General features: G+C 60.0%; 400 protein-coding genes, 2 tRNA genes, 2 other RNA genes and 2 pseudogenes. 217 read left to right on the top strand and 189 right to left on the bottom strand.

Annotated elements, in window-relative coordinates:
* Positions 1–175: pseudogene (locus PIB16_RS09240) on the top strand (IS4 family transposase); the annotation flags it as partial.
* Between the two features lie 117 nt (positions 176–292).
* On the opposite strand, the gene ilvN reads toward PIB16_RS09240, so the two are convergent.
* Positions 293–865, bottom strand: a complete 573-nt coding sequence (gene ilvN / locus PIB16_RS09235; protein WP_003522378.1) for an acetolactate synthase small subunit — start codon at positions 863–865, stop codon at positions 293–295.
* A 19-nt stretch (positions 866–884) separates the two neighbouring features.
* Positions 885–2,678 (bottom strand): acetolactate synthase 3 large subunit, encoded by a 1,794-nt coding sequence (locus PIB16_RS09230; protein ID WP_035239227.1) that lies wholly within the window; start codon positions 2,676–2,678, stop codon positions 885–887.
* A gap of 382 nt (positions 2,679–3,060) precedes the next feature.
* On the opposite strand from PIB16_RS09230, the gene PIB16_RS09225 reads away from it, so the two are divergent.
* Positions 3,061–5,070, top strand: coding sequence for an ATP-binding protein (locus tag PIB16_RS09225; RefSeq protein WP_271045480.1), 2,010 nt, complete (start codon positions 3,061–3,063; stop codon positions 5,068–5,070).
* A 9-nt stretch (positions 5,071–5,079) separates the two neighbouring features.
* On the opposite strand, the gene miaA is transcribed toward PIB16_RS09225, so the two are convergent.
* A complete protein-coding gene (gene miaA / locus PIB16_RS09220) occupies positions 5,080–5,976 on the bottom strand; it encodes a tRNA (adenosine(37)-N6)-dimethylallyltransferase MiaA (RefSeq protein WP_271045479.1) in 897 nt (298 codons plus the stop codon).
* On the opposite strand from miaA, the gene serB reads away from it, so the two are divergent.
* Both serB and PIB16_RS09210 read left to right on the top strand, forming a co-directional pair.
* Positions 5,975–6,865 carry a phosphoserine phosphatase SerB gene (gene serB / locus PIB16_RS09215; protein ID WP_271045478.1) on the top strand — a complete coding sequence of 297 codons (891 nt, stop codon included), beginning with the start codon at positions 5,975–5,977 and terminating at the stop codon, positions 6,863–6,865. The two genes, miaA and serB, sit on opposite strands and share 2 nt — an antisense overlap.
* A complete protein-coding gene (locus tag PIB16_RS09210) occupies positions 6,862–7,425 on the top strand; it encodes a GNAT family N-acetyltransferase (RefSeq protein WP_065655842.1) in 564 nt (187 codons plus the stop codon). Before serB ends, PIB16_RS09210 begins: the two co-directional genes overlap by 4 nt.
* A 25-nt stretch (positions 7,426–7,450) precedes the next feature.
* Here the strand turns inward: PIB16_RS09210 and PIB16_RS09205 are convergent, their stop codons facing one another.
* From PIB16_RS09205 to PIB16_RS09175, 7 genes are all read right to left on the bottom strand, one after another.
* A complete protein-coding gene (locus PIB16_RS09205) occupies positions 7,451–8,200 on the bottom strand; it encodes an SDR family oxidoreductase (protein ID WP_080856553.1) in 750 nt (249 codons plus the stop codon).
* 90 nt (positions 8,201–8,290) lie between these two features.
* On the bottom strand, positions 8,291–9,835 hold the full coding sequence (locus PIB16_RS09200) for a Do family serine endopeptidase (RefSeq protein WP_271045477.1): 1,545 nt from the start codon (positions 9,833–9,835) through the stop codon (positions 8,291–8,293).
* Between the two features lie 192 nt (positions 9,836–10,027).
* Positions 10,028–10,951, bottom strand: a complete 924-nt coding sequence (hflC, locus tag PIB16_RS09195) for a protease modulator HflC (RefSeq protein ID WP_020812048.1) — start codon at positions 10,949–10,951, stop codon at positions 10,028–10,030.
* Between the two features lies 1 nt (position 10,952).
* Complete coding sequence (gene hflK, locus PIB16_RS09190; protein ID WP_003522368.1) at positions 10,953–12,071, bottom strand: FtsH protease activity modulator HflK; 1,119 nt, start codon at positions 12,069–12,071, stop codon at positions 10,953–10,955.
* Positions 12,072–12,214: 143 nt separating this feature from the next.
* Positions 12,215–12,742 (bottom strand): dihydrofolate reductase, encoded by a 528-nt coding sequence (locus PIB16_RS09185; RefSeq protein ID WP_078051870.1) that lies wholly within the window; start codon positions 12,740–12,742, stop codon positions 12,215–12,217.
* On the bottom strand, positions 12,739–13,533 hold the full coding sequence (locus tag PIB16_RS09180) for a thymidylate synthase (RefSeq protein WP_271045476.1): 795 nt from the start codon (positions 13,531–13,533) through the stop codon (positions 12,739–12,741). The genes PIB16_RS09185 and PIB16_RS09180 overlap by 4 nt, the downstream gene beginning before the upstream one ends.
* Positions 13,534–13,623: 90 nt before the next feature.
* Positions 13,624–13,932, bottom strand: coding sequence for a DUF2853 family protein (locus tag PIB16_RS09175; protein ID WP_003522365.1), 309 nt, complete (start codon positions 13,930–13,932; stop codon positions 13,624–13,626).
* Between the two features lie 142 nt (positions 13,933–14,074).
* Here PIB16_RS09175 and ssrA point away from each other — a divergent pair.
* The 4 genes from ssrA (at position 14,075) to PIB16_RS09155 (ending at position 15,762) form a co-directional block, all read left to right on the top strand.
* Positions 14,075–14,449: a transfer-messenger RNA gene (ssrA, locus tag PIB16_RS09170) on the top strand.
* 229 nt (positions 14,450–14,678) lie between these two features.
* On the top strand, positions 14,679–15,191 hold the full coding sequence (locus PIB16_RS09165; protein WP_020812051.1) for an SspB family protein: 513 nt from the start codon (positions 14,679–14,681) through the stop codon (positions 15,189–15,191).
* 44 nt (positions 15,192–15,235) lie between these two features.
* Positions 15,236–15,439, top strand: coding sequence for a DUF4169 family protein (locus PIB16_RS09160; protein WP_003522363.1), 204 nt, complete (start codon positions 15,236–15,238; stop codon positions 15,437–15,439).
* Between the two features lie 113 nt (positions 15,440–15,552).
* Entirely contained in the window at positions 15,553–15,762 is a 210-nt protein-coding gene (locus PIB16_RS09155) for a ribbon-helix-helix domain-containing protein (RefSeq protein ID WP_003522362.1), read from the top strand.
* A 366-nt stretch (positions 15,763–16,128) separates the two neighbouring features.
* Here the strand turns inward: PIB16_RS09155 and PIB16_RS09150 are convergent, their stop codons facing one another.
* From PIB16_RS09150 to PIB16_RS09135, 4 genes are all read right to left on the bottom strand, one after another.
* Positions 16,129–19,848, bottom strand: coding sequence for an AsmA family protein (locus tag PIB16_RS09150; RefSeq protein WP_271045475.1), 3,720 nt, complete (start codon positions 19,846–19,848; stop codon positions 16,129–16,131).
* A 91-nt stretch (positions 19,849–19,939) separates the two neighbouring features.
* Positions 19,940–21,352 carry an FAD-binding oxidoreductase gene (locus PIB16_RS09145; RefSeq protein ID WP_125145609.1) on the bottom strand — a complete coding sequence of 471 codons (1,413 nt, stop codon included), beginning with the start codon at positions 21,350–21,352 and terminating at the stop codon, positions 19,940–19,942.
* A 133-nt stretch (positions 21,353–21,485) separates the two neighbouring features.
* The gene (locus PIB16_RS09140; protein ID WP_271045474.1) at positions 21,486–24,635 is read right to left on the bottom strand and encodes an efflux RND transporter permease subunit; all 3,150 of its coding nucleotides are present in this window, start codon (positions 24,633–24,635) and stop codon (positions 21,486–21,488) included.
* Positions 24,632–25,783: an efflux RND transporter periplasmic adaptor subunit gene (locus PIB16_RS09135; RefSeq protein WP_271045473.1), complete on the bottom strand. Its 1,152-nt coding sequence runs from the start codon at positions 25,781–25,783 to the stop codon at positions 24,632–24,634. Before PIB16_RS09135 ends, PIB16_RS09140 begins: the two co-directional genes overlap by 4 nt.
* 240 nt (positions 25,784–26,023) lie before the next feature.
* On the opposite strand from PIB16_RS09135, the gene PIB16_RS09130 reads away from it, so the two are divergent.
* The 5 genes from PIB16_RS09130 to PIB16_RS09110 all read left to right on the top strand — a co-directional run bounded on the left by PIB16_RS09130 (position 26,024) and on the right by PIB16_RS09110 (position 31,101).
* Positions 26,024–26,434, top strand: a complete 411-nt coding sequence (locus PIB16_RS09130) for a carboxymuconolactone decarboxylase family protein (RefSeq protein ID WP_271045472.1) — start codon at positions 26,024–26,026, stop codon at positions 26,432–26,434.
* 101 nt (positions 26,435–26,535) lie between these two features.
* Entirely contained in the window at positions 26,536–29,010 is a 2,475-nt protein-coding gene (locus PIB16_RS09125; RefSeq protein ID WP_137452984.1) for an ATP-dependent helicase, read from the top strand.
* Between the two features lie 102 nt (positions 29,011–29,112).
* The gene (locus PIB16_RS09120) at positions 29,113–29,925 is read left to right on the top strand and encodes a glycosyltransferase family 25 protein (protein WP_137452983.1); all 813 of its coding nucleotides are present in this window, start codon (positions 29,113–29,115) and stop codon (positions 29,923–29,925) included.
* A 271-nt stretch (positions 29,926–30,196) separates the two neighbouring features.
* Positions 30,197–30,679, top strand: a complete 483-nt coding sequence (locus tag PIB16_RS09115) for a DMT family transporter (protein ID WP_065655829.1) — start codon at positions 30,197–30,199, stop codon at positions 30,677–30,679.
* The gene (locus PIB16_RS09110) at positions 30,676–31,101 is read left to right on the top strand and encodes a DMT family transporter (RefSeq protein ID WP_078051864.1); all 426 of its coding nucleotides are present in this window, start codon (positions 30,676–30,678) and stop codon (positions 31,099–31,101) included. The genes PIB16_RS09115 and PIB16_RS09110 overlap by 4 nt, the downstream gene beginning before the upstream one ends.
* A 53-nt stretch (positions 31,102–31,154) precedes the next feature.
* Here PIB16_RS09110 and PIB16_RS09105 read toward each other — a convergent pair whose 3' ends face one another.
* Positions 31,155–32,441, bottom strand: a complete 1,287-nt coding sequence (locus PIB16_RS09105) for a DUF2778 domain-containing protein (protein WP_271045471.1) — start codon at positions 32,439–32,441, stop codon at positions 31,155–31,157.
* 458 nt (positions 32,442–32,899) lie between these two features.
* Here PIB16_RS09105 and pncA point away from each other — a divergent pair, with 458 nt between their 5' ends.
* Positions 32,900–33,526 (top strand): bifunctional nicotinamidase/pyrazinamidase, encoded by a 627-nt coding sequence (pncA, locus tag PIB16_RS09100; RefSeq protein ID WP_271045470.1) that lies wholly within the window; start codon positions 32,900–32,902, stop codon positions 33,524–33,526.
* Position 33,527: 1 nt separating this feature from the next.
* Here pncA and PIB16_RS09095 read toward each other — a convergent pair whose 3' ends face one another.
* Positions 33,528–33,764: a DUF2164 domain-containing protein gene (locus PIB16_RS09095; RefSeq protein WP_065655826.1), complete on the bottom strand. Its 237-nt coding sequence runs from the start codon at positions 33,762–33,764 to the stop codon at positions 33,528–33,530.
* Positions 33,765–33,947: 183 nt separating this feature from the next.
* Between PIB16_RS09095 and PIB16_RS09090 the strand changes: the two genes are divergently transcribed.
* Entirely contained in the window at positions 33,948–34,655 is a 708-nt protein-coding gene (locus PIB16_RS09090; protein WP_271045469.1) for an AzlC family ABC transporter permease, read from the top strand.
* Positions 34,652–34,966: an AzlD family protein gene (locus PIB16_RS09085; RefSeq protein WP_065655824.1), complete on the top strand. Its 315-nt coding sequence runs from the start codon at positions 34,652–34,654 to the stop codon at positions 34,964–34,966. The genes PIB16_RS09090 and PIB16_RS09085 overlap by 4 nt, the downstream gene beginning before the upstream one ends.
* Here PIB16_RS09085 and PIB16_RS09080 read toward each other — a convergent pair.
* A complete protein-coding gene (locus PIB16_RS09080) occupies positions 34,963–36,804 on the bottom strand; it encodes an aminopeptidase P family protein (protein ID WP_271045468.1) in 1,842 nt (613 codons plus the stop codon). The genes PIB16_RS09085 and PIB16_RS09080 overlap by 4 nt on opposite strands.
* A 293-nt stretch (positions 36,805–37,097) precedes the next feature.
* On the opposite strand from PIB16_RS09080, the gene PIB16_RS09075 reads away from it, so the two are divergent.
* Positions 37,098–37,271, top strand: coding sequence for a hypothetical protein (locus tag PIB16_RS09075; RefSeq protein ID WP_020009313.1), 174 nt, complete (start codon positions 37,098–37,100; stop codon positions 37,269–37,271).
* A gap of 146 nt (positions 37,272–37,417) precedes the next feature.
* On the opposite strand, the gene PIB16_RS09070 is transcribed toward PIB16_RS09075, so the two are convergent.
* The 3 genes from PIB16_RS09070 to PIB16_RS09060 all read right to left on the bottom strand — a co-directional run bounded on the left by PIB16_RS09070 (position 37,418) and on the right by PIB16_RS09060 (position 39,428).
* Positions 37,418–38,296 carry a 50S ribosomal protein L11 methyltransferase gene (locus tag PIB16_RS09070; protein ID WP_065655958.1) on the bottom strand — a complete coding sequence of 293 codons (879 nt, stop codon included), beginning with the start codon at positions 38,294–38,296 and terminating at the stop codon, positions 37,418–37,420.
* A 94-nt stretch (positions 38,297–38,390) separates the two neighbouring features.
* Positions 38,391–38,990, bottom strand: coding sequence for a cytochrome oxidase assembly protein Sco (sco, locus tag PIB16_RS09065; RefSeq protein ID WP_003522341.1), 600 nt, complete (start codon positions 38,988–38,990; stop codon positions 38,391–38,393).
* A 141-nt stretch (positions 38,991–39,131) separates the two neighbouring features.
* A complete protein-coding gene (locus tag PIB16_RS09060; RefSeq protein WP_244926202.1) occupies positions 39,132–39,428 on the bottom strand; it encodes a hypothetical protein in 297 nt (98 codons plus the stop codon).
* An 87-nt stretch (positions 39,429–39,515) separates the two neighbouring features.
* On the opposite strand from PIB16_RS09060, the gene PIB16_RS09055 reads away from it, so the two are divergent.
* On the top strand, positions 39,516–39,983 hold the full coding sequence (locus PIB16_RS09055) for a chemotaxis protein CheW (protein WP_003522339.1): 468 nt from the start codon (positions 39,516–39,518) through the stop codon (positions 39,981–39,983).
* Between the two features lie 32 nt (positions 39,984–40,015).
* Here the strand turns inward: PIB16_RS09055 and PIB16_RS09050 are convergent, their stop codons facing one another.
* The 3 genes from PIB16_RS09050 to gcvA are packed head-to-tail and all read right to left on the bottom strand — an operon-like array spanning position 40,016 to position 42,108.
* Complete coding sequence (locus tag PIB16_RS09050) at positions 40,016–40,507, bottom strand: CreA family protein (protein ID WP_035220532.1); 492 nt, start codon at positions 40,505–40,507, stop codon at positions 40,016–40,018.
* A 46-nt stretch (positions 40,508–40,553) separates the two neighbouring features.
* Positions 40,554–41,162, bottom strand: coding sequence for a 3'-5' exonuclease (locus PIB16_RS09045; protein WP_035220530.1), 609 nt, complete (start codon positions 41,160–41,162; stop codon positions 40,554–40,556).
* A gap of 43 nt (positions 41,163–41,205) precedes the next feature.
* Complete coding sequence (gene gcvA, locus PIB16_RS09040; protein WP_271045467.1) at positions 41,206–42,108, bottom strand: transcriptional regulator GcvA; 903 nt, start codon at positions 42,106–42,108, stop codon at positions 41,206–41,208.
* Between the two features lie 198 nt (positions 42,109–42,306).
* Here gcvA and PIB16_RS09035 point away from each other — a divergent pair, with 198 nt between their 5' ends.
* The gene (locus tag PIB16_RS09035; protein WP_065655957.1) at positions 42,307–43,236 is read left to right on the top strand and encodes a DMT family transporter; all 930 of its coding nucleotides are present in this window, start codon (positions 42,307–42,309) and stop codon (positions 43,234–43,236) included.
* A 182-nt stretch (positions 43,237–43,418) separates the two neighbouring features.
* Complete coding sequence (locus tag PIB16_RS09030; protein ID WP_174036219.1) at positions 43,419–43,952, top strand: GNAT family N-acetyltransferase; 534 nt, start codon at positions 43,419–43,421, stop codon at positions 43,950–43,952.
* A gap of 6 nt (positions 43,953–43,958) precedes the next feature.
* On the opposite strand, the gene PIB16_RS09025 is transcribed toward PIB16_RS09030, so the two are convergent.
* The 9 genes from PIB16_RS09025 to PIB16_RS08985 form a co-directional block, all read right to left on the bottom strand.
* The gene (locus PIB16_RS09025; RefSeq protein ID WP_271045466.1) at positions 43,959–44,852 is read right to left on the bottom strand and encodes an aminoglycoside phosphotransferase family protein; all 894 of its coding nucleotides are present in this window, start codon (positions 44,850–44,852) and stop codon (positions 43,959–43,961) included.
* A gap of 64 nt (positions 44,853–44,916) precedes the next feature.
* Positions 44,917–47,091, bottom strand: coding sequence for an NAD-dependent DNA ligase LigA (gene ligA, locus PIB16_RS09020; RefSeq protein WP_271045465.1), 2,175 nt, complete (start codon positions 47,089–47,091; stop codon positions 44,917–44,919).
* A gap of 114 nt (positions 47,092–47,205) precedes the next feature.
* Complete coding sequence (recN, locus tag PIB16_RS09015) at positions 47,206–48,879, bottom strand: DNA repair protein RecN (RefSeq protein ID WP_271045464.1); 1,674 nt, start codon at positions 48,877–48,879, stop codon at positions 47,206–47,208.
* Positions 48,880–48,894: 15 nt separating this feature from the next.
* Positions 48,895–49,761 carry an outer membrane protein assembly factor BamD gene (locus PIB16_RS09010; protein ID WP_003522209.1) on the bottom strand — a complete coding sequence of 289 codons (867 nt, stop codon included), beginning with the start codon at positions 49,759–49,761 and terminating at the stop codon, positions 48,895–48,897.
* A gap of 233 nt (positions 49,762–49,994) precedes the next feature.
* A complete protein-coding gene (gene lpxC / locus PIB16_RS09005; RefSeq protein ID WP_003522208.1) occupies positions 49,995–50,954 on the bottom strand; it encodes a UDP-3-O-acyl-N-acetylglucosamine deacetylase in 960 nt (319 codons plus the stop codon).
* A gap of 265 nt (positions 50,955–51,219) precedes the next feature.
* Positions 51,220–52,980: a cell division protein FtsZ gene (ftsZ, locus tag PIB16_RS09000; RefSeq protein WP_271045463.1), complete on the bottom strand. Its 1,761-nt coding sequence runs from the start codon at positions 52,978–52,980 to the stop codon at positions 51,220–51,222.
* Between the two features lie 91 nt (positions 52,981–53,071).
* Complete coding sequence (gene ftsA, locus PIB16_RS08995) at positions 53,072–54,403, bottom strand: cell division protein FtsA (protein WP_063950569.1); 1,332 nt, start codon at positions 54,401–54,403, stop codon at positions 53,072–53,074.
* Positions 54,400–55,332: a cell division protein FtsQ/DivIB gene (locus tag PIB16_RS08990; RefSeq protein WP_442866778.1), complete on the bottom strand. Its 933-nt coding sequence runs from the start codon at positions 55,330–55,332 to the stop codon at positions 54,400–54,402. The genes ftsA and PIB16_RS08990 overlap by 4 nt, the downstream gene beginning before the upstream one ends.
* A complete protein-coding gene (locus PIB16_RS08985; RefSeq protein WP_059756663.1) occupies positions 55,320–56,246 on the bottom strand; it encodes a D-alanine--D-alanine ligase in 927 nt (308 codons plus the stop codon). Before PIB16_RS08985 ends, PIB16_RS08990 begins: the two co-directional genes overlap by 13 nt.
* A 543-nt stretch (positions 56,247–56,789) precedes the next feature.
* Here PIB16_RS08985 and PIB16_RS08980 point away from each other — a divergent pair.
* A complete protein-coding gene (locus PIB16_RS08980) occupies positions 56,790–58,094 on the top strand; it encodes an MFS transporter (protein WP_078051851.1) in 1,305 nt (434 codons plus the stop codon).
* 75 nt (positions 58,095–58,169) lie between these two features.
* Here PIB16_RS08980 and PIB16_RS08975 read toward each other — a convergent pair whose 3' ends face one another.
* The 21 genes from PIB16_RS08975 to PIB16_RS08875 all read right to left on the bottom strand — a co-directional run bounded on the left by PIB16_RS08975 (position 58,170) and on the right by PIB16_RS08875 (position 79,667).
* Positions 58,170–58,979: a GGDEF domain-containing protein gene (locus PIB16_RS08975; protein WP_078051959.1), complete on the bottom strand. Its 810-nt coding sequence runs from the start codon at positions 58,977–58,979 to the stop codon at positions 58,170–58,172.
* 182 nt (positions 58,980–59,161) lie between these two features.
* Positions 59,162–60,127: a UDP-N-acetylmuramate dehydrogenase gene (gene murB, locus PIB16_RS08970; protein WP_271045462.1), complete on the bottom strand. Its 966-nt coding sequence runs from the start codon at positions 60,125–60,127 to the stop codon at positions 59,162–59,164.
* A complete protein-coding gene (gene murC / locus PIB16_RS08965; RefSeq protein ID WP_003522200.1) occupies positions 60,124–61,539 on the bottom strand; it encodes a UDP-N-acetylmuramate--L-alanine ligase in 1,416 nt (471 codons plus the stop codon). The genes murB and murC overlap by 4 nt, the downstream gene beginning before the upstream one ends.
* Entirely contained in the window at positions 61,536–62,672 is a 1,137-nt protein-coding gene (murG, locus tag PIB16_RS08960; protein WP_271045461.1) for an undecaprenyldiphospho-muramoylpentapeptide beta-N-acetylglucosaminyltransferase, read from the bottom strand. The genes murC and murG overlap by 4 nt, the downstream gene beginning before the upstream one ends.
* A gap of 6 nt (positions 62,673–62,678) precedes the next feature.
* Positions 62,679–63,833 carry a putative lipid II flippase FtsW gene (gene ftsW, locus PIB16_RS08955; RefSeq protein WP_104679536.1) on the bottom strand — a complete coding sequence of 385 codons (1,155 nt, stop codon included), beginning with the start codon at positions 63,831–63,833 and terminating at the stop codon, positions 62,679–62,681.
* 5 nt (positions 63,834–63,838) lie between these two features.
* Complete coding sequence (gene murD / locus PIB16_RS08950; RefSeq protein ID WP_271045460.1) at positions 63,839–65,248, bottom strand: UDP-N-acetylmuramoyl-L-alanine--D-glutamate ligase; 1,410 nt, start codon at positions 65,246–65,248, stop codon at positions 63,839–63,841.
* 3 nt (positions 65,249–65,251) lie between these two features.
* Positions 65,252–66,352, bottom strand: a complete 1,101-nt coding sequence (mraY, locus tag PIB16_RS08945) for a phospho-N-acetylmuramoyl-pentapeptide-transferase (RefSeq protein WP_003522196.1) — start codon at positions 66,350–66,352, stop codon at positions 65,252–65,254.
* 23 nt (positions 66,353–66,375) lie between these two features.
* Positions 66,376–67,809: a UDP-N-acetylmuramoylalanyl-D-glutamyl-2,6-diaminopimelate--D-alanyl-D-alanine ligase gene (locus tag PIB16_RS08940; RefSeq protein ID WP_065655810.1), complete on the bottom strand. Its 1,434-nt coding sequence runs from the start codon at positions 67,807–67,809 to the stop codon at positions 66,376–66,378.
* Positions 67,806–69,275: a UDP-N-acetylmuramoyl-L-alanyl-D-glutamate--2,6-diaminopimelate ligase gene (locus tag PIB16_RS08935; RefSeq protein WP_271045459.1), complete on the bottom strand. Its 1,470-nt coding sequence runs from the start codon at positions 69,273–69,275 to the stop codon at positions 67,806–67,808. Before PIB16_RS08935 ends, PIB16_RS08940 begins: the two co-directional genes overlap by 4 nt.
* A 57-nt stretch (positions 69,276–69,332) precedes the next feature.
* A complete protein-coding gene (locus PIB16_RS08930; protein WP_003522193.1) occupies positions 69,333–71,075 on the bottom strand; it encodes a peptidoglycan D,D-transpeptidase FtsI family protein in 1,743 nt (580 codons plus the stop codon).
* Positions 71,075–71,629, bottom strand: a complete 555-nt coding sequence (gene ftsL / locus PIB16_RS08925) for a cell division protein FtsL (RefSeq protein ID WP_020811527.1) — start codon at positions 71,627–71,629, stop codon at positions 71,075–71,077. The genes PIB16_RS08930 and ftsL overlap by 1 nt, the downstream gene beginning before the upstream one ends.
* A 1-nt stretch (position 71,630) precedes the next feature.
* Positions 71,631–72,656, bottom strand: coding sequence for a 16S rRNA (cytosine(1402)-N(4))-methyltransferase RsmH (gene rsmH, locus PIB16_RS08920; protein WP_003522191.1), 1,026 nt, complete (start codon positions 72,654–72,656; stop codon positions 71,631–71,633).
* Positions 72,657–72,670: 14 nt separating this feature from the next.
* Entirely contained in the window at positions 72,671–73,111 is a 441-nt protein-coding gene (gene mraZ, locus PIB16_RS08915) for a division/cell wall cluster transcriptional repressor MraZ (RefSeq protein ID WP_003522190.1), read from the bottom strand.
* 430 nt (positions 73,112–73,541) lie between these two features.
* The gene (locus PIB16_RS08910; RefSeq protein ID WP_271045458.1) at positions 73,542–73,895 is read right to left on the bottom strand and encodes a type II toxin-antitoxin system RelE/ParE family toxin; all 354 of its coding nucleotides are present in this window, start codon (positions 73,893–73,895) and stop codon (positions 73,542–73,544) included.
* An 89-nt stretch (positions 73,896–73,984) separates the two neighbouring features.
* Complete coding sequence (locus PIB16_RS08905) at positions 73,985–74,263, bottom strand: type II toxin-antitoxin system ParD family antitoxin (protein ID WP_104679538.1); 279 nt, start codon at positions 74,261–74,263, stop codon at positions 73,985–73,987.
* 112 nt (positions 74,264–74,375) lie between these two features.
* An RNA gene (gene rnpB, locus PIB16_RS08900) (RNase P RNA component class A) lies at positions 74,376–74,777 on the bottom strand.
* Positions 74,778–74,833: 56 nt separating this feature from the next.
* Positions 74,834–76,024: an NAD(P)/FAD-dependent oxidoreductase gene (locus PIB16_RS08895; protein WP_271045457.1), complete on the bottom strand. Its 1,191-nt coding sequence runs from the start codon at positions 76,022–76,024 to the stop codon at positions 74,834–74,836.
* A 59-nt stretch (positions 76,025–76,083) separates the two neighbouring features.
* Positions 76,084–77,271 carry an NAD(P)/FAD-dependent oxidoreductase gene (locus PIB16_RS08890; protein WP_174036230.1) on the bottom strand — a complete coding sequence of 396 codons (1,188 nt, stop codon included), beginning with the start codon at positions 77,269–77,271 and terminating at the stop codon, positions 76,084–76,086.
* Between the two features lie 92 nt (positions 77,272–77,363).
* The gene (locus PIB16_RS08885) at positions 77,364–77,903 is read right to left on the bottom strand and encodes a lytic transglycosylase domain-containing protein (RefSeq protein WP_003522187.1); all 540 of its coding nucleotides are present in this window, start codon (positions 77,901–77,903) and stop codon (positions 77,364–77,366) included.
* Positions 77,904–78,150: 247 nt separating this feature from the next.
* The gene (locus tag PIB16_RS08880) at positions 78,151–78,930 is read right to left on the bottom strand and encodes an N-acetylmuramoyl-L-alanine amidase (protein ID WP_271045456.1); all 780 of its coding nucleotides are present in this window, start codon (positions 78,928–78,930) and stop codon (positions 78,151–78,153) included.
* On the bottom strand, positions 78,927–79,667 hold the full coding sequence (locus tag PIB16_RS08875) for a J domain-containing protein (RefSeq protein ID WP_003522185.1): 741 nt from the start codon (positions 79,665–79,667) through the stop codon (positions 78,927–78,929). The genes PIB16_RS08880 and PIB16_RS08875 overlap by 4 nt, the downstream gene beginning before the upstream one ends.
* Positions 79,668–79,986: 319 nt before the next feature.
* Between PIB16_RS08875 and PIB16_RS08870 the strand changes: the two genes are divergently transcribed.
* From PIB16_RS08870 to PIB16_RS08840, 7 genes are all read left to right on the top strand, one after another.
* Positions 79,987–81,198: a pyrophosphate--fructose-6-phosphate 1-phosphotransferase gene (locus PIB16_RS08870; RefSeq protein ID WP_065655955.1), complete on the top strand. Its 1,212-nt coding sequence runs from the start codon at positions 79,987–79,989 to the stop codon at positions 81,196–81,198.
* A gap of 52 nt (positions 81,199–81,250) precedes the next feature.
* On the top strand, positions 81,251–81,886 hold the full coding sequence (locus PIB16_RS08865) for a LysE family translocator (RefSeq protein WP_142845271.1): 636 nt from the start codon (positions 81,251–81,253) through the stop codon (positions 81,884–81,886).
* 136 nt (positions 81,887–82,022) lie between these two features.
* Complete coding sequence (locus tag PIB16_RS08860; RefSeq protein ID WP_173999981.1) at positions 82,023–83,108, top strand: lytic transglycosylase domain-containing protein; 1,086 nt, start codon at positions 82,023–82,025, stop codon at positions 83,106–83,108.
* 199 nt (positions 83,109–83,307) lie between these two features.
* Positions 83,308–84,558: a DUF3419 family protein gene (locus PIB16_RS08855; RefSeq protein ID WP_271045455.1), complete on the top strand. Its 1,251-nt coding sequence runs from the start codon at positions 83,308–83,310 to the stop codon at positions 84,556–84,558.
* The gene (locus PIB16_RS08850; protein WP_271045454.1) at positions 84,555–85,274 is read left to right on the top strand and encodes a class I SAM-dependent methyltransferase; all 720 of its coding nucleotides are present in this window, start codon (positions 84,555–84,557) and stop codon (positions 85,272–85,274) included. Before PIB16_RS08855 ends, PIB16_RS08850 begins: the two co-directional genes overlap by 4 nt.
* Before the next feature lie 235 nt (positions 85,275–85,509).
* Entirely contained in the window at positions 85,510–86,289 is a 780-nt protein-coding gene (locus tag PIB16_RS08845; protein WP_125145581.1) for a glycoside hydrolase family 25 protein, read from the top strand.
* 122 nt (positions 86,290–86,411) lie between these two features.
* A complete protein-coding gene (locus tag PIB16_RS08840) occupies positions 86,412–87,638 on the top strand; it encodes a lytic murein transglycosylase (protein ID WP_125145580.1) in 1,227 nt (408 codons plus the stop codon).
* A 466-nt stretch (positions 87,639–88,104) separates the two neighbouring features.
* On the opposite strand, the gene metF is transcribed toward PIB16_RS08840, so the two are convergent.
* The 3 genes from metF to ettA all read right to left on the bottom strand — a co-directional run bounded on the left by metF (position 88,105) and on the right by ettA (position 91,823).
* Positions 88,105–88,998: a methylenetetrahydrofolate reductase [NAD(P)H] gene (gene metF, locus PIB16_RS08835; protein WP_271045453.1), complete on the bottom strand. Its 894-nt coding sequence runs from the start codon at positions 88,996–88,998 to the stop codon at positions 88,105–88,107.
* Between the two features lies 1 nt (position 88,999).
* Positions 89,000–90,013: an ArsR/SmtB family transcription factor gene (locus tag PIB16_RS08830; RefSeq protein WP_003522176.1), complete on the bottom strand. Its 1,014-nt coding sequence runs from the start codon at positions 90,011–90,013 to the stop codon at positions 89,000–89,002.
* A gap of 160 nt (positions 90,014–90,173) precedes the next feature.
* On the bottom strand, positions 90,174–91,823 hold the full coding sequence (gene ettA / locus PIB16_RS08825; RefSeq protein WP_078051840.1) for an energy-dependent translational throttle protein EttA: 1,650 nt from the start codon (positions 91,821–91,823) through the stop codon (positions 90,174–90,176).
* Between the two features lie 148 nt (positions 91,824–91,971).
* Between ettA and PIB16_RS08820 the strand changes: the two genes are divergently transcribed.
* The 4 genes from PIB16_RS08820 to PIB16_RS08805 all read left to right on the top strand — a co-directional run bounded on the left by PIB16_RS08820 (position 91,972) and on the right by PIB16_RS08805 (position 96,842).
* The gene (locus PIB16_RS08820; RefSeq protein WP_271045452.1) at positions 91,972–92,922 is read left to right on the top strand and encodes an alpha/beta fold hydrolase; all 951 of its coding nucleotides are present in this window, start codon (positions 91,972–91,974) and stop codon (positions 92,920–92,922) included.
* Between the two features lie 99 nt (positions 92,923–93,021).
* Positions 93,022–94,224, top strand: coding sequence for a CaiB/BaiF CoA transferase family protein (locus PIB16_RS08815; RefSeq protein WP_271045451.1), 1,203 nt, complete (start codon positions 93,022–93,024; stop codon positions 94,222–94,224).
* Complete coding sequence (locus tag PIB16_RS08810; protein WP_271045450.1) at positions 94,221–95,888, top strand: thiamine pyrophosphate-binding protein; 1,668 nt, start codon at positions 94,221–94,223, stop codon at positions 95,886–95,888. The genes PIB16_RS08815 and PIB16_RS08810 overlap by 4 nt, the downstream gene beginning before the upstream one ends.
* Positions 95,889–96,077: 189 nt before the next feature.
* Complete coding sequence (locus tag PIB16_RS08805; RefSeq protein WP_271045449.1) at positions 96,078–96,842, top strand: HugZ family pyridoxamine 5'-phosphate oxidase; 765 nt, start codon at positions 96,078–96,080, stop codon at positions 96,840–96,842.
* A 379-nt stretch (positions 96,843–97,221) separates the two neighbouring features.
* On the opposite strand, the gene PIB16_RS08800 is transcribed toward PIB16_RS08805, so the two are convergent.
* On the bottom strand, positions 97,222–97,941 hold the full coding sequence (locus PIB16_RS08800) for a LexA family transcriptional regulator (protein WP_271045448.1): 720 nt from the start codon (positions 97,939–97,941) through the stop codon (positions 97,222–97,224).
* Between the two features lie 180 nt (positions 97,942–98,121).
* Between PIB16_RS08800 and PIB16_RS08795 the strand changes: the two genes are divergently transcribed.
* The 55 genes from PIB16_RS08795 to PIB16_RS08525 all read left to right on the top strand — a co-directional run bounded on the left by PIB16_RS08795 (position 98,122) and on the right by PIB16_RS08525 (position 136,295).
* Entirely contained in the window at positions 98,122–98,424 is a 303-nt protein-coding gene (locus tag PIB16_RS08795) for a helix-turn-helix domain-containing protein (protein WP_271045447.1), read from the top strand.
* Between the two features lie 47 nt (positions 98,425–98,471).
* On the top strand, positions 98,472–99,323 hold the full coding sequence (locus tag PIB16_RS08790) for a ParB N-terminal domain-containing protein (protein WP_271045446.1): 852 nt from the start codon (positions 98,472–98,474) through the stop codon (positions 99,321–99,323).
* Complete coding sequence (locus PIB16_RS08785) at positions 99,320–99,784, top strand: hypothetical protein (RefSeq protein WP_271045445.1); 465 nt, start codon at positions 99,320–99,322, stop codon at positions 99,782–99,784. The genes PIB16_RS08790 and PIB16_RS08785 overlap by 4 nt, the downstream gene beginning before the upstream one ends.
* Positions 99,781–99,954 (top strand): hypothetical protein, encoded by a 174-nt coding sequence (locus tag PIB16_RS08780; protein WP_169692095.1) that lies wholly within the window; start codon positions 99,781–99,783, stop codon positions 99,952–99,954. Before PIB16_RS08785 ends, PIB16_RS08780 begins: the two co-directional genes overlap by 4 nt.
* A complete protein-coding gene (locus PIB16_RS08775) occupies positions 99,951–102,200 on the top strand; it encodes a DDE-type integrase/transposase/recombinase (RefSeq protein WP_271045444.1) in 2,250 nt (749 codons plus the stop codon). Before PIB16_RS08780 ends, PIB16_RS08775 begins: the two co-directional genes overlap by 4 nt.
* A 62-nt stretch (positions 102,201–102,262) precedes the next feature.
* The gene (locus tag PIB16_RS08770; protein WP_271045443.1) at positions 102,263–103,021 is read left to right on the top strand and encodes an AAA family ATPase; all 759 of its coding nucleotides are present in this window, start codon (positions 102,263–102,265) and stop codon (positions 103,019–103,021) included.
* Positions 103,018–103,656, top strand: a complete 639-nt coding sequence (locus PIB16_RS08765; RefSeq protein ID WP_271045442.1) for a hypothetical protein — start codon at positions 103,018–103,020, stop codon at positions 103,654–103,656. The genes PIB16_RS08770 and PIB16_RS08765 overlap by 4 nt, the downstream gene beginning before the upstream one ends.
* The gene (locus PIB16_RS08760; protein ID WP_271045441.1) at positions 103,653–104,051 is read left to right on the top strand and encodes a transcriptional regulator; all 399 of its coding nucleotides are present in this window, start codon (positions 103,653–103,655) and stop codon (positions 104,049–104,051) included. The genes PIB16_RS08765 and PIB16_RS08760 overlap by 4 nt, the downstream gene beginning before the upstream one ends.
* Complete coding sequence (locus PIB16_RS08755; RefSeq protein ID WP_271045440.1) at positions 104,038–104,328, top strand: hypothetical protein; 291 nt, start codon at positions 104,038–104,040, stop codon at positions 104,326–104,328. The genes PIB16_RS08760 and PIB16_RS08755 overlap by 14 nt, the downstream gene beginning before the upstream one ends.
* A gap of 63 nt (positions 104,329–104,391) precedes the next feature.
* Complete coding sequence (locus PIB16_RS08750; RefSeq protein WP_271045439.1) at positions 104,392–104,919, top strand: host-nuclease inhibitor Gam family protein; 528 nt, start codon at positions 104,392–104,394, stop codon at positions 104,917–104,919.
* 10 nt (positions 104,920–104,929) lie between these two features.
* Positions 104,930–105,208 carry a hypothetical protein gene (locus PIB16_RS08745; RefSeq protein ID WP_271045438.1) on the top strand — a complete coding sequence of 93 codons (279 nt, stop codon included), beginning with the start codon at positions 104,930–104,932 and terminating at the stop codon, positions 105,206–105,208.
* 112 nt (positions 105,209–105,320) lie between these two features.
* Complete coding sequence (locus PIB16_RS08740; RefSeq protein WP_174000489.1) at positions 105,321–105,665, top strand: hypothetical protein; 345 nt, start codon at positions 105,321–105,323, stop codon at positions 105,663–105,665.
* Entirely contained in the window at positions 105,662–105,925 is a 264-nt protein-coding gene (locus tag PIB16_RS08735; protein WP_271045437.1) for a hypothetical protein, read from the top strand. Before PIB16_RS08740 ends, PIB16_RS08735 begins: the two co-directional genes overlap by 4 nt.
* Positions 105,918–106,217 (top strand): hypothetical protein, encoded by a 300-nt coding sequence (locus PIB16_RS08730; RefSeq protein WP_271045436.1) that lies wholly within the window; start codon positions 105,918–105,920, stop codon positions 106,215–106,217. Before PIB16_RS08735 ends, PIB16_RS08730 begins: the two co-directional genes overlap by 8 nt.
* A 64-nt stretch (positions 106,218–106,281) precedes the next feature.
* Positions 106,282–106,530 (top strand): hypothetical protein, encoded by a 249-nt coding sequence (locus tag PIB16_RS08725; RefSeq protein ID WP_271045435.1) that lies wholly within the window; start codon positions 106,282–106,284, stop codon positions 106,528–106,530.
* The gene (locus tag PIB16_RS08720; RefSeq protein ID WP_136882987.1) at positions 106,527–107,105 is read left to right on the top strand and encodes an MT-A70 family methyltransferase; all 579 of its coding nucleotides are present in this window, start codon (positions 106,527–106,529) and stop codon (positions 107,103–107,105) included. Before PIB16_RS08725 ends, PIB16_RS08720 begins: the two co-directional genes overlap by 4 nt.
* The gene (locus tag PIB16_RS08715; protein ID WP_271045434.1) at positions 107,102–107,758 is read left to right on the top strand and encodes a regulatory protein GemA; all 657 of its coding nucleotides are present in this window, start codon (positions 107,102–107,104) and stop codon (positions 107,756–107,758) included. The genes PIB16_RS08720 and PIB16_RS08715 overlap by 4 nt, the downstream gene beginning before the upstream one ends.
* Positions 107,758–108,207 (top strand): ASCH domain-containing protein, encoded by a 450-nt coding sequence (locus PIB16_RS08710; protein WP_271045489.1) that lies wholly within the window; start codon positions 107,758–107,760, stop codon positions 108,205–108,207. The genes PIB16_RS08715 and PIB16_RS08710 overlap by 1 nt, the downstream gene beginning before the upstream one ends.
* Positions 108,204–108,419: a hypothetical protein gene (locus PIB16_RS08705; protein ID WP_112154151.1), complete on the top strand. Its 216-nt coding sequence runs from the start codon at positions 108,204–108,206 to the stop codon at positions 108,417–108,419. Before PIB16_RS08710 ends, PIB16_RS08705 begins: the two co-directional genes overlap by 4 nt.
* Entirely contained in the window at positions 108,409–108,801 is a 393-nt protein-coding gene (locus PIB16_RS08700; RefSeq protein WP_080823284.1) for a helix-turn-helix domain-containing protein, read from the top strand. Before PIB16_RS08705 ends, PIB16_RS08700 begins: the two co-directional genes overlap by 11 nt.
* Before the next feature lie 99 nt (positions 108,802–108,900).
* Positions 108,901–109,869, top strand: coding sequence for a glycoside hydrolase family protein (locus tag PIB16_RS08695; protein WP_271045433.1), 969 nt, complete (start codon positions 108,901–108,903; stop codon positions 109,867–109,869).
* A 1-nt stretch (position 109,870) separates the two neighbouring features.
* Complete coding sequence (locus tag PIB16_RS08690) at positions 109,871–110,404, top strand: hypothetical protein (RefSeq protein WP_271045432.1); 534 nt, start codon at positions 109,871–109,873, stop codon at positions 110,402–110,404.
* The gene (locus PIB16_RS08685; RefSeq protein ID WP_271045431.1) at positions 110,401–110,619 is read left to right on the top strand and encodes a TraR/DksA C4-type zinc finger protein; all 219 of its coding nucleotides are present in this window, start codon (positions 110,401–110,403) and stop codon (positions 110,617–110,619) included. Before PIB16_RS08690 ends, PIB16_RS08685 begins: the two co-directional genes overlap by 4 nt.
* A complete protein-coding gene (locus tag PIB16_RS08680) occupies positions 110,616–111,008 on the top strand; it encodes a DUF2730 family protein (RefSeq protein ID WP_052817249.1) in 393 nt (130 codons plus the stop codon). The genes PIB16_RS08685 and PIB16_RS08680 overlap by 4 nt, the downstream gene beginning before the upstream one ends.
* Positions 111,001–111,315: a VpaChn25_0724 family phage protein gene (locus tag PIB16_RS08675; RefSeq protein ID WP_052817246.1), complete on the top strand. Its 315-nt coding sequence runs from the start codon at positions 111,001–111,003 to the stop codon at positions 111,313–111,315. The genes PIB16_RS08680 and PIB16_RS08675 overlap by 8 nt, the downstream gene beginning before the upstream one ends.
* A complete protein-coding gene (locus PIB16_RS08670; protein ID WP_269699217.1) occupies positions 111,312–111,947 on the top strand; it encodes a DUF3486 family protein in 636 nt (211 codons plus the stop codon). The genes PIB16_RS08675 and PIB16_RS08670 overlap by 4 nt, the downstream gene beginning before the upstream one ends.
* Positions 111,944–112,126, top strand: a complete 183-nt coding sequence (locus PIB16_RS08665) for a hypothetical protein (RefSeq protein ID WP_271045430.1) — start codon at positions 111,944–111,946, stop codon at positions 112,124–112,126. The genes PIB16_RS08670 and PIB16_RS08665 overlap by 4 nt, the downstream gene beginning before the upstream one ends.
* A gap of 130 nt (positions 112,127–112,256) precedes the next feature.
* A complete protein-coding gene (locus tag PIB16_RS08660; protein ID WP_271045488.1) occupies positions 112,257–113,783 on the top strand; it encodes a hypothetical protein in 1,527 nt (508 codons plus the stop codon).
* The gene (locus PIB16_RS08655; RefSeq protein WP_271045429.1) at positions 113,783–115,402 is read left to right on the top strand and encodes a DUF935 domain-containing protein; all 1,620 of its coding nucleotides are present in this window, start codon (positions 113,783–113,785) and stop codon (positions 115,400–115,402) included. Before PIB16_RS08660 ends, PIB16_RS08655 begins: the two co-directional genes overlap by 1 nt.
* Positions 115,389–116,606, top strand: coding sequence for a phage head morphogenesis protein (locus PIB16_RS08650; RefSeq protein WP_271045428.1), 1,218 nt, complete (start codon positions 115,389–115,391; stop codon positions 116,604–116,606). Before PIB16_RS08655 ends, PIB16_RS08650 begins: the two co-directional genes overlap by 14 nt.
* A gap of 335 nt (positions 116,607–116,941) precedes the next feature.
* Positions 116,942–118,039 (top strand): phage protease, encoded by a 1,098-nt coding sequence (locus tag PIB16_RS08645; protein WP_271045427.1) that lies wholly within the window; start codon positions 116,942–116,944, stop codon positions 118,037–118,039.
* Complete coding sequence (locus tag PIB16_RS08640; protein ID WP_271045426.1) at positions 118,036–118,416, top strand: hypothetical protein; 381 nt, start codon at positions 118,036–118,038, stop codon at positions 118,414–118,416. The genes PIB16_RS08645 and PIB16_RS08640 overlap by 4 nt, the downstream gene beginning before the upstream one ends.
* Before the next feature lie 17 nt (positions 118,417–118,433).
* On the top strand, positions 118,434–119,411 hold the full coding sequence (locus tag PIB16_RS08635; protein WP_271045425.1) for a capsid protein: 978 nt from the start codon (positions 118,434–118,436) through the stop codon (positions 119,409–119,411).
* A gap of 70 nt (positions 119,412–119,481) precedes the next feature.
* Positions 119,482–119,865, top strand: coding sequence for a hypothetical protein (locus PIB16_RS08630; protein WP_271045424.1), 384 nt, complete (start codon positions 119,482–119,484; stop codon positions 119,863–119,865).
* 72 nt (positions 119,866–119,937) lie between these two features.
* Positions 119,938–120,357 (top strand): gp436 family protein, encoded by a 420-nt coding sequence (locus PIB16_RS08625; RefSeq protein WP_052817227.1) that lies wholly within the window; start codon positions 119,938–119,940, stop codon positions 120,355–120,357.
* Positions 120,354–120,842: a phage virion morphogenesis protein gene (locus PIB16_RS08620; protein ID WP_269699224.1), complete on the top strand. Its 489-nt coding sequence runs from the start codon at positions 120,354–120,356 to the stop codon at positions 120,840–120,842. The genes PIB16_RS08625 and PIB16_RS08620 overlap by 4 nt, the downstream gene beginning before the upstream one ends.
* Positions 120,839–121,360, top strand: coding sequence for a hypothetical protein (locus tag PIB16_RS08615; RefSeq protein ID WP_271045423.1), 522 nt, complete (start codon positions 120,839–120,841; stop codon positions 121,358–121,360). The genes PIB16_RS08620 and PIB16_RS08615 overlap by 4 nt, the downstream gene beginning before the upstream one ends.
* Complete coding sequence (locus PIB16_RS08610) at positions 121,353–121,904, top strand: phage baseplate protein (protein ID WP_271045422.1); 552 nt, start codon at positions 121,353–121,355, stop codon at positions 121,902–121,904. The genes PIB16_RS08615 and PIB16_RS08610 overlap by 8 nt, the downstream gene beginning before the upstream one ends.
* A gap of 11 nt (positions 121,905–121,915) precedes the next feature.
* A complete protein-coding gene (locus tag PIB16_RS08605) occupies positions 121,916–122,134 on the top strand; it encodes a hypothetical protein (RefSeq protein WP_271045421.1) in 219 nt (72 codons plus the stop codon).
* Between the two features lie 3 nt (positions 122,135–122,137).
* Positions 122,138–122,515 (top strand): GPW/gp25 family protein, encoded by a 378-nt coding sequence (locus PIB16_RS08600; protein ID WP_099087248.1) that lies wholly within the window; start codon positions 122,138–122,140, stop codon positions 122,513–122,515.
* Entirely contained in the window at positions 122,512–123,450 is a 939-nt protein-coding gene (locus PIB16_RS08595) for a baseplate J/gp47 family protein (protein WP_271045420.1), read from the top strand. Before PIB16_RS08600 ends, PIB16_RS08595 begins: the two co-directional genes overlap by 4 nt.
* Positions 123,447–124,109, top strand: coding sequence for a phage tail protein I (locus PIB16_RS08590; protein WP_271045419.1), 663 nt, complete (start codon positions 123,447–123,449; stop codon positions 124,107–124,109). The genes PIB16_RS08595 and PIB16_RS08590 overlap by 4 nt, the downstream gene beginning before the upstream one ends.
* Before the next feature lie 15 nt (positions 124,110–124,124).
* The gene (locus PIB16_RS08585) at positions 124,125–126,389 is read left to right on the top strand and encodes a hypothetical protein (protein ID WP_271045418.1); all 2,265 of its coding nucleotides are present in this window, start codon (positions 124,125–124,127) and stop codon (positions 126,387–126,389) included.
* Positions 126,390–126,402: 13 nt separating this feature from the next.
* Complete coding sequence (locus PIB16_RS08580; protein ID WP_271045417.1) at positions 126,403–126,570, top strand: hypothetical protein; 168 nt, start codon at positions 126,403–126,405, stop codon at positions 126,568–126,570.
* The gene (locus tag PIB16_RS08575; RefSeq protein WP_271045416.1) at positions 126,542–127,735 is read left to right on the top strand and encodes a phage tail protein; all 1,194 of its coding nucleotides are present in this window, start codon (positions 126,542–126,544) and stop codon (positions 127,733–127,735) included. The genes PIB16_RS08580 and PIB16_RS08575 overlap by 29 nt, the downstream gene beginning before the upstream one ends.
* An 8-nt stretch (positions 127,736–127,743) precedes the next feature.
* Entirely contained in the window at positions 127,744–128,313 is a 570-nt protein-coding gene (locus tag PIB16_RS08570) for a DUF4376 domain-containing protein (RefSeq protein ID WP_271045415.1), read from the top strand.
* Between the two features lie 157 nt (positions 128,314–128,470).
* Positions 128,471–129,745, top strand: a complete 1,275-nt coding sequence (locus PIB16_RS08565; protein WP_271045414.1) for a phage tail sheath family protein — start codon at positions 128,471–128,473, stop codon at positions 129,743–129,745.
* Between the two features lie 9 nt (positions 129,746–129,754).
* Complete coding sequence (locus PIB16_RS08560; RefSeq protein ID WP_269699237.1) at positions 129,755–130,273, top strand: phage major tail tube protein; 519 nt, start codon at positions 129,755–129,757, stop codon at positions 130,271–130,273.
* A gap of 102 nt (positions 130,274–130,375) precedes the next feature.
* Complete coding sequence (locus tag PIB16_RS08555) at positions 130,376–130,693, top strand: hypothetical protein (protein ID WP_271045413.1); 318 nt, start codon at positions 130,376–130,378, stop codon at positions 130,691–130,693.
* Positions 130,694–130,807: 114 nt separating this feature from the next.
* Positions 130,808–133,123 (top strand): phage tail tape measure protein, encoded by a 2,316-nt coding sequence (locus PIB16_RS08550; RefSeq protein ID WP_271045412.1) that lies wholly within the window; start codon positions 130,808–130,810, stop codon positions 133,121–133,123.
* A complete protein-coding gene (locus PIB16_RS08545; RefSeq protein ID WP_271045411.1) occupies positions 133,123–133,554 on the top strand; it encodes a phage tail protein in 432 nt (143 codons plus the stop codon). Before PIB16_RS08550 ends, PIB16_RS08545 begins: the two co-directional genes overlap by 1 nt.
* Positions 133,551–133,814 (top strand): tail protein X, encoded by a 264-nt coding sequence (locus tag PIB16_RS08540; RefSeq protein WP_271045410.1) that lies wholly within the window; start codon positions 133,551–133,553, stop codon positions 133,812–133,814. The genes PIB16_RS08545 and PIB16_RS08540 overlap by 4 nt, the downstream gene beginning before the upstream one ends.
* A complete protein-coding gene (locus PIB16_RS08535) occupies positions 133,814–134,788 on the top strand; it encodes a phage late control D family protein (protein ID WP_333779995.1) in 975 nt (324 codons plus the stop codon). The genes PIB16_RS08540 and PIB16_RS08535 overlap by 1 nt, the downstream gene beginning before the upstream one ends.
* A gap of 174 nt (positions 134,789–134,962) precedes the next feature.
* Positions 134,963–135,766, top strand: coding sequence for a DNA adenine methylase (locus PIB16_RS08530; RefSeq protein WP_271045408.1), 804 nt, complete (start codon positions 134,963–134,965; stop codon positions 135,764–135,766).
* Positions 135,767–135,830: 64 nt separating this feature from the next.
* A complete protein-coding gene (locus PIB16_RS08525; RefSeq protein WP_271045407.1) occupies positions 135,831–136,295 on the top strand; it encodes a hypothetical protein in 465 nt (154 codons plus the stop codon).
* Positions 136,296–136,431: 136 nt separating this feature from the next.
* Here PIB16_RS08525 and PIB16_RS08520 read toward each other — a convergent pair whose 3' ends face one another.
* From PIB16_RS08520 to PIB16_RS08510, 3 genes are all read right to left on the bottom strand, one after another.
* Entirely contained in the window at positions 136,432–136,773 is a 342-nt protein-coding gene (locus PIB16_RS08520) for a RidA family protein (RefSeq protein WP_003494829.1), read from the bottom strand.
* Positions 136,774–136,821: 48 nt separating this feature from the next.
* Positions 136,822–137,160, bottom strand: coding sequence for a TIGR01244 family sulfur transferase (locus PIB16_RS08515; protein WP_003522797.1), 339 nt, complete (start codon positions 137,158–137,160; stop codon positions 136,822–136,824).
* Positions 137,161–137,277: 117 nt separating this feature from the next.
* On the bottom strand, positions 137,278–138,111 hold the full coding sequence (locus PIB16_RS08510; protein WP_271045406.1) for an aldose 1-epimerase family protein: 834 nt from the start codon (positions 138,109–138,111) through the stop codon (positions 137,278–137,280).
* Positions 138,112–138,267: 156 nt separating this feature from the next.
* On the opposite strand from PIB16_RS08510, the gene PIB16_RS08505 reads away from it, so the two are divergent.
* Positions 138,268–139,656 (top strand): L,D-transpeptidase family protein, encoded by a 1,389-nt coding sequence (locus tag PIB16_RS08505; protein WP_065655792.1) that lies wholly within the window; start codon positions 138,268–138,270, stop codon positions 139,654–139,656.
* A 69-nt stretch (positions 139,657–139,725) separates the two neighbouring features.
* Here the strand turns inward: PIB16_RS08505 and PIB16_RS08500 are convergent, their stop codons facing one another.
* The 8 genes from PIB16_RS08500 to PIB16_RS08465 all read right to left on the bottom strand — a co-directional run bounded on the left by PIB16_RS08500 (position 139,726) and on the right by PIB16_RS08465 (position 149,369).
* Entirely contained in the window at positions 139,726–140,931 is a 1,206-nt protein-coding gene (locus PIB16_RS08500) for an MFS transporter (RefSeq protein WP_020813639.1), read from the bottom strand.
* A 46-nt stretch (positions 140,932–140,977) separates the two neighbouring features.
* Positions 140,978–141,625 carry a TetR/AcrR family transcriptional regulator gene (locus tag PIB16_RS08495; protein WP_142845259.1) on the bottom strand — a complete coding sequence of 216 codons (648 nt, stop codon included), beginning with the start codon at positions 141,623–141,625 and terminating at the stop codon, positions 140,978–140,980.
* 145 nt (positions 141,626–141,770) lie between these two features.
* Positions 141,771–142,487, bottom strand: coding sequence for a ParA family protein (locus PIB16_RS08490; RefSeq protein WP_142845258.1), 717 nt, complete (start codon positions 142,485–142,487; stop codon positions 141,771–141,773).
* A gap of 385 nt (positions 142,488–142,872) precedes the next feature.
* Positions 142,873–144,018, bottom strand: coding sequence for an iron-containing alcohol dehydrogenase (locus PIB16_RS08485; RefSeq protein WP_271045405.1), 1,146 nt, complete (start codon positions 144,016–144,018; stop codon positions 142,873–142,875).
* Positions 144,015–145,403 (bottom strand): aldehyde dehydrogenase family protein, encoded by a 1,389-nt coding sequence (locus PIB16_RS08480; protein ID WP_174036245.1) that lies wholly within the window; start codon positions 145,401–145,403, stop codon positions 144,015–144,017. Before PIB16_RS08480 ends, PIB16_RS08485 begins: the two co-directional genes overlap by 4 nt.
* A gap of 18 nt (positions 145,404–145,421) precedes the next feature.
* On the bottom strand, positions 145,422–146,789 hold the full coding sequence (locus PIB16_RS08475) for a glutamine synthetase family protein (protein ID WP_271045404.1): 1,368 nt from the start codon (positions 146,787–146,789) through the stop codon (positions 145,422–145,424).
* A 65-nt stretch (positions 146,790–146,854) separates the two neighbouring features.
* Positions 146,855–148,369: an amino acid permease gene (locus PIB16_RS08470; RefSeq protein WP_271045403.1), complete on the bottom strand. Its 1,515-nt coding sequence runs from the start codon at positions 148,367–148,369 to the stop codon at positions 146,855–146,857.
* A gap of 226 nt (positions 148,370–148,595) precedes the next feature.
* The gene (locus tag PIB16_RS08465; RefSeq protein ID WP_271045402.1) at positions 148,596–149,369 is read right to left on the bottom strand and encodes an N-formylglutamate amidohydrolase; all 774 of its coding nucleotides are present in this window, start codon (positions 149,367–149,369) and stop codon (positions 148,596–148,598) included.
* Positions 149,370–149,543: 174 nt separating this feature from the next.
* Here PIB16_RS08465 and PIB16_RS08460 point away from each other — a divergent pair, with 174 nt between their 5' ends.
* The 6 genes from PIB16_RS08460 (at position 149,544) to PIB16_RS08435 (ending at position 155,793) form a co-directional block, all read left to right on the top strand.
* Complete coding sequence (locus PIB16_RS08460; protein WP_080856591.1) at positions 149,544–150,422, top strand: MurR/RpiR family transcriptional regulator; 879 nt, start codon at positions 149,544–149,546, stop codon at positions 150,420–150,422.
* A 291-nt stretch (positions 150,423–150,713) separates the two neighbouring features.
* The gene (locus PIB16_RS08455) at positions 150,714–151,820 is read left to right on the top strand and encodes an ABC transporter substrate-binding protein (RefSeq protein ID WP_271045401.1); all 1,107 of its coding nucleotides are present in this window, start codon (positions 150,714–150,716) and stop codon (positions 151,818–151,820) included.
* A 99-nt stretch (positions 151,821–151,919) separates the two neighbouring features.
* Positions 151,920–152,804: an ABC transporter permease gene (locus PIB16_RS08450; RefSeq protein WP_078051829.1), complete on the top strand. Its 885-nt coding sequence runs from the start codon at positions 151,920–151,922 to the stop codon at positions 152,802–152,804.
* On the top strand, positions 152,801–153,583 hold the full coding sequence (locus tag PIB16_RS08445; protein ID WP_078051828.1) for an ABC transporter permease: 783 nt from the start codon (positions 152,801–152,803) through the stop codon (positions 153,581–153,583). The genes PIB16_RS08450 and PIB16_RS08445 overlap by 4 nt, the downstream gene beginning before the upstream one ends.
* Positions 153,584–153,595: 12 nt before the next feature.
* Complete coding sequence (locus PIB16_RS08440) at positions 153,596–154,654, top strand: ABC transporter ATP-binding protein (protein WP_271045400.1); 1,059 nt, start codon at positions 153,596–153,598, stop codon at positions 154,652–154,654.
* A gap of 95 nt (positions 154,655–154,749) precedes the next feature.
* On the top strand, positions 154,750–155,793 hold the full coding sequence (locus PIB16_RS08435) for a zinc-dependent alcohol dehydrogenase family protein (RefSeq protein WP_078051826.1): 1,044 nt from the start codon (positions 154,750–154,752) through the stop codon (positions 155,791–155,793).
* A gap of 44 nt (positions 155,794–155,837) precedes the next feature.
* Here the strand turns inward: PIB16_RS08435 and PIB16_RS08430 are convergent, their stop codons facing one another.
* Positions 155,838–156,482 carry a hypothetical protein gene (locus tag PIB16_RS08430; RefSeq protein ID WP_271045399.1) on the bottom strand — a complete coding sequence of 215 codons (645 nt, stop codon included), beginning with the start codon at positions 156,480–156,482 and terminating at the stop codon, positions 155,838–155,840.
* Positions 156,483–156,813: 331 nt separating this feature from the next.
* Between PIB16_RS08430 and PIB16_RS08425 the strand changes: the two genes are divergently transcribed.
* Both PIB16_RS08425 and PIB16_RS08420 read left to right on the top strand, forming a co-directional pair.
* Positions 156,814–157,590 (top strand): AAA family ATPase, encoded by a 777-nt coding sequence (locus PIB16_RS08425; RefSeq protein WP_271045398.1) that lies wholly within the window; start codon positions 156,814–156,816, stop codon positions 157,588–157,590.
* Between the two features lie 78 nt (positions 157,591–157,668).
* Positions 157,669–159,000, top strand: coding sequence for an MFS transporter (locus PIB16_RS08420; protein ID WP_174036252.1), 1,332 nt, complete (start codon positions 157,669–157,671; stop codon positions 158,998–159,000).
* Positions 159,001–159,190: 190 nt separating this feature from the next.
* Here the strand turns inward: PIB16_RS08420 and metH are convergent, their stop codons facing one another.
* Positions 159,191–162,964, bottom strand: coding sequence for a methionine synthase (gene metH, locus PIB16_RS08415; RefSeq protein ID WP_271045397.1), 3,774 nt, complete (start codon positions 162,962–162,964; stop codon positions 159,191–159,193).
* Positions 162,965–163,156: 192 nt separating this feature from the next.
* Here metH and PIB16_RS08410 point away from each other — a divergent pair, with 192 nt between their 5' ends.
* Positions 163,157–164,404 carry an AGE family epimerase/isomerase gene (locus tag PIB16_RS08410; protein WP_271045396.1) on the top strand — a complete coding sequence of 416 codons (1,248 nt, stop codon included), beginning with the start codon at positions 163,157–163,159 and terminating at the stop codon, positions 164,402–164,404.
* Positions 164,405–164,548: 144 nt separating this feature from the next.
* Here PIB16_RS08410 and PIB16_RS08405 read toward each other — a convergent pair whose 3' ends face one another.
* Both PIB16_RS08405 and PIB16_RS08400 read right to left on the bottom strand, forming a co-directional pair.
* Positions 164,549–165,109 (bottom strand): dual specificity protein phosphatase family protein, encoded by a 561-nt coding sequence (locus PIB16_RS08405; protein ID WP_080857058.1) that lies wholly within the window; start codon positions 165,107–165,109, stop codon positions 164,549–164,551.
* A 211-nt stretch (positions 165,110–165,320) separates the two neighbouring features.
* Positions 165,321–165,773: a hypothetical protein gene (locus PIB16_RS08400; RefSeq protein WP_271045395.1), complete on the bottom strand. Its 453-nt coding sequence runs from the start codon at positions 165,771–165,773 to the stop codon at positions 165,321–165,323.
* Positions 165,774–166,217: 444 nt separating this feature from the next.
* Between PIB16_RS08400 and PIB16_RS08395 the strand changes: the two genes are divergently transcribed.
* Both PIB16_RS08395 and PIB16_RS08390 read left to right on the top strand, forming a co-directional pair.
* Complete coding sequence (locus PIB16_RS08395; protein WP_065655776.1) at positions 166,218–166,850, top strand: outer membrane protein; 633 nt, start codon at positions 166,218–166,220, stop codon at positions 166,848–166,850.
* A 211-nt stretch (positions 166,851–167,061) separates the two neighbouring features.
* Positions 167,062–167,433, top strand: coding sequence for a hypothetical protein (locus tag PIB16_RS08390; RefSeq protein ID WP_168208047.1), 372 nt, complete (start codon positions 167,062–167,064; stop codon positions 167,431–167,433).
* Between the two features lie 173 nt (positions 167,434–167,606).
* Here PIB16_RS08390 and PIB16_RS08385 read toward each other — a convergent pair.
* Positions 167,607–167,682 (bottom strand) — tRNA-Ile (locus tag PIB16_RS08385).
* Between the two features lie 180 nt (positions 167,683–167,862).
* On the opposite strand from PIB16_RS08385, the gene PIB16_RS08380 reads away from it, so the two are divergent.
* The gene (locus tag PIB16_RS08380) at positions 167,863–168,606 is read left to right on the top strand and encodes an SIMPL domain-containing protein (RefSeq protein WP_271045394.1); all 744 of its coding nucleotides are present in this window, start codon (positions 167,863–167,865) and stop codon (positions 168,604–168,606) included.
* Between the two features lie 184 nt (positions 168,607–168,790).
* Here the strand turns inward: PIB16_RS08380 and PIB16_RS08375 are convergent, their stop codons facing one another.
* A complete protein-coding gene (locus tag PIB16_RS08375; protein ID WP_271045393.1) occupies positions 168,791–169,126 on the bottom strand; it encodes a hypothetical protein in 336 nt (111 codons plus the stop codon).
* Between the two features lie 150 nt (positions 169,127–169,276).
* Positions 169,277–169,699 (bottom strand): secondary thiamine-phosphate synthase enzyme YjbQ, encoded by a 423-nt coding sequence (locus PIB16_RS08370; protein WP_271045392.1) that lies wholly within the window; start codon positions 169,697–169,699, stop codon positions 169,277–169,279.
* Positions 169,700–169,952: 253 nt separating this feature from the next.
* Here PIB16_RS08370 and PIB16_RS08365 point away from each other — a divergent pair, with 253 nt between their 5' ends.
* Positions 169,953–172,505 carry an HWE histidine kinase domain-containing protein gene (locus PIB16_RS08365; protein ID WP_271045391.1) on the top strand — a complete coding sequence of 851 codons (2,553 nt, stop codon included), beginning with the start codon at positions 169,953–169,955 and terminating at the stop codon, positions 172,503–172,505.
* Between the two features lie 27 nt (positions 172,506–172,532).
* Here the strand turns inward: PIB16_RS08365 and PIB16_RS08360 are convergent, their stop codons facing one another.
* The 4 genes from PIB16_RS08360 to PIB16_RS08345 form a co-directional block, all read right to left on the bottom strand.
* Positions 172,533–173,450, bottom strand: coding sequence for a DUF930 domain-containing protein (locus PIB16_RS08360; RefSeq protein WP_174036259.1), 918 nt, complete (start codon positions 173,448–173,450; stop codon positions 172,533–172,535).
* A 196-nt stretch (positions 173,451–173,646) separates the two neighbouring features.
* On the bottom strand, positions 173,647–175,701 hold the full coding sequence (gene rpoD, locus PIB16_RS08355) for an RNA polymerase sigma factor RpoD (RefSeq protein ID WP_065655752.1): 2,055 nt from the start codon (positions 175,699–175,701) through the stop codon (positions 173,647–173,649).
* A 392-nt stretch (positions 175,702–176,093) separates the two neighbouring features.
* Positions 176,094–178,079, bottom strand: coding sequence for a DNA primase (gene dnaG, locus PIB16_RS08350; RefSeq protein ID WP_125145561.1), 1,986 nt, complete (start codon positions 178,077–178,079; stop codon positions 176,094–176,096).
* 380 nt (positions 178,080–178,459) lie between these two features.
* Positions 178,460–178,912, bottom strand: coding sequence for a GatB/YqeY domain-containing protein (locus tag PIB16_RS08345; RefSeq protein WP_003522833.1), 453 nt, complete (start codon positions 178,910–178,912; stop codon positions 178,460–178,462).
* A 335-nt stretch (positions 178,913–179,247) separates the two neighbouring features.
* Here PIB16_RS08345 and carA point away from each other — a divergent pair, with 335 nt between their 5' ends.
* A complete protein-coding gene (carA, locus tag PIB16_RS08340; RefSeq protein ID WP_080856598.1) occupies positions 179,248–180,453 on the top strand; it encodes a glutamine-hydrolyzing carbamoyl-phosphate synthase small subunit in 1,206 nt (401 codons plus the stop codon).
* Positions 180,454–180,490: 37 nt separating this feature from the next.
* Here the strand turns inward: carA and PIB16_RS08335 are convergent, their stop codons facing one another.
* Complete coding sequence (locus tag PIB16_RS08335) at positions 180,491–181,888, bottom strand: MATE family efflux transporter (RefSeq protein ID WP_271045390.1); 1,398 nt, start codon at positions 181,886–181,888, stop codon at positions 180,491–180,493.
* A gap of 330 nt (positions 181,889–182,218) precedes the next feature.
* On the opposite strand from PIB16_RS08335, the gene mcpU reads away from it, so the two are divergent.
* Complete coding sequence (mcpU, locus tag PIB16_RS08330) at positions 182,219–184,309, top strand: methyl-accepting chemotaxis protein McpU (protein WP_271045389.1); 2,091 nt, start codon at positions 182,219–182,221, stop codon at positions 184,307–184,309.
* Positions 184,310–184,752: 443 nt separating this feature from the next.
* A complete protein-coding gene (locus tag PIB16_RS08325) occupies positions 184,753–185,232 on the top strand; it encodes a DUF2938 domain-containing protein (RefSeq protein WP_271045388.1) in 480 nt (159 codons plus the stop codon).
* A 30-nt stretch (positions 185,233–185,262) separates the two neighbouring features.
* On the opposite strand, the gene ypfJ is transcribed toward PIB16_RS08325, so the two are convergent.
* Both ypfJ and PIB16_RS08315 read right to left on the bottom strand, forming a co-directional pair.
* The gene (gene ypfJ, locus PIB16_RS08320) at positions 185,263–186,180 is read right to left on the bottom strand and encodes a KPN_02809 family neutral zinc metallopeptidase (RefSeq protein WP_078051812.1); all 918 of its coding nucleotides are present in this window, start codon (positions 186,178–186,180) and stop codon (positions 185,263–185,265) included.
* 97 nt (positions 186,181–186,277) lie between these two features.
* Positions 186,278–186,766: a DUF2306 domain-containing protein gene (locus tag PIB16_RS08315; protein WP_271045387.1), complete on the bottom strand. Its 489-nt coding sequence runs from the start codon at positions 186,764–186,766 to the stop codon at positions 186,278–186,280.
* Between the two features lie 47 nt (positions 186,767–186,813).
* On the opposite strand from PIB16_RS08315, the gene PIB16_RS08310 reads away from it, so the two are divergent.
* The 3 genes from PIB16_RS08310 to PIB16_RS08300 all read left to right on the top strand — a co-directional run bounded on the left by PIB16_RS08310 (position 186,814) and on the right by PIB16_RS08300 (position 191,812).
* A complete protein-coding gene (locus PIB16_RS08310) occupies positions 186,814–187,680 on the top strand; it encodes a LytTR family DNA-binding domain-containing protein (protein ID WP_271045386.1) in 867 nt (288 codons plus the stop codon).
* A gap of 157 nt (positions 187,681–187,837) precedes the next feature.
* Entirely contained in the window at positions 187,838–191,326 is a 3,489-nt protein-coding gene (gene carB, locus PIB16_RS08305; protein WP_174036263.1) for a carbamoyl-phosphate synthase large subunit, read from the top strand.
* 297 nt (positions 191,327–191,623) lie between these two features.
* A complete protein-coding gene (locus PIB16_RS08300) occupies positions 191,624–191,812 on the top strand; it encodes a hypothetical protein (protein ID WP_174036264.1) in 189 nt (62 codons plus the stop codon).
* 79 nt (positions 191,813–191,891) lie between these two features.
* Here PIB16_RS08300 and PIB16_RS08295 read toward each other — a convergent pair whose 3' ends face one another.
* The 3 genes from PIB16_RS08295 to PIB16_RS08285 form a co-directional block, all read right to left on the bottom strand.
* Positions 191,892–193,031, bottom strand: a complete 1,140-nt coding sequence (locus PIB16_RS08295) for a GGDEF domain-containing protein (protein WP_078051808.1) — start codon at positions 193,029–193,031, stop codon at positions 191,892–191,894.
* 151 nt (positions 193,032–193,182) lie between these two features.
* Positions 193,183–194,631, bottom strand: coding sequence for a UdgX family uracil-DNA binding protein (locus tag PIB16_RS08290; protein ID WP_271045385.1), 1,449 nt, complete (start codon positions 194,629–194,631; stop codon positions 193,183–193,185).
* A complete protein-coding gene (locus PIB16_RS08285; protein ID WP_271045384.1) occupies positions 194,631–195,863 on the bottom strand; it encodes a putative DNA modification/repair radical SAM protein in 1,233 nt (410 codons plus the stop codon). The genes PIB16_RS08290 and PIB16_RS08285 overlap by 1 nt, the downstream gene beginning before the upstream one ends.
* A 221-nt stretch (positions 195,864–196,084) precedes the next feature.
* Here PIB16_RS08285 and greA point away from each other — a divergent pair, with 221 nt between their 5' ends.
* Both greA and PIB16_RS08275 read left to right on the top strand, forming a co-directional pair.
* Positions 196,085–196,561: a transcription elongation factor GreA gene (greA, locus tag PIB16_RS08280; protein WP_003522847.1), complete on the top strand. Its 477-nt coding sequence runs from the start codon at positions 196,085–196,087 to the stop codon at positions 196,559–196,561.
* Between the two features lie 91 nt (positions 196,562–196,652).
* Positions 196,653–197,708: a glycosyltransferase family 4 protein gene (locus PIB16_RS08275; RefSeq protein WP_271045383.1), complete on the top strand. Its 1,056-nt coding sequence runs from the start codon at positions 196,653–196,655 to the stop codon at positions 197,706–197,708.
* A gap of 31 nt (positions 197,709–197,739) precedes the next feature.
* Here PIB16_RS08275 and PIB16_RS08270 read toward each other — a convergent pair whose 3' ends face one another.
* Positions 197,740–198,207: an Lrp/AsnC family transcriptional regulator gene (locus PIB16_RS08270; protein WP_020811379.1), complete on the bottom strand. Its 468-nt coding sequence runs from the start codon at positions 198,205–198,207 to the stop codon at positions 197,740–197,742.
* Positions 198,208–198,474: 267 nt separating this feature from the next.
* On the opposite strand from PIB16_RS08270, the gene trxB reads away from it, so the two are divergent.
* The 4 genes from trxB (at position 198,475) to PIB16_RS08250 (ending at position 202,515) form a co-directional block, all read left to right on the top strand.
* Positions 198,475–199,449, top strand: a complete 975-nt coding sequence (trxB, locus tag PIB16_RS08265; RefSeq protein ID WP_003522850.1) for a thioredoxin-disulfide reductase — start codon at positions 198,475–198,477, stop codon at positions 199,447–199,449.
* Positions 199,450–199,473: 24 nt separating this feature from the next.
* On the top strand, positions 199,474–200,370 hold the full coding sequence (locus tag PIB16_RS08260; protein WP_020011327.1) for a LysR family transcriptional regulator VtlR: 897 nt from the start codon (positions 199,474–199,476) through the stop codon (positions 200,368–200,370).
* A 614-nt stretch (positions 200,371–200,984) separates the two neighbouring features.
* Entirely contained in the window at positions 200,985–201,275 is a 291-nt protein-coding gene (locus PIB16_RS08255) for an ArsR/SmtB family transcription factor (RefSeq protein ID WP_003522852.1), read from the top strand.
* 127 nt (positions 201,276–201,402) lie between these two features.
* Positions 201,403–202,515, top strand: coding sequence for an alkene reductase (locus tag PIB16_RS08250; protein WP_065655738.1), 1,113 nt, complete (start codon positions 201,403–201,405; stop codon positions 202,513–202,515).
* A gap of 53 nt (positions 202,516–202,568) precedes the next feature.
* Here PIB16_RS08250 and PIB16_RS08245 read toward each other — a convergent pair whose 3' ends face one another.
* A complete protein-coding gene (locus PIB16_RS08245; RefSeq protein ID WP_271045382.1) occupies positions 202,569–202,958 on the bottom strand; it encodes a DUF6220 domain-containing protein in 390 nt (129 codons plus the stop codon).
* The gene (locus PIB16_RS08240; protein WP_271045381.1) at positions 202,958–203,995 is read right to left on the bottom strand and encodes an NAD-dependent epimerase/dehydratase family protein; all 1,038 of its coding nucleotides are present in this window, start codon (positions 203,993–203,995) and stop codon (positions 202,958–202,960) included. Before PIB16_RS08240 ends, PIB16_RS08245 begins: the two co-directional genes overlap by 1 nt.
* An 89-nt stretch (positions 203,996–204,084) precedes the next feature.
* Here PIB16_RS08240 and PIB16_RS08235 point away from each other — a divergent pair, with 89 nt between their 5' ends.
* Positions 204,085–205,029, top strand: coding sequence for a LysR family transcriptional regulator (locus PIB16_RS08235; RefSeq protein WP_003522856.1), 945 nt, complete (start codon positions 204,085–204,087; stop codon positions 205,027–205,029).
* A gap of 58 nt (positions 205,030–205,087) precedes the next feature.
* Here PIB16_RS08235 and PIB16_RS08230 read toward each other — a convergent pair whose 3' ends face one another.
* Positions 205,088–205,354 carry a DUF2188 domain-containing protein gene (locus PIB16_RS08230; RefSeq protein ID WP_003522857.1) on the bottom strand — a complete coding sequence of 89 codons (267 nt, stop codon included), beginning with the start codon at positions 205,352–205,354 and terminating at the stop codon, positions 205,088–205,090.
* 194 nt (positions 205,355–205,548) lie between these two features.
* Here PIB16_RS08230 and PIB16_RS08225 point away from each other — a divergent pair, with 194 nt between their 5' ends.
* Positions 205,549–206,655 carry a calcium:proton antiporter gene (locus tag PIB16_RS08225; protein WP_065655735.1) on the top strand — a complete coding sequence of 369 codons (1,107 nt, stop codon included), beginning with the start codon at positions 205,549–205,551 and terminating at the stop codon, positions 206,653–206,655.
* Positions 206,656–206,713: 58 nt separating this feature from the next.
* Here PIB16_RS08225 and PIB16_RS08220 read toward each other — a convergent pair whose 3' ends face one another.
* Positions 206,714–207,916, bottom strand: a complete 1,203-nt coding sequence (locus PIB16_RS08220; RefSeq protein WP_003522859.1) for a pyridoxal phosphate-dependent aminotransferase — start codon at positions 207,914–207,916, stop codon at positions 206,714–206,716.
* A gap of 211 nt (positions 207,917–208,127) precedes the next feature.
* Between PIB16_RS08220 and PIB16_RS08215 the strand changes: the two genes are divergently transcribed.
* The 4 genes from PIB16_RS08215 (at position 208,128) to PIB16_RS08200 (ending at position 211,225) form a co-directional block, all read left to right on the top strand.
* The gene (locus PIB16_RS08215; RefSeq protein WP_080856609.1) at positions 208,128–209,054 is read left to right on the top strand and encodes an EAL domain-containing protein; all 927 of its coding nucleotides are present in this window, start codon (positions 208,128–208,130) and stop codon (positions 209,052–209,054) included.
* A 146-nt stretch (positions 209,055–209,200) separates the two neighbouring features.
* Positions 209,201–209,512: a hypothetical protein gene (locus PIB16_RS08210; RefSeq protein ID WP_078051800.1), complete on the top strand. Its 312-nt coding sequence runs from the start codon at positions 209,201–209,203 to the stop codon at positions 209,510–209,512.
* 150 nt (positions 209,513–209,662) lie between these two features.
* Positions 209,663–210,565, top strand: coding sequence for a DMT family transporter (locus tag PIB16_RS08205; RefSeq protein ID WP_174039524.1), 903 nt, complete (start codon positions 209,663–209,665; stop codon positions 210,563–210,565).
* Positions 210,566–211,009: 444 nt separating this feature from the next.
* Complete coding sequence (locus tag PIB16_RS08200) at positions 211,010–211,225, top strand: cold-shock protein (RefSeq protein ID WP_003494703.1); 216 nt, start codon at positions 211,010–211,012, stop codon at positions 211,223–211,225.
* Positions 211,226–211,370: 145 nt separating this feature from the next.
* Here PIB16_RS08200 and PIB16_RS08195 read toward each other — a convergent pair whose 3' ends face one another.
* Complete coding sequence (locus PIB16_RS08195) at positions 211,371–212,015, bottom strand: MBL fold metallo-hydrolase (protein ID WP_271045380.1); 645 nt, start codon at positions 212,013–212,015, stop codon at positions 211,371–211,373.
* A gap of 229 nt (positions 212,016–212,244) precedes the next feature.
* Between PIB16_RS08195 and PIB16_RS08190 the strand changes: the two genes are divergently transcribed.
* The 4 genes from PIB16_RS08190 to PIB16_RS08175 all read left to right on the top strand — a co-directional run bounded on the left by PIB16_RS08190 (position 212,245) and on the right by PIB16_RS08175 (position 215,719).
* Positions 212,245–212,844: a DUF1236 domain-containing protein gene (locus tag PIB16_RS08190; RefSeq protein WP_065655730.1), complete on the top strand. Its 600-nt coding sequence runs from the start codon at positions 212,245–212,247 to the stop codon at positions 212,842–212,844.
* A 241-nt stretch (positions 212,845–213,085) separates the two neighbouring features.
* Positions 213,086–213,592, top strand: a complete 507-nt coding sequence (locus PIB16_RS08185; protein ID WP_031234081.1) for a MarR family winged helix-turn-helix transcriptional regulator — start codon at positions 213,086–213,088, stop codon at positions 213,590–213,592.
* 2 nt (positions 213,593–213,594) lie between these two features.
* Positions 213,595–214,308 carry a response regulator gene (locus PIB16_RS08180; RefSeq protein WP_003522866.1) on the top strand — a complete coding sequence of 238 codons (714 nt, stop codon included), beginning with the start codon at positions 213,595–213,597 and terminating at the stop codon, positions 214,306–214,308.
* A 31-nt stretch (positions 214,309–214,339) separates the two neighbouring features.
* Complete coding sequence (locus tag PIB16_RS08175) at positions 214,340–215,719, top strand: ATP-binding protein (protein WP_065655728.1); 1,380 nt, start codon at positions 214,340–214,342, stop codon at positions 215,717–215,719.
* Positions 215,720–215,789: 70 nt separating this feature from the next.
* Here the strand turns inward: PIB16_RS08175 and PIB16_RS08170 are convergent, their stop codons facing one another.
* The 4 genes from PIB16_RS08170 to PIB16_RS08155 form a co-directional block, all read right to left on the bottom strand.
* Complete coding sequence (locus PIB16_RS08170) at positions 215,790–216,131, bottom strand: tRNA-binding protein (RefSeq protein ID WP_003522868.1); 342 nt, start codon at positions 216,129–216,131, stop codon at positions 215,790–215,792.
* An 11-nt stretch (positions 216,132–216,142) separates the two neighbouring features.
* A complete protein-coding gene (proC, locus tag PIB16_RS08165; RefSeq protein ID WP_271045379.1) occupies positions 216,143–216,961 on the bottom strand; it encodes a pyrroline-5-carboxylate reductase in 819 nt (272 codons plus the stop codon).
* Position 216,962: 1 nt separating this feature from the next.
* A complete protein-coding gene (locus PIB16_RS08160) occupies positions 216,963–217,463 on the bottom strand; it encodes a YbjN domain-containing protein (protein WP_003522870.1) in 501 nt (166 codons plus the stop codon).
* Positions 217,464–217,890: 427 nt separating this feature from the next.
* Entirely contained in the window at positions 217,891–218,154 is a 264-nt protein-coding gene (locus PIB16_RS08155) for an accessory factor UbiK family protein (RefSeq protein ID WP_003522871.1), read from the bottom strand.
* Between the two features lie 308 nt (positions 218,155–218,462).
* Between PIB16_RS08155 and lgt the strand changes: the two genes are divergently transcribed.
* The 6 genes from lgt to PIB16_RS08125 all read left to right on the top strand — a co-directional run bounded on the left by lgt (position 218,463) and on the right by PIB16_RS08125 (position 224,483).
* Complete coding sequence (gene lgt / locus PIB16_RS08150; RefSeq protein WP_174039662.1) at positions 218,463–219,275, top strand: prolipoprotein diacylglyceryl transferase; 813 nt, start codon at positions 218,463–218,465, stop codon at positions 219,273–219,275.
* Between the two features lie 15 nt (positions 219,276–219,290).
* The gene (locus tag PIB16_RS08145; RefSeq protein ID WP_271045378.1) at positions 219,291–220,391 is read left to right on the top strand and encodes a class I SAM-dependent methyltransferase; all 1,101 of its coding nucleotides are present in this window, start codon (positions 219,291–219,293) and stop codon (positions 220,389–220,391) included.
* A gap of 151 nt (positions 220,392–220,542) precedes the next feature.
* Positions 220,543–221,337 carry a peptidoglycan editing factor PgeF gene (gene pgeF, locus PIB16_RS08140; RefSeq protein WP_080851236.1) on the top strand — a complete coding sequence of 265 codons (795 nt, stop codon included), beginning with the start codon at positions 220,543–220,545 and terminating at the stop codon, positions 221,335–221,337.
* A gap of 1 nt (position 221,338) precedes the next feature.
* Positions 221,339–222,490, top strand: a complete 1,152-nt coding sequence (locus tag PIB16_RS08135) for a M24 family metallopeptidase (RefSeq protein ID WP_065655722.1) — start codon at positions 221,339–221,341, stop codon at positions 222,488–222,490.
* A gap of 89 nt (positions 222,491–222,579) precedes the next feature.
* Positions 222,580–223,329, top strand: a complete 750-nt coding sequence (locus tag PIB16_RS08130; RefSeq protein WP_271045377.1) for a hypothetical protein — start codon at positions 222,580–222,582, stop codon at positions 223,327–223,329.
* Between the two features lie 221 nt (positions 223,330–223,550).
* Positions 223,551–224,483, top strand: coding sequence for a ribose-phosphate pyrophosphokinase (locus tag PIB16_RS08125; RefSeq protein ID WP_003522877.1), 933 nt, complete (start codon positions 223,551–223,553; stop codon positions 224,481–224,483).
* Positions 224,484–224,706: 223 nt separating this feature from the next.
* Here the strand turns inward: PIB16_RS08125 and PIB16_RS08120 are convergent, their stop codons facing one another.
* The 4 genes from PIB16_RS08120 to PIB16_RS08105 are packed head-to-tail and all read right to left on the bottom strand — an operon-like array spanning position 224,707 to position 228,175.
* On the bottom strand, positions 224,707–225,555 hold the full coding sequence (locus tag PIB16_RS08120) for a phosphatase PAP2 family protein (protein WP_078051794.1): 849 nt from the start codon (positions 225,553–225,555) through the stop codon (positions 224,707–224,709).
* The gene (locus PIB16_RS08115; RefSeq protein WP_271045376.1) at positions 225,545–227,053 is read right to left on the bottom strand and encodes an ArnT family glycosyltransferase; all 1,509 of its coding nucleotides are present in this window, start codon (positions 227,051–227,053) and stop codon (positions 225,545–225,547) included. Before PIB16_RS08115 ends, PIB16_RS08120 begins: the two co-directional genes overlap by 11 nt.
* Complete coding sequence (locus tag PIB16_RS08110) at positions 227,028–227,315, bottom strand: lipid-A-disaccharide synthase N-terminal domain-containing protein (protein WP_031233742.1); 288 nt, start codon at positions 227,313–227,315, stop codon at positions 227,028–227,030. The genes PIB16_RS08115 and PIB16_RS08110 overlap by 26 nt, the downstream gene beginning before the upstream one ends.
* Before the next feature lie 20 nt (positions 227,316–227,335).
* Positions 227,336–228,175: a glycosyltransferase family 2 protein gene (locus tag PIB16_RS08105; RefSeq protein WP_271045375.1), complete on the bottom strand. Its 840-nt coding sequence runs from the start codon at positions 228,173–228,175 to the stop codon at positions 227,336–227,338.
* A gap of 189 nt (positions 228,176–228,364) precedes the next feature.
* Between PIB16_RS08105 and PIB16_RS08100 the strand changes: the two genes are divergently transcribed.
* Complete coding sequence (locus PIB16_RS08100) at positions 228,365–230,629, top strand: methyl-accepting chemotaxis protein (RefSeq protein ID WP_271045374.1); 2,265 nt, start codon at positions 228,365–228,367, stop codon at positions 230,627–230,629.
* Positions 230,630–230,761: 132 nt separating this feature from the next.
* Here the strand turns inward: PIB16_RS08100 and adh are convergent, their stop codons facing one another.
* From adh to PIB16_RS08085, 3 genes are all read right to left on the bottom strand, one after another.
* Complete coding sequence (gene adh, locus PIB16_RS08095; RefSeq protein ID WP_065655717.1) at positions 230,762–232,279, bottom strand: aldehyde dehydrogenase; 1,518 nt, start codon at positions 232,277–232,279, stop codon at positions 230,762–230,764.
* Between the two features lie 173 nt (positions 232,280–232,452).
* The gene (locus tag PIB16_RS08090) at positions 232,453–233,412 is read right to left on the bottom strand and encodes a helix-turn-helix domain-containing protein (RefSeq protein WP_065655946.1); all 960 of its coding nucleotides are present in this window, start codon (positions 233,410–233,412) and stop codon (positions 232,453–232,455) included.
* Positions 233,413–233,517: 105 nt separating this feature from the next.
* The gene (locus tag PIB16_RS08085) at positions 233,518–235,602 is read right to left on the bottom strand and encodes a putative bifunctional diguanylate cyclase/phosphodiesterase (RefSeq protein WP_271045373.1); all 2,085 of its coding nucleotides are present in this window, start codon (positions 235,600–235,602) and stop codon (positions 233,518–233,520) included.
* Between the two features lie 305 nt (positions 235,603–235,907).
* Between PIB16_RS08085 and PIB16_RS08080 the strand changes: the two genes are divergently transcribed.
* From PIB16_RS08080 to PIB16_RS08060, 5 genes are all read left to right on the top strand, one after another.
* Complete coding sequence (locus PIB16_RS08080) at positions 235,908–236,516, top strand: 50S ribosomal protein L25/general stress protein Ctc (protein ID WP_065655715.1); 609 nt, start codon at positions 235,908–235,910, stop codon at positions 236,514–236,516.
* A gap of 295 nt (positions 236,517–236,811) precedes the next feature.
* The gene (locus PIB16_RS08075) at positions 236,812–239,199 is read left to right on the top strand and encodes a putative bifunctional diguanylate cyclase/phosphodiesterase (protein ID WP_271045372.1); all 2,388 of its coding nucleotides are present in this window, start codon (positions 236,812–236,814) and stop codon (positions 239,197–239,199) included.
* Positions 239,200–239,216: 17 nt separating this feature from the next.
* Positions 239,217–239,930, top strand: coding sequence for a substrate-binding periplasmic protein (locus PIB16_RS08070; protein WP_125145538.1), 714 nt, complete (start codon positions 239,217–239,219; stop codon positions 239,928–239,930).
* A gap of 89 nt (positions 239,931–240,019) precedes the next feature.
* Entirely contained in the window at positions 240,020–240,736 is a 717-nt protein-coding gene (gene pth, locus PIB16_RS08065; RefSeq protein WP_271045371.1) for an aminoacyl-tRNA hydrolase, read from the top strand.
* 7 nt (positions 240,737–240,743) lie between these two features.
* Complete coding sequence (locus tag PIB16_RS08060) at positions 240,744–241,196, top strand: GNAT family N-acetyltransferase (RefSeq protein ID WP_065655712.1); 453 nt, start codon at positions 240,744–240,746, stop codon at positions 241,194–241,196.
* Positions 241,197–241,199: 3 nt separating this feature from the next.
* Here PIB16_RS08060 and clpS read toward each other — a convergent pair whose 3' ends face one another.
* Complete coding sequence (gene clpS / locus PIB16_RS08055; RefSeq protein ID WP_065655944.1) at positions 241,200–241,511, bottom strand: ATP-dependent Clp protease adapter ClpS; 312 nt, start codon at positions 241,509–241,511, stop codon at positions 241,200–241,202.
* 241 nt (positions 241,512–241,752) lie between these two features.
* Here clpS and ychF point away from each other — a divergent pair, with 241 nt between their 5' ends.
* From ychF to PIB16_RS08040, 3 genes are all read left to right on the top strand, one after another.
* The gene (gene ychF / locus PIB16_RS08050; RefSeq protein ID WP_271045370.1) at positions 241,753–242,856 is read left to right on the top strand and encodes a redox-regulated ATPase YchF; all 1,104 of its coding nucleotides are present in this window, start codon (positions 241,753–241,755) and stop codon (positions 242,854–242,856) included.
* A gap of 299 nt (positions 242,857–243,155) precedes the next feature.
* Positions 243,156–243,629, top strand: a complete 474-nt coding sequence (locus PIB16_RS08045) for a MaoC family dehydratase (protein WP_065655710.1) — start codon at positions 243,156–243,158, stop codon at positions 243,627–243,629.
* Positions 243,626–244,093 carry a MaoC family dehydratase gene (locus tag PIB16_RS08040; protein ID WP_065655709.1) on the top strand — a complete coding sequence of 156 codons (468 nt, stop codon included), beginning with the start codon at positions 243,626–243,628 and terminating at the stop codon, positions 244,091–244,093. Before PIB16_RS08045 ends, PIB16_RS08040 begins: the two co-directional genes overlap by 4 nt.
* Positions 244,094–244,136: 43 nt before the next feature.
* Here the strand turns inward: PIB16_RS08040 and PIB16_RS08035 are convergent, their stop codons facing one another.
* The 5 genes from PIB16_RS08035 to petA form a co-directional block, all read right to left on the bottom strand.
* On the bottom strand, positions 244,137–244,679 hold the full coding sequence (locus tag PIB16_RS08035) for an adenine phosphoribosyltransferase (protein WP_003494623.1): 543 nt from the start codon (positions 244,677–244,679) through the stop codon (positions 244,137–244,139).
* Between the two features lie 92 nt (positions 244,680–244,771).
* On the bottom strand, positions 244,772–245,164 hold the full coding sequence (locus PIB16_RS08030; protein ID WP_271045369.1) for a GFA family protein: 393 nt from the start codon (positions 245,162–245,164) through the stop codon (positions 244,772–244,774).
* An 84-nt stretch (positions 245,165–245,248) separates the two neighbouring features.
* A complete protein-coding gene (locus tag PIB16_RS08025) occupies positions 245,249–246,157 on the bottom strand; it encodes a cytochrome c1 (RefSeq protein WP_104679553.1) in 909 nt (302 codons plus the stop codon).
* A 22-nt stretch (positions 246,158–246,179) separates the two neighbouring features.
* Positions 246,180–247,502, bottom strand: coding sequence for a cytochrome b (locus PIB16_RS08020; protein ID WP_065655707.1), 1,323 nt, complete (start codon positions 247,500–247,502; stop codon positions 246,180–246,182).
* A 14-nt stretch (positions 247,503–247,516) separates the two neighbouring features.
* Positions 247,517–248,095: a ubiquinol-cytochrome c reductase iron-sulfur subunit gene (gene petA, locus PIB16_RS08015; RefSeq protein WP_065655706.1), complete on the bottom strand. Its 579-nt coding sequence runs from the start codon at positions 248,093–248,095 to the stop codon at positions 247,517–247,519.
* 309 nt (positions 248,096–248,404) lie between these two features.
* On the opposite strand from petA, the gene PIB16_RS08010 reads away from it, so the two are divergent.
* Positions 248,405–249,337 (top strand): endonuclease/exonuclease/phosphatase family protein, encoded by a 933-nt coding sequence (locus PIB16_RS08010; RefSeq protein WP_271045368.1) that lies wholly within the window; start codon positions 248,405–248,407, stop codon positions 249,335–249,337.
* 9 nt (positions 249,338–249,346) lie between these two features.
* On the opposite strand, the gene PIB16_RS08005 is transcribed toward PIB16_RS08010, so the two are convergent.
* Both PIB16_RS08005 and PIB16_RS08000 read right to left on the bottom strand, forming a co-directional pair.
* The gene (locus PIB16_RS08005) at positions 249,347–251,356 is read right to left on the bottom strand and encodes an ABC transporter ATP-binding protein (protein WP_423753059.1); all 2,010 of its coding nucleotides are present in this window, start codon (positions 251,354–251,356) and stop codon (positions 249,347–249,349) included.
* A gap of 200 nt (positions 251,357–251,556) precedes the next feature.
* Entirely contained in the window at positions 251,557–253,407 is a 1,851-nt protein-coding gene (locus tag PIB16_RS08000) for an ABC transporter ATP-binding protein (protein ID WP_003523098.1), read from the bottom strand.
* A 528-nt stretch (positions 253,408–253,935) separates the two neighbouring features.
* Here PIB16_RS08000 and PIB16_RS07995 point away from each other — a divergent pair.
* Both PIB16_RS07995 and PIB16_RS07990 read left to right on the top strand, forming a co-directional pair.
* On the top strand, positions 253,936–254,409 hold the full coding sequence (locus tag PIB16_RS07995; protein ID WP_442866777.1) for a tRNA (cytidine(34)-2'-O)-methyltransferase: 474 nt from the start codon (positions 253,936–253,938) through the stop codon (positions 254,407–254,409).
* A gap of 172 nt (positions 254,410–254,581) precedes the next feature.
* Positions 254,582–256,234, top strand: a complete 1,653-nt coding sequence (locus PIB16_RS07990) for a Na/Pi cotransporter family protein (protein ID WP_078051781.1) — start codon at positions 254,582–254,584, stop codon at positions 256,232–256,234.
* A gap of 36 nt (positions 256,235–256,270) precedes the next feature.
* Here the strand turns inward: PIB16_RS07990 and PIB16_RS07985 are convergent, their stop codons facing one another.
* On the bottom strand, positions 256,271–256,546 hold the full coding sequence (locus PIB16_RS07985) for a hypothetical protein (RefSeq protein ID WP_003523094.1): 276 nt from the start codon (positions 256,544–256,546) through the stop codon (positions 256,271–256,273).
* 129 nt (positions 256,547–256,675) lie between these two features.
* Between PIB16_RS07985 and hemF the strand changes: the two genes are divergently transcribed.
* The 3 genes from hemF (at position 256,676) to PIB16_RS07970 (ending at position 258,394) form a co-directional block, all read left to right on the top strand.
* Positions 256,676–257,587 (top strand): oxygen-dependent coproporphyrinogen oxidase, encoded by a 912-nt coding sequence (gene hemF / locus PIB16_RS07980; protein WP_271045367.1) that lies wholly within the window; start codon positions 256,676–256,678, stop codon positions 257,585–257,587.
* Positions 257,588–257,710: 123 nt separating this feature from the next.
* Positions 257,711–257,980: a hypothetical protein gene (locus PIB16_RS07975; protein WP_065655700.1), complete on the top strand. Its 270-nt coding sequence runs from the start codon at positions 257,711–257,713 to the stop codon at positions 257,978–257,980.
* Positions 257,981–258,208: 228 nt separating this feature from the next.
* The gene (locus PIB16_RS07970; RefSeq protein WP_003523091.1) at positions 258,209–258,394 is read left to right on the top strand and encodes a DUF1059 domain-containing protein; all 186 of its coding nucleotides are present in this window, start codon (positions 258,209–258,211) and stop codon (positions 258,392–258,394) included.
* Between the two features lie 24 nt (positions 258,395–258,418).
* Here PIB16_RS07970 and PIB16_RS07965 read toward each other — a convergent pair whose 3' ends face one another.
* From PIB16_RS07965 to PIB16_RS07955, 3 genes are read right to left on the bottom strand one after another with little or no spacing between them, the layout of a single operon-like run.
* Positions 258,419–259,675: a CCA tRNA nucleotidyltransferase gene (locus PIB16_RS07965; protein WP_271045366.1), complete on the bottom strand. Its 1,257-nt coding sequence runs from the start codon at positions 259,673–259,675 to the stop codon at positions 258,419–258,421.
* Complete coding sequence (locus tag PIB16_RS07960; RefSeq protein WP_220317258.1) at positions 259,672–260,304, bottom strand: NUDIX hydrolase; 633 nt, start codon at positions 260,302–260,304, stop codon at positions 259,672–259,674. The genes PIB16_RS07965 and PIB16_RS07960 overlap by 4 nt, the downstream gene beginning before the upstream one ends.
* The gene (locus tag PIB16_RS07955; RefSeq protein WP_196379211.1) at positions 260,301–260,930 is read right to left on the bottom strand and encodes a DUF1285 domain-containing protein; all 630 of its coding nucleotides are present in this window, start codon (positions 260,928–260,930) and stop codon (positions 260,301–260,303) included. Before PIB16_RS07955 ends, PIB16_RS07960 begins: the two co-directional genes overlap by 4 nt.
* Positions 260,931–261,105: 175 nt before the next feature.
* Between PIB16_RS07955 and PIB16_RS07950 the strand changes: the two genes are divergently transcribed.
* The 5 genes from PIB16_RS07950 (at position 261,106) to PIB16_RS07930 (ending at position 268,464) form a co-directional block, all read left to right on the top strand.
* Positions 261,106–262,116 (top strand): AAA family ATPase, encoded by a 1,011-nt coding sequence (locus PIB16_RS07950; protein WP_065655696.1) that lies wholly within the window; start codon positions 261,106–261,108, stop codon positions 262,114–262,116.
* Positions 262,117–262,141: 25 nt separating this feature from the next.
* Entirely contained in the window at positions 262,142–263,068 is a 927-nt protein-coding gene (locus PIB16_RS07945) for a DUF58 domain-containing protein (protein ID WP_003523086.1), read from the top strand.
* The gene (locus tag PIB16_RS07940; protein ID WP_271045365.1) at positions 263,065–265,875 is read left to right on the top strand and encodes a DUF4159 domain-containing protein; all 2,811 of its coding nucleotides are present in this window, start codon (positions 263,065–263,067) and stop codon (positions 265,873–265,875) included. The genes PIB16_RS07945 and PIB16_RS07940 overlap by 4 nt, the downstream gene beginning before the upstream one ends.
* 1 nt (position 265,876) lies before the next feature.
* Positions 265,877–267,961 carry a hypothetical protein gene (locus tag PIB16_RS07935; protein ID WP_271045364.1) on the top strand — a complete coding sequence of 695 codons (2,085 nt, stop codon included), beginning with the start codon at positions 265,877–265,879 and terminating at the stop codon, positions 267,959–267,961.
* An 89-nt stretch (positions 267,962–268,050) separates the two neighbouring features.
* Positions 268,051–268,464, top strand: coding sequence for a GNAT family N-acetyltransferase (locus PIB16_RS07930; protein WP_065655940.1), 414 nt, complete (start codon positions 268,051–268,053; stop codon positions 268,462–268,464).
* Here the strand turns inward: PIB16_RS07930 and PIB16_RS07925 are convergent.
* Entirely contained in the window at positions 268,461–269,414 is a 954-nt protein-coding gene (locus tag PIB16_RS07925) for a LysR substrate-binding domain-containing protein (RefSeq protein WP_220317263.1), read from the bottom strand. The two genes, PIB16_RS07930 and PIB16_RS07925, sit on opposite strands and share 4 nt — an antisense overlap.
* Positions 269,415–269,500: 86 nt before the next feature.
* On the opposite strand from PIB16_RS07925, the gene PIB16_RS07920 reads away from it, so the two are divergent.
* Positions 269,501–270,466: an MBL fold metallo-hydrolase gene (locus PIB16_RS07920; RefSeq protein WP_271045363.1), complete on the top strand. Its 966-nt coding sequence runs from the start codon at positions 269,501–269,503 to the stop codon at positions 270,464–270,466.
* Between the two features lie 59 nt (positions 270,467–270,525).
* Here the strand turns inward: PIB16_RS07920 and PIB16_RS07915 are convergent, their stop codons facing one another.
* Positions 270,526–271,839 carry an MFS transporter gene (locus tag PIB16_RS07915; RefSeq protein WP_271045362.1) on the bottom strand — a complete coding sequence of 438 codons (1,314 nt, stop codon included), beginning with the start codon at positions 271,837–271,839 and terminating at the stop codon, positions 270,526–270,528.
* Between the two features lie 274 nt (positions 271,840–272,113).
* On the bottom strand, positions 272,114–272,728 hold the full coding sequence (locus tag PIB16_RS07910) for a GNAT family N-acetyltransferase (RefSeq protein ID WP_271045361.1): 615 nt from the start codon (positions 272,726–272,728) through the stop codon (positions 272,114–272,116).
* A gap of 296 nt (positions 272,729–273,024) precedes the next feature.
* Here PIB16_RS07910 and PIB16_RS07905 point away from each other — a divergent pair, with 296 nt between their 5' ends.
* Positions 273,025–274,017 (top strand): glutathione S-transferase family protein, encoded by a 993-nt coding sequence (locus PIB16_RS07905; RefSeq protein ID WP_271045360.1) that lies wholly within the window; start codon positions 273,025–273,027, stop codon positions 274,015–274,017.
* Positions 274,018–274,033: 16 nt separating this feature from the next.
* Here PIB16_RS07905 and PIB16_RS07900 read toward each other — a convergent pair whose 3' ends face one another.
* A complete protein-coding gene (locus PIB16_RS07900) occupies positions 274,034–274,525 on the bottom strand; it encodes an NUDIX domain-containing protein (RefSeq protein WP_196379218.1) in 492 nt (163 codons plus the stop codon).
* Between the two features lie 66 nt (positions 274,526–274,591).
* On the opposite strand from PIB16_RS07900, the gene PIB16_RS07895 reads away from it, so the two are divergent.
* Positions 274,592–275,542 (top strand): metallophosphoesterase family protein, encoded by a 951-nt coding sequence (locus tag PIB16_RS07895; protein WP_065655687.1) that lies wholly within the window; start codon positions 274,592–274,594, stop codon positions 275,540–275,542.
* Between the two features lie 212 nt (positions 275,543–275,754).
* Here the strand turns inward: PIB16_RS07895 and leuA are convergent, their stop codons facing one another.
* The 4 genes from leuA to PIB16_RS07875 form a co-directional block, all read right to left on the bottom strand.
* Entirely contained in the window at positions 275,755–277,464 is a 1,710-nt protein-coding gene (gene leuA, locus PIB16_RS07890) for a 2-isopropylmalate synthase (RefSeq protein WP_271045359.1), read from the bottom strand.
* 319 nt (positions 277,465–277,783) lie between these two features.
* Complete coding sequence (gene brnA, locus PIB16_RS07885) at positions 277,784–278,026, bottom strand: type II toxin-antitoxin system BrnA family antitoxin (RefSeq protein ID WP_170985846.1); 243 nt, start codon at positions 278,024–278,026, stop codon at positions 277,784–277,786.
* Positions 278,007–278,276 (bottom strand): BrnT family toxin, encoded by a 270-nt coding sequence (locus tag PIB16_RS07880; RefSeq protein ID WP_137003859.1) that lies wholly within the window; start codon positions 278,274–278,276, stop codon positions 278,007–278,009. The genes brnA and PIB16_RS07880 overlap by 20 nt, the downstream gene beginning before the upstream one ends.
* A gap of 34 nt (positions 278,277–278,310) precedes the next feature.
* Positions 278,311–279,489, bottom strand: coding sequence for a benzoate/H(+) symporter BenE family transporter (locus PIB16_RS07875; RefSeq protein ID WP_269313915.1), 1,179 nt, complete (start codon positions 279,487–279,489; stop codon positions 278,311–278,313).
* A 278-nt stretch (positions 279,490–279,767) separates the two neighbouring features.
* Between PIB16_RS07875 and PIB16_RS07870 the strand changes: the two genes are divergently transcribed.
* The gene (locus PIB16_RS07870) at positions 279,768–280,850 is read left to right on the top strand and encodes an esterase-like activity of phytase family protein (RefSeq protein WP_269314836.1); all 1,083 of its coding nucleotides are present in this window, start codon (positions 279,768–279,770) and stop codon (positions 280,848–280,850) included.
* A 63-nt stretch (positions 280,851–280,913) separates the two neighbouring features.
* On the opposite strand, the gene PIB16_RS07865 is transcribed toward PIB16_RS07870, so the two are convergent.
* Together PIB16_RS07865 and PIB16_RS07860 are read right to left on the bottom strand one after the other, a co-directional pair.
* Positions 280,914–281,558: an NrsF family protein gene (locus PIB16_RS07865; RefSeq protein ID WP_271045358.1), complete on the bottom strand. Its 645-nt coding sequence runs from the start codon at positions 281,556–281,558 to the stop codon at positions 280,914–280,916.
* Entirely contained in the window at positions 281,555–282,103 is a 549-nt protein-coding gene (locus PIB16_RS07860) for a sigma-70 family RNA polymerase sigma factor (RefSeq protein ID WP_121490424.1), read from the bottom strand. Before PIB16_RS07860 ends, PIB16_RS07865 begins: the two co-directional genes overlap by 4 nt.
* 185 nt (positions 282,104–282,288) lie before the next feature.
* Between PIB16_RS07860 and PIB16_RS07855 the strand changes: the two genes are divergently transcribed.
* On the top strand, positions 282,289–282,558 hold the full coding sequence (locus PIB16_RS07855) for a pentapeptide MXKDX repeat protein (protein ID WP_003523062.1): 270 nt from the start codon (positions 282,289–282,291) through the stop codon (positions 282,556–282,558).
* Positions 282,559–282,630: 72 nt separating this feature from the next.
* On the opposite strand, the gene PIB16_RS07850 is transcribed toward PIB16_RS07855, so the two are convergent.
* Positions 282,631–283,212, bottom strand: a complete 582-nt coding sequence (locus PIB16_RS07850; RefSeq protein ID WP_003523060.1) for an ATP-dependent Clp protease proteolytic subunit — start codon at positions 283,210–283,212, stop codon at positions 282,631–282,633.
* Between the two features lie 236 nt (positions 283,213–283,448).
* On the opposite strand from PIB16_RS07850, the gene PIB16_RS07845 reads away from it, so the two are divergent.
* A complete protein-coding gene (locus PIB16_RS07845; protein ID WP_271045357.1) occupies positions 283,449–284,039 on the top strand; it encodes a HupE/UreJ family protein in 591 nt (196 codons plus the stop codon).
* Between the two features lie 100 nt (positions 284,040–284,139).
* On the top strand, positions 284,140–284,892 hold the full coding sequence (locus tag PIB16_RS07840) for a DUF2076 domain-containing protein (RefSeq protein ID WP_078051764.1): 753 nt from the start codon (positions 284,140–284,142) through the stop codon (positions 284,890–284,892).
* A gap of 24 nt (positions 284,893–284,916) precedes the next feature.
* On the opposite strand, the gene queF is transcribed toward PIB16_RS07840, so the two are convergent.
* The 4 genes from queF to PIB16_RS07820 all read right to left on the bottom strand — a co-directional run bounded on the left by queF (position 284,917) and on the right by PIB16_RS07820 (position 288,032).
* Complete coding sequence (gene queF, locus PIB16_RS07835) at positions 284,917–285,381, bottom strand: preQ(1) synthase (RefSeq protein ID WP_078051763.1); 465 nt, start codon at positions 285,379–285,381, stop codon at positions 284,917–284,919.
* 16 nt (positions 285,382–285,397) lie between these two features.
* On the bottom strand, positions 285,398–286,300 hold the full coding sequence (locus PIB16_RS07830) for a cation diffusion facilitator family transporter (RefSeq protein WP_080857066.1): 903 nt from the start codon (positions 286,298–286,300) through the stop codon (positions 285,398–285,400).
* 155 nt (positions 286,301–286,455) lie between these two features.
* Positions 286,456–286,857: a glyoxalase superfamily protein gene (locus PIB16_RS07825; RefSeq protein WP_078051762.1), complete on the bottom strand. Its 402-nt coding sequence runs from the start codon at positions 286,855–286,857 to the stop codon at positions 286,456–286,458.
* 68 nt (positions 286,858–286,925) lie between these two features.
* Entirely contained in the window at positions 286,926–288,032 is a 1,107-nt protein-coding gene (locus PIB16_RS07820) for a branched-chain amino acid ABC transporter substrate-binding protein (protein WP_078051761.1), read from the bottom strand.
* A 285-nt stretch (positions 288,033–288,317) separates the two neighbouring features.
* Between PIB16_RS07820 and PIB16_RS07815 the strand changes: the two genes are divergently transcribed.
* On the top strand, positions 288,318–289,493 hold the full coding sequence (locus PIB16_RS07815; RefSeq protein ID WP_078051760.1) for a DUF3095 domain-containing protein: 1,176 nt from the start codon (positions 288,318–288,320) through the stop codon (positions 289,491–289,493).
* 131 nt (positions 289,494–289,624) lie between these two features.
* Here PIB16_RS07815 and PIB16_RS07810 read toward each other — a convergent pair whose 3' ends face one another.
* The 4 genes from PIB16_RS07810 to PIB16_RS07795 form a co-directional block, all read right to left on the bottom strand.
* Positions 289,625–289,945, bottom strand: a complete 321-nt coding sequence (locus PIB16_RS07810) for an ArsR/SmtB family transcription factor (protein WP_003524068.1) — start codon at positions 289,943–289,945, stop codon at positions 289,625–289,627.
* Positions 289,946–290,485: 540 nt separating this feature from the next.
* Positions 290,486–291,532, bottom strand: coding sequence for a choline ABC transporter ATP-binding protein (gene choV / locus PIB16_RS07805; RefSeq protein WP_035260963.1), 1,047 nt, complete (start codon positions 291,530–291,532; stop codon positions 290,486–290,488).
* Positions 291,529–292,380, bottom strand: a complete 852-nt coding sequence (gene choW / locus PIB16_RS07800) for a choline ABC transporter permease subunit (protein WP_059754593.1) — start codon at positions 292,378–292,380, stop codon at positions 291,529–291,531. The genes choV and choW overlap by 4 nt, the downstream gene beginning before the upstream one ends.
* A gap of 284 nt (positions 292,381–292,664) precedes the next feature.
* Positions 292,665–293,567, bottom strand: a complete 903-nt coding sequence (locus PIB16_RS07795) for a choline ABC transporter substrate-binding protein (RefSeq protein WP_423748608.1) — start codon at positions 293,565–293,567, stop codon at positions 292,665–292,667.
* 386 nt (positions 293,568–293,953) lie between these two features.
* On the opposite strand from PIB16_RS07795, the gene PIB16_RS07790 reads away from it, so the two are divergent.
* The 3 genes from PIB16_RS07790 (at position 293,954) to PIB16_RS07780 (ending at position 296,491) form a co-directional block, all read left to right on the top strand.
* Entirely contained in the window at positions 293,954–294,535 is a 582-nt protein-coding gene (locus PIB16_RS07790) for a thymidine kinase (RefSeq protein WP_104679568.1), read from the top strand.
* 113 nt (positions 294,536–294,648) lie between these two features.
* Complete coding sequence (locus PIB16_RS07785) at positions 294,649–295,101, top strand: pseudoazurin (protein WP_104679569.1); 453 nt, start codon at positions 294,649–294,651, stop codon at positions 295,099–295,101.
* Positions 295,102–295,339: 238 nt separating this feature from the next.
* Positions 295,340–296,491 carry a DUF2333 family protein gene (locus PIB16_RS07780; protein WP_104679570.1) on the top strand — a complete coding sequence of 384 codons (1,152 nt, stop codon included), beginning with the start codon at positions 295,340–295,342 and terminating at the stop codon, positions 296,489–296,491.
* A gap of 30 nt (positions 296,492–296,521) precedes the next feature.
* Here PIB16_RS07780 and PIB16_RS07775 read toward each other — a convergent pair whose 3' ends face one another.
* The gene (locus tag PIB16_RS07775; protein WP_271045356.1) at positions 296,522–297,238 is read right to left on the bottom strand and encodes a helix-turn-helix transcriptional regulator; all 717 of its coding nucleotides are present in this window, start codon (positions 297,236–297,238) and stop codon (positions 296,522–296,524) included.
* 100 nt (positions 297,239–297,338) lie between these two features.
* On the bottom strand, positions 297,339–297,860 hold the full coding sequence (locus PIB16_RS07770; protein WP_003524933.1) for a TIGR00645 family protein: 522 nt from the start codon (positions 297,858–297,860) through the stop codon (positions 297,339–297,341).
* A 358-nt stretch (positions 297,861–298,218) separates the two neighbouring features.
* Between PIB16_RS07770 and PIB16_RS07765 the strand changes: the two genes are divergently transcribed.
* The gene (locus PIB16_RS07765; protein ID WP_271045355.1) at positions 298,219–300,459 is read left to right on the top strand and encodes a TonB-dependent hemoglobin/transferrin/lactoferrin family receptor; all 2,241 of its coding nucleotides are present in this window, start codon (positions 298,219–298,221) and stop codon (positions 300,457–300,459) included.
* A gap of 56 nt (positions 300,460–300,515) precedes the next feature.
* On the opposite strand, the gene PIB16_RS07760 is transcribed toward PIB16_RS07765, so the two are convergent.
* On the bottom strand, positions 300,516–301,439 hold the full coding sequence (locus PIB16_RS07760) for an extensin-like domain-containing protein (RefSeq protein ID WP_271045354.1): 924 nt from the start codon (positions 301,437–301,439) through the stop codon (positions 300,516–300,518).
* A 282-nt stretch (positions 301,440–301,721) separates the two neighbouring features.
* On the opposite strand from PIB16_RS07760, the gene PIB16_RS07755 reads away from it, so the two are divergent.
* Both PIB16_RS07755 and PIB16_RS07750 read left to right on the top strand, forming a co-directional pair.
* Positions 301,722–303,911 (top strand): anthranilate synthase, encoded by a 2,190-nt coding sequence (locus PIB16_RS07755; protein WP_127757767.1) that lies wholly within the window; start codon positions 301,722–301,724, stop codon positions 303,909–303,911.
* Positions 303,908–304,420: a GNAT family N-acetyltransferase gene (locus tag PIB16_RS07750; protein ID WP_271045353.1), complete on the top strand. Its 513-nt coding sequence runs from the start codon at positions 303,908–303,910 to the stop codon at positions 304,418–304,420. The genes PIB16_RS07755 and PIB16_RS07750 overlap by 4 nt, the downstream gene beginning before the upstream one ends.
* Here PIB16_RS07750 and PIB16_RS07745 read toward each other — a convergent pair.
* Entirely contained in the window at positions 304,417–305,361 is a 945-nt protein-coding gene (locus tag PIB16_RS07745; protein ID WP_065655669.1) for an HD-GYP domain-containing protein, read from the bottom strand. The two genes, PIB16_RS07750 and PIB16_RS07745, sit on opposite strands and share 4 nt — an antisense overlap.
* A 278-nt stretch (positions 305,362–305,639) precedes the next feature.
* On the opposite strand from PIB16_RS07745, the gene ade reads away from it, so the two are divergent.
* A complete protein-coding gene (gene ade / locus PIB16_RS07740) occupies positions 305,640–307,334 on the top strand; it encodes an adenine deaminase (RefSeq protein ID WP_271045352.1) in 1,695 nt (564 codons plus the stop codon).
* Positions 307,335–307,560: 226 nt separating this feature from the next.
* Here ade and aac(6') read toward each other — a convergent pair whose 3' ends face one another.
* Together aac(6') and bglA are read right to left on the bottom strand one after the other, a co-directional pair.
* A complete protein-coding gene (gene aac(6') / locus PIB16_RS07735) occupies positions 307,561–308,016 on the bottom strand; it encodes an aminoglycoside 6'-N-acetyltransferase (RefSeq protein WP_065655667.1) in 456 nt (151 codons plus the stop codon).
* Positions 308,013–309,677, bottom strand: coding sequence for a beta-galactosidase BglA (gene bglA / locus PIB16_RS07730; RefSeq protein ID WP_271045351.1), 1,665 nt, complete (start codon positions 309,675–309,677; stop codon positions 308,013–308,015). Before bglA ends, aac(6') begins: the two co-directional genes overlap by 4 nt.
* A 155-nt stretch (positions 309,678–309,832) precedes the next feature.
* On the opposite strand from bglA, the gene PIB16_RS07725 reads away from it, so the two are divergent.
* Together PIB16_RS07725 and PIB16_RS07720 are read left to right on the top strand one after the other, a co-directional pair.
* Positions 309,833–310,753 (top strand): sugar kinase, encoded by a 921-nt coding sequence (locus tag PIB16_RS07725; protein ID WP_271045487.1) that lies wholly within the window; start codon positions 309,833–309,835, stop codon positions 310,751–310,753.
* Between the two features lie 161 nt (positions 310,754–310,914).
* Positions 310,915–311,964: a bifunctional monoglucosyl/glucuronosyl diacylglycerol synthase gene (locus PIB16_RS07720; protein WP_035240305.1), complete on the top strand. Its 1,050-nt coding sequence runs from the start codon at positions 310,915–310,917 to the stop codon at positions 311,962–311,964.
* Positions 311,965–312,389: 425 nt separating this feature from the next.
* Here the strand turns inward: PIB16_RS07720 and PIB16_RS07715 are convergent, their stop codons facing one another.
* The 4 genes from PIB16_RS07715 to PIB16_RS07700 form a co-directional block, all read right to left on the bottom strand.
* Positions 312,390–312,998, bottom strand: a complete 609-nt coding sequence (locus tag PIB16_RS07715) for a DUF2026 domain-containing protein (RefSeq protein ID WP_271045350.1) — start codon at positions 312,996–312,998, stop codon at positions 312,390–312,392.
* Positions 312,999–313,197: 199 nt separating this feature from the next.
* A complete protein-coding gene (der, locus tag PIB16_RS07710; protein ID WP_003524225.1) occupies positions 313,198–314,628 on the bottom strand; it encodes a ribosome biogenesis GTPase Der in 1,431 nt (476 codons plus the stop codon).
* A 132-nt stretch (positions 314,629–314,760) separates the two neighbouring features.
* Positions 314,761–315,432, bottom strand: coding sequence for a tetratricopeptide repeat protein (locus tag PIB16_RS07705; protein WP_271045349.1), 672 nt, complete (start codon positions 315,430–315,432; stop codon positions 314,761–314,763).
* A gap of 156 nt (positions 315,433–315,588) precedes the next feature.
* Positions 315,589–316,173, bottom strand: coding sequence for an NnrU family protein (locus tag PIB16_RS07700; RefSeq protein WP_065655660.1), 585 nt, complete (start codon positions 316,171–316,173; stop codon positions 315,589–315,591).
* A gap of 150 nt (positions 316,174–316,323) precedes the next feature.
* Between PIB16_RS07700 and PIB16_RS07695 the strand changes: the two genes are divergently transcribed.
* A complete protein-coding gene (locus PIB16_RS07695; protein ID WP_174036303.1) occupies positions 316,324–317,307 on the top strand; it encodes a polysaccharide deacetylase family protein in 984 nt (327 codons plus the stop codon).
* Between the two features lie 51 nt (positions 317,308–317,358).
* Here PIB16_RS07695 and sbmA read toward each other — a convergent pair whose 3' ends face one another.
* From sbmA to PIB16_RS07675, 4 genes are all read right to left on the bottom strand, one after another.
* Positions 317,359–318,636 carry a peptide antibiotic transporter SbmA gene (gene sbmA / locus PIB16_RS07690; protein WP_080856653.1) on the bottom strand — a complete coding sequence of 426 codons (1,278 nt, stop codon included), beginning with the start codon at positions 318,634–318,636 and terminating at the stop codon, positions 317,359–317,361.
* A gap of 183 nt (positions 318,637–318,819) precedes the next feature.
* Positions 318,820–320,010, bottom strand: a complete 1,191-nt coding sequence (locus tag PIB16_RS07685) for an MFS transporter (protein ID WP_271045348.1) — start codon at positions 320,008–320,010, stop codon at positions 318,820–318,822.
* A gap of 318 nt (positions 320,011–320,328) precedes the next feature.
* On the bottom strand, positions 320,329–321,081 hold the full coding sequence (gene map / locus PIB16_RS07680) for a type I methionyl aminopeptidase (protein ID WP_065655656.1): 753 nt from the start codon (positions 321,079–321,081) through the stop codon (positions 320,329–320,331).
* Between the two features lie 54 nt (positions 321,082–321,135).
* Complete coding sequence (locus PIB16_RS07675; RefSeq protein ID WP_271045347.1) at positions 321,136–322,197, bottom strand: LLM class flavin-dependent oxidoreductase; 1,062 nt, start codon at positions 322,195–322,197, stop codon at positions 321,136–321,138.
* 218 nt (positions 322,198–322,415) lie between these two features.
* Between PIB16_RS07675 and PIB16_RS07670 the strand changes: the two genes are divergently transcribed.
* From PIB16_RS07670 to PIB16_RS07650, 5 genes are all read left to right on the top strand, one after another.
* Positions 322,416–323,192, top strand: a complete 777-nt coding sequence (locus PIB16_RS07670) for a 3-hydroxybutyrate dehydrogenase (protein WP_080816112.1) — start codon at positions 322,416–322,418, stop codon at positions 323,190–323,192.
* Positions 323,193–323,330: 138 nt separating this feature from the next.
* Positions 323,331–324,800: a xanthine dehydrogenase small subunit gene (gene xdhA / locus PIB16_RS07665; protein WP_271045346.1), complete on the top strand. Its 1,470-nt coding sequence runs from the start codon at positions 323,331–323,333 to the stop codon at positions 324,798–324,800.
* Between the two features lie 194 nt (positions 324,801–324,994).
* Positions 324,995–327,334, top strand: coding sequence for a xanthine dehydrogenase molybdopterin binding subunit (xdhB, locus tag PIB16_RS07660; protein WP_271045345.1), 2,340 nt, complete (start codon positions 324,995–324,997; stop codon positions 327,332–327,334).
* Between the two features lie 193 nt (positions 327,335–327,527).
* Positions 327,528–328,382 (top strand): xanthine dehydrogenase accessory protein XdhC, encoded by an 855-nt coding sequence (gene xdhC, locus PIB16_RS07655; protein WP_271045344.1) that lies wholly within the window; start codon positions 327,528–327,530, stop codon positions 328,380–328,382.
* Positions 328,383–328,619: 237 nt separating this feature from the next.
* Positions 328,620–329,549, top strand: a complete 930-nt coding sequence (locus PIB16_RS07650) for a LysR substrate-binding domain-containing protein (RefSeq protein WP_065655650.1) — start codon at positions 328,620–328,622, stop codon at positions 329,547–329,549.
* On the opposite strand, the gene PIB16_RS07645 is transcribed toward PIB16_RS07650, so the two are convergent.
* Complete coding sequence (locus PIB16_RS07645) at positions 329,525–329,863, bottom strand: hypothetical protein (protein ID WP_174039553.1); 339 nt, start codon at positions 329,861–329,863, stop codon at positions 329,525–329,527. The two genes, PIB16_RS07650 and PIB16_RS07645, sit on opposite strands and share 25 nt — an antisense overlap.
* A gap of 507 nt (positions 329,864–330,370) precedes the next feature.
* Here PIB16_RS07645 and puuD point away from each other — a divergent pair.
* The 4 genes from puuD to PIB16_RS07625 all read left to right on the top strand — a co-directional run bounded on the left by puuD (position 330,371) and on the right by PIB16_RS07625 (position 335,180).
* Positions 330,371–331,633, top strand: a complete 1,263-nt coding sequence (puuD, locus tag PIB16_RS07640; protein ID WP_142779597.1) for a urate hydroxylase PuuD — start codon at positions 330,371–330,373, stop codon at positions 331,631–331,633.
* Entirely contained in the window at positions 331,630–332,940 is a 1,311-nt protein-coding gene (guaD, locus tag PIB16_RS07635) for a guanine deaminase (RefSeq protein WP_271045343.1), read from the top strand. Before puuD ends, guaD begins: the two co-directional genes overlap by 4 nt.
* A gap of 307 nt (positions 332,941–333,247) precedes the next feature.
* On the top strand, positions 333,248–333,967 hold the full coding sequence (locus PIB16_RS07630) for a sulfite exporter TauE/SafE family protein (protein WP_078051937.1): 720 nt from the start codon (positions 333,248–333,250) through the stop codon (positions 333,965–333,967).
* Between the two features lie 79 nt (positions 333,968–334,046).
* Entirely contained in the window at positions 334,047–335,180 is a 1,134-nt protein-coding gene (locus tag PIB16_RS07625; RefSeq protein ID WP_271045342.1) for an alpha-hydroxy acid oxidase, read from the top strand.
* 204 nt (positions 335,181–335,384) lie between these two features.
* On the opposite strand, the gene PIB16_RS07620 is transcribed toward PIB16_RS07625, so the two are convergent.
* Both PIB16_RS07620 and PIB16_RS07615 read right to left on the bottom strand, forming a co-directional pair.
* Positions 335,385–335,729 (bottom strand): DMT family transporter, encoded by a 345-nt coding sequence (locus PIB16_RS07620; protein ID WP_065655045.1) that lies wholly within the window; start codon positions 335,727–335,729, stop codon positions 335,385–335,387.
* Entirely contained in the window at positions 335,726–336,310 is a 585-nt protein-coding gene (locus PIB16_RS07615; protein WP_271045341.1) for a TetR/AcrR family transcriptional regulator, read from the bottom strand. Before PIB16_RS07615 ends, PIB16_RS07620 begins: the two co-directional genes overlap by 4 nt.
* A gap of 189 nt (positions 336,311–336,499) precedes the next feature.
* Here PIB16_RS07615 and PIB16_RS07610 point away from each other — a divergent pair, with 189 nt between their 5' ends.
* Entirely contained in the window at positions 336,500–337,792 is a 1,293-nt protein-coding gene (locus PIB16_RS07610) for a D-alanyl-D-alanine carboxypeptidase family protein (protein ID WP_271045486.1), read from the top strand.
* Positions 337,793–337,795: 3 nt separating this feature from the next.
* Here the strand turns inward: PIB16_RS07610 and PIB16_RS07605 are convergent, their stop codons facing one another.
* The 9 genes from PIB16_RS07605 to PIB16_RS07565 form a co-directional block, all read right to left on the bottom strand.
* Complete coding sequence (locus PIB16_RS07605) at positions 337,796–338,539, bottom strand: metallophosphoesterase family protein (protein WP_271045340.1); 744 nt, start codon at positions 338,537–338,539, stop codon at positions 337,796–337,798.
* 5 nt (positions 338,540–338,544) lie between these two features.
* Positions 338,545–338,901 (bottom strand): hydroxyisourate hydrolase, encoded by a 357-nt coding sequence (gene uraH / locus PIB16_RS07600; RefSeq protein WP_271045339.1) that lies wholly within the window; start codon positions 338,899–338,901, stop codon positions 338,545–338,547.
* Positions 338,898–339,398: an ureidoglycolate lyase gene (locus tag PIB16_RS07595; protein WP_078051730.1), complete on the bottom strand. Its 501-nt coding sequence runs from the start codon at positions 339,396–339,398 to the stop codon at positions 338,898–338,900. Before PIB16_RS07595 ends, uraH begins: the two co-directional genes overlap by 4 nt.
* Before the next feature lie 3 nt (positions 339,399–339,401).
* A complete protein-coding gene (locus PIB16_RS07590; RefSeq protein WP_271045338.1) occupies positions 339,402–339,764 on the bottom strand; it encodes a HepT-like ribonuclease domain-containing protein in 363 nt (120 codons plus the stop codon).
* Positions 339,761–340,054, bottom strand: a complete 294-nt coding sequence (locus PIB16_RS07585) for a nucleotidyltransferase family protein (protein WP_271045337.1) — start codon at positions 340,052–340,054, stop codon at positions 339,761–339,763. Before PIB16_RS07585 ends, PIB16_RS07590 begins: the two co-directional genes overlap by 4 nt.
* 53 nt (positions 340,055–340,107) lie before the next feature.
* Positions 340,108–340,605: a 2-oxo-4-hydroxy-4-carboxy-5-ureidoimidazoline decarboxylase gene (gene uraD, locus PIB16_RS07580; protein WP_271045336.1), complete on the bottom strand. Its 498-nt coding sequence runs from the start codon at positions 340,603–340,605 to the stop codon at positions 340,108–340,110.
* Positions 340,605–341,528 (bottom strand): allantoinase PuuE, encoded by a 924-nt coding sequence (gene puuE / locus PIB16_RS07575; protein WP_271045485.1) that lies wholly within the window; start codon positions 341,526–341,528, stop codon positions 340,605–340,607. Before puuE ends, uraD begins: the two co-directional genes overlap by 1 nt.
* Before the next feature lie 204 nt (positions 341,529–341,732).
* On the bottom strand, positions 341,733–342,440 hold the full coding sequence (locus PIB16_RS07570; protein ID WP_271045335.1) for a DUF1045 domain-containing protein: 708 nt from the start codon (positions 342,438–342,440) through the stop codon (positions 341,733–341,735).
* Between the two features lie 96 nt (positions 342,441–342,536).
* A complete protein-coding gene (locus tag PIB16_RS07565; protein WP_271045334.1) occupies positions 342,537–343,745 on the bottom strand; it encodes an NAD(P)/FAD-dependent oxidoreductase in 1,209 nt (402 codons plus the stop codon).
* On the opposite strand from PIB16_RS07565, the gene mnmD reads away from it, so the two are divergent.
* Positions 343,744–344,499 carry a tRNA (5-methylaminomethyl-2-thiouridine)(34)-methyltransferase MnmD gene (gene mnmD / locus PIB16_RS07560; RefSeq protein WP_271045333.1) on the top strand — a complete coding sequence of 252 codons (756 nt, stop codon included), beginning with the start codon at positions 343,744–343,746 and terminating at the stop codon, positions 344,497–344,499. The two genes, PIB16_RS07565 and mnmD, sit on opposite strands and share 2 nt — an antisense overlap.
* A gap of 31 nt (positions 344,500–344,530) precedes the next feature.
* Here the strand turns inward: mnmD and PIB16_RS07555 are convergent, their stop codons facing one another.
* Positions 344,531–348,202 carry a response regulator gene (locus tag PIB16_RS07555; RefSeq protein WP_271045332.1) on the bottom strand — a complete coding sequence of 1,224 codons (3,672 nt, stop codon included), beginning with the start codon at positions 348,200–348,202 and terminating at the stop codon, positions 344,531–344,533.
* Between the two features lie 507 nt (positions 348,203–348,709).
* Here PIB16_RS07555 and PIB16_RS07550 point away from each other — a divergent pair.
* Positions 348,710–350,182: a DEAD/DEAH box helicase gene (locus PIB16_RS07550; protein WP_078051724.1), complete on the top strand. Its 1,473-nt coding sequence runs from the start codon at positions 348,710–348,712 to the stop codon at positions 350,180–350,182.
* Between the two features lie 234 nt (positions 350,183–350,416).
* Here PIB16_RS07550 and PIB16_RS07545 read toward each other — a convergent pair whose 3' ends face one another.
* The 4 genes from PIB16_RS07545 to PIB16_RS07530 form a co-directional block, all read right to left on the bottom strand.
* Positions 350,417–351,325 carry a DMT family transporter gene (locus PIB16_RS07545; protein WP_065655056.1) on the bottom strand — a complete coding sequence of 303 codons (909 nt, stop codon included), beginning with the start codon at positions 351,323–351,325 and terminating at the stop codon, positions 350,417–350,419.
* A 161-nt stretch (positions 351,326–351,486) separates the two neighbouring features.
* Positions 351,487–351,876, bottom strand: a complete 390-nt coding sequence (locus PIB16_RS07540; protein WP_003520528.1) for a DoxX family protein — start codon at positions 351,874–351,876, stop codon at positions 351,487–351,489.
* A gap of 241 nt (positions 351,877–352,117) precedes the next feature.
* Positions 352,118–352,735, bottom strand: a complete 618-nt coding sequence (locus PIB16_RS07535) for a L,D-transpeptidase (RefSeq protein WP_065655057.1) — start codon at positions 352,733–352,735, stop codon at positions 352,118–352,120.
* A 180-nt stretch (positions 352,736–352,915) separates the two neighbouring features.
* Positions 352,916–353,812 carry a DMT family transporter gene (locus PIB16_RS07530; RefSeq protein WP_065655058.1) on the bottom strand — a complete coding sequence of 299 codons (897 nt, stop codon included), beginning with the start codon at positions 353,810–353,812 and terminating at the stop codon, positions 352,916–352,918.
* Between the two features lie 443 nt (positions 353,813–354,255).
* Here PIB16_RS07530 and PIB16_RS07525 point away from each other — a divergent pair, with 443 nt between their 5' ends.
* From PIB16_RS07525 to PIB16_RS07495, 7 genes are all read left to right on the top strand, one after another.
* Positions 354,256–355,665 carry a circularly permuted type 2 ATP-grasp protein gene (locus PIB16_RS07525; RefSeq protein WP_065655059.1) on the top strand — a complete coding sequence of 470 codons (1,410 nt, stop codon included), beginning with the start codon at positions 354,256–354,258 and terminating at the stop codon, positions 355,663–355,665.
* Positions 355,666–355,668: 3 nt separating this feature from the next.
* A complete protein-coding gene (locus tag PIB16_RS07520; protein WP_065655060.1) occupies positions 355,669–356,610 on the top strand; it encodes an alpha-E domain-containing protein in 942 nt (313 codons plus the stop codon).
* A gap of 21 nt (positions 356,611–356,631) precedes the next feature.
* Positions 356,632–357,453, top strand: coding sequence for a transglutaminase family protein (locus PIB16_RS07515; RefSeq protein ID WP_003520534.1), 822 nt, complete (start codon positions 356,632–356,634; stop codon positions 357,451–357,453).
* Between the two features lie 4 nt (positions 357,454–357,457).
* The gene (locus PIB16_RS07510; protein WP_271045331.1) at positions 357,458–358,054 is read left to right on the top strand and encodes a class I SAM-dependent methyltransferase; all 597 of its coding nucleotides are present in this window, start codon (positions 357,458–357,460) and stop codon (positions 358,052–358,054) included.
* A gap of 117 nt (positions 358,055–358,171) precedes the next feature.
* Complete coding sequence (locus tag PIB16_RS07505; RefSeq protein ID WP_271045330.1) at positions 358,172–358,636, top strand: GNAT family N-acetyltransferase; 465 nt, start codon at positions 358,172–358,174, stop codon at positions 358,634–358,636.
* A 50-nt stretch (positions 358,637–358,686) separates the two neighbouring features.
* Positions 358,687–359,097 (top strand): VOC family protein, encoded by a 411-nt coding sequence (locus PIB16_RS07500; protein WP_271045329.1) that lies wholly within the window; start codon positions 358,687–358,689, stop codon positions 359,095–359,097.
* A gap of 23 nt (positions 359,098–359,120) precedes the next feature.
* Positions 359,121–359,774 (top strand): histidine phosphatase family protein, encoded by a 654-nt coding sequence (locus PIB16_RS07495; RefSeq protein ID WP_080856681.1) that lies wholly within the window; start codon positions 359,121–359,123, stop codon positions 359,772–359,774.
* A 186-nt stretch (positions 359,775–359,960) separates the two neighbouring features.
* On the opposite strand, the gene araD1 is transcribed toward PIB16_RS07495, so the two are convergent.
* The 4 genes from araD1 to chvE all read right to left on the bottom strand — a co-directional run bounded on the left by araD1 (position 359,961) and on the right by chvE (position 364,963).
* The gene (araD1, locus tag PIB16_RS07490; RefSeq protein WP_125147011.1) at positions 359,961–360,956 is read right to left on the bottom strand and encodes a 2-keto-3-deoxy-L-arabinonate dehydratase AraD1; all 996 of its coding nucleotides are present in this window, start codon (positions 360,954–360,956) and stop codon (positions 359,961–359,963) included.
* 120 nt (positions 360,957–361,076) lie between these two features.
* Entirely contained in the window at positions 361,077–362,273 is a 1,197-nt protein-coding gene (gene gguB / locus PIB16_RS07485; protein WP_065655067.1) for a sugar ABC transporter permease GguB, read from the bottom strand.
* On the bottom strand, positions 362,270–363,808 hold the full coding sequence (gene gguA, locus PIB16_RS07480) for a sugar ABC transporter ATP-binding protein GguA (RefSeq protein WP_078051714.1): 1,539 nt from the start codon (positions 363,806–363,808) through the stop codon (positions 362,270–362,272). The genes gguB and gguA overlap by 4 nt, the downstream gene beginning before the upstream one ends.
* A 90-nt stretch (positions 363,809–363,898) precedes the next feature.
* Complete coding sequence (gene chvE, locus PIB16_RS07475; protein WP_065655068.1) at positions 363,899–364,963, bottom strand: sugar ABC transporter substrate-binding protein ChvE; 1,065 nt, start codon at positions 364,961–364,963, stop codon at positions 363,899–363,901.
* Between the two features lie 255 nt (positions 364,964–365,218).
* Here chvE and PIB16_RS07470 point away from each other — a divergent pair, with 255 nt between their 5' ends.
* Both PIB16_RS07470 and PIB16_RS07465 read left to right on the top strand, forming a co-directional pair.
* On the top strand, positions 365,219–366,223 hold the full coding sequence (locus PIB16_RS07470) for a LysR family transcriptional regulator (RefSeq protein WP_020808912.1): 1,005 nt from the start codon (positions 365,219–365,221) through the stop codon (positions 366,221–366,223).
* Positions 366,224–366,293: 70 nt separating this feature from the next.
* Entirely contained in the window at positions 366,294–366,776 is a 483-nt protein-coding gene (locus PIB16_RS07465) for a hypothetical protein (protein WP_271045328.1), read from the top strand.
* Between the two features lie 55 nt (positions 366,777–366,831).
* Here PIB16_RS07465 and PIB16_RS07460 read toward each other — a convergent pair whose 3' ends face one another.
* Positions 366,832–367,095, bottom strand: coding sequence for a hypothetical protein (locus PIB16_RS07460; RefSeq protein ID WP_142846572.1), 264 nt, complete (start codon positions 367,093–367,095; stop codon positions 366,832–366,834).
* 258 nt (positions 367,096–367,353) lie between these two features.
* Entirely contained in the window at positions 367,354–367,860 is a 507-nt protein-coding gene (locus tag PIB16_RS07455; protein ID WP_271045327.1) for a MarR family winged helix-turn-helix transcriptional regulator, read from the bottom strand.
* A gap of 520 nt (positions 367,861–368,380) precedes the next feature.
* Between PIB16_RS07455 and PIB16_RS07450 the strand changes: the two genes are divergently transcribed.
* The 8 genes from PIB16_RS07450 (at position 368,381) to PIB16_RS07415 (ending at position 373,663) form a co-directional block, all read left to right on the top strand.
* Positions 368,381–368,457, top strand: a tRNA-Arg gene (locus tag PIB16_RS07450).
* 133 nt (positions 368,458–368,590) lie between these two features.
* On the top strand, positions 368,591–369,235 hold the full coding sequence (locus PIB16_RS07445; RefSeq protein WP_271045326.1) for a hypothetical protein: 645 nt from the start codon (positions 368,591–368,593) through the stop codon (positions 369,233–369,235).
* Between the two features lie 104 nt (positions 369,236–369,339).
* A complete protein-coding gene (locus tag PIB16_RS07440) occupies positions 369,340–370,254 on the top strand; it encodes a hypothetical protein (protein ID WP_271045325.1) in 915 nt (304 codons plus the stop codon).
* Between the two features lie 3 nt (positions 370,255–370,257).
* Entirely contained in the window at positions 370,258–370,761 is a 504-nt protein-coding gene (locus PIB16_RS07435) for a hypothetical protein (protein WP_271045324.1), read from the top strand.
* A 209-nt stretch (positions 370,762–370,970) separates the two neighbouring features.
* On the top strand, positions 370,971–372,182 hold the full coding sequence (locus PIB16_RS07430; RefSeq protein ID WP_271045323.1) for an AAA family ATPase: 1,212 nt from the start codon (positions 370,971–370,973) through the stop codon (positions 372,180–372,182).
* Entirely contained in the window at positions 372,182–372,919 is a 738-nt protein-coding gene (locus tag PIB16_RS07425; RefSeq protein ID WP_271045322.1) for a hypothetical protein, read from the top strand. Before PIB16_RS07430 ends, PIB16_RS07425 begins: the two co-directional genes overlap by 1 nt.
* A gap of 191 nt (positions 372,920–373,110) precedes the next feature.
* Positions 373,111–373,350, top strand: coding sequence for a hypothetical protein (locus PIB16_RS07420; RefSeq protein WP_271045321.1), 240 nt, complete (start codon positions 373,111–373,113; stop codon positions 373,348–373,350).
* A gap of 64 nt (positions 373,351–373,414) precedes the next feature.
* Positions 373,415–373,663 carry a hypothetical protein gene (locus PIB16_RS07415; RefSeq protein WP_271045484.1) on the top strand — a complete coding sequence of 83 codons (249 nt, stop codon included), beginning with the start codon at positions 373,415–373,417 and terminating at the stop codon, positions 373,661–373,663.
* Here PIB16_RS07415 and PIB16_RS07410 read toward each other — a convergent pair.
* The 4 genes from PIB16_RS07410 to PIB16_RS07395 all read right to left on the bottom strand — a co-directional run bounded on the left by PIB16_RS07410 (position 373,658) and on the right by PIB16_RS07395 (position 376,766).
* Entirely contained in the window at positions 373,658–374,329 is a 672-nt protein-coding gene (locus PIB16_RS07410) for an integrase arm-type DNA-binding domain-containing protein (RefSeq protein WP_271045320.1), read from the bottom strand. The genes PIB16_RS07415 and PIB16_RS07410 overlap by 6 nt on opposite strands.
* 259 nt (positions 374,330–374,588) lie before the next feature.
* A complete protein-coding gene (locus PIB16_RS07405; RefSeq protein ID WP_271045319.1) occupies positions 374,589–374,810 on the bottom strand; it encodes an NAD(P)H-binding protein in 222 nt (73 codons plus the stop codon).
* Positions 374,807–375,754: an alpha/beta hydrolase gene (locus PIB16_RS07400; protein WP_271045318.1), complete on the bottom strand. Its 948-nt coding sequence runs from the start codon at positions 375,752–375,754 to the stop codon at positions 374,807–374,809. Before PIB16_RS07400 ends, PIB16_RS07405 begins: the two co-directional genes overlap by 4 nt.
* 64 nt (positions 375,755–375,818) lie before the next feature.
* A complete protein-coding gene (locus tag PIB16_RS07395; protein ID WP_271045317.1) occupies positions 375,819–376,766 on the bottom strand; it encodes an alpha/beta hydrolase in 948 nt (315 codons plus the stop codon).
* A gap of 138 nt (positions 376,767–376,904) precedes the next feature.
* Between PIB16_RS07395 and PIB16_RS07390 the strand changes: the two genes are divergently transcribed.
* Complete coding sequence (locus tag PIB16_RS07390; RefSeq protein WP_174057258.1) at positions 376,905–377,798, top strand: LysR family transcriptional regulator; 894 nt, start codon at positions 376,905–376,907, stop codon at positions 377,796–377,798.
* Between the two features lie 148 nt (positions 377,799–377,946).
* On the top strand, positions 377,947–378,087 hold the full coding sequence (locus PIB16_RS07385; RefSeq protein WP_104679577.1) for a hypothetical protein: 141 nt from the start codon (positions 377,947–377,949) through the stop codon (positions 378,085–378,087).
* A 248-nt stretch (positions 378,088–378,335) separates the two neighbouring features.
* Here the strand turns inward: PIB16_RS07385 and PIB16_RS07380 are convergent, their stop codons facing one another.
* From PIB16_RS07380 to uppW, 7 genes are all read right to left on the bottom strand, one after another.
* Entirely contained in the window at positions 378,336–380,282 is a 1,947-nt protein-coding gene (locus tag PIB16_RS07380; RefSeq protein ID WP_174039587.1) for a methyl-accepting chemotaxis protein, read from the bottom strand.
* A gap of 353 nt (positions 380,283–380,635) precedes the next feature.
* Entirely contained in the window at positions 380,636–381,547 is a 912-nt protein-coding gene (locus tag PIB16_RS07375; RefSeq protein WP_271045316.1) for a homocysteine S-methyltransferase family protein, read from the bottom strand.
* A 19-nt stretch (positions 381,548–381,566) separates the two neighbouring features.
* Complete coding sequence (locus tag PIB16_RS07370) at positions 381,567–382,256, bottom strand: ABC transporter permease (RefSeq protein WP_065655092.1); 690 nt, start codon at positions 382,254–382,256, stop codon at positions 381,567–381,569.
* A 12-nt stretch (positions 382,257–382,268) separates the two neighbouring features.
* Positions 382,269–382,991: an ABC transporter permease gene (locus PIB16_RS07365; protein WP_271045315.1), complete on the bottom strand. Its 723-nt coding sequence runs from the start codon at positions 382,989–382,991 to the stop codon at positions 382,269–382,271.
* A 12-nt stretch (positions 382,992–383,003) separates the two neighbouring features.
* Positions 383,004–383,780, bottom strand: a complete 777-nt coding sequence (locus PIB16_RS07360) for a transporter substrate-binding domain-containing protein (RefSeq protein WP_271045314.1) — start codon at positions 383,778–383,780, stop codon at positions 383,004–383,006.
* 41 nt (positions 383,781–383,821) lie between these two features.
* Positions 383,822–384,601 carry an ABC transporter ATP-binding protein gene (locus tag PIB16_RS07355; RefSeq protein WP_065655095.1) on the bottom strand — a complete coding sequence of 260 codons (780 nt, stop codon included), beginning with the start codon at positions 384,599–384,601 and terminating at the stop codon, positions 383,822–383,824.
* A gap of 175 nt (positions 384,602–384,776) precedes the next feature.
* Entirely contained in the window at positions 384,777–386,147 is a 1,371-nt protein-coding gene (gene uppW / locus PIB16_RS07350; RefSeq protein WP_271045313.1) for a Wzy-type polysaccharide biosynthesis protein UppW, read from the bottom strand.
* A 511-nt stretch (positions 386,148–386,658) separates the two neighbouring features.
* Here uppW and PIB16_RS07345 point away from each other — a divergent pair.
* Entirely contained in the window at positions 386,659–387,729 is a 1,071-nt protein-coding gene (locus PIB16_RS07345; protein ID WP_271045483.1) for a GNAT family N-acetyltransferase, read from the top strand.
* Positions 387,730–387,770: 41 nt separating this feature from the next.
* Here the strand turns inward: PIB16_RS07345 and uppG are convergent, their stop codons facing one another.
* Positions 387,771–388,850 (bottom strand): polysaccharide biosynthesis glycosyltransferase UppG, encoded by a 1,080-nt coding sequence (uppG, locus tag PIB16_RS07340; RefSeq protein ID WP_271045482.1) that lies wholly within the window; start codon positions 388,848–388,850, stop codon positions 387,771–387,773.
* A 2-nt stretch (positions 388,851–388,852) separates the two neighbouring features.
* Positions 388,853–389,923 carry a polysaccharide biosynthesis UDP-hexose transferase UppI gene (gene uppI / locus PIB16_RS07335; RefSeq protein WP_271045312.1) on the bottom strand — a complete coding sequence of 357 codons (1,071 nt, stop codon included), beginning with the start codon at positions 389,921–389,923 and terminating at the stop codon, positions 388,853–388,855.
* Positions 389,924–390,100: 177 nt separating this feature from the next.
* On the opposite strand from uppI, the gene uppH reads away from it, so the two are divergent.
* Together uppH and uppJ are read left to right on the top strand one after the other, a co-directional pair.
* The gene (gene uppH, locus PIB16_RS07330) at positions 390,101–391,012 is read left to right on the top strand and encodes a polysaccharide biosynthesis endo-1,4-beta-xylanase UppH (protein WP_271045311.1); all 912 of its coding nucleotides are present in this window, start codon (positions 390,101–390,103) and stop codon (positions 391,010–391,012) included.
* 8 nt (positions 391,013–391,020) lie between these two features.
* Complete coding sequence (gene uppJ / locus PIB16_RS07325) at positions 391,021–391,965, top strand: polysaccharide biosynthesis UDP-hexose transferase UppJ (RefSeq protein ID WP_125145492.1); 945 nt, start codon at positions 391,021–391,023, stop codon at positions 391,963–391,965.
* A gap of 17 nt (positions 391,966–391,982) precedes the next feature.
* Here the strand turns inward: uppJ and PIB16_RS07320 are convergent, their stop codons facing one another.
* Entirely contained in the window at positions 391,983–392,231 is a 249-nt protein-coding gene (locus PIB16_RS07320; protein ID WP_271045310.1) for a hypothetical protein, read from the bottom strand.
* Positions 392,232–392,421: 190 nt separating this feature from the next.
* Complete coding sequence (gene uppL, locus PIB16_RS07315; protein WP_271045481.1) at positions 392,422–393,222, bottom strand: polysaccharide biosynthesis UDP-hexose transferase UppL; 801 nt, start codon at positions 393,220–393,222, stop codon at positions 392,422–392,424.
* Between the two features lie 245 nt (positions 393,223–393,467).
* Between uppL and PIB16_RS07310 the strand changes: the two genes are divergently transcribed.
* Positions 393,468–393,677 (top strand): hypothetical protein, encoded by a 210-nt coding sequence (locus tag PIB16_RS07310; RefSeq protein ID WP_003509414.1) that lies wholly within the window; start codon positions 393,468–393,470, stop codon positions 393,675–393,677.
* Positions 393,678–393,699: 22 nt separating this feature from the next.
* Here PIB16_RS07310 and uppM read toward each other — a convergent pair whose 3' ends face one another.
* A complete protein-coding gene (uppM, locus tag PIB16_RS07305; protein ID WP_271045309.1) occupies positions 393,700–395,322 on the bottom strand; it encodes a polysaccharide biosynthesis protein UppM in 1,623 nt (540 codons plus the stop codon).
* Between the two features lie 257 nt (positions 395,323–395,579).
* On the opposite strand from uppM, the gene uppO reads away from it, so the two are divergent.
* The 5 genes from uppO to PIB16_RS07280 all read left to right on the top strand — a co-directional run bounded on the left by uppO (position 395,580) and on the right by PIB16_RS07280 (position 398,580).
* Complete coding sequence (uppO, locus tag PIB16_RS07300; RefSeq protein ID WP_271045308.1) at positions 395,580–396,995, top strand: polysaccharide biosynthesis phosphomannomutase UppO; 1,416 nt, start codon at positions 395,580–395,582, stop codon at positions 396,993–396,995.
* A 38-nt stretch (positions 396,996–397,033) separates the two neighbouring features.
* Complete coding sequence (locus PIB16_RS07295; RefSeq protein ID WP_003520575.1) at positions 397,034–397,330, top strand: nucleotidyltransferase family protein; 297 nt, start codon at positions 397,034–397,036, stop codon at positions 397,328–397,330.
* The gene (locus PIB16_RS07290) at positions 397,330–397,683 is read left to right on the top strand and encodes a HepT-like ribonuclease domain-containing protein (protein ID WP_174036381.1); all 354 of its coding nucleotides are present in this window, start codon (positions 397,330–397,332) and stop codon (positions 397,681–397,683) included. The genes PIB16_RS07295 and PIB16_RS07290 overlap by 1 nt, the downstream gene beginning before the upstream one ends.
* A 103-nt stretch (positions 397,684–397,786) precedes the next feature.
* The gene (locus PIB16_RS07285; RefSeq protein WP_125145488.1) at positions 397,787–398,188 is read left to right on the top strand and encodes a group II truncated hemoglobin; all 402 of its coding nucleotides are present in this window, start codon (positions 397,787–397,789) and stop codon (positions 398,186–398,188) included.
* On the top strand, positions 398,185–398,580 hold the full coding sequence (locus tag PIB16_RS07280; RefSeq protein WP_185740780.1) for a DUF423 domain-containing protein: 396 nt from the start codon (positions 398,185–398,187) through the stop codon (positions 398,578–398,580). The genes PIB16_RS07285 and PIB16_RS07280 overlap by 4 nt, the downstream gene beginning before the upstream one ends.
* A 105-nt stretch (positions 398,581–398,685) precedes the next feature.
* Here PIB16_RS07280 and PIB16_RS07275 read toward each other — a convergent pair whose 3' ends face one another.
* From PIB16_RS07275 to rutR, 3 genes and pseudogenes are all read right to left on the bottom strand, one after another.
* Positions 398,686–398,976, bottom strand: coding sequence for a hypothetical protein (locus tag PIB16_RS07275; protein WP_020813661.1), 291 nt, complete (start codon positions 398,974–398,976; stop codon positions 398,686–398,688).
* Positions 398,957–399,280, bottom strand: a pseudogene (locus PIB16_RS07270) (DUF2325 domain-containing protein); the annotation flags it as partial. The pseudogene PIB16_RS07270 and the gene PIB16_RS07275, both read right to left, overlap by 20 nt.
* Positions 399,281–399,634: 354 nt before the next feature.
* Positions 399,635–400,276: an HTH-type transcriptional regulator RutR gene (gene rutR, locus PIB16_RS07265; RefSeq protein ID WP_003520582.1), complete on the bottom strand. Its 642-nt coding sequence runs from the start codon at positions 400,274–400,276 to the stop codon at positions 399,635–399,637.
* Between the two features lie 259 nt (positions 400,277–400,535).
* Here rutR and PIB16_RS07260 point away from each other — a divergent pair, with 259 nt between their 5' ends.
* The 10 genes from PIB16_RS07260 to PIB16_RS07210 all read left to right on the top strand — a co-directional run bounded on the left by PIB16_RS07260 (position 400,536) and on the right by PIB16_RS07210 (position 413,530).
* Positions 400,536–401,783 carry a Zn-dependent hydrolase gene (locus PIB16_RS07260; protein WP_271045307.1) on the top strand — a complete coding sequence of 416 codons (1,248 nt, stop codon included), beginning with the start codon at positions 400,536–400,538 and terminating at the stop codon, positions 401,781–401,783.
* A gap of 2 nt (positions 401,784–401,785) precedes the next feature.
* Positions 401,786–402,766 (top strand): hypothetical protein, encoded by a 981-nt coding sequence (locus PIB16_RS07255; protein ID WP_271045306.1) that lies wholly within the window; start codon positions 401,786–401,788, stop codon positions 402,764–402,766.
* A 14-nt stretch (positions 402,767–402,780) separates the two neighbouring features.
* The gene (hydA, locus tag PIB16_RS07250) at positions 402,781–404,238 is read left to right on the top strand and encodes a dihydropyrimidinase (RefSeq protein ID WP_271045305.1); all 1,458 of its coding nucleotides are present in this window, start codon (positions 402,781–402,783) and stop codon (positions 404,236–404,238) included.
* Positions 404,235–404,678 (top strand): NUDIX hydrolase, encoded by a 444-nt coding sequence (locus PIB16_RS07245; RefSeq protein ID WP_020813657.1) that lies wholly within the window; start codon positions 404,235–404,237, stop codon positions 404,676–404,678. The genes hydA and PIB16_RS07245 overlap by 4 nt, the downstream gene beginning before the upstream one ends.
* Complete coding sequence (locus tag PIB16_RS07240; protein ID WP_271045304.1) at positions 404,675–405,469, top strand: ABC transporter ATP-binding protein; 795 nt, start codon at positions 404,675–404,677, stop codon at positions 405,467–405,469. The genes PIB16_RS07245 and PIB16_RS07240 overlap by 4 nt, the downstream gene beginning before the upstream one ends.
* 234 nt (positions 405,470–405,703) lie before the next feature.
* The gene (locus PIB16_RS07230; protein WP_059754454.1) at positions 405,704–406,579 is read left to right on the top strand and encodes an ABC transporter permease; all 876 of its coding nucleotides are present in this window, start codon (positions 405,704–405,706) and stop codon (positions 406,577–406,579) included.
* On the top strand, positions 406,576–407,448 hold the full coding sequence (locus tag PIB16_RS07225; RefSeq protein ID WP_080851011.1) for an ABC transporter permease: 873 nt from the start codon (positions 406,576–406,578) through the stop codon (positions 407,446–407,448). The genes PIB16_RS07230 and PIB16_RS07225 overlap by 4 nt, the downstream gene beginning before the upstream one ends.
* Before the next feature lie 20 nt (positions 407,449–407,468).
* On the top strand, positions 407,469–408,461 hold the full coding sequence (locus PIB16_RS07220; RefSeq protein ID WP_020813653.1) for an ABC transporter substrate-binding protein: 993 nt from the start codon (positions 407,469–407,471) through the stop codon (positions 408,459–408,461).
* A 541-nt stretch (positions 408,462–409,002) separates the two neighbouring features.
* Positions 409,003–410,196, top strand: coding sequence for an efflux RND transporter periplasmic adaptor subunit (locus PIB16_RS07215; RefSeq protein ID WP_003520590.1), 1,194 nt, complete (start codon positions 409,003–409,005; stop codon positions 410,194–410,196).
* Positions 410,197–410,209: 13 nt separating this feature from the next.
* Positions 410,210–413,530 (top strand): efflux RND transporter permease subunit, encoded by a 3,321-nt coding sequence (locus tag PIB16_RS07210; RefSeq protein WP_080851006.1) that lies wholly within the window; start codon positions 410,210–410,212, stop codon positions 413,528–413,530.
* Positions 413,531–413,802 lie beyond the last annotated feature (272 nt).

Genomic DNA, 413,802 nt, shown 5'->3' with positions numbered 1-413,802 from the left:
CCTGCTCCTGCGATTGGCGCAGGCTGACCAGAAGACCGTGCCAAGCCCACTCGCCTTCGCCAGGCTGGTACGCGCAAACCTCATGCACCGGCGACGCACCGATCGGCTTCTCGACCCGCCACCAGACAAACCCACAAACCAAAACCAGATGGCCTTCCAATGGCCGCAAATTTAAACCGGACAGTCGTGGGACAAGCCCGAGCATGACGAAAGAGAGCTTTCAAAACCTTTCCAGGTCTAACCCACAGCGAACCGCAGGCTGTATCGAAGGCAACGGCTCCGGATATGGAGGTTACATCCCCTGCGGGCCGCGATTCATCGCCGCGATACCGGTGCGGCAAATCTCGATCAGGCCGAGCGGCTTGATGATCGCCACGAACTGGTCGATCTTCGACGACTTGCCGGTGATCTCGAAGATGAAATGCTCCACCGTCGCATCCACCACCTTGGCCTGAAACGCATCGGCAAGGCGCAGCGTCTCGGCACGGTCCTCGCCGGAACCGGCGACCTTGATGAGCGCCACTTCGCGCTCGATAGGCCGCTCCTGCCCGAGTTCGCGGGCGCGAACGGTGAGATCGAGAACCCGGTGCACCGGCACGATGCGCTCAAGCTGGGCCTTGATCTGCTCCAGCACGATGGGCGTGCCGCGCGTGACGATGGTGATGCGCGACAGATGCGCCTCATGTTCCGTTTCCGAAACCGTCAGGCTCTCGATGTTGTAGCCGCGGCCGGAGAACAGGCCGATGACCCGGGCGAGAACGCCCGGCTCGTTGCTGACGAGAACCGACAGCGTGTGGTTTTCAACGGCGGCCGTTTCCTTCTGGATGAAATAGGCCGAGCCGGTGGGTTGTAGGTGTGCGTTCATGTCCTTTTCCTCTCCCGGCTCAGACTAGCTGACGGCCCTTGGCGTCAATGGCGTTGGCAACCGCTTCATCCGTCGCCTCATCCGGCAACAGCATCTCGTTATGGGCTTTACCAGACGGGATCATCGGGAAGCAATTGGCAAGATTGGCGACGCGGCAATCGAAGATGACCGGCTTCTTGACCGCGATCATTTCTGCAATCTTGTCGTCCAGTTCCTTTGGATCGTCGCAATACATGCCGACCGCGCCATAGGCTTCCGCCAGCTTGACGAAATCGGGCATGGCTTCCGTATAGGAGTTGGACAGGCGGTTGCCGTGCAGCAGCTGCTGCCATTGGCGCACCATGCCCATATACTGGTTGTTGAGGATGAAGATCTTCACCGGCAGACCGTACTGGATGGCGCAGGACATTTCCTGAATGCACATCTGGATCGAGGCGTCACCGGCAATATCGATGACCAGCGCGTCCGGATGCGCGACCTGAACGCCGATGGCCGCCGGCAGGCCGTAGCCCATGGTGCCGAGACCGCCCGAGGTCATCCAGTGGTTCGGCTCCTCGAAGCCGAAGAACTGCGCCGCCCACATCTGATGCTGGCCGACTTCGGTGGTGATGTAGGTGTCGCGGCCCTTCGAGGCCTCATAAAGCCGCTGCAAGGCATATTGCGGCATGATGACATCGTTGGAATTCTTGTAGGCGAAGGAGTTGCGGGCGCGCCAGCGCTCGATCTGCGCCCACCAGTCGGCCGTCTGCGCCTTCTCAACCTTCTTCGGCAGAGCGCGCCACAGGCGAACCATATCTTCCAGAACATGGCTGACATCCCCGATGATCGGCACGTCGACGCGAACCGTCTTGTTGATCGAGGACGGATCGATATCGATATGGATCTTCTTCGAATTCGGCGAAAACGCATTGATGCGGCCGGTAATTCGGTCGTCGAAACGCGCGCCGACGCAGACCAGAACGTCGCAATCATGCATCGTCATATTGGCTTCGTAGGAACCGTGCATGCCCAGCATGCCGAGCCAGTTCTTGCCGGAAGCCGGATAGGCGCCGAGACCCATCAGCGTCGAGGTGATCGGGAAGCCGGTCAGCTCCACCAGTTCGCGCAGCAGCCGGGTTGCCTCCGGACCGGAATTGATGACGCCGCCGCCGGTATAGAAAACCGGCTTCTTCGCCTTCGACATCAGGTCGATGGCGGCATGAATGGCGTTCAGATCGCCCTGAACCTTCGGCTTGTAGCTCTCGTGCTGGGTGGCGGCGGAGGGCGGCGTATAGGTGCCGGTGGCGAACTGGATGTCCTTCGGAATATCGACGACGACAGGACCGGGACGACCCGTCTGCGCGATACGGAAGGCTTCATGGATGATGCCCGCCAGCTCGTTGACGTCCTTGACCAGCCAGTTGTGCTTGGTGCAGGGGCGCGTGATGCCGACGGTATCGCATTCCTGGAACGCGTCGGAACCGATGAGCGTGGTGGGGACCTGACCGGACAGGCAGACGAGCGGAATGGAATCCATCAGCGCATCCTGCAGCGGGGTGACCGCATTCGTCGCACCGGGTCCGGATGTGACGAGCATAACGCCAACTTTGCCGGTGGAGCGTGCATAACCTTCGGCCGCATGGCCAGCGCCCTGCTCGTGGCGCACGAGGATATGCTGGATGTCTTCCTGCTGGAAAATCTCGTCGTAGATCGGAAGAACGGCACCGCCCGGATAACCGAAGATGTGCTCGACGCCATTGTCCTTCAGCGCCTGCAGAACGATCTCCGCACCTGTCATGCGATTGCTGTTTTCCGTATTGTCCTTATCCGTCATTGCCTGTTTCCATCCCGCTTTGGCTTTGGATATCGAGGAGCCCGAGGGCCTGTTTGAAGACATAAAAAAAGGCCCCTAGAGGAGCCTCGTTCAGCGCATGGGTGCTTTCGCCGGATGGTTACACCATCCTGCCCATGCGCCGTCCCACCACGATAAGTACGTTAAGATTTTTCATGGGCCGGAGTGTTAGCCACAAAAGCCCCAGCCGTCAACGCATATTGCAGGAAAAAATCGCCGTCGCCTTCTTTTATTACCTGAAAGGCTGCTTGCGCGAAATTTTCGAACGCAGCCGATACACATGTTGTTAAGCATAATCTTTTAATATCGAGAACGCAGATACTGCCCGAACCACCGCGATCATCCGCATGTACCGGGAAAAAATGTGAGTAACGACACGTTTCATAGTGCGTCCCGCATGGACGAAAACGAACGGCGATCCGGCCAGCAGCCGGCGAACCGCATGCTGGGCCGCGTCATCGCCTGTAACGGTGCGCATGCCACCATCGCCGCCGAAACGGAACCTGGCACCACCGATGTCTCGCAGCTCTGGTCCGTCGGACGCCTGATCTCCATCGAGATGGGTACGAGCCGTGTCGCAGCGCTGGTTTTTTCCATGCGAACCGGCGAGGACTACTGGGCGGCGGACAGGCCGAACAGGCTGCTGGTCGAGGTTGAACTGATTGGCGAAGTCTATCGCACCGAGGATGGCAGCGAGCGCTTTTCCACCGGCATCTCCCGTTACCCCTATCTGGGTGCGGTGGCGCATCGCATCCGCACCAGCGATCTTGCCAAGATTTACGACAGCGGCAAGCGCGACGCCTGCACGATCGGCAGGCTGACGCAGGACGATACGATCAACGCCACCATCAGCATTCCCCAGATGCTTTCCAAACATTTCGCCGTCGTCGGCTCGACGGGCGTGGGCAAGACCACCGCCGTCTCGCTGCTTCTGAACAAGGCGATCGAGACCGACCCGAAGCTGCGTGTCCTCATTCTCGATCCGCATAATGAATTCGCGGCCGCCTTTCCCGATCATTCGGTCGTCATCGACACCGATACGCTGGATCTTCCCTTCTGGCTGATGCGCCTTGAAGAATTTGCGGAAGTGATTTTCCGCGGACGCAAACCCGTGCCGGAAGAAATGGATGTCCTTCGCGACCTCGTTCCGGAAGCGAAAAAGGCATTTCGCGGCACCGATGGTTCCGCCGTGCGCCGCACGTCCGACAAGAGCGCGATCACGCCGGATACGCCGGTGCCCTATCGCATGGCCGATCTCCTCGCTCTCATCGACGAGCGTATCGGCCGGCTGGAAGGGCGTGGCGAAAAACCAGCGCTGCGCTCGCTGAAAGGCCGCATCCTCTCGGCCATCAACGACACGCGCTACAATTTCATGTTCTCCAGCAATACGATCAGCGACACCATTCTGGAGACGGTCGCGCATATTTTCCGCATTCCCGGGGAAGGCAAGCCGATTTCGGTGTTCCAGCTGTCCGGCATCCCCTCCGAAGTGGTGAATTCGGTGGTCTCCGTCCTGTGCCGCATGTCCTTCGAACTGGCGGTGCTGGCGCGCGGCTCGCTGCATATGCTTGTCGTCTGCGAGGAAGCGCACCGTTATGTACCTGCCGACCCCGAGCGCGGCTTTTTCCCCACCCGGCAATCCATTGCCCAGATCGCCAAGGAAGGCCGTAAATACGGCATTTCGCTCGGCGTCATCAGCCAGCGGCCAAGCGAGCTGGACCAGACCATCCTGTCGCAATGCTCGACCGTTTTCGCCATGCGGCTGTCGAACGAGATCGACCAAAAGATCATTCTCTCCGCCGTACCGAACGCATCGACCTCGACCACCACCTTTCTGTCTTCCATCGGCAATGGCGAGGCCATCGCCTTCGGCGAGGCCGTCAGTGTACCGATGCGCATGCGTTTCGACCGCGTGGCCACGGCCAAATTGCCGAAAGCAAGCGGCACCATCAGCCATACGAACCATGAAACCCCGGACACGGTCGATCTGAACAACATCGTCACCCGCATGCGCGCCACGGCCAAGCCTGTCATCACCGGCTTCCAGCAAAGCGTCGAAGCAGCCTTTTCCGATCTACCGGAGCCGGCAGCCGCACCACAGGAGACGGACGACATCGACCGCTGGAAGCGGGAACTGGGAACGGCCGCACCGGAGGGATACGAGCCCTACCGCCCGGACATGCTGCCTGGCCGCACGCTCTCCCCATCGCCAAATCCGGCGACACCCGATGCCGCCTCCGGCGCCGTCAACGAATTGCGCAAGGCGAGTTTCCAGATGCAGGCACAGAATGGCCCACCGCCCGGCGATGCACGTCCTTCGCTCCGCGAAAGCCTGCTGAAGAAACCGCTCGGCAGTCTCTACCGGAAAGACTGATGGGCGCTCTCACGGCTGGATACGTGTCCAGTCGTCCCCCATCTGGTTGCGAAACCAGGTCATCTGCCGTTTGGCATATTGACGGGTCGCGGCCGCCGATTTTTCGATGACCTCCGCCTCGCCGATGCGCCCGGCCAGCATATCGGCGATCTGGGCAACGCCGATCGCCTTCATTGCGGTGGCATCGGATGCGAGGTTGAGCGCGAGAAGCGCCTCCACCTCCTCCACCGCCCCGCTATCCATCATCATCTCGAAACGCCGGTTGATGCGGTCATGCAGCACCGGCCTTTCCGGCAGGACGACGAATTTTTGCGCCCGGTCGGGATCGACGATCATCGGGCCGCTGGCGCGCTGAAAATCCCGGATCGACTTTCCGGTCGCCTTGAGCACCTCCAGCGCCCGGACGATACGCTGGCCGTCTCCCGGCTGCAGCATATCCGCCATGGCAGGATCGTGCCGTGCGAGTTCCGCATGGAGCGCAGCCGCCCCCTCCCCGATCAGCCGGGCGCGCAGCCCATCGCGGATGTCATCGGGAATGGCGGGCATATCGGAAAGCCCACCCGTCAGCGCCTTGAAATAAAGCCCCGTACCGCCGACGATGACGGGCAAACGCCCCTGCCCGCGCAAATCCGCAAGCAGGGCAGAAATCTCCCGCAGCCATTCGCCCGTTGAATAGAGGCTGCTCGCCGGCACATGGCCATAGAGAAGATGCGGCACGCCCTCCATCTCGTCTTCGGACGGCCGCGCGGTCAGCACCCGCAGCGTGTCGTAAACCTGCATGCTGTCGGCATTGATGACGACGCCGTCCCGCTCCCGCGCCAGACGAAGCGCAAGCGCGGACTTGCCGCTTGCCGTCGGGCCGGTTATCAGGATCGCATCAAAATTCTCATCAAGGTTTTTCATCATGGCTCTCGTTGCCACGCTTATCGCCAATCCGTCAAATCCTGTTCTGACACCGGCCCTCGGCGAGGCGGCCGCAAAGGCCGTCAACGCATCGGGCCTTTATTGGCTGGCCGATGGCATCGCCTGCGATATCGCCCTGCCTTCCGGCACCGCAGCCGAGCAGGCTCGCAGTGCCATTGCAGCCGAGCTTGTCGGAAAACCGATCGATATCGTCATCCAGGAACAGGATCAGCGCCGCAAGAAACTGCTGATCGCCGATATGGATTCGACCATGATCGGCCAGGAATGCATTGACGAGCTGGCCGCCGAAGTCGGGCTGAAGGAAAAAGTTTCCGCTATTACCGCCCGCGCCATGAATGGCGAGATCGCCTTCGAACCTGCATTGCGGGAACGTGTGGCGCTGCTGAAGGGCCTGCCTGTCTCGGTTATCGACGATGTCATCGAAAAGCGCATCACGCTTACCCCCGGCGGCAGGGAGTTGATCGCCACCATGAAGGCCAAGGGCTATTATACCGCCCTCGTTTCCGGCGGCTTCACCGTCTTCACCGGCCGTGTCGCCGCCATGCTGGGTTTCGATGAGGACCGCGCCAATCTGCTCGGCGAAGCCAATGGCGAACTTGACGGCACCGTGGCCGAACCCATCCTCGGCAAACAGGCCAAGGTGGATGCGCTGAACGATATTGCCGCAAGGCTCGGCATCTCGCCGGAAGAGGCGATGGCGGTCGGCGATGGCGCCAACGATCTCGGCATGCTGCATCTCGCCGGCGCAGGCGTTGCCCTGCACGCCAAGCCGGCCGTGGCCGCCGAGGCGCAGATGCGCATCGACCATGGCGACCTGACGGCGCTTCTCTACATCCAGGGCTATCGCAAGACGGATTTTGTCACTCCATGATCATCCGAGAGACGCCACGACTCATTCTGCGCGAGTGGAAGGAGAGCGACCGTGACCTGTTCCGCGAAATCAACGCCGACGAAAAGGTCATGGAGTTTTTCCCCTTCCGCCGCAGCCATGCGGAAGCGGACGCCGTGCTGGAAACCATCAACGGCATGATCCGCGGCAGCGGCTATGGCTTTTATGCCATGGAGCTGCGTGAAACCTGCGAAGTCATGGGCTTCTGCGGTATCTCCCCGGTCATGAACCTCGATCCCCCCTTCCCGGTCGGCACCATGGAGATCGGCTGGCGGCTCGCCACCCGCTTCTGGGGCCACGGCTATGTCACGGAAGCGGCGCAGTCGCTGCTCGTCATGGCCTTCGATGAAAAGGAAACGCCGGAAATCGTCTCCTTCGCCGTCCACGACAACCACCGTTCGACGGCGGTGATGGAGCGCATCGGCCTGAAGCGCGATCCTTCGCGCGACTTCGACCATCCGCGCGTGCCGGAAGACACACATCCGCATCTGCGGCCGCACGTCACCTATGCGCTGACGCTGGAAGAATGGCGGGCGCGATAAGACACCTGCCCGCCGGTTCCCAAGGTCATTTCACCGCGGCATTGCCGCCATCGGCGAACAGAGCGGCACCGGCGACGAAGCTCGCCATGGGGCTCGCGAGGAAAAGCGCTACCCGCGCAATTTCCGGCGGCTCAGCGATACGTTTCATCGCATGCAGGCCGGCGGCCCATTCCTTCTGGGCGTCGTCTCCCGCAGCAGCTGTATCGACCCCGCCGGGCAGCAGCGCATTGGCGCGAATGCCTTTGACCGCATAATCGGCGGTGATGCCTTTCACCAGCCCCATCAACCCCGCCTTGGCCGCGCCATAAGCCGCCATGCCCGGTATGCCGGCGCTGGTGCCGACAAAGCTTGAGGTAAAGACGATGGAACCGCCACCCCGCATCAACATCGGCGGAATCTGGTAACGCGCGCCCAGAAAGGCGGAGGTGAGATTGACATTGAGCGCATGATCCCATTCCGCAGGCGAAATCTCCGCCAGCGGTTTCATGGCTCCCACCGCTCCGGCATTGTTGACGCCAATATCGAGGCCACCGAAGACGCTTATGGCCGCATCCGCCAACCGGGCATGGGTTTCGGCAATACCGGCATCGCCGGCAACCGTGTGGACGCAACCGCCGGCCTCACGAATGTCTGCGGCAACCTCATGCAGGGCCTTTTCGCCGCGCGCATTGATGACAACGGCCGCACCTTCGGCGGCAAACAGCATTGCCGTCGCCCGACCGATGCCGGATGACGCGCCGGTGATGATGGCAACCTTGTTTTCGAGTAATTTCATATTCTTGGCCTCCGTTCGATGGAGACCAAGAATTAGAGAGCGGCCGGGATCACAACCACCCGATTCCTGCCTGACCGGGCGGAAAACGCCTTATTCCAGCGGCAGCGCCACGACGCGCAGATTGCCCTGCGCATCGGCCACCATCATATGCGCATTCTTGCGGCCTTCGGATTTCAGGCCGTTGACGCGCACCAGCACGTCGCCCGGCACTTCCATGAAGTCCTGCCCGACCTCGACGATGATATCGCCGGCCTTCATTCCCTTCTGCTCGGCGGGCGAACCCGGATCGACGCTCGCCACCAGCACGCCTTCGACGCTTTCGGCAATGCCCTTTTCGGTGCGCAACTCGTTGCTCAGCACCACGAGATTCATGCCGAGCACGCTTTGCGGCGCCTCGCGCACTTCCGGCGTCTGGTCCTGCGCCTGATCGTCGGCGCCGCCATCATCTTCCGGGGCAACCACACCGCCATCGCCATCTTCACTCTGCTGATCTTCGGCCGGGGCCTTTTCGTCGGTCGTATCCTGCAATTGCCCAAGCTTGACCTTGACGGTTTCCTCCTTGCCGTCTCGCAGGATTACCACATCGACCTCCTTGCCGACCGGGCTTTCCGCCACGATCCGCAAGAGGTCGCGCATTTCATGAATATCCTTGCCGTCGAATTTCAGCACGACATCGCCGGCCTGGATCGGGCCGTTCTCTACCGGTCCGCCCTTGGCGACGCCGGAAATCAGCGCACCCTTGGCGCTGTCCATGCCGAGGCTTGCCGCCACATCGTCGGTGACGGGCTGGACACGAACGCCGAGCCAGCCCCGGCGCGTCTCCCCGAACTCGATGAGCTGCTGGACGATATTTTGGGCAAGCTCCGTCGGCACGGCGAAACCGATGCCGATCGAACCGCCGCTCGGGGAAATGATCGCCGTATTGATACCGATAACCTCACCCTTCATGTTGAAAAGCGGACCGCCGGAATTGCCCTTGTTGATGGCCGCATCCGTCTGGATGAAATTGTCATAGGGACCGGCATTGATGTTACGCCCGCGCGCGGAAATGACACCCACTGTCAGCGAGCCGCCAAGCCCGAAGGGGTTGCCGATGGCCATCACCCAGTCGCCGATGCGCATGCTGCGCGAATCGCCGAACTTGACGGCCTTCAGCGGCGTTTTCGGCTCCACCTTCAACACCGAAAGGTCGGTCTTGGTATCGGTGCCGACCAGCGTCGCCTTGAGCTTCGAGCCGTTCGGGAAAATCACCTCGATAGCGTCGGCACCCTCGATGACGTGGTTGTTGGTGACAACGTAGCCGGCCGGATCGATGACAAAACCCGAGCCCAGTGAACTCACCTTTTCGCCGCCTTCCGGCTTCTGGCTGTCGAAGTAGTCCTTGAAGAATTCCTGGAACGGTGAACCTTCCGGCAGCTTTGGCGGAACGGGCCCTTTGCCCTCGGTCTTGACGTTCTGCGACGTGGAAATATTCACGACCGCATCGAGAAGCGGCTCGGCGAGATCTGCCACCGATTCCGGCCCATGGCTCTGCGCTCTCGCAGCAACCGGTGCCGTCAGGCTGCCTGCCACAAGCGCGATGCCCGCGACTGCGGCGATGCTGCTGCGAAAAGGCGAAAGAAGGGTCACGGCCATAAGCGTCCTCGCGTTTCAAATAGTCTTGCCCTGCATATATCGGCAAAGCATAAGGCGGAATGATGAAGTGTAAAAATACCTTTTCGTGAACAGGCGGGAGACGCCTTGCCCTTAGCCACAGCATTGGCACGAAAACGGACCAAAAAGAAAGGGCCGGTAAAACCGGCCCCTCCAAAATCATTTTTTCCGCTATCAGTTCGCCGGCGCTGGCGCAGGGGCAGCCGGAGCGGCAGGGGCCGCACCGTCGATATTGTTGAAATAACGGAAGAAGGTCGAGTCCGGAGACAGAACCAGCGTCGTGCCGTTGCCGTTCAGCGCATTGGCATAGGCCGACATGGAGCGATAGAACTCGAAGAAGTTCGGATCGCGCTGGAAAGCCTCGCCGAACACCTTGTTGCGCTCCGCATCGCCTTCACCGCGCAGCACTTCGGACTGACGGCGGGCGTCGGATTCCAGTTCGACGACCTGACGGTCGGCGATGGCGCGGCGACGCTGCGCCTCTTCGTTACCGCGGGCGCGGATCAACTCTGCCTCGGCCAGACGTTCCGACTTCATGCGCTCGAAGGTCTGCTGCGAGACTTCCTGCGTCAGATCGGTACGGCGGATGCGGACATCGACGATGCTGATACCGAGCGATTCCGCATCGGGACGCAGATCATCACGTACTTCCTGCATCATCGATGCACGGGCGTCCGAGAGCGCCGATTCGAAGCCGCGCAGACCGTAGACCCGGCGCAGCGAGGCGTCGAGACGGGTACGCAGGCGCGATTCCGCCGACATCTGGTCACCCGAGACCGTCTGCCGGAAGCGGCGCGCATCCGTGATGCGATAGACCACGAAGGCATCGACCTCATAGAACTTGCCGCCGGAAACCTGAACGCGAATATTGTCGTGATCGAAGCGCAGCGCCCGGTTCTCGATATATTGCACCCGGTCGGCATCCATGAAGGCGAAGGGCAGCTTGAAATAGAGGCCCGGCGCGGTTTTCACATCCTGGATTTCACCGAAGCGGACGACAATGGCCTGCTGGCGCTCGTTGACGACGAAGATCGACGAGTAACCGAGGAAAAGCACGACGGCGAGGCCGACGAGAATGGCAGAAAGACGGTTACCCATATCAGTTGCCTCCCTGCTGTGCTGCGCCCGGATTGTTGCGCATGATCTCGTTCAGAGGCAGATAAGGCACCACGCCCTGTTTTTCGTCGATGATGATCTTGTTGGAACCCTTCAGGACCTGCTCCATCGTTTCCAGGAACATGCGCTGGCGGGTCACGTCCGGCGCGGTGCGATACTGGTCATAGATGGAGACGAAGCGCTGCGCCTCACCCTGCGCCTCGTTAACGACGCGCGACTTGTACGCATTCGCTTCTTCGAGGATCTGCGCGGCCTGACCGCGAGCGGCGCCGAGCTTCTGGTTGGCGTACTGATTGGCTTCCTGAACGAAGCGGTCTTCGTCCTGTTCGGCACGCTGCACTTCATCGAAGGCATCGGCCACTTCGCGCGGCGGCGCCGCATCTTCGATCGCCACGGCATTGATGGAAATGCCGGCGCCGTAACCGTCCATGGTGGACTGGATGATGGTGCGCACATCCGCCGCAATCGCCTGACGGTTATCGCGGAAAATGTCCTGTGCCGGACGACGGCCGACGACTTCGCGCATGGCGCTTTCGGAAACCTGCTGCAGGGTTTCGGCCGGGCTGTCGACGTTGAAGAGATAGGATTTCGGATCGGAAACCGTATAGAGCACCGAGAACTGCACGTTGACGATGTTCTGGTCGCCGGTCAGCATCACGCCGCTAGACGAAGACGATGAGGCGCGCGAGCCGATATTCTGCTGCTGCTCGGTGACCTTGACGATTTCAACCGTCTCGATCGGCCACAGATGGAAATGCAGACCGGGCATCGAGATTTCGTCCTTCGGGCGGCCGAAACGCAGTTCCACGCCGCGCTCGTCCGGCTGGACGGTATAGATGGACTGGATGCCGAGGAAAACCAGCACGACGAGAACCACGATGGCAACTGCGCCGCCGTTGAAGCCGCCGGGCAGCACATTCTTGAAACGGTCCTGGCTGCGCCGGATGATCTCTTCCAGATCGGGCGGGCCGCCATTGCCGCCGCCACCGCCGCGAGGCCGGTTAGGCCCCTGCCCCCATGGGCCGCCACCGCCGCCCTGGTTGTTTCCTCCACCGCCGCCGCCCCAAGGGCCGCCGCCGCCATTCTGATTGCTCCAGGGCATCAATACCTCTTTATAAAAGCCTCTCCCGGTTCCGTTCGAAAGCGATTGCTCGCGTGCGGCGGGAATATCGACCCGTTATAGGAAGGAGAAGCGTCCGTTTCAACGCAGAGGTGGTAACTAAATACCCAATCAGGGTAAATAGTTCACTTTGACGCGGCTCTTCGCACATAAGTGGTAAACAGAACCGGATAATTGTCCTTTTCCCCTGCGGGAGCAGGGATTTCCTCGGTTTTCTCAAAAACGGCAGGATCGATTTCCGGAAAAAAAGTGTCGCCATCGAGCTTTACCGCGACATGGGTGACGGAAAGTTGATCGGCGAAGGGCATGGCCTGACGGTAAATCTCGCCGCCACCGGCCACGAAGACCTCATTCACACCCAGTTCCGCAGCCTTGCTTGCGGCGAGCTTCAAAGCCTCCTCCAGCGAGGAGACGACATCCACGCCTTGCGGCCGGTAATCGGCATTGCGGCTGACGATTATATGCGGGCGGCCCGGCAATGGACGCTCGCCGACGGATAAAAATGTCTTGCGGCCCATGATGAGCGGTTTGCCCATCGTCATCGCCTTGAAGCGTTTGAGGTCAGTGGAGAGTTTCCACGGCATGTCGAGGTCGCGGCCGATGACGCCGTTTTCGGACACTGCAACGATGATGGTGACGCGCGGCTCGCTCATACCGCGATCGGCGCCTTGATACTTGAATCGGCCTCGTAGTTTTCCAGCGTAAAGTCTCCGAACTTAAAGGCGAAAAGGTCCTTCACATCCGGGTTGAGGCGCATCGTCGGCAGGGCCTTGGGCGAGCGGGTCATCTGCAGCTTCGCCTGCTCGAAATGATTGGCATAGATATGCGCATCGCCGAGCGTATGGACGAAATCGCCCGGCTTCAGGCCGGTGACCTGCGCCACCATCAGCGTCAGAAGCGCATAGGAGGCGATGTTGAACGGCACGCCGAGGAAAATGTCGGCCGAGCGCTGATAGAGCTGGCAGGACAGCTTTCCATCGGAAACATAGAACTGGAACAGGCAATGGCATGGCGGCAGCGCCATCTCGTCCACCAGCGCCGGGTTCCAGGCCGAAACGATGTGACGGCGGGAATTCGGATTGGTTTTCAGGCTCTCGATCAAAAGCGCGATCTGATCGACATGGCGACCGTCCGGCGCGGGCCAGGACCGCCACTGCGCACCATAGACCGGGCCGAGATCGCCGTTCTCGTCGGCCCACTCATCCCAGATGGAAACGCCGTTTTCCTTGAGATAGGCGATATTGGTATCGCCCTTCAGGAACCACAGCAGTTCATGAATGATGGAGCGCAGATGCAGCTTCTTGGTGGTGAGAACCGGAAAACCTTCGGAAAGGTCGAAACGCATCTGGTAACCGAACACCGAGCGCGTGCCCGTACCGGTGCGGTCTCCGCGGTCGGAGCCGGTTTCCATCACATGCCGGAGAAGATCGAGATATTGTTTCATGCGTTCTGCCGCCGATTCCCTGATATCAGGGCAATATAATAGCACAGGGCGGCAGAACCAATCATCTAATGCGGGCTTATCCCCGTTAAATCAAAGCGACTGGAGTTTGCCCAGTTCCTTGGCGACCAGATAATAAAAGGTCACGCGCGATTTGGAGCGGTCCGCAGCCATGGCCTTGGCAACGGCATCGATTGCCTGATCGGCCGTGCCGTCGGTCACGCCGAGCTTCTTGCCGCACCAGCTCGCCTTCACACGTGCAAGCTCTTCCGGATCGGAAGCGGACACCAGCGAGGAATCCCGGTTGCGCAGGGCGATGCCGAGATGCTTGACGATCTTGCCGACCACCGCTTCGTCGGCTGCTGCGTCGTATTTCTTCACATCTGCGAGATAGTCAGTCATGTCCACTCCTTCGTGTGTCCCCGGCCCGGTGTTGCTTCTGGTGACCGGTTGCATGGACAATGGGACAGCAATCCCTCGTCGTCAAGAATTGTCTAAAGTGCGGGCCGCAATCACGAAACCTTTTCATGGAATTGTCATCACCCCCCTTTTCTCAGGCGGTCGAAACGCCTATATGAGCCTTGCCGGGGCAACCCGGCTATGGCGATAAACGGTCGGTGTAATAAACCTATTGGACCCGGGGGCGGTACCCGGCGCCTCCACCAAAAACCGGCGGACTTTCATGAAACGAAGGCCGGCTTTTGATGGGGGCGAAATAGGATCGACAAGGGCGTAAAGATCGAACTTTTGCTCGGCATGATACCGCCGTTATCGGGTCACAAGTGTAGTTGCAAACGACAACAACGCTAAGGAATATGCTCTCGCTGCCTAATGGCGGTGCGGGAATTCCGCTCTAAAGTCCTCACGGTTAGCCCCGTGAGGCGGGGTTCGGAGGTACCTGGCAACAGAAACCTCCACCTTCTCCATTTTGCCTGAATTGGTTATATGATAGCTGACTCGCAATCGGCATCGGCTTTTCCGTTGCTGCCGTCCAGGACATTGCGTATACTTGGCCAACGCGTGAGCGTCAGGATCGGAAATGATCCCGGCTCAAGGATTACGCGAAGATTCAAAGTGTTACAGCGTCCTTGGCGCGCAAGCCGCGCCGTGCATGAAAAGACGTTCGAATAAGGGAAAGACAGGACCGCATGGGGCAGGATCATATCCGTTACGACATTCTCGCACAGGATGCCCTTCGCGGCGTTATTCGTAAGGTTTTGGGTGAAGTGGCCGCAACCGGCCGTCTGCCCGGCGACCACCACTTCTTCATCACCTTTCTGACCGGCGCGCCGGGCGTGCGGATTTCCCAGCACCTCAAGGCGAAATATGCCGAGCAGATGACCATCGTTATCCAGCATCAGTTTTGGGACCTGAAAGTAACCGAAACCGGCTTCGAAATCGGCCTGTCCTTCTCGGATACGCCGGAAAAGCTGGTGATCCCCTATAACGCCATTCGCGGTTTCTACGATCCTTCCGTCAATTTCGAGCTCGAATTCGACGTGCCTCTGGCCGAAGAAGAGGAAATCGAAGACGCAGAGATCACCGCTTATCCCGTTTCCCATGAGGCAAAGCCCGCTGCCGCTTCCGAGACGCCCAAATCCGGCGAGGAAAAGAAGGAAGGCTCGGTCGTTTCGCTGGATGCCTTCCGCAAGAAGCAATAACGGCTTTTACGCAGCGCTTACGAAACCCGAGGAGACATATCCCCATGGCGGCCGATATCGTCAATCTGCGCCAGTTTCGCAAACAGAAAGCCCGTAGCGAAAAAGAAAAACAGGCGGAGCAGAACCGCCTGTCCTTTGGCCGCACCAAGACCGAAAAAAATCTTACCTCAGCCCTGAACGAAAAGGCCGAAAAGGCGCTCGATCAGGGGCGGCTCGAAAAAAACGATGACGGGACCGGCAAAGACTGACAGGCCGGCCGGCCGTCGCGGATTTCGGGACTATCCGAAAAGAATCGCAAAACAGGGACTTGCCGGGGAGACATGATTCAGACCTCCAACCGGTTTCACCGGAGACCGATCTGATGATCCGCAAGCACTCCGCGACGTTGCACGGCCACCGCACCAGCATTTCACTCGAGGACGCCTTCTGGGACGAACTGAAAACCATTGCGGAAAGACGCAAGATCAGTTTCGCGGCCCTGCTTGCCGAAATAGACGACAACCGCTCCGCCGACAGCAATCTGTCCTCGTCGCTGCGGGTTTATGTGCTGAACTGGCTGAAAACCCGCTGAGGTTTTCCGGCGTGAGTAAAGATACGCAATCGGTCACGGCCTGTGGATGCCTCTATCCGGATTTGTCCCCCCGGACTACAAAAATTACTGCCAAAAACTCGTAACGCCGTGAAAGCATTCATTAAACATTGGCGGCCTAGTCTGCGCTGCAAGGCATTTCCCGTATTGCGTAGCCTTGCTTTCAAATGCTGTTCCCCGACCGTTGCCATCCCTCACATCACCACGAAGCGTTCCCGGGTTTCCGCCGTTAGGGAACGGGTTTACCGTGAGATTCTCGACTCATGCTCGAGGATGATGCAACGTTCCGGGACAGGTTTCCCCACTCTCGCAATATGAAGGCCGATCAGCCCTCCCCTGCCCGCAAGCTCACGGCGTCGCGGGAGCACTTTCCGGCGCCAGTTGCCGGATGGCATTTTCCGTCGGAGGCACCACCAGAACCGGCGCGGATTGCCGCTCCGGCGTCGGCTGTTGCCCCTGTTCGTGCTGTTGCTGTTGCTGCTGCAACCGCTCCTGCTGTTCCTTTTCCTGGCGCAGACGTTCTTCGGCCGCAGCCTTCAGACGCGCCTCTTCTTCGGCCTTGGCCTTGGCTTCCGCCTCCGCCCGTTCCTTCTCGGCCTGCCGCTCGGCCGCCTGCGAGCGATAAAGCGCCACTTCGCGGCGCAGGCGCTGCTTTTCGAGAACGCTGGCCTGCATGGCCTCCACCCGACGGCGCTCCTTTTCGAAAGCCCGGAGCGACAGGTAATTGCTGAGCGCCGAAACGTCGGTCGTCAAAGCCGGCGCGGCAAGCGGGCCGTTATAGTTCAGGCGCACCGAAGGCTCGGCCCCCGCAACCGTTTCGGTGCCGGGATTGAACAGGAGATCGAGGTCACCATTCACCGTCGAAGCCGCAAGATCGACCGTTGCATCGGCCGTCAGCGTTACCGGATCGATCCCCGCGCGCAAATTCTTGAAATGAAGCGCGCCGCCATTCAGCGAGAACGGCAAGGCCACATCGCCGAGGCCGATTTCACCCTGCCACAGGCTCTGGTCCACCAGCGGCCGCACCTTGGGCGCGTCGATCGGCTGCTGCAAGCCGTCCGCCGCCTGCAGGATCGGCGGCAGAGTGCCGGGATTGAGCCCCTTCAGCACCAGCCCGCCGACCCGGATTTCACCCGAGCCGCCTGCCGATTTCAGCATTTCACCGACGCTCTTGCCGGTCGATTCGGCCGTCAGGTCGATGGCGACCCGGCCCGCCGCGACCGGCCCGTTGGCATTCGCCCACAGGATCGGCTCCGGATTGGCGTCGGCGACCGCGATCTTGGTGCGGAAAATGCCCGCCCCCTCGCCCGTCGACATGGCGAGCCGTCCCGTCAGCTTGCCGCCCATGAAGGTGCCGGCAACATCGTCGAGCGACAGGCTGCCCGCATCATGCGTGACCTTGGCCGAAACACCCGTGACCGTGCCGAAAGGGCCGGCCTCGAAGCTTTCCGCTTTCAAGGCAAGCGAAGCCTTGAGCTGCGGGAACGCGGCCATGGCCAGCGGCTTGGCGTTGAGCGCCCCGGTTTCCGGATCGATCACCGGCCCATAGATCGCATCACCCAGCCAGGCGAGATCGGCCGTTCTGACCGCAAGATCGCCGGTGACGGGATAGGGCGCGGCGCGCTGGAAGGTCAGATTGCCCGAGAACGGATTTCCGCCCGCCTGCCCGCCTATCGAGGAAAGCGCGATCTTCTGCCCATCCACCGCCACTTTCGCGTTGGCCTTCAACGCCATGCCGCCGCCAAGCTGCGGCAGCCCAACGGCGTTCATGATGAGATAGGGCTCTATGTCGGCGCTTTCGAGCGCCACGTCGGCGCTGCCCTCACCGAAATTGGCAGACGAAACGGCAAAGGAACCGTTCATCGAAAAATGCGTGCGCTCCGTCGAGAAGCGCAATTCCGTCTGGGCGGGCGAGCCGAGCGTGCCGTTGAGCTTGATGGATAGAAGGCCCTCGCCATCCGCATCAAAGGGCAGCGGATCGAGCCCCGCCTGCCCGAACAGGATGGCCGTCGACTGGTTTTTCAGGACCGCTTCCAGCGACATGGCGGTATCATCGGTGATCGACAGGAAATCCGGCATTTTGGCCACGGCCGACAGCCGGCTGCCATTGACGGTACCGGAAACGGCGACATTGGCGCCGCCATTTTCGCTATTGACGGAAACGTCCATTGCCAGGTCGGAATTGGCGTACCACGGCGCACTCGCCGCCAGACGGCTGAGGAATGGATGGTTCGGCAATTTCTGCTGCAGCATGGTGAAGAACGGCTGCATATCCGCCGCATGCAGGTTCACCGTGCCCTTGCCCGCATATTTCAGCAGCGAACCCTGCAGCTCACCCCTTGCCCTGACTTCCGCACCGGCGATGTCTCCGGCCGTCATGTTCTCCAGCGAGAGAACGCCGCCTGCCATGGTGAAGGCGGTCTCGACATGATTGGCGGTCACACCGGCCATGTTGAACCGGTCGGCCTTGAATTTCGCGGTAATGCGGTGGTCGAGCACGGAACTGCCGACCTGATCGCCAAGCGCCAGACTGCCGAGCGCCTTCAGCGCATCGAGATCAATTTCATTGCCGGCAAGATCGATGGAAAGATTGGAAGTCTTGCCGTCGGAGCGCCGCTCCAGTTCACCCTTCAGCGACGCATCGCCAACTGCAAGCTCCAGATTGTCGAAACGCTGGTTGAGCGTCGTCAGCGAGACATCGGCGGAAAAACCGGCTGCATTGAGCTGGCGGATCGCCGGATCGACGGAACCGGAAAGCCAGTTCGCCAGACCCGAAGGCTGGTTGGAAGCGAGAAGCAGATTGCCGTTGAAGGCGGGGCCGCCGAGAAGCGTCAGCGACCCCTTGGCTTCGAGCTGCGTCCGGCCCGGCAGGGTCGCAACCGCATTCACCACCTGCCAGCCGCTGCCTTCAGGGCGCACATCCAGCCTGATGTCGCGAATGGTCGTATCATCGGAAACGAGCGCCGGAAGGCTGATGCTGGCCTTGCCCGGCACCGGCGGCACCGGAATGCGGGCCACCATGGCCGCAAAGGCCTCGATACGCTGGCGCACCGAGGCGGTGGGCTGGCGCGAGGTCTTGCCAGCCTGCACGACGGGCGGCGAAAAGCGAGCGACATCGATCTGCTGGCCATCGGCCGTCAGCAGGAATTCCGGCTTGGCGCCGGTATCGAGCGTTGCTTCCCCGGTCACGACATAGGGATTTTCGCTGCCGCCGAGTTCCATGCGGTAGCTCGGGATACGCACGCTTTCATTGGTGAGTTCAAAGCTGCCGCGGGTGCGGGGCGAGGAAAACAGCGATTGTCCGGCCTGCTGCTTCTGCTTTTCGTCCTCACGGAAACTGAAGGAGAAAGAACCGCTATAGGCCGGCTTTCCCGCCGTTGCGGCAATTGCGCCATCGAGATCGACCTCGACCGGGTGTTCGTCCGGCACCAGCCGCATCCTCAGCCCCATGCGGCCGGCGGCATAATCCGGCTCGCTGCTGGAGAGCGAGAAGGAGCCCGGATGTCCGTCGACGGCGGCGCGTCCCTCCGCCTTCCACGGCCCGGCCAGCGAATTGGCGGACATGTCGGCATTGAGACCGGTCACGACACGGTTGCGGCCGGATTGCTCATCGATGAATTCGATCTGCCCGCCTTCGATCTGTACGCTTTCCAGAACCACGGTGCGGGCGGGAATTTCCGCCCGGCTGCCACGCATCCAGTCCAGCGTGCCGTCCTTAAGCAGCCTTATCTTGGCCTTGGGTTCCTCGATGCGCATGTCGAAGATACGCGCCTCGCCCGAGAGGAAAGGCGCAAGCTCGGCATCCATGGAAAAACGGGCGACCTGAATGAGCGGCGATCCATCCGCATCCGTTCCGGCGCGCACATCATGCAATGTTACCGAAGGGAAAGGCAGGATACGGGCTTCGACGCGGCCATGCACCACCACCTTTTTGCCGAGAATACGGCTTGCCTGATCCTCGAAATCGCGGCGGAAATCCGTCCAGTCGACGAAATAGGGAATAAGCAGCGCCGAAAACAGCACCACGGCCAGCAGTCCGCCCAGAAAAACCAGAATACGTCCGAGCACTGACCTGCATCTCCCTTCGCGAACGCTGCAAACCTATTCTTTTCTGCCTTAACGGCAAGCAGCCTTTTGTACCAATCAAATATGAGAATGATCAGACAAGCCGGAACAACTTGCCCGGATTGAAGATGTTATCGGGATCGAGCGACGTTTTGATGGCGCGCATGAGATCCAGTGCATTGCCGGCCTCTTCGGCGAGGAAACTCATCTTGCCCTGGCCGATGCCGTGTTCACCTGTGCAGGTGCCGTCCATGGCGATGGCGCGGCGGTTGAGACGGGCGACGAAGGCTTCGGTTTTCGCCACACTTTCCGCGTCCTTGCCATCGAACAGAATAAGGACGTGGAAGTTCCCGTCGCCCGCATGGCCCACGATGGGTGCCAGAAATCCGTTTTCCTGAATATCCCGCTGCGTTTCCACCACGCAATCCGCGAGCCGCGAAATCGGCACGCAGACATCGGTGGAAAGCCCGTCGAGATGCGGCGCGAGCGCGCGGGAAGCCCAATAGGCATCGTGCCGCGCTTTCCAGAGCTTGTTGCGCTCGGCAGCGTCGCTCGTCCAGCGGAAATCGACGCCGCCGCATTCGGCGGCGATCTCGGCGAACTGCTGCGATTGCAGCGCCGCCGTTTCCTCGGTGCCGTGGAATTCCACGAAGAGTGTCGGTTTCTCGGCGTAGTTCAGGCCGGAATAGGCATTGCAGGCTCGCACCTGCACCTCGTCGAGCAATTCGATGCGGGCGACCGGAACCCCCATCTGGATCGTCATGATGACGGCGTCGCAGGCAGCCTTGATGCTGTCGAAAGTGCAGACCCCGCCGGCGATCTTTTCAGGAATGCCCTGCAAGCGCAGCGTCACGGAAGTGATGACACCCAGCGTCCCCTCTGCACCGACGAAAAGCCGCGTCAGATCGTAACCCGCAGACGACTTGCGGGCGCGCCGCGCGGTGCGGATTTCCTCGCCATTGGCGACGACGGCGGTAACGGCCAGCACATTGTCCTTCATTGTGCCGTAACGCACGGCATTGGTGCCGGAGGCCCGCGTCGAGGCCATGCCGCCGATGGAGGCATTGGCGCCGGGATCGATGGGGAAAAACAGGCCGGTATCGCGCAGATAGACATTGAGGTCCTCGCGCGTCACGCCCGGCTCCACCGTCACGTCAAGATCTTCGGCATTCACCTCAATGATGCGATTCATCCGGCTGAAATCGATGCAGATTCCGCCGTTCGGCGCATTCACTTGCCCTTCCAGCGAAGAGCCCGTTCCGAAAGGAATGACCGGCACCTTATATTGCGCGCAGACCTTTACAACCGCCTTCACATCATCGGCGCTCTCGGCAAAAACGACGCCGTCAGGCGCCTGCAGCGTCAGATAAGTGGTGGTGTGGCCATGCTGTTCGCGGAACGCCTGTCCGGTCTGGAGCCTGTCGCCGAGCTGCTGCTTCAGCACCGCGAGTGCCGACGCGATGCCCTCTTCGTTCCGCTTTCCCGCCACCACATCTTTCAGCGCCATCGTCCGTCTCCACCGCAACATCTGCCCGTAAAGGATTCGATCCGTTACGAAATTCCGTCAGGTGGTATGGGATAAGGTTAACGCTTTGTCCAGCATCGCGATTGCACCAAACACTGTTTCGCGGCAACCGTTTTTATTCCGCCGCCAGCAGCGGCTTGTCCTCTTCCAGCGCCTTGCGGCGGGCGGCAAGTTCAAGCTCGCGGTGAAGACGGATTTCCTCATCCGCCTGCGGTTTCGCGAAGCGGGCGATCAGCAGGTAGGAGACCGGCGTGATGTAAAGCGTCACCAGCGTCGCAAAACCGAGGCCGCCGACGATGACCCAGCCGAGCGCGATGCGCGCTTCCGCGCCAGCACCCTGCGCCAGCACCAGCGGAACACCGCCGAGAATGGTCGCAATCATCGTCATCATGACAGGGCGCAGACGAATGCTGGTGGCCTTTTCAATGGCTTCCCGCACGGTTGCGCCCTGATCGCGCAGATGATTGGCGAATTCCACGATGAGAATACCGTTTTTCGCCATCACCCCGACGAGGAGTACGAGCCCGATCTGGCTATAGACGTTGAGGCTGGACCCAGTGACCAACAGCGCGATGACCGCGCAGGCAAGGCCGAGCGGCACCGTCGTCATGATGATGACCGAACTCAAGACGCTTTCGAACTGCGCAGCCAGCACGAGGAAGATGATGGCGATGGCAAAACCGAAGGTCAGCAACATGCCGCTCGAATTTTCCTCCAGCGTCGCCGCTTCGCCGAGCGGCAGGAGACGGGCGCCTGGCGGCATGACGGATTGCGAGAGCTCATTCACCTTTTGCAGCGCCTCGCCCAGCGAAACGCCGTCCTTAAGGTTGGCGGTAAAGCCGACGGAGGGAAGCTGCTGCTCGCGGTTGAGCTGCGGCGCAACCGCATTTTCCTTCAGCGTAGCAATCACCGACATCGGCACGATCTTGCCGTCACCCGTTTTCAGGAAGACGTTTTCCAGATCGGTCGGATCATTGATCGGCCGGGTGGAGGACAGGAGCCGCACCGGGATCGCATCGCCATCCACGAAGACGTCGACAATCGAGCGCCCTTCCAGCAGCGACTGCATGGCGCGCGAAAGGCCGGTAATATCGATGCCGAGATCCGACGCACGCTCGCGGTCGATGGAGACGGAGATTTGCGCCTGGTTGGGTTCATTGTCGAAACGCGGCGTATCGAACAGGCCGCTTTCCTCCATGGAAAGCAGCAATTTCTGCGTCGCCTCGGTCAGCGCCGCATAGTTGCTGCCAACCATCGCCATCTGCAGGCCGTTGCCGGCACCGCGAATTCGGAGGCTGTTCGGCTGCATTGCATTGCCGCGCAGCGCCGGCACCCTGTTGGCGGCGGAAGTGACATCGGCGGCAATCTGGTTCTGCGTGCGCTCACGATCTGCCCAGGGCGCGAGCGTCAGCACCATGAAACCGGTATTGGACGAGCCGTTCATGCCGGTGATGGAGTAAATATTGCGGATTTCACCGCTGTCGCGCAGCGGCTGCAGGTTTTCTTCGATCCGCTGCAACTGGTCGCGGGTATATTCGAGGCTGACGCCCTGCGGCGCGGTGACCCGCATCATGATCGAGGCGCGGTCCTCGCGCGGCGTCAACTCGTTCTGGATCATGCCGAAGGCGATCCACGACAGGCCGGAAAAGATCAGCGCCACGACGATGACGATCAGCGGATTGTTGAGGCAGGCGGAAAGTGTCGTTTTGTAGGTGGAGGCAAAGACATTGCCGAACCATGCGAGCGGCCCCGTCGGCTCCTTCAGCCCCTCCTTCAGCATGCGCGAGGCGAGCATCGGGCAGAGCGTCAGCGCCACGATGGAGGACAGGCCCACCGCGAAGGCCAGCACGAAACCGAATTCACGGAACAGGCCGCCAAGCTGGCCCGGCAGGAAGGAGAGCGGAATGAACACGGCGGCAAGCGTCGCCGTCGTCGCGATGACCGCGAAAAAGACTTCCTGCGTGCCGAGAACGGCAGCGGCCCGCGGCCCCATGCCTTCCGCCCGTCGGCGCACGATATTTTCCAGCACGACGATCGCGTCATCGACCACGAGACCGGTCGCCAGAACGATGGCAAGCAGCGTCAGAATATTGACCGAGAAGCCGACCATATAGATAGCGACAATGGTGCCGATCAGCGCCACCGGCATGGTGATTGCTGGAATAAGGGTCGCACGCCAGTCGCGCAGGAAGAGATAAAGCACGACGACGACGATGATCGCCGAGAGACCGAGCGCCAACTCGACCTCGTGCAGCGCGCCTTCGATGAAGACGGCATCGTCACTGGTGACGACGATGCGCGTACCTTCGGGCAGATTGGCCGACATGGCGTCGACGGCGGCCTTCACGCCGGTCGAGATGCTGAGCGTGTTCGACTGCGCCTGCCGGATGACACCGAGACCGACACCCTGCACGCCGTTGGAGCGCAGCGAGGTGGATTCATCATCCGCGCCCAGCATGACGGTCGCGACGTCCCTGAGGCGGATATTGTTCTTGATGAGAAGGTTGGAGAAATCTTCGGGCTTCGTCAGGCTGGCCGTGGCACGCACGACGATGTCCTGCGTCGTGCTTTTCAGCGACCCCGCCGGCACGTCGAGGGCTGCGCTGGCAAGCGCGTTTGAAACGTCGGTCACCGTCAGACCACGGCTCGCCAATGCCGCCTGATTGAGATCGACCCGGAAAACCTTTTCCTGATCGCCGTAAAGCTCCACATCGGCCACGCCGTCGACGGCAGCCAGACGGTCGATGATCTCGTCATCCACCAGCTTGGTCAGGTCTTCCATGCTGAGCGTGGAGGAAGTGACGGCAAGGCGCATGATCGGCTGGCTGTCGGAATCCGCCTTGATGATCTGCGGCTCGTCGGCATCGTCAGGCAACTGGTTGGTGACGCGGCCGATGGCGTCGCGCACATCGTTGGCGGCAACCGCCAGATCGACATTGTCGCCGAATTCCAGCGTCACGCGGCTGGTGCCGAATTGCGAGTTGGACGAGATGGACTTGACGCCGCTGACCCGCGCCACCGCACCTTCGATGGTTTGCGTCACTTCCTGATCGATGGTTTCGGGCGCCGCCCCCTCATAGGTGGTCCTGACGCTGATCGTCGGCCGGTCGACATCAGGCAGTTCGCGCACTTCAACGCCCACCAGCGCCGCAAGGCCGGCAACGACCAGAAGCGTGTTGAGAACCGCCGCCAGAATCGGCCGGCGCACGAACAATGCCGTGAAGGCGAGTTTGGAATCCTGCCCGGAGGGTGGCTGCGTCGTCATTGGCTGGCAACCTCTTCAGGCTTCGGCTGGTTGCCAACACGGACCGCGCCGCCTTCCCTCACACGCTGAAGGCCCTCGATCACGACAGGTTCGCCATCCGCCAGCTCCGCCTTGACGAGAACGGCATCGGGATTGCGTTGCACGATCTGCACCCGCACTTTGTTCGATTTATTGTCGGTCACACGCCAGACGTAAGAGCCTTCCGCATCCCATTGCACGGCCAGCGGATCGACCGAGGCATAGGTTTCCCCGGCAAAACGCATGGTGACGCCGAAGGACATGCCCGCCCTCAACTCGTCCTTCTCATTGCTGAATTTCGCCCGGATGCGGATCGTGCGGCTCGCCTCATCGACGCGGTTGTCGACGGCCTCGATCTCGCCCTTGAAGGTCTCACCCGGCCGGGAAATGGACGTGGCCTCCACCGGCATGCCGACCTTGATCGCGGTTGCGAACCGCTCGGGAGCCCAGAAATTGACGAGAATTTCCGAACGGTCATCGATGCTGACGATGGTTGACTGCGTGGTGACGTTATCGCCGATATTGGCGGCGACGATACCCGCCACACCCTCTATCGGCGCAACGATATCGCGGCGCTTGAGATTGAGTTCGGCGGTGCTCAGCGCAAGCTTGGCGGCTTCCTCGGCAATCTGCGCATCCAGCACATCGAGGCGGGAAACGGATTTCAGGTTCTTGTAGGAATTGGATTTTTCAACGGCGCTGCGCAGCGCCACCTGTGCCTTGTCGCGCTCGATCACCTGCTCTTCATCGTCGAGCCGCGCCAGCACCTGCCCCTTCACGACGCGTGCACCGGACGACGTGCGAATTTCGGAAAGCGTGCCGGAAGCCTGCGGCATGACGACAACCGACTGGATCGCCTCGCCATTACCGATGGCGTTCAGCCGGTCATTGACCGTGCCTTTCTTCACCGGGGCCGTCACCACCAGTGTGGCGTTGCCGTTGCGGCGCGCACCGCCGGCGTTTTGACCCGAACCGGGCGTAGCGGCGGCAACCTCAACGGCGCTGGCAGGCGTTTTGCCAAGCCCCATGCTGGCGAGCACATTGCGGGCTTCGGGCGAATAGAAGCCCCAGAGACAGAGCCCCGCTCCCACCACGGCAACACTGACACCCACCTGTTTCCAGACCCGCATATATTTCTCCGGTTGATCCGCGCAGCATAAAGCATTCCCGAAAACCTGCGTTCCGGGACAAATGCAGTATTCCTGCTTGGCTGAGGCAAGGCAACGCACAAATCCGTTCCTTACGTAATTGTAATTTGGGCGCAATTGCCGCCAGAAGCAGCCAATCCGCAATCCATCCGTGCATTCCTGTCGCAAATATCCGCGGTTGGGCTAATCTGCGCCCTCGATACGCCATAACCGGAGGAAGCCATGAGCACCGTGACGAAGACCGAAAACCCGGAAACCGACCCGCGCGTCAAAGCGGTGTTCGATGACATCCGCGCCACCCGCAAATCGGATTTCATCAACAATATGTGGCTCTACCTCGCCTTCGATGCCGATCTGCTTGAAAAGACATGGGGTGAGGTCAAGGCGGTGATGGCGACACCTTCGGCTCTCGATCCCGTGGTGAAGGAAATGCTCTATATCGCTGTTTCCGTCACCAATGGCTGCTCCTATTGCGCCCATTCCCACACGGCAGCAGCAAAAGCCAAGGGCATGACGACAGAGCAGCATGCCGATTTGCTGCGCGTCATCGCGCTTGCCGCCAAGACCAACCAGCTTGCGGTGGCGTTGCAAGTGCCCGTTGACCCCGCTTTCGACGCCGACAGGCAGACATGAACGAAAAAAATGCCTTGGAATGGGCGTTTTGACGGTTGATACCGGAATAAAAGCAGAACACGGTTCTGGCCTTTATATCCCGAATCACTACATTGGGCCGCATGAGCAACAGTTTTGACGATATGCCGTTCTTCGATGAGGAACCCGCCGCACCGCGCAGGGCAACGAACAATGCCGGTGCGGAAAGCGGCGGCGGGCTTGGCATTGCCGCCCGCGCCATGGCGGCGCGCGATCAGACGCGTGCTGCGCCCGACTATCTTTCCGGCCTCAACCCGGAACAGCGCGAGGCAGTAGAAACGCTGGACGGACCCGTTCTCGTGCTCGCCGGCGCCGGCACCGGCAAGACCCGCGTTCTGACCACCCGCATCGCCCATATTCTTGCCACCGGCCGCGCCTATCCGAGCCAGATTCTTGCCGTGACCTTTACCAACAAGGCTGCCCGCGAGATGAAGGAACGTATCGGCGTTCTCGTCGGCGGCGCTGTCGAGGGCATGCCGTGGCTCGGCACCTTCCACTCCATCGGCGTCAAGCTGCTGCGCCGCCACGCCGAACTCGTCGGCCTGAAATCGGACTTCACCATTCTCGATACGGATGACGTGGTGCGGCTGATCAAGCAGCTCATTCAGGCCGAAGGGCTGGACGACAAGCGCTGGCCGGCAAAGCAGTTCGCCGGCATGATCGACGGCTGGAAGAATAAGGGCCTGACGCCGCCGGACATTCCGGAGGGCGACAGCCGCGCTTTCGCCAATGGCAAGGGCCGCGAACTTTACTCCGCCTATCAGAACCGCCTGAAAACGCTGAACGCCTGCGATTTCGGCGACCTTCTGATGCATCCCATCAGCATCTTCCGCCGCCACACCGATATTCTGAAGGAGTATCACCAGAAGTTCCGTTACATTCTGGTGGACGAATATCAGGACACCAATACGGCGCAATATATGTGGCTGAGGCTGCTTGCCCAGCGCGCCAAGGGCGAACCGCAGAACGTCTGTTGCGTGGGTGACGACGACCAGTCGATCTATGGCTGGCGCGGTGCGGAAGTGGACAATATCCTCCGCTTCGACAAGGATTTCCCCGGCGCCAAGGTCATCAAGCTCGAGCGCAACTACCGCTCCACCGAGCATATTCTCGGCGCGGCCGGCCATCTGATCGCCCATAATGAGGGCCGTCTCGGCAAGACGCTCTTCACCGAACGCAGCAGCCCGGATGACGAAAAGGTCGTGGTGCATGCCGCCTGGGATTCCGAGGAGGAAGCCCGTGCGGTCGGCGAGGAAATCGAACAGCTCCAGCGCAAGAACCATAATCTGAACGACATGGCCATTCTCGTCCGCGCCTCCTTCCAGATGCGCGAGTTCGAAGACCGTTTCGTGACGCTTGGCCTCAATTACCGCGTCATCGGCGGCCCGCGCTTTTATGAGCGCCTCGAAATCCGCGACGCCATGGCCTATTTCCGCCTCGTCTGCCAGCCGGCCGACGATCTCGCCTTTGAGCGGATCGTCAATACGCCGAAGCGCGGTCTTGGCGATACGACGATCCGTAACCTGCACGACTATGCCCGTGCCCGCGATATTCCGATGCTGGCAGCGGCCGCCGACATCATCGAGACCGACGAGCTGAAACCGAAGGCGCGCAAGGCGCTGTTCGATGTGGTGCAGGATTTCCGCCGCTGGCAGGGTCTCTTGGAAAATACCGAGCACACCACGCTTGCCGAGCAGATTCTCGACGAAAGCGGCTATACCGCCATGTGGCAGGCCGACAAGACGGCCGAAGCGCCCGGACGGCTTGAGAACCTGAAGGAACTCATCCGCTCGATGGAGGCCTTCGAGAGCATGCGCGGCTTCCTCGAGCACGTCGCCCTCGTCATGGATGCCGAACAGAACGAAAATCTCGATGCCGTCTCCATCATGACGCTGCATTCCGCCAAGGGTCTGGAATTCGACACCGTCTTCCTGCCCGGCTGGGAAGAAGGTCTGTTCCCGCACCAGCGGGCGCTGGACGAAGGCGGGCGCTCCGGTCTGGAAGAAGAACGCCGTCTCGCTTACGTTGGCATCACCCGCGCCAAGAAGCTCTGCCATATCTGGTTCGTGTCGAACCGGCGCATTCACGGGCTGTGGCAATCCACCCTGCCCTCGCGTTTCCTCGATGAATTGCCGCCCGCCCATGTGGATGTCGCGGCATCCGACAGCAGTTACGGCGGTTATGGCGGACGCGGCGGCTATGGTCAGTCGCGTTTCGACAAGGCCGATCCTTTCACAAACAACTATTCCACCCCCGGCTGGAAGCGCGCGCAGCAGAACCGCAGCGACGCCACCCGTGACAATTGGGGCACCCGCTCCGGCCATGCGGTCGAACGGATCGGTTATGGCGAAAGCGGCCCGCGCACCCGCACGATCGACGGCGAACTGGTGGCGAAATCCGTCGCCGACACGCCATCGAAATTCTTTGTTGGCGACCGCGTCTTCCACCTCAAATTTGGCAATGGCAACATCTCTGCCATCGAAGGAAACAAGCTGACGATCGACTTCGATCGCGCCGGGCAGAAGCGTGTGCTGGACGGATTTGTGGAAAAGGTCTGATTCGGCAACCATGAGTGCCTGAAGGGTGCTTTTTCCGTAGCCCGCGTCATGCCGTTGCAATAAAGGAGTTGCAATGGGGAAGTGGAACAGGCGAGGACACCGTTGCATATATTACCGAAAAGCCAGCGCAGGCTCGCCGTTTTCCTGATCAATATGGATAGCGCCACCAAACGCCTCGCGGATATGACCGCGCGCCTCGATGCCATGGGGCTCAAGGCGGAGCGTGTCCCCGGCGTCAATGGCAGGGAACTGAATTACCCCATCCCGGAATTCAGCGAGATTTCCTACATGCTCATGCATGGCCGCCGCACCTCGCCGCCGGAAATCGGCTGCTATCTCAGCCATGTCGCCTGCGCCAATAAATTCATGGCGGGCGATGCCGATATCGCGCTCATCCTTGAGGATGACGTGGTCTTCGACGATGATTTTCTCAACGCCATCGACGAGGCGGTGCTGAATGGCGGCGATTGGGATTTGCTGCGGCTCACGACCGTCAGCAATGGCCGCAAATTCCCGTTCCGCCAGCTTTCCAATGGTCGTTCGCTCGCCATTGCCATCACGCGGGAAAAAGGGTCGGGAGCCTATCTCGTCAACCGTCGCGCCGGAAAATGGATATCGAAGCTGATCCCCATGCGGCTCGCTTATGACATCGCATTCGATCTGGAATATCTCGCAGGGCTGAAGGCGGCCTTCCTCTACCCGCTCTGCGCTACGCAGGATGCGGACGGGGAAAGCCAGATCCAAAACAATCTGCGCATCTACCGCCTGCCGCGCTGGCGCTATTTCACCGTTCTGCCCTATCGCGCCTATCTGGAAACCAGCCGGTTCCTGCTGCGCAGCATTCGCTTCGCCGTCGCCAAAGTGCACGTTGCGATGGAGCGCGGCAAGGGCAAGACCGCCCCAGCCGGTCGTTGATCGATCCGCCTTATACTTCGCCGGGCGTGAAGCCGACGAGGTAGACCGCCGCGATCACGGCTGCGAGAATGAAAATAGAAATGACGAAAATCGTCATCCGGTTCAATGGTTTGCGCGTCGTCTTCTTCATGGTGGAATAATGCGTGGCCGCATCGCTTGTTCCGCAACGCACAGGATAATGTCGTCTAAAACCGTGCGCCGGCGCAATTCGATTCCGCTTCAGGCACATATGGGCTAAAGCTCGTCTCCATCTTCAGCTTTCCGGCCCGCCATGACAGACACGACGCATCCACGCCTCAACCCGCTGCATCTTGCCGCCGCCTTCGCCAGCGGCTGCCTTTTGACATTGATGGTGCATTTTAACGGTCAGCTTGCCCATTACGGCAATGCGCTGTTTTCCTCGTGGACGGCGCATGGCACCGGCACGGTGGCGGCGCTGATCTATCTCGCCATCATGCGCCCGAAGAAAGAAGTGGGCGCGGCGGAAAAACCGAAAGCGCCGCTCTGGGCCTATTGCGGCGGGGTCGTGGGTGCGGCTATCGTCATCCTCACCTCCACCGCCGTCAATTCGCCGCTGGCGCTTTCCGGCACCATTGCGCTCGGGCTTGGCGGACAGGTGATCTTCAGCCTCCTGGCGGATCTTTTCGGCCTTTTCGGCCTGCCCAAAAGAAAGCCGGACCTGCGGGACATGGCGGCGGTGGCGCTCATTCTCTGCGGCAGCGCACTCATCATCCTTGTCGGGAGAACGGCATGATCGTCTGGATCGCTATGGCCTTTACCGGCGGCGTCTTCGTGGCGCTGAGCCGCCAGATCAACGGCCGTCTCAGCCTGTCCAACTCACCGCTCATCGCATCGTTCTGGAACCACATTGTCGGTTTTGCCGTACTGACGGTCATTGGCCTCATCGTCGGCGGCCTCATTCCGCCGGGCGCCGCCGATGCGCCCTGGCTTGCCTTTATCGGCGGGCCGATCGGCGTCGTCTTCATCGCTTCGGGAAGCTGGCTCATTCCGCGCATCGGTGCGGTCAATACCGCCCTTCTGGTCATCAGCGGCCAGATGGTTTCAGGCGTGGTTCTCGATCTTTTCGGCGATCATCCGCCGAAACTCTGGGCAAGCGCACTCGGCATTCTGCTTATCCTCGCCGGCATGGTGCTGACACAGCGGCGCGGTCGCTAGAGCATTTCCAGCAAAAGTGCGCAGCGGTTTTACATCAGGAAAATGCGGAAAGCTCAGGAATCGCTGCCGCGCGAAAACATGCCGAGCAGGGTCTTGCCACCGCTTTTACCGCCGCTGCTTGCAAGTGTCGGCCGGTTGCCGTTCAACTTCGGCACCACCACCATGCGCTTGACTTCGCCGCGCTTGAAGGCCGCAAGGAAGCGCGGGTAATCCCGAAATACCACGCAGCCATTCGATTCACCGCGTTTCGCCAGCATGTAGGTATGCGCCAGAAGACCGTCGCGGCCGTGCGGGTTGACGCCGTTTTCGGGCGTCAGGCGAATGGCCTCGACGCCATGGAACCGCGCCTCGCGCATCGTCAGACGATAGCTGGAAGGCGGCGTCGAACCGCGCATTCTCACATGCACGTAATCGGGGTTGTCGCGCATCTTGCCGATGCCGGAATGCGCTTCGAGCTTCTCGCCATTCGGCATGTGCACCACGCCGGAGGAAATATCGTAGATCGCCGTGCCGTTGCCGCGATCCGGCCACGGAACCGCATCCATCTTGCTCGGCTCACGCATCGGATTGTCAGGTTTTGCAAAGGCGAGCATGGCGCCGGTGCTCTGCTTCGGCGGCGCAGGCGCGCGAAGGGGAACCGGCGCATCGAAAGCCGGTGCCGAAGCGACGTCGGGAACATGGCCCTCGGTCTTGGACGATGTCGCGGGACGCGGTGACGGCTCAACCGTCTCAGCCATCGCCACCTCGGGACGGAAGCTCGGCAGCGGCACATCATCGGGCAGCAGGCTGCTTGCCTCTTCCTCGATCTGCGGCCGCGCCAGCGCCACTTCAAATGCCGGGTGCTGCGGAACGGCGCTCTGATAGGCAACCTCGGGGGTGCGACCCAGCGCCGAATCGACGATCGCCGACGGCTTGAGCGCGGCAAGCTGCTTCACGGTCGCCTGCCCTTTTGCGTTGGCAGCCGCGCCGAAGCGCTCACCGAATTCTTTCGCGCCGATCTCGGGCATGATGCCGGCGAGGCGAACCGCCTTCTGCTGGCCATGGCTGTGGTCGCTCAGGCGAGAAAACTTGCGCACGTGAATATCCCGCGCGGCCGCGTGGGCAATTGCCGTCTCAGTGGAAGCGAATCGCGTCACCAGTGTCTTTTCAAACTGCCCGACACCATGCGAAGCGGCGGCCATGCTGTGCAGCGAGGCAAAGGCGGCGAAGGCGAAAAGGCCGGCAAAGGCGCCGCCGCCGAGAAGGGCGGACATTCGGCCGAACGCAAAGGATTTGCCTCTCTTGACGGAAGACGAACCGGCAAGACCGGCGCCATTATAGGCCGCAGCAGAAAACGCCATGATACTCGTTACTCGAACCGTTCACGCACACCCGGCCGACGCCGGAGGGATTTAGGGACATCCGAAGGGCGGGCAAACACCACGCCGGTTTCGGAACTGACTGGTTCGAAGCATGACGAATTATGGTAACCAAAGTGTTTACGAGTCCCTGCAAAAATAATTCGTTAAGGTCTGCGCATTGTAAAGCGAAGGCAAAACAATGACTTGCGCCGAGACTGCGTGCATCCGCACTGCATTGTCCCGGGAAATGCCCCTTAAAGGGTCGTCATCGGCCTAAAAAATTTCCGTCGCCGCATTGTCAGGTAAATTCCGACTTGGCCGGAAATTTGCTGCAAATGCGGCAGGACTGCGACAGGGCAAGCCCCCTGCCCGAAACACCCCTGCCCGCCGAAGAGGTCGAAAGGGGCTTGATCCGTTAAAGCCGGCTTGGCATCCTGCCCTGAAAAGGGAGGCACATCATGAAGGCGCTGCTGCTCATCGATATCCAGAACGGTTTTTGCCCCGGCGGCAATCTGGCCGTTGCCGATGGCGACAGGATCGTGCCCATCGCCAATGCCCTGATCGACAATGGCGGCTACGATCTCATCGTCGCCTCGCAGGACTGGCACCCGGAAAATCACGGCAGCTTCGCCTCCCAGCATCCCGGCAAGAAACCCTTCGACATGGGCGAACTCTCCGGCAAACCGCAGATGATGTGGCCGGACCATTGCGTGCAGGGCACGCCGGATGCGGAATTTCATCCCGACCTCAAGACGGACGCCTTCGACTATATTCAGCAGAAGGGCGAAAACCCCGCCGTCGACAGTTATTCCGCCTTTCGCGACAATGATCAGGGCGCGACGACGGGACTGGCCGACTATCTGAGCCGTCAGGGTGTCACGCAACTCGACGTCTGCGGCCTTGCCACCGATTATTGCGTCAGTTTCTCGGTGCTCGATGCCCTCGATATGCTGCCCGGTGTGAATGTCCGTTTCATCGAAGATGCCAGCCGCGGCATCGACCCGCAGGGCATCAAGGCCGCGATTTCGACGATGCGGGAAAAAGGCGCGGCCATTCTCAAAAGCCGCGACATTTTGCGGGACTAGTTTAGCGCCGCTTCGGCTTCTCCAGCACGTCGATATCGCCTGCTGCATCCTCAAGGCGTCTCAGGATCGCGGCATGCGCATCCCTGAGCCCCTCATTGTAAAAAACATGTCCCAACTCCTCGGCCAGAAAATCGACGAAGATTTCCGCCTGCAGATGGCCGATCTCGGCTTCGGTCTCCCGGGCAAGATAGTCCCGGATACGTGCGGCCAGGGCGGCCTTTTCCTGCTTTTCCAGCATCGATCTTCCAACGTTTGATTGTTGAGGGGTACGGGAGGAAGGCGGTGAAACTATCCGTCCGGCACCGGCCATATGGGGCGTTACCGTAACGGAAGCTTCAAGGGAATCAATCGATCCATTCATGCAATTCGTTTGCCAGCCGGGCGGGACGGCGATAGAGCGGCGGGCAAGGAGTTTCCAGAAATGTTCAATGCAGATTTTCGCGAGGGATTGAAGAGCGGTTTCCCGATCGCCCTCTCCGCCGCCCCCTTCGGTGCGCTGTTCGGCGCGGTCGCAGTCGATAACGGGCTCAGCGTCACCGAGGCCACGATCATGAGCGGCACCGTCTATGCGGGCGCGAGCCAACTCGTGGGTATCGAATTGTTCGGCCAGAAGGTTGCCCCCTGGCTGATCGTTCTTTCCGTCTTCGCCGTCAATTTCCGCCATATCCTCTATTCGGCCGCCATTGCCCGGATGATCTCGAACTGGTCTTTCCTGCAAAAAGCCGCGGGCTTCTTTGTGCTGGTCGATCCGCAATTTGCCGAATCGGTCAGGAAATACGAAAATACCGGCACGGTCGGCTTTTCCTGGTACATGGGCTTTGCAGCGCCGGTCTATGTGCTGTGGCTGGCCATGACCATTCTCGGCGCATCGCTCGGCAATATGGTCGGCGATCCCAAAGCCATCGGTCTCGATGTGCTGCTGCCGATCTATTTCATGGGTATGGTCTTGAGCTTCCGCCAGCGCGAGAATTTCTACCCTGTCATGCTGGCAAGCGCGGTTGGCTCAACGGTCGCCTATCACATCGTCGGTTCGCCGTGGCATGTCAGCCTCGGCGCCGTCGCCGGAATTCTCGTCGCGGTCCTCTATCCGCCGAAGCCGAATTCTGAAAGCGGGGTGGAAACGCCATGAGCGACATGCTGCACACCGATACGCTGATCCTGATCGCGCTCGCCGCCATCGCCACCTATCTGACCCGCATCGGCGGTTATGTGCTGATGACGCGGATGAAATCCATCCCGCCACGCATGGAGGCGGGACTGAACGCCGTTCCCGTGGCGGTTTTGACCACGCTCGTCGCACCCGCCTTTTTCGAAGGCGGATACGAGGTGAAGATCGGCATGGTTGCAGCGCTTCTGGTCTGCCTGCGCTTTCCCGGCCTGACGATGCTCGCCGTCGGCTGGGCCATCGTCATCGCCATCAGGCATTTCGGGCTGCTTTAAGCGACCCGCTCCAATGGCTTCGTGGCGGCAACGAGCCACGCCTTAACCTCCTCGTCGGTGATCAAGGGAGAAAGCTTCTCCAGAACCCCGGCGTGATAGGCGTTCAGCCAGTCCAGTTCTTCATCGGTCAGGAGAGCGGCGACAACCAGCCTGCGGTCGATGGGGCACCAGGTCAGCGTTTCGAAGGAGAACATCGGCTGGTCGCCGCCGGCCACCTCTTCCGCCTCGCGTACATAGATGAGGTTCTCGATGCGGATACCGAAAGCGCCGGGCCGGTAATAACCCGGCTCGTTTGACAGGATCATGCCGGGCAGAAGCTCCTGTGTCGAAAGCCGCGAAATGCGCTGCGGCCCCTCATGCACCGAAAGATACGACCCGACGCCGTGGCCGGTGCCATGGGCGTAATCCGCTCCCGCTTTCCAGAGCGCAATGCGCGCCAGCGGATCGAGATCGCAACCGCGCGTTCCCTTCGGAAACCGTGCGGTGCTGATGCCGATCATGCCCTTCAGCACCAGTGTAAAGAAACGCTTCTGCTCTTCCGGCACCGTGCCGATTGCAACGGTACGGGTGATATCCGTGGTGCCATTGACATATTGCGCGCCGGAATCGACGAGGAACATCTCGCCGTCCGCAAGTGTGCGGTCGGTATCGGTGGTGACGCGATAATGGATGATGGCGGCATGTTCACCGGCACCTGAAATCGTATCGAATGACACGTCCTTGAGCGGGTTTTGCAGCCCCTGCCCCACCTTGACCCGAGCGGCCTCCAGCGCCTTGACGGCGGCGATTTCGGTGACGCTGCCCGGTTGCTGGCGGTCCAGCCAGCAGAGATATTCGACCATGGCCGCGCCGTCCTGCACATGAGCGGCTGCCGAGCCGGCAAGCTCCGCCTTGTTCTTGCGCGCGCGCGGCAGGCGAACGGGATCGGCCTCCTCTATCAGCGAGCCGCCCGCCGCCGTGATTGCGCCGGTCAGCGCCACCGGAGTCAGATCCGCATCCACCATGACGCGGCCCTTGGCGCTGGCAATGGCATGCAGACGGTCAGCGATCTTCGACGGCGGCAATTGTGTCGCAAGCTGCGCCAGATAGGCCTCGGTCTCGATGCCGGTCTTACGCTTGTCGAGAAAAATATCCGCCCTGCCATCGGCGTAGATGATGGCGCGGGCGAGCGGATGCGGCGTATGCGGCACGTCATTGCCGCGAACATTGAAAATCCAGGCGATGGAGGATGGATCGGTAACCAGCAGGGCATCCGCGCCTTTTACCGAGACCGTCTCCGCCAGCGAGGCGATCTTTTCCTTCGCCAGCCTGCCAGTAAAGGCCTCTGGCTGGATAACGACAGGCTCCAGCGGCTCAGAGGGACGGTCCTGCCACAGGGCATCGAGCGGATTCTTTTCCAGGAGGACGACCGAACCGCCCTTTCCGGCAAGCACCTTTTCCAGCCGCTTCAACTCCGCGCCGGTGTGCAGCCATGGATCGATGCCGAGCCGGAAACCCTGTGGAGCATGTTCGGCCAGCCAGACGGAGGGCGGCGCGCCAACCAGATCGCCGCCGCCGAAGACCGATTGATCGACCTGCGACTTAAGCTGCGTTGTATAACGGCCATCGACAAAAACCACCGCCTCCGTGCGCGTCACCAGCGCAATGCCGGCGGAACCGGTAAAGCCCGTCAGCCAGGACAGGCGCTCGGCGCACTCCGGCACATATTCCCCCTGATATTCATCGGCGCGCGGCACCAGAAAACCGTCGATACCAAGGGCATCGAAACCGGCGCGCAGCGCCTCGACGCGGGCCTTGCCAAATTGCGGCGCGGATTTGTTTTCGAAGGTCTGGAACATGGGCGTCTTTCGGGAACTGTCATGGAGAAAAGCTGCAAGGTGCGCCGTCAAATCATTGGCGCGTAACGACAATGCCACGCGGACAAAGCCGGTTTCAAGCCATATATGACAGACCGGATTGCGGCGATAAATTGTGCACATTTTGCGAAATAAGTAATACTCAAGGCGAAGTGACATGCGATAAATGCATATCTACCCTGAGATATCCCCTCTAACTAAACAAAAACACATCGCTTATCTTCAGATCAACACAGCGAGAGAGACACTCTCCTGGCAAACAAGGATTTGAAGCAATGGCAAAATCTTTCCTCCGCACCGCCTTCGATCGCGTCGTTGAAGCACGCGAGCGTCAGGTCAGCCGCCATGTCAACGCCGCCCTTCTGAACCTCGACGACAAGTCGCTGGAAGCGCTCGGCATGAACCGCGCCGATCTGCGTCGCAAGGCAAACTCCAGCTACGTATTCTGATGACGTCCGGCGCGGCGATCCTCCCTCCACCGCGCCGAACAGGAATACGTCGACCCGCTTGAGTAAGCTCCTCCCATGCTCGCGGGTTTCCAGGCGGCGCGAAAGCGCCGCCTTTTCTTTTGCCCGAAAGGGATATTGCCGCTGGTTCAGTCTTTACGCAGATGCAGCGTGACCCAGCCGTTGCGCCAGATGGTGCGGACATGGGAAAGCCGGGCGCCATTATAGGCGGAAAGCACCTTCCAGCGCTGTGAGGCCAGAATGCCGGACAGGATGACGGTGCCGCCGGGCGCCAGATGCGTGACGAGCTGCGGCGCCATCTTGATGAGCGGCCGGGCCAGAATATTGGCGATGATGAGATCGAACGGACCATGCTTGCGGAAGGCGTCCGAGTGGAAGCCCGGCGCGGTCTCCAGCGCCATCCCGGAGACGATGCCGTTCAGCCGCACATTCTCCTTCGCCACCTTGACGGCGATGGGGTCGATATCCGTCGCCAGCACGGGAATGGGGCGCATCTTGCGCACGGCAATCGCCAGAACGCCGCTGCCGGTGCCAAGATCGAGTGCGTTGCGCACGGTGCGCGCCCGCAGAACCTCCTCAATCATCTCAAGGCAGCCGGCCGTCGTGCCGTGATGGCCGGTGCCGAAAGCCTGTCCGGCCTCGATTTCGATTGCCAGATCGTTCGCCCGCACCTTGTCGCGATCATGGGCGCCATGCACGATGAAACGCCCTGCCCTGACCGGTTTCAGCCCTTCAAGCGACTTGGCGATCCAGTCGACATCCGGAACGGTCTCCTTCTCGATGACGAGATCGGGAAAGGCCGGAGCAAGCAGGGCGCTGACACGCTCGCGGAACTCTTCCTCCTGCTCGGCCATCAGATAGACCGAAGCTTCCCAGATATCGCGCTTCTCATCCACCTCGGTCGTGGCAATCGCGACATCCTCCTCGCCGAAATAGTCCGACATGAGATCGAGGATTTCACCCGCCTGGATTTCGGTCGTGGTGACGTAAAGTCGGATTTCGCTCACGGCGGGCTGCTTTCTCTGGATGAGGTTATTGTTCTTGCCTTTGCCACAAAACCTCGGCCAGTCCAATAAGCCCCGCGCAATTATGCCGCCTCTATCAGCCCTTCAGAAGATTCTGAAGCTTTTGCTCGGCAACTTCCGGGTTTTCACCATAAGCAATGGTACCGGAAAAACGGCCATTGGCATCGAGCAGGATGACGGACGCCGTGTGATCCATGGTGTAGTCGCCATTCGGATCCTTCTCGTCCACCGGCACCTTCTTGGCATAGATGCGGTAGCCCTTCAGCGTTTCGGCGATCTTGTCGGCCGGGCCGGTGATGCCGGTGATACGCTTCGAGACGTTGGAGACGTATTGCTGCATGATCTCAGGCGTATCGCGCTCGGGATCGACGGAGACGAAATAGGCCTGCAGCTTGTCGCCGGCCGGGTCCACCTTCTCCATCCAGCCGTTCAGCTCGAAAAGGGTTGTCGGGCAGACTTCCGGGCAATGGGTGAAACCGAAGAACAGCGCTGTCGGCTTGCCCTGAAAGGCCTTTTCGGTGATCGGCTGGCCGTTTTGCGCCGTGAGTTGGAAGGGCACGCCATAGGCCGTCTCCACCATTTCATTACGCGTCTTCGTCATTTCGATCGTCAACCAGCTGACAACGCCGGCGAGAACGAGCACGACGGCCCACAATACGATGCGAATATTTCTCATTGTCCAATCCTACCCCGAAAGCCGGCGGCATATCGCAGGCCTTGGCAGACAGATAACGAAAGGCGACGGGGACGGCAAATCAACTGGGCGTATTTGCGGGAACCGCGCTGATTTGTCACAAATCCGCAGCCGGAAAACGCGTCACAGGCACCAGGCGATGCCGCTCTGCACCGTGGACAGGAAAATATCCGTGCCGTGCCGCACCCAGCCGTCAAAGGCAAGAAGCACGATGGCAAGCGAGGCCACAGCGGCAAGACTAGCCAGAATAAACTTCAGCGGATGGGAAACGAGTGCGTTCATATGCTCATCATAACCTGTTTGTGTGAGCGCGAAAACCGCCAAAATACTGGGTTTTGCCGGCGAGACCGGCGCAAATGTTAGGGAAAGTTTAAAATCTTGCTGTGCATTATGACCATAGCGGTTTTTAAGCCTCGACATGATGTCTCCCGGTCCATTCTCCGGCCACCGCATAAAGCTCAATCCTGCGCGGGCCTGTTAGAGAGCCATCAGAGGAAACCTGCCGTCATGTCCAACGCCATCAAGCAATCCGGCGCATATCTCGAAATCGTTTCCTTCCATCTGGGCGATCAGGAATTCTGCATCGACATCATGGCGATCCGCGAAATCCGCGGTTGGGCGCCGGTTACGCCGATGCCGCACACCCCGCCTTATGTTCTCGGCCTCATCAACCTGCGCGGCGCCGTCATTCCCGTCATAGACATGGCCGGCCGCCTCGGCATGAAGATGACCGAACCCTCCGAACGCTCTGCCATCATCGTCACCGATATCGGCGGCAAGCTGGTCGGCCTGCTGGTGGAACAGGTCTCCGACATGATGACCATCCGCTCCGAAGACCTGCAGCCCGCGCCCGATATCATTCCGGAAGAACAGCGCAGCTTCTGCCGCGGCATCGTGGCGCTGGAAAAGAGCATGGTCTGCTTCCTCAACCTCGACACCGTGATTGCGGACGAGCTGGCACGCGAAGCGGCCTGATCAAGGCATAACGCAATTGAGAGGGGCAGGCCTTACGGCTTGCCCTTTTGCCATGTGACCTGCTGGTTATAAAGTGGCACCGTGGAAATCGCCATCTTTGCCGAGCCGTCGGTCAGTTCCCGCGCATGCACCAGATAGATCAGCGTGTCATTGGCCTTGTCATAAACGCGGCTGACGACGAGCTTCTTCCAGACCAGCGACATGCCCTGCCGGAACACCTCTTCCCCGCCCTTTGAGAGATCGATATCGCCGATCTCCACCGGCCCCGTCTGGCTGCAGGAAATGGCATTGTTGGAAGGGTCTTCAAACCAGTTGCCGTTCTTCAGCCGGTCGATGACGCCGCGCTCGAAATAGGTCACATGGCAGGTCACGCCCTTGATCTTCGGATCGGCGATCGCCTCGATGACGATGTCATTGCCGATCCAGTCGACGCCGACCTCGCCCACCACCTGCGAATGCGCCGCTGTCACCGGAAGCAATGCAAGAAAGCCCGCAAACAAACCCGACAGAGTTTTCATCGTCATCGCATCTTCTCCGTTACGCTGCTTCAAACATAAGTGCGCGGAACGGTTACGCAACCCGGGAGACGGCGCGTTTTTTCATGCTGCAGGGCTGGTAACCGGTGGAGGTGAGACGCCCCGCGACCATGCCGATCTTTTCCGGCAGTTCGCGAATATGGGCAACGCGCAAAGCCTTGGCCGCCGCAATCGAAGCGGCCGCGCAGACAACGGCATCTTCGGCGGCATTGTGATGCACGAAACGCAGCTGGAGGTGATGGGCGATGACATTCAGCTTGTGCGACGCCAGATTGGGCCAGACATGCCGGGCGATCTTGACGCTGCACAGATAGGAAAGATCGGGATAGGACTGCCGGTATTTATCGAAAGACGCCCGCATGACGCTGAAATCGAAGGCGGCATTATGAGCGATCATCGTCGCACCATGGAAGTCGTCGATGAACTCCTCCATCACCTCGGGAAATTCCGGCGCATCTTCGACATCGGCCGGGCGGATGCCATGCACGGCGATGTTGAAGGGCGAAAACCGCATGTCCTTCGGCCGGATCAACCGTTCCTCGACGCGAACGATCTCGCCGCCCTCTATCCATGCAAGCCCGACGGAGCAGGCACTGCCCCGTTCCTCATTGGCGGTCTCGAAATCGATGGCGATGGTTTTCAAGAGTGATTCCCGTTGTTTCATTCCGGCATAGACCGGATTGACATCAAAGAGAACCGGCCTCGGCAGAACCCGCTTCCGAAAGCATCCAGTCGATGAGCGTCACCAGATCGGGATTATCCAGCATGCGCCGCGGATAGACGAGGAAATAGGCAAGCGTGCTGGCCATGTCCTTGTCGAAGGGCGCAATCAATGCGCCTTCCGCAAGCTCGCGGGAAACCAGCGAACGCCGTGTCAGCGCAATGCCGTGCCCCGCCTTGGCCGCATCCAGCGCACCATTGCTGTCAATGAAGACGGTGCCGCCGGAGGCATCCACGTCCGAAGCCCCCGCCGCCTCCAGCCAGCGCCGCCATTCATTGCGGTTTTCATCGTGCAGAAGCGGAATGGATTTCAGGTCCCACGCCTCCTGAAGCGGCCCATATTTTTCCAGAAGTTGCGGCGAACAGACCGGCAGAGTGCTGTCATCGATGAAGCGGATGCTCTCCAGCCCTTCATACCGACCGAACCCGTGCCGTACCGCCAGATCGACGTTGTCCCTCGAAAAATCCACCAGCCGATTGGTCACGCTGATGCGGACATCCACCTGCGGGTGTTGCTGCTGGAAGGCAGGCAATCGCGGCATCAGCCATTGTACGGCGAAGGTCGGCGTGCAGCTCAGCGTCAGAACCGTGATCTCGGAACGCGCCGTCAGTTCCGCCGTCGCCTCCCGCATCATCCGGAAGGCGGTGCGAAGCGCGCCGTAATAACGCTCCCCCTCACGCGTCAGCTGGATGCTGCGCGGCTTGCGGAAAAACAATTGCACGCCAAGCCGCGCCTCCAGCTCCCGGATTTGCAGGCTGACGGCACCGGGCGTGACATTCAACTCATTGGACGCAAGCGTGACACTGCGATACCGTGCCGCGGCCTCGAAGGCCTGCAACCCTTTCAGAGACGGAAGTTCGGCCGCCATGGTTTAGCTCATCTCAATTATCGAACGAGAAACAATCGTTTGAAAACACCATAAAACAGGGAGTACATAGACGCAACAAGGCCTGAAACGCAGTGAAAGCCACCCATCTCCAGATTGAGCCAAACTCAACCGATATCGGGTGGATGGCGGCGAGCCCACCTGCGATCATTTCGATACTCATGCTTTTGGGAGATGACGATGGCGATACAGAAACAGATGGATGCCGGTGAATGGGCGATGCTCGTAGCGCTTTCGCTTCTGTGGGGCGGATCGTTCTTTTTCATCGGTGTCGCCGTCAAGGAACTGCCGCCCGTCACCATCGTTGCGCTGCGCGTCAGCCTGGCGGCAATCGCGCTTCTCATCGTCTGCCGCATCATGGGCCTTCGCCTGCCGCGTGAATGGGCGGTGTGGCGCGCCTTTTTCGGCATGGGCCTGCTCAACAACATCATCCCCTTCTGCCTGATCGTCTGGGGCCAGACCCATATTGCCAGCGGACTAGCCTCAATCCTCAATGCCACCACGCCCCTCTTCACCGTCATCGTCGCCCATTTTCTTACCGCTGACGAGAAGATGACCGGCAACAAGCTCACCGGCGTGCTGATCGGCTTTGCGGGCGTGGCGACCATGATCGGCCCGGCCGCCTTCACCGGCTCATCCGGCCTCTGGGGCCAGATCGCCATTCTTGGTGCGGCCATCTCCTATTCCTTTGCGGGCATATTCGGTCGCCGCTTCAAGGCCATGGGCGTGCCGCCGCTGATGACCGCCACCGGCCAGATCTCCTCTTCGACATTGATGCTCATCCCGGCCGCCCTTCTCATCGATAAACCATGGACGCTCGCCATGCCGGGCCTCGGAACCTGGGGCGCGCTTGTCGGCATCGCCCTCTTGTCGACGGCGCTCGCCTACCTGATCTTCTTCCGCATCCTCGCCAGCGCCGGCGCCACCAACCTTGCCCTCGTCACCTTCCTCATTCCCGTCAGCGCCATCCTGCTCGGTTCGCTGCTCCTCGGCGAGCAGCTGGAGATGAAGCACTTCGCCGGCATGGCGATGATCGCCGCCGGTCTTGCCGCGATCGATGGCAGGCTGCCGGCAAAACTCAGAAGCCTGCTGCGCAACGCACCCGCTTGACAGGGCCATGCGGCAAAAGCATTCTGCGCGCATGATCGCAACGAAACAGAACACCACCCGTCGCCATACCATCACCGGCCGCCCGGCAGGCAGAGGTATGTCGTCGCGTTAAGCGATCCATTTCCACCCTGCCACCAGAGCAGGGTTCGCAAACCTGCTCCCATACGCCCAAGGAGACAGGCATGCAGAACATGAAATTTGCCGATAATGAAGATTCGCAATTCAGCTTGAACGAAGTCGTCCTGCGCGCGGCGCGTCTGGACGATGCCGAAGCCCTGACCGAAATGTTCAACCTGCCCGGCGTCCGTCACGGCACGCTCCGACAGCCGTTTCAGTCCGTTGAAAAAACGCGGAAATCGATGGAAAACCGCGGCCCGAACGATATCGCCATCGTTGGCGAATGGCGTGGAAAGATCGTTGCCAATGCAGGACTGTTTCGCAGGGCAGGAAGGCAGTCCCACATCGCCGATCTGGTGATCAGTGTTCACGACGATTTTGCGGGCAAGGGCGTCGGATCATATATTCTCGGGGCGTTGATCGACACGGCCGACAATTGGCACGATATACGCCGCATCGAGCTGAACGTCTTCACCGATAATCTCCCGGCAATCCGGCTTTACGAGAAATTCGGTTTCGAACGCGAAGGCACCCTACGCAACGACGCTTATCGTGACGGAAAATACGTCGATGCCCACGTGATGGCGCGTCTTCGATAGTTCCGGTCAGTTGTCCAGGTGATCCGCAAACACTTCCCGAATGGTCCGCCGCGACCATTCGGCCATTTTGTCGTTACGCCCGCGCTCCGCATCCAGCACGATCAAAGCCTTCCACAGCGCCCAGCCACGCCCGCGCTGCCATGTCGCCTCATCCAGATCCAGCGCCCGGCGAAAAACGGCGCGGCTTTCCACATCGAGCACATTCCAGGCGAGGATGAGATCGGAAGACGGATCGCCGACGCCGGAACTGCCGAAATCGATGACGGCCGAAAGCCGGCCGTCCTTCACCAGCAGATTGCCCTCGGCAATGTCGCCATGTACCCACACTCCCCGCTTGCGCCAATGGCTCGAAAGCGCAAGCTGCCATATCTCCATGGCCAGCGCCTGATCCACCTCATCGGCAAGCCGCGCCGCCGAAACCTTCGCCTCCCCGTCATAAACCGAAAGCGAGCCGCCGCGATGGAAGTTATGCGCGCCTGCGGGTGGGCCATCCGAAGCGTCCACTCGATGCAACGCCTTTAAAAAAACGGCAACATTGATGGCGATGGCTGAAAGATCAACGCGATCCAGATGCCGGGCGAGCGGTTCGCCCTCAAGCCAGCAATAGACGGACCAGCGGAACGGAAAACCTTGTCCCGGCTGCCCGAGCGCCAATGGCACAGGGATCGGAAAAGGCAGCAGCGGCGCAAGCGCCGGCAGCCACCGATGCTCCTTCTCCACCTGCGCAACATACCGGGCGGCACTTGGCATGCGGATCAGCATGTCATCGCCAAGACGGAAGCTGCGATTGTCCCAGCCGCTCAGTTCCACCGGCCGAATATTTAACCCCGCCCATTGCGGAAACTGGCTGTCAACCAGCGCCCGGACCTGCTCTGTGCTGACGACAATGCGGTCATCCATGCTGTGCTCTCCGTGTCAGGCGCAAAGCTCTAGCGGCAGATGACAACATTGCCGTGACTATGTATCAGCCGCCGATCAAGGCCAGCCACTCGTCCTCATCCATGGTCTGCACGCCCAGTTCCGTCGCCTTGGCAAGCTTGGAACCCGCCCCCGGTCCCGCCACCAGAATATCGGTCTTTTTCGAGACGGAACCGGCCACTTTCGCGCCGAGGCTTTCGGCGCGCGCCTTGGCCTCGTCACGGGTAAATTTCTCCAGCGAGCCGGTAAACACCACCGTCTTACCCGCCACCGGACTGCCATCGGTCGAGGGCTTTTCGGCCTCCTTCGGGCGAAGCTCCCGTATCAGCCGGTCGATGACATCGAGATTGCGCGGCTCCTTGTAGAATTCGACGATGGCGCGGGCCACCACCTCGCCGATGCCGTCGATGCTGTTGAGTTCGGCCCAGGCATCGCTCGCCGGGTCGGCTGCCGCCTTCATGCTCTCTTCGAAATGTTCGTAAGTGCCATAGGAGCGCGCCAGAAGCTTCGCCGTGGTCTCGCCCACATGGCGGATGCCGAGCGCGAAGATCAGCCGGTGCAGATCAATCTCGCGGCGGGCATCGATGGCGTCGAACAGCTTTCTGACGCTGACCTTGCCGAAGCCGTCGATATTCTCGAGCTTGGTCAGTTGCGAGGCTTCCTGCCGCGCCTTCAGGGTGAAAATATCAGGAGCGGTCTTGATCGAGAGCGCCGGATCGTCGCTTTCGAAGAAGAAATCGATCTGCTTGGTGCCCAGCCCTTCGATATCGAAAGCATTGCGCGAGACGAAATGTTTGAGATGTTCAACCGCCTGCGCGCGGCAAACGAACCCGCCCGTGCAGCGCGTGACCGAATCGAGCTTGCCGGTCTTCTCATTACGCTCCCGCACCGCATGGCTGCCGCAGACCGGACATTTTTCCGGAAAGGCATATTTCACTGCCTCGGCCGGGCGCTTTTCCAGAAGCACATCCAGCACCTGCGGAATGACGTCACCGGCGCGCTGCACGATGACCGTATCGCCGATACGGATATCGTGGTCCTCCGGGCGGATACGCTCCCCGCTATTGCCGATGCCTTCGATATAATCGGCATTATGCAGCGTCGCATTGGTGACGACGACACCGCCGACGGTGATCGGGGTGAGACGCGCCACCGGCGTCAAGGCACCGGTGCGCCCCACCTGAATTTCGATATTCTCAACCGTGGTAAAGGCCTGCTCGGCCGGAAATTTATGGGCGGTGGCCCAGCGCGGGCTGCGCGAGCGGAAGCCCAGCCGTTCCTGCAGATCGAGCCGGTCGACCTTATAGACCACGCCATCGATATCATAATCGAGATCGGGCCGTGCGACGCCTATTTCATTATAATGCTCAAGCAATTGCGCGGCAGAGGTGAATCGCTTCATCAGCGGATTGACTGGAAAGCCCCAGTCCCGGAATTTCTCCACGATGCCATATTGCGTATCGGCGATCCGCGCCGGCTGGCCGCCATTCGAAACCTCGCCCAGCGCATAGGCGAAGAACCGCAGCTTGCGTTTCGCCGTCACATTGGCGTCGAGCTGGCGCAGGGAACCGGATGCCGTGTTGCGCGGGTTCACATAGGTCTGCTTGCCTTCGGCCTCCATCTGGGCATTGAGCGCCAGAAAGTCGCTCTTGGCCATATAGACTTCGCCGCGTACTTCCACCACATCGGGCGCATCGGCGGGCAGCTCGTTCGGAATTTCCTTGATGGTCCTGATATTGGCGGTGACATTCTCGCCCGTCGTGCCATCTCCGCGCGTCGCCGCCGTCGTCAGCCTGCGGTTCTCATAGCGGATCGACATGGAAAGCCCATCGATCTTCGGCTCGGCGGTGAAGGCGATGGAATCGTCCGGCAGATGCCCGAGGAAGCGATAGACGGAACTCACGAAATCCCGCAAATCCTCTTCCGAAAACGTATTGTCGAGCGAAAGCATCGGCCGCGCATGCACGATAGGTGCGAAGGTCGGAAGCGGCGCGAAGCCGACTTTTTTCGACGGGCTGTCGGCCCGCACCAGCGCTGGGAAAGCTGCTTCGATGGCATCGTTGCGCCGCTTCAGCGCATCATATTCCGCGTCCGTAATCTCCGGCGCATCCTTGCCGTGGTAGAGCGCATCGTGGCGGGCAAGCTCGGCCGCCAGAAACGCAAGCTCGGAAGAGGCTTCAAGCTCGGTGAGGTTTTCGACGGATTTCTGGTCTTTCGACATGACGGCCTCTTTTGCGAATTACCGAACGCTTTTAGCCGAAATAACAAACATTAAAAACAGTTTTGCCGCTGGACTCACAAGCCGGATCCGCTCTCGCAACGCTATCGGTAGCGGTCAGTCCTTGGCCGCTAGCAGGCGAGCCGCCGCAGCCCTCGCCTCGTCCGTCACCGATGCACCGGCAAGCATGCGGGCAATCTCTTCGGTGCGGTGCTTCGGTTCCATGGTGGCTACGCGCGTGGCGATACGCTCGCTGCCGTCGCCGGATGGGCCCTTGGAAATGAGAAGATGGGTCGCCGCCCGTGCCGCCACCTGCGGCGCATGGGTAACGGACAGAACCTGCACGGTTTTCGACAGGCGGCGCAGCCGCTGGCCGATGGCATCCGCCACCGCGCCGCCGACACCCGTATCGATTTCATCGAACACCAGCGTCGGTGCCGAACCGCGATCCGCCAGCGCCACTTTCAGCGCCAGCAGAAAGCGGGACAATTCGCCGCCCGAGGCCACCTTCATGATCGGTCCCGGCCGTGTGCCCGGATTGGTCTGGACGTGGAATTCAACCGTGTCGATGCCGTCGGCCGTCGCCTGCTCGGCATCGGAGGTCACCTCGACGGTAAACCGCGCCCGCTCCAGTTTCAGCGCCGGCAGCTCTGCCATCACCGCATTGGAAAGCGCATCCGCCGCATGGCGGCGTTTTTCGGAAAGGGATTGCGCGGCACGGTCGAAATCAGCCTTCACCACGCCGAGATTGGCCTCGAGCTTGCCGAGCTTTTCTTCGCCGGCATCGAGATCGGCGAGATCGGCCACCATTTTTTCGGCGAGAGCCGGCAAATCTGGCACGGCAACGTTATATTTACGCCCGGCAGCGCGCAGCGCAAACAGCCGCTCCTCCACCCGCTCCAGCTCACGCGGATCGAATTCGGTGCGGCGCAGCGCCGCCTCCACTTCCATCTGCGCATTGGAAAGGCTGTCGAGCGCGGCATCCAGCAATTGCACCGTGTCTTCCAGCAAGCCGGGAGCCTCGTGGCTCTTGCGCTCCAGACGCCGCATCATTGAGGCGATGACAGGCACAGGCGACGCATTGCCGTTCAGAAATTCGCTGGCCTCGGCGATATCGCCGGCAATGCGTTCGGACTTCTGCATCACCGCCCGGCGTTCGGCCAGCTCATCCTCTTCACCGTCGCGCGGCGAGAGCGTTTCCAGTTCCTCGACGGAAGAGCGAAGGTAATCCGCCTCGCGCGCTGCCGCCTCCACCTTGGCGCGGTGCGTCTTCAGCGCACGCTCGGCATCCTTCCAGGTGCGGTAGAGGCCCTGAACGGCGCGAGCCTCATCGCTCAGCCCGGCAAAGGCATCCAGCAGCGTGCGGTGTGCATCGGTATCGACAAGCGCGCGATCATCATGCTGGCCATGGATTTCGACCAGCAATTGCCCGAGCTGGCGCATCATCTGCACGCTGATGGCCTGATCGTTGATATAGGCCTTGGTCCGACCGTCAGAGGATTGCACCCGGCGGAAAATCAGGTCGCCATCGTCGTCGAGACCGTTTTCACGCAGGAGAAGCCGTGTCGGGTGATTGTTCGGGACTTCGAAGGTGGCGGTCACCTGCCCCTTCTCTTCCCCGTGCCGCACAAGGCCGCCATCGCCACGCCCGCCAAGCGCGAGCGAGAGACTATCGAGAAGAATAGATTTGCCCGCACCCGTCTCGCCCGTCAACACGGAAAGGCCCGCCTCGAAACCGAGGTCGAGCCTTTCGATGAGAACGATATCGCGAATCGAGAGCTGGACCAGCATGGCCTATGCCCCGTCTCAGGCGCCGATGAGCTTCTTGCCGGCGCGCGAAATCCAAGACCCCTTGTTTTCCCGCGGCTCCAGCCCGCTGCCCTTCAGCAGCTTGTAGGAATCAGAATACCATTGGCTGTCAGGATAGTTGTTGCCGAGAACAGCGGCCGCGGTCTGCGCTTCGTCCACAAGGCCCATCGCGTAATAGGCTTCCGTCAGACGCGCCAGCGCTTCCTCGATCTGGTTGGTGTTCTGGTACTGCTCGACGACGATGCGGAAACGCGAAACGGCGGCGAGGTATTCCTTGCGCTCAAGATAATAACGGCCGACCTGCATTTCGCGGCCGGCGAGCTGGTCGCGGGCGAAACGGATCTTGGCCTGTGCGTCGGCGACATATTCCGAATCGGGATAGTCGTTGACGACCTTGTTCATCGCCTCGACGGTGCGCTGTGCGGCGCGCTGGTCCTGCGTGACGTCGGAAATCTGCTTCGAATAGGCAAGACCGATCATGTACTGAACGTAAGCGGCATCCTTGGAGCGCGGATATTGGCGCAGGAACCGGCTGCCATTGGTAATGGCCACATCGTTCTTGTTGGTGCGCGTGGCAATGAAGGTCTGCATCACCAGCGCCTTCTGGCCCCATTCGGTGAAGGGGTACTGCTTGTCGATCGCCTCGAACTTGCGTGAGGCTTCCGTCATGTTACCGGCGTTCATGTTGGCAAGCCCCTGCTTGTACAGAACATCCGGCGGATCGGTCTCGACGCCGAGCTTGGTGATGTCGATATCCGGATCGGACTGGCAGGCCGTGACGGCGACACTCGCGCCGACCAACATCAACGAGACGGCGATCCCCCGCATCGTACCCTTCATTGCACCAGACCCTACATGCTTCATTCGACAGTTCCCACTTCCCGCGCAAATACATAAGCATCGGCTTTGCACTGGCGTTCTAGCCATAAAAGCATCCGCAGGGCAACGCAATGATGACGCATTAACGCATTTTTATGGCATCGACCCGTGCAATCGCATGAATATCAGGCGATATTACGCAACTTCTTGTTCGCATCACGAAAAAGCCGCCCCAAAGGGAGCGGCTTTTTCTGTCAATTGATAGCCTGCGAAGGAATTCACGCAGACCAGGGTGCGAATTCCGGCATGTTGACCGCAACGAATTCGCGGGCGCGCACCATCTGGTTGCGGGCGGCCGGCGCTTCGACGATCTCGTAGGCAGTGCGGTCGCTCAAAAGCGCCTTCAGCGCATTCGCATTGACCTTGTGGCCGCCGCGATAGGAGCGGTAGCAGCCGATGAACTGTGCGCCGGCAAGCGCCAGGTCGCCCACGGCGTCCAGCGTCTTGTGACGGACGAATTCGTCCTTGGCGTAACGCAGGCCTTCCATGTTGATGACGCTGTTGTCGTCGGAGATGACGACCGAGTTCTCAAGCGAGGAGCCAAGCGCATAACCGGCGGCCCACAGGCGCTCCACATCCCGCATGAAACCGAAGGTGCGGGCGCGCGACAGCTCGTTCTTGAAGCTCTCCGCCGTCAGGTCGCCCTTCCAGGACTGCTTGCCGATCAGCGGCGTGTCGAAATCGATGTCGACCTCGAAGCGCGTGCCGTCATAGGGACGGAACTCCGCCCAGGAGGCGCCCGAATCGATGCGCACCGGCTTGGTGACGCGAATATAACGGCGCTTCACGCCGAGGCTCTTGATCCCGACCGATTCGATCGCTTCGATGAAAGGTGCCGAGCTGCCATCCATGATCGGCGCTTCCGGACCGTCGACTTCAACGATGAGGTTATCGAGGCCCATGGCGTAGATGGCAGCCATGACGTGCTCGATCGTCGCCACCGACTGGGAAAGCGAACGGCCGAGCACGGTGCACAGGTCGGTATTGCCGACATTGGCCGAAACCGCCTTCAACTCGGTAACGCTGCCATTGTCGTGAAGGCGATGGAAGACGATGCCCGTTCCGGCTTCTGCGGGCTGGAAGGTCATCGAAACCGGATTGCCGGAATGCACGCCAATGCCTTTGAGCTGAACAGCATTTGCGATAGTTGTCTGAAATCCGAGCAGTCCGATAGTCATGCGAATATGCCTTGTTTTGCAAACCGCGCCGCTTGAGCGCCGTTCAAGTTTTCGAGCCGGTTTGGCAACCGGCCAAGTCCGTGTTTTCCTTTACCCAGCCTCATACATACGCACATGTAGGTGCCACGACAAATCACTGTTCGTTTCGGATTGTTACACGCGTAAACCCCTGAAAACACGAATTAATTTAGTGTTAATAACGTAAAATAAACAAAACGCCCGGATCGTGAAACCCGGGCGTTCGAAGAGGCGGATGGAATCGCCCTTAGTTGGACTGGCGGCGCAGGAAGGCCGGGATTTCCAGCTGGTCGTCGTCGTGATGGCTGGCCGAAGAAGGCGTTGCGCGGCCGTGGTCGTCAAGCTGGCCACGACGCGGTGCGTAGAGGCTGGCTTCCGGCGAAAGCGGGGCGCGGCGCTGCTGCGGCGCCATGCTCGGCGCATCCATCATGTCGGACGGAACTTCTTCTTCTTCGCGGCGGCCAAGCGAGTTGGTGATGCGCTTCAGGAGACCCATCGGGCCACGCTCTTCCTGGGCAGCAGGAGCGGCATGGGTGCGATGTTCCATCTCGGCCTTGACGACCGGCGGGAAGTCTTCGACCTTCGGCATGCGAACCGGCTCAGGCTGGCGGGCAACCGGTGCGGGTTCCTGATAGACAGGAGCCTGCGGCTGCTGCATGCGCGGCGCCGGAGCGGCAACCTGTTCCGGAGCATGATAGACGGGCGCCGGAGCGACCGGCGCCGGAGCGGCCTGCTGAACCGGCTGGGCCGGACGGAGAGCCGCCGGCGCTTCAGCCGGAGAAGATGCGAACAGCTTGCTCTGCGGACGGAAATCCTGAGCCGGCTGCTGGTGTGCGGCGAAACCGAGTTCACGTTCCATTTCGGCTTCCGCCGAACGGATGGTCTGGGCGATCGGGTCTACGGCCTTCTGTGCCTGCGATACTGCTGGAGCAGGCTGAACTGCGGCCGGAGCGGAAGCAACGGCCGCGGAAGGACGGATAAGCGGCTTGGCAACGGCTGCTGAGGCACGCATATCGGCAACGTTCTGTTCGCCGACGCCTGCAACGCGGTCGATGCCGGTCGCAACGACGGAGACGCGGATGAGACCTTCCAGAGCTTCGTCGAAGGTTGCGCCGAGGATGATGTTCGCATCCGGATCGACTTCTTCGCGGATACGGGTCGCAGCTTCGTCGACTTCGAACAGGGTAAGGTCGCGACCGCCGGTGATGGAGATCAGCAGGCCCTGTGCACCCTTCATCGAGGTTTCGTCGAGCAGCGGGTTGGCGATCGCCGCTTCCGCAGCCTGCATTGCGCGGCCCGGACCGGAAGCTTCGCCGGTGCCCATCATTGCGCGGCCCATTTCGCGCATGACCGAACGGACGTCGGCGAAGTCAAGGTTGATGAGACCTTCCTTCACCATCAGGTCGGTGATGCAGGCAACGCCGGAGTAGAGAACCTGGTCGGCCATGGCGAAGGCGTCGGCGAAGGTCGTCTTGTCGTTGGCAATACGGAAGAGGTTCTGGTTCGGAATGACGATCAGCGTATCGACGGACTTCTGCAGTTCCTCGATGCCCTGTTCGGCAAGACGCATACGGCGGCCGCCTTCGAAGTGGAAAGGCTTGGTGACGACGCCGACCGTCAGGATGCCCTTGTTGCGGGCGGCCTGTGCGACGACGGGAGCAGCACCCGTGCCGGTGCCGCCGCCCATGCCGGCGGTGACGAAGCACATGTGGGTGCCGTTCAGGTGGTCGATGATCTCGTCGATGCATTCTTCAGCGGCAGCGCGGCCGACTTCCGGCTGCGAACCGGCGCCGAGGCCTTCGGTGACGTTGACGCCGAGCTGAATGACCCGATCTGCCTTGGTCATGGTCAGTGCCTGGGCATCCGTGTTGGCGACGACGAAGTCGACGCCCTGAAGACCAGCCGTGATCATGTTGTTGACAGCGTTACCACCACCACCGCCAACACCGAAGACGGTGATGCGTGGCTTCAGCTCTGTGATATCAGGCTTCTGCAGCTGTATCGTCATTTTAACATTCCTTCTTTCTCTGGCCGCATCGCCCCGCTGGCCGATTCTTGAAACTCAACTCTGAAACCTCCGGCTTGCGCCCCGAGGCCACTCAAAAACTCTCTTTCAGCCATTGCCCCACCCGGGCTATCCGGCCACTACCATTGCCAAACGGCGAGAACATTCCGCCTTGCGCCGCATGAATTTCGATGTCCGCCACCTGCGGATAGATCATCAGTCCGCAGGCGGTTGAAAATGCCGGTCCCTTTGCCGCCACCGGAAGACCGGCGACCCCCATGGGGCGGCCGATACGAACGTTGCGGGCAAGAATGCGCCGCGCCGTTTCCGGCAGCCCCGTCAGCTGGCTTGCGCCGCCGGTCAGGACAACGCGCTTGCCGACAATCGGGCTGAAGCCGGACTTCTGGATGCGATCACGGATCAATTCCAGCGTCTCTTCGATACGCGCCCGTACGATACGGGTGACCAATGCTCTTGAAACTTGCGATGGTTGATCGCGATCGTCTTCGCCAATCGGCGGGATCGAAATCATGTCGCGCTCATCCGCGCCATTCAGCAAAGCCGAACCATGCACCACCTTCAGTCTCTCTGCATCTTCGATTCGTGTCGAGAGGCCTCGTGCAAGATCTGTCGTAACGTGATGGCCGCCAAGGCCGATCGCGTCGGTGTGAATGAGCCGGCCCTCGGCGAAAACCGAGATCGTCGTGGTGCCGCCGCCCATGTCGATCGCCGCGCAGCCGAGTTCGACTTCATCGTCCACCAGCGCTGCAAGACCGCTGGCATAGGGCGTCGCCACCATGCCTTCCACGGACAGATGCGCGCGGTTGACGCAAAGCTCGAGGTTCTTCAGCGCCGTGCGCTCGACCGTGACCACATGCATGTCGACACCGAGAAGATCGCCATACATGGAGAGCGGATCGCGAATGCCGCGCTCGCCATCCAGCGAATAGCCTGTCGGCAAAGAATGCAGGATCGCCCGGTCCTGACGCATGGACTGCTGGCTTGCCGCCACCAGAACCTTGCGCAGATCGCTTGCTTCCACTTCCTGCCCGCCGAGATCGATGCTCGCGGTATAGATATCGCTTGCCAGCCTGCCGGCCGAAACATTGACGATCAGGCTGTCGACGGTAAGCCCCGCCATGCGCTCGGCCGCATCAACGGCGAGACGGATAACGCCTTCCAGCGCATCGAGGTCGGCAATCACGCCTGACTTCACGCCACGCGAACGCTGGTGGCCGATGCCGATGATTTCGACCTTGTGGGTGCGGCCCGGCAGGATTTCGCTTTCCTGGCGCGGCGTCAGCCGGCCGATCATGCACACGACCTTGGTCGAGCCGATGTCGAGCACCGAAACGATGTGGCTGCGCTTGGAAGAAAGCGGCTTCAGGCGAGGCAGGCCGAAATGGGAAGAACCGAAAAAGCTCATGTGTTCTTCTCCGCCTTCTTGAGAGCCTTGGTGCGCGCATCAACAGCGGCCTGGCGGCGCTCCGTGGCGCCCTCGGTCAACTGGATCGTGGTGCGGTCCGCGAGCCGGAGATCGACGGCGGCGACATCGCGCGACAGCACCTTTTCCTCGAGTTCGAGCCGCGCCAGCAATTGCAGCGCCTGCGGCAGGTTTTCTTCCGGCAGCTTGACGACGATGCCGTTATCGAGATGCAGATCCCAGCGACGGCCGGCAATGCGGACATAAGCGCGGACACGGTTGCGGATTTCCGGCCAGTCGGCCAGCTGCTCGACGAAACCGGCAGCACCCGTTTCCGCGTCGCGGCCGACGAAGAGCGGCAGGGCGGCGAACTTATTGTCTCGCAGCGGCGCAATCACGCTGCCGCTTTTTTCGATCAGCGACAGTTCCGTTCCATGCTGCCAGATGCCGAAGGCCTGACGCTCTTTCAGCCGCACTTCCACGGTCTTGGGATACACCTTGCGGATATCGACATCTTCCACCCAGGGAAGCTGCACCAGCTTGCGGCGCGCCGCATCGATATCGAGCGCGATCAGCGAGGTGCTTCCATCGAGGCCGAGAAGCTGAAACACTTCGATTTCGGAGGTCTGCAGATTGCCGGAAACCTTCACGTCCTCGACCGCAAAACCTGCGGCCGATGTCGTGGTCTGGGTAACGATATTGGTGTGCCCGCCGAGCGACATGCCGTAAAGCCCGGTCACCGCGTAAAAAGCGACGGCCGAAATCGTACCGGTATGGGCGGGAATGTGAATGCGTCCGGTCGCAAGGCTGACACCGAAACGCACGAAGCGACGCAGGGGACGCGGCAATACCATGCGGTCGTCGGCGCTGGCCGCCGCCGCGAATTGTTCGCGCTTTTTTGCCGTCGACTTTTTGCCGATCACCGCAAACACGAAGCGTCCTCCACCATCCAGCTGACAAGGTTACCAAAGGAGCGGCCAGCATGAGCCGCCATTTCCGGCACCAGGGAGGTCGGCGTCATGCCCGGCTGCGTATTCACTTCAAGCCAGATAACTTCGCCATCTTCTGAGAAACGGTCGTCGTAACGAAAGTCTGAACGGCTTACGCCACGGCATCCGATCGCCCGATGCGCCATAACCGCCAGTGTTTGAATTTTTTGGTAAATTTTCGGTGAAATTTCTGCGGGAATGACATGTTTCGAGCCACCAGCCGCATATTTCGCATCATAATCATAGAAATTGTGACCGAGCGGCACCACTTCGGTGACACCCAGCGCCTCGCCGTCGAGTACGCCGCAGGTCAGTTCGCGGCCGTGAATATAGCGCTCGACCATGACCTGATCGCCGTAGCGCCATTCCGAAGAGGTGAGGATTTGCGGCGGATGCGACTGGTCTTCCTTGACGATCACGACGCCGAAGCTCGAACCTTCACGCACCGGCTTCACGACATAAGGTGGTGCAAGCGGATGTTCGCTGGTGAAATCGAAGCGGTTCATGACGCGCTCGGCAGCCACCGGGATGCCGGCAGCAGCGGCAACCTTCTTGGCCTGCGCCTTGTCCATGGCGAGCGCGGAAGCGAGCACGCCGGAATGGGTATAGGGAATGGCGAGATATTCGAGAATGCCCTGAATGGTGCCGTCTTCGCCAAAAGGACCGTGCAGCGCGTTGAAGGCGACATCCGGGCGCAGCTCGGCTAACACGGCGGCGATATCGCGCCCCACATCGACCCGGGTGACCTTGTAGCCCTCGTCTTCCAGAGCCTGCGCGCAAGCGTTGCCCGACGACAGGCTGACCGGCCGCTCCGACGAAAATCCACCCAAAAGAACAGCTACGTGCTTGCCGCTCATCGAACCCTCTGACACCAACTCTCCGTTACGAACCACGCTCCGAACCGACCGAATTTGACGAACGGTGATTCTGGCACATGACCCTTGAGATCAGTTAAACGCCATTAAGGTTAATGAATCGTTTACTTTCGTTAACCGCCGCGTCCAACGTGCCGAGTTTCGTTAAAGAATCAGCACCGATCCGGATTCCCTCCTTGGAATCAGAGAGTTGCATGGATTGCAACATGCAGGTTTTCAATGATCGGAAATAAAACGATGCTCGCGCGTCTGCCGCCAATCGATAAAGGCAAGGCCGAAACGTTAACAGACGGGATTATTCCCCAGGGAAAATTATCTGGCGTTTCAGCGTTTTAAAACCGCGGCCTGAATCAGTCTCTCAATCCCCAAAGCATCCCCGGGAGGCATAACCATACGTATCGCACTGATGGATCACATTATCTGCATTATTTCTTTTTTAGCATTCCATAAGAACAAAAATTGCGTTAACGCAGTCGTCGCCTCCCAAGGCATGACATTGCAATCATCCAAAATGGAACCAATACCATGACCGACGCGATATCTCCGGTATCGCCGACCGCTGACACTTCGAACGTTGTAAAGACAAATTCGCCTGCACGAGTTCTCACTGCCAGCCTGGTCGGCACGACCATCGAGTTTTTCGATTTCTACGTTTACGCCACGGCCGCAGTGCTCGTGTTCCCCACTTTGTTCTTCCCGAACAATGACCCGATGACGGCGCTTCTGGCGTCCTTCGCCACCTTCTCCATCGCCTTTTTCGCCCGCCCGCTGGGCGCTGTGGTCTTCGGCCACTATGGCGACCGCGTCGGCCGCAAGACCACCCTTGTCGCCGCCCTGCTCACGATGGGCGTTTCCACGGTCGTGATCGGCCTCCTGCCCTCCTATGAGACCGCCGGCGTTCTGGCCCCGCTGCTGCTCGCGCTTTGCCGCTTCGGCCAGGGTTTCGGCCTTGGTGGCGAATGGGGCGGCGCCGTCCTGCTCGCCACGGAAAACGCACCTCCGGGCAAGCGCAGCTGGTACGGCATGTTCCCGCAGCTCGGTGCCCCCGTTGGCCTGTTCCTTTCTTCCGGCGTGTTCTGGATCCTGCTGCACTTCATGTCTCAGGAAGCGCTTTTGAGCTGGGGCTGGCGCATTCCCTTCGTCGCTTCGATCATCCTGATCGCGGTCGGCATGTGGGTTCGCCTGTCGATCACCGAAACGCCCGATTTCCAGAAGGCAATCGAAAAGGAAGAACGTGTGGCCGTACCGGTCGCGGAACTGTTCCGCAACCACAAGCGCAGCCTCGTGCTCGGCACCTTCGTGGCGCTGGCCACCTTCGTGCTCTTCTACATCGGCACCGCCTACCTTCTGTCCTACAACGTCAAGGTCCTGAAAATCCCGTTCCTCGACGCGCTGGAAGTGCAGATCCTCGGCTCCATCGTTTTCGGCATCTTCATTCCGATCGCCGGCAAGCTCGCTGAAAAATTCGGTCGTCGTGAAATCCTGATCCTGACGACGGTGCTGATCGGCCTCTTCTCCTTCCTCCTGCCAAGCCTGATGTCCGGTGGCGAAGGCTCGATCTTCGTCTTCGCGGCTCTTGCCATGATGCTGATGGGCATGACCTATGGCCTGATCGGAACGGCGCTCGCCGCCCCCTTCCCGACCCGCGTGCGCTACACCGGTTCGTCCATCACCTTCAACATGGCCGGCATCTTCGGCGCATCGCTGGCGCCTTACATCGCCACATGGCTGCAGGTGAATTACGGCATGGGGTATGTCGGCTACTATCTCTGCGTATCGGCGCTCATCACGCTCGCCTGCATTCTTCTGTCCCGCAAGGACGAAGTCTGATCCGAACGGATTGCCAGACATTAAAAAGCCCGCGAAACCTTCGTTTCGCGGGCTTTTGTTTGCCTGTTTTAACACTTACGCCACGGCCTGGCGCCGCTCCACATGACCGGTCATGCAGACGCGATTGCGCCCTCCTTCCTTTGCCCGATAGAGCGCCAGATCGGCATTGTGCATGACCTTGTCGAAAATGTCGGCGTCGCCGCGAAACGCCACGCCAATCGAAATCGTCACCGTGATCCGCAAATCCTGATACTCCACCGGGGTGGTCTCGATGGCTGCGCGAACCCTTTCGCACATCTGCAGAAAGGCGAGCGGGCTGGTTTCCTGCACAACGACAAATTCCTCGCCACCCAGGCGGGCGACATGCGCAGAAGAATCGAAATGCTCCCTTATCCTGCGGGCGACGTTCGAGATGACGAGATCACCGGCAAGGTGGCTGTATCTGTCATTCACCTTCTTGAAATGATCGATATCAAGAAAGGCGACGCAATAGTCGCTGCCCAGTTCAGCGCATGCAGCATAAAGGCCGAGCCGGTTGCTGAGGCCGGTCAGGGCGTCCGTGTGGCTCAGATGCAGGAAGCGCTCGTGGGATTGCACGAGAATTTTCACTTCCCTGGAATTCAGCCAACAGACCAGCAATGTAATCGAAAACGCCACCGTCCCGCCGAGCGTCACACTCAACATGATGCCGTTGAAGAGATCGGTTACCAGCCCGAACCGCGCGAGAAGCGTCAGGCCACCTATGCACATCAGGATGACAATGATCGTCACGAGACAAGCGATACGAAGGGAGAACTCCAGTGGCTCGAGCCGCCTGCGGCCATCCGACGTGGCGACCGAAAAACTTATCATTTCGATCGGTTTTTTCCAAAGACCCAACATCATGCTCAAAAGCGCCTAGATCACGTAATGCCGTTGGTATTTCCTGATAAAAAGTAATTTAATAGAAGGACGAGACGCCGCTTCGCCCCGATAATATGGCAAAAACTGTTGATTGACCGTTACGATACATGAAACGGCCAGATCAACAGCAGGTTTTTCTTGCAATTGGCAGCATTCGCCGAGGCTTAAGCCCCCAGGAACGGCTCCACTTCCCGGCCCGGCATGAACAGGCCAAGGCGCTTGATTTCCCATTCCAGCCGGATGCCCGACTTCTCGAACACCCGCTTGCGGATGGTCTCACCCAGATATTCCAGATCGTAACCGGTCGCATGGCCGGTATTGATCATGAAATTGCAATGCAGCGACGACATCTGCGCGCCGCCGATGACCAGACCGCGACCGCCCGCCTCGTCGATCAGTTCCCAGGCGGAATGACCTTCGGGATTCTTGAAGGTGGAACCGCCCGTCTGCTCGCGGATTGGCTGCACGGTTTCGCGGTGGTGGCGCACGGCGTCCATATCGGCCCGGATTTTCGCCTTGTCTTCCGGATAACCCTCAAACAGCGCGCCCGTGAAGATCAGGCCCGCATCAGCGCCGGAATGGCGATAGCTGTAGCCCATATCGGCATTGGAAAGCACATGCTGATTGCCCTGACGGTCGACCGCATAGACCTCCACGACACGCTCGCGCGTCTCGCCGCCATTGGCGCCCGCATTCATGCTCAGCGCACCGCCGATGGAGCCGGGAATGCCGTAATAGAAATGGAAACCGCCAATGCCATTATCCATGGCCATAGCGGCAATATGCTTGTCGGGGCAGATCGCGCCCGCCTTGATGCGGTTTTCGCCGGCAAGCTCCACCTGGCCGAAGCCCTTGGCGGACAGACGGACGACAACGCCCGGAATGCCGCCATCGCGCACCAGAAGGTTCGAGCCGACGCCAACCACGGTCAACGGCACGTCTTCCGGCAGAATTTTCAGGAAGGCAATCAGATCGTCGGTATCGTGCGGCTGGAACATGACTTCCGCAAGACCGCCGGCTCTGAACCACGTCACGCGGTCCATGGGCGCATCCGGTGTCAGACGTCCCCGCAATTCATTTACCCCGTCGCCGAGCCTCCCCAGCAATTTAACCCCATCGACCTGTCTCATTCAGACTTTCCTGATATGCTCTTCAATTCCGAAGGCAGTACTGCTGCCCATTGCGTGATATTTCCAGCCCCCAAGAGAACCACGAAATCACCCGGATTCGCAATGCCTGCAACCACTGAGGCGAGATCTTCCCGTTTCTCGAGAAAACGGGCGTCACGGTGCCCGGCGGCCTTGATGGCCGAAACCAGCGCTTCCGAGCTTGCGCCCTCAATCGGATCTTCGCCCGCGGCATAGACCGGAGCAAGGATAATCGTGTCGGCATCGTTAAAACAATGCGCGAAATCGTCGAACAGGCTGGAAAGGCGGCTATAGCGGTGCGGCTGGTGCACGGCGATGATACGACCCTTGCAGGCCTCCCGCGCCGCCTTCAGCACGGCCTTGATCTCCACCGGATGGTGGCCATAGTCATCGAAAACCTGCACCCCATTGGCTTCGCCCGTCAGCGTGAAACGCCGCTTGACGCCGCCGAAGGAGGCAAGGCCCTTCTTGATGTCGGCTTCCGAAATGCCGAGACGATTGGCAACCGCAATCGCCGCCGTCGCATTCGAGACGTTGTGGCGGCCGGGCATCGGCAGGACGAGGTCCTTGAAGGAGAATATCTTGCCGGTGCGGCGACGGCGGATTTCCACGTCGAACACCGAGCGCGTGCCGTCGATGCGCACATTCGAAAAGCGCACATCGGCCTGCGGGTTCTCGCCATAGGTGATGACCTTGCGGTCCTCGATGCGGCCGACCAGTGCCTGCACTTCCGGATGATCGAGGCACATGACGCCGAAACCGTAGAAAGGCACATTCTCCACGAACTGGCGGAATGCGGCGCGGACGGCATCGAAATTTCCGTAGTGATCCAGATGCTCGGGATCGATATTGGTGATGACAGCCACATCGGCCGGCAGCTTCAGGAAGGTGCCGTCGGATTCGTCGGCCTCCACCACCATCCACTCGCCCTCACCCATGCGGGCATTGGTGCCGTAAGCATTGATGATGCCGCCGTTGATGACGGTCGGGTCAAGATTGCCGGCTTCCAGCAGGGTCGCGACCATGGAGGTGGTGGTGGTCTTGCCATGCGTGCCACCAATGGCGATGGCGTTACGGAAACGCATCAGCTCGGCCAGCATTTCGGCCCGGCGAACGATCGGCAGGTGCTTTTCACGCGCCGCGATGAGTTCGGGATTGTTCTTCTTGATGGCGGTGGAAACGACCACGACCTCGGCGTCGCCGATATTATCCGCCGTATGGCCGACAAAAACCTCGATGCCCTTGTCGCGCAGCCGCTGCACATTGGCGCTGTCGGCCTGATCCGACCCCTGAACGCGGTGGCCGAGATTGTGAAGCACTTCGGCAATGCCGCTCATGCCGATCCCGCCTATGCCGATGAAATGCACAAGGCCTATGGCTTTCGGCATCTTCATGCCCCAACTCCTTCATTCTTCTTCTTGAATTCCTGCACGGACCGGCCGGAGGCAATCGCCTCCACCAGATCGGCCAGCACATCCGCCGCATGCGGTTTGCCCGTCGCCTTTGCTGCCGCCGCCGTTGCCGAAAGACGATCCGGCTCCGAAAGCGCTGAGGACAGCAGGCCGGAAAGCTTCTGCGGCGACAGTTCCGCCTGCTTGATGACGCTTGCCCCGCCCGCCGCCGAAAGCGCTGCCGCATTGGCGGCCTGATCGTGATCGAGCGCATGCGGATACGGAACGAGGATAGATGGGCGGCCGATCACCGAAAGCTCCGATACGGTCGATGCGCCCGAGCGGCTGATGACCAGATCGGCATCGCCGATGCGCGACGCCATGTCGCCGAAGAAGGGCGAAACATCCGCCTTCACGCCGAGCTTCTGATAGGAGGCGATCACGCTGTCCTTGTCTTCCGGCCGCGCCTGCTGGGTGACGACGATGCGCTTGCGCTGCTCATCCTTCAGCAGGCAGATCGCCGCAGGCACCGCGCTCGAGAAGAACTGCGCGCCCTGGCTGCCGCCGAAAACGACAAGCTTGAATGTCTCACCCGTCTGCGAGGGCGTATAGGGTATCTCCGACGCCGCCAGCACCGCCGGGCGAACGGGATTGCCGGTCGCCACCGTCTTGTCGGAATATTGGCCATTGGCGGGCGGCAGGAAACCGCCGGCAATCGCTTTCACGCGGCCTGCCAGCGCCTTGTTGGCGCGGCCCATCACCGCATTCTGCTCGTGAATGATGGACGGAACGCCAAGCCCGGTGGATGCCAGAAGCGGCGGCACCGTCGGGTAACCGCCGAAACCGACAACTGCGACAGGCTTCAGTTTCGCCACCAGCCGGCGCGCGGCGCGCAGACCAACCCACAGCTTCCAGAGCGAACGCGCGACGGAAATCGGGTTTTTCGAGCCGATGGTGGCGGACGGGACCACATGAATTTCATCCGCCGGGAACTTGCCCGCATAACGCTCGGCGCGGCTGTCGGTAACGAGGTGCACCTGATAACCGCGCGCTTTCAGCGTGTGCGCGAGCGCCTCGGCTGGAAAAACATGGCCGCCGGTTCCCCCGGCGGCAAGAAGAACAATACCCTTGCTCATGATCGTTTACTCCGCGGGAACGCCGGAACCGACGCGGAAGAAACTCCGCTCCTGCGCCCGCTTTTCGGGTCTGTGGCGTGTCAGCGCCAGAAGGAAGCCGGCGGTGACGCAGATCGCCATCATCGACGAACCACCGTAGGAAATCAGCGGCAGCGTCATGCCCTTGGCGGGCATCAGTTCCAGATTGACGCCGATATTGATCATCGACTGCATGCCGATCTGCAGCACAAGGCCCGCCACGGCAAAGCGGCAGAAATCGTCCTTTTCCTTGAAGGCGTGCGAAAGGCCGCGCAGCACGATGAAGGCGAAGATCACGACGAGGAACATGCAGAAAACGATGCCGAATTCTTCCGCAGCCACCGAGAAGATGAAGTCGGTATGGCTGTCGGGAATGATGCGCTTGACGATGCCCTCGCCCGGTCCGCGACCGAACCAGTCGCCGCGAATGATCGCCTCGCGCGCCGTGTCCACCTGGAACGTGTCGCCTTCGCCGGTCCAGAAACGGTCGATACGACCGGCCACGTGCGGCAGCATCAGATAGGCGGAGATGATGCCGCCGACCCCGACGCCGCCGAGCATGATGATCCAGAACCACGGCACGCCGGCCATGAAGAACATGCCACCCCAGACCACCGACGTCAGGATCGTTTGGCCGAAGTCCGGCTGGGCGATCAGGAGCGCCGCCACAATGCCGAAGGTGATGATGGCGAAAAGATTGCCGGGAATTTCAGGATGGCGCGCCCGTTCGGCAAACAGCCAGGCGCAGACGATGACGAAGGCCGGCTTCATGAATTCCGACGGCTGGATCGAGAAGGTGCCGATGGAAATCCAGCGCCGCGCACCCTTGACCTCGATGCCGAAAAACAGCGCGAAGATCATCATCAGCAGCGAAACGATAAGCATGATGACCGCTACGCGCCGCACTTGACGCGGCGACAGGAAGGACAGGCCGACCATGATCGCGAGCGACGGCACCATGAACATCGCCTGACGCTCGACGAAGAAGAAGCTGTTGAGGCCGATACGCTCGGCAACGGCGGGCGACGCCGCAAAGGACAGCATCAGGCCAATGCCCATCAGTGCGATGAACGCCGCCAGAAAGAAACGGTCGATGGTCCAGAACCATTCCGCGACCGGACCTCGATCAACTCGGCTTACCATGGCTTTCAGCCCCCTTTTCCAGAGTGGACAAGCATCGTCATGCCATCGAGCGCCGCAACCTCAGCGACAAACGAATCACCCCTGACTTCAAAGTTCTTATATTGATCGAAGCTTGCGCAAGCCGGGGACAGCATCACGATATTGCCGGCCGTCGCGTCCTTTTCAGCATCTGCTGCCGCGTGCTGCACGGCTTTATCAAGCGTACCGGATATCTCGTAAGGCACCGCCTCGCCAAGTGTCGCAGCAAATTCCGCCGCCGCCTCGCCGATCAGATAGGCCTTTGCGATGCGCGGGAAGAGCGGCGAGAGGCTGGTGATGCCGCCCGCTTTCGGCAGACCGCCGGCGATCCAGTAGATACGGTCGAAACTTGAAAGCGCCGGTGCTGCAGCATCGGCATTGGTGGCCTTGCTGTCATTGACGAAGGTGACATTGCCACGTCGGCCGACCGGCTGCATACGATGCTTGAGGCCGGGAAAAGACTTCAGGCCTGCGCGAACTTCCTCTTCGGAAACCCCGACCGCAAGGCAGGCGGCGATTGCCGCCGCCGCATTCTGCGCATTGTGGCTGCCGCGCAGGGTCTGGATACCGTCGAGATCGGTGAGCAGCGAAGAAGTGCCGTCATGCGCACGGAAAATGCGGCTGCCTTCGGCATAAAGACCTTCGGAAACCACATTGCGCTTGGAAATGCGTTCCACCTTGACACCGGCGCGTTCGATACGGTCGGCAATCAGCGTCGAATGGCTGTCATCGACACCGACGATGGCCGTTTGACTGCCCGCCACCAGCCGTTCCTTGACGTCGGCATAGTGCTGCATCGTGCCGTGCCGGTCGAGATGGTCAGGCGTCAGATTGAGAAGAATGCCAGCGGTCGGATTGATCGTCGGTGCGAGATCGATCTGGTAGGACGAGCATTCGACAACATAGAAGCGTTGCGCCTTCGGCGGATCGAGGCTCAGCACCGCCGTACCGATATTGCCGCCAAGCTGCGTATCGCGGCCGGACACGTTGAGAATATGCGCGATCAGCGCCGTCGTTGTCGACTTGCCGTTGGTGCCGGTAATCGCGATAAAAGGGCAATCCGGCGCATGCGCACGGCGCTCGCGGATGAAAAGCTCGATATCGCCGATGATCTCGACGCCCGCCGCTTTCGCAAGGTCGACCGACCAATGCGGTTTCGGATGCGTCAGCGGCACGCCGGGCGCCAGAACAAAGGAAGAAAAGCTCGGCCAGTCAATCGTCCGAAGATCCGCCGTCTTGATGCCTTCGGCCTCGGCCTTCGCGACACTGTCGGGATTGTCGTCGAAAGCAACGACATCCGCCCCGCCGGCCACCAGCGCCCGGGCCGTGACGAGACCCGAACCGCCAAGCCCGAAAAGCGCGACCTTCTTACCTTTGAACGACGTGACCGGGATCATCGCTCACCTCAGCTTCAGGGTGGCGAGGCCAAGCAGCGCGAGGCCAACGGAGATGATCCAGAAACGGATGACCACCTGGCTTTCCGTCCAGCCCTTTTTCTCGAAATGGTGATGGATCGGCGCCATCAGGAAGACGCGCCTGCCGGTGCGCTTGAACCAGAAGACCTGGATGATGACAGACAGTGTTTCCATGACGAAGAGACCGCCGACGATAACCATGACGATTTCGTGTTTGGTGGCAACCGCTATGGAACCGATCAGGCCTCCGAGCGCCAGCGAACCCGTATCGCCCATGAAGATGGCGGCGGGCGGCGCGTTGAACCACAGGAAGCCGAGGCCCGCGCCGATGACCGCGCCGACGATGACGGCAAGCTCACCCGTGCCGGGCACGAAGTTGATCTGCAGGTAATTGGCGAAAACCGCGTTACCGGCGAGATAGGCGATCACGCCGAAAGTGGCGGCGGCGATCATCACAGGCACGATGGCGAGACCATCGAGACCATCCGTCAGGTTCACGGCATTGCCCGCGCCAACGATGACGAAAGCACCGAACAGCACGAAGAAGTAGCCGAGATTGATCACGAATTCCTTGAAGAAGGGAAAGGCGATGGAGCTGCCGAGCGTGCCGCCATGCGGTGCGGAAGCGAGCGCCATCTTCATCATGAAGAACACGGCAATCGCCGCAATCAGGAATTCAATGCCGAGACGGGCCTTGCCGGAAAACCCCTTGTCGCTCTGTTTCGTGACCTTGAGATAATCGTCGTAGAAGCCGATGGCTCCGAAACCGAGCGTCACCATCAAAACGGCGACGACATAGACGTTCGACAGATCGCCCCAGAGCAGCGAACCGCCGAGAATGCCGGCGAGGATCATCAGGCCGCCCATGGTCGGCGTGCCGGCCTTCTTGAAATGCGTCTGCGGACCATCGGCGCGGATGGGCTGGCCCTTGCCCTGGCGCACGCGCAGCGAATTGATGATCGCCGGTCCGAACAGGAAGACGATCAACGCAGAGGTGAACATCGCAGCACCCGCCCGGAAGGTGATGTACCGGAACAGGTTGAAGATTTGAATTTTATCCGACAGTTCGACGAGCCAGATCAGCATAATTGCCCTTTCAAAAGGCTATTTCAGACTTGGCGTTCCGTCTCGGGGAATGCCGGATACTTGTCAAGCAGGGCGGCGACAATCTTGCCGAAACCGAGGCCAAGTGACGATTTTACCATCAGCGCGTCTCCCGGTTGCACCCATTGCAGGGCGAAATCGGTCAGTTCCGCCGTCGTCGGGAACCAGATGACGGTAACGCTGTCCGGCAACGCATCACGCAGCGCCGCCATCGCCTCACCCGCCAGCCAGACATGTTCGATACCGGCCGCAAGCAGTGGGCCGGCCAATTCTTCATGCAACTGCGCGGAAAACTCGCCCATCTCCAGCATGTCGCCGAGGACTGCGACGCGCCTTCCGTGACCCTGCGTCGGCGTTTCCGCCAGCACGGCGATCGCCGCGCGCATGGAGGCCGGATTGGCATTGTAGCTTTCATCGATCAGCAGGAAGGTGCCACCGTTGATTGCCAGCTGATGGCGCTGGCCGCGCCCCTTTACCGCCTCAAGCGTTCCCAGCGCCTCGAAGGCACGGTCGAGATTGGCGCCGGTGACCGCAACGGCGCCCAGCACGGCCATGGCGTTATCTGCAATATGCCGGCCGGGAATATTGATGTGCAACTCACTGGTTTCACCGTTCAGGATCGCCCAGATCGTCGAGCCCGTCGTCGTGCTCTCGAAATCCGCGAGGCGGAAATCCGCCTTGGCATGCTGCCCGAAGGTGAGGATATGCTCGATACCCTGTTCCTGCGCCGCTTCTTCAAGCTGTTCGAACTGGGCGTTATCGCGGTTGAGGATGACGGAACCGCCCTCCTCCAGACCCTCGAAAATCTCCGCCTTGGCGCTAGCGATCTCTTCAATGTTCTTGAAATTGCCAAGATGGGCCGGCGCGATGGTCGTGATGATCGCCACATGCGGGCGCACCAGCTTCACCAGCGGCCGAATTTCGCCGGAATGGTTCATGCCGATTTCGAAAACACCGAATTCCGTGTCGGCAGGCATGCGCGCCAGCGTCAGCGGCACGCCCCAATGGTTGTTGAAGGAGGCTACCGCCGCATGCACCCGCCCTGAAGGGGCGAGCGCCTGCCGCAGCATTTCCTTGGTCGTGGTCTTGCCGACCGAACCGGTCACCGCAATGATGCGCGCCGACGTTCTTTCACGCGCGGCGATGGCGAGCTTGCCGAGTGCGGCAAGCACATCTTCCACCACGATCATCGGCACGGTCAGGCGGCCGAGCGCCGGCAGCTTGGCCTCCGCAACGACCAGAAGCCCCGCCCCGTTCGCAACGGCGAAGCTGGTGTAATCATGACCGTCCACCCGGTCGCCCTTGATGGCGAAGAACGCTTCGCCTGGCTTGACCGTCCGGCTGTCGATGGAAATGCCGGTGATTCCGGTCGGCAGGTTGCCCACGGGGCGTCCTGCCGTGATGGCGATCATGTCGGCGACTGTCCATAACCAGCTCAAATCTTCGATCCTTCCAGCCCTGCCAGTGCAGCGCGCACCTGTTCATGATCGGAAAACGGCAGCGTTACCGAACCGACGATCTGCCCCTCTTCATGCCCCTTGCCTGCAACGATCAGCGTATCGCCATGCGAAAGCAGCGACACCGCATGGCGGATAGCGTCCGCCCTGTCGCCGATTTCCAAAGCGCCGGGCGCTGCCGCCATGACTTCGGAACGGATCGTTGCAGCATCTTCCGAACGCGGATTGTCGTCGGTGACGATAACGATGTCGGAAAGCCGCGTCGCAACCTCGCCCATGATCGGGCGCTTGCCCTTGTCGCGGTCGCCGCCGCAGCCGAAGACGGTGATGATTCGGCCCGAGGTGAAGGGCCGAACGGAGGTCAGCACATTTTCCAACGCATCCGGCTTGTGGGCATAATCCACATAGGCAAGCGCGCCGTTCTTCGTCTGGCCTACCAGTTCCAGACGGCCGGCGGCGCCGATCAACTTTTCGAGTGCCTTCAGCGCGGTTGCTGCGGGAACGCCGGTGGACATGGCAAGGCCGGCGGCAACAAGCGCATTGGCTACCTGGAAATCACCCGCCAGCGGGATATCGACTTCATAGATCACGCCATCATGATGCACTTCGATCATCTGCTTGTGGCGAAAATGCTCGACGCGCTTCAAAGTGAGATACTGACCGTTCCGTCCAACGGTGCGGACATCGAGACCGGCTTCGCGCGCCGCACGGATCGCCTGTTGCGACCATGGATCGTCAGCGAAGATCACGGCGGGAGCGCCCTTTTCCATCAGCGTATCGAAGAGCCGCATCTTCGCGGCCATATAGTTCTCGACGGTCGGATGATAATCCATGTGGTCGCGGCCGAGATTGGTGAAACCGGCGGCTGCCAGCCTCACTCCATCGAGACGGCGCTGGTCAAGACCATGGCTCGACGCCTCCATCGCCGCATGGGTCACCCCTTCGCTCGCAAGCTCGGCCAGAAGCGCATGCAGCGTTACCGGATCAGGGGTCGTCAGTGCGCCATAATCTTCACGGCCCGGAGCGATAACGCCCGTTGTGCCGATCTGTGCCGCGGCATGGCCGGCGAAAGCCCAGATCTGCCGAACGAAGGAGGCGACCGAGGTTTTCCCCGCGGTGCCGGTGACGGCGACCATGGTTTCCGGCTGTTTTCCATAAAAACGGGAAGCGGCAAGGGAGAGATAAAGGCGTGGATCGGTGACCGAAAGCACCGGCACATCGGCATCCACCGCGTGTCCGGAAACGATGGCGACCGCGCCCTTGGCAACCGCGTCCTTCACATAGGCCGCGCCATCCGCCTTGGTGCCCGCAACCGCCACAAACAGGCTGCCCGGCGCAGCCTTGCGGCTGTCTGCGGTGATCCCCCCGATTTCGATCGCCCCGATCTCAGACAGGAGCAATTCTTTCAATTCCGGAAACGCATTTCCGGATATATCTCGCAAATTCATCGACTGTGTCCGTCTTGTCCCCCCGGCGCGAATCGCCGGAACATCATAAGCTAACAATCAATAAGACACGAGCAAGGCCGAGCCATCCTTGCCGAACTTCGGCTTCACGCCCAGCACCGCCGCCGTGCGGGTGATGATATCGCGCACCATCGGCGCTGCGGATGTGCCGGCGAGTGCCGCGCCATTACCCTTGTCCGTCTTCGGCTCGTCGATGAAGGACAGCACGACATATTGCGGATCGTCCATTGGGAAGGCCGAGAGGAAGGCGTTGAAGTTCTTGTCGTGCACGTAACGTCCGTTGACGACCTTGTCGGCCGTGCCGGTCTTGCCGCCGACGTTGAAACCATCGACGCGCGCGTTGCGGCCGGAACCGTTGACCCCGTTCCACTCGAACAGGAAACGCATGTCCTTGCTGGCGCCCGGTTTCAGAACCTGCTTGGCCACCTGATCGGCCTGTTCGCGGGTGCGCGGCAGGAAAGTCGGTTCGATCAGTTTGCCGCCATTGACGAGTGCAGCGCCGGCAACCGCCGTCTGCAGCGGCGTCGTGGAAACGCCGTGGCCAAACGAAATGGTAATCGAGTTGATCTTCTTCCATTCGCGCGGCTGCGACGGCAGCGCCACTTCCGGCAATTCGGTCTGCATGCGGGTCAAAAGGCCAAGCCGGGTGAGGAATTCCTTGTGGCCTTCCGTTCCCACGGTGTCGGCAATCTTGGCTGTACCGATATTGGAGGAATACTGGAAGATTTCCGGCACCGAAAGCATCCGGCCCTTGCCGTGGAAGTCCTTGATGGTGAAACCGCCGATGCGGATCGGATAGCGCGCATCGAAGGTATCGCCGAGACGGACGCGGCCCGAATCGAGACCCATGGCGATGGTGAAGGACTTGAAGGTGGACCCCATTTCGAACGTGCCGTTCGACATGCGGTTGAGCCAGCCTTCCTTGGCGCCTTCGGCCGGATTGTTAGGATCGTAATCCGGCACGGAGGCCATGGCGAGGACTTCGCCGGTATGCACATCCAGAACCACCGCGCCGGCGCCGATTGCCTGGAACTTGGTGATGGCCGAGGTCACGACTTCGCGGACAATGGACTGCACGCGCAGATCGATGGAAAGCTTCACCGGCTCCAGCGGCTGGTCGCTGGTCATGCCAAGCGCGGTCAGATCGGCAAGGCCCTGGCTGTCGACGTAACGTTCCATGCCGGCAACGCCGCGATTGTCGATATTGACGTGACCGACGACATGCGCGGCGGTCGGCCCGCCGGGATAAAAGCGGCGCTTTTCCGGACGGAAGCCGACGCCTGGAATGCCGAGCGCCAGAATCTGGCTCTGCTGCTTCGGCGTCAGCTGGCGGCGCAGCCACTGGAAGCGCGAATTGGAGGAAAGCTTCTGATAGGTGCTGCGCTGGTCGAGATCCGGCAGAACCGTCCGCAGCTTCTCGATAGCCTCATCGATATCGACGATGCGATGCGGTTCGGCGAAAAGCGAGACGGTGCGAATATCGGTGGCCAGAACCTCGCCATTGCGGTCGAGAAGATCGGGGCGCGACGCCATCAAGCGGTCGGCGGGTGCGATGCTCGATACCGTTTCCTGCTCGGCCATGCCATATTGCACAAGACGCCCGCCAACGACGGCGTAAAAGGCCACAAAACCGAAAATAATCAGGCCGACACGGCTTTTCGCCTGGGCGGCGCGCTTCTTGCGGGCGCCCTCAAAAGCCGCATGGTCGGTATAAACACCGGTGGTGCTGGCGGAAAAATGAGCCTTGCTCTTCAAAACCATGACGCGGGAGAGAAAAGACATTAGCGGTTCACCGATCCTGTTATCGTGTCATCCATGTCGTCGGTTTCATCGCCCGCGACGGCGGAGACGGCCGGAGCCGCTGTGGGACGGGAAACACGCGCCCGGGGTGTCGGAACCGGAGTGCCGTTGACGGCAATCTGGCCCGCCGGCGGTGATTTCTTTTTGGTGGCCGCACCAAGCGTCGCACCCGGCTTGGAGCCGTTAACGGCGGCGGCAATGACATCCTCGACGCTCATTCCTTCCGGCTCGGGCGGCTGCGGCAGTTGCGAGCGCAGCATGGGCAGCTCACGCGGCTGCGCCAGCTGCGTCGGCAGCGTCGGCGAAAGGCCAAGCTCATCCTGATAGGCATTGACGAGCCGGTGCAGACGGTTCGGCTGCGTCAGGAGCGCCCAGTCGGCCCTCAAAAGATCGATCGTATCCTTCTCAAGCTTGATCTCGGCCTCCAGCTTGCGGACCTCCTCAAGCTTCAGATCGGCCTTGTGCTTGATCGAATAGGTCACGACGGCCGCGGCGACCATCACACCCATCAAGATGACATCGAAAGTGCGCAGCATATCAGCCTCCCATCTTTTCAAGGCTGGCGAGATCGGGAAGCTCGAAGATCGAATAATCCGCCGCGCGCGCCGGTGCGGTCGTGCGCAGACCGGCCCGCAATTTGGCGGATCGGGCACGGGGATTGAGCTCCGCCTCCTCATCGCTGGCGGCGATCATCGGCTTTCCGATGTTATCGAAAATGGCGGGCTTGTCCTCCACCATCGGCAGGTGCCGGGAACCGGCGGCCTTGCCCGAACGGTCGGAGAAGAATTTCTTGACGATACGGTCTTCCAGCGAATGGAAGGTGACGACGACCAGTCGGCCACCGGGTTTCAAAACCTGCTCGGCTGCAAAAAGCGCCTGCGCCAGCTCGCCCAGCTCGTCATTGACGAAAACGCGCAGTGCCTGAAACACCCGCGTTGCGGGATGAATCTTGTCTTTGGCCTTACGCGGCGTGACGATCTCGATGAGGCCGGCCAGATCGCGGGTGGTGCGGAACGGCTCTTCCGCCCTCTTCTTCTCTATGGCGCGGGCGATGCGGCCCGGCTGTTTTTCTTCACCGAGAAAACCGAAGATGCGGATCAGATCGCTGACCTTCGCACGATTGACGACATCGGCCGCCGAAACGCCGGAACCCGACATGCGCATGTCGAGAGGGCCATTTTTCTGGAAGGAAAAACCGCGCTCGGCCTCGTCGATCTGCATGGAGGAAACGCCGATATCCAGCACGACGCCATCGAGCCCGCCTTGCGGGGCATGTTTCGCGAGATCGGAGAATTGCGACTGGATGAGGCTCAACCGGCCGCCATTGGCGGCAACCATTGCCTGACCGCCGGCGATCGCGGTCGGATCGCGGTCGAGCGCGATGACATCAGCGCCCTGATCGAGAATGGCCTGGGTGTAGCCGCCGGCGCCGAACGTGCCGTCGAGAATGATCTTGCCGGATGATGGCTCCAGCGCGGCAATGACTTCGCGAAGCAGGACCGGGATGTGACGCTGAGGTCCGCCATCGGCATCAGAAGATCGTCCGCCAGAATTCGCCGCCATTCCGTGTCCCCGTCCTAGGCGGGGCGAGCAGCCGAAAAACCGCGCCCCGCTCTTGCTTCCGCCTGCGCCGCCAAAAACGCATTCGGTTGCCAAAGCTGAAAATGATCCGCCCGTCCGACGAAGGTGACTTCGGTGGATATGCCGGTGAATTCCCGCACGAAATCCGTCACCATCAATCGACCTTCCTGGTCGAGCTTCATGAAAACGCCGCCGCCGTGAACCAGCAGCGACATCGCGTTCGCCTCGGGCGAGAAGGCATCCATCGACGCAATCTGCCGCTCGTAGCGCTCCAGCAAATCCGGACCGCCGACACTGATTGCCGGAAAGGCGAAATCCTGAAGACAATAAAGCTCCTGAATGCCGCGCCTGACCAGCACCGAACGAAACGGAGACGGAACCGAAACGCGCCCCTTGGCGTCGATCCTGTTCGTCACGTTCGATAAAAAGCGGTCCATTACTCAACTCGCCAAAACCGCATGCCGCAAAGCGATTCATCCGCTCCGCAGCCGACACCGGTACGCACGACACATCGCCAAGCGCCAGGGCGACGTGCCCTGCAGCAGCCCCTCGTAGGCTCCTCACTCGTTTCAGCGATTGCGGGTCAAAAACACGACCCAATGTGGTGTGCATTTGGGATATCATGGGACACTATGGGCGTCAATGGGAGAAGCCGGCACGATACCGACTTCGCATCGGAAATTCATAAGCCGTTAAGTTTAACGAATGGTTTACCGAGCCACGCGACGATGCGCTCTCACGGCACGGGAAGATGCGGCGAAGCCGCTGTTTTTCTGTGTTAAAATAAGGAAATGGCCGCATTATCCGGCTTCCCGGGCAGATGGGTCAGGCCGTCAACGTCAGAAAATAATGGAATCGACGAGAAGCTCAGTCACAATGGCTTCCTTCGCTGCGCTCTATATCCGCATTCTCAGGGCGCAGTGCTTCCTCATCAAACTCCTGGCCTTTAGCCAGAAGACGCAGAACAACCACATCGTCCTGCTCCACCACAAAAGCGACACTGGCGCTGCGTTCAAAACCGATTATGCGGAGTCCCATACGCAGTTCGTTACGCACGGTGCCACGTTCGGGAAAGACATTCAAAGTTGAAAGAAATATGCCGATGCGATCAATGTACCGATCTGCGACAGCGGACGACCCTGATTTGCCGGCGATATTTTGATGGATATGCACCAGATCGGCCTGCGCTTCGGGTGACATGCGCACAACGTAATACTTCATTTAAAAGCGTTTCCAGCAAAAACATGCGGCAACTTGGCATTACGAATTGCATAAATATAAATAGATAAAGGGTTTCGGAGAGGTGGGAGCTATGTGCGCCCCTCACCCTTGGCAATACGCGCCCTGACCTCAGCCAAACCTTCATTGAGAGGCTTGGCCCTGCCCGGGTCTGCTTTGTGAGCATCGTATGCGGATGTCACTTCTTCCTGCAACCACCGCTCCACGGCCGCATCGCGGGCTGCCAGGGTGCGAAGACCATCACGGATAACCTCGCTCTCCGTCGCATATTCGCCGGAAGCGACCTTTGCCTTGACCATTTCCGCCATTTCCAGGGGAAGTGTGATGCTGAAAGCTTGGGTGGTGCGCATGGTTTTCGCCTTTCATTCCCCCTTGTATCACACGGTATGATTTAATCATACACATTCCTGATTATTCATGGGGGAAGCGGCATACATGAGCCGCCGCAAAGATTGAGGAAAATTTGCCAGTTGGCCTGTAAGCCGGGTTCTGTATGGCCCCGGTTTGACCCGGAACGTGGCAGCCATTCATCTGGGACGGCATTTGCATGCCGCCTCGCGCAACCCACCCGGATGACGGGCCCGGAAACCGGCTGTGAACGGGCTTTCGCCCGCCCCGTGTCATCCCTATTCGGTCTTGCTCCCGGTGGGGTTTACCTTGCCGCCGCTGTTACCAGAAGCGCGGTGGGCTCTTACCCCACCCTTTCACCCTTACCATGCGATGCATGGCGGTTTGCTCTCTGTGGCACTTTCCCTGGGGTCGCCCCCGCCGGACGTTATCCGGCACCGTATTTCCGTGGAGCCCGGACTTTCCTCACCTTACCGTCTTTCGACATTGGTAAAGCGCGGCTGCCCGGCCAACTGGCATGGGCTGCATAACCATGTTCCGAGGCGAAAGCCACCGAAAAGCGCAGGCAAGGATCAAAGAAATGCCGGCTTGAAATCCGTCGAAAAGGCGCCATCGGCGATTTCTCCGTCCCGCAGCAGCACAGCACCGAGCCGTCCGATCTCATCGGAACTCTTGGCCGCCGTACCATTGCCGCCGGTCAGAACCGCAATCTTCGGCGAGGCGGTGAAGCCGATGGCCGGATAACCGCTTTGCGTTTTGGAGACGACGCAGGCGGCCATCGAGACACGCGAGAGATCGATGGAAGGCACCAGCGATCCGACGATCTCGGAGAGATGATCACGCACGCTTTCGCGTCCGCCGGAGCGGAACCATTCCCGGATTTCCGGGTCGCTGCCGAGCCTCTTGTCGTCGGGATCGCCGCCGATCTTCAGATAGAATTTGCCATCGGGATAACGCACCGGCGGCAGAAGATAGATATGTTTCGTCGTGTCGCGCGGCTCATAGATCAGCGACGGCATGTCCGCATATTGATCCAGATCGCCCTCATCCACCTCGAAGAAAGCGACGGTGCGTGCATAGACATCGAGCGCCGCCGGCTGCGGCAGCAGATCTTTCGTGATCGAGAAGCCGCCCGCCGCCACCAGCACCCGGTCTGCGGTATAAACCGCGCCAGACGCCGTCTCCACCCGCGCGCGACCATCCTCTTCGCGCGTCGAGACGACGATATCGTCGACAAGCGTAACGCCCGCCATTTCCGCCAAAATGGCCTGCGCCTTCACCAGCCCACGTGGATTGACGTATCCGGCATTGTCCCTTTCGAACACGCCCTCGCAACCCGGCTCGAAGGAGAAATAGGGAAAGCGGCTTTCGAGGCCTTCCCCGTCCAGCAGTTCCGTCGAAACCCCGAGCCGCGCCGCCGCCTTGCGGACATCGTCGACAAAAGGATTAGCGCCGCCCCGTTCGGGCCCCACCATCAGGCAGCCGACGGGTGCATAAAATTCAACACCGCTTCGTGCGGCAATATCGGCGTAACGCGCTATCGAGCGGTTGGCGAGCAGCGCCCAGTCGGCATCGCCGTCGATGGTGCGGGTAATCCGCGCCTCGTCATAATGGCTGGCAAAGACTCCCTGATGCGCTTTGATGTCGGCGGGTTCGCCGGGGCCGATCAGCGCGACGCCATCCACCGTTTCAGCCAGATGGCGGGCGGCAGCGGCCCCCATCATGCCGCGACCCACAACGATGTATCTGAAATGTCCCGACATGCCGCCCTCTTCACCCGCTCATTTCCGTCGTAACCTTGTAGCTGCTTCGTCCCCGAATGTCAGACGAAAACCGGCGACATTTCGGCGGCGAATTCATCCTCGGTCAACTGACCGTTCAAAAGCAGCATGGCGCCCAGCCGGCCGATTTCGTCCGAAGATTTGGCGGAGACGAAATTGCCGCCGGTCAGAACCGCGATATTGGAGGATTGCGTATAGCCAATATAGGGATAGCCGCTGCGGGTAATGGAGGCGACACAGGAGCCTGAGGTGACGGGGCAGCCCGCAAGCTCCGGCATCAAGGAGAGCGCCCGCTTTTTCAGAAACTCAACCTCACCCGGCGTGCCGTCCGAATGGAACCAGTCCACTGCGTCGGTGAGCGTTTCAAGCCTGCCCTTTTCGCTCTCGCCGCCGATCTTCAGATAGACCTTGCCATCGGGATAACGCACCGGCGGCAGGATATAGACGATGTCGTCCTCGGTCTCCGCCAGTACGATGGTGGAGGGCATCGCACCGAACAGCGCCTGCCGCGCCTCATCCAGCTCAAAAAAGACGATGGTGCGGCCCGTGGCCGCCATATCGACCGGAGAAGGCAGAAGCTCGGCCATGTTGGTGAAACCGCCGGCCGCTACGATGACCTTTTCAGCCGTATGAACCGCCCCTTCCCGAGTCGAAACCTCGACGCCATGGGAAGTATCGCGAATATACGCCGCCGTCTGGCGCACAAGCCGCGCGCCCTGCGCGATGGCAATCGTGCATTGCGCCTTCACCAGGGCGCGCGGATTGACGTGGCCGGCATATTGCGCCTCGAAATAACCGCTATGGTCGGCCGGCAGGGAGAACATCGGAAACCGGCCAGCCAGCGCATCAGCGCCGAGTGTCTCCACACCGAGGCCGAGACGGTCGGCCGATGCAAGCGCGCGCGAGACATAGTCCCCCGCAAGCCCCCTGCCGTTTCCGGTAAACAGGCAGCCCGCTTCCGTGAAAAAGCGGATGCCGCTTTTGGCCTCGATCTCCGCATAACGGCGGATGGAGCGCTGCGCGAGTTCCGCCCAGACCGGATCGCCATCAAAACCGCGGGTAATGCGCGCTTCGTCGTAATGGCTCGAAAACACACCCTGATGGGTCTTGCGATCGGTGGGTTCGTCCGGGCCGATCAGCGCCACGCCATCCGTTTGCATTGAGAGATGCCGCGCCGCAGCCGCTCCCATCATCCCGGCCCCGACGACGATATATTTGAAATCCGGCATGTCATGCTCCGTATCAGATTTGCTTCTGACTACAGCATGCCGGGCCGAACCGGAATCGCTTTTCGCAATTTCGCAGACGAACGATGGCGGCCTCAGCCGGCCAGCAGCGCCTGCACCTTGCCGCAATAACGCTTGGAGACCGGGTTCATCCGGGTGGCGCCATGGCCTGCATTGTAACGCAGGATCGTGCTGCACACCTGGCCGCCGCCAAGCTGATGCGCCGTCGCCAGATATTGCATGCCCCAGCGAATATTTGTCTCGGGATCGTAGAGCGCCTTGGTCGTGCCGCGATAGCCCATCATCCGCGCCGTCGCCGGCTTGATCTGCATCAGCCCGACCTCGCCTGCGCTGCCGCGAGCCTTCGGATTGAACTTGCTTTCCACCGAAACCACGGCATGCGCCAGATTGGTGGGAACGCCGTAACGCTTGGCATATTTGACGATCAGATCGGAATAGTCGTTCCTGAGCGAGGAAGGCAGGCTCTTTTCGGGAATGGGATAACCGGGCTTGCGGAAGAAGGTCTCCAGCGTCACGGTTTTGGTCTTGACGTCCTCGTCTTTGGCAAAAGCAATCCCCGCCTGCGAAGCGAGCATAACAACGCCCGCCACGACAGCAACAACAACCCTGTTCATATGTAGAAAAAGTCTCCAGATCGGATGACAGAAACAATGAAGCGGCACAATTAATCTGCGCCCGGAAAGTCGATCACGACCTTCCGCTGTCCGGTCTCCTTGATTGATATTGACGGCAGGTTCCCCTGAAGAACGACACCGCATGCAGTGACGTTCTTAAACTTCCTCAATGCGGATTAACTGTGGCACGGTAAAAAAAGCGACTTGAGCAGCAAGAAAACCGGGAACGTTTTTCCAGAATCCGCGTTCAGGCGGCCGAAAATCTCGGCAGGCTGGCGATCAGCCGATGCAACGTGTCGATGGTGGAGAAATCCGCGATGCCATCCACCAGAGCGGGACGGAAATGCCGCTGGAAGGCAGCCACGGCGCCTTCGGTTTTATCGCAATAAGCGCCTGTAATTTCAACGCCATAACCATAAATGGACAGCATCGACTGCAGCGCTTCGACCGGTTGGCCATGATCCCCGCGCTGGAAAAAACGCCCGCCACGGATCGGCGCAGGCTCCACCCAATGGCCGACACCGTGCTGCGACAGGATGTCCCACGGGAATTTTTCACCCGGATCGACCTTGCGGATCGGCGCGACATCCGAGTGCGCCAGCACCCTTTCAGGGGCGATAGACCAGCGCTGGCCGCAATCGCGACACAATTCGATGACGGCTTGCACCTGTTTCTTCGGAAATTCCGGCAGGCCGCCGGGATGGCCCTGATTGGCGATCTCGATGCCGATGGAGCGGGAATTGATGTCTTGATCCCCCGCCCAGATGCTTTTGCCCGCGTGCCAGGCACGGCGGGCTTCCGGCACGAGCTGAATGACGCGCCCGTCTTCGAAGACGAAATAATGGCTGGAAACCTGGCTTTCCGGATTGCAGAGCCACGACAGCGCGCCGTCGGCCGTCGTCATGCCGGTATAATGCAGCAGAATAATATCGGGGCCGGCCACACCCAGCCTTTCGCCATGGTTAGGCGAAGGCGCAACGGCTGCGCCCCCGAAATCCGGGGTAAAATCCGGCAGACATTCACTCATGCGACGCGGCGTTCTTTCTCGATGGCCGCATAGGCGGCGTTAAGCGCCGCCATACGCTCATTCGCGGCCGCATGCAATTCCATGGGAACGCCGCGTGCGATGAGCTTGTCAGGATGGTGTTCGGCAACCAGCGAACGATAACGCCGGCGAATATCGGAAAAATCGTCGGAAGGCGAAACGCCGAGCACACGATAGGGGTCGCGCCCGTCCATATGGACATGCCGCGCCATGATCGTTTCGAAGTGATCTTCGGTGATACGAAAGATTTCCGCGATCCGGCCGAGGAAGGCCAGTTCCCGCTCATGGATCAGCCCATCGGCCTTGGCGATGTGGAACAGGCCGTCGATGACGCTTTCCAGCATCTCGCAATTGGCGTGCCCGGAACCGCAGAGACCGGCAAGCCGCTCCGCATAGGCCTCGTAACCGGCAACGTCCTGACGGGCGAGATTATAAAGACGGGCAACGTTCTTGGCTTCTTCTTCCGGAAAATCGAAGATTTGCCGGAAGGCGCGCACTTCGGCATCGTTGACGACACCGTCGGCCTTCGCCATCTTGGCGGAGAGCGCGATGATGGCCACGGAAAAGGAAACCTTGCGGCGGGTTTCCGGATCGCCCTCGAAAAGGGTGCGGATGGCTTCCACCACGCGCCCGAGCGCACCGCCTGCCGCGTCGCCGATTGCGCCGAGCAGCCGTTCCCACAGGGATGAAATTTGCAGACAGGCGAAATCGAACATCATGCGACAAGCATGACGGGATATTGCCGCGAATGCAATATGTCCAGCGGGCCGGTGGCATTAACTTTTATTCATCTTTGCGACAGTTTTGCTTCAGGAACAAGAGCGCGCCAGACGATGACGCCACAGTTTTCCACAGATGGCGGGAAGCCGGCCACCGGCTATGCCGATTGAAACGATTATATTCCGCCACTTTGCTCAAGCCGCTGAAAAACCGCGAGAAATCGGCGTTTTTCTTTATAAATTCACTTTACACCTACACGCGGCTGTCGCATCCATTTGCCAGACATGTCTTTGGGTATATGTGAAAAGGAGAGCCATGATGGCCAAACAGAAAGTCGCAATGCTGACCGCGGGTGGCCTTGCGCCCTGTCTCTCTTCGGCCGTGGGCGGCCTGATCGAGCGTTACAGCGACATCGCGCCCGAGATCGACATCATCGCTTACCGCTCGGGTTATCAGGGCGTGCTTCTGGGTGACCGTATCGAGATCACCAGGGATATGCGGGAAAAGGCGCATCTGCTGCACCGATACGGCGGCTCGCCGATCGGCAACAGCCGCGTCAAGCTCACCAACGCAGCCGATTGCGCCAAGCGCGGTCTGGTCAAGGAAGGCGACAATCCGCTGCGCGTCGCGGCTGACCGGCTGGCGGCTGACGGCATCACCATTCTCCACACCATCGGCGGTGACGACACCAACACGACGGCTGCGGACCTTGCCGCCTATCTCGGCGCCAACGGCTACAATCTCACCGTTGTCGGCCTGCCGAAGACGGTGGATAACGACGTTGTGCCGATCAAGCAGTCGCTCGGCGCCTGGACGGCAGCCGAAGTCGGCGCCTCCTTCTTCGACAATGTCAGCAACGAACAGAGCGCAGCGCCGAAAACCTTCGTCATTCACGAAGTCATGGGCCGCCATTGCGGCTGGCTGACGGCCGCCACCGCCCGCGCCTATATCCAGAAGACCAGCGGCAATGAATATGTCGAAGGCCTGATGATGAACACGCAGATGAAGAACATCGACGGCATCTACCTGCCGGAAATGGCCTTCGACATCGAGGCGGAAGCCGAGCGATTGAAGGAAATCATGGACAGGAACGGCTATGTCACGCTGTTCGTTTCCGAAGGTGCGGGCCTCGATTCCATCGTCGCCGAACGCGAAGCCTCCGGCGAGGCCGTCAAGCGCGACGCTTTCGGCCATGTGAAGATCGACACCATCAATGTCGGTGGCTGGTTCCAGAAGCAGTTTGCCAGCCTCATCGGTGCGGAACGCTCCATGGTGCAGAAATCAGGCTATTTCGCCCGCTCCGCCGCCGCCAATGGCGACGACCTGCGCCTCATTCAGGGCATGGTCGATCTCGCCGTAGAAAGCGCGCTCAACAAGGTCTCCGGCGTCACCGGCCATGACGAAGACCAGAATGGCAAATTGCGGACCATCGAGTTTCCGCGTATCAAGGGCGGAAAGCATTTCGACCTCTCTGCAAAATGGTTTACCGAAGTGATGGAACACGTCGGTCAGCCGTTCACAGCGGCCTGATTTTACGATAGGCTAAAATAATACGGCGACAGGGAGGGCAAGGAGGAAGAGAATGTCTGGACAGGCCTGGCTGATTTTTTGTGCAGCATGTGCCGTTGTGTTCGCACTCCCCTCTCCCCTTGTATTTTCTGTCGCCTCCTATGCCGCCATTCGCGGCAAAAAGACGGTCTTCGCCTCCGTCATCGGCGGCGCGCTCGGCATTGTCACGGCCATGACGATTTCCGCCATTCCGGTGGCCGGTCTCGCCTGGCTGCCGCAATCCTTCGTGGAAATCGTGCAATGGGCCGGCATCGGCTGGCTGATGCTGTTCCTCCTGTGGACCTTCGCCACGCCGGCCGCCCAGGCCGCCAATGCCGATAATGACAACCTGCCGGGCAAATCCTGGAGCGGTATTTTCCGCGATTGTTACGCTATTGCCGCCCTGCGCCCGCGCTACTTCGCTTTCTTTCTGGCGTTGCTGCCGCAATTCGTGTCCGCCTCCGGCAAAGCAATTGAAACGCTTGCCATGGCGCAGGCCGCCATCCTGCTTCTGGCGCTGGTGATTCTGACCGCGCAGGCGCTGTTTGCCGGGCCTACTCTGGCGATGGTGCGCCGCATGTCGGGCGATAAAAAAATCCGGCCGAAATACCGCACCCACTTCATTTCCGGCCGCGCCGTCAGCGCCGGATACAGGCGCATCGCGGCCTGAAAAACCGCCCGAAAGCCGGGGAGGAACGTCCCGGCTTGCCGCTATCCTTACAATAGGTTAATGAAGGCGCGACGGGACACTGCCTGCTTCGCTCGACGCGGGGGTATCGACAGACAGGCATAACGAAGGCGGCAACATGCGAAATTCGGGAAAATTCCGCGGAAGGAGTGCACTTCTTCTGTCTTCCACCGTGGGTCTGGCACTGGCATTGAGCGCATGCACCAGCGTCGAATATACCGCCAAGGAAGGGCCGAACGGCCCGAAGATCGCAACAGTCAATCCCGCGACCACTCCTGCGCAGACATCGGCGCAGCCGGCAACGGCCGAAGCAGCAGCGGGCGCGAACCTGGCAGCAGCAGCAACGGTGCAGACCGCCGAAACCGCAACCCCTTCCCAGCCTGCAGCACTTCCCACCGCAGTCGCCGTCAAGGGCGGACGCGTGGCGCTGCCGCCGGCTTCCGAAATTGCTGCAGCCGCAGCCATCGCCGCCCAGATGCAGCCGCAGCAGAACGAGGTCGCCCAAGCTGGTGTGACGACATCTGCGCCGACCACGGCCACGGCGCTCGCACCGACAAGCGCCACTCCGGCGGCCGCAGCCATCGAAACGGCTGACGTGGCGGCGAAGCCGGCTGCCCATAATGCCGCCGCCGATCTGCCGCAGGTGGTTGCCGTCAAGGGCAGCTTCCCGCCCGCACCGCCGCCGCCCGGCTCGCCCTCCATCGGCACCGAACTGACGGCGGAACGCAAAGTCATTCCGCTGCCGAAGCCGGACAGCACGGTTCTAGCCTATGCCGCCGGCCCCACCAATGCCGCGCTGGCCGCCATCCGCCAGAACGAATCGATGACGGCGCCGCTCAATTCCGCGCCGGCCGGACGCGAAAAGCTGAGCGGCCTTATTACCAAATACGCCACCATGTATGATGTGCCGGAAGATCTGGTTCACCGCGTCGTGCAGCGCGAGAGCCGATATAATCCCGGCGCCTATAGCAGCGGCAATTTCGGCCTGATGCAGATCCGGCACGCCACGGCACGCTCCATGGGCTTCGATGGCCCCGCCTCCGGCCTTTTCGATGCGGAAACCAACCTCAAATACGCCGTCAAATATCTGCGCGGCGCATGGGTTGTGGCCGGCAACGACCGCGACAACGCCGTCCGGCTTTATGCGCGTGGCTATTACTACGACGCCAAGCGCAAGGGCATGCTGCACGTTTTGCGCAAGTGATTGCCTCCGGCTCTGTTATGCGAATGCAACGGAGCGGCTTTTCTTAAGCCGCCGGGTGTTTTCATTTTATCATCCTGATTGGGCGGCGCGGGCTGGTTTTCCACCGACACCCCTATTCCCCGCCTTTGCCCACAGCCCCTGTCATCAAATTGTAGTGTCACGGCTGTAGACGCCTCTCAATCGACTGAGAGGTGAACATATGACGAGTGCGGCACCCAAGACCGGCTTCAGCAAGAACACGAAACTGAAGTCCGCATTGCTCCAGCACAAGGCACTCTCCAAAAGCGGTCTGTCCGAGCGCTTCTTCGGCGTCCTCTTTTCCGGCCTCGTCTATCCGCAGATATGGGAAGACCCGGAAATCGACATGGAAGCGATGGAGCTTGGCGAAGGTCACCGCATCGTCACCATCGGCTCGGGCGGCTGCAACATGCTGGCCTATCTCTCCCGCAATCCGGCCAGCATCGATGTCGTGGACCTCAACCCGCACCACATCGCGCTGAACAAGCTGAAGCTCGCCGCCTTCCGCCATCTGCCCGCCCATCAGGACGTGGTGCGCCACTTCGGTCGCGCCAATACGCGCAGCAACAGCCACGGTTACGACTGCTTCATCGCCGAGCATCTCGACGCCACGACCAAGGCATACTGGTCGAAGCGCACCCTTTCCGGCCGCCGCCGCATCTCTGTCTTCGACAGGAACATCTATCGCACCGGCCTGCTCGGCCGCTTCATCGGCGCCGGCCATCTTATGGCCCGTCTGCACGGCGTAAAGCTCACCGAAATGGCCAAAACCCGCACGCTGGACGAACAGCGCCAGTTTTTCGACAGCAAGGTGGCGCCATTGTTCGACAAGCCGGTGGTGCGCTGGCTGACGAAGCGCAAAAGCTCACTCTTCGGCCTCGGCATCCCGCCTAGGCAATATGACGAACTGGCCAGCCTTTCCGCCAATGGCACGGTCGCATCCGTGCTGAAGGAACGGCTGGAAAAGCTCGCCTGCAACTTCCCACTCAGCGACAATTATTTCGCCTGGCAGGCCTTTGCGCGCCGTTATCCCGAACCGCATGAGGGTGCGCTGCCCGCCTATCTCAAGCCGGAATATTACGAGACGATCCGCAACAACACGGCCCGCGTCGCGGTGCACCACGCCACCTATACCGAGCTTCTCTCCAGAAAGCCGGCAAGCGCCGTCGACCGCTATATCCTCCTCGATGCGCAGGACTGGATGACCGACACGCAGCTCAACGAATTGTGGTCGCAGATCACCCGCACCGCCGCGCCCGGTGCGCGCGTCATCTTCCGCACCGCGGCCGAAAAGAGCGTCATCGAAGGCCGGCTTTCGCCCGATATCCGCAACCAGTGGGTCTATCTCGAAGAGCGCTCCAGCGAGCTCAACGCCATGGACCGTTCGGCCATCTACGGCGGCTTCCATATCTATCAGAAGGCTATGGCATGAAAACCATCGGCGAGAATGTGGGACTTGCAGATAGCGCGCATGCGAGCCTGATGGACCGCATGTATCGCCACCAGCGGCATATCTACGATATCACCCGCAAATATTACCTTCTCGGCCGTGACCGGACCATTTCCGGCCTCGACGTGCCGAAGGGCGGCACGCTGTTGGAAGTCGGCTGCGGCACCGGCCGCAACCTGCTGCTGGCCAGCCGCAAATTTCCGCAGGCAAGACTGTTCGGCCTAGACATTTCCGCCGAAATGCTTCTGACCGCAGCCGAAAATTTCGCTGGCAAGGCGGAACGCCCCATTCTGCGCGTGGCCGATGCCACCGCTTTTCGCGCCTCCGAATTCGGCCAGCCCGACGGCTTCGACCGCGTCATGATCCCCTATGCCCTGTCGATGATACCGGACTGGGAAAAGGCGATCGAACAGGCGCTCACGGCGCTGAAACCCGGCGGCTCGCTGCATATCGTTGATTTCGGCCAGCAGGAACAATTGCCGAAGTGGTTCCGCACCCTTCTGCAAGCATGGCTCACCCGTTTCCACGTCACGCCCCGCGCCAATCTCCGCTATGTTCTGGCCAATATGGCCGGCCGTTTCGACGGCAATCTCGTCTTCGAGGAAATCGCCCGGGGTTATGCCTGGCGGGCTGTCATCACGCTTCCAGTTGCCGAAGCGCAGCAGCCGAAAATCCACCGCATATTGGCCGACGCCTGATTCCCGGGGGATTGCGAAACCCGCCTGCGCGTCTGTAGCGTAGTCTTCACGGCTCCGCCCGGCGAGGTTTCAGCAGTAAAAATCGCAAATCGCTTCAAATCCAGCGGCTTGCGAGATGCAAAAAAGCACCTTGCCCCTTGCCATAACCGCTTGTTTACCATGTTATGCGTAAATCGGGAGATACGGCGCGCCGTTTTGCGGCCGCGGGATGGGCAACACTTTCATCAGGGTTTCAATGCGGCTGCGTTTATCGGCACTATTGTCGGCTTTGCTGTTGATCGGCGGCTGCACCTCCACCAGCTATGACCTGCTGGAAACTGCATCCGTTTCCAGGCCGAAATTTTCCGATACCGATCCGCAGGATTTCGGCACGAACAACCCGCACCGCCATGAGGTGCACGGCATCGACGTGTCCAAATGGAATGGCGATGTCGACTGGCCGACCGTGCGCAAATCAGGCGTGTCCTTCGTCTTCATCAAGGCGACGGAGGGATCGGACCGCATCGATCCCAAATTCGGCGACCATTGGCGCAGCGCGGCGGCGGCAGATGTTCTGCACGCGCCCTATCACTTCTATTATTTCTGTTCGACAGCAGACGCCCAGGCCGACTGGTTCATTCGCAACGTGCCGAAGGAGGCCGTCACCCTGCCCCCGGTTCTCGACGTTGAATGGAACCCGGCCTCGCCCACCTGCAAGACGCGCCCGGCGCCCGGCATCGTTCGTGCCGAGATGCAGCGTTTCCTCGACCGCATCGAAGCCCACTATGGCAAGCGTCCGATCATCTATACCTCGGTCGACTTTCACCGCGACAATCTCGTCGGCCAGTTCAAGGATTACCATTTCTGGGTCCGCTCCGTCGCCGCCCATCCGGCCAAGATTTACGAAGACCGCAAATGGGCCTTCTGGCAATATACAGCAACCGGCGTCGTGCCCGGCGTGAAGGGTCCGACCGACATCAATGTCTTTGCCGGAACGGAGAAAAACTGGCGGAAATGGATTGCTTCCGCCAAATAACACGGCCAAGAAGCAACACTTTTGAAAAATCGGCGTTGTTCTGCAACGTCAGATCATTCGGTCCGTTTTTTTGTCGCAAACATATGGGTAAAGCGGGCTAACAACCTATCGAGGAAATTCCCATGCCCACGTTCCGGTCGCGCAGCATCGTTTTTGCCGCCGCTTTGTCGCTTCTTTCCACCGGCTCCGCCCTCGCCACACCGCCAGTGGCCGCGCCTGACGATCCCAAGCAGGTTGCCTGCGGCGGCGATCTCGGTGCATTCCTCGAAGGCGTGAAAGCCGACGCACTTGCCAAGGGCATTCCGGCCGATGCGATCCAGAAGGCGCTTGCCGGCGCGCAGATCGACCCGAAGGTACTCTCGCGTGACCGTGCACAGGGCGTCTTCCGCCAGACCTTCCTGGAATTCTCCCAGCGCACCGTCAGCCAGGCCCGTCTGGATATCGGCCGCAAGAAACTTCAGGAACTCTCCTCCACCTTCGCCCGCGCCGAAAACGAATTCGGTGTTCCGGCCGGCGTCATCGCCGCCTTCTGGGCCATGGAGACGGATTTCGGCGCCGTTCAGGGCGATTTCAACACCCGCAACGCGCTGGTGACCCTCTCGCATGATTGCCGCCGCCCGGAACTCTTCCGCCCGCAACTGCTGGCGCTGATCGAAATGGTCCAGCACGGCGATCTCGATCCCGCCGCCAATACCGGCGCATGGGCCGGTGAAATCGGTCAGGTGCAGATGCTGCCCAAGGACATCATCGCCTTCGGCGTCGACGGGGATGGCGACGGCCACATCAACGTCAAGAGCAGCGCCCCTGATGCAATCCTGACGGCTGCGAAGTTCATCCAGCATCTCGGCTTCAAGAAGGGCGAACCCTGGATTCAGGAAGTCTCGCTGCCGGAAAACCTGCCCTGGGAAAAATCCGGCCTTGGCGGCCCGCTGACCGCGGGTGACTGGTTCGCACTGGGCGTGACCCCGCGCGACGGCAACAGAAACTTCGCCACCCTGCCCGCTGCCCTCATCATGCCGCAGGGACGCAAGGGACCGACCTTCATCACCTATCCGAACTTCAACATCTATCTCGAATGGAACCAGTCGTTCATCTACACGACCTCGGCCGCCTATTTCGCCACCCGCCTCATGGGCTCTCCCGTCTACAACAAGGGCAACCCGGAGCCCGGTTTCGATGATGCGACCATGAAGGAGCTTCAGACCAAGCTTGAAGCGCGCGGACACAATGTCGGCAAGGTGGATGGCATTCTCGGTTCCGGCACCCGCGTCGCCATCCAGAAGGAGCAGCAGCGTCTCGGAATGCCCGCCGATGGCTGGCCTTCGACCGCACTTTTGCAGGCGCTTTAAGCAATCTTAACGGCGCCTTCCGGCCCTTAATCTGTCGGACGGAATCAAGGCATAAAGCGTTAATCTCGACCTGATGACTGGGGATAACACCCCGGTCATTTACTTTTTTTAAACATATGAAGCACTGCGTGATAAGAAAATAATCTTTTATTTTCAAATAATTACAGAAATTTCTTTTTTATGCCGACAGGAGACGTGCTGCACTGCATCACAAAAACCGCTTTTCAACCGCCACAAAACGGTCATATTATCGAACCTGTCAACAAGAGGAGGCACCCATGGGACTTACAAAATCTCTCAATGCCTTGGCAGTCGGTTTGGCGTTTTTGTTCGTAGCGATGATGCTTTTCATCTGACGAGACGTGAAGACCAAACGCAGATAAGAACCGTAGATGACACGAGTTTAAAAAGCGCAGGCCCTGAGGGACCTGCGCTTTTTTCATGTCGGTAATCTGCTCTTGTAAAATCAGGCGGCGCTGCGGCGCAGACGCTCCAGCCCGAGATTTTCAAGCACCGCATCGACCAGCGGTGCGCGGTTCATGGTGTAGAGATGGAACTCATTGACGCCACGCCGCTGCAGATCGGCGATCTGCTCGGCGGCAACCTCCGCGGCCACGCGGGCACGACCTTCCAGATCGTCGTCATAACCTTCGAAACGCTCATCCAGAAAAACGGGAATGCTGGTGCCGCAGCGACCGGCGAAACGCTTGAGCTGGGTGAGGTTCTGGATCGGCATGATGCCCGGAACCACCGGAATGGTGATGCCTGCCGCCGTCACCCGCTCCATATAGCGCTCGAACATGTCATTATCGAAGAAGAACTGCGTCAAGGCCCGCGTCGCGCCATTATCAGCCTTGCGCTTCAGCATATCGATATCGACCGCTTCGCTTGCGCTTTCCGGGTGTTTTTCCGGATAGGCCGACACGGAAATCTCGAAATCGGCAATTTCACGCAGCCCCTTCACCAGAGCGGCGGCGTTCTCATACCCTTCCGGATGCGGCTTGTAGGCCGTGCCGATGCCCGTGGAGGGATCGCCGCGCAGCGCCACGAAATGACGAACGCCGGCGTTTCGAAATTCTTCAATGACCTGATGCACGTCCTCACGGCTGGCATCCACGCAGGTCAGATGCGCGGCGGTCGCCAGATGGCTGTCGCCGATCATCCGGCGCACCGCATCCAGCGTCGGCGCCTTGGTGGAACCGCCGGCGCCATAGGTGACGGACACGAAATCCGGGTTCCATTTCTTCAGCTCGGCAACTGTTTCCCAGAGCTGGGTTTCCATCTCGGGATTCTTGGGCGGGAAAAACTCGAAAGACAACCGGATATCGCCATCACGGCGCGCGGTTTCCGACCTCAACATATCATGCCCTCCCGGCAGCAAGTAAAACGGCCTCTTGCACCACATCGTCTGCCATCAGCAGCCGCTGGTCACGGGCAACCCAAATCGTAACATCCAGAGCTTCGTCGGACGCTTTTTCAGAATGAAGATCGACAGCGCGCTCCAGAGAAAGTCCGGCCTTCTTCAGCCACTCTTCCATCAGCGGATGCGAGAAACCGAGCCGCACATGCGCATGCTCGTCGCGCAGATATTCGAAGGAATGCGGTGCAAGATCGATAACGATCAGCCGCCCGCCTGGGCGCAGCATGCGCGCGGCCTCGGAAAGCGCAATCTCCGGCTGGTCGAGAAAATGCAGGACCTGATGGATGACGATCAGATCGAAATCCTGGCCTTCCAGCGGCAGGTTGAGAATATCGCCATGGCGCACGGATGCATTGACCACGCCCGCCTTGTCGAGATTGGCACGCGCCACCGAGAGCATGTCACGGCTGGCATCCACACCGATCGCGCGGCGATAGATACCGCTCAGAAGCTGCAGGATGCGGCCGGTGCCCGTGCCGAGGTCGAGCAGCGAATCGACCGGCGTGGTGCCCACCAGCTTCAGGAGCGCGCCTTCCACCGCCTCGTCGCTGACATGCAGGCGGCGCAGCTCGTCCCAGGCGGAGGCGTTGCGGCTGAAATAATCCTGCGCCCGCTCCGCCCGCACCCGCTTGACAGTGGCAAGCCGTTCGCTGTCACGCTGGAGAACCGCGTCGGAGGGCGATGCGGCGCCAAGCAGCTGCCGGACGACGCCCGCAGGCTCACCATCCTGCCGCAAGCGGAAATAGGCCCAGGCGCCTTCCTGATAACGCTCGATCAGCCCCTCTTCCGTCAAAAGCTTGAGGTGACGGGAGATGCGCGGCTGCGACTGGCCGAGAATTTCGGTAAGATCGGTGACAGTCAGATCGCCGGCAGAAAGAAGCGCCAGCAAGCGAAAGCGTGTGGGCTCACCCGCCGCCTTCAGAAGATCCACCAATTTGTCCAGACCGAACGCCACTCTGCCGCGCCTCGCAAGCTAATCAAGATATAAAGATATCTTTATGTCGATGTGGCATCCGATGCAAGCGCAAAGTGTTCGGTGAGGCGATCGTGTCCACTTATTACACGGAAAAAGGCCCACTTTACGGCGGGCCTTTCTGAAGGGTTCCAGAAAAGGATCAGCGCGTCAGGCGCTTGTAGCTCACGCGGCCGGGCTTGATGCTTTCCGGGCCGAGGCGGCGGACCTTGTCCTTTTCGTAGTCTTCGAAGTTGCCTTCGAACCATTCCACATGGCTGTCACCCTCGAAAGCGAGGATGTGCGTGGCCAGACGGTCGAGGAACATGCGGTCGTGGCTGATGATAACGGCGCAACCGGCAAAGGCTTCCAGCGCTTCTTCAAGTGCTGCCAGCGTTTCCGTATCAAGGTCGTTGGTCGGTTCGTCGAGCAGCAGAACGTTGCCGCCGGCCTTCAGCATCTTGGCGAGGTGCACGCGGTTACGCTGACCGCCCGAGAGATTGCCGACCTTCTGCTGCTGGTCGCCGCCCTTGAAGTTGAAGGCGCCGCAATAGGCGCGCGAGTTCACTTCGAACTTGCCGAGCTTGATGATGTCGTTGCCGCCGGAGATTTCTTCCCACACGGTCTTGTCACCCGCCAGCGCGTCACGGCTCTGGTCGACGTAACCGAGCTGAACGGTATCACCAACGGTCACGGAGCCACTATCAGGCTTTTCCTGGCCGGTAATCATCTTGAACAGCGTCGTCTTACCGGCACCGTTCGGGCCGATGACGCCTACAATACCGCCGGGGGGCAGCTTGAAGGACAGGTTTTCGATCAGCACGCGGTCGCCATAGGACTTCGTCAGATTGTCGGCTTCGATGACGACGCGACCGAGACGCTCGGCAACCGGGATAACGATCTGCGCATCGCCGGGACGACGGTTTTCCGCTGCTTCCACCAGCTCGTCATAGGCCTTGATACGTGCCTTGGACTTCGTCTGGCGGGCCTTGGGGCTGGAGGCGATCCATTCCTGTTCGCGGCTGATTGCCTTCTGGCGCGAGGCGTCTTCGCGGGCTTCCTGCTGCATGCGCTTGGCTTTCGCCTGCAGGTAAGCGGAGTAGTTGCCTTCGTAAGGAATGCCGCGACCCCGGTCGAGCTCGAGAATCCAGCCCGTGACGTTGTCGAGGAAGTAGCGGTCGTGGGTGATCATCATCACGGCGCCGGGATAATCGCGCAGGTGCTTTTCAAGCCACGCAATGGTTTCCGCATCGAGGTGGTTGGTCGGTTCGTCGAGCAGCAGCAGATCCGGCTGCGACAGCAGCAGACGGCAGAGCGCCACACGACGGCGTTCACCACCGGAAAGACCGGTTACAGCCGAGTCGCCGGGCGGGCAACGCAGCGCGTCCATGGCCATCTCGACCTGGTTTTCCAGGTCCCAGAGATTCTGGCTGTCGATGATGTCCTGAAGCTTTGCGCCCTCATCCGCCGTTTCGTCGGAATAGTTCATCATCAATTCGTTGTAGCGGTCGACGATCGCCGTCTTGCTCGCCACGCCTTCCATGACGTTTTCCATGACGGTCTTGTTTTCGTCGAGCTTCGGCTCCTGCTCGAGGTAACCGAGCGTAGCACCTTCGGCGAGCCAGGCTTCACCGGTATATTCCTTGTCGAGGCCGGCCATGATTTTCAGAACAGTCGACTTACCGGCGCCGTTCGGGCCGAGGATACCGATCTTGGCGTCGGGGTAGAAGGAGAGGTGCACATTCTCCAGAACCTTCTTCGCACCGTAGGCCTTGTTCAGCCCGGCCATGTGATAGATGAATTGACGTGCCATTGTAGCGAATGCTCCACATCGGATTTTTAAGAGTACGTATCGGGAAATTTGCCGCTATGTAGGGTAAATAGGGCCTTGGGGCAACCTCTGGCACGATTATGACCCCATGATTATGACAAGGGATGTTATGGCAGGGACAGGCGCGATCATGAATGAAACGACCGACGACTTGGCCTTCAGCCGTATTCAGAGGCTGGAAGCCCCCTCCGGCGCATCTATCGCCTTTCGCCACCAGCCCTCCGCTCTTGCCACTGCGCGTGGCGTGCTGATGATCTGCCACGGGCTGGTTGACCACGCGGGCCGTTATCGCCGGCTCGCGGATGTGATGTCGAAGCAGGGTTTCGAAGTCTACGCCCACGACCATCGCGGCCATGGCCGCTCGAGAGCGGCGGACGCGCCTCTCGGCCGTTTTGCCTGGAAGGACGGCGCGAAAAAGGTCGTTGCCGATGTCATGGCGATGCGCCGGATGGCCGGCGAAAGACATCCCGGCCTGCCGGTAATCCTGTTCGGCAATTCCATGGGCGGCCTCGTGGCGCTGAACACCGCCGTCAGCCATCCGGATGCCTTCGATGGCCTGTCCATCTGGAATTCTAACCTCAATCCCGGCCTCATGGGCCGTTTGGCACAGGTTGTGCTGCGGCTGGAAAAAATGCTGAAAGGCTCGGATGTGCCGAGCGCCATTCTGCCGAAGGCAACCTTCCGCGTGTGGAATGCGAAAATGCCGGAAAGGCGCACCCATGCCGACTGGCTGAGCCATGACAGGGCGGCGGTGGACGCCTACGTGGAAGACCCGCTCTGCCAGTTCGAGGCGAGCGTTTCCCTGTGGCAGGATGTCTTCGAACTCTCCTATCGCGCACCGAAACTCATCGAGCGCCTGCCAAAAACCTTGCCGCTTCTGCTTGTCAGCGGCGATCAGGACAAAGCCACCAATGACGGCAAGGAGATCGTCTGGCTGGCGGAGCGTTTCCGCGAGGCAGGTTTCAGCCATGTCGAGCACACGATCTACAAGGGCATGCGACACGAGACCCTGAACGAAATCGGCTGGCAGCCCGTCGCGGCGGATTTTGCCGCCTGGTGCGGCCGCGTCGTCGGCGATTGAAGGCCTTTGCCGAAACGGAATAAGTCCATGAGATAAAATCACATGCGGCGCAGCAAGCGGCGGTCTATAAACCGGCAGACACAAAATACCGGGGGACCGATGACCGACATGCCAAACAGGAAACCGCCGCTATCGGGCATCCGCGTCATCGAACTTGCGCGTGTTCTGGCCGGTCCCTGGGCAGGGCAGATGCTGGCCGATATGGGCGCCGATGTCATCAAGGTGGAAAACCCCGAGGGCGGCGACGATACCCGCGCATGGGGACCGCCTTTCGTCGAAAGCGACGATGGAGAAAACCTCTCCGCCGCCTATTACCACGCCACCAATCGCGGCAAACGCTCCATCGTCGCCGATCTGAAAACGCCCGAGGGCTGCGAGCTGGTGCGCCGGCTGGTGCGCACCGCCGATGTCGTCATCGAAAATTTCAAGCGCGGCGGGCTTGCCAAATATGGCCTCGACTACGAGAGCCTGAAGGCGCTCAATCCGAAGCTGATCTATTGCTCCATCACTGGCTTCGGCCAGACCGGGCCTTATGCCGATCTCGCCGGATACGACTATATCGTGCAGGGCATGTCCGGCTTCATGTCGATTACCGGCGAAGCCTACGGCCAGCCGATGAAGGCGGGCGTGGCGGTTGCCGATATCTTCACCGGCATCTATTCCGTGTCAGCCATTCAGGCGGCGCTGATCCACGCCATCCGCACCGGCGAAGGCCAGCATATCGACATGGCGCTTCTCGATGTGCAATCGGCCGTGCTCGCCAACCAGAACATGAATTACCTGATTTCCGGCAAGCCGCCCGTCCGGCTCGGCAACGCCCATCCGAATATTTCCCCCTATGAGGTGGTGCCGACGGCTGACGGTTTCCTCATCCTCGCGGTCGGCAATGACGGCCAGTTCCGCCGCCTCTGCACCATTCTCGGCATCGGTGCGATTGCCGATGACGAACGTTACGCGACGAACAAGGCCCGCGTGGCCCATAAAGCGGAAGTCCGGCAGATCGTTTCCACCGAAACGCTGAAATGGCAGAAGCGCGATCTTCTGACCGCCTGCGAAAAGAACGCCGTCCCCGCCGGACCGATCAATTCCATCGAGGAAATGTTCGCCGACCCGCAGGTGAAAGCCCGTGGCCTTCGCGTCGATCTGGAGGCGGAAGACGGCACCGTCATTCCCGGGGTCCGAACACCCATTATCATGTCGCAAACGCCGCTGCGCTATGAACGCCCGAGCCCCAAGCTCGGCGAACATCAGGCGCAGGTGCTGGCCGAACTGGAAAACATCGAAAGGACCACGACGCCATGACTGCAGCCGGAATGAAGAGAACAGGCGGGCAATTGATCGTCGAAGCGCTGAAGGCCAATGGCGTCTCTCGCGTTTCCTGCGTTCCGGGCGAAAGCTATCTCGCCGTGCTGGATGCGCTTTATGAAAGCGGCATCGAAACCGTGGTCTGCCGCCAGGAAGGCGGCGCCGCCATGATGGCCGACACATGGGGCCGGCTGACGGGTGAACCCGGCATCTGCATGGTGACCCGCGGACCCGGCGCCACCAACGCCTCGGCCGGGCTGCACATCGCAAGGCAGGATTCCATTCCGATGATCCTCTTCATAGGCCAGGTGCAGCGCGAAGCGCGTGAGCGCGAGGCCTTTCAGGAAGTGGAATATCGCCGCGCCTTCACCGAATTCGCCAAATGGGTGGGTGAGATCGACGATGCGCGCCGCATCCCCGAATTCGTCACCCGCGCCTTTGCCGTCGCCACCTCCGGCCGCCCCGGCCCGGTGGTGCTGACGCTGCCCGAAGACATGCTGGTGGAAGAGGTCGAAGCGCCCGAAGCAAAGCCCTATACTCCGGTCGAAGCGCATCCCGGCCCGTCACAGATGGCCGCCTTCGCAAAAATGCTTGGCGAGGCGAAGCGCCCGGTCTTCATCATCGGCGGCACACGCTGGTCCGAGGAAAGCGTCGCAGGCTTCAAGGCATTTGCGGAAAACAACAAGCTGCCTGTCGGCTGTTCCTTCCGCCGCCAGATGCTGTTCGATCATCTGAGCCCCTCCTATGCGGGCGATGTCGGCATCGGCATCAACCCGGCGCTGGCCAAGGAGATCAAGGAGGCCGATCTCGTGGTGCTGCTCGGCGGCCGCCTCTCCGAAATGCCGTCTTCCGGCTATACGCTGCTCGACATCCCCTACCCGTCGCAGAAACTCGTCCATATTTATCCGGAAGCCGAAGAGCTTGGCCGCGTGTACCGTCCCGATCTGGCAATCTGCGCCGCACCGGACGATTTTATCGCCGCCCTCTCCTCCATCACAGTTTCCGGCAGTGCCGCATGGGCTGATCGCACCGCCGCCATGCATGCGGCCTATCGCAGCTGGTCCACCCCGCCTCAGACCGGCCCCGGCGCGGTGCAGATGGGTCCGATCATGGACTGGATCGAGGCCAATGTGCCCGAGGATGCGATCTTCACCAATGGCGCCGGCAACTATGCCACCTGGGTGCATCGCTTCCACCGTTTCCGTCGCTACAATACACAATCGGCCCCGACATCAGGCTCGATGGGTTATGGCCTGCCGGCGGCGGTCGCGGCCAAGCATCTGTTCCCCGAGCGTGAGGTGATCTGCTTTGCCGGCGACGGCTGTTTCATGATGCATGGGCAGGAATTCATCACCGCAGTGCGCTACGGTCTGCCGATCATTACGGTACTGGTCAATAATGGCACCTACGGCACCATCCGCATGCATCAGGAGCGGGAATATCCCGGTCGTGTCAGTGGCACCGATCTCGTCAATCCGGATTTCAACGCTTTTGCCAAAGCCTATGGCGGTCACGGCGAAACGGTGGAAAGAACGCAAGACTTCGCCGCCGCCTTCGAACGGGCGCGGGCAAGCGGCAAGCCGGCCATTATCGAGGTAAAGCTGGATGCCGAAGCGATCACGCCGACGCGTACCCTGACGCAGATCAGGACCGGAAGCTGATATGACGCATGGACACGGCTCCGGCATGGTGTAAATCCTGACGCTCGCTTGACGTCATCCTCGGGCCTGTTCCGAGGATCCAATCACGTATCGTAAAGTTCATCGGTTGCAGATGCTCGGGACAGGCCCGAGCATGACGAAAGAGGGATCTCGCACTTCTTTCAGCGGCCCTTTGGATCAGGAAACGACATGCCGGATGCAGTCTCTCCCGTCATCACCCCGCGCGGCGCAAAGATCGAGGCCTCGGCGGGTGCGCCTTTCGAGGCCGTGCGCGTGGCCCGGGATGTGCTGCACACCTCCCGCACGGCAGCGCTTGCGACCCTCGATCCGGTCAGCGGTTATCCCTATACGACCGCCACCAATATCGGCATCGAGCCGGACGGCACGCCGTTTTTCTTCGCGGCGGGGCTGACGCTGCACGCCCGCAACATGGAGGCGGACGCGCGCATCTCGCTGACGCTCGCCCCCTTCGGCAAGGGAGATGCGCTGACGCTGCCGCGGCTGACAATGGTGGGCAAGGCGGAACAAATCGGCCCGGATGAAGCGCCGCTCGCCATCGCGCGCTACATTGCCCGCTACCCCAAAGCGAAACTTTATCTCTCCCTTCCCGACACGCGGCTTTACCGGTTGCGGACGGAAGCTGTGCAGATCAATGGCGGCCCGGCCCGCAATGCCAGCAACATCACCCCGGCCGATCTGCGCACCAATCTCTCAGGCGCAGACGAACTGATGGCGGCGGCGGAAAGCGAAGCGACCCGCCTCAACGCCATCAAGGGCGAAGCGTCCCGGCTCGCCGTTCTGGCCGGCGCAAAAACTGGCCGCTGGACGATCACCTCCATCGACCCGGATGGCATCGATCTCGCCTCGGCGAGCGATCTGGCCAGGCTGTGGTTTGCGGAGCGGGTGACGACGTTGAAGCAGTTTGAGAAGGCGCTTGCTTCGCCGGTGAGGTGACGGACGCAAGCGATTCAAAAAACATGAAAATTACTTCTACTTGGGATTTTGTGGCCATGTCGCCACGCCGCGCCGTCACCCCGGACTAGATCCGGGGTCCAGCGCGATCAAGTCCTTGATCGCGAAAGACTCTCTTCACGGCGCAGACGCGCCGTGGCTGGATGCCGGGTCAAGTGTAACCCGCAATACCAGATGGCAGGAGGAGGCTTTAACCGGGAATAACTGGGAAAATCCGGGAACCTGCGGTTAAAACCTTTATTTGCGCGGCATTTGCGACACTGTCTAGAAGGTCTCAAAGGGCCTCAAAAGAAAATCACGACGCAAGATCAAATGGCAGGCAGGGTGCGCGGCACCAAATCGTAATGTGTAGTCGCCACCGCTAGGTGGAACGACCAAACCACATTACCCTACCAGCAATATTAAGCAAATCCACCTCGCCGGGCGCGATCTCCTCAGGAGGATAAAGTGGGTTATCGCTTATTATCTGCAGTGAACCGTTCATCCTGCCATGTACGCGTTTGACCAGAACCATTTCGCCATAAACTATGACGTAGATTGCATTATCTTTTATCCGATCAATCGATGTATCGACCAATAAAATATCGCCGTCTCTGATCGTTGGCTCCATTGAATCGCCTCGCGTTGTGAGGACCCGAGCGTATTTCGGATTGATCTTCCGTGACCTTAGCCAGCTTTCTTGAAAAGCAAGAAAATCAACGGGTTCCTCGGTCACCGCGATCGTGCCGTTGCCAGCCGACGCATGAACACCGAGGCGCGGAATTAGGGTGAAGCCGGGTAGGTCACCGGTCTGAATAATGACGCCACCCTGCGCCTCTGTTGGCAATTCGGGGGCCTCTTCACCAGTAATAAGCCAGTCCAACGACTTTCCAGCGGCATAAGTTAGCATCGCTATGCCGTAAAAATTGGGCTTGGCTTTGCCGTCGCGCCACCGCGCGATCTGCTCGTCTGACACGCCAGCTATTTCCCCCGCTTTTACCAAGCTGCCGATTCGGTCAATCACCACGGATAAGCGTTCTCGCGTGGCCGCGTTATCGAAAGTGGAAACATCGTTTCCGCTTTTTATCGGCTTTGTCAGCATAGACTAACCCATTGATATGCCAAAGCAACTTAACATTACCGCTCATAATCGGTTAATTCCTAAGTGGAAACGCAGATAAGCGTTGCAAACCGACAAAAAGCGAGTACCTTAGTTGAGGCTCTTGTTTGAACACATTGCGGCCGACTGCCCCTGCAAGGGCACCCGACAAAAGGAGATGTCATGACCGCCAAAAAGTGGGATCGCCACGAAATCCTCGCAGAAATCAGACGCCGAGGCATGACGCTAACCGGCATCGCACGCGATGCTGGTCTTTACGCCAGTGCATGCCGAGCAGGCATGATCGGGGCAAGTCGCCCCGGTGCGGAAGCAATAGCGTCAGCACTCGGTATCGGTTTTCGCGAACTCTTTCCTGACAGCTACACACGTGGCCGTCACGACGAGGGGAAGACTAGCAGCAACAGCAGTTGCAACACCAGAGCAAAAAAGTCGTCGAAGTCTGACGGCGCGCAGAGCGCCGCCTGATGATTTCGTCAGGCCGTGCATCCTTTCCTGACAATCCAGAGTGCCAAATGCAGATTGAACTTCTGTCTCCTCAATTGATCGACGTCTCCTCTGACGCGAAAAAAGTCTCCCCCGACGCCATTCAGGCGTTGGCTGAAAGTTTCCAGCAAATTGGGCAGCGCGTCCCCGTCGAGGTCGTCGCCGGAACCGAAGGGCGCTATCGACTCGTCTTCGGCGTCAAGCGCCTTGCAGCAGCCGCATCGATCGGCATCGACATCCGCGCCATCGTTCGCCAATCTGACGAATTCGCGAACGAAGCCCAAATCCGCCTGACCGAAATCTCTGAAACGCTCTATCGCCACGAACTGACGGCGCTGGAACACAGCGTCGACGTTGCCGATTGGTGCGCGATCTGGCGGGCAGCAAACCCGGTCCGGCGCGGCCCCAAGCCCAAGCAGGAATTAAGTGCAGAGTCTGCACTAAACTCCGATGTCGAGACGATCGAGACCGCCGCCGCGTTCTCCGGCACTTTCAGCGAGGCAGCGCAGCGCTTCCTCAAGATCAGCCGCCGCAATGTTTTCAACGCCCTCAAGATTGCCGGTATTCCTGCCGACCTGCGGGAGCGTATCGCGCTGGATGACGGCTTGGCCGACAACCAGCAGACCCTTCTGGATATCGCTGGCCAACCATATGAACGCGCCGCCCGTATCGTAGAGCTGCTCATTTCCGGCGAAGCGACAAACTATGCTGACGCCATTGCCATCATCGACCAAGTTCCCCGCGCCAATCCTTTGGCTGCATGGGAAAAGCTCAATGACCGCTTCACACGGCTGAAGCCCAACGAACAGGACGCATTCTTCGCCCTGAACGAAGCTTCTGTCATGCGTTGGCTTGCCGATCGGAAGGCCGCTCGCCGATGAGCAAACGCCGCGACCCTCTCACGAAAGACCTTTTCGAGTGGACGCCGCCGCAGGTGGCGATCCGCTACGAGGAAGGCGTGACTGGTCGCGGCCCGCTCGACAATCGAATTTCTCGCCTCATCGCCCGCGCCCTGCGCGATGCCCGCGATGACGGTTTTCAGCGGTCAGAGATCGCCAGCGCCATGAGCAAATATCTCGGCCGCACGATCTCAAGCGCGATGCTCGACAAATGGGCTTCGGAAGGCAGCGGCGAACACCGCATTCCGCTCGATGCCTTCATCGCGCTCGTTCACGCCACCGAAGCCAAGGAACTGCTCGGATTCGTGCCGGGCGAGTTCGGTCTGACCGTCATCGAGGACGAATACGCCGAGATGATCGAGGACCAGCTCCTTGAGGAGCACATCAAGGAAATGGAGGCGCTGAGAGCAGCTCGCGCCGTAAGGAAGAGAGCACGCCGATGAATAAAGTCAGCAGCATCGCGCCGTTCCTGCAGTTCGTCTGCCGTGTCGCGAAAAGCCAGATCGTAAAAGACGTTTCCGCCTTGTGGGCAGTCGCCTGTTTCATCCTCGGAATGATCTATTTCTCGCAGGTCGCCACGGCGCTTGTCCTGATCGTGAGGGCAACGCGTTGAATACGGTTCCCTTTCCCTCCGAGACCCGACGCCTGAAGGAATGGCTGACAGCGCAAGAGATTGCTGAAGAAGCCCTGCCGGGAATGCCCACAACCAAACAAGGTGTGAATAAGCTCGCAAAAACAGGTGGGTGGTCCACATACCCATCTATGTGCCGATCGCGCTCAAGCGTTGGCGGCGGGCTGGAGTACCACTATCGCCTGTTCCCGACGCTCGCCCAAGTCACCTATGTGCAGCGCTACATGGTTGTCGGCAGTGAGCCTGTGCAGCCGCAGGCCGAGCCGGAAGCCCCAACCTCGGCGGTGCTGACCGATCGCGCCCGGCGCGAACGCGATGCTCGCTTGGCTGTTGTCGCCGCCTTTGAGACCTTCTCAAAGGGCCTTTCAATATCGGTTCAGGCCTCCATGTTCATCTTCTGCGACCGGTGGAACATGAACATGATCCAAGCGGACGCTTGGGTGAAAGATATCCTGCCACAGATTTCGCAGCGTTCGGTTTTTCGGTGGCGCTCGGCTAAACAGGCCGGAGCAAAGGACAAGCTGGCCGTCGATCGGTCGGAGGCGCGCAAGGGTAAAGGCCTGCTCGACACCGCGAATGCCGGTGAGGTTCGCGCCTTTGTGCTGGCTTGGATCGCCAAAAACCCGGCCCTGTCTGCCGATGTTATCCGGGGCTATTGCAAGGATCATTTTGGCGCGGAGCTGGTTGACCGCAACGGCGAACTGAAGCCGCTGCCGCCGGAGCGTACTTTCCAGCATTTCATCGCGCAGTTGAAGTCGTCGGAAAAGGTAGTCCTGACCAAGATCACCGATCCGGACAAATTCCGGTCGCACATGAAGCTTTCTGGTACCGGCACCTATCGTCACATCACGGACCCGAACGCGCTCTGGATGATCGACGCCTCGCCGGTCGATGCGCTCTGCATTGACGGTCGTCATTCTCTATATGCCTGCATCGACATCGCCACGCGTCGGCTGGTCATCACGCTCTCGAAAACACCGCGTGCTTCCGCCGTGGGTTTGATGATGCGCAAAGCGGTCCTGAAATGGGGCGTGGCGAAGATCATCAAGACCGACAACGGCAGCGATTTCGTTGCTGTTTCGATCAAGCGCCTGTTTGCCGATCTCAACATAGAGCCTGACGTTTCCGACGCCTATTCGCCAGAGCAGAAAGGCCATGTCGAGCGTGTCATCAAGACCTTTCAGCATGAGGTTGGCCCACAGTTGCCCGGCTATATCGGCCATTCTGTCGCCGATCGAAAGGCGATCGAAGGTCGCAAGTCGTTTGCGGAGCGCCTCGGCGCTGACGAGAAAGACCTGTTCGAAGTGGCTCTCACTGCCGAACAGCTCCAGCGCCATATCGATGACTGGCTGGAATATGTCTATCACGAGCGCGGACACGGCGGCCTGAAAGACCGCACACCGAATGAGGTTGCCGCCGCGTCTCTCGCGAAGATCAACCGCGTTGACGAGCGTGCACTGGATGCGCTGCTGATGCCGGTCGCTGGCAAGAATGGCCATCGCACCATGCAGAAGCGTGGCATTCAGAATGACGGCTTCTTCTATCTCGCCGGTTCCATCATGGTCGGTACCGATGTGTTCTGCCGTCTCGATCCGCTCGACATGGGCAAGATGTACGTCTTCGACGGCGAAACCGGCCGGTATCTCGATGTCGCCATCTGCCCGGAACTCTCGAACGTAAACCCGCAGGCTTACGTCAAGGCCCAGAAACAGATTGCCGCCGAGTTGGTCCGCGAAAAGGAACGCGAGATCAAGGCCGGTATTCGCGAGCTGAAGAAAGGCCCATCGGGTATCGAGCGCACCATCCGCCTTGCCAAGAAAGAGAAGGCAGAGCGCGACGCCGGAACCGCCAACGTCATCCAGTTGCCCAAGCGCGAACAGCAGCACAGCACGCCCGCCATTGCCGCCGCACTGGAGGCCATGACCGCGCCGAAGATGCCGCAGCCTGCCACGCTCAACGAGAAGGCGGCTGAACTCCATGCGGCTATCGTCCGCGAGGCCGAGCTGAAGGGCAATTCCACCGTCATTCATCTGGACCCGGACGCCGCGCTGACGGACGGCGCACGCATGTTCAAGTGGTCGCAGACCGTCGAGGCGCAGATCGCCTCCGGTGTCGCGATCGATGACGCCACGGCGGGCAAGCTCGCTCGCTACAAGGCCAGCGCCGATTACCAGACGCGCCGGGACATTTTCGAAGATTTCGGGATCGACGCCGCATTGCGCGGCTAGGTCAAGAAAAAGGGGCCGACTGCCATCGACCCCTCTGCATTGCAATAATTACGAGGATCAAAATGACGACACAACCGATAAAAGTCAATGGTGACACGGCTCCGATCAAGAACGTCACTACGGCGCTCAATCTCCTCCGGTCCCTCCAGAACCGTAATCCCCTGCAACCCAACCTTGGCGTTCTCGCCGGTTACTCCGGTTATGGCAAAAGCGTAGCGGCGCTCTATTGCCAGAACAAAACCGGCGCTGCCTATGTCGAAATCCGGGACACGTGGACCCGCGCCAAGCTGCTGCGCTCGATCCTCTCCGAACTCGGCATCTACCAGCCACGCGGCACGCTGTCCGACATGGAAGACGAGGTGATCGGCCTCCTTTGCCGCGATCCGCGCCGCCCGCTCATCATTGATGAAGGCGATCTGCTCATCAAAAAGAACCTGATCGAACTGGTGCGCGGCATTGCCAAGGCCAGCGGCGTGCCGGTCCTGCTCATCGGTGAGGAGCTTTTCCCGCAGAAGCTGGAACATGTCGGCGACCGCTTCCGCGATCTGGTTCTCGACACGAAATATGCGCATCCATGCGATCTGGATGATGCCCGCTCGCTGGCACGGACCTTTTATCCAAACCTCGCGATTGCGGATGGCCTGCTCGAAAAGGCCATCACCGAGGGCGAAGGCCGCGTCCGGCGCGTCGGCAACTCCCTGCATAACATTGCCGAGGCGGCAGCGAGGATGGGCGTCAGCTCGATCGACGTTGCTGCCTACGAGGGCGGCAACGGCCTGTTTTCCCGCTCGCGCCTGCCCACCAGAAGGGAGGCTGCATGATGCGGGTTACTCCAATCGCCCTCAAGATCGCCGTCGCCAAGGGTCAGCGCATCCTGACAGGCCGCGACCATTATTGGCAACTGATGATGGACGCCGACATGCGAAAGCAGGCCTTCAGCGTGGACGATATCTTCGGCCTGTCCAACAACCGCAGCCGCCTGCAGATATCGGATTTTATCGACAAGCTGGAAAAGGCGGAGATCATCCGCCGCACCGGCGAAACGAACCCGCGTGGCATGGCCCTGTTCCGTGTCGCGGCCCGCCAGTCCGCCACGCCGATGTTCAAGCGCGACGGCACCCTGATCGCCGACCAGATGACGGCGCGGCAGGCGCTCTGGAATGCGATGCGCTCGCCGTTCTTCAGGAACGGCTTCAAGCTGATCGATATTTCGGTGCATGCATCTACCGACACGCTGGAGATCAACCAGCGTTCGGCGCGGCTCTATATTTCCCGCCTCCTGCGGACCGGATATTTGATCGTGCTGCAGAAGGGTACCCGCACAGAGCCGACGATCTGGCGACTTGTCCAGAACACCGGCCCTGCCGCGCCGAAGCTCCTGAAAACCGAGAGCGTCTATGACCCGAACGCCGAGAAGATTTTCGGCGAGCCGGAAACCGTCGAGGTCGAGCCATGACCCCGACAAAGCCCAAGCCCGACAATCTGGAAAAGGCCCGCGCCGCATGGGGCGAGCAGCTCCCGGAATGGATCATCGCTCTGGCGGAGGCCTGCAACGCCGAAAACCAGACGGCCATCGGCAAGCGCATCGGCTATGCCGGTTCGACTGTGAGCCAGCTTCTTTCGAACAGCTATCCCGGCGATGTCGGCCGCATCGAGCAGCTCGTGCGCGGCGCGCTGATGTCCGAGACCGTGCGCTGCCCGGTCCTGCAGGAGATCGGCCGGGATATCTGCCTCGGTTGGCAGCGCCGCCCCTTCAGCACCGCCAGCGCCAACGCCGTCCGCATGCATCAGGCCTGCCGGAACAATTGCCCTCACAGCCGCATAAAGGAGACGAACAGTGAAACGTTTTGAATATCTTTCTGATCGTTTGCGCGACACCCGCAACAAGATTGCCGAACATCGGCACGGTGGCGTTGTCATGTCCAGCGAAGAGGTCGAGCTGCTGGTGAAGCGTCTCGATGGCTATGCCGAGATGGCCGTCGCCATGGAGGCGCAGCTCAACGACATGCAGCTCTTGAACAGTGCTGAGTTGAACAAGCTCGTGCCTCCGGCAAGCGCGACAATACTTCACCTGATGCGTCCTGGCACCAACGTTGTGCCGTTCCCGCGCTCTCCGCACAGCTCCTGAAGCCGCCTTCGAAGGGCGCTTGAGCGTCCTTCCAATCCCCTTTGAAAACCCGAGGAAACGACCTTGAAAAATGCATTGAAGACCAAAACGAAAGCCATCTCCCGCGTGCCGCAGAACCGTGAAGACGCCATTTTTGCGGTCGGTCGGATTGGTGTCCTGCGCCGCGCCATCGCAGCACACAAGGCGCTGGCCGACGAAGCCATCCGCCTTGTCGGTGAAAAGTTCGAAGCCGATACCGCTGTGATGCTGGAAGAGCTGGCAGAGCATGAGCGCGGCGTGCAGACCTACTGCGAGGCAAACCGCCTTGCCCTCACCAATGACGGCAAGGTGAAATACCACGATTTTGGTAACGGCCGGATCAACTGGCGCTCCCGCCCGCCGAAGGTTTCCATTCGCGGTGTCGAGGCCGCGATCGAGGCATTCAAGAAACTTGGCCTGAGCGTGTTCGTCCGTACCCGCGAGGAACTGAACAAGGATGCCATGCTCGCCGATCCCGACAAGGCCCGCCTCGTCAACGGCGTGACGATCTCCTCCGAGGGCGAGGATTTCGTGATCGAGCCTGCCGAACTCGAAACCTCTGCGTTGAACTGAGGGCGGGCCGATGAAGAACATTCGCGTTGAAAATCCTGCCACACCAGAAGCCTTCGTTAAGGCGATGAATGAATTGGGCGTAGCTTTTCCGTTGACATGCTCTCAGCGGGACATGGGCGTTCTGTTGGATGCAGATGGTGATGAGCTTCTCACTATCGATTCCGCTGGCGCCATGCCCGACGACACCGTCGCGCTGCTCGCCGCAAACATCGTCATGGTGCTGAACAACGCTGCCGGCCATGTCGCCATTGCCGCGATTGTGCCTCTTGAGCAAGGCAGCGCGGCATGAGCGACGTATTAATCACCTTATTCAATGTGGTCGGCTTGATCCTCTTAGTTGCCGTGCTCCGCCACGGTTTTCCGGCCGTCATGAAGGCAATTTTCAACCGGAAGGATCAGGAATGAGCCAGCTTGCTCCCATCACATCCAAGCACAAAAAGAGCAGGAGCGGTGCGGGCGATCCATGCCCGCATTGCGGCAAGTTGCTGCGCGGTCAGAAGGGTCTGAAAATGCATGTCCAGCAGGAGCATTCACAGGAAACTGGCCTTTGCGAGTATGAACTGACCGTTCTGAACGCCTTCGCCGGAAACACGGTCGATGATCTCGTGCAGGGTGCCGCCCTGAATGCTGCCGCCGAGGCGCTTGTTGCATCCGGCTACATGAACCGCAGTGGCGACATTACCGAGAAAGGTGCAACCGCTCTCGGCCATTCGCATCCTATGCGTAAAATGTCGGGTGCGGCATGACCAGCATCTACTTCTCCGACGCGACCCTGAAATCCTTCTCCGCCGCCACCAAGGGCGGAAAGTCCACGATCAAGATCGAGATCGAGACGGCCGATCGCTACCAGATGGCCAGCATTCTCAACCAGCTTGATGAGATCGAGGCCGAACAGAAGGCCGCAAAAGCGCCGCGCAAAGCACCCGCCAAAAAAACGGATGCGCCCCTGTTGGCGCTTCCCGCTCCCCTGAAACAGATCAGCTATCACGGTGACGAGCATGAATGACCCTATTGCCAAGGCAAAGGCCGAGGAGGCCCGCCAGTCGCAGATACTCGCTGACGCGATCCACAAGGCCATTATCGAGACCGGCGAACAGTTTGAAGTTCCGATCCTGAATGCAGTTGGTGGCGCGCTCGCCACCAACATTGCGGAAGTTCTGGCCTCGATACCCGACCGCCGCCACCGCAAGATGTTCCGTGACCAGCTCGATCGCGCTGTTTCTCTCGCGCTCGCTCAGGCCGCCACGCGGCCGATGGCCCCTGTCGAGACAATTGTCATCGGAGGGGCGCGGCAATGACGGTGCTGCTGTTTGCGATCTTCATCTTCCTTCTTGTTGTTTGCGATCTCATGGGAGCCGACCGATGACCGATATCGAAAACCATGCCCTTTCCGATGAGCAGGTAGCAATTGCGCTCAAGATCATCGGAGTCATCCAGCCCCATAGCGCCGACAATGTCATAACCGCGATGGTGTCCATCATTTCGCATGCGATCAGCCAGTCGGACGATCCGGTTGGCAATGCTCAGTTTTGGGCGAACACTCTTCGGGAGACTGTCCACTATGCCCGCGAGAATGGCGACCGCCCTTACAGCGGAGGGTCGATCCAGTGAGATTGTTCCCGGAACTCTGGCCGTTCGGCGACCTTCCGCCGTTCTCCTTCGACCTGATCATGGCCGATCCACCGTGGCTCTATAAGCTGCGGTCGGAGAAGGGCGAAGGCAAGTCCGCGCAGGCTCATTACAACTGCATGCCGCTTGACGAGATCAAGGCCATGCCGGTTCTCGATCTTGCCTCAGAAAATTGCCTTCTCTGGCTTTGGGCCACCAATCCAATGGTCATTCAGGCCTATGAGGTTCTGCTCGCTTGGGGCTTTGATTTCGTCACCATGGGATCATGGGAAAAGACGACGAAGAACGGGAAGCAGGCATTCGGCCCCGGCTACGTGTTCCGCACATCGAACGAACCGATCCTGATCGGCAGGCGTGGCGAGCCGAAAACCACGAAATCTGTCCGCTCGTCCTTTGCCGGTGTGGTCCGTGGCCACTCCCGCAAACCCGAGGAAGGCTACCGGCAGGCCGAAAAGCTGATGCCGAACGCGAGGCGGCTTGAGCTTTTCAGCCGGACCAACCGCAAGGGCTGGACCGTATGGGGTGATGAAACCGGAAAATTTGGAGAAGCAGCATGAGCATTCACAATGCGATTTTCGGTGGCTTTAACCAGCTTGGTATCCATGACACCGAAGCGCAGCGCGCCATTTATCAGCGCATCACCGGCGAGTCATACCTGTCGAAGATGACAGCGCAGCAGCAGGAAGCCGTTCTGATCGAATTGCGCCGCCTCGGCTATACGCCTGCCGCTGCGACCCGCCCCAACGGTCGTCGGAAACTGGACGGCCGCTATGTCGCGAAAATCCAGTCGCTCTGGATCGCGGCTTATAATCTCGGCATTATCCGGGAACGTGACGATGCGGCGATGACTGCCTTTGTGAAGCGTCAGACGGGTATCGACAGTGCACAGTGGATCAATAAATACAGCGATGCAGAAAAAGTCGTTGAGGCGCTGAAGGCGTGGATCACTCGCGAGGGTGGCGTCGACTGGAGCGACCGGAAACCCTGCCAGCCATACGAAACCCGCTACGGCTACAAGATCGCCCTGGCACAGCATGCGCTGCTGAAAAACTCCGGCATGGACGGGTTCTGGCCGAGCGTAACCGGTATTCTCGATCGGGATATCACCTATCGTGATGTCACCGACGCGGAGTGGATCAAGGTCATGAACACCTTCGGGAAATCCATTCGCGGTCGCAAGCCTGCGCCGAAGAAGAAGGCCAGCGCGTGATGGTCGCCTACGGTTTCAAAAAGTACTTCAGCCCGCAGATCGAGAGCGGCCACAAACGGCAGACCGTGCGCGGTGATCGCGACCGCCATGCCCGGCCGGGCGAGCGCGTGCAGCTCTATGAGGCCATGCGCACCAAGTATTGCCGCAAGATCATTGCCGATCCGGTCTGCACGCATGTCGTTCCGATCGAGATCGTGGTGAGCGACCTCATCAATGAGCTGATCGCCAGCATCGTCATCGCTGGCGTGCATCTGCACAGGACCGAGGTCGAGGCATTCGCCCGCCGTGATGGCTTTGCGCCCGAGCTGCTCGGCAACAGCTATCCGGCCAAACTCTACGGTCGGACGGCGCGGGAGACGATGGGCCGGTTCTGGATCGCCAATCATCCGGGTGTTTCGAAGTTCACCGGCGTCCTGATCCGCTGGCAACCGGAGGCACCGACGCCATGAACCGGGACGTCTCTCCCATGACCGTCATGCCGCTCTTCGGCTGGCCGGAGCAGCGGGAGATAGACGTTCTGCAGACGAAGCGGGACGAACTGGCGGCACGTGCCGCCAAGCTCCCGCGATTTTCACACAAACGCCTAGAGCTGGAAGTGCGGCTGAAAGCCTTGACCGAAGAACAACTGAGAATATCGAGCAGGATCAACCATGGAAGATGACCGTTTCGCCCATCTGCCCGTGGTCATGCGCGAGATCGCCGAGGTTGCCGGTCTGGAGGCCGCATGGGCAATCGTGCAGGCGCAGGGCGGCCGCGTGGCCTATATTCCGGCGAAGGCCGCGCCCGGCCATTGGCTGACAGAGCTGGTCGGCATGGAGGCCGCCGCCAAAATCTGCAATTTCTACAAGGCAGGCGATTCCGGCTACCGCATTCTGGTTCCGATTGCCAAGGACGCCGCAAAGCGGTTAAGATTGGTGAAGGCACTGGCTGACGGTATGTCGGCCCCGGATGCGGCTGCGGCCGCTGGCATGCATGTTCGCTCAGCCTTTCGCGCCCGCAAGCGCATGAAGCACAGCGACGACGATCAGGGCAGTCTTTTCTGAAGAAACATAGGCTGGCCCTGACAGTGTCAGGGGCGCGACGGCACAACCTTTGAAGCACATTTGAACGGATTTCAACGAACCGTTCAAGGTGCTTTTTTTATGTCTCCCAACGTCAGTCCGAAAGGACGGAAATTCATCTACGGACACGAAGGCGTCGTCCTGAAAGCCTATCGTGACGTTGTCGGGGTGTGGACGATCGGCCCCGGCCTGACCGCTGCCTCCGGTGTCATCACGCCCAAGGCGGGAATGACGATTACCTCCGAAAAGTGCGATGAGCTGTTCGATCTCGCAGTTGCCCGCAATTATCTGCCCCGCGTGGTGAAGGCGCTCGGTGCGAACGTCAGCCCTTACGCGATTGATGCGGGCGTTTCTTTTGACTGGAACACCGGCGCAATCCTCAAGGCGTCTTGGGTGAAATCCTTCCTTGCCGGCAAGAAGGAAGAAGCCCGCCAGCGCCTCGGCCTCTGGAATAAGGCAGGCGGCAAAGTTCTGCGCGGCCTGACGCGCCGTCGTGGTGAGGAGGCGAATATCCTCCTGCTCGGGAAATATCCCGTCGACATGGAGACGACTTCCACCACCATTGCCGATACGGCACGGTTTGCGGTTTTCGTGGTCTCAGTGACGACGCCGGAAATCGAGGAGGTCAGAACCGGCCTCACCAGTATCGGTTTTGATGCTGGTGTCGTGACCGGCAAAATCCTCCGATCGGCGGTTGAAGGCTTCCAGAAAGCCTACAATCTCAAGGTTGACGGAAAGATCGGCAGGGCAACCCTGTCCACCCTGCAGCGCGAGCTGGATGCCCGGCGCAAGGCAAAGAGCGGTGCGGTAACGACCGCTGCCAGCACCACCGTCGCGGCGGGGGATCAGGCCGTCAGCACCGTGACCACGCCAGCGCCAGCCGATCCGACCTCTGTTGTGCCGGATCATCTCGCCTCGTGGATCGGTGGCGGCATAGCCGTTATCGCCGTCGCCTACCTCGCATGGCAGGCGTACCAGTACCGTGACATCATCGCCGTGCGTGTTGCCGACAAGGCCCCGCGTATCGCGAACTGGCTGCGGAGCTTCTGACATGAGCGCAGCCATCACCTCCATTCTTATCGGGGTTGCCGCGAAAGTCGGCGCTCCCATCGTCAAGGGCGTGCTGGAAAAGCATGTCGGCGGGCTTGCCGGAACGTTGGCCGGTACCGTGGTCGATCAGGTTGCCGAGCGTCTCGGCGTCGAGCCGGAGGCATTGCCGTCCGTCGATCAAGCCGAACTCGGCGATGCCGTCAGCGAGGTCAACGCCAACATGCCGGAACTGATTGCCCTTTATGAAAAGGGCCTTCAGGGGCAGTTCGCGCTCCTCCAGGCCGAGCAGGCTGAAGGCTTCTGGCAGAGCGCGTGGCGTTGGGGCTGGATGTATCTGCTGGCGTTTCTGTGGATTTGCGCATTTTTGCTTTTCCCGGTTCTGCGCGTCTTTGGCATTCACATCGACCCGATCGACAACACCACCCTGATGACGCTGACCGGCTGGTTCATCTCCCTCTATATGGGCGGCCATACGCTGAAGGAGTTCGGCAAGCAGGCGGTCGAAGCCGTCAAGACTTGGAAGCGTACTCCATGAATTTCGGTGGAAATGCTGCGTTCGAACAAGCCGATCTGCGCGCCGAACAGGAACGGGAGGCGGCCATTGCCGCCGCCTCTCGCACCTTGCGCGGCCCCGGCACCATGCAGTGCGAGGATTGCGGCGGCGATATCGCCCGCGAACGCCGCCTCGCATTGCCATCCGCCACACGCTGCATCGTCTGCCAGACCATGCTGGAGAGATCGCGAGTATGACCACCGCAGAAATAGCGCTTTATTGCAGCCTTGCCCTCTCCGCCATCGCGATTTTCGGACACGTAAAAGGCTGGATGAACACGGGCGAAAAGCAACTGACAGAAGATGTCGCTGCCCTGAAAAAACAACAGGCGGCCGATGTCGCGGCGCTGAAAAGCGAAGACGAGTCGCACGAGAAAAAGCTGATCGAACACGACCGCCGCATCCAGTCGGTCGAGAGCGACATGAAATATCTGCCCGACCGGGAAAGCCAGCACCGGCTGGAGCTGGCGCTCGAAAAGGTGAACGGGCGTCTCGACACCCTCAACGAAACCCTCAAGCCGATCAAGGCGAACGGCGAGGCTATGAACGAACTGCTGTTGGAAAGGGCGCGACAGGCCAATGTCTGATATCGGTGTGGATTGGGCGCGGATGCGCCGCGAGCGTGCACGGCTCATCATCCTGAAGGCGCTTGCCGAGCAGGTGAATGGTTCCTTGGACAGCAGCATGATCGAAGAAATCATGCCGAGCTTTGCCATCCGGGAAACACGCCTCTGGATACACGAGCAGATGGAGTATCTGGCGGAACGGGATGCGGTGACGCTCACCAAGGCCGGAACGGTCATGATTGCCACGCTCAATAAACGTGGCCGCCGCCATCTTCAGCGCGACATTGCTATTGAAGGCATCCTGCGCCCCTCCGAGCCGGGTGAATGACCATGGGTCGCGGTCGTTTATCCGGCATTGAGCTGTTGCCTGAAGCCTGCGCCGATGTTGTCGCATGGGCCGCCGAGGAACTTCAGAAGCGTGAGCGAACGCAGACGGAAATCTATGAGGAGTTCGTCGGCAAGCTTGAGGCGCTCGACCAAGAATACCGGGGCGAGCTGGAATTCACCATTCCCTCATTCTCGGCCTTCAATCGCTATTCGATCCGCCTTGCAACGCTGACCCAGCGCCTCAACCAGACGCGGGAAATCGCCACGACGCTTGCCAGCAAGTTCGATGCCGCCGCCTCCGATGATCTCACGCTGATCGCCTCCGAGGCGATCAAGACGCTGGTGTTCGAACTGGTGACGGCGGGTGGCGAGGCCGGGTTCGATCCCAAGGGCGCGAAGGCTCTTGCCGACGCCCTGTTTTCGGCAACCCGTGCGCAGGGCGTCTCGACGGCCCGGCGTCAGAAGGTCGAAGCGGAGTTTTCCAAGAAGGCCGAGAATGTCATCGACAAGGTCTCGAAGGAAATGGGCCTTTCGTCCGAGCGCGTTGCGCAGCTGCGCCGTGACTTCCTCGGCGTGCGACCGGAACACAAGACGGAACCCGAAACCGTCACCACCAGAGGATCGCAGGAATGATGGAAGCTGCCCGCCCAGAGCCGTGCAGCCGGTGCGGTGGCGTCGGGCAGGCTGTCAAACGCATCAACCGTCGCCGTGACGGCACGATCTCCAGCGTCGTCTATGACCCGAAGGTGATCTGCAAGCCCTGCAAGGGCAGCGGCCTTGCCTGCATGGAGGTGCGTCGTGACAGAGAATGAGCTGCCCGGCCTGCCGCGTGGCAAGTGGGACGGCTCGACCGTTCTCGCCAGTCTGGCTGACCTGCCTCCTGAACTGCCCCGCGGGGCGGATGTACCGGACGATCTCGATCCGCTCGCCGAAGGCGTGCTGATGAAACATCAGTCCGAGTGGCTTGCGGACGATTCCGATCTGAAGCTCGGCGAAAAGGGCCGACGCACCGGCATTACCTTTGCCGAGGCGACCGACGCGACCCTGATTTCGTCATCGGCTCCCAGCGCCGGTGGCCAGAACTATTTCTATATCGGCGACACCAAGGACAAGGGCCGCGAATTCATCGGCTATGTCGCCAAGTTCGCGAAGACGATCGCTGACGATCTCGGCCAGATCGAGGAGTTCCTGTTTGAAGACGAGCTGAAGGACGGCTCGACGCGGTACATCGCCGCCTACCGGGTGCGCTTCCGGTCGGGCTATCGTGTCGAGGCGCTATCGTCGCGGCCGGAAAACATCCGTGGTTTGCAGGGAACTGTCTGCATTGACGAGGCCGCCTATCACCGCGACGTGCGCGGCGTCCTCGATGCCGTCAACGCGCTGCTGATCTGGGGCGGCAAAATCCGCGTGATCTCGACCCACAACGGCGTCCTCAATCCGTTCAACGAACTGATCCGGGAAGCGCACGCCGGGAAAATCCCGTTCTCGGTCCATCACATTCCGTTCGCCCTCGCTGTCAAGAACGGCCTCTTCCGGCGTGTCTGCATGCTCAAGGGCGAAGAGTGGACCCAAGCGGGACAGGACGCATGGGAAAAGAAAATCCGTGGCTCCTACGGCGTTCGTCTCAGCGCCATGCGTCAGGAGCTGGACGCGATCCCGGCCGATCAGGCGGGGGCAGCGCTCACCCGCGTCCAGATCGAAAGCCGCATGGAGAAGGATATCCCGATCCTGCGCCATGCCCAGACCGACGACTTCAAGAACTGGAGCGAAGAGGATCGGACGGCCGACGCGCTGAAGTGGTGCAGGGAAAACCTGATCGCCGTTCTGGAGCGGCTCGACCATCGCCGTCAGCATGTGTTCGGCGTGGACTTTGCCCGCAGCGGCGATGCCACCGCGATCGTGGTGATGGAGATCGGACAGGACCTCGTCAGGCGCGTCCGCTTCATTGTCGAACTGCACAACATGCCGTTCGATCAGCAGCGCGAAATCCTTTTCTATGTTTGCGATCGCATCCCGAGCCTTGCTGGTGGCGCGCTCGATGCCGGTGGCAATGGTTCCTATCTCGCGGAAAAAGCGACCCAGAGATACGGCTCCAGCATCATTGAGGTGAAATTCTCCGAACAATGGTATCGCCGCGAGATGACCGCCTATGTCGCGGCCTTCGGCGATCAGACGATCGTCCTGCCGCTCGATGCCGATGTTCTGGCCGACCATCAGGCACTCGCTTATGTCAGCGGCGGCTATATCAAGGTGCCGGACGGTCATCGCTTCAAAGGTGCGAACGGCTTCAATCGTCACGGCGACACGGCAATCGCCGGTGCCTTGGCCTATTTCGCATCCCGATCCGAACTTGAATACTTCGGTTACACCACGGTCGATGAACTGGACACCATGGACGGCGTCCAGCTCTTCGAGGCGGTATCGACCGGAGACGCTCTTATCCCGACATTGAATGGAGGTCTTCACTGATGGCCACGCCACCCCGGATCATCGACCAGTGGGGAAACCCGATCTCGACCACCGACCTTGAGGATGAATTCGCCGCCCCCACCTTGGGCGGCATTCATTCTGTATGGCAGGAAACCATTGTCAGCGGCCTGACCCCGCATGCTCTTGCGGAGGTTTTGCGGCAGGCCGCGCGCGGTTATCCCGATCGCTTCTTTTCGCTGGCGACGGACATGGAGGAACGCGACCTGCATTATGCGGCCGTGCTCGGCACCCGCAAGCGGGCGCTGACCGGCATCACGCCGCTTGTCGTTGCCGCGTCCAACTCGGCCGAGGACGAGAAGATCGCCGAGGCCGTGCGGGAAATGATCGGCCAGCCGGAGTTCGTGGACGATTATCTGACGGACCTGCTCGACGCCTTGGGCAAGGGTTATTCGGTTGTCGAGACCATTTGGGACCGTAGCGCCAAGGAATGGTGGCCGAAACGATATGAGTGGCGTGACCAGCGGCATTTCGTGATCGACCAGCGCGACGGCCGCACGCTTCGCCTGAAGGACAGCAGCATTGAAGGCGTTGACCTGCCGCCCTTCAAGTTCTCGATTCATCGCCCGAAGCTGATGTCCGGCCTGCCGATCCGCGCCGGTCTCGCCCGGCTGGCGGCATGGGCGTTCCTCTACAAGAGCTATACGCTCAAGGACTGGATGGCGTTTCTGGAAGTCTACGGTATGCCGCTGCGCGTCGGCCGCTACAGCCGCAATGCAAAGGATGCCGAAAAGCGCGTGCTTCTGACGGCGGTGCGCAATATCAGCTCGGACGCTGCAGCCATTATCCCGAAGGAAATGGAGATCGAGTTTATCGAGGCCAAGGGTGGCACCGGCAATGCCGTGTTCTCGGCCAAGGCGGAGTATCTCGACCGGCAGATTTCCAAGGGCGTCCTCGGTCAGACCATGACCACGGATGACGGCTCCTCGCTCGGTCAGGCGGCGGTGCATGAAAACGTCCGTCATGATATTGCCCGCGCCGATGCCCGCCAGACGGCGGTGACGGCAAACCGCGATCTTATCCGGCCTTTCGTGGACCTGAATTTCGGGCCTCGTGACAAATATCCGACGATGGTCATTCCGATCACCGAAAACGAGGACATCAAGGCGCTGGTCGAGGCAGTGCAGGCGCTGGTGCCGCTCGGCCTTGAGGTTTCCATGTCCAAGGTCCGCGAGCGTATCGGCTTCGAGGAGCCGGACGATGACGAAAAACTTCTCAAAACCGTTGTGCCTGGCACAGCCCTGCCAAAGCCCGAGGAACCGCCAGCGCCGGAGAAAAACAACCCGCTGAAGCCGAGGGACAGCGCGCAGGCCCGCGTCCAGCCTTGCGCCCATTGCGGCGGCTTCCATGCTGTTGCTGCTGACCAGCGGCCCGAACTGGAGGCGCTTGCCGACGATGCCCTGTCGGAATGGGAAACCGATCTTGAGCCGCTCGTAAAGCCGCTTCAAAGGCTCTTTGAAACGTCCAAAAGCTATGCGCAGCTTGAGGCCGGTCTCGATGACCTGATTGCCAAGATGGATGCCGGGCCGCTCGCCGACCGGCTTGCCAAGCTGCAGATGAAAGCCAGAGGTTTGGGGGATATCGGCGATGGGCGTAGCTGATCTCTTCAAGACCGCGCCGAAGGAAGTTACCCGGTATTTTGACGGCAAGGCCAGCCTGCCGACATTCGACTGGCGGGACATCGCGCCGGAGGAACATGCATTTTCCTTCACGGTCGCGAAGTCCGCCGGTTACGACATTCTGGACGATATCCGTTCCGCGATCTCCGAAGCGATCACCGGCAAGACGCCGTTTGAGGAGTTTCAGCGCAACCTCATGCCAGTGCTGCAGCAGAAGGGCTGGTGGGGCAAGGCACTGGCATTTGACCCGGAGACCGGCGAGGAGAAGCTCGTGCAGCTCGGCTCGCCGCGCCGTCTGCGCACGATCTATTGGGCGAACACCATGTCGGCGCATGCGGCAGGTGAATGGGAGCGGACGCAACGGAACAAGGATTTCCTGCCGTTCCTCGTATACACCCTGTCCACGGCCGAGCGGAAACGGCTGGAGCATGAAGGCTGGGTCGGGATCGTCGCGCCGGTGGATGATCCGATATGGAACCGCCTCTATCCCCCGAACGGCTGGGGCTGCATGTGCGGCGTGCGCCAGATCTCGCGCAGTGAGGCAATCCGCCTTGGCTGGCGCGAGGACACCGCCGTCATGCCGCTGGTCGAAAAGCCGTGGGTGAACAAGCGAACCGGCGAAACCCGCATGGTGCCGGTCGGCATCGATCCGGGTTGGGACACCAACCCCGGCAAGTATCGTGGCCAGAATGTTTCCCGCTTTCTTGAGGAGCGTCTCGGCTCCATGCCTGCCGATCGGCAGCGCATTGCCATCCGCGATATCGTCCGCTCGCCGCTCCTGCAGGCGATGGCAGGCGGCCGGATGCCGAAATCATATCTGCCGGTGGCGCAGATGCCGGGTGCGGCCGTCGAGGCGCTCGGCGCATCCACCTCGGTCGTTCGTTTGTCGTCGGACAGTCTCACCCATATTCTTCAGGAGCGCGCCGAGCGCGGGCTTGATCTCGACAACATCGAGGCGGCGATCGAGGTCATCACCAATCCCGCCGCGATTATCCGCAGCGCCTCTACCAACGCCGTCGCACTGCTTGGAAAATCGTCCGAGGGTTTCTGGTGGCGGCTGGCCGTGAAGACGGCCGGGAACGGTTCGGAATGGTGGCTCACCAGCTTCCATCGCAAAAGCTACGCCGAGACATACAAGGTTATCGAGCGGGCGAAGCGGGCCGGAAATCTGATCGAGGGGGATTGAAAGGCGCGGAGGGGCGGCACTCCCTCGTTGATCCGGTGAAACCGTCCAAGTAAACCTTGCTCGCGCCTTCCATCAATATGCGCCGGAACCCTGAAATTATCAAGCCGGGCTATGCGTCAGCACCGGATTGAAATAAACGGCCACAGAGCGCGACGGCGGGCTAAAACGCTCAATCGCTCATCCCGGTCGAGAAATCGCCTGTACGGCTTTCAATCCGGCTTCAATTTTGATGCCGTTCGGGTATTCTTCATCACAGATCGGGTTTTGGGAAAGATCGGCGTAGCACTGACAGTGTCAGTCTCTTAGGTCTCCCGCCGTCAGGGCATTAATCGCCCATGACGAAAAAAACCGCAACCGCAATTTTCAGCCTTGCCGCAATCGCCGCTTCGAAGGGAAAGACCCCTCCGGAATGGGTAGAGCTGTTTCCGGCCGGTCCCGAGATCAAAGCACGGGACGGGCGCAACTGGACGCTCCAGCCGCAGATTGTCGTTGAAGCCTTCAAGCTCAACGATGGCCCGCTCGCGATCGACTATGAGCATGGTCAGGCCCATCTCGCGCCGCAGGGCATTGCCGCTCCGGCCGCTGGCTGGATTGTGCTTGTCGAGGAACGCGACGGTGGTGTCTGGGGCAAGGTCGATTGGACGCCCAAGGCATCTGCGGCAATCGTCGACAAGGAATACCGTTTCCTGTCTCCCGATTTCGATCACACGATTGATGGCCTGATTTTGCGCCTCAACGGTGCTGGCCTCGTAAACCGGCCCGCACTGGTCATGACGGCCTTGAGCCGTGTCTCCCCTGAAGAAAAGGAAAATCCACCGATGTCGAAGGCAATTGCCAAGGCGCTCGGTCTTGCGGAGGATGCCGATGAAAAGGCGATCCTTGCGGCACTGACTGCGCGTCAGGATGAGCGTTCCGCCCTGTGCGGCCTGCTCAAGATCGAGACCGGCGCACCAGCCGAGGCGATCACCGCCGCCGTCACCAAGCTGCAGACAGAGACGGAAACGGCGCTTGCGTCCGTCAAGTCGAATACGTCTGCCGCTGAGGTCAAGGCCCTGAAAACCGATCTCGACCAGACACGCACGGCGCTCGCCGCGCTCCAGAAGAAGGACGCCGATCGCGAGATCGACGCCGCCCTCGACGCAGAGATCGCCGCCGGGAAAATCACCCCGGCGTCCCGCGATGGCTATCGCGCCATGTGCGCCGAAAACGGCGGGCTGGAGCGGTTCAAGGCTCTTGCCGCGACCCTGCCGGTCATCTGCGCACCGTCCGATTTGGACAACCGCAACGTCAACACCCGGACTGCCGAGGATGACCGCGACCCGGTCGTGATCGCCTCGCTTGCTCGCAAGTATCAGGACGATCAGGCCGCACTCGGCATCAGCGTCTCGATCTCCGAGGCCGTCCGCCATGTCGAGGAGACGAAGACGAAATGACGACGCCCATTCTCATCAAGTCTTTCCGCGTCGGCCTCGCCGCGATCGCCGGCTATCTCATCGTCAAGGCTGCAGCCGAAGGCAAGGTCGCCGCAGCGGCGGCTCCAACCGACCCGCTGATCGGCGCAGCCACCATGCTCGGTGCTCCGGCTGAAGGCATCCTTGATGTCGATCAGGCCGGTTGGTCCGAGGTTCGCTGCGGCGGCAACGTCTCCTTTGGTGACCCGCTGACCTCCAATGCCGACGCCAAGGCCGTCAAGGCCGTGCCGGTTGCCGGGTCCGTGGTGCGCATCATCGGCTTCGCGATGTCGGACGGCTCTGCCGACGATGTCATTCCCTATCAGGTCGCGCCCGGCGTTCTTTCCACGCCCGCCTAACTTCGAGGACGCTTTAAGTGAACACCACCAATAGACCCTTTCCGGTCTCGCCGACGCTGACGGCGATCTCCATCGGATATCGCAATCCGGCCGCCACGCTGATCTATGACCGCGTGCTGCCGGAAGTCGATGTCCTCGGCGACACCTTCAAATGGACCGAGTTCCCGCTCGGCGAAGCCTTCACCGTGCCGGAGCTGGAAGTCGGCCGCACCGGCCAGCCCGGCCGCATTGAGTTCACCGGCGAGGAGCGCGACAGCAGCGTCCGCAATTTCGGCCTTGATGATCCTATTCCCTATTCGGATATCAAGGAGGCCGAGAAGGCCCGGCGGGAGAAGCGGTCCACGATCGATCCCGAGGCGCTGGCGACGGAAGGTCTCACCAACCTTGTCCAGCTCGGCCGCGAGGTGCGTGCTGCCTCCGTGGTTCAGAACCCGGACAACTATGACGCTGCCCGCCGTCTGGTTCTGGCCGGGAACCAGCAGTTTTCCGACTTCGCCAACTCCGATCCTTATGCCGTGATTGATGAGGGCATGGACAAGACGCTGGTCTATCGCCCGAACACCATCGTCATGGGCCAGCCCGCATGGTCGAAGATCAAGCGGCATCCGAAGCTGATCAAGGCCGTCAAGGGCGGCCTGACCGAAGATGGCGCCATCACCAAACAGCAGTTTGCCGAACTCTTCGAAATCGACGTCAAGAACCTGCTGATCGGTGTCGCCCAGGTGAACCTCTCCCGCAAGGGTCAGCAGGTGAACCTCAGCCGCGTCTGGGGCAAGTCGGTCTCACTGCTCTACATCGATCCGACGAAAAAGCAGGCGGATGGCTCGGTCATCACGTGGGGCTTCACCGCCGCCAACGGCAAGCGCATCGCCGGTTCGATCGAGGACAAGGATATCGGCCTCGAAGGCGGCAAGCGCGTGCGTGTCGGCGAAAAGGTCCGCGAACTCGTCTGCGCCAAGAGCGTCGGCTACCTGATCCAGAACGCCGTCGCCTGATCGGCCTTCTCCCCTGAAACCATCATCGGCCCTGCGGGGCCGGTCGTGCAACCCGACCGGAGACAGTGACATGGGAACTCCCGAAGAAGAAAAGGCCAAAGCTGAAGCCGCTGCCAAAGCCAAGGCGGAGGCCGACGCAAAGGCGAAGGCCGAGGCGGAAGCGAAGAAAAAGGCCGAGGCCGAGGAAAAGGCCAAGGCGGAAGCTGCCGCGAAAGCCAAAGCGGAAGCCGACGCAAAGGCGAAGGCCGACGCTGAAGCGAAGGAAAAAGCCGAGGCCGAGGAAAAGGCCAAAGCCGAGGCGGAGGCGAAAGCCGCAGCTATTGCCGCCACGCCCGGCCCAAAGGCCAAACAGGAAATCCGCCTGCCCGGCAAGACATACGCACCGGGCGAACACCTGCCCGGCGACGTGGACGAGGCCGATCTCGCCACCTTCAGGGCGCTCGGCGCTATCTGATCCGCCTCCCAAGCGGCGCGACCAGCTCCCTCAGCAATCCGGCTGCGGGGGCATCTTCAACGGGTTTCTTCCATGGCATATGCAAGTCGCACCAATATCGAGGATTTGTGGGGTTCCGAGTTCATCGCGGACCTTATTCGCGAGGACGTGGACGCCGAGGTTGCCATCGCCCGCGCCGTCGAACAGGCCAGCGGCGAAATCGACACCCATCTTTCTGCCCGTTATGCCACGCCCATTCCCGGCACGCCGCAGGCGCTCGTCATGCCCTGCGTGAACATTGCCGTCTATTATCTGGCGATCCGCCACACCAGTCTCACCACCACGATCGAGGACCGCTACAAGCAGGCCGTCGAGCTGCTGAAGCGCATTGCCGATGGCAAGGCGGGTCTCGGCGCTGACGAACCGAAGGTGCCGACCGATGACGGCCTGTCATCCAGTGGCGCTGCATTCTATTCCGGGCCTCGTCTGTTCGGGCGGGATCGCCTGCCATGAGCGGTATCGTCACGGAACTTGTCGGTTACGAGGAGGCGATTCTCACCCTTGATGGGATTGAGAACGCGCCGCTCGGCGAATTGAACGAAGGCATCGGCCGTCTCGTGCAGGGCCAGATACGTCACCGTATCGAGGTCGAAAAGACCGAGCCGGACGGAACGCCGTGGGTTCGCAATAATCAGGGAACCAGCATCCTGTTTGCTTCAGGCGCTCTTTCCCGCTCGATCGACTATATCGCCGACGCCACCACCATCATGATCGGCTCCGGTCTGGTCTATGCCCGTATCCACCAGCTCGGCGGCATCATCAAGCCCAAGAACGGCAGTGCGCTGAAGTTCTGGTGGGTCTCCGGCGGCTTTGTCAATTTCGCCGTGGTCAAACAGGTCGAAATGCCCGCCCGGCCGTATCTCGGCATGTCCGTCGCCAACCAGAACGAAATGGTGGAAACCACAGAGGACTGGCTTTCCAGACTGGTGCAGCGATGAGCGGCCGTCTTATCACCTTCCGTGAATCGGTTCTGATTGAGATCAAGCGCATCCTGCCGAACATCAAATCGTGTGAGGCGCAGTTCGGTCGCTTCGACCTGTCGGAGCTGGAGCGCGAAATGATCCGTGCACCGGGCGTGCGCCTTGCGATCCTGCGCAGCCCGCTGGCATGGCAACCGAACGGACAGGCCGAGGCCGCATTGAACATGGTCGCCTTTGTCATCACCGAAGGTTCCAAGCGCGAGGAAGACGGCTGGAACATTGCCGAGGCGATCGGCACGCTTCTTCATCCGGGCCAGCTCTGGGGAATGACGAAGCTCACCGCGCCGTCTTCTGTCGTCATCCAGCCTATCATTTCGGCAGCCGTGAAACAGCGCGGCGTCGGCGTCATGTCGGTCGAGTGGAACCAGACGCTCCGCCAGCTCGGCGACGGGCTGTTCGGTCCTGACGGCGTCGTCATCTCCGAATTCGAGGTGAACGGCGAGCAGCTCGATATGCCGGAGGCCGGTCATGTCTGATGCCGATATCATCGTTCGCGAGTTTCGCGGCATCTACAAGAATATTGACGATCTCAATCGCCGCCTCGTGGCATCGCAGATGACCGGCCGTGTCGCCGAGATCGACGGCAGCCGCGTGCGGCTGGAACTGGCGGCGGTCGGTGCCAACGGCAAACCGTTCCTGTCGCCATGGGTGCAGGTGCAGGAGGCGGCCGGAGCCACCGGTACCAACATGCCCGTCGCGATCGGCGATCCCATGCGGCTGTTTTCGCCAAACGGCGAGATCGGCAGTCAATCGCTCGCGATCCGCGACAGCCACACCGACGACGCACAGAACCCGGCCGGGACGCCGAAGGAGCTGGCAATCACCTATGCCGGGTCCGCGATCCGCATGACGGCCGAGGGCCTGAAGCTTTCGCATGGCGGCTCCAGCATCACGCTTTCGCAAGACACCATTCACGCCCTTTCGGCCCGCCTGCGCCACAACGAAAAGAATGTCGGCGATAGCCACAACCACGGCGGCATCCGCAGGGGCGGCGAAAACACCTACGAACCGAACGAATAAAGGAGCTTTTAATGACCTCTAAAAAGACTTTCACCGTCACCGCCAAAGCCGGGATTTTTGTCGCGGGCGTCCGTTCGCCCGGCGTCGGCAAGCCCATCGAACTGACCGATGAACAGGCGGCCTATCCGCTGATCGCCGGTGAGATCGAGGAGCCGGGCAAGAAGACGGAAGCGCCTGCAGGTGAAACCGAAACCACGCCTGCAGCCAAAGCCAAGGCTGTGAAGGAGTAACCCATGCGGGCCGGTATCGACGCGAGGACAGGCAAGATGCTGCTCGGCTGGAACCATTGCGTCCAGTCGATCAGGAAGTGCCTGACGACACGGTTGGGAAGCCGTGTCCTTCGCCGTCATATCGGCTCGGTACTGCGCGAGCTGCAGGACGGCAACGCCGATGCCACAACCATTCTTGCAGCCTATCGGGCAATTGCCGATGCGCTCAATGATCCTGATGGTGGCGAACCCGGTTTCAGCCTGCAGAAGATCGAGCTGCTCGAATACAAGCGCACCGGCCGCTTCATTTTCATTCTGACGGGCGTCTGGTTCCCGCGTGGCCACCTCGGCGACTGGTCCGTCTACGAAACCGTCAATACGTCTTGGCCGGAGGCCGCATGAGCTTTCAGATTATCGACCTATCCCGCCTGCCGGTTCCCGACGCGATCGAGACATTGAGCGCCGAGGCGATGATTGCCGCGTTCAAGGCGCGCTTCCTTCAGGTCTGGGAAATCCAGCGTCAGCTTGATCCGACGCTGCCTGCCTATGAGACGCTCGATCTTGAAACCGACAGCGCCAACATCGTCGGTCAGGCTTGGACCTATCTGCGGCTTCTCGATCGCCAGCGCGTCAACGACGCTTTCCGTGCCTTGCTCGCGCCCTATGCCAAGGGTTCCGATCTGGAGGCGATCGCCGCCGACAATAACGTTGAGCGCCAGATCGTGACACCGGCGACCGCCAACACCGACGCCGTAATGGAGGGCGATGCGTCCTTGCTTCGCCGCTACCTGTTGTCGCTTGATGCGCCTGCCTCCGGTTCGCCCGGCCGTTACCTCTATGATGCATGGACGGCATGGCCGCAGACTGACGACAGGACACTCGGTCTTTGGGACGCCCGGATCAACGGTCGCGCTATCCACGGCCGTCGCGGCGATACCGATGTTGTGTTGATTGGACCCTTCGGCCGTGAGCCGACCTCGGCCGAACTCGCGACTGTGCGCGCCGCTGTTCTCGATCCAGACCGCACGCCGGAGGCTGTCAGCGTTTCCATCATGGCGGCGACCCGCAGGGAATATCAGGTGTCTCTGGTACTGGAGATCGTCGGGACCGGCCCGTCACCTGATCTGCTGAAGGCCGAGGCGGAAAAGCGTGTGACGGCCGCAGCGATCGAGCGAACCACCGTCGGCGGTGAAATTCCTGAAGGCCTCCTGTCCGGCGCTGCCTATGGCGGCAATATCGTGAAGGTGCGCGACCTCGCGCCGGTGGCGATCGAGCCTGATCCATATACCGTGCCGGTCATGACCGGGCTGACGGTGGTGACGGAGGTCCGGGCATGAGGGACGTTGCAGCGCTTCTTCCGTCCAATTCCGAGCCTTTTGAATACGCGCTTGCCGGTGGCATGTCCGATGACCTGGCTGTGCCTTTCGCTGACCTGATGGACCCGTACAAGACGGAAGCGCGGCTGTTGCCCTATCTCGCCGCGCACCATTCGGTTGACCTCTGGTACGACGATTGGAGCGAGGAGCGGAAGCGGGAAATGATCGCCCAATGTGCCGGGCGTTCTGTCCTCTATCCCGGCTCGCGGTTGGCGGCCCTGAAAGGCACGCTTGTCGGCCTGAAGCGCTATCTGGCTTTTGTCGACGCCGATATCATTGATCGCATCGCCCATCCAGCCCGGTTCACCTTCGGTCGCGCCGTCATCGGCCGCACGCCGATCGCGCACCAACCGTTCACGGCGCATTACCTCGTGCACGTCACGTTGCGCGCCCCGAAAAACCATTTTCAGATCGGCCGATCGGCTTTCGGCCGGGCCGCTCTTACATCCGTCGATCTTGAGCCGATCCGTCGCGCACAGCGTGCCATGGTCACCGCCAAGACGCCGGACACCCTCTACACCGTCAGCTTCGCATGGCGTCGACCGATCACCCTGCAGGACGCCGTCATGATCGACGGCAGCACTTCGCCGGGCGGTTATCGCCAGCGTCAATATCTTTGATACGAGGACCAGCCAATGCCCCGCGTTACTTTCTCGAATGCCGAAATCGCCGATCACACCGACTTTGAAAATGTCAGCCTGTTTGCCCAGCAGGATGTAGATGGCGTTTGGCGGGACGCGATCGGCTATCCAGCGCACTGGTCGCATTTTACCGTTGCCCGGAAGTCCGTGCAGGAGATCACCGTATCGCCCGGTCGCTATGTCGCCGGTGAAAAAGTCTATGCGCAGGCGGCTTCCAAAGACGTCAATCTTCAGCTTCAAATTCCGCCCGCAGCTTCTGACCAGCGCTGGGTGGCAATCCTGTTGCGCGGCGAAGAAATCACCGAAACCGCAAGCAGGCCTTTCGAAACATCGCAAGACCCGGAAACCTCGATCCCGGTCCAGCGCGTCACGCCTAAGACCGTGCGACGCATCGTTAATCTGATCGTGCAGGCTGGCGAGGCGAACCCGGTACCCGCAAAGCCGGTGGTGGCCGAGACCGACGCGTGCATCGCATTCGTCCTCCTGAAATCGACCGGTGTTGATGTCATCGAGCCGGGAAACGCCAGCCGCGTGAAGACGCTCTACGAGGTTGAGGGCCGCGTGACGGCGCTGGAAGTGAACCTCTCCGGTCTTTTTCTTCGTACCGAAACCATCGAGACGCAAATCACCAACATTGCCACCCGGCTGACGGATATCCCGCGTCCGGCGATCATCCGCCAGATGCAGCGCGATATCGGTGCCGCCAGACTGAAGGTCGATCTGCCTGACGAGGCCCGCGCTTATGTCTTTGACAATGGCCTCATTCCCGATCGGTGGGACTTGCAGCATGTCGACTGGCTGGCGCGAGTTGAGGAAGGCGTTCGCTTCGGCTTTGCTGCCATCACGCAGGCGCGTCTTGAAGTGCAGGCCGAAGATAATCCGCAGATCGCCTTCCGCACCCGTCGCATGGTTCCGGCCTTTGATGAGGTCGTGAAGATCGAGAACACCTCCCTCGACAGCACACTCAACATCTCGCAGCTCGTCCACACGCAAACGACTCTGACGCGGATGGAAGCTTCGCGCATTCGTCTGACCTATGGCCCAACGATGTGGGCATGCGAAAATCAGGCCGGGTGGGCTGGTCTGGGCGGCGACTCCCGCGTGGGCCAGATGCTGAACGTTGGTGGCGAGCAGTTCGAAGTTGTCGAGATCCGGGCGAACGGCGGTGTCGGTCACCAGACCTATGGCGTTCGCCAGATCCGCTACGAGATTTATAGCGAACCGTATTGGGAGTACGTCACCGAAAAAGTCGGGATGAATGGCTCGATCTACGCGCAATCGTTCCTTGTCGCCCAGCCGATGCTGATGACGTCTATCGACCTGCACTTTGCTCGTGTCGGATTGGATGGCGATGTCCACGTCGCCGTGGTCGAGGTTTCGACAGGAGGGACGCCGCTTTTCGACCGCGTGCTTGCGGTGAGCAAGATCGAACACAAGGACATGGCTGTCGGTTGGGTCAATTGCGTCATGCCCTATACGCTTTTGGAAAGCGGCAAGCGCTACGCCATCGTGACCGTGACGACCGGCGCACATGCGCTCTCGGTCTCCACCGGCAACAAATACACCGGCGGCACGCAATTTAACTGCACGGACGGCGTGTTCGCCCAAGGCTCTATGGATATCGACTTCTGCTTCAGGGTGAATGGAGCGCGATACCACAGCCCGCGCACCGTGGTACCGATGCAGGCACTCAATCTCGCTGACGGCATGACCCAGATTGACATGCTCTTCTCGGGATGGGTGCCGGGCGGCACGGCGCTTGTCTGGGAAATCCGGCCTTCGGGAACGACCGCGTGGGTCGAACTGGATGATGGCGACCCCGCCACCAATCCCCTCGTTGGCCTGCCGGCATCGGTGGAGCTTCGCCTCGTGATGGTCGGTACGGCTGATCTTCAGCCCATGATCCAGTTGGACGCGACCGCTGTCTCGCGTGTGGCGCGTAACCGCACCAACATGAAAGCGGTCAGCAAAGCTTTCGAATTCGGCATCTCGACCAGCGCGATCGTGACGCAATACACGCTGGATGCCTTTGACCCGGCTCATCACACCTTCACACCACGGATCATGGTCGGCAACAACGTGATCGCTCCTGGCACAACGGAAGTCACGATTGATCCGAGCAATCCAGCCCGACGAACGTTCCTTTCCACCTATTCGCTTGGTGCTGCCACGTCATCCGCCCGGATTCATTTTGCCGCCAACACCGACAACCCCGTCACCGTTCCGTTCCTTCAGGACGGTTTCATTTCCGCCCTTTAGCCCCGAGGCCTCCATGAAAGTCGACGAAAAGAAAACCTATGACGTCAAACTGACGCGGCCGGTAACGCTCGGACCCTTCCGGTATCGGCCACTCAACGAAATCGAAATGTCCGGCTCGGTTTTGAAAACCGTCATCGAGCAGGAAGGGGAGGATGTCATTGACTACGCCAACGCGCGATAATCGCTATCAGCTTCTCTCTTGGCCACCGACCGAGTTCACGGTTGACCTGTGGAATGCGGTGTTCGGCGATCTCGCCGATCGCATAACCAGCCGTGAGCAGTTGGAAGCTTCGTTCGAGACATTGAAGGCACAGGGCATACAGGCGTCACTGGATTATATTCAGATCAACGTTGCACCGCAGCTTGCGAACCTCAGAATTTCAATCGAACTGGCGCAGGAGCAAATCGATCAGATCATCATTGGCGGCAAGGCTCCTGACACACTTAAATTCGGCGGTCAACTGCCTGCCTATTATGCGACTGCGCTCGCATTGTCAGAAGGTCTCGCCGGAAAGGTGCCTTCCGCCCGCAAGGTGAACGGCAAGGAACTATCCGGCGATATTGTCTTGGATAAATCTGATGTTGGCCTTGGGAATGCCGACAACACCGCCGATGCGGATAAGCCGGTCAGCACTGCGCAAAAAGACGCCATTGAAGCCCGCATACCGTATTTTCAGAGCGGTGCGGCGCTACCTTCTACCGACATTGGCCCGATATGGCATGCTGATTATCGATCGGTCATGACATGGCAGGTGTTCAATGCCAACGGCGCGGCCTACGCGGGCTATGCGTCCGATATGGTGGGGTGCCCCTTTAAGGACGGCCAGCCGACCGCACGAGCGGGCTATGTCAAGCGGAATGGTGCATCGTTGTCCAAGACGGCCTATGCGGCGCTTTGGCATTGGGCCTTGCACAACGGGCGCGTTGTCGCACTCGGAAGTTGGGCAGCAGGCGCATTTGTTTTCGCCGATAATGGCGATGGCACCTTTAAGCTGCCGGATAACCGAGGGGAGTTTGAACGCAATTGGGATGACGGCAGAGGTGTCGATAGTGGTCGCGCACTTGGCTCATGGCAAGACAGCACCAACAAAACACACGTGCACACCGGAACTACGGATGCTTCCGGCGCACACGCCCACGGTATTCCGTCTCGCGTTTCCGACCAAAACCATAGGCATTTCAACAACCCCGGAACGGTTTCCGAAGGGGCTGAAGGTGGTGGCGTAGGGGGGGATGGAACCACGTACTCCGCTGGCAATCACGTCCACACCTTCACAACCGCCGCATCGGGAAGCGCAGAAGCGCGCCCGCGTAGTGTGTCGTTTAACGCCATCATCAAGTTTTGAGGCCATCCATGGAAATCTACAATTTTAATCCTGACGACGGCGTATATCTCGGCGTGTCGGTTGCCGATCCCGACCCTTTGAGCGATGGGGAATATCTCATTCCTGCATTTGCTACTATTCTTCGCCCTCCTGAAGAACGCGAAGGTTTTGTCTGGCGTTTTGTCGATGGGGCTTGGGGTTACTCTCCTGAAGGCGAGTATGAGACACCACCGGCAGAAGAACCCGTTGTGTCAGCCGCAATGGTCTCCAGCGAGCTGGATCGTCGGCTTGCTCTTGGTTTCGATTACAGTTTTGGCGACGAACGTGGCACCCATCATCTCGGTACCACGCCAACGGATATGAAACGCTGGACCGAAGAGGTCACACCGCTTTCTCAAGCCTATTTGAACATGGGTCAACCGGATGGACAAATCGGCATAAAGACGGAAACCGGGCCAGTTGCGGTGACGGCAACTGAATGGCAGCAAATCCTTCTCGCCGCCGGTGTCCATCGCCAGCCCATCTATCAGGCGTACTTTGCGCTGAAGGACATGGCCCCAATCCCGGCCGACTATGCCTCTGCGAGGTACTGGCCGTAGAAGCCAAGTAGACAGAAACGCTGAAATGGGTCATTGAATAGGTCTTGAATATCGCTTCAAGGCCCTTTCGGCCACCCGCTGTTACTGACAATGTCAGGCTCTCAGTAAATTTCAGTCGAACCTAGTTTGTCTCCAATTCGACCTTTGGAGACGGCTTATGGCACTCGATTTTAATCACGGCGTCCGCGTAATAGATGCTGGCAGCGAAAGCAGGCCGCTTGAGACGGCCGACAGCTCCGCGATCGGCGCGGCCGTCATTGCGCCGGACGCCTCAAACACGCTTTTCCCCTATGACGAGCCGGTGGCGTTCTACACCCACGAGGCCGACAAGGTGGCCGCACTCGGCACGACCGGCACCGCGATTGACATTATTAATGCGATCCGGGCGCAGGGGATCGAGGCGCAGTGCGTGTTTGTCCGTTGCGAGGCTGGCCAGACGCCGGAAGCCACCCGCGCCAAGTTGCAGGGTTCGGCCGCGTCGATGACGGGCGTTCATGCTCTTTCCTTTGCCCGTGGTCATGTCGGTGTCGAGCCGGGTCTCGTGATCGCACCGGGCTATTCTTCAGGTCGCGTCGAGGATGCCAAGAACCCGCTCGCTGATGCGCTGGAGCAGGTGTCCGAAAAGCTGAAGGCTATCGCAATTCTCGATACTGGCGGCCCGGACGCGGCCACGAGCCTCGCGTTCCGCGCAGATTTCTCTTCGCGCTACACTTATCTGGTCGACCCGTTTGTGCGTGTCGCTTCCGGTGCGACGATCGTCACCAAGCCCGCTTCTCCCTTTGCGGCCGCCATGTTCGTGAAGCGCGACAAGAAAAAGGGCGGTGCCTACTGGTCGCCGTCGAACCAAGAGGTCAAGGGCGTCCTCGGCACGGCACGGCCAATCACCTATTTCGACGGCGAAATCGATCACGAGGCGAACCTCCTCAACCAGAACGGCATTGCCACTTTTATTCCGTCCCGGCTTTCGCAGGGTGCCAACGGCCAGTTCGCGCCGAACGGTCGCATTCTGTGGGGCAACCGCACCGCTTCCACAGACACCCTCTGGCAGTTCGTCAACGTGGTCCGTACCCGCGCCACCATCGAGAAAGCCATCATCAATGGGTTCCGGCCGTGGGCCAATGACGAGAACCTGACGGCGCAGCATGTCATCGCCGTGATGCGCAGCCTTCAGGACCTGCTCGACAGCATGCAGGCGGTTGGCGCCATCCTTGGTGGCCGCGTCTATTGGGATCGGGCAATGAACGGCAATGCGAACCTGCGCCTCGGCAAGCTCCGCGTCGAGTTCGATGCTGAAGAGACGCCGCCGCTGGAAGACCTGATCTTCGGCTCGCGCCGCAACGAGGCTTATTTCGACACCCTCGCCAACGAAATCCAGCGCCGTGTGACTGCCGAGTTCGGCGGCACGATCGCCGATTATCTCTCCGCCGCATAAGGGGCCACCATGACTCTGCGTATCATTCGGGGCTTCACGCTCAACGTCAACGACAACGTCAATCTGGCGCTCGACATCGAGACGCTGAAGCTTCCAGCGCTGGAGGAAATCACCGAGACCTTCCAGCCGGGCGGCTCGGACATGGAGCTGGATATCACCGGCCTCGGCATCAAGGCGCTCACCATGCCGTTCAAGCTGAAGAGCCACACGCCGGAAACGCTTGCCCTGTTCGGCGGGCCTGCCGGTGTCCGCCAGAACTGGACCGGCAAGAAGCTGGTGATTTCCGAGGAAGACGGCACGGAGCATGAGCATTCGATCGATGTGACCGGCCGTCTGTCCAAGGTCGAGGGCGAGGCGATGGCTGGCGGCAAGGCCACCGGCTACGACCACGAGATTAAGTCGATCTGGTCTTACACCGAATATTGGGACGGTCGCGTGATGCACCGTTTCAGCTTCAAAAAGGGCGGATGGGACATCTGGAACTATCAGGCCATCAATTCCACCCGCCGCTCCATCCTGTTTTCGTAAGGTCTCGCCATGTCGCTCGTTCAACAAGTCAAAATCCCGCTCACGGTCCCGGTTCCTGTCAAGGATGCTGACGGCAAAGAGGCCAAGCGGGACAGTTTCACGATGTTCCGGCCGAACGTCGCTCACGCCAAGCAGCTCGCTGTGCTGATTGGCCCGAAGCTCGCCTCGCAACTGATGAGCGACGGCAAGGCGAATATCGATGATGTCGACATCGGCGGGCTTATTACCGAACTTTCCAGCACGCTGTTGACCACGGATGGTCTCGACAGCCTGACCGGGATCGTCGCCTCGATGTCGCGGGAGGAGTCTGCTTTCATTGACCAGCTCGACTGGCTCGATCTCGTCTCGGTCGGCAAGGCGTTGCTTGATTTTTTTCCGGCACTCCGGTCCCTCGGGCGTTCGAATACGCAGCCGACCTAGCGGCCGTCTACAAATTCCAGCCCTCGGAAATCGCACAGATGCCTTGGCTGGACGCTCTCTCCTATCGCGCAGAACTTCCCCGTTTGACCGGAACCGCCCAAAGGACCGAATGACATGGATATCTCTTTTGTCATTCGGCTGATCGACCAACTGACCGGACCCGCCAAAAAGGTGAAGTCCGGCCTTCTTGATTTGGGCCAAGCCGCTAAGCAGGGCTTCTCCGGCGCGATCAAGGACGGCTTTACCGTCGAGAATATCGAGACCGCTACCAGAAACGCCGAGGCGGCGCTGCGCGATGCTCGCGGCCGCATGCTTGGCGCGTTTGGGCAGGCCATGACGCTTGCCGCGCCGATCTTCAAGGGCGCGAATTTTCAGGATGCCTTTATCGACTTCGCCAACGTCGCGGAAATCCCGGTCGACCGCATGGGCGAGATCGAGGCGCGGCTGATCGCGCAGACCCGCACCACCGGAAAGAACAAGACCGAGCTGCTGCAAATCCTTGCCACCTATGTCGGCAAGGGCATGGACCTTGACGAGAGCCTTGCGGCGATCGAGGCGACCGGCCGGGCATCGACTGCCACCAAGGCGGAAGTCGGCGACATGGGCAATGCCGGTTACGCCGTCATGGATAACCTGAAGGTTGCCGCGACCGATCTTGCCAAGGCATTCGATGTCATGGCGTCGACCGGCAAGTCCGGCTCATTCGAGCTGAAGGACATGGCGCGCAATTTCCCCGAACTGACCGCCAACGCCTCGGCGCTGAAGATGCAGGGCGTCCCGGCTGTGGCATCGCTCGCCGCCGCGCTCCAGATCGCCATGAAGTCGGCAGGTTCTGCCGATCAGGCCGCAAACAACATGTCGAATTTTCTTGGGAAGATCACTTCGCCGGACACGGTGAAGAACTTCAAGAAAATGGGTATCGACATCGAGAAGGAGATGAAGACGGCGGCTGCGAATGGCACCGATCCGTTGCTGCATTCGCTTGAGCTGATCAAAAAGGCGACGGGCGGCGACCAGTACAAGATGGGCGAGCTATTCGCCGACAAGCAGGTTCTCGATTTCCTTCGCGCCCTGATCCCCAATCTGGAGGATTACAAGCGCATTCGTGACGAGGCCGGTGCAGCCAGCGGCGTCATCGACAAGGATTTCGTCAACGTCATGTCTGGCCTGAAAACCCAGATCAAGGGCCTCGTTACCGAGGTCGATAACCTGTTTTCTGCAGGCGGCGCATTGCTGCCCGTGGTGCAGGATATTGTCCTTCGCGGCACGGCAATCGTGCGGATGGTCAACGACTGGACCACGGCGAACCCTGAGTTGACAGCGACGATCGTGAAAATCACGGCCGGGCTGCTGGCTGCGTCGGTCGCCATGCGCGTGGCTTCCTACGCCTTCGCCGCCATGCGGCTGTCCGCGATCGGCTTCACCTCGACCTTTCTGCGGTTTCAGGATGGCAGGAACATCGCCACCGGCTGGCGCATCATCGCCGGTGCATGGCGGTTTGCGGCGGGCAGCGCGTCGGCGCTCGGCTCGGCGCTTCTGCCAGTCGCGGGCCGGATTCCGATGCTGCGAAACGCGATCGCCGGTCTCTCCTTCATCTCGGCCGCGAGCGGCGGCGGGCTTGCCGGTTCACTGTCGGCCGTCACGGCCGCACTGACCGCGTTCGCCTCTGGGCTTGCAGGCATCGTCGCCGGGATCACAGCGCCGGTGTGGGCGATCGCGGCCGTTCTGGCGGGAGCCGGGTTTGCGGTCTGGAAATATTGGGATCGCATTTCGTCATTCGCGTCCGGTTTCGCAGGGCCGATTGTCGCCTTCTTCAATACCGGCGTCGAGGGTGTCACGAAAGCGCTGTCGCTCCTTGTGGACCGTATCGGCACGGCGCTCAACATTGATCCCGCTTCGATCGCAGCGTTCAAAGCCTCCATGGCGAAGATGTTCGATTTCGGCGCGATGGTCGAGGCGGCGAAGGAGAAGCTCAGCGAGATATGGAAGGCGATCACGTCTTTCTTCTCACAGGAGAAGCTCTCTGACGCTGACAAGGAGGCGATGCGCGCTGCCGGTGCAGCGCTCGGAGACGCCGTTGTCGATGGTTTTAAAAATGCTTTTGAAGCGCTCTATGGCTGGCTGGCTGGTGTGCCAGGGCGAATTCGTGATGCCATTGGTAGTATCGATCTCACCGGACTTTTCAAGTGGCCTGCAATATTGGGCGGTAGCGACAATATGCCCGCTGCGCAGCCATACCAGCCGCAACAAACCGGAGCCGCAACACCCGCTGCTGGCAACACGACCTCCAACGTCACCACCGTCAACCAGAATGTGACGCAGAACATTTCGTCACCTGATCCCAAGGCTGCTGGCGATGCCGCTGCTTCAAAATTGGGAGCGGCAATCAATTCTGTGAAATCCGGCATGTACAATGACGGAGCATATTGATGAGTTCTGCTCTTCTCGCACTTGGCTCCCACATTTTCCAGATCGACCGGCTGAACTATCAGCAGTTCGCCCGGTCAACGGAAGCAAAGTGGGCATCTATACCGCGCTTTGGCACCTATCCCGGCCGCCAGTTCGTCGGTTACGGTGATGACACCATCACGATCTCAGGGCTGCTGTTTCCAGACGAGTTCGGCGACAGGGCGGATTTCGAGGCCGTGCGTACGACACAACGCGCCGCCAATCCCGTCATGCTAATCGGCTGGGCCGATACCAGCTCAACCGTGGCCACGATCTACGGCCGCGTTGTGATCCTGTTCGTTGATGATGAGCAGTCAGCCATCAACAGGGCAGGCCTCGGACGCAAAGTGAGCTACACGATCGAAGTTGCGCCCTTCCATGATGGCGGCAAGCCTGTGGGGCTGTTCCTATGAGCGCCACCATTATCCCGGCCGAAACCCGCGTCATCGAACTGGAAGACCTGAGTATTGACCTCGTGTGCTTTGAGCACGCCTTCAAGGCTCTCAATGATCGGCGCGTGGCGGGCAAACTGGATGGTTATGTCGAGGCGACCCTCGAAGCCAATCCGAGTATCGCCGATCGCGGCCTCCTCCTTCCGCTGGGAAGCACAATCATTCTGCCGGAGTTCACGATCCGCGCTACTTCCAAGTCCGGTGTGAGGCTTTGGGATTGATGCGACACAAACCGTTCATCGAATGCTTTGTCGGCGGAAAGGCCGTTGCGCCGGGCTTTTATGACCGCCTGTCAACGGCGACGGTCACGGATAATGCCGGTCAGGAAGCCGACCGCATTGAGCTAGTCTTCGATGATTCCGGCAATGCGATCCAGATGCCGGAGAAGGGGGCAAAGCTCTCCGTGTCATTCGGCTACAAGGAATTCGGCTCGTGGGTCATGGGCGAATTCACAGTCGAGAAAAACAGGATCAGCTTCGGGCAGGACGGCGACAAACTGACCATTTCCGGCCACTCGTCCGACATGCGCGAGGACGTTAAAGAGCAAGGTTCTGAACACTTTGATCAGACGACGATCGGCGATGTGGTCGAGCAGCTCGCCAAGCGGCACGGCTATGACGCAAAGGTCAGTCCCGAGCTGGCGGCGAAGCAAATCGAGTACATAGCTCGCGTCGGCCAAAGCCCGGTTGACTTCCTGATACGGCTTGCAGATCGCAACCGGGCGCTCTTTTCGATCAAGGGCAACAAGTTCCTGTTCCTGTCTCGGGGCATCCTGCCAACGATCACGATCGACAAGAGCGAGTGCGAGAGCGGCGATTTCGAGATCGAACCCCGCACCAAATTCGGCACCGTTGAGGCCTCGTACTTTGACCGCGCATCCGGCAAGACGGAAACCGTTTCGCATTCAACCGGACTGAAGGGGCCAGTGCGTCTACTGCGCACCGTCTATGCCAACAAGGCCGAGGCGGAAGCTGCGGCGGGTTCCGAGGGCGACAAGCTCGGCCGTGCGACCGGCTCAGGCAACCTCGTGATGTTCGGCCGACCGGAGTTGATGGCCGATACGCCTTTGAACCTCACGGGGTTTCGAGCCGAGGCAAACGGCGCATGGCGCGCCGGAACTGTTACCCAGACCTTCGCCGCCGACAGCTACAAAACCAGTGTCGCGGTCGAAGCGCCGGAGAGTGGCAAGGAATAACAGGAGAATAAGATTTTGGCCTGCCGGTGGACCGGGTGGCCGGGGTGATTCTACGCACCCCAAGCGACGGGCCAAAGTTTGGCGACCTAACCCGTCAGACAGCGACATTCGATAACTGTCACACCCGTACCCTGCAGGGCGGATTTGCTGTGACTGAGTCGAGAGATATTTGAAATGGTGAATCTGACGCCGGTGGCTCCGGCCACCCCCGCCGCTCCTTATATCGGTGGAAAACGTGTTCTGGCGAAAGCCATCATCGCTCGCATCAACGAGACACCACACGAAAGCTACGCGGAGGCGTTCGTGGGCATGGGTGGTGTCTTCCTTCGGCGAAACCTCCAGCCGCGCATGGAGGTCATCAACGACATCAGCGGTGATGTCGCCAACCTCTTCAGGATACTGCAGCGGCACTATCCGCAGTTCATGGAGACGCTCCGATATCAGGTTACGAGCCGTCGCGAGTTTGACCGCCTGTCTCGTGTCGACCCCACGACCTTGACCGATCTGGAGCGTGCGGCGCGGTTCCTTTATCTCCAGCGGACGGCGTTCGGCGGTAAAGTCGCCGGGCAGAATTTCGGCGTTACGATGCAAGGCGCTCGTTTCAATCTCCTGAAGCTTGCCCCGCAACTGGAGGCGATCCACGAACGGATGGCAGGCGTCGTCATCGAGCAGCTTCCTTGGCGGCGTTTCATCGAGCGCTATGATCGGCCGGGAATGTTGTTCTATCTCGATCCACCTTACTTCGGAAACGAGACAGACTACGGCTCTGATGTGTTCAGTCGGGAGGAGTTCGCTGAAATGGCGGCTGTTCTCAGGCAGATTAAAGGCCGCTTCATACTGTCTTTAAATGCCGTTCAAGGCGTCTTCGAAACCTTCAAGGAATTTCGAATTGAAGAAGTGGACTGCACCTATTCCATACAGGGAGCTGGAAACAGTAAGGCGGTGAAAGAGGTTGTCATCTCCGGGCCGCCCCTTTGAATTTGCGCACCGCTCGAATTCATGCTTCAAAGCCCTCTATCATATCTAGGGGGCTTAGAGCTTTATGATGAAACACTTCGCTGTTTTTCTGATGACCACTGTCTTGGCTACAAACGCTCAATCAGCCGAGGAGCCGGTGCAGGGTGCCAAAACTTGGAGCTATTCGTGTGTAAAGGTCACGGAGCTGGAAAACTTCAAAGCTGAAGGCCCCTCATTCAAAATCAACAATCTCAGCGTGATTGAGAAAAAAGCATTCACGGCAAAACCACTGACGCAGCTGGTGGTTACGTTCTCCGTTGTCAATAGAAGCAACGAGAATGCCTACCTATCGGCAGACGTGTTGGCGCTTGGCAAGGATAGCTTGCCCCTAGCGGCACTGAGCGCAAACCCTCCATTTGACCTCATCGCACCGGGCAGTACTGATACCGTGAAAGGCGACACCTTTGTGCAGGCCGGAACCTTGGCCAAAGCCGATCTCATTTGCTACCGTTTTGGCGGCACTGCACTACCTGAAACTGTTGCCAACTGATATTGCGCTTCGCGCCATTCGATTTTGCGCGCTACATCAAGCCCGGCATGACGGGGAAAGTTTTTGACCCCATCCCATCAAAAAAGGCCGGCCGCTTTCCGCGACCCGGCCTTTTCTTAAAAACTCAGACAGATGCTCAGAGAGCAGCGGTCACGATGAACTCAACCTTGTAGTCCGGCGTCGCCAATGGTGCACCGCTGGTGGCGCGGGCCGGCGGGTTTGCCGGGTCGATCCAGCCTTCCCAGACGGCGTTCATTTCGCCGAAGGTGGACATGTCGGAGAGGTAGATGATGGTCTGCAGGATCTTCGACTTGTCCGAACCGGCAGCGGCCAGCAGGCGGTCGACTTCAGCGAGAGCGGACTTGCTCTGTTCCGTAACGCTCGTGCCTTCACCAACCTGGCCGGCCAGATAAACGGTGTTGCCGTGAACGACGGCGCCGCTCATGCGCTTGCCCGGCTCGATACGCTTGATGGTCATGGAAAACTCCTGTTGATTGGCGTTTAAAATAGAATGATGCGCGGAAAATCAGCCGCGCAGGTGATGGGTCTTTTCGTAAATCGCCGTCGAGCGCGCGCCGGACCGGCAATAGCCGAGCATCGGGCGCTGCAATTCGTCCAGCGCATCCACCATGCCGGCAACGGCATCGGCATCGACGCCGTAACGGCCAACCGGCACATGCATGATGGTGAGGCCAAGCTGTTCGGCACGCTCGGCAATATCGGCGAAAAGCGGCTGGCCGTCTTCTTCGCCGTCAGGACGGTGGCAGACGATCGACTTGAAGCCGAGCGCCTTGATCTCGTCGAGATCGGCGACGCTGATCTGTCCCGTTACCGAATATTCGTCGTCTATGCGCCTGATATCCATGTCATGCCTCCGCTGAAACCGGCGTCCGCGCCGCTGGCTGTCACCCTTGAAATCCGCATCCGATGTAAGCGGTCAAAACCCCTGCGTCAATGACGGGGCATCTTCATTCGGTACGGCTCAGAGGATGGAAAAGCGCAGGCCGAAGGAACGGCTTTCGCCAGGCTGGAGAACATTGAACTCGCCGGCCGCCTCAAGCTCGCTCCGCCCCACCCAGCGATGCGATACCGGCTCGATGCCGAGCACATTGGCCGGCGCCTGCTGGTTGCGCCACATCTGCAGATAGGGCAGCGTTTCCGTGCGAAAACGCACCGTCAGCGTCTTCCCGCCAATGGCCGCAATCGGTCCGAGCGAAAGCGACGCCCACTCGTCATCACCGGCGGCAACGCAGAAAACATTGCCCGGCTCCTCGCCGAAACGCCAGCCATGGCCGCCACCATCCAGCATCGCGCCCTCAAGCCGCACGGCATCGTCGAAGAGGCGCGCGCCGACATTCATATGATACATCAGGAACACCGGGATGGGCCGCTCGGACGTGTTGACGATCCGGTCATCGAGGCTGACCTCGCCGCTCTCCCCGTCGATACGCCATGTCCGTTCCAGAAGGGCCGTGCCGCCATCGGCAAGCTTCACGGGAACCTCGACGCGCGCCAATGCATTGGACTCTTGAACATCGAACGCAATGACCGTCGCGGGATGCGAGGAAAAGGACCCATGCAGCGGATATCGACGTCCCTCACCGTCGCCATCGATCGGCTCGGGATGGCGGATATGGTCGGGGCCGCAGGTGAACAGAAAGCCTTCCAGAGAGTGGTCGATGCGCGCATCGCCATCGTCGGGAATGGCGCGGCCGGGCGCGATGTCGATGCCATCGACGACGCAGGAGCCGATATCGAAAACGGAGGTTTCATCGAGGAAAATGCGTGGCGATCTGCCAGCCTGAAACGAACGCAAGATAAACCTCCCTGTGACCTTGAAAACGCATGCTTCACGGAAACGCTACTAACCGTGACGGAAATTAAGATTGCATTAACCGCGAATTCACCTTTTTCACAATAGGGTCAAGATTGCGGTGTGTTTATCGGTGAACAAGTAAGGGATAGCAGAATCGTGAAACAGTTTCTTAACGCAGCTCTGGGTCTGACAGTCGCGCTGGCGGCAGCTATCGCCCCGCTACAGGCTGGCGCGCAGCAGCGTTATGGCGATCAGCAGACGATGCTGGTGACCCCTGATGGTCGTGTGCTCGACTTCATGCCGGAGCGCGGCGATATCGTCATCAGCCGCGATTCCATGGGACGCACGGTGTTTTACGACCAGTACGGCAATCTCCTCGCCACCGAAATGCCCTCCGGCTACCAGGAGCGGCAACAGGCACGCCAGCGCGACACCACCTATTACCCGCCCGCCCCCGGCGGCCAGTATCGTGAGCCGCAACGCGACTACGGCTATCAAGACAATGGCAGCGTGCGCGATTACCGCGAATATCGCGGCGACGGTTCCGACGAGAATTTCTATACCGGCTCCGTTCCCGCACCCGGTGCGGTGGAAAGCGGGCCGCTCGGCCAGCCGATGCCGGGCGAAAGCACCACGGCCGCCGTTCCGCAGCCGGACCACCTGATCGAGCGCCATACGCCGGTAACAACGCCGGTCAATCGCTCGCGCCAGGAAATCGTCGCGCTCCAGACATTCCTCGACCGTGAAGGCATCTCGCCCGGCGTTATCGACGGCAAGATGGGCGACAACGTCAACAAGGCGATTGCCGCCTGGCAGGATATGACCGGCGAGAAGCTCGACCCCAACAATTCCGATGACATTCTGGAGCGTCTGCGCGCATCCGGCGGCATGCCGATCGTCGACTACACCATTACCGCCGCCGACGCCGCCGGCCCCTATGTCGCCTCCATCCCGGACGACTATGCCGAGAAATCGCAGCTGCCTGCCCTCTCCTTCACCTCGACTTCGGAAGCGCTCGCCGAACGCTTCCACATGGATGAGAACTATCTGAAGGAACTGAACCCCGGCATCGATTTTTCCGTTCCCGGCACCATCATCAAGGTCGTCAATCCGGGCGAGACGAAAAAGGGACAGGTTGCCCGCATCGTCGCTCATAAGGGCATCAAGCAGGTCTTCGCCTATGGTCAGGACGGCAATCTGATCGCCGCCTATCCGGCCACCATCGGTTCCACGGACACGCCCTCGCCAAGCGGCACGCACACGGTGGAGCGCATCGCGCTCAATCCCGGCTACACCTATAATCCGAAGATCAACTTCAAGCAGGGCCAGAACGACAAAATCCTTCAGATTCCGCCGGGTCCGAACGGCCCGGTCGGCACGGTCTGGATTGCGCTGTCGAAGCCGACCTACGGCATTCACGGCACGCCGGAGCCCTCGAAGATCGGCAAGACCAACAGCCACGGCTGTATCCGCCTGACCAACTGGGATGCGACCGAACTGGCGAAAATGGTCCGCCCCGGCGTGGTGGTCGAATTCGCGGAATAGGATCGACCGAAAGAAAAAAGAAAAAGCCCGGCGGTTTGGTCCGCCGGGCTTTTTTCATTTGGTGGCGTTTCAGTCACGTTTTTCCGTGAGGAAATAAAGCAGGGCTGCCACCGGCAAGGCGAAGCCGATCCAAGAGGCGGCTTGCCATTCGCCGACTGCATAGGCCCAGCCGCCAACGGCGGAACCGATTGCGCCGCCCATGAAGAACGTCGCCATATAGATGCCGTTCAAACGGCTGCGGAATTCTGCTCCGAGCGTGAAGATGGCACGCTGGCCAAGCACCAGATTGGTGGTGACGCCGAAATCCAGAACGATGGCCGCGACGACCAGAATGGCGAGCGCGAGATGCGAGCCTTCGGGCGCAAGATGTGTGACGGCGAAGGAGAGCGCCACCGCCACCAGGGCAAAGAAGGTGGCCGCACGCGTCCAGCCACGGTCCGCCATCCGCCCGGCAATCGGCGCGGCCACGGTGCCGGCCGCACCGGCCAGCGCGAAAAGCGCGATCTCACCCTGGCTCAGATTGAAATGCGGTCCGCTCAGATAAAGCGGCGTCGTGGTCCAGAACAGGCTGAAGGCCGCAAACAGGAAGGCGTGATAGATCGCCCGCCGCCGCAGGATCGGCGTGTGCAGCGCCAGCCGGCCCATCGAAGCCATCAATGCGCCGTAGCTCAGCCGCGCATCGGGCATACGGGCGGGCAGAAGCCGGAAAAGCACCACGGCAAGAAGCGCCATGACGGCCGCCGAGGTCAGAAACACACCGCGCCAGGAGACCACTTCAGACAGCAGGCTGGAAACCGGGCGCGCCAGCATGATACCGGCCATCAGCCCGCTCATGACATTGCCGACCACCCTGCCGCGAATGGCATGCGGCGCCATGTGGGCGGCATAGGGAACGATGACCTGCACCGCCACGGAACTGACGCCGACCAGAAAGGCCGCAATCAGAAATGGGGCCGCGTGCGGCGCAAATGCCGCCGCCACGAGGGAAAGCACCGCCATCGCAACGGCGCTGACCACCAGCTTGCGGTTTTCAACGAGATCGCCGAGCGGCACGACAAACAGCAGACCGATGCCATAACCGATCTGGGTCAGGGTCACGATCAGCCCCGTCGCACCGGCAGAAAGACCAAGTTCCGCCCCGATGATACCGGCTAGCGGCTGGCCATAATAAAGATTGGCGGCAATCAGTCCGCAGGCTGTCGCCAAGAGGAATGTCAAGGCCGGGGAAATGGATGTTGCCTCGACATCATCCCCTTCAATTACACGCGTCGTCATCATTTTCTCCAATATGGAAACGATTGTTTCCTAAATAGTCACAAAATCACTCGGCAAGCTTCATGGCAATATCCACCACGGCCACCATGTCTTTGAGGCTGCGCCCCGTCTTTCCCACCACGCGCATGCCGTACATCATGCACAGCATCGCCCGGGCGAGATCATCGGGATCGGCCTTCGAACGCACGGAACCATCCTTCTGCCCTTCAGCAACGAGGCGGGCGACAATTCGCTCCCTCGCCTTCACCGCCCGCTCGACCACGATTGCAATATCGTCATCCAGAGCCGCCAGATCGGCAGCAGCACCAACCACAAGACATCCATCGGAACCGACACCGCCATGCGACCGTTCCGCATAGAACATCAGGCCTGCCCTAATGCGCTCATAACCGGTATCGAAAACAGCTACCGCCGCCTCGAAACGCTCGGTCTGCACGATCCTGTAGCGTTCCATCGTGGCGATGAAGATGGCTTTCTTGTCCTTGAAAGCCTTGTAAAGACTACCCTGTGCCAGTTCCATCGCATCGGTAAGGTCACCGACGGAAGTGGCATGATAACCGCGTCGCGAAAAAACCCGAATCGCCCCATCGAGCGCGCGGTCGACGTCAAACTCGCGCGGCCTGCCGCGATGGCGCTGTTCCGGTGAATTGGTGTGGTTGATATTGCTCATGGCCGGAATATAGGAAACGATCATTTCCAAATCAAGCGAATAATGAAACCGGCACGGAAAAACGTCGACCGATGCCCGAACAAGCTCAACGGCCGCCAATGGTCCAAGGCATCATCATCCGTCTGCGGTGATGAAGACCGCAGAAGGATAGAAGGCCGAAATCAATGTTTCAGGCGGCCTTGCGGGTGAAAAGGCGAGCCGGTTGCGTGCCGAGCCGCAAAAGACGTTTCGGCAGCAGGCCGACAACTTCGGTGGCGAAGGCTTTCGCGTTCTCCACCGCCTTGTCGATATTGCTGACCTTGTCCTTATCGAGACAGAGGAGCGTACCACCATAATCGAAAATATCGCGATAGGCCGCTCTCTCGACAATCGGCGTATTGAGCACCGAGACGTTCTTTTCCGCCAGCAGCATTTTGACCAGCAGCAGGGAGCGCGTCGCCACCATGGCATTCACCCGTGTCAGTACGATTGAATGGGCGATAGCCTTGCCCATCTTGCGGTTCAGGAATTCGATGTGATCCAGAACTTCGGCAGCGCCGCGCGCATCCATGGCTGAACCTTGAACCGGGATCAGCACTTGATCGGAAATACCGAGCGCCATGGTCAACAGCGGGCTTTTCGCACCCGGCAGGTCGATGATGAAACAGTCGGTATTGGTTTTATTCTCGCGAATATGGCCTTCAAGCGAAGCCATCGTCACATGCGAAATCACCGAGAGATTCTCGATCTCGCCGGACAAGTCGTGCCAGCGGGAAATCCACAATTGCGGATCGGCGTCCAGAACCGTCACGCGGTGACCGCTGCGGGCCAGTTCGGTTGCCAGAAGCAGCACTGCTGTCGTTTTTCCGGCACCGCCCTTGGTATTGGCGAAAGTGATGACTGACATGACACCCCCTGTTGGTCAGAGCCGTTTCATGCTCATTCACGCACCGAAGCAATTCATGGTGCTTTCCATAACCTTAACGAACTTGGTTAAGAAAAGGCTAAGAACCGTTATGCCGCGCAACGAAAAGCCCGCGACCGGTTCGTCGCGGGCTTCATGAATTAGAGATCGTACGTGGCTCGCTCCCCGTGCAGGGCACGACGTTGCCACTCGTTTCTTCTTCCCACCGGGGAGAAGGTGGCCCGAAGGGTCGGATGAGGGGGCAACGTCAGCGAGAGACCGAGAGCTTGCCCCCTCATCCCGCTGCCGCGACCTTCTCCCCGGCGGGGAGAAGAAACAAGCGGCACCCTCTCAACCTCTCACAAACCTGACGAATAAAGGTCGCTCATCAAAAGCAGTCCTCGAACAACTTCTTCGTATTCTCCAGCGTCATCGGCACCGGATTACCGCCGCAGCTCGGATCCTTGATCGCTTCCGCCGCCAGTTCGTCGATACGATCCGGCTTGATGCCCATGGCGGTGAGATTCTCCGGCACGCCGAGTTCCCTGCGAAGCTCCAGCACATAGTCATAGAAGCCGTCGAAACCGCCGGAGATACCGAGATAGGCGGCCGCGCGGGCAATCTTGTCCTCGATGGCTGGACGGTTGAAGCGCAGCACCGCCGGCATGACGACGGCATTGGTCATGCCGTGATGGGTGTTGTAGACCGCGCCGATGGGGTGCGAGAGCGAATGGATGGCGCCGAGGCCCTTCTGGAAGGCAACCGCCCCCATCGCCGCCGCCGCCATCATGTTGGTGCGCGCTTCGATATCCGTGCCGTCCTTATAGGCGCGCGGCAGGAATTCCTTGACGAGCCGCAGCCCCTCCAGCGCCACACCGGCGCTCATCGGATGATAGAAGGGTGACGAATAGGCTTCGAGGCAATGGGCAAAGGCATCCATGCCCGTGCCCGCCGTGATGACCTTCGGCATGCCGACCGTCAGTTCCGGATCGCAGATGACGACGCCGGGCAGAAGCTTCGGATGGAAGATGATCTTCTTCACATGGGTCTGCGAATTGGTGATGACGCTGGCGCGGCCGACTTCCGAACCGGTGCCCGCCGTCGTCGGAACCGCGACGATGGGCGCGATCTTTGAAGCGTCCGCTCGGGTCCACCAGTCACCGATATCCTCGAAATCCCAGACCGGGCGGGTCTGCCCGGCCATGAAGGCAATGGTCTTGCCAAGATCGAGGCCCGAGCCGCCGCCAAAGGCCACGATACCATCATGGCCGCCATCGCGATAGGCCTTCACGCCGGCTTCCATGTTGATCTCGTTGGGATTCGGATCGACCTCGGCAAAGATCGCCCGGCCGAGACCCGCCTCTTCCAGCACGTCGAGCGCATGCGCTGTTATCGCCATATTGGCAAGGCCGCGATCCGTAACGAGCAGCGGCTTCTTGATGCCGAGCGTCTTGCAGGCTTCCGCCAGTTCCTTGATCCGGCCACGGCCAAGCTTGACGGCGGTGGGGTAGCTCCAGTTGGCGACGATATTCATTTCGTGACTTTCTTCAGATGGTAGGATTTCGGACGGGTCAGGTTCTGGAAACCGAGAACGGAGAGCGAACCGCCGCGGCCCGTTTCCTTCACACCGGTCCAGCAAAGCGCCGGGTCGAGATAGTCCGCACGGTTCATGAACACGGTGCCGGTTTCGATCTCGCGGCCGATGCGCCCGGCGCGGGCGGCATCCTGCGTCCAGAGCGAGGCGGTCAGCCCGTATTTGCTGTCATTCATCAGCGCGATGGCTTCATCGTCGTTCTTCACCTTCATGATGCCGACCGCCGGGCCAAAGGTTTCTTCGGTCATGAACTCCATGGAGTGATCGACATTGACGAGGACTTGCGGCGCGACATAGGCGCTTTCGCCATCATCAGCAGGGAATAGCTTCGGATCGACCAGTGCTTTCGCGCCCTTGGCAACTGCATCCGCGATCTGCGCACGCACCACTTTGGCAAAACGCTTGTTGGCCATCGGCCCGAGCGTGGTTTCCTGCTCCAGCGGATTGCCGAGCTTGTAGTTGGACACCCACGCCACGGATTTCTCGACGAAGGCGTCATAGAGGTTTTCATTGACGTAGACACGCTCGATACCGCAGCAGCATTGCCCGGAATTATAGGTCGCGCCATCCATCAGCGTATCGACGGCGGCATCCAGATCGGCATCCTCCATCACATAACCGGGATCCTTGCCACCGAGTTCAAGACCGAGACCGGTGAAGGTGCCGGCAGCGGCGCGCTCGATGGCGCGGCCGCCTTCCACCGAACCGGTGAAATTGACGAAATTGAACAGGCCCTCGGAAATGAGCGCCGAGGTCGTGCCATGGTCGAGGAAGACGTTGATGAAGACATCGTCAGGCACACCAGCCTCGACGAAAGCCCGCACCATGCGCTCGCCCACCAGTAGCGTCTGCGCCGCATGTTTGATGACGACCGTATTGCCGGCCATCAAGGCGGGCGCGACGGTGTTGATCGCCGTCATGTAAGGATAATTCCACGGCGCGATGACGAAGACCACGCCATGCGCTTCGCGCTCGATGCGGCGTTCGAAATTGCCGCTTTCCTCGATGACGAGGGGTGCCAGCGCATCGGCGGCGATGGAGGCGACATAGTTGGAGCGTTCATTGAAGCCCTTGAATTCGCCGCCATAACGCACCGGACGACCCATCATATGGGCAAGTTCCGGCACGACCTCATCCACCATTTCGTTGAGGCGGGCGACACCCTTCAGAACCAGCTGAACGCGGTCCTCAAGCGGACGCCGCGCCCAGTCCTTTTGCGCCTTGCGCGCTTTCGAAACGGCGGCACGCGCCGCCTCCAGCGACATCGCCTCCCGCTCGGCGTAAACCGAGCCGTCGATGGGCGAGATATTCTGGATCATGGTCATGATGTTTTCCCGTAATGATTAGGCTCGTTCGAAACCGCGCGCCACTTCCCAGTCGGTCACGCGGCGGTCGTATTCTTCCTGCTCCCATCGTCCGGCATGGACGTAATGATCGATCACATCGTCGCCAAAGGCGTCGCGCAGCATTTTCGATCCGTCCAGATAGGCAGTGGCGTCACGCAGGGTCTTGGGTATCTCGCGCACGTCCTTGCCGCCATAGGCATCGCCGACAAAAGCGGACTCAAGTTCGAGTTTATTTTCGATGCCGTCAATGCCTGCCGCAAGCAAAGCCGCCATGGCGAGATAGGGATTGAGATCGGAGCCGCCAACACGGCATTCGATGCGGATGCCCTTGGTGCCTTCGCCGCAGAGACGATATCCGGCCGTGCGGTTGTCAAGGCTCCAGATCGCCTTGGTGGGCGCAAAAGTGCCGGCCATGAACCGCTTGTAGGAATTGATGTAGGGTGCCAGAAAATAGGTGATCTCGCTGGCATGGGCGAGAAGCCCGGCAACATAATGCCGCATCAGCTCCGACATGCCATGCTCGGCGTCCTTGTCCAGGAACGCCGGGGTCTTGCCGTCGAGGCTCCATAGCGACTGGTGGATGTGTGAAGAACTGCCGGCGGCATTGTAGTTCCACTTGGCGAGGAACGTCACGGCCTTGCCCTTGGACCAGGCGATTTCCTTGGTGGCGTTCTTGATGACGGCGTGCCGGTCGGCCATGGTCAGCGCCTCGGCATAACGCACATTGATTTCCGCCTGACCGGGAGAGGCCTCGCCCTTGGAATTCTCGACCGGAATTCCCGCGCCCTGCAGGCCCTTGCGCAGCGCCCGCATGACGTCCTCTTCCTTGGTCGTCTGGAAGATGTGGTAATCCTCGTTGTAACCGCTGGCGAGGTTCAGCCCCCTGTAGCCGCTGGCGCGCGCCGCGTCGAAAGTCTGGTCGAACAGGAAAAATTCCAGCTCGGTCGCCATATAGGCCTTCAGCCCCATGGCCTCCAGCCGCGCCACCTGCTTTTTCAAGAGCGCGCGCGGTGAATGCGGCACTTCTTCGTGGGTATGATGATCGAGCACATCGCACAGCACCAGCGCGGTGCCTTCCAGCCACGGCACGCGCCGCAGCGTCGAAAGATCGGGTTTCAGCACATAGTCGCCATAACCCTTTTCCCAGCTGGAGGATTTGTAACCGGGAACGGTTTCCATCTCCATGTCGGTGGCAAGCACGTAATTGCAGCTATGGGTTTCCTCGAAGGCGCTTTCAACGAAGAACTCCGCCTGAAACCGTTTGCCCATCAGACGCCCCTGCATGTCGACAAGGCAGGCCAGAACCGTGTCGATGCGCCCCTCGGCGACATCCATTTTAAGCGCGTCGAATGTGTAGCTCGTCATTTTGTCCGTTCCCTTTATTGTCGTGGCCGGGCGGCCGGGATGCGGCCGCCCGTTTCGTTTGAGCATCAGGCCTTTGCAGCCGCTGCGGCAACCGCAGCCTGCTTGTGCTCCAGCGCGAACTCCTCTTCCGGCGACAGGATGAGGCGGTGGCGGCCGATGAAGGCAAAGTAGGCGATTGCCACGGCGAACCAGACCGCCACCCAGAGCACGCCCTTGGTGAAGTTCGGATCCTGGATCTGGTAAAGCAGCGTGACGATGGCGATAATCACCGTCAGCACCGCGCCCGGAATGCCGAAAGGCGAGCGGAACGGCCGCTCGATATGCGGCAGGTTCTTCCTGAGCAGAATGAAGGAAATCGCCTGCATGATGTAGGAGAACATCGCACCGAAGACGGCCATGTTCAAAAGCACGCTGCCGATGATGCTGCCGCCCTGTTCCGCACCCAGCGCGAACCAGATGACGAGCATGACCGCCAAGCCGACAATCGCGCCGGTGATGTTGGCAACGTATGGCGTGCGATACTTGGAATGGGTAATCGACAGCACGGTCGGGAAGTAACCCGCACGCGACAGCGAATAGATCTGGCGACCCTGCGCGTAGAGGATCGTATGGAAGCTGGCGATCAGGCCGGTCAAGGCAACGAGACCCAGCACCACCACGCCGCCATCGCCATAGATCGCCTTGAAACCATCGAGCAGCGGCTCAAGCGAGGAGCTGAGATGGAAGGCGCCGACGCCCGGCAGGGACGGGTTGAGCAATACGATCATGAAGGCCGAAACCATCAGCGTGACGATGCCGAGGATGATGCCCTTCGGCATGTCGCGCTTGGGATCGACCGATTCTTCCGCCGCCAGCGGCAGTTGCTCGATGGCGAGGAACAGCCAGACCGCGAAAGGCAGCGTGGCGAGAACGCCCGAGAACCCGAAGGGGAAGAAGGAGCCGCCGCCCTCAGGCAGCTCCACCGCCTTGCCGTCAGGGCCGACACCGATGTTGAGCGCAAAACGCGAAAAATCGATATTCGGGATGGCGCTGATCCAGAAGAACACCAGAACGGCAAGCGAAATCAGCGTGATGACCAGCGTAACCTTGAAGGAAAGCTCAAGCCCGAAGACATTGAGCGCAAGGAATATCGCGTAAAACGCTATCCACACGAAAGGTGAATAGGCGGGATCGAGACCGAGAATGGAGTTCACATAGGCCGTGATGAAGGTGACGACGACCGCCGGCGTCAACACATATTCAACATTCTCGCAAAGCCCGGTAATGAAGCCGCCCCATGGGCCCATGGCCGTGCGGGCGAAGGAATAGGCCGCGCCGGTATGTGGCAAGGCCGGGCTCATTTCCGCAATCGAAAATGTCAGCCCGAGATACATGATGGCGATGATGATGCCCGCCACCAGCATGCCGCCCCAGCCGCCGGTGGAAAAGCCGAAATTCCATCCGGAAAAATGCCCGGAAATGACCGCACCGACGCCGAGCGACCAGAGCGACCACACGCCCGCATAACGGGATAGTCCGCGTTTTTCGAAATAGGATGCATCAGCCTTCTTGTAGCTGACGCCTGACGATGAACTGTCCATGCCCTTCTCTCCTGAATAAGAAAAAAACAAGCCAGTCAGCCGTTATTGGCCGATTGTGCCCCAGTTTCCGGCTTCACCCGGGAGTCTCCCGCGATTGGCCGCACGCACTTGCTGTTCCCTTGCCGCTTTGTGTTTTTCCGGCTGCATGGCCGGGTTTTATGAAATGGCGGCAGTCTCATCTGGCAGCCGGCCCCGGTGTTTTCACCATCGGCCGGCCATAGCTCCCTCACTCATCGATCGATGAGAGCGCCTTCCCCATAAGCTCGTGGAGAAAACCGGCGATTGCCGCCTGCTCTCCTTCATTGGTGATGAGATCGTTGCGGATCTCGATCATGACGTTCAAAAGCCCGTCCGGCAGCGCATGCAGCCGCAGCGTATGCGTCACGCCGTCTTCCGGGCCATAGGGATCGTTGCGATTGACCGTAAGAGCGGACCCTTCGGCACCCGCCAGCATCGCATCCGCGAGGCGGCTGTCGGTATCGTGCAGGATGCCGATCTCAACCTTTCGGAACCGGCCGTGATAAATCGGTGTGAAACTGTGGATGGTCACCACCACCACGTTGCGGCCGTCCGCCTGCCGCGCGGCGATGATCTCGCTCACCCGGTCATGAAACGGCACATAAAGTGCGGAGGTGCGGGCGAACCGCTCCGCTTCGCTGAGATCGAAATTGCCGGGAATATCGTAAATCTCGCTTTTCACCGGCATGGCGGAAGGCGATTCGGGCGGCCGGTTGCAATCATAGACGAGACGCGAAAATCGCTGATAGACGAGCGTGGCGTCAAGTTTTTCCGAGAGCAGCCGGGCAACGGCCAGAGCGCCCGGATCCCAGGCTGCATGGCTCGAAAGCACCTCCGGCAAAAGACCCAATGTGCCGAATTTCTGCGGAATGGTGGCAGAGGCATGTTCGCAGACGAGAAGGACGTCGCCCTTCGCCGCCGCATTCTCGATACCGACGGCCTGCCCTTCTGCTTCTGTGAAAAACCGTGACCGCAGCGTCATGCACGAACCCCACCCGGAACCCCCGCGTTCCGTCAACGCCGAAAAGAATTCTTCACATTATTGCGAGTGTCAAATGGAATTTTGAAATTTTCTCTTCATTTTCCCATTGACTCGATAGCTGGCACAGATGTTTATTTTAGCCATGCACCGGCAGAAGACCGGAAGGGGAAAAATTTGCGCAGCACGACGGCGACCGTGTCGGATGTCATTCATGCCCATTACGACGCACTGACCCGTTCGGAAAAACGGCTGGCGGAGAGCCTGCTCGGCAACTACCCCGTCTCCGGCCTCGGCAGCATCACCACCATTGCGGAAAATGCCGGCGTTTCGACGCCGACGGTGGCGCGCATGGTGCAGAAGCTCGGCTACAAGGGCTATCCGGAATTTCAGGCGCATCTGCACCAGGAACTGGAAGCGACGATTTCCGGCCCCATCGCCAAACATGACCGCTGGGCAACCAATGCGCCCGGCCTGCATATTCTCAACCGCTTCGCCGATGCCATCACCGGCAATCTGCGCGATACGCTGAGCGATCTCGACACCGCCGTCTTCGACAATGCCGCGGCGCTGCTTTCCGACCGCAAGCGCAGCATCTATTTCGTCGGCGGGCGCATCACCGGCGCGATTGCCGAATATTTCTTCACACATATGCAGGTGATCCGGCCGAGGACGACGCTGATGTCGTCGAATTCCAGCGCCTGGCCGCAATATATGCTGAACATGAGCGCCGGCGACATACTGGTTATCTTCGACATTCGCCGCTACGAGCACGACATGACGACGCTGGCTGAAGTGGCCAAGGCCAACGGCGTGCAGATCATTCTCTTCACTGATCAATGGACATCGCCGGTGGCGCGCCACGCGCTGCACACGTTCCGCGTCAGGATCGAAGCGCCCTCGGCATGGGATTCCTCGGTCGTTACGCTGTTCGTGGTCGAAGCGCTGATCGAAGCGGTGCAGAACGGCACCTGGGATGAAACCAGGGAACGCATGAATGCACTGGAAGGCCTGTTCGAACAGACGCGGCTGTTCCGCAGGCCGGACAGAACATGAAACTACATAGCCGGGCAACTTGCTTGACGCGGATGCCGCACGCTGATTGGATACCTGTCATCGCTACCAGCACGATAAAACAGGATAAGAAACCAAGCTGGGGAACATATCTGGCCACCACGGATCATGAGGGAATCTCCCGCAATTGCAGGCAAAAAAGCCGGGTGATGGCGGAAAACGGGCTTAAAGTGACGGAATCCGGATAAATAAATTGCAATCCAGCCGTCACATTAGCTTCATCGAGAATCCGTATCAGCGTCCGCAATATGAGAACACGAAGAGGAGAAAAAAGTGATCTCTCACTGCCGCCGACTGCTTGCTACGACCACTGCACTGGTCATCGCCTCCACCGCAATTGCCGCCGCTGAACCGAGCGCCGAGCTGATCGCGGCCGCCAAGAAGGAAGGCATGCTGACCACCGTCGCCCTGCCGCACGACTGGTGCGGTTACGGCGACGTGATTGCCGCCTTCAAGGCGAAATATCCGGAAATCACCGTCAACGAACTGAACCCGGACGCCGGCTCTGCCGATGAAGTCGAAGCCATCAAGGCGAACAAGGACAACAAGGGCCCGCAGGCTCCTGACGTCGTTGACGTCGGTCTCGCTTTCGGCCCGCAGATGAAGGCCGAAGGCCTGCTGCAGCCTTACAAGGTCTCGACCTGGGACGAAATTCCTGACAACGTCAAGGATCCGGAAGGTTACTGGTACGGCGACTATTACGGCGTCATGTCGTTCTTTGTGAACAAGGACCTCGTGAAGAACACGCCGAAGGACTGGGCCGACCTGCTGAAGCCGGAATATTCCGGTCAGGTCGCACTTGCCGGTCCCCCGCTGACATCTAACCAGGCAATTCTCGGCGTTCTCGCCGCCGGTCTTGGCCAGGGCGCAAAGTCCGGCAAGGAAGCCGGTGAAGCCGGTCTGAAGTATTTCGCCGACCTCAACAAGGCAGGCAACTTCGTTCCGACCGTCGGCAAGGCCGGTACGCTCGCACAGGGTTCGACACCAATCATCATCGCCTGGGACTACAACGCGCTGTCCTGGAAAAAGACGCTGAACGACAACCCGCCGACAGAAGTCGTCGTGCCTGAAAAGGGTGTTCTGGCCGGCGTTTACGTGCAGGGCATTTCTGCCTATGCACCGCATCCGAACGCAGCGAAGCTCTGGATGGAGCATCTCTATTCCGACGACGGTCAGCTCGGCTGGCTGAAGGGCTATTGCCACCCGATCCGCTTCAACGCAATGGTCAAGGCTGGCAAGGTTCCGCAGGAACTGATCGACAGCCTGCCGCCGGCAGCGGCCTATGAAAAGGCTATCTTCCCGACGCTCGAGGAAGTTGACGCCAACAAGGCTGCCGTTACCGGTGGCTGGGACAATACCGTCGGCGCGAACGTCAAGTAAGTTGTTGAAAACGCACCCCGGCTGAAGAAAGGCCGGGGTGTTTCTTTCGTGATAACCGCAATATATAGACCGTTTTAAAACGGCGTGTGGGGACAAGGCATGCCATCAACCAACACCGGCGGACCATCCGACGCGGGCAGAAAGCTGCCGCTTCACTGGATAGGTGTGCTGCCATTTGTCGTATTTGTTGCGATGTTTCTGATCATGCCGACGATGAAGATCGTCATCGGTGCATTTCAGGATCCGAGCGGCAGTTTCACCCTCGCCAATATTGCAGGGCTTTTCACGCCGGCGATCATGGGCGCTTTTACGATATCGATAAAAATCAGCCTCGCGTCGTCATTGCTGGGGTGTTTGATCGGTTTTTCCGTTGCAGCCGCCGTCATACTTGGCGGCCTTCCCAATGCGTTGCGCGGGCCACTGATGACCTTTTCCGGGGTCGCGTCGCAATTTGCCGGCGTTCCGCTGGCCTTCGCATTTCTCGCCACACTCGGCCCGGTCGGCATATTGACGGTTTTCCTAAAATCCCAGTTGGGGATAGACCTCAGATTGATGGGCTTCAATCTCATCTCTTTCTGGGGGCTGACAATCACCTATCTCTTCTTCCAAATTCCGCTGATGATACTGATCATCGCTCCTGCCCTGGATGGGTTGAAGCGCGAATGGCGGGAGGCGGCGGAAGTTCTTGGCGCGACGGGAACGCAATATTGGCGATTTATCGCATTTCCCATCCTGCTGCCGTCACTGCTTGGCACATTCGCGCTCCTGTTCGCCAATGCTTTCGGTGCTGTTGCAACAGCAATAGCGCTGACCGGCTCTTCGCTGAATATTGCGCCCATTCTGCTTTTTGCCCAGATACGCGGCGACGTGCTCGGCGATCCCCATCTCGGCTATGCGCTTGCCTTCGGCATGATCGTCGTTACCGGTGTCGCCAACACACTTTATATCTGGCTGCGCGCCCGCAGCGAAAGGTGGCTGAAATGAAGCGTTTCTTCGCCTGGGGCGCGCTGATTTTCGGCCTGCTCTATTTCGCCCTGCCGCTGATCGGCATGACCAACTTCTCGCTGAAAATGCGGCGCGGCGAATACTCATTCGACGCCTATGGCAAGGTGCTGACCGATCCGCGTTTTCAGGAGACCTTCAGCTATTCTGTGGTGATGGCGCTGTTTACCATCGTTTTCGGCGTTCTGCTGGTGGTGCCCACCGCCTATTGGGTGCGCCTGAAACTGCCGGGTCTGCGGCCCTATATCGAATTCGTCACGCTCTTGCCGCTGGTCATCCCGGCCATCGTCATCGTCTTCGGTTATATCCGGCTTTACAACACCTCGAGCTGGCTGCCACTGACCGGCACGAGCTTCGGCACCAACCTGCTTTTGATGTTCGGTTATGCCACGCTGGCCTTGCCCTATATGTACCGCGCCGTCGATACCGGTCTCAGAACCATCGACGTGGCGACGCTGACGGAAGCAGCCCAAAGTCTCGGCGCAGGCTGGACGACCATCCTGTCGCGCATCATCCTCCCCAACGTTCTGGTCGCCGTGCTGTCAGGTGCGTTTTTGACCTTCGCCATCGTTATCGGTGAATTCACCATGGCGGCCCTTTTGAACCGCCCGGCCTTCGGCCCCTACATGCAGCTGCTCGGCGCCAACCGCGCCTATGAACCGGCCGCACTTGCCGTGATTTCCTTCGGCATCACCTGGGGTTGCCTGGGTCTGATCCAACTCGTTTCACGCTACCAGAAGGGCGCGCCTCCCAAGGCCTGAGGACAATATTTCATGAGCTTTTTGACACTTAGCAACATCAAGAAATCCTTCGGCTCCGTGCAGGTCGTGCATGATTTCAACATGGCCATCGAAAAGGGCGAGTTCGTCTCCTTCCTCGGGCCATCGGGCTGCGGCAAGACCACAGTGCTGCGCATGATCGCCGGCTTTGAAACCCCGAGTGGCGGATCGATCGTCATCAACGGCAAGGACCAGACGGCGCTCAGACCGAACCAGCGCAATATCGGCATGGTGTTTCAGGCATATGCGCTGTTCCCCAACATGAATGTCTATGAAAACGTCGCCTTCGGGCTCAAAGTCGCCGGCAAGCCGAAAGCCGAGATCGACGCCCGCGTGAAGGAAATGCTCCAGCTTATCCATTTGGAGCATCTGGCGGACCGTTACCCCTACCAGATGTCCGGCGGCCAGCAGCAGCGCGTGGCGCTTGCCCGCGCGCTCGCGCCGAAGCCGGAAGTACTTTTGCTGGACGAACCGCTCTCCGCGCTTGATGCCAAGATTCGCGTGTCGCTGCGTGAGGAAATCCGCCAGATCCAGCAGAAACTCGGCATCACCACCATTTTCGTGACTCACGATCAGGAAGAGGCCCTGTCGATTTCTGACCGCATCGTCGTCATGAATGGTGGCCGCGCCGACCAGATCGGCTCCCCTTTCGATATCTACAACAAGCCCGCGACCCGCTTCGTCGCCTCTTTCGTCGGCACCCTGAACCTCATCGACGCCACTGTGTTCGATTCCTCATCCAACACCATCCGCGTCGGAGAGCAGCAGATCACCCTCAACAAGCCAGTCGATGCGGCGAACGGCGAAAAAATCACCCTTGCCCTTCGGCCGGAAGCGGGCTCGCTCGGCAGCGATGCGAAAGGCGATGTCGCCATTTCCGGCCTCGTCACCTCCAGCCAGTTCCTCGGCTCCGTCATCCGCACCCGCCTCGATCTCGGCGGCTCGACCCTGTCTTTCGACATGTTCAACGATCCCGGCACAGCACCGCCCGCCGTCGGTGAGCAGGTGACGCTGAAATTCGCAGCCGGCGACCTGATGGTCATCAAGGACTAAAGCGCTTTTCCAGACGTGAAACCGCTTCGCCCATTTGCGGGACATGGTAGAGCAGGTATGACTTCGAACCTGCATACCAAACATGTGAGGCCATAATGCGCGCGCTTTTTTACGAACTCTTCGGCGAAACCCCGGTTGTTGCGTCGCTGCCCGATCCGGAACCGACAGATGGCGGCGTGGTCATCGAGGTAAAGGCGACCGGCCTCTGCCGCAGCGACTGGCACGGATGGATGGGTCATGACCCGGATATCCGCCTGCCGCATGTTCCCGGCCACGAATTCGCAGGCGTGGTCGCCGCCGTCGGCAAAAACGTCACCCGCTTCAAGACCGGCGACCGCGTCACCGTGCCCTTCGTCTCCGGCTGCGGTCATTGCCATGAATGCCGCTCCGGCAACCAGCAGGTCTGCGAGGCGCAGTTCCAGCCCGGCTTCACCCATTGGGGCTCCTTCGCCGAATATGTCGCCATCGATTATGCCGATCAGAATCTGGTGCACCTGCCGGAATCGATGACTTATGCGACCGCCGCCGGCCTCGGCTGCCGTTTCGCCACCTCCTTCCGGGCCGTGACCGATCAGGGACGCCTGAAGGGCGGCGAATGGCTGGCGGTCCATGGCTGCGGCGGCGTTGGCCTCTCCGCCATCATGATCGGCGCTGGCCTCGGCGCGCAGGTCGTCGCTATCGATATAGCCGAAGACAAGCTCGAACTTGCGCGGCAGCTTGGAGCAACCGCCACCATCAACAGCCGCGCGGTTGCCGATGTTGCCGAGGCGGTTCGCGAGGTGACGGGCGGCGGCGCGCATGTCTCTGTCGATGCGCTTGGCCACCCGCAGACCTGCTGCAACTCCATCAGCAACCTGCGTCGGCGCGGCCGCCATGTGCAGGTGGGGCTGATGCTGGCAGACCATGCCATGCCAGCCATTCCCATGGCCCGAGTGATCGCCCATGAGCTGGAGATCTACGGCAGCCATGGAATGCAGGCATGGCGTTATGAGGACATGCTGGCGATGATCGAAAGCGGCAGGCTCGCGCCGGAAAAGCTGATCGGCCGCCACATCACGCTTTCCGAGGCAGCAACCGCCCTGCCCGCCATGGACAGCTTTAAGGAAAGCGGCATCAGCATCATCGACCGGTTCGAATAGTGCAGGCTCCTGAGACCGCCTGAGGTTTAGGGATTTTGCACCGCTCAGGCGCTCCTGCGTCCGAATGTGCGGACCGCAGTGGTTCCTCGGGCAGACGCATGGGCCGGCGATGCTGCCGGGACACGCGCCGCGTGATCCGTCTCGCTATCGCTCCATTGACGGTTTACCAGCTGTTTCTTGCGGACCTCCAGCGGGTCGGGGGTGTCCTCCTCCTCCTGCCGCTTACTTCCCGCAGCTGCGGAGATCGTCGCCAGTCGCGAAATCCACCGCACTAGCTGCATGCCCTTGTGCACAAGCACGAAGATACCAACAATTGCGACCGCTATGATAATCACGAGGTTCCAGGGCGCGTCGCTGGCCCTCGCCGCCCGCTCCATGCGGTCTTTTGTCGTCGGATCAAAACCAAGCGTCGCCTTCAGCCTGGCGATGTCAGCATCGCTGAGTCTGCTGTAACGCTCGCCGCGATACAGCACATAACCGCTCCTATCCCCGCTGTTGAGATAACCAATGTCGAATGCTTCCCCGTCGCGAAGAAAAGGCTCGTTATCCGGCAGATCGTAAACGAGATCGATCGTCTCGCCGCCGCCGAATCCGGGGATGGCAAAAAACCGGGACTTCCGCGCCTCAGCTTCGCTCACGAATATCGCGGAAAATAGAAACGCGACCGAAAAAAGCGCAATATGCTTCATTCACTCTCTCCAACAACAACGAGAATGACAACAACTGGCATTACTGAATTAATTTGAAGTTTATACTTACGATAATATTCTAATCTTAAGATAAGTATTGAATATATCTAATATTGATCGATTTTTTACCAGAAATGTAATGTACTAATTTATAATAAAATGAAATTCGAACGATTCGGCCTGACGTATCTCCGCCAACATGGCAAACCGTTGGTGCGAACAGCGCCCCACGTTAAGCCGCAATCACACGCAATTGCTTTGAGCATAGCGCCGCGATGATGCGACAGAGCGCAACGTCGGCGAACATGACGGATTAGATAAGGAACGCGACATGCTGTTTCTCGATAGCGTAACCATGAAAGAGACCCCGGACGGAAGAGACGACTATCCCTTCTCCGTTCCGGCGCTACGCCACCTGGAACGCCTTGAATTCAAGACGCCGATCACCTTTTTCGCCGGTAATAACGGCTCGGGAAAATCGACACTGCTGGAGGGTCTGGCGGCGGGAATGACGGCCTATGCCATCGGCAATCATGGCCAGGTCAAGGGTGATCTCTATCTCCAGCATGCCGAAACCGTGGCGAAGGCCTTCTATTTTGCCCGCAAAAAATATCCGAAGATCCGCATGTTCCTGCGCGCGGAAGACGTGCTTGGTTATATCCGTCGACAGAACGAGGAAGCACTGGACGATTTTCGTTGGGAGCGGGAAAAGGCTTTAAAAAACGGCGAGGATTTTCCGGAGGAAACGCCGGAGACATTTCGCAGGATTGTCAGGAACAACAGCCTCGACCGGCGATCGCATGGCGAAGGCTTCCTCGATATCATGCATCAGCGCCTGCATGGCGCCGGCCTCTATTTTCTCGACGAACCGGAAAGCCCGCTTTCGCCGCAAAAGCAGCTCGAACTGGCAGCCCTTATCCGCGACGCCGCCGATAGCGGCGGACAATTGATTATCGCTACGCATTCGCCGGTGCTTTTGGCCATTCCCGAGGCCACGATTTATTACTTCGATGAGGATGGCATCACCGAGCGCCTCTATGACGAACTGGAAAACATCAGCTTTCTGCGGCGCTTTCTCGATCGCCCCTCGAAATACCTGAGTGATTGAGCGTCGATAAGGCTTGAAATCGTGCCGCTCTTGCCGCATGCCCATAAGTAATACGTAATTTAGAAAAGAAGCAGCCTCATGTCTCCCACCACCACACCGGCGGCAGCCCGGCCTCTTAACGGTCAGGATTACAAAACTCTTGGCCTTTCGGCCCTGGGCGGCGCGCTCGAATTTTACGATTTCATCATCTTCGTATTTTTCGCCACCGTCATCGGCCATCTGTTCTTCCCGCCGGAAATGCCCGACTGGCTGGTGATGATCCAGACCTTCGGCATCTTCGCCGCCGGTTATCTGGTGCGGCCGCTGGGCGGCATCGTTCTGGCGCATTATGGCGACCGTTACGGCCGCAAGCGGGTCTTCGCCTTCTCCATCCTGCTGATGGCGCTCTCCACGCTGGGCATGGCGCTGATGCCGACGTATGCCACCATCGGCGTGGCCGCCCCCATCCTGCTCATCGTCCTGCGCATGCTGCAGGGCGCTGCCATTGGCGGTGAAGTGCCCGGCGCATGGACCTTTGTTGCCGAACATGTGCCCTTCCGCCGCGTCGGCCTCGCCTGCGGCTTCCTGACATCAGGCCTTTCCTTCGGCATCATGCTGGGTTCGCTGATCGCCTTCGCCATCAACTCGCTCTTCACACCGGAAGACGTGGCCGGTTACGCCTGGCGCATTCCCTTCCTGCTCGGCGGCATTTTTGGCCTCATCGCCGTCTATCTGCGTCGCTGGCTGGAAGAAACGCCGATCTTCATGGAAATGAAAAAGTCGAAGTCACTGACGGACAAGCTGCCGCTTGGCCTCGTGCTAAAGCACCATATGCGCGGCGTGATCATCTCTGCCCTGCTGACCTGGGTTCTCTCGGCCGCAATCGTCGTCACGACGCTGATGACGGCCACCTTCCTGCAGAAGCTTTACGGTTATACCCCGACACAGGCGCTGGCCGGCACCAGCTTCGGCACGTTGTTCCTGATCTTCGGCGTCATCATCGCCGGCGCGCTGATCGACCGTGTCGGCTCCGGCATCTTCTTCATGGGCGCCAGCATCTTCTTCGGCATCGCCACCTTCACCTTCTACAGCTATGCCGGCACATCGCTTCAAACCATGTTCGTGCTTTACGGCGTCATGGGCCTGTCGGTCGGTATGGCCGGCGCGGTGCCATACGTCATGGTCCGCGCCTTCCCGGCCTCGGTCCGTTTCTCCGGCCTCTCCTTCGCCTATAACGTCTCTTACGCCGTCTTCGGCGGGCTGACGCCGATCGGCGTGACAACGGCGCTTGCGATCAACCCCATGGCCCACGCGTGGTATCTAGTCTTCATCGCCGTCCTCGCCTTCTGCATTGGCCTTTACCTCTATCTGCGCGGCAGCGAGGTGGAGAGCCATGTCGGCATCGAGGAACTGGCCGCGTTAAAGTCGTAAAAGACGACATCAACGAAAAGCGCGGGGCATGCCCGCGTCGCTCGACGTCATCCTTGGGCTTGTCCCAAGGATCTAATCACAGTCGATAAAATCGAAACGTTGCAGATGCTCGGGACAAGTCCGAGCATGACGGAAGAGAGGTTTCAGGGCTTAGTCCCTGAAAGCTATTTGACCACCTTTGCCCAAAACCTCACGCCGCGCTATCAATTTCCTCGGCAGCATTCGTCGGTACGTAGTTCAGTACCGGCCCAAGCCAGCGCTCCACCTCTTCCACCGGCATATCCTTGCGGCGCGCATAATCGAGAACCTGATCGCGCTCCACCTTGGCGACACCGAAATAATAGCTTTCGGGATGGCCGATATAGATGCCCGAGACGGAGGAGCCCGGCCACATGGCATAGCTTTCCGTCAATTCCACACCCGCCGCATTGGTGGCGTCGAGCAGGGCAAACAGCGTCTTCTTTTCGGTATGATCGGGCTGGGCAGGATAGCCGGGCGCCGGGCGAATGCCGGCATAGGCTTCGCCAATCAACTCATCGCCGTTGAAGTTTTCCTGCGGCGCATAACCCCAGAATTCCTTGCGCACCCGCTCATGCATGCGCTCAGCGAAGGCTTCCGCGAAACGGTCGGCCAGCGCCTTGACGAGGATTGACGAATAATCGTCATTCGCCCGCTCGAAACGCTCGGCAATCGCTACTTCCTCGATGCCCGCCGTCACCACGAAGCCGCCGACATAATCGGCAACGCCGCTATCGACAGGTGCGACGAAATCCGACAGCGCCACATTGGGGCGACCGTCGCGCTTGGAAAGCTGCTGGCGCAGCGTGAAGAAGGTCGCAAGCTCTTCGCCGCGGCTTTCATCCGTGAACAGCCGGATGTCGTCACCCACGGCGTTTGCCGGCCAGAAGCCGATCACCGCGCGCGGCCGGAACCAGTTTTCCTCGATGATCTTCTTCAGCATCGCCTGCGCATCGCTGTAAAGCTGCCGCGCCGCCTCGCCCTGCTTTTCGTCATCCAGAATGGCCGGGAAGCGGCCCTTCAATTCCCAGGTCTGGAAGAAGGGCGTCCAGTCGATGTAACGGGAAAGCTCTTCCAGATCATAAGTTTCGAACACCCTGGTGCCGAAGAATTGCGGCTTGACGGCGCTATAGGCCGACCAGTCGATCTTGTGCGCATTCTCGCGGGCGCGGGAAAGCGGCAGGCGCTGCTTTTCCCGCTCATTGCGGGCGTGCGCCTCCGCCACCTTGGCATATTCGCTGCGAATACCGTCGATGTAAGCGGGCTTCTGCTCGGCAGAGAGAAGCGCCGACACGACGCCCACCGCACGCGAGGCGTCGGTGACATAGATTGCCTGCCCCGCCTCGTAACGCGGATGGATTTTCACCGCCGTATGCACACGGCTCGTCGTCGCGCCGCCGATCAGCAGCGGAATATCGAAACCCTGCCGCTCCATCTCGGCCGCCACATGCACCATCTCGTCCAGCGACGGGGTGATGAGGCCGGAAAGGCCGATCACATCCACCTTTTCGGCAATCGCCGTTTCGAGGATTTTCGTCGTCGGCACCATCACGCCGAGATCGATGATCTCGTAATTGTTGCAGGCGAGAACGACGCCGACGATATTTTTGCCGATATCGTGCACATCGCCCTTGACGGTCGCCATCAGCACCTTGCCGGCGGCGCTGCGTTCCGCACCGCCGTTCTGGCGCTTTTCCTCTTCCATGTAAGGCAAAAGCACGGCAACCGCCTGCTTCATCACGCGGGCGGATTTCACCACCTGCGGCAGGAACATCTTGCCCGAGCCGAAGAGATCGCCGACCACATTCATGCCGGCCATCAGCGGCCCTTCGATGACGTGCAACGGGCGCTCCGCCTTCTGGCGCGCCTCCTCCGTATCGGCCTCGATATATTCGGTAATGCCGTTGACCAGCGCATGTTCCAGCCGCTTTTCAACGGGCAGCTCGCGCCAGGAAAGGTCCTGAACCTTCGTATCCTTGGCGCCCGTGCCACGGAAGCGCTCCGCGACCTCCAGCAACCGTTCCGTCGCGTCGTCGCGACGGTTCAGCACCACGTCCTCGCAGGCCTCACGCAGTTCCGGATCGATATTGTCGTAAACCGCAAGCTGCCCGGCGTTGACGATGCCCATATCCATGCCGACCTGAATGGCGTGGTAAAGGAACACGGCATGCATCGCCTCACGCACCGGCTCATTGCCGCGGAAGGAGAAGGACAGGTTGGAAACGCCGCCGGAAATATGCGTCAGCGGCATGGTTTCACGGATGGTTTTGGTGGCCTGAATGAAATCCACGCCGTAATTATTGTGCTCCTCGATACCCGTCGCAACGGCAAAGACGTTGGGGTCGAAGATGATGTCTTCCGGCGACAGGCCCGCCTTCTCGGTCAGGAGCTTGTAGGCGCGCGAGCAGATCTCGACCTTGCGCTCATAAGTATCCGCCTGCCCGACCTCATCGAAGGCCATGACCACGACCGCCGCACCGTAATTATGGACGAGCCGCGCCTGCTGGAGAAACTTCTCCTCGCCTTCCTTCAGCGAAATGGAATTGACGATCGACTTGCCCTGAACGCATTTCAGGCCGGCCTCGATGATCTCGAACTTGGATGAGTCGATCATCACAGGCACACGGGCGATATCCGGCTCGGCGGCGATGAGGTTCAGGAACTCCACCATCGCCTTTTCGGAATCGATCAGACCCTCATCCATGTTGATGTCGATGATCTGCGCACCGTTTTCCACCTGATCGCGGGCAACAGCCAGCGCCGCCGTGTAATCACCGGCGGTGATGAGCTTGCGGAAGCGCGCCGAGCCGGTGACGTTGGTGCGCTCGCCGACATTGACGAAGGGAATGTCCTTGGTCAGCACGAAAGGCTCGAGGCCCGAAAGCGACATGAAGGGCTTGTGCTCGGGAATTTCGCGCGGCTTGTAGCCTTTCACAGCCTCCGCAATCGCCCGGATATGCTCCGGCGTCGAACCGCAGCAGCCGCCGACGATGTTGACGAGACCGTCGCGGACAAAGCCCTCGACCTGACGCGCCATCATCTCAGGTGTTTCGTCGTACTGACCGAATTCATTCGGCAGGCCGGCATTCGGATAGGCGCAGACGAATGTATCGGCCACGTCAGACAGTTCCTGAAGATGCGGACGCATGGCGTCGGCACCCAGCGCGCAGTTCAGGCCGATGGTGAAGGGGTTGGCGTGGCGCACCGAGTTCCAGAACGCCGAAGGTGTCTGGCCGGAAAGCGTGCGGCCGGAAAGGTCGGTGATCGTGCCGGAGATCATCACCGGCAGGCGGATGCCCTTGGCCTCGAAACGCTCCTCGCAGGCGAAAATCGCAGCCTTGGCGTTCAGCGTATCGAAAATCGTCTCGATGAGGATGATGTCGGCGCCGCCGTCGATCAGGCCGTCGATCTGCTCGCCATAGGCGATACGCAGATCGTCGAAGCTGACAGCGCGATAACCGGGATTGTTGACGTCAGGCGAAATGGAAGCCGTGCGGTTGGTAGGGCCGATGGCGCCCGCCACGAAACGGCGGCGGCCATCTTCCCGCTCGGCGCGCTGGGCGGCGCGGCGGACAATCGCGGCACCCTCGCGGTTGAGGTCGTAGACGGCATTTTCCATCTCGTAATCGGCCTGCGCGATACGCGTCGACGAAAAAGTATTGGTTTCGAGAATATCGGCACCCGCCATGGCGTAGCGGTAATGGATGTCTTCGATGGCATCCGGCTGGGTCAGGATCAGAAGGTCGTTATTGCCCTTCTGGTGACAGGCACAGCCGATAAAACGATCGCCACGAAAATGGTCTTCGTCAAAACCCAGCCCCTGGATCTGCGTGCCCATGGCGCCATCGAGAATGAGGATGCGTTCGCTGGCGGCATCGCGCAACGCCTTGAAAATTTCCGCGCCGTCACGCTTTGCCCCTTCAGGGCCGAACAGATCGTCAAACACGGGCACACTCCTCATTTCGATTTGCAAGATCGCAAGCCGTCAAGTCACATAAAGATATGTTTATGTCAATATATCTTCAAGAGACAGGCATGGCTTTGCGCAGTTGCAGCACGTTACGAAATATCGCTGACAGATGACAGGTTTATACAGCAAGGATATAAGCCGAAGCAGCAAACCGCATGGAGGAAGAGAATGCCCGAGGACGATCACAACAGCCGCAACTGGAACACCCTGCCCTGGCATCGCCAATGGCTGGTAAAACAGGCCGAGGGACTTTTCGATTTCTTCCAGTATCGTGCCCTCAACCCTGCCGGCGGCTTCTTCGATCTCGATGCCAAAGGCGCGCCGTTGCAGCCAAACGACCCCGTGCGCGGCATTCATGCTTCGGCCCGCATGGTGCATTGCTTCTCCATCGGCCACCTGCTCGGGCGTCCGGGCTGCGGCGATATCGTCGACCACGGCATGACCTATCTCTGGAGCAGGCACCGCGATGGCGAGCATGGCGGTTATTTCTGGCAGGTGAACGATGCCGGCCCAGTGGACGCCACCAAGCAGGGTTACGGCCATGCCTTCGTGCTTCTGGCCGCCTCTTCCGCCAAGATCGTCGGCCACCCACTGGCCGACAAGATGCTGGCCGATATTACCGAGGTTCTGGAAACCCGCTTCTGGGAAGAAAAACACGGCGCCATCGCCGAGGAATTCCATCGCGACTGGTCGCCCATCGAGAATTATCGCGGCCAGAACTCCAACATGCACCTGACCGAAGCGCTGATGGCGGCCTATGAGGTTACCGGCGACAATAGCTACCTCAGCAAGGCGGAGCGCATCGCCGATCTCGTCATCCGCCGTCGCGCCGGCGAGCTGGACTTCCGCGTGCCGGAGCATTTCGACGAGAACTGGACGCTCGACAAGGAGTATCGCGGCAACGAAATGTTCCGCCCCTCCGGCTCCACCCCCGGCCACTGGCTGGAATGGGCGCGCCTCATCCTGCAATTATGGGTGCTGGGCGAGCGCCGCCATGACTGGATGCCGGTGGCTGCGAAATCGCTGTTCGTGCAATCCATGGCGCTCGGCTGGGACCGGGAAAAGGGCGGCTTCTTTTATACGCTCGACTGGAACGACGATCCCGACAAGCGGGCGAAGCTCTGGTGGCCCATGTCCGAGGCGGCGGGCGCTGCCCACTTCCTCAACGAGAACCTGCCGGCGGACAACTTCTATGAAGACAGCTATCGCCGCATCTGGAGCACCATCGCCAACAATTTCATCGACCATGAGAATGGCGGCTGGCATGAGGAGCTGACGGAAGATCTGGTTCCCGCACACACGCTGTTCCCCGGCAAGGGCGATATCTATCACGCGCTTCAGGCCTGCCTCATCCCGCTTTTCCCGGCGACGGGAAGCCTGACGAAGGTGATCAGGGAAAGCGGCGGGGATTATTGAGGCGCTCTGCGCAACCGTCCGTCATGCCGGCCTTGAGCCGGCATCCAGCCACGGCGCGTCTGCGCCCTAAAAGAGTCTTTTGCGATCAATGACTTGATCGCACTGGACCCCGGATCAAGTCCGGGGTGACGATGTATGGCGGCGTCAAAACCCGATGGTTTCTTCGAAATCGTCCCAGGACTGGTACATTTCATAACGCCCGATACCGGGGATCGGCACATGCCCGTAATAGGGGGAAAGCTGAAATTCTGCGGCCGCCTCGCTCTTGCCGGCCACGGCAGCCACATAGATGGCGGAGGCAAGCCCGGTGCGGTTCGCGCCATGTTCGCAATGGATGAGAACAGGTTTTTCCGCATTGCGCAGCACGGCCGCCAGCGTTTCCGAGTCGTCCACCGAGACCTTTTCGCTTGAACTCAGCGGATAATCGACAAGCCGGATGCCGTTGTTCCTGGCCGCAAGGCTTTCGGCATCATACCAGCCTTCACGCTTTTCATCGCGCAGGTTGATGATCGTCTTGATGCCATAAGCCTTGGCATAGGCGGCGATGTCCTTGCCGCTCGGCTGGGCCGAACGATAAAGCTCTCCGGGAATGACTTCATGAAAATTTCCGGTCAGTTGACCGATGCCCATATGCGCACCCGCCAGAACCGGCAGGGCGACAAGGCCGATGGCGGTTATTTTCAGAAACTTCAGAACACTACGCAAAACATCAACCCGCGACATTCATCGAATGGAGGGGGAGATGGCATCGCAAATGGACGAAAACAAGTCAGCGACTGCCCCAGCCAATTCCGTTGCGGGCGATGGCAATTCACCCATCCGCCCGAAACCGCTGTGATGCAGGGATTTTCCGGCCGCCGCTCACCGGCGCGAAATTTTTCAAAATGCCGTGATAACGGGCAGCCATACGAACCGCTCAGTCGAATTCCGCGGAAATGACGGTGACACGCCATTCCAGCCGTTGCGGCTCCACCCTTTCATTGTTGCGCATACGGAATGCCCGGCAGGCCGAGAAAGTCTCCCCGGCTTCGATCCGTCTTTCGCTCACCTGATAGGGATCGAAGGAAACGGAGGCACGGAAGGCCGGTTCGAACCCTTCGAGCGTGTAGGTCAGCCGCTGTACGGCGACATTATTGTCGTTGCGGAAGCTGACGCGGATCGGCAGTGCCGCATCCGGGCAGGCCGCATCGAATCCGGCGCTGGCGGCGATATGGTCGAGCCGCTGGTTGCCGCGCCACCAGTCATAAATCACAAAGGCGGCGGTAACCGTCCAGATCAGCAACAGGCAAATGACAACGGATTTGAGATGCCGCGGAAATGCAATGAGGGCGAGAAGAAGAATGGCGCTGAGAACGGCTCCGACAATCACGTCGCCCCTCCTCCGCTAAAATAAAGCCTCATACGATCTCATCCTCCCATGCCCTTTCCGCCCGCAACGATCCCCCTCACCGGGAAGTCGCAACGGTGTAGTCTCAACCGCAGCTTATGCCGCCGGCGATGCGGCGAAAAACATCGACACCGCCATAGTCTACCACAACTCTATGGTCGCGCCCTGCGCTGTCAAGACAACCAAGCGTGACGTCGGCCCGCCACCCTGCCGGACTTTTGACGAAACGGCGAAGGGAACCAAACACGGCCAAAGACGTTCGCCGCATCAGAACAGCATGGCGGGGCGATAAAAAGCCGCGATCCGTGGCAAGACGGCCAGCAACGCCGGGAGGACACGAGCGCCTCTTGGAACCGCCGAACCCCACCCCATATTAAAAGCAGCTAATCTATGCTATGGATGTCAGTCAGCTCAGGGAGAAAAACGATGAAAACGCTGATCGTAACGTCACTTCTGGCTCTTTCCGCCAGCACCGCAATGGCCGCGGATGCCGTCTACGAAACGCCGGCACCTCCGGTCGCGCAGGAAACCCTGCCGGTCTTCACCTGGTCTGGCCCCTATCTTGGTATCCAAGGCGGCGCTGGCTGGGCGAATGGCGATTTTTCGGCTGGCGGCCCCGTCGCTTCGGATAATTTCAATGGCGGCATTCTGGGTGCCTTTGCCGGTTACAATTACCAGTTCGACAATAATTTCGTCGTCGGCATCGAAGGTGACGTCGATTATAACTGGAACGACAATGACTATGCCGGTGTGCAGATCGGCACCGACTGGCAGGGCTCCGTCCGCGGCCGCGTCGGTTATGCCTTCGACCATGCCCTGCTCTATGCCACCGCCGGCTGGACCGCGACACGCGGCTTCATCGAAACGCCCGGCGCCGGCAAGGACAGCACCACCTTCAACGGCTATACCGTTGGCGCGGGTCTGGACTATGCCTTCACCGACAATGTGTTCGGCAGGCTGGAATATCGCTACAACGATTATAGCGACAAGGACATCTTCGGCATCAACACCGATGTCGACCAGCACACTGTGAAGGTCGGTCTCGGCGTGAAGTTCTGATCGCGACCAATCGACTTCGACAAAAAGCCCGGCCATCCGCCGGGCTTTTTCGTCACTGAAAACCTGAACCGGCTTGAATTCTTACATTCTGAAATCAGAGAAATATGAACTGTGCAGAAATGGAATATTCACAGGCCGTTCACCCGTCCCGTGCCATGATCCGGGCATAATGAGCCTCTATCTCCCGAAGCAGGCTTATGGAGTAGCCCCGATGAAAAAGATAATTCTTTCCACTATTGCCGCGCTGGTCGCCACCGGCAGCATTTTTGCATCCTATGGCAGCGCTGCCGCGCAGGACTATCCCTATCGCCCACGCTATGACCGTGGCTACGACCGCGGCGGCCCACCCCCGCCGCCCTACCGCGAACACCGCCGCCACAATGACGGCGCAGCGATTGCCGGCGGCCTCGCCGCAGGCGTGATCGGCGGCCTGATCGGCGGCGCCATCGCCAATAGCAATAACGGCCCGCGCTACTACGAGCCGCCACCGCCGCCCCGCCCGCGCTGCTGGTTCGAAGACCGCCGCGTTCCCAATTCCTATGACGGCGGCTGGCATACGGAAAGTATGCGGGTCTGCAACTGATAATAAAGATTTCTCGATCCGGCTTGCCCCATCGGCACGCCGGATCGGCTCCGACGCATTCATTCCCCAGCCGGGCTGTGCCATCGGCATAGCAGAGATCACGCGTCAGACGTGACAGACGCGCGCTCGCGAAGAGCCGTAAAACATCCCAAGCAATTGATCTTGAAAGAAAATGGTGGGCCCGGAGGGACTCGAACCCCCAACCAAGCGGTTATGAGCCGCCGGCTCTAACCATTGAGCTACAGGCCCTTTTCGGAAAAACCAGTCCGAAACACCGGTTTCGCAATGGCTCGAATCCGGTGGGTCACGCTCTAACGTAATTTTTTGAGCCCGACAAGCCAATGATGCTTTCGCAAAGCAGTGCCGCCGTATTAGCTACACAATCTAAGGCAATACCCTTCAAAGGGACTCAATCAACGAGGAAATACCATGAAGACAAAAACGGCCCGCCTTTTCGCACTCACCACAATGACCGCAGCAGCCATGATGCCGGTCGCCGCCCAGGTGTCTGCGCAGGAGGCTACTCCTCGCGAAGCCACCATTAGTGTTTCCGGTGAGGGCCAGTCGGCCATTGCCCCCGACATGGCGATCCTGTCCTTCAGCGTCGTCAAGCAGGCGGAGACCGCAGCTGCGGCGCTGACCGAAAACTCCAAGGCGCTTGCCGATGTTCTGAAGGCGCTGAAAGAAGCCGCCATCGAGGAGCGCGACCTGCAGACCAGCAATTTCTCGGTGCAGCCGCTCTACAAACACTATGAACCCAAGGATGGTGTCTATGTCGCGCCCGAGATCACCGGTTATCAGGTGTCCAACGGCCTGACTGTGCGGGTGCGCGACCTGAAGAAGCTCGGCGCGATCCTCGATACCTCCGTCAAGCTCGGCATCAACCAGGGCGGCGACATCACCTTCACCAATGACAAGCCCGAAGCGACGGTGACCGAGGCCCGCAAGCTGGCCGTTGCCGATGCGCTGGCCAAGGCGAAGACGCTGACGGAAGCTGCAGGCGTGAAGCTCGGCCGGGTCATTCAGATCAGCGAAAACTCGCAGCGCCCGATGCCGGTACCGGCGGGCGCGATGCGCGCTTCGATGATGAAGGAAGCCGACAGCGTTCCGATCGCTTCGGGCGAGAACAACTACAGCGTGGTGGTCAACGTCACCTTCGCTCTCGAGCAATAAGATCGATGGCGGGCGGCGCCTCGGCGCCGCTCCTGCCCCATCTTGCGTTCAGCCATTCACATAACCCGAAATAAAATGCCCCTCGCCTGCCTTTCCGGACAAGCGAGGGGCATTTTTGATCCATCTACCGTACGGGGATATCGGCAGATCGATAAGGTCGCCGCTGTTAGCGGCGGATTACATATTAGCGGCGGATGACGGGGCAGCCGCGCTCATTGGCGAAAACGACGCGGTCGCGGCCGTAACGGTTGAAGCCTGCCACAACGACACGACGTGGCGATACATCAACCACGCGGGCACGGCGAAGGCCCATGCGGCTCGCTTTTTCTTCCGCCAGCCAGGACGAGCAGCCACGGCGCGGGCGATCCGGGCGACCCCAGCCGGGACGATGGCCATAGCCATCCTGAACCTGAACTCTGAACTGAACATCCGAGCCGGCGGAAGCCGCCGGCGCAGTGAAGGAAATTCCACCGAGGGCGATGAGGGCAGCCAGGCCGGCTTTTGCGAAGGTGCTGAACATGAACTCACTCCGTTGTTTCTTTGCCGACAGGGGAACATCCCCCGGCGATTGACGAGACCCTAGACTCGCCCGCCTGAATATCAGCAGAACCGAATGTTCAGCAGGCGTTCAGGGAGGTTAACGCGGAACGCCTCGATCCGGATCCGGATATTACGGCGAGATATGCAGCACGATTTCGCGTCGATGCGGCTCATCGCGGTGTTCGAAAAGATAAAGGCCCTGCCAGGTGCCGAGCACGAGCCTGCCATCGCTGATCGGCACGCCGATGGAAACCATGGTGAGCGCCGATTTGATATGAGCGGGCATATCGTCAGGGCCTTCGAGCGTGTGGATGATCCAGCGCATGGAAGGATCGTCCGAAGGCGGCACGAGACGGGAGAAAAACACCGTGAGATCGCGCCGCACATCGGGATCGGCATTTTCCTGAATAAGCAGCGAGCAGGATGTGTGCCGGGCGAAGATCGTCAGCAGGCCTTCTTCCATGCCGGCGTGGCTGACGAATGCCTTGGCCTCGGATGTGAATTCATAAAGACCCTGCCCCCGCGTGGCGACTGTGATTTTTCTCTGCGGCACATTTTTTCCTTAAACGTGGTGGAACAAAATCGGCGCTGCCAACGTTTCAGCATGTCAAATTGTATCCAATGACGTAATGGATACGACAATAGCGTGACGACGGCCTATAAAAGCAGAACGGAAAACCGGCGTCACAGTTGCAAAAAACGGGGAAGGGTTGGCACTATCAGAATGAATTATTCAAGCTTACCCGTTCCTCGACGAACACAATATTCCCCGTACAAGACAGGCACAGGGTGCGAAAGACTGATTCATGGCCCCCAGTGACTATCATGTCGACCTGACCAATTGCGACCGCGAACCCATCCACATCCCAGGCTATATTCAACCGCATGGCTGTCTCATCGCCTGCGACAACGCCATGCGCATGGTGCTGCGGCATTCTGAAAATTGCCGCGAACTGCTGGGCGTCGAAGGCGATATCAATGGCAGGACCGCCGAAGAGGTGCTCGGCAAAAAACTCGTCCACGATCTTCGCAATGCGCTCACCGTCACTGGCAGAACCACGCGTCCCGCCATGCTGCCCGCAATGGAAATGAGAGACGGCCGCAGCTTCGATATTGCCCTGCATCGCTACAAATCCACCACGATCATCGAATTCGAGCCCTCGCGCAGCGAAACGCAGCCGCTGGGCACCGCCCGCAAGATGGTGGACCGCATCCGCGAGGCGGACAGCATCGAAAGCCTGATCTCCAGAACGACACGGCTGATAAAGGCAACGCTCGGTTACGACCGGGTGATGATCTATCGTTTCGAGGAAGACGGCGCCGGCAAGGTCGTGTCGGAAGCGAAGCAGCCGGAACTGGAAAGCTTTCTCGGTCAATATTTCCCCGCCAGCGACATACCCCAGCAGGCCCGCGCGCTCTATCTCAAGAACACACTACGCATCATCTCCGATGCCAGCGGCGCCCGGGTCTCCGTCCTTCCGGCGCTCGACGCATCGGGCGAACCTCTCGATATGTCCTTTGCCCATCTGCGCAGCGTCTCGCCCATCCATTGCGAATATCTTCGCAACATGGGTGTTGCGGCTTCCATGTCCATTTCGGTAATTGTCGACGGTGCGCTCTGGGGCCTGATCGCCTGTCATCACTATTCCCCACGCGTGCTGACCATGCCGGTCCGGATCGCCGCGGAAATGTTCGGAGAATTTTTCTCCATGCACCTGCAGGTTCTAAAGCAGAAGCGCCGGCTCGATACCGTCAACCATGCCCATGCCGCGCTTGACCGCTTCCTTCGGCTTGCCGCCCATCACGCCAACATCGAAGAACTGCTGATCGACAGCTTTCAGGATTTTGCCGATCTGATGCCCTGCGATGGCGTCGGCCTGTGGGTGGGAAACAACTGGCACGGCCAGGGTGCAACGCCGCCGCATGACGCCATTCCAAGGCTGGCGCGCTTCGTTGCCTCGGCTTCAGAAGGCAGGGTCTGGGCGACCCATGCGCTGTCGCAGGCCATACCGGAGGCGGAAATCTATGCCGGCACCGCAGCCGGAATGCTCGCCATTCCACTCTCGCAGGTAAAGAACGACTATCTTCTGTTTTTCCGCAAGGAGATCGTGCAGAACCTGAACTGGGCGGGCAATCCGGAAAAATCCTATGAAACCGGTCCGATGGGGGATCGTCTCACGCCGCGAAAAAGCTTTGCAATCTGGAAAGAGACGGTGCGCTGGCAGGCTCAGCCCTGGTCGGAAGACGACCGGGAAATCGCCGAAGCGGCGAGGATTGCGCTGGTCGAGGTCGCATTCCATCACAGCGAGCTGATGGCGGGCGAAAGGGAGCGCGCGGAAGTGCGCCAGCGCATGCTGAACGAGGAGCTTAATCACCGCGTCAAGAATGTTCTGGCCATCATCAAATCGCTGGTCGGTAATCCCTCGCAGGAGGGCAAGACCCTGCAGGAATATGTGACCGCCCTGAAGGGCCGCATTCAGGCATTGTCCTTTGCCCATGACCAGATCATTCGCGGTGAAGGCGGCGGCGCGCTTCGCGATCTTCTGGATGCCGAGCTTTCGCCGCACCGCTCGCCGGAAACTGTTGTGAAACTGACCGGCCCGCAGGTTACGCTCGATTCGCGCGCTTTCTCCGTCATGGCTCTCGTTCTGCATGAGCTGGCGACGAACGCCGCCAAATACGGTGCGCTTTCGCAAAATGGCGGGCAATTGCACGTGCGCTGGACCATCGACGAGAACCGCGATTGCGAGATTGAGTGGCGCGAAATCCTGCCCACCAAACTGCCCCCGCCATCGCGCGCGGGCTTCGGCACCGCACTCATCAGCCGCAGCATCCCATACGATCTCGGCGGGCGCAGCACGATACGCTATTTGCCCGATGGGCTGGAGGCGGAAATTCTCCTGCCCTCCCGTCACGTTTCTTCGGCCATGGCAATCGCCGACACGCAAACCGAAGATGAAACCGCGCCACAGCCCAGGCGCTATAACCGGGAGGAGCCGTTGAAAGTATTACTCGTCGAAGACCAGATGCTGATCGCCATGGATGTCGAGAACATGCTGGAAGACAACGGCATCAAGGCAATCGAAACGGCAACCTCGTCGGCAATGGCGATTGAAAAGCTGAAGACCTATGTGCCGGATGTCGCCATTCTCGACATCAATCTCGGCTCCGATACATCGATCCCCGTCGCCCGGGAACTCCACCGCCGCGGCATCCCCTTCCTCTTCGCCACCGGTTATGCGGATGGCAGCATGGTGCCGGATGAATTCGGCACCGTGCCGGTGATCAGGAAGCCCTATGATGAGGATGCGCTGATGGCGGGCATGTGGCTGCTGGTGGGGGATGCGGAGCGGGTTTAGGAGACTAATGATTGGGAAAACCCGCCCTCACTGAAATCTCGTAAAGCCCCGCTTTTTCGCGTCTTCCGGGCTGACCTCATTTCCGATTTTAAACCGGAACTCCGTCACCGTGTAATTTTCCAGATCGACTTCGCACTGGAACGAGACGTCATGCCAGCCACTGCCGGTGTTGAACGCGCCGCCGGAAGCATCGATCGAATTACCGGAAATCCTGCCGCCCGTGTCCGAATAGGGGATCATGCCCCTGGCGGCAAATCCCGCGCCCTGAATCTGGGCCAGGGCTTCGGTGCTGCAAAGCTGAACGACACGGCGACGCGGTGGCAGATCGCCAAACATCTGGCGTCTCTGGGCCGGTGACAGCATCGACGAAGACAGGAGGTTTTTGGCCGCCGGAAGTTTCGCGGGTTTCTTTTCCGTCACTTCCGCCGGCTTTTCCTCAGCCGGCTTGGCCTGCGGCACCGGCGGCTGATCGGGCTGCGCTTCTTCCTTCACGGGTGAAACCGCGATCTCCCCCTGTGCGGCGGAAGCCTGAAGATCGCTGTTGGCGGCAGGAGCTGCGGGCTTTTCCTCAGCCGTTTTTTCAGGCTGGCTTGCAGGCTCCGCGGAAGGCTCGGTCTTTTCCGCTTCCTCCGTCTTGCCCGGCTTGTCCTCAGGGTCCGCCTGCGTTTCCTCGGGCCTCATGGCGATGGCCGGCAACGTCGCCTGCGGCGGCGGCAAAGGTTTTGCCTCTTCCGCTGGAGGAGCGGGCGGCGGTGGGGGTTGCGGCTTTTCCTCTTTCGCGTTCTCTTCACCCGGCGGCGGGGCCTCTTCCGCCTTTTTCTCCTCAGGCGGCGGCACCAGATCGACGCTGATGCTTTCCGGCTCCTGCGGCTCGGCTATCCGCTCCGGCAGCTCGAAAAAGAAAAGCGCGACGACGGCAAGATGCAGCAGCACGGAGACGGGCACAGCCCATCCTCCCCTCCGCCATTTGCCTGCCGAAATCTGTTGCATCTCATCGAACCAAATCGAACCCGGGCTTATCCAGCAAAAGCGGAATGCCTGTTTTCACACATAAGGCTTGTCGCAGAGTTCGCCAGTGCGGGAAACAAAAAACCCGGCCAGCGCTGACTGACCGGGTTCAATTTTAAAGGAAGCGGAACGCTTAGCTGTCGAGGAAGCTGCGCAGCTTTCGCGACCGGCTCGGATGCTTCAGCTTGCGCAGCGCCTTCGCCTCGATCTGGCGGATACGTTCGCGCGTGACCGAGAACTGCTGGCCGACTTCTTCCAGCGTATGGTCCGTGTTCATGCCGATGCCGAAGCGCATGCGCAGAACGCGTTCTTCACGCGGCGTCAGCGACGCCAGAACGCGGGTTGTCGTCTCGCGCAGGTTCGCCTGAATGGCGGCGTCGATAGGCAGCAGCGCGTTCTTGTCCTCGATGAAGTCACCGAGATGCGAATCCTCTTCGTCACCCACGGGGGTTTCGAGCGAGATCGGCTCCTTGGCGATCTTCAGAACCTTGCGCACCTTTTCCAGCGGCATGGCGAGCTTTTCGGCCAGCTCTTCCGGGGTCGGCTCGCGCCCGATCTCGTGCAGCATCTGGCGCGAGGTGCGAACGATCTTGTTGATCGTTTCGATCATATGCACCGGAATACGGATCGTGCGGGCCTGGTCGGCAATCGAACGGGTGATCGCCTGCCTGATCCACCAGGTCGCATAGGTCGAGAACTTGTAACCGCGACGGTATTCGAACTTGTCGACCGCCTTCATCAAGCCGATATTGCCTTCCTGAATGAGATCGAGGAACTGCAGACCACGGTTGGTGTATTTCTTCGCAATCGAAATCACCAGACGCAGGTTGGCCTCGACCATCTCCTTCTTGGCGATGCGCGCTTCGCGCTCACCCTTCTGCACCATCGAAACGATGCGGCGGAATTCGGCGATGGAAATGCCGGTTTCCGTGGAGAGGTTCTGGATTTCCTGACGGATTTCCCGGATCGTGTTGCTTTCCTCGCGGGCGAATTCCTTCCAGCCGCGCGCGGCCAGATTGGCAATCGACTTCATCCAGTTCGGATCGAGTTCCGCACCGTGATACTGCTCAAGGAAGCTGTCGCGCTTGACGCCATAGGATTCGGCAAGGCGCAGCAGGCGGCCTTCATTCTGCATCAGGCGCTTGGAAATGTCGTAGAGCTGCTCGACGAGGCTGTCGATACGGTTCTGGTTCAGCGACAGCGACTTGACGGCCGTGATCAGCTGATCTTTCAGTTCCTTGTACCGACGCTCCTGACCGGAAGACAGGGTGCCGGTGCAGGCCAGACGCGCCTCAACCTGCTGATCCTGAAGCTTGCGCAGCTTCTTGTAGGTGTCAGCGATGGTGTCGAGCGTTTCCATGACCTGCGGACGCAGCTCGGCTTCCATCGCGGCGAGCGAAAGATTGGACTCGTCGTCGTCCTCTTCTTCCTCTTCCGGCGGAAGGCCATCGCCGCCCACATCCGTCACATCCTCGTCGCCGGTCGGCGCACGCAGCTTGCGGGTCTTTTCCTTCTCTTCAGCGGCCTTGCGGTCCGCTTCGATCTTTTCCGGGCTCTGGAACTGGGGAGCCGCCTTGGCTTCCGGACCGGAATAGGTGGTTTCGAGATCGATGATCTCACGCAGCAGCGTCGTGCCTTCGTTGAGTTCGTCGCGCCAGATGATCAGCGCCTGGAACGTCAGCGGGCTTTCGCACAGGCCCGAAATCATCGTTTCGCGGCCGGCCTCGATACGCTTGGCGATGGCGATTTCGCCTTCGCGCGACAGAAGCTCCACGGAACCCATTTCGCGCAGATACATGCGCACCGGGTCGTCGGTACGGTCGGTCGGTTCTTTCTTCTTGGCGGTCGCAAGCGCGGTGCCGCCGGAAGGGGCAAGTTCCCCGCCCTCGGAATCGTCGCTATCGGAATCGCTGTCGTCGTCGCTGCTGGCGGCTTCCTCGGCGTCCTCGTCCTCGATCACGTTGATGCCCATATCGGACAGCATCGCCATCGTGTCCTCGATCTGCTCGGAGGTCACCTCTTCAGACGGCAGGACGGAATTCAGCTCGTCCATCGTCACATAGCCGCGCTTCTTGGCGGCCTTGATCATTTTCTTGACCGCGTCATCCGAAAGGTCGAGAAGCGGGCCGTCCGTCGCACCGTCGCGTTCGTTTTCTGCTTCTTCGTTTTCTTTGACTTTGGTTGCCATCTATCTCGTCGCTTTCCCTGACGCTAACACCTGTTCCGCAGCATCGCCGTCCGCCCCTTGAGCATCCGGCGCATGCCGCGAATCACTGTCAGACACCTAACGGAGTGATCTTTAATTGCCGATTAACCACGGCAGCCTCAGGCAGAATGCAAAGACAGTGCACCCGGAAATGCTTGCTCATGCAATTTCTATCCGCCAAGGCTCATTCCACCTTACTTTTCCTGAAATGGTGATTCCCGCTATTTCCCGCCCCGTCAAGCCTTTGAGGGCGAGACAGCCAAGGAAATTCTTAAAAAGAGCCGCATTTTGCGGATTATCACCAGACTATCCCCTATTTAGGACGCCTGCCGCAAAAGGCAACCCCAAACACCTTTCAATTCTGTCGCCCGCCCTCAGCCATGGCCGACGGCCGGCCCCTTCACCCGGCCGGACATGACCCCGAAACCATCGATGATCGCCTCCTGATTTTCCATACGGCCGATTTCCAGCTGCACTTCGGCCAGCGCCCGCACCAGCAATGTACCGCGTTCGTCATCCGTCGCCTCGGCGATTTCCCGCTCCAGTTCCTTTTTCTGCCAGAGCAGGGATTTCGTCCTCTTATGCAGGGAAAGCGCCTGCACATAACCCTCGCGCGCATCCTCCATCGCCGCCTGCTCCGTCGCCGTCCACAGGCGGGCATTGCGCACCTGCTGGTCCATGGCCTTCAAAAGCACCTCGAAACCCTGCTGTGACAGGCGCTCGATCAGCCCCGCCCGCGAAATATCCGCCGCACTTTCCGCCGCATAGGTCAGCACCGTCGACCACAGGCGCTGCAAATCGCGGTTCTCGTAGTCGATGGCGGCGATCTCGTCATATTCCTCGAGCAGCAATTCGGGATGGTTGACGATGGTGATGGCAAGAACGCTTTCCCGGAGCGAAGGCTTTGTCTGATAGCCCCTGACGAGACCCGATTGCGCCAGCCGGTCGGAAATGCTGCTGGCCGGCGCGGCCATCGCCCCGCCCCGCCCCGGCGCATTGCGCTGGAAGCCGCGTCCCGCGGGCTGCGCGCCGTTGCGGCGAAAATTGCCGTTCTGAGCCCCGCCCTGCTGAAAACGCGGCTGGAAAAAGCCGTTCAGCCTGTCGCGCATATCCTGCTGGTAAAAACGGCGCACTGTCTCGTCGCCGATAACGGCCACGATCTGCCGCAACCGGCTTTCAAGCTGCGCGCGTTTTTCCGGTGTATCGAAAGTGACGCCGGAGGTCTCGCGGCTCCAGATCATCGCGGCCAGCGGCTTGGCTTCAGACAGCACCCGGTCGAAAGGCGCGCGTCCCTCCAGCCGCACGAGATCGTCTGGATCCTTGCCATCGGGCAAAAGCGCGAAGCTGACGGAACGATCCGGCTTGATATGCGGCAAGGCAAGGTCGGCCGCACGGTTGGCGGCGCGAATGCCAGCGCCATCGCCATCGAAGCAGAGGATCGGCTGCGGCGACATTTTCCAGAGGAGATCGAGCTGGCTTTCGGTCAGCGCCGTGCCGAGCGGCGCGACGGCATTTTCCACACCCGCCTGATAGAGCGCGATAACATCCATATAACCTTCGACGGCGATGACCGAACCGCCGGCCGCCTGCGAGGCGCGCCGGGCGCGGGCGAAATTGTAGAGAACATTGCCCTTGTGAAAGAGCTCTGTTTCGTTGGAGTTCAGATATTTCGCCACCGCATCCGCGGCCATGGCGCGGCCGCCGAAAGCGATCACCTTTTCCCGCGAAGACAGGATCGGGAACATGATGCGGTCGCGGAAGCGGTCGTAGGAGACCGGCACATTCTCATGCACCACCAGCCCGCAGGCCTCCATCTGTTCCTTCGTCACGCCCTTGCTCGCCAGATGCTCTTTCAGCGCATTGCGGCTATCGGGCGCATAACCCAGCCGGAAAGTCTCGATGGTGCGCCCGGTCAACCCGCGATCGCGCAGGTAAGCCCGCGCCCGCGCACCGAGTGCCGTCTGCAACTGGTCCTGAAAGAACAGCGTCGCCATTTCCATGACGTCCTGAAGCGAGGTGCGCTCGCGCTCGCGCTTTTCCGCCTGCGGATCGGGCTGCGGCATGGAAATGCCGGCCATATCGGCAATCTGCTGCACGGCCTCCGGAAAACTCAGGCCCTCAAGCTCGGTCAGAAAGCGGAAGTGATCGCCGGAAACGCCGCAACCGAAGCAATGATACCGCCCCTTGCGGTCCTCGCAGTGGAAGCTCGGGCTTTTCTCACCATGGAACGGGCAGCAGGCCCAATAATCCCCGCGCGACGTATTGGTCTTCTTCTTGTCCCAGGACACACGTCGGCCGATCACATCGGAGATGTGCACGCGGTCGCGTATCTCATCAAGGAAAGAGTTGGAAAAGCGCATGGGTTACCTATTCGAGGCCAGTCTTTCATATAAGCGCGGAAAGAGGCCAGCACAAAACTTAAAGAACAGGAATACCCGATATTCACAGGCCACGACGGCGAAATCACATCGCCATTGCGCCCGCTTCGGGCAAATTTATGGCACCGCAGCATCACCAAAAATTATGTTTTTGTAATTTGAGCCGGCCGCGGCAGCGATGTAAAAACATAAACGAAGGTAGCAATTGACCTCCGTATAATCTGCCGACGCCCGCAGGCACGTCCCCCGAAAAAAGCCTGTGAAGGACCGCATTTTGATCCGCCGGAATGCGTTTTCGTCGACAGAAAAAAGGCAGGGCAGCCCACATCTGCCCTGCCTTTACTTTTTAAGGATGCTCGAACTTACTTCAGCAAATCCTTGACGACGCCGGAAGCCTTGGCGAAGTCGATCTGGCCGGGGTAGCGCTCCTTCAGCGCATTCATGCACTTGCCCATGTCGCGCAGGCCGGACGCGCCGGTCTCCGTGATGACGGCCTGGCAGAGTTCGCGCACCTTCTCGGCCGGGATTTCTTCCGGCATGAATTCCTTGATGATGACGATTTCCTCGCGCTCCTGAGCGGCAAGCTCAGGGCGGCCGGCGCCTTCATAGATATTGGCGGATTCTTCCCGCTGCTTCACCATCTTGGTCAGGATCTGCATGATGTCCTCATCGCTGACGGGGTCCTTTCCCACGCCGCGATTGGCGATATCGCGATCCTTGATGGCGGTCTGGATGAGGCGCACGGTCGAGGTGCGGCGTGCATCACGAGCCTTCAATGCGTCCTTCAAAGCGTTTGCGAACGTGTCGCGCATCATTTTTCTTCTCCTTGGGAAAGCGCTTTCCGCAGCTTCTCGATACGGAAACTTTCCACCTCATTTTGCGAAACGACATAAACGAGCAGACACGCTCAAGCAAATCAAATGCATAAGACCTTGAAAATACGGTGGTTTAATTCCACGTAAATCTTGGCCCTGCGGTTGACCGCTTGGGCTGCTTTCGTTATTTTCCGGCACCTGCACGAGATTTTAACGAAGGGTCGGAACGCGAGCTTTATCGCGCGCCCCTTTATGTCACGAAGCCTGCGACAAAAATGGCCCCTTACCCCCTGCCTTTCAAGAGGCGGGGTGCGAAGCGGCAGAAACGGAACGAGATGACCGAGACAGCGCCCTGGACTACCCGCAAACCGACCGCAATGCTTGTTCTTGCCGATGGCACGGTGATTGAAGGAACGGGCATCGGCGCAACCGGCAAGGTTCAGGCCGAAGTCTGCTTCAACACGGCGCTGACGGGTTACGAGGAGATCCTGACCGATCCTTCCTATCTCGGCCAGATCGTCACCTTCACCTTCCCGCATATCGGCAATGTCGGCACCAATGAGGAAGACATCGAGGACCTGACGCCCGCCGCCCGTCGCGGCGCTGTCGGCGTCATCTTCAAGGCCGATATCACCGATCCCTCGAACTTCCGCGCCGTCAAGCATCTTGATGCCTGGCTGAAGGCCCGCGGCGTCATCGGCCTCTGCGGCATCGACACCCGCGCGCTCACCGCATGGATCCGCGAAAACGGCGCGCCGAACGCGGTGATCGCCCATGACCCGAACGGCGTCTTCGACATCGAAGCGCTGAAGGCGGAAGCCAAGGCATGGAGCGGCCTCGTCGGCCTCGACCTCGCCATCGAAGCCACCTCCGGCCAGTCCTCCACCTGGACGGAAACGCCGTGGGTCTGGAACAAGGGTTATGGCACGCTCGGTGAAGCCGATGCGAAATATCACGTCGTCTGCGTCGATTTCGGCGTCAAGCGCAACATCCTGCGCCTCTTTGCCGGTCTGGATTGCAAGGTCACGGTCGTTCCGGCCCAGACGTCGGCCGAAGACATTCTGGCGCTGAAGCCGGATGGCGTATTCCTGTCCAACGGTCCGGGAGACCCGGCCGCGACGGGCGAATATGCCGTGCCGGTTATCCAGAACCTCATCAAGAGCGAGCTGCCGATCTTCGGCATCTGCCTCGGTCACCAGATGCTCGGTCTCGCCGTCGGCGCAAAGACCGAAAAGATGCACCAGGGCCACCACGGCGCGAACCATCCGGTCAAGGACTTCACGACCGGCAAGGTGGAAATCGTCTCGATGAACCACGGCTTTGCGGTGGATACCAAGTCGCTGCCCGAGGGCGTCGAAGAGACCCATATCTCGCTGTTCGATGGCACCAATTGCGGCCTGCGCATCACCGGCAAGCCGGTCTTCTCTGTCCAGCATCACCCGGAAGCATCGCCAGGCCCGCAGGACAGCCACTATCTCTTCCGCCGCTTCGTCAACCTGCTGCGTGAAAAGAAGGGCGAGGCAGCGCTCGCGGAGCGCTGATACTTTTTCAATCCGGACGTTACATGCGGCCCGCTTCTCAGCGGGCCGTTTTCATTTCACGCTTCACAAGCAGCACGAAGCGGATGGTGAGAAGAACGGCGGCTGTCGAAAGACCGATCACAAAGCCGAACCAGACACCGCGCCCGCCGAAACCGAGCGGAAAAGCCATGGTCCAGGCAAGCGCCAGCCCAATTGGCCAATAGGAAATCAGCGCCAGCATCGCCGGAATGCGCGCATCCTTCAACCCGCGCAGCAGGCCTGCTGTGACCGCCTGAATGCCATCGACAAGCTGGAAGATGCCGGCAATCACCACGAGGCTGCTGGCATAGGCAAGCACTTCCGCAGCTTCCGGTAGTTTGGGATCGAGGAACCACTTCGCCAGAAATTCCGGCACCGCCGCAAACAGGATGCCGCCGCAGATGGCGATGCCGCAGGCGATGGCGTAAATCATGATAGAAGCACGGATGAGATTCCTGAAATCTCCCTGCCCCCGCGCCACGCCCACACGAACCGTCGCCGCCTGGGAAAGACCAAGCGGAATCATGAAGGCGATGGAGGCGAGCTGCAGGGCAATGCCGTGCGCCGCAAGCTGCACCGTGCCGATCTGCCCCATCAGGATCGAGGCGGCAGCAAACAGGGTCACCTCGGCAAGAATGGTGATGCTAATCGGCAGACCAAGACGCAGCACTTCGAAAAGCGCGTGCCAATCAGGCCGCCAGAAGCGCACGAACAGCTCGTATTTCTTCGTTTCCTCACGCGTCTGCACATAGGCGACAATGAAAATGAAGCTGAAGGCATTGACGATGACGGCAACCACGGCAGCACCGTTCATGCCCATGGCGGGCAATCCGAAATGGCCGAACACCAGCGCATAGGCCAGCACACCGTTCATCACCAGCATGATGATGGTGACATAAAGAATGATGCCGGCGCGCCCGATGGCGCTGACGAGCCCGCGCAGCACGTAAAATAGCAGCGCCGGCAAAAGGCCGAACTTGGCGATGGCGAGATAATGGCCGGTCAGCGCCGCCACATTGGGGTTCTGCCCAAGAGAAATGAGAATGCGCTCGGCATTGAAGAAAATCGGCAATGCAAGCAGCCAATAGGCGATTGCCACCCACATGCCCATCCGCAGCGAGCGGCGCGCGGATGTCGCATCACCCTGCCCGTAAGCCTGCGCCACCATCGGAACGACAGCGACGGAAAAGCCGGAGCCGAAAATAAAGACGACGAAAAAGAACTGTCCGGCCAGCACCATGGCCGCCAGCTTTTCGGCGCCAAGTTGGCCGACGATGACCATATCAGTGGTATGGATGCCAAGCTGTGCGAGCTGCGCGCCGATAAGCGGAATTCCCAGCACAAGCGTAGCCTTGAAATGCGAAAACCACGACCCCGATCCAGACGGAACGGTTTCTGCAACAACCGACGAAGACATTGTAATTCACCTGAACTTTGGCCGTTGCCCGCGAATTGCGCAACGGCAGCACGGTGATGAATAAAATATTCCCTTCCTGCACGCAACCTTTGCGGATGAGTGATCAAAATTTACGCAAAACGGCAATCTGGCGCGCCCATCGGCGAACCCTGATAACAAAAGACAAATTTAGCCGAATTTTACCATTTCAATTTACTTATTAGAATATTTCGTAGTTCTTCTAAACCAAAAGCTGCATGACGCAGAATATTCCCGCCTTTAAGGCATGTCTCTCCCCACCATTCCCCTAGATGAGCCGAACGGATTCACCCGGTTTCAAGGACGTGTAGCTTGCCTAAAAAAACCAATCTCATGACGCGCATTCTCGTTGCTGCGTCATCACTTGTCGTCGCCGCCTTTGTCGGCTTCTCTTTTTACATCGACAGCCTTCAGCATCGCGTCACGACGGAAGCGGTGGCGGAAAACATCGATTCATCCGGCAAACAAGCGGCGCAAAGCATCGCCAACTGGCTGAATGGCCGCATCATGCTGACCGAAACGGTGGCAAAGACGCTGGCCAAGCTTCCGGATAACGAAGCAAAGCTGCATTTTCTGGAAAACGACGTGCTGACGGCACAATTCATGTCGACCTATTTCGGCAATGCCGACACCGGCAGCTTCACCACCTTCCCGAAAACGCCGCTGCCTGAGGGTTATGATCCGCGCAAACGCCCGTGGTATCTGGATGCGGTGAAAGCCGGCAAGACGGTTTTGACCGAACCCTACAATGATGCATCGACCGGCGGCCTCATCATCACCGCCGCCATTCCCGTTTCCATCGATGGCAAGCTTGCTGGCGTGACAGGCAGTGACTTCTCGCTGGACTCGCTGGTGAAGATGATCAAGTCGGTGGATGCCGGCGCAGATGGATATGCATTCCTCGTCAGCAAGGATGGCAAGATACTCATCCATCCCGACCCAAAATTTGTCGACAAGCCGATGGCCGACCTCTTCAAGGTCAATACGCCAGCGATTTCCTCCGCGATCTCCCAGACCGAGATCGACGGCAAGGGCAAGATCACCAGCTTCATTCCGGTCGCCGGCCTACCCTCGGTCGACTGGTATCTCGGCTTTGTCGTCGATTCCGATGTTGCCTACAGCGCAATCGGCCAGTTCCGGCTCGCGGCAACCATCGCCACGATCCTCGCAGCGACGATCATGATCGGACTTCTCGCAACCGTCCTTTCCCGCTTTATCGTCCGCCCCGTCACGCAGATGACGTCCGCCATGGAAGGCCTTGCCGCCGGCAATCTCGATGTCGCCATTCCCGGTCAGGAGCGCACCGACCAGATCGGCTCTATGGCCGCAGCCGTTGCCGTGTTCCGTTCGAACGCCATGGAGCGCCTGCGCCTTGAAGGCGACGCCGAACAGAACCGTACGCTCTCCGAACAGGAGCGCAACGAGCGTGAAAGAACGGCAGCAAAAGACGCGGCTGATATCCAGTTCGCAGTCGATTCACTTGCCCGGGGCCTGGCGCATCTTTCGGACGGCGATCTCAATTATCGCATCGACACGCCTTTCGTGGCCCGTATCGACCGCCTGCGCAACGATTTCAACAATTCGGTCGCCAAGCTGAACGCAGCCCTCAGCACCGTCGGCCAGAACGCCCTCGCAATCGATGCGGGTGCGGGTGAAATCCGCCAGTCGGCCGATGATCTGGCGCGACGCACCGAACAGCAGGCGGCCTCCGTTGAGGAGACGGCAGCAGCACTCGAGGAAATCACCACGACAGTGAAGGATTCCGCCCGTCGCGCCGAAGAAGTCGGCCGTCTGGTCGACCGCGCCCGCGGCAATGCCGAACAGTCCGGCGTCATCGTGGAAGATGCCGTGCGCGCCATGGAAGGCATCGAAAAATCATCGTCCGAGATCAGCAACATCATCGGCGTGATCGACGAAATCGCCTTCCAGACCAACCTGCTCGCGCTGAATGCCGGTGTTGAAGCCGCCCGCGCCGGTGAGGCCGGCAAGGGTTTTGCCGTTGTCGCCCAGGAAGTCCGTGAACTTGCCCAGCGCTCCGCCAATGCGGCAAAGGAGATCAAGACGCTGATCAACGCCTCCACGTCGCAGGTGCAGTCCGGCGTTGAACTTGTCGGCAATGCCGGCAAGGCGCTGGAAACCATCGTCCGCGAAGTACAGGAGATCAATCGCCACATCGACGCGATCGTCACCGCATCGCGCGAACAGTCGACCGGGCTTCAGGAAATCAACACCGCCATCAATACCATCGATCAGGGCACGCAGCAGAATGCTGCCATGGTCGAGGAACAGACGGCAGCAAGTCATGGCCTCGCCTCGGAAGCGGCGGCGCTCAACGAGCTGCTCGCGCAGTTCCAGCTCGCCACGGCCAGCCGGCGGCAGGCGGAATATGGGCGGGCCGCTTGAGGGGAAAAGACCGTGGCCGGAGCGCTATCGTCACCAGATCGCTGCCAGCCGCTACCTACTCTCGACGTCATCCTCGGGGCTTGTCCCGAGGATCCAACCACGTCGCGTTAAATCCGATCGGTTGCAGATGCTCGGCCCTGTCCCACTGCTGTCCGGTTTAAATTTGGTGGACATGGCGCACGGTGTTGATTCTACTCGTATTCGAGCGTTTGGCGACGATCTCGGACACGAAAGAGGAGCAACACCGTGCGCCATGTCCACCAAATTTAAACCGGACAGCAGTGGGACAAGCCCGAGCATGACGGAGGTGAGGTCTAGCGCCTTTCTCACCCTCATGGCCGGAGCGATCCGGCCATTTTTCTTGTCCGCTCCGGCAATAGCCTGTTCCCGCCACCGTCCCGATCCGCTAGAGCTTGATCGATCACGATCATGCGGAGGGACATATGCTGGAACTGATTTGGCGCGGCATTGCCATGGGCATTGGCGGCACCCTGTTTATGGATATATGGGCAATCGTGCTGCACCGGTTCTTCGGCCAGTCCGCGCCGAACTGGGCGCCGGTCGGCCGCTGGTTCTGGCATGTGTCGAAAGGTACGATATTTCACGACAGCATCGCCACGGCTGAACCCTATGAACATGAACTGGCGCTCGGCTGGATTTCACATTACGCCGTCGGCATTCTTTATGGCATCGTTCTCGCGCTGGTAGTCCCGGCCGCATGGTTTGCCAATCCTTCGTTCATTGAGCCGTGGATCGTCGGCATCGTCACGGTCGGCGCGGGCTGGTTCCTGTTGCAGCCGGGGCTCGGCATTGGCTGGGCGGCGTCGAAAACACCGAACCCCACGAAGGTTCGCGTCCTCAACCTCGTGGCCCATACCATCTTCGCCCTCGGAATGTATGTGGTGGCGCTCTTGATGCGCTAAACGAAAAGGGGGCTGAAAAGCCCCCTCTCCTCAGATATTCGCCGAGAACGTATCGCAATCTTCGACACGGCCGCTCTGGAAACCGCGCTTGAACCATTCCGCGCGCTGTGCCGAGGTGCCGTGGTTGAAACTGTCAGGCACCACATAGCCCTGTGTCTGCTTCTGCAGCGTATCGTCGCCGATCTGGTGGGCGGCGTTCAGCGCTTCCTCGAGGTCGCCAGTTTCGAGAATACCCTTCTGCTCGGTGAACTTGCCCCAGATGCCGGCATAACAATCCGCCTGAAGCTCGACGCGCACCGACATCTTGTTGGCGTCCGTCTGGCTCATCGACTGACGGCGGCGGTTGAACTCCGGCAGAACGCCGGTCAGGTTCTGGATGTGGTGGCCGACCTCATGCGCAATCACGTAAGCTTGCGCGAAATCGCCAGCCGCGCCGAAACGCTGGTCGAGTTCCTTGAAGAAGCTGGTGTCGAGATAGACCTTGCGGTCGCCCGGGCAATAGAACGGGCCGCTGGCAGCGGAAGCATAACCGCAGGCGGAAGACACCTGCCCGGAGAACAGAACCAGCGTCGGCTTCTGATAGGTCTCGCCGGCCGACTGGAAAATGCCGCTCCACGTATCTTCCGTCTCGGCCAGTACGGTGCGCACGAAAGCCGTCGTCTCGTCCGACGACTGGCCCTGCGGACGCGTGCCGGACTGCTGGGTCCCCGATTGCGTCGTACCGCCGCCATCCATCGACAGATCGCCGCCGGTCAGCAACGTCAGCGGGTTGATGCCGAGCACCCAGCTGATCAACAGAATGACCAGAAGACCGCCAATGCCGATGCCGCCGCCGCGACGTCCGATCGGCACCCGCATACCGCCGCGGGAAAAAGGATCACCCGATCCCGCCGACATGCCGCGCCGATCCTCGATATTGTCCGACTGGCGACGCCCTCTCCATTCCATGCTCTTCTCCCGGCGGTTCCGCCTCAACAAGCTGCCTTATAACGGCACTATAATACATCTTGTTCCGGAAGAAAGCAGAGGTGGCAAACGGAGAGCGTCATGCGGCTCTGCGTCTTTGTTTCAGCACGGTCAGAAACAGGACGATAAACAGGAGAGCGCCGGCGGAAAGGACCAAAAATCCGGCTCTGCCATCACCAAAAGCAACCTCATGCATGATGCGGCCGGGAACGAAGGTGAAACCTCCGGCAATCACGATGCCGCCGAGATAAACGCTCTGCATGATCCGCATATGGCGTCTGATATCGCCGCGGCGGACGAAGTAGATCGATTGCAGACACCCGTAGATGGTGAAGACGGAAAGAAGATGGATCGGGCTGAAACCATAAAACACCTTCAATTCATGGATGAAGAAGGTAGACGCCGCAGTCGCGACCATCAGCACCACCCAGATCTTGCCGAGCAGCCGGTGAATGGCGGTGCCCTTTGGGCGCAGGAAAATGAAGGCCCCAAGAAGGGCTGCGGGCACGACGGTGGCAACATGGAACTGCACGGCAAGCGATGCATCTAACAAAGGCTGGAATGACATGGGCGCTGTTTCGGTTCGGTTGAAATCGAAGCCAATTTCGGCAAAACATGCGGAGAAGAAAAACGGATTGGCGCCATCAGCAGGAAAACTTCGTGGATCACCCGTCTCTGCAATTCACGCTTCGTGAAATGCACGCCATGCTGCAATCGCGCAGGCTGTGGCTGACGTTTCTTGCCGTGCTGGCGATCTTCATCTTGACCGGGCCTTTCGGGACGAGCGAAACCATGAGCTTCGCCGACCGGCTGCTTTACTGGACAATCGTTCAAGCGGGCGCCTGGATGCTCGCCATCTCCTTTTCGGTCATCGCCAAGACGATCCTTGCAGGCCACATCGACAACATGCTGACACGCATGATGATCGGCTCGCTGACGGCGGCACTGCCGATCGGGCTACTGCTCGCCATTACCAATCAGATTTTCTACGGCAAGGAGATGGGTCTCACGCCGGTTCTGAAGAGCAGCCTCTCATCCCTGCCGCTCTGCGCGATCTTCTGCCTGTTGAGTTACCTTACGACCCGCCAGTCCTTCGAAAAGGTGGCGGACGCTGAAACGGACACAAAGGCAAATGCAGATAGGGACGTGAAAGGCATCATCCCCTTGCTGGAACGATTGCCGTCGCAAAAGCGCGGAGAATTGCTGCGGCTGTCGGTGCAGGATCATTACACGCAAATCGTCACCACGCGCGGGCAGCAGCTGGTTCTGCTACGTTTTGCCGATGCGCTGAAAGAACTCGGCCAAACGGCGGGTTTACAGGTACATCGTTCCCACTGGATTGCCGATGCCGACTTTGTCTCCCTGCGCAAACAGGCCGGCCGTCTGCATGTCATGACCAGAGACGGCAGTGAAATCCCCGTCAGCCGCTCTTACAGTGCTGCGGTACAGGCCCGTTTCACCGCACACGCCCCTGCCCGTTAAGAGTTTCTGTCGATTCCGGAATTTATGGGGTTCCGTTCTCAAAAACATTTGCCTATAAGCCGCTTCTAGCCTGAAAACATTTGAATTGCGCCCCCCGACCGGTGATCCTTCACCCTGGCCGGTGTTTTGCGCAACCGAAAAGCGGAACGAGAGAGCCATGCCGAAGCGCCAAGATATCAAGTCCATCCTCATCATCGGCGCGGGACCGATCGTCATCGGTCAGGCATGTGAATTCGACTATTCCGGCACCCAGGCCTGCAAGGCGCTGAAGGAAGAGGGTTACCGGGTCATCCTGGTCAACTCCAACCCGGCGACGATCATGACCGATCCGGGCCTTGCCGACGCCACTTACGTCGAGCCGATCACGCCCGAAGTCGTGGCAAAGATCATCGCCAAGGAACGTCCGGATGCGCTTCTTCCGACTATGGGCGGCCAGACCGCGCTCAACACCGCGCTCTCTCTCAAGCGCATGGGCGTTCTCGACCGTTACAATGTGGAAATGATCGGCGCAAAGCCGGAAGCCATCGACATGGCCGAAGACCGCGCTCTCTTCCGCGAAGCCATGGCCCGCATCGGCCTTGAAACCCCACGCTCCATGCTGGCAAACGCCACCGAAATCAAGGATGCCGACCGCAAGAAGCACGAGGCAGCCCGCACCGAGCTGAAGGGCAAGCTTTCCGGTCCCGATCTCGACAAGGCGCTGGACGATCTCGAAAACCAGTGGAACCTCGGCGAAACCGACCGCAAGCAGCGCTATATGGCCCATGCCATGGCAATCGCCGCTCAGGCCATCGATCATGTCGGCCTGCCGGCCATCATCCGCCCGTCCTTTACGCTTGGCGGAACCGGCGGGGGCATTGCCTATAACCGCTCGGAATTCTTCGATATCGTCTCGGGCGGTCTCGACGCCTCGCCGACGACGGAAGTTCTGGTCGAAGAATCGGTTCTCGGCTGGAAGGAATATGAGATGGAAGTCGTCCGCGACAAGGCGGACAATTGCATCATCATCTGCTCCATCGAAAACATCGATCCGATGGGCGTCCACACGGGTGACTCGATCACCGTTGCGCCGGCGCTGACCTTGACCGACAAGGAATACCAGATCATGCGCAACGCCTCGATTGCGGTGCTGCGTGAGATCGGCGTGGAAACGGGCGGTTCGAACGTGCAGTTCGCCGTCAACCCGAAGGACGGCCGCCTCGTCGTCATCGAAATGAACCCGCGTGTGTCGCGCTCGTCCGCTCTCGCTTCCAAGGCAACCGGCTTCCCGATTGCCAAGATCGCCGCCAAGCTCGCCATCGGTTATACGCTGGACGAACTGGAAAACGACATCACCGGCGGTGCGACCCCGGCGTCGTTCGAGCCGTCGATCGACTACGTCGTCACCAAGATCCCGCGTTTCGCCTTCGAGAAATTCCCCGGCGCTTCGCCGATCCTCACCACCGCCATGAAGTCGGTCGGCGAAGTCATGGCGATTGGCCGCACCTTCGCAGAATCGCTGCAGAAGGCGCTGCGCGGCATGGAAACCGGCCTCACCGGTCTCGATGAAATCGAAATCCCCGGTTACGAGGAAGGCGAAGGCTCCAAGAACGCCATCCGCGCCGCCATCGGCACGCCGACGCCGGACCGCCTGCGCATGGTCGCCCAGGCGCTGCGCATGGGCATGAGCGAAGAGGAAGTCCACGAAAACTCGAAGATCGACCCCTGGTTCATCGCCCAGTTCAAGGCCATCGTCGACATGGAAGCCCGCATCCGCGAGCATGGTCTTCCACAGGATGCCGAAAACCTGCGCATGCTGAAGGCCATGGGCTTCTCCGACGCCCGCCTCGCCAGCCTGACGTCCAAGCGTCCGAAGGAAGTGGCCGAACTGCGCAACAGCCTGAATGTTCGTCCGGTCTTCAAGCGCATCGACACCTGCGCGGCCGAATTCGCCTCGCCGACCGCTTACATGTATTCGACCTATGAAATTCCCTTCGTCGGCGCAGCCCGCTCGGAAGCGCAGGTCTCCGACCGCAAGAAGGTGGTCATCCTTGGCGGCGGTCCGAACCGCATCGGCCAGGGCATCGAGTTCGATTATTGCTGCTGCCATGCCGCCTTCGCGCTGAAGGATGCCGGTTTCGAAGCGATCATGATCAACTGCAACCCGGAAACCGTTTCCACCGACTACGACACCTCCGACCGCCTCTATTTCGAACCGCTGACGGCTGAAGACGTGATCGAGATCATGCGCGCCGAACAGGAAAAGGGCGAACTCGTCGGCGTCATCGTGCAGTTCGGCGGCCAGACCCCGCTGAAGCTCGCAGAAGCGCTGGAAAAGAACGGTATCCCGATCCTCGGCACGGCGCCTGACATGATCGACCTTGCCGAAGACCGCGACCGCTTCCAGAAGCTGCTGATGAAGCTCGATCTTGCCCAGCCGAACAACGGCATTGCCTATTCTGTCGAGCAGGCCCGCCTCGTCGCTTCGGAAATCGGCTTTCCGCTGGTCGTTCGCCCGTCCTACGTTCTGGGTGGCCGCGCCATGCAGATCATCCATTCGGAAGGCCAGCTCCAGACCTATCTGCTCGACACGGTTCCGGGCCTCGTACCCGAGGACATCAAGCAGCGTTACCCGAACGACAAGACCGGCCAGATCAACACCCTGCTCGGCAAGAACCCGCTGCTGTTCGACAGCTACCTGACCAACGCCGTGGAAGTGGATGTCGATGCGCTGTGCGACGGCGAAAGCGTCTTCGTCTCGGGCATCATGGAGCACATCGAAGAAGCCGGCATCCATTCGGGCGACTCGGCCTGCTCGCTGCCGGTCCGTTCGCTGTCGAAGGAAATCGTCGACGAGTTGGAACGCCAGACGACGGCGCTTGCCAAGGCGCTCAATGTCGGCGGCCTGATGAACGTGCAATATGCCATCAAGGACGGCACGATCTACGTTCTCGAAGTCAATCCCCGCGCCTCGCGCACCGTACCTTTCGTGGCGAAGACCATCGGCGCGCCGATCGCCAAGATCGCCGCCCGCGTCATGGCCGGCGAGAAGCTCGATCCGGCGATTGCCGCTTACGGCGAGAAGCCCGATCCGCGCAACCTGAAGCACATTGCCGTCAAGGAGGCCGTCTTCCCCTTCGCCCGCTTCCCCGGCGTCGACATTCTGCTCGGACCGGAAATGCGCTCGACCGGCGAAGTCATCGGCCTCGATACCGATTTCGCGCTGGCCTTCGCCAAGAGCCAGCTCGGCGCCGGCGTCGACCTGCCCCGCTCCGGCGCGGTCTTCGTCTCGGTGCGTGACGAGGACAAGGAAGGCGTTCTGCCCGCCATCCGCATTCTCGTGGAAAGCGGCTTCAAGGTGCTGGCCACCGGCGGCACCCAGCGTTTCCTCGCCGAAAAGGGCATCAACGCCGAAAAGATCAACAAGGTGCAGGAAGGCCGTCCGCATATCGAAGACGCCATCCGCAACCGTCAGGTCCAGCTCGTCATCAACACCACCGACAGCAACAAGGCGATTTCTGACAGCAAGTCGCTGCGCCGCGCGACGCTGATGCAGAAGGTGCCTTACTACACGACGATGGCCGGCGCGGAAGCGGCAGCGCTTGCCATCAAGGCGCTGAAGGCCGGCAATCTGGAAGTGAAGCCGCTGCAGAACTACTTCCAGTAAGCTGCGGGAACCGCAGGTTCCAACGCTGAATGAAAACAAAACGCCGCGGGTCACCATGCCCGCGGCGTTTTGCATTGCGTAATCCTGCGGCAATTCATTGCCGGTATCAAAACATCAGGTTCGAACGAGGCCCATGATGTCCCTATTGCTCAATGACGGATCGCCCGCAGCCATTCGCCGCGCCGTTGCCAACGCTCCGGTCAAACGCTCCATGAAGATGCTGAGGTACCCCGCCATAGTATCCCAGCGATGGGGACACCTGGCCCCGATAAGCCAAAGCGCCTTGAGGGACTGACCATGGCTGGACGTCCACCGGGACCGGAGCGGGTGGCTTTTCCGCTGCGGATCGAACCCGCAATATTGAACATGATCCGGCACACCGCGGGCGGCGAATTGCGCAGCGTTAATGCCCAGATCGAGGTTCTTCTGAAAGAGGCTCTGTCCCGCCGCGCCACGGCGGATGAAGCAGACAAGCCGCCCTTCTAGACCGAAGGGCAACAACGACGCTACACGACACGACGATGCGGTGCCGCCCTGCGGAAAGATCGACGGCCCGCAGCCCCGCCTATGCCGCCTGCGCCTCCCGAACGCAATTGCGCCCTTCCATCTTCGCGCGGTAAAGTGCGCGATCCGCCATTTCCGCGAGCGTCTGGAGATCGCAGCGCATCTCGCCAGTGGCGGCAACGCCGATGCTGATGGTGACGCCGACACGCAGACCGCCGCAATCGACCTCGGTTACCGCAATCGCATCGCGAATGCGCTCGCCGATCATGCAGGCTTTGCGAACGCCGGCGCCCGGCAGGTAGATGATGAATTCCTCTCCGCCGTAACGCGCCAGCACGTCCCCGCTGCGGATGCTGCCGCCGATACGCTTCGCCACTTCCTGCAGCACGCTATCGCCGACGGCGTGGCCGAAACGGTCGTTGATCGACTTAAAGTGATCGATATCCAGCAACATGGCCGCATCGGTGGGATCGGGCGTCGCAGGCATGGTCTGGAAGAAGAAGCGCCGGTTCTTGACGCCCGTCAGCGGGTCGGTATTCGCAAGAACAAGCAGTTTTCGCTCCGACCGCTCGGCCACGAACATCATCACGAACAGGGCAATGGCGAAGTTCAGCATGATGATCAAGAAAAACGCATTGACCAGATTGATAGTGGCATAATCGGGCAAAAGCACGCTTTTCACCACCGATAGCGAAATGAGACCGGAGACGCCGGTGATGCCACCCAGCGCCAGGCGAGACAGCAGCGGCTCCCTGCGCCATCTGGCCAAAAGCACCGATGCCCCGGCGAGATAGGCAAGCGATGCGCAGCCATTGAAGAGCGCCGCGCGATACGCATTATTTTCCGCCACCTGCTGGGCGACAACCATCGCCAGCACGGAGATGACGCAGACAATGGATACGGTCCGTCGGTCGACGGAACGCCCATCGCTCAACGCCTTCAAGCCGAGCCAGATCAGCGCGTAACCCACAATACCGAAAGCGACACTGCCGAGCCGCCACAGGGCCGGCGACAATATTCCCCATTCGCCATAACCAGCAAGCGTGGAACCAATCGTCATCGAGGCGAAACCCGCCGCAAGGGGGATGGGACCGCGCAAGCCGCGATTGGTCATTTTCAGATAGATAAAACTCAAAAGCCCAACGATATAAGAACACTTCTGCATCAGTATGACTGTCGCAAGGTCGAGTTCACCCAACATGATTTGTCCATACGGTAAATAAATTCGGAGGACTTAATTATAGTATTAAGTATAAAGTTTCAATAAAAATAACAGATAAATAATCAGTAAATGATACTACTGCAAGTTATGGCTCAAATATTGAATAAATCTCCAGCGCGCAAATGGAAATTTATTCGAATGTTCTAATAAAACTTATATCCTTCTTGAACCGCATGGTTTCCGCCTCTTTCACCTGCGCATCGGCAAGGCGCAGGAGGTAGGACGGATGCACGGTGACAAAAAGCGTTCGGCCTTCCTCCATCGGCAGAGGACGGCTCCGAATCTCTGAGAGCTTTTCCTTGCCGCCGGTCAGCGCATAAAGCGCCGTTGCGCCCATGGCAACGATCAGCTTCGGCCGAATAAGCGCGATTTCCTGATTGAGCCACCAGCGGCATTGCTCCACTTCGCCCGCATTCGGCCGCTGATGGATGCGCCGTTTGCCGCGCGTTTCATATTTGAAGTGTTTGACAGCATTGGTGACATAAAGCTTTTTGCGCTCGATACCGGCATCGGCAAGAGTCCGGTCGAAAAGCTGGCCGGCCGGACCGACAAAAGGCTTGCCGGCGAGATCCTCGTGATCGCCCGGCTGTTCGCCAACGATCATGATTTCCGCATCCTCCGGCCCCAAACCGAAAACCGTTTGCGTGGCGCTGCAATGCAGGGGACAGCGGGTACAGTGGGCAGCCTCCCGCGCCAGCGACGCGAGCGTGCCCTCCGGCACGGGTTGCGTCGTCTCCCGGGCAGCGGCCGCAGCCTGCAGGCGATGGTGAAAGGGCTGCGGCTGGCTTGCCGCCCTGGCGGCCATCTCCAGCACCCGCGCCTCAGCACCGAGAACGAGACCGGGAATGAGATCGGCTTCCGGCAGGTTCTTCCAGTATTTCTTCGGCATCTCCGCCGTCATGGCTTTGATCTTGAGGCGCGCCGGATTGAATATATTGGCATAATAGGTCCGCCAGAGTTCATCCGTCTCGTCCTTCAGATCAGGCTTCGCCGCCGCCTCCCGTGAGGTTTGCAGCTCGCTTCCGTCCCATCGGGCGGACCCTTTCGGCGTGGCGATCAGCCAGTCCATATCGGTAAACCGTCGCTGGAAAAACGCTGCCGTCCGCTCGACGATGAAATGATCCGGCTCGAACCAGGCCACGAACCGCCGTCGCCCGCCCTGCCCCTGCGGCCAGGGCAATTCCTTGAAACGGACGAAGGCCGTCATCTTGTGACAATCCCGGCGCACCGATTTCTCGAGCAAGCGGGCCTCTGCAACATCCGGATCGGACTTGAACTGCAACAGGGCGCGATCCCGCTTCAGCCGCCACAATAATCGGTAAAGCAACGCAAACCGGCCGGGATCGCCATGGCAGATGACGGCCTGCGCCAGCGCCAGGAACGAGGCCGAAACGGAAACCTGCCCATTGCCGGCATCGACGGTCGGCAAAGGCTCACCGGCGAAATCCAGCAGCCCTGCCCCGTCGTCCCGCAACCGCCAGTCAATCGTCTCCGGCGGAATATCGGCGGCAAGGGCCGCACGCGCGGCATCGCGCCACTCGCCGAAATCGCCCCGCCCTTCGAGAACCGGGCCATACATCACAACAGCGACAATTGTTCGGGCTGCGGCGCAAACATCGCCCGCAAATCCGGCCGCTCGGTCAGCTTGCCCGGCGTCCAGCCCTCGGCGACGATGAAAGCCTTCACCTTTTTCAGGGAAACACCAAAACGGGCGATATCCTCCAGCCGCAGCCGCCGGAACCGCCGCGACGAGAGGATGGAAGCAACCGTCTTGGTGCCGAAACCGGGCACACGCAGCAGCATTTCCCGATCCGCCGCATTGACGTCCACCGGGAAACGGTCGCGATGTTTCAGCGCCCAGGCGAGTTTCGGGTCGATATCGAGATCGAGCATGCCGTCGCCGCCGATCGCCGTTATCTCGCTGATATCGAAGCCATAAAAGCGATACAGCCAGTCGGCCTGATAAAGCCGGTGCTCCCGCATCAGCGGCGGCTTGATGAGCGGTAGGCTTTTCGACGAATCGGGAATGGGGCTAAAGGCCGAATAATAGACGCGCCGCAAACCGTAGCTGCCATAAAGCCGGGCGCTGGTGGAGAGAATGGTGCTATCGTCAGCGCCATCCGCTCCCACGATCATCTGCGTGCTCTGCCCGGCCGGTGCAAAGCGCCTGGTCTTGCGTGTCCGGACGGTAGGCTCTCCGGCCTCTTCGATCTTCAGGCGGATATCGGCCATAGAGCGGCGAATATTGACGGGCTGCTTTTCCGGCGCGAAACGGCCAATGCCGCTATCGGTCGGCAATTCGATATTGATCGAGAGACGATCCGCGTAAAGCCCTGCCTCCTCAATGAGCCTGGGCGATGCTTCGGGAATGGATTTCAGGTGAATATACCCGCGAAAACCATGGGTAACCCGCAACTCCCGCGCCACGCGCACCATCTCCTCCATCGTATGATCGGAAGAGCGGATGATGCCGGAGGACAGGAACAGCCCCTCGATATAGTTGCGCCTGTAAAACTCCAGCGTCAGCCAAACCACCTCTTCCGGCGTGAACCGTGCCCGCTCGACATTGCTGGAGGAGCGGTTGATGCAATAGGCGCAATCATAGATACAAAAATTGGTGAGCAGGATTTTCAAAAGCGAAATGCATCGCCCGTCCGGCGCATAGGCATGGCAGATGCCCGACCCTTCCGTGGAGCCCAGACCGCCCGATGCTGCGGAGTTGCGTTTTGTCGTGCCGCTGGATGCGCAGGAAGCATCGTATTTCGCCGCGTCGGAGAGAATGGCCAGCCGTTGCCTGATGGACTTCTTCATGGGTATGTTCACTATATGTTCCATAGACAAATGTCAATGACATAAGGTAAGGCATTGATTACGTGAGAAAATATGTACGCCTCAAATTTGCTGGCATTTCGCTGTCGTCTTCTGATATAGTCGGCTCAGTTATGATTTTGGCATGGTTCCGGAGTTCCCCTCCGGAACCTGTTTCTTTTTGTGTCTGCAAGTAAAGCGACCGGAATGCGAAGGATAAAAAAATGGTAGAAAAAGTACCGATGACTCAGGGTGGATTCGTCAAGCTGCAGGAGGAGCTGCGCTGGCGCCAGCAGGAGGAACGCCCCCGTATCATCGAGGCGATTGCGGAAGCGCGCGCCCATGGCGACCTTTCGGAAAACGCCGAGTACCATGCTGCCAAGGAAGCACAGAGCCACAATGAAGGCCGCATCACCGAACTCGAAGACCTGACCGCACGTGCGGAAGTCATCGATCTCTCCAAGATGTCGGGCTCGAAGATCAAGTTCGGCGCCACCGTCAAGCTGGTGGATGAGGATAGCGACGAGGAAAAGACCTATCAGATCGTCGGCGACCAGGAAGCCGATGTGAAGGCCGGCCGCATCTCCATTTCCTCGCCCATCGCCCGCGCCCTCATCGGCAAGGAAGTCGGCGACAGCATCGAAGTCAACGCCCCTGGCGGCGCCAAGGGCTACGAGATTCTCGCGGTTCAGTGGGGCTGATGCCCTCACATGCAATGCGCCCCACGCGGGCGCATTGCTTTTCTTGACGTCTTCAATCCCCCCGAATTAGCCGCAAAGACGGAAGCCCATCTTGTCCCACGTCAGTCTGAAAGATGTGCAGGTGCTTGCGCCGAACTTCAAACGCAGGCTCTCCGGCGTCACCTCCACCATCGTTCAACTTATTCCGGTGCAGAACCGGCTGGGACAGAAGGTGGCCGTCATCGGCCCCGGCCTGCCGCCGCATCTGCCGCATGTGCGCTTCCGCGATCTCTGGCGGCTCTGGCAAAACGGCCCGCAGGGCGGCCCGCGTATCTGGCATGCCCGTCGCAACCTCGAAATGTTGCCGGGTCTTTTCATGCGTGACGTGCTGCGCATGAAAGTGAAGCTGCTGTTCACCTCGGCCGCACAGAGGCGGCATTCCGCCTATACACGGTTTCTGATTTCGAAGATGGACGCCGTGGTCGCGACCAGCACCCGCTCCGGCTCGTTTCTGGAAGTACCCAATCGCGTTGTCATGCATGGCGTCGATACCGACCTGTTCCATCCGGCAACCGGCCCGGAAGACACAATCGCGGCAACCGGCCTGCCGGGCCAATATCTCATCGGCTGCTTTGGACGGGTGCGCCACCAGAAGGGCACCGATCTTTTCGTGCGCGCCATGATCGAGCTTTTGCCCGCCCATCCGCAATGGACGGCCATTGTTTCCGGCCGGGTAACGGCGGAACACAAGGCTTTTGCCGAGGCACTTGAGGCCGATGTCAAGGCTGCCGGCCTTTCGGATCGCATCGTGTTTCAGGGTGAGGTGGACGACATCAAGCCGTGGTACCGGCGGCTGACGCTCTATGTCGCCCCATCCCGCAACGAAGGTTTCGGCTTGACGCCGCTCGAGGCCATGGCATCGGAGACGGCCGTCGTCACAAGCACTGCCGGCGCCTATGAGGAAATGATCGTCAAGGGCGAGACCGGCGCTGTCGTCGAGGCGGGTGACTATGCATCGCTCAGGGATGCGATAGGGGCCTATCTTGCCGACCCGGCTCTGGCCGAGAGCCATGCAAAGGCCGGCCTTTCGCATGTACGCAGCACATTTCCGCTTGAGAAAGAGGCCACGAGTCTCGGCGAAGTCTATGAGGCTTTGCGGCGCGGGTAACGCGTCTTAAGGCAAGAACAAAGCCTGCCGCTCAGATTTCCACCAGACCGACGCGCTTGACCTGACGGATGGTGAGCATGGTGCGCACCGTATCGACGTTTTCGTCCGCCGTCAGAACCTCGATGACGAAATCTTGAAACTCGGTCAGGTTTTTCGCCACGCAATGCAGCAGGAAATCGCTTTCGCCCGATACCATCCAGGCCTGCCGCACCAGCGACCAGCCGGCGGTTGCCGCAGCAAAGGCCTTCAGATTGCTGTCCGACTGGCGCTTGAGACCGACCATGCAGAAGGCGACGAGATCGAAACCGAGCTTCGGCGCGTTCAACATGGCGTGATACCCCTCGATCACGCCCGCCTCTTCCAGCTTGCGGACGCGCCGGAGGCAGGGCGGCGCGGAAATACCGACCCTTTCGGCCAGTTCCACATTGGTCATGCGCCCGTCGCGCTGCAATTCGCGCAGGATTTTCAGATCGATGGCATCGAGTTCGACGCTGGTCACGGAGGAGTACCTCGTTAAGCTGTGGAACTTCCTTGTACTATTCAGCGCGGGATTCGCAACATTATGCCACCGCCCGGTCACAAAATTGCGCGCGCATCCACAACTGCCTTGTTGGTAACGCAAGGCTGCCCTTGAATAAAGACACTAGACAACCTTAAATACCGGGCAACGAAGGGGTTGCGGCCTGTCCGCCGTCTTGCGGCCGGAGGGTTCTGGTGCCGAAAGTCACTGCTACCGAGAGGCCCCGCTATTGAAAGGAACGTTTCCATGTCTGCCCGCCACACCAAGGTATTGATCATCGGCTCCGGCCCCGCCGGTTATACCGCGGCGATCTACGCGGCCCGCGCAATGCTGAAACCCGTGCTGATCGCCGGCATGGAACAGGGCGGCCAGCTGATGATCACCACCGATGTCGAGAACTATCCGGGCTTTGCCGATCCGATCCAGGGTCCGTGGCTGATGGACCAGATGCTGAAGCAGGCGACGCATGTGGGCGCGGAAATCGTCAGCGACCTCGTCACCGAGGTTGAAACCAATGTTCGGCCTTTCGTGGTCAAGACCGATTCCGGTCAGGTCTGGACCGCCGATACGCTGATCATCGCCACCGGCGCCAAGGCCAAGTGGCTCGGCATTGAGAGCGAGCAGCATTTTCAGGGCTTCGGCGTTTCCGCCTGCGCCACCTGCGACGGTTTCTTCTATCGCAACAAGGATGTGATCGTGGTCGGCGGCGGCAACTCCGCCGTGGAAGAAGCGCTGTACCTCGCCCATATCGCCAAATCGGTCACCGTCGTTCACCGTCGCGATAGCTTCCGCTCGGAAAAAATCCTGCAGGAACGGCTGTTCGCCAAGGAAAACGTCAAGATTCTCTGGAACACGGAAATCGCCGAAATTACCGGTGCACCCGCAAAGCCGCCAATGCCGCCTTCCGTCTCCGGTGTGAAGCTGCGTGACACCAAGACCGGCACGATCAGCGAATTCCCTATCGACGGCGTCTTTGTCGCCATCGGCCATGCGCCGGCAGTCGAGCTGTTCAAGGGCAAGGTGAAGCTGAAAGACAACGGCTACATGTGGACCGCCCCCGATTCCACGGCGACCGACGTGGAAGGCATTTTCGCGGCTGGCGACGTCACCGACGACATCTACCGTCAGGCGATCACCGCCGCCGGCATGGGCTGCATGGCCGCGCTGGAAGCGGAACGTTATCTCACCGCGCATCAACCGCTTGCTGTCGCAGCGGAATAACCGAAAGGCAGGATAGGCATGGCAATGCCATTGGACTGGGATAAACTGCGCATTTTTCATGCCGCAGCCGAAGCAGGGTCTTTCACCCATGCTGCCGACAAGCTGCATTTGTCCCAGTCGGCCATTAGCCGTCAGGTCAGCGCGCTGGAGCAGGATGTCGGCGTCAAGCTGTTCCATCGCCACGCCCGCGGTCTCATCCTCACGGAACAGGGCGAGTTGCTGTACCGCACCGCCCATGACGTGCTGCTGAAGCTCGAAACCGTCAAGATGCAGCTCACCGAAACGACGGAGAAGCCGAGCGGCAAGCTGCGCGTGACGACGACCGTCGGTCTCGGCCAGGGCTGGCTGACGGACAAGGTGCAGGAATTCCTGCAGCTCTATCCGGAAATGTCGATACAGCTCATCCTCGACAATGAGGAGCTGGACGTGAACATGCGTCACGCCGATTGCGCCATCCGCCTGCGCCAGCCGCAGCAGTCGGACCTCATTCAGCGCAAGCTGTTCACGGTGCACATGCACGTCTACGCCGCGCCGTCCTATATCAACCGCCATGGTGAGCCGCAGTCCATCGAGGATCTCGACAATCACCGCATCATCTCCTTCGGCGAACCGGCGCCCAACTATTTGCTGGACGTCAACTGGCTGGAGAACGCCGGACGCTCATCCGACAACACGCGTACACCACACCTACAGATCAACAGCCAGACCTCGATCAAGCGCGCCTGCCTGCTGGGAATCGGTATTGCCTGCTTGCCGGATTATATCGTCGGCCGCGATCCGGGCCTTATCCAGCTATCGCTCGCCGCCGATATTCCGTCCTTCGATACCTATTTCTGCTATCCGGATGAGATGAAAAACGCTGCAAAGCTGAAAGCCTTCCGCGACTTCATCGTCGCCAAGGCCCGGAACTGGAACTTCTGACGTTAAAATAATCGGCGCTCGGTTATAGCCATTAAATTTCAAGAGCTTAACTGACATGCTACCTGAGCGGCGTACCTGCGCCGCCCGGGAGCATTGCACATAAAATATACCGGAAATATCGAGGGCTGCGTGGTGCGCATGCCTGACCTGCACAAAAAAGAGTTGTTTCGTGCACAAAAAAGCACCATATCGCTCTCAGCTGATGCACACGGTGGCTTTTCCTCCCAGTTCCACCGCATCAGCTGTTCCCCTCTGGAGGTTTTTGACCTTCACACTTAAAGGGCCCTGGATCCATCCGGCGGCCCTCTTTTTTTACCCGCAAGAATTTTCTCCGAATTGGCGAAATATCGCATGATGCAACCTTGTTTTGCATTATTCCCACACCCATATTTTAGTCAGCTGTCACGCTCGCTCAAGGCAAGCGACAGCTGTTCCCCTCTGGAGGTTTTGACCTTCAAACTTATCAGGCCGCGGAGATATCCAGCGGCCTTCTTTTTTGGAAATGCCTGCCCGCCCCCCCTCGATCCTCACAGACGATCCTCACAGAGACGTGACTTGTATATCGACAATGATCGATATAAATATCGGACATGCCAGATATTGAAGAAGCACCGATGAACCCGGAGGAAATCCTCAAAGCCCTTTCGCACCCCGCAAGGCTGAAATTCCTGGAATGGCTGAAGTCTCCGGAAAGTCACTTCTGTCAGGAGCATCCCCTCAGCATGGGTGTATGCGCCAACCAGTTTCAGATCAGCGGCCTGTCGCAATCCACCGTCTCGTCGCATCTGGCGGTGTTGCAGGCAGCCGGCCTGATAAGGTCGAAAAAGGTCGGGCAATGGGTGTTTTTCGAACGCAACGAGGAAACCATCGACGCCTTCCGCAATTATCTGCAAGCCAATCTCTGAGCCTCCCAAGCTTTGAGCCTCGGGGTGTCGGACCGGAAACCGCAAGACGGTTTTCATTCCGGCACCCAGACAGAAAGACAGCGCGTCCCCCGCGCAATTTCGCCAACCGACCAGAAAGTGAAGTCGCATGACCAGTCTTTTCGAACCGGCACAGGCCGGCGATATCGCACTCGCCAACCGTATCGTCATGGCCCCCCTCACCCGCAACCGTTCGCCGGGCGCCATTCCCAACAACCTCAACGCCACCTATTACGAGCAGCGCGCCACGGCCGGGCTGATCGTCACGGAAGGCACGCCGATTTCCCAGCAGGGTCAGGGTTACGCTGACGTTCCCGGCCTCTACAAGCGGGAAGCAATCGCGGGCTGGAAACAGGTGACGGATAGCGTGCATTCTGCCGGTGGCAAGATCGTCGCGCAGATCTGGCATGTGGGCCGCATTTCCCACACCTCGCTGCAGCCACATGGCGGCCAGCCGGTCGCGCCTTCCGCCATTCCGGCCAAGTCGAAGACCTATATCATCAATGATGACGGTACCGGCGCCTTTGCCGAAACCTCCGAGCCCCGCGCGCTCACCATCGACGATATCGGCCTCATTCTCGAGGATTACCGCAGCGGCGCGCGCGCAGCACTGGAAGCCGGTTTCGACGGTGTCGAAATCCATGCCGCCAATGGCTACCTGATCGAGCAGTTCCTGAAATCCAGCACTAACCAGCGCACGGATGATTATGGGGGCTCCATCGAAAACCGGGCCCGCTTCCTGCTCGAAGTTGTCGATGCCGTGGCGGAAGAGATCGGCGCAGGCCGTACCGGTATCCGCCTCTCACCCGTCACGCCCGCCAACGACATTTTCGAAGCCGATCCGCAGCCGCTTTATAATTACGTGGTGGAACAGCTCGGCAAGCGCAATCTCGCCTTCATCCATGTCGTTGAAGGTGCAACCGGCGGCCCGCGCGATTTCAAGCAGGGCGACAAGCCTTTCGATTATGCCGCCTTCAAGGCCGCTTATCGCAATGCCGGCGGCAAGGGCCTTTGGATCGCCAATAATGGATACGACCGTGAGAGCGCCATCGAGGCGGTTGAAAGCGGTAAAGTAGACGCCGTGGCTTTCGGCAAGGCGTTCATCGCCAATCCGGATCTGGTGCGTCGCCTGAAAAACGACGCGCCGCTCAATGAGCCGAACCAGCCGACCTTCTATGGCGGCGGAGCCGAAGGTTACACCGACTATCCGGCGCTTGCCTGATAAGGGATAAAGCAAAGACGCCGCACTGCCCCAAAGCAGTGCGGCGTTTTCTTTCAGCGCAGGCTTCGCGCCTGCCGCGCGGCAAAATCGGAAAACGCGCCCATGACGAAGGCGTTGGGCACATGCAGCGCCTGCAGGAAGCCATTGCCCGTTTCCCGGCCGATGCTCATCAGGGCCACCTGAAGACAGTAAAGACCAAGCAGGACCAGCGTGCGGGCAAGGTTCGGCCGCAGATCGTCATATAGAGAAGCGAGAACCGCCAGCGACAAAATCGGAACGGCAATCAGAAAGCCGAGCCCCTTGTGCAGAGAAAGCAGCGATCCATCGTAATAGATCGACAGCCCGGCCAGCAGCACCTGCGCGAAGATCAGCATCGGCACGCTTGCCGAAATCACGGCAAACACGCGACGCCGGGCCGACATCCCATTCGCAATCGTGGCCATCACACCCTGCCCCCGGCATCGGCCGGATGAGAAAGGCTCGACGGCTGCGGCCTCTGCTCAAGGCAGCCGAGGCTCGCAAGTGTCGTCGCTACCGCGATGTCGATCGGTGTTCTGGGTTCCGTTCCGAGGAAATCCGTCAGCCTGCGATTGCTCATCCGGATCGGCATCTGCCAGAGATATTGCATTTCCAGCACTTCGCGGAACAGGGGAACGAAGGGAGCGGCCAATTTGATGCCCGACCAGGACAGCTGCCGCCTCCTGACCGGATGCCCGACAACCCGCTCGATGGCTTCAACCAGTTGCAGCCCGTCGAAATCCCAGAAACCTTCCATGTGATAGACGGCGAAAGCCGGAAGCTCGTCTGCGCGGTCCAGCAGCCGGCCAATGGTCTCGGCGACATCCGGCAGATAGGCCCATTGATGCCCGGCATGGGGCGCGGCGGGATTCCGGACACTCCGGACCGGCTTTCCGGGTTTCACCAGCATCTGCGAAAACCAGTTGTTTCTCGCGTCCGGCCCAAAGAAATCCCCGGCGCGGACGATCAGCACCGGCACGCCACGCATCGACGCCATTTTCAGCCGACGCTCCATCTCCACACGCAATGCGCCCTTGCGGGTGAACGGCTTTTGCGGGCTGTCTTCCGTCAGAAGCGGAAAGGCGTCCGGGCCGAAATTATAGACGCTGCCCGGAAAGACGATCCTCGCCCCGCAGGCCTCGGCGGCGGCAATGCTATTGTCGAGCATCGGCAGCACCTGGCTTTCCCAATCGCGATATCCGGGAGGATTGACCGCATGGACGATGAGGCTCACGCCTTTTGCCGCATCCATCACATCCTGCCGGTTCATGGCGTCCCCGGTCACACGTTCGACGCCATCCGTAGCGCCCGTTGACATCCGCTGGCGCGTCATCGCCCTCACCCGCCATCCCCGTTGCTGCAGCATTCTGGAGACCTGACTGCCGACACCGCCATTCACCCCCAAAATCAGGGCCAGAGGACGTTCATTCCGCGCTGTATTTGCGTTGTTTTCATATATCATCGCCGTACTCCTTGTTGTGGGCTGGAGTATCGTCCCGTTCCGCGATATACGAAATTATCGAAATGAGTGGAGCAGCTATACAAAATCTTATGACGAGAAACCGTGACATCAGCTGGGATTTCTATCGCACCTTTCTCAGCGTGCTGAGCGACGGTTCGCTGTCCGCCGCCGCCCGCGAGCTTGGCATCACACAGCCGACGGCGGGACGTCATATCGGCGCGCTGGAAGAGGCCGTCGGCTTTCCGCTGTTCATCCGCTCGCCGCACGGGCTGATGCCGACGGAAGCAGCCCTTGCGCTCCGCCCCTATGCGGAAAATCTCGCGGCGACGACCGCCGCCCTCATGCGCGCGGCCTCCGGCGAAGTCGGCAAGATCGAAGGCACGGTGCGCATCAGCGCAAGTGATATCATCGGCGTGGAAATGCTGCCGCCGATCATCACGGCCATGCAGGAGGTTCACCCGCGGCTTGAAATCGAGCTTTCGCTCTCCGATACGCTGGAAGACCTTTTAAGGCGCGAGGCGGATATAGCCATTCGCATGACCGAACCGCAGCAGGATGCGATCGTCATGCGTTATATCGGCAATTTCCGTCTGGGATTTCATGCGACGCGCGACTATCTGGCAAGAGCTGGCACCCCGAAGAGCATGGAAGATCTGAACCATCACCGGATGGTCGGTTTCGACCGCAAGACGCCTTTCATTCGGGCGGCCATCCAGCGCATGCGCTCGCTCGATCCGGACATACCCGATATTGAGGAAATTTCCTTTGAAATCCGCGCCGACAGCAATCTCGCCCAGCTTGCCATGATCCGCGCCAGCGCAGGCATCGGCGTCTGTCAGATAGGCCTGGCGCGCAAGGACCCGCGGCTCGTTCAGGTTCTTCCGAAAATCGACATCCCGCTCCACACCTGGGTCGCGATGCATGAAAATCTCAAGACCTCGCCGCGATGTCGTGCCGTGTTCAGCGCCCTCGTCGAAGGCCTCAAGGGGCATCTTAAAGAAACCGATCCGGGCGCACCGCCGAAACGGCGCTAATGCCGAACAACTCCCGGCAAAGTGATCCCGGCTTTGCTGGAAATCCACGGATCGGTGATCAAAACGGTCTGGCCTGCTGCGTCGTCTTGTCGACCACCTCGGCTTCCGGCCGGTCGCCGCCCTGGCTGTATTCTTCATGCCAGTGGCCGCTCTCATCCTGATAGCTGATTTCCTCGTCATCGCCCCCCACCTGCTGTTCGGCGGCAACGATGCGCGCAGCCTCGACGGCATCCGCATAAGAAGGGAATGTTTCGGAATAAGCGCCATTCATGCGGTAGGCAAAGCCTCCGTCATGTTCGACAATTTCATACACCACTTTGGTCATGCATGGTCCTCCTGCTTCGGTAGGCGACATGGCAACCACAACCGCGTTTCAAGCATTGCACCCGATGGGACACCGCGGCATGAGCAGCATGTCCTGCAACACCACTATCCTACCAAAAGCATTCAAGCGCAAATCCTGCTTGATCTGGGGGACGATACGTCACAGCCTGAGCCGATCAGGGGGAAGGGAAATCGATGGCGGGTTCTATTCTGAAACAGGAGCGCATGCTGCTGCTGGCAATACCGGCGGCAATCGTCGCCTATCTGGCCGAACATGCAATATTCGAAGCCGGAAAAACGGCGGCGCTCATCGCCGCGGTCGCGCTGATCGGACTCATCGTCCTGGTCTCGATGCGGGTTGCCCATCACGCCGAAATCCTCGCCACCAAGGTCGGCGACCCTTACGGCACCATGATCCTGACGCTGTCGGCCGTCGCGGTGGAAGTGCTGATCCTCGCCATCATCATGAGCGAATCCAGTTCGCCCACTCTGGTGCGCGATACGATCTATTCCGCCGTGATGATCGACATCAACGGCATTCTCGGTCTCGCGGCGCTGCTCGGCGGTCTTCGCCACGGCGAGCAGCCCTATAACGACGATTCCGGCAAGACCTATGGCGTGATGATCCTCACCGCCATGGGTATTTCGATGATCGTGCCGGAATTCATCCCCAATGAAAGCTGGCATGTCTACTCCGCCTTCACCATCGTCGCGATGATCGCGCTTTACGCCCTGTTCCTCAAAATGCAGGTCGGCCCGCACAGCTATTTCTTCAGCTATGCCTATCCCCGCAAGGCGCATCCGGCCGGACAGGCATCGGACGGCCATGCGGAAGAGGAGGACGAAGGCAGCGTACCGCTCTCCATCGGCCTCATCATCGCCGGCGTGGTGCTGATCGGCGTGCTGGCGGAATTCATGTCGGCCTTCTTAAGCGAAAGCCTCGAGGGCACCAGCGCGCCGCCAGCGCTGATGGCGGTGGTGGTGGCGACGATCTCGGCATCGCCGGAAATCCTCACCGCGCTTCGGTCCGCCTTGCGAAACCGCATGCAGGCGGTGGTCAATATCGCCATGGGCGCATCGCTGTCGACGGTCATCCTCACCGTGCCCGTCATGGAGGGCATTGCACTCTATACCGGCCAGCCCTTCATCATGGCGATGACGCCGGTTCAGACCGTCATGGTCTTCATCACCCTCATCGCCGCCGCCATCAATCTCAATGACGGCGAGACCAACGCGATTGAAGGAATGACGCATTTCATTCTCTTCGCCACCTTCATCATGCTGCTGTTTCTGGGGCTTTGACCAAAACGAAAAAAGCCCGGCATCGCTGCCGGGCTTCTTCATTTGAGATCACAACCGATCAGCGGCAATCGGCGCAGAAGCGCTGGATGCGCTTGCAGGCCTCTTCCAGCAGCGCTTCCGACGTGGCGTAGGAAATGCGGAAGTTCGGGCCGAGGCCGAAAGCCGATCCCTGCACGACGGCGACGCCTTCGGCTTCGAGAAGCTCGGAAACGAAATCCGTATCCGTCTCGATGACCTTGCCCGAGGGAGCGGTCTTGCCGATCAGGCCGGCGCAGGACGGATAAACGTAGAATGCGCCTTCCGGAGCCGGGCAGCTGATGCCCTTCGCCTGGTTGAGCATGGAGACGACGAGGTCACGACGGCCTTCGAAGATTTTCTTGTTGGCCGGAATGAAATCCTGCGTGCCGTTCAAGGCTTCGACAGCGGCCCATTGCGCAATCGAGCTTGCGCCCGAGGTCTGCTGGCCCTGGATCATGTCCATGGCCTTGATCAGCGGCAGCGGGCCGGCAGCGTAACCGATACGCCAGCCGGTCATGGCATAGGCCTTGGAGACGCCGTTCATCGTCAGCGTGCGGTCATAGAGCGAAGGCTCCACTTCGACCGGCGTGACGAATTTGAAATCGCCATAGGTCAGGTGCTCATACATGTCGTCCGTCAGCACCCAGACATGCGGATGCTTGACCAGCACATCGGTCAGCGCCTTCAGCTCGTCGTGCGAATAGGCGGCGCCCGACGGGTTGGACGGCGAGTTGAACACGAACCACTTGGTCTTCGGCGTGATCGCCTTTTCCAGCGCTTCCGGCTTCAGCTTGAAATTATCTTCCAGCGTGGCGTCGACGAAAACCGGCGTGCCGCCGCAGATCGCCACCATTTCCGGATAGCTGACCCAGTAGGGCGCCGGAATGATGACTTCATCGCCCGGGTTCAGCGTGGCCATGAAGGCGTTGAAGAGGATCTGCTTGCCGCCCGTGCCGACAATCGTCTGCTCCGGCTTGTAGTCCAGCCCGTTTTCACGCTTGAACTTGTCGGCAATCGCCTTGCGCAGTTCCGGAATACCCGAAACCGGCGTGTATTTCGTTTCGCCGCGCTTGATGGCGTCGATGGCCGCTTCCTTGATATTTTCGGGCGTATCGAAATCCGGCTCGCCGGCGCCAAGGCTGATCACATCGCGGCCCTTCGCTTTCAGCTCACGGGCTTTCTGGGTAACGGCGATAGTGGCGGATGGCTTTACGCGGGAGAGAATGTCGGCAAGGAAGGCCATTTTTAATCGGTCCTATTGGGGTTGACATCGGCAGAGGTTGGAAAACTTGTCATCTGCGGCATTTTCTATGTCGAAAGACAGGCCTTCTTTCAAGGTCAAAAGCCGGCTTATGTGCTGCATCGCAGAATTTAAACCTTCCTTAACCCGGAAGTAACGCTTGATACGCTACATTCGCGAGCCTAGAGGTCGTGTCTCTATAGCTGGTTGAAAAATGGCGCTCAAAAGCATCTTTTCCAGTCTTGTCCGCGAGGTCGATGGCACATGGTCCACCGTCTATAGCACCTTCAACCTGAAATCGGCCCTGCAGCCCATTTTCCGCCGCACGGCGAGCGGTATTCTCGACATCGATTCCTTTGAGGGTCTGGTGCGTCCCCATCGCAATGGCGAGCCGGTGACGCCGGGCGAATTCTTCTCGCTGGTCGCGCCGGAAGATATCGAAAATATCGACAGCATCCTGCGCACGATCCACATTCTCAACACCGGCCGGCTCAACCGGTCCCGCGCCCGCATCTTCGTCAATTTCCATCCGGGGCTGTTCCAGACTCCGGCCAAGATGCGCCAGGAAGTGGAGCGCATGCGTCTTGCCGCCCACGAAGCCGGCATGACGGCGGATCGCATCGTCTGCGAAATATCCGAGAAAAAAGCCTCCGATACGCAGATGGTCGCCGACTTCGCGTACCACATGCATGATATCGGCTTTCGCGTGGCGCTCGATGATTATGGCGCGGGCGATTCCGACATCGACCGGGTGAAGCTCATCAAGCCGGACTATGTGAAATTCGAAGCCGGCTGGGTGCGCGATTTCATGCAGAATTCGGCGGGCGCTGCCCTTCTGCGCGTCATCGTCAGCCAGTTTCGCGCCGATGGCATAGAGCCGGTCTTCGAAGGACTGGAAGCTGCATGGCAGGTCGATCTGTGCGAAGAACTCGGCGTCTTCTTGATGCAGGGCTACGTGCTGGCAAAGCCAGAACTTGCCCCGACCAGTTTCGACACACGTTTCCCGGAACTCGGCAGTGAATATTTCGCCCCCTCAAGGACGGAAAGAGGCCCTGCGCCACCGGCATTTTTCCGGGAAGAACGCCCCGCCGATCCGCACCCGCTGCGCCAGACCCGGACCTTCGGAAAACGCGGCCTCTGACGCCAAATCCGCCCAAACGGCTCTCCTAACCGGCTTTGCCACAATATTGCCGCAATAAATGCCGCGGAACGCCAGAATTCGGTCTCCAAGCCGTCCATTTCGAAGCCTCTTTTATCCTTTAAGAACAGGGACAAGAGGCGACAGCCATGTTTACCAACGATCGGACTTCCGTTGAAAGGTTAAGGGCGCAGAGAACGCTGTTTTCCCTCTGGATGGCCGTTGCGGCGTTTCTTGTCATCGTCACCATGGCCGCCGGCATCGCAACCTCGGCCAATGCGGCTGCCCAGGCGGTCGATACCCTGCATACTTCCGCCATTCCGCAGGTGGCAGCGACGACGAAAGCGAGTCCCCACATCCTGCTCATCGTCCTTTCGGCCGCGGCCTTCATTGGCCTCGGCATTGGCGGCCTGACGCTCACCCGGCGCAGCCTGAAGGACGAGGCCCGCCGCTACAAATAAGCGGCCCTCCCCTCGACTTGCGGCATCGGCAGCTTGCTGCTAAAGCACCCGGAAACAGTCATCCGCATCGCGGATCGATATTTCAAAAATCCCCGAATTGCCACGGCCGCGACTGAATGATCTTCCGGCCCTGCCGTGCTGGTGCCAACAATGACGCGTATTCAGGCCAATATGCTGCTTCTGCTCGCCGCAGCAATCTGGGGAGGCGGCTTCGTCGCGCAATCCTCCGCCATGGCGTCTATTGGCCCATTCTGGTTCGTCGGCCTGCGTTTCGCCATTGCCGCCATCGCCGTGCTGCCCTTCGCGTTCATGGAAACACGGTCGCTGAAATCGCCGCCGCGCCGGCGCGAAATCGGCAGCTTCATCCTCGTGGGTCTGGCCCTGTTCGGCGGCGCCACCACCCAGCAGGTCGGGCTCCTGACCACGACCGTCACCAATTCCAGCTTCCTGACCGGGCTTTACGTCATCTTCGTACCGGTGATCGCCGTCGTGCTTTACCGCCGTCATCCCCACTGGATCGTCTGGCCATGCGCGCTGATGATGCTGGGCGGCATATTCCTGCTCTCCGGAGGCGCATTCGAGGCGCTGACCACCGGCGATATTCTCAGCATCATCTGCGCCTTCTTCTGGGCGATCCAGATCACGCTTGCCGGGCGCTTCGTCTCCGAAAGCGGAAGGCCGCTGGCGCTTTCCTGCACCCAGTTCGCCGTTTGCTCCCTTCTTAGTTGCATGATCGGCGTTGTGTTCGAACCGATCAGCATGGCCTCCATCGAGGCGTCGCTGGCGGAAATCCTCTATGTCGGCCTCGTCTCCTCCGGCCTCGCCTTCGTTTTGCAGGTCATCGGCCAGCGTTACACCACCGCCCCGCAGGCCGCGATATTCCTGTCCTCGGAAGCGCTTTTCGGCGCTTTGCTGGCTTCGGTGTTCCTGAAGGAAACCATTTCAAGCGCCGGCTATATCGGCTGCCTGATCATATTCGTCGCGATCCTGATCGTGGAACTGGTGCCGGAATTGACGCGCAAACGGCAAAAATCCATGGCTGGAGCGGCCTGACGCAAAAAGAACTTATTTTTCTCGTTCCGCCGTAAATCCAGATAGGGCATTCAAATTTTGCCGTGAAATCCTGCGGTAAACGGCAATTATTTCATCAATTGTCGCTTCTGCGGAAAAAATATGCGATTGCGCAATCTTATTCTACCGCAGGTTTTTTATCTGACAAAAAGCCCGTGAAAACTTTTGCTTGCCAATTTTCGATAAACGCATCACTCTACCGCGGTTCGGGCAATTTGCGAGCATGGGAAGGCCTATAATTTTGCGCACTGGGGACGCTATAAACCTCGGGCGGTGGGACGAAAAACGTTGGATGAGAACGCCATTACTTCCCGCTGCGAAGGTCCATTTTCTCAATAGTCAAAAACTGCCTGCCAACGCCCACGCGGGGCAAAACTGTAATGCTGCCTGTAGCTGAACGCGGGCAGAGCGAAAAGGACCTGATGCATGGCCGAAACTGGCACCGTAAAATTCTTCAATACAGACAAAGGCTTCGGCTTCATCAAGCCAGACAATGGTGGCGCTGATATCTTTGTTCACATCTCTGCCGTACAGGCTTCTGGCCTGTCCGGACTTTCAGAAAATCAGAAAGTGAGCTTCGACACGGAACCGGATCGTCGCGGCAAGGGGCCGAAGGCAGTCAATCTGCAGATTGCTGGCTGACCCTAAAACGGCTTTCTTTTCTAGTTGAAGCCCGGCAGGAATGCCGGGTTTTTTTGTGCGGTCCCGCAGGCCTTAGAGCATTTCCAGGAAAAGTGGAATCCGGTTTTCCGTCTGGAAATGCGGAAAAACTCTAATGGGCCGGCGCTCAGAGCCCCTTGAGATAGGGGTTGGTGAGCCGTTCCTCGCCCAGCCGTCCACCCGGACCATGGCCGCAGATGAAACCGACATCGTCACCCAGCGGCAAAAGCTTGTCGCGGATGGACGCCATCAATTGCTCGTGGTTTCCGCCCGGCAGGTCCGTGCGCCCCACCGATCCCGAAAACAGCACGTCGCCGACATGGGCGAAGTTCTGGTCGCGGTTGTAATATATGACGTGGCCGGGCGCATGACCTGGGCAATGATAGACCTCGAAGACGTGGTCTCCAAATGAGACCTTATCGCCTTCCTTCAACCATGTATCAGGCACCACATTCTTCAGACCGCTGATGCCGTATTTCTCCGCCTGCACCTCGATCCTCTCCAGCAGAGGCCGGTCGTCCTCATGCGGCCCGATGACCGGCAGCGACAGCTTTTCACGCAGTTCATCCGCGCCGCCGGCATGATCGAGATGCCCGTGCGTCAGCCAGATTTCCTTCAGCGTAATGCCGTTTTCAGACACGACCTGGAGAATGACGTCCACATCCCCACCGGGATCGACGACGACGCCCTCTTTGGTGTTCTGATCGAACAGGATGGTGCAATTCTGCTCGAATGGCGTGACCGGAATAATGCCCGCCTGCAATTTTCCCATATCCTGTATCTCCTGTCTGAAAGCTCCAGCCTCCTATAGCCCGCGACCGGGTGCGGCACAATGGCGGCGGAAAAGACGGCGACTTCCGGCGACTGAAGCAGTCTAAAATATAATTGGAAACAGTGAGATAGCAATAAATCCTCGGCTGATGGCGGGAATTGCCGGCAAAAAATGTGGAACGCCCCGATGGTTGCGACGTTGTAGCTCCAGTCTTGAAAGGAGTGAGCACATGGACAAGACGCTTAAAATGCTCATGGCTGGCGGCGCCTTCGCCTTGATGGCCGGTTTCGCGAACGCCGCCATGGTCGCCACCACCGCATCGGATATTTCCGTTCGCTCAGGCCCCGGTGAAGACTATCCCGAAGTGGGACTGGCCACCCGCGGCAGCAATGCGGTTCTGGATGGCTGCATGGAAGGCAGCAGCTGGTGCCGGATCGAAGTCAACGGTCTGCGCGGCTGGGCCCACGCCGATTATCTGAATGTCATGTATGAGGGCTCTCCGGTCATTCTCGAACAGCGCCGCTCGGAACTCAGCGTGCCGGTCGTGACCTACGAAACGACCTCGAGCGTGCAGGCAGAGCCCAATCCCGGCGATCCGAACCTCGGCCGCGTCGGTGAGGTCGATCCGCCGCAATCGGTGATCACCTACATTGACGAACATCCCGCAGACACCGTCACCTATGACGGCGACATAGCCGTCGGCAGTGTGTTGCCGTCGGATACGCGTCTCGTCGAAATTCCGGACTATCAATATCGTTATGTCCGGGTGAACGACGTGCCGGTTCTGGTAGAACCTTCGACGCGACGGATCGTTTACGTCTATCAGTAAACGCACGGCGGACATCAAGAGACGGATGAAGAGCGCGGAGTTTCCGCGCTCTTTTCTATTTCCGGTAAAGGTCACTCAGGATTCCAGTTGCACCCGCACCCGCGCCATATTATCCACCGCAACAGAAAATGATCGCGGCATTCTCCCGAGCGGACGCATTTTCGGCTATGTTTACAGAATATTGGCGCATCGACGCCTGTCAGCCTATGATCAGACAGCCGCAGAATATGAAGGAACCGTAGTGCCACCGCAATCGCTTAAAACCGCAGCCGCCAGGCAGACACCGGCACTCCCGAAGGTTGACGACGGCAAGATCGACTTCGATACGATCGAGGCGCTGTTTTTCGCCTATCGCGATTTCGTCTCCGATCCCGATGTCATTCTGTCGAAACTGGAATATGGGCGGGCGCATCACCGGGTGGTCTATTTCGTCAGCCGGCAGCCGGGCATGACGGTGGCGGATCTGCTTGATACGCTGCAGATTACCAAGCAGAGCCTTGCCCGCGTGCTGAAGCAATTGATCGACGACGGTTACATCCGCCAGATGGCAGGCCCGGAAGACCGCCGCCAGCGCAGGCTTTACCCCACGCTGACGGGCCGTGAATTGGCGCTGGCGCTGAGCGAGCCGCAGTCGCGCCGCATCGACCGCGCGCTGGAAGGTCTCGGGCCGGACGCCCGCGCCTGCGTGCGCAAATTCCTGGCGCAGATGCGCAGCCCGACGACGACCACCACCGTGGAGGACGAGTGACGATGGCGACAGCACCGACAAAACGTCCACCGGCGGATGACGATGCGGCCCATCTTCTGATCGTCGACGACGATGCTCGCATTCGCGATCTCCTGCAGCGCTTTCTGGGCGACAAGGGCTATCGCATCTCCGTGGCGGCAGATGCCGCCGAAGCACGGCGCAAAATGGTGGGCATCCGTTTCGATCTCCTCATCCTCGACGTGATGATGCCGGGCGAAAACGGACTTTCGCTGACCCGTTCGCTGAACGAGGACAAATCCGTGCCGGTCATCCTTCTGACCGCCCGGTCGGAAGCGGATTCGCGCATCGCCGGGCTGGAAGCCGGAGCGGACGATTATCTCGCCAAACCCTTCGACCCGCGCGAGCTCGTCCTTCGCATCAACAACATCCTGCGGCGCAATACCTCGCCCGATACGCCCAAGATCGAACAGATCATGTTCGGCCCCTACAGCTTCTCCATCCCCAAAAAGGAATTGCGGCGCGGCCCCGAAACGATCCGCCTGACGGATCGCGAGCAGGAGATCATGCTGCTTTTTGCGCTGCGCGCCGGCGATACCATTCCCCGCCACGAGCTGGTGGAAGCGGAATCGGAAGTGGGCGAAAGAACCATCGACGTGCAGATCAACCGTCTTCGCCGCAAGATCGAGGACGACCCTGCCAATCCTGTTTATCTGCAAACGGTGCGCGGCATCGGTTACCGCCTGAGCGTGGACTGACGAGCACCCAACGAAGGGCGAACGCACGGCCATGGCGAGCCTCGATTTCCTCAGCACGGTCAGAAACAGCGGCGTGGCCAAGGCCTGGCGTATGTCGGGCAGATGGCTGCGCCATTGGCTGCCAACCGGCCTCTACACCCGTTCGCTGCTCATCATCATCCTGCCGATGATCCTGCTTCAGGCCGTGGTCGCGGCCGTTTTCATGGAACGTCACTGGCAGCTCGTGACGGAACGCCTCTCCTCCGCCGTGACGCGCGATATCGCCGCGATCATCGAGCTTCTGCAGACGGACCCGGAGGAAGACGACTATCAACGCGTCATCCGCATCGCCCGCGACAAGCTGGGTCTGAGCGTCTATATCGAACCGAAGGCGGATCTGCCTGCTCCGAGACCTGAGCCGCTGTTTTCGATCCTCGACAGGATTCTGGCGGATCAGTTAACGCAGCAGATCGGCCGACCGTTCTGGATCGACACCTATGGCAATGGTTCATTGGTCGAAATCCGCGTCCAGCTGGAAGACAAGACCCTGCGCGTCTTCACCAGCCGCAGCGCGGCCTATGCCTCCAACACCCATATCTTCCTTGTCTGGATGGTCGGGGCATCGCTGGTGCTGATCGCCATCTCCATCCTCTTCCTGCGCGGGCAGATCAAACCCATCGAAGCGCTTGCCAAGGCGGCGGAAAACTTCGGCAAGGGCCAGAAGATCAGCGGCTATTCCCCGCGCGGTGCGGACGAGGTGCGGCGCGCCGGCCTCGCCTTCATCCTGATGCGCGAGCGTATCGAGCGGCAGATGGAGCAGCGCACCGCCATGCTGAACGGCGTCAGCCACGACCTGCGCACCATCCTCACCCGCTTCAAGCTGCAATTGGCGCTCGCGGGCGACAATCCCGACCTCGAGGGGCTCGACAAGGATGTCGAGGACATGCAGTCGATGCTGGAGGCCTATCTGACCTTCGCCCGTACCGATGTCGAAGAGGATGTCGGCACGCTGGAGCTTCCGGCCCTTCTCGAAAAAATCAGCCATGATTTCGAGCTGCACGGCAAGAAATTCAGCTACGAACTCTATAATATCGAGCGGATCATCGCGCGGCCGAACGCGCTGTCCCGGCTCGTCGCCAATCTGGCCGAAAATGCACGGCGCTACGCCGGCAATCTCCACATCGATATCCGCAAGGCGCCGCGTTCCATCATCATGACTTTTGACGATGACGGGCCGGGCATTCCGGAGAATTCACGCGAGGATGTGTTCAAGCCGTTCTTCCGGCTGGACGAGGCGCGTAACCTCAATGCTTCAGGCACCGGCCTTGGCCTTTCCATCGTCCGCGACATCGCCCGCAGCCACGGCGGCGATGTGACGCTCGATGAAAGCCCGATGGGTGGATTGCGGGTAATCGTCAAAATTCCGGCTTAAAGCACCGGATCGAAAAGTGTGTCACGGACTTGCGGTTTCCGTCACTCCGGCACTGAGCCGTCGTGTTCCATCAGCACATTTTCTCGCCGTTCGGCACTGGCCGTTCAACGGCGGCAAGCACGATATCGCCATTGGCATCGGCAAAACCGAGCGTCAGAACCTCGGACCGGAAAGGGCCGATCTGGCGCGGCGGAAAATTCACCACGCCCAGAACCTGCCGGCCGACAAGGCTTTCCAGCGTGTAATGCACCGTGATCTGCGCCGAGGATTTCTTGACGCCGATCTCCGGCCCGAAATCGATCTTCACCTTGAAGGCAGGCTTGCGCGCCTCGGGAAAAGGCTCGGCCTCAATGATGGTGCCGACGCGAATATCGACCTTCTCGAAATCGGCATAGGAAATTTCACCGCTCATGGCCAGTCCCTTCAGCCCGCCAGCTCTTTAGCGCGGGTTTTTGCGGCAGCGACCGCCCTGTCGAACAGGGGCTGCATGCCGTCTTCGGCCATCAAAACGGACAGCGCCGCAGCCGTGGTGCCGCCCGGCGAGGTGACATTCTGGCGCAGGCGTGCCGCTTCGTCGGAGGACTGATGCAGCAGCTCGCCGGCGCCGGCCACGGTTTCGCGCGCCAGACGCATGGCCACATCCGCCGGCAGACCGGCCTTGCGGCCGGCTTCGGCCATGCATTCCACCAGATAGAAGACATAGGCCGGGCCGCTTCCCGAAACGGCGGTTACCGCGTCGATATCGCTTTCGGCATCCACCCATTCGACCGGGCCGCTGACTTTCAGCAGCCCGTCCACCACCGTTTTAAGCTCCGGCGTCACCAGCTCGTTGGCATAGGCCCCCGTGACGCCACGGCCGACCATGGCCGGTGTGTTGGGCATGGCACGCACGGCGGCAACCTTGCCGAAATGCGAAACGAACGTGCCGATTGTGGTGCCCGCCGCAATCGAAACGACGACCGTATGCGGGCCCAGCAGGGGTTTCAGTGAGGGCAGTACGGCTTCCATCATCTGCGGCTTCACCGCCACGAAAAGAATTCCGGCCTTTACACCCTCGGGCACGCCTTCGCTATGGGTGGCTCCGGCTTCCGCAATCGTCGTCCGCATCGCGTCGGAAGGGCGCGGATCGATCACGATGACCTGCGATCCCGGCACGCCCTTTTTCAGCCAGCCTGAAAGCAGAGCGCCGCCCATATTGCCGGCGCCCACCAGGACGAGCGGCCCGGAAGCCTTATATACCATCTTACGCTTCTCCGACGGTCTCGAACATGACCGCTTCGATTGCACTTTTCGCATCCAGCCCCGACCAGACGACGAACTGGAATGCCTGATAATATTGTTCGCAGGCTTCCAGAGCGCTGGAAAGCAGCACTTCCACCTGCTGGTTGTTCGGTTCGGCGCCGCCCGCCAGAAGCAGGGACTGGCGGAAAATCACCACATCTTCCTGCCGCCACAGATCGAAATGCCCCATCAGCACCTGACCGTTGACCTGGGAGAGCAGACGAATGACTTCGTTGACGCGCTGATCCGGCACCTTGATGTCGAAGGCGCAGGCAAGATGCAGCGCCTCGAACTCTTCCATCCATGAAAAGGAGACGTGATAGTCGGCCCAGTGACCGGCGACGGTCATGGCGATCTCATCTTCGCCCGAACGTTCGAACGACCAGTCGTTCGAGGCCGCGACGATCTCGATCATGTCCACGGGATTGGACTGACGCTCAATTTCAAATTCTATCAGACTCATGCGGCACCTTCTCAGCCGGTAGGAATGTCCTGTTTTGAACGCCGGGCACAAAACGCACATACAAACCGGGATAAACATTTGAGACGATTGCCCGACACCACCAGAATTACGCATTCACCCTGTCTGGAGCTTACCAGGTCTTTTCGAATCATCATTTAAAATCAGTGTATAATGGCCGAGTCCTGCTGCCACCCCTTCCCCGCCATTTTTGCTTTTTGAACAGTGGATATCTCCTCCCCCATCACCTCAGGCGAGATACATAAGCGACTCTGCCGATTGCGTTTTTTGGAAGTGTCCACAGGCCCCAAAAAATTCGCGCAGGAGGGATGTTTTCAACAACCGGGAGTCATTCGGGCGGAATGGGCCGAAAACAAAAAGTCCCGGAATCGCAAGCGATCCGGGACCCGTCGAAAAAAGCGTTAAAAAATCAGTCCTTGGCGGCGGAAAGCTTCGCTTCCAGAGCCTCGATACGGGCGCGCAGCGCGTCGTTTTCATCACGCGCCTGAATGGCCATTTCGCGAACGGCATCGAATTCCTCGCGCCGGACGACGTCCAGACTGTTCAGCCAGCGATCCGCCTGGGCGTGAAAAGCGGCTTCGGCTTCCTTGCGCACACCCTGCGCCGCGCCGGCCGCATCGGTCATCAGCTTGGCGAATTCATCCAGAAAACGGTTGGTGCCTGTCGTGCTCATGGCGCTCATCCTTCGTCGGTTCAGGGGCATCGTCTTGCCCGCTGTTGCTAGCCTTCAGGTAGGCACTCCATCGCCGCCTTGCAAGCGAAATCGAAAAATCGCAAGAGCTTGCATGGCCTTTGCTATCTTAAGCCGCAGCTTGAAGAATCACCTTGACCGCCGCCATCGCAATCGCCATTTTCCTTGGCGTCAGGGAGACCGGTGAGCATCATCGCCCGGCCCCATGAGGCAATGGCTCGTTCCGTTGTCCGCCCCGCAACGATGACGGAATATACGGATTGTTAGCCGCTCCCACCCAAATCGCCATCATGCCCTTCCCCAATATCGATCCGGTAGCGCTGTCCCTCGGCCCGCTCTCGATCCACTGGTACGGCATCGCTTATGTCGCGGGCATCATGCTCGGCTGGTTTTATGCCCGTCGCCTCGCCCGCACGGATCGCCTGTGGCCGAACGAGACGTCGCCGATCTCGGCGCAGCATCTTGACGATTTCATCCTCTGGGCAGCCGGCGGCATCGTACTCGGCGGGCGCATCGGCTACATCCTGTTTTACGATCTCGCCGCCGTCGCCGCCAATCCCATCAGGGCAATCGAGATATGGAACGGCGGCATGTCGTTCCATGGCGGCCTGATCGGCACCACCATCGCCATGATCCTCTTCGCCCGCAAGAACGGCATTCCGGTCTGGAGCATGTTCGACATCGTCGCGGCCGTAGCACCCATCGGCCTGCTGTTCGGGCGCATCGCCAATTTCATCAATGGCGAATTGTGGGGGCGCATCGCCGACGTGCCATGGGCGGTCGTCTTCCCGACCGGCGGCCCCTTCGCGCGGCATCCGAGCCAGCTTTATGAAGCCGGCCTCGAAGGCCTCGTGCTCGTCATCGTTCTGGCAATCGCCATCTATGCCTTCAGGGCGCTGAAGACGCCCGGCGTCGTCACCGGTATCTTCGTCTGCGGTTACGCGCTATCGCGCATCTTCGTGGAGTTCTTCCGCGAGCCGGACGCCCAGATCGGTTATCTCGCCGGCAACTGGCTGACCATGGGCATGGTGCTCTCCACGCCGATGTTCGCTCTCGGCCTCTGGGCGGTTCTGCGGGCGCGCAGCGCGGCAAAAAGCGCCTGAACGGTATGACCCGCCATGACGACACCGCTCGCGCAACGCATTAAATCACTTATCCGGCTCAACGGTCCGCTTAGCGTTACCGACTTCTTCTCGCTCTGCCTCGCCGACCCGGAGCACGGGTATTACAGGAGCCGCGAGCCCTTCGGCCGTTCGGGCGATTTCATCACCGCACCTGAAGTCAGCCAGCTTTTCGGCGAAATGCTCGGCGTTTTCGTGGTTCATGCCTGGCAGAGGCACGGCGCCCCCATGGAAACCCAGCTGGTGGAAATCGGCCCCGGCCGCGGCACCATGATGTCGGACATGCTGCGCGTCATCCGCCGCATCGCACCGCCGCTTTACGAGACGATGCGGGTGCATCTGGTCGAAACCAGCCCCCGCCTTTCCGCCATCCAGAAGGAAACGCTGGCCGCACATGCGGACAGGCTGACCTGGCATGACAGTTTCGACGGTGTGCCGGAAGGTTTCCTGCTCCTCGTCGCCAACGAGCTTTTCGACGCCATTCCGATCCGGCAATTCATAAAAACACCACAGGGTTTCCGTGAACGGGTCGTCAGCCTCGACGCCAATGACGAACTTGTGTTCTCGACCGGGCTTGCCGGCATAGACCCGGCCCTGCTGCCGCCGCAGCCGGAACGGCAGCCGATTGGCGCCATATTCGAGATTTCGCCTGCCCGCGAAGCCGTGATGACCGCGATCTGCCAGCGCCTCTCCGTCCATGGCGGCACGGCGCTCGCCATCGATTACGGCCATCTGGTCGCCGGGTATGGCGATACGTTGCAGGCCATGCGCAACCATGCCTTCGACCCGGTGCTTGCACATCCCGGCGAAGCCGATCTCACCAGCCATGTCGATTTCGAAAGCCTCGTGAAAACAGCCGAAGCAACCGGCGTACACGTCAACGGCACTTTGAGACAGGGCGACTTTCTCTATGGCCTCGGTCTCAAGGAACGCGCGGCCGCACTTGCCGCCAAAGCCACGCCGGACCAGACGCTGGAAATCGCCGAAGCGGTCAACCGCCTCGCCGGCGAAGGCGCCGGCAAGATGGGGGAACTTTTCAAGGTCATCGCCGTTTCAAGTCCCGCGCTTCATCTCCTGCCGTTTCGCGCGGTGGATTGACAGCGCAATCACCTCTGGGCCAACATCGCCGCGACACACGAAGCAGGCACACTGCATCACACACGCCGCGCAACGCCGCGGCAACCGGAAACATCTCGCTTAACCGTACCTCACTGGCCAACAGCGATATTCTCCAAGGAACTCCCGCACCATGCAGAACGCAACGCTGCCGCTCCCCATCCAGAGTCCCCTGCTCGCCGACTATAGCAAAAACCGTATCCGTCACGGTTTTTTCACCCGGCAGGGCGGGGTGTCGGAAGGGCTTTATCAGGGCCTCAATGTCGGCCTCGGCTCGCATGACGAACCGGAACGGGTGCAGGAAAACCGTCGGCGCGTAACGCAATGGTTCGGCCTGTCGGCGGAGCGCCTCGCCACCGTGCACCAGATCCATTCCCCCGATGTTCTCGTGGTCGATGAAACCTATGACGGCAGCCGCCCGCAGGCCGACGCCATGGTAACCGCGACACCGGGTTTCGTGCTTGGCGTGCTGAGCGCCGATTGCGGCCCGATCCTGTTTGCCGATGCGGAAGCCGGCGTCGTGGGTGCCGCCCATGCCGGCTGGAAAGGCGCGCTGTTCGGCGTGCTCGAAAACACCATCGAGACCATGACGACGCTCGGCGCCAGCCGGGAGCGCATCGCCGCCTCGCTCGGCCCTTCGATCAGTCAGAACAATTATGAGGTTGGTCCGGAATATGTGGCGCGTTTCACCGATATCGATCCGGCCTATGCGGATTATTTCGCCGGGACGGAGAAGGAAGGTCACGCATTGTTCGACCTCAAGCAATTCACCATCGACCGGCTGACGAAAGCCGGTGTGAAAGCGGAAAATCTCGGCCTATGCACCTATCCCGACGAACATCGCTTTTATTCCTACCGCCGCACCACCCACCGCGCCGAACCCGATTATGGCCGGCAGATTTCCGCAATCGCAATTCTGGAGGACTGACATGGCCCTGCATTTCGAGCTTTCGGAATTCGATGCCCGCCGCGAGCGTCTGCTCGCAAAAATGGCCGAGGAGAAGCTGGACGCCCTTCTGCTTTTCGCGCAGGAAAGCATGTATTGGCTGACCGGCTATGACACGTTCGGCTACTGCTTCTTCCAGACGCTGGTGGTCAAATCGGATGGCTCCATGACGCTTCTGACCCGCTCGGCGGATCTGCGCCAGGCCCGCAATACCTCCATCATCGAGAATATCCTGATCTGGGTCGACCGGCCCAATGCCGACCCGACGCTTGATCTCAAGAACCTGCTGAGCGATCTCGACCTGCTGGGTGCAAAGATCGGCGTCGAATACGACACCCACGGCATGACCGGCCGCGTCGCCCGTCTGCTGGACAACCAGCTCGCCAGCTTCTGCCAGATGAGCGACGCTTCCTATCTGGTCAGCACACTGCGGCTGGTCAAAAGCCCGGCCGAGATCGCCCATGCGCGCAAGGCGGGCCAACTGGCCGATGCGGCTCTGGACGCGGCGCTGCCGCTCATCAGGCCCGGCGCGGACGAGGCCGCAATTCTCGCGGCAATGCAGGGAGCGGTTCTGGCCGGCGGCGGCGATTACCCCGCCAATGAATTCATCGTCGGTTCCGGCGCGGATGCGCTGCTGTGCCGTTACAAGGCCGGCCGCCGCAGGCTCGACGACAAGGATCAGCTGACGCTGGAATGGGCCGGCGTCAGCGCGCATTACCATGCCGCCATGATGCGCACGGTGGTGATCGGCGAACAGGACTTCCGCCAGAAGGAGCTTTACAGCGCCTGCCTGCAAAACCTCACCGCCATCGAAGAGGTGCTGCGACCGGGCAAGACCTTTGGCGATGTCTTCGACGTGCATGCCCGCGTGATGGACGAACGCGGCTTGACCCGCCACCGGCTGAACTCCTGCGGTTATTCGCTGGGCGCGCGCTTCTCGCCGTCCTGGATGGAGCATCAGATGTTCCACGCCGGCAATCCGCAGGAGATTACCGCCGACATGACGCTTTTCGTGCATATGATCGTGATGGATTCCGATTCCGGCACGGCCATGACGCTCGGCCAGACCTATCTGACCACCGACGGCGCACCGGAGCCGCTCTCGCGCCACAACCTCGATCTTCTCACAGCTTAAATCGCTGCCGGGTTTGACAGAGCGGGAAAACCGCCCTTACATTGCGCCACCTTGGGCAAGAAGGAGCGGAACATGAGAGGGAAAATCGCATGAGCCGGACGGGGTTCACCCCCCTTTTTCCGGCCATCATTGTTCCAGCGATGATGCTGGCCCTGTCAGGCTGCAACACGACGGAAGCGCTTACACCGCAGGTGGATGTCGGCCACAATGCCTCGCAGTCGACACCCGTGACCCAGGGCGATCTCGACCAGATGGCCGCCGCCGCCGACCGCGCCCCCACGGGCGCTCCGGCAACCGCAACATCCGTTCCCGCCTATGCACCGCAAAACTCGTTGCAGGCGCAGGCACAGGCGCTGTCCAACGGCAGCCAGTATGGCGAGCCGCTTCGCCAGAACCAGACCGCAACCCAGCCACCGGCCGCCGCTCAACCCGCTGCCGCGCAGCAGACGGCATCGCTTGCGCCCGCCTCTTCCGCAAACTCCATCCGCTTCCTGCCGATCATCGGAGCGCCGGTTCAGGCGGTGACGCCGCTGTCGCGCCAGCTCGGGGCCGAAGCGCGGGCGAAGGGTCTGACCATCCGGGCCTCAAACGACAATTCGGCCGAAAACATCCTGAAGGGATATTTCTCCGCCTTTGCCGATGGCGCCAAGGTCAATGTCGTCTACGTCTGGGACATTCTGGACGCCAATGGTGTGCGGCTTCACCGCCTGCAGGGGCAGGAAACGGTGGCGGCCAAAGGCAGCGATCCATGGGCCGCCGTGACCGACAGGGTCATGCAGGATATCGCTGCAAAAACGCTCAACGACTATTCGTCATGGAAGCAGTCTCAACAGGGATGAGGTGAAAACGGCGGGAGAAGTCACAGAGATTTCACGAAAATCATTGCGAAAGCGCGGAGTCCTCTTGCAATCGGAAGCAACAGCGCTATTAAGGCGCGCATGGCAACAAGGCGTATCCGGCAAAGGCTTTTCAGCCGGATGTTCCTCCCCTTGAACGACGCTTGGTTACGGTGGATTGAGCCCCGTGATGCAAGGCGATGGCATGGAAACAGGCGGCCGCAATGAAGGTTTTCGCAGGCAATTCGAACCGGCACCTTGCCGAAGCGATCTGCAAGTATCTTAATGTTCCTCTCGGAAATGCCACTGTAAAGCGGTTTGCTGACCAGGAAATATTCGTAGAAATCAGCGAGAACGTGCGCGGCGAAGACGTTTTCATCGTCCAGTCCACCTCCTTCCCGGCAAATGATCATCTGATGGAGCTGCTCATCATGATCGACGCCATGCGCCGCTCCTCTGCCAAGCGTATTACCGCGGTGCTTCCCTATTTCGGTTACGCCCGCCAGGACCGCAAGGCCGGCCCCCGCACCCCGATTTCCGCCAAGCTCGTCGCCAATCTGATCACCGAAGCCGGCGCCGACCGCGTTCTCACCCTCGATCTCCATGCCGGCCAGATCCAGGGCTTCTTCGATATCCCCACCGACAATCTCTTCGCAGCGCCCATTCTCGCCCGCGACGTGAAGGACCATTACGACACCAACAATGTCATGGTGGTTTCGCCCGATGTTGGCGGCGTGGTTCGCGCCCGTGCACTCGCCAAGCGTCTGGACTGTCTTCTGGCCATCGTCGACAAGCGTCGTGACCGTCCGGGCGAATCCGAAGTCATGAACGTCATCGGCGATGTCTCCGGCAAGGACTGCATCCTCATCGACGACATCGTCGATTCCGGCGGCACGCTCTGCAACGCCGCTGAAGCGCTGCTGAAAAAGGGCGCCACCAGCGTTACCGCCTATATCACCCACGGCGTGCTTTCCGGCGGCGCGGTTGCCCGTGTTGCTTCCTCGAAGCTGCGCGAACTCGTCATCACTGACAGCATCCAGCCGACCACCGGTGTCCAGTCCGCGCATAATATCCGCGTGGTCAGCACCGCAGGCCTGCTCGGCGAAGCGATCAACCGCACCGCACAGGAACAGTCGGTTTCCGGCCTGTTCGACTGAGCAGCTGCGGCAAACCTCGACAACCGTTCTACGGATTTCCGGGCAGTTTGCGTTCCATGTTGAAATCGCTGGTTGCCTCGACGTCGTCCTCGGCCCTGCGCCGAGGATCCAGCCATGTTGAATGAAATCAACAGGTCGCAGATCCTCGGAGACCCGAGGATGACGCAGGAGTGTCTGGCGCGCTTCGTCATTCACCTCATTGAAGCGAACTCCGAAGTTCCCCTTAAGACGATGCCGCACCCGCATCCGGCGGCCGTTGCAGACGTGAGGCTGCGGCCTTGATTTTCGGCCACCAGCGCCGAACCCGGGTCAGGACAGCATGGCGACCGTTACGCCAGATGCTGACCGTATCGGCTGTGACCGCATCGCCGGTAAACAGATGGCGATGACGTCCGATCACCAGCGCCCGGTAGAGAAACAGGGTTGTGAGGGCGGAAAACAGGATGGACATCACCACATCGCTGAGGAAATGCCCGCCGGCCGCGATGCGCAAGCCGGACATGAGGACGATCATGCCGGCGGCGATGCCTCCCATCACCAACCGTCCGCGCCGTTGCAGCCGGGGCCAGACGAGCACGCAGAGCGGCAGGAAAAAACTGGCGATCAGCGCGGTTTCGCCGGAAGAAAACGAGCAGTTCGAATAACATTGCGCACTGTACTGAAAAGGCGGCGTGAAAAGCTGCTGCCCGCCGAATTCGGTGACGCTGAACGGGCGCGCGCGACCGATGGTCGCCTTGAGTACTCCATTGACGAGAAGCCCGGCGCACAGGATCACCGGCCCGCACAGAAAGGCCCAGACCCGCCAGCCGGTTCTCTGCAGCGTGCCCAGCCGAAGATTGCCGACAAGGATCGTGAACGCCAGAAGGGTGGCAAGCTCCGTACCTTCGCGCAGCGTATCCCGCAACCATTCGGGAAACGGCTCACGGCCGGACCATGGCTGCTCGACGGGCGAGAAAAACAGGGCGGAGAATCTCAGATCGATGGAGGGAAAGGTCGCGAACAGGATGACGAGCGCCAATGTCGCGAGTGTCACCCAGATCGTGATCCGCATATGCGAAAGATCATTGTCCATTGCTGCCCTCCGGCATGCATCGCGGCAGCAGGCGCCAGAGTCCGATTTCCCTGCCCTCAAGGAAACCCGGCCCGGCGGTCCAGCGGGCGACCGGCGCCTCGCCGGCAAGGCAGGCCGGCAGGCCATCCGCACTTGCCAGGAACAGGGGATTTTTCGCCTCGCCCGGTTTCAGCGGGTAAAGAAGCGCATAGTGACTGGAAGGCACGCCGGTCTCGGGCAGCGCGCGCGTCATCACCTGTTTCTCATCCCGAAGCTGATAAAAAAGCTCGGCAAGTATCGAACGGTCGGTAGCGACGATGGCGTCGGCACCCGCCTCGCGCGCCCGTAACAGACCGGTCGACACCAGCTCGGCGCGCCCGAGATACCGCGCCATCGCCAGTTCACCTTTCGGCAGGCGCAATTGCGTTCCAGCAATGGTCATCAGCGGCAGCGCGATGGCCACGATGCTACCAAGTACAAGCGTGGACACGGTAAGCCAACGCCGCGACGCCAGGACCGGCACCGCCAGCAGCACGCCGGCCGCATAGGCCCCGACCGCCCAGTTGGCGAGCGCCCGTGACATCAAACCCTGCGCGGTAATCAGAAGAATGATCGGCACCGAAAGAGCGACCAGCGCCCGGGTTTCGGCATTTTTCGCACGAATTGTTGCAACGATCATGCCGACGAAAACGAATGGTCCGACCACACCCGCCTGGGAGAAGAAGAATTCCAGCGCGGAACCGATCTTCAGCTGGACGCCATGCCAGTTCGCATTATCCGCCGTATGGCGTGCGGTCATGAAATCATGCGCCGCGTTCCACCACAGATTGGGCGCGATGACGGCAGCGCAGACCAGCGCAGCAATGACCGCGTCACGCAACCGGATGCGCCATGCGTCACAAAGCCAGCCGGCGGCGATGAAGCAGGGCAGAAAATAGATCATCGCATATTTCGAAATCAGCCCGAGGCCGAAGCAGAGACCGAGGGCGATGCTCCAGCCTAGCGCCGCCCTGCCCTCGCTGCGGGCGAGCGCAAGCTTCCGCACGGAGATCATCGTCAGCACGATGAACAGCATCATCGGCGTATCGGTCGAGATCAGGAGGCTGCCGAGCGTTACGGCCGGCAAGGTCAGATAGATAAGGGCGGCCAGGGATGCCAGCCTGACATCATAGATCATGCGGCCGAGCGCAAGAATGGCCGCCGCCGCGACGCCATGCACCACGGGCGCGGCCAGCCGAACCTGAAACGTGCCCTCGCCGCCACCCAGAACGGTTGCCGCGCGAATGAGCCAGCCGATCAGGGGCGGCTTGGAATAGGCGCCGAGCGCCATCTCCCTGCCCCATAGCCAATATTGCGCCTCATCGACGAAAAGGTCGGTGCGGTTGAAGGCCAGCCCAACGACGCGCAGCGCGGTTACGAGGACGATCGCCGCGAATGCAAATGTCAGCCACCGGCGCTCATCGCCTGCCTGCTCGTAAGGCAGGGTCGCCGCCTCATGCATGCTGGCGGCGTTCGGCATGAATCAACCAGAGATTTCGGGCATAGATGAAAAGGCCGGACGCCTGACCCAGAATAAAGACCGGATCGCGCCGCCAGATGGCGTAGGAAAGCAGCACCAGACCGCCGAGAACGGAAAAATACCAGAAGGCCACCGGAATGACCGAGCGGTTCGCCCGTTCCGAAGAAATCCATTGAACCAGAAAACGCATGGTAAACAGCATCTGGCCCATGAAGCCGGTGCAGACCCACAGAAATTCCTTCCAGCTGTTCACATGCAGCATGGACCATAAAGCCGGTGCATTCACGGCGATGTCTCCGTTTTGAAAGTTTCAGCCCAGCTTGAGCGCTTTCGCCGGCGCAGCAGCCAGGCGACGCCGATCAGGTCGTGGATGCCGACAAGCGCGCGGCCGATATTGGTGTAATGGGAGTTCCCGTGCAGCCGCGCCCGGTGCGTGACGTCGACATGGGTGACCTGCCAGCCGTCGCGATTGAACAGCGCCGGGAAATAGCGGTGGTGATGATCGAAATAGGGCAAGGCGAGATAGGCGTCGCGGCGGAAGGCCTTGAGGCCGCAGCCGGTGTCGCGCGTGCCGTCCTTTAAGATCCGCGCCCGAAGCCCATTGGCGAAGCGGGAGGAAAGACGTTTCCCAAGCGTATCGCGCCGACCGACACGCTGGCCGGCCACAAGACCGAGCCGGCTGGGAGCGCCTGCGGAGAGAAGCGGCGCGAGAAGAGCCGGCAGATTGTCCGGCGGGTTCTGCCCGTCTCCATCCAGCATGCAGATGACAGGCGCATGCGCCGCCTGCACACCGCTGTGGATCGCCGCAGACTGTCCGCCCTGACGATCATGCCGGACGAGCCGCAGCATCGGGTAACGATCGCCAAGCGCAAGCACCGCATCGACCGTGCCGTCGGAAGATGCGTCGTCCACCACCACGATCTCGAAGGCGCCGACGGGCTGGCAGGCGGCAAAAATCTCCGCCACGAGCGTTTCCACACTCGCTTGCTCATTGTGCATGGGCACGACAACGGCGAAATCCGGCCTCGGTTTCACGCTGGCTCCGTCATATCCGTCCGCACTCAGTCCGCAGACATCATTGATAGTGGCGAGAGAAGGAGCGCGGAAAGCTTGCATGAACATGAACAGCCGTTGAACTTCACTCGATATGCGCCCGTTCTATTGCAGTTTTATTACGGGAAACGCGTCAGTGGCGGCCGGCTATTTTTTCACGGCATGCGGGAAACAATCGTACAATTCCCAGCACTTTTAACGCGGCCGTAAACAATTTTTGCCACGGTATGGCCACGTTTTTTGGGGGGAGGAAACAGGATGCCGGGTGTAAGTCCGACTGCTGTCAAAGCTAAATCATTGTCGATAAAGGCCAAATTCGCAGCGCTCGTCACGGGCGCAACGCTGGTTTCATGTCTTTCCGTGGGGCTGTTGTCCTATGAGATGGGAAAGTCGGGACTGATCGACGCCAGCGAAATCAGGCTCGAAACGGTTGCAGGCAACCAGTCCAAGCAGCTTGATGCCTATACTTTGCGCGTCGAACAGAGCATTTCCGAACTGTCGCAGAACGCCGCGGTCGCACAGGCGCTGGAAACGATGACCACCGTCGTGCCGACGGAAAGGGATGCGATCATCCAGGCTTTCCGGCGCGAGGGCGTCTCCGAAGAGGAGCGCGCCTCTTTCAACGGCGAAGGCCTGCGACTGCTTTACGCCATTCGCCACGCCACCATCAACGCCGCCATCGCCAGCGTCTGGCGCAACACCCGTGTCAGCGACATCTATGTGATCGACAAGACCGGCCTCATTATTTACACCGTGACCAAGGGGAAGAACTTCCTCACCAGCGTGACGGAACCGCAGAACGCCGCGATCAAGGACCTGTTCGACCGCATCGAAGCCGGCAAGGACGGCGTGGTCAGCACCACAGGTTTCACTGGCGGCGAAAATGATTCGGCCATGATCGGCATGCCGCTCGCCGTCTCCAACTGGGGCCAGCTCCAGCGCAAGGGCGCCGTCATCATGCGCATCGCCGCTGATCGCATCGGCGCGGTGGTGACGCCCGAGGAAACCGGCAAGACCATCGATGACGCCGTTCTCCTGAGCGCCGACGGCAAACGTCGGGCCGGCGTACTGTCGGGCGGTGCTGACGCTGCGGTTTCCGAAAGCCTCGCCGCCCTTTCCAACGCAAACAACGCCGGAACGGTGATGGCGCAGACACCTGCGGGCAACATCTTCTATGCCTATCGTCCGGTCTCCGTCTTCGGCCAGAAACATCTTTTGGCCATCGGCCAGCAGGAAAGCAAGGTTCTCGCCGCCGCCAACGATCTCGCCTTCTGGGCAACGGTTGCGACGCTGGCCGTGCTTGCGATCATGACGCTGATCGGCATTTTCGTTTCCGCGAGCCTGACCAAGCCGCTGACCGGCCTTGCGGGGCTGATGGAGCGCCTGAACGGCGGTGAAAACAACATTGAGATCAAGGCCGTTTCCCGTGGCGACGAGATCGGCACCATGGCGCGCGCGCTGGAGTCCTTCCGTCAGGGCATTCTGGACAAGCAGCGCATGGAAGCCGAATCCCATCGCAAGAGCGAAGAACTGGACGAAGAACGCGCCCAGCGGGAAATGGAAAAGGCAAGAAGCGCGAAAGAACTGGAAGAGGCTGTCGAAGCACTTGCCACCGGTCTTGCCAATCTCGCGGCCGGCAGGCTCGATCTCCGCATCGACAAATCCTTCGTGCCGTCGCTCGATCATCTGCGCATCGACTTCAACAACTCCATGGCAGGCCTGGAAGCGACCATCTCCAACATCGGCGAAAGCGCCAATGCCATCCGCTCCGGCTCCGGCGAACTGAAAAGCGCATCGGAAGACCTGTCGCGTCGCACCGAACGCCAGGCCGCAGCCCTTGAGGAAGCGGCAGCGGCACTCGGAGACATGACGCAGGCCGTCAATCTCTCGCTGTCGCGCTGCAATGTCGCCGTCGAGGCGACGGCGGGCACGATGCAAGATGCGCACAAGTCCACGGCTGTCGTTAAAGAAGCGATCGTGGCGATGGAACGCATCGAGACCTCGTCGGCCAAGATCCGCCAGATCATCGATGTCATCGACCAGATCGCCTTCCAGACCAATCTGCTGGCGCTGAATGCCGGTGTGGAAGCCGCCCGCGCCGGCGAAGCCGGCAAGGGCTTTGCCGTTGTGGCACAGGAAGTTCGCGAGCTTGCCCAGAAATCGGCAGCTGCCGCCCGGGACATCACGACGCTGATCGCCACCTCGGCGGGCGATGTGGAAAGCGGCGTGGCGCTGGTGCTGAAGACGGGTGAAAGCCTCGAGCAGATCCAGAAACGCATCCAGTCAGTCAACGACCAGATCGGCGAGATCGCCACCGCATCACGCGAACAGTCCGGCCGCCTCAGCGAAATCAATGCCTCCGTCAACGAACTCGACCATGTAACGCAGCAGAACGCGGCCATGGTGGAGGAAACGACGGCCGCCGCTTTCTCGCTATCCAGCGAGGCGGACGGCCTGACCGAACAGGTGGGGCAGTTCTCGGTCGGCGGCCTCCGCCAACGGGACCAGCGTTACGCGGCATAAACCGCAACGAAAAAAGGCCGGAGGCGAAACCTCCGGCCTTTCTGTTTGAAGCCGGGCTCCCAGGGGCCGAAGCCCCTGGGAACACGCCGGCGATCTGGCACCACAGCCCCTCGCCGGCTTCCGGGGAGGACCTCAGAAGAAACCGACCTTGTTCGGGCTGTAGGACACGAGCAGGTTCTTGGTCTGCTGGTAATGATCGAGCATCATCTTGTGGGTCTCGCGACCGATGCCCGACTGCTTGTAGCCGCCAAAGGCAGCGCCCGCCGGATAGACGTGATAGCAATTCGTCCATACGCGGCCCGCTTCGATGCCCCGGCCGGCCCGATAGGCAATGTTGGTATCGCGGCTCCAGACGCCTGCGCCCAGACCGTAAACCGTGTCATTGGCGATTTCGAGCGCCTCTTCCAACGTCTTGAAGGTGGTGACGGAAACGACCGGGCCGAAGATTTCCTCCTGGAAAATCCGCATCTTGTTGTTGCCTTCGAAGACGGTCGGCTGGATGTAATAGCCATCCTTCAGATCGCCCGTCAGCGTCTTGCGGTCGCCGCCGGTCAGAACCTTGGCGCCTTCCTTCTTGCCGATCTCCAGATAGCCCATGATCTTGTCGAACTGTTCCTGCGAGGCCTGCGCGCCCAGCATGGTCGACGGATTGAGCGGATCGTCCTGGCTGATCGCCTGAACGCGCTTGATCGCCTTTTCCATGAAGCGGTCATAGATCGATTCATGCACCAGCGCACGCGAGGGGCATGTGCAGACCTCACCCTGATTAAGCGCGAAGAAGGCGAAACCTTCGAGCGCCTTGTCGAGGAAGGCATCGTCCTCGTTCATCACATCGGCGAAAAAGATGTTCGGCGACTTGCCGCCCAGCTCCAGCGTGATGTTGGTGACGTTGTCGGCCGCATAACGCATGATTTCCTTGCCGACCGAGGTGGAGCCGGTAAAGGCGATCTTGGCGATGCGGTTGCTCTGCGCCAGCGGCTTGCCGGCTTCGAGGCCCGTGCCGTTGACGATGTTGAGGACGCCGGGCGGCAGCAGGTCTTCGATCAGTTCCATGACGATGAGAATCGAGGCCGGTGTCTGTTCCGCCGGCTTCAGCACCACGCAATTGCCGGCGGCAAGCGCCGGTGCAAGCTTCCACGCAGCCATCAGGATCGGGAAGTTCCACGGAATGATCTGGCCGACCACGCCGAGCGGCTCATGGAAGTGATAGGCGACCGTATCGTTGTCGATTTCGCCGATCGTGCCTTCCTGGGCGCGGATGCAGCCCGCGAAATAACGGAAATGGTCGATGGCGAGCGGAATATCCGCATTGGTGGTTTCGCGCAGCGGCTTGCCGTTATCCCAGGTTTCGGCACGGGCGATGAGATCGAGATTGTCCTCGATCCGCTGGGCGATCTTGAGCAGGATGTTGGAGCGCTCCGTCACGCTCGTCTTGCCCCATTTGTCGCGGGCCTTGTGGGCGGCATCCAGCGCGAACTCGATGTCGGATGCGTCCGAACGCGGCACTTCGCAGATCTTGTGGCCGGTCACCGGCGAGAGATTGTCCATGTAGCGGCCGGATTTCGGCTCCACCCATTTGCCGCCGATGTAATTGCCGTATTTCAGCTTGAAGGGCGCTTCGCCCGCTTTCTGCTGAACCTGAATGTTCATGATTTCATCCTCCCTGATGAAAACGATCCGCAGCGGACCGCATGGGAGGAAGGTGGGCCTAGATGGCGCGGTTCGGTAGAGGGGCGACGCGGTTCCGCAGCGCACATTGTCTCACATCTGCGACAAAGCCGCGTTGATCCGGCGCGATCGGCCGGATCGCAACCACAAGGACGTCAATGAACGTCGAATTTCTTCATCTTGCGATGAAGCGTGGCCCGGCTGATGCCGAGCAAGGACGCGGCCTGCGTGACATTGCCGTTGGTGCGCGACAACACGCGCCGCAACGCCGAGCGCTCCGCTTCCGCAAGATCGGAACCGCCATCGTGGCGTTGCTCCTGAAGAACATCGGCGGCGGGCAGTCCCTGCGCGATGCGGGCATCGTCCAGCTTCAACGCAAGGCGTGCGGCACGGGTCGCGCCCAGCACGAGATCGTCCTGATCTACGGCGAGCAGCGACAGCGCCGCTCCGAACCCGCTCGGCACGACGACGATGCGCGCACCCGGAAAGGCGCGGCGGAAAAGATTGCCCTCGATACGCTGCGCCGCATCCTTCACCGCCTGGGTGACGAAGGAGAAAGTCATCTCGTTGATGTCGTCGCGGCAGGTGGAAATATCGAGCGCGCCGGTCACCCGGCCGGTATGATCGCGGATGGGAGCCGTGGTGCAGCAGAGTTCGGTATTCGACGTGAAGAAATGCTGATCGCGGTAGACCACCACCGAGCGCTCATCCACCAGCGCCGTGCCGATACCGTTGGTGCCCACGCTTTCTTCGCTCCAGACCGCCCCGGACCAGAGGCCAAGCGCACGGAAATCACGGTCATCGCCCGAAGCGCCGCGCCGCTCCAGCGCAACGCCCTGCGCGTCGGTCAAAAGCAGGCAGCAGCCGGATCTGCCGACGCTTTGGAAAATGCGGTCGAGTTCATCCGTGCTTTCGGCAATCAGGCCGGCCGCACTTTCGCGGGCGCGGCGGAACTCATACTCGCTGAGAAAGATCGGCTTGCGGTTTTCCTCCGGTGCAAGATGATGTTTGACCATGCAGCGACGCCAGGAGGCGACAATCGGAGAACTTGCGGCTGCGGAACGATGGCGCGCGGTTTCATACACGCGTTCCGCATGGGCGATGTCTGTCGGCATACGCTCCTCCCAAAGCTTTTCGGCGATGGTGCGCTGGAAGCGGCCATGTTTCAACAAAAAATTTCGCGACCGGCCTTGCCGGGCGCAGCCGCAGGTGCCGCCGGACTATCGGACCGCCTTGAAATAACGCCGGCCGGCGGTAACGTCCGTTTCATCCTCGGCCGAAAGGAACGTATCGTCCACGAGATTGGCGATGGAGGTCAGCGGACCGGGCTTGCCGAAAAAGAAGCCCTGCACCTGCAGGCAACCTTCACGCCGCAGGAACTCGATATGGGCCTTGGTTTCGACTCCTTCCGCAAGCACCGGAATATTGAGGCTGTGCGCCAGAATGAGCGTCGAGCGAACGATCGCCTCCGACTGCACGTTGGTCGACAGGCCATCGATGAAGGCCCGGTCGATCTTGATCTTGTCGAAGGGGAAGCTCTGCAGCGTCGAAAGCGAGGAATAGCCCGTGCCGTAGTCATCCATGGCGATCTTGACGCCGAGCGACTTGAGTTTGCGGATGGTGACGAGCGCGTGGCGGTGGTCGGCGATGATGCTGCCTTCGGTAATTTCCAGCTCGAGCCTTTCCGGCGCAAGTCCCGTTTCGGCAAGAATTCTCTCAACCTTGTCGGGGAAATCATTATCCGCAAGCTGCTGCGGCGCGACGTTAACGGCAATGGCGAGTGACTTTTTCCACCGCGCAGCCTGCGCGCAGGCTTCTCTCAGAACCCATTCGCCCAGTTCGACGATAAAGCCGGTCTGTTCGGCGATCGGAATGAATTCGGTCGGCGAAACCATGCCCCGTTCGGGATGGTTCCAGCGCAAAAGCGCTTCGAAACCGACGATGCTGCCGCTTTTGGTGTCGTTCTGCTGCTGGTAATAAAGCTCGAACTCGTTGTTGGCGAGGCCGCTGCGCATGGCGACGGCCAGCACGTTGCGCTCACGCGCGGCCTCGTCCATGGATTTGTCGTAAAAGCAGATCGTATCGGAACTGCCGCTTTTTGCCCGGTACATGGCGACATCCGCCTGGGCCATCAGCGTATCGGCATCGATGGAGCCGGTATTGCGAACCGATATGCCGACGCTTGCGCCGACCGAAAATGTCTGTCCGTTCCATTCCACCGGCTTGCTGATCTGCTCGATCAATCGCTGGGCGAATTCCGCGCCGTCGGCGCGGGTGTAATAGGAATGGGTCATCGCCACGAATTCATCGCCGCCCATGCGGGCCAGAAACTCTCCGGTCTTCAGCACGGAACTCGCGCGGTCGGCGATGGCGCGCAACACGGCGTCGCCTGCCGCATGGCCATGCACGTCATTGATTTCCTTGAAACGGTCGAGATCGATGGACAGAAGCGCCGTATGCGCCCCCATCGAGACATGGCGTGTGCGGCGATTGAGATGTTCGATGAATGCCGCCCGGTTGGGAATGCCCGTCAGCGGATCGTGCAACGAAAGATGGCGATAGCGGGCAACCGCCTGCTGGGTGGACTGCGCATCGATGACATAAGTGGAAAGCCCGAGCGCCAGAAGCAGAAGCGTCACCGCAATGGCGCCTCCGCCCATGATGGCCGGCGGCAGCAGGTTTTCCGGAATGACGATGCGCGGGTCGAAGGCGAAGGACATCGACGCCATGCCGGTATAATGCATCGAGGCGATGGCCAGGATGAGAAACGCCACCGCGCTATACTGGCAGAAACGGTTGAGGGGCCGGGAAATGCGATTGACCGCAATGGCGCCCAGCACCGCCCCCAATATCAGCGAGGCGACGACATAGGCCCGGTCCCAGAAAATCATGCCTTGAACATTATAGGCGGCCATGCCCGTGTAATGCATCGCCGCAATGCCGAGGCCGAGGACGACTCCGCCGGCTTCCACCAGCACGCTGCGCCCGCCATAGGCGGAAATGCCGAAACCGGCAGTCGTCGTGGTAATGGCGATCAGAAGCGACAGCCCGGTGAGATAGGGATCGTATCCCACATCGCCCGCTGCGACATAGCCCAGCATCGCCACGAAATGGGTGGTCCATATCGCCGCCCCGCCATTAACGCCCGCCAGAAACAGCCAGTTGACCTTCTGCACGCCCGTCGCCAGACGTGCTTTCGAAAAAAGGCGCATCGACACGAAACTGCCCAGCATACAGACGAAGACCGCTGCGGCGGTGTATCGATAGTCGTGATCGATGGTGAGGCACTGGAGAACTTTGAGCATTGTCATCTACGCAATTGGAATTTTGCATAGCCTTATCATTCGCCAAGTTTTCACCCGGTTTATGTGCATGGATAAGCATATATTAAAGGTTGCAACAAACGAGTGAATTAGTGAAAACTAATAAAATTACAAAGCGGCACCCGTCAAAAACGGGCCGCTCTTGTCTTTATGCACCATTTGTATTATAGCGCCCGCACCCGTGTAGACACCCTTGGAGGCAACGCGGGCGGGATGGCCTTTGGCCTCTCCGGTTCAGGCCGCTTCGTTCGGCGTGAACTCTCCATATAACCTCGAAAGGAATTGCCATGAGCAAAGAATCGTATGAGCTCAAGGCCGAGGCGCGCGAACGAGTTGGTAAGGGGTCCTCTCGTGAACTTCGCCGCAACGGTTTGATTCCCGCTGTCATCTATGGTGACAAGCAGGCCCCCATTTCCATCGCGCTCTCGACCAACGAAGTCACCAAGCGTATCCACGCTGGCGGTTTCATGACGACGGTTGCGACCATCGACGTCGACGGCAAGAAGATCAAGGTTCTCCCGAAGGACTACCAGCTTGATCCGGTCCGCGACTTCACCATGCACGTCGACTTCCTGCGCGTTTCGGGCAACACGCTCGTCAACGTCGAAGTTCCGGTTCACTTCGTCAACGAAGAAAAGTCGGACATCAAGATCGGCGGCGTTCTGAACATCGTTCGCCACACGGTGGAATTCCACTGCCCGGCCAACGACATTCCGGAATTCATCACGGTTGATCTCGCTGGTCTGAAGATCGGCGACAACGTCCACATTTCGAATGTGAAGCTGCCGAAGAACATCACGCCGGTTATCGCCGACCGTGACTTCACGATCGCAACGATCGTTGCTCCGGCCGCTGGCGTTGCAGAAGAAACGACCGAAGAAGCTTCCGAGGAATAATCGGCGACCGCAAGGCCGACAGCTTTGAACAATGAGGCCCGTTCCGTTTTCGGAACGGGCCTTTTAGTTTTTATGAACTTTAAAACCAGAAAGCTTGCCATCCTCACCTGATACGCAACCCGTTTCAGTGTCGATTAACACTTCCATGAAACGATACCCTCGCGCTGTCGTGGAACACCGGCCGGGCTGAGGAAATGCGTGGGAAAACAGGCTTTTGCCGAAAACCCTAGCAAAACCCTCCGGGCGGAGGAAACGGGCGCAGCAAGTCTGGGGCAAAGGGTAGCTGCAATCGAACATGGCTCATTCCGTCGAAAGTCGCTTTATCGCGATTGTTTCCGGCGCACTTCTTACAGTGGTCGCCCCGCTCTTCACGCTTTTGCTGACGCTCTCCTACCACGAAGCCATTCGCAGCCAGCGTAACCACCTTGAGATTCTGCTGTCGACCAATGCGCAGGCGCTTGCCCGGCCCCTGTGGGACCTTGATGACGACACCATAAACCAGATTACCGGCACCCTCATTTCCGACCCCGTGATCAGGATGGTCGAGGTCAGGGATACCTCCGGCCAGCTCGATATCGTCCAGACGGCCGACAGCGACATCATTCAGGATGCCGCCTCGACGACGCGCGAAGTGACCTACAAGACCACGAAGGGCTCCGTCACGGTCGGGCAACTGACGATCTATTACGACAATGTCAGCCTTCTGACCTCTTTGAGCCGCACCGAACTGGCCTTCATCACGATTTTCATACTCGCCGTCCTCACCATCGTTCTTGCCGCCATCGCCGGCAACCGTTTCATGGTCATCCGCCCGCTGATGCGGCTCGCGGCCGCCATCGAGGCGACGCGGCGTCTCGGCTCGCGCCACCACGTCGACTGGCGCTCGAAGGACGAAATCGGCCGGCTGGCGAAAAGCTTCAACGAAATGCAGACCCAGCTCGAAAAGGAAGAGCTGGAGATCAAGAATGCGCATGAGCGCAAGACGGAAATCTACAACCGCACGCCCGCCATGCTGTTTTCGCTCGACAGGCACGACCGCATTGCCGCCGTCAGTGACTATTGGGTGCAAGCGACCGGTTACGACCGCACGCGGATACTCGGCCTGAATTTCGCCGACCTCATCCATCCCGATGACCGGCTTCTGTTCCAGCAGCGCAAGACGGCTCATCCCCTGCCCGATGCCTCACATAGCGGCATTACGGTCCGCTTCCATTGTATGGATGGCAGCGTCATGGATGCGCTCATCCTCGAAAAGGCCCTTGATTCCGGCGATGCGGCCCATCAGAGCACCTGCCTCTGCGTCATGACGGACGTGACCGAACTGCGCCAGTCGGAAAAGCGCAACCGCCAGCAGGCCATTTCCGACCACCTGACCGGCCTTTTCAACCGCCAGGGCTTCGAGGCCATTCTCGACCTGCAAATCCGCGATGCGGACCGCAACGGCAGCGAGCTGGCCTGTCTGTTCATCGACCTCGACCGGTTCAAGGCGATCAACGACAATCTCGGCCATGCTGCGGGCGACGCCGTTCTCAAACAGTTCACGTTGAAGCTCGAACCGCTGCTGACACCGCTGGACAGCGCATCGCGGCTGGGCGGCGACGAATTCGCCATCCTTCTGGCCGGTGACAAGGTGGAAGAGCGCGCCCTGCAATTCTGCGAGCGCATCTGCGCCATGCTCGACACGCCCTTCGACATCGAAAGCAACAGCATCCGCCTCAGCGCCAGCATCGGCATGGCGGTCTATCCCCTGCACGCCGCCAGCGCCTCCGAGCTTTTGCAGAATGCCGACATGGCCATGTATACCCGCAAGCGCACGGGCAAGAACGGCTCGCAGGTTTTCGACAGTTCGATCATGGACCGTGCGCGCGAACATGCGGAGCTGGAACGGGATATCGCGCAGGCGCTTTCCGAAGACTGGTTCGAGGCCTATTTCCAGCCGATTCAAGACCTCGCCACCGGCCAGACGGCGGGTTTCGAGGCGCTGCTGCGTCTCAACCACCCGGACAAGGGCCTGCTTTCCCCGGCCACAATCGTCAGCCTTGCGGAAGAAAACGGCACTATCCACCGCATCGGCAATGTCATTCTCGATCAGTCGATCGCCAATCTCGCCCGGCTGTCGCGCCTGCCGGGCATGGAACAGACCTATGTGGCGGTGAATTTCTCGCCCCTGCAATTCGAACCGGGATTGCCGACGCGCATCGCCGGCGTTCTGCACCGCCATGGCATTCTTCCCAGACGGCTGGTCATCGAGATCACCGAAGCCGTTATCATGAAGGACGATCCGCAGGTCCGGGCGATCCTCAATGCCATCCACCAGCTCGGCTGCCGCATCGCGCTGGATGATTTCGGCACGGGTTATTCCTCGCTTAGCTATCTCAGCCGTTTTCCGGTCGATATCGTCAAGATCGACCAGTCCTTCACCCGCTCGATCTGCGACGACAGGATGGACATCAGGCAGCGCAATCGCATGCTGGTCGAAGGCATCGCGGCCATCTCGCACAAGATGAACTGCGCCGTCATTGCCGAGGGCGTCGAGACGGAAGAACAGAAGGCGCTTCTAAGCGATATAGGCGCGGATTTCGGGCAGGGTTATTTCTTCGCGCGTCCGCAGCCGGTCGAAAGGCTTATCTCCTCACTCGACACGGCGTCCGGGCAAAACCGCGCCGCTGCGCGGCAAGCATGAACCGGCAGGGGGCAGCCATGGGATTGATCCGCTTTTGCCTGATCTTTCTTGCACTCGCCGCTCCGGCCAGCGCGGCCAAGCTCTTCCTGACCACCGAGGTCTATCCGCCCTATAATCTGCAGGCCAGCGACGGCAGCGTGCGGGGTGTCTATTTCGAACAGCTCAGAACCGTGCTCGAAGACACCGGCACCAGTTACGAGGTCGCCGTCATGCCCTGGGCGCGGGCGATCGCACTGGCCAGAACGCAGGCCATGCACTGCGTCTTCGCCGCCGCGAGAACACCGGAGCGGGAAAAACAGTTCAAATGGGTCACGCCGATCCATATCGACCGCAACATTCTCGTGGCGCGCCGCAACGCGAATATCGAAGCCTCCAGCCTTGAGGAAGCCAAGAAATATCGGGTGGGAACCCAGCGTGGAGATTACACCGAAGCGCTTCTGGAAAAGCTCGGTTTCCCGCAGGTGGATGTCGGCGCAGATTTCGAGATCACGCTTCACAAGCTCAAGGCCGGCCGCATCGACCTGATGCCCATGTCTGAAAGCACCTTCAAAAGCCTGCCCGCCGACACGTTCAGCGAAGTGATAACTCTCTCGCGGCAGCAGCTTGGGCTTGCCTGCAACAAAAGCGTGCCCGACGAGGTCATCGCGAAATTACAGGCCCGGCTGGACAGGCTGATCGCCGATGGAACGCAGCAGCGAATATTCGACCGCTACAATCTCGTCAGCCCCTGAGCCCATCCGAAACTCCATAAAAAGATTGACAGCCGGCGGTTTTCGGGGTGGTGACAACAGCATCATCAGGCAAAACGCGGACATGCCCCATGAAGATCATAGCAGGACTTGGTAATCCCGGCGCGCAATATGCGGGAAACCGTCACAATATCGGCTTCATGGCCGTCGATGCGCTGCAGCGCCTGCCGTCCTTTGCGCCCTGGTCGAGAAAATTCAAGGCGGAGATTTCCGAAGGCGAGATCGGCGGCGAAAAGGTCCTGCTGATGAAGCCGCTGACCTATATGAACCTTTCGGGTGAGTCCGTCGGCGAAGCCATGCGCTTCTTCAAGCTTGCGCCGGCAGACATCATCGCCATCCACGACGAACTGGATTTGCCGGCCGGCCGCGCCCGCATCAAGATCGGCGGCGGCCATGGCGGTCACAACGGCCTGAAATCGCTCGACGCCCATTGCGGCAAGGACTATCGCCGCCTGCGTCTCGGCATCGGCCATCCCGGTGACAAGGAGCGGGTGCACGGCCACGTGCTCGGCGATTTCGCCAAGGCAGACCGGGTCTGGCTCGATCCGCTTCTGGACGCCATTGCCGACAATGCCGCCATGCTGGTGAAAGCCGAGGATTCGCAGCTGATGAACAAGCTGGCGCTCACCGCGGGCACCAACCCGGAAGCCGAAAAGCCGGCCAAGGCAGCCAAACCCGCCGCACAGTCCCATATCCATCAGGCACGCAACAGCGCCCAGCCGAAAAAGCTGCCGGAAACCGGCCCGATGGCCGAAATGCTGAAACGCATGTTCAGCAAGAAGGACTAGATCGCGGATGTCTTCCGAGCCCATCGTCCTGCGGGCAGCCGGAGCCGGCGACCTGGCCGGATTGCTTCACCTTTACCGGGCGCTCAATCCGTCCGACCCTGAAATGATGGCAGAAGAAGCGAACACGGCTTTCGCAGCCATGCTCGCCCAGCCGGGCCTGACCGTGTTTCTTGCGACCGAAGGCGAAGAAGCGGTCGCCACCGCCACGCTACAGATCGTTCCGAACCTGACGCGCGCCGCCCGCCCCTATGCCCTTATCGAAAACGTGGTGACGCTGGAAAACCGTCGCGGCCGCGGATATGGCCGCGCGGTGGTGCGCCATGCCGTCGAGGCGGCTTTTGCGGCGAACTGCTACAAGGTGATGCTACTGACCGGGCGACAACGCCCGGAGGTCCACGCCTTTTATGAAAGCTGCGGTTTCGTGCAGAACAAGACGGGCTTTCAGATCCGGCAGGATTAACGCTTACTCCTCCGGCTCGGTGGTGAACATCAGCGGAAAACCCGCTTCCTTGCCGAGATCGGTCGCTTCCTTGGCCTTGGTCTCGGCAATATCGCGCTCGCAGACAACGACGACCGCGCTGCCGAAGCGGTGCGCCGTCATCATCACCCGGTGGCCGGTTTCCTCGCTCATGCGGAAGACGGCTTTCAACACCATCGTAACGAACTCACGCGGCGTATAGTCGTCATTCAGCAGAATGACCTTGTAGAGCTTCGGCCGCTCCAGCTTCGGTTTGACTTTCGGTTTCGGCTTGAGATCGACAGGACTGTCACTCATCATGGTCGCTCGTGCCTGTCGCTCATCGCGGTAGTTCATGGGAAAACCCCGTTGATGACGAAAGATCGATCGCTTGACCGGCTTATATTGCGCCGCAACCGCAGCATCGGCAACCCTGCCCGAAATTCAGCACCATTAAAGGGGCTTTGCCCGCACAAATCGGCCCGCGGGCTTGACCTTGCCCTGCCCTTTCCGCAAAAGGCTCCTCAACGAATTCTTTCAAACGGACAGGTTTCAAGCCATGGGCTTCAAATGCGGTATCGTTGGATTGCCAAATGTCGGCAAGTCCACTCTCTTCAACGCGCTGACGAAAACGGCAGCGGCGCAGGCGGCCAACTATCCCTTCTGCACCATCGAGCCGAACACCGGCGAAGTGGCGGTTCCGGATGCGCGCATGAAAATCCTCGCCGACATTGCCGGCTCGAAGGAAATCATCCCCACCCGCATCTCCTTCGTGGATATTGCCGGCCTGGTGCGCGGCGCATCGAAGGGCGAAGGCCTCGGCAACCAGTTCCTCGCCAATATCCGCGAAGTGGACGCCGTGGTTCACGTTCTGCGCTGCTTCGAAGATGACGACATCACCCACGTCGAAGGCCGCATCAACCCCGTGGCCGATGCCGAAACCATCGAGACCGAGCTGATGCTTTCCGATCTCGAAAGCCTTGAGCGCCGCACGGAACAGACCCGCAAGCGCGCCACCGGCAAGGATAAGGAATCGCTGGCGCAGTTGCCGCTGATGGAAGCCTCGCTGAAGCTCCTGAACGAAGGCAAGCCGGTCCGCACCCTGCTCTCCACGCTGGATGCCGAAGAACTGCGCATCCTTCAGGGCCTCAACCTCCTGACCGCGCATCCGGTCCTCTACGTCTGCAACGTCGCCGAAGGCGACGCCGTCGACGGCAACGAACATACCAAGGCCGTTGCCGAAATGGCGAACGCCCAGGGTGCGGAATCCGTCGTCATCTCCGCGGCGATCGAATCCGAAGTCGCACAGCTTCCCGATGAAGAGGCGAAGGAATTCCTCTCCGCCCTCGGGCTCGAGGAAGCAGGCCTCGACCGCCTGATCCGCGCCGGCTACAAGCTGCTCGATCTCATCACCTATTTCACCGTCGGCCCGAAGGAATGCCGCGCCTGGACCATCGAGCGCGGCACCAAGGCCCCGCAGGCCGCCGGCGTCATCCACTCCGATTTCGAACGCGGCTTCATCCGTGCCAACACCATCGCTTACAACGACTATGTCGCCTTCAAGGGCGAAGTCGGCGCGAAGGAAGCCGGCAAGGCTCGCGACGAAGGCAAGGAATATGTGGTTCAGGACGGCGACGTCATCCACTTCCGCTTCAATACCTGATCCGGCCTTTGGCGACCTCGATAGGGTCGCTGAGAGGGGTAGCCGAACATTGCGGCACGGTTTCTTCTCCCCGCCGGGGAGAAGGTGGCCCGAAGGGTCGGATGAGGGGGCTAGCTCTGGGTTTATCTCTACCCTCGCCCCCTCATCCCGCTGCCGCGACCTTCTCCCCCTCGGGGAGAAGAAACACGTGGCTCCCCGCTCGCCCCATTCCTCTGCATTGCATCCTCGATTTGACCTTTACGTAAAGGGAAAAATCATTTTAGATGCCGTCGATATTGACTGTGCGAAGGGAGGAAACCATGACGCCGGTCGCGACATATGCCTATGAGGATTTTTCCGTCGGTCGGGAATTTCCTTTGGGCCCGCAATCGATCTCCGCAGAGCAGATCATCGCCTTCGCCAGCGAATTCGACCCACAGCCGATGCATCTTTCCGAAGAGGCTGGCCGCCAGAGCATTCTCGGCGGCCTGGCGGCTTCCGGCTGGCACACCTGCAGTCTGCTGATGCGGATGATGGCGGACAGCTACATTTCGAACTCGACCTCGCAGGGCAGCCCCGGCATCGATTTCGTCGACTGGAAAAAGCCGGTTCTGGCGGGCGATACGCTTGTCGGAAAATCCATCGTGCTGGAACAGCGGCCCTCCGCGTCGCGCCCCGGCATCGGCCTCGTGAAATTACGCCACGAGCTTTATAACCAGCGCGGCGTTCTGGTGTCGCACGGGGAAAACACCGTGATGTTCCTGATGCGCGGCAATGGAGGCGTTGCAGCATGAAACTGGCAGAACTTTCTCCCATCGGCGAACGTGTCACCCTCGACACACTGCATTTTTCCGCCGAAGACATCATCCGTTTTGCCCGCGATTTCGATCCGCAGCCCTTTCATCTCGACGCGGAAGCCGCAAAGAACAGCGTTTTCGGCGCTCTCTGCGCTTCCGGCTGGCACACCGGCGCAGGCTGGATGAAATGCTTCCTCTCTCACTGGGCCAAAGAGGTGAAAAGGTTGAAGCTACAGGGCCTTGAGCCGCCCAAACTCGGCCCCTCCCCCGGCTTTCGCGAACTCAAATGGAAAAAACCGGTCTTCGCCGGAGACGATGTCACCTATTTCGTGACCCTGCTCGACACCCGAGCGCTGGAATCCAGAGCCGGCGTCTGGCTGAACACCACATTTAACGAGGGCGTCAACCAGTCGGGAGAAACAGTGATGACCTTCCAGAGCGGGGTTCTGGAATTCGAATAGAAAAGCGTCGGGGCAATAGCGTCATCATTGCCCCGTTACCATCTCAGTGGCCGGAAAACTCCACCAGTGTGCGCACCTCGACACCGAGGTCTTCCAGCTTCTTGCGGCCACCGAGATCGGGCAGGTCGATAACGAAACAGGCGGAAACGATTTCCGCACCCATCTGCCGCAAAAGCTTGACCGCACCTTCGGCAGTGCCGCCGGTGGCGATCAGGTCGTCGACCAGAATGACCTTTTCGCCCGGCTGGACCGCATCCACATGCATTTCCATTTCGTCGACGCCGTATTCAAGGCTGTAGGCGACACGGACGGTGGTGTGCGGCAGCTTGCCCTTCTTGCGGATCGGCACGAAACCGGCCGATAGCTGATGCGCCACCGCACCGCCCAGAATGAAGCCGCGTGCTTCCATGCCGGCGATCTTGTCGATCTTCGTTCCAGCATAGGGCTGCACGAGTTCGTCCACGGCACGGCGAAAAGCGCGGGGGTTGCCGAGCAATGTCGTGATGTCCCGGAAGATGATGCCCGGCTTCGGATAGTCGGGAATGGAACGGATGGCAGCGGAAAGCTCCGAAGCGATGACGGTCATGGTATTTCCAGTTGAGATAAGGGAAATGGATCAGAAGGTTCGGACCACCCTATCAACTTGACGGCTGCGGACCAACTAAAAAGGGCCGGCGCTCATTCCGCCGGCGACATTCCCTCGATCCGCGCCCAGACCGGGCAGACATCCTCGAAGGAATGCGACAGGGGCCGCAGCGCCTCATCGTCCCTGTCATCGAAACTTCCAAAGACCAGCGCAACCGTCGGCGCGTCGTCGACGGCGCCAAGCGTGCTGCCGCAGATCGGGCAGAAAGCCCGGCTGGAATAATCGGAGGATCGGAAAGTCAAAGGCGCGCCGCCCTCTCCCGTCCATGTCACCGCATCCTTCTCGAACTCCACCCAGGCAAGGCCGGGCGCACCGGAATGGCGCTGGCAAATATCGCAGGAGCAACTGTGCGGATTACCGGGCTCGCCCTTCGCTTCAAAACGGATGGAGCCGCACAGGCAGCCGCCGTTACGAATTGTCGTCATTTCCACCATCCCTCCCGGCACATGAAAAAGCCCCCACGGAAGACCGTGGGGGCCAATGACTGACGGGCATCTTCTGGATGCCGATCAATGTTCCTTGTTGGCGTAGACCGATTTCTTGGTGAGATAGATCAGCGCCGTAAAGATGAACAGGAACACCATGACCATGAAGCCGGTGCGCTTGCGCTCTTCCAGATGCGGTTCTGCCGCCCACATCAGGAACGCAGCGACGTCCTTGGAATATTGGTCCACGGTCTGCGGCGCGCCGTCATCATAGGTCACCTGATCGGCACTGATCGGCGGCGCCATCTTTAAGGAAGTGGCGCTGACGAAGTACGGATTGAAGTGCGTGCCTTCCGACACCTTGTACTCCGAACCATCCGGGTTTTTTATGCCAGCCGGCGGATCCTGATATCCGGTCAGCAGCGCATGGATATAATCCGGGCCGCCTTCCTGGTAACCACCGACGATCGGGATCATGTCGATGATGAATTGCGGAAAACCGCGCTCCACGCCACGCGCCTTGGCGAGCAGCGACATGTCGGGCGGGGCCGCTCCACCGTTGGCGGCAGCGGCCGCCTCATGGTTCGGGAAAGGCGAAGGGAAATGATCGGAAGGCACGGCCTTGCGATTATACATTTCACCATCGGCGTTCGGCCCGTCCTGTACCTCATATTCCGCGGCGAAAGCCTTCACCTGCTCCTCCGAATAGCCGAGATCCTCCAGCGTGCGGAAGGAAACGAGGCTCATGGAATGGCAGGCGGAGCAGACTTCCTTATAGACCTTCAGGCCGCGTTGCAGCTGGCCCTTGTCGTATTTGCCGAAGGGTCCGGCAAAGGACCAGCTCTGCTCCTCGGGCTTGATGACCGGGAAGTGATTGCCGGCGATCGCATGCGTGGCCTGGGCGGCGAGATCATGGCTCTCCTCCGCCGCAAAAGCGGCGGCGGAACAGCCAATGGCGGCGAAAAGCGCGATGCTCGTGAGAAGCGTCTTCATTGTCGTCATCCTTCCTTCGCGCTCAGACTTCGGCAGCCGCAGATGCGGCACCTGTCTTGGCGGCGTTCTTTTCGAGAACGGCCTCGGTAATCGAATTCGGAATACGCCGGGGCGTTTCGACCAGACCGAGGATCGGCATGATGACGAGGAAGAAACCGAAGTAATAAAGCGTGCCGAGCTGCGAATAGCCGACATAATTGCCTTTCAGCTCGCCGGTGAGCAGGCCGAGCAGGCCAGTTCCTTCCGCCGGGCGTGAACCCAGCCAGCCGAGCATGATGGCATTGACCACAAACAGCCAGAAGAACATCTTGTACCAGGGACGATAGACGGCGGAACGCACCTTCGACGTATCGAGCCAGGGCAGGAAGAACAGCACGACGATCGCGCCGAACATCACGAGAACGCCGCCCAGCTTGGAATCGATGATCCAGATGTTGAAGGTGATGGCGCGCAGCATGGCGTAGAACGGCAGGAAGTACCATTCTGGAACGATATGCGCCGGCGTCTTCAGCGGATCGGCCATGATGTAGTTGTCGGGGTGGCCAAGGAAGTTCGGCATGTAGAACACGAACCAGGCATAACCGATCAGGAACACGGAAACACCGAGCGCATCCTTAAGCGTCGCATAGGGCGTGAAGGGAACCGTGTCGGTCTTGCTCTTCACTTCGACGCCGGTCGGGTTGGTCTGGCCGGTCACATGCAGTGCCCAGATGTGCAGGATCACGACGCCTGCGATCATAAAGGGCAGCAGATAGTGAAGCGCAAAGAAGCGGTTCAGGGTCGGCTGATCAACGGCAAAGCCGCCGAGCAGGAACTGCTGGATCCATTCGCCGATGGCGGGGAACGCGGTGAAGAAGCCGGTGATGACGGTTGCGCCCCAGAAGGACATCTGGCCCCAGGGCAGAACGTAGCCCATGAAGCCCGTCGCCATCATCAGCAGGAAGATCACGCAGCCGAGAATCCAGAGGATTTCGCGCGGCGCCTTGTAGGAGCCGTAATAAAGGCCGCGGGCGATGTGCAGGTAAACCGCGATGAAGAAGAACGACGCACCGTTGGCATGCATGTAGCGCAGCAGCCAGCCATGGTTGACGTCGCGCATGATCTTTTCGACGGAATTGAAGGCGACCGTCGTTTCGGCCGCATAATGCATGGCCAGCACGACGCCGGTGAGAATTTGCACCAGCAGCATGACGGAAAGCATCGCGCCGAAGGTATAGGCGTAGTTCAGGTTACGCGGGACAGGATAGGCAACGAAGCTGTCATAGATCATGCGCGGCAAGGGAAGCCGCGAATCGATCCACCTTTCGATGCCGGTGGACGGCTGATAACTGGAATGACCACTCATGAATATCTGTCCCCTTATCCGATCTTGATCACGGTATCGGATGTGAATGCAAATGTCGGGATGGCGAGGTTTTCCGGCGCCGGACCCTTACGTATGCGGCCCGCCGTATCGTAGTGCGAGCCATGGCAGGGACAGAACCACCCGCCGAAATCGCCGGCCTGGCCGAGCGGAACGCAACCGAGATGGGTGCAGGAACCGACCATGACGATCCAGTTTTCCTTGCCCTCGCCGGCGGAGCGGTCGATATCCGTCGCCTGCGCGTCGGCGGCGATGTTGGCATTGCGCGCCACAGGATCCTTCAGATCGCCGAGAGCGACGGCCTTGGCTTCCTCGATTTCCTTCTCCGTGCGGTTGCGGATGAAAATCGGCTTGCCGCGCCACTTCACGGTAAGCGACATGCCCGGCTCGACGGCCGTGACATCCACCTCGATGGAGGCGAGCGCCAGCGTCGATGCATCGGGACGCATCTGGTCGATAAAGGGCCATGCGACGGCGGCGGCACCGACAGCGCCCGCCATTCCCGTCACTAGGTAAAGAAAATCGCGACGGGTCGGTTCACCCGAAGCGTCGTGATTGGTTACGTGCTCGCTCACCGCTACACCATCCTCTGCGCTGTTTTTGCCGTAAATCGCATGAGTCCTCCCGCTATGATTTGATCCAAGACAAACTCCGTCCCATCGTCCTGGTCATTCTCGCGGCATTTGAGAAACCGCGTCATGTGTTTGATCGCAAAATATTGACTGACTTGGCAAGAGCAAAGCACACAAAGCTGCCGTAATTCTGCCGGAGGGGGCCGATTTGGCTCGCATTTTTTCGCCGTCCTTGGCAGGCGGGCAACATTGTGCGCATCCATGCACCATGTTAGGAGACTTCAAGGGAGAGCGCGGAAAGCAGGGATTCGGATGACGGCGAAGCTCTCTTGCATGGTCTCCACGGCGGTGGCTGCCGTTCTTTTCGTCGCCAGCCTGCGTTATGTGACGGATTTCTGGCTTCTCGCCTTCGTCACCAGTTTCCAGCTGCACATCGCCATCGTCTGTATCCTGCTCTCATGCCTCGTTTTCTGGCTGACGCGCGACGCGGTTTCCGCGCTCCTCGTCGTGTGGTCGCTTGCGCTCGCCATCCATGCCATTGCCATGCTTCTGGAATTTTCCTCATCCGCCAACCCGGCGCCGGGCGCCAAATCCTTCCGGCTGCTGTCCTTCAACGTGCTGATGGACAATGCCACCAATGCGGATGCAATTGCCGACACGATTCTCGAATCGGGTGCGGATGCCATCTATCTCTTCGAGGCGGCGGCGCTGAAATCGGCCCTGCCGCGACTGCAGCAAACCTATCCGCACAGGCTTGGCTGTTACACCGGAACGCCCGGATGCGATCTGGTGATCCTGTCAAAAAGACCGTTGCTGGAAGGCCGTTTCCATAGTCTCAGCGATCTTCGGCGGGATCGGTTCGCCATAGCCCATATCGATCTTGACGGCACGGAACTGACGCTCGCCGCCGGGCATATCACCAAGCCCTATTTCGACGATTATCATCGCGACGAACTCGATGAAGTCAGTGAAATTCTCTTTCGCGTCACCGGGCCGCTCATTCTGGCCGGAGATTTCAATTCGGCCAGCATCGCCCCTGACATGCGCGCTTTCCTCGCCGCCAACGATCTGAAAAAAGCGACCTTCGAACCCGCCACATGGCCGACAGAGGCCGGCCGCTTCGGCATCGCCATCGACCACATCTTCGCCCGCGAACCGGCGACGCTGATGAAAACCACCCGCCTGCCCGACAGCCTCGGCTCCAATCATTATGGCCTGATGGCGGATTTCATGATCGGGAAATAGCCGAGGGCCTTATTGCGCCGCTTCGTCCGCGGCAAGAAAACCGCCCGACTGCCGCGCCCAGAGTTCCGAATAAAGTCCGCCCTGCATGACCAGATCGGAATGGCTGCCCTGTTCGACGATGCGCCCCTGATCCATCACGATCAGCCGGTCGAGAGCCGCGATGGTCGACAGGCGGTGGGCGATGGCCAGCACCGTCTTGCCCTGCATCAACTCATCCAGATTGCTCTGGATCGCCGCCTCCACCTCCGAATCGAGCGCCGACGTCGCCTCATCGAGCACGAGGATCGGTGCGTCCTTCAGCATCACGCGGGCGATTGCGATGCGCTGTCGCTGGCCGCCGGACAATTTCACGCCGCGTTCGCCCACATGTGCGTCGAACCCCTTGCGGCCGCGCTGATCCTCGAGCCTGGCGATGAAATCATCCGCCTTGGCTCGCCGCGTCGCCTCCTGCAATTGCGCTTCGGTGGCGTCGGTGCGGCCGAACAGGATATTGTCGCGAATGGAGCGATGCAGCAGCGACGTATCCTGCGTGACCATGCCGATATGGGCGCGCAGCGATTCCTGCGTCACCCTGGCGATATCCTGCCCGTCGATCAGGATGCGGCCTTTTTCGACATCGTAAAAACGCAGGAGCAGATTGACGAGGGTGGATTTTCCCGCCCCGGAGCGTCCGACGATGCCTACCTTCTCGCCCGCTCTGATTTCGAGATTGAGATGGTCGATGACGCCGTTCGCGCGCCCGTAATGGAAGCTGACATTTTCGAAACGGATGCCCGGCTTCTTCACCTCCAGCGCTGTCGCCTCCGGCGCATCGACGAGACCGATCGGCTGCGAAATCAGTTCGGCGGCATTCTGCACCGTGCCGAAATTGCGCATGATGCCGTTGAACTGCGTCATCAGCCGGCCGAGCAGGAAGTTGAGACGCAGCACCAGCGCCAGCGTGAAGGCCACCGCACCGGAACTGATCTTGCCGGAAAGCCACAGATCGATGCAGAGCGCGGCCATGGACGTGATCATCACGCCGGACAACAGCGCCATGGAGGCACGCACGCCGGTGATGAACCGGGTGAATGTCATGGTCGCATGCTGGAAAATGTCGAAACCCTGCCGCATGTAGCGGTCATTGGCATCATCTCGCCCGAACAGCCGGAGCGTCTGGATATTGCTGTAGGCATCCACCATGCGGCCGGAGAGCATCGAGGCGGCTTCCGCCGTTTCCTTGGAATGGTAGCGGATACGCGGCACGAAATAGCGCGCCAGCAGCGAGAATATCCCCACCCAGACGACGACGACGACCGCAAGCCGCCAGTCGAGCCCGCCAATCAGGAACAGCATGGAAACGGAATAAATGCCGACGAACCACACGCTTTCCATCAGCGAGGTGACGAGATCGCCCGCCGCCTGCCCGCCCGACCAGACCTTGGTGACGATGCGGCCGGAAAAATCGTTCTGGAAGAAGGTCAGCGATTGCCGCGCCACATGCATATAGGATTGCCAGCGCACCAGATTGTAAAAGCCGGGCGTGATGATCTGCTGATCCACCAGCGCCGTTACCATGGTGACGATAAAACGCACCACGCCGATCAGCACCAGCATGCCCACCAGCTCGCCGCCATGGGCCGCAAGCAGCCCCGCCCAGCCCTCTTCCGGCTTCACGGTAGAGAGAATATCCACCAGCCGCCCGACGAACCAGAACAGCGCCGCCTCGATGGCCGCCGTCAGCCCGCCCAGCACCAGCATGGCTAAAAACGGCGCCTTGGCCTGCGAGATGTAGAACCAGATAAAGGCGAACGTGCTTTCAGGCGGCCGCAAATCGTCCTTGCGGGCGAAGGGCTTTATCCAGTTCTCGAAAAACTCGAAGATGCGGGTAATAACCATGATCCGGATATAGGCGGATTCCCGGAGCGGGAACAGCCGCGAAGGCTTCGGGAAGAGATTATATTTCGGTAACATTCGTGGAATGAAGAAGGGCGGGGAATGTTCCCCGCCCTTAAATCGACCCAGCGATATTTTGCGCATCGGTTGCATCCTCACACCGTCACCCCGGACTTGATCCGGGGTCCAGCGCGATCAAGTCCTTGATCGCAAAAGACTCCTCTCACGGCGCGGACGCGCCGTGGCTGGATGCCGGATCTAGTCCGGTATGACGGAAGAGAGGTTGGCACACATATCATAGGCGAGAGGGCGGGAAACCATGCTTGCCGCCCTCTCGCTTTTCCTTACTCTGCGGCCACTTCCGCCTCATGGTCGGCGATGAAGCCGCCGGACTGGCGCCGCCACAGGTCGGCATAGATACCGCCCATCGCCACCAGCTCCGCATGGCTGCCCGCCTCCACGATCCGGCCCTTGTCGAGAATGATGAGCCGGTCCATTTCGGTCAGTGTCGACAGGCGGTGGGCAATCGCGATTACCGTCTTGCCTTCCATCAGCGAGAACAGGTTTTCCTGGATCGCCGCCTCGACTTCGGAGTCGAGCGCGGAAGTCGCCTCGTCCAGCACCAGAATCGGCGCGTTCTTGAGGAAGACGCGGGCGATTGCGATACGCTGGCGCTGGCCGCCGGAGAGCTTCACGCCGCGTTCGCCCACCTGCGCATCGAGGCCCTGACGGCCATGCATGTCGACAAGCGTTTCGATGAAGTCCCAGGCATTCGCCCGCTTCGCCGCCGCGATCACCTGCTCGTCCGTAGCTTCGGGATGACCATAAGCGATGTTGTCGCGGATCGAGCGATGCAGCAGCGAGGTATCCTGCGTCACGACGCCGATCAGCTCGCGCAGGCTGTCCTGGGACACCTTGGAGATGTCCTGCCCATCGATGGTGATCCTGCCCGCTTCCAGATCGTAGAAACGCAGAAGCAGGTTCATCAGCGTCGTCTTGCCCGCACCCGAGCGCCCGACCAGACCGACCTTTTCGCCAGGTTTGATGTCGAGCGTCAGCCCGTCGATCACGCCCTTGTTCTTGCCGTAGTGGAAACGGACATTGTCATAACGGATCGCGCCCTGCGGTGCGGCAAGCTCAGGCGCCTTCGGAACGTCGACGATGTCGTGCGGCTTCGTCATCATCGACATGCCGTCATAGACGGTGCCGATATTTTCGAACAGCGAGGTGACTTCCCACATGATCCACTGCGACATGCCGTTGACGCGCATGGCAAGGCTGATGGCGATGGCGACCGAACCGGCCGTGACCGAACCCTGCATCCAGAAATAAAGACCGAGCGCCGCCGTGGAAAACAGCACCAGGGCGTTGTTGAGGTCGATCAGGATGTTGAAGCCGGAAATCTTGCGCATCTGGCGGTGAACCGTGCCGAGAAACACATTCATGCCCTCACGCGCATATCTTTCCTCGCGCCCCGCATGGGAAAACAGCTTGATCGTTGAGATGTTGGTGTAACTGTCGACGATCCGGCCCGTCATCATCGAGCGCGCATCCGCCTGCTCCTGCGCCAGCCGGCCGAGCTTCGGCACGAAATAAGCAAGGATGGCCATATAGATACCGAGCCAGACCAGCAGCGGAATGACCAGCCGCCAGTCCGCCGCCGCGACCATGAACAGCATCGAGACGACGAAGCTGATCGCATAGACGAAGACGTCGATCACCTTCAGCGCCACTTCGCGGATCGCCAGCGCCGTCTGCATCACCTTGGTGGAAACGCGGCCGGCAAACTCGTTGGCGAAGAAGTTCATGGAATGGCGCAGCAGGAAACGGTGCATCTTCCAGCGCGCAATCATGCCGAAATTGCCGGCAAGCGTCTGGTGCATCGTCATGGTGTGGATCGCGCCCATCAGCGGCAGCACGAAGAGCACCAGCGCCGCCATGCCGATCAGATGCCAGCCCTCATCGGCAAAAAATGTCTCGCGATTGGCCGTGGACAGCCAGTCGACGATATTGCCAAGGAATTTGTAGAGCATGGCTTCCGCAATCGCGATGCCCATGGACATCAGGCCGAGCAGCAGGAGCCATGGCCATGCGGGCTTCACATAGTGCCACAGGAACGGCAAAAGCTTCTTTGGCGGCACGGAGGGCGCCGAAGAGGGAAAAGGATCGAGGCGTTTTTCAAACCAGCCAAACATAGGCCAAGCTCCGGCAATCAATCGCTCCATCGTGACATGGTGAGCGGACACAAATATGGCTCACGACGGAACGGAAAAGTCTTTGGATATGGCCGTGACAGCCACATGACGAATCGAAAAATGGGAAACGCGGGCGAACCGCGGAGTAACACCTAAGCCAGCAGCGGCACGACTGGGGCCGGGAGGCGGATGCGAATGTCATTTGGCATGAGAACCTCCCTTGGCTGGTGTTGAAGATATGGCCTTGTAGCGCAAAATTTAGTCAATGACCAGTCGGAAAGACACCGAATACGCGAGAAAACATGCAGGTGCCGCCCAAAGGCGAACGGGCGGAGATGACCCCGCGAGGTCTCCGCCCGTTAAACGATGCGGACATCGCCCTATTCGGCCGCGGGTAGCCGCCCTGTGTGTCACGCGAATGAATATCCAGCCGGGAACGGCGCTTCAAAGGGACTTTTTGCAGCATAGCTGTCGCCCGGCCCCTGCCCGTGATAATCGGATGGGCACGCAAACCGCAGTGAGACGTCCATGCCCGATACCATGCCCGAAATAAGGATCGCCCTTTACCAGCCCGATATTCCCGGCAACACCGGCACCATCCTGCGGCTGGCCGCCTGTCTCGGCCTCGGGGTCGACATCATCGAGCCGGCCGGTTTCGATATTTCCGACCGCAATCTGAAACGGGCGGGCATGGATTATATCGCAGCGGCGGCGCTGACGCGCCATGTCAGCTGGGACCGTTTCGAGGAATGGCGGGCAACCACCGGCCGCCGTCTCGTTCTCGCCTCCACCAAAGCCGCCCTGCCCTATACGAAGATCGCCTACCGCACGGATGACATCCTGCTTTTCGGCCGCGAAAGTGCGGGCGTACCGGACCATGTGCATGAAAAGGCAGAGGTGCGAATCATCATCCCCATGGTGGCGGGACAGCGCTCCATCAACGTCGCCATGTCGGCGGCGATGATCGCTGGCGAGGCTTTGCGCCAGGTGGCATGGGCCTAGGCGTCATTTTTAACGCCAATTTTTCGGGCAAATACAAAATTTGACCGTTTTTACTTCAAAACTGTCGCAACCCGGCCTGTACCGAGGGCATTGAGGCTCCTATACTGATTAGCCGGACAATAAAAATCGTGCTCGCCGGAACCATCCGCCGGCGGGTGTGAGGAGACGTCGCATGCAATCCACCATTGTCATCGTCAACCTTCTCGGCGCAGTCGCGCTGTTGCTCTTCGGCCTTTCCCAGGTCAAGGATGGCGTCACCCGCGCCTTCGGCATGAAACTGCGAAGCGTGCTGGCCACCGGCACCCAGAACGGTCCGCGTTCCTTCTTCTCCGGCTTCTTCGCCACCGTCGCGCTGCAAAGTTCGACGGCGACGGCGCTCACCGTCGCCTCCTTTGCTGAACGAGACCTCATCAGGCCGCGCATGGCGCAGGTGGTGCTGCTCGGCGCCAACGTCGGCACCGCCGTTACCGCATGGATCGTGGCAGCCGGCGTGGAATGGCTGTCGCCGCTGCTGATCCTTGCTGGCATTATTTTGAAAAAGGGCAGTTCCAATGCCCGGCAGGGCGGCGGAACGGCGCTGATCGGCATCGGCCTCATGCTTCTGTCGCTGCATCTGTTGAGCGGCGCGACAGAACCGATGCGCGCCTCGCCGGCTCTCGGCGTCTTTATCGGCCTGCTTGACGGGGCATGGCCCGTCGCGCTGATCTTTTCCGCCGTGCTCGCCTTCGTTTCGTCTTCCAGCCTTGCCGTCGTGGTGCTCATCCTGTCGCTCGCCGCCACCGGCACGCTTTCCACCGGCCTCATCATCGTGCTCATTCTCGGCGCCAATCTCGGCGGCGCCATTCCGCCGGTGATCGCCACGCTTTCCGGCCCTGCCTCGGCGCGGCGCATCACCATGGGCAACCTTCTGGTGCGCACCATTGGCTGCCTCATCGCCCTGCCGCTCGCCTCCTATGGCGCGGAGTTCCTGCAGCAATTGCCGCTTTCGCCCGCAAAATTGCCGGTCGACGCCCATCTGATCTTCAACGTCATTCTAGCGGCGCTGGCCTGGCCCTTCTCCGGCCTCCTGTCCGACCTGATGGCGAGGCTGGTGCCGGGCGATCCGAAAGCCGAAGACGGTCCGAATTTCCTCGACCAGCAGGCGCTGGACATGCCGGTCGTGGCCCTTGCCAACGCCACCCGCGAAGTGCTGGGTGTCGGCGACAGCATCGAGCGCATGCTGATCCGCGCCGAAAACGCCTTCAAGCACAATGATCTGGCGCCGCTTCAGGAGGTTTCCCTGCTCGAAAAGAAGGTCGACCGGCGCCAGCAGGAGGTGAAGGTTTATCTGTCGCAACTGGGGCGCAAGGGGCTTGCCGACGAAGAAGCCCGCCGTTCGATCGCCATCATCGATTACGCGATCAACCTCGAACATATCGGCGATATCATCGAAAAAGGCATCTGCGAGCAGATCCGCAAGAAGGTGCTGAACAGCTTCAAGTTTTCCGATGACGGCTATGAAGAGCTGAAAACCCTGTTCGACATGACCATCGAGAACCTGCGCGCCGCCCAGAGTATTCTGGTAACCGGCGATTTCGAACTCGCCCGCAGGCTGATGGAAAGCAAGGTGGATATACGCCGCCTCGAAAAACAGTCCTCCAACCGCCATCTGGAGCGGCTGCGAGACGGGCTTGCGGAAAGCATGCAGACCAGTTCGCTGCATCTCGACATGCTGCGAGATCTGAAGCGCATCAACGCCCATATCGTCACGGTGGCGCATCCCATTCTGGATGAAAGCGGCGTGCTGATCGAAAGCCGCCTGCGTTATGCCGAGCCCCGCGCCTGAAAGCATTTCGGGGGAAATGCGAAAACGCTCTAAACTTCAATCCGCCGAAGGAAGCCGCCGCATGGTGAATTCGATGCGGTCGCCTTCCAGTTGCCGCCAGCTTTCCACTTCCGTCCAGTAGGCCGCTTTCGGAAAGCTGTCGAACCATTCGCGCGCTTTGGCGCGGGCTTCCTCGCGTCCGAGACAGAAGGTCTGCCGCACGAACATGCCGTTGCGCGTCTTGTCGTCGCCCGAGCCTTCACGCGCCTTGCGGTGATTGGCGATCCTGCGCTTCAGCCCGTCGAGGGGCGGCGGTCCGGTAAATTTCGTCATGATATTCACCTCTGGCACCTACATCGATAAAGATAGTGCCCGCATGTGAACTTGGCGAGTCGAATTTGTGCGCGGGGCCTGCACCTGCTAGACGCGACAGGGAATCGACTTCACCTAAGGAGAATACGCATGGAACGGCCAATCTTGCCGAAGGGCTTGCCCGACGACATCGAAGACAAGAAGGCCCTTGCCCAAGCCTGGTTCCAGCATCTGCGCGACACCATCGTTAACTCCTTCGAGACCCTCGAAAACGACCTGACCGGACCTCTTTCCGACCAGGAGCCCGGCCGTTTCGTCCAGAAAGACTGGCTGCGCGACAATGGCGAGGGCGGCGGCGGTAAGATGTCGATGATGGAAGGCCGCGTCTTCGAAAAGGTTGGCGTCCACACCTCCACCGTCTATGGCGAATTCTCGCCGGAATTCCGCAAGCAGATACCGGGTGCGGAAGAAGACCCGCGTTTCTGGGCGTCGGGCCTCTCGCTCATCGCCCATCCCGTCAACCCCAATGTGCCGGCGGTGCACATGAATACCCGCATGGTCGTCACCACCAGCCACTGGTTCGGCGGCGGCGCGGATCTGACGCCGGTGCTGGGGCGCAGACGGACGCAGGAAGACCCGGACAGCCAGCTTTTCCACCGTGCCTTCGAAATCACCTGCAACCGCCATCCGGTTGCCGATTATCCGCGCTACAAGACGTGGTGCGACGAGTATTTCTTCCTCAAGCACCGTAACGAAGCCCGCGGCATCGGCGGCATCTTTTTCGACTGGCTGCACCCGCAGGAGGAAAATGGCGGCTGGGACACCAATTTCGCCTTCGTGCAGGATGTCGGCCGCGCCTTCAATCTGGTCTATCCGAAAATCGTCCGCGCCAATTTCAACCAGAACTGGACGGAAGAAGACCGCGACGAGCAGCTCATCCGCCGCGGCCGCTATGTGGAATTCAACCTGCTTTACGATCGCGGCACGATCTTCGGCCTCAAGACCGGCGGCAACGTCGAATCGATCCTCTCGTCTCTGCCGCCGGTGGTGCGCTGGCCTTAAAAAACCTCACGCAAATTTGACGCTCATCAGCCAATTTGTCGCAAATAGCGCAAATTAGGACTTATGGAAAAATCAAGGCGATGATAGTCTCCTCCCCGCAGACGTACTGGAGGAGCTATCGTCATGATTACTTCGAACAGCATGCCTATCTCTGCTTCCCCCGAGGAAGCCCAGCATTCCATCGATACCCCTGATTTGATCGACCGCCTGGCAGCGGAAATGCGCGCCACGGGTGATCGCGAACTGCCGCATTCCTTTTATGTCGAGCAGGTAAAACGCTCCCTTGCCGGACAAAAAACGGCACGGCGGGCGGCCAATGACGAAATGCCTCGTACAAAAATTCCGGCAGCCGGCACATCCTCTGTTTTCCAGTGCTGGGCGATGCCCGAATAGGGGCCTGAATAAGGTCGAAGGACGCCGCTCTGGAACATAAGCGGTGAACATTCGTTTCTTGTCGGAGGGACAGCAGGCAATCGAATTGCTGTCCCTCACTCTCGCACATTCTCCCTGTCGAAAATCGATTCCGCTTTTCGACAGGGAGAATGTGCAGACTCAATATGTTAGAGCGTCCTTCATGCGTCCGAAAGGACGCATGGCGCTCTAAAACAGGGAGGCAAGACCATGAGACTGTTTGAATGTGGAACGCTCGTGCCCGGCTGTGCCTGGCACACGCGCGCAGATGACGACGCCGAAGTGGTGCGGCGCACCGTGGAACATATGCGATCGGCGCACGGCGAGACCGTCATCCGCGAGAACATGATCGAAAATATCAAATCCCGCATTCGCGACGAGGCAAATGCGGCCTGAGCCGCGACGCCGCCGTCGCTGACCTCAATTCTCCAGCATATCCTTCAGCCGGGCGGTTAACGCTGCCCGGTCGAGTGAGAAATTGACTTCGACCCACTTTTCCTCGAGGCTTTTCAGCACTTCGCCCACCTTCGGTCCGGCCTCGACGCCCGCGGCCATCACATCCGCACCACTCAGCGGAAAGCCCGGTTTGTGGAATTTTTCCGCCCGCGTCAGCAAAGTCGAAAGCCGCGCCACTTTCTGCATGGCCGTGTCGCCAGCCGAAAGATCGGCACGGGCCGAAGCAAGCGCCAGTTTCAGCCGCGTCTTCACGCCCTCGACGCCCTGACGATAAAGCAACCGGTCGAGCGCGGTCTCCTTCATCTCCGGGTCAGCCGCCGGCGCCGAAGCCCAATGGGCAAGATAAGCCGCTTCGGCCTTCGACAGCCGGAGACGCGCGGCAAGGGCGGCCAGCCTGTCCCTGTCAGGCGGCACGATGGCGGCAAGCCGCAGCATCGGCTCCACCGTCCAGCCCAGAGCCTGCTCCGTCGCCACCAGCCCATGAATGGCGTCGATGCCCCATTTTTCTGTTTCGGGAAGAATTTCCGCCAGAACGCCCGATTGCCGCATCCACAAAAGGGCGCGGGAAGGATCGCGGGCGGAAAGCAGCTTTTTCAGCTCGCTCCACACCCGCTCGGCCGAAAGGGTGCCCAGCTTGTCCTTGGCCCGCGCGCTTGCCCGCAAGCCGTCCGCATCCGGGCGGCCGGAACCATAATGGGCGAAAAAGCGGAAAAACCGGAGAATCCGTAGATAATCTTCCGAAATCCGCATCGCCGCATCGCCGATGAAACGCACAGTGCCGGTCTCGATATCGGGAAGACCATCGATAAGGTCGATGATCTCGCCCTTTTCGTCGGCATAGAGGGCATTGATGGTGAGGTCGCGCCGCTCCGCGTCGGTCTGCCAGTCGGTGCCGAAGGCCACCTGTGCGTGGCGGCCATTGGTTTCGACATCGCGGCGCAACGTCGTCACCTCGAAACCTTCGCCATCGATCACCAGCGTCACCGTGCCGTGTTCGATGCCGGTCGGCACCGCCTTGATGCCTGCCGCCCTGGCCCGCGCAACAACCACGTCAGGGGTGAGCGTCGTCGCCATGTCGACATCGACCACCGGCAGGTCCATCAGCGCATTGCGCACCGCGCCGCCAACGATCCGCACCTCGCCGCCATCGGCATTCAGAAGCGTAAAAATGCGCTTCAGCGCCGGTTTTTCAAACCAGTCCCGCCCGGCAAGGCTGCTCATGAATAAAACCTCTCGTAAATCGTCCTGACGATGCCCGCCGTAATGCCCCAAATGTAGCGTTCGCCATAGGGCATTTCGTAGAAAAACCGCTCCTTCCCCTGAAAGATGCGGCTGCCGCGCCCGTGGTTGGCCGGGTCCATCAGAAAGGACAGCGGCACCTCGAAAACCTCATCCACTTCCGTTGGATTGAGCGTCAGGTCGAAGCCGGGCCGAACGATGGACAGCACCGGCTTGATGCGGAAACCCGTGCCGGAAATATAATCCGGCAGACGCCCGACCGTTTCCACGAAAGACCTGGAAAGGCCGATTTCCTCTTCCGTCTCGCGCAGCGCCGCCTCTTCCGGCGTCCGGTCCTCGGCATCGATGCCGCCGCCCGGAAATGAAATCTGGCCGGAATGTTTGCGCAACGTCGAAGTGCGCTGGGTGAAGATCACCCGCGCATCGTTGCCATCGTCAATGACCGGAACCAGCACGGCGGCGTCCTTCAACCTGATGCCGTTCCCGGAAAGCACCACACCCGGATTGAGGACATGGTCGCCATTTTCACGCTCGGCCACGCCCTCGCCTTCCTGCAACACCCGGCAGCGGAAATCGGCGGCGGTAAAAGTCTTGAATGCCGTTGTCGTCATTGCGAAAGCCGTTCCAGTTCCTTGGCGGGCATCACCGGGAAAACGACCCCGCCTGAGCGCACGGCGAACATGTCGACGCCCTCCACGTCTATTACCTCGCCAAGTGCGACGAGATCATACATCACCGCCCGCGACACGAGCGCTTCCAGTCTGCCGCGCACCAGAAGATAGGGCTTCAATTCGCGGTTCTCACCGAAAACCTCGAACCGCAGCGGATGCTCCGGCCCCGCCTCCACCACATCGCCGACATTGGTGCGGAAGGTCAGCAGCGGCTCGCCATCATCCTCACCCGCCGTCAGCTTCATTTCCACGGCGACGAAAGGCGCGTCCACGACGCGGATGCCGACTTTTTCCACAGGAGTTACGAGATAGGTTTTGCCATCCTCATCCTTGCGCAGAACCGTGGAAAACAGCCGCACCAGCGGCGCCCTGCCGATGGGGGTGCCGAGGTAGAACCAGGTGCCGTCAGCACGGATTTCCATGTCGAGATCGCCGCAAAAAGGCGGGTTCCAGCGCTCCACCGGGGCCGGCCCGCGTTTGGCGTCGCCGGTCTGTTCGGCGGCGCGGGAAATCATCGCCGCAAGCCCGGCCGCATCGCCTGCCGAATTTATCGTCTCCGCTGCCATATTCGAGTCTCGCTTTGCCGATAAGGAAATACTAAGTCACGACATAGTCATTCGAATGGCGCTTGTCAGCGGCCAAGAGAGCAATAAGCTATATGCAGCGCAAAATCCGTCCCGGCCGACTGCCAGCAAAACCGGGATGCGACTGTGACAGCGGCGAAGGTATGAGGAGAGCGACATGGGCGTGATGAATACCGGCGAAACCCTCGATGAAAAGGCCATCGTCGCCTCGGCCGAAAAGGCGCTTTCCGATATCGCGGCCATCCGCACGGAAGTCTCCAAGGTCATTTTCGGCCAGGAAAAAGTGGTGCAGAACACGCTTCTCGCCATCCTTTCCGGCGGCCATGCGCTGCTCGTCGGCGTTCCCGGCCTTGCCAAGACCAAGCTCGTCACCACGCTCGGCACCGTGCTCGGCCTCGATGCCAACCGCATCCAGTTCACGCCGGACCTGATGCCGTCGGATATCCTCGGTTCCGAAGTCATGGATCAGGATGAAAACGGCCGCCGTTCCTTCCGTTTCATCAAGGGTCCGATTTTCGGCCAGCTGCTGATGGCCGATGAAATCAACCGCGCCAGCCCGCGCACGCAGTCCGCACTTTTGCAGGCCATGCAGGAATATCACATCACCATGGCCGGCCAGACCTATGAGCTGCCGAAGCCGTTCCATGTTCTCGCCACCCAGAACCCGCTGGAGCAGGAAGGCACCTATCCGCTGCCTGAAGCCCAGCTCGACCGCTTCCTGCTTCAGGTCGATGTCGGTTATCCCGAGCTTGCCGCAGAACGCCAGATCCTGCTCGACACCACGGGCACCGCCTCGGGCGAAGCGCGCGGCGTGATCGATGCCGGGCGCCTGATGGAAATCCAGGCCCTCATCCGCCAGATGCCGGTTAGCGACAAGGTGGTGGACGCAATCCTGTCGCTCGTCCGCTCCGCCCGCCCCGGCCATGGCAACAAATTGACCGACAAACACGTTGTCTGGGGTCCGGGCCCGCGCGCCGGCCAGTCGCTGATGCTGACGGCCCGCGCCCGTGCGCTTTACGAAGGCCGGCTCGCCCCGTCGCTGGACGATGTCCATGCGCTGGCCGAACCGGTGCTGGAACACCGCATGGCGCTGACCTTTGCGGCCCGCGCCGAAGGCATGTCGGTGCGCGATGTCATCGCAGCGCTCGTGGAGCAGGCGAAGAACTGAACGCACGTTCGCGAAAGGACTGCATGTGGCATCCATCGGCCAGATCGTAGACAAGACGCCGGGTAGCGAAGTTCTGGCGCGCGCGCGCCAGCGCGCAGCCCTGGTGCCGGACTGCATGGTCGAGGCAAAGCGCATCGCCAACACCGTCACCGCCGGCTGGCACGGCCGCCGCAAGCGCGGCATCGGTGAAAATTTCTGGCAGTTCCGCCCCTATGCCGAAGGCGAGAGCCTGTCGCGCATCGACTGGCGGCGCTCGGCCCGCGACGACCATACCTATGTACGTGACCGCGAATGGGAAGCCGCCCACACCATCTGGCTGTGGGCCGACATGTCGCCGTCGATGATGTTCAAATCCACCCTCGGCTCCGTCTCCAAGGAAAGCCGGGCGCTGGTGCTGATGCTGGCGCTGGCGGAAATCCTTGCGCGCTCGGGCGAGCGCATCGGTTGTCCCGGCATCATGGAGCCGGTCTCGGCCAGAAACGCCGCCGAACGGCTGGCCGCCGCCATCATGCACGCGCCGCTGACCACCGGCATGCCGGAAACGGGCATGATCCGCGGCGCGAGCGACATCGTCCTCATCGGCGATTTTCTCGATGATGCCAAAGCCGTGATGGAGCGGATTTCGCCTCTGGCGCGGCGCGGCCTGCGCGGCCATGTGGTGGAAATCGCCGATCCGGCCGAAGAGACCTTCCCCTATTCCGGCCGCACCGAATTCACCGATCCGGAAACCGGCGAAAAACTGGTGTCCGGCCGTGCCGAAACCATTCGCGAGGATTACACCCGCGCCTATCTCGCAAGGCGTGAGGCGCTGTCCTCGTCGCTGCGCCGTCTCGGCTGGAACTTCGTGTTCCACCGCACCGATCATCTCGCTTCCGAGGCGCTTGTGGCCATGCACATGTATCTTTCCGGCGCGCCAGCACAGGGCGGTGGGCAAGGCGGTGGGCACAGATGAGCGCATTGCCTTTCGTCTTCACCAGCCCCTATATCCTCCTCGGCCTCTTGGCGCTGCCCGCCATCTGGTGGCTGCTGCGGCTCACCCCGCCGCGCCCCAAGGCGGAAGTTTTTCCGCCGCTGAAGATATTGGCGACGGTGCTGAAACGCGAGGAAACGCCCTCGAAAAGCCCGTGGTGGCTGACCCTGCTGCGCATGGCGCTTGCCGCCGCCGTGATTTTCGCGCTCGCCGATCCGGTGGTGAACCCGCGCAACAACAGCATTGCCGGCAGCGGCCCGCTGGTGCTGGTGGTCGACAACAGCTGGGCCTCCGCACCTGACTGGGAAAGACGCGTGGCGACCGCTCAGGCCCTGATCGGCGATGCGGAACGGGCCGACCGCCCCGTCTCCATCAGCTTCACCGCCGATGCGGAACATGACGCCGTACCGGGAACGACAGCCGTTGCACTTGAAAAACTCGCCGCAGCAAAGCCGAAGCCGCTCGTTCCAGATCGTATCCGCACGGCGGAAGCCATCACCGAGGCGCTGAACGGCACGGCCCCCGGCACGATTGCCTATATTGCCGATGGTGTTCAGACCGCGCAGGATGAAAGCGCGATGAGAACGCTCGCCAGCCTCTCCCCCGCCGAATTCCGCATCGTGAAGGGCGACGGCAGGGCGATTACAGCCATTACCGGCGCCACCAACAATGCCGATGCCATGAGCGTCACACTGTCGCGCCTCGATACCGCCGAAGCCGGCCGGATAACCGTCAATGCACAGGACAGCCAGGGCCGCATCCTCGCCAACGGCGTCGCAAACTTCGCGCCCGGCGCGGCTGAAACCACGGCGACGGTGGAAGCACCCTTCGAATTGCGCAACGATTTCGCCCGCCTCTCGCTCGAAGGCGTGTCGACGGCGGGTGCGGTGCATCTTCTGGATGACGGCTTCCGTCGCCGCCGCGTGGCGTTGCTGGCCGGCGAAACCGGCAATGATTTCCAGCCGTTGCTGCAGCCGCTTTATTATATCAGCCGCGCGCTCCAGCCGTTTGCCGATCTCATCCCGCAGCGGCAGGCCGATCTGGCGCAAGCGATCCCGGAAATCCTGCAATCCAATCCTTCGGTCATCGTCATGGCCGATATCGGCCGTCTGCCGCAGGAAACCTATGAGCCGATGCAGCGGTGGCTCGCCGGCGGCGGCACGCTGATCCGTTTTGCCGGACCGCGCCTTGCCGCAGCCCCGGCCGACGATCCGCTCGTGCCTGTAACACTGAGACAGGGCGAACGCGCGCTTGGCGGTGCGCTCTCCTGGGCCGAGCCGCAGCCGCTTGCCGATTTCCCGAATTTCGGCGCCTTTGCCGGCATGCCGAAGGCCGACGGTGTCCTCGTCAAGCGTCAGGTTCTGGCCGAACCGACACCGGATCTGGCCGAACGCACATGGGCAAGCCTTGCCGATGGCACGCCGCTCGTCACCACCCGCAATGTCGAGGCTGGCCGTATCGTGCTGTTCCATGTCAGCGCGGAAGCAAGCTGGTCTGACCTGCCGATCTCTGGCCATTTCGTCGATATGCTGCGCCGTATCGTTCAATTGTCGAAGGCGGGCGGCGCTTCCGCCAACGCCAATGCCCCGGCCGCGGCCCTTCCGCCCTTCCGGCTGCTGACGGCGGAAGGCGCGCTTTCAGCCGAAATCGGCACTGCCCGGCCGCTGGAAATGCGCGCCGGCCAGCCGCCGCGCACCGGTTTCGACAATCCCCCCGGCCTCTATGGCACAGAGGATGGTTTCGTGGCTCTCAATCTCTTACCCGCAGGTGCCACACTTCGCCCGCTCGACACCTCCGCCGCCGGTGTCAGCACCACCAGCGAAGCCCTGATCGGCGAAACGGCGAAATCGCTGCGTCCCGCGCTCTTCATCGCCGCCTTCCTGATGTTGATTGCCGACAGCCTGATCGTGCTCTTCATGAACGGCGCCTTCGCACGCCTGCCGAAAGCCCGCAGCGCCACAGCCGCCACCGTGCTTCTGGCGCTTGGCGCCTTTGCCGCCATGTCGCCAACCGACGCCCGCGCCGACGATCCCAAACCCGGCGACGAACAGATTTTCGAGCGGCTGGACACCACCCATCTCGCTTATGTCCGCACCGGCGAAGACGATGTCGACCGCATTTCAGAACAGGGCCTGCAGGGTTTGAGCGAATTCCTGACCTGGCGCACAACGCTGGAGCCCGGACAGCCTGTGGGCCTCGATATTTCCAAAGACGAATTGTCCTTCTATCCCATCATCTACTGGCCGGTTTCCGCAACGGCACCCATGCCCTCAAGCGCCGCCATCTCACGCATCGACGCCTACATGCGCGCCGGCGGCACCGTGCTGTTCGACACGCGCGACCAGTTCTCTTCGCTCGATACCGGCGCGACCAGCCCTAACGGCGAGCGCCTGCAGGCGATCCTCGCCAATATCGATATCCCACCGCTGGAGCCCGTGCCGGAAGACCACGTTCTGACGCGCTCCTTCTACCTGCTCACCAATTTCCCCGGCCGTTACAACGGCTCCCCGCTCTGGGTGGAATCGCGCCAGGGTGCCGCCAAGACCACCTCCGGCCTTTCCTCCTCCGGTGATGGCGTGACGCCGATCATGATAACCGGCAATGATTTCGCCGGCGCATGGGCCGTCGATCCGCAGGGCGCACCGGTTCTGCCCACCGTGCCGCCGGACGAGATGCAGCGCGAGCATGCCTTCCGGTCCGGCGTCAACATCATGATGTATATGCTGACCGGCAACTACAAGGCGGATCAGGTCCACGTTCCCGCACTTCTCGAACGGTTGGGGCAGTGACATGACATTGACCTTCGCCCCCTTCCTGCCGTGGATCGTGATCGCCGTTCTGGCCGTCGCCGCCCTTGCCCTCTCCTTCATAGGCCTGTGGCGCGGCGTGCGCGGCGCATGGCTGCGCGGACTGGCGCTCGCCGCCCTGCTTGCGGCCATCGCCAATCCGCTTTTGACGCAGGAGGAGCGCGAGCCGCTCTCCACCATCGTGCCCGTCATCGTCGACCGTTCGCAGAGCCAGGACGTGCAGGACCGGCCGCAGATGACGGACACGGCGCTGAATGCGCTGAAAGACCGGCTCTCCCGCTTCCCGCGCATCGAGCCGCGAATTGTCGAAGTCCGCGACGACGGCGAGAGCGATTCGCCCTCCACGCAGCTTTTCTCGGCGCTTTCCTCCGCCGTTTCCGATGTCTCGCCTTCCCGCGTCGGGGGCGCGATCTTCCTCAGCGACGGCCAGATTCATGATATCCCCAATGCCCTGCCCAATGCCGAACAGGCGCTGGGCTTCCGCGCCCCCGTGCATGGGCTGATCGCCGGCAAGGCCGATGAATTCGACCGCCGCATCGAGATCGTCCGCGCCCCGCGCTTCGGCATCGTCAATGAGGAACAGCAGCTGACGCTGCGCGTCTTCGATGATGGCCGCCCCGCCGGTGGCGGCTCGGCGGAAGTGACGGTGAAGATGAACGGGCAAGAAATCGCCACGCTTCAAGCCACGCCCGGCCAGCCGACGCCGTTCAACTTCAAGGTTCCACGCGGCGGCAACAATGTCATGGAATTTTCCGTCGCCGAGCTTCCGGGCGAAGTGACGGCTGCAAACAACCGCGCCGTTCACCTGATCGAAGGCATACGCCAGAATCTCCGCGTGCTGCTCGTCTCCGGCGAGCCGCACGCCGGCGAACGGGCGTGGCGCAATCTCCTGAAATCCGACGCCTCGGTCGATCTGGTACATTTCACCATTCTGCGCCCGCCGGAAAAACAGGATGGCACGCCGATCAACGAACTCTCGCTGATCGCCTTCCCGACCCGAGAATTGTTCGTCGAAAAGATCGAGGATTTCGACCTCATCATCTTCGACCGCTATCAGCATCGCGGCGTGCTGCCGATCCTCTATTACGATTACATCGCCCAATATGTCGAAAAGGGCGGCGCGCTCTTGATCGCCGCCGGGCCGGAACATGCCGGTCAGGATTCGATCGCCATGACGCCACTCGCCTCCGTGCTGCCGGCGCAGCCGACCGGTCAGGTGCATCAGGCCGCTTTCTACCCGCGCCTTTCGGAAGCGGGCAAGAAACACCCCGTCACCCGCGGGCTGGAAGGTTCGGCCAACGAGCCGCCGCAATGGGGCCGCTGGTTCCGCACCATCAGCGTCGACCCGCCGCAGGGCCAGACCGTGATGCTGGGCGACGGGCAGGACCCGCTTCTGGTGCTCAACCGTCAGGGCGAAGGCCGTGTCGCCATGCTGCTGTCGGATCAAGGCTGGCTGTGGGCGCGCGGTTTCGAAGGCGGTGGCCCACATGTGGCGCTTTATCGCCGCATCGCCCACTGGCTGATGAAGGAACCCGAGCTTGAGGAAGAAGCGCTGACGGCGCGCGCCAATGGCCGCACCCTGCAGATCACCCGCCAGACCATCGGCGACGATCCCGGTCAGGCAAGCGTGCGTTTCCCTTCCGGCAAGACGGAAAACATGGCCTTCACCAGCACCGAGCCCGGTCTTTACAGGATCGAGCGCCGCATGGACGAAACCGGGCTGTTCGAGATCAAAAACGGCGATTTCACCACCCTCGTCCATGTCGGCGCGGTGGATGCGCCGGAATTCAAGGCGATGATCTCGACCACCGAAACGCTGAAACCGCTGGCCGATGCCACCAAGGGCAGCGTGCACCGTGTCGCCGACAATTCCGGCCGTATCGCGCTGCCCGATATATTGCCCGTCCGAGGCGATATCAGGGTTGCCGATGAGGATCGCATGCTGATACGCATGACCGACGAGACGGTGCTGAAAGGCGTCAATACCCTGCCGCTCTTTGCCGGTTTTGCCGGGCTTGCCGCCCTGCTGCTCGCCTTCTCCGCGCTGTGGTGGCGTGAGGGCCGGTAGGGGCGTTTCCAGCGAAGAGCTTAAGGCGCTTCAGGTCTCGGAACGGAAAACGGGAAAAGGCCGCCGCCCGGCGGCCCGGGAAGATGAACATGAATTTCGTTTTGAGCGACGTCGCGGATGCAGAGGCCGAAAAGGCCATTCGCGATCCGCTGGTGGCCTATAATCTCGCCCGTTTCGGCGAAAGCGACAAACGCGAACTCAACATCACCATTCGCGATGACGACAATACCGTCACCGGCGGTCTGGTGGGCCACACCGCTCGCGGCTGGCTTTACGTGCAGCTTCTTTTCGTGCCGGAGGCCATGCGCGGTCAGGGCACAGGCCCGAAGCTGCTTGCCATGGCGGAGGAAGAAGCCAGAAAACGCGGCTGCATGGGCGCCTATATCGACACGATGAACCCGGATGCCCTAAGAACCTATGAGCGCTACGGTTTCACGAAGATAGGCTCGCTTGGCCCCCTTTCCAGCGGCCAGTCGATCACCTGGCTGGAGAAGCGGTTCTAGGCCGCAATCCCCGATACCCCACCGTCGACCGTTCGGCCCATGGCCTCACGGATTTGCTGGCGAAGCCATACGGCTCCGGCATCCGCGTCAGTTTGCAATGTCCAGACCATGGCGACGGGCGGGAAACTCAGCGTCACCGGCACCGGGCTTATTTTCAGCCCCAGCATTGGCGCATAACGCAGCGCGATGCGCGAGGACACGGTCGCCAGCACCGCCGAGGATCGCGCCGTTGCCAGCACCGAGAGGAAATCCGGCGCGGCCGCAACGACATCGATTTCCAAGCCGCTCAATTCCAGCGCATCCTTGATGCAGCCATGGAGGCTGTCCGTCTGCGATATGACCGCGTGTTTCGCCTCCATATAGGCGTCCAGTCCGACGGGATTGGGCAGATCGAGCAAGGCCGGGTTGAAACAGCAAAGCACGCTGGAGGAATAAAGCGGTTCGCAATGGTGGCGCTGCTCTTTCGAGTAGGTGCATCCGACCGCCATGTCGATCACACCCGTATCCAGCATCGCGGTTATTTCCTGCTCCTGCCCGCTGCGGGCCAGAATGCGAATACCGGGCGCGATCTCCCGCAGCCGCGCCGTCAGATCCGGCAAAAGCAATAGCTCCACCTCGCTCGACATGCCCAGCCGGAATGTGCGGCGCTCCGTCGCCGGATCGAACACATCCGCCGTCAAAACCGCCGCCTGCGCCTGCCTGAGCGCCTGCCGCACCGGGCCGGCCAGATGGAGCGCCCGCGCCGTCGGCTTCATCTCCTGCCCCACGCGGATGAAAAGCTCATCCTGAAACAGGGTGCGCAAAGTCGAGATATTATGGCTCATGGCTGGCTGCTGGATTTTCAGCCGCCGCGCGGCGCGCGTCACGTTCATCTCCTCCATCATCGCATCGAAAGCGACGAGGAGATTGAGGTCGAAGGAACGGAGATTGAAATGATCGATAGTTTGCATAAGTCACATCGATTTGATTGCTGGCTTCCCTACACTTAGCTGGAGTGCGGAAAGTTTCAAGACGTTCCCTAACTCAGGAGCCTTTAATGCCATCACGTCGCTCACTTCTCAAAGGCGCCGCCAGCGCCATCTTTGCAGCCTCTTTCATTGCGCCCTCCCTCGCCTTTGCCAAAGCGCCGCTCGCTGCCACCCAGGCACCCGGCTTCTACAGGCTGATGGTCGGCAAGGTGGAAGTCACCGCGCTGTCGGATGGCGTCGTCGCGCTGCCGCTTGCAAAACTTTACAGCAACACGACACCGGAACACGCATCCAAGGTTTTGCAGGATGCCTTCCTGCCGGACGAGACGCCGACCTCCGTCAATGCGTTTCTGGTCAATACCGGCGACAGGCTGGTGCTGATCGATGCCGGCACCGGCACCTATCTTGGCGCGAGCCTTGGCAAGCTTGTCGCCAATATCGAAGCTTCGGGCTACAAGGCCGGTGAGATTGACGACGTCATCCTCACACACATCCATACCGACCATTCCGGCGGATTGTCGGCGAATGGCAAACGCGTTTTTGCCAACGCGACCCTGCACGTCAACAAGCGCGAAGCCGCTTTCTGGCTGGATGAGGCAAAGGCGAAGGCAGCGCCCGAAGCGATGAAAAAATATTATGCCGAAGCGAAGGAGAGCATCCAGCCCTATATCGATGCCGGCAAGTTCGAGACATTCGGCGACAATGCCGCACCGGTTCCCGGTCTCGGCTCGATCCTCTATGCCGGCCACACACCAGGCCACAGCGCCGTCGTTCTGGAAAGCGAAGGCCAGAAAATCGTCTTCTGGGGCGATATCACCCATGGCGATATCCTCCAGTTCGATGAGCCTGACGTGGCAATCGAATTCGACGTCGACCAGAAGGCCGCCGTCGTGGCGCGTGATTTGGCATTCAAACAGGCGGTAGAGGGCAAATATCTGGTGGCCGGCGCGCATATCGCCTTCCCCGGCATCGGCCACGTGCGCACTGACAGCACCAATTACGATTGGCTGCCGGTCAATTACGCCGCGCTGTAAGGTGCAAAAAAGTCCGGCCTGATCCGCAACGGGTCAGGCCATTGCGCGGGAACGACGCGTCAGGTCAGCGCCACCTGCCGCGTTTCCGCATTGATCATCGTCGCCGCAATGGCGGCAAGAACCAGCAGACCGGCGAAAATGCCGATTGCAACGCCAAAACCCTGCGCTATGGCATAACCGAGCAGGGACGGCGCCAGCAGGCCGCCGAGCCTTGCCATGGCGCCCGCAGCCCCCATGCCGGTCGCCCGCGATTCCGTCGGGTAAAGCTCCGGCGTGTAAGCATAAAGCGCACCCCAGGTGCCCAGCAGCGCAAAGCTCATGATGAGAAGCGAGGCAGCGATCATCGCGCCCGCCGAGGCCAGCGTGAAGAGCAGGCATCCGAGCGCGGAGAGCAGGCAGAAGCCGATCAGCGTCGGCTTGCGGCCCCATTTTTCAACGCCATAGGCGGCAAGCGCATAACCGGGGATCTGCGCCAGCGCCACCAGCACCAGAAAACCATAACCGCGCACGAAACCGAACCCGTCTCCGGCCAGTTTCGCCGGCATCCAGGTGAAGACGCCGTAGTAGGAAACGGAAACGAGAAACCAGATGGCGAGGATCATGATGCTGCGCTGCCGGAGCGCCGGTGAAAATATCCCCTGCCCTTTACCCACGTCAGGCTGGAAAAGCCCGGTCCCGGCATCGAGCGGCGCGCGCCCATTCGTCACCAGCATTCGGTTGACGACGGCCTTGGCTTCCTCAGAGCGCCCGCTGCGCAGCAGGTAAAGCGGCGATTCCGGCACCAGAAAGCGCAGGCCAAGGCCGAGAAGCGCCGGAAAAGCCGTCACCGCGAATATATACCGCCACGAATCTGCGACGCCGGCAAGGCTGGCGCCCCAGGCCGCCAGCGCCACGATCAGCGTGCCGACAGCCCAGAAACCCTCCAGAAAGACCAGCCAGCGGCCGCGATTCTTGGCGGGCAGGAATTCGGCCATCATCGCATAATCCACCGGCAGCGTGCCGCCCACGGCAGCACCGGTGAGAAAGCGCAGAACGAGCAGAATAGTGAAATCAGGCGCGAATACCGAAAGCACACCGAACAGCGCATCGCAGGCCACGGTGACGATCAGCACGCGGCGACGCCCGTAACGATCCGCCAGCCGCCCGAAACCGGCAGCACCCAGCAGCATGCCGAAAAAGAACGCCGTGCCAGTCTGCAACGCCTGCGGCACCGTCAGCCCGAAGGTTGCGGCGATAGACGCGGCGGTGAAGCCAACCGCCAGAACCTGCATGGCATCTGCCGCCCAGACGAGACCGAATATGCCCATCAGCCGCCGCTGATAGGCGCCTGCGCCCGCACGCTCCAGCGCATCGTTCATGGTGATAGCCGTCATGCCCCGCCCCTTTGCAGAAATCGACTTTGACTTGCTATCGTATAGGGGGAGGAAACGGAATTGAATTCTGTGGAGGGAGACGCGTTGTTTCGAAACAGGCTAGAGGAAGATAGATTTTACCAGACAAAAAGATGTGCAAGGCAGTCTCGATGTTTGCCATAGCGCGCAACGCCCCTTCCGTCATCCCGGCCTCGAGCCGGGATCCAGTCACGGCGCGTCTGCGCCGTGGGAAGAGTCCTTTCAGCCGAAACACTTGGGCTGGCTGGATTCCGGCTCAAGGCCGGAATGACGGGGTTTTACGCTGCGTTAAAAAGCACAAAGCCCCGTAAACCCTGAGCGGCTCCTCAAAACCCTCATCTTCCGCCGTGGCGGCCGGCATCACGGCCTCGCATTTGCGCCAGCCGATCTTGCCCTTCAGCCGCTGGTGCACGTCGTCACCAATCGGCACGACGAGCACGCGGTTCGGGTCCACCGGTCCCGGAAAATCGAGCGCCGCATAAGCGACCTTCTCGAAACCGAGCGGCATGTAATAGGGCGGATCGCCGATCAGGATAACCGCTTCGGAGCCCTTTCGCCGGGCGGCGGCAATGGCGATCCGGACGAGTTCCCGGCCGATGCCCTTGTTCTTGTGCGAGGGCCGAACCGCAAGGGGCCCGAGCATATGGCCCTTCACCCCGCCCGCCAGAACCGGCGTCATGCGCACCGAGGCAATGGTTTCGCCATCGTCGGCGCAGACGAAGGACAGCGACCGGTCATGCGGCCCCTGCTCACGAATGCGCGCTGCGGCACGGGTATGCCTGCCGGGACCGAATGCTTCTTCGTTGATGACGTCGATGATGGCGTCGTGCGACGCGTCCTCGGTGAGGTAGACAAGATCGTGCTTGGACATGAAGAGACCGAAACTTCCAGAATGCGGATGCGACAATAGATGACGGCTGCGCCGGTAAGGGCGTTCAGGAGCGTCAGCGTCGTCGGAGCATCCGTGGTTCGATCATAATCAGCAATTTCCTCAGAATTGTGAAAATTGCAGTTATCAGGAAAATTCTCACCCGTCCAGAACAAATCTCTGCGCTATCCCATTCAGTTTCCACAGGACCGGAAACGCATTGTTCAACGCCTTTCGGGTTCGCGGAAGAGTGCAGAACGGTTAGGATCGCTCAAAAGGAAACAATTAAGGAGATCGTCATGGGCATGCTGGTGGAAGGCGTATGGAAAGACGTCTGGTATGACACCAAGGAAACCAAGGGGCATTTCAAGCGCAGCGCCTCGCAATTCCGCAACTGGATCACAGCGGATGGCGCGCCCGGTCCTTCCGGAGAAGGCGGGTTCGAGGCCGAGAAGGACCGTTACCACCTCTATGTCTCCTTCGCCTGCCCCTGGGCGCACCGCACCCTGATTTTCCGCAAGCTCAAAAAGCTGGAAGACCTGATTTCCGTCTCCGTCGTCGATCCGCTGATGCTGGAAAACGGCTGGGAATTCAAGCGTGAGGGCGAGCGCACGCCGGGCGCGACGGAAGATCACCTCTTCGGCGCCTCCGCACTCTGGCAGGTCTATACAAAAGCGGACCCGCGTTATTCTGGGCGAGTCACCGTTCCCGTCCTGTGGGACAAAAAGCGCTGCACCATCGTCTCCAATGAATCGGCGGAAATCATCCGCATGTTCAATTCCGCCTTCAACGATCTCACCGGCTCGCAGGCCGATTATTATCCTGAAGCGCTACGCAGCGAGATCGACGCACTGAACGACGTGATCTACGACACAGTCAATAACGGCGTCTACAAGGCCGGCTTCGCCACCACGCAGGATGCCTATCAGCAGAATGCCGTAAAAGTGTTCGAAACGCTGGATATGCTGGAGGACCGCCTGAAGGATCGGCGTTTCCTGTTCGGTGCGGAACAGACGGAAGCGGACTGGCGCCTGTTCACGACGATGGTGCGGTTTGACCCCGTCTATGTCGGCCATTTCAAATGCAATATCCGCCGCATCCACGACTATCCGCACCTGACGGATTACCTGCGCGATCTTTACCAGACGCCGGGCGTGCCGGAGACGGTGGATATGCGCCACATCAAGGAGCATTATTACCGCAGCCACCGCACCATCAATCCCACCGGCATCGTGCCCGTCGGCCCGGAACTGGACCTGACCATGGCCCATGGCCGCGAGGCGCTCTCCTGACGGAGAGCCGCCGCCGCTACCAGTGATCGGCGATCGCCGCTTCGCCGGCAAGCTCGGCAAGGCGGCGACGGGTGGCGGCCGTCACCCCTTCCGGCAGCTCCGACAGGTCGAAAAAGCCGCTTTCGGCAATTTCATGATCCGGCTTTTTCGATTTGGTCTGGGTGACGTCAAGCCGGTAGAGCGCAACATGATCGCGATTGCTGCCTTCCAGATTGAGATAGACATGGAAAAGCTCCGGCCTAGAGGCTGCTTCGAGATTGCCTTCCTCGCGGATTTCCTTGTGCAGCGCCACGAGCAGGGTTTCACCACGTTCCACCCCGCCGCCCGGCAGATACCAGCCCGGCAGATAGGTGTGCCGCACCAGAAAAATTCTGCCCTTTTCATCGAAACAGGCCGCACGCACGCCAAGGGTGGCGCCGCGCGTGAACAGAAAAACGAAATGCAGAAAACGGATGAAGACACGCATATGGAACGGACGGGCCTGCCGCCCGGTTGTTTCGTCATTCACCCTGGTTTCTCCCCGCATGCCGGCTTTCATTGGACGCGCGGCATATCATAGGTTATCTCTGCCGCCATGTTCAAACTTGCGCATATTTCAGACGTCCATTTGGGGCCACTGCCAAAACTCACTTTCCGCGAACTTGCATCCAAGCGTATCACCGGTTTTGTCAACTGGCACCGCAACCGCCGCAAGCATCTCTTCACCGATACGCTGGAAAAACTGCTCGACGATCTGGAGACAAAGTCACCGGATCATCTGGCTATTACCGGCGATCTCGTCAATCTTGCGACCGGGATTGAAATCCGCGCCGCCGCCGACTGGCTGGAGGAGGTGGGCGATCCCGAAAAAACCTCCGTCGTTCCCGGCAATCACGACGCCTATGTTTCCGGCGCGCACGACAAGGCCATGCAGGCCTGGTATCCCTATGTTCGTGGCGATGGCGATCCGCCGGAATGGGACGACGACCGCAAGATTTTCCCCTATATGCGCGTGCGCGGTCCCGTCGCACTCATTGGCTGCTCCACCTCGATTGCGACACCGCCCTTTTCGGCAACCGGCTATTTCGGCAACCGGCAGGCGCGCGCGACGGCGGAGCTTTTGAAAAAAGCCGGTGAACAGGGGCTGTTCCGGGTGGTGATGATCCATCACCCGCCGATCAGGGGCGCTTCCCCCACCCACAAGCGTATGATCGGCATCCGCCGTTTCGCAGCGGCGCTGGGCGTCGGCGGCGCGGAACTCGTGCTGCATGGCCATACCCATCTCAACACGGTCTACTGGCTGAATACGCATCATGGGGAAGACCACATCCCGGTCGTCGGCATTTCCTCCGCCAGCCAGGGACCCGGCGGTGAAAAACCGCGCGCGGCCTATAATCTCTTCCATATCTCCGGTGGCCCCGGCACATGGAACGTCGCCTGTGAGCGTCACAGCCTCAATGAGACGGGGACGGGCGTGGCGCTGGAGGATGTGCGGGTGTTTTATGAAAACGGGCGGCCGCTGGGGTTTTCGCTGCTGGGGGAGTAGAGTCCGGGGCGGTGGTGTCGGTGGGTGGAGTTCACCCCCCTCTGCCCTGCCGGGCATCTCCCCCTCAAGGGGGGAGATCAGCAGGGAGCACTATCACCGCTCCATTCTCAAACATCGAGATGGCCGAGGGCTAGCCTCGGGTCGATCTCCCCCCTTGAGGGGGAGATGCCCGGCAGGGCAGAGGGGGGTAAAGCCCCACCCTCAGAGCAAACTCACTTCGCCCGCTCTTCCAGCACCCGATTGGCCGCCGACACAATCGCCTCCAGCGACGCCGCTACGATATTCGTATTGACGCCTGCCCCGAACAGCTTACCGCCCGGATGCTCCATCTCGACATAGGCAATGGCCGAAGCATTCGAGCCATGCTGCAGCGAATGCTCGGAATAATCATTCACCGACAGATCGACGCCGAGATAAACCGACAGCGCATTGATGAACCCGTCAATCGGGCCGGTGCCCTTGCCCTCGATACGCTTCACCTCGCCATTATCGGTGATCTCGGCGGCGACGATGCGTACGCCCTTGAAATCGCCGGCCGGATAGGTGTGGTGATCGACGAACTTGATGCGCGCATTCGGCTGCGTCACGTAACGCTCGATAAAGCGCTCGTAGATGCGCTTGGCCGGCAGTTCCACACCCTCTTCATCGGTGATGCGCTGGATATCCTCGCGGAATTCCACCTGCAGGTTGCGCGGCAGGTTGATGCCGTAATCCTGCTGCAGAATATAGGCGATGCCGCCCTTGCCGGACTGCGAATTGATGCGGATGATCGCCTCGTAGGACCGGCCGACATCCTTCGGATCGATCGGCAGATAAGGCACTTCCCAGACGGGATGGTTGGCGACCTTGATCGCCTTCATGCCCTTGTTGATCGCATCCTGATGCGAGCCGGAAAACGCCGTGTAAACCAGTTCGCCGACATAAGGATGGCGCTCGGGGATCGTCATCTCGTTGGAATATTCATAAACCGCCTTGATGCGCTCGATGTCGCGGCAATCCAGCTGCGGGTCCACGCCCTGCGTATACATGTTCAGCGCCAGCGTCACCACATCGACGTTGCCCGTGCGCTCGCCATTGCCGAACAGCGTTCCTTCGACACGGTCCGCACCGGCCATCAGGCCCAGCTCGGTCGCGGCGATTCCGGTGCCACGGTCATTATGCGGATGCAGGGAGATGATGACGTTTTCGCGATTGTCGATATTGCGGCACATCCATTCGATCTGGTCGGCATAAATGTTCGGCGTCGCCATTTCCACCGTCGAGGGCAGGTTCAGGATCAGCTTGTTGTCGGCCGTCGGCTTAACCACCTCGACCACGGCGTTGCAGATTTCCAGCGCCACTTCCAGCTCGGTGCCGGTAAAGCTCTCAGGCGAATATTCGAAGCGATAACCGCCGCCGGCCTTGGCCGCCATATCGGTGATCATCTTGGCGGCATCGACAGCGATCTGCTTGATGCCGTGCACATCCTTGCCAAACACCACGCGGCGCTGCAATTCCGAAGTGGAATTGTAGAAGTGGATGATCGGCTTGTTGGCGCCTTCCAGCGCCTCGAACGTGCGGGTGATCAGCTCCGGGCGGCACTGCACCAGCACCTGCAGGGAGACATCGTCAGGCACATTGCCCTCTTCCACGCACCAGCGGGCAAAATCGAAGTCCGTCTGCGAGGCGGAAGGAAAACCGATTTCGATTTCCTTGAAGCCCATTTCCAAGAGCAGCTTGAACATGCGGGCCTTGCGGTCGTGGCCCATGGGGTTGACCAGCGACTGATTGCCGTCGCGCAGGTCTACCGAACACCAGATCGGCGCCTTGTCGATGGTCTTGCCCGGCCAGGTGCGGTCGGGGATATTGATGGTGGGATAAGGGCGATACTTCACGCTCGCGTCGGTCATACCCTTGGAAATATTGGTAATCTTGCCGTCCATTTCGCTTCCTCCTTGCGCAGTCCGCGGGCTTCTTCAAGCCGTCGGCGGATGCGCGGCCCTTGAGGGCCTAAATCCAGTATAAAATGAGATTTCGAGATGAGGAGCGTTTGCACCAGCGGGCTTTCGGCCGCCGGGCGCTCCTCACTGGACCCGGCAACCGCGTGTAAGGTCGAGGCTAAGAAGCGAGAGTGCACCGCACGGCGAGGCCTTCGCAGAAATCTGCGCGCTCATGCCAAAAATAGTTGCGATGCTGTGGCTCATGGCGATGTGTATAAACAGCGGCTGGCGGTCTGACAAGTGATCTTGTGCCGTGCGCCGGTTATTTTCCCTGCCTGCCGCTCTCCAGCCTTTCGGCAATCCATTCGGCCATCAGGGATTGTCGTGTCCTGCCAAGGCGCACCGCTTCCGCATCTACTTTCCGCAAAAGCTTTTCAGGCAGATCGATATCGACATGCACCATTTCCAGTCCCGGACGGCTTGCCTTGGACCAGTCGAGATAATCGTCGATGTCTTCGCCATCGTCGAATTTCCTGTCAAATTCTTCAGCGCTGATCGTCTTCATAACGCTGCCTTTCCTTGTCTCTGGAACGCCTGACGGAGATGATACGCAACCGGTCATTTCTGTAAGTGTAAATGGCGCTCCAGCACTTTCCGCGTAATTGGGCGACCATAATATACCGCTCTTCCGACGTGGTTTCGAGAGGAACGACGAGTCTTTTCTCGTCCAGCCAAAGCGCTCTTGCCTCGACGAAATCTATTCCGTGTTTGTCTTTGTTACTTTCACTTTTGGCAGGATCGAATTCGAAATCCATAAATAGTATTTCTTTAAAACAATAAGCTCCCTATCTAACCACGCTTCACCATCCGCTGCAACGCCATCATCAGCCCGCCGCCGATCAGCCCCCAGAAGGCCCCGGAAATGCCGCCGAAGGAAAGGCCCGAAGCCGTGATGAGGAAAGTGATGGCCGCCGCCTCGCGGGTTTCTGGCTCCCTGAACGCTGCGACTGCGGAGCCGGAAAAGGCGCCGACCAGTGCCAGCCCCGCCACCGCCTGAATGAGAATGGGCGGCGCCAGCGCCACGAAGGCGGTGACCACGCCCGCCAAAAGGCCAAAAATAATATAGCCGACACCGCCGATGATCGCCGCCCAGTAACGCCGCTTTGGATCGGGATGGGCGTCCTCGCCAGCACACATGGCAGCCGTAATCGCCGCAAGATTGACGGCATGGCCGCCAAAGGGTGCGGAAAGCAGCGAGAAAAAACCGGTCGAGGCGAAAAGCGGTCCGGGCTGCGGATCGTAATGATTGACCTTCAGCACCGCGATGCCGGGAATATTCTGCGAGGCCATGGTGACGATGAAGAGCGGCAGCGCGATGGAGACAACCGCGTGGAGACTGAAGACGGGCGTTACCCACTCCATCGGCGGTTTCAGCGATTGCGCCACGCTGTCCAGCGCACCCGCCGGAATTTCGACGCCAAAAATCATCACCAGCACGAAGGCGGCAAGGGCGGCGGGCACGGCGAACAGTCGTTTAAAGGCTCCCACCACGATCCAGGCGAGGATGATGGGCAATCCCAGCGCCGGGTTGAAGCCGATCGCCTTGATGGGCGCAAAACACAGGCCGATGATGACGCCGGAGAGCATGGCATTGGCAAGCGGCGCGGGAATGGAGGCGACCGCCTTTCCCAGCGGCCGGAACAGGCCCGCGATGATGATCAGGATGGCGCAGATAATGAATCCGCCGACGGCCGCCGGAAAGCCGCCCTCAATGACGCCGGTGGTCGCAAGCAGCGCCGCACCCGGTGTCGACCAGGCGATGCTGATGGGTAGCCGCGTGGCGGCGGAGAGAATAATGGCGCAAAGCCCCATCGCCACCGAAAGCGCCATCAGCCCCGACGCCGCCTCGAAATCCGTCGCGCCGACAGCTTTCAGGCCCTGCAGCACGACGGCGAAGGAGCTGGCGAAACCGACAAAGGCGGTGAGGCAGCCCATGAACAGGCTCTGGACGGAAAAATCTTTCAGCATGAAGCACTCTGCGGCCTGCTGTCTGTCGCAAACAACCGCAGCGGTCCGCATTGGCGACAGGCAGAAACAAAACTGAAGCGTGACGCGCGAATCCGGGGATGGCGACACGCTTTGGATGAAGCGTGATTATATTCAGGATCAAAAAAGACGCGGCTTGGCAAGATGAGCCGCCAGACTTCAGGTACGGCGGCATGGAAAACGTCATCAAAGTTTAGCGGCACGGCGCTAATCCTCCCTGCACCACAACCGGTCATCCGCCACAAGAGGGACCCTTGCCAATGCTGCGCATCGTCACCACCGTCGCCTGCTGTTTTGCGGCTTTGCCCGCCGCGGCCCAGACCCCGCCGCCGCCGGCCTTTCTCGGCCAGATCGTCGTTCCATCGGGCCTCTCCATCGATGGCGTCACCTTCGGCGGCATTTCCGATCTCGCTTTTGACAGCGAAACCGGGCGTTATCTCGCAATTTCCGATGACCGTGTGGAAAAAGGGCCGGCCCGTTATTACGAGCTGGAGCTGACTGTCGCGGAAGGCGCCGCCACGCTCAACATCGCCGCCACGCGCGAATTGAAGGACGAGACCGGCGCTGCTTTTGCGCCGAAGGGCATCGATGCGGAAGGCATCGCGCTCGACCGCAAGGGCGGCAAGCTCTACTGGTCCTCCGAACGCGACCTGAAGAACCAGCCGGCGCTTTACGTCTCGGACCTCGACGGCAGCAATGTGAAGCGGCTGGAACTGCCAAACGCCTATCTCGTCGATGACGCCAAGACCAGGGGCGTACAGAACAACCTCGCTTTCGAAGGCCTGACGCTGATGCCCGGCCGGCTGATCGCCGCCACCGAAAATGCGCTCACCCAGGACGGCCCCAAGGCGACCCCGCAGGCGGGCAGCCCGGCCCGCATCCTCGTCATCGACACGGCGACGCTGAAACCGGTCGCCGAGCATGTCTATGTAACCGAGCCTATCTCTAAGACGCCGACAGCCGCCGAGCCGAAATATAACGACAACGGCCTTTCCGCCATCGCGGCCCTGCCGGATGGCCGTTTCGTCGCCGTCGAGCGCAATTTCGCTTCCGGCGTGGGCAATCACATCCGCTTCTTCATCGCCGACATGTCCCGCGCCGACAATATTCTCGGCAAGGACAAGATCGATCCCGCATCCGTGGCCGCCGTATCCAAATTGGCCTGGTTCGAAATCAACGAAGGCGATTTCGGCCTCGATATCGACAATATCGAAAGCTTCGCCTTCGGCCCGGTGGTGGATGGCAAGCAGCTCTTCGTCATCGCTTCCGATGACAATTTCAACACCGGCAAGCAGTTCACCCAGTTTGCAGCTTTCGCAATTCCCGCCAATCTGGGTCAGTGAAATCCACATGAAGCAGAATGCCGGTTCTGGACCATGTCCGGGCCGGCATCGGCAATCATGCCTTCACCAGCGGAGCAGACGTGAACCGGCAAAAGCGCCGATGATGCCGGTCAACAGGATGCCCAGCGAATACCAGATCAACACGAAAGCCATGCCGTTTTCGGTGCAGAACCACGAATAAACCCATGCCCCGGCCGCACCTGCTGCGATGCCCGAGGCAAAACCCGCAAGCCTGGGATCAGCGGGAGCCGAACGCCTGAGAACCGAGAAATTCGCGATAAACAGCGGCAGCGCGAAAGCAACGATCAAAAACGGGCAACGCAGCGCCGACGATCCGAGAATGAGGGTCCTGTAGGTGCCGGGCACGGCAAATCCAAGCTGGACGAGCGCGATGACCGCCATGGCCACGAAAATCACCGCAAGCCACGCAAACAGGCCACCCCTGTCGCCGTCCGGCCGCGCAAGACGCATGACGGCGAAAAATGCGGTCACGGCCAGCAGGACATTATAGGCGGATTTGACCCAGAAACCCGGTTCGGTCATGGCGTCATTCATATCGCTGCGAAGCCCCAGAATGACGACCATCAGCAGCAGCGAAACGCCGAGCGCGGGCAAGGCCACGAACGCCAGCCTCCGCTCCAGCGCGAAAGCTCGTACCGGTTTCAGATCGCCCGCCAGTTGGTCGATGATGTCTTCCGTCTTCCTCACGTGTCCCCCCGCAACTTTGCCGCCAGGACTTTCAGCGTTCTGTGAATACCGACCCTCGCCGCAAGCTCGGTCTGGCCGGATTTTTGCGCCGCTTCGGCAATTGAGTGACCTTCGAGCTTCACCCTTCGAATGAGATCCCGCTGCCGTTCCGGTAACTCATCAAGCAGCCGCTCCACATCCATGCGGGCCGTGACCGCATCGACGGACGGTTCCGCCTCCAGCGTTTCATCGAGTTCCACTTCCGCCAGCACGCGCGCACCCCGGCCCCGATAGTGATCAATGAGCTTGTAGCGCGCTATCGAAAAGAACCAGGCCGTAAAGGGTCGCGCACGGTCATAGGTCTCCCGCTTGGCGTGAAGCGACAACAGGGTTTCCTGCACAAGATCTTCGACATCGCCTCTGGCAGCTGCTCCCATGCGCCGGCCGTAATAGGCGATCAGCAGCCGTCTCAGGGCATGAAGCAAATGCCTGTAGGCGCCTTCGTCCCCATCGAGGGAACGCAGCATCAGCATTTTCAGTGTTTCTTCCGAAGGGCTGCCTGTCATCGTCACTATCGGGTTATTCGCAATCGGCAGGATATTGTTACATAGTGGCTTTAAAAAAATCTCGCCCGAACTTGTCGTCACAAGCGCGTGAAGATGTAACGGTCGGCCTTTCCCGTCCGAATGGACAATCGTGAGCCCCGGCACGATGCCGGCGGACATTCAACGACGTCCAGAGGAGACCCTTCATGACCCGCATTTTCACCGCCATTGCCGCCGCTTCCCTTCTGTCCGCTCTTTCCTTCGCAGGCATCGCCCATGCCGACAGCATGAAAACCGATACGATGAAGAAGGATACCATGCATAACGACACGATGAAGACAGAGACGATGAAAAAGGATGGCATGTCCATGACCGGCAAGAAGGCCAGCAAAAAGGACTGCATGCACAAGGCCGGCATGGAAATGGACAAGATGAAAAAGGCCGACATGATGAAGGCCTGCGACATGATGAAATAACACCGGCCTGAAAGGAAAAAGCCCGCACCGGTTTTCACCGATACGGGCTTTCTCAACTGAAAAATCGAAAACTCAGAGTTCCGACTGGCTTTCGACGATCTTGCCGACGAGGCCGTAGTCCTTGGCCTCTTCCGCGCCGAGCCAGTAATCGCGATCGATATCCTTGGCGATCTTTTCTTCGCTCTGGCCGGTGGCTTTGGAGAAGATCTTGATCAGGCGCTGGTTCATCTTGATGATTTCGCGGGCCTGGATTTCGATGTCGGACGCCATGCCGCGCGTGCCGCCGGAGGGTTGGTGCAGCAGGAAGCGGGTGTTCGGCAGGCAGAGGCGACGTTCCTTCGGCACCGAAACGTAAATCAGCGCGCCGGCGGAAGCGACCCAGCCCGTGCCGATGATATAGACCTTCGGCTTGATGAACTTGATCATGTCATGGATGGAATCACCCGATTCGACATGGCCGCCCGGCGAATTGACGTAAACGCGAATGTCGTCGTCGCTGGCGGCGGCGAGAGCCACGAGCTGCGTGCAGACCTTCTGCGCCAGTTCCTGCGTGATGCCACCATAGATGAAGATCGAACGCGACTTGAAAAGATTCGCTTCCGTTTCCTTGCCGATCGGCAGTTCCTTGCTCTTGTCGTCTTCGTCTTCGTTCATCAACGGCTCTCTCCAGCAAAATTCGTGCATGCCCTTCGGACATAGTGCGACTTGTTACGTAAGGCAATGAGAGAAAAAGGCAAGGTTTGCCCGCCAACAATAAACAGCACCCCCGGCAGATGACGCATGGACAGCCTGTCTGCCTTCGCGATATCGTTGACGCCTTATTACAGCGCCGCCTGCCGCGGGAAGCCCCAAGATTCCGTTGCGGACGGCCATAATTTCAAGAGGGAACCATGCTGAAAAGACTAAGCCTCACTGCCGCCGCACTGGGCGTTACCGCCCTGCCCGCTTTCGCCCATCTGAACCCGGAAGAACACGGCTCCTTCATGGCCGGTGTCTCCCACCCCTTCTTTGGTGCGGACCACATTCTGGCGATGGTGGCCGTCGGCATCTGGGCCTCGCAGATCGCCGTGGCGCAGGGCGACCGCAAGGCGCTGTGGATCGTGCCTTCCGCCTTCGTCGGCACCATGGCCGCCGGCTTCCTGATGGCCGTTTACGGCATCGAGCTTCCCTTCGTCGAACCGGCCATTCTCGCCTCCGTCATCGGTCTCGGCCTGCTCGTTGCCATGGCGGCAAGGCTTCCGACGGCAGCGGCGGCGGCCGTTGTCGGCGCTTTCGCGCTTTTCCACGGCCACGCCCATGGCGGTGAACTCGGCAGCGCCGGCGCGCTTCAATTCGGCATCGGCTTCATGATCGCCACCGCCATTCTGCATGCGGCCGGCATTGCGCTCGGCCTCGGCATTGCCCGTTTCGGCTCGGTCGCAAGCCGCACGGTCGGCGCGTTGACGGCGATTGCGGGTCTCTCGCTCGCCTTCGGCGGTTGACGATCATTACCGAAATTTAAAATTCGGGCTGCTTTGAAAAGCCGGAATTGAGGCCTACCTCCTTATCGTGGATTTTCGCTTCACGGTAAGGAGGCATCATATGTCACCGGAAGAAAGCCAGCTTCTCAAGGCCCTGTTCGACAGGACCAGAACCGCATCCGCCACCCCGCGTGACCGCGAGGCGGAAACATTGATCGCAGACGCCGTGCGCGATCAGCCCGCAGCTCCTTATTATCTCGCCCAGGCGGTGATCGTTCAGGAAAAGGGTCTGGAGGCGGCAGCAGCCCATATCAAGCAGCTCGAAGACCGTATCCACGCGCTGGAAAGCGGCAATAGCGCCCCGCAGGCCGCAGCGCAGGGCGGCTTTCTGAGTTCCATCTTCGGAACCGGCCAGCCGCAGCCGCCGGCACCCACGCCTGCCCCCTCCCCGGCTGCCCCGCAAACCTCATGGCGAAACGATACCGCTGGCCAGACGGCCGGTCCCTGGGGATCGCCAGCCGGCCAGCAACCCGGCGGCCCCTGGAGCCAGCAGTCCGCCGCATTCGGGCGTTCTTCGGGCGGTGGTTTTCTGCAGGGTGCGCTTGGGACCGCTGCGGGTGTCGCCGGCGGCATGTTGCTCGCCAATTCGCTGAGCGGCATTTTTGGCAGCCATATGTCGTCGCTCGGCCTTGGCTCGCCCTTCGGCGGGGGCAATGCCGCGGGTAACGCGCCTGTCGAGGAAACCGTCATCAATAATTATTACGGCGACAACGCCAGCCCCCAGAACAACGATGACGACGATATCCAGCAGGCCGATGACGACAGCGCCGACGATGCGGATTTCGATTCAGGCGACGACGGTTCGTTCGCCTGAACCTTTAGTCTCGTAAAAGCCGGATCAGCCGCGACCGCGATAGGTGGGAACGCCCTGATCCGGCAGCCATACGCCCTCGGGCACCGGTCCGGTCTGCCAGAAGACGTCGATCGGAATGCCGCCGCGCGGATACCAGTAAGCGCCGATTCTCAGCCACTTCGGCTGCAGCAGCTCCACCAGCCGCCTGGCGATATAGACCGAGCAATCCTCATGGAATGCACCGTGATTGCGGAATGACTGCAAAAACAGCTTCAGCGACTTGGATTCCACCAGGAAATCGCCCGGAATATAGTCGATGACGATATGGGCGAAATCCGGCTGGCCGGTCATCGGGCAAAGCGAGGTGAATTCGGGTGCGGTGAAGCGCACCACATAATCGGTGCCGGCATTGCCGTTCGGCACCTTTTCAAGAACGGCCTTTTCCGGGCTCTCTGGCGTATCGACCTTCGTGCCCAGCTGCGACAGGCCGGAAACATCCGTCACGGACATGGAAAACTCCTGTTTTTCAAACAATCACTTTGACGCCATGCGCCTTTTCGCCTTCCGGCTCGACGTGAATGGCAAGGCTGGCGCCCGGTATGACGTCCCTTATGGCATCTTCAAGGCGGTCGCAAATATCATGCGCCTCGCGCACAGTCATGACAGCAGGGACCACGACGTGAAAATCGATGAAGGCGGCCGAGCCGGCGCGGCGTGTCCTCAGATCGTGTACGCCAATGACGCCACCGCAATGTTCGGCGATGGCCTTCTTGATCGCCTCGTCTTCTTCAGGCTCCACGGCCCGGTCCATCAGCCCGCCAAGCGAATGCAGAATGACCTTGGATCCCTGGAACAGGATGTTGATGGCCACCAGAATGGCGAGCAGCGGATCGAGAATGGCATAACCCGTCAAAAGCGCCAGAACGAGGCCGACGAGAACGCCTGCCGAGGTCACGACGTCGGACATGATGTGATGGCCGTCGGCGGCCAGTGCCGGTGAGGCGTGTCTTTTGCCGACACGGATCAGGATCGTCGCCCATATGGCGTTGATGACGCCCGCCGCCGCATTGATGGCAAGACCAAGGGCCGGTGCTTCCGGCAGCCTCGGGTTGAAAAGACCGCCCCAGGCCTCCTGCACGATCAGAAGCGCGGCAACGACGATCAGCACTCCCTCCACGACGGCGGATATATATTCCGCCTTGTGGTGGCCGAACTGGTGGTCGTCATCGGCGGGCTTCTGCGCATAACGAATGACAAAATAGGCGATGAAGGCCGCGACCACGTTGACGGTCGATTCCAGACCGTCCGATAAAAGCGCGACCGAGCCCGTGACCCACCAGGCCACGAGCTTGAGGCCCAGCACGCCGAAAGAAAGCGGAATGCTCCAGAATGCGAGCTTCCGGACCAGCGTATTGCCCTCACTGTTCATTTTTGCCCCCGTGCGGATGCGAACGAATTGCATGACCGATTGCCAAAACGCACGAACCGCGCGCACGGGGTCTCCGTGCGCGCGGTTCGCTATTTGCGCGTTCTATCGTTCAAACGGAGAACAAGGTCAAGGGCCTTGCGCTCAGGCCCAAAACATCACTCTCCGCTTTTCTGCTCACAGAAACGAATGCGGTTGCCGAACGGATCGGTCACTTCCATCACATCACCCCATGGCAGTTCTTCAACGCCCGGCTTCATGAAGCGATAGTCTTTCGCCGCCAGTTCCTGTTGATAGGCGTGAACGCCGTGCATGGTGGCGAAGATGTTGGAGCCCGGCGTCGCATCGCCATGATGGCCGCTAAGATGAAGCCCCATTCCGGCCCGTGAAACCTGCATGTAAAGCGGGAAATTATCGCCGAAGCGATGTTCCCAGTCGACCTCGAAACCGAGAAAATCGACATAGAACTCCCGCGCCTTGGCCTCGTCGAAAATTCTGACGATCGGGAATATCCGCCCGAAGCCGATGTCTCCAACAGTCCGTTTCCCGGCATCGCCCATGCTGCCCCAACCCCTTTTCCGGCCGTAAAACGATACCGGCCGCACAGGGTGCGGCCGGTAGGATCAGCTTATTCGGCTGCGACGATCTTGCCGTCCTGCCACTTGAACAGCGAGAAGGCCTGCGAGGTCAGGTCGCCGTTTTCGCCGTAGGTCACCTTGCCGATTGCGGTCGGGAAAGCGTCACCGCTTTTCAGGGCCGTCGCGACGGCTTCGGAATCCTTGGCGCTTCCGGCCTTCTCGATGCCGGCCTTCACCACTTCGACGGCAGCGTAAGCATTGAGTGTGAAGGCTTCCGCCGGAATGTTGGCGGCCTTCAGCGCTTCGGCAGCGGCCTTGGAATCGTCGTTCTTCAGCGCGTCGGAAGCGTTGGTGAAGATCGTGCCTTCGCCAGCCTGCGAACCGATGTTCCAGAACTCGCTGTTCGACAGGCCGTCACCGCCGATGACGGCAGCCTTGGAGCCGATATCCTTCAACTGGCGCACCAGAAGACCCGCTTCCGGGTGGTAACCGCCGAAATAGACGATGTCGGCATTGTCGGACTTCAGACGGGCCGTCAGCGCACCGAGATCCTTTTCGCCGGGCGTCAGCGCATCGTAGAGAACTTCGGTCACGCCACCGGCATTCAGCGTGGTCTTGAAGGCGTCCGCCAGACCTTTGCCGTAAGCGCCCTTGTCGTGAATGATGGCGATCTTCTTGTCCTTGAGGTTGGCGAGAACATATTTCGCCGCAACCTCAGCCTGCTGGTCGTCACGACCGCAGGTGCGGAAAACGTTGGCAAGGCCACGGTTGGTCAGGCCCGGCGCGGTCGCCGTCGGCGTCACCATCAGCACGCCGTTTTCGGCAAAGACATCCGATGCCGGAATGGCGACGCCGGACGTCACCGGACCGACGACGAAGTGGATGCCTTCGGCAACCAGCTGGTTGGCTGCGGAAACGCCCTGCTTCGGCTCACCGCCGTCATCGGCAAGCTTCAGCACGACCTGTTCGCCGAGGATGCCGCCCTTCTTGTTGATTTCATTGACTGCCGTCTGGGCGCCGTTCTTCACCTGGTCGCCATAGGCGGCGACAGGACCGGTGAGCGGCGCAATCAGGCCGATGACGATTTCGGCATGAGCAAGGGGTGCGAATGCGAAGGACGCTGCAAGCGTCACGCTGGTCAATGTCTTCAGTTTCATCCTGGTGTCTCCTTAAAGGGGGTCGCGGGACCCGGTGAGCGCCATGGGGCGCCGACCGAATGAAACTATCGGACGCCTCCCGGCGAAAACTCGTTCCATTTTTGAATTCCGAGCCTTCCACTCAACTCATACGGAAGGTTTGATGATTTATGCAAGTCACTTTGCTGGATTAGCTCTATTAGCGGTAAATCAATCGCTGGATCGGCCGCGATTGCGCCGTGTGAATGGACGCATCGACCTTCCGTAAACGCTTGGCGTTTGGCCGCCGCTGGAGGATAATACGCTATGATCGCAGCAGATGAAGAATTTCTGACGGGCCTGCCCGTCTTCCGGCATTTTGAAGACGTGGCCGACCCGGCACTTTATCGCGCCCTGCCGCCGGGATGGGGGCTGGCCATCGCCGATATCATCGATTCGACCTCGGCAATCGGCACCGGCCGCTACAAGGCCGTCAACATGGCGGGTGCGGCGGTCATATCGGGCGTATCGAACAGTCTCGGCCGTCACGACCTGCCCTTCGTTTTCGGCGGCGATGGCGCTGCCGTCGCGGTGCCGCCGCACGGGCTGTCTGTCGCACGCACCGCGCTTTCGAATGTACAGCGCTGGGTGAAAGACGATCTCGATCTTGCCATGCGCGTGGCGCTGGTTCCCGTCGAGGATATTCGTGAAAATGGCTTCGACATTCGTGTCGCGCGCTTTCAGGCGAGCGAGGACGTTTCCTACGCCATGTTTTCGGGCGGCGGCAACAGTTGGGCGGAAGCGCGAATGAAGGAGGGGCAATATGCCCTGCCGGCAGCCGAAAAGGGCGAACGCCCCGATCTCACCGGCCTTTCATGCCGCTGGAACCCCATTCCGGCCACCCATGGCAAGGTGGTGTCGATCATCGCCGTGCCGGGGGCGTCGCGGGACATGCCGGCATTTCGCCAACTCGTCGTAGATCTTGTCGATCTCGCCGAACAGGACGCAAGACACGGCCACCCCGTGCCCGAAGATGGGCCGAAACTCGGTTTTGTGCGCGAGGGTCTCGGCCTTGAAGCCCGGGCCGGCGCTGCCTATCGCGATGTCTGGGGCAAGATGCGCCGCTCGTTTCGCGTTCTCGGCGAGTCCCTGCTCGTCAATCTCTTGAGTGTGACGGGGCTCTCGTTCGGACCGTTCAATGCGATACGCTACCGGCGTTCGGTCGCGAGCAACACCGATTTCAGGAAATTCGACGACGGCCTGAAGATGACGGTGGATATCGACGCCGCACGGCTCGAAAAAATCCGCGCGCGGCTGGAACAGGGCCGCCTCTCGGGAAGCTGTTATTACGGCCTGCACGAACAGGATGCCGCATTGATGACCTGTATCGTTCCGTCTCCGCTTTCGCGAGACCATATGCATTTCGTGGATGGTGCCGACGGCGGATATGCGGCTGCGGCAAGCCGTCTCAAGCAGCAGATACAGCTTGCTGCGCCGGTCTGAAAAGCGCTCCAATACGCAGCCCCGATTCTTGTGCCGGATGCGCCCGCAGCGAAGGCCCCTGAAAAGAAAAACCGGCGTCGTGCGCCGGTTTCAATCAAGTGATGCTGCCGGGCCTTAACAGGGCCGTGGGCTCATGCAGCGGTCTTGCTGCTCTTCTGCGCCTGGCAGTAAATTTCCTCGAGGGATGCGAGGATTTTTTTCACGGATTCGGAATTGCTGGAATAATAGATGGTCTGCGCATCCCGTCGTGTCTTCACCAGCCGCTGGGCACGCAATTTCGAAAGATGCTGCGAGAGAGCGGACTGGCTGAGACCAACCTGTGAAGCGAGAACACCGACCGGCACTTCCGTATCCACCAGCGTGCACAAGATCATCAGGCGCTTGGGATTCGCCATGGCTGAGAGCAAGTCTGCAGCGGCGATGCTATGTTCCGACAGAGATTGATTATCCATACGCTCAAGTCTCCTGATGACAGTCGAAAAAGACGGTCATGGTGGCTATTATAGGTGTTCCAAAAGGTGTTTTTATAATTCAGTCGATACGTTGTATATACCTAAATCTTGCTTATATCGTGTCCCCTTCAAAGACTATTCTTCACCGATTATTTACTTAAAATATTGTGACCAAATTATCAGCTTTTTGCCTGTTTTTTGTCAATTTGATGATAAACCCATGTATTAGCGGCAGTATTTATAAGCAATAAACGATAAAAAGTTGAGCACCTCAATCTTAACACCCGACGCCGGATTTTGGGGTGACAATCTATTACCACCTTAAATTTAGCAGCGAGCTAAAGAATCTAGATTAACTTTGCGCAATTTTCTCTAAGTTTGCAATATGATTTTTATTAGTAATTATTTTCATGCATAACTTGTGATATCAAAAATATTCTTTGCTACCGTGGGAAGGTATAACTTGCGCCGTAAAGATCTTCTGGAAACAGAAAAAGGGCCCTCCATGGAGGGCCCTTTCTTTTTCAGACAGGCGAATCACTATTTTTTGCGGTGACGCGTCAGCCCCGCGACAACTTCATCGGCGGAAATCGTGCCGACGATAGCACCGTTGTCGACGACGCCGATCGCGCCGGAATGTTTTGACAGCGCATCGAGAATATCGATGAGCGGCGATGACGGGCGGGCGGTGGCGGCGACTGTCATCTGCCCGTTGCGTTCGTCCACCCCACGCTTCATCACATCGGCGGCGGTCAGCATGGAGATCGGGTTCATGTTCTGCACGAAATCCGCGACATAGGGCGTGGCCGGCTGCTTGACGATCTGCTGCGGCGTTCCGCACTGGATGATGCGTCCGCCCTCCATCATGGCGATACGGTTGCCGATGCGGAAGGCCTCATCCAGATCGTGGCTGACGAAGAGGATAGTTTTCTTCAGCCGGCTCTGGAACTCCAGAAGCTCGTCCTGCAGACGGCTTCTGATGAGAGGGTCGAGAGCCGAGAACGGCTCGTCCATCAACAGGATCGGCGCGCCGGTGGCAAAGGCTCTCGCCAGCCCCACACGCTGCTGCATGCCGCCGGAAAGCTCTCCTACCTTCCGGTCGGCCCAGGCGGAGAGATTGACCAGCTCCAGCTGCTCAGCCACCATACGCTTGCGCTCGGCTTCCGGCACGCCGGAAAGCTCAAGCCCGAAGCCGACATTGTCGGCCACATTGCGCCAAGGCAGAAGGCCGAATTGCTGGAAGACCATGGAGACCGTGTGCATACGCAGGTCGCGCAGCGCTTTCGCCGTCGAGCGATAGGGATCGACATAGCCGGACTTGGTCTTCACGCCGACATTGCCGCGCACCACGGGCGCAAGCCCGTTGACAGCCCTCAGCAGGGTCGACTTGCCCGAGCCGGAAAGACCCATGAGCACGAGTATCTCGCCCTCGCTGACCGAGAGCGAGGCATTGGCGACGCCGAGAACCAGTCCGGTTTCGGCATTGATCTCGTCACGCGTGCTGCCCTTGTCGATCAGCGGCAGCGCCGCATCGGGCCGGTCGCCGAAAACGATATCGACATTTCCGAAGATGATGGCGTCACTCATAGATCATCCTCCGCGCCGGGAAGGCGGAAAAGCCGGTCGAGAACGATCGCCAGTATGACGATGCACAGTCCCGCTTCGAAGCCCATGGCTATATTGACGGTATTGAGCGCGCGCACCACCGGCACACCCAGACCATTGGCGCCCACCAGGGCGGAAATGACCACCATCGACAGCGACAGCATGATCGTCTGGGTAAGGCCGGCCATGATCTGCGGCGCGGCGAAGGGAAGCTCCACCTTGCGCAATACTTGCGAAGGCGTGGCGCCAAAAGCGACGGCCGCCTCCACCAGCGCCGGCGGCGTCGAAACGATGCCGAGACGGGTGAGCCGCACCGGGGCTGGAATGGCGAAGATGACGGTGGCGATGAGCCCCGGAACCATGCCGAGACCGAACAACACCAGCGCCGGGATCAGATAAACGAAGGTGGGGATGGTCTGCATCAGGTCCAGCACCGGTCGCATGCCGGCATAGATCCACTTGCGCCGCGCCGCCAATATGCCGAGCGGTATGCCGATGATCATGCACACGGCGCTGGCGGCGATGACGAGCGCCAGCGTTTCCGTCGTCGCCTTCCAGTAGCCCAGATTGATGATGAGCAGCAGGCCGAGCGCCGTGAAGACCGGCATGCCGACAGAGCGGCGCGTCCAGGCGGAAAGCGCCGTCAGGATCGCCACGATGATGAGCGGATGCGGCGCCTGCAGCACATAAAGCAGGGCGTTGATGACGCTTTGGAAAATGAAGGAAAGCCAATCGAAGAAAAAAGCGAGATTGCCGGTCAGCCAGTCAATGGCCTCCTTGGCATATCGGCCGACGGGCAGGCGGTTTTCAGGAGCGCTGAGCCATTCCACGGTAAGAAAAGACCTTTCGTGAACTAAACAATTCCGGCAAAAGTGCAGAGCGGTTTTGCGTCCGGAATTGCGCAGACAACAAAGAAATAGAGCATCGTCATCCCGTTTCACCGGGATTGCTCCAATGCAGAAATGACGGCCGGCAGCGGAACTGCCGGACGCGGTGCTGGCGCATGACCCTCAATGTCTGAAAATTCACAGGCAAGGTCATGCATGGGCATCGTTATTTCCCGCTGATCCGGCCTGCCGCGCAGGCCGGAAACAGTCATGCATCGTCTTGCGGCTTAGAGGCCGAGAGCCTTCTTGGCAGCAGGCAGGGCGTCAGCACTGCCGTCCCTGGTCTTGACGTTGGCGAGCCAGGGCTCGATCGCCGTCGGATTGGCCTTCAGCCAGGCGGTTGCAGCCGCCTCGCCGTCAAGGCCGTCATTCAGGATCTTGCCCATGATCTCGTTTTCCATGGGCAGGGAAAATTGCAGGTTCTTGAGGAACGCGCCGACATTCGGGCACTCCTCGACGTAACCCTTGCGGACATTGGTATGGATCGTCGCGCCGCCGAGATTGGGGCCGAAGACCTCGTCGCCGCCGGTCAGATAGGTCAGCTTGAAATTCGCATTCATGGGATGCGGTTCCCAGCCGAGGAAGACGATGGGCTCGCCGGATTTTTCGGCGCGGGCCACCTGGGAGAGCATGCCCTGTTCGGACGACTCGACCACCTCGAATGACTTCAGACCGAAACTGTCCTTGGCCACCATGTCGAGAATCAGGCGATTGCCGTCATTGCCCGGCTCGATACCATAGATCTTGCCGCCGAGATCGGCGCTGTGGGCGGCGATGTCCTTGAAATCCTTGATGCCGAGTTCGGCACCCTTGGCGTTGGTCGCCAGCGTGTATTTCGCGCCGGTCAGGTTTTCCCGCAGCGTCTCCACGGATTTGTCTTCGCGATAAGGCGCGATATCGCCTTCCATGGTCGGCATCCAGTTGCCGAGGAAGACGTCGATGTCCTTGTTTTTCAGGGATGTGTAGGTAACGGGTACGGAGAGAAGCTTGACGTCGGTTTCATAGCCAAGGCTTTTCAGAAGCACTGTGGCGGTCGCCGTCGTGGCGGTGATGTCGGTCCAGCCCACATCGGAAAAGCGCACTGTGCCACAGCTTGCCGGTTCCGCAGCACCGGCCGCACTGAACGTCATGGAGGAGATTGCTGCGGCCAGGGCCAGACAGCGGCTTCTATTTGCAAACATATGGCTTGCTCCCTGTTTTTTCGTTCCCTTGCCATTATCAATATCTGCCGGACACAATCAACTCGCGCGCATTTGCGTGCTTTGGCGCACCGTTTGCGACAAAATGGTGAAAATGTCGGTATTCAACGGTGCAATGTCGAAAAAGGGCAGACCGTAGAAATCTGTGTTTTTCCAACGGCCATACTTTTCAATCCGCGTCTTCGCCGTCAAAAGACGCTGGATGCAGCATCGGCTGGAAAACCGGGACAGGTTTGTGAGGCACGGTGTGCCGATTGAAGAGGTTGGAGCATTTAAACGCACGTAGGAATGATGCAACGGTGCTCCGGGAGTGGATAATGGCAAAACTCTATTTCAATTATTCGACGATGAATGCCGGCAAATCGACCATGCTGCTGCAGGCATCCTACAATTATCAGGAGCGCGGCATGCGCACACTGATCTTCACGGCCGCCTTTGACGACCGGGCCGGCGTCGGCCGTGTCGCCTCGCGAATCGGCCTCTCTTCCGACGCCCTGACCTTCGATGAGAATACCGACCTGTTCGCCGAGGTATCGGCCCTCACTGCCGAAGCGCCGGTCGCCTGCGTTTTCATCGATGAAGCCAATTTTCTCTCCGAGCACCATGTCTGGCAGCTTGCCGACATTGTCGACAGGCTGAACATCCCGGTCATGACCTATGGCCTGCGCACGGATTTTCAGGGAAAGCTTTTCCCAGCATCGAAAGAACTGCTGGCCATTGCCGACGAGCTTCGCGAAATCCGCACCATCTGCCATTGCGGCCGCAAGGCGACGATGGTCGCCCGCTTCGACAATGAAGGAAAGGTCGTGACGGAAGGCGCGCAGATCGATGTCGGCGGCAACGAGAAATATGTTTCCTTCTGCCGCCGCCACTGGGTGGAGACGTTCAAGGGCAAGTGAACATCTGCGTCCGGTTGCCGCATTTGATTTTCCGCAAAGATGGCTCCCCCGCTCCTGGGCTAAGACGACGGCGACACATTCGCGTGGATGTGCTTTCTCTCAGGAGCAAAACTATGCAGAACAGAACTGCCAAATTCGCCGGCCTCGCCATTCTCGCAGGTCTTTTCGCCTTTCCCGCCCTTGCTGCCGAAATCGAAGTGAAGATGCTCAACAAGGGCAGCGACGGTCAGGCGATGGTCTTCGAGCCCGCAACCGTCAAGGCCGCCATCGGCGACGTCATTACCTTCGTCCCGGTCGACAAGGGCCATGATGCGGCAGCCGTGAAGGACATGATCCCCGAGGGTGTCGCAGACTTCAAGGGCAAGATGAACGAGACGGTGAAGTTGACGGTCGAGAAGGAAGGCGCCTACGTCGTCAAATGCACACCGCATCTGGGCATGGGCATGATCGCGCTCGTTGTCGTCGGCGATGCCGCGCCGGCCAATCTGGACGCCGTCAAGAACGGCAAACTGCCGAAAAAGGCGCGCGACCGGCTGAACGACGAGATCGCCAAGCTCGGCCTTTGAGGACATATCCCTTCGGTTCCGCGGCGGCTGTTCCTCCACAATCGGTGTGGAAAGCCATAATGGCCGGCGCGGACCGCAGGTTGAGAAAAGTTTCGCAATCATGTTGTATCCCGGTTGACCGGGACATATCTGGAAGACAGTAAATGACCGCGGTTTATACGAAGCGCCGAAGGGCGCGGGTGGGCTGCGTGTTTTTCTTCCGGCGTCCAGCCCCACGGGCAGAGGAGACTATGACGACATGATCGACCGGATCTCCGCTTTGATTCAGGCAGCCTTCAGCGCCATCGGCAGGGCCGCCGGTCTTCTCGTCGCCTGGCTTTTGTGGCCCTTCATGGCCGCCCACGGCTGGTACAGCGGCCGCAACTGGCTCATCAAGGGCCCGATCGCCCTCATCGTCATTCTTCTCGCCGGCTTCTACGGATATTTCATCTGGCAAACCCAGGTCTGGACGAATTTCGACCCGGATTACGTCGCGCGCTACAAGCTTGAAGAGCGCACCGTGCCTGCCGGGCAGGAATTGCCCGCCCCCGCCCCGGCGGGTGGCGCAACGGGCGCCGCCGCAAACACATCCGCGCCGGTCTGCCAGCGTTCGGCCATCGTCGACGCAGCCGCCGATCTCACCGATTTCAACGTCAACCAGAACGCGTGGATTTCCTCCATGCTGCTCTATCGTCTCGGCCTTTTCGGCATGGACTGGGACAGCACGCCGTTTTTGGACAACAAGGCGTCTTTCCAGCGTGGTGTAAACCAGGCCGTGCGCCGCACCTCGGTGGAACTTGTGGATACGCTCGGCCGCGTGCGCGGAACCTCCGGCATCAACAACAATCTCCAAGAAGCGCGCGGCAACATGCAGTTCAGCGAGTATTCCTGGTATTTCGGTCTCGATCCCTTCGGCCCGAAGACCCCGACCCCCAGCTATTACCGCGCCGCCATCCGCAGCTTCCAGGCCTTCAATGGCGAACTCGCCGCCTGCAAGGCCGTCTTCGATACCCGCGCCGACAACCTCATCCAGTTCATCGACCGTATCGCCGGCGATATCGGCTCCACGTCGGCAATTCTGCGCGAACGCTCGGAAAATTATAATGGCGGCTGGTTCGATACCCGTGCCGACGACCGCTTCTGGTTCGCCTATGGCCAGCTCTACGGTTATTACGGCGTGCTTTCCGCCGCCGGATCGGACTTCGCGCAGGTCATCCGCGAGCGTAACCTGACCAACCTGTGGAACGACACGCTGTTGCAGACCCGCGCAGCCCTGCGCATCCAGCCGGCGATCATTTCCAATGGTGAGGAAAGCGGCTGGATCATGCCCTCGCACCTCGCCACCATGGGATTTTACGTTTTGCGGGTCCGCTCGAATCTCGTTGAGCTTCGCTCGGTTCTCGACCGGTAAGGCGAGGCCTGCCGGGAACGACAGGGTCGATCAGTCTATCAGGCCAAGGCGTATGGTCTTGGCCACCAGCTGGGTGCGGTTGACGCAGTCGAGCTTGCGGATGGCGTTGTTCATATAGGCATTGACGGTATGTTCCGAGATGGACAGAAGCTCGGCGATCTCCACGGAGGTCTTTCCCTGCGCCGTCCAGCGCACCACATCGAGTTCCCGCTTCGTCAAAGGCGATGGACCTTTTGAGTTGGTGCGGCAAAGCCGATCATAAACCTCCAGCGCATGCAGCACGATCATGCCCAGCTCGTTGAGCGCGGCTTGCGGCAGGATATCGCGATCGCCTGCGAAATTCATCAGATGCCGGTTGCCGTACATGCCGTGAACCGGCACCATCAGACCGGACGTAATGCCCATGCTGCTCAGCGAGGCCGCCGCATCCACCAGCGGTCCGCAGGCAATATCCGGATCCTGCAGCGACCAATATTGCGGCATCATCGATGAAGCGCCGCGCTTGATGACGGGACACTCCCCAAGCGCGCCGTCCCTGGTCATCGCATTCACGACCCAGATGGGCAGGCTGCTTTCGACAACCGTCGGCAAGGCATAGGCATTCTGGCCGCCGGGCAAGCGCAAAAGGGTCACATAGGCGTAACCGAAGGCGCACATCACTTCCCGCAGGGCCTCCAGCCATTGGGATTTGTCGGCCGCAGCCGACAGATCGTCGCAAAGTCTGGCCTGACGCTCCGTCTTCACCATTCACGCACCCTCGACACGCCGGGACGCAGCGCCCGGAGCGTAAAACATGCGGCTTGGCCAGAACGGGGATACGACCTTCATATCGGCTGGACCATCCTGATCAAAGCACCGGCTTTTCGGATTTGTCCTTCGGCTTGGCCATCAGTTTTTCCAGGAAACCGAGCATGACCGCCGAGACGACAAAAGCCAGATGGATGATGGTGAACCACATCAGCTTGCTGTCCGAATATTGACTGGCGTTGAGGAAGATTTGCAGCAGGTGGATCGACGAGATCGCCACGATCGACGATGCGACCTTGATTTTCAGACTGCCGGAATCGAGCTTGCCCAGAAAGGAAACCTCGGCATCGGCATCGTCGAAGCGGCTGACGAAGTTCTCGTAACCGGAAATCATCACCATGACGATCAGGCTGGCGACCAGCGCCGCATCGATCAGACCCAGCATGGCGAGGATCATGTCCGCTTCGTCGTAGGTGAAAACGTTCTTCGCAACTTTCAGAAACTTGAGCGCGAAGGAAAACGCATAAACCGCCAGTGCCGCGACGAGCCCGAGATAAAAAACGACGAGCAGCCAGCGGCTGGAGAGGATGATCCGCTCGACGAGCAGTTCAAGAGACTTCATTTCCGTATCCGATTAATAATCTGTTTATTGTTGGGGCATGGTTTGTTTCGCCATGTAAACTGGCTGCGAATATCCTAGCAAGCGGCAATGTCGGGACTTTGACCGTACCGTGGCGTTTTCACACCCCATTCACCAATGAGGTTCTAGAGCGGATAAGCGTCATATTTTTGCAACATACTGTTATGCTTTAAAACATGATGCAAAAAGTCATATATAATATGTTGACAGTTATCGTCATGTTTTTTAGTCCTCGCTTATCGGCTCGCCCGTAACAATCAAAACAGTTTCAGCCGCGGCGGCAAGCGCGGCGTGCTTTTGCACGCCGTGGCCCATTCGCGCGCCTACCTGGGGGTAATTAATGTCCATTTCGCGCACGCATTCCGCGCTGCTTCTGTGCACTGCCATCTCTCTTCTGCCGCTTGCCGGCCCCGCGCGGGCCCAGGACGCCGCGGCGCAAGCGGACGAGGCCACCACGCTTGAAAGGATCGTTGTCAAGGGCAAGCGCGTCAAAAGCGCCAATGCCGCCGCCGACACGCCGCTGGCGAGCCAGACCACGGCGGAAGACATCCGCAAGAAGGATATCGGCAGCATCAAGGACCTCGGCAATAGCACGGAGCCGGGCGTCGATTACGTCGATGCCAAGCCCGGCCGGCCCGGCGGCCTGTTCATCCGCGGCCTCGGCGGCGCGCGCGTCGTCACCTTGATCGACAATATTCCCGTTCCTTATTTCAACAATTTCGCCCGTCAGGGTCAGGCAACCACCACCCTCAGCGATACGAGTTCGAGCTTCGATTTTTCCTCGCTCTCGACGGTCGATGTGGTGCGTGGCGCAGATTCCAGCCGTATCGGCTCCGGTGCCCTCGGCGGCGCACTGGTGCTGCGCACGCTCGATCCGGAAGACCTGATCGGCGAAGGCAGGGACTGGGGCGGCGTGGCCAAGACCACCTATGACAGCGAAGACAGAAGCGTGGGCGGATCGCTCGCCGTCGCCAGGAAGATCGAGAATACTTCGGTCCTGTTCCAGAGCTCCTACAAGCGCGGCAACGAGACGGACAACAAGGGCACCGCCGATATCTACGGCACGCGCCGCACCAAGCCCAATCCCGCCGACACCTATGAAAGCAACCTGATGTTCAAGATCCGTCAGGATCTTGAAGGCGGTCACAGCATCGGGCTGACGGCCGAGCGCTATTCTCTGAGAAACCGCAGCGACATGAAGACCCTGCAGGGCGTCAGCGTTTCGGGCTCGACCTACCGGATCGGCGACTACCGGGGTTATGAGGATACCGAGCGCGATCGCGTATCGCTCGATTACGAATACGAAGCGCCCTCGACCGACGGCTTCATCGACGCCGCCAATCTTTCGCTCTACTGGACGCGTCTTTCCAAGGAATCCGGCGCCGGCGACCGCCTGACCAACAATTCGCTTTATATTCGCGAAGACAGCATGCGCAACAGCGCATTCGGCATCGTCGGCGGCCTTGAATCCGGCTTCGAGCTTGGCGGCGTGCAGCACACGGTCCGTTTCGGCGGCAACGCCATGACAACCGATTTCAGCCAGGAGCTTTTCGCCAACACGGCCGGATCGACCTCGTCCTCGCAATCGGACATGCCTGACGTGAGCGGCAAGAGCCTCGGTCTTTATCTCGATGACGAAATCGCCTTCGGCAACGGCTTCCGCCTGACCCCCGGCCTGCGCTTCGATTCCTACGATTACGATCCCGATGGCTCCGTTTCCAGCAACAGCGGCTACCGAACATTCGGCCTGCCGAGCGGCAACAGCGGCTCGCGCTTCTCGCCGAAGCTTCTTGCCACCTATGACGTCACGCCCGAACTGCAGCTTTTCGCACAATGGTCGATGGCCTATCGTGCCCCGACGATCAACGAACTGTATCTGAACTTCTCCAACGTCAGCTCCGGTTACGCTGTTGTCGGCAACTCCGCCCTCAATCCCGAGACCAGCAACGGTTTCGAGATCGGTGCGAACTACGCCTCCGGCGACCTCACGGGAAGCCTGACGCTGTTCCACAACAAGTACAAGAACTTCATCGAGCAGTACACGACGTCGACGACGCTCTTCCCCGGCTTCGGCGGCAGGGGCAACGGATCGCTCTTCACCTATCGCAACCGTAACAACGTCGAAATCTCCGGTGTCGAAGCCAAGGTCCGCAAGGACCTCGCCAACGGCTTCTTCGCCCACGCTTCGCTTGCTTACGCCTATGGCAAGGACACCGATACCAACGAATTCATTCGCACGGTCGCGCCCTTCAAGTCCGTCGTCGGCATCGGCTACGAGCAGGACGTCTGGGGCACGGAATTTACCGGTGTCTTCTCCTCCGGCATGCGTGACGACAGGGTGGCCAACACCTTCGACGCCCCCGGCTATGGCGTTCTCAACCTGACCGGCTGGTGGGAACCGGAACAGACCAAGGGCCTGCGCATCCAGGCCGGTATCTATAACCTGTTCGACAGGAAATACTGGAATGCCGTCGGCGTTCGCGACGTGAACCCGAATTCCGTCAGCACCGTCAACCAGCCGGCCGACTTCTATACGGAAGCCGGACGCACCTTCAAAATCTCTCTGACCCAGAAATTTTAAACCCGGGCAGAAACATCATCTCCAGTCGGGGCGGCTTTCGGGTCGCCCCTTTTTTATCAGCGGCAATAGAGATAGCCGCCCCTGCGCTCCAGCACGTCGAGATGCAGGTGGTCCTGATGGGTGGCGTCGCTGCCGGGGGAAAGAACCGTGCGGAAGAACAGGCAGGCGGCGGCGGTAATCGTGCGCTGGAAAGCGCCTTCCGGCGTTCCGTCTTCACCGCGCGGCTTCATCACCAGCGGCTCGCCCTTATCGAAGGCGATCGTGGAAATATCGACGGCATTGCCCTTGGCATGTTCGGAAATCTTGCCGTTTTCCGCGCTGTTGCGGTTGCGGCAGATATAGGTCGAGGCATTGGCGATGGCCGTCACCTTTTTCTCCGGCATAGCCAGAGCCGCCGCCGGCAGCATCATTTCCTTTGTCCAGCGGGAAAGCGCAAGAGCGGTTTCGCAACGCATGGTGCCCGATGGTTCCAGCTTGATGCCGGGCAGAAGCACGGAAAGCTCGACAGGCGCTTCGATGCCGCAGCCCTGCTCCGCATCCCGGATCGGTTCGAGCTGTTTGAATTCCGCGCCGATATCCTTCAATGCGCCAAGGCATGCCTGAAGCGCGGCCGGGTCTTCCGGTTTCACCGGCTCCGGCGGCTTCTCTTCCGGTTTTGCAGCGTCAACATCCGGCTTGCGTTGTTCACCCTCCTCTTTGCCCTCATCCGCCTTGCCTTCGACGCCTTTCTTGCTGTCATCGGACCCCTTGTCTGCCGGCGTCTTGCCGTCATCCGGTTTCCCCACTTCCGGGGCCTGCGGTTTCGGGGCCGGTTTCGGCGCTTCCATCGGGCTTTGCGGCGGCTCGTCCGATGGCTTTTCCGAGGGGGTGGCGGATTGCCCCTCACCCGGTTTCGGTTGCGGCACCGGCACCTGCGCCGGCGGTTCAGAGGCGGAAATCAATGCGAGGGTGGTTACCAGAAGACACAGGCGATGAAGCATTTTTCGGGGCACTCCTGACCGTTTCGGCAGGAGTGCAACGCCGCCACGGCCCGTAAGGTTCATTCCCTCACCGAAATCCGCTTGCCAAGGCGGATCGTGCGCGCTAACAATTTTCCCATGAACATCGTGTCTAAGAACATTGCTAACTGGTGGTGGGGCAGCTTTTCGCGGCCTTGACCAGTCATGTCTTCAGACAAAGTCCAAGCCGCCCGAATTTTCAGGCGGCTTTTTTGTTATTGTGCCGCCTGTCATCGGGCCTGAACAACGGGAAGTATGAGAGAAATGGTAACGATCATTCAGGATGACGGAGCGGAAACCTACGAGACGAAAGGCGGCATCAAGGTCAGCCGAAAGCGTCGGCCCGCCGATTACGCCAGCGCCATCGATAATTATATCGAAAAGCTCGATTCCCATCGCGGCGCGGTTTTTTCGTCCAACTACGAATATCCGGGCCGTTACACCCGCTGGGATACGGCTATCGTCGATCCGCCGCTCGGCATTTCCTGTTTCGGCCGCAAAATGTGGATCGAGGCCTATAATGGTCGCGGCGAAGTGCTGCTTTCCTTCATCACCGAGAAGCTGAAGGCGACGCCCGATCTCACGCTTGGCGCTTCCACCACGCGCCGTCTCGATCTCACCGTCAACGAGCCGGACCGCGTCTTTACCGAAGAAGAGCGTTCGAAAATCCCGACCGTCTTCACGGCGTTGCGCGCCATCGTCGACCTCTTTTATTCGAATGCGGATTCGGCCATCGGCCTGTTCGGCGCCTTCGGTTACGATCTCGCCTTCCAGTTCGACGCGATCAAGCTGTCGCTGGCGCGCCCGGAAGACCAGCGCGACATGGTGCTGTTTCTGCCGGACGAAATCCTCGTCGTCGACCATTACTCCGCCAAGGCCTGGATCGACCGCTACGACTTCGAAAAGGCCGGCGTGACGACGGACGGCAAGTCCTCCGACATTACGCCCGATCCCTTCAAGACCACGGATACGATCCCGCCCAAGGGCGATCACCGTCCCGGTGAATATTCCGAACTGGTGGTGAAGGCCAAGGAAAGCTTCCGTCGCGGCGATCTGTTCGAGGTCGTTCCCGGCCAGAAGTTCATGGAACGCTGCGAAAGCAATCCGTCGGCGATTTCCCGCCGCCTGAAGGCGATCAACCCCTCGCCCTATTCCTTCTTCATCAATCTCGGCCATCAGGAATATCTGGTCGGCGCCTCGCCGGAAATGTTCGTGCGCGTCTCCGGCCGCCGCATCGAGACCTGCCCGATTTCCGGCACCATCAAGCGCGGCGACGATCCGATTGCCGATAGCGAGCAGATCCTGAAACTGCTCAATTCGAAGAAGGACGAATCCGAACTCACCATGTGCTCGGATGTGGACCGCAACGACAAGAGCCGCGTCTGCGAACCGGGTTCGGTAAAGGTCATCGGCCGCCGCCAGATCGAGATGTATTCGCGCCTCATCCACACGGTGGACCACATCGAAGGCCGCCTGCGCGATGACATGGACGCCTTTGACGGCTTCCTCAGCCACGCCTGGGCCGTCACCGTCACCGGTGCGCCGAAACTCTGGGCCATGCGCTTTATCGAGGGCCATGAAAAGAGCCCGCGCGCCTGGTATGGCGGCGCCATCGGCATGGTCGGCTTCAACGGCGACATGAATACCGGCCTGACGCTGCGCACCATCCGCATCAAGGACGGCATTGCCGAGGTGCGTGCGGGTGCAACGCTGCTCAACGATTCCAATCCGCAGGAAGAAGAAGCCGAAACCGAGCTGAAGGCATCCGCCATGATCGCCGCCATTCGCGATGCGAAAGCCACCAACGCCGCTTCCACCAAGCGCGACGCCGCCAAGGTGGGCACCGGTGTGAAGATCCTGCTCGTCGACCACGAAGACAGCTTCGTGCACACGCTGGCGAATTATTTCCGCCAGACGGGCGCGACCGTCTCCACCGTCAGAACGCCGGTTGCGGCAGAGGTGTTCGATCGCTTCCAGCCCGATCTTGTCGTGCTCTCTCCCGGACCGGGCAGCCCGACGGATTTCGACTGCAAGGCGACGATCAAGGCCGCCCGCGCCCGCGAATTGCCGATCTTCGGCGTTTGCCTCGGCCTTCAGGCGCTGGCGGAAGCCTATGGCGGCGAGCTTCGCCAGCTTGCGGTGCCGATGCACGGCAAGCCCTCACGCATCCGCGTGCTGGAACCGGGTCTCGTCTTCTCCGGCCTCGGCAAGGAAGTAACCGTCGGCCGTTACCACTCGATCTTCGCCGACCCCTCCACCCTTCCGCGTGATTTCATCATCACGGCGGAAAGCGAGGACGGCACGATCATGGGCATCGAACACGCCAAGGAACCGGTGGCCGCCGTTCAGTTCCACCCGGAATCGATCATGACACTCGGCCAGGACGCCGGCATGCGCATGATCGAAAACGTCGTGGTGCATCTGACCCGCAAGGCGAAGACAAAGGCGGCATGATGGCTGCTGCCGACGCCATCAGCATCGAACCCATCCGGGCGGAGCACGTTGAAAGTTTTCACCGTGCTCTCGATGCGGTATCGCGTGAGCGGAAATATCTGAGCTTCCTGGAGGCGCCGCCGCTCGATTCGGTCCGCGCCTTCGTTCTCGACATGATCGAAAACGACCATCCGCAATTCGTGGCGATTGCGGATGGCAAGGTGGTCGGCTGGTGCGATATTCGCCGCGAGAGCAGGCCCACCCATGCCCATCGCGGCATCCTCGGCATGGGCATCCTGCCGGCCTATCGCGACAAGGGGCTGGGTGGACGGCTGATGCGGCAGACGCTCGATGCCGCCCGTCAATGCGGGCTCCACCGTGTGGAACTGAGCGTGCATGCCGACAATGCCAGAGCAATCGCGCTTTATGAAAAGATCGGCTTTGTACATGAAGGCCGGGGCCGTGATGCCGTTCTGATCGACGGGCGTTACATCGACAGCCTGAACATGGCGATCATCTTGGGCAACTAACCCCTCGGCAGCGAGGCGGAAATGCACAGCGCGAATTTCTTCAGCAGCTGCGTGTCGAAGTGCCCTTCCCGCCGCAGCATCCAGGTCAGCGCCTCATTCGCCGTCCACGGCTTCTTGTAGGGCCTGACCGAGGTGATGGCGTCATAGACGTCGCAAATCGCCGCGATACGCGCATAGAGGCTGATCTGGCTGCCCGCACGGCCGCTGGGATAACCGCCGCCATCCATCCGCTCATGATGATTGAAGCAGACATCGAGCACCATCTCCGGCATCTGCGCGTTGCGCGACAATATATCCCGGCCGAATGCGGGATGGAGATTGATGATTTCCCGCTCGCTGGCGCTCAACCCTTCCGCCTTGTTGAGGATCGATGAAGGGATTTCCACCTTGCCGATATCATGCAGCAACCCGCTGATGCCGAGCAGATTGACCGTTCCCCTGTCGAGTCCGAGATAATTACCGAAGAGGATCATCAGCCCGCTGACGGAGACCGAGTGCACGAAAGTCGTTTCGTCTTTCGATTTCAGGCGGGTGACGCCGATGAAAATCGCCGGGTTCGACTGCACGGCATCGGAAATCTTGCCCGCCGCCGCAGCCATACCTTTCAGCGAAACAACGCCGCCGGCTTCTGCGGAAGCAAATGTCTCGGCAATCGTATCGGCGGCCGAGCGCACGGCATGGGTAACGGCGGCGACGGTTTCCGGGCAATTGCCCGGTTGCGGCGAAGGAGCCGCAGAACGCGCGCTGCCTTCGGTATCATATCCCCTGGCGGTGTTGATGACGATGCTTTCGGCGCCGCTTGATTTCAATTGACGCATTAATTCCTCGTGCCGCAAAAGAAAGCGGTGTCGTTTTAAAAATCCCTGGTTCGAAAGCGTTCCTTCGACCGCTTCGATAAACATGCCAATCGTCAGTTGCTGGGTGGAAATTCGTTTGAGCATCAGATGCTTTTATTTTCCTTCCCGGGAATGATAACCTGAAACCGTAATTCGTAAAAATGTCGGCGCGCAACCGGCTAAACTATAAAGGTGAAGTCCAGTCTTCCCAACCCTGCCTAAACTTGCACCTCGGAAGATTAGATAACACAAATATGAAAATTTTTTACTCTGGATATATTTAAAACTCAAAGAATCAATCGGAATAGACCAAGAAACAACCACAGAATGTAAATAGTGAAAATTCTCGCATACGACGTAAATCAGGAGCCGAAGAAACCCGCATGAATTCCAGACTTGAAACGCGCATCGATCAGGGTACGGGCCGTGAACCGGCGGACATGGTTCTAAAGGGCGGACGCTTCTTCGACCTCGTCACCGGAGAACTCGTCGCTTCGGATATCGCCATCTGTGGCGACACCATCGTCGGCACCTGCGATAACTACAAGGGGCGACAGGAAATCGACATTTCCGGAAAGATCGTCGTTCCGGGTTTCATCGATACGCATCTCCATATCGAATCGTCGCTGGTGACACCGCACGAATTCGACCGCTGCGTTTTGCCCTATGGCGTTACCACGGCCATTTGCGACCCGCACGAGATCGCCAATGTTCTGGGCGTGGAAGGGCTTCAGTTCTTCCTCGACAGCGCCATGGAAACCATCATGGACATCCGCGTGCAGCTCTCCTCCTGCGTGCCCGCCACCCATCTGGAAACCGCCGGCGCCGATCTGCCCATCGAAAAACTGCTGCCGTTCCGGGGGCACCCGAAGGTCATCGGCCTTGCCGAATTCATGAATTTTCCGGGCGTCATCCACAAGGATCCGGTGTGCATGGCGAAGCTAGAGGCCTTTCGGGGCCAGCATATCGACGGCCATGCACCGCTTCTTTCCGGCACGGCGCTGAACGGCTATCTCGCCGCCGGCATCCGCACCGAACATGAATGCACGAGCGCGACTGAGGCGCTGGAGAAAATCCGCAAGGGCATGCATATTCTGGTGCGCGAAGGCTCGGTCTCGAAGGACCTGCACGCCCTGATGCCGATCATCACCGAACGCCTGTCGCCCTATCTGGCCCTCTGCACGGATGATCGCAACCCGCTCGACATCGCCGAACAGGGTCATCTCGACTATATGATCCGCACCGCAATCGCCAGCGGCGTGGAACCGCTCGCCATCTACCGCGCCGCCTCCATTTCCGCCGCGAAAGCCTTCGGCCTGCGCGACCGCGGCCTTGTAGCACCCGGCTGGCGCGCCGATCTTGTGGTCATCGACAGCCTGCAGAACTGCAAGGCGAGCATGGTGCTTTCCGGCGGCCGGATCGTCGATGACGCCCTTTTTGCCACCCGCAAACCGGTCGCACCCGTCGGCCTTGACAGCGTCAAAGCAAGACCCGTGCTCGCCTCGCATTTCGGCGTGCCGGTCACGGAGGGCGAAAGCCCTATCATGGGCGTGCTTCCCGGCAAGATCATTACCGAGCACCGCCGCTACAGGCTGCCGACGGATGGCAACCAGACCACCGTCGATCTTGAAAACGACATCATCAAGGTCGCCGTCATCGAACGCCACGGCAAGAACGGCAACCATGCCAACGGTTTCGTTCAGGGCTTCGGCCTCAAAAAGGGCGCCATTGCCTCCACCGTCGGCCATGACAGCCACAATATCTGCGTCGTCGGCGTGAGCGAAGACGACATGGCGCTGGCCGCCAACCGGCTCGGCGAAATCAAGGGCGGCTTCGTGGTGGTGGAAGACGGCAGGGTGACGGGTGAGATCGCTTTGCCCGTCGCCGGGCTGATGAGCCTCGAACCCTATGAGACCGTTCGCGATACGCTGCACACGCTCAGAAAAGCAGCCTATGCACTCGGCACGACGCTGGAAGAACCCTTCCTGCAGGTCGCCTTCCTGCCCCTGCCCGTCATCCCGCATCTGAAGATTTCCGATATGGGCATGGTGGATGTGGATCGGTTTGCGCTGATTTGATTGGCGGAAAATGCCTCGGCGGAAGACGGTAAATGCGCATAAGACGCACCGACCTCCTCATTCCTGTGCTTGTCACAGGAATCCAGTCGACGCGCGTCTGCGCGGCGAGAGAGTCTTTTCAGCCCAATGACTTGGGCTGGCTAGATTCCTGTGACAAGCACAGGAATGAGGGAAGCAGGATACGTAATCAGCAGAGATCGCTGCATCTTCTGCTGTGCCCATACCCTCAATCCGGAGGCAGAGACTTGCGAAAATAAACCACCCGCTGCGTTTCCTCAAATCCCAGCGCCGCATGCATGCGGTGTGAATCGACATTGGAAATATCGGCATCGGAAGCAAGTTCGCTCACACCCTTGCTGGTCGCCCAACGGGTTACTTCGGCAATCAATGCAGCCGCAACGCCCTGTTTGCGAAAGGCTTCCTCCACATAAACGCCTTCGAGAAACGCCACGGGCGAGGTGTCGCATCCGTTGACATAATCGTGCCGCAGGCTGGCTTCGGCAAAACCGATGGCCATACCCGCCGGATCATAGGCAATAAATCCAACCTCATTGTCGGAGACGTCCTGCAACTCCGTCCGGTGTTCGGCGGGTGAAGCATCCGGCCACAAACGGTGCCGCAGAAGCGACCACTCATCGAGCGATGCTTCGCCAGCCGTCTCGATGGCAAATTGCCCGCTCATGCAACGCCCCCGCAAAACACATCCAGCCCCTCGAGCTTCACGATACCCGCATCGAATAACGGTGCGAAACCCGGCATCGGCAGTATATCGGTGACCCGCATGGCCTTCGGTATCGGGAATTCCACCGCCTCACGGGTGAGGTTGAAAACGAAGAGCAGTTTTTCATCCCCCTTCTGGCGCGTGAAGGCCAACACATCGAGATTGGTCTTGATAAAATGCATGTCGCCATCGCGCAGCGCGCCGTGACCTTTGCGGAAGGACAAGACGGCGCGGTAATGGTTCAGAACCGAGTCCGGCTTGCGCTCCTGCGCATCCACAGCCTGCATGGCATGAACATAGGGCACCGGCAGCCAGGGCTTTTCAGCGCTGGAAAAACCGGCATTCGGCTTGCCTGTCTCCCACACCATCGGCGTGCGGCATCCGTCCCGCCCCTTGAAGGCGGGCCAGAAGCGGATGCCGTAGGGATCGCGCAGATCCTCGAAGGCGAGTTCCGCCTCGGTCAGACCCAGCTCCTCGCCCTGATAGAGACATATGGAACCGCGCAGGCTGGCGAGAACGCAGATGGCAAGCTTCGCCACCCGCACCTGCTCCTCTACACTTTCGGAAAAACGGCTGAGGTGGCGAACCACATCGTGGTTGGAAAAGGCCCAGCACACCCAGCCATCCGTCACCACCTTGCCGAAGGTCTCGACCGAGGCGCGCAGATGCTTCGCGCTGAAATCCGGCCCCAGCAGGTCGAAAGTGTAGCACATGTTGAGCTTGTCATTGCCGGACGTATAAGCCGCCACCGTCTTCAGCGACCGCGCCCCATCTCCCACCTCACCCACAGTGGCGCGCCCCTCATACTCGTCGAGCAGCGCGCGAAAACGCTTCAGGAAAGTCACGTTTTCCGGTCGCGTCTTGTCGTAGAGATGGTCCTGCATGCCATAGGGATTGACGTCGGAAGCATCGAGACCGAAACTTTCCTCGTCGAAAAGCGGCGGGTTGTCGCGCAAGAGCTTGTCATGGAAATAATGGTTGACGGTATCGAGCCGGAAACCGTCCACGCCGCGATCCAGCCAGAAACGCACGGTTTCGAGAAGCGCATCCTGCACAGCCGGATTATGGAAATTGAGATCCGGCTGCGAGGCGAGGAAGCTGTGCATGTAATATTGCTTGCGCACGCCGTCCCATTCCCATGCCGGTCCGCCGAACACGGAAAGCCAGTTGGTGGGTGCCGTGCCATCCGGCTTGGGATTGGCCCAGACATACCAGTCAGCCTTGCTGTTGGTGCGGCTCGCCCGGCTGTCCACGAACCAGGGATGCTGGTCCGACGTGTGCGAGATGACCTGATCGATGATGACCTTCAGCCCCAGCCGGTGCGCCTCTGCCATCAGCGCGTCGAAATCGGCAAGCGTGCCGAACATCGGATCGACATTGCAATAATCGGAAACATCATAGCCCATATCAGCCATGGGCGAGGTGAAAAAGGGCGAGAGCCAGATGCCGTCAACGCCAAACGAGGCGATATAGGGCAGACGTTTCGTCACCCCGGCAAGATCGCCATAGCCGTCGCCGGTCGTATCCTGAAACGAGCGCGGATAGACCTGATAGATCACCGCTCCCTTCCACCAGTCCGATTGTGCTTGAGGTTTGTGGACCGGGGCATAGGGCAGCGTCATCGGCGATCTCCTGTGGGCGTCTTGCCAGAGAATATAAAGCTGCCGCCGCCGCGTAAACCGGAACTTCGCACATGCACAAACGGCCAGAACCGCCCTTGTCAGCGGCGCGCACTCGTCGTAAGCCGCATGGCTGGAAAAAACGGGAGGATGACGGCGTGGGCGGACGGTTTCTGTCGATTGGCGAATGCATGGTGGAACTGTCGCAGGCCGGCAACGGGCTGCTGCGCAAGGGCTTTGCCGGCGATACGTTCAATACCGCCTGGTATGCCCGGGCCTGCCTGCCGGGCGACTGGTCGGTCGATTATTTCACCGCTCTTGGCGATGATCCGCTATCGGAAGACATGCTGGCCTTCATTGCGGAAGCCGGCATCGGCACGGAAAAAATCCGCCGCATCAAGGGCGGCACGCCCGGCCTTTACCTCATCAACCTGAAGGACGGCGAGCGCACCTTCAGCTACTGGCGCAACGCCGCCGCCGCAAGGCAGCTGGCCGCCGATGCGGACCACCTGCGCAGGACGGTGGAGAGCGCCGATGTCGTCTATTTCTCCGGCATCACGCTCGCCATTCTCGCCTCCGCCCATGATGTCGATACGTTCCTCGCCGAACTGCGCCGCGCCAGGGCGGCGGGCAAGCTGGTGGTCTTCGACCCCAACATCCGCCCGCGCCTGTGGGCGGATAAGGATACGATGCTTGAGACCATCTCCAACGGCGCACGCGCCGCAACGCTTGTCATGCCGAGCTTCGATGACGAGGCGAGCCATTTCGGCGATGTCTCCGTGGAAGCGACCATTGACCGCTACCGTTCGCTTGGCGTCGAAAACATCGTCGTGAAGGACGGCGCCAAGGGCGCGACGCTCGATTTCGGCGGCAGCCGCACTCACGCCCCGGCGGTGAAGGCCGTAGACGTGGTGGACACGACAAGCGCCGGCGACAGCTTCAACGGCGCTTTCCTCGCCCGTTATGTGACCGGCAGTTCGCCGGAGGAAGCGGCCACCTTCGCGGCAAGGGCGGCGGCAACCGTCATCGGTCACCACGGCGCGCTGATCAGCCCCGAGCTGCTGCCGCTGGTGGGATAAGGCTCCGTCGCACCGGGGAAGCGCGCAAACTTCTGCGCGCAAACCACGCTTCCCCGTCGTCACACACCCTGACATGATCCTGTAACACGCACGCCGCATATACGGGCAGAAGCCGGGCAATGGGGATTCGCCCGCGCGCAGATGAGCAGGATCAGTGTTTCATGACGAGAATCACGATTGTCACAGATGCCTGGCACCCGCAGGTCAACGGCGTGGTTCGCTCCATAGAAAACACCAATACCGAACTCGCTCGGCTCGGCGTCGATGTGCGCATGGTCACGCCGCAGAGTTTTTACAGCATCCCCTGCCCCACCTATCCGGAAATCCGCCTTTCGGTTGCCGGTTATCGCCGTGTGGCGGCGGAGATCGAAAAAAGCCAGCCCTCCTTCGTGCATATTGCAACGGAAGGGCCGCTGGGTTTCATGGCGCGGCGCTGGTGCGTGAAGAACCGCATGCGTTTTTCCACCAGCTATCACACCCGCTTTCCCGAATATGTGGCGGCGCGCTTCCCTGTGCCGGAAAGCTGGCTTTACGCTTTCGTGCGCTGGTTCCACAATGGCGGCAACACCTGCATGGTGGCGACGCCGAGCCTTGAGACCGAACTGGAAGCGCGCGGCGTGCGCAACCTGAAGCGCTGGAGCCGCGGCATCGACGCCGAGCTTTTCCATCCCCGCCCGAAAGCAAAGCTGCCTTTCGACCTGCCGCGCCCAATCTTCATGACGGTCGGACGTGTGGCGGTGGAGAAGAACCTGCCGGAATTTCTGGAACTGGACCTGCCGGGTTCGAAGGTCGTCATCGGCGACGGCCCTGCCCGCCATGAATTGCAGGAGAAATATCCGGACGTTTTGTTCACCGGCGTCAAGACCGGTGAGGAGCTGGCCGATGCCTATGCGCAGGCCGATGTTTTCGTTTTCCCCTCGAAGACCGATACGTTCGGCAACACCATTCTGGAAGCGCTGGCAAGCGGCGTGCCCGTGGCCGCCTTCCCCGTCACCGGACCGATCGACATTCTCGGCGGCAACCCTGCCGCCGGTGCGCTGGACGATAATCTTCGCGATGCCTGTCTCGCAGCGCTTCATTGTTCGCCACAGGAGGCGCTGGCGCTTTCCAGAAGCTACAGCTGGGAAAAAGCCTCGCGGCAATTCCTCGACAATGTCATTCACGCCGCCGGCAAATCCCTGCCGCTGCTGTCGCGTTCTCAGCTTGCATGAGGCCGATCCCCGAGATTCTGCTCGGGAACGGTGGACGAAACGAAGCGGGAATGTCACAAGGCAATCAGGACGCGACTGCCGTTATCTTTAGAACGGGGTCGGGCTGCTGATTGACGTCAGGCGGCTGCCGCGAGAACACGCTGGCCGTCCTCTGTTTCCGGATCATACCGCTTCAGGCTAAGGGAAGAAGCTCTTTCTGCTGGGCTGCGCACCAGTGATTGATCTTCTCGATGATGTCCTTTGCAGCAATCGGCAGGGCGCTGTTGGGTATGACAGCCACCGTCCCGTGGAAAACCAGCACCAGACTGTCGGGCGGCGTGAGTGCGAGATGGTGAAGCCCAGCCTGCGTAGCAAATTGGTCTTATAAATCAAAAGACCTTTTGCTGACAAAACCTTGGATCGACACTGCGCGGCGTAACCCGCCTTCACCATGCTCCGGTAAGCATCTGGCCGGAAAGCGGCACGGTCCGCGCCTTGCCGTCGCGATCCGTTACCGAAAGCGATGCGGCCATCTGTTTCGGCGACTTGCGGAACCAGTTGGCGGCAACGCTCGCCATATCGCCGATCATCGCCTGCCTGTGCCAGTCGGCGAAGCGTCTTGCCGTGGCTTCGGGTTCGGAACGATAGAAGAAATCACCGGATTGTCCGAGATCGTTGATGGATGCCGCCATGGCGGCAAGCGGCCGCTGGAACATTTTCGCCGGCACGGAAAGCCCATCGGCGCCTTCCGAAAATGCCGGGGCCATGAAATCGATCGCCCAGCCATCCGCCTCGATCCAGCAGTGGAAGTTCTCGCCCGCGCCCGTCACATAACCGTCTTCGCGGTGATCGGCGAACAGCAGCACGGTTCCGCCGAGATTATAGGCCGCAAGCCCACCCTTCGGCACCGCCTTCACCTTGTAATGCTGCTGCAGGATGAAGGCGCCGAAGGTGCTGAAATACATGGAAGCCGAGGCGGGATCGGCATTTTGGCTGATGAGCAGGCTGTTGATGACGCGGTAAATCCGGTGATAGTCGGTCTGCTTGATCAGCATGGTCTTTTACTCTTCAAAACCGTGAAATTGGAGCGAGCGGGTGCCCCTTGTTTCTTCTCCCCGCCGGGGAGAAGTCCGCGGCAGCGGGATGAGGGGGCGACGGTCGAGATATACGGAGAGGGTGCCCCCTCATCCGACCCTTCGGGCCACCTTCTCCCCGATGGGGAGAAGAAATACGCGGCGACCCTTCACATCAAAATCAACGCCGCTTCTTCGCCTTGCTCTCGAACGGATTGTCAGACCCACGATAATGCACACGGATCGGCACGCCCGGCATGTCGAAATCCTTGCGCAGACCGTTCACCAGATAACGCGTATAGCTTTCCGGAATAGCTTCCGGCCGCGTGCAGGAAATCATGAAGGCCGGCGGGCGGGCCTTCACCTGCGTCATATATTTCAGCTTCAGGCGGCGGCCGGAAACGGCCGGCGGCGGATGCTGGGTCGTCTGCGAATCCAGCCAGCGGTTGAGGCGGGCGGTGGAGATGCGGCGGTTCCAGACCTTGTCGGTATCGATGATGTTCTGCATCAGCCGGTCGAGGCCATAACCCGTCTGGCCGGAAATCGGCACGGCGCGAATGCCGCGCGCCTGCGGCAGCAGCCGCTCGGTCTTTTCGCGCAGATCGGCCAGATAGGCCTGCGGGTCTTCCACCAGATCCCATTTGTTGAAGGCCAGCACGGCGGCGCGGCCTTCGCGGATGACGAGATCGACGAGCTGCAAATCCTGCTTTTCGAAGGGAATGGTGCTGTCGAATACGATCACCACGGTTTCGGCAAAACGAATGGAGCGCAGCGAATCCGCGACCGAGAGCTTTTCCAGCTTCTCCGTCACCTTGGCCTTGCGGCGCATGCCGGCCGTGTCGAACATCTTGATGGTGCGGCCGCGCCAGTCCCATTCGACCGAAATACTGTCGCGGGTAATGCCCGCTTCCGGGCCGGTCAGCAGCCGGTCTTCACCAAGAAAGCGGTTAATCAGCGTCGACTTGCCCGCATTCGGCCGGCCGATAATGGCGACGCGCAGCGGCTTGGTCTCGTCATAAACCGGCTCCTCGTCTTCTTCATCCTCGCTGCCCGGCTCGCTGCGCGGCAGAACAATATCCGTCTCCGCCTCATCCACTTCCGGCGGGAAAGCGACGTCTTCGCCGATTGCCTCGACAATGGCGTCGCGCAGGTCGATCATGCCCTGACCGTGTTCGGCCGAAATCGGGCACGGATCGCCAAGACCAAGCGTGAAGGCGTCGTAGAAACCGGCATCTGAACCGCGCGCTTCGGACTTGTTGGCCACCAGCACCACCGGCTTGCCGCGACGGCGCAGCATTTCGGCGAGCGTCTCGTCGGCCGGCGTCAGACCAGCCTTGGCGTCGACGACGAACAGCGTCACATCGGCATCGTCGATTGCCGCTTCGGTCTGCGCCCACATGCGGCCCTGAAGCGTTTCCGGCCCGGATTGCTCCAGACCGGCGGTGTCGATGATGGTGAAACGCAGGTCGACCAGCTTCGCCTCGCCGGGGCGGCGGTCGCGGGTCACACCCGGCGTATCGTCCACCAGCGCCAGCTTCTTTCCGACGAGACGGTTAAAAAGCGTGGACTTGCCGACATTGGGGCGCCCGACTATGGCGACGGTGAAGCTCATTGATCCTGGTTCCTTAAAGCACGTCTGCCCAAAACGTTACCTGTTTTGGGCAAAGGACATGCGTAAAATAATGAGTTGGATCGCTTTGGCAATGCACAGAATGCCGGCGCGATCCTGCGTGGCGCAGCGGCGTTAGGCAGCCTCGCCCGAAGCGGTGATATTGTCGAGCATGATCTGCGCGCGGTTCGTCACGTTGCGTGGCGCCTGCGCGTCGCTGACGATCTGCTCGAACCATTGTTTGGCCTTGGCGAAATCGCCGGCCTTGTAGGCGGCAAGACCCAGCGCCTCACGGGCTGAAGCGCGCATGGTCTGGCCATCGGTGCTCAAGGGCTCCGCAAGGGCGACGACCTGATCATAGGTACCGTTATCCACCAGCAGCCAGGCGGCGCGCACCTTGGCGGTATCGCGGAAGACCTGCGGTGCGGACGTATCGTTGCCGATGGCGGTGAAAGCGGCGATGGCGCCGGCCGCATCACCCTTCTGCGACAGCAGGGTGGCCGAGCGGAACTTTGCCAGAACCGGATAATTGCCATGACCGGAGGTTTCGAGATCGGCGAAGGCCTTCAGCGCCTCATCCGTCTTGTTGTCCGAAGCGAGCTTCAGCGCCGCAAGGAACTGGTCGCCGGAATTGGAAGCGCGGCTGGTGTTCCAGTATTCGTAGATACCGGCGCCGGCGGCGCCCAGAACCACGAGAACGGCCGCACCCACGACCACGATACCGTAACGGCCCCAGAAGCGCGACAGCTGCTCGGAGCGGATCTGCTCGTTCACTTCGCGGATAAAGGTATCATTCTCGTTTGCCATCAAATTCTCCGTTACCCGCGCGGAGATCGTGTCCCGATCCATCCGTCCGCGGACATACCAAGCCGCTTACCCGGATCGGCAAAAGTAAGGCCAATCGGGTCATGGTCGGCCTTCTAGCCTATTTTGCCTGATATGTAAGGGGGAAACGTTGATTTCCTACAGGACGATGGGCTGAACGCCGATCAACCATTCGTGCAGTTTCAGGATGAAAGCACCCCACAGGACGATGCCGCCGACAACGGCCACCAGATCGTAACGGCCTGAAACGAAGTCCCGGACCACTTTTTCGCCTGCCCGTTCCCGTCGCTTCAGCGAAATCCGCATCACCACGCCCCAGGCGAGGAACGATACGAAAAGAAGAATGGAAGACGTCTCGCCATTGGCCAAAAGATGCGCGAGCGCCCAGATCTTGACCGAGAGGATGAGCGGATGTTTCGTCTTCGTCGCGATGTGGCCAGCCGGGATAAGGCTGGCGATAAGACAGATCATCGCCGGCAGCATCAGGGTCACGGCAATATGGCTCATCCAGACCGGCGGATACCACAACATGCCGGTTTCCTGCCGCGCTTCCCCGAAGGCATAAATGACAAGGCCGAGCGTGATGAGGCTGACGAGCGAATAGACGCCCTTGAAAGGGCCTTCGCCCATCGACGCGATCATCCGCGCGCGAAATTGCGGTGCGACCACCTTCAAAAGATGCGTCAGCAGGAACAAGGCAAGACAGAGTGCGAGAAAAAGCATGAAACACGGTCCCCCGGGTGGAACGAAGCGGCCCTATCACCGCAAGCTGCAACAGGAATTATGCCGAAAGTCATGAAAACGCCAGACTATTCAAAGCTTCGCCTTATTCCACCCGCAAAAGGCCACGGTGTTTCATATGACGGATAACTGATGTTTCGCCCATTTGCCGCCTTTTCCCTGTCGCTTCTCGCCGCCCTTCCCGCTTTTGCGCAAGAGGCTGAGAAGCCGAAGCAGCTCGTCATCGTGTCCTTCGACGGTGCGGGCGACAATACGCTGTGGGAAAGAAGCCGGGCGACGGGCAAGCAAGTCGGCGCGCATTTCACCTATTTCCTTGCCTGCACGCTGGTGATGGACCGCAAGACCAGCGCCAAGACCTATCAGGGACCCGGCCAGAAGTCCGGCCGTTCCAATGTCGGTTTCGGCCAGTCGCCGGAAGAGGTGGAGGCAAGGCTCAGAAACATCTGGGCCGCCTATCGCGAAGGCCACGAAATCGGCAACCACACCTGCGGCCATTTCGATGGCGGGCAATGGACCACTGAGCAATGGGACGGCGAATTCACCACCTTCACCAGCACGCTGGAAAACGCCTGGCAGATGATCGGCAAAAAGGGCGAGGAACCCGAAGGCTGGCGCGAGATGGTGAAAAAGATCAATGGTTTTCGCGCGCCCTATCTCTCGCAGGGGCCGGCGCTGACCGAAGCGCAGAAAAAGCACCGTTTCGTTTATGACGCCACCAGCATTACCAAGGGACCGGAATGGCCGGTGGAGCGCGACGGCATAGAGCATTTCGGCCTGCCGCTCATTCCCGAAGGTCCGGGCAACCGCCCGATCATCGCCATGGACTACAATCTCTTCATCCGCCACTCCATCGGCGTCGAAACGCCTGATCGTTCGAAGGAATTCGAGGAGCGCGCCTATACCGCCTTCCGCAATGCATTCGACAGGCAATATAATGGCGAGCGCATTCCGCTACAGATGGGCTTTCACTTCGTGAAGATGAATGGCGGCGCCTATTGGAACGCCTACGAGCGGCTGCTGCGCGAAGTCTGCGGCAGGCAGGATGTCGCCTGCGTGAGCTATGCCGAGGCGATGCCGATGATCGAGGCGCGGAAGAAACAGAAGACCGAGGGGTGAAGCTTCTCGATTCATGAAAAAGGCGGCCGTCCGGCCGCCTTTTTTGTTTGCTCAGGGGCGGTTCGCCGCCAGTTCGCCGTCCTCGGCCTCGCGTCGCAGATAGCGCTCATCAATATCCGGCAGCGGCTTGTCACCGATCGCGGCTTCGAAGGCCACAAGACGTTTGTGGATGGAAAGCAGTTCGATGATCGTCGACCAGTAATTCACCAGATACTGGAAGGAATTGCTGACCTCACCGAAGGCCGTGGCGATCTGCTGCCAGATGCCCATGGTAATCCGCCCGGCAACGAATGTCGGGATCAGGATGAAGTTCAGGAAGATCGCATCGAGCTGACCATAGGAATAACGTGCCACGTTGAAATAGAGATAGTGCCAGTACATGCGGAAATAGTTTCTGCGCACATTGGCGAACAGCTCCCGCACCGTTACGGGATCGGCCCGGTCGGCATGGTCCTCGCCATAAACCAGCTCTTTGCGATAGGCCGCCTCCACACGCTGGTTGCGGAAGTTAAGCCCCGGCAGCTTGATACCGGCAAGCGCAAGCAGCGCGGTGCCGAAGATCGACCAGACGATCGCCAGCCAGAAAAGCGCGTGCGGAATGGCGCCAATCACCGGCAGGTCGCCCACATGTTCGGACATGCGGAACAGAAGCGGCAGGAACACCACCAGCGTCATCACGGAATTGATGAGCGTGACGCCCAGCCCTTCGAGAATATTGGCGAACCGCATCGTATCTTCCTGGATACGCTGGGATGCGCCCTCGATATGGCGCAGCTTGTCCCATTTCGACATGTAGTAGTCGTTCATGGCCGTACGCCAGCGGAACACATAATGGTTGGTGAAGAAGGCGGTCACCACATTCATCACCACGCCGACAGCGCCGATCTCAAGGAACTTGAGCTGATAATCGTAAAACTGCGCGGCTGTCACGTCGCCCTGCTTGGCGAGCGCATTCTGCAGAAGATCGAAGAACGGGCCGCGCCAGTTGTTCAGCGCCACGGAAACCTGCACCGCAAAATAGGCGATGAAAATGATGAAGGCCGATCCCCAGATGGACCATGCGGTCCATGGGTGATCCTTCGCGATCAACTGCCACGTAATGCCGAATATGGCGACGAAGATCGTGAAATAGAGATAGAACCAAAGATTGTCGGGCGAGAAGAAATAGGCGAGCCCGATGGGCGCGGTCTGTCCGGGCGCCAATGGCGGCAGGCCGATGGCCGCGCCGATCTGCGGGCCGACACTGTACCAGACAACGATGCACACGATTGTCCACAGCGCGGCCGACGTGAAGAAGATTTTCGGTTTGGGAAAGAAGGAATGAAACACGTTTCGAACTCACGCGCGTTTGAAATCAGCCATTATTGGCGAAGCACTAGATGGCCCGAACCTAGGGCAGAAATTTGTGCACAGCAACGGAGAAGCGACGACCTTAACAAGATGTAAGGCGCAGATGGCGGACGATGGCCACCGGAAACACCGGATGAAAGGCAGGAAAAGACAGCCCGCGGCCTAGCGCCGCCGCTCCGTGGCGAGCACCGGCAGCATCAGCAGAATGCTGACGACGAGCACGGCGGAAGCGAGAATGCTGGGCGCGGTGAAACTTCCTGTCACTTCGGCAATCCAGCCGGCAGCAAGCGGCCCGACAATCTGGCCCGTGCCGAAAGCGGCCGTCATCAGCGCAAAGGCGCGACGCGGGCTCGGCCCGGCAAATTCCCGGCCGAGCTGCAGGCCATAGGCGGTGATGACCATGAAGGTCAGCCCGAGAAGCAGGCCTCCGGCCAGAACACCCGGCACCGGCGGCAGCATGACGGAAGCGAAAACACCGATGGCTTCGACAGCAAGAACGATGACGAAGGCGCGTTTCAGCCCCTGCGATTTCAACACCAGTTTCCAGAGAAAAAGCGAAATGGCAGCCGCGCAGCCTGTGATGAACCAGACCAGAAACTCCACGAAGGCGCCGGCGACGGCCATGCGGGCAATCGCCACGATGAAGGTGGCGGTGATGACGTAACCGAAACCGAAAAGCCCATAGGCCAGCGTCGTCAGGAAGAGCGGCCGCGTCCAGTGGAGCGGCGGCTCCGCCACCGAGGATGCATGTCGCGGCGGGCCTGCGGGCAGCACCCGCCAGACGAGAATGAATGTGATGAAGGAAAAGACAGCACCTGCAATCCACTCCTCCCGCCATGAGGAGCCGCCGCCGTCAAAAACGACGCCGATCAGATAGACCGCAAGCGAGGAGATCGCGATGCCCGCACCGACGCCGCCATAATGCAGCGCCTGAACGCTGTCCCTGCCCGCCTTGACGGCATGGCCGATAACGATCTGCGAGGTGAAGATCATGGTCAGCGCGCTGGCGACGCCGGCCAGAAACCGAATGACGGTGAAAGCAGCGACGGAATTGAAAGCCGCCATGGCAAGCAACAATGCCCCGGTGGCAAACAGGCCGCAAAGCGCCACCAACCGCTCCCGCCCCGAACCCCATGAATAGGCCGCCAGAACCGCCCCGGCCAGATAACCGGCGAAGTTACCCGCCGCCACGATCCCCGCATCCCCCGCCGAAAGCGGAACATCCGCCATCATGCCGGGCAGAATGGGGGTGAAGGAAAAGCGGCCGAAACCCATGGCGGAGGCCATCATCAGTGCCCCGGAAAATCCAAGTGCGGTCAGATGTCTGGCGGAAAGTGGCTTGTCGATGCTCATTCAAGGCTTATCGCAACGGGGCGGATAAGGGACAAGCGAGTTATTTTGATCGGCGTTATAAGCGGTCGTTATCGGTGCAAGATCTAAGATGAAGGATACCGCGCCGCGCCCTCCAACCCTCATTCCTGTGCTTGTCACAGGAATCCAGCCGACGCGCGTCCGCGCGGCGAAAAGACTCCTTTCAGCCCAAGGACTTGGGCTGGCTGGATCCCTGTGACAAGCACAGGGATGAGGAGATGGAAGAGTTTTGAATACGGCAAGTCCGCACCGCTAGGCGGGCTATGCGCCGGGGCATCGCAAACGTCAGCAATGCTCTCCTCACTCAGCCAGCGTCAGCACCAGCGGCCCGTTCTTCGTCGCAACCACGGTGTGCTCATACTGCACCGTCGGCGCGCTCGGATCGCTATAGAGCGTCCAGGGATCGTCATCGCCGTCTTCGGCCCAATAGGCGCCGGTCGACAGGAACGGCTCGACGGTAAACACCATGCCTTCCTGCATGATGCGCCGCTCGTCCTTGTCCGGCCAGGTCGCCAGTTCCTTTGGCTCCTCGTGCAGCGAGCGGCCGATACCGTGGCTGGCGAGATTGGTGATCAGCGTATAGCGGTTCTTCTTGGCAAAGGCGCCGATGGCATTGCCGATGTCGGCGAAAGGCCGGCCGGTTTTCACCTGCTGCAGGCCCGTCCACATGGCGCGTTTGCCATCGCGGCACAGCCGCTCGATGTCCTTCTTCACCGGCGGCACGGCGAAAGACGAGCCGGTATCGCCGAAAAAGCCGTTCTTCACCGCCGAGACATCGATATTGACGAGATCGCCCGCCTTGATGATGCGCGGTCCCGGAATGCCGTGGGCCACTTCCTCGTTGACGCTGATGCAGGTCGCGCCGGGAAACTTGTAGCAGAATTCCGGCGCCGATTGCGCACCGTTATCTTCCAGCACCTTGCGGCCGATGGCATCCAGCTCGGCCGTGGTAATGCCGGGTTCCAGCGCGTCCGCCATGGTCTGCATCGCGACGGCGCATAAACGGCCGATGTCCTTCAGCAGAACCAGTTCTTCTTCGGTGGAAATGACCATGTCTCTGTCCGTCGTTCTGTATGGCGGGTCTCAAAACGCCCGCCTTGGCAATCATCAGGCCGTGGCTTTCACCGGATCGGCGCTCCCCGTCAATTCTTTTCTGACGATAGGGGCGACTTTCGTACCATAAAACTCGATGCCGCGCATGATCTGATCGTGCGGCATCAGGCCGATGGCCATCTGCAGCAGGAAGCGGTCATTCCTGAACACGCCATGCGCCTTGATGATCTTTTCCGCCACCAGCTCCGGCTCGCCGAGGAAAAGATTACCCTCCGGTCCGCGCGCGGCGTCGAAATGCGCGCGGTTGGTCGGCCCCCAGCCACGCTCGCGGCCGATGCGGTTCATCACCTCCGCCTGCGGTCCGTAAAACTGGTCCGCCGCCTTGGCGGTGGTGTCGGCAATGAAGCCGTGCACATTGATGCTGCTGCGCAACTTGGTCTTTTCCTGCCCGGCGCGGCGCGCAGCCTCATGATAGAGATCGAACAGCGGCGCAAAGCGGCGATATTCGCCGCCGATGATGGCAAGCGCCACCGGCAGACCCATGGCGCCTGCCCGCGCCACCGATTGCGGCGTGCCGCCCACGGCGATCCACACCGGCAGACGCTCCTGTAGGGGCCGCGGATAAACGCCGCGCCCGTTAATGGCGGGATGCTTGGTGCCGGACCAGGTGACGATTTCCTGCTCCCGCAGCGCCAAAAGCAGATCGAGCTTTTCGGCGAAGAGCACATCGTAATCCTCGAGATCGTAACCGAACAGCGGGTAGGATTCGATGAAGGAACCGCGCCCGGCCATGATTTCGGCGCGGCCGTTCGACAGGAGATCGACGGTCGAAAACTGCTGGAACACCCGCACCGGATCGTCCGAACTCAGCACCGAAACGGCGCTCGTCAGGCGAATATTCTTCGTCTTCACCGCCGCCGCCGCGAGAACGGTGGAGGGCGAGGAGACGACATAATCCGGACGGTGATGCTCCCCGAGGCCAAAGACATCGAGCCCGACCTGATCGGCAAGCTCGATCTCTTCGATGAGTTCGCGCAGCCGGCGCGCGCCTTCCGGCCCACGGCCATCGGCGGGGTTGGGATTGACATCCGCGAAGGTGTAAAGACCGAGTTCCATAGATGATACCTCTGTTTGCCTGCCTCAGAGATAGGGACGGAAGCTCCCGCAGGCAAATGCAGAATCTGGATGCTTAGCTTCGAAAAAATGGATGGGCGCGGCCTGTTTCACCGCGCTACCGAGCTCCCCTTAAATGGTGCCAAATGGCGATTGCCAGCCCGCCCCCTTTGGGCATACCTTGCTTAAACATGTGCGAAGTAATGCAAAAAGGGGAAAGCATGCATCGGACAGTTATCGTGACGGGCTCTACAAGCGGTATCGGCCTTGCGATTGCGCAGCGATTTGCGCGAGAGGGCGCCAATATTGTACTGAACGGTTTCGGCGATGAGGACGAGATCGAAAAACTGCGCCTTTTGCTGGAAGCGGAAAGCGGCGGGCGCGTGCTTTATCACCCGGCGGATATGACGAAACCGGACGAGATCGCCGATCTCATTCAATCCTCGCACGAAAAACTCGGCTCGGTGGATGTGCTCGTCAACAATGCCGGCATCCAGCATATCGCGCCCATCGAGGAGTTTCCGACGGAAAAATGGGACTGGATCATCGCCATCAATCTGACCAGTTCCTTCCATACCATGCGCGCTGCGATACCGCTGATGAAGAAGGCCGGCAAAGGCCGTATCATCAACATCGCATCCGCCCACGGTCTCGTCGCCTCGCCGTTCAAATCGGCCTATGTGGCGGCCAAGCACGGCATCATGGGCCTGACGAAGACGGCGGCGCTCGAGCTTGCGCAAACCGGGGTTACCGTCAACGCCATCTGTCCGGGTTATGTGCTCACACCGCTCGTCGAAAAGCAGATACCGGAAATGGCGAAGGTGCGCGGCATCAGCGAAGAGGCGGTGAAGAACGACGTGATGCTGGAACTGCAGGCGACCAAGCAGTTCGTCACCGTCGATGACGTGGCCGCCGCGGCGCTGTTTCTGGCAAGCGACGCCGCAAGCAACATCACCGGCACCCATATTTCCGTGGATGGAGGCTGGACGGCGCAATAATTGCCGAACTTTCTTTCCGTTTTGGAAACAATGAATTGCCAAAACGGAAATCGATATACGCCTGCGGGCGTGCATATGATGCGCAGGGACAATGACAAGAAACCGGCTCGGCAGCCGGTCAAAAAAGCAGGGCATTGCATGAACGACGCGATCAGCTTCATCCTCAACAGCGAAACCATCTCGCTGAAGGATTTCGGACCGACAGACACGCTTCTCGATTATCTCCGCATCAGCAAGCGGTTGACCGGGACCAAGGAAGGCTGCGCGGAAGGCGATTGCGGCGCCTGCACGGTGCTGGTCGGGCGGCTGCTGGATGGCTCGCTGCGTTATGAAAGCGTCAATGCCTGCATCCGCTTTTTAGGCTCGCTGCACGGCACCCATATCGTGACGGTCGAGCATCTGGCCGCGCGCGACGGTACGCTACACCCCGTGCAGCAGGCGATGGTGGATTTCCACGGCTCGCAATGCGGTTTCTGCACGCCGGGCTTCATCATGTCGCTTTACGGCCTGTGGCTTGCCAGTGAAAACCCCGGCCGCGCCGACATCGAAAAGGCGCTGCAAGGCAATCTCTGTCGATGCACGGGTTATGAGCCGATCGTCCGCGCCGCCGAAAAGATCGCCGCCGCCCGCCCAAGCGCGCTCTTCGACCCGCTGCAACGGGACCGCACCGATATCATGGCAAGGCTCTGGGCAATCCGCGCCAATGAAACGATCACCGTCACCCACGGCGAGAACCGCACCATCGTTCCGGCGACACTGGCCGAACTGACCGAGATTTACGCCGCTGAGCCGAAAGCGACCATCGTGGCCGGCTCCACCGATGTCGGCCTGTGGGTGACGAAGCAGATGCGGGCGCTGAACCCGGTCATATTCATCAACAATCTCGGGGATCTGCAAACCATCACCGTAGATGCGGACGGCGTGACACTCGGCGCCGGCGTCACCTATAGCCAGGCCTTCAAGACCGTTGCGGAACACTTCCCGCCGCTTGCCCGGCTGTTCGACCGCCTCGGCGGCGAGCAGGTACGCAATATGGGCACCATCGGCGGCAATATCGCCAACGGTTCGCCCATCGGCGACACGCCGCCGGCGCTGATCGCGCTCGGGGCGACGCTGACCTTGCGATCCTCCTCCGGCAACCGCAGCCTGCCGCTGGAAAGCTATTTCATCGACTATGGCAAACAGGACCGGTTGAGCGGCGAATTCGTCGAAAAGCTCTTCATCCCGTTCCGGAAGCCGGAAAGCCTCTACGCCGTCTACAAGATTTCCAAGCGCCGCGACGAGGATATTTCCGCGCTCTGCGGCGCTTTCAACCTGACGCTCGATGCCGATGGCGCGGTCGAAGACATCCGCATCGCCTTTGGCGGCATGGCCGGCACGCCCAAACGCGCCGCGCATCTGGAGGCGGCCCTTCTCGGCAAGCCCTGGCGCCAGGAAACGATCGATGCGGCACGCGATGTGCTCGATGAGGACTTTACCCCGCTGACCGACTGGCGGGCGACTGCCGAATATCGGCAACTGACGGCCAAGAACCTACTGACGCGGTTTTTCCTCGAGACTTCGGGGCAAAAGCAGGAACTCAGCCGTTTCTCGCTGGAGGAGGCGTGATGATGGCGATGGCGAACCGCTCAACCTCCCTCATTCCTGTGCTTGTCACAGGAATCCAGTCGACGCGCGTCTGCGCGGCGAAAGACTCTTTTCAGCCCAAAGACATGGGCTGGCTGGATTCCTGTGACAAGCACAGGAATGAGGGACTATCATCGCTGTCATATGCCGTAATTCACCAAGAAGGAGCTTGAACCATGGACACCACAAGCTTCGACAAGACCAAGACCGAAATCGACGGCCCGATGCACGCTTCGCTCCGGCACGATTCCGCCCATAAGCATGTGACCGGCAGCGCCGAATATATCGACGATATTCCGGAACCCGCCGGACTGATCCACGGCGCTCTCGGCCTTTCCGACCGGGCACATGCCGAAATCGTTTCGATGGACCTCTCGGAAGTGGAAAAAACACCCGGCGTGCTCTGGGTCATGGTTGCCAAGGACGTACCCGGCGAAAACGACATCTCTTCCGGCGGCCGTCACGACGAGCCACTCCTTGCCGAAACCAAGGTGGAATTCCACGGCCAGCCGATCTTCGCGGTTTTCGCCGAAACCCGCGATATCGCCAGAAAAGCGGCCCGGAAAGCAAAGATCACCTATAAGGACCTGCCGCATTTCACCGATATCGACACGGCGATTGAAAATGGCGGCGCGCTGGTCATTGACCCGATGACACTCAAGCGCGGCGATGCCAAAATCGAAATGGATGTCGCACCCCGTCGCCTCACCGGCACCATGCGGATCGGCGGGCAGGAGCATTTTTATCTCGAAAGCCACATCGCCATGGCCGTACCGGGCGAGGATGACGAGGTGACGTTATGGAGCTCCACCCAGCATCCGAGCGAAATCCAGCACATCGTCAGCCATATGCTTCAGGTCCCGTCCAACGCCGTCACGGTGCAGGTGCGCCGTATGGGCGGCGGTTTCGGCGGCAAGGAAACGCAGGGCAACCAGTTCGCCGCCCTCTGCGCCATCGCCGCCAAGAAGCTGAACCGGGCCGTTAAAATCCGCCCCGACCGCGACGAGGATATGAGCGCCACCGGCAAGCGCCACGATTTCCGCGTCGATTACGAACTGGGCTTCGATGAAGAAGGCCGCATCCACGCCGTCGACGCCACCTATGCCGCCCGCTGCGGTTTTTCCTCCGATCTCTCCGGCCCGGTGACGGACCGCGCGCTGTTCCATGCCGATTCCAGCTATTTCTATCCGCATGTGCATCTCACCTCGCGGCCGCTGAAAACCCACACGGTCTCCAACACCGCCTTTCGCGGTTTCGGCGGGCCGCAGGGCATGCTGGGGGCGGAACGTTTCATCGAGGAAATCGCCTATGCGGTGGGCAAGGACCCGCTCGATATCCGCAAGCTGAATTTCTACGGCGAGACCGGCTCGGGCCGCACCACGACGCCCTATCATCAGGAGGTTGAGGACAATATCGTCGCCCAAATCGTCGAAGAGCTGGAAACCTCCAGCGACTATCGCGCGCGACGCGAGGCGATCATAGAGTTCAACAAAACCAGCCCGATCATCCGCAAGGGCATTGCGCTGACGCCCGTCAAATTCGGCATCTCCTTCACCATGACCGCCTTCAATCAGGCCGGCGCTCTGGTGCATATCTATAATGACGGCTCCATCCACCTGAACCATGGCGGCACCGAAATGGGCCAGGGCCTTTATACCAAGGTGGCGCAGGTGGTGGCGGATGCCTTCCAGGTGGATATCGGCCGGGTGAAGATCACAGCCACGACAACGGGCAAGGTGCCGAACACGTCGGCCACCGCCGCCTCCTCCGGCACCGACCTCAACGGTATGGCGGCCTATGACGCCGCCCGCCAGATCCGCGTGCGGCTGGTCAAATTCGCCGCCGAGAACTGGAACGTGCCGGAAGAAGAGGTCGTCTTCCTGCCGAACCGGGTGCGCATCGGTCTTGAGGAAATCGCCTTCAACGATTTCATCAAAAAGGCCTATTTCGCCCGCGTGCAGCTTTCCGCCGCCGGTTTTTACAAGACGCCGAAAATCCACTGGGACCGCGCCGCCGGCCGCGGCACGCCGTTTTATTATTTCGCCTATGGCGCGGCCTGCTCGGAAGTGTCGATCGATACGCTCACCGGCGAATATATGATGGAGCGCACCGATATCCTCCACGATGTCGGCAAGTCGCTGAACCCCGCAATCGATATCGGCCAGATCGAGGGCGCCTTCGTGCAGGGCATGGGCTGGCTGACGACCGAGGAATTATGGTGGGATGGCAAGGGGCGGCTGCGCACCCATGCGCCCTCCACCTACAAGATCCCGCTCGCCTCCGACCGGCCGAAGAGCTTTAACGTCAGGCTGGCGGAATGGGCGGAAAATGCCGAACCCACCATTGGCCGCTCAAAAGCCGTGGGCGAACCGCCCTTCATGCTGGCGATCTCGGTTCTCGAAGCCCTCTCCATGGCGGTCGCCTCCGTCGCCGATTACAAGGTCTGCCCGCGCCTCGATGCGCCGGCAACGCCCGAGCGGGTTCTGATGGCGGTGGAACGGCTGAAGAAGGTGTGAGGGGGAGTATCCATGCGGCCAAGCCCCCTCATCCGGCCCTTCGGGCCACCTTCTCCCCGGCGGGGAGAAGAAAGTTCCCGCAAGCTCCCCGCTGCGGCCAAAAGCCTCTTGAATTGCCACAACAGTGCGGCAGGTTTCTTCTCCCCGCCGGGGAGAAGGTGGCGCGAAGCGCCGGATGAGGGGGCCAGCACCAATGCCTGACACCTCCCTTTCCAACTTCCTCGCCCGCTCCCCCGCCGCAATCCTCGTGGAAATCGAGGCCGTGAAAGGGTCCTCCCCGCGTGAGGCAGGAACCTTCATGCTGGTCTCGCAAGACGGCCTGTGGGAAACCATCGGCGGCGGGCAGTTCGAATATATGGCCATGGACCACGCCCGAGCCATGCTGCGGAGCGGTTCTACCGAAGACCGTATGGATATTCCGCTTGGCCCAGAAATCGGCCAGTGCTGCGGCGGCCGCACCCTGCTCCGGTTCCGGCTGATAACCGCGGAAATCGCGGCAGCGCTGGAAGCGAGGGTGAAGGGCGAGGCCGAGCAGCAGCCGGCCGTCTTCATTTTCGGGGCGGGCCATGTCGGCAAGGCGCTGGCCGAGGCGCTGTCGCTGCTGCCCCTGACCCTGACTGTGGTGGAAACGCGGGAAAACGAACTGCACGATCTTCCAGTGAACATCGCATCCGTGCTGACCCCCATGCCGGAGGCGCTCGTCGCGAAAATCCCCGCAAACGGCGCGGCCATCATCGTCACCCACGATCACGCGCTCGATTTCCTGATTGCGAAGGAAGCGCTTGCCCGCGACGATCTCGCTTATGTCGGCATGATCGGTTCGAAGACCAAACGCGCCACCTTCGCCCATTGGCTGGAGCGGGAGGGAGAGCCCATGTCCCGCCTTGCAAAGCTCATCCTGCCCATCGGCGGCAACAGCGTCAGGGATAAGCGGCCTGCGATCATAGCGGCCCTTGTGGCAGCCGAGTTGTTGCAAGCATTTTCCGCTGCCGAAATCCGTCGCAGCGAAAATCGACACGGCCATCCTCAAGGCCAAGATCACGCCTGAGCCCGTCCGGCAGGCTTTCATCCGCCAGATTGTCGGGTTGAAGGCTTTCAAGAGTAAACCGTTCCGCTGTCCGCAGACCCGCGCGCAGGCGGGACCACGCGCGCAAGAGTGCTGTGCGCATGTTCGTCTCCATTCAAAAATGTCAGAAGCTCAGTTGATGAATTGAGCTAAAAATGCTCTGTTTTCCGGAGAAAAACCAATGAAACCTTCGGCAATTGGCATAAAGAGAACTTATCCATGAAAATGTCCCGCCAGTTTCCCTTGAACGCCCTGCGGGTGTTCGAAGCTGCCGCAAGGCATCTGAGCTTCACCAAGGCCGGCGAAGAGCTGGGCATGACCCAGACGGCGGTGAGCTATCAGGTGAAACTGCTGGAGGAGAATATCGGCGAGCCGCTCTTCATCAGAAAGGCGCGGCAGGTCTCGCTGACGGAGGCCGGGCAGAAACTTGCGCCGAAAGTCGCGGAAGCCTTCAACAATCTGCGGGAGGCCGTCGACAATGTGCGTGACACATCCGATGCGACCCTGACAATCCATTCCACCGCTACCTTCGCCTCACGCTGGCTTTCGCGGCATCTGGGTGCTTTCCAGCTCGAACATCCCTCGATTGCCGTGCGGCTCGACACATCAAGCGCATTGATCGATTTTTCCCAGTCGGATTGCGATGTCGCCATTCGCTGGAGCAAAGATAGCGGCAAAGGGCTGATCTACCATCAACTGCTGCGCGGCGTTTATACGCCGATGCTGCATCCGGGCCTTGCCGAAAGCATCGGCGGATTGCACAAGCCGGAAGACCTGCTGCGCCTGCGCATCATCGACCCCGGCGACATCTGGTGGAGCCAATGGTTTCGGGAAGTGGGTGTTGAAAATCCCGGCCTTGACCGTTATCCCCGCAGCCGCCTCAATGTGCAGGCCTTCGAAGCCGCCGCCGCAATCGCCAGCCAGGGGGTGGCCATGCTCACCCCTGAACTCTATGCCGATGAGATTGCGCTCGGCCGCCTTTATCAGCCCTTCGAGCACCTCAGCAGCGAAGGAAAGAACTATTGGCTGGTCTACCCCGAAAACCGCAGGAACATTCGCAAGATAAGGCTGTTTCGCGACTGGATATTGAAGCGGATCGAGGAAAGCCGGCCGCAGCAACTGCCTCAAAACCCCATGTCCGGCGCATAAAAACAGCGCGGCGTGTCCTCATCCGGAAACAGACAGAGATGATATTCGCCGTCCTCGGATCGTCTTGCCTCGCGCTGCGACCAGTTGAAGACATGGCGTCGGGTGACCATGCGGTGATCGCCGGGTGCGAGCGAGACCTCGTAACCGTCAGGCGTGACACGAACACTGCGCGTGGGAATCATCTGGCAGTCGCCGGTTTGGGCGTCGCCATTGCAGCAATAGCTTTCATATTTGAACCCCTTGTGGGATTCATGGGCAAGCGCGGTGGCGCTGAACGCCAGAGATAAGAAGAGGACCGTCAGAACAAGGCGCATCGGCATGGTCTCCGTTGAAACAACGGCGGCTGCCGGAAGATCATTGCGTCCCTTTATTCAAATTTCACATCAACACCCACCCGGACACAACGGCGCCGGGAACTGCGATACCTGCCCCCTGATCTGCCCCCAACCCAGGGTTCGCAGCGCCCGCTTTCGGAAGAACCGCCAGCGAAACATGTCATGGAAGCCCTGCGCATCGGCGTAAAACCGGAATGGATTTCCGGCAAGGCGCCCCGCAGGACTCCGCAGCCTTATATCCTAGCACATCGGCAGACTGCACAAAGGATAATAGCTGAGTCGCGTTAGCCAGCTAAGCACAAACTATGCGACAGGAATGAGCGGCTGCAACTTTACCGGGCCAACCCACGTACACGGGCGAACTCAACTGAGATTGCGGACACAAAGGCGTCAGATTGTGAACAATCACCTCCTGCCCTCTGCTTTTCCCTTTCCTAAAGGCCAAATTTCTCGCAAGGTGCGCTGCACAAGGATCAGGGGAACCGCATGTACGAATATGCCATTGCGTGGGAATGGATGGCCTTTGCCGTCCGCTGGCTCCACGTCATCACCGCCATCGCCTGGATCGGCTCATCCTTTTATTTCATCGCGCTCGATCTCGGGCTGGTCAAACGGCCGCATCTGCCGCCGGGGGCCTATGGCGAGGAATGGCAGGTGCATGGCGGCGGCTTTTACCACATCCAGAAATATCTGGTCGCGCCTGCCCAGATGCCCGAGCACCTGACATGGTTCAAATGGGAAAGCTATGTCACCTGGCTGTCCGGCTTCGCCATGCTCTGCATCGTTTATTATGGCGGCGCCGATCTCTTCCTCATCGACCATTCGGTGCTGGCGCTTACGCAGTTCCAGGCCATCTGTCTGTCGCTCGCCTCGCTTGCCATCGGCTGGCTGTTTTACGATTTCCTCTGCAAATCGCCGCTCGGCAACAATACATGGGGCCTGATGATTGTGCTCTATGTCGCGCTGGTGGCGATGGCATGGGGTTACACACAGGTTTTCACCGGCCGCGCCGCCTTCCTGCATCTCGGCGCCTTCACCGCCACCATCATGTCGGCGAATGTATTCTTCATCATCATCCCCAACCAGAAGATCGTGGTTGCCGACCTGATCGCCGGGCGCACGCCGGACCCGAAATATGGCCGCATCGCCAAACAGCGCTCACTGCACAACAACTATCTGACGCTGCCCGTCATCTTCTTCATGCTGTCGAACCATTATCCGCTGGCCTTTGCCACGCAGTTTAACTGGATCATCGCGGCACTCGTCTTCCTGATGGGCGTCACCATCCGCCACTGGTTCAACACCACCCATGCCCGCAAGGGAAAACCCACATGGACCTGGCTGCTGACCGCCCTCATCTTCATCGTCATCATGTGGCTCTCCACCGTGCCGAAAGTGCTGACCGGCGAGGAAGAACAGAAAGCAGCGACGCTTTCGCCGATGCAGCAGCAATTCGTCGCCGACACCCATTTTGCCAAGGCGCGCGATGTGGTCCAGGGCCGCTGTTCCATGTGCCATGCGGCCGAACCGGTGTGGGAAGGCGTGCCCTTCACACCGAAATCGGTGAAGCTCGAAACCGACGAACAGATCGCCGCCCATGCCCGCGAAATCTATTTGCAAGCCGGCCGCAGCCATGCCATGCCTCCCGGCAACATCACCGCCATCACCCCGGATGAGCGCAAGCTGCTGACCGCCTGGTACGAAAGCGCGGTTTCCGGGGCTGGAAAAGCCGAAGGAAAGACTGAATGAGCATGGTTCTGCTGCGTGGCCGCCTGCTGAGCTTCCGCCGCGCGCCGCTCACTATCGACGATACGCAAAGCTATCTCTATATAGAAGACGGTGGCCTGCTGATCGAAGACGGCCGGATCGCCGCCATCGGCGAATACGCCGCTATCCGCAGACAAGCGCCCGAAGACATCGAGGAAAAGGATCACCGGCCGCATCTCATCGTGCCGGGCCTCATCGACATGCACCTGCATTTCCCGCAGATGCAGGTCATCGGCTCCTACGCCGCCAATCTGCTGGAATGGCTGAACACCTATACCTTCCCGGAAGAGTGCCGTTTCGTCGAAAGCGCCCATGCCCAGCGCATCGCCACGCATTTTTACGACGAGCTTCTGCGCCACGGCACCACCACGGCCGCCGCCTATTGCTCCGTGCACAAGACCTCCGCCGACGCCTTCTTCACTGAGGCCATGAAGCGCAACATGCTGATGGTGGGCGGCAAGGTGATGATGGACCGCAACGCCCCGCAGGGCCTGCTGGACACGCCGGAAACCTCCTATGACGAGACGCGCCAGGTCATCGCCGACTGGCACGGCAAGGGCCGCAACCACGTCGCCATCACCCCGCGCTTTGCCATCACCTCCACACCGAAGCAGATGGAAGCTGCACAGGCGCTGGCGCAGGAATTTCCCGATCTCTTCATCCAGACGCATCTGTCCGAAAATCTGGACGAGATCAAATATACCTGCGAGCTTTACCCCGAAGCGACCGACTATACCGACATCTATGTGCGTTACGGCCTGATGGGCAACAAGACCCTGCTCGGCCACGCCATCCACCTCTCTGACCGCGAGGCAGATGTGCTGTCGGAAACCGGCGCGGTGGCAGTGCATTGCCCCACCTCGAACCTCTTCATCGGCTCCGGCCTCTTCCCGATGAAAAAGCTGCAGCGGCGCGAAAAGCCTGTTCGCATCGCGGTTGCGACCGACATCGGCGGCGGATCGAGCTATTCCATGCTGCGTACCATGGACGAGGCCTACAAAATCCAGCAATTGCTGGGCGAACGCCTCAACCCGCTGGAAAGCTGGTACCTGATGACCCGCGGCAATGCCGAGGCGCTTTCCATGGTCGACCGCATCGGCACGCTGGATGCCGGCACGGACGCAGACATCACCGTGCTCAACGCCTCTTCCACCCCAGCCATGGCGCTGAAGATGGAAGTGGTGAACAGCCTGACGGAAGAACTCTTCCTGATGCTGACCATGGGCGACGACCGCACGGTGGTTGAGACCTATGTGGCCGGCAGAGCGATGAAGAGCGTGCTGGCATAGTTCGGCTGGGGCCGAAGCATTAAGCTGCGGCCTCATTTATATCGGTCACATATTGGAGTGAGCGGGTGCCTCGTCTTTCTTCTCCCCGCCGGGGAGAAGGTCGCGGCAGCGGGATGAGGGGGCAAGGGTGGCGAGATACGGCAACGTTGCCCCCTCATCCGACCCTTCGGGCCACCTTCTCCCCGGCGGGGAGAAGAAGCCGCGCCACACCCGCTCGCTTCTTATGAAAAGCTGACGCCACACCGGCCGAAATGCAAATGACCTCTGGAGTGCGCCCTTGCCGGACTTAGGCACAACCACCATGCTGATGGTCTTCGCGACCTTCACCGTCGCGGGCATCGTCAAGGGCGTGACCGGCATGGGGCTGCCCACCGTCGCCATGGGCGTGCTCGGCCTGTTCATGCCGCCCGTCCTTGCCGCAGGGCTGCTGATCCTGCCCTCCTTCGTCACCAATATCTGGCAATTGCTGGCCGGGCCGGATTTCAGGGCCATCATCGCGCGGCTATGGCCGATGATGATCGCCATCGCCGCCGGCACCCTCATCGGCATCCGGCTGATGACGGCAGGCACCGGTATCTGGACCACATCGGCGCTTGGCTTGTGCCTCGCGGCTTATGCGGCCTACAGCCTCTTCGCCAAACCCCTTTCTGTGCCCCCACGATTGGAACTCAAACTCTCACCGGCCATAGGGCTGACAACCGGCCTACTGACCGGCGGCACCGGAATTTTCGTCGTCCCCGCCGTGCCCTATATACAGTCGCTCGGTTTCAACCGCGACGATCTCGTTCAGGCGCTCGGCCTTTCCTTCACCGTTTCGACCATTGCGCTTGCCGCCGGCCTTGCCTCTCAGAACGCCTTCCGCGTTGAGCACCTGTCGCTTTCCGCACTCGCCGTGATGCCCGCGCTTCTCGGGATGTGGCTCGGCCAGAAAATCCGTAACATCGTCAGCCCGGCCACATTCCGGCGCTGGTTCCTCATCTGCCTGCTTTTATTGGGAGCCGAGCTGTTTTTGCGGGCTTTCTGGTGATGGACCCCGTCGATTTTAATGTCGCAGCCATCCCATTCATGTTATGTGAAGCCATCATTCAAATGTGAAGGCTTTATCCATGGGCAAAATCCTCACCATAGCGGACCTGAAGCAACAGGCTCAGCGCCGTGTGCCAAAAATGTTTTTCGACTACGCCGATAGCGGCGCATGGACGGAAGGCACCTACCGCGCCAATGAGGATGATTTTTCCAAGATAAAGCTGCGCCAGCGCGTGCTGGTGGATATGACCGATCGGTCGCTTGCCACAGAAATGGTCGGCGAGAAGGTTTCGATGCCGGTAGCCCTCTCCCCCACCGGACTGACGGGCATGCAGCACGCCGATGGCGAGATGCTGGCCGCAAAAGCGGCGGAAGAATTCGGCGTGCCCTTCACGCTTTCCACTATGAGCATCTGCTCCATCGAGGATGTCGCCTCTGTCACCTCGAAACCCTTCTGGTTCCAGCTTTACGTGATGAAGGACCGGGATTTCGTCAACAATCTCATCGACCGCGCCAAGGCCGCCGGCTGCTCGGCGCTGGTGCTGACACTCGACCTGCAAATTCTCGGCCAGCGCCACAAGGATTTGCGCAACGGCCTCTCCGCACCGCCGAAATTCACCCCGAAACATATCTGGCAGATGGCGACCCGGCCGAAATGGTGCATGGACATGGCCCGCACCAAGCGCCGCAGCTTCGGCAATATCGTCGGCCACGCCAAAAACGTCTCCGACCTGTCATCGCTCTCCTCCTGGACGGCGGAGCAATTCGATCCGCGCCTGTCGTGGAAGGATGTCGAATGGATCAAGCAACGTTGGGGCGGCAAGCTTATCCTCAAGGGCATCCTTGATGAGGAAGATGCCCGCGCCTCGCTCGATACCGGCGCCGACGCCATCATCGTCTCCAACCATGGCGGCCGCCAGCTCGACGGTGCGCACTCCTCCATCGCCATGCTGCCGAAGATCGTCGATGCAGTTGGTGACAAGGTCGAGGTGCATATGGATGGCGGCATCCGCTCCGGTCAAGACGTGCTGAAGGCCGTGGCGCTCGGCGCCAAAGGCACCTATATCGGCCGCCCCTTCCTCTATGGTCTCGGTGCCGATGGCAAACAGGGTGTGACGACGGCGCTGGAGATCATCCGCAAGGAGATGGATATCAGCATGGCGCTTTGCGGCAAAAGGCTGATTACGGATGTGGATCGCAGCATTCTGGCGTGATATCAGAAGGGCAGAACTTCCGGCATGGCAACGAGAGCTCGCAGACCTCTCTACCGTCATGCCGGACTAGATCCGGCATCCAGCCGCGGCGCGTCTGCGCCGCGAAAGAGTCTCTCGCGATCAAAGACTTGATCGCGCTGGATCCCGGCTCAAGGCCGGGATGACGGCGGTCGGTATCGCCTTCGCGCTAGACCACCCAGCCCCTCAATGCCCCACCGTCTTCGAAAACACATTCACAATCACCACCCCCGTCACGATAAACCCGAGGCCGACAACGGCGGCGATATCCAGCGCCTGGCGGAACACGAAATAGCCGATGCCGGAAATCAGCACGATGCCGAGCCCGCTCCATATTGCATAGGCCACGCCGACCGGCAGCGCCCGCAGCGTGAACGACAGCAGATAAAAGGCCGCGCCGTAAAACAGCGCCATCAGCACCGTTGGCAACAGCCTGGTGAACTGCTGCGACTGCTGCAGAAAGGAAGTTGCGATGACCTCACAGACGATGGCCGCGACAAGCGCCCCATAGGTCAAAACAGCCGCGTTCATCGTTCCACTTCCTTTTTCGTCTGGGCGATCATCCGGGCCCTCAGAGCCGCCCTGTCGCCACCCGCTTTGCCATCGTCGGCCAGTAGATCGGCAAACCAGATGCCGTCAGCCGCAAGCCGCACCATCTCCAGTACCACCCCGTCATCCGTTTCTTTATGACGGGCAAGACGTCCCTCAATCCAGCTGTTCCACATGCGCCGAAGCGACGGTTCACCGACCATGGAAACCGAGATCGCTGCCCATTGCCTGCCCGAATCCCTGCCCCGATCCGAGAAAACCGCGTTCACATAGGCCCTTGTGAAGCTCCCAAAAGCTTCACAATCCTGTGAGACGAGATCGTCAATCTCAGCGTCCAGAGCCGCCAGAAGGTCAGTCATCACCGCTTCCAGGAGCGCCTGCTTGGAGGGAAAATGATGAAACAACCCGCCCTTCGTCACCCCGGCCGCATCGGCCACCGCCTGCACGGAAAGCGCCGCAACACCCTGCTCCGCAGCGAGTTTCGCCGCGCAATCGAGAAGATTGCGGCGAACGATTTCAGGCTGCTTTTTCCGCTCATGTGCATTTTTCATATTTATAAACATACCGGACGGTTGGTTTCTTTGCAAGGAAATTGTGAGGCCTTCCGCCGGCTTGAAATTCATACTTAATTAAGCATGAAAGCGATCTCTAAAGTTTTAGCGGTTTTGTTGCCGGAAAGTGTCAGTAAAACTTCGCTCATCGCGGCGGACGAACAAAAGGGGTGGATTATGTCGGGAACGATCAAACGGGGAATGGCGGGCGCATGGGTCTTCGCACTCGCCTTCTTTTGCGCGATCCTCTCATTGCAGGCATCGCCTGCGCAGGCCGGTTACGCCCATTTCATCATGGACGCCAATACCGGCAAGGTTCTGGCCGCCCGCAATGCCGATGTGCTGAACCACCCGGCCTCGCTCACCAAGATGATGACGCTTTACATGACCTTCGAGGCGCTGCATTCCGGCCGGCTTCGCTGGGACCAGAAGATAAAGATGTCCAAGAACGGCGCAGCCACCATCCCCTCGAAGCTTTATGTGCGCCAGGGGCAGACCTTCACCGTGCGCGAGGCGGTCTACGGCATGATCGTCAAATCCGCCAACGACATGGCGGAAGGCATGGGCGATCATCTCGGCGGCTCCGAGGCAAGGTTCGCCGAGATGATGACCCGCAAGGCCCGCCAGCTCGGCATGACGAAAACGGTGTTCCGCAACGCCTCCGGCCTGCCCAGCAAATCGCAGGTGACGACGGCGCGCGACATGGCGAAACTCGGCCTGGCGCTGCAGCGCGACTTTCCCAAGGAATATGGTCTCTTCGCCATGGAATCCTTCAGCTTCCGGGGAAAACGCATTCGCGGCCATAATAATCTGATGTATCGCTATCAGGGCATGGACGGCATCAAGACCGGCTATACCAACGCTTCCGGCTTCAATCTCGTCAGCGCCGTCAATCACAATGGTCGCCGCGTCGTCGGCGTCGTGCTGGGCGGCAAGACCGCGCGCAGCCGCGATGCGCAGATGGCCGCCCTTCTGGACAAGGCCGTGCCGCAGGCATCGCGAAGCCGCAACACCGAACAGCTCGTCGCCAGCGCCAATGTCAGCCGCACCTTTGCTGTGACGCCCGCCACCGCGCCCACCGCCTCCGTACCCCCCGCATCTGTACCATTGCCGATGTTCGCCGAGCGCCGCCAGGATCCGGTCGCCATACAGATCGCCACGGCGAATAACCAGATGGCCGACATGATGCAGGTTTCGGCCATCCCGCGGCCGGCTCCCGCTGCCGTCTCCGCCGGTCAGAGAAGCCGCTGGGAAGTGCAGATCGCCGCCACCGACAGCGAAGCCGCCGCCCGCTCGCTGCTCGCCAATGCCCGCTCCAACATCGCCGGAAATTATGCCGGGATCGCTCCCTACACAGAAGCCGTGCAAAGCGGATCGGCAACCCTCTATCGCGCCCGTTTCACCGGCTTCGAAGACCAGTCTTCGGCGGTTTCCGCCTGCAAGGAACTGAAGGCGCAATCTTATTCCTGCGTGGTGATGACCAGCGAGGGGTGAGGATCAGCGCTTGAGCCAGCCACCGGCCAAGGCTTCGGAGAGATGCGACATGCCGTTGACCTTCGCCATCTCGGCCATGGCCATATTGTCGTAACGGATGTTGCGGAAATAGACCTGCCAGCCGCGCCCGGTCTCTTCCAGCACGGCATAGGTGGCAAGCGGATGACCGGCCTCAACGTGATGGTCGAAAGGCGTGTCGTCCTTCCAGCCGGGGCAGCCGACGCTGCCGGGATTGACGATCAGCCGGCCGTCGGAAAGCTGCACGGTGCGGGGAATATGAGTATGGCCACACAGCATCAGCGGCTGGGTGATGCCTTCCGCCATGGCTTCGATTTCGGCCAGCGGCCGCAATTTCAGAACGCCTTCCGGCGACAGCGTTTCCAGCCAATATTCCAGATCGTCACGCGGCGAACCATGGCAGCAATAAGCGACATCCTTGAACACCATGCTGAACGGCAGGGTTTGCAGCCAGTCCAGATGGGCGGCGCTCAGCTGCGCATGCGCCGGCCTCTCCCAGCTCCCCATCTCCTCCGGGGCACGGTCGATCAGTTCCCGGTCATGATTGCCGCGAATGCTGGGAATCCAGTTGCCAACAAGCACATCGCCGGTAAACCCCGCTTCCAGCGGGCCGCTGAAACAATCGCCGAGATTGACGATGTCCTTGATGCCAAGCCTCGCGATATCCTCCAGCACGGCTTCAAGCGCGGCGCAGTTTCCATGAATATCGGCAATCGCGGCAAAGATCATGGCAATCAGCTTCCTCGATAGGTGGAATAGCTATAGGGCGAAAGCAGAAGCGGCACATGGTAATGGCCGCTCTCATCGGCAATGCCGAAACGGATCGGGATAATATCGAGAAAGGCCGGCTCCGGCAGCACAACACCCTTGCCGCGCAGATAATCGCCAGCATGGAAAACCAGCTCATATTCCCCGGCCCTGAAACTGTCGCCGACGAGCAGAGGCCCGCCATCGACACGGCCGTCGCTATTGGTCTTCACTGTCTTCAGCTTCTCGCGGCGATCGCCGGAGAGCCGGTAGAGCTCGATCGTCAGTCCTTCTGCGGGCGTGCCATGGGCGGCATCGAGGACATGGGTGGTCAAACCGGTCATGGCTTGGGCTCCGCGATCATATAGGGCTTGTCGAAAAAATACTCTTCCAGATTGTTACCCGGCCCATCACGGTCGGCCACCAGAAAATCCGAAACCGCCTGCAACGGCATAAGCGGATAGTGCCAGACATTGCGGCGGTAATTCACGCCCTGATCGCCCCGCGCCAGAAACACCTGCGGCCGGCCGGGCCGGCCGCCATCGTCATCGGCGACGACCACGAGGAAGGGCCGGCCGGAAAGCGGCGAAAAACTCTGGCTGCCAAGCGGATGCCGTTCCATCATCTCGATTTGATGCGGAAAGGCCCGCGGCTGCCCGCGGAAAATATTGAGGATGACACGCGCACCCTCCCCCGCCGCCTCCGGAGCTGCGAGCGCATGGTGCCGCTCGGTCTGGCCGCCATTGATATGCCGCATGGAAGAGGGTGTCGTTTCGATCACATCGCCGAAGGATGCGAAAGCCTCTTTGGTGAGAGGTTTTATGTCGAGAAAATCAGTCAAATGTCATTCACCTTGGGCATGCCAGTTTCGCAGAAGAGAGAGTTTGTCCAGAAGGTCCGGTATCGCCGTCTGTGTCGTATCCCAGACCGTTTCAAGATTGATGCTCATATAGCCATGCGCGATCCTGTTTCGCATGCCGCGCATCTTGACCCACGGAATATCGGGAAAATCCGCCACGAAAGCGGGAAACTCTTCCATTATTCGCGCGGTCGTTTCGCCGATAATCAGAAGGTTCATCGCTACCGCCCGTTGGCGGACGAGATCAGCCAAAAATTCATCCTTCGTTTTCAGTCGAACGAAGTCGATGGTTTCCGAAGCAACCTGCCTGATATCCTGAAGATAAACCTGCAGCCGCTCGACGCTCATACAGGCTTCGCTTCCTGCAGAACCTTCACACGGACGCGCTCGGGAAAGTCCCCTGGCGTCAGCAGATGAATGTCTGTGCCGCGCATGATGGCCGATAGCTCTTCCAACAGGCCGCCGAGATCGAACAATGTCGTACCCGGCAGCGCATCCACCAGAATGTCGAGATCGCTGTCCGGCCGGTCCTCGCCGCGGGCGACGGAGCCGAACACGCGCGGGTTTGCCGCGTTGAAGCGTTTCGTCGCTTCGCGGATCGCTTCCCTGTTCTTTTCCAGCACCTCGGAAGGTCTCATGGTATCAATCTCCAGACGGCGTGATTCTAGCAGAACGGCCACCACTCGCCAATTCAGCCTTCCGGCAACATCGCGGAAAGGCGCAGCCTGGCGATCTTCTCCACCTGCGCCGTCGCCGTCTCAAATTCTTCGGCTGCACCGTTGCCGATGCGCGTCTCGAAGGCAGCTAGAATATCATGCCTGTTCAGCCCCTTGACCGCGATGATGAAAGGAAAGCCGAATTTTTCGGTATAGGCGCCGTTCAACGCGGTAAAACGAGCGTGCTCTTCCGGAGTTAGCCGGTCCAGCCCCGCACCGGCCTGTTCGTTGCGGCTGTCGGCCGTCAACTCGCCCGCAATCGCCAGCTTGCCGGCAAGATCGGGATGCGCCCGCAACACGCCGAGCCTTTCCGCCTCGGAAGCGGCGCGAAACTGCGCGCTAAGCGCGGCGTGAACCGCCTTCGCCGTCAGTTCCAGGCCGGCTCCGCAAGCATCATAGGCCCGTTCGGCGATGAAAGGCGAATGTTCGAACACGCCGCCGAAACGGGTGACAAAGTCCTCACGCGTCACCATCAAAACACCTCCGGCTTATGATGTTCATGCCAGTGACGGGCAATCTCGATGCGCTGCGGGATCCACACTTTCTCATGCCCGAGCACATATTCGATGAAACGGCGAAGTGCCGCCGCGCGGCCGGGGCGGCCGACAAGACGGCAATGCAGGCCAACGCTCATCATCTTCGGCGCGCCCTCGACGCCTTCCTGATAAAGCACATCGAAAGCATCCTTCAGATAGGTGAAGAACTGGTCGCCTGAATTGAAGCCCTGCGGCGTGGCGAAACGCATATCGTTGGTTTCGAGCGTATAGGGAATGATCAGGAACGGCTCGTCCTTCGCACCCTTCACCCAATAGGGCAAATCGTCGGCATAGGAATCCGAAGAATAGAGAAAACCGCCCTCTTCCATGACAAGGCGCAGCGTATTGTCCGAAGGCTTGCCCTGATACATGCCGTAAGGACGCTCGCCGGTAACCTCCGTGTGCAGACGCACGGCTTCGACTATATGCTTGCGCTCTTCTTCTTCGGAAAAATCCTTATATTCCAGCCAGCGGTAACCGTGGCTTGCGATTTCCCAGCCCGCTTCCTTCATCGCCGCGACGGCTTCCGGGTTGCGGGCCATGGCGGCGGTCACGCCATAAACGGTGGTGGTGACGCCAAGACTGGTGAACATGCGCCACAGCCGCCAGAAGCCGGCGCGCGAGCCATATTCATAGATCGATTCCATGTTCAGGTTGCGCTGGCCGGGCCAGGGCTGGGCGCCGACGATTTCCGACAGCAGCGATTCCGAAGCCTTGTCATTGTCGAGAATGCAGCTCTCGCCGCCCTCCTCGTAATTGATGACGAATTGCACGGCGATGCGCGCGCCGCCCGGCCATTTCGGATCGGGAACATTGCGGCCATAGCCCACCAGATTGCGGGAGTAGTTTTCGGAAATCATGCAGCCACCCAGAACATCTCTCCCAAGGCGGAAACCGATTTCGGGAGACATAAAACAGATCTCCGAAGCGCGATGACCCGGAAGGGGCGCAACACACACTTCAGATATGCGATATCCGAACGGTAGCATCCGCATCCGGAATGTCGAGATCAATCTTGCCGACATTCCGATGCTTTTTTGTATACGATTACTCCGGCGCGCTCTTCAGGCTATCTTTCGGGCGGAAACACGGCCCATGGGGTGAAGCGAGTGTACCCGGAAAGGCGCACCCGGTTCATCCTCGATGAAAAGCGCAAGGCTGGAAAACTGCAGGGATCGGGTCAGCAGCGGCTCGAAAACCTTGCGCACGGCCCGCTCTATCCTCTGGCTGCTGGAAGCTTCCACACCGCCCGTCAGGGACATCTGGAACCGGAACTCATCCATCACATGTGGGCTGCCCCAGCGATGCAGATTGGTGAGCTGCGAGGCCGAAAGCCGGTCCGGATCCGCCCGCTCGATTTCCGCGTCGGAGAGCGGCGCCCGGTAACGGTCGAACTCCTGCACCACGCGGGCGGCAAAGAAATGCAGCACTTCGCAGGGGCGCTCGGGAACGAGGCTGAAGACATTCTCCTGCCTTGCTATCACCAGTTGCGGCAGCGTGAAGGGCTCCTGCCTGCCGGAAAAATACATCAGGTCACGCAGAAGTGCCGCCTCGGAATGGCCTTCCGCAAGACGGAAGGGGGCCTTGATCGTGCCATGGAAACCGTAACGGCGCGGCAGGGCCGTATGGTAGGAAATCTCCTGCATGCCGAGATCGATCATGCCCGGCGGCTCCACCGCCTGACCGGAATAGGCATCGCGCCCCAACCACGCGGCAGCCGCCTGCGTCAGGGGGTCATTGGGGGAAGGCGTGAAATGAATGGCGTATCGCATGCACTGTCACCTCGCCGCAAATGCGGACAAACCGGCCTCGTTGCAGGCCAGCAAATAAGTGATTTGCGTGACAGATTAACGACGTGGGCGGCCTGATCAGAACTTTCTAAAGTCCGCAGCGGCAATACTCAAGTGTTGTTGAAGGCGAAAGCCCGAGGGGATGACAGGCGTGTGACCGCACACGGTCTGCAACGCCGCATCGGCGAGAAAATGCGCGAGCCCGAAGCTGACCTTGAAGCCGCCGGTCAGCGCAACGAGCTTCGGATGACCGGGGATCGTGCCCACCATCGGGTCCCTCCCCACCGCCTTCGGGCGCAGCCCGGCCCAGCGTTCCAGCACCGGCGCGCGGATGAGCGAGGGAACAACGGCAGACGCATCGGCAAGCAGTTTTTCGAGCTTTTCATCCGTACTGAAAGGATCGGAAAAACAATCTTCGCTGGTACTGCCGATCGCGACCGTGCCATCCTCATGCGGTACGATATAAAGACCGTTCAGGAACACGACCGGCATCGCCGGATCGGCCGCCGCGTCGAGAAGTGCTGCCTGCCCCTTCACCGCCTGCCCCAGCGTCACACCGGCCTCCAGGCCGATCGCATCGCGGATCAGGGGGAAGGAATCATGACCGTTGGCGACGATGACATGGCCGAAAGAAACCGCGTCGCCCGACGTCAGCACCGCCCGCCCGGCATCCGCGTCGAGCGAAATGACGCGGCAACCTTCCGCCAGCCGCACATGCCGCGCCTTACCGAGAAAAGCCGAAAGAAGGGTGATCATCGCACGTGGCGAAACCCGCGCCGCCAGCGTATCGAACACGAAACCCGCCTCACCCGCCGCATCATCCACCCAGCCCGCGACCGAAGGCCTGTCGCCGACATGCCAATGGAACCGGCGCTCGCCCGACACCCAGTTCTCCAGCGCATCCCGTTCGTGCCGTTCGGCAATGGCGCGCAGATGCTGCTTCGGCAGCGGAATGATACGGCCGGAGCGACGGTAGCCGGCGGAAAGCCCGGTCTCCGCCTCCAGCACGGCAATCTCTTTTTCCAGCGCAATGAGCGCATCGAACTGGAATTGTTTCTTGTCCGACCAGCGGTCCGGCATATGCGGCATTAACGCGCCCAGCAGCCCGCCGCTGGCGCCGCCGCCGGGGCGATCCGCCTCCACTAGCAATGTATCGATGCCGAGCCGCTCCGCCTTGACGGCGGCCCACAGCCCCATGATGCCGCCGCCGACGATGAGAAGCGGCACGGAAGCCGGCAATCTTGGAGATTGACCCTGTTCGAAAGCGGGATTATCGGCTTTAGCCATGAAACATTCCAACGAAAATATCACAGAGACCGGCGCGGCGGCCGGTTCACCGGCCGGGGAAACCCCCACCGCGCTCGACTGGCGTGACGGGGATATGCCCTATTCACTGGCCTTTGACGACCATTTTTATTGCCAGACGGATGGCCGGCTGGAATGCGGCCATGTCTTCCTCTCCGGAAACGGCCTGCCAGAGCGTTGGCTCGAACAGGAGGGCCCCTTCCGCATCGGCGAACTAGGCTTCGGCACCGGGCTTAACCTCTGCGAGACATGGCGCCAGTGGAAAGAGATGCGCAACGGCCGCTCCACACTGCATTTCATCTCCTTCGAACTCTACCCGATGAAGGCGGAGGAAATCGACCGGGCGCTTTCCCGCTGGCCGGAAGTGGATGCCGAACGCAAGGCGCTCACCGCCCTCTGGCCCGCCGAGCCGAAAGGACGGGTCGAAATCCAGCTCGATGACGAAACGCGCCTGACGGTGGTCTGTGGCGAAGCGCTCGCCGGCATTTCCGCAAGCGAGGAAAGTTTCGACGCCTGGTTTCTCGATGGCTTCGCACCCGCGCGCAATCCGGACATGTGGTCGCTGGAAATCATGCAGGCGCTTTTCGCAAAGACGGCGCCTGGCGGCACATTCGCCACCTATGCCGCCGCCGGCTTCGTTCGCCGCAACCTCATCGCCGCCGGTTTTGAGCTGGAGCGCCGGAAAGGTTTTGCCGGAAAGCGGGAAATGCTCTGCGGGACCAAACCGTTCGGCTGACGCGAAGCACAGCGATGTTTCGGTCGAAAAGTCACACGCCCGGCACGTCGCGGCGCGGCATGTTTTCGCCCAGCCATTGCGCGATCTTGTCTTCGAGCGTTTCCGGGCTGATGGGCTTCGACAGATAATCATCCATGCCCGCCTCCAGGCATAGTTCCCGATCCGCCTCCTGCGTATGGGCGGTAACGCCGATGATCGGCACATGCCGGCCGTCGGCGGCGGTCCGTTCCGCGGCGCGGATGGCCTGCGTCGCCTGATGTCCGTTCATGACCGGCATCGAAACATCCATCAGGATGATGGCGGGATTGTTCTCCTGCCACGCCTGCACGGCCTTCTTGCCATTGCCGACGATCAGAAAGCGCAGACCCGCCTGCTGCAATATCTGGGTGAAGACAATCTGATTGACGTCATTGTCCTCGGCCACCAGCACATCGACAAGGCTCGGCCGATGCCGCGCCAGCACCGCCGTCGATGCGGCATCGCGCTGCTTTCTTTCGGCGGAGCCTCTTTCCGGCAGGACGGCGCCATCACCCAGACCGTCACGCGGGGCCGGAGTTTGCCGGGCGCGTTTCAGCCGCACATCGCGCACCACATCGAAGAGGGTGGAGCGCAGGAGCCGCGCCCGCGCCGGCTTCATCAGATGCGCCTGCACATTGAGATCGGTAAACAGCGTCTCGTCGCCGACGACATCCATGGAGGTCAGGAAAACAATGGCGATGTCGTCAAAGCGCGCATCCGCCCGGATCCGCTCCACCACATCCAGCCCGTTCATGACAGGCATATGATAATCGAGAACGATGGCGTCGATGGAAAAACCGAGCGACGCCGCCTCCTCAAGCACGGCGATGCCGGAAGGCCCATCCTCCACCGCGTGGCCATCTATGCCCCAACTGCGCAACTGCTCCGTCAATATGCGGCGATTGACGTCGTTATCGTCGATGACGAGAACGCGGATATCTTCGATCGCCACGGAAAGAAGCGGGAGGTCGCGCTGTCTCTCGGTCACCTGAAACGGAATATTGACCTCGAAGGTCGATCCCCTGCCGACATCGCTGACGACCTTGATCGTGCCGTCGAACAGGCCGACGAGACCGACCGTGATCGCCAGCCCCAGCCCCGTTCCCTCGTGCCGACGCGTGGCGGAACCGTCGACCTGGCTGAACTTGTCGAAGATGGTTTCGAGCTTGTCGGCCGGAATGCCGATGCCGCTGTCTTCGACGCGCAGTGACAGGATGGCCTCGGAGGCTTCCGCCGAACGCGCCGAAAGCTCGACCAGCACATGCCCCATTTCGGTGAACTTGACGGCGTTTCCAACGATATTGGTGACGATCTGCCGAAAGCGGCCGGCATCGCCGATGACCTTGCCGAAGACAGAAGCATCGATCCGAACGATCAGCTCTATGTCCTTTTCCAGCGCCGCCGAGGACAGCAGCGACACCACATCCTCGACCGCCTCCGCCGGATCGAAGGGCACGCTGCGCAGCCTCATCTGCCCGGCCTCGATCTTCGAGAAATCGAGAATGTCGTTGATGATCGTCAGAAGCGCATTGCCGGATTTGACGATGATATCGGTAAAGGTCTTCTGGCGCGTATCGAGATTGGACTTGGCCAGAAGCTCCGCCATGCCGAGAACGCCGTTCATCGGCGTGCGGATTTCATGGCTCATATTGGCCAGGAATTCCGATTTGGCCCGATCCGCCGCTTCAGCACGCGATAGCAGCCGCTGCAATTCCTCTTCACGCAGCTTCATCTCGGTCACATCGGTGACGATGATGAGCCAGTAATTGCCGGAACTGTTGGTGGCCTCCAGATTGAGCCAGCTTTTGCCGGCGACATGGATGAGCCAGGAAAACGGCCGGTTGGCGGCGATATTCTCCCTCCAGGCGCGCAGCGTCTCCGCAGCCTCCCCGGCCGTGCCGAAATCGCCGCGCCCGGCGCAATGGGCGAAGAAACCAGACCAGTTGCAGCCCTTTTCCAGAAGATGCGGCGGCACGTCGAACATGCGCGCCATCGCCTCGTTGGACATGATGATCGTGCCCTGCTCGACCAGCACCAGCCCCTGCGCCATGGCGCGCGTGGCGCCCTGCATATATTCGCCGACCCGCTCCAGTTCGGCCTTCGCCTTGCTGATCTCAACATCGCGCATGCGCACATCGGTGACGTCGGCATAGGTGCTGAGGATTTTCCCGCCTTCGAGCCGGGTTTTCGAAATCACCGTGACCTTGCCGCTTTTGCTGCGCACCTCGCGGGGCGCAAAGACCTCCTCCTTCAGAAGCCGCTGCACCCGCTCGCCATAGACCTCATCGAAAGGCCTGTCGCCATAGTCATAAAGGCCGCTGTCGAAATTCATCTCCATGAATTCGCGATAACTTTTGCCGACAAGCGACTTCTCGCCGCCGATCTCGCCCCAGACCTCATAAAAGAACGGATTGACATATTCGATGACGAGATCGGCGCTGAGCAGCAGCACGCCCACCGGCAGGGCATGCAGAACCGCTTCAAGCTGGCGGTGCAGCGCCTCAGCCTCGGCCTGCGCGGCAATCAGCGCCTTTTCCCGGTCCTGCAACAGGCTGGCATCGGTGACCGAGCCCACCAGATAATAGTCGTCATCCGGCGTCGCGACCCGGCCGAGCCTTGTGATGACGGGAATGGCGCCGCCATCCGCAAGCGGAACGCTTCCGGTCTTTTCAATGGCTTCCCCGGTTCGCAGAATATGCTCGTTTTCCCGCTGGAACTGCGGGCCTTCCTCCGGAAACATCTCGCATTCGGTCTTGCCGATATGGTCGGCGAGGCTGCCGCCCAGAAATTTCTCATAGGCCGCATTGGCAAAGGTCAGCCGCCTGTCCTGATCCCGCAGGAACACGCCGACCGGCAATTGCTCAAGCGCGGCGCGCAGAAGCCAGGTCTCGCGGATCTGCGTGCTCAGAAGCGTCTCATGCGCCTTGAACTCGGTGACATCCACCCGCAGTCCCACCAGCATGCCGTTTTCCAGCCGCTTGTTGACCATGCGCACCCAGCGGCCATCGGCAAACTGCTCCACCCTTTCGAGATAGGGCAGGGAAAAATCCCGCAGTTGCTCCTGCATCCACCCTTCGAACGCCGGATCGCCGGCCTTCGCATCGCGGTAGCCGCTCGAAAAATAAATCGCCCTCATCAGCATCTCGAGCGGGACGCCGGCCTTCAGGTCGACACCGAGCGCGCTGTAGAATTCCCTGAAGCGGGTATTGCAGTAGACCAGCCGGTTTTCGCGGTCATAAATCACGATACCCGCATCGACGAGATCGATCACGCCGCTGCCGAACAGCAGCTCCGAAGCGCTGTCGGCTTGCGGAAAAACCTCCACGGCGGCGGACGGCATATCCTCGAACGCTTCGAACAGGAACAGATTGCCGTCGTCACCGGTGAAACGTTCGCAGCGAAGCGTGTATGGCCCGGACGCGCCCCCACCATGGCAGGCAATCATCTCATCCGTGGCGAAGACCAGCGAGCGGCGCTCCCTGTCCTCACGCTCGGCATCGCGAATATCGGCGGAAAGGGAAAGGCTGGTGTGTCCCTTGAATGCCCCGGGCAGGCGCCCCATGATCCGGGCATAGGCGGAATTGACCGCGATATAGCGAAGTTCGCTGTCCTTGATGCACGCGGGCAGGTCCAGGGCGGCAACGGCCCTGCAAGCCTTTTCCAGCAACCCGCAGCCTTCGGTCAATCGATACTCCACACCTTGCAGTCCATTCCTGTCGAATCAAATATTTCCGGACGCCATCGCAAAAAACGTTATGTGAGAAAATCGATCTTTGCTATGTATCCGACGGTGTCGTTACCCTTTTTTAACCATAATTCTTCGCTGGCGCCCGCGCCGTCCCGGCAATCGCCGGCTACCCCACGCATGGCTGCCATGCGCCCTCCAGCGGCGGCATTACAAAACTATCGCTTGACTTTGACGCGCAAAACGCCCACATGGCCCTCAAGCTTTCACCTTCGGCAGCCGCGTGAGCTGCAGCGTATGACCGGAAAGACGTCCTTAAAATAAGGAATCTGGCCCGCATGAAGGAAAAAGCGCAAAGAATACAGAAGACGGCATGTGCCGCACTGATGCGCAGAAAGTTATTCCAACCCACAAGTTCCCAATTCACGCGGGGTTCTTGACGCCGAAACCGCCGGACAGCAGCCCTGTTCCGGACGATTGGTTTTTGGCGCCCCGAAAGGCATTATATTGACCAGTTTTAGCGAACTCGGCCTCTCCGAAAAGATCGTGGCCAGCGTTACCCAGCTTGGCTATACGACCCCTACTCCCATTCAGGCAAAGGCCATTCCGCTGCTGCTCGAAGGCCGTGACCTGATCGGCCTCGCACAGACCGGCACCGGCAAGACCGCCGCTTTCGGCCTGCCCATCATCGAAATGCTGATGAAGCAGGCGGACCGCCCGGCAAACCGCACCTGCCGCACCCTCATCCTCGCCCCCACCCGCGAGCTGGTGAACCAGATCGGCGAAAACCTGCGCTCCTTCGTGAAGAAGACGCCGCTGCGCATCAACCAGGTGGTTGGCGGCGCATCGATCAACAAGCAGCAGCTTCAGCTCGAAAAGGGCACGGATATTCTGGTGGCGACCCCCGGCCGCCTGCTGGACCTCATCGCCCGCAACGCCATCTCGCTCTCCAAGGTCACCTATCTGGTGCTCGATGAAGCGGACCAGATGCTCGATCTCGGCTTCATCCACGATCTGCGCAAGATTTCGAAGATGGTGCCGGCCAAGCGCCAGACGCTGCTCTTCTCGGCCACCATGCCGAAGGCGATCGCCGATCTCGCCCACAGCTACCTGACCGATCCGCTCAAGGTGGAAGTGACCCCGCCCGGCAAGGCAGCCGACAAGGTGGAGCAATATGTTCACTTCGTCGCCGGCAAGAACGATAAGACCGAGCTTCTGAAAAAGTCGCTCAACGAAAACCCGGATGGCCGCGCCATCGTGTTCCTGCGCACCAAGCACGGCGCCGAAAAGCTCTACAAGCATCTCGAACATATCGGCTTCAAGGTCGCCTCCATCCACGGCAACAAGAGCCAGGGCCAGCGCGAGCGCGCTCTCAAGGGCTTCAAGGATGGCGAGATCAAGGTGCTGGTGGCAACCGACGTCGCTGCCCGCGGCATCGACATTCCGGCCGTCACCCACGTCTTCAACTATGACCTGCCGGAAGTGCCCGACGCCTATGTTCACCGCATCGGCCGCACCGCCCGCGCCGGCCGCGACGGCATCGCCATTGCGTTTTGCGCCCCGGACGAAACCCGCCTGCTGCACGACATCGAAAAGCTGATGAAGATCGATATTCCGGTCGCCTCCGGCGAGCGCCCGGCCGGTCTTGCGAGCCCAACGCGCCCCAACAACAACCGCGGCGGCCGCAACAACAATGGCGGCCACCAGCGTGGTCCCCGCGAAGGCGGCCGTCACAACGGCGAATCCCGCCCGTCGCGCCACCACGCACCGCGCGAAGCGGACAACGATCTGGAAGTCACCTCCGACTTCAAGCGCGTCAAGCAGGCTGAAGGCGACGCAGGCCGCCCGGCCGGCCCGCGCAAGCACCGTCGCCCGGCCCGCAAGCCCGGCGGCAGCGGCGCCAACCGCCACGCCCCTGCCGGCGGCAACGGCCAGGAAAAGCGCGCTTCCGGCAACGGCCATCGCGGCCGCAACCGCTAAGTTGCTCTGAGTGGATTAAGGACGCCCGGCATTGCCGGGCGTTTCTTCTCCCCGCCGGGGAGAAGGTGGCCCGAAGGGTCGGATGAGGGGGCACCGTTGCCGTATCTCACCACCCTTGCCCCCTCATCCCGCTGCCGCGACCTTCTCCCCGCCGGGGAGAAGAAACAAGCGGCACGCGCTCGCCAATAATCAAGCCCCGCAGCCACAGCCGGCCAGCGGGGCTTTGCTTTCCCCTCACCCGCCCTGTGCGACCGCACGACGCCGTGACGGCAGGGTCATGGCCAGCACGCCGGCAATGACGCAGACGAGCCCCACCCACATGGCAGGTGTCGGCATTTCCCCCAGGAACGCCATGCCGATGGCGACGCCGACCGGCACCCTGAGATAGGCCTGGGAGGTGGTGCCGACGGAGCCCAGCGTCTGCATCAGCCGGAAATAGATCATAAAGGCGAGCGCGGTCGAAAAGACGCTGAGGCACAGGAGCGCCGTCAGTGAGGCCGCCGAAGGCGACAATGTCCAGGGCCGGTCGACGATCAGGCTCACGGGCAACAGGAAAACAGCGCCGCAGATAAGCGAACCCGCTGCCGGCATGATCGGATCGAGCCCCTTGAAATTTTTACTGAAAATAGCCGCGCAGGCATAGGAAAAAGCCGCCGTCAGCACGGCGAGCTGGCTCCATATCGCCTCGCCCGCGCCGCTCAGCGCTTCGACACCGATGATGAGGCACACGCCCGTCATGCCGGCAATGGTGCCGAACAGCTTGCGCCCGCTGACCGGCTCATGGCGGATAACGAGTGCGGTGAGAAGAAAGGTGAAGATCGGCGTCGTCGCATTGAGAATGACGGCAAGACCGGCATCGATGCTCTGTTCCGCCCAGGCGATCAAGGTGAAGGGCAGAACGCTGTTTACGCAGGCCTGAATGAAGAACAGCCGCCACGTCGCCACATCCGTGGGCAGGCGCAGCCCGCGCAACCGGATCACCGCAAAGAGCAGCAGACCGGCGATCAGGGTTCTCGAGGCGATGAAGGTGATCGGCGGTATCGTCTCCACCCCGATCTTGATGAAGGTATAGGATGCGGCCCACAGCGTGGACAGCAAGGCAAGAAACAGCAATTCGCGGGCGATGGGGTTCTGGGAGGTCACGGATCGATTTTCCAACTGCGTTCAGGATGGCCCGTTCTTAACCCGAAAACAAGCATCTATGCTTCGGCCACGGCCGAAGTTTTAATCCTTCTCAAAAAAAAGCTCCGCACGGCGTGACCATGCGGAACTTCTGCAAAAGAGATCGATGACGGGTCGGGCAATCAGGCCCGGCGCTCATCCACCGAGAAGGCGCCCGGACCGGCAACGAACAGATAGAGGAAGATGAAGCAGAACAGGATGGCGGCGTCGCCACCGTTCAGGGCCGGGAAGAAATTGCTCGGCGCATGCGCCATGAAATAGGCGACCGCCATCTGGCCGGACAGGATGAAGGCGACCGGGCGTGTGAACAGGCCGATCAGCACGAGAATGCCGCCGACGAGTTCCAGCAGCGCCGCCACCAGCAGCATCGTCGGCAGGGAGCCATCCATCTGCGATGCCGGAAAACCGAACAGCTTCTGCGTTCCATGCGAAATGAAAAGCAGCGCCGTCATGATGCGCAGCGCCCCCAGTGCCTGCGGGCGATAGCGGGAAAGAGAGTCGAAAGTTGCCATGTTCATGTGTCCCCGTTGAAGTGGTGCCGCGCTCGATACAGTGCATTTAGGCCTTTATGGATACACGTCTCGAACACCGGAAATCACGTTTCCGATATAGCAGAACTCCCTTAAATATAGAAAGGGAGGCATTCTACACATGGTTGATTTTCCAGCATAAAATTGACCGTCTGCCGAAAAAATCAACTCAAGGATACAGGCATTTTCTGGCGTGGCAAAGGCGGAAAAATCCGCCTCTTCCTCACGCCTGCAAGACGACGACCTTCGAACCGACCGGCACGCGGCTGTAAAGATCGATGATGTCATGGTTCAGCATCCGGATGCAGCCGCTCGACATGGCGTGGCCGATGGATTGCGGCTGGTTGGTGCCGTGCAGACGGAACATGGTGTCGTTGCCGCCGCGATAGAGATAGAGCGCGCGTGCGCCGAGCGGATTGTTCGGGCCGCCCGCCATGCCGCCGGCAAATTTCAGATTGCGCGGATCGCGGCGCATCATGTTCGCGGTTGGCGTCCAGGACGGCCATTCCGCCTTGCGGCCGATATAGGCATCGCCCTTCAGCGCAAGACCCTGCCGGCCGACACCGACGCCGTAACGCATGGCGCGACCATCGCCCATAACGTAATAAAGCCGCCGCGCCGGCGTATCCACCACGACCGTTCCGGCCGGGTGCATGGTATCGTAGGTGACTTCCTGCCGGCGCAGTTCCGGCTTGACCTTGTCCAGATGCATGGCGGGAAGCGGGAATTTCTCCTCCGGCTTTGCCGCATAATTCAGCCTCTGCTGGCCGATGCCGGTATTCGCGCAGCCGGCCAGAAACAGCGGCAATCCGAACAGAACACCACGACGTGAAATAGACATGTAACCCCCGCCAAATCTTTGGATTAACGAGAGGTATAATTTTATGGTTAACAAAGCCCTAATATGAGGTTGTAGTAATTAAAGAATTTCCAGGAAAAGTGGAGCCCGGCTTTCCGTCCGGAAATGCAGCAAAACAAAGAGTTAGAGCGCTTTCGCTGCTCGAAGAAAAGCGAAAAGGCTCTAACGTGCGACAACCGCTGCGGCAGGTTTGCGATTGGCGAGATAAACCCCCGTCACCGCCAGAACGGTGCCGGCAATCATGGCCGGTGTCAGCGTTTCGCCGAAAAGCAGTGCTGCTTCCACCGCCGCAAGCGGCGGCACGAGATAGATCAGCGAGGCGGCCCGCGAGACCTGCCCGCGCCGAATGAGATAAAGAAGCAACGCCACGGCACCGATGGAGATCGCACCCACCGACCAGGCAAGCGTGGCGGCAAGGCCGAGACTCCAGTCCACATGCCCATCCTCCAGCAGAAGCGCGAAGGGCACGGTGACCAGCAGCGCACCGACATATTGCAGCGTGGCCACCGCCATGATGTTTCCACCATGGACGTATTTCTTCTGGTAGAGCGTGCCATAGGTAACCGACGTCATGCCCAGCACATTCACCGCCACGGCGTAAAGCGGCACCGACAGGCCGACAGCACCGGTGGCCATGACCTTCGGCAGCACGGCAATGGCGATGCCGGCAAAGCCGATGAGCAGGCCGGCGCGCTGCAAGGGCGAGATCCTTTCGCCGATCATGTAGCGGGCGGCCACCGCCGTCATCAGCGGCTGCAGACCGGCGATGATGCCGCCGATCGCCGCCGGCACGCCCTGCCCTATCGCCCACCAGATCATGCCGAGATAAAGACCGTGCAGGAAGACGCCGGAGAGGATCGCCCGGAAGAGATCGGCACGCCGCTCAGGCCACTGGATGGAAGAAAAGCGGCAGATCGCCCACAGCAACGCCCCCGCCAGCAGATAGCGCAGACAGAGAAAGGTTAGCGGTCCGGTATAATAGACCGCATATTTGGCGGTGACCCAGCCGGTCGACCAGAGAAAAACGAAGATGGCCGGAGCCAGACGGTCGAGCGACATGGGAACATCCCCTGTGCCGCACCATGCCCGTAACCGGACACGGTGCGGGAAAGGCGGCGAATTGATATTTCTGCGGCTTCACGCAAACCGGCGAAAGATCGAGCCGGGTATTCAGCAAGGCGGTATCCGCATCCCGACGAAAGGTCAAAGGCGTTTTCGTGATCGCATCTTTCAGATTTTCTGATGCGACGCCCTATATTCATCAACCGAAAGCGAGCGACTAAAATTTATGCATTCGCCCACGGCGCACACAGTACCGTTACCCCAATACGCGCCTCGTCCCCGCGCAACCAATTTTCTAATGCCGCATTTATAGGCTGAAACCGAAAAAACGCTTCTTTTTTAAAACTCTAGGGCGGTAAAAAATCTTCTCGGGGAGGCCTGCATAGTTCTTGCATTGCATTTAGCGTTGTATTCATATGGCAAAAAAGGGGACATCGAAGTTGGCATTTGACGAAATGATAAATGCGGACGACACGCCGCGAAGCCCATATGAAAACTATAACGAGTGGTACAGCCGACAGGACAGGGCGCACCTGATCCAGAAATCAAAAGACGCGGAAAACATCTTTCGAAAAACCGGTATTACTTTCGCAGTCTATGGCCATGCCGACAGTTCAGAAAAACTGATCCCCTTCGATATCATCCCGCGCATCATCTCCGGCCGCGAGTGGCGCAAACTGGCCCAGGGCATCGAACAACGCGTCCTCGCCCTCAATGCGTTCCTCGATGATATCTACCACAAACAGGAAATCATCCGCGCCGGGCGCATTCCCCGCGAAATCATCGAGAAAAACGAAGCCTTCCTGCCGGAAATGATCGGCTTCACCCCACCCGGCGGCGTCTATACCCATATTGTCGGCACGGATATCGTCCGCACCGGCGAGGACCAGTTCTACGTTCTGGAAGACAATGCCCGCACGCCCTCCGGTGTCAGCTACATGCTGGAAAACCGCGAGACGATGATGCAGATGTTCCCGGAACTCTTCCATGAAAACCGCGTGCGCCGGGTGGAGGATTACCCCTATCTGCTGCGCCAGTCGCTCGCCTCGCTCGCACCGCCCGGCTGTTCCGGCAAGCCGCGTGTGGCGGTTTTGACGCCCGGCATCTATAATTCCGCCTATTACGAACATTCCTTCCTCGCCGACATGATGGGCGTGGAACTGGTGGAAGGTTCCGACCTGCGCGTCATGGACGGCAAGGTCAAGATGCGCACCACCCGCGGTTATGAGGCCATCGACGTGCTTTACCGCCGCGTCGATGACGACTTCCTCGACCCGCTGACCTTCCGGCCGGATTCGGCGCTCGGCGTTCCCGGCATCATGGATGTCTACCGCGCCGGCAACATCACCATCGCCAATGCCCCGGGCACCGGCATTTCCGACGACAAGGCGATCTATTCCTACATGCCCGAGATCGTCGAGTTCTATACCGGCCGCAAACCGCTTCTGGAAAACGTGCCGACCTGGCGCTGTTCGGAGCCGGACAGCCTGAAATACGTGCTGGACAACCTCGCCGATCTCGTCGTCAAGGAAGTTCACGGTTCGGGCGGTTACGGCATGCTGGTCGGCCCCACGGCGACGAAACGCGAGCGGACGCTGTTTGCGGAAAAGCTCAAAGCCCGTCCCGCCAATTACATCGCGCAGCCGACGCTGTCGCTGTCCACCGTGCCGATCATGGTGAAGAACGGCATTGCGCCGCGCCATGTCGATCTGCGCCCCTATGTGCTCGTCTCGGACAAGGTGCAGATCATTCCCGGCGGCCTGACCCGCGTGGCGCTGAAAAAGGGCTCGCTGGTGGTCAATTCCAGCCAGGGCGGCGGCACCAAGGATACCTGGGTACTGGAGGATTAAGCCATGCTGGGCAGAACGGCAAACGGGCTCTACTGGATGTTCCGGTACATCGAGCGCGCTGAAAACATCGCCCGGCTTATCGATGCGGGCCTGCGCGTTTCATTGACGCGCTCGGGCAGCGGCGATGAGGACTGGGATGGCGTGCTGCAAAGCGCGGGCGTGCGCGAAGCCTTCCTTGAAATGCACAAGAAGGTGACGGCGGCGGACGCGATCGATTATCTGCTTCGGGAAAAATCGAACCCTTCCAGCGTCATGTCCTGCATCGAGGCGGGCCGCAACAATGCCCGCATGGTGCGCACGGCGCTGACACGCGAGACATGGGAAGCCACCAACGAATTCTGGATCGAGCTGAAGAACATTCTCGGCCGCAAGCTCAACCATGCCGAACTACCGCAGACCATCGATGTCATCAAACATCGCGCCGGTCTGGTGCGCGGCGCCTTCCACGGTTCGATGCTGCGCAACGATCTCTATAACTTCTCCCGCATCGGCACTTTCATCGAGCGCGCCGACAACACGGCCCGTATTCTCGACGTCAAATATTACGTGCTGCTGCCGGCGGTCGCGCATGTGGGGTCGTCGCTTGACAATGCGCAGTGGGAATCCATCCTGCGTTCGGTCTCGGCGCACCGCTCCTATGGCTGGGTCTATGATGCGGAATACAAGCCGGCCAATATTGCCGACTTTCTCATTCTCAATGGCCGCATGCCGCGCTCGCTGGCTTATTGTTATGAAAAGATCGCCAGCAACCTCAATTACATCGCCGAGGATTACAGCGAGAGGCACAAGGCGCACGACACGGCCGAGAGCATTCGCGACAGCCTGCGCGCGACCACCATCAGCCGGGTGATGGATGAAGGCTTGCACGAATTTCTGGAGAGATTTGTCAACCGCAACGGACAATTGGGACAGGAAATCACGGAAGGCTACCGCTTCTATCAATAAGCGCGTGGACGGGGACAGCTTATGCGTCTGAAAATCACCCATACGACGGAATATGTCTATGACGAGCCGATGCCCTATGCGTTGCAGCGGCTGCGCCTGACGCCCCAGACCGGCCCGGGCCAGACGGTGGAGAACTGGGATGTCTCGGTCGATGGCGCCACCGTCGAAGTGACCTATGACGACCATTTCGGCAACCGCGTTGCGCTGGTGGAAACGGAAGGCCCGCAGCAGCGGGTGAAGGTGGTGGCGAGCGGCACCGTGAACACCGAGGACAAGGCCGGCGTGTTCGGTTACCACATCGGCAATGCGCCACTGTGGCTTTTCCTGCGCGAGACGCCGCGCACCAAACCGGGAAAGCTCGTGCGCGAACTGGTGAAGGTGAGCGCCGGCGACAGCGAGCTGGCCCGCCTGCATGACCTGATGGAAAATATTCACCGCAAGGTGGAGTATGTGCCGGGCGCAACCGATATCGAAACCACGGCGGAAACGGCGCTGGAAGCGGGCAAGGGCGTCTGCCAGGACCACGCCCATATCCTGATTTCCGCCGCCCGGCTGATGGGCCTGCCGGCCCGCTACGTTTCCGGTTATCTGATGATGGAAGAGGTGGAGGAACAGACGGCCACCCATGCCTGGGCCGAAGTGCATCTTCAGGGGCTCGGCTGGGTGGGTTTCGACGCCGCCAACAATATCTGCCCCGACGACCGCTATGTGCGCATCGCATCGGGCCTCTGCTACCGCGATTGCGCGCCGATATCGGGCATGCGCATCGGCCCCGCCGGTGAGACCCTGAATGTGTCGGTCACCGTGCAGCAATCGCAGGGCCAGAGCCAGTCGCAGAGCTGACACGATGACTGGCAGGGACGACGACACAATCGGCTTTTATACGGGTAACGCCACGGCCTATACCTCGCGCGGGCAGGCCGCGGATCGCCCGCATCTGGAAACATTCCTGGCGCGGCTGCAAGAGGGGGCAAGCATTCTCGAGCTGGGATGCGGCGGCGGGCAGGACAGCGAATTCATGCTGGCCGCCGGTTACGATGTCCACCCCACCGACGGAACGCCTGAAATCGCCAAAGCGGCGCAAGCCAGGCTCGGCATTCCCGTCCGGACATTGCTGTTCGAGAATATCGATGAGAGTGCGCGATATGACGGCGTCTGGGCCAATGCCTGCCTGCTGCATGTGCCTCGCCCTGCCCTGCCGGGCATTATCGGCTGCATCCACACCGCGCTGAAACCGGGCGGCGTTTTTTATGCCAGCTTCAAGGCGGGAGAAGCGGAAGGCCGCGACATGTTCGGCCGTTATTATAATTACCCTTCGAAGCCCTGGCTGGAAGACGTTTACGGACAGTTTGACTGGGCGGCGGTGGAGATCGAGGCGAGGCAGGGCAGCGGTTATGACAAGCTCCCGACCGCATGGCTGCATGTGACGGCAACGAAACCCTGACCCCGCGCGACAACTTGACGGTTGCGAAACCCCGTCCCACCCGGTTTAATCCCCGTATCGATTTGAAAGCATGATCCGGCTTCAGCCTGCGGGAGGAAAGCCGGCCGGGAGACGACGTTGTACAGCATTTCCGACTATCGCGACTGCCAGTCGCATAGCCCCGTCATCGCCGAACGGGTCTGGACGGCATGGTGGCAGGATAGCGGCCTTCAAGTGGGCGACGTCGCCGAGCACCTGAAGGACATGACCAACCCCCATACGCTGCCCACCGGCTTCGTCGCCCATGACGGCAGCGATTATGTCGGCTCCGCCTTCCTCATCCATTGCGATCTGGAAGAACGTCCGCAATATCTGCCCTGGGTCGCAGCCCTGTGGGTGGAAGAAGACCGCCGGCGCTCGGGCGTGGCGCGGGCCTTGATGCAGGCCGCGACGCAAAGGGCAGCCGAACTTGGCCACGAGACCAGCTATCTCTGCTGCCAACGGGGTCTCGAAGCCTATTATGTCAACTGCGGCTGGACCGTTCTGGAACGTGGCGTCGGCAAACACGACCTGACGGTGCTGACCTACACAACAGGTAAATAGGTTTCCGCCGCGATCCGCCGCCGGAAACCCCTGAACCGCCTGGAGGAACCATGCAACCGCCAACCGCCATTATGGAAACCGCGCTCTACACCGACGACCTCGACGCCGCCGAAGTCTTTTACCGGGATGTTTTTGGGCTGGAAGTGGTGCGCAAGCTGCCGGGGCAATTCATCTTCTTCCGATGCGGGCAGCAGATGCTGCTGCTCTTCGACCCCGAGCAATCCCGCCGGGCCGACCCCGACAATCCGATCCCCCGCCACGGCGCGGTGGGGCAAGGTCATTTCTGCTTTTACGCCAGGGACAAGTCGGAGGTGGACGGCTGGAAGGCCCACTTCGAAGCGCTCGGAATTCCCATCGAACATTATCATCGCTGGCCGAATGACAGCTATTCCGTCTATATCCGCGATCCCGCTGGTAATTCGGTGGAGGTTGGGGAAGGCAAACTGTGGGGGATTGAGTAAGCCCAATACCCGGAAGAAACGCTATGAAGAACATTTTTGTCGTCACGCACACTCAGTCCATCCACCATGTCGAAAACAAGGTCGGGGGTTGGTATGACACCGAGCTGACACCCAAAGGCGTGGCAGATGCGGAAGCAACAGCTGCTAAGCTTATGACCTTGATTGGCAGTGCATCAATCGAAATCTTCAGCTCCGATCTTCTCCGGGCCTCCCAGACTGCGGCAATCGTTGCTGAACATCTCAAGCGCCCTTTTGAAATCACAAATGACCTGCGAGAAATCAGCTACGGTTCGGCTGGCGGCATGCCACAGGAATGGCTCGACGCCCGCCAAATCCCCGCTCAGGACCACAATCGGATGGATCACCGAGGCGGAATCGCCGATGCCGAAACGAGACGTGAGGTGGCGGAAAGAGTGTATCGCTCTGTTAACACCATTATTTCGCGGCCATGCCCAACACAGATCATCGTTACCCATGGCTTTGCCCTTACCTTCGTCATCGCAGCATGGATCAAGATGCCAATAGAAAGCGCCGGCTATGTCAGCTTTCCGGCGCGGTCTGGAAGCATTACCCACCTAAGACAAGATGACTATTGGCAAAGTCGATCCGTTATTGCTTTGGCGGATGTTTCCCACCTGAAGGCAAGCTGTGGGGGTTCGGGTGAGGCAAGCGCCTGACAGTTGCCCGATACACAAAGGGATAACGGGATGAAAGAGGTATCATTTTGCGCATCCTCGGGCTCGTCCGAGGATCTATCCACGTCGCTTAAAATCAATCGGTCGCAGGTCCTCGGGACAAGCCCAAGGATGACGTCGAGGGAGGGATGACCCACCCCCGACCATTTTTCACGCGCAGTCCGCAGATCAGATCTGGCGAACGGTGATCTCTTCTTCCGCATCCACAGCCAGCGGGTTTCTCAGCGGCAGGCCGAAACCGGCGGCTTCGATCTCGAAGACGTCGCCCGCTTCCGGCTTGATGCCTTCTGCGAAGGAGAGCGTTGCCGTGCCGAACATGTGCACATGCACGTCGCCGGGCGCACGGAACAGGCCGTATTTGAAGTGGTGATATTCGAGGTTCGCGAAGGTGTGGGACATGTTGTCCTCGCCCGAAACGAACGGCTTTTCGAAAATGACCTTGTCGCCGCGGCGGATGCGCGAGGTGCCACGAATATCCGACGGCGGGGCGCCGACGCGGATTTCCGGGCCGAAGCTTGCCGGGCGCAGTTTGGAATGGGCGAGGTAGAGATAGTTGATCCGCTCGGTGACGTGATCGGAAAACTCGTTCGAAACGGCAAAACCGATGCGCACCGCTTCGCCCTTATCGGAGATCACGTAGATGCCGGCCATTTCCGGCTCTTCGCCGCCATCGAGCGCGAAGGAGGGAGAGGTGAGCGCAGCACCCGGTGCCGCCGCCACATGGCCGTTGCCCTTGTAGAACCACTCGGGCTGAACGCCCTTTTCACCGGCCTTGGGCTTGCCGTTTTCAAGACCCATGCGGAACATCTTCATGGAATCCGTCAGGCTTTCTTCCGCCGCTTCCGTGGTCTTCTTGTGCATGCTGTCGCGGGTCGCGGCCGAACCCAGATGGGTGAGGCCCGTGCCGGTCAGATGCAGATGCGCCGGATCGGGATGGGTGATCGGCGGCAGGAAACGGCCTTCGGCATAGGCCTTTTCGAGATCGACGGCATCGCCCAGACCATGGGCGGAAATGACATCGGCAAGGCTCTTGCCGCCATTGGCGGCTTCCATGGCAAGCGCATAAACCGACGCCGCACCCTTGACGGCCTGCGCCTGCCCGCCTTCTTCGCGAACGGCTACGGTGATCTTGCCACTGGCATCTTTGATCTGTGAAATGAGCACGGGATTTCCTTCCTCCGGCGCAACGCGCCTTTATCTCTTCTACGCGGCACATAACGCCTGCATCTTATGAAAGTGGCCGGAAACCGGCCACTTTTTTGACTTGCTATGTGGGTTGGGCAATCAGCCCTTGTTCTTGTTGTAAACGTCGAAGAACACGGCGGCGAGCAGCACGAGGCCCTTGACCATCTGCTGGAAGTCGATGCCGAGGCCGACGATCGACATGCCGTTGTTCATGACGCCCATGATGAAGGCGCCGATGACCGCACCGGTGATCTTGCCAACGCCGCCGGATGCCGAAGCGCCACCGATGAAGCAGGCCGCGATAACGTCAAGTTCGAAGCCCACACCCGCCTTCGGCGTCGCCGAGTTGAGGCGTGTCGCGATGATCATGCCGGCAAGACCGGCCAGCACGCCCATGTTGACGAAAGTGAGGAAGCTCAGGCGCTCGGTGTTGATACCGGAAAGCTTGGTCGCCTTTTCATTGCCGCCCATGGCGTAGATGCGACGGCCGATGGTGGTGCGGCGGGTCACGAAGCTGTAGAGCGCAACGAGAACAAGCATCACGATCAGCACATTGGGCAGGCCGCGATAAGTGGAAAGCTGGTAGCCGAGGAACAGGATCGCGGCCGCGATCAAAAGGTTCTGGGCGATGAAGAAACCGAAAGGCTCGACATCGATACCGTGCTTCACGTTCACGACGCGACGGCGCCATGCGAGATAGAACAGTACGACGGTAATCAAGACCGTCAGGATCATCGAGGTGGTGTTGAGACCCTCAATGCCGCCGATATCAGGCAGGAAGCCGGTGCTGATGATCTGGAAATCGGTCGGGAACGGACCGATGTTCTTGCCGCCGAGCACGAACAGCGTCAGGCCGCGGAACACCAGCATGCCCGCCAGCGTCACGATGAAGGACGGGATGCGGTGATAGGCGATCCAGTAACCCTGTGCAGCACCGATGATGCCGCCGATGACGAGACAAATCAGCGCCGCAAGGAACGGGTTCATGCCCCATTGCACGGTCAATATGGCCGCTATCGCGCCGACAAAGGCGACGATGGAGCCGACCGAAAGGTCGATATGCCCGGCCACGATGACGAGCAGCATGCCCAGCGCCATGATGACGATGAACGAGTTCTGCAGGATGAGGTTGGTCAGGTTCACAGGGCGGAACAGGATGCCGCCGGTGTAGAACTGGAAGAAAACCATGATGGCGACGAGCGCGATCAGCATACCGTATTCGCGAATATTGGCGCGAATATAGGACGAGATCGAGACGACGTTACTTTCTTCGTTTGTGGTGTTTGCCGAACTCATGAGTTCTTCTCCCCTGAGCGCATGATAGCGCGCATGATGCTTTCCTGGCTCGCCTCTCCCTTCGGCAATTCAGCGACGATGCGGCCTTCGTTCATGACGTAGATGCGGTCGCAATTGCCGAGCAGTTCGGGCATTTCCGATGAGATCATCAGAACGCCTTTGCCGTCGGCAGCGAGCTGGTTGATGATGGTGTAGATTTCGTATTTCGCGCCGACATCGATACCGCGGGTCGGTTCATCGAGGATCAGCACGTCGGGATTGGAGAACAGCCATTTGGAGAGCACGACCTTCTGCTGGTTGCCGCCCGAAAGATTGACCGTTTCCTGAAAAATCCCCGACGAGCGGATGCGCAGGCGCGTGCGAAAATCGCTCGCCACCTTCATTTCCTTGATGTCGTCGATGATGCTGGCACTCGACACGCCTGCCAGATTGGCAAGCGTGGTATTGTGCAGAATGTTGTCGTTGAGAACGAGACCGAGATGCTTGCGGTCTTCCGTGACATAGGCGAGACCGGCATCGATGGCCTTGCGCACGGTGCTGACATCGACCGGCTTGCCGTCGATCAGCACTTCGCCGCTGATCTTGTGGCCATAGGACTTGCCGAACACGCTCATCGCAAATTCGGTGCGCCCGGCACCCATCAGACCGGCAATGCCGACGACTTCGCCCTTGCGCACGGTCACGTTGATATCGTGCAGAACCTGGCGGTCGCGGTGCTGCTGGTGATAGGCGTTCCAGTTCTTCACTTCGAGAATGGTCCCGCCGATCGGCACATCGCGCGGCGGATAACGATCCTCGAGATCACGCCCCACCATGTTGCGGATGATGACATCCTCGCTGATTTCTTCCTTATGACAGTCGAGCGTCTTCACCGTCATGCCGTCGCGCAAAACGGTGATCTGGTCGGCCACCTTGCGCACTTCGTTGAGCTTGTGGGTGATGATGATCGAGGTCATGCCCTGCTTGCGGAATTCCATCAGCAGGTTCAGCAGCGCCTCGGAATCGCTTTCGTTGAGCGAAGCCGTCGGCTCATCGAGAATGAGCAGCTTCACGCTCTTCGACAGCGCCTTGGCGATTTCGACGAGCTGCTGCTTGCCCACACCGATATCGGTGATCAGCGTCTCCGGCGATTCCTTCAGGCCCACCTTCTTTAAAAGTTCGCGGGTACGGTTGAAGGTCTGCTGCCAGCTGATGACGCCGCTCGAAGCGACCTCGTTGCCAAGGAAGATGTTTTCCGCAATCGACAGAAGCGGCACGAGCGCCAGCTCCTGGTGAATGATGATGATACCAATATCTTCACTGTCGTTGATGGCGCGAAAATTCCGCACTGCGCCTTCATAGTGGATTTCGCCCTCATAGGTGCCGGCGGGGTAAACACCGGAAAGGACCTTCATCAAGGTCGACTTCCCCGCGCCGTTCTCACCGACGAGTGCGTGGATCTCACCCTCTTTAACCTTGAGGTTGACGTTCTCAAGCGCTTTCACGCCCGGAAACGTCTTGGTGATGTTCCGCATTTCGAGAATGGTATTGGCCATATCGCAATCCAGCGCCCGATTAATTCCGGCGTTTTTATTTTTATGGAAAAACGGGGATGACGCCAAGTCATCCCCGCATGTGTGTCGAGCTTATTTCAGCTGGTCTTCCTTGTAGTAACCGCCGTCAACGAGAACCTGCTTGTAGTTCTCCTTGGTCACTGCAACCGGCTTCAGCAGGTAGGACGGAACGACCTTGACGCCATTTTCATAGGTCTTGGTGTCGTTCACTTCCGGCTCCTTGCCTTCCATCACGGCGTTGACCATGTTCACGGTCACCTTGGCGAGTTCGCGGGTGTCCTTGAAGATGGTGGAATACTGTTCGCCGGCAATGATCGACTTGACGGAAGGAACTTCAGCGTCCTGACCGGAAACGACCGGCAGCGGCTGGTCCTTCGTGCCATAACCAACGCCCTTCAGCGAGGAGATGATGCCGATGGAGAGACCGTCGTAAGGCGACAGAACGGCGTCAACCTTGGCGTCGGTGTAATAAGCCGACAGCAGGTTGTCCATGCGGGCCTGGGCCGTTGCCGGGTCCCAACGCAGCGTACCGACCTTGTCCATGCCGGTCTGGCCGGACTTCACGACGAGCTTGCCGCTGTCGATGTAAGGCTGGAGAACCGACATCGCGCCGTCATAGAAGAAGAAGGCGTTGTTGTCGTCCGGGGAGCCGCCGAAGAGCTCGATGTTGAACGGGCCCTTGCCGTCCTTCAGGCCGAGCTTGTCGACGATCGAAGTCGCCTGCAGAACGCCAACCTGGAAGTTGTCGAAGGTGGCGTAGTAGCTGACGTCGCCGCTGTTACGGATCAGGCGGTCATAAGCGATGACCTTGATGCCCTGCTCGCCGGCCTGCTTCAGCACGTCCGACAGCGTCGTGCCGTCGATCGATGCGATCACGAGGACCTTGACGCCCTTGGTGACCATGTTTTCGATCTGGGAAAGCTGGTTCGGAATATCGTCATCGGCATATTGCAGGTCGGTCGTGTAACCGGCTTCCTGAAGCTGCTTTACGATGTTGTTGCCGTCGTCGATCCAGCGTGCGGACGACTTGGTCGGCATGGCGATACCAACGGAACCCTTGTCCTGTGCGAAAGCCGGCACTGCGAAAGAAGCAGCACCGATGGCACAAGCCGCCATCAGCGAAATAATGGACTTCATTAACTCTCTCCCTTGAGCCCTTCTCTGGAACCCGCATGCTGCGGTGCACCATGAAATTCATGCCGTCAGAGGAAGAAGCCGCATTGCGCTTATTCCGATTTCGCAATTGCGAAATGGAACAGCTGCCGCTCCTCCCCGGCATTCCGCAAATTGTTCTGAATCCATATAACTGTCAAATAGAATAAATCAGTTTCCATATATCAATTATGATATATTAAATCGATACAAAAACCGATGAGGGGTATAAAACCACGAATGAACAACCAAAAAGTGTATGAGCAGGCGCAAACAACGGATGCCCTTTTCGTCTTTGAGGACAACCCTTTGCTGCGGGCCGGATTGAAGATGAGCCACCTGCGCATGCTGGTCATGATCGAGGAGCACGGGCAGGTCAGCGCGGCCGCCGCCGCCATGAACATGACGCAGCCGGCCGCCTCGCGCATGCTCTCGGAAATGGAGGCGATCGTCAAATCACCCCTTTGTCAGCGGGCTTCGCGCGGCGTGGTGCTGACGAAATTCGGCGAGGCGCTGGCGCGGCGGGCGCGCACCATATTGCTGGAACTGCGCGAGGCGAGCCGCGAGCTGAACCAGATGAAATCCGGCAGCGGCGGCTCGGTTTATATCGGCGCCGTCACAGCACCTGCGATCAGCCTCGTGGTTCCCGCCATAAGGCGCGCCATGGACACCTATCCCGGCATCGAAATCAACGTGCAGGTGGAAAGCAGCAACGTGCTGGCCCGCGAACTGCTGGCGGCCCGGCACGATTTCATCATCGGCCGGATACCGGACGATTTCGATCCCGGCCTCTTTTCCATCCATGAAATTGGCATAGAGCGCGCCTGTCTGGTGGTGCGCGAAGGCCACCCGCTGCTTCGCGGCGAGCCCGTGACCCTGCAGGATCTCTCCGGTTACGACTGGGTCTTCCAGCCGCCCGGCGCGCTTCTGCGCAGAACCATGGAAGATGTCTTCCTAACCCATGGCGTCGCCATGCCGCGCAACGTCATCAACACACCATCCGTGGTGCTCACCCTTGCGCTTGTCTGCAACACGGATGCCATCGCCCCGATCGCGCAGGACATGGCCGAATTCGTTGCCGGCCAGCAGGCCGATATCGGCCGAACCCGGATATTGCCGACGGATTTCGAACTCGTCGTAAAGCCATACAGCATCATCACCACCAAGGGCCGCGTTTTGCCGCCCAGCGCCCGCCTGCTCTACGATCTGGTTCTGGATGAAAGCCGCAAGCTGACCGGCCCGTGACGGCGGCAAGCCAGACACCACCTTCATGATCCATAAAGGCCGGATAGTCAGACCGGCGAGGGAAAGCCGCATGCTCTTCGGACAATCCGTCTTCCAGTCGGTCGTCGACAGGCTGAAACACGAAAAAGAAACGGAAGAGGAAGGCACCGAGCCGCCACCGCCCGCCGGTCACCGCATTGCCGGTTTCAGCTCGGGCTTCGTTATCGATACACATATTGAAACGCCGCCGCCCGCGAACGGCAATCTCGATGCCTATCTCGCCTTCCTGGCCGACCCCGCGCCACCGCCGGAACCGGAACCGGAGCCGGAACCGGAACCCATGCCGGCCCATCTCGAAAAGACGTCGCTTGCCGATGTTTCGGCGGAACTGGCGATCCACGACACCGACACGGCCGCAACGCTTGCGGAAAAGCGCCGCGCCTTTGCGCGCCTCAATCATCCCGACCGGGTGAAACCGCAGTTTCGGCACAATGCGACGCTGCGCATGACGGCGGCCAATCTCCTGATCGACCAGGCGATACGGATGCTGCGGGCGCGGGAGCATTTCCGGTAAAAGTGCCGGACGGCCTTATCTCGCAAAATACATGAAACGAAAGACAGGAGGCGCTTCAGCCCGCATCGTTCTTGTCGGTGGGCGCGCTTTCGGCGGCAGGCTCATCCGCACCATTTTCGCTCTTGGCAGCATCGCTTGCGGGTTTGAACTTCAGCAGCAATTCATAGGCCGCATAAGCGCCGATGCCGGCAACGATGGTTCCCCAGAAAAACTCGCGATTGACGAATTCGATGACGGCCCACGCGGCGCAAAAGCCGACGATGAGCAACCGGACCCACAGGGGACGATAAAGCGGATGACTCGTATCGATATTCAGCATGGCATTCCCGTCCCGGGCCTTTCCAGTCGATCGCATGATTGCGGTTCCACGCCCAAAGGCGTGAAGATGCTTATGCGTCTTGGCGGTTTCACAGGAAAATTGCAACGCAATTCAGCCCCGCTACCGATCAGGCTGGCGTGAAAGACCCGCGCAGGAAAACCGTCGCCGGTGCCGAAGGCAATGGCAAGACGGAACACCTGCGTCACAGGCCGCACCCTGCGGCGGCCAGCGCCCGGATTGCCCCGCTCTCGTCGAAGCTCAGTCGCGCAGGCGTCCGAGCAGCGCCAGAAGCTGGTCGCGGGCCTTCTTGCCGCCGATCCTGTCGATCAGCTTTTCCTCACGATCCCGCCAGGTGTTGGAAAGCCGGTCGAGGAGGCTGCTGCCCTCCTCCGTCATGTCGAGGAAATGAACGCGCCTGTCTTCTTCCGATTTGCGGCGGACGAGCAGTCCCTTCTCTTCCATGCTGTCGACGATGGCGACGAAGTTGGCGCGCTGTATGCCGAGCGCTTCCGCCACATCGCTCTGCTTGAGACCCGGATTGCCGCCGACGATGACGAGAACGGAAAAATCGGCCGGCCGTAACCCCTGCTCCGCCAGCACATCGGCAAAACCGTTTGCCACGGCAAGTTGCGAGTGCCGCAAATGATAGCTGATCGCAGTCGTCAGCAACCCATAGTCGATTGCCGTGATATGCGCCGCTTCCGCGCTGTCGCTTTCGGCCTTTTCCGTCCGCGGCCCGTTGCTGTGTGCCAATCGCAAAGCCATCCGATCCCCCGCCTGATTCGTTCCTTTACCTTGTCGAAATCATAACCGACAACATCACGAAACTGTATCCCAAATAAATGTAGATGATACTAATATTGTATAATAATTTGACAGTTAATCGCTGGAAAAGCAAACCCGGACTCCGGATCGCCACCGGGCCAACGAAAAAAGTATGACTATTTACCCGCCAATTTTGAGGGGATAAAATCGCGTCCCGCGCCGTATTTGAAAGGCGTTGCCCTCATCCGACCGCCTCTTCATGAAAGCGGCAAAACAGCGGCCCGGCCCGGCAATAACATACTACTTATAAGGGAAATCCTATTGCGGCAAAAAGACAATACGTCAAACGACGCATCGCCCCACCGCCGCTGAAAGACCCGCGACCACCCCCAAACAGGCCCCGCGCCCCACCCCGCCCAAAAACAGACAACGTTTCGCAAATCTCTGATTTTTAGACATTGATGCGAAAACAAAGCTGGGGTATGAACCAACCGCTGCACGCGATTCAAGCGTGACCGCTGCACCCGTAGCTCAGCTGGATAGAGTGTTGGATTCCGATTCCAAAGGTCACAGGTTCGAATCCTGTCGGGTGCGCCATATTTTCCGGGCTTTACAGCGATCCTCGTCCCAGCTTATTTTTGGAGCAGGAAGCATATAGGAAGCAAACGCCGCATTAGGTCTTATACATTTTCGGGGTGACCCATTTGGCAGTTCGCATTAGGTGTAATGCATGCAGTACGCTAACCGCCTAAACGATTTGAAAAAAGCACTCCTACAGGACAAGGACCTTGTCGCGAGCCTTTTGCCGGGGCAATCGAATTTCAGCACAGTTACTCTATTTCTTCTAGCTGCGCTCCAAAGGATCGATTCGAACGTTGCCGGCTTCCAAGCGATGGTGGCCTCTCTCAACTATCCCGTCGCCTGCGCTATCCTTAGATTGCAGATCGATACAGCTATGCGTGTGAACGGACTACGGCTGATGGCCGACCCTCATGACGGAACTATGAAGCTCTTGAGTGGAGAGCGGTACGATCGAATTCGTCCGAAGAAGGGGGACAAACTTCGTGACGCTGTTTTGCTTAACTCCCTCAATGCCGAGTACGATTGGATCAAGAAGGTCTACGAACGCACCTCAGGCATGGTCCATTTGTCGGGAATGCACATCCATCATTCTTTCAACCATTCAACTGGTGTAAAGAATGAGGACGGATCGCTGTCTATCGAGATGGCTATTGGGCCAAACAACCCAAATGTCCCCGCAGAACTCTATGACGAAATCTGCGCAGCGTTCGTTCACGTTAGTATGATTGCCAACGAGATAACCGTAACACGATTGAGGCACGAGCAGGCGGCACTCAATCCCCCTCAAGCATAGCAGCGCCTTTATCGCCGTTCGAATTGTATAAAATCCATTTTGCCCCCGTTGCGCAAAAGACGGGAATAGTTCTACTAATGCACGTTATGGTATAGGGGGCATCTATGGCGACGACTGATAAAATCCTTTCGACGAAGTCAATCATTTCGAACCGGGCGATTCGACTTGATGAAGCTCGCCGAATTTCCATGAAAGAAGCGATCATAAAGATTCATGAGACGTTCAAGGGTCGTGAACGTAAAGCGATTGTCCACGGCAGGGCAGTGGAATGTCGGGGCTACAAGGACGACGGGGGTGCCTTGGGCATTCATCTCATCGCCTACATACCGGAAGACAAAATTGGAATAGTTCCCCATACGCAAGACGAACTTGACCTTCTTTCTCCGCCAGAGGACGCGGACTTCTTGGATGGTGAATTAATCGCCTTGGTTACGGATGATGACCTCATCGTGTGCAGGCTCGGGTTATGGGAAAGCATGCTTTCAGCATATGTGCAAAACTTGGGGCCAAAGGCGGGTATCGACGCAGAAGACGCCTCATTCGGATTTAAAAACAGAACTGACGTCGACAAACTCAAAATGATCAAGGATGATGGCGTCCGTGAAATTCGGTTTGAAGGTGTGGCAAGCAAAGATGCTGTCGATCACGTTGCAAAAGATGGCAGCATCATGGACGCGATAACAGCAAGTGTGATGCAAAACGTTCGGGCGTTTACATTCGCTGAGCGAAAAACCCCTCCGCCTGTTTCAGACAACCTGAAGGTCGAAGTCTTCCTGAAATTTGACGGGCGCTCAGGAACGAAGATCGACCAAGAAGAGCTTCAGGATATAGCCACGGAAGTTGCGAGCAACGAAGATGATTTCCAGATAGTAACGCGGTCTGGCAAGCGAATTACGCCGGATGAGGTGTTCTTAACGAAGAAGGTCACACTACAACGTTATGGGAAATCAGTGGCTTTCAATGACGTCTTTGAAGAGATGCAAGCCTATTATGAGGAACTCACTTCTCCCGGAGAGTGAACAATGTCCCAGTCAAAGCCACTGCATCGATGGACGCCTGTTGTTTATGGCTTCCTGACAATTGTAATCGGTGTCGCCGCCGCTTGGAAAGGAACGGACCTTATCCACGCGAATGAAAAGGCGCGCGATATTATCGTCACTGTCTTCTCGATCCTCGCAGGTTTTCTTATTGCCATCATGACGCTCCTGGGAGACCAATCGAATCTCCCCGGTTCGTGGAAAATTGCGAAGACGAAGAGCGATGCAATCAAAGCCAAACTCATAAGACAAAAATGGTTGTTTTATTGCTATCTTCTGACACTAAGCCTGATCTTCATGCACGCTTTAGTCGCACCAAAGTATCCCTGCATTGCGCCATGGATTGAACGTCTCTATTTCGGCTTTGCGACATCCTCATTTTTATTCTCCTTCACCCTACCCTCCACGCTTATGTCAGTCCAAGCAGACAGGATTGACGCAGTAATTGAGGCTCGCAGGAACGCAGCATCAAAACTTGAGAAAAACTAATTTTTTGGTTGCGGTAAAAACGCCCCCCCCGGCCACTGCGAGCACTATCCCTGCCGTCTAGACCGGACGCGCTCTAAACGTGAAAATCGGGAGAGGGTTCAGATCGAACCTAGAGCTTTCTTACCCAGATCACAACATCTACCAACTTGAAAGCTCCATGCCCTAAATGGTAGGGGGGAAAGCAGTCCGCGAAATGAGAAAGTCTCAACTTGCTAAAAACAATCCACATCGAGAATTATAAGTCGATAAAGAACCTGACACTCGAGTTGGGCCGCGTTAACGTTTTTATTGGCGAAAACGGTGCCGGAAAAAGCAACATTCTGGAAGCGATTGCGTTAGCGGGTGCGGCGCAGGCGGGAAAGTTGGACAACGAATTCCTTGCATCCCGTGGTATTCGTGTAACGGAACCTCAGTTTATGCGGTCCGCCTTTGAGGTTGACGAAGTCACGAAGCCGATATCAGTACGAGTTGTCGGAGACGGAGGCGAGGCGTCCTATGAGTTGAGTAACGACAATCAACCGTATTCTACGTGGACGGAAAGTACCGGCACCTTAAAACTTAGTGCTGACCATTTTATCAAAACACTTTCGGAATTATCGAAGGGCGGCAATAAAAAGCTCACTTCAAAGTTAGTAACACAAATACTGCAAGGAATGAATACGAACGCCCGCCACGGAGCGCAGTCTTCGCGAAAGGGGTCTGTCTCTTTTTCTCTTCAACTAGACGATGACGACAAATCGATTTTTGTTTTGCGTCCGGAGATCGACGGGATTGCAAACTTCATAGTCTATTCTCCCGAAAACAGCAGCCTCCGTGTGCTGGAAAGGGAGGGCCAAATCGAACCATTGGGTATCAACGGCGAGGGGCTACTCAAGCTCCTAACTGTCATGTCTTACGATGATGATACGTCTGCTATCGAAACCGTGAAGGAGTCACTCAAGCTTTTTAGCTGGTTTGAAGACTTCGAAATCCCGAGAGAGAACGCCAAAGGTCGTATGAAAATTACTGACGGCTATTTGGATGAGAGCTGCAAGTCGTTTGATCAGAGAAGCGCTAACGAAGGATTTCTGTTCGCGGCTTTTTACTTCGCATTGTTCGCCAGCAAGTTGACGCCGAACTTCTTCGCAGTTGACAACATCGACGCATCTCTAAACCCAAAGTTATGCGAAGTTATGATGAAGCGTCTAACGAAATTGGCTAAGGACAATGATAAACAAGCAATACTGACAACACATAATCCTTCGGTTCTAGACGGCTTGAACCTTAATGATCCTGAACAAAAGCTATTTGCTATTCACAGGAATGCGAGGGGCGAGACAAGAGCGACTCAGCATACTGAAAAACCGAGTACCGATAGCCCAAGGCGATTATCCGAAATGTTTATTGGCGGCCTATTGGGCGGCGTCCCAAAGGTTTTCTGATGCCAAAATTTGCGATCGTTTCCGAGGGACCCACCGACCAAGTTGTGCTTGACCGAGTTATTTCACTCATTTGCGAAAGTGGGTTTGAGGACGACGTTATTGTTAATTTTGCCCAACCAATCCGGGACGAGACCGATTCAAATAAATCCGAGATTGGGGGGTGGGAGCTTGTTTTAGAGTATTGCTCTACACGCATAAGTGACGCATTAGCTTCGAACGACTACGTGGTTATTCAAATTGATACGGATTGCGGCGAAGAAGTAAATTTTGGCGTCCCGCTAACTAGTGGTGGCCAAGACAGGCCGTTCGTCGATTTGATAGCTGATGTTGAGCGGCTGATCGCTGGGAAAATCGGAGAGCCGCTTTTCTCGAAGTTCAAAGAGCGGTTCATTTTTGCAGTGTCGGTACATTCGTTAGAATCGTGGCTGCTTCTTTACTTCTTTTCGGACGGGCGAACAAAGAATTCTTTTGAGAAATTGCAATATCGTTTCAAGACAAAATGGAATTACAACCGTTTTGAGAAGGAAGTAGGCTGCTACCAGTTGATCACAAAGAAAATCAAGCAAAAGGATTTAAATTCGTTTGTTGGTGGTGATCACAGTTTTGGAGTTTTTCTAAAGCGATTGACCGAACTGGAGTCGCTGACAGCCTTGATACCTGATGACGCAGACAATGGGCGATTGAACTCGCCCGCGCCGGGCGAAAACATTGAAGCTAGAAGCGTGGATGAAGCATAGCTTGGGAAGCTCGATCTATGGCAGGAATTTCAAGCGCTTGCGGGTAAAACTCGCTTTCTCGCGTCAAAATTCTCTCAATGTTTTCAATAGCGCTGTAAAACTTTGCCAGTCCTTAAACATGGCGGAGCCACTCCATATTGACTCTCTTCTAAAGTGAGAACATTTATAGAACAAACGAGAGAGCAAGAGATATGTCTGACGCTGAAAAAATCATCGTAGTACAGTTCAAAAAGGGACGCGGCGGTGTTGTGCCGGGCGATATGCGCCCCGCCACCAGCGCAGCATCCGCCGAGAAAATGGCGAACGCCATGGCACCGCGTTATATCGGCGTTGCGGCATACGCCGTTACCGTGGACGAAGAAAGCGGCAGCATGGCCAACCCTCGCCTGCTGGTCCAGCACGGCCAAATTGCCGACCTTATGCCAGACTGATTTACCGGCGCGGGGGCGCGCGCCTTTTCATGACAGGGGAAACTTTGCGGCTCTGAAACAGGAGATTGGAAACGTGCGCCCGAACGCAATCAAACAGCCGGACGATATCGCGGCCTATGTCATCCAGTGTCATGACGGCAATGCTGTTGCCGCCGTGGAAACCTTGCTGGACGAAATCCACCATCTGCAAAACCAGTTATCCATCGCCGTCGCAGCGATGGGCCGGGGATATACACGCGGATGCGGGCAACGCGGGAAATCGCCTTCTGGTCAAGCTGGATCATCGGCTGCAAATCAGCCGTACCCATCATAACCATGCGCAATTCCACCGAAGCCGGAAGACCGACAAGCGGGTTCGTCGCCGGGTCGCCGTCATCCAGTTCCGTCCAGACGGTCGAACCGGAAGGCCGGATTTCCCAGCCGAGCGTACACCCGTCACCACCGCGCGCCCACGCAGCTTTTCTGTTTTCTCGTCAGCCGCTGTTTTGCCGGTCGTAACGTCGCGCATCATCTTAATGGCATCAGCGGTCGTGAGTTCCTGCACCGGCCTGTTCCCGATGAGCGGGATGATATGTCTGTTCGCGCGGCCCTTATCGACATAAAGGGTGGAAGCCTTTTTCGGCTTGCCGCGTTTGCCGAATACTAGTCCCTTGTCCGCCGCGTCGAAATACAGATCGCATAGTTCTTTGACGGTCAAAGCCTTGCGTCGCGTCGAGCGGTCAAGCTGCGGGTCTTCGCCCCTCGCAACGTCACCGAGAACCGCCTTTGCTTCCTTCCGGGCCTCATCCACGGTCAATGCACCGTGGACGCCAATCTTGAAACGACGCGTCTGTTTACCCGCCCTGTATTGAGCAACATAGGTCTTCCGACCGCTAGGCCACACGCGAACGCCGAAGCCGGGTAATTCGTCATCCCATTCGAAATAATCTTTGTCGCCAGCCGCAAGGCCGTCTATCATCCGCTTTGTCAGCTTTGCCACGCTGGCTTTCTCCACCCGCTACAGGAAGCACATAGGAAGCGGCAGGAAGCAAATCGAGGTAAACTTGATCCAAACCGTTGTAATTGCGGAAAACGCTTTCCGCTTGATCTGGATAGCAAAATCAATTTGGAGTAAACAAGAGGAAGCGGCAGAAAATCATTCACCCCTGCCTTCCGATTCCAAAGGTCACAGGTTCGAATCCTGTCGGGTGCGCCAAATACCGCCGATTGTCCCCTATCGCACGGCGTAACCGCCGAACCTACGCCCGTGCATAGACCACATCCTGCCCCTCCATCGCAGCATCGAGGGCTGATCGGTCGAGCACGTCGCCCTGAACGACGGCTGCGTTCCTGGGAGTGCTGGACAACTTGCCGGCATCGCGCATGAACAGCGTCATGCCGATACCATCATCGCCCGCAATATCCTGAACGACGTGGCGAGCGATCTGGCCGCTCGCCCCCAGAATGAGAGTCTTGGTCATTTCCCTGCCGCCCCGTTCAGATGCGTCTTGAAGAACGGCACCAGCTTTTGCAGCGCAAGGTCGACGGGCTCGGGCTTGTCGTAAAGATCGTAGTGAGACCAGTTCTCCAGCGAGACGATCTGCCGGTCCTTTGAGGCTGTGGCACGGCCGTAGATTTCCATCCCGTCACGATAGGCGCCGAAGGCGCCGACCTTCTGGCCGATCACCACCATCATCGGTTGGGTCATCAGCATCTCGGCAAAGGCGAAGGCGTCCCAACCGAGCGTGTTCTGCGCATGGCTGAACAGCATGCGCGTCCAGCCGCCGGGCTGCTGGCCGCGCGGCGTCTTGTAATAATCCGTCGCCTCGAACACGTCGCGTTCGGTGAGGCCTGCGGCCCGCGCCGCATCGGGGCTGGCGGGGAGAAGTTCGTTGACCTGCAATTCGCCGCCGCGCGCTTCCTTGGTTCGCTGCGCCGCCATCGCTTCAAGCACTCCGAGCGGATCGTAGTTGCTGAAGCCCTCGCGGAACAGCCGGCCGATATTGACCGGGGTGATCGCGACGACGGCCTTGATGCGCTTTTCGGTCAGCGTGGCGTTCAGCACATAGCCACCGCCGCCGCAGATGCCGATCACGCCGATCCGGTCGGCGTCGACATAGGGCAGTGTAACCGCATAGTCGATAACGTGGCTGATGTCCTCGACCCGCTGGGTCGGATCCTCGATCCAGCGCGGCTCACCGCCGGATTCGCCCTGGAAGCTCGCGTCATAGGCAATGACGACAAAGCCCTGTTCGGCGAGCGCCTTGCCATAGACATTGCCCGAAGTCTGCTCCTTGCAGCTTCCGAATGGATGAACGGCGATGATCGTCGGCCAGCTCCTGGCTGCATCGAAATTCGGCGGGAACTGGATGTTGGCGGCGATGTGCCAGGCCATATCGCGGTTCTGGATTTTCACGGATTCCATGATCGTTTCCTCTCGGTGAGGGCGGCATCGGGGGTAAGCGGCGTCCCGATGCACGCCAGTTTCGTCACTCGGCAGCCTGCGCAGCCGTGGCGTTGGCGGAGAGCTTCGCCTTGAAGAACGGCGCCAGAACCGAAACCGCCTCAGCGACGAATGTCTGTCCGTCATAGAGGTCCATGTGATTGGCCCCTTCGACGATGTGAAACGCCTTGTCCGTGCTCGCAGCACGGTCGAAGAGGTCGTCGCTCATCCACTTGCTGCCCGCCACGCTGCCGGCGACGATCTGGATCGGTTGAGTCAGATAGACGTCGGCCATGTGATAGGCATCGTAGGTGATGATCTGATTGAGGCTGCGCAGCGTTGCGAAGCCCGGCGCGGTTGCGCACTCGGCACGCGGCGTGTGGTAATATTCCCAGGCCTGCCGCAGCTCTTCGTTCGGCGCGTCCTTTTCGGTCAGCGGCGCGAGCGGCATGGTGGCGTAACCCTTGCCTGCGGCGTCCGTCGTGCGGGCGTTCGATCCCGCCTCGACATAGGGCAGCGCGTCGATAGACCTGACGGTGTTTTCCCAGCCATTGCGGAACATCGAACCGATATTGACCGCGCTCACCGTGCCGACCGCCTTGATGCGGCGATCCTGAATGGCGGCATTGGCGGTGTAGCCCGCACCGGCGCAGATGCCCATCGCGCCGATCCGATCCCTGGCGACGTAAGGCAGCGTGGTCAGATAATCGATGACGGCGCTGACATCCTCGGTGCTGACATAGGGATTTTCGAGCTGGCGCGGTTCGCCGCCGCTCTCGCCCTGATAGGAACGGTCGAAGGCGATGGTGACGAAGCCCTGTTCGGCGAGCTTCCTGGCATAGGTGCCAGCGGTCTGCTCCTTCACGCCGCCGCCGGGATGCGAAACGACGATAGCCGGCCAGGTTTTCGTTTCATCGAAACCTTCGGGGAAATTGATCACGGCCGACATCGCGATGGTCGGGTTGTTCGAATTGCTGAAGCTGATCTTGCCCATTTCCAGTCTCCTTCTGTTGAGCGAGCGGCGGTTTGAAATTCTTTCCGGGTATCCGCTTGCCGATGGAGGTAATCTACGCCAGAAAGATTGTGTCGATTAGACAGGGAATTCATATTGGGCCTATCACTGGAGTGATGAATGAGGCGGGATGAGATTGCCGATCTGGCGGCGTTCGTCGTCGTCGCCGAGGAGCGCAGCTTCACCAAGGCGGCGGCGCGTCTCGGCATGGCGCAGTCCGCCCTCAGCCAGATCGTGCGGCGGATCGAGGAACGGCTGGGTGTGCGGCTTTTGTCGCGCACGACACGGAGCGTCGCGCCGACCGAAGCGGGCGAGCGGCTGATCGCGACGCTCGGTCCCATGCTGCACGATCTCGATGTGGCCGTCGCATCGCTCGGCGATCTGCGGGATCGACCTTCGGGCACGATCCGCATCACCACCGTGGAGCACGCGGCCAAGACAATCATCGTTCCGGCAATGAAGCGGCTTTTGCCGGACAATCCCGACATCAAGGTGGAAATCACCATCGACTACGGTCTGGCCGATGTCGTTGCCGACCGCTTCGACGCGGGTGTCAGGCTCGGCGGCGACATTGCGAAGGACATGATCGCTGTGCGCATCGGACCGGACACGCCGATGGCGATTGCCGGTTCACCCGATTACTTTCTGAAGCATCCGGCGCCAACGTCGCCGTCGCAACTCGTCGATCATCGTGCGATCAATCTGCGGCTGCCGACATCCGGCACGCTGAACGGCTGGCGTCTCACACCCGGCGGCCGGGAGACGCGGGTTCGCATCGACGGGCCTCTGGTCCTCAACACCATCGACCTTATTCTAGACGCGACACTGGACGGGCACGGCCTCGCCTATCTGCCGCTCGATCAGGTTCAGCCGCATCTGGATGCTGGCCGACTGATGCGGGTGCTAGGCAAGTTCACACCCGACCTGCCGGGCTATCACCTCTATTATCCCCATCGGCGGCATCCATCCGCCGCCTTCAGCCTGTTCGTCGAGACCCTGCGGTTTCGAGGGTAAGCTTCAAGAGCCCCGGATGAAACGATTCGGCTGGGACTGCGTCAAAAGGCCCCTGCCCGAGTGCATGAATTGGCGTTGTTGAAGCAGCCGGTTTGAGGTAGCCCTGTCCTCGATAGATTGTATCAAGTAACAGACTGGAAATACTCAGATGATGGAATGGGATTGGGTAGATTTGTTCCCCTTGGTCTTCTTTCCGTTCAAGATTATCGTGTTGGGCACGGGCATGTTCTTCGCCATCAAGTGGCATCACGATCAGGCGAAGAAGGAAAAGGGCCCCAGCGGCCCCTAAGCGCCCGCCGGTCGGGCAGCGAAAAGTTCAGATATCATTGGATGGATGTTTTCGCGCGTGAACCGGTGCCGGGGAACCGCATGGCAATGGTTGCCGGTGCGGATGATCCAGCCGTCACGAAATGAAGATGTTGCGTTTCGCACGGTGGACATCGATTTTGCCAGAACGGCTTTCGCTTGCGCCGCATCGTCGTTGAACGCCGGCGGGGATGCCTCCCCGCCGAAACGCATGTTGGAACGGATCGCCGCTCAGAACTCCTGCCAGTCGCCTTTTGTATCGACGGCGGCATTGCCCGAAAACGCCGAGGCGATCTTGCGGCCCAGTGCACGGACGGGAGAGGCGACATATTTGTCGCTGCCACCGGCGCTGCGGACCGGCGCAGGCTGGCTTTTCGGTTGATAGGCGCCGTCGGCGAGCCGGAACTGGGAGAGCAGCTGGTTGAGCGACGCCACTTCCTTGGCGAGGCTGTGGCTTGCGGCGTTGGTTTCTTCCACCATGGCCGCATTTTTCTGCGTGTCCTGATCCATCTGGTTGACCGCCGTATTGATCTGCTGCAGTCCGGAAGACTGTTCCTGCGCGGCCTCCACGATGGAAACGACGTGCCGGTTGATTTCCTGCACTTCAGAAACGATGGTCGCCAGCGCCTTGCCGGTGTCGCCCACCAGCTGAACGCCCTGCTGCACCTGATCGTTTGAGGTGTTGATCAGCGCCTTGATCTCCTTGGCGGCATGGGCGGAGCGCTGGGCAAGCTCACGCACTTCCTGCGCGACGACGGCAAAACCCTTGCCGGCCTCGCCCGCACGCGCGGCTTCCACGCCGGCATTCAGCGCCAGAAGGTTGGTCTGGAAGGCAATTTCGTCGATGACGCCGATGATGTTGCTGATCTCATTGGCGGATTTGGCGATCTGCTCCATGGCGACCACGGCGCGGCGCACCACGTCGCCGGATTGCTCGGCGCCCGCCTTGGCGCGGCTGACGATCTCGCCCGCCTCCTGCGCACGACGGGTGGAATCGTGCACCGTCGTGGTGATTTCTTCCAGAGCTGCGGCGGTTTCTTCCACGGCAGCGGCCTGCTGTTCGGTGCGCTTGGCCAGATCGTCGGCCGCAGATTTGATCTCGTCCGCGCCCGCGCCGATGCCACTGGCGTTCTGGGCCACCTTGGTCAGGGCCGCCTGCAGCTTTTCGGCGGACATGTTGAAATCGTTACGAACGGCGTCGAGCGTGGCGGTGAACGGCTGGCCGATGCGATAGGAAACATCGCCCTCCGAAAGCTTCGAGAGACCGGCGGCGAGATTGTCGACGGCGAACTTGACGTCGGCCGCTTCCCTTGCCTTCTGCTGCTCGCGCTCCATCCGGTCTTTCTCCGAGAGGCTGCGATTGGCTTCGGTTTCCTGCTCGAGACGAATGCGCTCGATGGCGTTTTCACGGAAGACCTGCACGGCCTTCGCCATCTGGCCCACTTCGTCGCGGCGCGTCATGCCGTCGATTTCCGTCGCCGTCTCGCCGCCGGCAAGCGACACCATGCGCTCGCGCAGGCGGGCGATAGGGGTTGTGATGCCGCGGGACGCCACGAACAGCGCCAGAATGATGCCGACCGCAAAAGCGACGCCGACAACCACCAGCGAGGTGAAGATGGTCGAATTGGTCTGGTCCGTCAGTTCGTCGCTTCCCTGGACGACGCCCTTGGCAAGCTTGTCCAGTAGCGCCGTCATGGCAACCGAAGTCGCGTGAATGGAGGCGTCCGCCTTGAGCAACTGGGCAGCGGATTCGTCATTACGGTTTGCCATACCAAGTTCGACAGCCTTATCCGTCATCGCGGTTATGGCCTGCGACTGCGCGATGAAGGCGTCCATGGCGGCGGACTCTTCGGGAAAAACAGTCTTCACATTATTGAGACGCTGGAGGAGCGCGCCCTTGCTGTCACTGTAGGCCTGCTTGGCGGCCTTTATCTCCGGCCCGTTCACGTCGTACGCCATGACCTGATAGGCGCCATAGGCCAGGGCAACCAGATTTCGGTTGGCACGCGCAAGCTCCACCAGAGCGGCGTTGTCGTTGGCGATAAAGAGCGAGTAGGCCGTGTCCGCTTCCTTGTAGCGGGTGGACATGAAGGCGGCGGCGCCAAGGCCGACGATGCAGAGCGGAAGAATGAGCGACAGGATTTTGGTGCGGATACTGGCGTTTTGAAGAAACGACACGGGAAACTCCTGAAATTGACGCCGCTCCTTTCCCGTGCCGGAGGTGTTCGGCAAAAATGACATTGCACGTCGAAAGCCTACATCATCAAGGCCCCGTCAGCCGGATCATCAGCCATGTCGCAGCCTGCATCATGCACCTGCCCGCAAAACCGGGAAACGACTGACCGCGACCGGAAAAAATGGAGAACAGTACTTTATAATGTTCAAATTTACTTTATATAATAACAATTATACTTAAAAACTTTAAAATTCCTTTATGCCGCATGCTGTTTCGAGCGCGCACGGAACAAAAAAACGGCAGGCTTTTCAGCCTGCCGCATGCATTTCCGATAGTGGCGTTGGAAGCGCTCGCGTCAGGCCGCCGCGCGCCGCAGCGCTGTCGCAACCGTGTGGATATGCGCCGCACCAATGCCGCAGCAGCCGCCGATCATGGTCGCGCCCGCATCCGCCCAGGAGCAGGCAAAACGGGAATAGACATCGCCGGTCAGATCGGCGCGCGTGCTATGCAGCCCTTCATTGGCGGCGGAATCGCCCTGCTCGCCTTCGAAGGCATTGGCGTAGACGCCGATTTCCAGCGACACAGCCTTTTCCGCGAAGACGGCGGCGGCCGTCTCGACGGCGGCCTTCATGACTTCCGGCTTACTGCAATTGAACAGAAGCGCGGCGGCACCCGATTGCGCCGCCCATTCGGCCGCCGCCCTGACCGTTTCACCGGAGCGAAGCGCAGGCTCGGCGCCGGCCGCAGCCGCATCGTCGTTGAGCGTGAAGGAAATCCAGAACGGTTTGCCGGTTGCGGCAACGGCCTCGCGCACCGCTTCGCCCTCGGCGATCAGGCTGAGGGTCTCACCGAGCCAGACATCGACATGGGGCGCAAGATTGTCGACCAGCACCTTCAGATAGGCCTGCACCCGCGTGGCATCGAAATTCTGCGGCTCATAGGAACCGAAAATCGGCGGCAGCGAACCCGCCACCAGCACCTTGCGACCGGAAGCATCCGCCGCTTCGCGCGCCAGCCTGCCGGAAAGGGCGATCAGCGATGCGCCATCATTCTGGAAACGCTCTTCGCCAATGTGGAACGGCACCAGCGCATAAGAATTGGTGGTGACGACATCGGCGCCGGCTTCGATGAATTCCGCATGCACCTGCCGCACGATATCGGGCGCGTCGATAAGCGCCAGCGCCGACCATTCCGGCTGTTTCAGCTCGGCCCCGAGCCGCTGCAATTCGCGGCTCATGCCGCCGTCGAGGATACGGATTGTGCTCATGGTCATACTCCCTGAATGTTTATCGCCTGACCGGCACCTGCTGTTCGACAAGGCCGAAACAGCGGGCGATGATGGCGGTGAGAATGAGATAGAAGACGGTGACGACGATCAGCGGCTCATAGACCAGAAGCGTGTCCTGCCGCACCTTGTAGGCGACGGCGTAGAGGTCCATCACCGTCACGGTGAAAGCAAGCGGCGTGGCTTTAAGCTGCATCACCACCTCGCCGGCAATGGTCGGCAGCGCGATGCGGATGGCGCGCGGCAGCCAGATGCGGCGAATGAGGGTGAAACGGCCCATGCCGAAAGCCCTGCCCGCCTCCAGCTCACCTTTCGGAACCGCCAGCAGCGCGCCGCGCAGAACTTCCGCCTCATAGGCCGCATAATTCAGCGTGAAGCTCACGGCCGCAAAGAAGAACCCTTCGCGCAGCACCGGCCACATAAAGCTCTGGCGCAGGCCGGGGATCATCGGCAGAAGCGAGCCAACGCCGTAATAAAGCAGCCAGAGCTGGATGAGCAGCGGCGTGCCCCGGAAGAAGGTGCAATAGGCCCGCGCCAGGATTTTCGTCACCCGCCCGCCGCTCACCTGCGCAAACGCAAGCCCGATGGCGAGGAGAAAACCGATGCTGACGGAGATGGCGAGCAGCGCCACCGTCTGCCATGCACCCGAAAGAAGCAGCGGCCAATATTTCGCGACCCATGAAAAATCCATGCCGTCCCCTCCTCAGGCCAGGGCCGGCTGGCCGCGCCGCACGCGGCGCTCGATCAGCGAAAAAACGAGGTTCGAAACGAGCGTGATGGCAAGGTAAAGCAGGGCGGCGGCAAGGAGGAACAGGAAATATTGCTTGGTGCTGGCCCCGGCCAGCCGCGTCGCCAGCGCCAGTTCCTGATAACCGACGACCGCCACCAGAGCACTATCCTTGGTCACCGCAAGCCAGAGATTGCCGAGCCCCGGCAAGGCGTTCGGCAAAAGCGCCGGCAAGACCACCCGACGGAAACGTAAGGCCGGCGACATGCCGAAGGCGCGCGCCGCCTCGATCTGCCCGCTCGGAATGGCAAGGATCGCCCCGCGCAGCACCTCGGTCATATAGGCCCCCTGCACGAAACCCAGAACCGCAACGGCAGCGACGAAACCGTTCACCTCCAGCGGCGGCATGCCGGCCAGCAGCAACAGCCGGTTGAGCCCATCCGTACCGGCATAATAAAGCCCGACAATGAGAATGAGTTCGGGAACGGCGCGGATCGCCGTGGTGTAGAAATTGAGCAACAGGCCAAGCGGCCTGTTACCGGACAGCTTGCCGAGCGCGCCGGCAAGCCCGATGACGATACCGATGAGATAGGCACCGGCGGAAATGGCAAGTGTCGACGCCGCACCCTTCAAAAGGGTGCCGCCCCATCCCGGAGGATAGGGTGACAGAAGCTGCAACGTGGTTTCAAGGCTTGCCATTGATATGACCGATCAGGGCTTGCTGCCGTAGATGTCGAAGCTGAAGTACTTTCTGGTGATCTCGTCATATTTGCCGCTGGCGCGCACGGCGGCGATTGCCGCATTCAGCTTGGCCTTGAGTTCGGTGTCTTCCTTGCGCAGGCCGCCGGAAACGCCGAGACCGAGGATTTCCTTGTCGTCGGCGACATCGCCCATGTCGGCGCAGCAATCCTTGCCCGCATCGCTCTTCACGAAAGCGTCGAGAACGATGGAATCGCCGAAGACGTAATCGATGCGGCCAGCCGCGAGATCCTGAAACGCCTCGTCCAGCGTCTGGTAGGTCTTCTCATCGGCGACACCGGCAAAATATTTCTTGTAATATTCGGACTGGATGGTGGCCACCTGAATGCCGATGGTCTTGCCCTTGACGTCCTCGGCCGTCGCACCCGCCTTTTCACCCTTGGCGCCGATCAGCTTGCTCGGCGTGTTGTAATATTTATCGGTGAAATCGATGATCTTCTGACGCTCTTCCGTGTTCGACATGGACGACCAGATGACGTCGAATTTCTTCGTCTGCAGCGCCGGGATCAGGCCATCCCACGACAGTTCCACGATCGAGCATTTTTCCTTCATTTCCGCGCAGACGGCGTCCATGAGGTCGATTTCCCAGCCCTGCCACTTGCCGCTCGCATCCTTGGCGAAGAAGGGCGGATAGGCCTCGTTCATGATGCCGAAGCGCACGTCGGCGCTGGCGGTGAAGGCGGAAAACGCAAATGCCGTTCCGGCAAGCAGCGTGGCGAAAAATTTCATTCAAGTCTCTCCTGTTAAATACGGACTGTCAGGCAAAAGGGTCAATTGGTGAGCGCGCCGGTAAATTCCCGGCAGCGGGCGCTCAAGGGGTTTCCGAACACCTGCGCCGGCGGCCCCGCCTCCTCCACCCGGCCCTGATGCAAAAACACGACCTGCGAGGATACATCGCGCGCAAAGCGCATTTCGTGGGTGACGAGCAGCATGGTGCGGCCTTCTTCGGCCAGATCGCGGATGACCTTCAGAACCTCGCCCACCAGTTCCGGATCGAGCGCCGAAGTGGGTTCGTCGAACAGCATCACCGCCGGCTCCATGCAGAGCGCGCGCGCAATGGCGGCACGTTGCTGCTGCCCGCCGGACAGGAATGCCGGATAGGCGTTTTTCTTGTCATAAAGCCCAACCTTGTTCAGCAGGGCTTCGGCCTTCTCAACCGCCTCCTGCCGCCTGACGCCGAGAACATGAACGGGCGCCTCGATCACGTTTTCCAGAACGGTGCGATGGGCCCAGAGATTGAAATTCTGGAACACCATGCCAAGGCCGGTGCGCAGTTTTTCCACCTGCCGCCAGCTTTTCGGCACGGCCTTGCCGTCCCGTCCGGTTTTTGTGGCGATTTCCTCGCCATTGACGATGACGCGGCCGCGATCCGGCGTTTCGAGAAAATTCATGCAGCGCAGAAAGGTGCTTTTGCCGGAACCGGAGGACCCGATGATCGAGATGACATCGCCCTTGTGGGCCTGCAAGGAAACGCCCTTCAAAACTTCATGCGTGCCGAAGCTCTTGTGGATGTCATCCGCCTCGAGCGCGCAGGCGCCTGTATCTGCCATCGATTGACCTAGCCGATCCGTTTTTTTTAGTGCCGCCACGCCAATAGCCGGGGTTTCGCGGTGCGACGTGCACAATAACAAAGACTTGAGCCGCGCATGTTTAGCGAAAATAGCCGCAGACGCGCGCAACAATCGGCTCTTTTACATATTTGCAACGAAAAATCATTTCAAAATATCATCTGGAGCGAACAACAGGGGAAACCTGCCCTTGCATCGGTATCGGGGCGATGCCCGCTCCACCGATGGCTCTCTTCGGTTCCCCCTCCGCCTCCTCCTCCACGAGGCTGGCATTGGCCTGAAGGTGCAGACCCATCACGGCGACGATGAGGAAGAACCAGACGAAGCCGGTGCTGAGGAAAAACAGCGTTTCCAGAAAGCCGTAGAGCAACACATAAAGCCATACGCCGACATAAAGCCGCGTCAGCGGACTGTTGCGCGTGGCCTCGTTCATTTTGCCGAGATAGTGCAGCGGCAGGAGATAAATCCACACCATCACCAGCACCAGACCCGGCACGCCACCCGCCAGCAGAAGGTCGAAATAACCATTGTGCGAATCCGGCGCGGTCGTCGCCCAGGTATTGTTCTCGGTGAAACTCGACATCAGGGCATCGCTGCGCCAGAAGGCCTGATAGCCGTATCCCAGAAGCGGGCTTTGACGGATGTAATCGATGGCGACGGTCCAGATATCCCGTCTGCCGGTAAAGCTGGCGTCGAGCCCCAGCTTCGTCAGCATCTGCGAAAAGACGGGATCGACCGTGGTGCCGACGGTCACCAGCGCAAAAACCGCCAGAAACAGGGTCACGACCGTATAACGCCAGCGCGGCCAGCGCAGGATGAACCAGCCTGCCGCAATAATGATCGGCATCAGCCCGAGCGCGGTCTTGCCGCCCGACTTGACCAGAAAGACCAGCGACAGCAACAGCACCGACAGCCCGCCGATGAAGGACCAGCGCTTGCAGAGATAAATACCGACGATAATCAACACCGCCATGACCGAGGCGGCCTCGTTCTTATGGCGGAAAACCCCGCGCCAGTCCCCCGCCAGCAGCGGCTCCAGCGCATCGCTGGCCTGATGGATCGAGCGCGAGGGCAGCACGGTGATTCCGAAATAGCACAGGAACAATATGATCAGGGCGCATGTGGCAAGCAGCGTCGTGAAATGCCGCTCGGTGCGCGGCAATTGCAGGAAGCCGCCGGCAAGCACACAGATGATGGCGGACATGACCAGCCGCCTGAGCGAAAATAGCGGCGCTTCGCCCGCAAGCGAGGTCAGGACAAACCAGCCGAAAATCGCCGCCATCAGCAGGCGCGGCATGAAGAGGATGGAAAACGACCGCTCCTTCGCCATGAAGGCCAGGAAACTGAAAAACAGGATGATCGCGGTCAACTGGTTGAGCAGGTTGGACCCGGCCGCCATGGCGGAGCCCTGATAGGTCGATGAGAGCGAGATATAGGGCGAAAAGCCGACCGTGAAAAACAGGAACGTCACGTAAAACAACACGTCCCGCCAGTAGCCACGCCCCTGTTCGCCATGCGCTGCATCCATAAGGGGTTTTTCTCTCCCTCTTTCCTGAAGCCACCCGCATTGAAACTCGTGCTTCGCATATTCGATAATACTAATATCCCGCGCAAATCCTATTTTTTAGTTATTCATGATGCACGGGGAAATAGTACCGCGATCGTGCGCTTTTCCTCGGGAAATCGGAGCCCGTAGACGCCAAACCCCAAAAAATCGCCTATAAAAATTTATCCGTATTTCATCCAAAGGTTGCTTGCTTGAGCGTATTTTGTTAACCTCAACCGATGTGGTTGATGCAGATCAATATATTGATATTAATATGGTTTACTCCAAATCCGATACTTTCGATTCCACCGGATTGCAGGTTTTATATCTATATTAATACATTCAAATATACGCTGCCTATGGTTGATTTCGTCAATGCGTAAAAAGGTGGGGGCCGACGGTGGACGTTCCGATACACACCCATGTGGACGATGGCGATAGCGGTCACTTGACACAACGCCCGGTTCAAATCGGTGTGTCCGGCATCCGCCCCATGCGCAGGGAAGACGTTCCGGCTGTCGAGGCCGTGCTCAACAGCGCTTTCAGGAAAACCGGGCAGGAGCGGAACTTCGATTTCGGCTCCTATATCGAAAAACTGTTTTTCGGCAGTCCCGCCTTCAGTCCGGAAAACGGCAGCGTTGTCTACGATGCCGGGGAGAACGGGGTCACCAGCGTCATCCTCGCCGTGCCCATGCGCTTCGTTGCGAATGGAAAAACCATTACCGCACGGCTGCTCTGCGCCTTCGCATCGGACGGCAAACGCGGCGCACTCGGTGCGGCGCGTCTGTCCCGCGGCATGCGGGCCTCCAAACACGACATGTTGTTCTCGGATACGGCTTCACCGGTCAGCGCCGATCACTGGGTGGCGACCGGCGGCAACATGCTGCCGATTGAAAGCCTGCAATGGCACAAGGCGCTCAAGCCCTTCTGCACCATCGCGCTGCGCATGCCGCGCCGTTCGAAACTGGCCAAAACCACGCTGGCGCTCGCCGCGCTCGGATTTGTGGATGGAATCCTGCGACGGTGGAAAAAGGGTCTGAGACCGCAGGAGGCCGCGGGCGCTACGGTGAGAACCGTGGATTACGAAACCTTCCGCCGCAGGGCGCTCGCGATGATCGAGCGTTTTTCCATCCGCCCGGAATGGTCTCACGAGGAATTCCACTGGCTGATAGAGATGAGCAGGGCCAATGAGAGTCTCGGCGAACTGAAAGGCGTGGTGATCGAGAATGCCGAAGGCCATGCCATGGGCGCTGCGCTGTTTTTCGGCCAGCGGGGCAGAACGGCCTATGTGCTCAATTTCGTCTGCGATGCCGGTTGCGAAAACGATGTCCTCAACACCCTGTTCCGCCATTTCGATGACGCGAACTATGCCCATGTCACCGGCATGGCGCAGCCCTTTCTCATCAACGCGCTTTACCGCCAGAACCACATGAGCTTCCGCCATGACGGTTATTTCTGCATGGCGACGCGCGACGACGCCCTGCGGGAAAGGGCGCTGGCCGGCGATATCTATATTGGCGGACTGTGCTCGGAGAGCTGGAGCAAGCTCATCACAGACTATTGAGCCCCCGCCCCGCCTTCACGACGGAAGACGGATCGAAACCCTCAAGCCTTGCTGAACCGCCCGACATTGGCCGAGATGAGATGGCGCAGCGCTTTCGCATAACGTTTGGAGCGCGTCTTGGCCGCCAGCGCGCTGGTCCAGTCCACCATCGATCCGTTGATGTCGAAATCGCCGAGCTGGCCTTCGGGAATATCGCCCTTTTCGATGCGCTCGACGATGGAGGCCAGCGCCGCATAAAATTCCGGCGAACGATAGGGCGGATGCAGTGAGTACATGCCCTTGCCCGTGCCGAGAAAATCGAGGCGATAAACACCCGTGCGCATCATGTTCGTGCTCAGCACCTCCTCGGCGGGCATCGAGACAGGCTGCTGGTTATAGGCATAGGAGCGGATGCGGCGTTTGACATCGGGCTTGAGCAGTTCCAGCGAACCGATGCGTTTCGCAAAACGTTCCATGTCGATCATGAAAAGCCGGGTGGAAACGGTGGCGAAACGCCAGGTGGGAATGCGCGACGGCAGCTTGCGCGGCGCAGGAATATTTTTTACGCCGGGCATGCCGACATGGCGGGAAATATCCAGATCGCCGCGCACCGTCGGCGGCCCGGAAAAGGGCGTGATGCAAAGCGCATCCGGATTGGCCTTCTGGAGCGCGATGGCCTCGCCGAACCAGCTCTGGCTGCCGCCGCCGAACATCATGTCGCTGTCCATATGCAGCACATAACGGGCATTGGCGCGTTTCAGCCCGTAGAAATAGACATGGAAAGGCCCGCCATCGAAAGCCTTGGCGGGATAGGGGATCGGCGAGCGGGGAAAGAAGGTTTCCGTCACGGTGCTGCGCGCCGCATCGCTGTAATCGACGATATCCACGGAGAGATGCGGATAATTGGTCTGCATTTCCTCCAGCATGTCGAAGAGACGCTGGCGCGCCGCATCGAAACCGTTGCCCTTGTAGCGGCCGGCCCCCACCTGGCCCGTATCGACGGTCAGCAGAATGCGGTCCACCTGTCCGCCCCAGACCCTGAGCTGATGCGGCAGGGTCAGGGCCGCATGCGGGGCATCGAAGGGGTGCAGGTTGATTTGCAGCGCCTTTTGCACGGGAGGAAGCGGCATTTCAGCATTCATAGTCATGCACCACGGTTCCGGAATTCATTGATGATGGCCATCATGGGTTTTTCGTTGAAACTCCAGTCCAGCGGCAGCGGCCGGTTGGCGGTGCCGTCCCGGCGCGGATAGGCCCAGCGGATCCAGCTATATTGATCCGAGATGCCCCATGTGGTGATGGAGGAAAGCGCGCCGCCCGCGGAAGCCGCCTCCAGAAATTCACGGACCTGGCCGTTGATCAGCATATCGCGTTCGGCTTCCGGCGCGGGCAGCGTCTGGTCCATCACATCCAGCTCCGTTACCAGAACGGCAAGACCGTAACTGCGCATTTCCGTCGTGAAGGCGGCAAGCTCGTCCTTGGCGATCGGCCAGCCGCCGCGCAAATGCCCCTGCAGGCCGACGGCGTTGATCGGCGCGCCCTTCTCCAGCAGTTCGAGAATGAGATTGCGGAAGGCCGCGCGCTTGGCCGGCGATTTCTCGGCGGCAAATTCGACATCATATTCATTGAGCACGAGCTGCGCCTTCGGATCGACGGCGTGGGCGATCTCGAAAGCTTTCTTGATGGCGTCCGGCCCGGCGCCGTAATACCAGGCATCGCGCCGCGCGCGCACATTGCCCGGCACGTCGGGGATCGGCTCATTGACCACATCCCAGCTATGGATCACGTCCTTATAACGCTCCATCACCGTGACGATATGGGTCTCCATCAGCTTCTCGACCTTCACGCCGCCGCCGATGCTCGCAAGCCAGGGCGCGTTGGAGGCATACCAGATCAGCGGATGGCCGTGCATGGAAAGCTTGTGCTGACGGGCGAAATTGGCGATTGCATCGGCAGCGGCGAAATCGAACACCTCCGCCGAAGGCCGCAGGACCTCCCATTTCATTTCGGTAACGGGGGTGATGCGCGAGCAATATTTCACTACCGCCTCGCCGATGCGGCTATCGGCGGTGAGATCCGGCAGGTAAACAGCCGCGCCATAAGGGGCGGTTTTACTCGCCGCTTTCTTCTGCGCGGCAAAGGCCGGGCCGGCCACGGCATGCAGCAGGCCAGCGCTTGCCGCACCGCCCATAAAATTCCGCCGCCCAATCCGCATGCACCCGCCTCCGCAACCTTTACTCCCAAAACATAACATTCCGATCATAGGAAAAGGATATTAAAGATTTGCAAGGTTAACCGACGTTATACCACGTCATAATTGGCCAGACCCGCTTAATGCGGTAGTAACTTCGCTGTGCGAATTCTTGGCCCACGCCGCATGGAGTTTGAAGTCTTGGTTTCCGTTTCGATTGTCATTCCCGTTCGCAATGGCGAGCGTTACATCGTGGAAGCGATCGAAAGCGTGTTGCTGCAGGGCGAGACCATCGGCGAAGTGCTGGTGGTCGATGACGGCTCCACCGACACCACAGCACAAAAGGTGGAAGGTTTTTCCGACCCTCGCGTCAAATTGCTTGCCCGGCCACAGGGAAGGCAGGGCGTTTCCGCCGTGCGCAATTTCGGCCTGTCGCAGGCGCGCGGCGAATGGACGATGTTTCTCGACGCCGACGATCGCCTGAAACCGGGCGCCATAGCGGCCCTTTGCGCCGGCATTTCCGGGCCGGATGTCGTCGCCGTTTATGGCGATTACGAGCGCATCGATGAAAATGGCGTCAAGATCGGCCGGCGCAACCTCATTCGCCGCCGGGAAAAACCCGATGGGTTCATTCTCCAGCCGCTGCTCGGCGGCAACTTCATCGTCAATGGCGGCATCATGCTGATCAGAACCCGCATCTTTCAGGAATTCGGCGGTTTCGACGAGACTTTGCGTTATGCCGAAGACTGGTATGGCTGGTGCCGGCTCGCCGCCGCCGGCCGTTTCGTTTACCTGCCCGGCTGCCATGTGCTGGATTACCGCGTGCACAGGACGAGCGTGATGATGAACCGGCTTTTGACCTTCCGGGATTGCGAACCGGCAATCGAGGCCGTGTTTTCCGACCCGGCCATCGTCGCTGCCGTTTCGCCGCCGGAGCTGCGGCGGCTTCGCCGCCGGTCCGAAAACCATATGAATGCCTATACCGTGGCGCAGGCCTTCCGCGCCCGCCGCTACCGCGAGGCCTTTTCGGCGCTGGCCGATACCTTCCTCAACCGCCCGCGCCAGAGCCTCAGGGCCGTCGTTTTTTCCGCCGCAGCGCTTGCCGGAATTTAGGAGTTTCCATGTCCGAGATCATGCCGGAAGCGGTGGTGTGCATTCCGAGTTTCCGCCGGCCGGAAGGCCTGAAAAAGACCCTTCGGTCGCTCGCAGCCCAGAAGGTCGATTTTCCCTTCGCCATCGTCGTGGTCGATAATGACGGCGCGGGCCAGGCGGGTCTCGCGGTCGCGCGCGCCTTTTTCGCCGAAAGCGGCATGGCCGGCGAGGCATTGGTCGAACCGACGCAGGGAAATTGTTACGCCATCAACACCGCCTTCCGCACCGCCCGGCAAAACTATGCTTCGGCTGAGTGGTTCCTGATGATCGATGACGACGAGGCCGCCTCCCCCGTCTGGCTTGCCGAAATGGTTGCGGCGGCGAAATCCTTCGGCGTCGATATCGTCGGCGGCCCCGTCAACCGGGAATTCGACGCGCCGGCTTCGAAGGCGGTTCTCTCGCATCCGCTGTTCGGCTCCATCGAAGCGCCGACCGGCCCCGTCGAGCAAATCCACGGATCGGGCAACTGCCTGATCTCACGGCGGGTTTTCGAGACGCTGGCGAAACCGGAATTCGACGTGCGCTTCAACTTCCTAGGCGGCGGCGACATGGATTTCTTCACCCGCTGCCGCAAGGCCGGTTTCAAATTCGCCTGGAATGCGCAAGCGCTCATCATCGAATATGTGCCGGAAAACCGCATGGCGCCACGCTGGATCATGGAGCGCTCGCTCCGAACCGGCATCATCAATTACAGCATCGACCGTGCCCGACGCCCCGGCCTGAAGGGTGGGCTGCTGCTTGCCGCCAAAAACGCCGTCAGCCTGTGCCTGTCTCTTGTCCGCGCCGTTTCCGCCTTCGTGAAAACCGGAACCCTGCTGCCAGCAACGCATCCGCCGCTGATGTCCATCGGCCGCGTGATGGCAAGCCTCGGCATTACGCTCACGCCCTACAAGGCGCCGGCGAAGAAGAGCTGAAGCGGGATAGCTTCGGCTCAGCTAAGGGTTTTTTGCCTGCCGAGCGAGATCGTATTCGTGAACCGTTTCTGGAAACCGAACGACGACAAGGCCGTCGCAAGGACGAGGAGCGGCACGAGCACCGGCCAGAAGAAACAAAGGACAATGCCGGTGACGCGATAAAAATCCCAGTCCTTGCCGCGGCGGGCACCTTCGATATAGGTCATGGCGAGAGAGGTAACGGTGCCAATTCCATATATTAAAAGAGAAATGGACGTAATCACCATTGGTGGCCTCAATAAATCTATGATTCGAATAAATTTGTAATATTGATGCACTGTAGCGCAGATGTTCGCAGTTGCAACGGATTTCAGCGACGCAGCGCATCCATTCAATAAGTTAGAACAATCTTATATTGTCGGGCGGGAGGAGAACGCGCGCTTTATTCTTCGCGCAGCGGCAGCTTGTCGCGATGATCTAGCGGCCTTGTCCCGAAGCGCCGAACCGATACTTCAGCAGCGAATATATGGCGATAGGATTGGTCAGCAGGTAACGTTTTCCGAGCCGCTTCGGCTCGAGCATGGCCCGGTAAAGCCATTCCAGCCCCATATCCTGCATCCATTGCGGCGCCCGGCTGTTCTTGCCGGCGAGGAAATCGAAAAGGCCGCCGCAGGTCTTGATCACGGCGATGCCGGAAAGCCTGTCGAGATTGCGCGAGACGAAACGCTGCTCCAGCGGTATGCCGAAGCCAACCCAGAGAATATCCGTCCCGGATGCCGCGATATCGGCGAGGATCGCCTCTTCCTCGGCCCGGCTGAAATAACCGTTGCGCCGCCCAGCAAATACGAGGCGCGGATAAAGCCTCTGCATTTCCTCGACCGCCGCGCGGTTCACCTCTTCGGAACCGCCGAGGAAATAAAACCGGCTGCCCATCTCTTCGGCGCGCTTCGCAACGGCATGAACGAGATCCGTGGTCGCAACCCGTTCTCTCAATGCCTTCGGGCAGAATTTGCGGGAGAAGATCACCAGCGACATGCCGTCCGCATGGATCTGGTCCGCCTGCCGAAGCATGGCGTCGAATTCCCGGTCGTGATGGCAGAGCGCGATGACCTGACCGTTTGCCGATGTCGAATAAAACGGTTTTGCACCGGCCGCACGCGCCGTCGTCGCGCGCAGGATGAAATCCCGCGCGGTTTCGTCGATGGTCGCGTCGGTAATGGGTAACGCCGCAAGCGGAATAACCGGCCAGACCTGGCCAGTCCCCTCCGCATCCGGCATCTCTCTCCCTGTCATAATCTGTCCGGTGTCCAAGATAGGCATCGTTTCATTGTTATATTCACGCTTATGCTTAGGGTATAAGGCTTCAAACACTACGAAGAACTATCATTAATATTTTTATAAATCCCCGTATGCGGCGGCCATTTTACACGCCTGAAGGTTGTGCGCCACATTTTCCGCCTATTCCGGTTTTCCAGCCGATGGGTTAAGGGACGCGGAAATCAAACCACGGAAGGGCTCCGGCCATGGAAACAATCTCGATCGACAATCGCGGCGATTTCGGCCTCTGGGCGATAGAACGGGCGAAAGAAATCGTCGCCAACGAAGCGTCCGATCTTGCCATTTCGGTTCGCGACGGTGACGAAGCGGGCATTCGCGATGCCGGCAATGCGCTGGGCGCGGCCATCGCCGCAGCGCTGCTCGAGGTTTATGACGGTCTGATTTCGGAAGAATAAGGCGGCACGCAGCCGGCTTCTCTTACCGCACCGCGACATCCGCGTGATCGTCCCGGCGAAGATAACCCCAGAGGCCGAGCGCCACAGCAATTGCCAGACCAAGGAACAGGCCGCCCATGCCGCCGGCAATCAGGAACGTCAGCTTGCCCGGCGGCCAGCTTCTGGAATTGGGCGCAACCGGCTGCGAAATCACCCGTACATTGGTGGAATCGATCGACTGCTGTTCGGCCAGCTGGCGTGAGCGGGTGAGATAAGTCTCATAGATCGCCGCCGCCGAGCGGGCGTCACGATCAAGATCGCGCAGCCGCACCTGCGCCTCATTGTCGGTAAAGACATTGGCGCGTTCCGCCACCGCTTTCAGCCGCAGGGCATCGAGTGAGGAGCGCGCCTCCGCGACGTTGATCTTTGCCGCTTGAAGGATACGCCGCGCCTCATCCGCCATTCCCTGCTCCAGCATCGCCCGCTCCGCCCCTGCTGTCGCAAGCCGCGGATGGCGCGCGCCATAGGTCAGCGTCATCGCGCCGATCTGCTGTTGCAGCGTGCTGTATTGCGCGCGGATGGTATTCATCGTCTGGCTGTCGAATATGGCGTCGCTCTGGGTGCGGTTCTGCGCAATCGCCGCCTCCATCTGCTTGAGGCGCGATTCTTCCTGAATGAGGCGCTGCTGGGTCGCAAGCACCTGAGCGTTCAGCTCACCGGAAGCCAGATTGCTGACGAGCTGGCCGTTATTTTCCTGCAGGCCGTTCTCACGGCGAAAATCGGCCACGCGCTTTTCGGCGGCGGTCACATTCTCGCGCATTTCCTCGAGCCGCTTCCTGAGATCGTCAACGACGCGTTGACTGCTATCGGAGTTTGTCTGGAATAGCTCGCTTTCGAAAGCCTTCACGATGGCCTTGGAGACAGTCACGGATTTTTCGGCATCATTGGTCCAGACCGAAAGCGTCACGACAAAGGAGCGCGGGTCGCGTTCCGCCGCCACCCGATCGCCGAGCGAACGAAGCGCGCCGACCCGGTTGTCGTCATCTTCCGGTTTCGATGAGAACATCGCCTTCAGCCGGGCGAGCGGCGGCGGGCTGATGAATTCAGGATCCTGATCGAGCTTCAACTCGTCCACCACCCGCGCCAGCACGTTGCGCGAGGTGATGGTGCGCAGCTTGCTTTCCACCTCGAGGATTTGCGTGTCGCGCTGCTGGTTGGGTGAAAACACGCCGTCATTGACGACATTCAGGTTGGAGGGATTAACGACGATATCCGTATAGGCCTTGTAGCGCGGCGGCGTCATGGAGGCATAGGTCAGCGCGCCGGCGACGCAGAGAACGATTGCCAGCACGATCCAGACAATGCCTTTGCGAAGCCAGAGGATGACGTCATCCACACCGATCCTGTCGATATGTTTCAGGCCCGGCAGCGCAGTCGCCAGACTGCCGCTCGGCGAAGCCGTCTTCACCGGCGTCTCGGCCGCAGCCGGCTCGGCGACGTTTTTCGCCGGTTTCGGCTCCAGATACTCCTTCAGCACCGTGCGCTCGAAAACCTCGTCCTCATCCACCAGATCGTCCAGCAGGGAACCATGGGTTCTCGCGGCAGGCGCCGTTTTTTCATCGAGCGGACGTGCCTGCTTATGTCCCGCCTTTTGAAGCCTGTACATCAGCCAATCCAACTCGAACGAACCACAAAAAGGCCGGCAACAGAGGGTTCCCATCGTCGCCAGAGCCGCTATCGACGGACAAGTTTAAATATGACGGGTGAATTTTAGGTTACCCGCATCAGTCCCGCCATCATCGCCTATTCGCGTCCGCGTTGAAAGGGATGATTGACTTGAATGGATCGATACGGTTCTTTCAACCGTTATATTTTTGCATTATCCATTTGACCCTCAAAGATTTTATCGAAACGGAGTTTGGAATGAGCCTGAAATTTGGAACGAGCGGCCTTCGCGGCCTCTCCGTCGATCTGAAAGGAAAAGCTTCTGCCGTCTATGCCACGGCATTTGCAAGGCACCTTCTCACATCGGGCCAGGCAAAGGCGGGCGATCCCATTCTCGTCGGCCGCGATTTCCGCGATTCGAGCCCGGATGTTTCCGCCACCTGCATCGCCGCGCTCAAAAAAGCCGGCCTGACCCCGTTCGATTGCGGCACGGTGCCGACACCCGCGCTGGCGCTTTACGGCCTGACGCTCAAGGCCGGCGCGCTGATGATCACCGGCTCGCATATCCCGGCCGACCGCAACGGCATCAAGTTCTACCGCCCGGACGGCGAAATCGACAAGCAGGACGAGACGGCGATTGCCGCTCTTGCCACCGAAATCGAAGCGGAAGGCATCAGCGACGAGGCGGCGACCGCCGAGGACCATTCCGCCACCGCAGCCGAACTTTTCTACGAGCGCAACATCGCGCTGCTGCCGGAAAAAGCGCTCTCCGGCCTCAAGATCGGCGTTTACCAGCACAGCACGGTGGCGCGCGATCTCTTTGTCGACGTGCTTGCCCATTATGGTGCGGATGTCGTTCCGCTCGGCCGCTCCGAAACCTTCATCCCTGTCGATACCGAAGCGGTCTCGCCGGAAACGCTGGCCCTTCTCAAGAAATGGTCGCCGGAGCACGGTCTCGACGCCATCGTTTCCGCGGATGGCGACGGCGACCGTCCGCTGCTGACCGATGAAAACGGCGTGCCGCTGCGCGGCGACCTCATCGGCCTGATCACCGCCAATTTCCTCGGCGCCGGCGTGGTCGTCACCCCCGTCACCTCCAATTCCGGCATCGAGGCAAGCGGTTCGTTCGACGTCGTCCGCACCAAAGTCGGCTCCCCTTTCGTGATCGCGGGAATGGCTGAGGCGCTCGCCGCCGGCAAGAACGGTGTCATGGGCTTCGAGGCCAATGGCGGCCTGCTGACGGCCTCTGCCTTCACACTTAACGGTCGGGCGCTTTCGCCGCTGCCGACGCGTGACAGCTTCCTGCCGGTTCTCGCCGTGCTGCTTCTCTCGGCAGAACAGAAAAAGCCGCTGTCGCAGATCGCCGCCGCCTATAACCTGCCGGTCGCCGCCGCCGACCGTCTGGAAAATTTCGCGCAGGAAAAGAGCGCCGCCCTGATGACGCATCTGCGCGCCTCGCGCAGCAATCTCGAGGCCTTCCTCGCACCGGTCGGCACCGTGAAGGCGCTGAGCGACATCGACGGCCTGCGCGTCGCGCTCACCGATGGCAGCACCATCCATTTCCGCCCATCCGGCAACGCTCCCGAAATGCGCTGCTACGTCGAAGCCGCCAATCAGGACGAGGCCGAAACGCTTTTGAACAAGGGGCTCGATCTCATCCGCAATTTTGGGTGAGAGTGGATGCCGCATACGCGATGGTGTAAGCTGCACGCATGAAGAGAACGGACGCAATCAGGAAACTCAAGCGCCACGCCCATGCAGTGAAAAGCATGGGCGCGACGTCGCTCTATCTTTTCGGATCGACGGCCCGCGATGAGGCCCTTGCCTCCAGCGATCTGGACATCTTCATCGACTATGATCCGGGCCGCCGTTTTTCGTTGATCGATCTCGTCGGTATCAAGCAGTTTCTGGAAGAAGAATTGGCCGTGGAAGTCGACGTGACGACACGCAACAGCCTCCACCCGCTGCTCCGGAATGACATCGAGCAATCCGCCGTACGGATATTTTGATGACCAGACGTAGGGTCGGGCCGGTTCTCGCCGAAATTCTGGAGGCCATAAACGGCATTGAGACCCACACCGCAGGCCTGTCGCTCACTGATTTCCAGCAAAATTGGCTCCTCAAACTCGCCGTGCAACGCGCCCTCGAAATCGTCTCCGAGGCGTCCCGTCACCTACCCGATGACTTGCTGGAGCTTGCGCCGGACGTACCGTGGAAACAGATTCGGGGAATCGGCAATATTCTGCGTCATGAGTACCACAAGATCGCGAATGACGTCGTTTGGGCCGTGGTCACCGAACATGTGCCGCCGCTCAAAATCGCTGTGGAGGCTATCCAACGATCCGTCGAAAGTGAAAACTGAGGACTTATCAGCGCCGTGTCGCAAATGTCGCACCCCGCCCGTGCCCCGTTGCTCTTCCGGCTCCATGGAGCGATAAGGACCGGAGGGCCAAGAGAGGCGGATTATGAGCGGCGAGACCATTACCCTTTATGAAGCGATAGGTGGCGATGCGACCGTCAGGGCGCTGACCCGGCGCTTTTACGAATTGATGGATACCCTGCCGGAAGCGGCGCGCTGCCGCGCCATCCATCCCGCCGATCTTTCCGGCAGCGAGGCGAAGTTTTACGATTATCTGACGGGATATCTTGGCGGACCGCCCGTCTATGTCGAGAAACACGGCCATCCGATGTTGCGGCGGCGTCATTTCGTCGCCCCCATCGGCCCGGCAGAGCGGGATGAATGGCTGCTCTGCTTCCGCCGCGCCACGGACGAGACCATCGAAAACCCGAAGCTGCGCGAGATCATCTGGACGCCGGTGGAGCGGCTGGCCTTTCACATGCAGAACCAGGAGGCGGACAGCCAATGACCACGCAGAGCGCGACCATCGCAAGCCTGCCCCGCGAAAGATTGCGGGCCTTCATTCTGTTGCTAGGCGGCCTGCTCGGCGCGGCCGGTGTGATGCTTGCAGCCGCCGCCACCCATACCGGCGAAACCTATATGCTCGGCAATGCCTCGGCCATGGCGCTGGCGCATGCGCCGGTGCTGGTGGCGCTCCATATCGGCGCGGATCGCATCAGAACCGCCATTCCGGCAGGCCTGACCCTCGGCCTCGGCACTGCGGTCTTCGTCGGCGATCTCGTTACCCGGCATTTTTCCGGCTACAGCCTGTTTCCCTACGCCGCACCCACGGGCGGCCTCGGCATGATCGGCGGGTGGCTGGTGCTGTGCGCGGGAGCATTTCTGAAGCCGAAGGGCTAGAGCGCGTCCGGTTTAAACCGAACCGTCGGACGTGCCCTGCCTCTTTGTTTTACGCATTTTCCGGACGTAAAACCGCTTCGCACTTTGACTGGAGATGCTTCAGCTTTAGCCCTTACGCCGCGTCCAGCGAAACGAGAGGATATTGCGGCCCTCTTCGGCCGCCGCGCCGATCTCGAAGGACGGCGTTTCACCGGGCTGGCGGGTGCGCAAATAGGGAAAGGTCACAACATTGCCGCCGCTTCTGGCAAGGCGGTTGCGCCTTTCGCGTTCACCGATGATTTCATAGATATCGGTCAGGGCCGGATCGGCAGCCTGCTCGGCCATCTTGTGCAGTTCGACACGGCAGGCTTCCGCCGCCGGCTCTTCACCCTTAAAATTATTGCGCTCGTCGCTCATCGCTGGAGGTCCGTTCATTCATGGTCTGCAGCGCCCGCTCCAGACTGGATTTGCTGCCGTTGCGCAGCGGAATGAACGTCTTGCCGAATTTCTTGCAACCGGACTTCACCCGCAGACACGCATCGTGGCTGATACAGTCGATCGGGCAGAAAACGCAGTCGACGGAGGGAAGCACGGTATCGATGCGGGAGACGGCTTCACGCAGGCCGCCATCGTGATGAATGAGCTCCGCGCCGAAATTGCTGGCGATCTGGCGAAGATGAGCAACCTGACAGTCACGGCCGCCGACATAAAGAAAGCTTTTGGGACCGGAAAGCTGCTGTTCGGCCACATCCCGCTCGGTCTGGGGAACGCCCTTGCCCTGCTTGCCGCCACGTTCGGCCTTCTTCTTTTCCTTGCGTGCCATTCCCTCACCTGCCGGTTGATTTTTCAATGCCCCGGACGTTCGGGATGCCGGCACCATAATAAAGATGAGTTTTGGAGTAAAGTATAAAGGTGATAATTTTCCTCATGTTTCGGCATAAAGAATCGATTGCTTAGAGCATTTCCAGGAAAAGTGGACCCGGTTTTCCGTCCGGAAATGCGCCAAAACAAAGAGTTAGAGTGTTTTCGCGATTCGAAGAACGCGAAAACACTCTAGGCGCGAGAACGGTTCCCTTCAGCCGTTTATCCGCAATCCGCCCATGAAAAGCTGCTCCAAATGCCGGGCCGCATCCTCGAAACGGCCCTCGCCGCCATTCTTCTCGCCCAGCACCGCCCGCACCTGCACATCGAAATCCGCATAATGCTGGGTGGTCGACCAGATGGAAAAAATGAGGTGATAAGGATCGCATTTGGCCATCCGTCCGGCCTTCACCCAGGCGCGGATCACCTCGGCCTTTTCATCCACCAGTTGTTTCAGCGGCCCCTTCAGCTCATCCTCGATATGCGGCGCGCCCTGTAGGATTTCATTGGCGAACAGGCGGCTTTCACGCGGGAAATCGCGCGACATTTCCAGCTTGCGACGAATATAGGAGCGAATCTCGCTTTCAGGATTGCCCTCGGCATCGAAAGCGCGCAGCGGGTCGAGCCATGTGTCCAGCACCCGCTCGATCAGCGCGCGATGCATCGCCTCTTTGGTGCGGAAATAATAAAGCACGTTCGGTTTCGACATGCCGGCCGCCTCGGCAATCTGATCGATGGTGGAACCGCGAAACCCGTTTGTGGAAAAAACACTGAGCGCGGCTTCAAGAATCGCTTCCTGCTTTTCTTCCTGAATGCGGGTCCGCTTCTGTGTTTTCGCTGCGCGCGGTATGGCCATTCTCAGCTCTCTGTTTCTTTTCCATGCAATTGCCGTTACAGTATGCTTAAAAAATAATCTACGCGTACAGTTTAGGCAAAATTACTGCGATTCGTCACGAAATCCCTTGCTGACGCCACCGCGAATTTGCAATGTTTACCAGCCGGTCAATTTATCCCCCATCGCCATCACAAGGCAATGGCTGTTATCTTAACCGGCAAAAAAGGGAACGGCACAAGCTTTGCTTCGATAAAAACAAAACAGGTGAGGACGACACTTTATGGCGGCGGGTAAGAACTTGACGGTCAATGGCGACCGTCTGTGGGACAGTCTGATGGATATGGCGAAGATTGGCCCCGGCATTGCCGGCGGCAATAATCGCCGCACGCTGACGGATGAGGATGCGGAAGGCCGCCGCCTCTTTCAGCGCTGGTGCGAAGCGGCGGGCCTGACGATGGGCGTCGACCGCATGGGCACCATGTTCGCCACCCGCCCCGGCGAGGATCCGGATGCGCTTCCCGTTTATATCGGCAGCCACCTCGACACCCAGCCGACCGGCGGCAAGTTCGATGGCGTGCTCGGCGTGCTGGCCGGGCTGGAGGTGGTGCGCAGCCTGAATGACTTGAACATCAAAACCAGACACCCGATCACCGTCACCAACTGGTCAAACGAGGAAGGCGCGCGCTTTGCCCCGGCCATGCTGGCCTCCGGCGTCTTCGCCGGCATTCACGATCTCGATTATGCCTATGGCCGCACCGATACCGACGGCAAGACCTATGGCGAAGAGCTGAAGCGCATCGGCTGGCTGGGCGAGGAAGAGGTGGGCGCGCGCAAAATGCACGCTTATTTCGAATATCACATCGAACAGGGGCCGATCCTGGAAGCGGAAAGCAAACAAATCGGCGTGGTCACCCATTGCCAGGGCCTGTGGTGGCTGGAAGTGACGCTGACCGGCAAGGAAGCCCACACCGGCTCCACCCCGATGGCCATGCGCGTCAATGCCGGCCTTGCCACCGCCCGCATTCTCGAAAAGGTGCAGGAGGTGGCCATGGCTCACCAGCCCGGCGCCGTCGCCGGCGTTGGCCAGATGATCTTCACGCCCAATTCCCGCAATGTGCTGCCCGGCAAGGTGGTCTTCACCATCGACCTCAGAACCCCCTCACAGGCGAAACTCGACAGCATGCGCGCCATCTTCGAGCGCGAGGTGCCGCAGATCGCCGAAGAACTCGGCGTCGGCTGCTCAATCGAGGCCATCGGCCATTTCGATCCCGTCACCTTCGACCCCGTTCTGGTCGGCCGCGTGCGCTCTGCCGCCGAAAAACTCGGCTACAGCCACATGGATATCATCTCCGGCGCCGGCCACGATGCCTGCTGGACGGCAAGGGTCGCCCCCTCCACCATGATCTTCTGCCCTTGCGTGGACGGGCTTTCCCACAATGAGGCCGAGGAGATTTCGCCGGAATGGGCAGCCGCCGGCTGCGATGTGCTGCTGCATGCAGTGCTGGAGACTGCGGAGATCGCGGAATAACGATGGACCTAGGCACCATAATCGCAGGAATGACTCTTCTGTCAGGCGTTCTGGCGTTCTTCTACAAGAAGGATGGCGCTGTAGACAAAGTTGGTGGCGTGGGCGTTCTACTGATTATGCTCATTATAGTAACTGGTAGCGTCAACATCTTCATCAGCCGGGAAACGGCCTATCAGGCAGATCAGGCGAAGAGGGAGACGGAAACGCTCAAAACTGAAAACCGACGAGCGCAAACCACCATTCAGCTACAGTATCTGGATATAGAAAAGCCTTTTGACGGCGGACATATCTCCTTCTCGGTCTTCGAGAAAAGCGACGACTTTCCTGACAGGCAAGCGCACCCACTCGGAGAGCAAAACCTGATCATATTCCGTAACCCAGCGAACGATGGCCCAATCGGCAAACTATGGTTGGATGCGGCAGACATGGGGTTTACGAGCGCGGAACTGGTAAAGGAGAAAGGCAGAATAAAAGTCACGCAGGAAGGCTCAAAGCGAGGAACATTCGTCTACGATCTCGAAGAAGGAAACAACTGCGCGATGGCCGGAGAATGCCCGAAACAATTGGGGCGGGACGATTATCTCTTCTTTACAGAGGCACTGGCCGGGATCGACGGTGATTTTCATATCGGATTGAACATTCCGGACTTCGTCGAGCAACCTGCCCTAATGTCAGTTTCAAAAATTTTACAAAACCCGGTGATCGGTTATTTCAAGACAAACATTGAGTATAAAATTAATGTTGAAAAATTTGAGAAATATTATTCGGATAATATAAATGGGAAAATCTACCTCACGCAGTCCAACGCCAAAAACTCTTCTCTTGCCAATTGCAAGAGAACAGCCACACTTCCTATTAAAATCGAGAAAATCGAAAAAACCGAACAAGATATAGATGCAGCCTGCGCGGGGCCAGGAACATGCTTCCGGATGATTCATGAGAGTAATTTTACAATAAACGCTTGTCAGATCTCAGAATTCTAGCAGGGAACGGGCCTATGAAGAGCACACTCGTCAAAAACGGCACCATCGTCACCGCCGACCTCACCTATAAGGCCGATGTGAAGATCGAAGGCGGCAGGATCACCGAGATCGGGCCTGATCTGACCGGCGGCACGGTACTCGATGCCACCGGATGTTATGTCATGCCCGGCGGCATCGATCCGCATGTGCATCTGGAAATGCCCTTCATGGGCACCTATTCCGCCGATGATTTTGAGAGCGGCACGCGCGCGGCGCTTGCCGGCGGCACGACCATGGTGGTGGATTTCTGCCTGCCGGAGCCGGGGCAATCGCTTCTTGACGCCCTGCAGCGCTGGGACAACAAGGCGACGCGCGCCAGTTGCGATTATTCCTTCCACATGGCCGTCACCTGGTGGGGCGAGCAGGTCTTCGATGAGATGAAGACGGTGGTTCGGGAAAAAGGCATCAACTCCTTCAAGCACTTCATGGCCTATAAGGGCGCTTTAATGGTGAATGACGACGAGATGTTCGCCTCCTTCTCGCGCTGCGCCGAACTGGGCGCCATTCCCTTCGTGCATGCGGAAAACGGCGATATCGTCGCGCAGATGCAGGAAAAGCTGATGGCGGAAGGCAATGTCGGACCGGAGGCGCATGCCTATTCCCGCCCGCCCTCGGTGGAAGGCGAGGCCACCAACCGCGCCATCATCATCGCCGATATGGCGGGTGCGCCGCTTTATGTCGTCCACACCTCCTGTGAGCAGGCGCATGAAGCCATCCGCCGCGCCCGGCAAAATGGCATGCGGGTCTATGGCGAACCGCTGATCCAGCACCTGATCCTCGATGAAAGCGAATATGCCAATGCCGACTGGGATCACGCCGCCCGCCGGGTGATGTCGCCGCCCTTCCGCAACCGGCAGCATCAGGACAGCCTCTGGGCGGGCCTCGCCTCCGGCTCGCTGCAATGCGTGGCGACCGACCATTGCGCCTTCACCACCGAACAGAAACGCTTTGGTCTTGGCGATTTCCGAAGGATTCCGAACGGCACCGGCGGGCTGGAAGATCGCATGCCGCTGCTCTGGACCCATGGCGTGGCGACCGGCCGCCTGACGATGAACGAATTCGTCGCCGTCACCTCCACCAACATCGCCAAGATTCTGAACATCTACCCCAGAAAGGGCGCGATCCTCGTCGGCAGCGATGCCGATATCGTCGTCTGGGATCCGGCGCTGGAAAAGACCATCAGCGCGGCGAGCCAGCAATCGGCCATCGATTACAACGTGTTCGAAGGCCAGAAGGTCAAAGGCCTGCCGCGCTACACCCTGTCGCGCGGTCTCGTCAGCATCGAGGAGGCCACCATCGAAACGCAGCCGGGCCACGGCCAGTTCATTGCCCGAGATGCTTATCCAGCCGTCAGCCGGGCGCTTTCCACCTGGAAGGAACTCGTCGCGCCGCGCAGGGTGGAACGCAGCGGCATTCCGGCATCGGGTGTATGACCGTGAGCGCCGGGCCGAAACGCGAAATCGTCATCGCCGCAGCCGTTCTCCTCAATGAGCGGCGGCAGATGCTGGTCGTGCGCAAGCGCGGCACCACGCAATTCATGCAGCCGGGCGGCAAGATCGATCCAGGCGAAACGCCGGAACAGGCGCTTCACCGCGAACTTGCCGAGGAAATCGGCCTGACGCTGCCCGAAAATGCCGCCCGTTATGAAGGCGTCTTTCGCGAGGAGGCCGCCAATGAGACGGGGGCGGACGTCGTCGCCCATACATTCATCGCGAGGCTTCATGCCGATGTCGCCCCGCAGGCGGAAATAGAGGAAGTGCGCTGGCTCGATCTCGACGGCCACACCGGCGTAACGATCGCAAGGCTTACGGAAACCCAAATGCTGCCGCTGGCGCGCGCGGCCCTGACGGAAAGCGAAACCAAGCCCAGATGAACCAGGCCTCCCCCTATTCCGTCGTTTCCGCCAGAAATCTCGGCCTCACTTTCGAAACGGGCGATGGCCCGGTACACGCACTCTCCAATGTCGACCTGGAGGTCGGCAAAGGCGATTTCGTCTCCTTCATCGGCCCTTCCGGCTGCGGCAAGACCACCTTCCTGCGGGTCATCGCCGATCTGGAAAAACACACATCCGGCGACATCACCGTCAACGGCACGACGCCGGAAAACGCCCGCCGGGACCGCTCTTACGGTTACGTTTTTCAGGCCGCCGCCCTTTATCCGTGGCGCAGCATCGAAAAGAACATTGCGCTGCCGCTCGAAATCATGGGCTATACCAAGGCCGAGCAGCGAGAGCGCATCGAGCGCACGCTCGATCTCGTCAATCTCAACGGTTTCGGCAAGAAATATCCCTGGCAGCTTTCCGGCGGCATGCAGCAGCGCGCCTCCATTGCCCGTGCTCTCGCCTTCGATGCCGACCTGCTGTTGATGGACGAGCCCTTCGGCGCACTGGATGAGATCGTGCGCGATCACCTCAACGAACAGCTTCTGAAACTCTGGGATGCGACCGGCAAGACAATTTGCTTCGTCACCCATTCCATTCCGGAAGCGGTCTATCTCTCGACCAAGATCGTCGTCATGTCGCCGCGGCCGGGCCGGGTGACCGATGTAATCGAATCCACTTTGCCGCGTGAAAGGCCGCTGGACATCAGGGAGACGCCGGAGTTTCTGGCGATTGCGCATCGGGTGCGTGAGGGGTTGAAGGCGGGGCATAGCTATGAGGGGTGAGGTTAGCGCCAGCATTACCCCCCTCTGCCCTGCCGGGCATCTCCCCCTCAAGGGGGGAGATCGGCAAGAGGCGCGACCACCGCTTCATTCGCAAACGTTAAGACGTGCGAGACCTCACCACGAGTCGATCTCCCCCCTTGAGGGGGAGATGCCCGGCAGGGCAGAGGGGGGTAAGCCACACCCACAAGGCACCGCTAAACCCCACCCGCGGCAAAAGCGAGGGAGCGAAAACCCATGACCCTCCTCCGCCACCGCATCCTCCCCATCCTCACCGTCCTCCTCGCCATCCTCATCCTCTGGCACCTCGCGGTCGTCTACCTCAACATGCCCTTCGCCCGCGACCAGGCCACCCGCGCCGGTCAAACACCTGGCTTCTTCGAACTCCTGCCGCAAACCTTCGCGCAGGAGCGCCCGGTTCTCCCCGCCCCGCACCAGATTGCCGCCGAACTGTGGGACACCACGGTCAACAAGGCCATCACCTCCAAGCGCAGCCTCATTTACCACGCCGGCGTTACGCTCTCGGCCACGCTGCTCGGTTTCGCCATCGGTGCGGTACTCGGCATCCTGCTTGCCGTCGCCATCGTGCATAACCGCGCCATGGACCGCTCCGTCATGCCGTGGATCATCGCCAGCCAGACCATCCCCATCCTTGCCGTCGCGCCGATGATTATCGTCGTGTTGAATTCCATCGGCATTTCCGGGCTGCTGCCGAAGGCGCTGATCTCCACCTATCTTTCCTTCTTTCCCATCGTCGTCGGCATGGTGAAGGGTCTCCGAAGCCCGGAGACGATCCAGCTCGACCTGATGCACACCTATAATGCCTCGCCCGGCCAGATATTCTGGAAGCTGCGCTGGCCCGCAGCGCTGCCCTATCTCTTCACCTCGCTGAAGATCGCCGTCGCCATTGCGCTGGTCGGCGCCATCGTCGGTGAATTGCCGACAGGCGCCGTTGCCGGGCTCGGCGCGCGCCTGCTTTCCGGTTCCTATTACGGCCAGACGGTGCAGATATGGGCGGCGCTGTTCATGGCCGCCGGTGTGGCTGCGCTGCTGGTATCCATCATCGGCATCGCCCATGCCGCCGTCCTCAAGAGAATGGGAGCCCGGCCATGACCCATCCCGGCTGGTTTTTCGGCGCGATCCTGTTCTGGCTTGCCGCCTGGGCCTTCAACGAATGGCTGGTGCGCCGCCACGTCTCCACGCCAGCGGCAAAACGCATCGGCCGCATCGCCGTGCCGCTCCTCTTCGGGCTGGCCATCCTCGCGCTCTGGGAAGGCGTGGTGCGCGGTTTTTCCGTGCCGCCCATTCTGCTGCCGGCTCCGAGCGCTATCCTTGCACGGCTCGCCGGCTCCCTGCCGATACTCTGGGCCGATTTCCGCCAGACCTTCATCAAATCGGTACTGACGGGTTATGTGCTCGGCTGCGGCCTCGGCTTTGCCGTCGCCATCCTCATCGACCGCTCGCCTTTCCTCCAGCGCGGGCTGCTGCCCATCGGCAATTTCGTCTCGGCTCTGCCGGTCGTCGGCATTGCCCCGATCATGGTCATGTGGTTCGGCTTCGACTGGCAGTCGAAAGTCGCCGTCGTTGTCATCATGACCTTCTTCCCCATGCTGGTGAACACAGTTCAGGGGCTTGCCGCTTCCAGCCACATGGAACGCGACCTGATGCGCACCTATGCCGCCGGCTGGTGGCAGACGTTGCTGAAGCTGCGCCTGCCCGCCGCCTGGCCGTTCATCTTCAACGCGTTGAAGATCAATTCCACGCTGGCGCTGATCGGCGCCATCGTCGCGGAATTCTTCGGCACGCCCATCGTCGGCATGGGTTTCCGCATCTCGGCGGAAATGGGCCGCAGCAATGTCGATATGGTCTGGGCCGAAATCGCGGTCGCAGCACTCGCCGGCTCCGGCTTTTATGGTCTCGTGGCGCTCGCAGAGCGGGCCGTCACCTTCTGGCATCCGTCCGTCCGTGGGGGACGAACGTAATAACGAAAAAGGGAACAGCGATGAAAATGAAACTTGCATCCATGCTTCTTGCCGGCGCGTCACTCCTGACCGCATTCGGAGCGCAGGCCGCCGACAAGATCACCCTGCAGCTGAAATGGGTCACCCAGGCGCAGTTCGCCGGATATTACGTCGCCAAGGACAAGGGTTTTTACGAAGCCGAAGGCCTCGATGTCGACATCAAGCCCGGCGGCCCGGACATTGCACCCGCGCAGGTTCTGGCCGGCGGCGGTGCTGATGTCATCGTCGACTGGATGCCATCCGCACTCGCCACCCGCGAAAAGGGCGTGCCGCTGGTCAATATCGCCCAGCCGTTCAAATCGTCAGGCATGATGCTGACCTGCCTGAAAGAAACCGGCATCACCAAGCCGGAGGATTTCAAGGGCAAGACGCTGGGCGTCTGGTTCTTCGGCAATGAATACCCGTTCCTGTCGTGGATGGCGCATCTGAAAATCCCGACAACCGGCGGCGCCGATGGCGTGACTGTTCTCAAACAGGGCTTCAATGTCGATCCGCTGCTGCAAAAGCAGGCCGCCTGCATTTCCACCATGACCTATAATGAATATTGGCAGGTCATCGATGCCGGCATCAAGCCGGAGGAACTCGTCACCTTCAAATACGAGGCGGAAGGCGTGGCGACGCTGGAAGACGGGCTTTACGTTCTGGAAGACAAGCTGAAGGACGCCAAGTTCAAGGAAGACATGGTCAAATTCGTCCGCGCTTCCATGAAGGGCTGGAAATGGGCGGAAGAAAACCCTGACGACGCCGCCGATATCGTTCTCGAAAACGACGCCTCCGGCGCCCAGACCGAAAAACACCAGAAGCGCATGATGGGCGAAGTGGCAAAACTGACCGCCGGTTCGAAGGGCGCGCTCGATAAGGCGGACTATGACCGCACGGTCAAGACGCTGCTGGGCGGCGGTTCCGACCCGGTCATTACCAAGGAACCGACAGGCGCCTACACTACCGAAATCACCGATGCGGCGCTGAAATAATTCGAAGTGACGCCTAAATAATGGAGCGCGCGGGAGGTCCGCGCGTTCTGATTTATGATTGGTACCAGGGCGACAACTCTCTCGACGTTATCCTTGGGCTTGTCCCAAGGATCTAACCACGCCAACAAAATCACAACGTTGCAGATCCTCGGCACAAGGCCGAGAATCGCTTAACTCGATTTCCCATCTGGCGTCGATCTTCTTTTGGAGGCTTTGCCGAAATGCGCCTATTTCGCTGGTAACCCATTTGACGAATTACAATATCCCGACCTATACAAAAATGTATATCAACCATCGCGGCTATGCGGATTGATTTGTACGACAACAAGAATTACAGTCCCGCCCACAAGACTGCCAAATTTGATCTTGTAAAATAAGCACAGGGCAAAGGTGCTTAAGATTCGCGTTGAGGGGCGTTTGAATCGGGAGGATCGAAAAGGAAGTATTGTGATCCCTTGTTTCACATTCGCTATCGCATGACCTTCTAATTGAGCCCTGGGGCTGCAGGACATGTGATCGGATATTGCGCGAGCCAAGACACATGCAGCATAAAGTCACGTTTAACCGCTTTGTATTCCTTCTTCTTTCCGCAACGGCGCTTCCCCTCTCCGCAGCAGCCGAGGGAGAGGCGCAGGCGCCGGTCAAACAGCAGAACCTGCCCTCCATCATCGTCGCCCATGCGGCAAAACGCGATCTCGTGGACCGCATCATCGCCACCGGCACGATCCGCCCCGTGGACGAGATTTACGTCCAGCCGCTGGTCGACGGCCTGTCGATCGACACGCTGAATGCCGATATCGGCGACCGGGTGGAAGCGAATGCGGTTCTGGCCGTGCTGTCCTCCGACAGCCTCGTGCTGCAAAAGAGCCAGCTTGAGGCCAACAAGGCCAAGGCTGAAGCCTCCGTCACCCAGTCGAAAGCGCAGGTGCTAGAAGCGCAGGCCAATCTCAATGACGCCCTTCGCCAGCGTGACCGCGCCGCCAAGCTCGGCCAGAGCGGCTCCGGCTCCGTCTCCGAAACGGAAAAGACCGAAGCGGCCGCTCAGGTGGCGCAGGCCCGCCTCGATGCGGCCAAACAGGCCGTTTCCGCCGGCGAAGCCGACATCAAGGTCGTCGACGCGCAGATCGACGACATCGATCTGAAGCTGACGCGCACCGGCGTGAAAACCCCGGTCGCCGGCATCGTATCCGCCAAGAACGCCAAGGTCGGCGCAATCGCCAGCGGTGCGGGCAATCCGCTGTTCACCGTCATCAAGGACGGCGCGATAGAACTCGTCGCCGATCTCTCCGAGACCGATATCCAGAAGGTCAAGGCAGGCCAGAAAGCCTATTTGACGGTTGCCGGCGGAGCTGAGAAAATAGAAGGCAAGGTGCGCCTCGTTTCACCCACCGTCGACCCGACGACGCGCCTCGGCTCCGTGCATGTGGTTCTGCCGACCGACAGCCCGGCGCGTTCCGGCATGTATGCCAGCGCGGCGATCATCGTCGAGGAGACGAATGCGCTCGCTTTGCCGCTGTCGGCCGTCACCTCCGGGCGTGAAGGCTCGACCACCCGCAAGGTGGAAGGCGACGTCGTCAAGCAGGTGAAGATCGAGACCGGCATCGAAGACGGCGGTTTTATCGAGATTGTCAGCGGTCTTGCCGCTGGAGACAAGGTTGTCGAGAAAGCTGGAGCATTCGTGCGCGATGGTGACCGGATAAGACCGGTGGAAGCCCAGACGGCTGCGTCCAACTGACTGAGGGAATGAGATGAACTTTTCCGCATGGTCAATCCGTAACCCGATTGCGCCGCTGCTCGGCTTCGCGCTTTTGATGATCCTCGGCATGCAGGCGTTCAACACCCTGCCCATCACCCGTTTTCCGAATATCGACGTTCCCGTCGTGGCCGTCACGGTCACCCAGAGCGGCGCTTCGCCGTCCGAGCTGGAAATGCAGGTGACGAAGGAGATCGAAGACGCCGTCGCCGCCATCAGCGGCGTCGACGAAATCCAGTCCACCGTGGTCGACGGACAGTCAACGACAACGGTTGTCTTCCGCATCGAAAAGCCGACGGAAGAGGCGGTTCAAGACACCAAGGACGCCATCGACAAGATCCGCAGCGATCTGCCCGCCGATATCGAAGTGCCCGTCGTCAGCAAGATCGACGTCGAGGGACAGGCGATCCAGACCTTTGCCGTCTCTTCGCCCAACATGACGCTGGAAGAACTGTCCTGGTTCGTGGATGACACGATCAAGCGTTCGCTCCAGGGCCAGTCCGGCATCGGCAAGGTCGACCGTTACGGCGGCGCGGACCGCGAGGTGCGCGTGTCGCTGAGCCCCGAAAAGCTCGACGCCTATGGCATCACCGCCACCGAGGTGAACAGCCAGCTGCGCGGCACCAATATCGATCTCGGTTCCGGCCGCGGCCAGGTCGGCGGCAACGAGCAGACCATCCGCACGCTCGGCGACACGCGCGATGTGAGCCAGCTCGCCAACACCACGATTGCGCTTTCCAACGGCCGCTTCGTCAAGCTTTCCGAGCTCGGCACGGTCACCGACACTTATCAGGAACAGAAATCCTTCTCGCGCTTCAACGGCAACCCCGCCGTCACCTTCGCGGTGTTCCGCTCCAAGGGCGCGAGCGAGGTCTCGGTCGCCGAAACTGTGGCGGCAAGCCTCGATGAGGTGCGCAAGAATCATCCGGATGTGTCGATCGAAATGGTCGATGACGCCGTCTATTTCACCTATGGCAACTACAAGGCCGCGCTCGACACGCTGATCGAAGGCGCGATCCTCGCCGTCATCGTCGTCCTGCTCTTCCTGCGCAACTGGCGCGCAACCCTGATTGCCGCCGTAGCCTTGCCGCTTTCCGCGATCCCGACCTTCTGGATCATGGATATCATGGGCTTCTCGCTCAACCTCGTCAGCTTCCTCGCCCTGACGCTCGCCACGGGTATTCTCGTCGACGACGCCATCGTGGAAATCGAGAACATCGCCCGCCATATCAAGATGGGCAAGACGCCCTATCGGGCGGCGCTGGAAGCGGCGGATGAAATCGGCCTTGCCGTCATCGCCACCAGCTTCACCATCATCGCGGTCTTCGTGCCGGTGTCGTTCATGCCCGGCATTCCCGGCCAGTACTTCATCCAGTTCGGCCTCACCGTCGCCTTCTCGGTGTTCTTCTCGCTCGCCGTGGCCCGTCTCATCACACCCTTGATGGCGGCCTATCTGATGCGCGCCGAAGATGCGATGGACGATCACCACGACAATGACAGCCGGCTGATGAAGGCCTATACGCGCATGGTAACCGCCACCACCCGCAAGTGGTGGGCGCGCTATCTGACGCTGCTCGGCGCCATCGGCTTCCTCGTCGCTTCCGTCATTCTGCTTGCCGGCGTTCCGGGCAGCTTCCTGCCGCCGGACGACGCCTCACGCGTGACGCTTTCGGTGGAACTGCCGCCCAATGCGACGCTCGACGAAACCGACCGCACGACGACGCAGATTTATCATGCCCTGCGTGACATCAACGGCGTCGAAAGCGTCTTCATCCTCGGCGGCGCTTCGCCCAAGGGCGATCTGGAGCTCCGCCGCGCCACCGTCAACGTCATCCTCCAGCACATCGACCATTCGCTGCTCAAGCTGGTGGTCAACAAGGGGCTGGGCTCCATTCCGCTCATCGGCCAATACTTGCCGAAGGTGGAGGAAAAGGGCCGCATACGTCCGCAATGGGATGTGGAACGGGATATTTTCGCGCAGGTGCGCGGCATTCCGGATGTCCGCATCATCAAGCTGAACGACCGTGCGGAACGCGAGCTCTCCTTCAACTTCCTCTCGACGAACGAGAAGGACCTGAACGACGCCGTCGGTATTCTCGAAAGCCGCCTGCGCGCCTCGCCCATCCTTGCCAATGTCAGCTCGGAAGGTGCGTTGCCCCGCCCCGAACTGCAGATTCGCCCGCGCAAGGATGAGATCGCCCGCCTCGGCATCACGCCGCAGCAGATTTCGCAGACCGTGCGTGTCGCCACCATCGGCGATATCGATGCGCAGCTGACGAAGATTTCGCTGGATGACCGGCAGATTCCGATCCGCGTGCAGGCCTCGCTCGATACCCGCCGCGATCTCGCCACCATCCGCGCGCTGAAGATAAAGACTGCCTCAGGGTCGCTGGTGCCGCTCTATAGCGTTGCCGATATCGACTATTCGGAAGGCCCAAGCTCGATCAAGCGCAACGACCGCAACCGCGTCGTCTCCATCGGCTCCGACGTGCCCTTCGGCACGGCGCTCGATACATCGACGGCCGAGTTCAAGCGCATCGTGTCGGAAACCGACCTGCCGGCGAGCGTGCGCCTCGCCGAAAGCGGCGACGCCAAGGTGCAGGGCGAAATGCAGCAGGGCTTCGTCAACGCCATGCTGCTCGGCCTGATGCTGGTGCTGGTCGTGCTCATCCTGCTGTTCAAGGATGTCATCCAGCCCTTCACCATCCTGTTCTCGCTGCCGCTTGCCATCGGCGGCGTGGCGGTCGCACTCATCATCACGCAGAACGCGCTGTCCATGCCCGTTCTCATCGGCATCCTGATGCTGATGGGCATCGTGACGAAGAACGCCATCCTGCTGGTGGATTTCGCCATCGAAATGCGCCGCCACGGTATGGAACGGGTGCATGCCATGGTGGAGGCCGGCCGCAAGCGCGCCCGCCCGATCATCATGACCTCCATCGCCATGTCGGCGGGCATGTTGCCCTCCGCGCTCGGCGTCGGCGAAGGCGGTTCGTTCCGCGCGCCGATGGCGATTGCGGTGATCGGCGGCATCATCGTCTCGACGGTGCTGTCCCTCATCGTGGTGCCGGCCTTCTTCCTCATCATGGACGACCTGTCGCGCCTGCTCGCCCACCTCTTCGGCCGCTTCGTCGGCAAGAAGGAAGAGGAGGAAGAGGCCCTCTCCAACGAGAAACTCTCGGAGATCGCCCGCGAAAACAGCCTGGCGCTCTCCTCGCTGGAGGCACGCGTCGCTAGCATGGAAAAGGGCACCGGCGACAAGGCCGCGGACAAGGGCAGCAACATATTGCGGCTACCGCCGCTCGCTGCGGAGTGAAGCTTGCAGAATAACGATTGAGATGCCGGGCCCTGTGCCCGGCGTTTCTTTTGGGGGTGTTTAAGGGGCAAAACGTCGCCACCTGTTTCTTCTCCCAGAGGGGGAGAAGGTGGCCCGAAGGATCGGATGAGGGGGCTAGCGCTCGATCTATCTCTGGCCTTGCCCCCTTGTAACTTGATTTCGCCGCGCTGTGCTATTGTCGCTTGTGCGGTGGCGGATGGAAGACCGATCCCCCCTGGGGACATTGATCCCGTGGATGAGCCCGGGTCTCC

It is taken from the genome of Agrobacterium sp. ST15.13.015, from assembly GCF_027871645.1.
GTDB lineage: Bacteria > Pseudomonadota > Alphaproteobacteria > Rhizobiales > Rhizobiaceae > Agrobacterium > Agrobacterium leguminum.
Note: the sequence above shows the minus strand (reverse complement) of the source record. Positions and strands in the feature narration are given on the sequence as shown.

What these genes read in the sequence shown, in the direction of transcription:
- uraH (WP_271045339.1), bottom strand. Translation starts at nt 338,901, where the DNA reads ATGACCGGTTTGACCACCCATGTCCTCGATGCCGCCCATGGCACGCCC.
- PIB16_RS08590 (WP_271045419.1), top strand. Translation starts at nt 123,447, where the DNA reads ATGAGGGACGTTGCAGCGCTTCTTCCGTCCAATTCCGAGCCTTTTGAA.
- PIB16_RS07360 (WP_271045314.1), bottom strand. Translation starts at nt 383,780, where the DNA reads ATGAAATTTTTCGCCACGCTGCTTGCCGGAACGGCATTTGCGTTTTCC.
- PIB16_RS08935 (WP_271045459.1), bottom strand. Translation starts at nt 69,275, where the DNA reads ATGAATTTGCGAGATATATCCGGAAATGCGTTTCCGGAATTGAAAGAA.
- PIB16_RS08120 (WP_078051794.1), bottom strand. Translation starts at nt 225,555, where the DNA reads ATGGACAATGATCTTTCGCATATGCGGATCACGATCTGGGTGACACTC.
- PIB16_RS08435 (WP_078051826.1), top strand. Translation starts at nt 154,750, where the DNA reads ATGCGCGCGCTTTTTTACGAACTCTTCGGCGAAACCCCGGTTGTTGCG.
- PIB16_RS07590 (WP_271045338.1), bottom strand. Translation starts at nt 339,764, where the DNA reads ATGAGCGTCGAGCGGCTGCAGGTTTATCTTCAGGATATCAGGCAGGTT.
- PIB16_RS08615 (WP_271045423.1), top strand. Translation starts at nt 120,839, where the DNA reads ATGAGCGGCCGTCTTATCACCTTCCGTGAATCGGTTCTGATTGAGATC.
- PIB16_RS08650 (WP_271045428.1), top strand. Translation starts at nt 115,389, where the DNA reads ATGGGCGTAGCTGATCTCTTCAAGACCGCGCCGAAGGAAGTTACCCGG.
- ftsZ (WP_271045463.1), bottom strand. Translation starts at nt 52,980, where the DNA reads ATGACGATACAGCTGCAGAAGCCTGATATCACAGAGCTGAAGCCACGC.
- PIB16_RS08550 (WP_271045412.1), top strand. Translation starts at nt 130,808, where the DNA reads ATGGATATCTCTTTTGTCATTCGGCTGATCGACCAACTGACCGGACCC.
- PIB16_RS08485 (WP_271045405.1), bottom strand. Translation starts at nt 144,018, where the DNA reads ATGAATATCGTCGCCAACTGGAGCTACCCCACCGCCGTCAAGCTTGGC.
- PIB16_RS07345 (WP_271045483.1), top strand. Translation starts at nt 386,659, where the DNA reads ATGCGCAGGGAAGACGTTCCGGCTGTCGAGGCCGTGCTCAACAGCGCT.
- PIB16_RS07870 (WP_269314836.1), top strand. Translation starts at nt 279,768, where the DNA reads ATGCTGCGCATCGTCACCACCGTCGCCTGCTGTTTTGCGGCTTTGCCC.
- PIB16_RS07855 (WP_003523062.1), top strand. Translation starts at nt 282,289, where the DNA reads ATGACCCGCATTTTCACCGCCATTGCCGCCGCTTCCCTTCTGTCCGCT.
- PIB16_RS07880 (WP_137003859.1), bottom strand. Translation starts at nt 278,276, where the DNA reads ATGGATTTCGAATTCGATCCTGCCAAAAGTGAAAGTAACAAAGACAAA.
- PIB16_RS08300 (WP_174036264.1), top strand. Translation starts at nt 191,624, where the DNA reads ATGGCTGGACGTCCACCGGGACCGGAGCGGGTGGCTTTTCCGCTGCGG.
- PIB16_RS09060 (WP_244926202.1), bottom strand. Translation starts at nt 39,428, where the DNA reads ATGTCGAGGCTTAAAAACCGCTATGGTCATAATGCACAGCAAGATTTT.
- PIB16_RS08090 (WP_065655946.1), bottom strand. Translation starts at nt 233,412, where the DNA reads ATGCCGACAGACATCGCCCATGCGGAACGCGTGTATGAAACCGCGCGC.
- clpS (WP_065655944.1), bottom strand. Translation starts at nt 241,511, where the DNA reads ATGAGTGACAGTCCTGTCGATCTCAAGCCGAAACCGAAAGTCAAACCG.
- PIB16_RS08295 (WP_078051808.1), bottom strand. Translation starts at nt 193,031, where the DNA reads ATGTTGGGTGAACTCGACCTTGCGACAGTCATACTGATGCAGAAGTGT.
- PIB16_RS08700 (WP_080823284.1), top strand. Translation starts at nt 108,409, where the DNA reads ATGGAAGATGACCGTTTCGCCCATCTGCCCGTGGTCATGCGCGAGATC.
- PIB16_RS08870 (WP_065655955.1), top strand. Translation starts at nt 79,987, where the DNA reads ATGGCCAAACAGAAAGTCGCAATGCTGACCGCGGGTGGCCTTGCGCCC.
- PIB16_RS08155 (WP_003522871.1), bottom strand. Translation starts at nt 218,154, where the DNA reads ATGAGCACGACAGGCACCAACCGTTTTCTGGATGAATTCGCCAAGCTG.
- PIB16_RS08710 (WP_271045489.1), top strand. Translation starts at nt 107,758, where the DNA reads ATGGTCGCCTACGGTTTCAAAAAGTACTTCAGCCCGCAGATCGAGAGC.
- PIB16_RS08690 (WP_271045432.1), top strand. Translation starts at nt 109,871, where the DNA reads ATGAGCGCAGCCATCACCTCCATTCTTATCGGGGTTGCCGCGAAAGTC.
- PIB16_RS08520 (WP_003494829.1), bottom strand. Translation starts at nt 136,773, where the DNA reads ATGACCATCAAGCGTATCGAGCCGGGCAAGCGCATGAGCGGCGCCGTC.
- PIB16_RS07985 (WP_003523094.1), bottom strand. Translation starts at nt 256,546, where the DNA reads ATGACGAAATTTACCGGACCGCCGCCCCTCGACGGGCTGAAGCGCAGG.
- PIB16_RS07585 (WP_271045337.1), bottom strand. Translation starts at nt 340,054, where the DNA reads ATGAGACCTTCCGAGGTGCTGGAAAAGAACAGGGAAGCGATCCGCGAA.
- PIB16_RS08495 (WP_142845259.1), bottom strand. Translation starts at nt 141,625, where the DNA reads ATGATCGTTTCCTATATTCCGGCCATGAGCAATATCAACCACACCAAT.
- PIB16_RS09010 (WP_003522209.1), bottom strand. Translation starts at nt 49,761, where the DNA reads ATGAAGCATGTAGGGTCTGGTGCAATGAAGGGTACGATGCGGGGGATC.
- PIB16_RS07220 (WP_020813653.1), top strand. Translation starts at nt 407,469, where the DNA reads ATGAAAATGAAACTTGCATCCATGCTTCTTGCCGGCGCGTCACTCCTG.
- PIB16_RS09210 (WP_065655842.1), top strand. Translation starts at nt 6,862, where the DNA reads ATGATCATCCGAGAGACGCCACGACTCATTCTGCGCGAGTGGAAGGAG.
- PIB16_RS07405 (WP_271045319.1), bottom strand. Translation starts at nt 374,810, where the DNA reads ATGACCAAGACTCTCATTCTGGGGGCGAGCGGCCAGATCGCTCGCCAC.
- PIB16_RS07440 (WP_271045325.1), top strand. Translation starts at nt 369,340, where the DNA reads ATGGCGACGACTGATAAAATCCTTTCGACGAAGTCAATCATTTCGAAC.
- PIB16_RS07515 (WP_003520534.1), top strand. Translation starts at nt 356,632, where the DNA reads ATGCGTCTGAAAATCACCCATACGACGGAATATGTCTATGACGAGCCG.
- PIB16_RS08730 (WP_271045436.1), top strand. Translation starts at nt 105,918, where the DNA reads ATGAATGACCCTATTGCCAAGGCAAAGGCCGAGGAGGCCCGCCAGTCG.
- PIB16_RS07375 (WP_271045316.1), bottom strand. Translation starts at nt 381,547, where the DNA reads ATGAGCACAATCCGTATCCTCGACGGCGGCATGAGCCGCGAATTGCAG.
- gguA (WP_078051714.1), bottom strand. Translation starts at nt 363,808, where the DNA reads ATGGCCAATACCATTCTCGAAATGCGGAACATCACCAAGACGTTTCCG.
- PIB16_RS08130 (WP_271045377.1), top strand. Translation starts at nt 222,580, where the DNA reads ATGAGCCGGACGGGGTTCACCCCCCTTTTTCCGGCCATCATTGTTCCA.
- PIB16_RS07850 (WP_003523060.1), bottom strand. Translation starts at nt 283,212, where the DNA reads ATGAACGAAGACGAAGACGACAAGAGCAAGGAACTGCCGATCGGCAAG.
- PIB16_RS09140 (WP_271045474.1), bottom strand. Translation starts at nt 24,635, where the DNA reads ATGACGACGCAGCCACCCTCCGGGCAGGATTCCAAACTCGCCTTCACG.
- PIB16_RS07920 (WP_271045363.1), top strand. Translation starts at nt 269,501, where the DNA reads ATGCCATCACGTCGCTCACTTCTCAAAGGCGCCGCCAGCGCCATCTTT.
- PIB16_RS08580 (WP_271045417.1), top strand. Translation starts at nt 126,403, where the DNA reads ATGAAAGTCGACGAAAAGAAAACCTATGACGTCAAACTGACGCGGCCG.
- PIB16_RS08980 (WP_078051851.1), top strand. Translation starts at nt 56,790, where the DNA reads ATGACCGACGCGATATCTCCGGTATCGCCGACCGCTGACACTTCGAAC.
- PIB16_RS08515 (WP_003522797.1), bottom strand. Translation starts at nt 137,160, where the DNA reads ATGGATATCAGGCGCATAGACGACGAATATTCGGTAACGGGACAGATC.
- PIB16_RS08100 (WP_271045374.1), top strand. Translation starts at nt 228,365, where the DNA reads ATGCCGGGTGTAAGTCCGACTGCTGTCAAAGCTAAATCATTGTCGATA.
- PIB16_RS07845 (WP_271045357.1), top strand. Translation starts at nt 283,449, where the DNA reads ATGCTGAAAAGACTAAGCCTCACTGCCGCCGCACTGGGCGTTACCGCC.
- PIB16_RS09230 (WP_035239227.1), bottom strand. Translation starts at nt 2,678, where the DNA reads ATGACGGATAAGGACAATACGGAAAACAGCAATCGCATGACAGGTGCG.
- PIB16_RS07225 (WP_080851011.1), top strand. Translation starts at nt 406,576, where the DNA reads ATGACCCATCCCGGCTGGTTTTTCGGCGCGATCCTGTTCTGGCTTGCC.
- PIB16_RS09160 (WP_003522363.1), top strand. Translation starts at nt 15,236, where the DNA reads ATGGCGGCCGATATCGTCAATCTGCGCCAGTTTCGCAAACAGAAAGCC.
- PIB16_RS08210 (WP_078051800.1), top strand. Translation starts at nt 209,201, where the DNA reads ATGTTTACCAACGATCGGACTTCCGTTGAAAGGTTAAGGGCGCAGAGA.
- PIB16_RS07820 (WP_078051761.1), bottom strand. Translation starts at nt 288,032, where the DNA reads ATGAAACTGAAGACATTGACCAGCGTGACGCTTGCAGCGTCCTTCGCA.
- PIB16_RS07715 (WP_271045350.1), bottom strand. Translation starts at nt 312,998, where the DNA reads ATGCTGATCAAGCAGACCGACTATCACCGGATTTACCGCGTCATCAAC.
- recN (WP_271045464.1), bottom strand. Translation starts at nt 48,879, where the DNA reads ATGCTGGTCCAGCTCTCGATTCGCGATATCGTTCTCATCGAAAGGCTC.
- PIB16_RS07685 (WP_271045348.1), bottom strand. Translation starts at nt 320,010, where the DNA reads ATGAGCATCGACAAGCCACTTTCCGCCAGACATCTGACCGCACTTGGA.
- leuA (WP_271045359.1), bottom strand. Translation starts at nt 277,464, where the DNA reads ATGGACGGCAAGATTACCAATATTTCCAAGGGTATGACCGACGCGAGC.
- PIB16_RS07520 (WP_065655060.1), top strand. Translation starts at nt 355,669, where the DNA reads ATGCTGGGCAGAACGGCAAACGGGCTCTACTGGATGTTCCGGTACATC.
- uppJ (WP_125145492.1), top strand. Translation starts at nt 391,021, where the DNA reads ATGTCCGAGATCATGCCGGAAGCGGTGGTGTGCATTCCGAGTTTCCGC.
- PIB16_RS08600 (WP_099087248.1), top strand. Translation starts at nt 122,138, where the DNA reads ATGCGGGCCGGTATCGACGCGAGGACAGGCAAGATGCTGCTCGGCTGG.
- PIB16_RS07990 (WP_078051781.1), top strand. Translation starts at nt 254,582, where the DNA reads ATGCAATCCACCATTGTCATCGTCAACCTTCTCGGCGCAGTCGCGCTG.
- PIB16_RS07385 (WP_104679577.1), top strand. Translation starts at nt 377,947, where the DNA reads ATGATGGAATGGGATTGGGTAGATTTGTTCCCCTTGGTCTTCTTTCCG.
- PIB16_RS07540 (WP_003520528.1), bottom strand. Translation starts at nt 351,876, where the DNA reads ATGGCAACTTTCGACTCTCTTTCCCGCTATCGCCCGCAGGCACTGGGG.
- puuE (WP_271045485.1), bottom strand. Translation starts at nt 341,528, where the DNA reads ATGATTTCCGAAAACTACTCCCGCAATCTGGTGGGCTATGGCCGCAAT.
- PIB16_RS09175 (WP_003522365.1), bottom strand. Translation starts at nt 13,932, where the DNA reads ATGACTGACTATCTCGCAGATGTGAAGAAATACGACGCAGCAGCCGAC.
- ftsA (WP_063950569.1), bottom strand. Translation starts at nt 54,403, where the DNA reads ATGAGCTTTTTCGGTTCTTCCCATTTCGGCCTGCCTCGCCTGAAGCCG.
- PIB16_RS09135 (WP_271045473.1), bottom strand. Translation starts at nt 25,783, where the DNA reads ATGCGGGTCTGGAAACAGGTGGGTGTCAGTGTTGCCGTGGTGGGAGCG.
- PIB16_RS08030 (WP_271045369.1), bottom strand. Translation starts at nt 245,164, where the DNA reads ATGACGACAATTCGTAACGGCGGCTGCCTGTGCGGCTCCATCCGTTTT.
- trxB (WP_003522850.1), top strand. Translation starts at nt 198,475, where the DNA reads ATGTCTGCCCGCCACACCAAGGTATTGATCATCGGCTCCGGCCCCGCC.
- PIB16_RS09115 (WP_065655829.1), top strand. Translation starts at nt 30,197, where the DNA reads ATGACAGACACGACGCATCCACGCCTCAACCCGCTGCATCTTGCCGCC.
- PIB16_RS08430 (WP_271045399.1), bottom strand. Translation starts at nt 156,482, where the DNA reads ATGAAGCATATTGCGCTTTTTTCGGTCGCGTTTCTATTTTCCGCGATA.
- PIB16_RS08205 (WP_174039524.1), top strand. Translation starts at nt 209,663, where the DNA reads ATGACGCGTATTCAGGCCAATATGCTGCTTCTGCTCGCCGCAGCAATC.
- PIB16_RS08365 (WP_271045391.1), top strand. Translation starts at nt 169,953, where the DNA reads ATGGCCCCCAGTGACTATCATGTCGACCTGACCAATTGCGACCGCGAA.
- ade (WP_271045352.1), top strand. Translation starts at nt 305,640, where the DNA reads ATGAATTCCAGACTTGAAACGCGCATCGATCAGGGTACGGGCCGTGAA.
- PIB16_RS08840 (WP_125145580.1), top strand. Translation starts at nt 86,412, where the DNA reads ATGCCCACGTTCCGGTCGCGCAGCATCGTTTTTGCCGCCGCTTTGTCG.
- serB (WP_271045478.1), top strand. Translation starts at nt 5,975, where the DNA reads ATGGCTCTCGTTGCCACGCTTATCGCCAATCCGTCAAATCCTGTTCTG.
- PIB16_RS08395 (WP_065655776.1), top strand. Translation starts at nt 166,218, where the DNA reads ATGAAAACGCTGATCGTAACGTCACTTCTGGCTCTTTCCGCCAGCACC.
- PIB16_RS07965 (WP_271045366.1), bottom strand. Translation starts at nt 259,675, where the DNA reads ATGAGCAGCCTTGCCGGGCGGGACTGGTTTGAAAAACCGGCGCTGAAG.
- PIB16_RS08525 (WP_271045407.1), top strand. Translation starts at nt 135,831, where the DNA reads ATGATGAAACACTTCGCTGTTTTTCTGATGACCACTGTCTTGGCTACA.
- PIB16_RS07910 (WP_271045361.1), bottom strand. Translation starts at nt 272,728, where the DNA reads ATGTCCAAGCACGATCTTGTCTACCTCACCGAGGACGCGTCGCACGAC.
- PIB16_RS08480 (WP_174036245.1), bottom strand. Translation starts at nt 145,403, where the DNA reads ATGACCATGATCCAGAATATCTCGCCCATCGACGGCTCGGTTTACGCC.
- PIB16_RS08535 (WP_333779995.1), top strand. Translation starts at nt 133,814, where the DNA reads ATGCGACACAAACCGTTCATCGAATGCTTTGTCGGCGGAAAGGCCGTT.
- PIB16_RS08035 (WP_003494623.1), bottom strand. Translation starts at nt 244,679, where the DNA reads ATGACCGTCATCGCTTCGGAGCTTTCCGCTGCCATCCGTTCCATTCCC.
- ychF (WP_271045370.1), top strand. Translation starts at nt 241,753, where the DNA reads ATGGGCTTCAAATGCGGTATCGTTGGATTGCCAAATGTCGGCAAGTCC.
- PIB16_RS07670 (WP_080816112.1), top strand. Translation starts at nt 322,416, where the DNA reads ATGCATCGGACAGTTATCGTGACGGGCTCTACAAGCGGTATCGGCCTT.
- PIB16_RS08815 (WP_271045451.1), top strand. Translation starts at nt 93,022, where the DNA reads ATGACCGACATGCCAAACAGGAAACCGCCGCTATCGGGCATCCGCGTC.
- PIB16_RS08805 (WP_271045449.1), top strand. Translation starts at nt 96,078, where the DNA reads ATGCCGGATGCAGTCTCTCCCGTCATCACCCCGCGCGGCGCAAAGATC.
- map (WP_065655656.1), bottom strand. Translation starts at nt 321,081, where the DNA reads ATGGTCATTTCCACCGAAGAAGAACTGGTTCTGCTGAAGGACATCGGC.
- PIB16_RS07355 (WP_065655095.1), bottom strand. Translation starts at nt 384,601, where the DNA reads ATGGCAGATACAGGCGCCTGCGCGCTCGAGGCGGATGACATCCACAAG.
- PIB16_RS07280 (WP_185740780.1), top strand. Translation starts at nt 398,185, where the DNA reads ATGACCACGCAGAGCGCGACCATCGCAAGCCTGCCCCGCGAAAGATTG.
- PIB16_RS08160 (WP_003522870.1), bottom strand. Translation starts at nt 217,463, where the DNA reads ATGAGTCTGATAGAATTTGAAATTGAGCGTCAGTCCAATCCCGTGGAC.
- PIB16_RS08290 (WP_271045385.1), bottom strand. Translation starts at nt 194,631, where the DNA reads ATGTATGGCCCGGTTCTCGAAGGGCGGGGCGATTTCGGCGAGTGGCGC.
- PIB16_RS08390 (WP_168208047.1), top strand. Translation starts at nt 167,062, where the DNA reads ATGAAAAAGATAATTCTTTCCACTATTGCCGCGCTGGTCGCCACCGGC.
- PIB16_RS07750 (WP_271045353.1), top strand. Translation starts at nt 303,908, where the DNA reads ATGATGGCTGCTGCCGACGCCATCAGCATCGAACCCATCCGGGCGGAG.
- PIB16_RS08200 (WP_003494703.1), top strand. Translation starts at nt 211,010, where the DNA reads ATGGCCGAAACTGGCACCGTAAAATTCTTCAATACAGACAAAGGCTTC.
- lpxC (WP_003522208.1), bottom strand. Translation starts at nt 50,954, where the DNA reads ATGACTATCGGACTGCTCGGATTTCAGACAACTATCGCAAATGCTGTT.
- PIB16_RS08450 (WP_078051829.1), top strand. Translation starts at nt 151,920, where the DNA reads ATGCCATCAACCAACACCGGCGGACCATCCGACGCGGGCAGAAAGCTG.
- brnA (WP_170985846.1), bottom strand. Translation starts at nt 278,026, where the DNA reads ATGAAGACGATCAGCGCTGAAGAATTTGACAGGAAATTCGACGATGGC.
- PIB16_RS08890 (WP_174036230.1), bottom strand. Translation starts at nt 77,271, where the DNA reads ATGCCGGATTTCAAATATATCGTCGTCGGGGCCGGGATGATGGGAGCG.
- PIB16_RS07840 (WP_078051764.1), top strand. Translation starts at nt 284,140, where the DNA reads ATGTCACCGGAAGAAAGCCAGCTTCTCAAGGCCCTGTTCGACAGGACC.
- PIB16_RS08490 (WP_142845258.1), bottom strand. Translation starts at nt 142,487, where the DNA reads ATGTCAGTCATCACTTTCGCCAATACCAAGGGCGGTGCCGGAAAAACG.
- PIB16_RS08640 (WP_271045426.1), top strand. Translation starts at nt 118,036, where the DNA reads ATGACGACGCCCATTCTCATCAAGTCTTTCCGCGTCGGCCTCGCCGCG.
- PIB16_RS08135 (WP_065655722.1), top strand. Translation starts at nt 221,339, where the DNA reads ATGGCCCTGCATTTCGAGCTTTCGGAATTCGATGCCCGCCGCGAGCGT.
- PIB16_RS08735 (WP_271045437.1), top strand. Translation starts at nt 105,662, where the DNA reads ATGACCAGCATCTACTTCTCCGACGCGACCCTGAAATCCTTCTCCGCC.
- PIB16_RS07625 (WP_271045342.1), top strand. Translation starts at nt 334,047, where the DNA reads ATGGGCAAAATCCTCACCATAGCGGACCTGAAGCAACAGGCTCAGCGC.
- PIB16_RS08475 (WP_271045404.1), bottom strand. Translation starts at nt 146,789, where the DNA reads ATGACGAGCTACACATTCGACGCGCTTAAAATGGATGTCGCCGAGGGG.
- PIB16_RS07605 (WP_271045340.1), bottom strand. Translation starts at nt 338,539, where the DNA reads ATGATCTTTGCCGCGATTGCCGATATTCATGGAAACTGCGCCGCGCTT.
- PIB16_RS07435 (WP_271045324.1), top strand. Translation starts at nt 370,258, where the DNA reads ATGTCCCAGTCAAAGCCACTGCATCGATGGACGCCTGTTGTTTATGGC.
- PIB16_RS07230 (WP_059754454.1), top strand. Translation starts at nt 405,704, where the DNA reads ATGACCCTCCTCCGCCACCGCATCCTCCCCATCCTCACCGTCCTCCTC.
- PIB16_RS09075 (WP_020009313.1), top strand. Translation starts at nt 37,098, where the DNA reads ATGGCAAAATCTTTCCTCCGCACCGCCTTCGATCGCGTCGTTGAAGCA.
- PIB16_RS07620 (WP_065655045.1), bottom strand. Translation starts at nt 335,729, where the DNA reads ATGAACGCGGCTGTTTTGACCTATGGGGCGCTTGTCGCGGCCATCGTC.
- PIB16_RS08820 (WP_271045452.1), top strand. Translation starts at nt 91,972, where the DNA reads ATGAATGAAACGACCGACGACTTGGCCTTCAGCCGTATTCAGAGGCTG.
- PIB16_RS07445 (WP_271045326.1), top strand. Translation starts at nt 368,591, where the DNA reads ATGCAGTACGCTAACCGCCTAAACGATTTGAAAAAAGCACTCCTACAG.
- PIB16_RS07905 (WP_271045360.1), top strand. Translation starts at nt 273,025, where the DNA reads ATGGGCATGCTGGTGGAAGGCGTATGGAAAGACGTCTGGTATGACACC.
- PIB16_RS07745 (WP_065655669.1), bottom strand. Translation starts at nt 305,361, where the DNA reads ATGCTCAAACGAATTTCCACCCAGCAACTGACGATTGGCATGTTTATC.
- PIB16_RS08845 (WP_125145581.1), top strand. Translation starts at nt 85,510, where the DNA reads ATGCGGCTGCGTTTATCGGCACTATTGTCGGCTTTGCTGTTGATCGGC.
- PIB16_RS07275 (WP_020813661.1), bottom strand. Translation starts at nt 398,976, where the DNA reads ATGAGCGACGAGCGCAATAATTTTAAGGGTGAAGAGCCGGCGGCGGAA.
- PIB16_RS09165 (WP_020812051.1), top strand. Translation starts at nt 14,679, where the DNA reads ATGGGGCAGGATCATATCCGTTACGACATTCTCGCACAGGATGCCCTT.
- PIB16_RS09130 (WP_271045472.1), top strand. Translation starts at nt 26,024, where the DNA reads ATGAGCACCGTGACGAAGACCGAAAACCCGGAAACCGACCCGCGCGTC.
- PIB16_RS07675 (WP_271045347.1), bottom strand. Translation starts at nt 322,197, where the DNA reads ATGGAACTCGGTCTTTACACCTTCGCGGATGTCAATCCCAACCCCGCC.
- PIB16_RS07645 (WP_174039553.1), bottom strand. Translation starts at nt 329,863, where the DNA reads ATGCGCCTTGTTCTGACGGTCCTCTTCTTATCTCTGGCGTTCAGCGCC.
- PIB16_RS08800 (WP_271045448.1), bottom strand. Translation starts at nt 97,941, where the DNA reads ATGCTGACAAAGCCGATAAAAAGCGGAAACGATGTTTCCACTTTCGAT.
- PIB16_RS07770 (WP_003524933.1), bottom strand. Translation starts at nt 297,860, where the DNA reads ATGAAGTCTCTTGAACTGCTCGTCGAGCGGATCATCCTCTCCAGCCGC.
- queF (WP_078051763.1), bottom strand. Translation starts at nt 285,381, where the DNA reads ATGTCCGTGACGGATGTTTCCGGCCTGTCGCAGCTGGGCACGAAGGTC.
- PIB16_RS07530 (WP_065655058.1), bottom strand. Translation starts at nt 353,812, where the DNA reads ATGTCGCTCGACCGTCTGGCTCCGGCCATCTTCGTTTTTCTCTGGTCG.
- PIB16_RS09095 (WP_065655826.1), bottom strand. Translation starts at nt 33,764, where the DNA reads ATGCTGGAAAAGCAGGAAAAGGCCGCCCTGGCCGCACGTATCCGGGAC.
- PIB16_RS08250 (WP_065655738.1), top strand. Translation starts at nt 201,403, where the DNA reads ATGACCAGTCTTTTCGAACCGGCACAGGCCGGCGATATCGCACTCGCC.
- gguB (WP_065655067.1), bottom strand. Translation starts at nt 362,273, where the DNA reads ATGAGTTCGGCAAACACCACAAACGAAGAAAGTAACGTCGTCTCGATC.
- PIB16_RS09055 (WP_003522339.1), top strand. Translation starts at nt 39,516, where the DNA reads ATGTCCAACGCCATCAAGCAATCCGGCGCATATCTCGAAATCGTTTCC.
- PIB16_RS08765 (WP_271045442.1), top strand. Translation starts at nt 103,018, where the DNA reads ATGATGCGGGTTACTCCAATCGCCCTCAAGATCGCCGTCGCCAAGGGT.
- uppW (WP_271045313.1), bottom strand. Translation starts at nt 386,147, where the DNA reads ATGGATGCAGCGCATGGCGAACAGGGGCGTGGCTACTGGCGGGACGTG.
- uppI (WP_271045312.1), bottom strand. Translation starts at nt 389,923, where the DNA reads ATGCGGATTGGGCGGCGGAATTTTATGGGCGGTGCGGCAAGCGCTGGC.
- PIB16_RS08335 (WP_271045390.1), bottom strand. Translation starts at nt 181,888, where the DNA reads ATGTCTTCGTCGGTTGTTGCAGAAACCGTTCCGTCTGGATCGGGGTCG.
- PIB16_RS08075 (WP_271045372.1), top strand. Translation starts at nt 236,812, where the DNA reads ATGGCTCATTCCGTCGAAAGTCGCTTTATCGCGATTGTTTCCGGCGCA.
- PIB16_RS08905 (WP_104679538.1), bottom strand. Translation starts at nt 74,263, where the DNA reads ATGCGCACCACCCAAGCTTTCAGCATCACACTTCCCCTGGAAATGGCG.
- PIB16_RS08500 (WP_020813639.1), bottom strand. Translation starts at nt 140,931, where the DNA reads ATGACGACGCGTGTAATTGAAGGGGATGATGTCGAGGCAACATCCATT.
- PIB16_RS07825 (WP_078051762.1), bottom strand. Translation starts at nt 286,857, where the DNA reads ATGGGCGATGCCGGGAAACGGACTGTTGGAGACATCGGCTTCGGGCGG.
- PIB16_RS08080 (WP_065655715.1), top strand. Translation starts at nt 235,908, where the DNA reads ATGAGCAAAGAATCGTATGAGCTCAAGGCCGAGGCGCGCGAACGAGTT.
- PIB16_RS08045 (WP_065655710.1), top strand. Translation starts at nt 243,156, where the DNA reads ATGACGCCGGTCGCGACATATGCCTATGAGGATTTTTCCGTCGGTCGG.
- ypfJ (WP_078051812.1), bottom strand. Translation starts at nt 186,180, where the DNA reads ATGGAATGGAGAGGGCGTCGCCAGTCGGACAATATCGAGGATCGGCGC.
- PIB16_RS08665 (WP_271045430.1), top strand. Translation starts at nt 111,944, where the DNA reads ATGATGGAAGCTGCCCGCCCAGAGCCGTGCAGCCGGTGCGGTGGCGTC.
- PIB16_RS08445 (WP_078051828.1), top strand. Translation starts at nt 152,801, where the DNA reads ATGAAGCGTTTCTTCGCCTGGGGCGCGCTGATTTTCGGCCTGCTCTAT.
- PIB16_RS07810 (WP_003524068.1), bottom strand. Translation starts at nt 289,945, where the DNA reads ATGGATAATCAATCTCTGTCGGAACATAGCATCGCCGCTGCAGACTTG.
- PIB16_RS08260 (WP_020011327.1), top strand. Translation starts at nt 199,474, where the DNA reads ATGCCATTGGACTGGGATAAACTGCGCATTTTTCATGCCGCAGCCGAA.
- hydA (WP_271045305.1), top strand. Translation starts at nt 402,781, where the DNA reads ATGAAGAGCACACTCGTCAAAAACGGCACCATCGTCACCGCCGACCTC.
- ilvN (WP_003522378.1), bottom strand. Translation starts at nt 865, where the DNA reads ATGAACGCACACCTACAACCCACCGGCTCGGCCTATTTCATCCAGAAG.
- PIB16_RS08230 (WP_003522857.1), bottom strand. Translation starts at nt 205,354, where the DNA reads ATGACCAAAGTGGTGTATGAAATTGTCGAACATGACGGAGGCTTTGCC.
- PIB16_RS08085 (WP_271045373.1), bottom strand. Translation starts at nt 235,602, where the DNA reads ATGCTCAAAGTTCTCCAGTGCCTCACCATCGATCACGACTATCGATAC.
- PIB16_RS08610 (WP_271045422.1), top strand. Translation starts at nt 121,353, where the DNA reads ATGTCTGATGCCGATATCATCGTTCGCGAGTTTCGCGGCATCTACAAG.
- dnaG (WP_125145561.1), bottom strand. Translation starts at nt 178,079, where the DNA reads ATGCGCTTTTCCAACTCTTTCCTTGATGAGATACGCGACCGCGTGCAC.
- PIB16_RS08190 (WP_065655730.1), top strand. Translation starts at nt 212,245, where the DNA reads ATGGACAAGACGCTTAAAATGCTCATGGCTGGCGGCGCCTTCGCCTTG.
- PIB16_RS07610 (WP_271045486.1), top strand. Translation starts at nt 336,500, where the DNA reads ATGGCGGGCGCATGGGTCTTCGCACTCGCCTTCTTTTGCGCGATCCTC.
- PIB16_RS08575 (WP_271045416.1), top strand. Translation starts at nt 126,542, where the DNA reads ATGTCATTGACTACGCCAACGCGCGATAATCGCTATCAGCTTCTCTCT.
- PIB16_RS07245 (WP_020813657.1), top strand. Translation starts at nt 404,235, where the DNA reads ATGACCGTGAGCGCCGGGCCGAAACGCGAAATCGTCATCGCCGCAGCC.
- PIB16_RS07210 (WP_080851006.1), top strand. Translation starts at nt 410,210, where the DNA reads ATGAACTTTTCCGCATGGTCAATCCGTAACCCGATTGCGCCGCTGCTC.
- ligA (WP_271045465.1), bottom strand. Translation starts at nt 47,091, where the DNA reads ATGTCGAAAGACCAGAAATCCGTCGAAAACCTCACCGAGCTTGAAGCC.
- PIB16_RS07950 (WP_065655696.1), top strand. Translation starts at nt 261,106, where the DNA reads ATGGGCGTGATGAATACCGGCGAAACCCTCGATGAAAAGGCCATCGTC.
- PIB16_RS09050 (WP_035220532.1), bottom strand. Translation starts at nt 40,507, where the DNA reads ATGACGATGAAAACTCTGTCGGGTTTGTTTGCGGGCTTTCTTGCATTG.
- proC (WP_271045379.1), bottom strand. Translation starts at nt 216,961, where the DNA reads ATGGTATATAAGGCTTCCGGGCCGCTCGTCCTGGTGGGCGCCGGCAAT.
- PIB16_RS07995 (WP_442866777.1), top strand. Translation starts at nt 253,936, where the DNA reads ATGCCCGATACCATGCCCGAAATAAGGATCGCCCTTTACCAGCCCGAT.
- PIB16_RS07570 (WP_271045335.1), bottom strand. Translation starts at nt 342,440, where the DNA reads ATGCGATACGCCATTCATTTCACGCCTTCCCCCAATGACCCCCTGACG.
- PIB16_RS09145 (WP_125145609.1), bottom strand. Translation starts at nt 21,352, where the DNA reads ATGGCGCTGAAAGATGTGGTGGCGGGAAAGCGGAACGAAGAGGGCATC.
- PIB16_RS09185 (WP_078051870.1), bottom strand. Translation starts at nt 12,742, where the DNA reads ATGAGCGAGCCGCGCGTCACCATCATCGTTGCAGTGTCCGAAAACGGC.
- PIB16_RS07390 (WP_174057258.1), top strand. Translation starts at nt 376,905, where the DNA reads ATGAGGCGGGATGAGATTGCCGATCTGGCGGCGTTCGTCGTCGTCGCC.
- PIB16_RS08780 (WP_169692095.1), top strand. Translation starts at nt 99,781, where the DNA reads ATGAATAAAGTCAGCAGCATCGCGCCGTTCCTGCAGTTCGTCTGCCGT.
- PIB16_RS08425 (WP_271045398.1), top strand. Translation starts at nt 156,814, where the DNA reads ATGCTGTTTCTCGATAGCGTAACCATGAAAGAGACCCCGGACGGAAGA.
- PIB16_RS08245 (WP_271045382.1), bottom strand. Translation starts at nt 202,958, where the DNA reads ATGGCCACGATTGCGAATGGGATGTCGGCCCGGCGTCGCGTGTTTGCC.
- PIB16_RS09085 (WP_065655824.1), top strand. Translation starts at nt 34,652, where the DNA reads ATGAGCGACATGCTGCACACCGATACGCTGATCCTGATCGCGCTCGCC.
- gcvA (WP_271045467.1), bottom strand. Translation starts at nt 42,108, where the DNA reads ATGGCGGCCGAACTTCCGTCTCTGAAAGGGTTGCAGGCCTTCGAGGCC.
- PIB16_RS07815 (WP_078051760.1), top strand. Translation starts at nt 288,318, where the DNA reads ATGATCGCAGCAGATGAAGAATTTCTGACGGGCCTGCCCGTCTTCCGG.
- PIB16_RS07460 (WP_142846572.1), bottom strand. Translation starts at nt 367,095, where the DNA reads ATGCTGAATATCGATACGAGTCATCCGCTTTATCGTCCCCTGTGGGTC.
- PIB16_RS07400 (WP_271045318.1), bottom strand. Translation starts at nt 375,754, where the DNA reads ATGGAATCCGTGAAAATCCAGAACCGCGATATGGCCTGGCACATCGCC.
- PIB16_RS07860 (WP_121490424.1), bottom strand. Translation starts at nt 282,103, where the DNA reads ATGACAGGCAGCCCTTCGGAAGAAACACTGAAAATGCTGATGCTGCGT.
- carA (WP_080856598.1), top strand. Translation starts at nt 179,248, where the DNA reads ATGACCGAGACAGCGCCCTGGACTACCCGCAAACCGACCGCAATGCTT.
- PIB16_RS07935 (WP_271045364.1), top strand. Translation starts at nt 265,877, where the DNA reads ATGACATTGACCTTCGCCCCCTTCCTGCCGTGGATCGTGATCGCCGTT.
- lgt (WP_174039662.1), top strand. Translation starts at nt 218,463, where the DNA reads ATGCCCTTCCCCAATATCGATCCGGTAGCGCTGTCCCTCGGCCCGCTC.
- PIB16_RS09080 (WP_271045468.1), bottom strand. Translation starts at nt 36,804, where the DNA reads ATGTTCCAGACCTTCGAAAACAAATCCGCGCCGCAATTTGGCAAGGCC.
- guaD (WP_271045343.1), top strand. Translation starts at nt 331,630, where the DNA reads ATGAGCATGGTTCTGCTGCGTGGCCGCCTGCTGAGCTTCCGCCGCGCG.
- PIB16_RS08620 (WP_269699224.1), top strand. Translation starts at nt 120,354, where the DNA reads ATGAGCGGTATCGTCACGGAACTTGTCGGTTACGAGGAGGCGATTCTC.
- PIB16_RS08595 (WP_271045420.1), top strand. Translation starts at nt 122,512, where the DNA reads ATGAGCTTTCAGATTATCGACCTATCCCGCCTGCCGGTTCCCGACGCG.
- PIB16_RS08465 (WP_271045402.1), bottom strand. Translation starts at nt 149,369, where the DNA reads ATGACGCTGCGGTCACGGTTTTTCACAGAAGCAGAAGGGCAGGCCGTC.
- ettA (WP_078051840.1), bottom strand. Translation starts at nt 91,823, where the DNA reads ATGGCACGTCAATTCATCTATCACATGGCCGGGCTGAACAAGGCCTAC.
- PIB16_RS08010 (WP_271045368.1), top strand. Translation starts at nt 248,405, where the DNA reads ATGACGGCGAAGCTCTCTTGCATGGTCTCCACGGCGGTGGCTGCCGTT.
- ftsL (WP_020811527.1), bottom strand. Translation starts at nt 71,629, where the DNA reads ATGCTGCGCACTTTCGATGTCATCTTGATGGGTGTGATGGTCGCCGCG.
- PIB16_RS08560 (WP_269699237.1), top strand. Translation starts at nt 129,755, where the DNA reads ATGACTCTGCGTATCATTCGGGGCTTCACGCTCAACGTCAACGACAAC.
- PIB16_RS07455 (WP_271045327.1), bottom strand. Translation starts at nt 367,860, where the DNA reads ATGGCTTTGCGATTGGCACACAGCAACGGGCCGCGGACGGAAAAGGCC.
- uppG (WP_271045482.1), bottom strand. Translation starts at nt 388,850, where the DNA reads ATGAATGCTGAAATGCCGCTTCCTCCCGTGCAAAAGGCGCTGCAAATC.
- PIB16_RS07790 (WP_104679568.1), top strand. Translation starts at nt 293,954, where the DNA reads ATGGCAAAACTCTATTTCAATTATTCGACGATGAATGCCGGCAAATCG.
- ftsW (WP_104679536.1), bottom strand. Translation starts at nt 63,833, where the DNA reads ATGGTAAGCCGAGTTGATCGAGGTCCGGTCGCGGAATGGTTCTGGACC.
- PIB16_RS08040 (WP_065655709.1), top strand. Translation starts at nt 243,626, where the DNA reads ATGAAACTGGCAGAACTTTCTCCCATCGGCGAACGTGTCACCCTCGAC.
- PIB16_RS08855 (WP_271045455.1), top strand. Translation starts at nt 83,308, where the DNA reads ATGACGAGTGCGGCACCCAAGACCGGCTTCAGCAAGAACACGAAACTG.
- PIB16_RS08345 (WP_003522833.1), bottom strand. Translation starts at nt 178,912, where the DNA reads ATGATGCGCGACACGTTCGCAAACGCTTTGAAGGACGCATTGAAGGCT.
- PIB16_RS07775 (WP_271045356.1), bottom strand. Translation starts at nt 297,238, where the DNA reads ATGGTGAAGACGGAGCGTCAGGCCAGACTTTGCGACGATCTGTCGGCT.
- miaA (WP_271045479.1), bottom strand. Translation starts at nt 5,976, where the DNA reads ATGATGAAAAACCTTGATGAGAATTTTGATGCGATCCTGATAACCGGC.
- PIB16_RS09110 (WP_078051864.1), top strand. Translation starts at nt 30,676, where the DNA reads ATGATCGTCTGGATCGCTATGGCCTTTACCGGCGGCGTCTTCGTGGCG.
- PIB16_RS08310 (WP_271045386.1), top strand. Translation starts at nt 186,814, where the DNA reads ATGCGGAGAAGAAAAACGGATTGGCGCCATCAGCAGGAAAACTTCGTG.
- PIB16_RS09155 (WP_003522362.1), top strand. Translation starts at nt 15,553, where the DNA reads ATGATCCGCAAGCACTCCGCGACGTTGCACGGCCACCGCACCAGCATT.
- PIB16_RS08105 (WP_271045375.1), bottom strand. Translation starts at nt 228,175, where the DNA reads ATGTTCATGCAAGCTTTCCGCGCTCCTTCTCTCGCCACTATCAATGAT.
- PIB16_RS08235 (WP_003522856.1), top strand. Translation starts at nt 204,085, where the DNA reads ATGACGAGAAACCGTGACATCAGCTGGGATTTCTATCGCACCTTTCTC.
- hflK (WP_003522368.1), bottom strand. Translation starts at nt 12,071, where the DNA reads ATGCCCTGGAGCAATCAGAATGGCGGCGGCGGCCCTTGGGGCGGCGGC.
- PIB16_RS08895 (WP_271045457.1), bottom strand. Translation starts at nt 76,024, where the DNA reads ATGTCGGGACATTTCAGATACATCGTTGTGGGTCGCGGCATGATGGGG.
- PIB16_RS08380 (WP_271045394.1), top strand. Translation starts at nt 167,863, where the DNA reads ATGAAGACAAAAACGGCCCGCCTTTTCGCACTCACCACAATGACCGCA.
- PIB16_RS08910 (WP_271045458.1), bottom strand. Translation starts at nt 73,895, where the DNA reads ATGAAGTATTACGTTGTGCGCATGTCACCCGAAGCGCAGGCCGATCTG.
- PIB16_RS08680 (WP_052817249.1), top strand. Translation starts at nt 110,616, where the DNA reads ATGACCACCGCAGAAATAGCGCTTTATTGCAGCCTTGCCCTCTCCGCC.
- rutR (WP_003520582.1), bottom strand. Translation starts at nt 400,276, where the DNA reads ATGGCCATACCGCGCGCAGCGAAAACACAGAAGCGGACCCGCATTCAG.
- PIB16_RS08655 (WP_271045429.1), top strand. Translation starts at nt 113,783, where the DNA reads ATGGCCACGCCACCCCGGATCATCGACCAGTGGGGAAACCCGATCTCG.
- PIB16_RS08770 (WP_271045443.1), top strand. Translation starts at nt 102,263, where the DNA reads ATGACGACACAACCGATAAAAGTCAATGGTGACACGGCTCCGATCAAG.
- PIB16_RS08420 (WP_174036252.1), top strand. Translation starts at nt 157,669, where the DNA reads ATGTCTCCCACCACCACACCGGCGGCAGCCCGGCCTCTTAACGGTCAG.
- PIB16_RS07760 (WP_271045354.1), bottom strand. Translation starts at nt 301,439, where the DNA reads ATGCTTCATCGCCTGTGTCTTCTGGTAACCACCCTCGCATTGATTTCC.
- xdhA (WP_271045346.1), top strand. Translation starts at nt 323,331, where the DNA reads ATGAACGACGCGATCAGCTTCATCCTCAACAGCGAAACCATCTCGCTG.
- uraD (WP_271045336.1), bottom strand. Translation starts at nt 340,605, where the DNA reads ATGGTGACGCGTGAGGACTTTGTCACCCGTTTCGGCGGCGTGTTCGAA.
- rsmH (WP_003522191.1), bottom strand. Translation starts at nt 72,656, where the DNA reads ATGGCGGCGAATTCTGGCGGACGATCTTCTGATGCCGATGGCGGACCT.
- pth (WP_271045371.1), top strand. Translation starts at nt 240,020, where the DNA reads ATGAAGATCATAGCAGGACTTGGTAATCCCGGCGCGCAATATGCGGGA.
- xdhB (WP_271045345.1), top strand. Translation starts at nt 324,995, where the DNA reads ATGGACACCACAAGCTTCGACAAGACCAAGACCGAAATCGACGGCCCG.
- PIB16_RS07895 (WP_065655687.1), top strand. Translation starts at nt 274,592, where the DNA reads ATGTTCAAACTTGCGCATATTTCAGACGTCCATTTGGGGCCACTGCCA.
- PIB16_RS07465 (WP_271045328.1), top strand. Translation starts at nt 366,294, where the DNA reads ATGCTCTTCGGACAATCCGTCTTCCAGTCGGTCGTCGACAGGCTGAAA.
- PIB16_RS09180 (WP_271045476.1), bottom strand. Translation starts at nt 13,533, where the DNA reads ATGAAACAATATCTCGATCTTCTCCGGCATGTGATGGAAACCGGCTCC.
- PIB16_RS08070 (WP_125145538.1), top strand. Translation starts at nt 239,217, where the DNA reads ATGGGATTGATCCGCTTTTGCCTGATCTTTCTTGCACTCGCCGCTCCG.
- adh (WP_065655717.1), bottom strand. Translation starts at nt 232,279, where the DNA reads ATGAACATTCAGGTTCAGCAGAAAGCGGGCGAAGCGCCCTTCAAGCTG.
- PIB16_RS07215 (WP_003520590.1), top strand. Translation starts at nt 409,003, where the DNA reads ATGCAGCATAAAGTCACGTTTAACCGCTTTGTATTCCTTCTTCTTTCC.
- choV (WP_035260963.1), bottom strand. Translation starts at nt 291,532, where the DNA reads ATGAGTGACGCCATCATCTTCGGAAATGTCGATATCGTTTTCGGCGAC.
- PIB16_RS08850 (WP_271045454.1), top strand. Translation starts at nt 84,555, where the DNA reads ATGAAAACCATCGGCGAGAATGTGGGACTTGCAGATAGCGCGCATGCG.
- PIB16_RS08715 (WP_271045434.1), top strand. Translation starts at nt 107,102, where the DNA reads ATGAGCATTCACAATGCGATTTTCGGTGGCTTTAACCAGCTTGGTATC.
- PIB16_RS09205 (WP_080856553.1), bottom strand. Translation starts at nt 8,200, where the DNA reads ATGAAATTACTCGAAAACAAGGTTGCCATCATCACCGGCGCGTCATCC.
- PIB16_RS08785 (WP_271045445.1), top strand. Translation starts at nt 99,320, where the DNA reads ATGAGCAAACGCCGCGACCCTCTCACGAAAGACCTTTTCGAGTGGACG.
- PIB16_RS07830 (WP_080857066.1), bottom strand. Translation starts at nt 286,300, where the DNA reads ATGAACAGTGAGGGCAATACGCTGGTCCGGAAGCTCGCATTCTGGAGC.
- PIB16_RS08255 (WP_003522852.1), top strand. Translation starts at nt 200,985, where the DNA reads ATGAACCCGGAGGAAATCCTCAAAGCCCTTTCGCACCCCGCAAGGCTG.
- PIB16_RS09200 (WP_271045477.1), bottom strand. Translation starts at nt 9,835, where the DNA reads ATGGCCGTGACCCTTCTTTCGCCTTTTCGCAGCAGCATCGCCGCAGTC.
- PIB16_RS07495 (WP_080856681.1), top strand. Translation starts at nt 359,121, where the DNA reads ATGAAGAACATTTTTGTCGTCACGCACACTCAGTCCATCCACCATGTC.
- PIB16_RS08125 (WP_003522877.1), top strand. Translation starts at nt 223,551, where the DNA reads ATGAAGGTTTTCGCAGGCAATTCGAACCGGCACCTTGCCGAAGCGATC.
- PIB16_RS09125 (WP_137452984.1), top strand. Translation starts at nt 26,536, where the DNA reads ATGAGCAACAGTTTTGACGATATGCCGTTCTTCGATGAGGAACCCGCC.
- PIB16_RS07470 (WP_020808912.1), top strand. Translation starts at nt 365,219, where the DNA reads ATGAACAACCAAAAAGTGTATGAGCAGGCGCAAACAACGGATGCCCTT.
- PIB16_RS08625 (WP_052817227.1), top strand. Translation starts at nt 119,938, where the DNA reads ATGGCATATGCAAGTCGCACCAATATCGAGGATTTGTGGGGTTCCGAG.
- PIB16_RS07320 (WP_271045310.1), bottom strand. Translation starts at nt 392,231, where the DNA reads ATGGTGATTACGTCCATTTCTCTTTTAATATATGGAATTGGCACCGTT.
- PIB16_RS07370 (WP_065655092.1), bottom strand. Translation starts at nt 382,256, where the DNA reads ATGGATTTTTCATGGGTCGCGAAATATTGGCCGCTGCTTCTTTCGGGT.
- PIB16_RS07955 (WP_196379211.1), bottom strand. Translation starts at nt 260,930, where the DNA reads ATGGCAGCGGAGACGATAAATTCGGCAGGCGATGCGGCCGGGCTTGCG.
- PIB16_RS08930 (WP_003522193.1), bottom strand. Translation starts at nt 71,075, where the DNA reads ATGTCTTTTCTCTCCCGCGTCATGGTTTTGAAGAGCAAGGCTCATTTT.
- PIB16_RS08025 (WP_104679553.1), bottom strand. Translation starts at nt 246,157, where the DNA reads ATGAAGACGCTTCTCACGAGCATCGCGCTTTTCGCCGCCATTGGCTGT.
- PIB16_RS08860 (WP_173999981.1), top strand. Translation starts at nt 82,023, where the DNA reads ATGCGAAATTCGGGAAAATTCCGCGGAAGGAGTGCACTTCTTCTGTCT.
- PIB16_RS07565 (WP_271045334.1), bottom strand. Translation starts at nt 343,745, where the DNA reads ATGGCTAAAGCCGATAATCCCGCTTTCGAACAGGGTCAATCTCCAAGA.
- mraY (WP_003522196.1), bottom strand. Translation starts at nt 66,352, where the DNA reads ATGCTGATCTGGCTCGTCGAACTGTCGGATAAAATTCAAATCTTCAAC.
- uppL (WP_271045481.1), bottom strand. Translation starts at nt 393,222, where the DNA reads ATGCCGGATGCGGAGGGGACTGGCCAGGTCTGGCCGGTTATTCCGCTT.
- PIB16_RS07535 (WP_065655057.1), bottom strand. Translation starts at nt 352,735, where the DNA reads ATGTCTATTTCACGTCGTGGTGTTCTGTTCGGATTGCCGCTGTTTCTG.
- mnmD (WP_271045333.1), top strand. Translation starts at nt 343,744, where the DNA reads ATGAAACATTCCAACGAAAATATCACAGAGACCGGCGCGGCGGCCGGT.
- PIB16_RS07395 (WP_271045317.1), bottom strand. Translation starts at nt 376,766, where the DNA reads ATGGGCAAGATCAGCTTCAGCAATTCGAACAACCCGACCATCGCGATG.
- PIB16_RS08410 (WP_271045396.1), top strand. Translation starts at nt 163,157, where the DNA reads ATGCCCGAGGACGATCACAACAGCCGCAACTGGAACACCCTGCCCTGG.
- PIB16_RS08530 (WP_271045408.1), top strand. Translation starts at nt 134,963, where the DNA reads ATGGTGAATCTGACGCCGGTGGCTCCGGCCACCCCCGCCGCTCCTTAT.
- PIB16_RS07310 (WP_003509414.1), top strand. Translation starts at nt 393,468, where the DNA reads ATGGAAACAATCTCGATCGACAATCGCGGCGATTTCGGCCTCTGGGCG.
- PIB16_RS08225 (WP_065655735.1), top strand. Translation starts at nt 205,549, where the DNA reads ATGGCGGGTTCTATTCTGAAACAGGAGCGCATGCTGCTGCTGGCAATA.
- murB (WP_271045462.1), bottom strand. Translation starts at nt 60,127, where the DNA reads ATGAGACAGGTCGATGGGGTTAAATTGCTGGGGAGGCTCGGCGACGGG.
- sco (WP_003522341.1), bottom strand. Translation starts at nt 38,990, where the DNA reads ATGAGAAATATTCGCATCGTATTGTGGGCCGTCGTGCTCGTTCTCGCC.
- PIB16_RS07755 (WP_127757767.1), top strand. Translation starts at nt 301,722, where the DNA reads ATGGTAACGATCATTCAGGATGACGGAGCGGAAACCTACGAGACGAAA.
- PIB16_RS08725 (WP_271045435.1), top strand. Translation starts at nt 106,282, where the DNA reads ATGACCGATATCGAAAACCATGCCCTTTCCGATGAGCAGGTAGCAATT.
- PIB16_RS07720 (WP_035240305.1), top strand. Translation starts at nt 310,915, where the DNA reads ATGACGAGAATCACGATTGTCACAGATGCCTGGCACCCGCAGGTCAAC.
- PIB16_RS07795 (WP_423748608.1), bottom strand. Translation starts at nt 293,567, where the DNA reads ATGACGTTCAGTGCGGCCGGTGCTGCGGAACCGGCAAGCTGTGGCACA.
- PIB16_RS08585 (WP_271045418.1), top strand. Translation starts at nt 124,125, where the DNA reads ATGCCCCGCGTTACTTTCTCGAATGCCGAAATCGCCGATCACACCGAC.
- PIB16_RS08885 (WP_003522187.1), bottom strand. Translation starts at nt 77,903, where the DNA reads ATGAACAGGGTTGTTGTTGCTGTCGTGGCGGGCGTTGTTATGCTCGCT.
- PIB16_RS08220 (WP_003522859.1), bottom strand. Translation starts at nt 207,916, where the DNA reads ATGGCCTTCCTTGCCGACATTCTCTCCCGCGTAAAGCCATCCGCCACT.
- PIB16_RS07425 (WP_271045322.1), top strand. Translation starts at nt 372,182, where the DNA reads ATGCCAAAATTTGCGATCGTTTCCGAGGGACCCACCGACCAAGTTGTG.
- PIB16_RS07615 (WP_271045341.1), bottom strand. Translation starts at nt 336,310, where the DNA reads ATGTTTATAAATATGAAAAATGCACATGAGCGGAAAAAGCAGCCTGAA.
- PIB16_RS08325 (WP_271045388.1), top strand. Translation starts at nt 184,753, where the DNA reads ATGCTGGAACTGATTTGGCGCGGCATTGCCATGGGCATTGGCGGCACC.
- mraZ (WP_003522190.1), bottom strand. Translation starts at nt 73,111, where the DNA reads ATGGACCGCTTTTTATCGAACGTGACGAACAGGATCGACGCCAAGGGG.
- PIB16_RS08215 (WP_080856609.1), top strand. Translation starts at nt 208,128, where the DNA reads ATGGCGCTCAAAAGCATCTTTTCCAGTCTTGTCCGCGAGGTCGATGGC.
- PIB16_RS07940 (WP_271045365.1), top strand. Translation starts at nt 263,065, where the DNA reads ATGAGCGCATTGCCTTTCGTCTTCACCAGCCCCTATATCCTCCTCGGC.
- PIB16_RS07630 (WP_078051937.1), top strand. Translation starts at nt 333,248, where the DNA reads ATGGTCTTCGCGACCTTCACCGTCGCGGGCATCGTCAAGGGCGTGACC.
- PIB16_RS09025 (WP_271045466.1), bottom strand. Translation starts at nt 44,852, where the DNA reads ATGGATGACCGCATTGTCGTCAGCACAGAGCAGGTCCGGGCGCTGGTT.
- pgeF (WP_080851236.1), top strand. Translation starts at nt 220,543, where the DNA reads ATGCAGAACGCAACGCTGCCGCTCCCCATCCAGAGTCCCCTGCTCGCC.
- pncA (WP_271045470.1), top strand. Translation starts at nt 32,900, where the DNA reads ATGAAGGCGCTGCTGCTCATCGATATCCAGAACGGTTTTTGCCCCGGC.
- PIB16_RS08810 (WP_271045450.1), top strand. Translation starts at nt 94,221, where the DNA reads ATGACTGCAGCCGGAATGAAGAGAACAGGCGGGCAATTGATCGTCGAA.
- PIB16_RS08675 (WP_052817246.1), top strand. Translation starts at nt 111,001, where the DNA reads ATGTCTGATATCGGTGTGGATTGGGCGCGGATGCGCCGCGAGCGTGCA.
- PIB16_RS08315 (WP_271045387.1), bottom strand. Translation starts at nt 186,766, where the DNA reads ATGTCATTCCAGCCTTTGTTAGATGCATCGCTTGCCGTGCAGTTCCAT.
- PIB16_RS08175 (WP_065655728.1), top strand. Translation starts at nt 214,340, where the DNA reads ATGGCGAGCCTCGATTTCCTCAGCACGGTCAGAAACAGCGGCGTGGCC.
- PIB16_RS08985 (WP_059756663.1), bottom strand. Translation starts at nt 56,246, where the DNA reads ATGAGCGGCAAGCACGTAGCTGTTCTTTTGGGTGGATTTTCGTCGGAG.
- PIB16_RS08645 (WP_271045427.1), top strand. Translation starts at nt 116,942, where the DNA reads ATGACGAAAAAAACCGCAACCGCAATTTTCAGCCTTGCCGCAATCGCC.
- PIB16_RS09030 (WP_174036219.1), top strand. Translation starts at nt 43,419, where the DNA reads ATGCAGAACATGAAATTTGCCGATAATGAAGATTCGCAATTCAGCTTG.
- PIB16_RS07780 (WP_104679570.1), top strand. Translation starts at nt 295,340, where the DNA reads ATGATCGACCGGATCTCCGCTTTGATTCAGGCAGCCTTCAGCGCCATC.
- PIB16_RS07970 (WP_003523091.1), top strand. Translation starts at nt 258,209, where the DNA reads ATGAGACTGTTTGAATGTGGAACGCTCGTGCCCGGCTGTGCCTGGCAC.
- chvE (WP_065655068.1), bottom strand. Translation starts at nt 364,963, where the DNA reads ATGAAGTCCATTATTTCGCTGATGGCGGCTTGTGCCATCGGTGCTGCT.
- PIB16_RS08740 (WP_174000489.1), top strand. Translation starts at nt 105,321, where the DNA reads ATGAGCCAGCTTGCTCCCATCACATCCAAGCACAAAAAGAGCAGGAGC.
- PIB16_RS08170 (WP_003522868.1), bottom strand. Translation starts at nt 216,131, where the DNA reads ATGAGCGGTGAAATTTCCTATGCCGATTTCGAGAAGGTCGATATTCGC.
- PIB16_RS07975 (WP_065655700.1), top strand. Translation starts at nt 257,711, where the DNA reads ATGATTACTTCGAACAGCATGCCTATCTCTGCTTCCCCCGAGGAAGCC.
- PIB16_RS08865 (WP_142845271.1), top strand. Translation starts at nt 81,251, where the DNA reads ATGTCTGGACAGGCCTGGCTGATTTTTTGTGCAGCATGTGCCGTTGTG.
- PIB16_RS08790 (WP_271045446.1), top strand. Translation starts at nt 98,472, where the DNA reads ATGCAGATTGAACTTCTGTCTCCTCAATTGATCGACGTCTCCTCTGAC.
- PIB16_RS07650 (WP_065655650.1), top strand. Translation starts at nt 328,620, where the DNA reads ATGAAAATGTCCCGCCAGTTTCCCTTGAACGCCCTGCGGGTGTTCGAA.
- rpoD (WP_065655752.1), bottom strand. Translation starts at nt 175,701, where the DNA reads ATGGCAACCAAAGTCAAAGAAAACGAAGAAGCAGAAAACGAACGCGAC.
- PIB16_RS08115 (WP_271045376.1), bottom strand. Translation starts at nt 227,053, where the DNA reads ATGCCGAACGCCGCCAGCATGCATGAGGCGGCGACCCTGCCTTACGAG.
- PIB16_RS08975 (WP_078051959.1), bottom strand. Translation starts at nt 58,979, where the DNA reads ATGATGTTGGGTCTTTGGAAAAAACCGATCGAAATGATAAGTTTTTCG.
- PIB16_RS07500 (WP_271045329.1), top strand. Translation starts at nt 358,687, where the DNA reads ATGCAACCGCCAACCGCCATTATGGAAACCGCGCTCTACACCGACGAC.
- PIB16_RS07420 (WP_271045321.1), top strand. Translation starts at nt 373,111, where the DNA reads ATGTCTGACGCTGAAAAAATCATCGTAGTACAGTTCAAAAAGGGACGC.
- PIB16_RS08000 (WP_003523098.1), bottom strand. Translation starts at nt 253,407, where the DNA reads ATGTTTGGCTGGTTTGAAAAACGCCTCGATCCTTTTCCCTCTTCGGCG.
- murG (WP_271045461.1), bottom strand. Translation starts at nt 62,672, where the DNA reads ATGAGCAAGGGTATTGTTCTTCTTGCCGCCGGGGGAACCGGCGGCCAT.
- PIB16_RS07510 (WP_271045331.1), top strand. Translation starts at nt 357,458, where the DNA reads ATGACTGGCAGGGACGACGACACAATCGGCTTTTATACGGGTAACGCC.
- PIB16_RS08005 (WP_423753059.1), bottom strand. Translation starts at nt 251,356, where the DNA reads ATGCGCAAAATATCGCTGGGTCGATTTAAGGGCGGGGAACATTCCCCG.
- PIB16_RS08145 (WP_271045378.1), top strand. Translation starts at nt 219,291, where the DNA reads ATGACGACACCGCTCGCGCAACGCATTAAATCACTTATCCGGCTCAAC.
- uppM (WP_271045309.1), bottom strand. Translation starts at nt 395,322, where the DNA reads ATGTACAGGCTTCAAAAGGCGGGACATAAGCAGGCACGTCCGCTCGAT.
- murC (WP_003522200.1), bottom strand. Translation starts at nt 61,539, where the DNA reads ATGAAGATGCCGAAAGCCATAGGCCTTGTGCATTTCATCGGCATAGGC.
- PIB16_RS07695 (WP_174036303.1), top strand. Translation starts at nt 316,324, where the DNA reads ATGTTTCGCCCATTTGCCGCCTTTTCCCTGTCGCTTCTCGCCGCCCTT.
- PIB16_RS08440 (WP_271045400.1), top strand. Translation starts at nt 153,596, where the DNA reads ATGAGCTTTTTGACACTTAGCAACATCAAGAAATCCTTCGGCTCCGTG.
- PIB16_RS08195 (WP_271045380.1), bottom strand. Translation starts at nt 212,015, where the DNA reads ATGGGAAAATTGCAGGCGGGCATTATTCCGGTCACGCCATTCGAGCAG.
- PIB16_RS07700 (WP_065655660.1), bottom strand. Translation starts at nt 316,173, where the DNA reads ATGCTTTTTCTCGCACTCTGTCTTGCCTTGTTCCTGCTGACGCATCTT.
- PIB16_RS07875 (WP_269313915.1), bottom strand. Translation starts at nt 279,489, where the DNA reads ATGCTGAAAGATTTTTCCGTCCAGAGCCTGTTCATGGGCTGCCTCACC.
- PIB16_RS08285 (WP_271045384.1), bottom strand. Translation starts at nt 195,863, where the DNA reads ATGAAGAAGTCCATCAGGCAACGGCTGGCCATTCTCTCCGACGCGGCG.
- PIB16_RS07290 (WP_174036381.1), top strand. Translation starts at nt 397,330, where the DNA reads ATGACCAGACGTAGGGTCGGGCCGGTTCTCGCCGAAATTCTGGAGGCC.
- PIB16_RS09105 (WP_271045471.1), bottom strand. Translation starts at nt 32,441, where the DNA reads ATGGCGTTTTCTGCTGCGGCCTATAATGGCGCCGGTCTTGCCGGTTCG.
- PIB16_RS08875 (WP_003522185.1), bottom strand. Translation starts at nt 79,667, where the DNA reads ATGATGTTCGATTTCGCCTGTCTGCAAATTTCATCCCTGTGGGAACGG.
- PIB16_RS07960 (WP_220317258.1), bottom strand. Translation starts at nt 260,304, where the DNA reads ATGACGACAACGGCATTCAAGACTTTTACCGCCGCCGATTTCCGCTGC.
- PIB16_RS07915 (WP_271045362.1), bottom strand. Translation starts at nt 271,839, where the DNA reads ATGACGGCTATCACCATGAACGATGCGCTGGAGCGTGCGGGCGCAGGC.
- PIB16_RS08060 (WP_065655712.1), top strand. Translation starts at nt 240,744, where the DNA reads ATGTCTTCCGAGCCCATCGTCCTGCGGGCAGCCGGAGCCGGCGACCTG.
- murD (WP_271045460.1), bottom strand. Translation starts at nt 65,248, where the DNA reads ATGATCCCGGTCACGTCGTTCAAAGGTAAGAAGGTCGCGCTTTTCGGG.
- hemF (WP_271045367.1), top strand. Translation starts at nt 256,676, where the DNA reads ATGGAACGGCCAATCTTGCCGAAGGGCTTGCCCGACGACATCGAAGAC.
- PIB16_RS07365 (WP_271045315.1), bottom strand. Translation starts at nt 382,991, where the DNA reads ATGGCAAGCCTTGAAACCACGTTGCAGCTTCTGTCACCCTATCCTCCG.
- PIB16_RS08540 (WP_271045410.1), top strand. Translation starts at nt 133,551, where the DNA reads ATGAGCGCCACCATTATCCCGGCCGAAACCCGCGTCATCGAACTGGAA.
- PIB16_RS07295 (WP_003520575.1), top strand. Translation starts at nt 397,034, where the DNA reads ATGAAGAGAACGGACGCAATCAGGAAACTCAAGCGCCACGCCCATGCA.
- metF (WP_271045453.1), bottom strand. Translation starts at nt 88,998, where the DNA reads ATGTTGAGGTCGGAAACCGCGCGCCGTGATGGCGATATCCGGTTGTCT.
- PIB16_RS08695 (WP_271045433.1), top strand. Translation starts at nt 108,901, where the DNA reads ATGTCTCCCAACGTCAGTCCGAAAGGACGGAAATTCATCTACGGACAC.
- PIB16_RS08570 (WP_271045415.1), top strand. Translation starts at nt 127,744, where the DNA reads ATGGAAATCTACAATTTTAATCCTGACGACGGCGTATATCTCGGCGTG.
- PIB16_RS07255 (WP_271045306.1), top strand. Translation starts at nt 401,786, where the DNA reads ATGGACCTAGGCACCATAATCGCAGGAATGACTCTTCTGTCAGGCGTT.
- PIB16_RS07285 (WP_125145488.1), top strand. Translation starts at nt 397,787, where the DNA reads ATGAGCGGCGAGACCATTACCCTTTATGAAGCGATAGGTGGCGATGCG.
- PIB16_RS09035 (WP_065655957.1), top strand. Translation starts at nt 42,307, where the DNA reads ATGGCGATACAGAAACAGATGGATGCCGGTGAATGGGCGATGCTCGTA.
- PIB16_RS07705 (WP_271045349.1), bottom strand. Translation starts at nt 315,432, where the DNA reads ATGGCAAACGAGAATGATACCTTTATCCGCGAAGTGAACGAGCAGATC.
- PIB16_RS09090 (WP_271045469.1), top strand. Translation starts at nt 33,948, where the DNA reads ATGTTCAATGCAGATTTTCGCGAGGGATTGAAGAGCGGTTTCCCGATC.
- PIB16_RS08670 (WP_269699217.1), top strand. Translation starts at nt 111,312, where the DNA reads ATGACCATGGGTCGCGGTCGTTTATCCGGCATTGAGCTGTTGCCTGAA.
- PIB16_RS07260 (WP_271045307.1), top strand. Translation starts at nt 400,536, where the DNA reads ATGGCGGCGGGTAAGAACTTGACGGTCAATGGCGACCGTCTGTGGGAC.
- hflC (WP_020812048.1), bottom strand. Translation starts at nt 10,951, where the DNA reads ATGGGTAACCGTCTTTCTGCCATTCTCGTCGGCCTCGCCGTCGTGCTT.
- PIB16_RS07930 (WP_065655940.1), top strand. Translation starts at nt 268,051, where the DNA reads ATGAATTTCGTTTTGAGCGACGTCGCGGATGCAGAGGCCGAAAAGGCC.
- PIB16_RS08180 (WP_003522866.1), top strand. Translation starts at nt 213,595, where the DNA reads ATGGCGACAGCACCGACAAAACGTCCACCGGCGGATGACGATGCGGCC.
- PIB16_RS07240 (WP_271045304.1), top strand. Translation starts at nt 404,675, where the DNA reads ATGAACCAGGCCTCCCCCTATTCCGTCGTTTCCGCCAGAAATCTCGGC.
- PIB16_RS07765 (WP_271045355.1), top strand. Translation starts at nt 298,219, where the DNA reads ATGTCCATTTCGCGCACGCATTCCGCGCTGCTTCTGTGCACTGCCATC.
- carB (WP_174036263.1), top strand. Translation starts at nt 187,838, where the DNA reads ATGCCGAAGCGCCAAGATATCAAGTCCATCCTCATCATCGGCGCGGGA.
- PIB16_RS08545 (WP_271045411.1), top strand. Translation starts at nt 133,123, where the DNA reads ATGAGTTCTGCTCTTCTCGCACTTGGCTCCCACATTTTCCAGATCGAC.
- PIB16_RS08880 (WP_271045456.1), bottom strand. Translation starts at nt 78,930, where the DNA reads ATGAGTGAATGTCTGCCGGATTTTACCCCGGATTTCGGGGGCGCAGCC.
- greA (WP_003522847.1), top strand. Translation starts at nt 196,085, where the DNA reads ATGGTAGAAAAAGTACCGATGACTCAGGGTGGATTCGTCAAGCTGCAG.
- PIB16_RS08605 (WP_271045421.1), top strand. Translation starts at nt 121,916, where the DNA reads ATGACCTCTAAAAAGACTTTCACCGTCACCGCCAAAGCCGGGATTTTT.
- PIB16_RS08110 (WP_031233742.1), bottom strand. Translation starts at nt 227,315, where the DNA reads ATGCTGCATGTGAACAGCTGGAAGGAATTTCTGTGGGTCTGCACCGGC.
- puuD (WP_142779597.1), top strand. Translation starts at nt 330,371, where the DNA reads ATGTACGAATATGCCATTGCGTGGGAATGGATGGCCTTTGCCGTCCGC.
- der (WP_003524225.1), bottom strand. Translation starts at nt 314,628, where the DNA reads ATGAGCTTCACCGTCGCCATAGTCGGGCGCCCCAATGTCGGCAAGTCC.
- PIB16_RS08375 (WP_271045393.1), bottom strand. Translation starts at nt 169,126, where the DNA reads ATGTTCAGCACCTTCGCAAAAGCCGGCCTGGCTGCCCTCATCGCCCTC.
- PIB16_RS07925 (WP_220317263.1), bottom strand. Translation starts at nt 269,414, where the DNA reads ATGCAAACTATCGATCATTTCAATCTCCGTTCCTTCGACCTCAATCTC.
- PIB16_RS08020 (WP_065655707.1), bottom strand. Translation starts at nt 247,502, where the DNA reads ATGAGTGGTCATTCCAGTTATCAGCCGTCCACCGGCATCGAAAGGTGG.
- PIB16_RS08240 (WP_271045381.1), bottom strand. Translation starts at nt 203,995, where the DNA reads ATGATATATGAAAACAACGCAAATACAGCGCGGAATGAACGTCCTCTG.
- PIB16_RS08705 (WP_112154151.1), top strand. Translation starts at nt 108,204, where the DNA reads ATGAACCGGGACGTCTCTCCCATGACCGTCATGCCGCTCTTCGGCTGG.
- PIB16_RS08660 (WP_271045488.1), top strand. Translation starts at nt 112,257, where the DNA reads ATGAAACATCAGTCCGAGTGGCTTGCGGACGATTCCGATCTGAAGCTC.
- PIB16_RS08760 (WP_271045441.1), top strand. Translation starts at nt 103,653, where the DNA reads ATGACCCCGACAAAGCCCAAGCCCGACAATCTGGAAAAGGCCCGCGCC.
- PIB16_RS08555 (WP_271045413.1), top strand. Translation starts at nt 130,376, where the DNA reads ATGTTCCGGCCGAACGTCGCTCACGCCAAGCAGCTCGCTGTGCTGATT.
- PIB16_RS08685 (WP_271045431.1), top strand. Translation starts at nt 110,401, where the DNA reads ATGAATTTCGGTGGAAATGCTGCGTTCGAACAAGCCGATCTGCGCGCC.
- bglA (WP_271045351.1), bottom strand. Translation starts at nt 309,677, where the DNA reads ATGACGCTGCCCTATGCCCCGGTCCACAAACCTCAAGCACAATCGGAC.
- PIB16_RS08565 (WP_271045414.1), top strand. Translation starts at nt 128,471, where the DNA reads ATGGCACTCGATTTTAATCACGGCGTCCGCGTAATAGATGCTGGCAGC.
- xdhC (WP_271045344.1), top strand. Translation starts at nt 327,528, where the DNA reads ATGCCTGACACCTCCCTTTCCAACTTCCTCGCCCGCTCCCCCGCCGCA.
- PIB16_RS08795 (WP_271045447.1), top strand. Translation starts at nt 98,122, where the DNA reads ATGACCGCCAAAAAGTGGGATCGCCACGAAATCCTCGCAGAAATCAGA.
- uppO (WP_271045308.1), top strand. Translation starts at nt 395,580, where the DNA reads ATGAGCCTGAAATTTGGAACGAGCGGCCTTCGCGGCCTCTCCGTCGAT.
- PIB16_RS07785 (WP_104679569.1), top strand. Translation starts at nt 294,649, where the DNA reads ATGCAGAACAGAACTGCCAAATTCGCCGGCCTCGCCATTCTCGCAGGT.
- PIB16_RS08745 (WP_271045438.1), top strand. Translation starts at nt 104,930, where the DNA reads ATGAAGAACATTCGCGTTGAAAATCCTGCCACACCAGAAGCCTTCGTT.
- PIB16_RS08630 (WP_271045424.1), top strand. Translation starts at nt 119,482, where the DNA reads ATGGGAACTCCCGAAGAAGAAAAGGCCAAAGCTGAAGCCGCTGCCAAA.
- PIB16_RS08470 (WP_271045403.1), bottom strand. Translation starts at nt 148,369, where the DNA reads ATGGACAGTTCATCGTCAGGCGTCAGCTACAAGAAGGCTGATGCATCC.